This window comes from Paenibacillus sp. EZ-K15, from assembly GCF_002573715.1.
Taxonomy (GTDB): Bacteria; Bacillota; Bacilli; order Paenibacillales; family Paenibacillaceae; genus Paenibacillus_AQ.
Map to the genome: position 1 here is coordinate 396,334 of NZ_PDHM01000016.1, position 419,646 is coordinate 815,979.

Sequence of the window (419,646 nt, forward strand, 5' to 3'; positions counted from 1 at the left end):
GGAGGACGAAGTTTCATGTTGAACCCAAAAACCCAGTCTCAAGATTGGTGGAGAACTTCGACGGTTTATCAAGTATATCCGAAGAGCTTCAACGACACGACCGGCAAAGGCACGGGCGATATACGAGGGCTCATGGAGAAGCTGGATTATATAAAGGGACTAGGCATCGACATTGTGTGGCTTCAGCCGGTGTATGTTTCTCCGCAAAATGATAACGGTTACGACGTTGCGGATTATTGCAGCATTGATCCTGTATATGGGACGATGGACGATTTCGACGAGCTTGTGGCTGAGTTGAAAAAAAGAGGCATGCATCTGATGATCGACATTGTCGTGAATCATTCTTCGACCGAGCATCGATGGTTTAAAGAAGCGGTATCTTCTCGCAATAACCCGTATCGAGACTATTACATCTGGCGGGATCCCGCGGAAGATGGCGGTCCGCCCAACAACTGGCAATCCAAGTTTGGAGGACCGGCATGGCAATATGACGAAGGGAGCGGGCAGTATTACTTGACTCTTTTTGACAAAACGCAGGCAGACCTGAATTGGGAAAATGCGAAGGTCCGTGCGGAAGTCGTGGATATCCTCACCTTTTGGGCAGACAAGGGCGTAAGCGGATTCCGGATGGATGTCATCAATCTCATATCGAAAGATCCCTCGTATCCGAATGATGACGGTTCGGTAGCACCCGGAGATGGACGCAGGTTTTATACGGACGGACCAAGAGTGCACGAATACATTAAGGAATTGAACGAAAAAGTGTTTAAGCCTTACAATCTCGTCACGGTGGGTGAGATGTCCTCCACCACCCTGGAGCATTGCGTTCGTTACTCGAACCCGCAGGAGAACGAATTCTCCATGACGTTCAACTTCCACCATTTGAAGGTAGACTATCCCAACGGGCAAAAATGGGAGCTCAAGCTTTATGATTTCGAGGAGTTGAAAAGAGTGCTCTCCGATTGGCAAATCGGCATGCAGAAGGGGGGCGGCTGGAATGCCCTGTTCTGGAACAACCATGATCAGCCGCGCGCGCTGACCCGGTTCACCAATGATGGTGAATTCCGCACGGAAAGTGCAAAGATGCTGGCTACGACGCTGCACGGATTGCAAGGCACGCCATATGTATATCAAGGCGAAGAGATTGGGATGCCTGATCCGAACTGGAATGATATATCCGAGTTTCGGGACATTGAATCCTTAAACATGTATGCCATTCTCCAGGAACAGGGTAAAACGCCGGAGGGGGCTGCCCACATCGTCAAGGTACGCTCGCGAGATAACTCCAGATTACCTATGCTGTGGAATGACAGCGATCTAGCCGGCTTTACGACGGGGACGCCTTGGATCAAGATCGATGAGCGGTATCCGCTGATCAATGCGCAATCCGAAGTGGAAGATCCGCATTCGATCTATCATCATTATCGGAAGCTTATTGAAATGCGAAAGAACATTCCGGTGATTACGGACGGTGAATATGTTCGCCTGGATGAAGGCCATCCCGAAATCTATGCGTATGCCAGAAAGAACAAGGAGCAGACGCTTGTTGTGATTTCCAATTTCAGTGATCGCGACGTATCGTTCGAACTTCCTGAGAAGATGATAGTGAATCTGACAGAAATTCGAACGGCTCAGCTGCTAATCGGCAACACAACGGAAGAACCCGAGCTTACTCCAACGGTTGCACTTCGACCGTATGCATCCTATATGTGGCTTATTCATAACAACTAAATTCATAATGTCAGGAGCGTATAGCTATGGCCATTGATCGCAAACACGTGGAGCGCATTGTCGAGGCAGTCGGTGGAAAAGACAATATCGAAGCCGCTACGCATTGCGTAACCCGTTTAAGATTTGCCCTTGTGGACGACAACAAGGTGGATTCCAAAGCCCTAGATGAGAACGATTTGGTGAAAGGGCAATTCTCGTCCCAGGGACAGTTTCAGGTCGTAATCGGACCGGGTCTTGTCGACCAGGTTTACAATGAAATGATGGACATCACCGGCGGAGCGAGAGTATCGAAGGATGAAGTGAAGAACATTGCGAGCAAGAAGCAAAATCCACTGCAGCGAGCAATCAAGACGCTTGCGGACATTTTTATTCCAATCCTGCCGGCGATTGTCATGGCAGGTTTGCTGCTTGGCATTAACAATTTGCTTACGGGACCGGGTATTTTCTATGAAGGACAATCGTTGATTCAGGTCCATCCCGAGTGGGCAGACGTAGCCTCCATTATAAATCTGATTGCAAGCACCGCCTTTACGTTCCTCCCCGTCCTGATCGGATGGTCGGCAGTAAGACAGTTTGGTGGCAACCCGCTGCTTGGGATTGTACTAGGCCTGATCCTGGTAAATCCGGATCTGCTTAGCGCTTATCAATATGCGGATGCCAAGCTGGAAGGCACGGTTCCCGTCTGGAATCTGTTCGGCTTTGAGTTGGCGAAAATCGGTTATCAAGGCCAGGTGCTGCCTGTTCTCGTCTCCGCTTATATTTTGGCCAAAATCGAGAAGTTTCTGAACAAACGGGTGCACGATTCCATTAAGCTGCTTGTCGTGGCGCCAGTAGCTCTGCTCGTGACCGGGTTCCTTGCATTCATTCTGGTGGGGCCGATCACGTTTGCCTTCGGTAACGTCCTCACTTCAGGTCTTGTCAGCATTTTTGATTCCTTTGCAGCCTTGGGTGGCCTGATCTACGGCGGACTGTATGCACTCCTTGTCATTACGGGGATGCATCATACGTTCCTTGCGGTGGACATTCAGCTCATCGGCAGTGAAGGCGGAACGTTCTTGTGGCCGATGCTGGCGTTATCTAATATTGCGCAAGGTGCCGCAGCGCTGGCCATGATGTTTATCATGAAGGAGCAGAAGGCAAAAGGACTTGCCGTTACATCTTCCATCTCTGCCTTCTTGGGGGTAACGGAGCCAGCCATCTTCGGGGTCAACATTCGTCATAAGTATCCGTTTATCTTCGGTATGATTGGATCCGGGATTGCCGGCGTGCTGCTGGCCGTGAACAACGTTCTGGCTTCGTCGATCGGCGTGGGGGGCATTCCGGGATTTCTGTCCATATTCCCTAACCAGTGGGGCGTCTTCTTCATTGGCATGGCAATTGTGTTGGTCATTCCGTTCACGGGGACATTGTTGTTCGGGCGTTACCAGTTGTCCAAGCAGCATCGACATACAGCGAAAGAGAAGGCTGCCGGCAACGTTGCAAGTGATCAAGCAGTAATGACGGAATCGAACGACAGTCGTCAATCTGAGTCATTCGAGTCATCGGAAACAGAGAATAGTCCAATTACGGAAGCTGCCCAAAAAGCCGCTGTAGATATCATGGCACCAATCAAAGGGAAGGTGGTTTCCTTGTCTGAGGTACCCGACCCTGCTTTCGCCGAAAATCAGATGGGTCAAGGCGTTGCCATTATCCCGTCGGAAGGGAAAGTGTACGCTCCGTTTGACGGTCAAGTCGCGCATCTGATCAAGAAGAGTAAACATGCGATTATTTTGACGGATACGAACGGGGTTCAGATCCTGATTCACGTCGGAATCAACACTGTTTCCTTAAAAGGAGAGGGGTTCACGACTCATGTGGAAACAGGTGCCGACATAAGCAAAGGGCAGCTGCTGCTTGAATTCGATATGAATCGGATTCAGGAAGCCGGTTTACCCGTCATTACGCCGATCATTATTCCAGACGGCCAAGATCAGGTTCAGAAGGTTACGGAGTATGAAGGCGAAGCGTTGCCAGGTGAAACGCGAGTGCTTCAAGTGACTCTTGGTAATGGAATTTGACAGGTTCTTATGTAACATGTAATGGTTGCTGGAAAATGGTACAATAGCTGATGGTGATAAAGGGATGACGAACAACATTTATTGGACGCTATACAAAGATTATGCCGACCAAATTGAAACCGGCGCTCTCCAACCCGGCAGCAAGCTGCCCTCGGAAAACGAGCTTGCGGCCACCTATCAAATCACAAGGGAAACGGTACGTAAGGGACTCAATTTGCTGGCTCAAAACGGTTATATTCACAAGATAAAAGGCAAAGGTTCATTTGTGCTGGATACAGGAAGAATGAACTTCCCGGTAACGGGGCTCGTCAGTTATAAAGAGCTTGCGGAACGGTTAGGTCGAAAGAGCCGAACGCTTGTATATGAGACGGAATGTGTTCCGGCCGGAGAGCGTATAGCAAAGGAACTTCAAATTCGACCGGACCGACTTGTATGGAGGGTGATCCGTGCCAGGGAAATCGAAGGGGAGCGCATCATTCTCGATATCGATTATTTGCTTGCCGACATCGTAACGGGTCTAACGAGAGATATTACCGGGGATTCGATCTATCAATACCTGGAGCAAGAACTTCATCTGAAAATTAGCTACTCGAAAAAAATAATTTCCGTTGAACGAGCTACAACGATGGACCAGTCCTATATGGATCTTGGAAACGATTCCCATGTTGTCGTAGTCCGGGGTTACGTTCATTTGGAAGATACCACACTCTTCCAATATACGGAATCGAGGCATCGATTGGATAAGTTTCAGTTCGTTGATTTTGCAAGAAGAGAATCCAATCATGATTTTGGAGACCCATAGAATTGATCATTAAGCCGCGAATTTATCGCGGCTTTTTTGATGTCCTGGCAGGAAAGAGGAAAACTCATCCTCGATGTTGAAGCTATTTTAGTAGTAATTGTCTGATAAAACATGGTAAAGGGGCCGATAGAACATGGACTTGGGACTGACAGGAAAGGTCGTGTTGATTACCGGAGGGAGCAGGGGCATAGGCCTTGAAACCGCGGTGACGTTTGCGCTCGAAGGTGCCAAGGTTGCTATTTGTGCACGGGACGAGGAGCAGTTAAAGACTGCGGCAGACCATATCCGGCAAGCAGCGGATTTCGAAGTGCTAACCATAGCAGCGGATGTCACGAAACCCGAGGATTGCATACAAGCGGTAAACGATACCGTGCAGCATTATGGACAGCTTGATATTCTGGTGAACAATGCCGGTACCGCCGCTGCGAAGCCATTTGAGCAGATCGGTGACGAACAATGGGCATCGGATCTGGATCTCAAGTTGTTTGGCGCGATTCGATTTGCACGTGCAGCCGTCCCTCATATGAGGGAGTACGGCGGAGGTTCGATTATTAATGTTACCACATCCTGGGCTAAGACGCCGCCTGCTGCGTCCATGCCCAGCAGCGTCAGTCGAGCGGCGGGGCAGGCCATGACCAAGGCCATGAGTCACGATCTGGCATCTGACCATATCAGAGTTAACACCGTATGTATCGGAATGATCCGCAGCGCACAGCTTGAAGAGCGATGGAAACGGGAAGAACCTGGACTCACTTGGGAACAGTACGCACAGGATACGCGCCACAGGATTCCGCTCGGACGTATTGGAAACACGGAAGAAGCGGCAAAAGTTATCGTATTTATGGCATCCGATGCTGCCTCCTATGTAACTGGAACTTCTATTAATATTGATGGGGGTTCAGCCCCGGCTTTGTAAGTAGTTAGCAATTAAAAACACGGGAGGTCTTGGATATGAAGCATGAAGTCGTGATTGGAATTGATGGAGGCGGGTCGCAGACGCGCGTCATGGTCAGCGATTTGAATGGAAATGTTCTCTCCTATGCCGTTGGTGGAGCCTCCTCGATCCATAAAGACAGCCATGCGCACGAGAATGTTCAGCAAACCATACGATCGTCACTTGCCCTGGCGAGCTGCGGCGTAGATCAAGTCAAGGGTCTATATGCGGGAATAGCGGGTTACGAGTCGGATCAAGACATGGAGTGGGTAACTCGTTTAACCGCTATTGAAGGACTCGATTGTCCGAAATGGTACGTGAACGATTCTCTTGTCGCGCATGCAGGTGCGTTCATGGGCAATCCAGGAATCGTTGTTGTGTCGGGGACGGGGTCCATGATTCTGGGAATAACCGAACAAGAGATTCCTATCAGAAATGTGGATTTCCATCATTATGCCGCCAGCGCTGCGAGATTTTTGTCTTATGATGCTGTGTATCAAATGTTGGCCGGGAAAATCCATCCATCCGATGAATCGTTGGTCCGCGAAATTCAATCCTTTTGGGGAGTCGAAAATAGGGATCAACTTCGAATGTTGGCGTCTTCGGGTTTTATAAAAGATCGACAAGAGCGAGACAAGAAGTTCGGGGAGATGGCTCCTCTTATCACGACTGCAGCTGAAGTCGGAAGCCGATTAGCTCGGAGCGTGTGCGATGAAGCCATGAAGCAAATCATGGTAGGCGTTGAGATTCTAGGTTCATTCTTTGAGTCGGATCATGTATCGGTAACCGGGATCGGGAGTGTCGTAAACTGCGCTTACATGAAATCAAAACTAATGAGCAGCTTGCAATCGGGCATAAACAAACATTACGAATACCGGAGCCCCCAATTATCGGCCGCCGCCGGCGCTGTGCTTATGGCGCTTCGAAGTTTGGGGTTGCAGGTTGATTCCCATAGGGTTGAATCCATGCGCAAGCACCCAAATGCTACATGGTAGAATTCAATTTTTTCATAAATTATATTATGTAAACTACTGATAAGGAGTAGCAAGAGACCCATTTGCCTGATGACGTTATTCTCATGAGGATGTCGCAATTTTATATATGATTTGTCGCATAGTTGGACTAAAAAAATGAGTAAGATGTGATACCTTATATGTGGATGTCATGGCAGCTAAGTTCATATCCAGAGACCCAAGAGATGTTGTGGCAGAATTACATACATAAAAGCCCGCCTGCTCTTTATGGCGTTATGGATAGGCAGGACTTTATATTTGAAGTTATAAAAAAATAATGAAAAGTGATGGTGATGATCTATGTCTAAAGTGTATCGTATTGGAATTATCGGCTGTGGCGGAATCGCAAACGGGAAGCATCTGCCGAGCTTAAGCAGATTAAACAACGTGGAGCTCGTAGCATTCTGCGATATCGTCCTAGAAAAGGCAGAAGCCGCGGCTAGCAAGTACGGTATTGAGGAAGCTAAAGTGTACGGCGACTATAAAGAGTTGCTGCAGGATCAAAGCATCGATATCATTCATGTTCTGACGCCTAATGACTCACATGCCGAGATTTCCATTGCTTCGCTTGAAGCAGGTAAGCATGTTATGTGCGAGAAACCGATGGCAAAAACGGCTGCGGATGCCAAGCGGATGATGGAAACCGCGAAACGCACCGGCAAGAAATTAACAATCGGATATAATAACCGCTTCCGCGAAGACAGTCTTTACCTGAAACAAGTATGCGAAGCCGGTGAACTCGGAAATATTTATTTTGCCAAAGCTCATGCCGTACGAAGAAGAGCTGTTCCGACTTGGGGCGTATTTTTGGATGAGGAAAAACAAGGCGGTGGTCCGCTTATCGATATCGGTACGCATGCTCTCGATTTGACCCTCTGGATGATGGATAATTACAAACCGAAGATTGTTCTCGGTACCACATACCATGAGTTGTCCAGCAAGGAGAACGCGGCAAACGCTTGGGGACCATGGGATCCGGAAAAATTCACCGTCGAAGATTCCGCTTTCGGCATGATTGTGATGGAGAATGGCGCGACCATTATGCTGGAATCCAGCTGGGCGCTCAATACGCTGGATATCGATGAAGCTAAATGTACGCTGAGCGGTTCGGAGGGCGGAGCCGATATGAAGAACGGTCTTCGCATCAACGGCGAGAAGTTCAGTCGTCTGTACACCAACGAAATCGAATTGAATTCCGGCGGAGTGGCGTTCTATGACGGGAAGCAGGAGCAGGCTCCGGATGTTGAGATGAGAAGATGGATCGAGGCTATCGACCAGGATAAAGATCCTGTCGTTACTCCGGAACAAGCTTATGTTGTATCTCGAATTTTGGAAGCTCTATACGAATCCGCCAAACTCGGCAAAGCTGTTTACCTGGACTAAGTTTATATTCATATGATGATTCATAATGCAAAGGCCCTGATGATCAGGGCTTTTTTTTTATTTTCGGAACATGCTGAATCTAGCAAAACTGGATATGTGATTGGGAGGAATGGATATAGATTAATGGGGAATAATAAGCTCATTACATAATGAAGGCGGGTAGATGAAATGATATTTATTTATAATGATTACGGTGGAACGCATACGACCTCACTGGCAGCAGCGTATCATCTTAATAAATTACCTACGAATCGGCAGCTTACAACCGAAGAGATTCTGGCAGTTGACTATTTCAATAAACTAAATAGGTCCGACATGGGCAAACTCGTTTTCCACGGGTTAGATGAGAATGGAAATCCGGTGTACACTATTGGACGGGGCTCATCCAAGATAGTCATTCGAGCTTTAAAAAATTTAAGCCTCATCCTTCAAGACAAATATCAGAACACGGAACCGATTGTATTTTCCAACACTTCGCCTACCGTTCCATTGGTCATGACGATCGGGGGATTTTTGTCCAGAGGATTAAAATTAGGTTTTGTCGGCGATCCATTATTAGTCGCAGGTGCGAAGCAATGCTGCGGTATTATCCGTGAACTTGTTCTACATACCAAACAAACCGCAGCCGCGAGGTCCGGTACGGAGTCCGTAATCGTGATTGAGAACAAAAATTATTCCTCATAGTTATTCGAAGTCCATAATCCATATGAGAAGATAATCCCGGATTTCACAGGTTTATCTTCTTTTTTTTCATGAGCCAAATAGGCCTCAGCATTATCTGGTATAATCTAGGTGATTGTCGAACCTGTTATATGTTTAAAACGATTCTGGTTGGGATCCAAGCGTTTCGCTAACTGAAGGGTGAGTGATGGTTATTAAACGTTTTTTCAGGATCAGCACATGCCTTGTCATCTTGACGTATTTCGTACTCATGATGATCGGATTCTTCAGAGGAACTTTATCCGTTCGTGCAAGTGTTCTAATGACTGTTATCACCGTCATGATTGTCATCATTTGCTATGGGTTGACGAAACTGATTCAATATATTGATCACAAGTTGTATAAAGAGCTGAAGCGTATGATGAAATAGCGCGACGAAGAAAAGGATGATATCCAGTCCATCGACTTTCTGGATGTCATCTTTTTTTTGCCTAAGAAACATAATTCTGAATAATCAATCAATTTTTCGGTTAGTTGCGTCTTCCTGTATGAGTGGGCGCTACCGAGAATTCCCTTGGCCTGCAAGGTACGCATTAATATTCGTCTGTTAGTTTACAGCTGGTTTTCTTCGGTAATAATGTGGGAATAGCATCTGTGAGAGGAAGGATGTTCCCATGCGGTATCGAAGAAGAAGCGGCCATTCCATCAAAAACAACACCAAAGATACCCTACCGGCTAACACATCGTCAAAAGATCCCGATGCTTTAAGCCCGGATATAAAAAGCAATCTAAACCATATCAGAGCAGCACTCGGTAACAGTACCGATATCGTGATCAGGGAAATTCCGTTGGATGAAGAGGAGAAACACTATATCGCTATCCTCTATACGGACGGCTTGGCCGACCAAAAGATCATTTCGGAATCCATCATGATGGTTGTAGCCGATATTGCGAAATCCCAGGTGAGGGACGATACTGAACATTCGCAGCCCTTTGATGGGCAAAAGATATTAGAAGAAATCTCCTTCGTAAATAAAGAGATCCAGTCCATACACGATTACAAAAAGTTGTTCCATTCTTTATTGTCGGGAGACACCATTTTTCTGGTAGATGGATTGGATCGAGGCATTGCGGCAGGCACACGGGGATGGAAGGACCGCGGGGTCATGGAAACATCGGCGGAAAATGTCGTCCGCGGTCCGCGCGAATCCTTTACGGAGTCGCTGCGAACGAATACGGCTTTGATTCGTCGAAAGATCAAGGATCCTCATCTGTGGATGGAAACGAAGCAGATCGGCCGAATTACGCAAACAGACGTCGCCATGATGTACATCGATGGCATTGCAAACGAGAAAATCGTCGGGGAAGTCCGCACCCGGCTTGAACGAATCGATGTGGACAGCATCTTGGAGAGCGGTTATATCGAGGAATTGGTGCAGGATAAGACCCTGACTCCTTTTCCCACGATTTATAATACCGAACGTCCAGATGTGGTTGCATCCGAGCTGCTTGAAGGCAAAATCGCTATTATCGTGGACGGGACTCCGTTTGTTCTGATCGTTCCGGCTCTTTTTGTCTCTTTCTTGCATGCTGCGGAGGATTATTACCAGCGCGCTGATATCAGTTCCTTCCTGCGAGTGCTGCGCTACCTGAGCATATTCATTTCGTTGCTTGGGCCTTCCCTCTATGTAGCCATAACCACCTTTCATCACGAAATGCTGCCGACCCAGCTCCTGTTCGGGCTGGCTGGACAACGTGAGCAAATCCCGTTTCCCGCCTTCGTCGAGGCCGTCCTCATGGAGGTCACCTTCGAGATTCTGCGGGAAGCAGGCGTGCGGCTGCCCAAAAATATAGGGTCGGCGATTTCCATCGTAGGAACATTGGTGATTGGGCAAGCTGCCGTTGAAGCGGGGATCATCTCGCCCGCCATGGTCATCGTGGTTGCGATCACGGCTATTTCCAGCTTTGTCGTTCCATCGTTTAATATGTCCATTGCTTTTCGGATGCTCCGGTTTCCGTTAATGGCGCTTGCCGGATCCTTTGGCCTGTTCGGCATCCTTGTCGGGATCATCGCTCTTATTCTGCATTTGTGCAGCCTCCGCTCGTTCGGAATCCCGTATATGTCGCCTTTCGCGCCGTTAATTCCGGAAGGGCAAAAAGATACGATATTGCGGCTGCCACATTGGATGCTGATGAACCGTCCCCGACTGATCAATCAGAACAACGAAAAGCGCAGAACAAGCACACCTCCCCAAAAATCGCGGGAATAGATGAATGCAGACCAGCGGGAAAGCGAGTGAACATTGGATGAAACGGATATTGGCGTTGATTCTTCTACATATCGTCATCACTCTTCTTTTAAGCGGTTGCTGGAATCGCAGAGAATTGAACGAGCTGGCCATAGCGGTAGCCGCTGGGGTTGACTGGGTGGACGGCCGCTACCGTTTATCGGTACAGGTCGCCATCCCCGGTCAGGTCACCGCCAAAAGGAGCGGAAGTCCCCAAGCGCCTGCTACACTGTTTACGGCTGAAGGCGATACCATATTTGAAGCGGCGCGTAGGATCACCCAGATTAGCCCGCGAAAAATTTATTTTTCCCATTTACGGATGTTTCTGATGGATGAGGCGATGGCAAGGGAAGGGGTAGCCAAAGTTCTTGACCTATTGTCTAGAGATCACGAATTCAGACCCGATTTCTACCTGGTTGTTACCAAAGGAGCAACGGCGGAGGAAACCTTGAAAATCATGACGTCTATGGAAACGATCCCTGCGAATAAACTCTACGATTCCTTGCAAATCTCGGAAAAGGTATGGTCACCCAGCATGGCCGTAACGCTGGATCAAATGATCAACGACATCACCAGCAGCGGAATACACCCCGTGCTCACAGGACTGGTGATCACAGGGAATCGGGATCTCGGAAAAACGAAGAAAAACGTAGAAAATATTGAAACACCAAGCCAACTGAAATATTCGGGGCTTGCCGTTTTCAAATTTGACAAACTGATTGGCTGGTTAAACGAGAAGGATAGCAGAGGTTATCGACTCATAAGGGGGCACGTGAAAAGCTCTGTAGCTTTTGTTCCCTGCCGGAATGACGGAAAGGTTATCTTGGAGACGCTAAGGACCGATGCCAAGTTGAAGGGAAGAATCGTTCAATCCCGACCAGAAATGGATATCAAGATTCGTATGGAGGGAAACATTGGCGCTGTGGAGTGCAGCGGCTTGGATCTGTCGCAACCTGCGACAGTGAGGGAGCTCGAAGCCGAAATGGAAGAAAAAATAACCCAAGGCTTGGAGTCTGTTATCAACAAAGTGCAAACGGAGTATAAAGTTGACATATTCGGCTTCGGGGAAGCTTTTCGCCGTTCGCATCCGAAGGCATGGAAAGAAATGAAGGACGAGTGGAACGACCGATATTTTCCGAACCTCGAGCCCCATATTCAAGTGGATTACAAAATCCGGCGAACCGGAACAACCAATGATTCTTTTCTAAATGATCTAAAGGAATGAGGCGAATAAATGCTGAATATCGCGATTATTGCAATTTCAGCCACCATCTTAACCTGGCTGGAGCTGCCGAGGATGCTCCGGGAAAAAGAAATAAGGGAAATCTGGGGGTTTACGGCATTCATGATCGTTGGCATTGGAATTAGCGTGGCCCAAACGGTCATGAACGATATTCCAACTCCTATGGTTTTGTTAACGATCGTATTCAAGCCGCTCAGTGATTGGCTCTCGGTCATCGGTTTGATCCAATAAGAAAAGGAGCAGGAAAGATGCCCGTAGTAAAAATTTCATTGCGCCAGGTCAGCATTTTAACCGCCATGTATACGATCGGAAGCGCTATTCTTATCGTTCCTTCGGGTACGGCTAACATTGCTAGGCAAGATGCTTGGATTGCCGCTTTGGTTGGGACCGGTCTCGGATTCATTATCTTGGCGCTGCAGTTGCAATTGTCCAAAAAGTATCCGGAAACGAATTTGATGCAATTGTCCGAGAAACTTTTAGGGAAATGGATCGGCAAAACGGTAAACTTTCTGTTTTTAATTTCATTGCTCCTAAGTGGTCCCGCTTGGGTGTTACACGAAATTAGCGACTTCATGACCATCCAAATGCTGCCCGAAACCCCGGTTCAGGCGATCATTTTCCTCTACGGGGCACTTGTTGTCCTGGGGGTGCGTTTGGGGCTCGAAGTGCTGGCCAGATCAGCGGAGATGCTGTTTCCATGGTTTCTTCTTCTGTTTCTGTCCATGAGCATTTTATTATTGTCGGAGATTAAATGGGAGAATGCACTTCCCATTTTCGAATCGGGTGCCAGCCCTATCTTCCCTGCCGCAATCTCTTTCGTTAGTACTGCGTTTTTGCCGCACATCGTGTTGATGATCATCTACCCGGGGGCCGTTAACCGCCCGGCGGAGGCATACAAAGCCGTATATATCGGAAGCCTATTCGGTGCGGGGGTGCTTTTTACGATTATTGGATTAGCGATTTTGGTCTTGGGTCCGGACATTACGGCACGAAATATGTACCCCAGTTATATGCTGGCCAAAAAAATCAATATCGGTAATTTTCTTCAACGTATTGAAGCGGTCATGGCGGTGATGTGGTTTATCACTTTATTTTTCCGTATCTCCTTGTATTTTTATGCCATTGCGATCGGCGTAAGCCAGATATTTAATATCAAAAATTATCAGCCGCTGGTCGTGCCGCTAGGCTGGATACTTGCCGCAGTTTCCGTCTTCATATATCCCAATGTTCCATTCAAGTTGGAATGGGACGCAAAGACTTGGATTCCGTATACGATCACCGTCGGATTTATATTTCCATTGGTGTTGTTCGGCATGCACGGACTCCGTAAATTGCGGTCCAAAAAAACAAAAAAGTCCTCGAAATCCGCCTGAACGGTTGGAGGACAAGTGGGTTACTTGATAATCCACTGTAATGGTAATTGAAAAGGATATAGCTTGGAGTTCTTGTTCGATCCGTCTACTTGTAGACGGTTTTTTGTGTTGAGCTGGCTGGAAAGGCTGGATGTTTCTGATGCGCTGGTAATATATGAAGTCACTTAGACTTCATTAAAGAACGGCTATCGTGCTTTATGCCAAATCCTTAGGTTTATCACCGATCAAGCCCAACAAAAACATCTGTGAATAAGCGTAACCTTTATAAGTCTTGGATAAACACGAAGGAATCGTAAGATCCAGATCCATATAGGTAGTCAAGATTAATTGTGTGAACTCCTTCTGGTTCGTCAAGGAATACTCCTGCAATTGTTTGGCGAATTCCTTGCTGACATGTTCTCTTCCTCCAAGTGCTTGCTGCAATTGGTAACCTGCCAAGTATAACGCAGCAGCTGTATCTTCATCTGTTCCTCGATGCTCAGCTACATAATTGCCGATCCAATCGCGAACAAGAGAAGAAGGGTCGGTGTTATTGTCCTTCGCAATCTCTTGAAAGCTCTCCTTGAGGTCTTTGGATAGACGGATGTGCAGATTAGTATTCATTGGCAAAATCCTCCTTACCGTAGTGAATTTATTGTACTCAAAATGTTAACATATTGTCAACACAATACATACACAATTCAAACGAGATAGCCTAGTGGATTTCTCACATCCTCTCAAGAACTGATGCCGACTGAAACCCCGCGTCCCTTGCAGTCGTATATGATACATTGTCATCTCTGACATCGTTAACAAGGGGAGGAGATAAACCCATGGCCAAGCAACGTAAAAATAAACCCTGTCGTACAGGTATGTATACATATAAGCAGAATAGGAGAAAACACCGCAAAGGATCCGAAGACACCCGCTTCGATCGGTTCTGGTTCCGGATTGTGGAAGCGATCGGATGGATCATCCTGCTCGGATCATTTCTAATGTATTGGGATTCCGCCCGGCTCACGGCTATTATATTCAAAGCTCAGCCGGTCCATCAGTTGACATCCGAAACGACTGGCTATGTACGGCTCGAAGGTCAGGCAGGAGGAGAAGCGGCATACACGGACGAAGGCAAGCTTCAGGATCGTTACGCTCTGCTCCAGAAAGAGCCGTTCCGCTGGGAATGCGGCAAGGGCGGTTGCGAATACAAGCTGGATGATAACGGAAGCCACCGATTATGGGGAAGTTCAGAGTTAAACGGAGTAACGGTTCAGGCGGAACGGTTCAGGTTCTACACGGACTGGCTTCCGCTGAATTTTGCGACGGTTGAACCAAAACAATTATCCCTGATTTACCAAGGAAATTCATCCCGTCCACTGCTGACGGAAAGCCCCAAGGGCCCGGCTTACGGTTATTATGCCGTCTCCCCCGGAGATTGGGTGACGGTAATTGGCCGGGCTAACAAAGGCCAACTGGAAGCCTTCATCTTACCGGGGGATGATACGAAGCAGCCTGTCCTGCTGATCGGTACGAGTGTGGAGGAGATGCTGTCGGAAGAGAAGGGAGTCCAGACCGTGTATTTGATCATTTCTTTAATCGTCGCATTGATGCTGCTCCCTAAGATGATCGGAAGAACCAAGCGAATCACTCAATGGATAAAGGCTAGAAGAGCGAGATAATATGAGCTGCATACGGAGGCGAGGATTATTTCTGCGGCGAAGGCCGTGGCTATATCTATTGGAAATTTGGCCTTCTAAATTGGTAATAACGAGCGGCTGATCCAAAGGTGTAGACGCTGGTGTTTCAGCGATTTGCCCCCTACGGAGGAGAATGCCACGCAGGCAGCCGAGCATAGTATTCGTCTTGTCTTGAACGGTTTGCAGTCCTCGGACATGAATTCTCCGGTACGATCGTTGAAGTAGAGAGGCGTAACCACCGTGGAGCCCGGTGACCAGGTGGCCGTTGAACGACTCATAGCTTGCGGCCACTGCTCCAATTGCCGAAGAGGTATGGCGAACCTGTACTCGACCAGCGGCGGTTACGGTTATTCCATTTCTGGCGGGTTCGCGGGCCAATGATCGAAAACAATGCAAAATTTTAGTTGATATGCACTTATCCTAATGAATCAGCCGAACTTAATGAAAAATAGATATATCATCCAATCAGCCTTCATCAAAGGCGTTTTTTTATATATAATTAAATTTTACATTTTTTCATAAACCACTTAGGTTAATAAAAGCAAAGTGAGGTGAGCGTGATGGAGGATACCATCACCATTGTAGAATATGACCAAAGCTGGGCGGAAGCTTTTGAATCCGAAAAAGAAGCGTTGCTTACGAGACTTGGTACCGAAGCGGTAGCAATCGAGCATGTGGGGAGTACCGCGATTCCCGGGCAGGCATCCAAGCCGGTGATCGACATCTTTGTCGGCTTGACGCCGCTACGGCCGGTCGCCTATTACGAATCACGGTTCGATCCGGTCATCTATACGCATATTCAAACCGGAATGCAGGGGAGATATTTATTTGCCAAGCGTACGGAAGGAAAGTGGACCCATAATGTCCACCTTATGATGTATGATGATTTGTTCCATACGAGAAATGAAATTTTGCTGCGAGATTATTTGCGTAGTCATCCAGAGCTTGTAACGCAGTACGGCGAAGCAAAAAGGGTGGCTGCCCAGAACGCAAATTCCATGGAAGCCTACACGATGGAGAAAACCGCTTTTATTCAGATGGTTGTGGATGCGGCCCGAAGTGAGCTGGGCCTTCCGCTGCAAAATGTGTGGGAAGATTAGGATTAAAAACAGCGCGACCAGCGCTATCAAGATGTACGCTGGTCACCTGAAATTTAATGGGGATAAGGTGTTTCGAATTCAACGCCGCACGGACCGCCATTCGGATTGATGTCGAGATTAATCTCCGTACCGTCTTCCCGGAACAGCGGCCGATAGAATGCACCAATCTTGGTAGCCGAGGCGTTGGCGTAGTGGCAGATGAAGGCGCGGCGGAACCGGTTGGATTTGTTGCGGTAGGAGCCGTGGATCAGGTTGCCGTTAAAGAACAGCACATCGCCTTTGTCCATGATCGCGGGGAGGACCTGTCTATCCTTGGGCGGCTTCACGAAATGGGTAGTAAACGATTCGTTCGAATCGGCTTCTTCCGGGCACACCAGGGCATAATCACTTGTTTTCGGAACGACGAGCAAACCACCGTTCTGTTCATCAGCCGCGTCGATTGCGGCCCATGCCGCGATACAGTTGCCAGGCTCGACCTGCAGGTAGAAGTTGTCCTGGTGCAGCGCTTGACCGCGGGAACCCGGGGGTTTGTAATAGAACATGCTTTGAGCCGCAAGCGCCGGTTCGCCATACAAATCAGCCAGCACCTCCATGACAGGCTTGTGCAGCATGTATTTCTTCGCAATTGCATTAAAGCGGTGCGGATGCATCACACGCGGATAACGCTTCAGCGGTTCGGCAGTTTCATCATCCAACACCGGTTCAAAGTGGCCGGGAACGGTCGTTTGGCTGATCTCCTCAAACGTCGTTTCGATTTCCGACAGCTCTTCTTGGCGGAAGAGCCCTTTTACAATTAAATACCCCTCCGTTTCGAACTTGTGCAGCTGCTCTGCCGTCAATACTTTTAACTTCTCTCGCATAAGAATTCCTCCCGTAAGATTATTGTTTTTTCCTGTTGACAATAGAATAAGGTCTGCTTAACTTGAGAGGAAGTATGATATCTGCTTATAATTACCGGGATTCTGCTAATCGAGGTACAGAGGAGGAGAGGTTTATGCGAACGCCGGACGGACGGCAAGGCATATCCTTAGAAAGTACCGGAACCATATTCGGCGACCATTTCGATCAAGACGATGCTTATCGGCTGCGTCGTCCTCACGGGATGCAGGACTGGCTGCTTGTCTACACGCTGCATGGAGAGGGCTATTTCAGGACGCCTGCCGGGGAGAAACGCTGTGGGCCCGGGCAGCTCGGCCTGCTGCGCGCCAACATCGCTCATGAGTATGGGACAGTCCAAGGGAAGCGCTGGAACTTCCTATGGATTCATTATCCCGGGCTTCCGGAAAACAGGATGCTGCGTCATGAGGAGTTTCTGGTCGAAACGCTGCCCGATGAACGTGTCCGAGGGCGTGTCGAGTTAGCGTTTCGGAATGTGCTGCAAGATTCGCTGGACCGGTTAGACCTATGGGAGGCACTGTGCGAGAACGCGCTGCGCGAGATTTTACTTCTGCTTGCACAGCGCACGAACAAAAGACTTGATCCAAGGGTCGAACAAACCCTCGGCCTGTTGTCCCGTTCGTTAAAAGAAGATATTCGAATTGACGCCATATCGCGAGAGATCGGAATATCGGGGTCAAGGCTTGCCCACTTGTTTAAGCAAGAAACGGGGTACACCATCGTGGAGCATCTGAATCAAATGAGGGTTCGCCATGCCGCCTTATTGATGATCCACTCCGGCCGTACGGCGAACGAAGCCGCGCAGGATGTCGGGTTTAACAGTTACAATCATTTTGCCGATCAGTTTCGCAAACAGTACGGGGTTTCACCGAGGCAGTACCGCCAGGCGTGTAAGCTTACATGAATGCTGCCAGGCTTTAAAGTATAATGCATGAATCATTCTAAGAGAAGAAGCTGCCTGCAAGGGTGCTGTGTAGAATGGCTCTGTACAACTTCCCTAATGAGATGTTAACTTATAAGGATGTCCCTCATATAGAAAGAAGGTATTAAGTTGGCACGATCCTTATATATTGCACTCATCCTCCTAAGTCTCATATGGGGAGGTTCGTTCTTTTTCATTAAAAATCTGCTACACGATTTCGGCCCTTGGGGAATCGCCTTCCTGCGATCGACCTTTGGATTTCTCTTCATTACGATTGTCATGCTCATCATGCGAAAGCCGTTTGCCCTGCGTGAAATTCGTTGGCTGCCGACCGTCGTGATTGCGATGATTAATATGGCACTGCCATGGACCTTAATCGGGTTTAGCGAAACCAGGCTGGCGAGCAGCATGGCTTCGGTATTAAATGCAACAACGCCGATATGGACCATGCTCGTTGGTTTAGTGTTCTTCGGCTCCGTGTTTAGGCGGATTCAATGGATGGGCATGGGGGTCGCGCTTGTCGGTCTGATCATTCTGCTCGGCATTCGCCCCGGATCATTTATTACTGTCGATTTCATTGGCTTCGCAGCGATGATAGGTGCTACCTTGTGTTATGCCGTGGGTTCACAGTTATCCAAGCGTTTACTGGGCGGACTGACGATGTATCAGCTAACGTTCGGAACACTGCTTGGGGCGATGGTAGGGAGCGGTATCATCGCTTTTACTACGGAAAAGATTGATCTTTCGAAGATCGGAGAGCCTGCCAATATAGGTTCTCTTGTTGGCCTTGGCATCTTCGGTTCTGGCGTGGCGTATATTCTGTTCAATTATATGGTCTTAAAAGGGAGCCCGGAGTTTGCCACATCCGTCACCTATCTCGTTCCTGCAACGGCGATGATTTGGGGATATACACTGCTGGATGAACCGATTGGATGGAGGCTGATTATCGGCTTGATTCTCATTTTATCTGGGGTATTTATCACAAATCGTGGCGGACGAACATCAAAAGAGAGTTTGGCTGCTGTACCTAAGTAGCATTCATTAGTAACAAGAAGGACTGCTGAGAGGCAGTCTCTTTTTTTTTATCCCCTTCTGTTTTTTTATATGAAGCAAGCAAATTATTTGGGAATTTCGCTATGAACGCAATTGAAGAAATTCATAAAGTACTTCCAAAAGAGGGCATGGTGCCGAGTGTGATACGAATCTATATTTTGCGCTGGGCCGCTTAAATTGCGGCTTTTTTGCCGTTATCCCATTGCGTTTTGTTAATTTCATATTGAGTTTGAAGCTTGAAAATACGATGAAGACTTTGTGATTATTCTACTTCTTTTGCAAAATCCACTTTGGCCCATAGCAGGACAAATGTAATGAAGCATGATAAATATCGATTGACACCATCTTGGTATTTGCCTAATATACGGGCCAGACGGCCCCCATCCATGTTCTATATTCTACTTACAAGGGGTTTATCAATCCATCGGTAAAGGAGGTTCGTATACAAAAACAGTGACTGAACGCTCGCATGCGATGCGATCTGCCTGCATGCGGAACGATCCTTCGGGAGACAACGATTGAATCTAAGGAGGTTATTTATGAGAATTAGAAAGGGTGGCAAGTACCAAGTCTTGATGCTCGCAATTTGTTTTATATTGGCATGCTCGGGAGGCGGTGGTGTCACAGCTGCTTCCGGGGAGAGCAGGCTGGCTCAGAAAACGTATGGAACACCGGAAGAAATTCTGGTCCCTAACAACTATACGGTGGCCGTGTTCAACGGTACCACGGGCAAGGAAGAGGGCCGCAACGTGCTTTACGCGACCAGTAAAGGGAAGCCGGGGCATCTTAACGTCATTGATCTGGAGGACTATAAACTGCTGCGGAGCATTCCGATCGGACCCTCCGAGAGCTCCTGGGCACATACCACGGCACCGGACGGAACATTGTTCCTTGCGGCTGACGGCGGCGGAGCAAGGCTGTGGAGTTACTCCCCGGTTACTCATGTCCCTGTGCAAGTTGCCCAGTTCGACGGACAGTCGGTCCCGAACAGCATCACCACGGATGAACAGGGCCGCGTGTATGTCGGAACCTATCCCGGCGGCAAAGTGTACCAGTACGACCCGGCTACAAAGCAAACCAAAGATTACGGCCGCGTCATCGGGTTGCTTGATCAGGAATATGTGCGCTCCATCGCATACCAGGGCGGCAATATATATGCCGGTACCGCACATAAGCAGATCGTACGCGTGAATTTGGCGACCGGTGAGAAGACGAATATCGCGGCTTCCTTGCCGGTTAAGGAAGACACCGTGTATGACTTAAGCACGATTGATAACCGTTATTTGTTTGCCAGATATACGGACGGCAGCGGCATTCCCGGAGAGGCGTTTATCTACGATACGCAGACGGAGAGTTGGCTCGATGTCGTGCTGGAGAACGTAACGGGGCTGCATGCAACGGATTCCCTCGACGGAAAACTGTATTTCATGGCCGATAAGAAGCTGAAAACGTTTGATCTTGCCACGCATGAGGTCGAGTTGACCGGAATGGAGTACAACAGCGGATTTCGGGGCGTGGATTGGTTGGAATTTCCGAACAACCCCGAGTACCCGGGCAAAAATCTGGTTACCGTCCGTTATGACGGCGGTGTTACGATCATGAACATCGAAACCAAGCAGGTACACCTGATGCCGCCGGTCATTCCGGGTCTGCCCGGTGTTGTCAACCGGTTGAAAAGCGTATCCGATACGGAGTTGATCACCACCGGCTCACAGGCCCGTTCTTCGCTCGTTGATCTGACGGATAAAACGGCGACACCGTTCAGCATCGGTCAGGCCGATAGCGTTCATGCCGTAGGCAATAAGGTCTATATGGGCGTATATCCGGAGGGCGGACTGTACGAGTTCGATCTATCGACGGAGCCTGGAATGAACAATCCGAAGAGATTGGCCGTGCTGGGCAACGATCAGGAGAGGCTGGTGGATATCTCCAGTTCTAAAGGCAAATTGTACATTTCGACTATATCGGGTTACGGTACTTTGGGCGGCTCACTGACCGTTTATGATACCGCTACCGGGGAAATAAACGTTCATCGCAACGTCGTCCAGAATCAGAGCGTGCTCAGCACGACGGTTCATGACGGCAAGGTATTCGGCTCCACGACGATACGGGGCGGACTGGGCTCCGAGCCGACCGAGGCGGAAGCGAAGATTTTTGTATGGGATGAGGAGAAACAGCAAAAAATCACCGAGTTCCCGCTCAGGGTTTCGGGATTGGATAAACCGGTATTCATCGGTGATCTTTCCGCCGGTCCGGACGGTTTGATCTGGGGGGCATCCTATGAATACATTTTCGCAATTGATCCTGATACCTATGAAGTCGTGAAAAGCAAAAAAGTGTATCCAAGCTTAAACTTCAGCCAATGGGCGCATCACCCGCTGCGCTGGTCGGAGGATGGGCTGCTCTATGTGCTGTTTAACAACAAACTGACGGTCATTGACCCAGAAACGCTGGAGCATCGGACATTGGCCGACACCTCCAGATTTGATTTACATGCGGATGGGAACCTGTATTTCACGGATATGCAGACCAATACGATCCTGTATCGGATGGAAGTTGACGGAGAGGTTGTTGAAGAACCGCCGCATACGGCAGTTCCTATTAACAATCCGGGCTTCGAAGAGGAATTAAAGGGATGGAGTCCGTTATTCGCTCCAGGTAACGGTTACCGCTATGATCTCAGTACAGAGCGCAGTTTCACGGGAACGCACAGCCTGAAGATTACGGACACGCTGAGAACGGCATCCGTTGCCGTTCAGAGTGATCAGATTCCCGTCATTCCGGGAGAGGAATATACGGCGGGCATGAATCTCTATATTGAATCCGGCCAGCCTGGCTTTATGTTCCGATTTTTTGATAGCAATAACGCGACCATCTCCACCTTGGAAACCCATTTGGATGAATCGCGATTGGCCCAGTGGCAGAAAGTGACGCTCAGAGGCAAGGCGCCAGCCAATGCAGCCTACGCTAAATTGATTGCGGTAACCTCCAGATACAATGTGGCAACCGCATATTATGACGATTTCTTTGTTGCGGTAAAAGACAGTCTGCCACCAGTCTCAACGGTAAGTCAATCGCCTTCTCCCAACGAGAACGGCTGGGTGAATTCCGATGTATCGTTGTCCATCTCTGCCGAGCGTGCCTATTCGATCGAATACTCCGCTGAAGGGGCACAGCCGATAGAGAAGACCACGGTAAAAGGGAATACGGCTCAGCTTGAAATCACGAAGGAAGGCGTCACGACGGTCACCTATTCCGCCACCAATTTCTCAGGCGTGCCTGAGGTTCCGGGGACGCTGAAGGTGCAGATTGACAAGACAGCTCCGGTTGTAGAATTCACGGGGGAACGTCAGTACACGGTTACCGATTCCGTATACGTCTCATGCAATGCCGACGATAGCTTGTCCGGGTTAGCTGAGAATCCATGTCTTCGTCCACTAATTGAACGTCCTGCCTATTTCTTCGAGCCGGGATCCCATGATATTTCCGTAACGGCAATCGATCTGGCGGGAAATCAAACGGAAGCGGTTTTTCGTTTCGAGGTGGTCGTGACGTATGATAGCTTGTCCGCGCTTGCAGAGCATTTTGCCGCGAGCGATCCGGGACTCGCACAATCGCTGTCAAGTAAACTCCTTAATGCCCAAGAGGCCGAGAATAGGGGTAACACCTCTGCTAAGGAAGGCATGCTGAACGCCTTTGCCAATCAAGTCAGCGCACAATCCGGCAAAATATTGACGGGTGAACAAGCAGAAGTGCTTACCAAACTGGCAGGTTACCTGTAAGCAGGCGAAAGCGTTAGTCAAAAACACGATACTTTGGCCAAGCGGCCGAACATGATGTAAACTGCTGGAGAGAGGGAAACAGACACCGGACCGGACACTGATCCCCGTCAAGTTGGTGGAGCGTGATACGACCGCACCTGCTCCGAAAGGAAAAGTCACGGAGGAGTATATATGATATGAAGGCTGGTTGCCAGGCAGGACTTCTTACCTGCGGCAATCAGCCTTTTTATAGGCATGTAAAAGTTGAATATAAAAATTCTCTACTTACACAAACACTCCGCAAGAATGGTACAGTATTTAGAGTTAAAGGAAAAAGCCGTGTAAAGCCGCATACCGGAGGATATTTGTATGGTGCTACTGCCCGAGATGGGAGAGTATATGTTCACCTGGGATGCCGCGATGATAACTGAACCGGACGCAACTAAGCGTTAAGGTTGAAACGTCTATCCCTCCGGACACGTAAACATGACACCAAGTGAACCAAGACCTGAAAGGAGGTGATCAACATGTGTACGATTCATATGCTGGTCGGGATACCCGGCAGCGGAAAAAGCTATCATGCCAAACAATTATGCAAAAGCGAGCGGGCCGTCATCGTTGCGACGGACTCGATCCGTGAAAGATTGTTCGGCAGCGAATCCAAACAGAAAAATACGTATCTGGTATTTGACGAAGCTTTTGCCGAGATCGAACAGGCGCTTGCGTCCGGACGAAATGTCGTATTTGATGCCACCAATGTCAGCCGGGAGCGGAGACAGAAGTTCCTGAAGCGATTTGGCGATAGATCAGTGGAGTGCCATATCTGCACAACCCCATATGAAGTGGCTCTGGAAAGAGTCAAGGGACGAAAACGCCGGCTCGATGAGAAGATCATGATGAAATTTGCCAAGAATCTTGAATTTCCTGTCAGGGGCGAAGGATTCAGCGAACTGCATCTCGTTCATGAGCAGGGCGAAACTCAGTTTACAAGAAAAGAACTGGAAGTGCTGCTAACACGCAAACCGGGTCATGATGAGTTATTTGGCTACTTGTCCCAATCTCCCTATTTCAACGTGATGCTGGGATATGATCAGGAGAATCCGCATCATTCCAAAACGTTGTCGGAGCACACGTTTGCCGTGCTGGAATATATCAATGCTTTCTATGAAGGCGAGCATTTGCTTGCTATGCAATTAGCAGCGCTGTTCCATGACGCGGGCAAGCCGTTTTGCAAAGTATGGAAGCAAGCAAGAGGTTACTATTCCTATTATGGGCACGAGCATGTATCGGCAAGCATAACCTGCCATACATTGAAGGACCTCGGATATGATGATGCATTTATTCAGCACGTCGTTCAACTTGTGAGCTTTCATATGGAAATTTTGCATGGAGGGGATGCAGGGGCATCCAAGATCTATCATTTGTTAGGCGAAGATGTGCTGGCTGAGCTGTATTTCTTCGCAGAAGCCGACACTTTCGGCAAATAAGGAGGTGAACAACGATGAAAATGAAATATCCCAAAACGATGCATTTGCCTTGGTCCAGAGGTTATACGGATGACGATAAGATTTTACGAAGTACTGACCATTTTACGGGGCAGGAAGTTATCATTACCGAGAAAATGGACGGGGAGAACACCACGATGTACCCCAATTTCATCCATGCCAGATCTCTGGACAGCAAGGATCATCCTTCCCGTCATTATGTGAAGACGCTGCATGGTGGCATCCAGTTTTTGATTCCGGAAGGATATCGTCTCTGCGGGGAAAACGTATACGCCAAGCATTCACTTTCGTATTCGGCGCTGCCTGCCTATTACATGCTGTTTTCGGTGTGGAATGAGTATAATGTTTGCCTGTCATGGGACGAGACGGAGGCTTGGGCGGAACGTCTGGGACTTATAACGGTTCCTGTCTTGTACCGGGGAATCTGGGACGAGGCTACTGCCAAAGCTTGTTATACGAAGCAGTCAAACTGCGGAGGGGAGCAGGAAGGTTATGTGGTTCGGCTGGCTTCCTCTTTCGCTTATGGTGATTTTAAGCGCAGCGTTGCCAAGTTTGTGCGCAAGAATCACGTACAAACCGATGAGCATTGGCTAAGCAAACCGATCGAACCGAATCGTTTGGCTTCTGGGGAATAAAACAGTAAGAATGAATAATTACCGATAATTTTTAGAAAATGAGGTGTTGATCATGTAATTCTAAGTTGCTATTTATATGAGATGATGTGAATACTTAGACACGAGCTGCCGCTAAAATCGGGGCTTTTTTTATTGCTTTTGTACATATTGGTTACCACATTTTGTTAGTTCAAGTATAATGAACCTATACATAAGGACGAAAAACAGAACCATCATGATTCCAAGATAGGAGATAAGATGAATAAGAAGAGGATGTTTCGAGTTTCTGCTCCGTCAGGGGGCAGATTGATGATTTCGATGTTGATTTTAATCGCTATTCTTTTTGGAAACATCATAAGAGGCCATGAAGAAAAGGACATCTTTTATTATGTATGGATTGTATGGTTGGTTCTTTGCACCGCCGTATTCGTCATCATCGTATATAGAACGTATGTGATGAAACCGAGCTTGATGGAAATGGATCAAGACGGAATTGTTATAAACGGTACAGAAATAAAGGCTGAAGCTGTAGCATGTTTATTGATCAACGATGACAAGAAGCGGGTAATCGGGATCAAGCCAAAAGGGCGTAAATTAGTCCCCTTAAAGCTATGTTTTACGTTCGCTGAAGAGCAGACTGAAGCCATCAGGCAGCTGGAAACATGGGCACAAGAACATCATGTGAAGATATCAAAGAGATTTTTTATGAGATGGATGTAGAGGAACGTAGAATGAGTATTTAGTTTATTGTCCTAAATTGAAGGAGGATGATAATGGAGGGATTATACTCATTTATTCTCCTTGTTATTTGTGTTGGTCAATGGGTCCTAAGCAAGATCATCGATGTTGGGGAGGAAGAAATGCGTGACACCCCAGTGTATAAATGGTATCTTCTGGGCTCATGGGCTTTATTAATTCGATACTCATCCTTGTATGGACCATGGATAGGAGCAGACCCTATCCCATATGGCCATTCATATTCACCGTAATCTTCTGCTTTCGCGGGTATATGGAGTGGAAATATATACGCGAAACCCTGAGGCGTCATCAAGTCTCAATCCTATTGGCAGCAGCTTCTCTTTCGTTCACAGGTCTAATGATATTAATTCTTCTTGTAAAAATATTAAATCAAGAAAGCAATCAAGAAGAAATGTCCCGAAGATGGGTCGGCTATAATGTAATCAGGTGTTTAGACATGGATTTTATTATAGGGAGAGGCAATCAATCATGAATAGTGTGTTCAATCAATTGGATATGACCCAAATATTAAACCGAATCGATACATTAAACTCTCAATCACAACCGTTATGGGGAAAAATGGACGTTGCCCAAATGCTGGCTCACTGCTCTGCGTTCCAAGACATAGCCATGGGCATCACAAACCCGCCAAGAGGCTGGTTAGGTAGGTTGGTAGGGAATTTCGCGAAGCCCGTTTTTTATAATGACAAACCGTTACCCCGCAATATGTCCACTATTCCGGATATTTTGATTGCGGATCCAAGAGAATTTGAAACGGAAAGAGCAGGATTGAAAGAAAAAATTATAGCGTTCCAAAAGAACGGACTTGAGAGATGTACCACGCATCCCCATTCATTCTTCGGTAAACTGACCCCGGAGCAATGGGGGAAAGGGTTATACAAGCATCTGGACCATCATTTGAAACAGTTTGGCGTTTAAGGCTCAAGAAACCGCAGACTCGCGGTTTTTTTTAATTCCTTACGGTTCTATTCATGTCCTACAGCTTTATATGAAGGCATGCGACTTAAGATGGTATATACTATCTAATTGAGGTGAGTGGAGTGTATTCATACAAAGAGACCAGCTTACAGAGAGATGGGAACCGTAATTCCGTAACACATAAAGACGAAACTTATTCGATCGGACAAGTTGCTGCATTGCTGGGGTCTACCGTAAAAACGGTCCGTTACTATGACAAGATCGGATTGCTTAAGCCCTCAAATTACACCGAGGGAGGGCACCGGGTATATGCGAAGGATGATATTTGGCGTTTACAACTCATTACAACGCTGCGCTTTCTAGATTTCGAAATTGATGATATACGCAGGCTCATAGCTGGCGAAATCGAAGTTGCTTCAGCCTTGGATTGGCAGATTGAGTCCTTGGAGGCGCAAGTTAGCACTCTGACGAGTATGATCTCGATTTTGCGTCAAGCGAAGACACACGACGAGGATTCGTTAGATTATATTCAAGACTTGGTCAAGACACGGACAACCAATAGTGAGAAGCGGAATCAATTTATGATGGATAAATTGGAGGATTCCAAATTTCTGGATGGAGTCCCTCAGGAATGGAGAAGATCATTTCTCTATTTCTTTAATAAATATATTGTGAATCAAGTCAAAATAACGGCTAAACAAGCGTTTGTCTGGGATGAATTACAGGCGTTAATTAACGATCCCCAGTTCATTCCAGATCTGGTCCAAGATGAATTTCTTTTTTTCAATATGGTCAACCAACCAAGATGGGGTGCCTCCGTATGGCCCAAGAAGATTGAAGATATCCATAACCGGCTGAATACAGCATTGGAGCGCAACCTGCCAGCTGGTAGTCCTTTCGTGCAGTCCATCGTCGAGAATGCGGCCATGCTGTATGCAGACGCCGAACAGTCGATGAACCAAGAGGATGTTTTCCGCTACTTTGCGGAATATGCGAAGAGCCCTAGAACTGAACGCATTAAACGGTTCAATACATTGTGCGCAATGTTAAGCCCGGAATACCGCTTGTTCTCAAAAGGGAACAACTTACTGCTTCAAGGCATCGAATGGAGGCTCGAACATATGTGACCACGCATTATGGAAAAAATAACCGAGGCGATAACGCCCCGGCTAAGAAGTTAAATGCATCCTGGAATTCAGTCTGCGCCTTTCTGCAGTGAAAACGAAGAATGCTCTCCAATATTTTGTTCCATTAATTTAAATGGCTGCTGCTTTAAATAATGGTTAAAGAAATCTAGACTGAATTCGTTAATCAGGCGATGTGCATTTCGCACATCAACCCCCTCCATCCATGCTAGCACAGGTGAAAGCAAGTACGTATCAGAGAAGCCCATGTGCTTCATATTTTTTATCTTCATCCAATAGTTCTCACCCGCTGCCACGGAATTGTATCGTGATAACACTTCATCAAAGAACTTGTCCAGTTCCTCTCTTGTTGTTCCTTGGGAAGCGATATTCTCATCGCTCATATTGGCTGTTCCTGCTAGTGTGTCGTCAGCGCTCATCATCAGGAACGGTCTCTTCACTCCATCCTCTGGAAGCCGTTGTTCTCCGAATAATCCACCGTCCATGTTGATGGCAGCTTTCAGTCTGGGATCCTTCAACAGGGTTTGAACGGCAGTCGACCCACCATAGGAGTGACCAAACATGCCCATGTTGTCCGTATCTATACGGCCTGTAAACCGATGGTCCGGATCATTCACCGCGAGCTTCTCAACCTGATCGATTACAAACATCGTATCTTCCACCCAGACCTTATTTAATTAATCTAAGTATTCGTACCCGCTATCCTCCAGAGGAGAAAAATTTACAACACGACCGTCAGGGAATACGGAAGTGGTGCTATAGTACGTGTGATCAATGCCGATTACGATATATCCATGACTGGCCAACTCTTCAATCTGGAAGGTGTTTTGGTTCTTAACTCCATTGAATCCATGCGAGAATAGGAGAACCGGGTAGGTAGTTTCCTTATTCGATAGTTCTGCACCTTTGATCGCATGCGTTTTAATCAGTTCAAGGCTTTTAAACAACTGCTTAGGCATATGGAGCGCTTGGCTGTATCCATCTTCGAAAATATCGGGGTGTGCGACATATGGCGCTTGTTTGCCTTTCGCCGAAGGATTGGCCGGGTACCAGATTTGTACCATTAACTCACGTTTATCGTCAGGTGTCGGCGTATTCGCTTCCTCACGCAGCTCATCTTTCCAATCATAAGTCACCGTTCCTATTTTATAGGGCCCCGTCGGCTTTTCAAATTTAAATACTGGAAGCAGGAGAGGCAGTGTCACCGCAATAGTAGAATACAGCACGGCCAGTGCAGCAATCAGCGTGGTTTTAAATGGGAATGCCTTCTTTTTGACTTTCTTTGATTTGGGAATGTACCTTAAAGCCAACACCATGATCGGGATAAACGTCATTGCATAGGCAGGAATCATTTGCCAACGCATTCCTTCGACAAGAATGTGCGCTAGCAGGAGTACGGCAGATATACCGAAACCAAAGATCAGATGTCGCTGCGGCTTGTTCCGAGCAAAGATCAACCAACCTAGCATAAAAAGGTTAAAGATGACAAACCACATTTCCAAAGTTCTCATAACAATGAAACCTCCTCAATTTCTGTTCTTGCTGTTTTTACAATGCAAGTATAAAACCTCCCCTAAGGGTACATTCAACAACAAAAAATGAGCGTATGTGTACGGTGCATTTAAGGAGTAAGAAGGAGGTAGGTTTTGTTAATACTTTGATATGATTGAACTAGGAAGCAGTGGGGGGGTTCGTGTTTTCGATTTTAGCTAACCGCTGATACTGAAAGAGAACTGAGATATGCAGTAATGATGCGAAAATACCCCGTAGAGCCAGCACACAACGAACGTTGGCTCTACGGGGTTGGAAGGTTTTGCTGCAGATTATGTATTTTTCTTTATGACCAATCCTCATATTTCTCCATCGTAAACTCGCCTTCCAGCTCCAACCGGGTATCCGGCTTACTGCCGTCATAATAGTCGACGTCCATCGTTGATCCGGTCCAAGATACGTAAAATACGCCATTTCCTCTATACTCGATGCGTCCCCGGTTATCATTCACCTCCTGGTGCTCAAAATAATACAGTCTTGCATCCAGGCTTCTGGAGATCTCGTTATAACCCTGGGCAATCGTAAATTCCAGCGGTGCAAACTCATCTAGTTTTAACGTATCTAGATAAATCGTAAGCTCCGCGTCCGGATTGTTCAACAATTCATCCGAATCCGGTAAACATTGGAGCGGCTCGGGTTCCGTCTCCGTCTCGAACCATAGCATGATTTGCGGCCGTTCATTGACTTGGCTGCGGGTTGCGTAGGCTTTGGATTCGGCCAAAGCGTGTTTTTCGGTTCCGTTATAACGGATTAAAGTTAAAGTTCCTGTCATGCGAATCTCCTTATCTATTTTTCCTTAAGCACATTGAACCATTGCACCTACCGGTTTCATGCCTTGTATCGTTACGGTCTAATATGAACGACCAGTCGTCTTTACTGAAGCGATAAATATTCCAGCAGCGCATCAGTCTGCCCGCTGCCCAAAAGCGCAGTCAGTGATGGCCTCACATGGGCGAGAAAATCCGGTTTTGTCTCATAGGTTTCTTCGTCGCTGGTTTCACCCTGGAAAAGCCGAGCTCCTTCAATGAGAATGGACAGCGCGTGAAAGCAATCCGCAAGCGAATTCGCGACCAGTTTAGGCTCGCCACCTTCGAATGCGGCGTATACGGGTGAACCACTGGCTTGGACGTCAACGATCAGCGGATCATCGTTCACATTGGCAATCACGACGTGATGAGCTGGCCAAATGCTCGATTCTACGGTTTCACCCCCGTCGCTAATCCAGCGATAGCCCATTTGCTGCCGGACCAGATGCTCAGGAGAAACAAAGTAGATGACAGCCGATTCTCCGATCTCAACCGCCGCGTTCTTCATTTTATGGGTTCCTTCGGCCTTAGCGTCAACCATCTCATAATGGCTGTATAGATAACTAAGCTCAGGAGACAGTGTTATGCGCTCATCCACAGTCGGCAGCTGAACTTCGGACCGCTGTCGTATTTCATGATCGGTGAAGAGCCCGAAATCCCGATTATATAAGTCCTGTTGTTCTATGAATCTAGTTAAAGCCGCTTCCAGTTCCAGCATTTATTTCATCCCTTCCAGCATATTAACCGAATTATAACATGCCAAGTCACCGTGGTTAAGCATGGGGAATTCAAACTCAGGAATGAGATATGGTAGAATACCCCTTATGGAGAGAATCTATGAAACGACTGAAGATGATATAACGGATGCTTAGGATGGTGTGTTATGAAATGGAACTATTCGGAAAGCGATGAAGCCTATGAGGCCATGGAGCGCTATTGGAAACGCCTGTTTGTTAACATGCTGGGCGTTCATGACGCTGATGATTGGATTACGCCTTACTATAAACACCAGTTTGCGGATGGTACCCCGATGAGGGACGCTAATCCGATATTTTCGGCGTTCTCCCGGACAAGTGGAAGATCCGTCAGAATTATTCTCGAACCGATGGAGGAATTTGACGAGCTGCGGCATTGGGTGGATGAAAACGAGGGGAAAAAGGAACTTGTCATCGTGAGCGCAAGCACCGAGTTGCAGGTTCTCAAAGCAGGAGAAATTTTGGAAGCCTGGCTGAACGAAGAACGCCGTTAATGAAGGGAACGGATGATTTTAACATGCAGTAAGCAAGGGGCTACGAGAGATGAAATATGAATTCAATATGACAGCGTCGATCTCCGAGCTCGTATGGTATCCGGATGAACGATTTGACGAATACAAGGTACACCCGAACTTCAAAGCGGTGATGGACCGGCTTGGCATAACGGTTCCCGTAGGAAATATCTATGAGCGGTAACATTGGTCCGAGAGATCATTCATGAAGATCCGCATCTAAGGCCCATTTCGCTCGATAAGCGGCAGGAGGAATACCTTTGAACTTGGTGAACAGCCTTGTGAAGTAATGAACGGATGAGAACCCGGTTCGCTCTGCAATCACCTTGATGGGATTACGGGTATGCTGGAGCATTAACTCGGCTGCCCGGATTCGTTCGGTGCGAACCATGGAGGAAAAGGATTCATGAATGCTTTCCGCAAACAATCGGGATAATTGCCGTTCGGACACATTCAGGTAAGCCGCCAATTCGGGTAGTGACACAGGCCTGCTGAGGTTGTCTCTTATGTACAATTTTGCCTTTTGAATGAGTTGTAACGCGGATGAAAAGAGAGGCGCGCTTTCGAAGCTGCCGGAAGCCCCGAGCAGGACAGGTAAGGACTGGAGGAGTACATGTGCTAGCTTGGGCAAGAGCGATGCAGGCAGCGATGCCTCGGGTTCTGAGCGCATCAGCATGGATTTCCATATTTGGATGGCAGGCGAATCGCCCGCATGCTCGGTCCAAACGGCACATCGATGAAGAGCCTCTACGTATTTCACTGTTACTTCTTGGGCAGACGGTCTCTCCATCGCTTCAAACGCGACGAATAACAGATTCAGACTGTCTACGTCTTTGATCTGATGTAACCGACCTGGGCGCGTACAGAAGGCTACCCCCTCATATAAGGGATAAGTCTGATCTCCGTCCATATATATACCGGTTCCACCGTCCACATAACAAATCTCATAGAATGAATGGCGGTGTATGGAATTGGCCGTCAAATGCCGGACACTCCCCCAGTAATAGACGAGGAATGAGAGGCTTTCACCTTCAAGCCGTCCAGCATAACGATTAAGACGTTCTTCGCTTTTGCTCCATTGATACAAGGCATTAGCAACTCCCTTGGCGTGATTTTGCAAAACGTCGTCATCTTCGTGCAAATACGATTTCGCTTGCCCTTACTATAATTAACTTAGATAAACCATAACATATCGAGAGGGTGCATGGTGATGATGGACGAGAAGGATATGCAATTTTACAAAGACAATGGGTACCTGCTGGTTCGAGGCGTTTATAATCAACAGGAAGTAGAGGATATGAGAGCGGCGGTTGATGGGATCATCCAGAGGGCGGCACGAGCCAAATCGGATCAAAACCATGCCTGGCAAGGCGACTTCCTGCCGCCTGAGCAGCTTAATAAGCTGGTTCTGAAAGGCTTTCACGATGTGCACTACCATGATGCCGCGTTCATGAGAGCCGCAATCCATCCCCGAATGACAGAAGTGTTGAACGGAATCATCGGTCCGAACGTGCAACTGCATCACTCGAAAATGCTGGTGAAGCCTCCTGCTAACGGGGCCGCGTTTCCCATGCATCAAGATTATCCATATTTCCCTCATCGCGATCACACCATGTTAGCCGCCAGCGTTCATCTGGACGATGCCGATATTGAGAACGGCTGCCTAAGCGTTGTGCCGGGATCCCATAAACAGGGCGTTTTGCCGCATATCGGCGCTTATTATTTGAACCACAAGGAGTATCCCTTATCCTCGGGAACCCCGTGCCCGGCCAAGGCGGGCGATGTGCTTTTCTTTAATTACCTGACCATTCATGGCTCGGACGTGAACCGGAGCGACCGCACGCGGAGAAACATCCTGTTCCAATATCGTGACGCTGCGGATGTGCCTACCGCGGATGTTCACTTCGATTGGGGAATGGGCTTAATGGTAAGCGGAACGAATCCGGATTTCAACAACGTGAAGCCAAAATATGAAATTATCCGTTCGAAATGATCACACAACAGTCGGATCCCTATGCTGAATTATAAGCCTGACTAAGCCCCTCAGCGGGGCTTTTTTCTATGCCTGGAACTTGTGCCTTGTCATGTTCACACCTAACAATGTAAAAATAATTCGTTGTAATGTCGGCTGGCCCCCCTATACTAGATGATAATAGATCGGTTGATACCAAATGGGGGGAAAGCATGAAACTTCAAGCTCCGGGCAAAGCATCGAAATGGTTTGTGTACCAGAAAATCGTCATTGTTTTTATTCTATTATTACTCCCTCTCATCTCGATGAATATTTGGTTGAATTATAAGGGGATGTCCGTTACGAAGGAGTCCCTCTTGAACTCCGCTACGGCTGGCGCATCCTTCTATTCCAAGCAGCTCGATAAAGAGATGTATTTTATTCGGAATTTGCAGCTGCAGCTGCTGAATGACAAGGATCTGCAGAAGCTGAGCTTTCGGGGCAGTATGCTTGAGGACTATGGCGAGGTGGAGCTGATTGATCAGGTCAGGGATCGGCTGGCAACCCTCATGGTTTCCAGTGAGTACATCGTGAACGCCGGGGTTTACGTGAAGGATATCGGGAAAACGATCTCGACCACAACGGGCGTGACCAATACGCCGAATAAGGAAATGGAGCTGATCTCCTCCATGATGACGGTTATGCCCAAGCCTTCTTTTTATAGAAGCGGCGACCGGATTTTTCTGATTGAAACCGAAAACAACGGCGGCATCTGGTCCTACATCGAAATTTCCCGATCCAAGCTGCTGGGGGCTTTAAGCGAAATCGCCAAGCTGTATCCGGAATCCGAAGTATTACTCGGGAGTAAAGAAGGGGGGACCATATTAACGACAGCTCCGCGGGCCGATGAATCATCCGAGATTTTGAGTCATATTCTGGACAATCCCAGCCCGGAGCAAAGTGTGCCGGGGACTGGGGAGCTGAATGGCGTAGACTATTTTATCATCGAGAATGAAGTTAGCGCGCTGGATCTGTCCTTGGTCATGTATGTGAACCAGAATGAAATCACGCGGCCTTTAAGCCAATTCATTACATGGTTTTATACGTTGTTTATTCTGGCGGTGATCGTCATGGTGCTTTATTCGTTCTCGGTCAATCTGATGATCCACAGGCCACTGTCCAAGCTTGTTAAAGCCTTTCATATGATCGAAACCGATAATTTGAACATCATGATCGAGTCCAGAAGCAAAGATGAGTTTCATTACGTATTTAACGGGTTCAACAGGATGACGCATAAGCTCAAACATTCGATTGAGGAAAACTATGAGCAAAAAATAGCACTCCAGCACTCGCAGCTGAAGCAGCTACAGTCTCAGATCAATCCGCATTTTCTATATAACAGCTTTTTCAATATTTATATGATGTGCAAGGTTGGAGACTCGGATAGCGCGGCGGAGCTCTCGCAAAAGCTGGGAAGCTACTATCAATACATCACGAGAAGCGGCTCCGACGAGGTGCCTTTCTATAAGGAATACAAGCATGCGCTGGATTACTGCGACATTCAAGGTATCCGCTTCTCGAACCGGATTGCATATGAGCATAAGGAAATTTCGGACATCCCGCCGTCCATAACCGTTCCGAGACTCATCATACAGCCTATCGTGGAGAATGCGTTTGAGCACGCGTTCGAAGACGGTATGGAGGAGGGGAAATTATATATCAGCAGCGATTACCGGGAAGGCAAATTGCGTGTCACGGTGGAGGATAACGGGAAGCTGCTAACGAATGAGATGCTGCAGTGTTTGCAGGACAAGCTGGCTATGGATTCGAAGCATATTGAAAAAACAGGATTGATCAACGTGAACAACCGGCTTCAGCTTAAATATGGGCTTGGAAGCGGATTATTCATCTCACGCAGCGCCTATGGCGGCTTAAAGGTGGATCTGATCATTATCATCGATGGGATAGAGGAGGCATCATCATGTACAGACTGTTGATCGTGGACGACGAACCTGTCATCGTTAACGGCTTGGTTCAGCTTTTTCAGGAGCAAACGCAATTGGAACTGGACGTATGCAAAGCTTATTCCGCCAAGGAAGCGCTGGAGATTGCCAGGAGAGTGAAGCTGGACATCCTGGTCAGCGATATACGAATGCCCCAAAAGAACGGGCTGCAGCTGATTGATGAAATTACATACTATTGGCCGCTTTGCCGAATCATTTTCCTGACCGGTTATAGTGAATTTGATTATGTGCATGAAGCACTGCGCAAAAACGTGGATAACTACATCCTGAAGACCGAAGGAATCGATCCGATTTTCCAAGCTGTCCAAGTGGCTTCTTCTAAACTTGATGAGGAAAACCGTCGCAGAATACAGGCGGAAAAGGCAAAAGTGCATTTTCAAATCGCCGAACCTCTGCTGAAACGGGAGCTGATACGAAAGGTATTGAATGGAGAAGCCGCCCGTTCTCTGCTGTCCGAGTCCCGTTATGAAGAAGTGGAGTTCTGCATCGATGTAGACCAGCCGGCATTCTTTATCTTGGGAAGAATTGACGGTGCGTCGGAGACGAAAACAAAGGATGTGGCGCAAGCTGTTCAGATGACGTTTATCAACGATTTGCCCAATTCATTTGCATGTGAGCATGCTATTCTGGACGATGCCTTACAGGTATGGCTGCTGCAGCCGGACGTGGAGCTTCGGGATCGTTTTCGCGGTGATGCGCAGGAAAATGAGCTTCATTGGCATGGGGTTATGTCTTATATGAGAGGCATCCTGGAGCTGGTTCAGAATGAATGCGAAGAACTGCTCGGCGTTTATGTTTCTTTCGGGATCTCGGGCAATCTGCATGATAAGTGGTATAGCTCGGGGCAGCAGCTTGATATTTTACGATCCATGCTGCAGAGCAGGGCTGCGTTTGGTCAAAATATGGTCATTGTGAACATCGAAAAGGCTAAAGAGCTTGAGGAAACGAACCAAGATTATGACCGCTTCAAGCAGGATGACATGAAATTCGACGTGATCGATCGGATCCATAAATATATCATGGAGCATTTATCCGGGGATGTCTCCTTGACCGCCATTGCGGAGGAGGTCCATTTTAACCCGTCCTATCTTTCGCGCTACTACAAGCAGCTGACAGGGCACAACCTGCTGGAGTATATCCAGGCGAAGAAGCTGGAGGGGGCGCTCCATCTGATGTTGCATACGGATATGAAATTGCAGGAGATTGCCACTCGGCTCGGATTCGAATCTCCGTCCTATTTCACGACATTTTTCAAAAAAAAGATGGGGGTTTCCCCTCAGGAATACCGAAATACCCAATAAGTAAAAAAAGTGAAAGAGATGTAAAAAACTTAAAATTGATAGCGCTTTCGACCAGAATCTATAATGATAGCAAGCAACACAGATATCAAGATTACGCCAGATAAAGGGGGAAAGCAATCATGAGATGGATCAAGCTAGCGAGGATGATGTTGATTAGCACGATGACGCTTTCGGTAATGGCTGCATGTTCGAATCAGGCAACAGAATCTGAGGGGACGCCGGACCAAACCTCTACCGAGGATACAAAAACCAATACTGCACCGCCCGACCCTCTCGGCAAATATCCTGAAACGGTAACGGTCACGCAAGTGCTCGGCTACAATCCGCCGGAAGACCCGCGGACGCCTCAGGGGATTACACCTGAACAGAATGCTTACTTTAAAGATCTCAAAGACATGCTCAACATTGAGGTTCAGTACAAATGGACGGTGCCTTCCAGCCAGTTCGAGCAAAAGTTTTCATTAGCCATGGCATCGGCGGACCTGCCGGATATTATGGAACTGGATCAGAAGAACTTCGAGAAGCTCAAAAAGCAAGGTATGCTTGCCGATCTTACCCAAGCTTACAACGACTACGCTTCGCCAGCACTGAAAAAATACATGGAGTCGGACGGCGGCTTTGCGATGAAGACGTTTACGTCAGAAGGAAAGCTGCTCGCGATTCCCGGATTTGAGGATCCGTTCCTGTCGACCCAACTGCTCTGGATCCGCAAGGACTGGCTCGACAACCTGAATTTGCAGCCGCCGCAAACGATGGATGAGCTGGAACAGGTTGCAAAGGCCTTCGTACAGCAGGATCCCGACCAAAACGGTAAAAATGACACATACGGTATCGCGATGCAGAAGAATCTGTTCTTCTGGGGCTTTGACCTGAGAGGTTTCTTCAATGGATTTGGCGCATACCCGTCCATTGGGGACAACCAATCGGCCTGGATTAAGGACGACAGCGGCAAGCTTATACCTGGACTCATTCAACCGGAAGTAAAGACCGCGCTGGGCAAGCTGCAGTCCTGGTACAAGGAGGGGATTCTGGATAAAGAATTTGCCTTGAAGGACGAGAACAAGTCCGTTGAAGATATTACCGCAGGCAAGGTCGGCATTTCCTACGGGGAATGGTGGTATCCGAACTGGCCATTGAATCTCAATGTCGATAAAGATCCTAAGGCAGAATGGATTGCCCTTCAGATTCCTGGACTGGATGGACCCGGCAAGTCCATGGTCCCTAAGATCCGCAGCAACAAGCTCGTGGTCGTGAACAAAAAAATGAAGAATCCGGAAGCCGCCATTAAGATGATCAACTTCTATATCGAGGTGGGCAACAAGAAGTACATGGATCAGAATAAAGCGGAAAAAGGATATGTATACAATTGGTTCGTTCCACGAATTTATAATCCGGCCCAAATCGATACGATCTATACGGAAGTTAACAAAGCGCTTGACGCGAACCAATCGGAAATTACGCTGGATGACGAGAACTACAAAAATGTGGCGGACGTCTTCAAAGCAACGAAGGATTACCTTGCAGGTAATACCGCAGATGCCTCGAAAGGCGTAAATTGGGGCCAATATTTCAGTCGGGCGGCAAAAGACGGCGGCTGGGGAACGACGCGGCAAATCAAAGAGAGTCAGGCTTATGTGAATAATGAATTCTACGGCCTTCCCACGGCAACGCAAGTGGAGAAGGGATCCCAGCTCGATAAACTGATGCAGGAAACCTTCACCAAGATCGTCATGGGGGCTTCGCTGGATGAATTCGATAAATTCGTTCAGAGCTGGAAGTCGCTTGGCGGCGATCAGATTACGCAAGAGGTCAACGATTGGTACGGCCAGCAGAGTGCCAAATAATCTTTGAATGATGGAACGGGAGGATGTGCCTTTAGGAAGTTGGCAGATTCCTCCCGTTTTAAATGGACGGGGAGGTTCATCTGTGAGAACGCTAAAAAAAGAATATCTGCTGCATTTGATGTTGCTGCCTGGAGTTATCGTCACGTTGATTTATGCTTATGGACCTATGGCCGGCCTAGTGATGGCTTTTCAACAGTTTGAGCCGCTGGCCGGGTTCTTCCACTCGGATTTCGTTGGCTTTGATAATTTCCGATATGTATTTGAACTGCCCGATTTCAAGCAGGTACTGTGGAACACCATTGTCATTTCCGTATTTAAAATGATTTTATTTTTACTGGTGCCTCTGATTCTGGCACTGCTTCTCAACGAAGTCACCCGAAGATGGTTCTCGCGTTTTATCCAATCCGCCATCTTCCTGCCATTCTTTCTGTCCTGGACGGTGCTTGGCGGCGTCATCATCGAATTGTTTTCCTTGAATGGTCCGGTGAACGGGTTGCTGGGCGCACTGGATATGGAACCGATCATGTTCATGCTGGATAACAACTGGTTCCGAGGGATCATCATCGGTTCGGACGTATGGAAAGGCATGGGCTATAACATGATTGTTATGCTCGCAGCCATAACAGGAATCCATGCAACGCTGTATGAAGCTGCTGAAGTAGACGGAGCGGGAAGATGGAAGCAGATGATTCATATCACGCTCCCGGGCATGGCACCGATCCTCATCCTGCTGGGTGTATTAAGTCTTGGCGGCATTCTCAACGCCGGTTTCGAACAGATTCTGATTATGTACAACCCGACGGTTTATGAGGGGGCTGATGTTATCGACACCTTCGTCTATAGACTCGGAATGTTCAGTCAGCAATTCGGACCTGCGGCTGCAGTCGGCTTCTTTAAATCCGTCATCTCTCTGGCTCTCGTGGCTGTTACGTACTATGCGGCTTATAAATATAACAATTATCGGATCTTTTAGGCTGGAGTGGAGGTAGGAAAATGCACAAACCAACGATCAGCAGAAGGCTATTTGTAATCGTGAATACGCTGGTTCTATCCGCAATCACCTTGCTCGGTATCATTCCGTTCATTCATTTGCTCTCGATTTCGTTAAGTTCGAATACAGCGGCGATGGCAGGGGAAGTGAGGCTCTGGCCGGTCGGATTTAACCTGGATGCTTACCGGTACTTGGGCGAAAAGGTCGAGTTTTTCCGATCGTTCCGTGTCTCGCTTACCCGGGTCGTGTTGGGGACGGCAGTGAATATGTTTCTAGTATTCATCACCGCCTATCCCTTATCGAAATCCAATCATCAATTTAAGTTTCGTACACCGTACGTGTGGTTTTTTGCCATTACGATGTTTTTCGGCGGAGGCCTGATTCCCACTTACATGATCGTAAAGAATACCGGCTTGATTGACTCCGTTTGGGCTCTGATTCTCCCCGGGGCACTCAATGTATGGAACATGGTCCTGATGCTGAATTTCTTCAGAACGATCCCGAAGGAGCTGGAGGAAGCGGCAACGATTGACGGCGCCGGACACTGGAGAATATTATGGCGTATCTACCTGCCGGTATCCCTGCCGTCCATTGCAACGATCGGCTTGTTTACCATCGTGGGTCACTGGAATGCTTGGTTCGACGGTATTCTATACTTGAATTCGCCGGATAAATATCCGCTGCAAACCTATTTGTCAACGCTCATCATGTCCATCAATTCCCAAATGACTTCAATATCGATCGAGCAGATAAAGGCGATGGAGAATTTGAGCGAGAAAACGCTCCGGACTGCCCAAATATTCATGGGCGCGCTGCCGATCATGGTCGTGTATCCGTTCCTGCAGAAGTATTTCGTTAAAGGGATGACGGTCGGCAGCGTCAAAGAATAATGACTTGCAAATAAAGGAGAAGAATCGGATGAACAAGGTTAAGGTTGCCCTTATCGGTGCAGGACTGCGAGGCATCAACTATATGGAATATGCCCTGCTGCATCCCCATGAGCTTGAGGTGGTTGCCGTCGCGGAGCCGAATCTGCAGCGGAGGGAACAGTTTAAAGCTAGACATGGCCTTGAAGACTCGGCTTGCTTCGAGCATTGGGATGATTTCTTTGCAGGACCCAAGCTTGCGGACGCGGTATTGATTTGCACCCAGGATAAGCAGCATTTCGAACCGACGATGCGAGCCCTTGAGGCTGGTTACCATGTGCTGCTGGAGAAGCCGATGTCACCGGATCCCGAAGAGTGCATCCGGATGGGCGAGATGGCTTCGCAGGCCGGGCTGGTGTTTTCCATCTGTCACGTGCTGCGATATGCGCCGTTTTTCACGACTTTAAAGGAACTGCTGGAGCGTGAGACCATTGGCCAACTGATGTCGATCCAGCATAACGAGAACGTGGGCTATTGGCATCAGGCACACAGCTTTGTGCGGGGGAATTGGCGTCGTAAGGAAGATTCCAGTCCGATGATTCTCGCCAAGTCGTGTCATGATCTCGACATTTTGCTTTGGCTTGCCGATTCCGATTGCCTTCGGGTATCCTCTTTCGGCTCGTTAAGCCATTTTACGGCTGAGCAAGCACCGGAAGGCGCACCTAAACGCTGTTTGGACGGATGCCCGGTCTCGGATCAGTGCCTCTATTATGCGCCTGATCTATATTTGACAGAGGATACGAATTGGCCAACGTCGGCGATCAGTGATGATATGAGTTATGAAGCCCGTTATAAGGCATTGCTGGAGGGACCATATGGCCGCTGCGTATATCATTGCGATAATGATGTTGTGGACCATCAGGTCGTCAATTTGGAATTTGCCAATAACGTAACGGTTGCGTTTACGATGAGTGCGTTTACGCGAGATGTCAGCCGCACGATCAAGCTGATGGGAACCCGTGGGGAAATCCGTGGTGCCATGGAGAAGAATGAAATTGAGATCATTCACTTTGGCAGCGGCAAGATCGAGCGAATATCATTTGAGGATAGGGGCGGGCATGTCGGCCACGGCGGCGGTGATATGCGGCTAATTAAGGATTTTTTAAGACTGGTGCAGACAGGGGGAAGCGATCAAGGGCTGACTTCGGCAAGTCGTTCCGTTCAAAGTCACCTCATGGCGTTTGCGGCTGAGCAGTCGAGAGTGGATGGAAAGGTCATCTCGATAAAGGAATTTGAGCAGCAGTTCAGCACGCAAGTAAAAACGATGCCCGGGAAATAAGCTGTAGATCTCAAGCCTGATTGCTGATGCAATCGGGCTTGTTTTGTATTCTAACAGATAAGGAAAAGACACCCTCTCGAAGAAGTCTCTAAGGCAGGATAACGCCAAGTGGCTGACTATGGTAAAATAAACCTAGAAATTTGGCCGAATTTATTGAGAGTTTGCCCTATCGATAGGAGTTGAGGATTTTGAGATTTCTAAAAGATGTTCAGGACACGGGGATGGGAACCTGGTACTTTGAAATTGATAACAATGGCACGGCTTGTAGGCAGATCGTGGTTAATGAGGACGGCAGCTGCATTACATCCAACCGGAAGCACGATTCCGATCATTTCATGCTGGCGGAGCACCCTCTTGATCCGGAGGAACCCTATTATACAGAGATTAGTCAAGCAGCATTTGAGGAGCTTTGGATGGAACAGCTGCAGGCTGGCATGGAGGACTGGTATCGGACCCAACGTTTATTTCCTGTCGGCGCTAGAGTTGAAGGATTCATCGAGGCCTTTTTTCCGCAAGGCACGTTGATTAACTTGTTGGAGCCGCGGGCCGTTGGCTTGACGGACACGTCCGTTCTGAAAGCAGGCGTCCCTGCTGAATGGTTGTACCCTCGTTATCGGGTCATTGCCGAGGTATCCGGTTATGATGAAGTAAACCAATGGGTGCTTCTTGCCCATGCTGAGCTTCTAGGAAGTCAGTTGGACGAATCTGAGCTTGGCAAGTAAGAAGGAATAGAATGATCGAAAGGAGCGGTTGAATGATAGGCAGCAGCGGCTGGACTGCAGGTGAGCTTGTCGTTGATGGAGAACGGGTCATTCACCCCGGTTTAACCGAAGATCCATTGCGTACATCCAAATTTTATACCCTGTATTTTCACTCTGCCCGCTCTATGGGGAATGGCTATGAGTGGTTTTATTTTAATGAGGTTCCGTTGATGGATGAATCGGTGTTTGTGTCCATTTGCTTCCAGGCTGGCAAGCTATATACGGTAGAATTGTCCGTTCAGGGAGAGCAATTTCCGACTTCGTGGGATAACTGGACCGTTGAAGGCGAGCGGAGAAGGTACGAGAAACATAGGAACATGCTTGAGAGGGCTTTATGTTTAAAGCCGAAACATGAGCAGGAACGTCCTTATCCATATTTGGAATACCAGATGGGATGGGGGAATATCACATCCTATCAGGATCCGCGTTCAGGATCAACGGCAATCGCGTTTTCTTTTACGTGGCGTGATAATAATAGTTAGCCCAGGAAACCACGTTCATCGTGGTTTTTTTTGCGACTTTGGACATGCGGATTAAGCCTTCGGTGTGAATTGGATATAATTTGCTAAGTTCGGGTTATCCTAATCTCAAAAGTAAGTCTTAGGACGAATTCAAAATACCCAGGAAAGGGTAATCATGTATAATTCCAAGACGATACAGGAGGTTAGCATGAAACATACAAACGGTATGTCCGATGTTGCGATTCTCGGGATGGGGACGGCATTGCCGGCACATTCGGTGGCACAGTCGGATATCGCTGAATTAATTGCCTCTACGCTGCAGGATAAACCCGATCTGGCTCGCTTTGCTCGAAGAGTATTTAGATCCTGCGGTGTCGAAACTCGTTATACCTGCGAACCCAACTACCTCGGTCCATTGGAAGAGTGCCGCTATTTGCCTTCTCATGACGAGTCAGACATCCCTACAACCGAGGAACGAATGGATACATACAAACGGGAGGGCCTCCCGCTTGGCATAGAAGCAGCCGAGCAGGCCTTGAAGGATGCAGGTATGTCGCCGGATCGAATCACGCATCTCATTACGGTCAGCTGCACGGGCCAATACCAGCCGGGTATGGATGTACTGTTGATCCGCCATTTGGGGCTTTCTCGACGGGTTAATCGTCTGCCATTGATATTCCAGGGATGTGCTGCCGGCCTTAAAGCGATTCAAATGGCTCGGGATGTTGTCATAGGGGCGCCGGGGTCGCAAGTATTGATTGTGTGCGTGGAGCTTTGCACCCTTCATTTTCAACCGGTCAAGGCGAGGGAGGCACTGTTTGCAGCCTCGTTTTTCGGTGATGGAGCCTCATCTTGTGTCATCGGTCATCCGGCAACGGATCATCGGCATTATTTGGAGCTTGGCTCGGGTTATTCGGTCCTGCTGCCGGATTCCACGGAGGATATGACATGGGAGGTAGGCAACACAGGCTTTGATCTTTTTTTATCCCCGCGTATTCCCAAGCTTCTCGGTATTCACCTGGAGGAAGAACTGCGTGTTCTGCTGAAGGGCGATAAGCTGCCGGAATTGTGGGCCATCCATCCTGGCGGACGGGGCATCGTGGATTCGGTGCAGGAAGTCATGGGCCTGACCGATGAACAAACCAAATACAGCCGGGACATCTTAAGAACGGCAGGGAATCTCTCCTCCGTGACCATTTTGTTTGTGCTGAGTGCGATGCGCAAGGAGATGCAAGAGATGAATAAAGCTTCCACGGAAGGGGTAGCCATGGCCTTCGGGCCGGGCCTGACAGCGGAGCTTATGCGCTTTACCTATGTGAAGGCTTATGCGTCATCGGTTAAGGAGCAGGACCATGTCCTTCTTTAGAACCCTGTCAATCAGGGCGGAGGAAGATGAGCTTATGGATGACTTCTCCATGGGAGGAGAAGAGCTGAGCGAAGCGCTGAAGCATTTAAGGTGGCTGAATCGGATCTTTGCTGCACCGGGACCTACCCTGGACGGCGTGGAGAAGCTTTGGAAATCGATTGGCAGCCCGAGGACCCTTAGCATCATGGACGTAGGGGCCGGTTCAGGCGATGTAAACCAGAAGCTGCTGCAATGGTCGGATCAAAGAGGCATCCAGCTGAATATTACCTTGGTCGATATGACGGAAGAAGCATGCGATGAGGCTAGACGACTGTTTCGAAACGAGCCGAGGGTTCAAGTTCGACGTGCCGATGTTAAAGAGTTACCCGATGCATCGGCAGATATTGTGACTGGTTCCCAGTTCATCCATCATTTCCAGGGCGATCAGCTGGTGGACATGGTGACGCATATGCTGCGAACCTCTATTCACGGGGTCGTCATCAATGATATCCATCGGCATCCGGTCCCCTACACGGCAGTTTGGATTACAACGCGCATCATTTCCCGCAATCGTTATATTCGCCATGATGGTCCGTTATCGGTTGCTAAGGGATTTAAAGGGAGAGATTGGAGAGAGCTGAAAAAGCAGCTTAAGCACGACACCATGACCTATGAATGGAAGCCGCTGTTCCGCTATTCCGTTGTTATCCCGAACCATCGGGCTCCCTAGTCCTCTACTTGTTATCAAGCCAATGTTCTTCAGGCAAGCTATAAGGCAGGTGGTCATATATGTCAAAGCAAGCGGATGTTATTGTTATCGGAGCGGGTGTAGCCGGTACCAGCTGTGCACTACAGCTTGCAAAGCAAGAGTATCGTACGATATTGCTGGATCGGCAATCATTTCCACGCCACAAAACCTGCGGTGAATTCATGTCTCCGGAGACCAAAGAGATGCTGGATTATCTAGGCGTCGATCTAGTGGGTCAAGAGATTAAGCCCAGCCCCATGGATCATGCCAAAATCGTGATGCCACACGGCGGTGAAATTACCGCTCCGTTACCGGGACAGGCCACAGGCATCAGCCGCTATGAGCTGGATCGCCTCCTACATGAGAATGCAGTGGCTGCGGGTGCGGAAGTTGTCACGGGAACAACCGTGACCGATATTCAGAAGCTCGGTGATCATCGGTATGAAGTCGATGTAAGGCAAGGGAACGAGCGCGTTCGATATGAGGCAAGGGCCGTCATTGGTGCATATGGTACGAAAAGGCCGCGCGGCGTTGCCACTGCCGAGGAGTATCGGGATGATACCGTATATGTGGGCATAAAATCACATTTTAGCGGCATTACGATACCTTCCCGGGTAGAGCTGTACTTTTGCGAGGGGGGTTATGTCGGAATCTCGCCGATTGAAAATAGGACAGTTAATGTGGCTGCGTTGCTGACCTTGAATTCAGTGCAGGGCAGCGGCAAATCGGTGACTGAAATTCTCCGGGCTGCTTCATGCACGAACAGAAAGTTGGCCGAACGAATGGCTGAAGGAGAGCCTGTTTCGGGAACCCAGGTATCAATTGCTCCGCTTCGTTTATCCCATACGCCGCATCCATGGTCGGAATATCCGCATATCGGCGATGCCATGCTAATGCTTCCACCGCTGTGTGGGGACGGGATGTCGGTTGCTCTGCGGTCCTCGCTGATATGCGCTCGTTGGACCAATTCCTATTTAAAGGGAGAAATAAACTTCGAACAATGGCGAGATCAATATACACTTGAAGCCAATCGTACGTTTACGGAGCTTCTCAGAAGAGCAAGGAGAATTCAGAACCTGGCTTTCGCCAAAACCAACCGCTTCTATCCAGGCATTGCCCGGATGATTCCAGGATTGGCGTCCTATATCGTAAAAGCTACCCGGTTATCCGCATCGGGTATAGGCTCCAGATAAAAGCCGCAGGATTGCGGCTTTTTTGTATTGTTATTTACGGATTTGCGTTGACTTTGGATAGATTATAATTTATTATGTTTGTTAATAAATAGACATATTTAAATAATGTTTATTATTTCGATGAATAGAGGGGCGTAATGCAGGATCGACAGTATTCATCTGATCCGACCGGGGTCATTCGAAGTACTCTTGATTTTCAGTTCCAAATCGCTTGGCAGATGCTCGACTTGCATCTCACGGGGCTTCAAGATGAGGAGTTTCATTGGCGACCTGCTTCGAAGGGACTCCACGTTTACCGTGAATCTGGAATCTGGCTAGCGGAATGGCCGGAATCCGAGGATTACGAGATTGGCCCGCCGAATATATCTTGGCTGACATGGCATATCACATACTGGTGGTCTATGGTACTGAATCATTCGTTCGGCAGCGGGGCATTGGCCCGTGAAGACATCCATTCTATGGGTAACATCCAAGAGACTAGAGATAGAATAAATGAATTGAGCAGCGAGTGGAAATGTGAAATGTCGGCTTTGACGGACGAAGCGTTCCTTTCTACGGAACGAACGTTATGGCCTTTCGCGGATAAGCCTTTTCATGAATTGGCAGCCTGGCTAAATCTGGAACTGATGAAAAATGCGGCTGAGATTGGTTACTGCCGTTTCCTTTATGCTGTTCACAAGAAATAATACATTTATCCATGTACACTACGTCGCATAATGATATCCGAAAGATTGGCTTTCATAACGATGATAAATGAAGGGCTGCTAAGTTGCTTGGTGCAACCTGGCAGCCCTTATATGTAAATTAAGAATGAGTCACTTCATTCTCAATGACGATGCGATTTAGCTTTACATTTACCGGCGCCGCTATCGTATCGCCAACAGGGCATTTACTCTCCAGAAATTCAACAAACTGCTCAACCTTCTCGGGGGAGGAAGGGGTCCTGATGTAGAAGGTGTACCGAATATCGGAGTATCCAGGGCGTACGTCAGAGCGATTAAAGAATCCATCCAGGTCAAGGTCGCCTTCTACATCAACTCTGAAATCTTCAAGGATCACATCGAATTTTGGTGCATAGACACGGGCCACAATCGATTGGCATGCCCCCAGGGAGGCAAGCAGAGCTTCCACGGGGTTCATTCCGGTATCCGTACCTCCAAGGCTTTTCGGTTCATCGATGACGAACTCGAACTGCCTTACATTAGTAACAACTCTGACCCCTTCTTGCAAATGGGCAGTTGCCTTGAACGTTTGAACACTTGGCATATAGCACATCTCCCTTTTTCTAGACAGCCCCATACGGCGTGGGTGATCTGTCTCTATATCATAATCTTTACTATTTTACTAGGTTTAGTGTGAATTATAATTCTATTTAGCATGATCTGTCAATAGAACATGAATCGTACGATATGATGGGCGTTTGTTATTCCCATGCAAGGACCAGGAGGAAGGCAAAAAAATAGAGCGTGTTCTCGTTGCGAAAACACGCTCTCTGGATCAGTTCCATATTATTATTCGGAAGCCTTATTTTGTTGTTTCAGCAAATCGCGAATTTCAGTCAACAACAGTTCTTCCTTCGATGGAGCCGGTGGTTCTTCAGCTTTAGTATCTTCTTTGCGTTTAAAGCGGTTAAGCGTACGGATGAACATGAAAATCGAGAAGGAGACGATAAGGAAATCTACGACCGTCTGCAGAAAAACTCCATACGTCAGCGTTGCATCTCCGATTGTCGCATCTAGTCCTGATAAATTGACTCCTCCAAGGAGCAAGCCAATTACCGGCATAATGATATCGCTCACCAAGGAGGAGACGATTTTGCCGAAAGCAGCACCAATGATAACCCCAATGGCTAAATCTAGTACGTTACCCTTAAGCGCAAAGGTTTTAAATTCTTTTAACAAATTCATAATAAGTCACCTGCTTTTCAATCCAAAATGTAGGGCGGCGATTAATCTACCACTCGAAATATCCTATCAGCAACTAGTGAAATGCGCAAGATCGTTAAGTCGTATCTTTTCTACGGAAACGTAGGCGAGCCGCCGCTTGCCCTATACAGGTTGACCAATAGGTGGCGTTCATGTTAAGTTTTTAATATTCGCACAATAACGGGATCGAATGAAGGAGGGATAAAGCGATGACTGAATTAGAGGTTGTAGATGTTTATGTGAACCTGTCAATACTAGGAAGCATTAGACAAGGTTCACACCATAACCAATCAGATACCGGAACTTTATCCTTCTATACTTATATGCAGGCAAATTTAGCGTTAGCTTGATCGTCGCTTGTTTCTTTATGGTATAGTTGGTTAATGTAAGCGTAGAAAGCACCGGATTTCTGGTGTTTTCGCGCTTTTTTTTTCGTTCTGAAATTTTGCCATAGAGGGATGAAGAAAATGTCATTAATCAATGTTTCTAACCTTTCGTTTGCTTATGATAGCAGCTATGATCCGATATTCGAACAGGTGAGCTTTCAAATCGATACCGATTGGAAATTGGGGTTTACCGGAAGAAACGGCAGGGGGAAAACCACGTTTCTGAATCTGCTGCAAGGCAAGTACGAATACAGCGGGAATATTTCGGCCACCGTGAGTTTCGAATATTTCCCTTATCATGTCGAGAACAAAGACTATCTGACCATGGATGTTATCGAAGAGATCTATCCGGAGTATGTGCATTGGCAAATCGTGCGCGAGTTTAACTTGTTAAAGGTTTCGGAAGATGTACTATACCGGCCTTTTGCATCATTATCCAGCGGAGAACAGACCAAAGTGATGCTGGCTGCGCTGTTTACCAAGGAGAACCGCTTCCTTTTGATTGACGAACCGACCAATCATCTGGATATGCATGCGAGAAAATTGGTCAGCGACTATCTCAGCAAGAAAAGCGGATTTATTCTGGTGTCTCACGATAGATCATTCTTGGATGACTGCGTAGACCACATCCTGTCCATCAATAAAACCAATATCGAGATCCAAAAAGGCAATTTTTCCGCATGGTGGGAAAATAAAAAGAGACAGGATCAATTTGAGCTTGCGAGTGACGAGAAGCTGAGGAAAGATATTAAACGTTTAACCGATTCTGCAAGAAGGACGGGGAATTGGTCGGATCAGGTGGAGAAATCGAAGAACGGTACCAGAAATTCAGGCTCCAAAGTAGATAAAGGCTATATTGGCCACAAGGCAGCTAAGATGATGAAGCGCTCCAAAAACCTAGAGCAGCGACAGCAGTCCGCCATAGAGGAAAAATCGAAGCTCCTTAAAAATATCGAGAGCTCCGAGAATTTGCAGATGTTCCAACTGGATTATCACAAAAAACAACTGGTCCAGCTGGAGGATGTCTCCATTTCATACGGCTCCAAGACGGTGTGTGAAAACTTGAGTTTTACGATTGAAAAAGGGGACCGAGTTGCCCTCTCGGGCAAAAATGGTTCTGGAAAATCCAGTATCCTTAAGCTGATATACGGAGAAGAGATGCAATACACAGGCCAGTTCAACAGGGATAGCCAGCTTAAGATATCCTATGTATCTCAGGACACGTCCTACCTGCAAGGCAGTTTGACGGATTATGCCATAAGCAGCGGGATTGATGAAAGCCTGTTTAAATCCATATTGCGAAAGCTCGATTTCTCCAGACTTCAGTTTGAAAAGGATATTTCGACTTATAGCGGGGGACAGAAGAAGAAGGTGCTGATCGCTAAAAGCCTTAGTGAGCATGCTCATTTGTATGTGTGGGATGAACCGCTTAATTTTATCGATGTGATCTCTCGCATGCAAATCGAAGAGTTATTGCTTGAGCATGCACCGACGATTCTGTTCGTGGAGCATGATCGTGCATTTTGCGAGAATGTGGCAACGAAGTTCGTTGAACTTGATGGCCATCAAGAAACATAAGAAACAATAAGATCGTTATCCCGAAGAAGGAATGAGAGTATTAATTAGCTAGAATATGTTCCTTAATAGGAAATTACAAAAAAAAGCTGTCCGCTAATTAGTTAGCGGCAGCTTTTTTACATTTTGTTGTGATATCAACTAAGACGTTCATCCAGTAAACCTAACCCTTCCAGTAGCCTGTCAAAACGGCGTGGCGATTCCATCCTCCAAAAGAGCCGAAGTGCCTTCAACCTTTCGCATATGCCCGAGTTCCATAAATCCGATGAAGCGGTTGCTCAATAATCGGGTTACATTCGAAATCGACCTCGATATCATCCAATCAAGCGGAAAAGAAAAGCGTCTCAGCTGACGCTCCCGCAAATTGATCGATGGCCCATACCAACTGCCCAAGCTAATGATAAGTGGCGTATAGTAAAAAAATAAACCGTAATTTAATATAAATTCGCAATTGATAAGAAATATAAGTGCATCTGGCATGTTAAGATCTGAAGAGAAAAGACAATCATAGAAACAAGCTGGTTTTAACAGTTAATTAGGCGAGGAGTGTAACAATCGATGATTAGTAAAGTTGGTCAAATTATGGTGTATGTGAATAATCAGGATCAAGCCGTGAAGTTTTGGACTGAAATGGTAGGATTTCAAGTCATAGCTGAAGAGAATAACGGTGAAATGAGATGGATTGAAATTGCTCCAACGAAGAAAGCCGAAACGAGCATCATTCTGCATGACAAGGAGCTCGTAGCCAAAATGTCGCCTGGAATGAATTTGGGCACACCTTCTTTAATGTTTTTCACGGAAAATTTCGATGCGTTGCACAGCCATTTAACCAGCCATAATATCAACGTCGGCGAAGTGGTGAATTTGCCTTCCGGCAGAGTGTTCAACTTTGCGGATTATGAAGAAAACTATTTTGCTGTCATGGAAAAATAATAACCGATCAGATCAACCATAGATCGGATGGATGTGAAGTCGCCTATTTGGCGGCTTTTTTGTGTATTCTTTGGTATAACGCTTAGATGGTGGGCGTTATACTTTTTTCCTGCATTCGCTATAATGGATACAGTGATTGAAGGAAAGGGATGTCATGTATGAAGAAAGTGATCGTCATTGGATCGGGAATACTGGGGGCATCGACTGCTTATCAGTTAGCAAAAATGGGAGCGGAAGTCCTTATTATAGACCGCAAAGATAAAGGACAGGCTACGGATGCCGCGGCAGGCATTATCTGCCCCTGGCTATCGCAAAGGCGGAATCAAGCGTGGTACCAATTAGCCAAGGCGGGCGCACGTTTTTACCCTGAGTTAGTGAAAGAACTCATCAGCGAAGGCGAGACAGAAACAGGCTACGCCCAAGTCGGCGCTCTTAGCATTCATGAGGATTTGGATAAAATCCGCAAGATGGAGGAACGGGCTCATATTCGGAAAACAGATGCTCCGGAAATCGGTGAGATTACCCGGCTGAATGAGGGAGAAACCCATGAGCGTTTTCCTTTGCTTGGTAAAGGTTATCATTCCGTCCATATTAGCGGTGCCGCCCGTATCGATGGTCGTGCGCTGCGCGATGCGCTGATCCGGTCCGCACAGAGGAACGGGGCCAAGATTATAGACGGGGATGCCGCATTGCAATACGAATCGAATCGTGTTATCGGAGCAGCAGTCGGAGCTGATAGCTTCGAGGCTGATGAAGTCATTGTTTGTGCCGGTGCATGGGCTAATCAACTGCTTCAGCCATTAGGCATTCACTTTCAGGTTCGTTTTCAAAAAGCGCAAATCATGCATGTACAGGCGCCTGATCAGCAAGATACAGGTGACTGGCCGGTCGTCATACCGCCTTCGGATCAATATTTGCTCTCTTTTGATAACCAGAAGATTGTGATCGGAGCGACTCACGAAAATGAAGTCAATGGCTACGATACAAGAGTAACACCAGGCGGCATGCAGGAAATCCTGAATAAAGGATTGGCCTTAGCGCCTGGTTTGGCTGACAGCACATTTGAGGAGGTACGAGTCGGGTTTCGTCCGTTCACACCCGGATTTCTTCCGGTTATGGGTGCTGTCCCTGGCTGGGAAGGCCTTATTACGGCAAACGGACTGGGCGCGTCCGGATTAACGATGGGGCCATTTATCGGAAGCCAACTTGCAAAGATGGCACTTGGAATGCCGCTGGATATCGACATTCATCCATATGATGTTCGTACAGCGATCGAAGAGAGTTGAGGCATGGCGGGGTATCTCCTGTTAAAGGGATCATGTGAACATATGTGGACGGAGTGAAAAGCCCATTTGAATATTGGATATGATGAAAGCCGCGAAATTCGCGGCTTTTTATTGTTGAGGAGATTGTGGTCAAAGCCTGTTATACGGAATGGAAAAGTAATTCGCATCAACGAGTGATCGGGGAAAGCCTCTCGTAAGTGAAAATTATGTGAACATATACTGAAAATTTTCCTTTGCACAGAAAATCAATGACTACATACATTGCTTTTCATGATAGGAGATACCTTATTTGGTTTTATAGTCCTAGAGGACCTACGGCTGATATGCCGGAGATTCATATCGTGATAGGGTATAGGCTAGGATAAGACAGCGAAGTTAGGTAGAAACTAACGATGCAGCCGTCAATCCTCCTTTTTTATTGTGAAATGACCGCATTACGAAATTGGTCAATCAGTACTGTATAGGAATTCACCCGTCCAAACAAAGGGACGCATTCTAAAGAAACAATGGATCATGGAGGGAGATCGAATGTCAGATACGAAGCAAGTACCTCAACCTAAAACTTACGGACCGCTGGGCAATCTGCCTCTGCTGGATTCCGCAGCTCCGGTCCAATCGCTTGTGAAGGTCGCCTCGGAACTCGGGCCGATATTTCAATTTCAGTATCCGGGCGGACGCAGGGAGCTGTATGTCTCCGGACACGAATATGTCAAGGACGCGTGTGACGAGAAGCGTTTTGATAAACGTATCTGGGCGCCGCTTCAGAATGTCCGTCCTTTTGCAGGTGACGGATTGTTTACGAGCGCTACACATGAGCCCAACTGGAAAAAAGCACATAACATCCTGCTCTCCAGCTTTAGCCAGCGTGCGATGCAAGGCTACCATACGAAAATGGTCGATATCGCCATGCAGCTTATCCAGAAATGGGCTCGGCTCAACCCCGACGAAACCGTGGACGTTCCTGCCGACATGACGCGCCTGACGCTGGATACCATCGGCCTGTGCGGATTTAATTACCGGTTTAACAGCTTCTACCGGGAAGACAATCATCCGTTTATCGACAGCATGGTGCGGGCTCTCGATGAAGGCATGAACCAGCTGCATCGTTTGGGCATACAAGATATGTTTATGATTAAAAAGAAGCGGCAGTTTCAGGAAGATGTTCAGGACATGTTCTCGCTCGTTGATGAGCTCATTCAAGATCGCAAGAAGTATGGCGGCGAAGAAGGGGATTTGCTTGCGCATATGCTGGAAGGTGTCGATCCGGATACAGGCGAGCGCCTGGATTCGGAGAATATCCGATATCAGATGATTACGTTTCTTATCGCGGGGCATGAGACGACAAGCGGATTGCTGTCCTTTGCCATTTATTTTTTGTTGAAAAATCCGGATACATTGCAAAAAGCGGTAAGCGAGGTGGACCGCGTTCTGAAAGATCCCGTGCCGACTTACAATCAGGTTCGGGAACTCAAATACGTCCGCATGGTTCTCAGCGAGTCGCTGCGCTTATGGCCAACGGCACCTGCTTTCTCGTTATATGCCAAGGAAGATACGGAGATCGGAGGAACCTATCCGATCAAGAAGGGGGATAGCGTAACGGTCCTGATTCCGGGACTGCATCGAGACTCCCGCGTGTGGGGAGACGACGTGGAGACGTTCAGACCGGAGCGTTTCGAAGATCCCAGCAAGGTGCCGCATGACGCTTACAAACCGTTTGGCAACGGACAACGCGCATGTATCGGGCAGCAGTTTGCGCTGCAGGAGGCAACCTTGGTGCTTGGTTTGGTGCTCAAATATTTTAAATTGATCGAAAACCAGTCGTATGAGTTGAAGGTTAAGGAAACCCTCACTTTGAAGCCGGAAGGGTTTCATATTCAAGTTCGAAGCCGTCAAGAGGGGGCCGCACTCTTGGTTCCGGGAGCAGGTAAGGCGGTGTCACCCGAGACGGAGAAGCGGGAATTCGCCAAGTCGCCAGATAAAACGGCGACCAATGCCCATCATACACCGCTGCTCGCTTTATACGGGTCCAACTTGGGCACGGCAGAGGGAATTGCCCGAGAGGTGGCGGATGCTGCGAAGCACCAAGGGTTCGACAGCCAGGTAGGTACGTTGGACGATTATGCCGGAAGGCTTCCGAAGGAAGGTGCCGTCATCATTGTAACCGCCTCGTACAACGGACAGCCGCCTTCCAATGCAAAAGCATTTACGGAATGGCTGGAGAATGCCGCTGAATCAGAAATCCAGGGTGTGCGATATGCCGTATTCGGCTGCGGGGATCACAACTGGGCAAGCACCTATCAGCGGATTCCTCGTTTGATAGACGAACAGCTTGCTGTCAAAGGGGCGCAGCGATTGCTCACGCGCGGTGAGAGTGATGCCAGCGGCGACTTTGAGCGTGAAGTCGATGAATGGACAGAGCATTTATGGCCGGATCTGATGCAATCGCTAGGTCTACCTCTGATGTCCGTCAATGAACTGAAGCGCAGTACCTTGTCTCTCCAGTTCGTGCAGGGAGCGGCCGCCGTGCCTCTGGCAGAAACCTACCAGGCTGTAACCGGGCGCGTTGCTCACACCCGCAATCTGCAGCATGCGGACAGCGGAAGGATCACGCAGCATATCGAAATCTCGCTGCCGGCGGGAACGGATTATCGTGAAGGAGATCATCTGGGAGTGCTTCCGGTCAATCCAAAGACGTTGGTTCAGCGAGTTCTCCGAAGATTCAAACTGGATGCGGGTGCACATCTTATCTTGTCTGCTGAAGGAAGAAGCGGTGCGCATTTGCCGACAGGCATTCCTGTCCGTCTGGACGACCTGCTGTCCCGGAGCGTGGAGCTGCAGGAGCCGGCCACAAGAGCGCAGATTCGGGAGATGGCCGCTAGTACGGTATGTCCGCCGCATGTGAAAGAGCTTCAAGAGCTGCTTTCGGAAGATACCTATCAGGCTGAAGTGCGGGCCAAACGGATCACCATGCTCGACCTGCTGGAGCGGTATGAAGCCTGCGAGCTGTCGTTTGAACGGTTTCTTGAGCTCCTGCCTCCATTGAAGCCGAGATATTATTCGATTTCCAGCTCCCCGAAGATTAGCCGGAATACGGCAAGCATTACGGTCAGTGTCGTTCGGGAGCAAGCGTGGAGCGGCCAAGGAGAATACAGAGGCGTGGCTTCCAACTATCTGGAACAATTGGAGACGGGGGCGGAGGTTCTGATGTTCATTCGTTCGCCGGAGTCGGGCTTTGCGCTGCCGGAGGATCCGGCAACGCCAATCATTATGATTGGGCCGGGCACGGGCGTGGCTCCGTTCAGGGGATTCATCCAGGCAAGACAAGCGCTTCGAGAGGCTGGGCAGAAGCTGGGTGCTGCGCATCTGTACTTCGGCTGTCGGAATCCGGAGCAAGACTATCTTTACCGCGAGGAGTTTGAGCAGGCGGAGAGAGAAGGTCTGGTCACCCTGCATACGGCCTTTTCGAGGGTAGACGGTGTGGAGAAATGCTATGTCCAGCATTTAATGACACAAGACGGAGCGTTATTGCTGTCACTGCTTGAGGCAGGAGCGCAAATGTACATTTGCGGTGACGGCTCCCGGATGGCCCCGGAGGTGGAACAAACGCTGATCCGTTCCTATCGGGATCGACATGGCGTGAATGCAGAAGAGGCTGCCGCCTGGCTATCCGGGCTGGAAGCGTCGGGGCAATATGTAAAGGACGTCTGGGCCGGATAATCATCATGACAGCGGAATTCGTCGTTCTATAGATCTCCTTGCGATCCAGTACTGTTTTTATGTTAAGATGAACAGTACATGATAAATGGAACAGATTAGAAGGAGAGTGTGACTTATGCGCGAAACTGAAACCTGTGTTCCGACTGGCGTGAAACCACAAGACACCGGCTTTGGTTATACGTTATCCTTGATCGGCGGTAAATATAAAATGATCATCCTGTATTGGCTGTCTGAAAATAAGGTTATGCGGCATAATGAGCTGAAGCGAAGCATTGGTTCCATATCCTTTAAGACGCTAAGCGTCATGTTAAAGGAGCTGGAGGCAGATGAGCTAATCGTTCGCACGGAATATCCCCAGGTCCCTCCCAAAGTCGAATACACCTTGTCGGAACGCGGACTCTCCCTCATTCCTGTGTTACGTATGATGTGCGAGTGGGGAGAGCAAAACAGTCCGCCGGCGCTGGAAGCTGTGCAGCTGGAAGCATGAGGTTTTGTTATATCCAAAGAAGTATTTCCTGAACAAGGAAATACTTCTTTTTTTAACGGCTTCATTCAGTTAACGCATCAAAGGTTATCTATGAACTTTAAGTAATCTTGTGCACTTGTATCCAATGCGCTATGAGGAGGCGATAGGTCCATGTCAGGCGCATTACCGCCAGGAGCAGCCTCTTGCCCGTAAAACGCAAAGAACGAACGATAATCTGCCTCGCAGTAGAGGAAGGTTGTTTCAAAAGGTGTTAATATCTGTGCAAGTGTGTAGCGATACCTTCCGTCTTCCCGATAATCTTCTTTTTTTATGCCAGCCGAAACCGCTAATCCAACTTTGCGCTTCTTTAACTTATCGCCTCCATTTGAACCGTAAGCCCACCCGTAAGCGAAAACCTCGTCAAGCCATTTTTTGAGGAGCGGCGGGCAATTAAACCAATAGATAGGAAATTGTAAAATAAGATTGCTATGCGATTCAATGAGCTGCTGTTCTTTTTGTACATCAATGTTTCCATCAGGGTAAACCTTATATAATTCGTGAACAGTATACTTCTCCGGATATTGCTTTAGTTCCTCGACCCAGCGCTTATTGATGACCGAGGTTTCCAGACTTGGATGCGTTACGATAACAAGAGTTTTCAATGATTTTTCCTCCTTGAGCGTGATTTATTTTCTTAGTATAAAGTGATCGCTACAAGGATGTAAGTATGCACTTTTAGTACAGGTACTTACCAAAAGGTGAGTGTTGCGGAGGAAAACATCGTTTATAAATTGTAGAGTTACAGAAAATAAATAACAACCATGATTGCATATTATGATATATAATAATTTGCACTGACTGCATTAAGATGAACTCCCGCGGGTACATAAACTCTAGAGCACTCTCTGGATAATCGGTAATGTATGTAAGGCCTATATTAGGAGATATTATCTGTATCATATTATTTTCGTAAAAGGAGTTCTTGTTTAATGGTAGATTTTTTTATGAATTTCAATCCCATTATCCAAGCATTACTAGCCACCTTGTTTACTTGGGGAATGACGGCGTTAGGGGCGGCTGTTGTTTTTTTTACAAAAACATTGAACCAGCGCCTGCTGGATAGTATGTTGGGTTTTGCTGGCGGTGTCATGATTGCGGCCAGTTACTGGTCCCTATTGGCTCCAGCCATCGAGATGTCGGAAGGCAATCCGATCGGGAACTGGTTTCCGGCTGCCTTCGGATTTTTATTAGGCGGAATCTTTATATGGGGAATCGATAAGGTATTACCCCATCTTCATCCCAATTCTCCGATTGGAGGAGCGGAAGGATATAATCCAAAAGTCAGAAAACGGAGTACTCTGCTGGTACTCGCAATTACCCTTCACAACATTCCGGAAGGGCTAGCGGTCGGGATCGCATTTGGCGCGCTTGCTAATGGAGGGACTGAAGCATCGCTGGTAGGCGCTCTGACGCTGGCTCTGGGAATCGGGATTCAAAACTTCCCGGAGGGCGTTGCAGTTTCCATGCCCCTACGAGGCGACGGAATGTCTCAGCGAAAAAGCTTTTTCTATGGACAGTTCTCGGGTATGGTGGAACCGGTAGCCGCGGTAATCGGCGCAGTAGCCGTCGCCTTTATAGAACCCATGCTGCCTTACGCATTGAGTTTTGCGGCCGGTGCTATGATTTTCGTTGTAGCTGAAGAGGTCATTCCAAGCTCGCAAGAAAAAGGCAACAAGGATTTAGCGTCCATGAGTTTAATGTTCGGTTTCGTATTGATGATGATTCTTGATGTGGCGTTGGGGTAGAGACGAGAACAGCCAGCCGGGTACGGATTGGCTGTTTTTGCGTTCCAATCCGCAGGTGAGCGATACTGGACTTAGGTCGAGGTTCCCATCTCATTCGCGGGACCAATCCTCAAGTCTCTAAATGGATGCTATACTGAATAAGACTTCAGGATTCGGCAGAAGAGAGACAAAAAGGGACGACGGAAGGAATGGGAACACGTTATGCAAAAGAAAACAGGTATATTGATCGTAGTGGCCGGCGTACTGCTGCTGCTTTTTACGATGAACCCGATGAACATTTTTTCGGATGTTCAATTCGGATTTTCCTTTGACACCAAGAAAATTAATGAAGAGAAAATAGTGGCCGCTGATGATTTTCGGGATTTGACCCTACAGACTGGGAGCACTGACATTGAAGTCACTAAGGGAAATTCAGACGAGATTAAGGTTCGACTGAACGGAAAGGTAAGCTCGAAAAATGTAGACCAAGTGAAATTGAAGGTCGAGCCAAACGGCGATACGCTGGTGATCGGGGTCGATGTTCCTGACGGTATTCAGTTTGGCATACGTATACTGGATATCGATTTATCGGTGGAGTTACCGGAAAAGCAATGGACAGCTGCAAAAATAGAAAGTGGAAGCGGCAATCTCGAGATCGGTAGTATGCATGGAGATGAGGTCACGATCAAGGCAAGCAGCGGAAATGTTAATGTTCAGGATGTGAAGGCAGGCTCGCTGACGGTGCATACGGGCAGCGGTAATCTCAAGGCTGAGGAGATTGAAGCCGAGTCGTTAGCGTTAGAGTCAGGATCTGGCAATATATCGGCGGAACGCTATCATGCCACAACGCTGAACTTCAAAAATGGAAGCGGCTATGTTGAACTGAAGGACGGGGAGTCGGCCGTCCAAGGAAAGGTGGGCTCAGGAAACATACGCCTGGAGTCGGAGCGGTTAATCTATGATACCGACCTGCAAGCTGGAAGCGGGAACGTGACCATCGATCTGGTTCAAGAGCCTTCCTCTCTGGAAGTTGATTATCAAGGAAAGTCCGGTGATGGGAAAATACAGTGGGACGGAATACGATATGAGGTAAAAGACGAAGGCAGGCTGAAGGGAACGTTCGGCAGCGGCGACGCAGTGCTGAAAGTTCGCACAGGGTCTGGAAACTTCAAGCTGGAGTAAAGCAGGTCACAATAGATTTAATGAAATGACGAGAAGGGGCCGTCCCAAAAGTAGATTTAGTTGCTTGACGTACGGCTCTCATAAACAGAAAGTGTGTCAAATAAAGCCATGGCGGTGCTCAGGATGTTATTCCCACACCGCTATGGCTTCTGTTTTGATCATTGGCCGCCTTCTTGAGGAAATTATGAGCAAGCGAAAGCCACCCGACCTCCAGGCTCTCTTTCTGCAGGCCCCGAAGCATAAATCGCCGGAATCCTCGGTTGTTTTTGATCTGCCCAAACACACTTTCCGGTTCGACCATTCGCCGAACGGACAACGCATGCCCCTCCTCGCTTCGAAGTTTCTCCCTTGCTTGCTGCCTGTAACGAAGATACTTGAGGCTTACGGTGATTTCCCGGTCTCCCTGGGCTTTCGTACGTGTTTTTTTGAGCGGACAACCTTCGCAGCTTTCGCTTCGATAGAGCCGCTTTTTGTATTTCATATCCACTATCCATCGTTTCCTTTTATAGGCACTCACAAAGATTCGGTCGTCCAAACGGTTGATGGCTTAATTGACGACGCGAACCAGATGGTGTTGAGGGATATCTTCCTCCAAATCCATTGGCAGATAGAGTTGGTCCATGGTATAAAAAGAAACCGTTCCTTTCGTAAATGGTTTGGCTAGCACCTCCATTTTACCAAAGAACGGTTTCTTTGCGTCTAAAAGCAAGCAATCTGCACGGCGTAGCGGAGAGGACGAATCGATTCCGGACAAGCGTCAGCGCTTGCCTTTGCCCCCACATTTCGTCCTTGCTCAGAACCATTCCAAGAAATGTGGGGGCAACAGCGATGGTAGGAACGATTCGTACATGGAGCGTCTTCTAACAGCAAGAGGGCGGCCTCCCGCAAGATCTAAGATCTTTGGGACACCCCCTTCTGCCTTGTGCTTATTATTCCGTTTTAAATGCGATATCCTGCTAAAAAAGAATGTCCTAACCTGGTCAAATTAAAAACCAAACGCCTGTTGAATCAGTCTGGCATAGATAGCGGCAGCTTCCTTACGCAGAAGTTTATCGGACGGCCGGTAATCCGCGGCCCCGTTTGCGTCTTTTGTCACCTCGGGTCCATGCATCCCGGATCCGACCATGAACTGTACGGCTTCATCTGCCCAGGCAGCCGGTTTTGAGCTGAGTTTAGCCGGAACCGCCTTCGCGCCAAGCGTGTTGTGTGCCACACGCCATATTATAGCAGCAGCCTCTTGGCGCGTGATTGGCTGATCGGGTTCAAAGTTCTGGGTCGGAGTGCCGGTGACGCCCCCTATGTCCGCGACATTCTGCACATAACCAGCGAGCGGGTGCCCTTGCATGTCCTTAAATGAATTCGTGCCTTCGCTAGGCTTCATCCCGGCCAGTCGGCTGATCGCACTGACAAACTCTGCCCGCGTGATCGGTTCATTCGGTCGGAAGCTGGATTGCTCATTCTCGTCAAAAGCCTTGAGAGACTGAACAAAGTAGATATCCTTGGCATAAGGATTCTCTTCCGGGACGTCGTTGTAAACAGCAGGCTCCTCGAGCTTCTCGGACATGCTGTCTATCGCCGTGTAATACATATACGCCACATTGCCGTTATCATCTTCCTTGAAGGCGGCCGGCGTACCGTTCTCATCCACGAATCGCAGCGGACCGACCGGCGTGAGTTTATGCTCGCCCAATGCATCCAAGACCAATAACTCACCTTGGCCAGCCTTCACCTGTGTGGCGATAATCGGTGTTCTTAGACTCCTGAATGTGCCCTCGAATTTCTTGAGCTGCTCCTGATTGAGCGGGAAGTCGTTCTCCTGAACCTGTTTCTTCGGATAAAAATGATCCATGAATTCGGTGAAAAATTCGGCTCGGATGGATGTGCTCGCGTCACTGTTAACAACGATCATGGCTCCGACATTCTGGTCGGGAAGGAGCCAAAGCCAGGAATGATAGCCATCCAAATCGCCACCTTTGCCAATCAGGGTTTGGCCGTTGTGACTGCTGTGCATAAACGACTCGAAACCGTATGACATCAACGGAAGGCCGGCTGCATCATAATGCGTCTGATGCATCAAACGCATGGTCTCTTCCTTCATAATGCGGGAAGATCCGAACTGGCCCTTATTTAGATGGGCGATGATGAAATTGGCCATATCGCTGCCGGTGGCGAACATGCCGCCTTCCGGAGCGATGGTAGGTATGTTTTGGTATGGTTTATACGGATGACGTGCGGCATTGTAGCCTGTGGCAAGGTTCGCGATGATTTCCTCATCCATCCGAAATGCAGCGTGTTCCATTTTTAGCGGGGTGAAAATATGCTTTTTTACATAATCCTCAAACGGTTCCCCCGATACCCGCTCGACAATGTAGCCCTGCATGGAGGAGGCCAGATTATCATAGCGGTAAACCTCTCCGGGCGTGCGAACCACAGCTGGCGCATTGAACCGGATAAAGTCGGCGAGCGGAACCTCACCCTTCTGAACGATATGTGGCGGAACCCCTGCGTTGTCCGTAAAGTCGAAGCCTGTCGTGTGGGTCAATAAATGCTCAACGGTAACGGGCGTCCCAGTATTGTTGTTAATCTTAACATCCGGAATATAGGCAGTTATGTCTTGCTTCAGGTCGATTTTTCCTTCCTCTACCAGTTGCAAGACCGCTGTAGCGGTTATCGATTTGGATATCGAGGCCATACGGAACAAGGTTCGATCGGGATCAATCTTTTTCATGGATGCAAGGTCGGCATAGCCGTAGCCCGTATTCAGCAGCACCTTGCCATCTTTTACAATCACAACAAGCGCACCAGCCAGCATGTCCGAAACATGAGGCTTGGCAAAATAGGCATCGGTGAACGCCTTGACTTCTTTGGAGCTCAGTACCGGTGTTCCCGTATGCTGTGTTGCGGTTCTGCTTGTGGCGGGTTTTGCCGTATCGGCATAGATATCGGCTGGGAAAGCCAGCAGGCTAGCGGACAGCACGGAGGCTGCCAGTACATGAATGGTTCTGGACTTACTTTGTTTATTTGGCTTCATGTGTTCCTCTCCTTGTCAATCGTATTTGATTTCCACTTCATGGTAGATGATGGAGGGAGAAGGAAGAACGGTCCGCAGAATGAGTTTTAACTGGCTCCTCGGGAGGAACCAGGCCTCGACTTTGGTCCAGGGGAGAAATAATAACTGAGAAGCAAAACATTTGGTTTTATACTAATTAATGAATTTAAGTATAAATTGATTTTGATTATGATCATAAACGGATCTTAATGTATACTATTTAATATGTATTAGTATAAATTATTCGTGTGACTGGGGGATGAACAATCTGAATCTATACATCAAGGAGAGCGGAAACAAGCAGGCAGCAAGGATGATCGTATTTTTACATGGCGGCGGTGTGAGCGGCTGGATGTGGAACAAGCAGCTTACCTATTTTGAAGGCAGCTTCTGCCTGATTCCTGACTTGCCCGGACATGGGCGCAGCCCCGGCAATCCGTCTTTTTCCATAAGCCGCACCGCGGAGCAGCTTAACGAGCTGATTTCAACTAAAGCTGACGGACGGGAGATTGTTGTTTTCGGCTTTTCACTAGGGGCTCAAATTCTCGTGGAGATGATATGTCAACGACCCCACCTTATTGATTATGCCATCGTAAACAGCGCATTGCTGAGGCCGATGCCGGCAGCGCTTAAGCTGATTGAACCTTCTGTTCGATTAAGCTTCCCTTTAACAAGATACAGATGGTTTTCCAGATGGCAGGCAAGCGCGCTGTACGTGAATGAGGTTGATTTTGAACAGTATTACGCGGAAACTCTGCGTATGAAGCGGGAGCTATTGGTTTCGGTGCTGAAGGAGAATATGTCCTATTCAATCTCTCCAAGGATTCAAGAATCAACAACGAAGTTATTGGTGACGGTTGGGGAGAAGGAGAGAGGCAGTGTTAAGAAATCGGCTGAGGATCTCGTACAGCTGAGCGAAAGCGCTGACGGGATCATCTTTCCCGGTATTGGGCACGGCATACCGCTTGCCGATCCGGCGCTGTTTAATCGGGTAGTGGAACATTGGCTTAACACCGGTACAATTCCGGAAGGTACTCCTCATTTATAGTGGGGACTGGCAGCTCACCCCCCTCATAATTTGCTGTAGACTTTGCCCTTGGGGCAAGGTGTATAGTGATCTTGAACCAAGATCCGAAACCAGAAAAGAGGTGCACCTTTGCTGTCGATCGGAGAATTCTCCAAAATATGTGAAGTATCTACAAAGACGCTTCGATATTACGATGAAATCGGGTTAATTCATCCGGATCAGATCAATCCGGAAAACGGTTATCGCTATTATTCCATCAGTCAATTAAAGACAATGCTCTATATCAACCGTTTGAAGTCCTATCATTTTTCGCTGGAAGAAATCAAAGAGATTCTGGAAGGGGAAGCGGATCAATCCGAAGAGAAGCTTCGTCTCGCCCTTAATCGCAAACGTCGGGAAATTCAGGAGAAGTTACACGCATATGAATATACCCTAAAGCAAATGAACCAGGATATCTTGAATCTGGAGCAGGGTATACATCTGATGTCATATCTGGATGATATTGAAGTACAGCTTGTTGAAACGGGGTCTATGAATATCCTTTACATGCGTCAGATGATGAGCAGTGATGACTATACTTTAGGATATGGCAGGTATTACAGCAGGTTATATGAAAAGATTGCTAGGGAGAAACTCACCTTGGTTGGAACGCCCATGACGATATATCACAGCCCGGAATATCATCCTGCAGGCAATGACACAGAGTTTGCCCTCCCGATCAAGGAGGCTGTAAAGGGAACGAGAGATTTGTGCGGGGGCCTTTGTGCGAGGTCTGTTTTAAAGGGGGCTTATTCTAATTTGACATCGGTATATGCCAAGCTAAGGGAGTGGGTAGAGAATGAAGGATATGCTTTGACTCAATCTCCCTATGAAGTCTATGTAACCGACCCGTACCAAGCCTTGACTGCCGAGGAAATGGTTACCGAGGTGTATTTCCCCGTGACGAAGAAGTAAGAGATGTACATATACCATATGGCTTAAATAATGAATTCTGTGAGGTATTTATAATGAAAAGAAACTACTGGCCAACAACAGCATGGCATACCCTAGCCCCGGCGACCTTGGGAATGGACGCTGACAAGCTATCTGAGCTGGACACATTGATCAAAACCGAATATCCCGACATTAATGGTATTGTCATGGTTAGAAATGGAGCTATCGTGTATGAAAAATATGATCATGGATATGGTCCGGAGGATAGGCACCATGTTGCATCGGTTACGAAAAGTATCATTTCCGCACTTATAGGCATTGCTATAGATGCAGGCTATATTCAACATGTAGATCAGAAGGTGCTGGATTTTTTTCCTGAATATGAACAAGAGACTGCTCATCGACAAAAACAAGAAATTACGATACGCCATCTTCTCACGATGACCGCTCCTTATCCATTTGAGGACTGGCACGAACCCTTGGACAAACTGTGCATGCAATTAGATTGGGTACATTATACGCTGGATATGCTGGGCATCGGTGGAAGCCTGGGAGCATTTAAGTATTCTACTGCAGGGGGGCATCTCCTTTCAGCGATCATAACTCGGAGCACGGGAACAAGCGCCCGCGCGTTTGCTAACGAACACTTGTTTAAACCAATCGGCATGAACGAAATTCCGGATTATGACATGAGCTCATTCGGATTTGATGATTTATTCGGAAAAGACGTCAGGGGATGGGTCAAAGACCCGGCCGGTAACTCTACTGGAGGGTGGGGGCTTACGTTAAGTCCTCGAGACATGGCTCGTTTTGGCCTTCTTTATTTGAACCGCGGCACATGGGACAATCAACCGATTATATCGGGGGCATGGATTGACCAATCAACGGCGATGAATTCTAATCATTATGGATATCTTTGGTGGCTGCGGGATGAGGATGGGGTATCTGCATACTCGGCAGTAGGCGACGGCGGCAATATCATTTGCTGCATTCCCCAAAAAGACTTGGTTGTCGCCATTGCATCGGCATTTACCGTCAATCCTCGGGATCGATGGACACTGATTAAAGAACACATCATCCCGGCGATCATCGACTAAATATAATCCACAAATTGATGATGTTAAAAGAACAAGAATATCTACGCGTATGAAGGGGCTGTCCTAAAAGATCTTAGATCTTGCGGAAGGCCCCCTTCTTGCTGTTAGAAGACGCTCCATGTACGAATCGTTCCTCCCATCGCTGTCGCTTGTCCGGAATCGATTCGTCCTCTCCGCTACGGGGCTTTTATGGTTACTGCACATTGCTTTCAGGCAAAAACAGCAATAGCTGGCTCTTCCTAACCATTCTGATGTTTCGTGTATTTTCATACAATGTATGGACAAGCGAAAGCAGAAATATTGCAGAGAGTGGGGAGGAACCGTTGTGAAGCTGCATCAAATCCATGTGACGGGCATGACTTGCACAGCTTGTGCAGCCCGGATCGAAAAAGTTCTTCGGAAAGTGGAAGGCGTTCAATCTGCCCGTGTCAGCCTCGCCTTATCTCAGGCCACGATTCATTATGAACCGACGCAGATTGGATTAGACACGATCTTGGAGAAAATCGAAAAGCTTGGCTATGGAGCGACCGACAGGCTGTCGCATCCGCAGGCAGGGATCGAGGCGGAGACGGGGGCTTATCGCATTCGGTTCGTCATCGCCGCTTGTTTATCGGTCCCACTCCTATGGGCGATGATGGCGCATGTTGCCGATTGGCCTGCACAATGGACGCCGGATTTGCTGATGGAACCTGTATTTCAATGGGTGCTCGCTACGTTGCTTCAGTTTGGCGTCGGATTTCCTTTCTATTACGGAGCTTACCAGGCTATGATCCATCGTACAGCAAACATGGATACCCTTGTTGCGTTAAGCACCTCGGTGGCTTATTTCTACAGCCACTATGTCATGTTTGAATCCAGGCACAGTTCAGCGCATCCAACGCTTTATTTTGATACGATTGCGATGGTGATGACAGCGGTACTCCTGGGCAAGTGGCTTGAGACCATGGCCAAGGGTAGAGCGTTGAAACAACTTAGTGCATTATATGAGCTTCAGGTTAAACGGGTTCGAGTCGTCCGCAGTCATGGGGAAGAATGGATTTCTGCGGATCAAGTGCAGATCGGGGACCGGATCCGAGTGAACCATGGAGAATGGATTTCCATTGACGGCTTTGTTCAGTCGGGATCGGCGGATGCCGATGAATCTATGCTGACAGGTGAAAGCACAGCGGTGGCCAAGGGCATGAGGGATCGAGTTTACGCCGGAACGCGTTGTCTGGTCGGACGTTTGGACATCGTGGTTGATAAGAATCATGGCGAAACCCGTCTATCTCAAATGATTGGGCTTATCGAGTCTGCACAACAGGGGAAACCGGCCATTCAGTTAGCCGTTGACCGTATAGCGGGGATATTTGTTCCCGTGATGATCGGTTGTGCTGCACTTACTTATGCGGGATGGCTCTGGTTTTCCCAGGCTCCCGATGCATCCGAAACGGCGATGCGCCACGCGCTGTCTGTTTTACTGATTGCCTGTCCCTGTGCGCTTGGTTTAGCTACGCCGGTATCCATCCTGATCGCAACCGGATCGTCTGCCCAAAGAGGCGTTCTATTCAAAGACGGCCGGTCTCTAGAGGGTTTGCGTAGAACCGATGTTGTATTGTTGGATAAGACAGGCACGTTGACGGAAGGAAGACCTCAACTCACAGCGATTCACACTGCGAACGGCAGCAACGCTGCCTACGTACTATCCATGTCGGCAGCGCTGGCTTCTCGGTCCGCTCACCCGTTAGCACAAGCCATCGTACGAGCCGCCCAAGACAAACATTCCCCACTTTTGGAAGCACAAAAATTCCAAGAGCGGGTTGGGAAAGGGATGGAAGGCTATGTCAAAGGAGAGCACATATGCGTGGGAAATCGGAAATGGCTGCTGGAGCAGGGCATACAACTGGAAATTCCACCAGATCAACCTGGCTTTACAAGGCTTTATGTCGCCGTGAACGGGAAGTGCATCGGATCGCTTGTATTGATTGACAAGCTAAGAAAAGATGCCCGGAAGATTGTACAGGAGTTAAAGCGCAGAGCCGATGTGTGGATGGTAACCGGAGATGAGGAACAGGCCGCCGTGGCGGTTGCGGCCGCGGCAGGGATCGATCAGATGCGTGCAGGCATGCTTCCTGACGACAAGCTGGCGTTCATTCGCGAGCTTCAACATCAAGGACGTTCCGTTGCCATGATTGGCGATGGCATAAACGATGCAGCTGCGCTGGCTGTGGCAGATGTCGGCATGGCGATGGGCGGGGGAGCGGATGCGGCTAAACAGGCCGGCGACATCGTGCTGATCGGGAACAAGCTTTTCAACATAATCGATGCGTATACATGGAGCCGCCAAACGATGCGGAATGTTCATCAGAATTTGCTATTTGCTCTGCTGTATAACGCCATTACCGTGCCATTGGCTGCATGTGGTTATTTGGATCCACGCATCGCTTGCATCGGCATGGCGGCAAGCTCCGTGCTTGTTGTTGCGAATGCGCTTAGATTGCAGCTTAAGGTGCAGAGATTAGATAAGAACCGCATAACTGTGAATGGTTGAATGAATAAGCCGTGACGCTATGGTCACGATCATGGCGAAACCTTATGATTCTCACGACCTTCCCGTTCTGCTAGAATATCTCATGTAAGGGAAATGAGAGCGGTTGTGAGAAAGGATAGCCAAACCATGCTCACGGGAGGTCATATTAATGAATAATCCGATTAATGCGAGGTTACTGCCTGCGCCAGTGAACGGCGGATATTGTGAAGAAGATTATTTTATCTGGTGCGGGTCATGTGTTAAAGGGGAGGACGGTCGTTATCATCTGTTCGCTTCTCGGTGGAGGAAGGAGCTTGGATTCGGGGTCCACTGGCTATTCAATTGTGAGATCGTAAGGGCAGCCAGCCCGGTGCCGGAAGGTCCTTACCGATTTGAGGAAGTTGTGCTCGGCCGTCGAGATCGCGGCTATTTTGATGGGATGAACCAGCACAATCCTCATATTCAATACTGGAACGGTACGTATTACCTCTATTATATGGGAACAACGTACGGTGGGCCGATACCTGGGCCAGGAGACGTCGTTTCCTCTGAGCGAGGCACGGAGATCTGGAATAACAAAAGAATTGGGTTGGCGACTTCCCGATCGGTATTCGGACCTTGGGAAAGGTCGGACGAACCCCTTTTGCTTCCCCGCCTGGGACAGTGGGACGGCACCGTCACGACCAATCCAGCCGTTGCAATTCTGGCAGATGGCCGTACCTATATGATCTATAAATCGCGGGAGTATAGCGGATCCACACTTCAGTTGGGCGTAGCGGTAGCGGAATGTCCATCCGGTCCTTTCGAGCGGTTATCTGATCATCCAATATTGAACTTCGCCGATCCGGATAAACATGTGGAGGACCCGTTTCTCTGGCATGACGGCGAACGATTCCACCTCCTGATCAAGGATGATTCCAAGAACGGGTCTGAGGGCTTGACGGGAGAATGGGGAGCTGGCGTATATGCCACGAGTACGGATTGTCTGGACTGGAAGATTCATCCCGAGCCCAAGGCGTATTCCCGGACAGTAGCATGGGATGACGGCACGGTTAAAGAAATGTGCAACCTCGAGCGTCCCTACCTTTTATTTGAAGACGGAGTCCCAACCCATTTATTTGCAGCAACCGGTACGGGTACACGTGCCTGGGATTTCACGCACACCTGGAATATGGTCATTCCATTGGCTAGATAAAGGCTGAATACCAGGGCTTCAATAGTGATCGTTTCGAAGGAAAGAAGCCTTCAAATTTATTATGGAACATGAAACAATAAGTAACTAATGCAGCGGCTGACGTTGGAATCAGCAGGTTCGAACAGGAAGAATACGAGGAAAAAAATCTCCCTTGGCGAAGGGAGATTTTTTTAATGTGACGGTTATGCTCGAAATTTCGGTTCGAATAAATTCTCTAATTCCCGTATGGGCTAACGCTGCGCGATCTCGACTACTTCTTCTTCCGTAAACGCATAGCGGTACAGCCGAATCTCGTCGATAAGTCCATTGAACCAGTATTTATGCATATACAAATTGACTTAGAAAATGACGATTCCAGCCACAGCTGCTAAAAAAATAACAGCAAAGGGATGCACTTTGTACTTGGTTACTCCAATAAGGCACCCGGCGCTGATCATCAGGCTCCCTATCATAGGCCAGCTTAGTAAAGCTTCACTTCTCCCGCTAAATGCAAAGTGAATAGCCGCGTAAATAATCATGCCGGTGATAACCGGGCGTAGCCCATAAAACGAAGATTTAACCCAGTTACTACTCTGCATCCGCATGAATAAATCTGTAATCAGAATGACAATAATTAATGATGGAAGAATGATACCAATCGTAGAGACAATCGCTCCTAAAATTCCAGATTCAAAATATCCAATCAAGGTAGCGGCATTCGTAGCAATGGAACCCGGGGCCATCCCTGCAATAGCCACGATCTCCTGGAACTGTTGGTCGTCAATCCATCCACTGCCGGCCACTTCCCGTTGAATCAACGTCATCACCGCATATCCGCCGCCAAAAGAAATAAAACCTACCTTGAGAAAAATTAAAAACAACTTCCAAAGCATATAATGATCACCTTCAGATGTAATATTCGGGGAAATGATGCTCCTTCGTCTCTTCAGGCCGCTCCTTCTCCGTCCTTGTGGTTATTCCATTCCTCCGTTTCCATATCACTACGGCGATTCCGATCGTGGGCCCGCCCAGTATTAAATAGAACGGATGAATTCCGGTAAACAACAAAAGTATTACCGTAATTGCAGCTATAATTAACGTAGCGATATCGAAAACAGATGATTTCCACATTTTATAAGCAGCTACAATAATCAAGGAGACCACCGCGGCATGAATTCCTTTTAGAGCGGCTCCCGCTTTCACATTTTCTTTAAATACGACTCCAAGTAGACTTAAAATTAATACGATAAAAAATGTGGGCAGTGTAATCGCGGCCACGGCGGCAATTGAACCAGCTACACCTCCAAGGCGATATCCAATAAATGCGGCTGAATTAACAGCAACACCCCCAGGAGCAGATCCTGAGACGGATACCATCTCCCCTATTTCCCTTTGATTCATCCATTTCTTCTTATGAACAATCTCCTCTTCAATCGTCGCAATCATTGCATATCCGCCGCCGAACGTAGATGGGCCTATTTTGAAAAAAACCGCAAATATCTGCATAAGCATCTTCACTCGATCATATATCGGATTCTTCATCTAGTTCACCTTCTCAATCTTGTTTTCCTTTCCTTAGGTAAATAACATCTGTATTATAACATGTTTATTTCAATTTGAATTAAAGTTATCAAAAATGGATGAAAATAATTAAATTTAATGTATATTTATCGTAACAATCCCCTTTTTTCATCTGACTAAAATCGATTTTGAAGTTATGTTTATAATATTTTACGGTATACTTTTTATTATTCTGATATTATTTAAAGAGGGTGCTATCTTAAAATTGAAATATAACAGGGGGAGAAATCATTGTCAGAAGGTTGTATCGCAAACGGTCATTCGAGAATTGGCGTCATGTGGAAGACAGTGTCAGAGGATTGTAACTTGGCCTGCGATTACTGCTATTATAGTACTTGCGGGGGTAAACCCGGCCCAAATATCAACCGAATCGAATCTAGTATCTTAGATAAATTCATTAAGGATTATATGGAACAGTGTAACGGTGCGGCCACATTTGCTTGGCAGGGTGGTGAGCCGCTGCTAGCGGGGTACGATTTTTTTGAAGAGGTAGTAGGGCTTCAGGCTCGGCATGCCCTCCCCTATACCGTAATCAGCAATTCCTTGCAAACCAATGCTACATTGATTAATGACAAATGGGCCTCCTTCTTCAAAAAGTATAATTTCCTGATCGGTGTTAGTCTGGATGGCCCCAAGGAGATTCATGATTCCCGCCGAGTGAATTCCGTCGGTAAGGGAAGTTTCAATCGTGTGATGGCTGGAATCGAGCATCTTCACCGCCATCAAGTTGATTTTAATATATTAACGGTTGTTCATAAAGGCAACGTAGGTAGAGCGAAAGAATTGTTGGATTTCTATTGTGAGCATGGTTTCAATTATGTCCAGTTCATCCCATGTATGGATTTCAAGTCCCAGCATGTAGACGAGCCTGGAGTCTACGAAATTACTCCTCAGGAATACGGAGACTTCCTCTGTGAAGTGTTCGACAAATGGTACAATAACGGAAACCCAGAGATGTCCATTCGCTTCTTCGATAATATGCTTAACGTCTACCTTAACCGGGACGCAGAGCTCTGTATCCATCAGGGAGAGTGTCCAACAAACCTGGTGCTTGAGCAGAACGGGGATGCCTTTCCTTGTGATTTTTTCATCAATGAAGATTGGAAAGTCGGCAATGCTAGAACTGATTCTATAACAAGTATGCTTGCCCATCCTAACTTTGACCGTTTCCGCCAACTGAAGCCAACCCTTTCAGAAAACTGTCGCACCTGTAATTGGAAACGATTATGTTATGGTGGCTGCCCACGTAACCGTAAGTGGAGCCCCGAAGGAAATCAGTCTTCTCCAGACTTCTTCTGTCAAAGCTATAAGCAAATATATAGCTATGCTCATGAGAGAATGCTCGAATTGGGCAAAAGGTTACGTAAGGAAATGTACTCCAATAACTTGAAACGCTATTTCAAAGGAAAGGCCCCTGGTCGCAACGAACCTTGTCCTTGCGGGAGCGGCAAAAAATATAAAATCTGCTGTGCCTCTGATCTTCCCCGTATCTTGTAACAGAATTACTAATTGGGGTGTAAATTTATCAGACAGAGGGCAATGCATTGAATCAAAAGGAAAATCCATCTTGCAAAGCGAAATAGCCGCTTCTAAGATGGATTTTTCATTATTTCAAGACTCGTTGTTATTCCGTAAATGAATCAATGATGTGGCAACCAGCACCAATGGCAACAATATTGTAGTTTGCAGCAGGCTTGTATTGGATGTTCATCTCGGGCATGTTTGTCATTCGTTTCGTGACAGCATCGACGGCAGTATTGAAAAAAACAGGATTCGGACCTAAAGCACCTCCGATAATAACCGTATCCGGTTGTGTAATGAGGATCAAATTGAACAGACCTACGCCAAAATAATATGCAGCGGTTCTTACGACTTGACAGGTCAATGGATCTTCAAGTGTAAGCGCCTCTTGCAAATGCTCGAACTCGAAATACTCGATATTGTCTACGAGCTCAGTGAGCTTGGAAGGTTGTCCTAGCCTAATTAGGCGGATGAGTTCGTGACGAATGGCTTGAATGCTGCTTAACGCCTCCAAGCATCCATAGGAGCCGCAGGAGCACCTTGGACCATTTACATCGACGACCATATGGCCGAATGCACGATCGGATAAGACAGAAAGACGATTTTCGATACCGAGGTTTGTAACCAATCCGCTCCGGATGCCGATACTACACATGGTGTAGATGAGGCGTTCTCCCCGATCAGGGTTGAATTTGCGGTATTCTCCAAGGGCTGCGAGATCCGCTCCGTTCTTTTCAATGACCCTGACCTTAAATCGTTCTTCTAGTAGTTGCACGATTCCATTTACAGGACGAAGATTTGTCGACCCAAGTCCAATTCCAAGCAGCTTCTCTTGATCTATATGATGCTCCAGAATCAGACGCTGAACGGATTCAACGCAAAAGGCTTGAATGGCTTCGGCACTCTCAGATGAATGAAATTTTTTCTTCGATACATCGACGATATTTAGCTCCAAATCAAGTAATGCAATCGTGATATAAGAGAGTGAAATGTCGACGCCGATTACCGAATAAGCTTCCGGATTAATCCGATACATAAGTGGTTTTCTGCCCCCGCTAGAGAGGCCATACCCTGATAATTGAATCAAATTCGCTTGCATGAGCTCTTCTAATAAGCGAGCACAGGTATTGGGTTTTAATTTGGATAATTCTACGACATCACTGACCGACACAGGCCCGAATTTATGGATAATCCGATACATGGTTTGTAAATTCAAGTTTTTGGGTGACATTGGTTGTGTAAACTGTTTGAGCAGAAGAATCACTTCCTATTCATTAAAAAAAGAAAATTAATTCATTCTCATTCTAACTGAATCCTTATGGTGATACAAGAATGGTGAAAATAATAAGCCAAGGAATAATGCAAACAATCATTCAAAAACAAAATAAGATAGCTATATCATGGTTAAAAAATCGGGAGTTATTATTGTATAATAAACACTTTTATTCAAATACAAAAAAAGATATGTACAAATCGCCTCGAACGCATTACAATGAAAGCAGTTACAAGAAACTAATTAGCAGGAACATACTAAATGACGAGGTGATCACTTCATGGGAACTGCAATCCAGTTGTCCAAAGAAGAGAAACGTGGTATTTGGAAAGTATTAACTTGGTTATTGATTTTAGAATTTTTCTTTGTATTCAATAACAATGTCTTCATTTTGATTTCCCCAAAGCTTGTTGAGGATTTCAAGGTTGCACCGTCGACAGTGAGCCTCGTCTTCTCGTTAGGAACGTTAGCATTCGGCGTATGTTCAATCGTGTATACGATATTAGCCGATCGCATCAGCATGAGGAAGTTGTTACTCGTTGCTTGTACCGCATTTCCGATCATATCGGTTCTCGGTGTTTTCTCCGTTTATAGTTTCACTTTGTTAATTATTTTCCGTGTTTTATTCGGTATGTCGATTGCAGCACCCGTTGCTCTAGTTGTGATCATTGCACTCCGTTATTTCAACAAACTTGAGGCGGCGAAGCTATTTGGATTTGTTGGGGCTATTTTTCAGCTTGGTGCGGCTGTCGGAAATGCGCTTGGAGGGTATATCACGGAGCATTTAAGCTGGAATATCATCTTCCTGTTCTCATGTATAACGATTTTTAGTGTTCCAACCATCTATAAGCATATGCCAAAAGAGAAAAGTCAGCAGCATTCATTTGACTACTTTGGAGCCGTTATGTTGACGGGGATCGTCACACTCATTATTCTGTTCTTCACCTCTAAAATGCAGTATCCAACGATGTTGTGGGCAGCTATTGTGCTTGGCGTGATCTTCATGCTCTATTCTAAGAAGAAGAAGGATCCTTTTGTCGATATGCGTTTGTTCAGTATTAAGGGTGTAAGCGGTTCACTTCTCGTTTGCTTGCTCTTCTATATGACCCAAGCAGCGTTCTTGTTTATTTTCCCATTCATAGTGAAAGATACGTACGGGATGTCTCTGACCGTGATTGGGATGTTCAATATGATTACGAATATATTAGCGTTTACGGTAGGTATGTTCTCTGGGCGAATTATCAAGGCCATTGGATATCGAAATATGGTGATTTTGGGAGGCGGTTTCATTTTTACCGGTCTTATTATCATTGCATTTCTTGTTGGATTCTCGGTCGTTCCTGTATTTATAGGGCTTGGGATTTTCAATATTGGTTATGTGCTGTTCTTCTCTGGTTACTTATCGAACTACACGCAATTATTGCCGTCCGAATTCCATGGTGCAGGTGTTGGCGTAGAGAAGTTGATTGTACAATTAGGATCTTCACTTGGGGCTGCCTTTATCGGGATGTTCTTCGGCGCTTCGTACATGAATCATGCACTGGTGGATTTCTCCGGCCGAGCGGAAGCTGCGCAATTCAGTAATATGTCACTGATATTATTAGTTATGATTATAGCTGCGACATCGATGTTCTTAGTCATCTTTAAGAAAAATGTAAAGCCGCAGGATACGCTTTCTTAAAAGTTTTAATGAATGAATGAATGAGATAGAGAAATAGAGAACCAATGTAATTTGGAGGAGGAGTAAGTAGTATGTCAATGCAGAAACCAAATATTGTATATATACTAACGGATGATCAGGGGCCTTGGGCGCTTGGATGCGCTGGGAATGATGAAATCAAGACGCCAAATTTAGACCGATTAGCGAGCGAAGGGATACGATTTGATAATTTTTTCTGTACATCTCCTGTATGTGCACCGGCAAGAGGGTCGATTCTTACCGGGAAAATCCCTTCTCAGCATGGTGTACATGACTTCGTAAGAGAGAATGATAATCCGCATTTGAGCTATTTGGACGGGCAAGTGGCCTATACGGATATATTAGCTGAACAAGGGTATGTCTGTGGGCTTAGCGGTAAATGGGGGCTATGCAATGACTATGAACCGCAAAATGGGTTCTCACATTGGTACACGTATCTGTATGACGGGGGACATTATTACAATCCGCAGATGGTACGAAATGGGGAAGTGGTCAAGGAATCAGGTTACTTAACCGATTTGATTACGCAGGATGCTATCGGCTTTATCGAAGAGCAAGCCGAGCGCAAGAACCCATTCTACATTAGTGTTCATTATACGGCGCCCCATCACTTGTGGATTGGAGAGCATCCGCAGGAATATGTCGACCAATATAACGACTGCGAATTTCACTCTTGTCCGCAGGAACCGGTACATCCAGATTTCTTATCTCTGTCTAATCCGGCGAATGTATTCGAAGAGGCCAGGGAGAATCTGAAGGGATACTTCGCCGCGGTTACAGCGATGGATTATAACGTGGGTCTCATACTGGAGAAGCTAGAGAAGCTAGGGCTGCGTGAAAATACGTTGATTTGCTTTATGAGCGATAACGGATTTAGCTGCGGGCAACATGGCATATGGGGCAAAGGGAATGCAACTTACCCGCAGAATATGTACGATAACTCCGTTAAAGTTCCGGCAATATTCAGCCATCCAGGCCTGATTAAGCAAGGCGAGGTGAGTTCAGCGTTATTGAGTCAATACGATGTCATGCCGACGCTGTTGGATTATGTAGGCATTTCTTATACGCCGGATACGGACATGCCAGGACGTAGTTTCAATTCTCTATTGAATGGAACAGGGGAACAGGAAGATGGCCATATTGTTGTTTATGATGAATATGGTCCTGTTCGTATGATTCGCTCCAAGAAATATAAGTATATTCATCGTTATCCTTACGGTCCGTTTGCATTTTTCGATCTGGAGCATGATCCGGAGGAGCGTAATAACTTGTATGATGAGCCAGCTTACGCGGAGATGATCCAAGAGATGAGGAATCAGCTCGAGCAATGGTTCGTGAAGTATGCTGTTCCAGAGTTAGATGGGGCACGCATGCCTGTTACCGGGACAGGACAGAGTAACCTTGCGGGACCGAATGTGACTGGAATTCCTGCGTTCAATCAAGCGGGGAGATTGCATATGGAGAAGTTGAAGCAGCAGAAGTGACTTTTAAAAATTGAAGGACACTTGCGATGGCAAGAGCCTAAGCGTTTGTAAAATCAGCTTTATTTTGAGTGATGTATATGATGAACACATGAGAAGTGATCAACTATGTTCTTAGAAAGGTGAAGTGCTGACTATGTCCAACATTAAACAACAAGTTCAAGAGGCTGTATCATTTATCGAACAACAAATAGGCTTTCGACCTGAGATTGGATTAATTTTAGGCTCAGGGCTAGGTATTATAGCCAATTTGATAGAAGAGGCAACCGCTATTCCTTATCACACCATTCCTCACTTTCCCGTCTCGACGGTAGAAGGTCACGCGGGGGAATTGGTTGCTGGTCATATAGGTGGTAAACCCGTTGTCATGATGAAAGGCCGATTTCATTTATATGAAGGTTACACGGCGACTTACGTTACATTTCCGGTGCGTGTGCTGAAGGCGCTTGGCGTTAACCAGCTCATCGTCACTAATGCTGCCGGGGGAGTAAACGCGGAATTTGAAGTCGGGGACCTGATGCTCATAACTGACCACATCAATAATATGGGAACCAACCCGCTAATCGGACCGAACGACAAAGAACTGGGAGACCGATTTCCGGACATGTCCGAAGCATACAGCAAAAGCCTGATTCAATTGGCTCGTGAAGTTGCAGTCAGCAAGGACTACACCTTACGTGAAGGTGTATACATGGGTAATCTTGGTCCTACTTACGAAACGCCTGCAGAAGTCCGATTCGCAAGAGTCATTGGAGCCGATGCAGTTGGTATGTCGACAGTGCCGGAAGTTATCGCAGCCAGACATGCAGACATGGAGGTGCTCGGAATTTCATGCATCACCAATAAAGCCGCGGGAATCCTTGAGCAACCTTTGTCGCACGAAGAAGTTATGGAAGCAGCGGAACAAGTCAAACCCAAATTTTTGCAGCTTGTCCTTGGTATAATCGGAGAGCTGTAAACAATGTTAGTGGTTTGTTCCAGGCCAAGGCGCTTTTAATCAAAGTGCAGGATTGTTCAAGAAACGGCAAAACGCTGAACGGTTAGAAACAAATAGTTATGAACGGGGGACATGACATGAGATTCAAACGGATATGCTGCATCGTGTTGGACAGTGTGGGCATTGGGGAACTGCCGGATGCAAGTTCATTCGGTGATCAGGGCGCTTATACTCTCGGGCATATTGCTGCTAAGGTGCCGGGCTTAGCGTTGCCCAATCTACAGAAGCTCGGACTAGGCAATATAGCACAGCTGAAAGGAGTTCAACCAACGGAGAAGCCGTTAGCTTATTATAGCAAGATGGCGGAGGTATCTGTTGGAAAAGATACTATGACAGGGCATTGGGAACTGGCAGGACTTAAAGTGATGATGCCATTTAACGTATACCCCGATGGCTTCCCTCACGAACTGATCACCAGATTCGAAGAGGCGACAGGTCGCTGTGTGATCGGCAACAAACCCGCTTCTGGAACGGATATCCTAGATGAGTTAGGTGATGAACAAATAAGAACGGGCGCATGGATCGTTTACACATCAGCGGATAGCGTCATGCAAATTGCCGCTCATGAAGAAATAATTCCGTTAGAGGAACTTTATCAAGCGTGCCGTATAGCACGTGAGCTGACCATGCAGGATGAGTTTGCCGTCGGTCGTATCATCGCTCGTCCATATGTTGGGGAATCGGGGGCTTGGCGTCGTACGCCGAACCGTCACGACTATGCTGTTAAGCCGCCGGAGCCAACCGTGCTAAATCATATGAAGGAAGCGGGTTTGGATGTCATCGCGATAGGTAAAATCAATGATATTTTCTCTGGCGAAGGCATTACAGAAGCGATAACGACGAAGAGCAATGCGGATGGAATGCAAAAGACGATTGAGGCACTTGAGCGCGATTTCCGAGGAGTGATTTTTACAAATCTCGTCGACTTCGATTCGTTATACGGTCACCGGCGCGATCCCCAAGGCTATGCTCAGGCGCTAGAGCAATTCGATGCCGGTCTTCCTCAACTAATAGAACGGCTAACTGATGAGGATTTACTGATCTTAACAGCAGATCATGGAAATGATCCAACGTATCAGGGAACAGACCATACCCGAGAATACGTGCCTCTGCTTGTCTACAGCCCAGCTCTGAAACAGCCAAGAAGCTTGGGCGTGAGGGAAACATTCTCTGATTTGGCAGCATCTCTAGCGCGAAATTTCGATATTAAGGGAACAGGTAATGGGGAGTCGTTCATGAATCTTCTATCGTAAACAACCGTTTCCTGTACCAACTCGTGAGGCTGTGCGCTGAAGGGGATCCGGGCGACATTACGGACGGTCATGTTATTAGTAACGAATTACGGTTTCATAAGCAAAGGGTGGGCGAGGGATTATATAGAAGGAAGGTACAACATGAATGAGTAAACGATCCGGTCGGTTAAAGGAAACCGCAGATCTTGAACGCCCAGTTCAGAAAGAGCTGCTGGCAGGCGTCATTTCCTTTTTCACGATCGTATATATTATCGCCGTGAATGCGTCCATTTTACAGGATGCAGGCATCCCGCTTGAAGCAGGGATTATCGCTACCGCCTTAACCTCATTCGTCGGGTGTTTGTTGATGGGTTGGTGGGCAGATACTCCAATCATTCTCGTGCCAGGGATGGGGATCAATGCCTTGTTCACGTATACTATTGTTCAGACGATGGGGCTTACATGGCAGGAAGCGTTGGGTGCGGTCGTCGTGTCAGGTGTGCTGTTTGCTCTCGTTGCATTTACACCACTCACCAGAACGATTTCACAGTCCATTCCCGACTCGCTAAAGGAAGCGACAACGGTAGGCATTGGCTTATTTCTTACGTTTATTGGCTTACAAAAAGGCGGCATAGTCATTGCCAATAAACAAACATTCGTTGCCTTGGGTCATTTCTCCGACCCTTCTACGATGCTTACTTTGGTGACGTTAGCCATTGCACTGGTGTTGTTCATCCGCAATGTCCCGGGTAACTTTCTGATCACCATTGCCATTGGCACCTTGCTTGCCATCGGCTTCGGCCAAGTGAACCTAAGTGAAGTATCGTACGGTGATGTGTCGCTTCATGCCTACTTAGACGTTTTTGGGGCCTTTTCGTTAGGCAACATGGCCTCGGCGACGTTTTGGATTGCGGCCTTTACACTGGCTCTCGTCATTGTGTTCGAAAATATTGGTATGATACACGGCCATCTGAGTATGGTGGGGAAGCCGCAAAAATTCACACGCTCCTTGCAGGCCAATGCGATCTCGGTTATCACTGCCGGCATTTTCGGAACGAGTCCTACGGTTTCAACAGTGGAAAGCGCTGCGGGTATATCGACGGGTGGGCGCACTGGTCTCACAGCAATTACGACAGGTGTTTTATTTCTCGTGTCAATGTTCTTCATTCCTATCATTAAGCTGATTCCGGATAGTGCGATTGCTCCGATATTGATTATTGTCGGAGGCTTGATGATCTCCGGGGTACAACGCATTCAATTCGATCAATTTACCGAAGGGTTTCCCGCATTTCTCATTATTGCTTTAATCCCTTTGACCTACAGCATTGTGGATGGAATGGCATTTGGATTTATAGCCTATGTTATTCTGAAAATTTCGCTAGGAAAAGCAAAAGAAATTTCGCTTCCGTTGTATTGTACTGCAGCTCTCTTTCTTGTTAACTTTGTTCTTCATGCAATGGGATGATGAGTATGATTTTAAGATTCATTAGAATTCCTTGTAGATTGTCGAGCGAGTAAGTGAGCGTTTTAATGATACAAAGTTAGGTAGTAAACAGGATATCAAACACTCGAAGCAGGAAAAGAGAGTGTCTGATGTCCTGTTTATTTTTATATAACAAATTTATCGTCCAAACCCATACAACATTTACAAAGAATCATAAATATACGCCGCCGTCACCTCTTTGATTCGTAGGTCTAAATTCTCTCCCACTGCGAATTAATCTGCTTGCATACAGAGAAACGCTACTTGTTTCAGTAACAGGAGGAGGTGAGGAGGTGAGCGGCTGAGTATGGAAAAGTACATAAAGGAGCTTTAATACCGATGAAGCTGAGGTACATCATCCTATGAATTCAATCCATTTGCAAATCTCGCAACGCGCCGCGACGGCGGGTAATGTTTTGAACTCAACGCTCTTTTTTTGCTGGCTCTTGGAGGAACTTGGATTTCAGGTTACCTGCTATTTCGCGAGGTTTTGACGCGACGAGCCGAATCCGCCGCCACTGCGGTGGCATCAGATTTTGCAGGTAGAAGCGGTAGGGCGGTCGTATCTTTGCGATGTTGGCGTCGGTAGGATTGTCCCGGCCCGTTCTCTGCTGCTTGAAGTGGGGCTAGAACAACAGCTTGGCAAAGAGTGTTGCCGGCTAGAGTTTGACCCGTTTAACGGATGGATGTTGTGTGAACGTAAACATGGGTAGTGGAGCCGGATATATTCCTTTACCGAGGAATCGCAGCTGCTGCAGGATTATGAGATGGCATCCTATTGGTGCCAGCATGTTCCTGACTCGATCTTTACGTAGACGGCCATGGTATTTATCCGTACTCTGGAGAGGAGGAATACGGTTGCGAGAGAAGAAATTCAGAATTTTTACATCAGCTGAGGTGCAGACATTTGTCCCACACTCTCCGGATGAATACCACTAGGCGTTGAAGACTTATTTTTACATAACCCTTCCGTTTTTAATAAGTTGCTATTGCTAGTTGCAGCTTTAAAGCTGCGTAATATCAATACGCTTGGCCAATGAAATACTCGTACCTTGCGAAACATGAAGCACCTGCTAATAAAAATACACCCCAATTTGTACCGTTATTTCAAAGAAACGCAATACTTGGACACGGCGGTTCGAATGGCGCGTTATTACATCGACCACCTTCCGGATGATCATGTCGCCTATTGGGATTTCGACGTCCTGCCATCAGCGCTTACGCCGAGGGACAGCTCCGCCTCTGCCGTTGCGGCATGCGGGATGCTGGAAATCGCAGATTTGCTGCCAGGCGATGATCCCCGCAGGGAACTTTTCCTAAATGCCGTTCGGCGTTCAATGGTTTCGATGGTTAACGGTTATTTTACGGACGGTAATCCGGATGAAGAAGGTTTTCTGCGGCATGGTTCGTATTTTGTCAGGGGAGGGATTGCGCCGGATGATTTTGTTATATGGGGTGACTATTTCTTTCTCGAAGCGCTCATTCGATTAAACAACGGGCGTCCCGGTTATTGGTATGAACGCGAAAGATAGCTGGACTTAAAAAAATGAGAAAGCCTGTGCTTTTAGGTAAAGCACAGGCTTTCTCGACGCAGCTTGGGCTCTTGCGTGTGAAGGTTTTTTTGCTTGTAGAATATGAACTTTAATAGGCTATTATGAACGATGAACGCGGATTGGAAGCTGCGTCAACATTTGTCCTGCTGCAGACGGACTCAGGTTATCCTCCAGTTTAAAATCGGCCATCGGCTCAATTCGCGGGAAATAATCCATAAATCTGCTGATCGCAATGTTTGCTTCAAGTCGTGCCAGCGGAGCTCCCAGGCAGAAGTGTGCGCCGTTACCAAAAGTTAAATGCTTTTTGTTATTGGCTCGGTGGATGTTCAAAGTGAAGGGATCCTCGAATACCTCCTCATCCATATTGGCAGCGCTCATCCATGCGACGACGACGTCGCCCTGCTTCAAATCCACGCCGAGTATATTGTTATCCTGTTTTACGGTGCGGTCCATTTTGGCAATGTTAAACCGATAGCGGAGCATTTCCTCTACGGCATTGGGAAGAAGCTCGCGGTCGGCCCGAATTTCGCCATAAATTTGGTTGTTATCATATAAGAAGGAATAGAACGTATTGGCTAACAGATGCGTCGTCGTTTCAATACCCGCACCGAGGATGAACATCGTCGTTCTGACGATCTCGTCATCCGATAATCGATCACCATCCACCTCGGCTTGAATGAGGTCGGATATGATATCGTCAGATAGATTTGCTCTTTTTTGCACGATATGAGGGTAGAGATAGTTGTAATATTCCTTGGCTGCATGACGTTTCAGTTCCTGTACATCTTCCGAATGGTCTTTGGGCAAGGGGAGGAATAAATGGTTGACCCATTCCTTAAACAACAGGCGGTCTTCCGAAGGGACGCCGAGCAGATCGGCTATGACGATGGTCGGCAGCGCACTCGCGTAATTTTGAACGATATCAATGACATCGGCGTCTCCCATTTCGTTCAGAAGCTGGTCCGCAATCTCTTGAATGCGCGGCTCCCAGAGCTTTAAACTGCGAGGGGTAAAAGCGGCGGAAATCAATGCTCGACTTTTTTGGTGCTCCGGTGGATCGGATTGAAGGTTGATTTTACTCATCTTCTGGCCTTCAGCATTGTCGGCACCAACGCTAATCGTCGTTCGGGTTCTTGCACTAGAGAAATATTCATGATCCTTGAGAACCCTCTTGACGTCATTGTAGCGGAAGACGTTCCATGTATGGGTTGCCTGGTTATAAACGATGGGCTCATGCTGCAATTTGTGCTTGTACCAATCATAAGGATTGAATTCTTCGGTCGGTGAATGGAATTGCGTGATTTCTTCTAAAGAGATGATATCATGATTCATTACATTCCCTCCAATGCTAGTGTAATATACCATATGTTAATTTAACATAATGCCACAGCTGGTCATAGTTTCCAATGACCCATGTCCAAAGTTCCGTTTATATTCTGCCTTGTCGGATTTTAGTAGAACATATACTCTAGAGGTGTGCTGCTTCGATGCAGCGATTTTGCCAAATCCGTTGACGAAAGGCCTGAGCCATCATGTATCTTGAACTTCTCATTCTGATCCAAATCGAAAAATCTCCGAAACACGGTTATGAAATAAAAAAAGAAATACAAAAAGATCTCGGTTATTTGATGGACGTCAATCACAATATGTTATACCCGACATTGCGAAAATTTACGGATGAGGGGTTTGTACGCAAACATCGAAATGAGCAGGAAGGCAGACCGAATCAGTATATATATGAAATTACAGAAGCAGGCAGGGAGAAAATAGGAAATCTTATCAAGGAATTCACCGAAAAAGATGCAAAACATCAAATCGAATTCATGGTAAGAGTGTCCCTGTTCGAGCGGATTTCTCAGGAGGACCGGATTCGGATTTTACATAGGAGAAAGAAGGACTTGGAAGCGTTGCTGTCAGACATCGAGAGAAGACTGGATGAAGGTGGGGAGGCGTTATTCCGGGACGAGGTTCTGCAGTATTCGATCTCCCAGGTTAAAGGAGAATTGACGTGGATTGAGAAACTGATCCATAGCGTAACCTGATGGGTGAATACAGCATCCACCAGTTCTTTGATGAACTTGGCATCAAGCATGACGATTGCTATAGCGCAAGTAAAGAAGCCGTGATCTCGCGGCTTCTTTACTTTTTTGTAACTTGTAAGAATAAAGGTAAGGGGATGAGTCTTCGGCTCACAGGTTCGAAAATTAAGCAAAAGGTTCTCCGTTAATCTTGACGTACTCCATAATCGTATTACCCCAAACCGGCAGAGCGTCTGTTTCACCCACAAACCGGCTTCCGGATAAGGAACCGTTATGAAAGATTGCTCCCTCGAAGCTGCATTCTTCAAAGAGGCAATACATCAGATGGGCGCCCCGAAAATTGACATTGGCGAAGTTGCACCGAATGAATGCCGCGTCGCGTGCTATGGCATGACTCAAGTTACCTCCGGTAAAATCACAATCCTCAAACCGCTCTCCCATCCGGGCGTTTTTCAAATTTGTTTTTCGAAACGAACAATGGTTGAATTGACGCGTCACAAACGAACCGCCAAGTTTCATTCCATCAAAGCGACAATGCGCAAATCTGGATGAGTTCAGACCGGTTCCATCCATAAACCGAGCAAATGACAAATCAACATATTGAACATCTAGGTATTGGATAATTTCACTCAAGGAGACTCCTCGAAAATCCTCATGCCCAGCATCTGTCACTCCAAAGGGAGAGGAAGGGAAACTGCGTTCTTTTTTATGCACATTTTGTTTGCCTGTAACAGTAGCCAAAGCCTGATTAACTTCGGTGGTTTGCTCCGTATCCCATCTTGCGATCCATTGTTTTGCGCTCAATGAACAACCTCCTCATTGCACGATCGAATGTATACCCTTCGAAACTATCTGTAATATAGGCTGATTTATTAATACAAGTAATATAGTATCATGGATGAAGTGGTTTATTCCAATATTTGTATGGAATCAAATATGTGCAGAAGCGATACTAGTACCGATGGAACGATCGTTATCAAGGAGGGTGAATGAGCTATCCTCTTATATGCAGCATAAATTGGACGAGATGCCGAGCGATCACCCGCCTTTTTAAGGCGGTTTTTTTATTGGTTTTGGGATTGAAGTCATAACCACCCGCTTTTTATTTAGCTTTGACGGTTTGCTTATTCAAAAGAAAAAGGCAATCGCCAAATCGTCCGTATATTCTGGACAAAAGAATCCACAATATGAAGGGCGTATAATAACTTTAGGAGGTACATGAATGCAATTCGAACAACAACAAAATCATCAAAACATGGAGACAGGCATGATTCCACCGCAAATGAACCATGGAGGTCATGAAATGTTTGATGTCCACGAAGTATTGGCAGGGGCAATCAACACCATGAACACGTATACCATGCTGAGCGGACATGTACAGGATCCGGAGCTTCGGGATATCCTGCAGCGTCAGAAGCAATTTATGGCTGATGAGTATAACATCACCTTAGAATGCTTTAAATCAGGACAAGATCCGTCAAAGCCGACGCAAAGCTATAAAATGAAGCAGGGCAATGACTTTATTTACGGCATGAAGCCAGGTCAACCGAAAAAACCGATGCAGTCCACAGCCGAGATCAACGATGAAACCATCGCACTCAGCATGTTAAACGCAGTGAAATCGGGTGCTACGATGAAAACCAATGCTGCCATGGAATCCACAAATCCGGTAGTACGCCGCGTGCTTGCCGATTCCCTTCCCAACTGCATTGAAATGGCTTATGAGATTTCACTTTATCAAAATAAGCATGGTTACTACCAAGTACCGCAGCTGCCTCAGCAAGATATGCAGTACATGCAGAATAGTTACGGCACTGCCCCGATGCAGTCGCAAATGCCTGGCAAAATGGCCCCTCACTAATAACCAAAGCGCTTTGTCCGTATGGACATGGCGCTTTTTTTAATTCTTCTTTAAGGGAAGAGTAATACATAAACCTCTACACATTGGATATCAATGCATAAAAAGTCGCGATTCTTGCGGCTTTTTTTGTGGAGGATCTTCTCACTATGTTAACAACTTTAAATAGTTTATAATGATTAGATAATAGTAGATATTTTAATCTATCAATATTTATAATAGACTATAATAATATGGTGATAATTGACACAGAAAAGGTGTGTTTTCAGGGGACGCCTTGCTTTTTAATGACATTATTAGCAGGGACGTCTACTCTTTTTTCAAATATATGGGATAAGGAAGGTTTATAATGAGCAACATGGAGAAAAAAACAGACGTAATCTTAATTGGTGCCGGCGTCATGAGCGCGACATTGGGAGCCTTACTGAAAGAGTTAGTGCCTGAATGGGAGATCAAAGTGTTTGAGAAACTCGCAAGCGCGGGGGAAGAAAGCTCCAATGAATGGAATAACGCGGGGACCGGCCACTCCGCACTGTGCGAGCTTAACTATACATCCGAAAAACCTGACGGATCTATCGACATCAGCAAAGCGATCAATATTAACGAACAGTTTCAGGTTTCAAGACAGTTCTGGTCTTATCTGGTAAACAGCAATCTGATTCGCAATCCGCAGGACTTTATCATGCCTATTCCTCATATGAGTTTAGTGCAAGGCGAAAAAGACGTGGCTTTTTTGAAAAAACGTTTTGAAGCGCTGTCAAACAACCCGCTCTTCCAAGGGATGGAATATTCCGAGAATCCGGATCAGCTGAAGGAATGGATTCCGCTTATTATGGAAGGGCGTACAGCGAATGAGCCGTTTGCCGCAACCAAAATCGACTCCGGGACGGACATAAACTTTGGCGCTTTAACGCGCATGCTGTTTGACCACTTGAAGAGCAAAGGCACCGAGATTAACTACAAGCATAGCGTCAAGGATATTAAACGTACACAAGATGGTTCGTGGAAAGTGAAAGTGCATGATATCCAGCACGGTAAAACCGAATATCATACGGCCAAGTTCGTCTTTATCGGCGGCGGAGGCGGAAGTCTGCATTTGTTGCAAAAAACCGGTATTCCTGAGTCAAAACATATCGGAGGATTCCCGGTAAGCGGACTATTCATGGTGTGTAAGAATCCGGAAGTGGTAGCGCAGCATCATGCCAAAGTATACGGAAAAGCCAAGGTTGGCGCCCCTCCGATGTCGGTTCCCCACTTGGATACAAGATATATTGACAACCAAAAAGCATTGCTCTTTGGCCCGTTTGCCGGCTTCTCGCCCAAGTTCTTAAAAACGGGTTCGAATTTTGATTTGATAAGCTCCGTCAAACTGAACAATCTTTTCACCATGCTTGCCGCTGGAGTAAAAGAGATGGCATTAACCAAATACTTGATCCAGCAAGTGATGCTTTCGAATGAAAAACGCATGGAAGAATTACGCGAGTTTATTCCTAACGCCAAAAGCGAGGATTGGGAAATCGTTGTGGCGGGCCAACGCGTACAAGTGATTAAGGATACTCCTAAGGGGAAAGGAACGCTACAATTCGGGACGGAAGTGGTTAGTGCCGCAGATGGCTCGGTCGCTGCCTTGCTCGGTGCTTCCCCTGGCGCTTCGACGGCCGTTCACGTTATGCTTGAAGTATTAGAGAAATGCTTCCCGCAACAGATGAAAGAGTGGGAGCCGAAAATAAAAGAAATGATTCCTTCTTACGGCATGTCTCTTGCGAACAACCCAGCTCTATTCGAGGAAATTCAAGAATCAACCGCGCAAGCGCTAGGTTTAAGTTTAAAAGAACTTGTATATAGTTAATGCTAGACAAGTAGAAAGCACCAATTAAAAGACACATCGCGCTGTTACCGGATAACGCACGAATAAGGATCATTCCATAATACGTATCGACCACATAGCCAAAGATCCAAGCGGTTCATTCATTGAACCGCTTTTTTACGTTATTTAACAGCCAAGCATCACAGATAACAATATTTCGGATAATATTGAAAGTTTGCAGGATATTATGAATGGGCCAAGCCTCTTATTTGTCGATATGCCGTCCAAGCCGTTATATCCGTTCGGATTCGGTCTTGGTTACAGCATGTTTGAATACGGATCTTCAACGATTTCTCAGAAGGAAATGACGCTGGAAGAGCTTCGATCCGGAGGCCGCGTTGAGGTGAGCGTGGAAGTGAGAAACAGCGGAGACATGAAAGGACTTGAAACCGTACAGCTCTATATTCAAGGTGTTCAATCAGGAATTACCCGTCGTTTGCGGGAATTAAAAGGATTTAAAAAGATAGCGCTGGAGCCCGGTGATATAAATACCGTCACCTTCGAGCTTGGCTTTGAGGAATTGGCTATATGGAATCGAAACATGAAATTCGAAGTGGTCCCTTGTCGAGTCAATATCGTAGTGGGGGCTCATTCGGATTGGGAAACCGGCGTTGTTCAGTTAAGGTTTAAGTCCTAAAACGAAGCTGAAACAAAAAAGGGTTCTTATACATTAGCACGATGCATCGATACTTGGAGGCAGCATTCAACGCTGTCTCTTTTTGTCGTGAATGAGCACTTACGTTGACTTGAAAAAGGAATTGGGATATCATTTTAGAAATCAAGGAAAATATTATCGTTTTATTATTTTCCGAACGAGGAGGTACACCTATTGAGAGACCGCATTGTTGAGGCGGCAAGCCATGAAATCAGGAGAAGGGGATTACGATTTACGATGGGGGACCTTGCCAAACGGGTGGGTATGAGCACAAAGACGCTGTACGGATGCTTCCCTTCCAAGGATGTGCTGATTGCAACGATTCTTCATGAGGCCATTATCGAACTTCAAGATAAAGAAAAGGAAATCATGGCTAATCCTGATCTGACTACACTCGATAAACTTAAGCGATGCCTCATCCTCATTCCGACTGATTTTCAGTTTATCGGATTAAACCTCATAACCGAGCTCCAGCGTTATTATCCTGATCAATGGAAGACGCTGGATCAATTTCTGAATAAGCAATGGGACAGCATCACTGAACTATTTCACGAAGGAATCAATCAAGGATTGTTGCGCCCTTTTAATACCAAAATATTTATTGATTTGTATGTGGGAGGCCTTTATCGATTAATTGAGAACTCGTCTGATCATAAAAGCAGCATCACGCTTCAGGAGAGTCTGCGGGATATGGGAGAGATCCTTTTATCCGGGATTATCAAGAAGGAAGGTTGAACCATCATTAGATCAAAGGAGAAGAGAGGGTATCACTTGAGTAAAACATTAAAAGGTTTGTTTTTATTTACGGATATCGGATTTATCTTGTATTGGATTGTTACCGCGCTAGCCTTAATCCCTAAGGAATATTTATATCAGGATTATACCAATGAGCTGTTAGTGGTTTGGAACTGGTCGTTCTTCCCGCTGGATATATTCATTTCCATCACCGGGATGTACAGTATTTACTTACATAAACATATGAATATAAAATGGAGAAGTTTTGCCTTAATCTCGCTCATCCTGACGTTTTGTTCCGGACTGCAAGCAATCGCTTTTTGGATCATGAAGTCCGATTTTGACATCATGTGGTGGGTGCCTAACCTGTACCTCATGTTATATCCATTATACTTCATCCCAAAACTGCTTGAGACCAAGGAGCCGCGTTAATTCACGGCTTTATTTGTTTTTCGTTTCACTGTGTCGGATGAGTGTTCGATAAAAGTCTCTACCGACATATTCTGAGCTCCTACGAAAAAAAGGGCTAAAGGACCATACGGTTCGTATAACTTTAAGTATTTTATACACGGGAAATTCTTGAGGTACATGGTAAACTCAATAGTGGATCCCCCATTTTCTGTAATAAAGCAGAAACTTGATTGGAATGAAACGATGATTCTGTATAAAGAGAGGAGGAATGTATCCTAGAGCTATGACAAAAATGCCCGCATGAACCTTGTTATTAGTACGTATTCGGGGGCAGTCCAATTGGATTCCTACTATTAGTGGAGGTGTATTGATGATTGACGTTCAAGGGTTGAACCATATGAAAAGGCACTTAAAAATTCTCACGTCCGCAATACTTGCAGCTCTCGTGTTTTGTTTGTCCGGATTGCCCGCATTCGCGGCAGCTCCTGAGAAAACGATCAATGCTTCAGCAACGCTCGCCTACAATTTAAAGGGGCTTAATCATAACGTGGCAGTTCAAAAGGCTTATATCGCGGATAAATATCTCTATGTCACACAGCGGTCGAAGGGAAATTGCTATCTTTCAAGACTGCTCATTAACGGGAAAGACGCTACTTATGTAGATGAAATGACCGTCACGAATACCGGCCACTGCCAAACGCTGGATATGTATACGTACAACGGCATCAATTACTTTTATTTCAGTTCAAAGGCAGATCCTTCAACGGACTATTACTGGTCGCTGCAGGTAGCAAGACTTCAATATTCGGCTGGCAAAACCGTAGATTATACGGATTTGCATCGTTTCACTTATATGAATTATGCCAATAAAACGGGGGCAAGGCTAGGTGAGACCTACCGTGTGGATGGCGGCGGCAACAGTACTCATACGGTGTTCCGCGTACAGACGAAAGAAGGGACTGTAACTTGGTCCATTTATGACACGGTCGCACTCAATAAGCTTCTGGACAGCAATGAGCAGGTGCGGATGGACAGCGCAGCTGCGGTTAACGCCGCCGTTGGCAGCTTTACGCAGTCGGGCAGTGCAATCGTAAGACCGAACGGATCCTTCCAGGGGGCCGATATGCTCGGTCAGACGAAAATCTATACATCAGGCGGTGCGGAAGGCGACATCCCGCAGATTGCCATGATGACAAACGCAGGAACATACAAAACCCTCGTGAAAATCACGAATGTGGGGAACCATGAAATCGAGGGAGTGCAGACAAAGAACGGCAACGTTTATTTTACGATCGTTACGGACCCGGTAAACAAAAAAGATACGCAAAAAGTGTATTACGTTCCGGACAGCATATTTAATTAATTTCCACGCGAGTCAGGCGCTGAGAATGGTAACAACAGTAAAGGTAGCTTAGTTTGGCATTCGACAATGAAAGGGAGATTCGTCCATGAAAAAGAGCGTCATCTCATTTATCGCTTGCCTGTTGTTTGTTCCCATGTTTACAACGGGTGTGCTGGCGGCTGGAAAAGGACAAGGCAAAGAAGTAAGCACAACGGTGATGTCTTACAACATCCATCACGGGGTTGGATTGGATGAGCAGTTAAGCCTGCAAAGAATCGCTGATGTCATCCGTGATTCCGGCGCAGAGATTGTCGGCCTTCAAGAAGTGGACCGGTTTTACGGGGAACGAAGCGACTTTCAAGACCAAGCAAAGGAATTGGCGGGTTTGCTAGGTTATCACTATGCTTATGGTGCCAATCTTGATTTGGAACCTGCGGAAGGTCAGACGAATAACCGCCAGTATGGAACAGCCATCATTAGCAAGTATCCGATCCTTCGATCCGAGAATGTTTTGCTAAGCAGCTTCGGGAAGGAGCAACGCGGTGTCCTTCATGCTGTTGTAAATCTGAAGGGGATCCACGTGGATGTGTACAACACGCATCTTGGACTGGATGTCACCAGCAGAACGGCACAGGCGCAGGAAATCATTGAGCTTGCATCAGCCTCTGAGGGACCGGCGCTGCTGATGGGCGATTTCAACGCAGAACCAGACAGTTCAGAGTTTAAATTGCTGCTGGACAGCGGTTTATTCGTAAACAGCTTTCAGGGAATTGAAGATGCCTATACATTTCCTGTAATCAATCCGTCGGCAACGATCGATTACATTCTGACCTCTCTAGCTGTTCAGCATTCGAATCAGCGCGTGATCTATACGGAAGCTTCGGATCATCTGCCTATCGCAGCCGAAGTATCATTCAAGCGTTAAGACAGGGCATAAGATTAGGTCCAAACATGATTTAAGCAGGACATAACAATGATCAAGAGGCTACCCCCGGCATTTGCTTGGGGTAGCCTTATTCGTATGAGGAGATGAATCGATATTCTTCCCTTTACAGTTTTTTTACCGTTCTGTCTATATCCACAAAATAGGTTATGCTACGATACAAGCACAAGGAGGGAGCGTGCATGATCACTTGGAGATTACCGCTGGTTGCATTGATGTGCTTGAGCATAACCGTTACAGGGTGCATGCAAGGTGGCAAAGGGCAGGGCTCTGACCGTATATTTTCGCACTCATCGGCATCGGATATGTCTGGTGCCGAAGAAAAGACAAAGCTGAGATTCTGGTCAACGGGGCGCCATGACGCGAATTATATCAAAGAGGTCATTCATCGTTATAACCAAGAGAATTCCGATCTTATTGAGGTTGAGATGACGGTTATGGCAGATGATTTTGCCCAATCGCTTGATTTATCATTTGCCAGCGAGCAATCCCCTGATATCTTCACCCCGATCGATCTTGCTGAAATGACCCGAAAAGGCTATGTAGAGCCTTTGAATGAATATTTAACGCCCGAGATCCGAAACAGGTTCGGGAAGCAAGCCTTTATTGAAGGATATAATGTGTTTGATCCATACATATACAGCCTTCCCAACAGCGGATCTACTTTGCGGCTTATTTATAATGTGGAGCTGTTTGAGCGGGCCGGCATAACCTCGCCTCCGAAATCACTTGACGAGTTGGTGGAGGCGGCGAGCCGGATCACCGAAATTGGAAAAGCGGATGGCGTTTACGGTTTTGCTCTACCCTATAAAATTCCTGCCAGCGCTCTTGGCCGGTCAGCCGTTCCGATTGCGGAAATAAGCGGAATCAGCGGCGATGGTTATGACTTTTCAACAGGCATCTATGATTTTACGGGTTTTATACCGATTATTAGCGCGTTTCGGACCATGATGGAGAACGGCAGTACGCTGCCGGGATCAGAATCCCTGGACATCGATCCGCTTCGTGCGCAGTTTGCCGACGGGAAGATCGGGATGTATCTGTCCTATTCTTCGGAACCCAGCATTTATAAGTTTCAGTTTCCGGCCAAGATCAAGTGGGGAGCTGCACTTCCCCCATCGATTGACGGAACCTATAAAGGAGTGATCAATCAGGGAGTTGGAGCGACAAGGTGGTTATCGATTAGCAGCCAGTCAAAGCACAAGGAGGAAGCTTGGAAGTTTCTCCGTTATATGTATAGCGATGAAGTGCTGATCGGGTATCAGGAAGCCGGACTTGGCATTTTATCCGTGGATGCGATAGCCGCTAAAGCCAGGAAACCCGATATCGACGGCATCACCGGCTTTTTTCCAGGTGATTATGACGGGATATGGCCTGCATCGCCTCAAGGATTCAAACCAAAAGGAAAGGAGTGGGAGGACGAATTCGTCAAGTACATCATGATCGGCGGAGATCTTGATCGTTTGGTTGAGGATCTGAACGCGCGTTACAACGCAGTATTAGATCAGGAACGGGCCGCCGGCAGAGTGAATATGCAAGCTATACCGTCATTTGATCCGCTGCATCCTCAGGATGTCTCATGGCAAAGTGATTGATCTACTATTACGGACAACTGCAGCCACAGCCGAAACTTAGAGACGGAGGATGTTGATCTATGCTCTACCGATTATCGTTCAGACGCCGAATCTGGATCGCGTTTATGCTCATTGTCATCTTTGCGGTTACTACCGCAGGCGCGTTAAGCTACATGATCGCGGAGGAAGTTGTGAAGGACAACGCTTATCAGCTAAGTCAGGAAACAATTCATCAAACTTCGAAGGTGTTAGATGAGAAGCTGAATCATATCACGCAAGCGGTTTACTCGATGATGGTCAATACCGCATACCGAAGAGCGTTAGGAATGGACAGCAGTTACTCGGAGGCGGAGAATTATTATACACATCTGTCCGGGCTGCAATCGACATTTGTGCAGACCAAGCTGTATGAACCTGTTATCGATTCTATACTTATCGCCACGCGTGAGGGTGACTATTACCAGACAAGTCAGCAGCGTAACTTCTCCCATTCGTTCTATGAATCGGAGCTGTATACGCTTATCAAAAGCGAGAAGCGCAAATTATGGGTGGCCGGTCATGAGGACCGTTTCTTTTCCAGCAGGGAGAACGTCATTTCCTTTGTAATGGAGGGCATACCCTCCCATTACATCGAGGACATTTTCGTTGTAGCGAATGTCAAAATCGACTCGATCCGATCCTTAATTGCCTCGGAGGATAAAAATCGCAAACAGTTCCATCTCTTGGCCTCATCCGATGGGAGCGATGTGCTGTTAAACGATTCCATCATCGCGGATACGCTGAAACATGAGCCTAAATATAGGGAGGCCTTAACAGCTGAGCAGGGAAGCTTTGAGTATTCGGATCAAGGTTATGAGTACCTGGTTAACTTTACCAAGCTGGGTGGTGTGAAGGAGTGGACGTTATTTAGCTTCCTGCCTAAATCGGAGTTGATGAAGCAGATGGGCAGCATCAAGCTGACCATTCTCGGAGTTATTACGGGATGCTTGCTCGTGTCGTTTGCTTTTGCCAATATGCTGACCCGATTGCTTATAAGACCGTTAAGCCATCTGCAATCGCTTATGAAACGGGTGGAGATGAACGATCTTAACGTACGTTATGAAAGCGAATACAATGATGAGATTACGCAGGTCGGTTATCGTTTTAACCGGATGCTGGAAGAGCTTAATGAAATGTTTGACGTTGTGAAGCAGGCAGAGAAGGATAAACGCCAGTCCGAGATGAAAGCCCTGCAAGCTCAAATTGATCCTCATTTTCTATATAACACGCTTAACACGGTTTACTGGAAGTGCCAGCTGAATCAATTGGAGGATGTTCAGGAAATGGTGCTGTCCTTATCACAGCTGTTTCAGCTCGGCCTCAATCGCGGCAAAGAGATGACGACGCTTGCACATGAGCTTCTCCACGTGGAGCAGTATTTAAAAATTCAGCAGAAATGCTATGAAACGCTGTTTACTTACACCATCGAGGTTGATCCCTTAGTGGATATGCAGCACCCGATCTTGAAAATCATGCTGCAGCCGCTGGTTGAAAATTCAATCCTGCATGGTTTTAACGATCGCAATGAGGGCGGGTTCATTCGGATTCAGGTGAAACAGGATAGCACCTATCTGTACTTCATCGTAGAAGATAACGGTATGGGACTGAACGAGAAGGATCCAGTTGATCCCCTTCTTCGACAATTGGCACCCTCAGCTACATCCGGTTATGCGTTATATAATGTCCGATTGCGATTACAGCTTCAGTATGGAAGCATAGCTGATTTGCACATGGAAAGCGAACCTAATGTATGTACCCGAGTCTCAATTATCATCCCCCGTTACCCACAACTCGAAGGGAGTTGACTTAAGCCGATGAGCGCAATAACGACAACGATTTGCTTCATTGATGACATTCAGAGTGTCGTCGATGGCATATCCAAGCAAATCAACTGGGAACATCATGGGATATCCGTATGCGGGACGGCAATCAATGGAGAAGACGGACTCATGTTGATCACCTCGTGCAAACCGGATATCATCGTGACCGATATTCGAATGCCGAAGCTCGATGGTCTGGAATTGACTCGACGCGTCAAAGAGCTGCTGCCTCGAAGCAAAGTCATATTGATGACAGGTTTCAGCGATTTTGAATATGCCAGGCAAGCGGTTCAGCTTGGGGCGTTTGACTTCATAACGAAGCCCTTTTCACTGGCTCATATCGAGGAAATTGTTGTAAAGGCCAAAAAAGAAATTGAAGCGATACGAAACCAAGAGGATCATATCGCTGAATTAGAGCAGCGGGTTCAGGAGAGCATGCCGTTCCTGCGTCAGGAATTGTTCACGTTATTATTACATCATAAGGTGGACGAACATGAGGCGGAGCAGCGGTGGGAATATGTAAAGCCGGATCTGGAGTCCAGGCATCTGCTCGTCATGATTCTTGAAATCGATGGATTTGATGACAAGCATCGAGATTCACCGATGAATGAACTGGAGCTCGCCCGGTTTGCATTGAAGAATATTACGGAGGAGACCATCGCTTTGTATACAAGGGGGATGGTATTCCGAGATTCGGCTAACCGCCTGGTAGCGGTGTTGAATACACCGTTATCAGCTTCAGCGGCAGCCATAGCAGAAGCGTGCTGTCAGCATGTTAGATTATATACTTCATTAACGATATCCATAGGAATTGGCAGATCCGTAACGCATATCCATGAACTGTACTCATCGTATGATCAGGCTTTGCATGCCCTGTCATACCATTTCTATACCGGAGGCAACGCGGTGATTTCATATGAAGATGTAGCTAATACGGAAATGTCCTTGCCGCGCAGCATACGGACCGCAGAGCAGGAAATGGTATATGCCTTACAATCCGGAAACGTCGACCAAACCTTACTGACGCTCGATCATATCCTGAATGAGTTTACGGACAGGTCGCCGCTTCCCAAGCCGGAATACTTCATCAGCCTCTACTACGAGCTGGCGTACATGATGCTCAGGGCGATTCAAGATAAGGTACCGATGAATGAACTGTCCGATTTGAACATGATCGTTCGGGAAGGGCGGGTCAGCTCGGAGAGGTCCTTAACGGACATGAAGAAGATTCTGCATAGCATCGTGACGCTAGGCTGTGAACGCATCGAGAATCAGAATCGCTCCACCGCCGCAAAAATCATCCAGGAAGCCATTCATTATGTGAAATCCAATCTGGATCAGGACCTCAGCTTAAGTGCTAGCGCGAAGGCAGTTCACTTGAGCCCGAGTTATTTTGCCGGCTTATTCAAGAAAGTGACGGGAATGGCATTTAGTCAATTTGTCACTCAAGAACGGATGGAGCTGGCCAAGCGGCTGCTCTTGGAGGATCGGCAAATCCAGGAGATTGCGGAGTCGCTTGGTTATGTGGAGCGGCGGTATTTTACCGACGTGTTCAAAAAATATACGCAGATGACACCATCGGAATTCAAGCAAGCACACATAAGAAACAATATTTCATTGTAATAGGAGGGATATCGTGACTACCCGCATTGAGAATGCTATTGACTGGCCGGTGTTTATGTCCAGACACGATATGTTGTGGACAACGCGTCCAATCAGCTGGGATGAAGGGGCTTTTCTTGGAAACGGCATGCTCGGAGCGATGATCTACAGTGAAGAACATCGGGATAAACGGAATGTGCTGCGTTTTGTGCTTGGACGCTCCGATATAACCGCATCTCGTCCGGGTGAACAGGCTTTCCCGGTCCGCGTGCCTATTGGCGAGCTCGCATTGGAGCTGGAGGGATGGATTTATCAGCCCTTTGAAATGCGGCTGGAATTATGGAACGCGGAATTGAGGGCTGTTATACCGACAACAAAGGGAGAAGTCAGAATTCGTGCGTTTGTTCATGCATTAGCTCCCGTACTTGTCGTGGAGCTGGATGCAGATGAAGGTGAACGCGATGCGAAGCTGAAGTGGTACGCTTATCCGGAGGTTGACCCTGTTTTGAAGAATGCGGACGGGATTAATCTCAACCAATATATTCCCGAAACCACCGTTCAGCATAAGGAATCCGGTGAGGTTTCAGTCAGCGTTCAGAAATATGGAAGCGGAGAAGGCTGCACTACAGCTTGGCTAACTCGTCGCTCTGACCAGACTGAACAGGAGTCGGGAAGCTGGCATCGGCAAAGCTGTATCTTAACCGTGATGAATGGCACGGACGATGCCGCTTGTGATCAAGCGGTACGGGAGCTTCGGTCTGTGCCGAGCTCAACCTCAGGATGGGAAGCCTGGATTCATACCCATCGCAGGTGGTGGCATCATTACTATCCGGAAAGCTTCATTTCCATACCGGATACGCAGCTGGAAAGCTTTTATTGGATACAAATGTATAAGCTGGCTTCTGCGACCCGTGGGGACTCATTGCCTATCGATAATCAAGGTCCGTGGCTCACTTCTACGCCATGGCCTGGATTATGGTTCAATATGAACGTGCAGATGAGCTACTCTCCGATTTATACGGCGAATCGCCTCCATCTGGGCATGTCGCTGATTCGTTCCCTGCAGGAGCATCAGGACCAATTGATCCGTAATGTTCCCGAAGCTTACCGTGCGGACTCGGCAGGCCTCGGTCGAAGCTCAAGCTATGATCTGAACAGTCCGGTCACGGATGAGGTGGGAAATTTAACTTGGGTTATGCATAACGCTTGGCGTCATTACCGTTACGCCATGGATGATCATATGCTGCGAAGCTTGGTATATCCACTTCTGCGGCGCAGTGTGGGATTATATTTGCATCTTCTTGAGGAAGGGCAGGACGGCCGTCTTCATTTACCTCCCACAATCTCACCGGAATATGGGTCCTTTAAGCAGGTGAAGACAGCCGATTCTCATTATGATTTAGCGCTGCTGCGCTGGGGATGTGAAACCTTAATCCGCATAACGGATCAGCTTGGTGTTCATGACTCGCTGCATGATCGATGGCGGGAAGTCCTTGAGCGATTGGTACCTTTTCCGGTGGATTCATCCGGCTATATGATCGGCGAGGGTCAGCGTATGGAATTCGGACACCGCCATTTCAGCCATATGCTGGCGGCCTTTCCACTGCATATCATCGGTGATACTCAAGAGGAGAAGGAGCTGATTCTTCGCTCGCTCCGGCATTGGATCGGCCTTGAAGGAGATTTGCGCGGATTCAGTTTCACCGGAGCCGCCTCCATCGCAGCCAAGTTAGGTTTAGGAGATGAAGCCCTCGCGTACTTGCGAAGTTTAATGCATCTCATTAAGCCGAACACCATGTATAAAGAAGCGGGACCGGTTATCGAAACGCCGCTGGCCGGAGCGGAATCGATCCATGACATGCTGCTTCAGAGCAGAGGAGAGCGGATCTATATTTTCCCTGCAGTCCCTAAAGAGTGGACGGAGTCGGTATTCCATCAGCTGCGGGCAGAAGGAGGCTTTCTTGTTAGCGCTGTTCGGAAGGAGGGGCGGACGGCTTGGATACATATTTGCAGTCTTGCCGGAGAGCCCTGCCGGATCGTAACAGATATGTCCACATCTGCGGACGACGGCCTGTTTATTGACATCGGGGGAATCTCCAGGAAGTGTCCGATCCAGGTAGATGGGACGATCGATCTGGCTCTGAAGCCTGGTGAGGAAGCTTACATTTACAGGGCCCGTTGGAGCGGATCCACTCGATTCCGCATCTCGCCTGTCCCTGCTGAGAAGGGCAAATGCAATCTGTTTGGCAGTCGTAAACCGTGGAGATTGTATGGGATTCCCCATTAATTCGTAGTTATTCGTATAACCTGCAACCGTTCTTGTTTATAGAGCAGCCTTATCCCTATGAAGGCTGCTCTTGTTATCATAAAAGGCTACAAGGAGGAAAATCACATGTTCAGCATCCTTCGTAAATATAACCGCAGCGTCATTGTGGCATGGCTGTTCTCTTATGTCACCGTATTAATGGTGCCGATTCTGATCAGCTTCGTGCTGTATTCATTCTCATACCATCAAGTGAAGAGCGAGACCAATCGGGCAAACGCATTGCTTCTTCAGCAGATGGAAATGTCTATTGACAGCAAGCTGAAAAGCCTGGAGCGTTTAAGCCTGGAAATTGCGCTAAACAAGGGGATTTCGGCATTTTCCAGCGTGGAGTTACCGCTTCGTGATCATCAGTATTACGATGTGTTCAGCATATCGGAAAGCCTGCGAACTTATAAAAATGCAAACGATTCGATTGAGGATATTTACGTGATGTATTTGAACAGTGATACGGTGATATCGACGTATGGTCATACGAACGGCAGAGGGCTCTATCAAAAGCTGCGGCAGAATGACGAACCCTCCTATGAGAAGTGGATGGGATTGTTCGAGAAAAGATATGTAAACGGTTACAAATCGATGGGGTTTCAAGATGGTCTTCAGAGCTCTCCGGTGGTCGTATTTGCACATTCCCTCGTATTTAATTCCCCGGCCCAGCCCCCGGCTGTTGTCCTGTTCTTGATCAAGGATTCGAAACTAATCGAGAGCGCTCCCCGGCAAAAGGATGCCAGTATGTTCATTATAGATACGGATAGCCGGTATATCGCTGCATCACGACAGGATCCGGCTGTACCTGCTGGTATAAGTTATGAGCAGCTGCAAGGCGATAGCGGAATGATCTATATAGACTCGGACGCGGAGCAGTTCGCGGTTTCCTATATCACGTCGCAAGTAACCGGATGGAAATATGTATCCGTACTGCCAGCGGCATTATTCAATGAGAAAATGAAAGATTTACGCCAACTGACATGGATCAGCATCGCCCTGAGCTTATTAATTGGAGGTATTGTTACGGTTTTGTTTTTACGCAGAAACTATATGCCGGTTCAAGTGATGCTGCAAAGTTTATCCAAAAAATTCGGACTGAGGTTTGACGGGGGAGCCAATGAATACACGTTCCTGCAGGGGACGATTCAGCAATATTTTCATGACAAGGCAGATATGCAAACGGCCCTTCACAAGCATCGCAATACAATACGAGCACATTTGTTGCGGCGACTCTTAAAGGGATACGCCGAGCATGATCAGTCTCTCCATACAACGCTGCCTGCACACGATATACAGTTTCAATCCGACCGATCTGTTGTCCTGCTGATATCGATCGATCATTATGGCAAGTTTGAGCAGTTTGGCATTCACGGGTTCCCGGATCAGAAGCAGCAAATGCTTTATTTCATACTAACGAATGTGCTTGAGGATACGGCTTCCGGTGAAGCGCTTGTGTTTACAACAGAAATGAACGATGCGCTTGCTTGTGTCGTTAATTTCGAAGCGAGCTTGCCAGTGGAGCAGGAGCAAACCGTATTGAATCGAATACTGGCCCAGGTTCAAGATTTCATGCGAAAGCATATCGAAGCAGAGCTTACCGTGGCTGTGGGTCAGGTTCATTCGGATTTGCACGGCATCGCTCTTTCTTATCAAGAGGCGCAGGCCGCGCTTGAATATCGAATTGTGATGGGCAGCGGGCAGTTCATCCCATATACGGACACTCTTACGGATAGGAGCACGCAATCCCGTCAATTTTATTATCCTTTGAGTGTCGAGCAGCAGTTTATAGGCTTGGTGAAGAGCGGGAGCTACGACAAAGCGGAAGCCATTTTGGAAGATATATTCCAAGCTAACTTTTCCAAGCACCCGGTTTCGGTTCCACTCGCCAAATGCCTGATGTACAACCTGGCAAGCACGATGCTGAATGCGCTTGAGGAAGTGAGGGCAGGCAGCAAGCGAACCTATGAAGAGCATATCACCGATGCGGATCTATTGCTCGAGTGCGACCATGTGCCGGAGATGAAGGAACGGATGAAACAGATGCTGGCGCAGGTCTGTGAATGGATCCTGGCAGAGAAACGCAATCACCACCGTTATTTAATCGAAGATGTCTCGCAGTATGTCCAAGAGCATCTGTATGACCCGAAATTGAATATTTCAATGATTGGCGACGCTTTTCAGATGACCCCCTCTTACGTATCGAGACTGTACAAGGAATATACAGGAGAAGCCTTGCTGGATACCATTAACCGCCTCCGTCTGTCCAAAGCGAAAGAACTGCTGGTTCTGCAAAAGCTTACTATCAATGAAATCGCAAGCCAGGTCGGTTATGCGGATGTCAGCACATTTTTGCGAATCTTTAAAAAATTCGAAGGCGTAACCCCGGGGAAATATCAGAAAGCCGCACTGTAAACCGGATTTTTCATGAAAAACCATCGATTTTTAAGGAATTGCCTGCGATTTTAGATTTTGTCTATGGTAAGGGATACGGGTTTTATTGAACAATGACAACGGATAGGGCAACATGCTGGCCTATCCGACACCTTATCTTACAATCGGGGGAATGATGATGGTTCAACGTTTGCTGGTCAAAGACAGCTTGTTGCGAAATTTGAAGTCAGGACTGACCGCCATATTGTTAACAAGTCTGGTGCTTGCGGGATGTTCGTCAGGCAGTAAGGATAACGCGTCGGACGCTAAGCCGAACGAGGCCGGGAAGGGTACATCCACTGCAATCGGTTCATCGTATCCGCTAAACACAACCGAATCGATCACGTCGTGGGAAATCTTGAACATGAATGCGGTAACCTTCTATTCTAACCTTGCAGAAACGCCGTTCGGGAAAGCGCTTGCCGATAAAACAGGAGTTCAGGTGGAGTATATTCATCCGAATGATCAGCAGACGGCCGAGCAATTCAATCTGATGATCGCGTCCGATGAGCTACCGGATGTCATTGAATACGATTGGACCGGACGAAGTGCGGGCTCTTATCCGGGCGGACCGGAGAAAGCCATTCAGGACGGCGTCATTCTGGAGCTCAATGAGCTGATTGATCAGTACGCGCCGAACCTGAAGAAGAAACTCGAAGCGGATCCGACGCTTGACCAAATGGTCAAGACAGACAGCGGCAAATATTATGTATTTCCCATGATTCGCAATCCGTCCGGGCTCGTCTTCCGGGGTCCCATGATCCGTCAGGATTGGCTGGATGAGCTTGGTCTTCCAGTTCCAACGACCATAGAGGAGTGGGAGAAAACGTTAATCGCCTTTCGTGACGAGAAGGGGGCCAAAGCACCGCTCAGCGTGACTTACACCGGAGGGAATTTTGAGATCCGCGATGCGTTTATCGGAGCTTATCGCACCTCAAATTCCTTCTATGTGGACGATGAAGGCAAGGTGAAGTATGGACCCATAGATCCGCAGTATAAAGATTTTCTGACTTTATTCCGCAAGTGGTTTGCGGAAGGCTTGTTTGACAAGGATTTTGCGCTCACCGATACCAAAGCGCTGGATAACAAGATTCTGACCGGGCAGACCGGCGCTACAGTGCATCTTCTCAGCGGCGGCATGGGAAAATGGATGGATGCCATGAAGGGGCAGGATCCGAAATTCAAGCTGGTTGGCGCTCCATATCCAACACTCCTTAAAGACGAAGTTCCTTTTATAGGACAACGGGATTTCAAGTACAATCCGGGACCAAGCAAAGCCATCACAACCGCTGCGAAAAATCCGGAACTGATTGTACGCTGGCTTGATTATGCCTACAGCGATGAGGGCGCGATGCTCTACAACTTCGGCATTGAAGGAGAGAGCTACGTGATGGAGAACGGTGCTCCGGTCTATACCGATTTGATTAAAAACAATGAGAAATACAGTCTGCAGCAGATGGTATCGCAGTATTCCAAGCCGAATGGTCCATACGAAGCGGATGAACGTCGGAACTGGAATACGTTCCCTGAGCAGGATGAGGCCGTGAAAGTATGGGCGAAGACGGATGCCGAGAAGCATATACTGCCTGGCTTCCTGACGCCAACCGCCGAAGAAAGCAAGGAGCTTGGCAAGATTCTAACCGAAGTAAGCAACTATAAAGAGGAAATGTTTGTCAAGTTCATTGTCGGCAAGGAGCCGATGGAGAGTTATGACAAGTATGTGGAACAAATCAAGAAGCTGGGGATTGAGCGCGCGGTTGAAATCTATCAAAGCGCTTTGGATCGATACAACAGCCGATAATGACATCTTGAGCCGAGGGGAATGGAGCGGGTTCATTCCCCTTGGCAACAACTTGATACTTCAATAGACAGAACATAAGGAGTGAGAACGGCATGGCGAAACTTCCGCCTCCGACACGCACGTCAATTCCTTCTAAACCTTCTAACTCGGCAGGTCTGAATCCTCGAAATTGGGGCTTGCTGAAGGACATTAGTAAAAATCGTTTCCTGTACATCATGTTAATTCCGGTACTTCTGTACTTTGCGGTTTTTCATTATTTCCCCATGTACGGGGCGTCCATCGCCTTTAAGGAGTTCTCTCCACGTCTTGGGATCATGGGAAGTCCATGGGCCGGCTGGGAGCACTTCGAATCGTTTTTTAACGGCATTTATTTCTGGCGGGTCGTCAAAAATACGCTGTTAATCAGCTTTTATGAACTTCTCTTTGGCTTCCCGGCACCCATTATATTGGCGCTTCTGCTGAACGAGGTGAGAAAAGCCGCATTCAAACGCACGGTTCAAACCATAACGTATATGCCGCATTTTATTTCGCTGGTCGTTGTTTGCGGCATTATTAAGGAATTCACGATGAGTGACGGGTTAATCAACGATATTTTGGCTTTTTTCGGATGGGAACGGGTCTCCCTTCTGCTGGAGTCTGAATATTTTCGAACCCTCTTCGTAACCTCCGGAATTTGGCAGAACATCGGCTGGGGGACCATCATCTACCTTGCCGCCCTGGCCGGTATCGACCAGGAACAATATGAGGCCGCGAAGATCGATGGAGCCAATCGGTGGAGGCAAATGTTGAATGTGACCTTGCCGGGGATCATGCCTACGATTATCATCCTGTTCATTCTTGAGATCGGCAGGCTGATGAACGTCGGCAGCGAGAAAGTCATCCTGCTCTATAACCCCTCAATCTACGATACCGCAGACGTCATAAGCTCCTATGTGTACCGGGTCGGGCTGCAGGAATTCAATTACAGCTTCAGCTCGGCAGTAGGGCTGTTCAATTCGGCCATCAATTTCACGCTTGTCATCGGCTCAAACTGGCTGAGCCGCAGAATGAACAAAACCAGCTTGTGGTAGGAGGTGAAAGGAATGGAATGGAGAGCTGGGAATCGATCGGTCGGTGAAAAGCTGTTTGATGTTTTTAATTACATCTTGTTGACCGTAATCACGTTATGTACCTTATACCCATTGATTTACGTACTGTTTGCTTCCTTGAGTGATCCTACCCGTTACATGCAGCATTCGGGGATTTTATGGAAGCCGCTGGATATAACATTTAACGCTTACCGGCTCGTGTTTGATAATCCGATGATTATTCAAGGATACTTAAATACGTTCCTTATCGTATCAGGAGGCTTGGTGCTCAATATTACATTGACCGCGTTCGGAGCGTATGCGCTGTCACGTAAGGGACTGCGCTATCGTAAGCAGCTGATGCTGTTTATCGTATTCACCATGTTCTTCAGCGGGGGCTTGATTCCCTTGTATTTTACAGTGAAAGGCCTGGAGCTTACCAATACGCTGTGGTCCTTAATTATTCCACAGGCCATATCTGCTTTTAATCTGATTATCATGAGAACGGCTTTTGAGGCGGTGCCTGATAGTCTGGAGGAATCCGCCAAGATCGATGGAGCCAATGAATTCGTCATCCTATTCCGGATTATGATGCCGCTGTGCATGCCGGTCATAGCCGTCATGCTGCTGTATTACGGTGTAAGCCACTGGAACTCATGGTTCCAGGCCATGATCTATTTGCAGGATCGTTCCTTGTATCCGCTTCAGCTTGTCCTGCGGGAGCTGCTGCTTCTGAATGATGCAAGCTCCATGGCAAGCGGAGCGAGCGGAGGGGAGGTCGCTGTCATCGGCGAAACGCTGAAGCATGCGACCATTATCGTTGCGACGGTACCGATTCTGCTGGTCTATCCGTTTTTGCAGAAGTATTTTGTGAAAGGTGCTCTAATTGGTGCCATTAAAGGATAACGACAGGAGGAATATGATGAGTAAATTAAAGATTCAACATGAACTCGATTTGGATATGTGGTGGAATGGTGCTCAGTTGAAGGTGGACCGGATGTTGGCTAGAAAGCCTGAGCTTGCTCCGCATGCGGCCAAGGACGGGGAATACGACGGCTTGACCCTGGACAACTGGATTTCAGGGTTTTGGCCGGGAATGCTGTGGATTTTTTACGATATGACCGGAGATGCGAAGTACAAGGAAGCGGCGTGGGAGTGGGATATACGTATGGAACGATTGACTCTGGAAGAGAGTCGCTTTCATCATGATGTCGGGTTTCAGTATTTGCCGACAGCCGTACTGAAATATAAGTTAACCGGCGATGCAGATGGCAGAAGGCGGGGACTTGCGGCGGCTAACTTTCTGGCCGGACGATTTAATTTGGCAGGTAAGTACATCAGGGCATGGAACAAGGATCTCCCGGGCTGGGCTATTATCGACTGCCTGATGAACCTGTCCCTCTTGTACTGGGCTGCCGAAGAAGGAGAAGACCCAAGATTTCGCCACGTTGCGAATGCCCATGCGAATATGGCTTTGCAGCATATGATCCGTGCCGATGGATCCACCTGTCATGTTGTTTCGTTTGATCCCGAAAGCGGGGATTTGCTGGAGTATATGGGCTGGCAGGGTTATGCCCCGGATTCCTGCTGGTCAAGAGGGAATGCGTGGGCGCTGTATGGGATGGCTAACGCTTACCGTTACACGAACAATAAGGATTATTTGTACGCCGCCGAGCGGGTAGCTCATCATTTTATAGCTTCCTTACAGGGGCAGGGGGTACCCCCATGGGACTTCCGGGTACCGAATCCCGATACCGAGCCTCGTGACACCTCCGCTGCGGCCATTGCCGCCTCCGGATTGTTGGAGCTCGCTGCTTTGACAACTCCGGAGGTGGGGGCTGTATACCGGAAAGCTGCTGAGCGAATCGTCCTGGCTTTGTCGACGGAGTATGCAGCTTTCCACGCTCCTGAGCATGAAGGGATCCTGTTTGGCGGAACCGGCCATAAGCCGGCGGATACCAATATCAATGTGTCGCTTATTTATGGGGATTATTATTACATCGAGGCTCTTGCGAAGCTTCGCGGCTGGGTCCATCGCGTATTCTAATTGGTTATGGGACGTTAATATTCGATAGAGAGGTGAACGGATATGAAAACGTTATTAAACGGATTAAAAAACCAACGGATTCACACATCGATTCGTTTGGGGCTGGTCTTGATCCTTTTGATCGGAACACTGATGATATCGCCTTCAGAAGCCCAAATGGCTTCGAGTGATGCAGGAGGGAGCAGCAGCATGAATCGAATCGAAAGCACGGTAACGGCAAGCAGCTATCAGCCGGACACGAATTACGTACCTGGGAATGTATTGGATGGGGTATGGGGCGAGGACGCGGAGAGTCAGCAAAGCCGCTGGTCCGCTTCCGGTCAAGGTCAATGGCTGCAATTTGATCTAGGCACGGAACACACCGTCACTTATGTGAACATTGCTTTTTTGAATGCTAGAGAGCGTCAGTCCAGCTTTGAAATATTAGCTTCGAATACTGAAGAATTCCAATCCGGCACCGTTGTTTTTGAACGACAGTTCAGCCGGCAGCTGAAACCGGAAGATAGTATCATGCAAACATATGTATTACAGAATCCGGTGAAGGCCAGGTATTTGCGGTTGATCGGATATGGCAATAACGCCAGCGGAAGCTCGGGAAACTGGAACAGTATCATGGAAGTAGAGTTTTACGGAGGGAAAGTGCCGGGTGAATCACCGGAAGAACCACAACCACCACTTCCTCCAAACGCTGGCGAAGAGAAGGAGGAAGATGTGAAGCTTCCGGAGATGAAGCGCGTCTCGGTCAGCACGGCGGAACAATTGCAGCAGGCACTGGATCAGGCTGTGGCCGGTACGCTGATTGAACTGAAGGATGGGAACTATGAGCAGAACGGTCCGTTTGTTATGAAGGATAAACACGGCTCCGCGGCCTATCCGATTCGGATTACCGGGAAGCCCGGCAAGGCAATTATTAGCGGGAATAGCTATATGCACATCGAGAATTCCAGTTATGTTGAAGTCAGCGGGCTCACGTTCCGGAACGGGATCGGCGATGAGAATGGAATACAGACCTTGAATGACCGTGGATTAGCGCATCGAGCGCTTACCGGAGTTCATCCAGGGATTCAGCTGGATAGCTCCAGCCGAATCTCTATTTTGGGCAACACCTTTGCTTTGGATGAAACAGGTCAGCCCTACCGATTTAAAGCTCAAAACCGATATGTATGGTGTCTCCTTAATGTGGAGAACAGCTGCCGGTACAGTGAGGATCGGTATAACCCGAACGGAGAAGTTTATAAGGGGTTAACGCCATTTGAAGATCCGAGGCTCATTACGGATAATGGCACTCATAGACATTATATCCAAGTCGAAGGAACGAGCAGCCATAACCGGATCGCTTATAATGATATTGGTCCGAAGAAGGGCTTTGGCGCAGTCCTGATTTATGATGGTGAAGGGCATAGTGGACAGCATATATCGCAATACGACGTCATTGAGTATAACTATTTTCACGGGATCGGTCCCCGGGTAACCAACGGGTTGGAAGCCATCAGGCTTGGACTTTCCAGTACCTCGCTCTTTTCCGGTTATATTACGGTTCAGTACAATTTGTTTGACGGGTTTAACGGTGAAGATGAAGTGATATCGGTGAAGAGCAGTGACAATATTATACGGTACAACACGATTCGTGATTCATACGGCGGTATTGTGTCGCGACATGGAAACCGCAACAGCTTCTACGGCAACCATCTGATCGGCGATGGAGTGACACCGGGCAGCAGCGGGTTTCGGATATACGGTAACGATCACAAAATCTATAACAATTACATGGAAGGTCTTACGGACAAAGTGATTCGTCTTGATGGCGGAACACATGACGGCGGACCGGAAGGCAGTACGAATCCAATCGTTCGTTGGGGTGGAAACCAAGAGCAAACGGCAAGGCTTGGCGATCTGCCGGCCGAACAAAGAACGGAACTTTTGCGTGGACATTGGCGGCAGTATAACGTTCAGATTTACAACAATACTATCGTGAATGTCAGCAACCAAACGACAACTTTCAATCTAGGCGGCAGAACCTATCAGCCGGTAGGGACTAAGATTTATAACAATCTGATATTTAGCCATGCAGGGACGATATTTCAGGAAACCGATGGGGTGATACAAGCACCCGAACAGGAACGGGCTGAGTACAAGGGAAATATGCTCTCGGGGAACGCACCGATTTCTAACAACCCCATCGTGGACAGAGGGATGAACAAACAAGAGCTTCATTTGGTGCGCAGTAAGGACGGCCTCATTCGATTATCCGTCTATAGTCCAGCCGTAGACGCTGCCCTGACTCCATTCGTTGCAGCGGACGACATGGATGGCCAGATCCGCTATATACCTGACGTGGGTGCTGACGAATATGCGCCAGGCAAGCAGCGATCCAATCCTCCGCTTACCGTCTATGATGTAGGTCCAGAAGCCTGGACGAAATAAAGGTGAGTTCCATGCTCGGCGGATTATCACTTGTTCCTTAAATTTCGGTATTCTTACGACAAACGGCACCATCATTCTGCCTTCATCCCGATTCTTCGAACTTTGGACGTCACACGATAATCAAAGGTTACGTTTTTATAGATTCCACCCCATTGCTCAGCAGATTTAACATGGCTTTTCCAATACGATGGTTCTTTGGCTCTTACCAATTCGCCGAATCCGAATATATCGGATTCTTTTTTTTGCGTCTTTTGGATTAATCCGATTAATAATTCTGTAATGGAACGCTCATTCTCGCGTGCAATTTCCTCCAGAATTTTCGAGTTATCGATCGGGATGGTATCCGTGTTTTTTTCTTCTATATTAATCTCCGTCGTTGCCGTGATCGTAAAATGGGGCATACCGTTCTTGATATCAACTTTAATTTCCGATTCCCGGTTCGTCGCATGGATCGTTACGACCTGAGAATCGTCCCCTAAATGAATGACTCCGCGGTATCCTGCGGGACTGATTCCCTTGATGACCAAATATCCGGCAATTTCAATCGGTTTTGTCACGCCTACCATTTTGGCCCCTTTAAAAAACGCCATTCCCCTGATTTCCACGTTATCTCCCTTCATGATTTTGATATAAGGCAGAAATCCTTCCTGACCTTTCTTCGAGGAATTGCTCCAGAACGTCCCAATGTAGTTACTTGGAAACTTGCCATGCTTTACGGCATCGTCCAAGGTGGATGCTAGATACAGCGCCGGGACACGCTCCAATTTCGGTGCTGCTTGCATGTGATTTTTTGCTTTTCCTTTCGATATCATCAACCAGGCCATACGTCGAACTTCAGCATTACGGTGTAGATAGTCGTTTAAATTCTCTATTCCTTTTCTCGCAAACTCTTCGGATACAACGATGACGCGAAGATGGCCAAAAAACAGTTTGCCTGATATTTGCTGCTGTAAATTCATCATGGCGTCGTCGACCGTGTGTCCTACAACATCGAGCACCCACACCGTTTCTTGCTCACCTTCTCCCGAACCGCCGCCTTCACCAGGCCCGAGCGGTATTCTGCCGGGAAGCGCAATTTGAACGGATAGTTGGATTAATTCCTGTTTCGGAGCAGGGTATTTCCCGCGAAGATGAGATATTTCATCCTCACGTGCCTCAGCATCCTTATCAGCCGTATCGATCGATATCCCTAGAACGACAGCACGCTCTTCAATCTCCATCCGATCCCAGCATCCTGTCAGGAGTGAGCAGGATAGAAGAAGGACGATCATGAATTTTACGTTTAGGTTAACGCTTATTCTTGTACTCATTGAAATCCTCCTACACTCTGTGAACATGCTCACTCACACCAGGACTTTGACAAGGACGATACTCAGGAACAAAACCGTTACGAACGCGATATTGATCCAGCCCAACACGCGAGATACTTTTTTTTCCTTGGTCATGTTCGACTGATCATACTTATACGTATCGATGAACAGGTTGAACAAACCAGAAAACACCCAAATTATAATGGCGACATCCCAATAACCGCTGTAAATTTCTCCGATCATTTGGATTTTCCTCTTTTTTTACGGAGCATGGCGATGATAAGCAGCACTCCGGGATAAACGATCGTAATCAGCAGTCCGAATTTGGATATCACGCTGTTCACTTCATTCAAATGAATCAAGCTTTGGGGCAGCATGGCCAAGACGAACACAAACGGAAGGATGAAGAAGGACAGCATCCCATGATCAGCTAACCGGAATAACTTGCTTATCGAGTAAATCGTAAAGTAGTAACAAGAGAACAAGGATGTAAATACAGCTGTTACCCAGACGGCAAGGAAGACCGCATCCAAACGTTCCAGTACATTGGCAGGTAATGAAGTTGCTTTTGCCAGCTCCAGTGTCGGCCACAACAGCTTCTTCGTTTCCTCTGCCCCAAACACGCTAACCGTTGCCGTGACAATTAATATATACAGCACCCCGGTAATCAGCATCGCCCATATGCTGGATCGCATCGCTCTTTCCGGTTTGCACATGGCAGGGATGACCATCATCATAATAAAGTATCCTTGGAACATGGTAGACAATGTAATAATGCCTGCCGGTATTCCTCGAATTTCATTCCCCATCACAGGAAGAACATTGACGATGTCCGCGTTTTTTAACGACAGGGCGACGATCAAGAGCGCAGGAATTAGGATAAAGGGGCTGTAAAATAAGTGAATGTAAGCAAAGGTCATAATATTTCGGCGTGAAGAAAAAGCAGCCAGGAGCAGCATGACCAGTACAGTTACCTCGAGTGGCGTATTTTTTAGAACGGCTGTGACAACAACCTCACCGAACTCCCTTGCAACAAGAGAGCTTAAAACGGCAAAGAAAGCAATTGATAGAAGGCCTCCGATTCTTCCGAGCCATTTGCCGATGATGATCTCGCTATACTCGATGTAAGAGTCATTCGGGAACCGCATGCCAAGCCGGGTCATGAAAAAAAGTCCGACAAACGCAAGCAGCATTCCCAAAAAAGTGACTAACGGAGCTCCTGCATCCGCGGCCTTCACCGCAGCCAAGGGAAGTGCAAGAACGCTTACTCCAACGATGGTGCTGATTGTAACGGCAGTAGCCTGCGTGACAGTAATTTGGCGCTGCTCATTCATGGTTAACGCCCTTTCTCGTCGTTAGGATGGACGGGATCCATAATATGGGATGAAGAATGATCCACCTGTTCCTTCATTTGATCACCCAGTCTTGTTTTGCTAATCGGATGGAGGAAGGAAGGCCGGTTCTTCATCTTCCACAACGGCCCACGGGTCAGGAGATCCCGCATGCTTTGAAAGTTGCCAGGCACAAATGGGCTTATGTATGGGACCCCGAACGATTTAAGTGACAATAAATGATTGGTAATCAAAATGATTCCGACCATGACGCCATATAGACCAAAGATACCGGCTAAGATGATCAGCGGAAAACGAAGCAGGCGAAGAGCCAGAGCCGCATTGTAGGCCGGCGTTGCAAAAGAGCCAATGGTCGTTAAAGCGATAATAACGATAGTTATCGGGCTCGCGAACCCGGCCGCTACCGCAGCCTGGCCGATGACGAGCACACCGACAATAGATAAAGCGCCGCCTACCTGTTGCGGCAATCGTATGGTGGCTTCCCTTAAAACCTCCATTGAGATTTCAATGACAAGCACTTCGATCATGGCAGGGAAAGGTACGCCTGCACGCCCGCCGGCAACGGCGACCGCAAATTCTGTAGGGATCAGCTCAGGATTGAACGAAATAATCGCCACATACAGCGAGGGAAAGACCAATGAAAACACTAGAGCAACCAGACGGGACATTCGGATCGCACTCATCAGCACGAAGCGTTCGGTATAATCTTCAACGGTCTGATAGAACTGGCTAAACACGGTTGGCGCGATCAAGGCCAGTGGGGAGCCGTCGACCAAGATGGCGACTCTTCCTTCCAGCAGATTCGCTACGACTTTGTCAGGTCGCTCGGTATACTGGATTTGCGGAAACGGAGACCAGTGGTTGTCTTCGATGAATTGCTCCAAATAACCTGAATCCAGAACGGCGTCGATTTCAATGGCATCCAGTCGCTTTTGTACCTCTTTGATGATTCCGGGATTGGTTATGCCGTCCATGTAACACATGGCAACTTTGGATTTGGTTTTCGTTCCGATCTCCATGGATTTCACTCGAAAATCCGGCGTTTGAAGCCGATAGCGGAGTAGAGAAATATTGGTCCCCAGGGACTCAATAAATCCCTCTCTGGCCCCGCGAATGACCTGCTCTGTCGCCGGCTGCTCAATAGCGCGCTGTGTGATCTGACGTGTGTCAAAGATAATCGCCTCGTCCAGCCCTTCAATGGCTACGACGGATTGCCCCCTTAGCAGGTTGTCGGTCAGAACGGAGATTTTCCTTTCCGAATACCCCTCGCTATGATAAAGCGTATCTTTCATGATGGTTTCCATTAACTCATCATGCGGGAGGTTATTCACATCGATATGGCGCGGCCCATATTTAAGGGGCTTCAATATCGTGTTATTGATGACGGCATGATCCGTCATATCGGAGAAATACAGCAATACAGCCGGATGCTGCCCGAACACATGGAAGCCAAATACAATAAAATCGTCACTATCACCCAGAACCTGCTTGATTTCGGATATGGTTTCTTCCAGATTCACCGATATGTCCATATCCTCTGAGTTCTTCCCATTCGGATTGGCAGAAAGATTATCGCTATTGTTGGGTTGGTTCGAACCCGCCCATGTGGAAAATGACATGTGTTTACACCTCTCCTGATTCAACGGGGGTCACAGCATTTGGATATTTTGATTAAGTATTTCCTCTGGTTGTTATTTTTATCAAAAAGAAGAAGTCTAAAAAGATGTTGCCTGGCTCCCCTAGTTCTCCGATCCTGATCGTTCACATAGTGTTAGATTTTGGTATGACTGCAATCACATATACGAAGATAGGAGTTTCATATACTTGGGTTGTAAGAGTGAAATAGTTCACAAAGACGCATTTAGTCTAAGGAGGTTTGAACATGAGTTCATTCACGCTTCAGAGTCAGGTATCCGATATCGTTACATCCATTCCGCAAACCGCGGATTTATTCCGATCACTTCGCATTGATTTTTGTTGTGGAGGGCAGGTGCCTTTAGAAGAGGCGGCTAAACAGCGCAATTTGGAACCCGCCGCCGTATTGGAGCAAGTTCGGTCCGTGGAGAGCAAGTTTGCAGATTATCAGGAAAGCCGTCCGGCTTCACTGAAGGAATCCGAACTGATTGAATACATCCAGCAGAAACATCATGCCTTCTTGCGGAATGAATTACCTGCTTTAACGCCGTATGTGACGAAATTAGCCCGCGTCCACGGGGAGCATCATCCCGAACTTCTCCGGGTGCAGGAGCTTTTCTCAGACTTGAAAAAAGAGCTGCTGGATCATACGAAGGATGAGGACGAGCATGTATTCCCGCTCATCTTGAAATTTGTTGCAGAGCCTAACCACCAGGCTGCAGCGGAGCTTAAGCCACATGTGTCTGAACTGGAAGATGAACATGCTCAAGCAGGCAAACTGCTTCAGGAGCTTAGGGAAGTAACCGCTGATTTCGAGCTTCCGTCGGATGCCTGCGGTACGTATCGGTTGGTCTATCAACGGTTGGCGATGCTTGAAAAGGACACCTTCGAGCATATCCATCTGGAAAACAACATCTTGTTCGAACGGATTCGTCAAGCGGTATAACTTTGGTTAAAACCCCTTCTTCACTAGGTGAGGAAGGGGTTTTTCATTGCCCGGTCTGCTTGCGGAAGGTATTTGGCGTCAGGCCGGTTTCCGATTTGAACGTATGAAAAAAATGCGACAGGTCGCCATAGCCGACAGCGGAGGCGATCTCGGTTACGGAAAGCTGCGTATCCAAGAGCAGCCGCTTCGCCTGATGGATTCGATACAGCGTTAGGTAACGGTTCAAAGAGTGGCCTGTCGCTTGTTTGAAATGATCATACATATGTGAGCGGGAAACGTTAAACCGTTCATGCAAACGGCTCACCTCGATTGACTCGGCATAATGTGTGGTCAAATACCGTAAAATACGCTCCGCTAAATGAAACGAGGCGTTCTCCGCATGGTCTGGATCGGGAGGACAACACTGCTCTCTCGTCAGGATGACAAACAATTCGGCAAGTAGGTGGTGCATCGCTGCCTCGTAATAATCCCTTTGTTCGGCGAGCTCCCGAGTAAGGCGCAGGAGCAAGTTCCGGATCATATCCATTCTCGCTGCAGCTACACGCCAGTAGGGCTTTGATTCGGTAAACAGGGAATGTACGCAATGGCTGATTCCCGGCGAGGTGTTGAATGACATCTGCACATAGTGTTCGTCGATCGATAACACGACCCGATGAAGAGGCATTGTTCCAATAACGGATGGCAAGTGCAGTTCGTGGGGCTTTATGATGGCGATTGTGCCTGGCACTAGGGAAACCATGTGATCATCAAGGAGCAGTTTGCCTTGACCATCTAAACAAAAATAGAGCTCGTAACCCCGATGCGCATGCATCTGTCTTTGACCGATCAAACCATCGCGGAAATGGCAATGGACAGGGAAATCGTCAAGGAACCGATTCGTAGCGAGATCCAGTTGATAACTGGAGGAAATGTATCGTGAGCCCATTCTATAGGTTCTCCTGTTCTAACCTGATTGTTGTGCAATAAGTAAGGATATTTTAACATGGTTCTTTCTGAAGGTCTCGAGTGGTTGTGGAAATATCCCCATATTTTTTGAACATGAAACCAAGTTTCGTTAACCGGAATCCTTTACATTCAATATAGAACATGATTGAGATAAGGAATGAAGGAGATGTCGTATGAAGGAAATTGAGGAACTGGAGGACTTGGCGGAACGGGTCTACCATCGGATGATCGATACGCCAGCGAAAGATTGGGGAATGAATATCGAAAGCTGGGATTGGGTCCCGGGCGTCGGCGTTATCTCGATCCTGGCTTACGGCCAGCTGACGGGCAATGCAGAAGCCATTGATTATGTAAACCAATGGGCTGTGCGCAACAAACATTTGAGCGAGCAAGTCAAAGTGATTAATTCGATGGCACCGTATGCAATCTTCCCGGAGCTGTATCGGATCAGCGGGGAACGATGGTATTTGGAAACGGCGATACAAATCGGCGATTGGATGCTGAAGGACGCACCTCGCACGCGGGAGGGTGCCTACGAACATACCGTTACGGAGGATGCTGAATTTTCTGAACAAGTATGGGCAGATACCTTGTTTATGGCTGTGCTCTTCTTGGCTAGGCTGGCTAGACTAACCGGGGATAGCAAGTATGCAAAAGAAGCCGAATTCCAACTGCTTGTCCATCTGCGGTTGCTTCAAGATCCGCATACCGATGTGCTGTTCCATGGCTGGAACTGTGCAGACCGGCATCATATGTCCTCAGCCCGTTGGGCTCGCGCTAACGCATGGGTTATGCTGGCGAGTCCATGGATTGCCGAAGAGATCGGTTCCCTGACTCCGGTTGCTGAGGAAATTGTAGATCGCTACCGGCAGCTTGCGGAAGGATTGCGGGATTTCCAGGGAGAGAACGGATTATGGGGTACGGTAATGGATCAACCGGAGTTTTATACGGAAACGTCAGCGAGCGCTGGCATCGCGGCGGGATGGATTGCAGGCATGCGAATGGGTTGGTTGGATGATACCTATAAGGAAGCCGTTGATAGAACTTTGAATGGAGTTATGGAGCGTATCGATCCGGATGGAACGGTTCAAGGCGTATCCGGAGGAACGCCAGTGATGCCAAGCATTGCTGCCTATCAAAAGATTCCGTGCTACCCGACGCTGTATGGGCAAGGGTTGACTCTAATTTTATTATCACTTGCGCACGCAGAAATGAGGGGACCCTGTGACAAATATTCTACTAACGTTTCCTGAAGGGAAGCATAAAGTTCTGACGATGAGTTATGATGACGGAAGAACGGCTGATAAACGGCTGGTTCGCTTGTTTAACAAGCATGGAATCATAGGCACGTTCCATTTGAATTCGGGACTAGCTGGACGAAACGACCGAATCCCGTTAGAAGAAGTCGGGGAGGTTTATCGAGCTCACGAAGTATCTGCGCACACGGTAACGCATCCGACCCTGGCAAGATGCGGGAAGGAGCAAATCGTTGGAGAGATCATGGAGGACAGGAAAGCGTTAGAAAGTGTGACGGGCTATCCGGTTCGGGGATTTTCTTATCCTAACGGATCATTCAACCAACAATTGAAAGAGATGCTTCCGTATCTGGGAATCGAATATGCCAGGACGGTTGCGAGCCATGGCGACTTTCGAATGCCGGATGATTTCATGGAGTGGAATCCGACTTGCCATCATAATCAGAACCTGCTAGAGCTGGCGGAGACATTTAAGCAATTGAATCGAATGCATAATCTCTACATGATGTATGTTTGGGGACATAGCTACGAGTTCGATCAGGATCATAACTGGAAGTTGATTGAGCGCTTTTGCGAATCGATCGGCGATCGAAGGGACATTTGGTATGCCACCAATATGGAAATTGTTGATTACATGAAGAGATTCCAGCAGCTCCGATTTTCAGCTTCGATGGATTTTGTATATAACCCGTCGTATGGTTCGATATGGATTGAAGTGGATGGTACAATCATTGAAGCAAAGGGCGGCCGTCAAACGAAAATCGTTTAGCAGACGATGCCTTGGTTCGTCCGCACCCCGATTTGATAAGATAAAGTTTTACTGAAGTAAACAATGAAGCAGGATCCCCTTTTGTACATAAAATCTCTTCGAAGGACGGGATTTATTGTTCAGAGGGGATGTTTTTTATTTAACAAGATTTTAATGGGATTCAGAGAGTGATATAGTGAACTAGATTCGCGGTATCGTTACCAACTTTACTCTTATGGAGGGGTATTCCATGCGTTTGAGTATTTCCGGGAAAGCTATGATTATTTATGGATCGATATTTACCGCCATCATTTCCCTGACCTTCGGATTATCTTATTTCGGAACGGTGGGACGTCTGCAGACAGATCTGAAGGATACGCATATCGCATTACTGAAGCAGATCGATAAAAGAATCGAAATTGCGTTTCGCTCAACGGAGAAAGATTTGCTGAACTTGTCACAGGAGCTTGAGTACGTGTATTTCATGTATGACAGCTTCGATGACGCCTCTCAAAAATATACGAATTTCTTCGGTTTGTCGAACAAATTGAAAACAATGGTTCAAGCGGGCGAGCAATTTTCCTCCGTCTTTGTTTACTCGAATACGAGCGGCGACATTATGACCGATACAACGTTTATAAAGAAACACGAATCGGAAGACAATTGGTTAGGCAGCTATATTGAAATGGAAGGGTACTCGAAGTGGATTGCTACGCACAAGGTGTGGGATGGCGATAAACTGCAGGATGTCGTCACACTCATTCGTCCCTATCCCCTCATTAGCAGTCCTGGTTATCGGAAAGGGCTTGTAGCCGTTAATATTCATGAGGACATTCTCTATCAAATGATCAGTGACGTGTTTGAAGGCAGCCAAGAGGGCGTACATACGTTCATCATCGACGACAAAGGGAACATCGTGACGCATGATGACAAATCCAAGTTATATAAAAATATGACCGATCTTCCTTATATCCAGCAGATTTTAGGGGAAACGGGAAACGGACAGTTCGTTGCTGAATTGAACGAAGGGAAACAATCCATCTTTTATACGACGTCCAATTATACAGGTTGGAAAATTGTAAGCGTTATCCCGGAAACCCAACTGTACCAGCCGCTTAAATCCATTCGGAATCTAATGATCTCGATTGTCATCCTGATGTTTGTGCTGGCGATGGCAGTTCTGTTCTACGTGAATCGCAGAACCTTTAAACCTCTGGATCGTTTGGTCACCAAAATGTCCGGAGCCATTCGACCGGCCAAGACGGGGCAGGGTGTCAGATTGGATTATTTGGAAACGGTGTTTGATCAAATGTTTCTGGATCGCGAGCAGTTGGAGCAGCGAGTTCGGGATTCCAAACCGGTTCTGAAGTGGAGAATCGTGATGGATATGTTAACGGGTTATCGAACGGATTACGCGTCGGTAAGTCCGCAGCTTAAATTTACCGGATTTAACTTCCACCCGGACATGTTCGTTGTCTGTACGGCCGAGATCGGGAAGATTGGCGGCATAAGCTCCAAAGATGAAACACTATATACCTATGCGCTGTGTAACGTTGCAGAAGAACTGATTAACATGGAAACCGCAGGCGTAGCCATTGATCTGGGGTCGGGCCGCGCCGCGATTATTTTTAGTTTTGCCGAAGGGGATGTGGAGCAGAATCATCTTCAAGCACTGACCATCCTTGAACTGATTCTCGATATTATGAAGCACCAGTTCGGACTGCTGGTAACCGCTGGCGTCGGCAGATGCTATCGTGACATGAAGGATATTCCCCGATCGTATGACGAATCGGAAAAAGCGCTGCAATATCGAATGGTGATCGGCAGCCATGCCGTCATTTCCATCGAGGATTTAATCGGATCGGATAATCAGGACTACTACCGGATCATCCGAATGACGGAACGAATCGTAGAAGCTCTCCGGCATACCGAGTATGGAAAAATTCAACATAATGTCTCACTACTATACCTGGAGGCAGTTGAAGGGGGCTTGTCTCCGGAACTGATTCGGCATCTTTCTTATGAGCTGATCATGAAGTCGTTGCAGGCCATCGCAACTATAGGAATTGATATGGAAGAGATATTGGATAGCATGGGCAATCAGCTGCACGAAAGGATGAATCGCTGCCGCGATTGGCAGGAGCTGAAGACGATTGTCCTGACTGAGTTGGAGCAGATGGCGAAGAAGGTTGAGGAGAAGCGTATGCAGCGGGGAAGCAATAAATTGATTGATAAAATGCTTGCTTATATCGAAGATCATTACAGGGAAAGTGAATTTTCACTTGCCCAGTTGGCAGATCAGTTCGAGCTGAGTCCGACGTACATTAGTAAATTGTTTAAAGAGTATACCGAGAATAACTTCATTGATTATTTGATCGAAACCCGGATCCATGCTTCCAAGCAACTGCTCACGGACAAGAACCGAAAAATTAACGATATCGCGGAAGAGGTAGGGTATACCAATACGAGGAGTTTTCTGCGAGCTTTTAAAAAATATACAGGCATGACACCTTCGGAATATCGGGATTGGGTGCTCGATTCTAATGCCAAACTTACGCTGGAACAAGCTCCCTAACGGTCAAATCATAAATAAATGCACCAATCACAAAAAATGCGACCTTGTGTTTTGCAAGAAAAGACACCAATCACATAACGCGTCTCTTTCCAGTCATGGCATCCTTTCCTACAATGAAATCGCAGCACACATCAGTTGCAGTTCATGCAGCGAGAAGGAGGAAGCGATATGAAGCAAATGGGTGAGGCCATGTGAAGGGGAGGTTAGCGGCTGCGGAATCGCGAACGGGATCGCATGGTTTACAAAGCGAAACCTACCGGCGTTCGGCTTGGAGAAGAATGGTACGGGATAAACATTTGTACTTGATGCTCTTGCCCGTTATCGGATTTTATTTTCTGTTCAAATACGTACCGATCGTCGGAGAGATCATTGCTTTCAAAGATTACAGGTTCGCGGACGGTATATTCGGAAGCCAGTGGGTTGGATTCAAGCATTTTCAGATGATATTTGAAAGCTCAGATTTCTGGAGGATATTAAGAAACACACTCGTTCTTAATCTGTATAGTCTTGTGTTTGGATTTCCCATCCCGATTATACTGGCTCTTTTATTAAATGAAATTCGCCTGAACTGGTATAAGCGGCTCGTGCAGAATATGCTGTACATCCCCCACTTCATGTCCTGGGCGGTGCTTGGCAGCATTGTAGTTGCCGCGTTGTCGCCAAGTACGGGGTTCGTGAATCTCATCCTTCAAAAATTAACGGGAGAAACCATCTATTTCATGGCCGATTCGTTCTGGTGGCCGATCGCTTATACAATTTCAGGCATTTGGAGGGAAGCAGGCTGGGGTACGATTCTGTATCTGGCGGCTATGGCTTCGATTGACCCTCAGCTCTATGAAGCGGCCAAAATTGACGGCGCAGCCAAACTGAGGCAAATCTGGCATATTACATTGCCCGGAATCCGCGGGACGATTGCCATTTTGCTCATTCTCAGAATGGGACATATGATGGATGTCGGATTGGAGCAAACGCTTGTCCTCCAGAATAACTCCGTACTGGATGTAGCAGATGTTATCAGCACTTATGTTTACAGGGTAGGGTTGCAAAACATGAGCTACAGCTATACAACGGCCATCGGTTTGTTCCAATCGGTCATTGGCGTAATCTTGGTTCTAAGCGTCAATCGGCTGATCCGACTTTTTGGGGAACGGGGGCTGTGGTAAAGCGATGATGAAAAGCAAAAGAGGAAGCTCAAATACAATCATGATGGTAAGCGCTTACGTACTCCTTGGCTGTATTTCGCTATTAACATTGTTTCCCTTCTGGTATGAAATCGCGGCATCGTTCAGCAGCAGCAGGGCGATTACCTCGGGCGAAGTCTTTTTATGGCCGGTCGAATTCAATACTGTAGCTTATGAGCGGTTATTAGACGACGGACAGCTCATCATGGCGATGGGGAATACCATTTTAGTTACAGTTATCGGAACCGCGCTTAATGTGATCATGACGATTATGGCGGCGTATCCACTCTCAAGAAAAAGGCTGGTGGGGCGCAATGGCCTGCTGGCGTTCATTACGATTACCATGCTGTTTGTTGCAGGATTGATTCCGAATTTCATTCTGATTAAGTCTCTTGGGCTTATGAATTCATATTGGTCCATTTGGCTTCCGGGATTAATCAGTACGTATAACATGTTCGTCATGAAGACGTTCATGGAAGGGCTACCGGAGGAAATTGAGGAGTCTGCGTCCATCGATGGTGCCGGGGACTGGCGGATACTGCTGCAAATATATATGCCGCTGTGCAAGCCGATATTGGCGGCGTTATCTTTGTTCTACGCTGTGGGCTGGTGGAACAGCTACTTCAACGTGCTGCTGTATATTACGGAATCGACGAAGCTGACCGTGATGGTAAAGCTGTATCAGATGGTCAGCAGGGTAGACGACAACCTGTTGAACAATATCGGAGGAAACGATGCGCTAGAACAGATTCTTCTAACGCCGGAGGCACTCAAGGCGGCGGCCGTTGTCATTGTTGTCACTCCGATCCTGTGCGTATATCCGTTCCTCCAAAAGCATTTTGTCAAAGGCGTTCTCATTGGGTCTGTCAAAGGCTGACGACTGAGATATCACGGGGCCCAAAACGCTCTTGATATAGATTGATATCGATAAGGGGATGAAACGATGAACAAGCTGAAACACGCAGGAAAATCGGCTCTTGCCGCCATCATGGTGCTGACGATGTCCGTGACGGTGCTGGCCGCATGCGGTACCAACAAATCCGCCGAGCAGCCTGGCAGCTCTCCTGATGCCTCTAAAGCGGTGAACAAGGACACAAAGAAAGAAATCAGTATTTCGATGTTTGATCGCGGTAAAGTGCCGACTGAGGAAGGAACATATGAAGATAATCGCTGGACAAAATGGATCGATGAGAACTCACCGGTTAAGGTGAAGTGGATTCCCGTCGCGAGGAACCAGGCACAACCGAAGCTGAACGCTTTGATTGCTGCTGGCGAAGCCCCTGATCTGATATGGGAATACGATCGGAATTACATCAGTCAGTTAGCAAATCAGGGCGCCATACAACCTATTGGCGATTATATCGACAAATATAGCACAACTTACAAAGCCTATTTAGAGAAGCATCCTGAACTGCAGCCTTACTTGAAATTTAACGGGCAAGTGTACGCGGTGTCGTTCACAAGGGAGACGCTGGCCAATCACGGGATGTGGATTCGTCAAGACTGGCTGGATAAACTCGGCTTGGCAGCTCCAACAACCGTGGAAGAGCTTATCCAAGTGGCTCGTAAATTCAAGGATGGAGATCCGGATGGCAATGGTCAAGCAGATACCGTTCCGATCGCCTTAAGCGCAAGTGCCCATTCGATTGAACAAGCTTTCTTCTTTACAAGCGAGAACCAGTGGTATGTAGAGGATGAACAGTTGCAATTCGGCCGGATACTCGATCGATATGCGGATACGCTGACATTCCAAAAGCAGCTGTTCGATGAAGGATTGATTGATAAGGAATACATTACCGACACGAACTTTCAGCGATCCTCTCAATTGCTGACGACAGGGAAAGCCGGCATATACTTCGGAAATTGGGACATTGAAGAGTTGAATAATAATTTGGTCAAGAACGACCCGAACGTGAAAATGGTGCCGCTTGAATCGATCAGCAGCCAATACGGCAAAAACGGCTTGTATCAAGAAGCGCCTCCAAGCGTACTTACCGCCTTCAACAGCAAGATGAATGAAGATCAAATTCAATCGGCCATCCAGTTTATCGATTGGATGCTGGAGGATGGTTGGGTTCCGCTCAAATACGGAGAAGAAAACGTTCATTATACGTTGGTGGATGGTGTAAGACAAAAACTGGATCCTGACAAATTCAAGAAGGAAGTATCCTATGCTTCCGAATATGCGATCATGATCGATAATGTGTTACAGCCGGAAATGTTCCTTGCTATGGCCGCTCAGGATGAAATTTCCCAGAACTATGCCAAAGTAAAAGGCAAGTCCTTGGAAATCGCTATGAAAAATAAATACCGCAGAGACATCCCGTATAGTCCGGATTTCCCTGAATTGACTCAATTGATTGCGACATTTGCGCCGATCGCTCAACAGATTGAAGCGAAAGTTGTTACCGGCGGCAATTCCATGTCGCCTGCGGAAGGGCTGAACGAATTACGGAAAGAATGGAAACGACTTGGCGGCGAGAACGTGGAGAAGCTGGCCCAGGAGTGGTATGACGCCAATATAAACAATCTGAAATAAAGGTAATGTGAAAGAAACCGGTAGGATTGCTTCCGATGATCGAGAACATTCGGAAGCAATCGCAACCAGTACCGATAAGGAGGCATGTTTATGTCAAGCATCAAGCACGGCAGTATTTTACTGGATGAGGAAACCCGCTGGCTCCCCTATTTAAAGAAATCGTTGGAACGAAAACATGAGAACTACAATGACAAGATCAACATGATTCGAACGCCGTTTTCGAGTCCAGGTTATCATACAACGTTGAAAAACGTGGAATATGTTCACCCGATCAGGGACTCCCTGGACTATGCCTTGGCTATTCTGGATTGTCGGGAGCAGCAGTATGAAGAGCGAGCATTCGCTATTCTGCGTCATGTCTTGTCGCTTCAAGATCGGCAGCCGGATTCACCGACGTTCGGGATATGGTCCTGGTACTTTGAGGAACCCCTTGACCACATGTCACCGCCGGATTGGAATTGGGCGGATTTCATCGGCAAGCGATTGCTGCAGGTATTCATCCGACACGGAAACAGGCTCCCGGCCGATCTGCAACAATTAACATCTCAAGCCATCTGCAATAGCTGTGATGCCATTATCAAGCGAAACGTCGGCCCCGATTATACCAATATCTCGATCATGGGAGCATTCGTTACGCTGATTGCGGGGGAATGGTTGGATGACCGTTGTTATTACGATTATGGCCTGAAACGGCTTAAGCGGTTATACGATTATTCGATGCAAACCGGGGCTTTCCTGGAATATAACAGTCCGGCATACAGTACGGTGGCAATTCTGGAACTGTCCGCATTAGCCACCTATACCCAAACGGAAGAGGCCAGACATTTGGCAAACGAACTGTTGAATGCGACTTGGCTTATGATCGCCGAGCATTTCCACCCTGTGCTCAAAGAGTGGTCCGGACCTCATGCCCGCTCCTATCAAACCTTTCTGGGCCCGTCACATCTTTCGTTTCTTCAAATGGCCTGCAGGGGTGAAGTAGTATTTGTTAGCGAAGACCAATTCGTTTACGGAATGGACTGGTATGGCCAAGGAGTTGTTTGTCCGCAGCAGCTGTTTGAGCTGTTTACCCGCATTAGCGTGCGGGAACTGAGGCAGGATTTGCCGCCCTATCCCGAGTTTCGGACCCGGACAGCTTATACGTATATGACTCCGGAATTTTCACTCGGGACATTTAATCATAATGTCATGTGGAAACAGTGCCGAAATCTGCTGGCTTACGTTCATTCAGGGGAAGGAGAGCATAGTTATATACACTTACGGCTGTTGCACGATGGCTACGACTTTTGTTCAGGGGTGTTTACAAGTGAGCAAAGCAAAGCTTCGGCACTGTATGGCATTCAGATCGCACTGGATGGCGGGGATACGCACGTGAATTTGGACCCCATTCATGGACGGATGATGGCATCGGATGTACGAATCCGGATTGAAATCGGGAGCTCCGCAGGTGTGCCAGTATGGAAGCAAATCGGAGCGAATGCGTTCCAAACGCAGCTTGGGAAAACGATTGTTGCGGTGCAAGCTTTGTACGGCGCGATGGACGGATTCGGCCCATTCCGCTGGGACATTGTCGAGAACGGTACCGTAGTAGGACTGGACTATATATTGTACGAAGGAGATCCCACAGAGATTGATTTTCATGCAATGGAGGAAGCATTGTTCATGTTTGCTTTAATGTTTTCATGCGATGATGAAAGCCCCGTATTTCAAACTTCGGTAACTTCTTCAGAGCAAACGGTTCAAGCGTCGCTCGAAGCTGAAGAGAGGTTAATGACGTTAAATCTCGCTAAGAAACCGGCTGACAGGGACGTTTTGTTTCATGATCATACATGAATCTCTATTGTAAGCGTTATCAAATATGCTTGTTAACGAAAAAGATTGGGGTGAAATGATGTTCAATTCTAAACGATTAAAAGCAACCATAGGTCGGTTTTTAATAGGGGTACTACTGTTTGGGTATGTTTTGCCTTGGCAGGGTACTGCACCTATATTCGCTGCTGAACCAGCGGGCGGTCAAGCTAACGATTCGGAAGCCGTTCAATTGAGTCCGATCGAGGATACCTACGTGAATGCCGGTGGAAATGCGGCTAAAAATTACGGTTCCTCGAACCTGCTTCTAGTCAAAAATTACGATGCGGACAGCAATCTGAACAGGCAAGCGTATTTGAAATTTGATTTGAGTTCATATTCCGGCGAGCTTGGATCGGCCAAGTTAAAGGTGTATGCCGTCGATACCGAGAATTCGACCATTGGCGTTCAGGCCTACGGCATGGAGAATGATGCTTGGGAGGAAAATACGGTTACCTGGAACAATAAACCTGAAATTGATCATTATTTGGCTACGGTGAATGTAGGAAAAACGGCAAGCTGGCATGAATGGGATGTGACCAGCTTCATTAAAGAACAATTGGTTACAGACGGAGTAGCCAGCTTTGCGTTGGTAGAGCAGGCTGCGAAAGGTCATGCCGTTTCGATCAACAGCAAGGAAAACACGACTAACCGTCCTTATTTGGAAATCTCCGTCAACCGTACGAATGCAAACGCTCCGAGTTGGTCTGACGGCGGGATTGTCCATGTTTCGAACGTTACCGAGAACGGTATGATGCTGGAATGGTCTGCAGCGACCGACCCTGCTGGCGTGACAGGATACAAAGTATACCAAAATGGAGGCCTTATCGGGACGCTGAATGGCTCGACGACCTCTTATGAGGTAACCGGGCTTGCGGTCGGCAAGAAATATACGTTCAAAGTTGAAGCCGGGAATGCTCAAAATGAATGGAGCCATGACGGGCCATATATTACCGCGGAGACGCCGACAACGAAATTGATCCAGGTACGTCCGGGTAATGTATTTTCGGACGGCGAACCGATCCGTTTTAAAGTCCGAACGGCGAGACCAACCGTATCTTGGGCTGTTTATGATTATCAAGGTGCGCTCGCACAAGAGGGTATCGAGACTCCGGATCAAAATGAAGCCATATGGACAGTCCCTCATTCGAAGTATGGTTATTTTACGCTGCAGGTCAAAGCCGATTTGGCAGGAAGCGATCCCGTTTTAATCAAGACGCCATTTGCGGTGCTTGCACCCCAGGATGAAACCGGAAATGAGAACTCGCCGTTCGGTGTTTCGACGCATTTGCACCGTTTTCCGCAAGCCTTGACTGCCGATATCGTGAGCCTGATGAAGGAAGCCGGCATCGGACTGGTACGTGGCGGTTATGAGTGGAGAGGTATTGAAAAAGAGAAGGGGAATTATACGTTTACTCCTCAGCCTGACTACTATATGAACATGCTGGATAAGGACTACTTCGACTTCGTGTTCGTCTCGGGATATTCGAACCCCCATTACGACAATGACAGTACCCCGTATACGGATGCCGGGCGAGAAGGATTCGCCAATTACATGAAAGCTTACGCGGATCATTATCAAGGCCAGATGGATGCTGTCGAGGTTTACAATGAATTCTATGGCAGTTTTGGAGACCGCGGAAACGGACCAGCTGATTCAAAGCCTGAATATTATTATCCGCTATTAAAGAAAACGTATGAAACGCTTAAAGCAGCACATCCCGATTTACCCATCCTCGGAACATCGACTGCTGGAGATTTGAAGTGGATTGAAGACGTGCTTCAGCTTGGCGGGATGCCATACATGGACGGCTTCTCAATTCATCCTTATTTATATCCAGGCCCGCCGGAAGGCTATGAAAACCTGATCACGGGTGTGAAGGATTTGATCCGAAAGTATAACGATGGGAACTTAAAGCCGATTTGGATTAACGAAACAGGGTGGCCAACGCAATTGGATGCCCGGGGCGTAGATGAAAGGACGCAAGCGAATTATCTGCCCCGAGCCTATGTTGTTGCCTTGGGTAACGGCGTGGAGAAGGTCGTTTGGTACGATTTGATTAATGACGGGATTCAAAATATAAACGAGGACAATTTCGGTCTTTTACGGAACCCGAACGATAAGCTTGGGAGTCTAACGCCGAAACCCGCATATACCTCATTCGCAACCATGACCAGAATGCTGAATGGCGCTTCATTTGCAAGTCGCGATACCACGGACAGCGATATTCGAAGCTATGTCTTTGACAAGAATGGCAGTAATGTCCGAGCTATTTGGTCGACAAGCGCTTCATCGATTCCAGCCGTCATTCATACGACAGCTCCCATTCAGATCACGGATATGATGGGGAATACGGATACGTACCTCCCTTATAACGGCATCGTATTTGTAACGTTAACCAACGAACCGTTCTATGTCGTTGGGGAAGTGACCGGTATCGAGAAGGATTCGACGTTTGCTTTGATCGGGGAAGCCTCACAGGCAGGCGACACGATGTCGTTCGCCTTGGAAACCGATAACGCAATGTCTGAAGATTTTGATTTTAGCCTGAACGTGGAAGGACAGCTCTATCCGGTAACGACGCCAAGCGGGCAAAACACCGTACAAACCATTCAAGTTCCTAGCGGAAACGAGCCTGGCAGCCGTTTGGTAACGGGGATTTTGACGAAAGGTAATGACAAAATCGGTCTGCTTCGGAGTGCGGCTTCAACGCTTCCATCTTATGATGTTCAGGTTCGTCCCATCATGAATGAGCCGGCTATGAGTAAAGCGCTCATGGTTACAGTCAAGAATGAATCGAAGTCAAAGGCATTGCAGGTTAACAAAGTGGAATGGAGGTTCGGAACCCAATCCGGAACCGAAGCTCTGAACGTTTCAGTTCCGTCCGAATCTTCAAGCTCGGTAGAAATTCCGCTTACCGGCTTTAGCACAGGTGTTACCAGTTCAATTAAGGTGACGGTGTATATGGATGGTTTAGATCCATATACCTATGAGGGAACTGCCGAGTTTAATCCCGTTCCCCACAGACCCGTCACGGTGGATGGAACGCTTGATCCGGACACTGCGGATAGCTCTTCTACGATCAATCTGTCGAAAGGTACGGTAAAAATGACGGGATACCAAGGGGCAGGCGATTTAAGCGGAAATGTTTGGTTAAGCTATGATGCCGACCACTTATACCTTTCAGCGAAAATCAAAGATGATATCGAAGCATCTCCAGCCATGGGGGCCGATATTTGGAAAAATGACAGCATTCAGTTTGCGGTTGCGGACGGCCTTCCGGGAGAAAGCCCCTATTGGCACGAATTCGGAATCTCGCAAACCCCTGAAGGGCCGCAAATCTACAGATGGATTACGCCTCCGGGGGTGGAGAAGGGGCCGGTTAGGAGTGGAAGTCTGGCCATAAAAAGAGACGAAGATCAGAACGATACCATCTATGAATTATCGCTGCCGTGGTCGGAAATAGCGCCGATTAAGGCCGAAAGGAACGGGGTCGTCAGCTTTTCGATGCTTGTCAATGATAATGACGGAAACGGCAGGAAAGGGTTTATTGAATGGGGAGGGGGGATCGGAGACGGAAAGTTGTCTTCTAAGTTTCGCTCCATGCAATGGATGGTCGCGGAAGACGACATCCCGCCGAAAACGGTCGTTTCCCTGGAAGGGACGGAACGGAATGGCTGGTATGTAAGTGAAGTACAGGCAACACTTCATGTTACGGATGACGTATTCAAGGTAACTACGACGGTATACAGTCTGGACGAAGGAAAGACATGGCTGCCTTATACGGTACCCCTGACCTTTGATCAAGACGGTTCTTATAACCTCTCCTATCAATCGACAGACCATGCAGGGAATATGGAGGAGGTCCAAACGGTCACGTTCCGTATCGATAAAACCGCGCCAACAGCTTCGGTCAAATACAGTACTACAGATCCAACCAATCAGGATGTCGTTGCAACGATTACGCCGAGCGAACCGGTGAAGATTACGAACAATGAAGGAGCTGACAGACATACGTTTTCGGAAAACGGTAGCTTTACCTTTGAGTTCGCCGATGCTGCCGGTAACCCGGGGACGGTGACGGCGGAAGTCAACAATATTGTAGTGAGCGCTTCGGGGGTGCCGGGGAAACCGAAGCTGTCATCGGATAACGGTCATGATACGGGAATCAAGGATGGCAGCTACAACATCACGATGAGCATGTGGTGGGGGAATAACGGCACTAGTTACAAATTATATGAGAACGACATCCTGATTGACACGCAGATGCTGAAGGACGATTCGCCCCATGCCCAATCCGTCGTCACGTCCTTAACCAACAAGACGGACGGATCCTATGAATACGTTGCAGAGCTGACAAATGCTTACGGCACGACGCGGAGCGAAGTTCTGGTTGTACAAGTGAACGAAGCTTCGCCAAGCAAACCCGTTCTCTCACATGATAATTGGGACGGAGATGGAAGTTTCAAAGTCACGATGAACATGTGGTGGGGTACCAATGGATCGATGTACCGACTGTACGAGAACGACGTACTGATTGATACGCAGACACTCTCTGATCAGACGCCACAAGCGCAAACCGTGGTAACCGAAGTTCGCGATAAACCGGCAGGGACCTATGAATATCGCTGCGAGCTTGTTAACGAAGCCGGTATCACTTCTAGTAAGTCGATGACCGTGAAAGTGAATTAACGTCTGCTCGGATGAGTATCGAACGCAAATTAACCGGGCCGTCCCAAAAGTAGATTTTAGTTGCTTGACGTACGGCTCTCATAAACAGAAAGTGTGTCAAATAAAGCCATGGCGGTGCTCAGGATGTTATTCCCACACCGCTATGGCTTCTGTTTTGATCATTGGCTGTTTTCCCTTGCTTGCTGCTTGTAACGATGATACTTGAGGCTTACGGTGATTTCCCGCTCTCCCTGGGCTTTCGTACATGTTTTTTTGAGCGGACAACCTTCGCAGCTTTCGCTTCGATAGAGCCGCTTCCGTAAGAAACCGTTCCTTTCGTAAATGGTTTGGGTAGCACCTCCATTTTACCAAAGAACGGTTTCTTTGCATCTAAAAGTAAGCAATCTGCACGGAGCGTCTTCTAACAGCAAGAAGGGAGCCTCCCGCAAGATCTAAGATCTTTTGGGACACCCCCGTTATTATTCTGCACTTATATAGCGTATAGACTCCTTTGCCCTGGAAGAGAGAAGAGGTCAAAGAAAATTCACTTAACAATTACCTGTATTTAGTCGATAATTATATTGATCAGTTGGAATTATTCGACACAGGAGGGTTCATATGGATTACTCAAAATTAGGAAAACAATTCATAGGCGGGGAATGGCGAGACGGTAAGAGCGGTAAAGCGCTGCCTGACATCAATCCATACAATGATGAGGTCATTACTGCTTTTCAAATCGCAAACGTTGCAGACATTGATGATGCATATCAGGCTGCCTATCAAGCTAAGCTGGAATGGGACAAAGTTAATGCTTACCAGAAACGAGACATTCTTGAAAATGCTGTTAAATATATTGAATCGCATGAGGAAGACATTTCCTCCATTATTGTTCAGGAGCTGGGCGGAACGCGTCTGAAGGCGGCGTTCGAGATCGGTCTTGTGAAGAATATGATTAAGGAAGCGGCAACGTTCCCCCTTAGAATGGAGGGAAAGATTCTACCTTCCACAGAGGATGGCAAGGAGAACCGCCTGTATCGGATCCCGGCTGGCGTGGTTGGGGTTATCAGTCCATTTAACTTTCCTTTTTTCTTGTCCATGAAGTCCGTCGCCCCGGCATTGGGTGCGGGCAACGGTGTCGTGCTGAAGCCGCATGAGGATTCGCCGATTACGGGCGGAACCCTGATCGGGAAGATTTTCGAAGAAGCAGGCGTACCGAAGGGCTTGTTGAATGTGGTGGTGACAGATATTAATGAGATTGGCGATGCGTTCGTAGAGCATCCGATTCCGAGAATCATTTCGTTCACCGGTTCGACCAAGGTCGGAAGCCATATTGGTCAATTGGCTGTCAAGCACTTCAAGAAGCCGCTGCTGGAGCTCGGCGGGAACAGCGCATTCATTATCCTGGAAGATGCTGATATCGATTACGCGGTACAAGCGGCGACATTCAGCAGATTCACACATCAAGGCCAGATCTGTATGTCAGCCAACCGGATTCTTGTACAGAAGTCGATCTATCAGGAGTTTGTAGATAAATACAAAGAGAAGATTTCTACCCTGACAACAGGGGATCCGAGCGATCCGCAGACCATTATCGGACCCGTCATCAACCATCGGCAGGCAGAGACACTGCAGAAGCTGATTGAGAAGGGCATTGAGCAAGGTGCAATTCCATTAGTGCGAGGTAATATCACCGGCAGAATGGTGGAGCCTACCGTCCTTGTCAATGTCAAACCGGATATGGAGGTAGCACAAGAAGAGCTGTTCGGCCCGGTTGTGTGCATCATCCCGTTTGAAACGGAAGAGGAAGGCATTGCAATTGCCAACGATACACGGTTTGGGCTCAGCGGTGCTATTCACACCGGAAATCTTGAACGTGGGGTAGAATTGGCGAAGAAGGTCCATACAGGCATGATCCATGTGAATGATGTCACAATTAACGACGAACCGATTGTAGCATTTGGCGGTGAGAAGCAGTCGGGGTTGGGTCGTCTGAATGGGCAATGGAGCCTGGATGAATTTACGACCATGAAGTGGATTTCGGTTCATTACGGACAAAGGAAATTCCCGTATTAAGGGTTGGGGGAGATAGGCATGAATAATGTGACTGAAGAGCAAACACAGCATGAGCTGATCAGTGCCTTTGTAAAGGTAGCTCCATTGCTGAAAAGTCTAACGAATGATGATATCACGATTGGCATTTATGATACGGAGAAACTTATCATTAATATTCCGGGCAAAACCTTCTCGCTGAATGTGAGCCCGGGGGACCCGCTTGTTGAGGGCGATATTGTCACCAATGCGATTCGGAATAATACAGCTTTATCGGCTGTCGTTCCGAAAGAGCTGTTTGGATTTCCGCTGGCTGCACGCGCGATCCCGCTGCACGACGAACAGGGCAGGGTTATCGGCGGCGTAGGCATGGGGACAAGTCTCGAAAAAGCGAATGCGCTGTTTGAGATGGCCGAGAGTTTTTCGGCAATTGTCGAACAGACCACCACATCCATTGGAGATATCAGCCAATCGATTGCTCACCTTACCGAACGTGTGACCGACGTAACGAACCAAATGACGGACGTCAGTTCCAGTGCGCAGCAGATTGGGAAGATTTCCAGCGTTGTTAAGGAGATTTCGGATCAGAGCAACATGTTAGGCCTTAATGCTTCTATCGAAGCGGCAAGAGCGGGGGAAGTCGGAAGGGGCTTCTCGGTTGTTGCCGATGAGATTCGGAAGCTGGCGACAAGCTCCAAAGAGAATGTGGACCAGATTAATGGTATCACAAAGAATATTCAGGAATTTTTGCAGCGGTTAAATCATGCTTTTTCCGATATCCACACCCTAACCGATACCCAGTCAAGGGCGATTCAGGAATTCTCTACAACGATCCATGAGATTAGTATCAAAGCTGAGGAGCTAGCGCAGGTTGCTGAAGAAAGCCTGCATGCAAAAGAAAACAAGCAATAGAAACTCTCGATACATATGTACATATCGACATGGTTGGCCGCATATCATTTTGCGGCCTTTTTCTTTTGACGAGTTCATAAAATCTCTGCTCGTTGGTTGAGCAGAGATTTTTAATGAACATCGTTTCTTATCTGGCTAAGTTATAGATCAATAAAGCCATCATCTATGATCTACGCATAGGTGGGGAATAATGTTGAAGCTCATCCCAATGAGGTGTCGCTATGTTCGCGCGTATCTTCAAATGATCAAAAGCTTGCTGTAAAGCAGTCATCTCGTTTGCTGACACAGCCTTATCACTTAACAGGATTCTGCCAATCGGGGTTGATAGCATTATCTTCAACAGGATGTAGAACAGCTTCCTTTTTTTACGGGCGAATTGCTTTTGAGCGGCAGGCGTAACCGTAAAGCCGTTTTTCTCCAATACTTGATGCCCCTCATCTACAGCATGGATGACAAGATTAAGAAGCTTCTTATCTTTTGCGGCTCTGCGCAAATTCCCGTTATATGAAGAAGCAATGGAATTCAAAGGCAAGATGATAACAAAATGACTTTTCAGCCACTCATCCATATTTTTATGGTAAGTCCATTTATATTTGGTGTTAGCCAAAGCCTGATCGATCACAGAACGCCATGACAGATCCTCTCCTAAACCACCGATCGTTATTTTGGTTCTTGGGCTGCGCACGCTAATGACAAGGCCATTCTCTCTCCAGCCAGCGATCGTCTGAAAAGCGAAAGCAACCTTTTTCGTTACCGGACTATGGGTTTGCAAATACTTCTCCATTTTCTCAGGACTTGCATTGTTGCCCATTATAACGATATGGCTGCTATGATTCGCCGCAAGGGCAGGCAATACCGCCTCGAAATCCGGATATTTCATCACAACAAAAATAAGATCATAAACATCGTCCGGCTGTAGTTCACGGATTACCCTTACGTTATTAACCGTTGTGTGGAACTGAAAATAATGCCGAATGACATTGCCGTTCTTCACCAACTCCTCTGCTCGTCGTCCTCTGGCCAGCATCGTGACGTTGTGTCCTCCACGCACCATCTCGTGGGCTAAATAACTGCCCAAAACCCCTGCGCCGTAAACCAATATTCTCATCATCGTGGGTCCCTCCATTTTGGGTTAAACGATTGGATCTAACCGTGTTTTTTCAAACGCTATGTTTGTCTTCAACATAGTTTTTAAATAATTGGACTGATATTTAAAAACTACAGCTTGATTCTATATGGGTATCAACCGGGATGTCAATAAGTTTTTAAATAATGAGTGTTTGATTTAAAAACTATCCAAGTTATGTTAAACTACTTGTACTGATAAACACGGGAAGTGAGTGAAGGCTGATGAATAAATTCGAAATCAGAACGCAGCAAAAAAAGAATGCCATCATTCATGCGGCTTTAAAGCTTTTTAAAGAAAAAGGCTTCATCCAAGTCAGCATTAAGGACATTGCCGAGGAATCCGGCGTATCGTCTGTATCGCTGTATAACTACTTCGGCAGCAAAGAAGGAGTGGTCAAGGAATGCGCGAATGTTCTGATGCAAAATACCATCCATATGGCCAAGGAGCTGTTGAAACAAAATATCGAGCTTAAAGACAAGCTATCCCAAGTGCTGGAGATCTGTGCTGACCAAGACTATCAATTGCTGGGTACACCGGGAGCCGTTGAGGATCAGGTGCTAGCGAGCTTATATAGTGAAAACACCAATAAAATTAGAATTGAGCTTATTCAGGAATTTATTGAGCTGGGGAAGAAGGAAGGGGCGATTCATTCTTCTGTTTCTCTGGAGACCCTTTTGGAATTATTAAGTGCCGTCGGGACGCTCCAAGCTTCCTGGGCAAGAGCCGGGAATTATAAAAATAAGATGGCTGAACTTAACCAGCTTCTCTTGTTTGGTTTTATTGGACGCCAATAAAATCAAGTTTAAAATGACCTCCGACGATCCATGTGGGGGGCCAAAAAAGGAAATCAGCCCCCCAAGGAGAACCATATATTACTTGGAGGAGGATGCTTGCATGCCTAAAACGATACTTGTGGTCGATGATGATCCGGATATTATCGACATGCTTAAACTCTATCTGGACGCAGAAGGATATAAGACGCTGGAAGCTTTCGACGGGAAAGCAGCCCTAGAGCATCTACGAAGCAAGCATGTAGATCTCGCGCTCTTCGATATCATGATGCCGTTCATCGATGGATTCCAGCTGCTCCGTATGATGCGGCAGGATTACAAAATTCCGGTCATTCTCATTTCGGCCAAAAATCAGGAACTTGATAAAATAACCGGTCTTAAGCTGGGGGCAGACGATTATGTGTCCAAACCGTTCAGTCCGCTCGAAGTGATGGCGAGAATTCAGGCCCAGTTAAGACGTTCTTATGAGTTTAATGAGCCGTCGAAAGCTCCGCCGTTATCCGAAACTTGCATTGGGGACTTGCTGCTGGATCACCGCGAATGCATGCTGTACATCAAGGGAACGCCGATTTCGCTGAGTGCGATCGAGTACAAATTATTAAAGCTGCTAATGGGGGAGCCGGGGCGCGTATTTACGAAAAAGCAAATTTTTGAACAAGCCTGGGACGAGCATTATCTGGCTGACGATAACGCCATTATGGTGCAGATCAGCAGGCTGCGCGATAAAATCGAGGCTTATCCAAGGAAACCTGTTTATATCAAAACCATTCGCGGGCTCGGTTACCGGTTTGCGAAGAAAGATGAGTTACAGCCATGAAATCTCCTAATCGCCTGCAGCGTTCGCTGATTCGCCAATATATTTTTTTCTTTGTTACGATTGCACTTATTGCCGCGTTTTCGCTATTTGTATTAAATGCGTTGATCATGGATTATTTTATGGAGGCTACCGGACCGGTCAAGACGGAGGCTGGAGTCATAGGCAGTCCAACAGCCGTGCCAGGCATGGACAGCGATCAGCATGAGAGAGTATTTTATAGAATGGCCTTCCAAGCCCTGCTGCTCTTTCTCGCATTGTTTGCAATTACCGTATATGTCTTCGGAAGATGGACGGCTTCCCGGCTCACGACTCCGCTTCGATCGATTGCGGACGGCATCCGAAACATCGCTCGCGGGCACTACCACCAAAGATTAAATTTCCGAGCGAGTTATGAACTGGCGCAAATCCAGGACGATTTCAATGATATGGCGGAGCGGCTTGAACGGATGGAGAAGGAAAATCGGGAGCTTGCAGAGAGCAAGCAGCGAATGCTGATCGACATTTCCCATGACCTGAAGACTCCGATGACCACCATTCAGGGCTATATTGAAGCGATGGAAGTGGGGCTCGTCGATTCGGAAGAGAGAAGGCAAAAAATCCTGCGTTTGATTTCCGACAAAGCCGGTCTGATGTCGGAGTTGATCGACGGTATCTTCGAGCTGTCCAAGCTGGATAGTCCCGACTATCCTTTTGCCGTTGAGGCATCCGACATTACAGAATTCACAAGGGAAATTGCAGCCGAGTATTACGGGGTGTTCGAAGAACAGAATTTTCATTTCCATTACGATATTCCCGATCGTGAAATCATCGTACCATTCAACGCGACCTGGTTATATCGGGCGGTTTCCAATATCCTGTCCAATGCAATCCAATACAACCCGCCCGGTACAACTGTTGAATTGAAATTGGCAGCGACGGGGAAAGGTGTCGAAATTCACATTACAGATGATGGCATCGGAATCCCGGATGTCATCAAGGAAAAGGTCTTCGATGCCTTTGTCCGGGGAGACCAAGCCCGAAAAAGCGATGGGGGTACGGGTCTAGGGCTTGCCATTGCCAAACAAGTGGTAGAAAAACATGGGGGTAACATCACGCTGACCACGAACGGGCAAACGAAATTCATTCTTTTTATTCCTACGGAATTGTAAGATTACTGAAAGATTCAGGAAAGCGAAGCGAAAGAGTTATCCGGTAACCTCATAAGTAGAACCAATAACGATATGGGTATACAGGAGGACTGGAGAGATTGGAAATACAAAAAGAGAAAGAAACAGAGAAGGGCGTTACCTTTTTTCGAAGAATAATGGCAACCCGGAAGCGCCGGGGGAGGTTATCCCCTGGATGGAAGGGTGCGTCACTTGGGCTTGGCGCCATCGCCTTTATCCTGATTCTGATACAGGCCAATTATCTATTGACGGGGCATGGTTTCGGTAAATTCATCGTAGGTACATTTCTGTTTGTCTTAGCGGCAGCGCTTATAAGCGGCCTGGCTGCATTATTGCTGCACGGGGTCAAAAAACTGCCAAGCCGTTATATTTGGATATTGCTGTGCTCCCCCATCATGCTTTTGTTCTGTTTCATGGGGCCGCTGGAAGTATCGGTAGTTTTCATCGTGTTGTTTGCCGTTGTTTTTTCTTTGTTTGGTGCATTGGTTTATAAATTTGCAACAGGAAGTTACAAGCAAGCGTCCAAAACTAGGAAAATCGGCGCCATGGCCTGTTTGTCCCTGATCACTGTCGTGATTGGAGCCGGCAGCTTTTGGTTGATTCGGGCCGGGGATGAAGCCGCTCCGGACGTGACCTTGAAACAGCTGAAAACTTCAGCCCGATATGATGGCACGGCGATGAAAAACCCTGCTGAACAAGGCGAGTATCCAGTCAAAAGCCTGTTATACGGAAGCCCCGACAACTACAGGAAAGAGTTTAACCAAAGCGGTTCCCTAACCACTCAAACGGTGAATGCGTCCAAGTTTGTTGAGAAATGGTCGTCCTTGCGTACGAAGTCGCTTGGATTTGGACCCGAGGACATGCCGTTAAACGGTAAAGTGTGGTATCCCGAAGGGGAGGGTGCCTTTCCGCTTGTTTTGATCGTACATGGTAATCACTTAATGAATGATTATTCCGATCCGGGTTATGAATATCTCGGCAGGCTGCTGGCGAGCAAAGGGTATATTTTTGTCTCTGTGGATGAAAATTTCCTGAATGTCTCCCCATACGAGGATATGTTCCTGATTAGCCCGCTGCTGAGTGAAAATCCGGCAAGGGGTTTGCTGCTGCTAGAGCATTTGCAAACCTGGAAGGGATGGAACAGCGATCCGGACCATCCGTTTTATCAAAAGGTCGATATGGAACGAATCGCCCTCATCGGGCATTCCCGAGGCGGCGAAGCGGTCGCGATCGCGGCAGCCTATAACAAGCTTGGCCGTCATCCGGACCATGGCGATATCAAGTTTGATTATAACTTTTCGATCCGCTCTCTCATTTCCATTGCGGGAACGGACGGGTTTTATAAGCCCCAAGGTAAACTTCTACCGCTGCAAGACGTGAATTATCTAGCTTTGCATGGAGCTCATGATATGGATGTCAACAGCTTGAACGGTGCGAAGCAATATCACCGGATTCGTTATACCAAGGGCACAAATTACATGAAATCACTGGTCTATATTTATGGAGCCAACCATGGCCAGTTTAACGGAGGCTGGGGCAGAGGGGATATGGCAGGCTTGGGGAACCAACTGTTTAACCTACGTCAAATCATGCCGCGGGATGAACAGGAAACCATTGCAAAAGTGCTCATATCTTCGTTTCTGGATGCCACGCTGAAGGACCAAAGGCAATACCGGGAGGTGTTCAGAGATTTGGGTTATGCCAAAGAATGGCTCCCCGATACGCTGTACATCAACAATTATAACGATTCGCAAACGATTGTACTGGCGGATTATGAGGAAGACGTTGATTTGCAGAGCACCACAATTCCCGGCGGCATCCTGATGGGCGAGAACCTCCAGCAATGGAAGGAGGAAAAGGTGAAGGTTAAAATGGGCGAAGCAGAATACAGCGCCGTTCGCTTAGGCTGGAATTCGGAAGGCCCGCCTGGGCCCGCATCCTATACGGTTACTTTGCCGGACCACGGGGTGAGAACAGGGCAGGAAAGTTCGATCGTATTTTCGCTGGCTGATGCACGCAAAACAGAGGAAATCGGCGACCCGAAAGAGCTTATCAATTTAACGATTACCGTGGAAGACAAACATGGACATCAGGCAAGCCTTCCCCTTAGCCATCGATCCAAAGTGCCGCCCGTCATCGAGGGTAAACTGCTGAAATGGCCGTTTTCGAATGCAGGGAAGACTTCGGAACCCGTATTTCAAAGCTATGATTTCCCGTTAGACGATTATTACAAAATAAAACCCGACTTCAACCCGCAGCAGTTGAGCAAGATTCGTATTGAGTTCAACCTGACCAAGCGTGGAACCATTCTGCTTCGTGATATTGGCATTCGATCATAAAAGGTAAAAAAGTCGCCACTTAGGCGACTTTTCGTATTAGTACGCCAATTATGAACAATCTGGTGCAGAGCTGATGATACGAATCCTAATTTTCTACTTGTTATGTATTTGCCACAATCTTGATCGCTTATCAATAGGAAAAACAGTATAATAAAAATAAACAAAACTAAACAAACACAATCGGATAAGGCGGTGGTAGGAATGAATCAGGAGTTTTTGCATCCGGCAGATTTGCTCCTTCAATTTATCAATCGTATTTACAACCATGGCATGACGACCACGTCCGGGGGCAATCTGTCTATCAAGGGCCAGAACGGAGATATTTGGATCACACCGGCCGGGGTGGACAAAGGCTCATTAACCCGGATGGATATGGTATGCGTGAAGGAGAACGGCACGGTCCTGGGAATTCACAAGCCGTCCAGCGAGTTTCCGTTTCACAGGCTTATCTATCAAGCTCGTCCGGACTTGAAAGCGATCATTCACGCACATCCGCCCGCACTGGTTTCGTTCAGCATTGTCCGGCGCATTCCGGATACCAGGCTGCTTCCGAACGAACGGCAGATCTGCGGCGAGATCGGGATCGCGCCTTATTCCCTGCCTGGAAGCGAGCAGCTCGGGGAGAACATTGCGGCTGTATTCAAGCGCGGGATCGACACGGTCATGCTGGAGAACCATGGCGTTGTGGTCGGAGCTGGAGACCTTTCTCAAGCGTTTAACCGATTTGAAACCCTGGACTTCTGTGCGCGGCTGGAGATCGAGGCGCGTCGCATCGGAAATCCCATCCTGCTGACCGATGAGGATTACGATACTGTCCGTAACAAAAGCACGCAGCAGCTGGATACGTATATCTATGACACCTGCACGTCGGAGGAAAAAGAAATTCGCCGCGATATGTGCGCACTAATGCGGCGTGCGTATAAACAAGGATTGTTCACAAGCACGCAGGGCACCTTTTCCCATCGATTGTTTGGAAATGATTTTGTTATCACACCCTACGGTAAAGACCGCAACGATCTGAAACCGGGTGACCTGGTCCGTATAGAGAACGGCAAAGCTGAGGCTGGCAAACAGCCAAGCAAGTCTGTCTTTCTCCATGAAGCGATCTACAAAATGCAGCCGCATGTCCATTCGGTCATTATCGCGCATCCTCCCAACATTATGGCATTTGCCGTAACCGATACCGCTTTCGATTCAAGAACGATTCCAGAGAGTTATATCTTGCTTCGCGGAATGCCAAAGCTTCCCTTTCATGCGGTTTACAACGAGCCTGAGCGTACCGCTTCGCTGTTTAAAGCGAATACGCCGATTGCCATCGTGAATAATAATTGTGTCATTGTTGCCGGTCAGAGTCTGCTTAACGCGTTTGACCGATTGGAAGTTGCCGAGTACAGCGCCAAGTCCATTCTGTCGGCAAGAACGCTCGGCAATGTCATACACATCGATGACGACCGGATTCGCGAGCTTGAAGCAGCGTTTAATCTGGAGTAGGAAGTTCATTGGAATACCTCAGCTGTACCAAGGCTGTCGCGGTAATAGAGCGGCAGCCTTTTGTTTGTTCTGGCATCGACGAATCGGCCACTGTGTGAATATATTCCTTTCCAGAGTGTTATTCAATTGAAGCTTGGCAAACCATTCTTTACAACAATATTAAAATTGTCTATTATATAAATAGATCTAAACACAAATCGTTTGTTATTTAGGAAAGAGGAGAAGCCATGAAAATACCTACTTCTACAAATCATAAACCCGTGATTGTGTCGGATAACTATGGAAAAGTGGATGGACGATTTGCATCTAAGACAGACGTAGGAGCTCTATCTTTGGGATTGACCGAGCAGAACGAGGATGGTAGGGCGCATATTGCCGCCAAGATATGGAGAGCTGCAGAGGAACAAGGGACCAGTCCATCGGATGAGTTACCCATTCATCGAATTCTAGATTTATCTATTCTCATTTGCAGTGCCCTGACACATTTTAGCGAAGCCTATAGATTTGAACATTTATATGACCCACAAAATCCTATGATCGATCGGATCGGAATGCAGGGGAACGCCATGACGGTGGCTGTTTGCACGGATAATGAACAGATTCAGGAGGATATCAAGCTGTTCAACGAGGCATTGAGCGATAACGGTGAGATGATTGGAGAACGTCTGCGCACTTTAACGAGAATGCTAGAAGAATTGGGTTATGTACGATGAGAAAGTCGCCGAACGGGGAGTTACGAGGCTTTTCCTGCGTTCAGTGTTAACGAGAGTTTGGAGGTGAGCAGTCATGAAAGACCAGAATGACAATGAATCTAACGTGCTGTCTCCTGGGAGAGCATTAACTGAGGAAGAAAAGAGCCTTGTCTGGAAAAAACCATTAACGCATAAAGTAAGCGAGGAAGAACGGCGAATCACGAATGAAATCAAGCGTAATTGGCATCGCGGCGAGATGAAAATCGCCAATATTCTATTGGAGGGAGATGCCGGCTCCGGAAAAACGCAGCTCGCCAAGGCGTTGTCCGCAAACTTCAGGTTACCCTATACTAAAGTAACTTGTTTTGCCGATATGGATAAATCGGATATTCTCGGAGCCATTTTGCCGGTTATTTCATCTGATCGAATGAAGCAGTTGGAAGCTGCGGACCAAGCGGCCTTGAGAGCATTATACGAAAGCGACGGCTTTCGAAGCTCGACGGAGATTTTAATGGAGGCGCTGGGGATTACGCAAGAGATGGCTTCCGCAAAGATGAAGCAATTATTGAAGCTGGCCGCGAATAACGCTCAGGATGGAGCTGTAGAGTATCGATTTTACGCTTCCGAGATCGTCAGAGCTTTTCAAAAGGGCTATCTGCTGGAAATACAGGAACCGAACGTGATTCGGGACGCTGGCGTATTGATGGCATTGAATTCCGCATTGGAGCCGAGCGGCAGTCTTAATCTCCCAACGGAGATCGTGCACCGGCATCCGGATTCCATAGCGGTGATCACGGCAAACCGCAGTTATGCGGGATCGAGGCCGCTTAACGAGGCATTGCGTGACCGGGTTCAGCATACGGAGAAGATGGACCTGCCGACCAAAGAGATCATGATGGAGCGGGCAATGGCCAAAACCGGTTATCGGAACGATGAAATGCTGGACGTACTGGCAAGAGTCATTATCCTATTGGATAAAACAGCCCGAGCTAATGCCATTAAAGGCGTGTCTGGCATGCGTTCTTATTTCTATTGGGTGGATGCCGTTGCTCAAGGTGCTTCTGTGAGGGAATCCCTTTATCATAAAGTGATCTACAAGATAACAACCGATTCGGAAGAGATCAAACTGCTGGAAGATGCGCTGGAAGGCGAAGGCTTAATGGATATGTTAGAGGAAGTCCCGCTTGAAATGAATAATAAACGAAATGCAGAGGCAGTGGAGATCACGACCTGGGACAGCGATATCGACCTGGATTTTATTCCTGATGGGCAGGCTGGGGAAGAAGGTATCCGGTTAAAAAAGTCCGCTGAAAGCGAAGGCAGCACATCCTTTCCTTTGGATGAGTCAGCGGATATGGAGAGTACGGATTCGGGGGAGGACGGATCACCGCAATATCACCAGGCCAATCCCGAACCCATGACGGAGGAGGAGAAACAGAAGGAGCGGGACTTCCGCAAAAAGCTGAATCAAGTCTCCAGATCCATCGTGTCCGATTCGATTCATCAGGCTGTTAAGCTGATCGTTCATCGTCCTGAATACGACCCGATCCAGCAGGAGGAATATTGGAGTCTGAGTAAGGGGCTTATGCCCATCGTGCGGGAAATCGCCAGACAGACGCTGCCGCTATTGGAGCACGAGATAACCGCAGAATTTGCCAAAAACCATTACTACGGTTCTAAATTTCAGGCAGACAGTGTGGCCTACCGCGATTTCAGGTATTTTGCCAAGAAGCGTCCTCCGACGGAATCCCCTGGTCTTGTGGTCGGTTTGAGGGTGGATGAATCCGCATCGATGGCTGCTTTCGGAAGATTGGAGGCGGCCAAGCGGGCGGTCATCGCAGTCTATGAATTCTGTCAAATTTGCCATATTCCTGTTTTAATTTATGGGGATACTGCGGATGTTTCCCGTTTGGAGCAGATGGCCATCTTCGCTTATGCCGATTACAATCAACCGGATGTCCGTGATCGGTTCAGGCTAATGGGGATCCGAGCCAGAAGTAATAATCGGGATGGTATGGCTTTAAGAATTATGGCGGAACGGTTAGCAACTTCACCGAAGCAAACCAAGCTGTTGATCAGCATCAGCGACGGGCAACCTAAAGCCATGGAAGACTATACCGGAAGTCTGGCCATTCAGGACATGCAGCAGACTCTATCTGAATACGAAAGAAAAGGAGTCAAATTTCTGGCGGCAGCCATCGGTCAAGACAAGGATGTCATTAGTCAGATCTATGGTGCCGAGAGGTTTTTGGATATTACCAACCTGAATGAGCTGCCAGCAAAATTGGTGCGCATTATTTCTCGGTACTTGTAATATAACAACACTGAACAGCTTCAGCCTGCGTGTCTTCATGACATGCGGGCTTGTTCTATTAATATCAGTAAATACCTGAACATATCTTCTAGTTGGTACTTGGTAAACTGGACATGTGCCCCGTTCAAACATTATAGTTAAAAGAATGAAGATGGCATTTTTGGCGGATTTTTTCGGTGTCGTGAATCGATGCCCAGCTTTACATCTTGAATATGTATACATAAGTAAGGGAGGACATGTATGGAGCAACCCCGTATTTGGCCGGATCGGTTCAAGCGCTTTTTCTTGAACAATAAGTTTGTGCTTCTTTTGCTTGTTCTGTTGCTGGTTGGACTCAACGTGTTGGTTATAAGCAAGATTTCGTTTGTGCTGCATCCGCTCGCCGTGTTACTCAAGACAATCGTTTTACCGATCATTTTATCAGGGATCCTCTATTATTTGCTGAACCCCCTGGTGGATTTGATGGAGAAAAGGAAAATCAAGCGCGGATGGTCCATCCTGATCCTATATCTGGTTATTGCCGGTATTCTAACGATCGTGGTGCTCGCGGTCATTCCGGTGCTGCGCAACCAGATTATGGGACTGATTGACAATTTCCCGACATATAGCGAGAAGGTTAGACAGCAGTTTGAAGATCTAACGGGCAGCGAGTTGTATAATCAGATCCAAGAAACAATGAACATTAATTCCCAAGAGTGGTGGACAACCGTCACGCAGAAAGCAACGGAAATTCTGAACCATACGTGGAGCAGAGTGGGCGGGTTCCTGGGTGCTTTTACGGAGATTGTGTTATCGATCGTGACCGTACCTTTTGTGCTGTTTTATATGCTGAAAGATGGCAAAAAGCTCCCTCAGAAAATATTGTCTTTCCTGCCGACGAAGAGTCGTTCCGGAATTTTGCATGTGCTTCAGGATATCAATCATCAGATCAGCTCGTTTATCCGCGGGCAGATTATTGTGAGCTTCTGTATTGGGATTCTGCTCTATATCGGTTATATGATCATCGGTCTGGATTACGCGTTGATTCTGGCGATTATTGCATCGTTCACCAGCGTGGTGCCCTATCTGGGCCCCGCAATTGCGATTACACCTGCCCTAATTGTGGCTCTGGTTACTTCTCCGGTCATGCTGCTGAAGATGGTAGCGGTATGGACGATCGTACAATTAATCGAAGGGAAATTCATCTCACCGCAAATCATGGGCAAAACGCTTAAGATTCACCCCATTACGATTATCTTCGTCATACTGACGGCCGGTAATCTGTTCGGTGTGGTTGGCATTCTGTTAGCCGTTCCTGGCTATGCGGTTCTCAAGGTGTGTGTATCCCATATCTTCGAATGGTTCAAGGACACATCGGGCATGTACTATCCTCCGAATAGCAACACACTGAAATAGTCTTTTGGACTGTCTCATCAATAGAATCAGGAGGTGTTCACTTGATATACAGCATCCAAGATTTACAAAAGACCTATCTGGCCGGGGGGAAACGGAAGTTTCTGTTTTTCTGGGGTCATACGCCTCCAGCCGACGGCAGCGTCAATAACAGCTGCTTCAGTCAGTGGTGGAAATGCACCTTTGTAATAGATGGCGTATCTTATAACTGTACTGAGCAATATATGATGGCAGAAAAAGCACGGCTGTTTGGCGATCATAAGATGCTGGAAGCGATTATGAAGGCTAAACATCCCAAAGAGATGAAAGCATTCGGTCGTGCTGTCCAATCCTTTGATAACGAGGTTTGGGAGCGCCATTGCTATGACATTGTGAAGCGCGGGAATTTGGCTAAGTTCGAGCAGAACCCGGAATTAAGGTTGTATATAAGCACAACGAAAAATCGGATTTTGGTCGAAGCAAGTCCTGTTGATCGGATATGGGGAATCGGCTTGGCGAAGGATGATCCGAACGCTGACAATCCCATGAAATGGCGTGGAACGAATCTGCTTGGTTTTGCACTGACAGAAGTTCGTGATCGATTACAAGAACAAGGAAGTCATACGGACTGATTCATGAAGGATGTAATCTTTGAAGGCCCATGCTTCACTCTGAAACGTCGATTCATTGCAAAAAAGAATCCGAATTAATATAATGGATATCACAGGTCCATGTCATTCGAATTAAAGGAGGAAACCGTCATACAGTTTTCCAAAAGCGTTGATTATGCTCTACACGCCTTAATCCATTTGGCTCATTCGGAGCGTGACCAGAACATCGGAATCAAGGAGTTATCTGCGACGCTGGGCGTTTCGGAAAGCTACTTATCCAAAATCATGTCCAAGTTGAGACAGGATGGAATCGTGCGAGCAGTGCCGGGAGTGAACGGAGGCTACGAGCTGGCAAAGACCGCCGAGCAGATTACATTCCTTGAAGTGATACAGGTAATTGAAGGAAGACAGCAGTTGTTTGAATGCTCCAATCTCAATTCGCAGCAGCATCGTTTGCTAGCCGATGAGAAGGCTGCCGAGATGCACAAGGATAATCCCCGTGAGTGCGTATGCCTGGTCAAACAGGTGATGGACGGCGCCGAACGGCAATTGTATCAATATTTGGAGGAGCAAACGATCCAGTCGGTATTGGATGCGGCATCGAAGCGTGGCAGCTGTGATGAAAACAAGAAGTGATTGAGCTTCTTGTTTTTTTTAATATGGATAAGCTGAAAGTTTGGGAGGGATCGTAATCGATAAACTCTTGGAGAAATTAAGCGGGTTTGGAGAAAGAGAACGTTGGCTTTTACTTCGTCAGTTGCTGAATACAGCGATACACGATTCAACGAATGGTGAGCATGAAGATAGAGTGTTCGGTCAGAGATTGTATAATCTGTTGGAAAAGCATATAGGAACCGTTGACAACCAGCGGCAGCAGGAAGAGGAGCTTCAAACTCACGTCCATATTGTGTTCAGTCTCTCTGAAGCCGGCTCATTAAAAGTTGTGCTCAGTCAACTTGGAAAACGGGAGGAATCTCGGGTAGTCGCATTTAATGATTGGTTTTCAGTCGGTCCCATCACGGAATTGAGCACAAAGGAAGGGCAGCTCCGGAGGCGAATTTGGTTGATGGAACATGACAGGGATTCATATTATTTAGACAGTATAAACAAGGAACACCAAATCGAGCGCATGATAGATACGCTAAAGAATATACCGGAGAACAAAACCGTTGTGATATGGTGTGGGGATAACGCCCATGATCAAACGGGACTTCGATTTGCAATGTATCTGCTGAGGGAGCGGGAACGTCCAGTCCATGTGGTCAATGTGACGCAAATTCTCAAAGATACGGGGCAGGATGATGCTCCATTATCTCAGGCATTGGTCGAACGAGATAAATACATAGATATTGTCAGAAATTACGGTGAGGGGATCCCTCTGAATTCTGATCTAAGGCAGCGATATGAATCAGAATGGTTGGAGCTGGCAGGACAGGATTATGTGCTTCGACTCTGGGAAGAGGGAAAAGTGATGGGCTGCCAAGAGGATAAACTGGACGAGGTTATTGTTAAATCGGTCATGGAGCTGCTAGATAAACAGAATCCTGGTGATATGGTTAGTGCTGGAGAAGTCGTGACTAAAATATTGGAAATCTCAAAGCAACATATAAGTTACTCCTTCATCATCTACAGAATCTGGTGTTTAGTCAGTGAGGGTGTCCTGATGTTCAAAGGCCAACCGGGCTTCCCTCATCAATTCTCGATAGGATTATCGCATGTTTAAGAAGTCGCCATTGGCGGCTTTTTTTGTTTTGATTTTGTTTCATCACGATTTTCTATTGACCGAATGTTCAGTCTTAAATTATATTAGAATCATAATCTGGATAATCATTCATTGGAGAGGGGAGTTTTCAAATGGATTTAGCTTATCAAACTCAAGGCATTGGGACACCTGTTGTGTTGGTACACAGTCCAGGTGTAGACTCAAGAGAATGGAGGTATATTTCCCCGCATTTAGCTCGGAGCCATCAAGTCATCACGTATGATGGTCGGGGAACGGGAAAATCTCCAGCGCCGCAAAAACCAACCAGCTTGGTTGAAGACCTGCGAGCATTGCTTGATCATCTGGAAATTGACAGCGCTTCGCTTGTCGGTCATTCCATGGGAGGGCAGGCAGTTACGGATTTTGCCTTGACTTACCCTTCCAGGGTTGACCATTTAGTATTAATCGCACCATCGCTAACCGGATTCGAGTACTCCCAGCCATTCATCGATTGGATGGCCCAAGTAAATGCATGCGCACCTGATGTTAACCGTCTGGTTGAACAATCGTTGAGCGGGCCGAATTATCGTGTGACGATGTCCAGCGTTGAACGGGATTTTTTGCGCGAGATGCACACGCTGTATATGACCAGAGTGTTTAGTGAGTGGAAGAGCTTTGAGGTTGTATGGCCGATGCCGCCAGCGATCGAGCGGTTGGAGGAGCTTGTTGCAAGGACGCTGTTTATTCAGGGGACGGTCGAATGGGAGGATATGCAGCGAATTGCGGAACAGTTCAAGCGTGTCCAAGACATCCGTTTCGAGGTAATCGAGGGGGCTGACCATATGATCACACTGACACATGCAGAAGAACTTGCTGGTTTGATTCTTAGATTTTTAAAAGATTCCTAATCTTCAAAAGGGTAATGGTATTCAGCGTGGTAATGCTGAGTATCAGCATGTGTTCGCGATATGGACATGATGGATTTATGCAATGTGGGGGAAATCACAATGAATGAGCAGTTGCTTGGACGTAAGCTGGAGCTTGTAAAAGCTGAAATAGGAGAAATGACTTATCAAACCATTGAAGTAATCAACACGGGATGCGAGAAAGATGTTGTCATCTTAGACAAAACAAACGTGATCTCTTTCTATCGTGATGGATTTCATTTCGACACTTATCATGCAAGACAGGAACTGATTCGCAGATTAGGAAAGCACGCGGAGGTAGTCTTGCCAGAAAGCTTATATGTATCTCATACTGAGGATTTTGTGATAGAGAGATATGTGCCTGGGTATTGGCTGACACCGCAATATGTTGAGGGGAATTTAGAGAATGCAAGACAAATCGGAAGGTCGGTAGGAAGATTTTTAAGGGAACTTCATTCGGTATCAAAACAAGGTTTGAACTTGCATACCCGCTTTGAACAGGATGTTCGTAACGACATGGAGCAAGGGCTCCCACTGTTGGAAACCAAACTTTCCAGAGTCGAGATGAATCAGGTTATGGAATTCCTTAATATGTATTATGAAATTTCCGCATCGTCTCCGACGTGCGTTGTGCATGGGGATTTTCATTATGATAATGTGCTTTGGGATGAGCAGGCCGGTCGCCTGGGGGTTATCGATTTCAGCGAAGGAGGGATCGAGGACCCCGCCTTGGACTTTATGTATATGTGTTATTATCCCGAGGAATTCCGTCGAGAGGTATTTGAGGAATACGGTTCGATAGAGAGAAATTTATACGAAAGAAGCAAAGTATATAACAGGATTTATGGATTATATGATATGGTTGAAACTCTCCAGAATAGTCCTCGCAAGTCGGATTTTCAAAAAGGGTATAGTAGATTTTTTGATAGAGAATAACATATGCGCAAAAAGCCGCATAACTGCGGCTTTTTTGATGATTTCATGCAATTTCTTAATGCTAGTAAATGAAACATCATCTATTTATTGCGACTTGCTATTGATTAATAAATGGCAAGTGGGGGCAACGAGGTTCCAAGCTCCCCGAATGCCTCGATTCCTTACTTTTCAGCTTTATTCCCCGGTACAGCCGGTTGTACTTTTTTAGGCGTTTCCTGGCTCGTCTCAAAGCTAATCGGCGTGATGCCTTTTGTTTGCCACACCGTGCCTCTACGCTCGTATTCAAATAACTTTTCGATGGCATTCGCAATCTGTGGCCCGACTTCACGCTCAACCAAATACAAGGCCACATCAAGTCCGGAAGTAACACCTCCGCCAGTCACCAAGCGAGGACCATCTTCCACGATTCTTGCATCAACTGGAATTGCACCGAGAGCTCCTAGTGCACCCATGCCTATCTGATTGGTGACAGCATGTCTATCCTTCAATAAACCATCCATAGCCAGCAGCAATGAACCTCCACACACGGTAGCCACCGTAACTTCCTTATTATTCATAGCTTGTTTCACCATATTGGTTAAGCTCGTATCCTTAGCTTGCCTTAATATGTTGGGGATCGCATCTGCGGTATTCCCCGCTGGCTTCCCCGAAGCTCCAGGAACTACAATAATCCCGGAACGATTAGGGTCTAATACGGCTTGTGCTTCAAGGGAGGGCCCATCCAGCCCGCTCGGAACCGAACGCTTACCTTCTGCAGTTACCAATTCAACAGTAACTTTTCCTCCAGTGTACATTCCAGCTGCTGCAAATACTTCATATGGCGCTAATGCGTCCAGCAGATCAAATCCATCGAATAATACGATTTGTACATGCACGCTTTTGTCTTTGGATGGATCCTGATTCTTTTTTGTTTCCGCGCTTGCTGCGGGGGCTAACAGACTTAAAACGAGCGTAAACGACATGAGTAAACCAAGTATTTTTTTCATCCTTATACCAATTCCTTTCGATTCGTTCTGATGATGATTTCAGGAATAACCAGCAGCAGCGCAATTGAGCCGTAAACGCCGATGGTGTAGCTGGTAGCGTAAACGTACCCGAATCCCTGATGAAAAAGGGAAGTAATGAGATGAATCAACATGTTCGTGAAGCAAAAGGCATAACTACGAATCATCCAATTTCGATGACGGATGATCCGTTTCCTCTTGATTTGGACGAGCGCCGTAATGGTGATAAATAGCCAGATCATATTCAGCAGATTGAATCCCATACTGCTTATTTTTCCGCCTGTGGCATAGGGGGCCATATATCCGGAAGTCAGCACAACTAGCAGTACGGATACGATATACACATAGCCGTTTATGCGATGGAGCCTGCGGCTTCTTTCAAATATTCGATTCGAAAAGTTAACCAGTCCCGATGCCATGGCCATACATGCGAATGCAACATGAACGTACATGACATTTAGCCAAACCGGGAGATTGAGCTCGCGCTTCAGCCCGGTCTTATGACTTAAAAACCCCGAAGCAGCGGGATCGATCCAATAGTTTTTCACCAAGGCGTATAGTATAAATAGAATGCTGACACAGGCCAGCAATAGATACAACGATTTCCGTTTCTTCATCCGTTCGCAACTCCCGATGCTCCATATTAGATGCACACCATTATTGGAAAAGAAAAACTCGATCGACATACATACTTGGAAGCCATTATCGCGTGTATGCCGCGGTTTTTCTTTCTTACGATTAGGAAACCCGATTTCCTGTTAATTTGGATGCAGGCAGTAGGCCCGCCTTAGCGATACCAACCATGTGATCTCCATCGACGACAACTTCAAATTTGAGATTCAAGCGCATGGGTTTCGTAATTCGAAGTGACCAGGCCAGCTTGTTATCCTGAAGCACGGGGTTCATAAACTCGATGGTTTCATCCCCCTGCGTTGCCGTGCCCTGGATCATATCGTTCCTTGTCAATATGGAGAGCTTGACCTCCATCTTCCCGACGGGCGTAGCGATAGTGGTCTCCCAATCCCCGTCGAAGACCGATGCCTGTGTGCTTTTGCTATGCTGGGAGCTGGGCGTGGGTGTCATCGCTGTTTTGTTCACCGCGGTGTTTGGTTCGTCGCTCGTCAATGGTTTATTAACGTTAGGCGTTATCCCTGTATCCCTCCAAACTGTTCCTCTTCGTTCATATTCGAATAACTGCTCTACCGCGTGAGCGATACGAGGCCCAAGTTCACGTTCCACCAGATATAGCGCTACATCGAGTCCTGAAGTTACACCGCCGCCGGTAACCAGATTGCCGTCGTCCACAACGCGAGCCGTGATGGGAACTGCTCCAGTTGCACCAAGTAAGTCCATGCCCAGGTGGTTCGTTACCGCCGGCCTGCCTTCCAAGAGGCCTCCCATAGCAAGCACCAGGGAACCGCCGCAGACCGTAGCGACTATGATGTCTTTGTGCTGGAGAGCCTGCTCGATCATCCCGGTCAATTCGGTACTCATGGCCAGACCCAGAATAGCCGGAATTGAATCGGGCCCATCTCCTTCGACGTCGCCGGACGCGCCAGGCACGAGAATGATGCCCGCACGTTCCGGGTCCAGTCTGCCACTCGCTTCAATCCTCAACCCGTTGATGCCGCTAGGCACGGATCTTGGTCCTTCGGCTGTGACCAATTCTACGTTTAACTCGTTTTCAGCATTCATGGCTGCTGCGCAAAAGACCTCGTAAGGTGCTATCGCATCCAGAAGGTCGAAGCCATCAAACAACACGATTTGAACGTTTAGCATCAATAAATCCTCCTTGTCTCTATTTGGTCAGAAGATCTTTCAGCATGCGATATTCCTTCTCATCAATTTCACCTTTGGCCATTCGGTTCTTCAGAATCATAGGGATATCATCCTTTTGATGATCGCTTTTGTAACGCTGACGAATCGTGTATACTCGAACCGCCAGGAAAGAAAACAGCGTGAGACAAAACAAAGCGCCGAAAGGAAAGAACGAGAAAGCGTTATTTTCCAAACCCATATATAAACCTCCTTTATCGATGACTGCGCGGGAAGATCACCCCTGTCTGTGTGCGCAAGTAGAAGCATAACAAACGAATATCTCAAACAAAGATGTAGAAAGGTCACAAAAGTATAAACAAATCATCACAATACATAAGCTTGCGTTAGTTCTAGCTAAATAAATGATAAACTAGGAAAGCAAAGGTGGGATAAACATGAGTGTATTCAAGACGATACTGGTTGTAGACGATGACCAAAGTATCGTTGAGCTATTAAGAGATTTTCTAGAGAATGACAACTTTCAAGTAATGACTGCTTGCGATACCGCTCAAGCGTGGGACATATTTAAGCAAAACTCCATTCATTGTATTGTTCTGGACATTATGATGCCGGGACAAAACGGATTTGAGTTTTGCCGCCGGATTCGCGGGGAGAGCCATATTCCAATCCTGTTCTTGAGTGCTCGCAGCGATGATGTGGATAAGATTCGAGGCCTGACTCTCGGAGGCGATGATTATATTGTCAAAACCGCTTCACCTGGGGAAATCGTTGCCAGAGTGAAAGCGGTATTGCGGCGTTCCGCTTCCCCGCAGCAAATGGATAGCAGGGTCTTGGATTACGGGCGAATCAAGTTAAATCTGTCCACAAGAGAAGTACTAGTGGATGGAAATAACGTCGTGCTCACACCCAAGGAATATGAGTTACTGCGATTATTTGCCGAACACCCGAGACATGTTTTCTCCTATGAACAATTACTAGCGAAATTTTGGGATGGGGTGGGCGACAGGCACACGATTCGGGTCCATCTCAGCCGACTTCGTGAGAAAATCGAAGCTGATCCAAACCAACCGATATTCCTGGTCAACGTATGGGGAGTAGGGTATCGCTTTGAGGGAGGGTAACATGAGGTCACTCCGCATTCGCACGTTTACTATGCTCTGCTTCGTCTTTATTCTCACTTTGCCGTGGATCTTCTTTGTTGCTGCTCACTTTATGGAGACGAAGACGCTCAGCTTCGAAAGAGGTAGGCTGCAAAACAAGACGCTGCAACGAAATATATCGGAAATGATTCAGCGAATTGAATCGGACACAGATCAATGGACGGATCCAGACTGGCAAGACCAATTGTATTCCGCGCTGCGCGAAGCGAAGATGGATGTTCTTATTCAATCCGCAGCAGATCAGGAAATTTACCGTTCCAACCCAGAGCGACGAGGAACTAATCTATCAACCGAGCGGTTCTCTGTCATCCAGGACGGCCGATTGCTGGGAAGGGTTATTCTGTACCTGCCCAAGTCCAATCAATTTCAAGTGATGTCGGCTTTTGTCGGGCTACTCCTTGCGATCTTTATTGTCGGAATGGAAATGAGACGATTCGTTCTCAAACCACTTGAGAAGATGGGAAATGCAGCAAGACGAATTGCAACAGGGGATTGGGATGTTCGTTTACCCATGTCCAAGGTCACCGAAATCGCTGAAGTCCGCGACGGATTCGATGTTATGGTCAAGGGGCTTGAGAAGTCCTTTCGAAAACAGGCCGAATTGGAAGAGGAACGCCGATTCGTCATTGCGGCTGTTGCGCATGATTTACGGACACCGTTGTTCGCTTTGCGGGGCTACTTGGATGGACTAGAGCAAGGGATCGCTCAATCTCCAGAGAAAATGGCTCAATATGTGTCGGTTTGCAAGGATAAATCGGCACAATTGGATCGTTTGGTTGAGGACCTTTTCACCTTTACAAAAATGGAGTATGTGGAGTCGGAACTGAATAACAAAACGGTGGATGTTAACCAGGTAATCCGAAATTCGATGGACAGTCTGAGTCCGCTGGCTCAGCAAAAAGGAATTTCGATCTCATCGCATGTAACAGATGGCTGCATCATCCATGGAGATATGCATTTATTAGAGCGAGCCATGAACAATCTTCTGGATAATGCCGTCAGACACACACCTGCGGGTGGTGACATCGAAGTCCAGTGTAACAAAGTTGGAAATAAACTTAAGTTTACGATATGCGATACCGGGCCGGGCTTCTCTGCGGAAGAACTTGAACGTGTATTTGAACCTCTATATCGCGGGGAAGCATCCAGAAGTCGTTCAACCGGTGGCAGCGGATTAGGTTTAACCATTTCACAAAGAATTGTTAGGCAGCATGGAGGCGAACTTAACGCAAGCAATCATCCGGAAGGAGGAGCACTGCTTGAAGGATGGTTACCTGCAGCAGCTTCAGAGCAGATCGATTCGGATGGTCTTTAGTCGTTCATATGGTTCATTGCACGTTGAAAATGCCGTAAATATGGTGATGGGAGCAATCAGTGTAAAGGGAGCTGCATCATCTAAAATGCTTAGATCGGAGACAACGACTAATGGAGAATCATAGAAAAACGATATTATTTCAGGGCGATTCGATAACCGACGGCAATTGGGGAAGAAATCAGGACCCAAATCATATTCTGGGACATGGTTACGTCTATCTCATAGCCGCAAAGCTTGGATTGGAATTCGCCCAAAGCCAGCCGCTATTTATTAATCGAGGGGTCAGCGGCAACCGCGTTTCGGATCTTTATGCGAGATGGAATGAGGATGCCTTTAGTTTAAGGCCTGATCTGATTAGTATTCTCGTAGGTGTGAATGATGCCGCTAGTATCATTCATGGTCGTCCTGAAGGGGCAACCGATCGTTTCGAACGAATGTATCGCCAGTTGCTGAGTGAAACACGGGAAGTTCTTCCGGAAACAGGCTTGGTTCTGTGCGAGCCTTTTGTTTTGAAAACAGGGGCAACTACGAATGAATGGGATCAATGGCGCAGCAAAATAGATGAATACAGCTCGATTCTCCGGCAGCTAGCAGACGAATATAATACCCTTTTTGTACCTTTACAAGAGGTATTCAATCAAGCGGCACAAAACGTCACTGCAGAATACTGGTTATGGGACGGTGTTCATCCCACGGCCGCGGGACATCAACTAATTACTCGAGAATGGTTAAAGATTGTTCAGCAAAGTGAATATGCGATTCGCTAGTTTCGTGTAATACTTGAAATCGATAATTTAATCGCATCGCGAATACCGGGACCTTATATCAATGGTAAGCCGGTTCATCGCATTTTTCGGATAATGGCCCAAGGCTGGAAGTGGCGACGCCATTAAGAATTACCTCAATAAAAAGCGTAGAACCTCGGTTCTGCGCTTTTATTAATTGATGTTGATTTCATCTCCACTTTATCTTGATGTCACTCTTGTACACTCGTTTAAGGAAGGGGGAGAAAACGGATGAAAAAGGGTACAACGATCATAACACTTAGATTGTCAGCAATATTTATTATTTTGCTGTATAATAACCTTTCGAATGACGGCTCAGCAAGCTATCGTATGGCGGATATAACCAGTTCGAATGATCGCTCGCATGGCAAACAAACACAGCACGATCCAGAATCGATTTATAAAGTAGGTATCGATCCTGGACGGAATCAAGAAATATCTAACATTACAATAAACAGTATCTAAAGGAGCCCTATATATGAAGCCTTATACATCTGGCCGTATTAAAATCCCGCCGGGATTTTGGGAAGGATTACATCAATTAGGGATTGCCGCCCATGACATAGCTCGCAAAGCACAATTACCACTCACCATCATAACGGAATCTATAGTCACCACCGCCCAATATTTCGCGATCTGGCAGGCTTATTCCGATTTCATTGGTGACACTGCCCAAGCCATCATCAAGCTTGCGACCGTCTTTGAAACGGCGAAGTACCCACCGACCGTACTAGCGCCTTACCACGCTCGTGACTACCGCGATGCTCTAAACCGAATGGCTCGGTATAAGCAACTATGTCCACCCGAAGGCTTGCGTATCACCGAGGAGGGCGAACGCTGCACCATCGAGCTGGAATGGCTGAATCAAAGCGAGCAGCCTGGTCCGGCGCTGCTTGTTGGTATTACACTAGCATGTCTTTTGGAGCTTGGACGTCGGGGGACAGGTCAACCTTTGACCGCACACTTGGTTGAATTTTCGCAGCCTATGGGCGATGTACAAGCTCTTGAAGCTTATTTTGGCTGTCGTATCCGGATGGGTGCTAAGCGTAACCGGTTAACGCTATATCGAAGAGATCTGGACCGTCCTTTTATTTCGTATAACGAAGAATTGCTGGAAATCCTGACTCCCGCTCTGGACCGTTCGCTTGATGAGCTACAGAGCAACCGCTCCATTACCGACTTGGTCAAATGGATCATGAAACGGAGTCTCACAGGAGGGCGCCCTGACATTCAGTCTGTGGCGAAGGAGCTCAATATGAGCGATCGTACATTACAGCGCAGGCTAACGGAAGAAAATACGAGCTTCAGGCAATTGCTGACGCAAGCTAGACACGAGCAGGCTATCGAGTACTTGGCAGATCCTTCACTCGATATTAAGGAAGTTGCCTTTTTGATTGGATATGAAGATCAGAATTCGTTCTACCGAGCTTTCCGTCTTTGGGAAGGAGATACTCCATCCAATTGGCGTACTGAACATTTCAGTAGCTATTCGCTATCCGAACAACGACAGGAAATGTTGACAATGGATTCATAGCGTTCACAACTTAGCGATTGCTATTGTGAGGTTGCAGGTTACTTTAGCATTAACAAGTGGCGTGTTATACAAGTACTTTGGCGTTATGTGCTAGTTACTCAACATTCCTGACAAAGTAATATAATCACTATCCGGATCACAAAGGAGAAATGATGATATTATGGATATGGGATTAAACAATAAAACGGCTCTAGTTACCGGGTCAACAAAAGGCATAGGTAAGGCCATTGCTATTGAACTTGCAAGAGAAGGTGTTCATGTACTCATTAATGGACGAAATCATGACGAGGTCGAGCAAACCGTGAATGACATCAAGTCCCAATTCCCGGCGACTTCTCCTCAAAATGCTGCAGCCGATATCGTAGATGCGAAGCAAAGAGAAGTTTTGTTTGAAAAATATCCCCATGTGGATATTTTAGTTAACAACATGGGTATTTATGAAATTATGCAGTATGAGGATGTTGATGATGAGGTATGGGAGAAATATTTTCGTACCAATGTGCTTGCTGCTAATGGATTAACTAAATTTTATTTGCCGCATATGTTGAAACGTGATGATGGGCGCATTATTTTTATAGCCAGCGAAGAAGCCGTAATGCCTTCAGGACAAATGCCTCAATACTGCATGACAAAATCAATGCTCTTATCCTTGTCTAAAAGCTTGTCCAAATTAACCAGGGGAACGGAAGTAACCGTTAATACGATTATGCCAGGACCAACCCTCTCAGAGAATGTGTACCAAATCATTGAAGGAATGTACCCTGATAAAAATATGACTTTTTCTGAAAAAGAGAAGGAATTTATGGTTACGAACCTGCCTCAATCCGAAATACAGCGATTTATCAAGCCTATGGAAATAGGTAGACTGGCTGCATTCCTGTGCAGTCCTTACGCATCCGCGTTTAAAGGTTCTCCAATCCGTATGGATGGCGGAATGGTGCCTACGATTTTCTAAGGTTATTAAAATATTCTTACTCATATTAAAAGCTTGGGATCTAAAAGAGATCTCCAAGCTTTTTTAGTATCTATTCGCAATGTCCCTGATTCGAACCTGGTTTTTATTCGCTTATCAATTCCAGCTTGGTCAGCCTTTTGTGGTATACAATGCGAGACAGTCCGACGCTAATTTCATATAGAAGCAACAGGGGTACAATGACGAGAATGTCCGACACGATATCCGGCGGTGTAATGGTAACAGCTGCTATCGTCAGCAGCAAGTAGGCGATTTTCCGCATTTTTGCTAAGCGAAGCGGATTCAGGATGCCAATCGAGGTCAAGAACATGATAACGACGGGCATTTCGAACAGAACACCGAACGGTACGGTCATATGCACCATAAAACGGAAGTATCTCTCAGCTGTATAAGCTGTTATGAAATGATGCGACAGCGAATCCAGGAAGGACAGGACCATGGGGTAAATGACAAAGTAGCCGAAAGCCAACCCCAATAAAAAAAGGGCTCCGATCGCGGGGATATACGCTAGTGATGCGCGCCGCTCAATGGTACTCAAGCCGGGTACGACGAAACGCCATACCTGAAATCCGGCAACAGGCATCGTCACCGCCAGAGCTATAACGCCTGCAATCATGAAGTATACCCAAATCACGTCCGTTGGTCCCAATACTTGAAGCTGACCCTCCACGTCGCGAGTCAACATTTCATATAGGGGTTCAACATACAGAAAAGCGGCACAAAGGGCTACCAAAAAGGTGCCCAATGTGATGAGAATCCGCTTGCGGAGCTCTGTTAAGTGCTCCAATATATGCTGCTCCTGTTCTTGTGCCTGCTCGTGCTCGGTCATTTCAATTTATCTCCATCATGGATATCTTCGCTCGAAACCAGTTCACGCGTTGAGTTTTTGAACTCGCTCAGTGTACGACCGAAGGCACGGCCCAGTTCAGGCAGCTTCGAAGGACCGAAAATAATTAAGGCGATCAACAGAATGAGGATCAGCCCTGTCACACCGATGTTTCCTAGAGGCATACGATCAACTCCTTTACCTATTTTTTATCCGATGCCATTTGCAGCAGCTTTGTAATATCTCTGGCGATCGACTCGTCGCGCGGCGCACCATGCAGCTTCGAGGCAATTCGGTCGATCAGCGCAGGAGCTTGCGGATTCGTTACCGTTAGAATTTGCACTTCTTCGTTAAACATGCTCTTCACTTGCTCTTTGGCTTGCGACATATTATCGTTGTCCGCAGACTTGGCCCCGATAACACCTTCGTTTGGTTCACCTTTACCCGACATTCCTTGCGTCTGACTTAAAACCTTTTGCTGCATGTTGTCATATTGGTTAGAAGAAACGCGTGATTCTGCACGTGCCAGAATAATCGTGTCATTCAGGACAAAGGCTTTGACTCCTTCAATGCCTGAACTTGCGAGTCTTGACTGGACATGGGAAGAGACACCGCCTTCATGCAGGCTGGAAGAGCCGATCATGCTGTACACAGACATGCCCATACCGCTTGTGGTTTTCCCGTGGACATTGGTAGTTTCGGTCTTGGGCCCATGATAGCTTGGGATCACATCGGTACTGTGCAAGTGTACGGCATCGGCATTACGCTGTTCCATGGATTGCGCATTTTGTTGATTGTCGTTTTGATTTAAGCAGGCTGTTAAAGAAAGAAGCAGTGCTGAGCCCAATATTGGACCTCTCCACTTGCTCCACAATTGATTCATGAGCATTCGCCTCCATATCGTTAGTGTTTTTATCATGCCCGGATGGAGAATAATGTATGAATGAAATTTTGATGGGGACAATACCCATTATTCCAAATGATAAAGAGTAGGGGTGCTGAGAGTTTGAGCGAACAAGACGAACAACAAACCAAACCATCGAAGCCTGGCAGCTCACAGACGATGTCTCGGCGGAAATTTCTGAGAAACTCCGGTTATGCCGTGGGAGGTGTCGTGCTGGGCGGGGTACTCGGTTATCTGCTGCCGAAGCGGGCAACTCCGCCTGCAGCGCCAGCTCCTGAGACGAATGAAAACAACTACAATCAAGCATTAATGTTCTTCAACCAGGAACAATACCGGATCACGGAAGCAGCCGTAGAACGTATATTCCCTGCGGATGACAATGGTCCTGGCGCCAAAGAACTTGGCGCCGCATTCTTCATCGACCACCAACTGGCCGGTGATTGGGGTTTTAATGCAAGAGACTACATGCAGCCGCCTTTTTATGTTGGAGAGAAAACGCAAGGTTATCAGGGACGATTAAGAAGACGAGAGATTTTCTACATTGGGCTGCGCGAAATTCAGAACTACAGCCAAAAAAATTATCAGAAAGATTTCCCAAGCCTGTCGCCAGAGGAACAGGATGCCGTGTTAACAGCCTTTCAGAACGATGAGGTCAAATTGACAACGATCTCAGCCAGCGGGTTCTTCAACCTGCTCCGCAGCAGCACATTAGAAGGTGTTTACAGTGATCCGCTATATGGTGGCAATAAAAATATGCAGGGCTGGGCGATGCGGCAATATCCGGGTAACCAAATGGCTTACACGAATATTATCGAGAAGAATTTTACCGTCATCCCGCCTAAGAGTTTAAAAGATCACCTATAACGGCTCACGATTAGCGAGAGGAGTATAGATATGGCTAAAAAATTACCTAAAACGGATGTTGTCATCATTGGCGTCGGCTGGGCTGGCGGCATTATCGCTTCGGAACTGACCAAGAACGGTTTATCCGTTGTCGGATTGGAGCGAGGTAAAGAAAGAGTGACGGAAGACTATTACATGGCTCACGATGAGCTCCGTTATGCGCTTCGGTACGATTTAATGCAGGACCTCTCCAAAGAAACGATTACATTTCGAAGCACTGAAAAAATACGTGCGCTTCCAATGAGGCAATATGGCTCGTTCTTGTTAGGCGAGGGATTGGGAGGAGCCGGGGTGCACTGGAACGGGCAAACATTCCGTTTCCTGCCTTACGATTTTAAAATTCGGAGCATGACGGAAGAACGATATGGGAAAGATAAAATACCGCCGGAAATGATGATCCAGGACTGGGGTATTACCTATGATCAGCTTGAGCCGTTCTTTGATAAGTTCGAGAAGACGACCGGCATCTCCGGCGAGGAAAATCCCTTGGCAGGGAAACGTTCGAATCCTTACCCGACACCGCCTATGCTTCACACGCCATCCATGAAGATGTTCACAGAAGCGGCAAAAAAACTGAAGCTCAATCCCTATACGGTCCCTTCAGCGAATCTGTCGGAAAGCTATACGAATCCGGATGGCATTGCCCGGGCAGGTTGTCAGTATTGTGGGTATTGCGAGCGGTTTGGGTGTGAATACGGGGCGAAAGCGGATCCGGTCGTTACCGTGATTCCTGTTGCCAAAAAAACCGGGAAGTTCGAAATCCGGACCCATTCCTATGTAAGACGAATCCTGCATACGGGAGGTAAGGCAACGGGTGTCATGTACACGGATCTAACGACGGGAGAGGAAATCGAACAGCCAGCGGATATCGTCGTATCAACGGGGTATGTATTTAATAATACTCGTTTGATGCTTCTCTCCAAGATCGGTAAGCCATACGACTCGTCCAGCGGAACAGGTGTGATTGGCAAAAACTATGCCTATCAGGTCATCAAGGGGAATGCCGCCGGATTTTTTGAGGATAAATTCAATTTGTTTGCCGGCGCGGGAAGCCTAGGAATGAGCGTGGACGATTATAACGGCGACAATTTTGATCACTCGGACTTGAAGTTCATTCATGGGGGGAACATTGCCCATACGGTAACCGGACAAAGGCCAATTCAAAACAATCCGGTACCGGAGGAATCACCGCGTTGGGGAAAAGAGTTTAAGGCGAATTCCTTGAAGTATGCAAACAGCGTGCTGTCCGTGGGCTCTCAAGGTTCTTCTATGCCTTATCGACATCACTATCTGGATTTGGATCCCACCTATAAGGACGCATTCGGAGACCCGTTGATTCGAATCACGTTTGATTTCGAAGAGCAGGACCGCCAGTTGGCCAGGTATCTTTCCGATCGCTGCGCGGAGATCGTGCAGGAGATGGGAGGCCAGAACATTATGAAACTGAAGGAACTGGGACCTTACGAAATTACGACATACCAATCGACTCATAATACCGGCGGGGTGATTATGGGAGAGAACCCTGGTAATTCGGCCGTCAACAACTACATGCAAATGTGGGATATGGAAAATTTATTTGTCGTTGGCGCATCCGCTTTCCCGCATAATAGCGGCTATAACCCGACAGGGACGGTCGGGGCCCTTGCTTATCGAACAGTGGATGGAATTCTTGAATACAGCAAAAAGGGCGGGCTATTAGTATAGCTTGCATTTTACAAAAGGAGGTAGTTTGATAAATGTTCAAAAAAGGGTTACTGTTTGTTATGTTATTGACAACTTTTGCTTTTGCTGTGGTGGCATGCGGTGGCAATGATACATCCGAGCCAGCTCCAGCTCCAGCTGAAAACGGAGGACAAGCTCCGGAGGAAGGAGCAACCGGCGGGGATGCCACCAATGATGAAGCGATGACGCTGTACAATGCCAACTGCATGGCTTGCCATGCTACTGACCTAGGCGGGGGCGGAAACTTTCCCAGTCTCCAAAACGTAGGATCCAAGCACGATGCCAGCGAAATTGCGGGTATTATTTCGAATGGGCGCAATGGAATGCCGGCATTCCAAGGCAAGCTGACGGAAGACGAAATTAATGTGCTGTCCCAATGGTTGGCTGCCAAAAAATAAGGCGAATAGAATATGAAAAAATGAGGACCCTCATGCTACAATGCAGATATGTATCGCGTTGTTAACATGGGGGGTTCTTCATATGCGCGGAAGACTGGGAACACTTTTTAGGAGGGGGACTGTGAAGTCATGACAGAGACGTTCGTATCCTCCTATAGCACTTGTTCAATAAAGTGCCGAACGGTGGTTTGCTTTTTTGCCGGTGTCTTGACCTATCGGAATAATTTTGAAGACGCTGCAAGCGAGATTGCTCTTAGATATCCAAATGCCAAAATTGTGGTGATCTTTCCGTATGGGATGGCAAACGGCATAGCGGGTTCCTCGTTAATCCGTCTGCTAGCCCGGCAGCTTGCTCAAGTTGGCTATGACTTGGTTCGCGAGCAGTCTTGCCGGGTAGTGAACGCAGGGCAGATCATCCGCGAGCATGCAGCAGATGCGGATCAACTGATCCTGATCGGGCACAGCGCTGGAGGCCTGGTCGCCTATAAGGCAGGGCTTTATTTGGAGGACAAGTACAACTTCCAGGGAGTCCATGTATTTGCTGTGGGATGTCCAAAGTTTTATTTGAAGGACATTCCTTACAATGACCGGTTTACATATATCACTGGCCAGGATCCGGACAGGATCACCAGAATTGGCAGTTGGCGCAAGCCGGGTTCCAGGGTGTACCGGGGAAGTCCGGGGCGCGAGATTCAACTGGATTTTAATCCGGATCATCAGGGATGGCGATATCATGCTTCTTATTTTCTGAAATCGGCATGGACGGATTCAAACGAAGCGTTCCATACCAATTCAGTAGATCTGGTTTCCAAAATCCATGAGTTGTGCCCTGGAAACTAAATGCTACGTAATAAATATTATGTAAACTAAAAGGATTCATGTGAAATAGAAAACTGGTAGATAACAGTATTGGCAACGTCATATAAGGTTATACTTGACTCTTTGGTTTATAATCTCTCAAACGGTTGATATTGGAATAGTTCGATGATACTATAGAACTATATTTCATAAGCCTTAAGGGGGAAAAATGTAACAGTGGAGAAAAAAAAGTCGAAGTTTAAAAAGATTTTGCTAATAATTGTGGGGGTTCTTGTCGTTCTTTTTGTCATTGGCAGATTATCCGACAATTCCTCATCCGATCCAGGTAACGGCACAACAGCGAAGAGTGCAAGTGCTAGCAAGACTAATGATCATGAAGCAAAATTTGCCGAAGCACAGGATTTATTCAAAAATGGAAACTATGTTCAAGCCAATGTAGTAGTCGACGAAGCTATTAAAGCTGAGAAAAAGGATGAATATACGAAACTGAAAACCGACATAGAGTCTAAGATCAAGAATCGGAAAACGGAACTGGAGTCCAAATTTGAAATTAAAGAAGATAAAGTCGAAAATATTACCTTTATCTCACCATCCGCGGGTGTTACCAAAGGCTTGAGCTTCTATCCTTACATCGGCGTAAAGGATTCCAAAAAATACATGATCTTACGAGTTGGGTATCAGGAGGACGCAAAAAAAGCCTTATTTGTGTTTACCAAAGTGAAGGTCCGTGCAGGAGACAAATTGCAGGAGCTTGATTTCAACCCGATGGATAAAGTGAATGATGTGGATCTTTTTGGTTCCGGAATGACAGAAATAGTGGATATAAATGTAGATAAAAAAATGGAAGACCTGCTTGGTAACGTGATTCCAGCAAATGATGAAATCATTGTACGATTTGAGGATATATCCAATAAATCGACAGACTACACTTTAACCAAGAATCAGAAGCAAACGATAGCGGATATTATCGAATATTACAATTACTTGGATTAGTTTGCACTACTAACTGTTGTCTGTGTACTGTACTTGTACTCATAACATACGTTCCAAAGAGCCGAATTCCCTTAAAGGAATTCGGCTCTTTGTTGTTTACGGCCGTATATCCGCCTGATGATTTTTACGGAATTTCAGGGGAGAGAGACCGATTATGCTTTTAAAGGTGCGGCCGAAATGGGTGGGATTGTCGAAGCCAACGCTTTCGGCGATTTCGGAAACTTGTAAATTGGATTCTTTCAACAAATGACTCGCTTGCTTGATCCGTACGTGATTCACATACTCGATCAGAGTAAACCCTGTTGATTCCCTGAAGGTTCGACTAAGATGGGAGGGACTTACATGGAATCGGCTGGTGAGTTCCTCTAATGTCAGACGCTGTTCGTAGTGGTGATTGATAAAGTGGGCAATATGGGAAATACGCTGATGAACCTGGTTGGTTGAGACATTTATGTATTGACGACCACTGTTTAGAATACGGTGGATGAACACCAAAAGCTCGGACAACAGGATTTTGAGATAAAAATTCGACTCCGGAAATCCGTTGGCCGATTCGGCGACCATCTTCGCAAAAATCCCTTCGACATACCCCTGCTCCTGACCCTTTAACCGGATGGAGCCGGAACCTGTTTGGAAAGGGGAGAGAGGATGAAAAGACGAATCCTCGGTCAACAACCCACCTAAGAAATCTTCTTGAAAGAGCAGGGTCACTCTTTCAAATGGCGCACCGTTAGGATTGATCAGACGATGTCCGTCATTCTTGCGAATGAGCAGCATGGAACCGCCCACAAGCTGAAACGGCTGACTTCCAATACAATAATGCAGCTCGCCGGAGACAATATACAGAATTTCATAAGCGTCGTGATAGTGGAATGAAGGAATACTCGATCGGGATTTGCTCTCTCGACTGATATAGAAGGGATCGGAGCAAAAAAAGTTGATGTCAAATCACCTCTCACGAAAATCCAGCTATGTCATGATGTCCTCATTGTACCCGAAGCCGATTGAATTGTTAATCAAAATAACAGCAATATATGTTGAAAAGGGCCATTTTTAAATAAGATTCTGCGAGAATCCTGAGAAAACATCGGATATATTCAAGAAGGCGGGATTCATATCGAATCCTCAAGCCAAACCGTTCATGTTGAACGGGAAAGGGGTGCAAAGCATGCGAATCAAGAAGAAAAGAGGAAGGAATCCGCAAAAAATGTTCTTATTGTTTTTAGCATTATTGTTGATCCCCTGGACATTGCCGGCAAATTCACATGCCGACTCCGTGACGGGTAAGTCCGAGCTAGCCTCCGATGGGCCGGGGAAAGCGGCCGAGGCCTTAATCGCCGAATGGGTCTTCAAGAACAAGGGAGAAGGAGGCGTCCATCCTGCAACCGGAGGACTCAACAAGTCTTCCTCCATCCTGCAACAGGTCGGAGGATATTTTGAATACTACGACAGTAAAGCCCAAGATATTAGCTACCAGGGCTGGGATAACGGCCAGGGCAAGAAATATTGGTTGGCCATGGTTTCTACCTCAGCCTACAAGAATATCAAATTATCCTCGGAGCAAAGCTCTTCGGGTTCCGCTCCTAACGATTTCAAAGTACAGGTAAGTACCGACCGAACGGTATGGACAGACGTCCCGGGAGGCACGGTTCAGATGAATATCGTTTCAAGTTACAATTGTCCGAATCAATCCTGCATACTTAATAACGTCTCCTTGCCGAATGCAGACGATAAGCAAATGCTGTATATCCGCTGGGTGGTTAACTCCAATAAGCCAACCAACACCAAAGATAATCCGAAAGGCATTGGATCGGGAGGTTCCAGTAAAATTCGGAACATTCGCGTAACCGGAGAACCGATTTCCGGAACAACGCCTGAACAGCCTACCATCGACGTATCCTATATACCGGAGCAAGGTGCGGATAAGGTAGCCGTGACCACGCCGATTGAGGTTAAGTTCAATAAACCGATCACGGTAACGGCCAAACAGGACATCACGGTTCGGGATGGCCAGAATCAGCCTGTTCCAAACCTTGCAGTCGAAGTCATAAATCAAACGACCTTGCGCATTGGGCATGGCGGATTAGGTCAAGGGAAAAGCTACAGGGTTACCATTCCCCAAACCGCGGTCCAAGGAAAAGACGGCTCCCCCCTGATTCGAAATATCGAGTGGAGCTTTACGACTGTAGGTTCAGTCTCTCAGCCGAAACTCATTAACATGACCTTGAACGGCGATCCTAAAACAAGCATGGCTTTCGCTTGGTACACGGATACCTCGGCCGGAACGAAAGTCCAGGTAGCCGAATCAACGGGAACCGGTAACGTGTTTCCGAAAGAGGGAGTTCTTGAATTCACCGGAACTTCCGAGGAAATTTCGACTTATATGACCAAGGGTGACAGAACGACGGGTAAGAAGAAAAAGTTTTTCAGCCATAAATCAAGCGCGAATGGATTAAAGCCGGGAACTGATTATGTATTCCGGGTAGGCGACGGTTCGATATGGAGCTCAATGGGATCGTTTAAAACCGATACAGCGACGCCGCAGCCATATCGCTTTATCGTGGGAGCCGATTCTCAGGCCTCGAGCAAATCAGGCTTTGAACCATGGGCAGATACCTTCAAGAAAGCTTACGAACATATTGGTAACCCCAAATTTCTGATCAATGCCGGCGATCTGGTTGATAATGGCGACCTGGAAGAGCAATGGCAGTGGATGCTCGGGCTCGCGCAGGAGCATCTGATGAAAGTGCCATTTGTTCCCGTACTGGGCGGACACGAAGTATCGGATTGGGACGGGGATGCCACGACGCCGAATAATAACTTTTACAACCATTTCAATCTGCCACGGAAAGTGGTGGATGCGACACATGATGGCTCGGTCTATTCTTTTGAATACGGCGACGCGCTTTACATGGTGTACAACTCGCAGTTTGATGGCAAGCTGAACGAAGACGGCTCCGTCGACTGGGATGATGATCAGCACGAACAGTTTTGGAACCAGATTGATTGGATGCGGAACACGGTCGCGAAGACCGACAAGAAGTGGAAATTCGTGACGCTTCACAAAGCACCTTATGCAGCTGGCGATAATTCCGCGCAATGGGAAGGAGATCGCGTTAAATTTTACAGAAAAAATCTGATTCCTGTATTTGACGAGCTTGGCATCGATATGGTGTTTGAGGCTCACGATCATATGTATATGCGTTCCTTCCAAATGTACGGGGACAAGGTCATCGATCCGAAAAAACTGGAAAAAGACGAAGCAGGCAACGTCGTCAATCCTCAAGGAACGGTGTATCTGATGTCCAATGCGTTTGGAAACAAATTTTATTACAAGAACGAACCGTATGACGACTTCTTCGCAGCGATTAACAACCAGCCGAAGAAAAAAATGTTTACGGATGTGTCGGTTGCAGATCAAATTCTGAAATTCGATGCCTATACGGCTGCTGTTGAAGATGAAGGAAAGAGCGGATACGGGAAAAATGGGCTGAAGGTATACGATCATTACGGTATCAAACGAACAGACACCAAACCGGATCCGGTGGAGGGAGCACAGGTTAAACTCCAAGGTACCAAAGCTACGTTGACCTGGAAGGCGCCGTCCTCAAGTAAAGAGCAGGTAAGAGGATTCCGTATTTACGAAAAGGATGACAAGATCAGCAAGCATTGGAGCCTCTATGTGCCCGTGAAGTCGGGAACGTCGCAGTACAGCGTTGTTATCGACAAATTGAATCCGGATATCCAATATAATCTGGTGATCAAATCTGTTGGCAGAAGAGACAATTCCAGCCCAGTCACGGTAAGCACTTCAAATCAGACCGAGGGGAATGAGCCCCCATCCGCTTTGGATGGTTTGGTGGGCAAAGGCGTGTCTCCTTTCCAAATTGACCTGACCTGGAGAGCGCCATCCGGTAAGGCGCCGGATCGTTATCATGTTTACCGCAACGATAATCACGTTGGAACAACCAAGGAAATAACATATATCGATACCGGGCTGACGCCTGACACGGAATATCGGTACAAGGTGACGGCCGTTACCGCGGGAGGAGTCGAATCGCTGCCGTCTGAAGAAATCCGCTTGAAAACGATGCCTTCTTCACAAGGCACCGGGCCTTACAAGCCGTTCCCGCAGCATACGGCCTACACCTCCGGCTCGATCAAGCCAAATCATATGCAACAAGCGCAGCTGGATGCAACCGTTGCCCGGCTGTATGATGAGTGGAAGCAGAAATACTTGAAAAAGAAGCCGTATCTTCAATCTTCGGAGCCGGATCAGTACTACGTCTGGTATGCCGATGGGGACTGGTTCCAAGAAGAGTTTGACAAGGAGCTTAATGTCAAGTATCAAGCGATAACCGTTTCGGAAGCGCACGGATACGGGATGCTGATCACCGCACACATGGCGGGTCATGATCCTAAAGCTAAGGCTTATTTTGACGGACTATATCGATATTTCAGAGCACATCCGAGTAAGATCAACCCGGACCTTATGGCTTGGAAGCAGGGCGATACAGGTCAGGCCGTCGTGGATGTCAGCGGCGTGGATTCGGCCACGGACGGTGATATGGATATCGCATACGCGTTGCTCCTTGCGGATCGCCAGTGGGGAAGCGATGGTGAGATCAATTACTTGGCCGAAGCCAAAAAAGTAATTGACGCTATCATGAAGAGTGATGTCAATCATGCTGAGTGGACTTTGAAGCTTGCAGATTGGGTAAGCGACGACGATGCTAAATATGGCAGCGCTACGCGTCCTTCCGATTTTATGCTTCAGCATTTGAAAGACTTCAAAAACGCGAGCGGAGACGCCAATTGGGACCGCGTCATCGACAAAACCTATTCCATCAGCGAGGGATTATACAAAAAGTACAGTCCGAATGCGGGGCTGCTGCCCGATTTTGTGGTCAAGAAAAACGGCAGCTATGCTCCGGCAGATTCAACATTCCTGGAGTCTGAAACGGACGGGGACTATAGTTATAACTCTTCACGTATTCCTTGGCGGATCGGTACGGACGCTCTCATGACAGGGGAAACTCGTGCCAAGGAGCAGCTAAATAAAATGACGTCTTGGATTCGCCAAGCGACCGGGGATGATCCAAGCAAAATATATGGTGGTTACAAGCTGGATGGATCAAAAGCACTCGTGGATTATACGGATACTTCATTTTCTGCGCCGATGATGGTCAGCGCCATGATAAATCCGGCGAATCAGGAGTGGCTCAACCGATTATGGGACCACAATGCCTCCATCTCCACGAATGATGATGTGTACTTTGGGAATACGCTGCGTCTCCTAAGCATGATTGTCGTTTCGGGTAACTGGTGGTCACCGACCATCGCGGATACCGAAGCGCCGATGCAGCCAACCATCGAAGAAGCGGTAGCCGTATCCGATTCATCGGTGGAACTGAAGTGGACTCCTTCTTTCGATAATGCGGGCATTGCAGAGTATAAGGTTTATCGGAATAATACCGTCATTGGAACGTCGAATACGACGGATTATAAGGATAGCGGCTTGATGCCGAATACAATGTATCAATATTTTATCGTTGCGTACGATACTTCCGGTAACATGTCCAAAATCAGCAATGTCAGAATCGTCTCAACTGGGAAGCAATAAATGTAATGCGATGATGATCAAACCATGAAGTACTGTCCGTCACTGAAGCAGTGATGGTATGAGCTAGCGGTAATCATAACGAATGAATAAAGAGCCCGGGACCTCCCCGGGCTCTTTATGATCCGCGCTCCTGGAACAACCTATTTACCGTTTATTAAAGAATAAGAGGCATTAGAGCTATCGTACTTCCTCATTCACTTTGCGAATTTCTTAAGTTGTTTCCTTAGCCGAAAAGGTTATACTTATCAATAGGTTAATTTGAAAGTCATCAGGGGGATATGTGAATGGCAAAACAGGATGAAGTTTCATTACAGAAGAAATTGAGGCCAAGGCATATCAGCTTTATGGCGATGGGCGGTGTAATCGGCACCGGGATATTTAAAGGAAGTGCCGAGACGATCAGTCTCGCCGGTCCGGGCGTTATTTTCTCTTATATCTTTGCGGGACTGCTTCTTCTGGTCGTTATGGGAGCGATGACGGAAATGGCTACGGTGTATCCGGGCCGCAATATGAAGGATTTTGTTCGCGAAGCCTTTGGTAAGCGGGTTTCTTTTGTCATGGGCTGGATGTATTGTTTCATGTGGCTGTCGGTATGCGTGATTGAAGTGATTGCGGCAGGCAGCTTTCTGCAATACTGGTTTCCGGAGGTTCCGCTGTGGCTGCTAAGCCTTGCAAGTGCGGCGCTCATTATTTTAATCAATATGATGAGTGTTGGAAGTTTTGGCGAAGTGGAATTCTGGCTTGCCGGAATAAAAATCGCCATGATTATTAGTTTTATTGTGCTGGGAAGTTTTCTGATGTTTGGCATTATTCCGAGTTCGGACACCCCGTACCTTCAAAATTTCACTGCTCACGGCGGGTTTTTGCCAAACGGATGGTTTGCCATATTCTCAGCTCTGCTTGTCGTTACCTTTTCGTATGGAGGCTCCGAACTGATAGGTCTCACATTAACTGAGACCGAAAATGCGGAGAAAATCCTGCCTAAAGTCGTACGCAACTTTATATTAAGGGTGATTTTGTTCTTTACGCTGCCGCTCCTGATTATTTGCGGATTGATTCCATGGAACCAGCTGGGGGGAGAGTCAAGTCCTTTCGTTCAGGTATTGTCCGCTACGGGATTGCAGGGAGCGGCCCACATCATGAATTTCATATTGGTAACGGCCGTGCTGTCTGCAGCTAACTCCGGTATCTATGGTGCGACGCGCATGATCTATTCCATGGCAGCTGCCGGGGAGGCTCCAAGGAGCTTGGCCAAGACCACGAGCAAAGGCATTCCGCTTAATACGCTGAAACTTTGCGCTATCATTCTTTTGGCAGGTTCACTGCTGGGACTGATCGCGCAAGACCAGTTGTTTCGGGTCCTGATGGCGGTTCCGGGCTTCGTTGTGGTGCTGGTATGGATCTGTATTTGTTTCTCCCAGCTGAAGCTTCGCAAAGCTTATCCGGTGCAGCCCAGCTTTAAGGTATGGGGCTTCCCCTATGTAACTGCGTTTACTGCGCTTTGTCTATCGGTGATCACGGTCCTCTTCCTCATCGATGGACAGAATCGGGTCAGCATCAGCGTATGTCTGTCCGTTCTGCTGTTATTGGTTGCCTGGTCCATCATGAAATTCAAAAAAGAAGCAGAAACGCATAACTGAGTGGAATATACGAAAGAGAAGGCGGCAGGGGAATCAATCCTCTGTCGCCTTTTCCATGCGTGTGAACAAGTTTGCGTGATGCGGCGATGCTCCTTAACCTATAGCAAATTGTTAATTAACTGAAACGAAATGGAATCAGCGGCTGTTTCTACGGAAGCAGCCGCTGATTTGTGCAGGGAAGAAGCATTCGAGGTGCATTCAATGATTATCCCGGGTATGATGATTAGGTAGTATGAGAGTAATTCATTATACTTATAGTATAATGGTTACTTCAATATGAGATGGGAAAGAGGGAACGAATGCCTACTATACTGGTTGCTGACGATGATGCGAACATCCGCGAACTCGTCTGTTTGTTTCTACGCAACGACGGATTCGTAACAGTCGAAGCCGCAGACGGCAAGGAAGCACTGGACGTCTACACTTCAACCCATGTCGATCTTGTCGTGCTTGATATTATGATGCCGATCATGGATGGTTGGACGTTATGCAAGGAGCTTCGAAGAGCCAATCCTGATCTACCGTTACTTATGCTGACTGCGAGAGGCGAAACATGGGAGAAAGTGAAAGGTTTCGAACTTGGAACGGACGATTATTTGACGAAACCATTCGATCCGTTAGAGTTAACGGTGCGTGTCAGAGCATTACTGAAACGATACAAAATTGGCTCCACGCAGACGATCCAATTCGGGAACGTCATCCTTGATCGACAGACCTATAAGGTGATGAGAGGGACAGAGTCGCTTACGCTGCCGCTCAAGGAGTTCGAATTGCTATATAAGCTTGCTGGTACACCCGGACAAGTCTATACGCGCGAGCAATTGATCGATCAAATTTGGGGGATTGATTATGCTGGGGATGATCGAACCGTAGATGTACATATCAAACGTTTGCGCGAACGGTTTGCGGCTACACCTGATTTTCGGATCGAAACGGTTCGTGGGCTTGGCTACCGGCTCGAGGTTCACGAATGATTAGATCTTTATATATCCGTGTGGTCCTGACATTTCTAGTCTCCGTCATCGCGGGCACGATCATTTCTTTTTTTATGTCTACCTGGATATTTGAGGACAAATTGAATGAGAACGCTCAAATCAACTTACGTAACTTCGGCCAAGATGTCGTACAAATTTACAAGACCCTTCCCTTACGCGAAGCAGAATCATTCGTTAGTGGAATGAAGCAACTGGATTCCTACTATATTCGAATTTACGATGCAACGGGTCAGTTCCAGTCTTACGGAAAGCTTAACGGACATAAATTGGCCGCGGTGACGGAAGAGCGACTGAAGAAAGTGTTAGACGGAGGTGTTGTCCAGGACAATCCGAACGGTATTGCTACAGTTCTCTTAGGTTTGCCGGTGAAAACAGAAATGGGAACGAAAGCGATGTTTTTGGAGACGCTCGCTCCACCTTCTGCCACTTTTGTCGCCCAGTGGGGATTGATCTTTGCGACCTGTTCGTTGATTGCAGGAAGCTTATTAATTCTCGTTGCCTCGGTATTCCTAGTCAGACCAATCAAAAAGCTGACAAAAGCGACCAAGCGTATCGCATCTGGAGATTTCAACGTCAAGCTGAATATTAAGCAAGTGAGTGAGCTCGGTACGCTGGCCCGCAGCTTCGAAGAAATGATGCACGATCTACAGCAACTTGAGCAGATGCGCAGGGAATTCGTAACGAATGTGTCGCACGAGGTTCAGTCTCCGCTCACCTCGATATCCGGTTATGCTCTAGCACTTAAGCAAGTAGACCTCTCAGATCACGAACGAAGCCGTTATCTGGATATTATCATCGCGGAAGCGCAGCGGATGTCCAAAATGAGTGATAGCCTGCTCAAGCTGAGCATGCTTGAATCACAGTCACAGCAACCTCGACTTAGCACACTCAGCCTGGATGAACAGATCAGGCGCGTCATTGTAACTCTCCAACCACAATGGTCTGCTCGCAACATTCACTTTGAGCTTGATCTCCAAGCCGTTAAAGTCTTGGCTGATCACGACCAGTTGAACCAGGTATGGACGAATATTCTCAGCAATGGCATCAAATTTTCCAAGGATGGTGGCGTGATTCACGTCAGCACCAAGCAGGATATCAAGAATGTGACTATTCGAATCTCCGACACAGGTATTGGTATCCCTCTTGAAGACCAGAAGCGCATATTCGAACGATTTTTCAAGTCGGATCGTTCCCACAGTCGCAAGTATGACGGCAGTGGTATGGGACTTGCCATCGTTAAACAGATTGTATCGCTTCATCAAGGGGACATCCGAGTAGAAAGTGAACCAGGTCAAGGAACAACCTTTATTGTCACGTTGCCAATCACTCCACCAACGGAATAATTAGGCTTACAGGATAAGGTGGATGTATAGAATGTCCATCGGATTGTCTAAACCGTATTTTCATGCCACGTTTCACATGCAAGCTTTCTTGTATGTGAAACGTGGCATTTTTTTGTTAGTTCATACTCCGTTCATATTGTCGTCATGGTGAGGACATCTTGGTTGGTTAGGCTTGCATTAACGGCTTGTTACGGCCATTAACCAGATGAGGACAGGAGCAGATGTGTGTGACAAAAGAAAGAGAGAAGAAAAAATGGGGTGGAACCAAATCGAGGAAAGTATTAAACATTTTGCTTAAAGTATTAGGTGCAATCGTTATAGCTATCCTACTTTTTGTTGCCGCCGTGTATACCGTTAACAAAATCAGCAGTCATTCGGAGCAGAAGAGATTGGAACCTTATGGTCAGCATGTATCTGTAGATGGGAATCAGATGAATGTCACCATTCAAGGAAAAGGCGAAGAAACAGTCGTGATTTTACCCGGCTTTGGAACGGCATCGCCAGCACTTGATTTTAAACCGCTTATTTCAGAGTTATCCCCATATTATAAAGTCGTCGTCGTAGAGCCTTTTGGTTACGGATTGAGCGATCAGACCGAAAAGGAACGCAGCACGGCAAATATCGTAAGTGAGATTCATGAAGCTTTACAGAGTCTCCATATTGATCGTTATATCCTTATGGGCCATTCCATTTCCGGGATCTATAGCCTGGATTATGTGAACAAATATCCAAATGAAGTACGTGCATTTGTTGGACTGGATAGCAGTGTGCCAGCGCTGAGTGAACAAAAGATTGATTCGTCAGATACACAACCGATTAAATGGTTCCGCAACTTAGGTTTCGCCCGAGTACAACTGAAACTGAGTGCTGACCTTTATGAAGGACTACCTTATGATGAACAAACGAAAGAACAATTGAACATTCTGATACGCAAAAACATGTATAATACCACTCAATTAAATGAGGCAGAGAGCATGTATTCCAACTTTAAAGCAGCTGGAAGGCTAACGTTCCCTGTAAATCTTCCTGTACTGTTCTTTGTTCAGGCGAATCATCCGGGAACGGATCAATGGATTCCCGAGCATGAGAAGCTAATAAAGGACTCTGTACATGGAGAAATGGTGCTGCTTGAAGCCAATCATTATTTATATCGTTCCCATTCCAAAGAAATCGCTGAAAAATTCATGAGTTTTATGGGAGGAATCCAATAATTCCTTCATGTACAAGCTCCCGTACATAACGCCGCAACATTTTCGTGCTTGTTCATATTCAGTTCATATTGACGTCACGGGGAGTACATTTTCATGGGTTAAGATTTCATTAGCAGCAAAGAAGAAAGCCGAACAACAGTTCAAGACAGGAGAAGATGAGAGTGACACAACCAGAGGAAAAGAAAGCGAAGAATGGATCGAGGGCCAAGAAAGTACGAAACATGATACTTAAAATACTGGGAGCAATCGTAATCGCCATTGTTCTGTTTCTAGGTATTGTTTATATCACGAATGTGATCAGTACAAATTCAGAGGCGAAAAAGATAGAGCCTTATGGTCAGCACGTATCCGTAGACGGCAAAAATATGAATGTGCTCATTCAAGGAGAAGGCAAAGAAACAATCGTGCTGATTCCAGGTTTTGGAACAGCTGCACCAGCGCTTGATTTTAAGCTGCTCATCGACGAGCTATCTCCATATTACAAAGTGGTAGCGGTTGAGCCTTTCGGTTATGGCTTAAGTGACGGAACGGAAAAAGAACGAACCACAGAGAATATCGTAAGTGAAGTTCATGAAGCTCTACAGCAGCTTAATATTGACAAATACATGCTCATGGGCCACTCTATTGCAGGCATTTACGGCATTGATTATGTGAACAAATATCCGGATGAGGTAACTGCATTCATCGGAATTGATAGCAGTGTTCCAACACAACCGGGTATGGATGCCAAATTTCCTATAAAAATGTTCAATTTCCTTAAAAAATCAGGTCTCCAAAGATTGGTAGTCAAATTTAGTGGTGACCCGTACGCTGAACTCCCTTTTGATGATCACACCGTAGAGCAGATGAAAATGCTGTCGAATAAAAACTCGAACAGTTCCACGACATTGAATGAGATGGAGCATATCTCTTCCAATTTCAAGGCAGCTCAAGGTTTAACTTTCCCTAAAGACCTTCCACTTCTTCTCCTTATTCAAGCGAATAATGAAGGTGTAAAAGAATGGATACCACTGCACGAAGGACAGATCAAAGATTCTGTACATGGAAAAGTAATAACTATGGATGGCGAACATTACTTGCACCATACGTTATTTAAAGAAATAGCTGAAGACGTTAGAGCATTTATGAACGAAGCGAAGTAACTATCCAGTAAAAATTTACTCGTGATTTTACAGATGTATATAAATGAATATGAAAAGCCGTCCTGTGGGACGGTTTTTCCATAGTATGTCCACTCCGGCCGATGTACGTGATGAAAGAGAGGAATTCAAAATGAGATTATTTGAAGTACTTTTAGTTCTATCCTGTTTCGCTTTACTCGTCGATCTATTGTTTATTAAAAGAAGTGCAAAGAAAACAGGAGTGGGTTTGGGTATAGGAAGTAGCGTTATATTCGTAGTTCAATTGTTAGTTGAGGGATACAGATGGCAGTTGCTTTTGGTATATATCATGACGGCGCTATTCATACTTATCGTTATATTCAGACATTCCGAAAAGATGGTGAATCTAAAAATAGGGAAGTTGTTGAAATATAGTTTATCTTCCTTAATCGTCATTCTACTTGTGATATCTACTGGCTTGTCTGTGTACTTACCTGTCTTTCATTTGCCGAAGCCGGATGGTCCAGAGAAAGTGGGTACTCAAACCTTTCATTTTACGGATCAGAACAGAGATGAAGTCTTAACTGAAGATCAAAGTGATAAGAGAGAACTAATGGTTCAAGTATGGTATCCTACTGAAAACATTAATAACAACAAGCGTGACACGCTGTTTCCAAAAGATAAAGAGAGGTTCAGAAAGTATATTCAGAGCTTCGCTACTTCTTTAAAACTGCCTGAATTTGTGCTCGACTACTGGAAGTATAGTCAAACCAACTCTTATGAAAATGTAGAAATATTACCTTCTGCAAGTCCTTATCCCGTGGTACTACTATCTCATGGAATGGGAACCAGTAGAGTTCTACAAGCATCACAGGCCGAGAATCTGGCCAGTCATGGGTTTATCGTAGTCACAATCGATCATACGTATAGCACCTTTGCTACCCTTTTTCCGGATGGCCGTGTAACGGGCTATACAACAAAGATGACAACCATAGATGAGCGCAGAGAAATTGGGGATATATGGACAAAAGACGTGGAGTTTGTAATCAATCAAATCGAAAAGCTGAATTCAGGTGCAATTGAAAGTCAATTCAAAGGGAAAATTGATTTAAATAACATAGGCGCGATGGGGCATTCTTTTGGGGGGGCAACCGCGTTTAATGCAACGTATTTAGATCACAGAATCAAGGCCGGGGTTAATATGGACGGGTCACTGAATGAAGTAGAAAATAGAGATGATATAAACAAGCCGTTTATGTTCATGAGATCGGGAAGCTTTAAAGACTGGTTAGTCAATTTTGAAAATGATAGAAATTCGGATAACGAAGTAAATAAATTTCTTTCAGATGAGCTGCACATTATGAAAAATGTTATCGAACATGGGGGAAATGTGATTTATGTAGAAGGAACCCAGCACTTCAATTTCACGGACCTTCAATTCTATTCGGAGTTGGTTAAACTGACCGGGATCACAGGAGACATCAATGGTAAAAGAGGATCAAGCATCATAAATCAATATGTACTCGATTTCTTTAATAAGCAACTGAAAGGAACGGGCGGAAATCTGATTCAGGGACCGAGCGACATGTATCCAGAGGTGAAATTTATAGAGCAGGGAGACCTCTAACCGATCATGTCCGACGGAGTAGAGTGACGCTGTAGCATTTTTTGCTTGTTCATATTCGGTTCATGGTCGAGAGCGTTAGCGGCATGGGTTTTACAGCATGTATACACAAATATTTTACAGATCCGCTGGACATGAAGCATACCAAAACTCCACAGGATCTGAAGTTGGCCGGAATCTACTCCCCTCTGTAACCAAATTCAAAGAAATAGCTGAAAACTTTAGAGAATTTATGAAAGAAGTAAAAGGAGTACCGCCAACCATTTAACGTTATCTTAACTATCCATAACGGATGACTTTACAGTATTCAATGTAAAGTTATCCGTTTTTTTGTTTCTTTAAAGACTATTTAACCACACTATTTTTTGAGTTATTAAAATTACGTAGTATGATCTATGATAAAATTTGATAATCAAAAAATTCCCTGTTTTATTTCGGTTTTACTTATTGTGCTATCGGTTTAGGTTAGTGGAAGAAAATAGTGAAACATAGAATGATAATATCAAATTAAAAAGAAACAAAATATTTATTATGAGGGAGTACTTCAAATGAGTGTATACAAAAAACCGAAAAATAATTTAGTAGCACTTGAAGAACGGGATATACCTGGGTTAATTGCACTTTCAGCTACAGTTGGATGGGATTATGATGAACATGAAATTCAAACAGTAATGTCATCTGGTAAAGTTTACGGACACAAGAATATGGAGGGGGAAATTGTATCCAGTGCAGCAATTATTCCGTACGGGTCAGGCCTAGCATCTATTGGTATGGTCATTGTTCATCCGGATTACAGGGGTAAAGGGCTTGGAAGAAAAGTAACACAAAAATGTTTAGATTCTGTTTCAGACGATACCACGGTTATGTTAATTGCGACAGATGAAGGAAAACCAATGTATGAGAGCATGGGGTTTTGTTTGATGGATTGTGTTCATAAATATCTTTGTGACAGCTATCTTTCGATAGAGCAAAACAATAATTTAGATTTGGAAATAACTCATATGCATGAAGAGAATTTACCTCAAATTGTGAGGTTAGATAAGAATGCATTTGGTGAGGAAAGAAAGACTTTTCTTATCCATCGAATTAAGCAGGCAAAAGAAGCACTTGTCGTCAAAGGTTCCGATGGAACGATCATAGGGTTTGCCTTGTCTGTTTTAGGACCTATTAATCTAATTTTAGGACCTATTGTAGCCCCTAATGATCATATAGCATCTTTATTAATTGATAAATTGGCTAATAATCATCAAGGTAAGTTAAGAATCGATGTTCCATCAGGGAATGAGGCTTTTATGTCTCATTTGGAAAAGTATGGTTTCACAAAAGTAGGTCAACCTCCTATAATGATTAAAAATTCAAAGCAATTACCATCACGTAATAAAGCATTATATGGAATAGCTGCACAGATTTTTGGATAACTTTGATATTCAACGAACGGGTGCGTTATTAATTAACACATTATAAATGGTTAAACTTTATTTAAACCAATATTACATTGAATACATGTGAATGATGTGGGAACCGTTGATATTTCAATTGTTCTCACATCAAAGTTAAGATAATTAACGAAAAATACGCTTAGGATGATCGATAGTTAAAAAGCCGGGTTTTCCTACTTTAAGGAATCCGGCTTTTTAGTATTATTCAACGGCTTTTGAAGCCCTGTCAACTCGTTATTTCTTTGATGGTGTTACCGTTTTGTATTCAATAACTTGTAATACTTTTGGTTCAATAGCTTTTAACATTTGCTCATTTGAAAGGTTGCTTTTAGGAACATCGCCATTAGCTTCACCTTGCATTTGTAAATCAACCTGTGTTTTTGCAATGACATCTATTACTTGCTGCTTCGAGACATGTTTAGCTGTTGCAATCTCCACTACAGATTTACCTTTTGCTAATTCTTGTTTTAATTCGGTTGCGCTCATGTTAAGTAAAGAAAACAGTTTATCATCGTTTAAATAGGCATCTGCAAAATAATCAGGTTTACCATTAGAAGAGAAGAAACCTTCTACTTTAGCGTTTGAAGATACAGTCTCGCCTCCAATCAGTGAAACACTGATTGAATTGCCTTGGACGAATACCTGGTAGAGCGGTGTTTTGGATCCCTTTTGGGAGTAGTTCAGCATCAACGTTTTTTGATCCGGGTTCTCCATTTGCTCCATAGCAAACTCATACTCTTCGATATTGCCATACATTTTATTTATGAGAAGATCAACCTTCGATTTGATGTCCTGATCGGTTAAAGCAGTGAGTGGCTTCTCCTTAGGCTCCCAATTCTCTTGAATCACGTGTTCAACCTCACCCGTCGTACTGTTTGTATGAAGGGTGATTTTTTTGCCGATTCCCCCTTTTTCCTGGAGGATGATGCTGGTTTGGACACCTTGAACGTTGCTTGCCTCGATAATCTCAAACGATTTTGTTTCAGGAAATGCGCGATACAGCTTCTCAAGTGTTGCTTTGCCAACCTCATCCGTCTTGACTTGTTCAGCCGTCATCGGTATTCTAGTCAGCATTTCAATCAGAGTAGGTGCCGCAAATGCTGCGGTTGGAATCAAAATCGCAGTTGTAACGATTCCAGCAATTAGTCGTTTTTTCATAGGTTTCCCGCTCCTTTTTTGTTGCAAATATTGTGAATAGGATCGTGCTATTCGGTTGGAAATTGCCGGTGGGCAATCTATCGTTTCTGCTTCTTTGTGCAGATGTTCACGGATATTGCGTTCAATAGTCATTGATCTCTTCCATCCTTTCTGGGGGGAGATTCCATATGTTTTTTCGAAGTGCCTGGAGGCCCGCATGATATCTGGACTTGACTGTACCCACTGGAATTTCGAGCAATGTCGCGATTTCCTCCAGCGTATAGTCGTGAAAAAAGCGGAGGATCATCACCGTTCGCTGTTTATCAGTCAATTTTTGCATTCCCTCCGATATCATTTGGTTCGTGCCGTCCATCAACACAGATGGTTGATCCCAATGCGACTCTTCCCGAGAGAAGGAACGGATGCGTTCAAAAATTCGGAATCTCCGCCAGCGCTTGACCCGAAATCTCTGCACTTGACGGATGACCAAGCCGTGCAGCCAGAAATGGAAAGGTCGATTCGTATCGTAATTGGCAAGTGACGTCCACATTTGCATATAAATCTCATTCATGACATCTTCCCGATCCTGCTGATGATCCACCAGAAAGGAAACGGTTCGGTAGACGTCCTGATAGGTGGCATCATACATCGTATGAAACGCCTGTTGATCACCGTCTTTCATTTGTTTGAGTAATTCGTACATATAATCACTTTGCATTCAGAGGGCCCTCCTGGGTAAGCAGCTTACACCCTATATTGTCTCTCGATCACAAAAAGGTTCGGTGTTTTATTTATTTTTTTCGAGAACGAGTAGGACAACCAGGCTACTTAACTATTATACAGTCCGGTTACATTCGACTATTCAGCTAGGTGTTAATGTCACGAAAGCCTTGATCGGTATTGTTATATATATTGAAAAAAGAAACCACAAGGAGAAATGACCTATGAACAAAAGTATGAAAATAACGGTTGCTGCGCTAAGCGGTGTATTGATGCTGGGCGCCATGAATATTGCCGCGGAGGCAGCACCAGGTAAATCTGCAAGTACGGCAGCCGCTGTGAGCAAAGTGGCACAACTGGAAAAGGAGGAAATAGCCAGAATTAGTAAATTGCTTGAGGAGAATCCGAATGACTCTTATATGGTATACGTAAGCAATGAACTGACCAATGGAAAAGGTCTAGAGACTTTCGCTATGGGGAACATTCATCCAGAGTACAATACCTATGATGATTATTGGAAGAAAGCCTCTACTTTAAAAGAACCGGTACTGAAAGAGTCGAATAAACTGCCAGAGAATTATAGCTTTGTATCGGGGGAAATACTCGGTCCATACAGCAGTGAATATCATAATGAATTGAAGGCAGAAGCTAAAAAGCTGAAAAAGCAAGTTCATTCCAAAAAAGTGAATTGGACGAATTCAAGCATGATTTCATTACAATATAAGAACGGAACCGATTATGTTAAATTCCAAAGCACACGACTTGATCCGAAAGATAAGAAGCAGAAAGGGTATACCTATATAACTGCTGAGGAAGTGAAAAAGAAACATCCCAAGCTTGGTAAGGAATTTATAACCAACACGCTTTCCTGGATCGAAAATGGCAAGTCATTCAGCATCTCAACCAATCCGGGTAATCCGTTGACAGAAGAAGACCTGATTAAAATGGCTAAAACGGCGGTCAAAAAGTAAAAAAAATAACCATATTAAGTTTTAAATTGATATAGAATACAAATATAAAAGGTTTTGAGTGAAATAGGGTGCAAGTAGGAAAAAAATCTTCCTACTTGCACCTTTTTGTAATATTATAGAAATGTTCATATAAAGTAAGCGTTTACTTTGGAGGTTGCGCATTGAAAAGGAGGGGTGAATTCAGAATTAATACGTATATTTCAATACTAGATAATATGGAGGGAACTGATGAAGAAAACCGTTTATATCAAGATCGTTTGTCTACTGTTGAGTTTGGTTGTAGGGATGACTTCGGCATTTGTGGCAGTTCAACCTGCAAGCGCACAGGCGAAGACGAAACAAGAGAGCGGGAATGTTGAAAGCAGCGATACTGGCGCAATCATAACCTTTCCTGACAATAAGAATGACACGCCACCAAGCGTTACAGATGTCGTGTATGACAAGGACGGCACTATAATGCCCAATGGACAATCGGATGATGAAGCGGCTCGCCTCCTTGCAGAGGCAACATTCAGCGGGACGAATCTTGCCCTGAATGCTCCAGCTTTTTCATCGGGTAATGAAGTGGATTATTTGACGCCTGACTTGGCGGTTGACGGCAAGGGCAATACAAGATGGTCCTCGGCTATAGAAGACGATCAGTGGTTCTATGTTGATCTGGGCGAGAAGAAATCGTTCGACCGAGTGGTCATTCGCTGGCAAACTCCAGCCGATACATACAAGATTCTTGTGTCGGATGACGCTCAGACCTGGGTCAATGTCAAGGACAATGACGGAATTATCCAAAGCAAGGGAGGAGTGGAAACCGTCGATTTCCCTTCGCTTGAGGCTCGTTACGTAAAATTCCAGGGCATTAAGCGAGCGCCTGTCGAAGGAACGCTGTACGGCTATTCTTTTTATGAATTTGAAGTGTATCAGTTGAATGATTTGCAATCTGTAATCGATAAGGTTGCGGGTGTTCTGAACGTGCAAGCCGGACAAACCAAGCTGGATTGGTCTGCAGCAGAGGTGCCGGTTGGATACAGTGTAAGTGTATATGGAAGCGACAGGCTCCCTGTCGTTGACCTCGAAGGAAATATCCGTACGCCGCTTGTAGACGCCAAGGTGAATCTGATCATCCAAGTGGAGGATCTGAACCAACCGGATCGGAAACTACTATCGGACAATATGACCGTCATCGTTCCGGGCTTGCATGAGCAAACACCGGATCGCAATGCCGAGCCGGATGTCATCCCTTCACTGCGTGAGTGGTATGGAGACTCTGGCAATTACACATTAACCGAATCCTCGCGCATTGTGGTGGATCCGAAGGATGAATCGGTATTGCGCAAGGCAGCGGAGATCACACGCGATGATCTGTTGGATCTCACAGGCTATGAGCTGGAAGTGACAGCAGGGCAGCCGCGAACCGGTGATCTCTACCTAGCTATTGATCCGTCCTTGTCCTGGCTTGGGGATGAAGGGAATGTGTTCAAGGTGAGCGAGTACGTTTCAATTACCTCATCTTCGGCGACAGGATCCTTCTTCGGCACGAGAACGGCGCTCCAAATCATCAAGCAGAACGAGGATCGCACGATTCCGCGCGGGGAAGCGAGGGATTACCCGAAGTATGAGAAGCGGGGACTTATGATCGACGTTGCCCGCAAATATTTTACGATCGATTTCCTGCGGGACTATGTAAAGCAGTTGTCTTGGTACAAAATGAATATGTTTCAAATCCACTTGAACGATGATGTAGGGACTCCGTTCGCGGATGGAACGACGGCAGCATATCGCTTGGAGAGCACCATGTATCCCGGACTTGCAAGCGGGAACGGGCACTACACGAAGCAAGAATTCAAGGAGCTGCAATGGATGGCTATGGATTATGGCATCAACGTGGTTCCGGAAATTGATACGCCTGGACATTCCCGCGCATTCACTTCCTATAATCCGGCACTCGGGGATGAGCGGGGATTGGATATTTCCAAGCCCGAAACGGTGGAATTTGTCAAAAGCTTGTTCAATGAATACTTGGATGGAAGCGATCCGACCTTTGTCGGGCCTGAAGTGCACATCGGCACGGATGAATACTGGGGACCGGATATCGAGCGATTCCGTTGGTACATGGACACCCTTGTGAAGCATATCAATAGCAAGGGCAAGCATCCGATCATGTGGGGAGGCTTGACCATGTACAACGGGACCACACCGATCAGTAATGATGCAACGATGGGAATCTGGTATGAACCGTATGGTGCACCGCAGCAGGCCGTGGATCTCGGTTATGACGTCATCAACTCCCAAAATGTCTTTTTGTATATCGTGCCTACGCTCTATGGGAATTACTTGAACTCGCAATTCCTATATAACGAGTGGGAGCCGAACAAATGGGAGAACACAACGCTACCGCTTGGCCATCCGCGCGTGAAGGGCGGCATGTTCTCGATGTGGAATGACTTGTCCGATGCGAACAGCGTATCCATGGACGATGCGCATATCCGTTTAATGCCTGGAATCCAGGTGGTCGCAGAGAAGATGTGGACCGGAACGAGAGACGACAAGTCCTTCTCCCAATTCGAACAGCGGACGAAGATTCTTGGCGATGCGCCGAATGCTGACCGTTCTCACAAAATTACAGTGAACAATCAAGATCATCTGGTCATGAAATATTTGTTCGAGCAAAGCTTCAAAGATGATTCAGGCAACGGCTTTGACGGAAAAGGCGTCAATGTCGATATAACGGGCGGCAAGTACCAGCAGGGTGTTCGCTTCAATGGAGGAAAGAGTTATATCGAAACGCCGGTGGATGCGATTGGGTTCGGGTGGACCGCCTCCATGTGGATTAAGCCCGACAAGAACAATCCCGATGATGCCGTATTGATGGAATCGCCTGCAGGAACTTTGAAGCTGAAGCAAGGTAAGACTGGAAAGCTCGGATTTACCAAGGAGCATTATGACAGTACCTTTAACTATGTTGTCCCGGAAGATAAGTGGACGCATATTTTGCTGAAGGGCGATGACAAAGGCGTATCGCTATTCGTCAATCTTGACGAATATGTTGAACGGCTGGAAATGCAATATCCGAAAATGCACACGCTCGTCCTGCCTACGCTGCGAATCGGCAGCGAGACGAACGCGTTTAAGGGTGTACTGGATAATGTTGTCATCCACAACAAAGCGATCGAGCTGTTGAGCACGGAAAATCTTGCGCTTCACAAGTCGGCGGAGTCCTCGGAAACGGAATTCCCTTATTATTCTCCTGATATGGCCGTGGATGGCAATGAATCGACCCGCTGGTCCAGTGCGTATGTCGATGATGCCTGGTTCCTCGTGGATTTGGGAGAGAACAAGGAAATCAATAAAGTCACTATAAAGTGGCAAGGCGCTTACGCGGAGAAATATCAGATTCTGGTTTCGGGTGACAAGACGAACTGGGAGAATATTTCCGGCGAAGGCGGCGTCATCGAGTCGAAGGGAACACTGGACATTCTGGAGTTCGACACCAAGCAAGCCCGATATGTGAAGTTCCAAGGCGTGAAGAGGGCAACCGTCTTCGGCAACTCGTTCTTTGAGTTTGAGGTGTATTCACCGGGGAACATCCCTGAATATAAGGACCTGCTTGCCAAGATGGAGTTCCTTCTCACGAAGGTGAATGAAAATTCAAAGCTGCATCAATTACTGCTTCAGGTATTGAATCGCTATCCATATGACGCGAATCGTCCGATTGATCCTATGAAGACATTAATCAAGCAGATTGAGGAGTAATAGCAAAACTAAAAAAACCTCGTATCCTTCACGGATACGGGGTTTTTTAATCATGGAGGGATCTCTAAAAAGAGGTTGGATTGAACGTTAATGGTTAATATCGCACTTGTTCATTATGAAGGAGATTTGATTCTCCAATCGGTTGAGTTGTTCCTGTGTTTCTTGGTCTTCAGCACCCTGTTCCCGCAGAGCGGCAAGTTCTTGCTTAAGCTGATGGAGATCGTCGCTGGCTTTCGCGCAGTTATAGTCGCTTTCCAAATTGTCGAGCATCATGGTTCCTCCTTGGTTGTATGATGTGGTTCTTCACTAGTATGGAGGATACTTCCAAAGTTATTCACGGCCGCGGTTAAACGAGCTTTTTTCGAATCGCGCCTGAAATCAAGTCGGTCAAGGTAATCATGACGATAATCCCGAGCAAAATAATGCCGACGCGGTCCCAATTCCGTGAGCTCAGCGCGAAAATAAGCGGTGTCCCGATGCCACCTGCGCCGATGACGCCGAGGATGGTGGCGGAGCGGAGGTTGATTTCGAAGCGGTAGAGGATATACGACAAAAAACCGGGCAGTACCTGTGGCACAACGGCGAACCGGACAATTTGCAGCCGAGTCGCACCAGCAGCGATCAGCGCTTCGGTCGGGCCCGTATCGATCTGCTCCACCTCTTCGGAGAACAGTTTGCCGAGCATGCCTACTGAATGCAGACCGAGTGCCAGCACGCCTGCAAAAGAACCGGGGCCTACCGCCTTGATGAACAATAGCGCCATTACGATTTCAGGAAAGACGCGGATGAGGCTGAGCAGCACTTTGCCTGATCCGGAGGCGAATATGGACCCGGTCATGTTGGCTGCGGCCCAGAAAGCGAACGGGATACAGATGACAGCCGAGATGATCGTCCCCAAAATGGAAATCGCCAAGGTATCCAGCAAGCCACGCAGCAAATCCTCACCGTCTGGTAAATAAACAAAATCCCAATCGGGTGAAAACAGGCCGGAGAAGATAGCTTTTGTCACCTGACCTGCCGTTTCTTTAATGCCAGAGTACGGGATCCCCGAGAAAGCCCAAACATAAACGATCGCCAGCACGACGTAGATAAGCCAGCGGAGACGGCTTTTTTTCGGTTGGGGAACGATGTCGTTCCATGATTTGCTCATAACAATTTCTCCCGCAATTTCGTACTAAGATAGTCGATCATCAGGACGACAATCAGGGTGAAGATGATGATCAAGCATGTCTTGTCGTACTCAAAAAATCCGAGCGTCACTTCATAATAATGACCGATCCCGCCAGCTCCCACCAGACCGAGCACGGCAGCGGCACGAACATTGATTTCGAACGTGTACAGCGTATAAGAAGCGAAATGTGCCCGAATCTGCGGGACTGCACCGTATACGATCAGCTGCGGGAGATTTGCCCCGGCAGCGGTCATCGCCTCCAGCGGGCCAGGGTCTATCGCTTCCAGTGCTTCATAGGTGAGTTTAGCAATCAGACCCAGTGAAAAGACGGATAGGGCAAAAATCCCCGGTAACGGGCCCAGCCCCAATATCGCGACAAAAAAAGCGGCAAGCAAAAGGTCAGGAATGGTCCGGATCAAGTTCAGCAGGAAGCGAACAGGATAGGTGATCCACCGGCTTTTGACCAAATTGCCTGCACACAGCAGCGCAACAGGAACCGCCAGGATGGCCCCGAGCGTCGTGCCGATCAGCGCCATGCGTATCGTCTCCAGCATCGCCTCCCAAATGTTGTCGAGATAGCTCCATTTCGGCGGGAACATTTCCCGCAGCAGGTCAAGCATGTTCGGCAGTCCTTCCACAAGCTCCTTGAAGGTAGCGTCCGTCTGCAGCGCACTACCCCAGACGAGAAGCAGCAGTAAAGCCGCTGTCATGTAATGCTTCAGTTTGCCCGGCGGTTTCGGGCGAGGAGGGGGAGCCTGAGCTGATTGCTTGAATGGCGCCGTTTCCAGTTCCATCTTCATACAGCCGTTTCCTCCAATAGCTCATCCTTGCCGAATGGCCGCCCGTATATTTCCGTAAACCGTTCGTCCGTCGCTTCCGATACCGATCCATCAAAGACAACCTCCCCGGCACGCAATCCGATAATCCGTGTAGCATACTGCCGGGCCAGATCGATCGAATGCAGATTCACGATCGTCGTAATTTCGGATTCCGTGTTAATCCGTTTGAGATCATCCATGACCTGTTTCGTGGTCAAAGGATCGAGGGAAGCAACCGGCTCGTCCGCCAGTATGATCTTGGCCTCCTGCGCGAGCACTCGTGCAATCGCGACCCGCTGCTGCTGTCCGCCGGACAGCTCATCGGCACGGGCATACGCCTTCTGGACAATGCCTACCCGGTCCAGCGCCTGAAAGGCCAGATCCACATCGTCCTTCGGAAATCGGCCAAGCAGGGTGAGCAGGGTGGAGTGGTATCCGACGCGTCCTGCGAGCACATTGCGGAGTACGGAAGAGCGCTTCACAAGATTGAAGCTCTGAAAAATCATGCCGATGTTCCTTCTGATGCGGCGCAGTTCTTTGCCCTTGGCCGCTGTAATCGATTTACCGTCGATCACGATTTCGCCTTCGGTAATGTCGTGAAGCCGGTTCATCGACCGCAGCAGGGTCGACTTCCCGGCGCCGGACAGCCCGACGATCGCCACGAATTCGCCGCGGCCGATCGTCAGATTGATATGGTTCAGTCCTTTGGTTCCATTAGCGTAAGTTTTCGAAACGTTGCGAATTTCAATCATGGCACCCAGTCCCTTATCATTTACTCTGTCTTTACCTTTTCGCCGTATTCACGGACAATCTCAAATTGAGTGTCATCCGATTTTACATATCCTTCGTGGGTGTAAATTTCGGAAATGATCTTGTGGCCTTCTTCGTCCTGGCCGATCTCGATAAATGCATTCTGCAGCTTCTGGGTCCATTCTGCACTCATATCGGAACGTACGCTGATCGTATCGTTTGGAATTTTCTCCGTATAGGTCAGTACGCGCGTATCTTCAAACACGGTTGGATAATCGGTCTTAACGACATTTCGGGCATCCTGGAAAATGGCTGCTGCATGGACATCGCCGTTCAACACGGCAAGGACAGCTTGGTCATGACCTTTAACCGTAATCGGCTCGACGTCCTTCAACGGGTCGATTCCGTTATCCATCAGAACCGCGGCCGGCCATACATAACCGGCAGAGGAAGACACGTTTTGGTAGGCGATTTTTTTGCCCTTCAGGTCGGCAACGGATTGGATGGCGGAATCCTTTTTCACGATCATCATCGCCTTGTAGAAATCCACAAGCTCATCCGTAGGCTCACCCGTTTCATCCTTGACGCCAAAGCGTTGGGCCTGCAGAATAACCTCAGCTGCGCCTTTCTCCTTGGCAAGAACATACGCGGTTGGCGGCAGGAAGCCGACGTCTACTTTTTTGGAAGCCATCGCTTCAACAATCGTGTTATAGTCAGTTGATACGCTGACCTGTACGGGGATTCTGATTTTGTCGGACAGCAGCTTTTCAAGCGGCTTGGCTTTGGCTTCAAGCGTGTCGGCATTCTGGGAAGGAACAAATTGGACGGTCAGTTTTTCAGGGACATACCCGGTTGATTCTGTATTCGTGCTGCTGCCTGTGCTTGTGCCTTGCGAGTTCTCCTGGCCGGCGTTTGCCGCGGCTTTGCCGCCGGTGTCGGTATTACTGCCGCATCCGCTGATGACAGCGAAGGACAATAACAGGGGCATCGTGAATTTCATCCATTTTTTCAAAGCAATGACCTCCATTTTATAAGTTAATGATATGTCTTACCTGCTCCACTATACGGAGAGAGTGTTAATGGCCTGTCAATGAAATGATAACTTTTTGTAAAGACATGGAATTTTAATATAAAACTGCATTTCGGTTGATAGAATGGCTTGAAGAAGATATGAACAGGAGAGATGGTATGAATTCGACGAATAAAATGACGATTGCCGTGCTGGCTACCAGTGACATACACGGGCATCTGTACCCAACGGATTACCGGACTCAGGACGAACGGAATATGGGGCTCGGCAAGCTGGCGTCCCTGATCCGTGAAGAGCGGCGTATACATCCGGACCTGCTGCTCATCGATAATGGAGATTTGATTCAAGGCTCTCCGCTGGCTTCCTATGCAGTAAAAAGAGGAACTGATATCCACCCTATGATTAGTGCGCTGAATGAGCTGGGTTATGATGCAGCCGTTCCGGGTAACCATGAGTTTAATTATGGTATAGAGACGCTCAGAAAAGCGGTGCGGGATTCCCGGTTTCCTTGGCTGTCTGCTGGTATCCGGTTGCAGGATAGAAGGGAGCACGCCCTCGGAAAGCCCTATTTAATCAAGCACATCGGTGGCATCCGTGTGGCGGTGGTGGGTGTGACGACGCACTACATTCCGAACTGGGAGAATCCGTCCCACATTCAGGGTCTCGAATTCCAGGATGCCTTGGAAACCGTGAAGGAATGGGTGCCGCGCATCCGTCTGGAGGAGCAGCCCGATGTGATGATCGTGGTTTACCACGGCGGATTTGAGCGGGATATAGAAACCGGTGAACCGGCGGAGAGCATTACCGGGGAAAACCAGGCTTACGCCATATGTGCCGAGGTAGAAGGTATTGATGTGCTCATCACCGGGCATCAGCATCGGCTGCTTGCAGGGCAGGTGCACGGAGTGACGGTGGTCCAACCCGGCTTCAGCGGACAGGCCATTGGCAAGATCAGCTTGGATCTGATCAGAGAACAGGAACGCTGGATTATCGCGGATAAGCGGGCCGAGTTACTGCGACCGGAGACAGGGACAATAGCCGATACGGTGTTGCTCGCTTCCAGCCGGGATATAGAAGACCGGACCCAGGCATGGCTCGACGAGCCGATCGGACGGGTAGAGGGTGACATGAGCATGAACGATTCTTTCGCCTGTCGTCTAGAGGAGCATCCCTTTATTGAGTTCATCCATCGCGTGCAAATGGAATATGCGGGAGTCAATGTATCCTGCACGGCATTGCTAAGTGAAGATTCCAAGGGCTTTGGAGAGATTATTACAAGGCGGGATATCCTTACGAATTTCATGTATCCGAATACGCTGGTCGTTCTGCGTCTGACCGGGCGCGACATTCGGGACGCGCTGGAACAGACAGCCTGTTATTTTACGGTCGGCCCGAACGGGACCCCTGCCGTGAACCCGGCATATGTGGAACCGAAAGCGCAGCACTATAATTACGACATGTGGGAAGGCATTGAATATACAATAAACCTTGCAGAGCCCCCAGGATCTAGGGTCAGCAGGCTGAAATATAACGGCGCCGACTTGCCGGGCGAGATGGAGCTGGATGTGGTCATGAACAGCTACCGGGCAAGAGGCGGAGGGGATTACAGCATGTTCCAGGGGAAAGTAGTGATTCGGGAGATTCTGATCGACAGCGCGGAGTTAGTGGAACAGTATATCTCGGAGCGCGGAAACATCGCGGCTGTGTGTAATCACAATTGGGAAATTGTCATAGAGAGGAAATTGCTTGATGACAATTGTTAACTTAAGGAGAGGATTTAAATCTATAATACGGTCTAACGGAACTGTCCTTACCATCGCGGCTTGCGCACTAATTTATTTAGCCCTCTTGACTTTATACCTAACTAGAGAGTTTATACTCAAACCAACAAATCAAGAGAGATGGTGAAAGCATTGTTTAAAATCAGCGAATTTTCCAGGCTGAGCCGGATTCCGTTACAAACCCTGCGCTACTACGATCAGATCGGAATCCTGAAGCCGGCTATGATCGATGAATCGACTGGATATCGGTATTATTATGCCGAACAGCTACTGGAGATCAACCGGATAGTCATATTTAAGGAGTTGGGGTTCACGTTGCAGCAGATCGCGCAGCTCCTTCATGAAGATATATCAACGGAACAGATACGCGGCATGCTGAGGCTCAAGGAGAGTGAAATCGCGCGGCAGCTTGATATCGAGCGGTCTAGGCTCGCCCGGGTTAAAGAAAGGATGCAGCTTCTGGAACGTGATGGAAAGGTAGATAAAAAACAAGAGGTTGTCATGAAACGCGTTGAAGCCATGCACATGATCACTTATGCTTCCCATGGCACTGTTGAGGATATCCCAAGCCTTTTCGAAATGTTCAGTGGTCTGCTTGATGGCCGAGCCAAGTCGCTATTATACGGTCCGCAGACGTTGTTGTGGAACGTATCCGGCAGCAAGGAGCAAGTGTTTGAGTTCGAAGCCGGTTATGCCGTAAAATCGGACACATTCAAGCTGCCCGAGCATCTCCAGTATCGATCCCTGCCTTCCGAGACCATGGCCACGCTGTTATTCCGCTCGGATTCGATGTATTCCGAAACGGCATGCCTGGATCTTGCCGAATGGATTGAGCAGCATGGTTACTTCGTTCGAAGCGACCAGCCCGGAAGAGAAACCTATGTACCCTTATCCGGTGAGCCGGGGATTTGTATCATCGAAATTCAAATACCCATTGAAAATAAAGAGGAACGGGTATGAGAAATAAATGGATCGTTTATTTGCTGGCCCTAGCCGTGTTTCTCATTGGGACGATCGAGTACATTATAAGCGGAATTCTTCCCATCGTAGCAGAAGACCTTGGGATTATGACGTCCACAGCCGGATCACTCGTAACGTCATTCGCCCTTTCCGCAGCGATTGGCGCACCCGTGGTGATCGCCGCAACCATCCGGGTGGACCGTAAAAAAATGCTGCTCATCATGCTCGGCATTTTTATTTTAAGCAGTTGTCTCGTTTATATTAGTGACTCACTTGAGATGATGCTGATGACTCGAATGATCCAGGGCCTCAGCGGTGGAACTGCCACAGTCATTGCAATGGCCGTAGCCACCCGTATGGTTGAAGAACGGAATCGGGGTCGCGCGATCGGCACGATTTTGATGGGACTTAGCAGCTCTCTGGTGCTCGGCGTGCCAATCGGTACGCTTTTAAGCGAAACCATGGGGTGGAGAACCTTATTCATCATCGCTGGATTGCTGACGGTAATTCCGTTCCTTGCAGTCTTTGCCAAAGTCCCGTCCATTACCGAACAAAAAGCCATTACACTCGGAAAGCAGCTGTCGATTTTGAAGGATAAAAAAATGGTGCTGGCTGTTGCCATTACGCTGTTATATATCGGAGGATACTCTTCGCTATTTACGTATATATCCCCCTATTTGCAACAGAGTACCGACTTAACGGCAACGGCGCTTTCCGGTATTCTATTGATTTCGGGCATTTGCAGCTTTGCCGGCTCCAAATTTGGAGGGGGGATTGCGGATGCGAAGGGGTCCAAGTTCACGATCTACGTCGGGCTGTCCATCCAAGCCGGAACATTACTGCTCCTAACTTGGTTCAACGGTTCGATCTATGCTGTTATTCCATTAATCATGATATGGATGGCCGCCACATGGGCGACATCCCCGGCACAGCAGTTGTATTTAGTTACCTTGGTGCCACAGTCACCGGATATAGCCTTAAGTGTCAACACTTCGTTTATCCAATTTGGCTTCGCCCTCGGCTCAGGAATCGGGGGATTGGTGATCAGCAGCTCCTCCATTGGCAACCTGGGCTGGTCCGGGTTGGTCATGGTTTTGGTAGCGCTCTTGCTAGCAGTCCGATTGTTCGCTTACGATAAAGTCACTGAACATGCAATGAGGGTATAGGGGACGGAATCATTATGGAGGCGGATCAGATTTTGCAAAGCAGCTAGAAAGAGGACGAAAAAATATAACGATGACAATCCTTGTCACTATTAGCAGATATGATGGGGTTAAGGATGATCATCTTACATCCCATTTCATAGGGGAGGGAGGATCTAGAATTAACGATTTTCATCAAATATTGAACAGTTTTCTTATGAAGGGATGAACCAATCATGTATATAACCGTTTCAGATTTTATTACAGAATGGAAGAGAGAAGCAGAATTAACGCAAAAGGTGTTAGACAGTTTGACGGATGACTCATTACGGCAGCAGGTATATCCTGAAGGCAGGACTCTGGGGAGAATTGCTTGGCATTTCGTAACGAACACCCCTGAATATTTGACTGAATTCGGGCTTGTTCTCGATCAGGTGCAAGATTCTGATGATGTACCCGCCGCGGACCAAATCGCCGAGACTTTTAGAAAAATAAGTTCAGAAGTAGCGACGGCTCTTGAAGCACAATGGACGGATGATACTCTAAAACAAATTCAGAATGCCTTTGGACGTGAGGAATCCAATGCTACTATCTTTATGGGATTGATTAAGCACATTGCTCATCATAGAGGACAGGTTACTGTTCTTATGCGTCAGGCGGGGTTAAATATTCCTGCGGTATATGGTCCTTCAATGGAAGGGTGGATACAAATGGGTGTAGAAAATCCGCCGCTTTGAACATGAATAAGCTAGGAGAACAAGAACATACACGCATAAGAAGTCGCGAAACATCGCGGCTTTTTTGTTGTGACGATGTAAGATCATGAACAAATTTCATCCCCGCATTGCAGTTTTTATAGTACAATGGAATTTGTGGGTTTCTTATAGATTAGTGTCGTGAATTTAGTGGAAGAGGAGTTTTTGAGCAAGTGAAAAAGTTATATTCAACATGGTTCGGAAGTTATTGGAGTCCTTATCTGGTTATGGCTCTGGCCGGCATTCTCAGCGCGGTCTACTTCGGAATCACCCATACGGTATGGGCTGTAACCGGTGAATTCACCCGTCTTGGGGGGCATATTCTGGAATTCATCGGGGTGGATATATCGGATTGGGCGTATTTCGGCCTCGTCCATATGGACGGAACGACATGGACGCGGACCGACGGTTGGATCGTATGGGGCATGTTTATCGGAGCCCTCATCACGATTCTGCTGAGCAGCAATTTCAAGATCCGAATGCCGAGACAGAAACGGCGGTACGTTCAGGGATTTGTCGGCGGAATCATCGCGGGCTTCGGAGCCCGGCTGGCTCTGGGCTGCAATCTCGCAGCCTTTTTTACCGGCGTGCCTCAATTCTCCCTTCATTCCTGGATCTTCATCGTTGCTACTGGCGCGGGCACATTCTTGGGTGCTCGGCTGGTTAACACAAGATGGTGGAAAGGGAAGCCCGTTCTGAAAATGGGCGGTATCGTGCCGTCCGTTAAATCGGGTAAGAACAGGCAACCTCTACTGGGGGCTGTGCTAGGTCTTGCGTACATCGCGCTGATCGTATACTTCTATGTAACTGGCCGCACGATGCTGGGGACAGCCGCCCTTTTCGGAGCGGCATTCGGCATCCTGATCGAGCGGGGGCAGATTTGCTTTACTTCGGCTTTCCGCGATCTGTGGATCAGCGGCCGAGCCACGATGACAAAAGCGATTGCTGTCGGCATGGCAGTCAGCTCTGTTGCTACGCTGATCGTAATTCTTGTATACGGTCTGGACCCGATTACAAAAATTGCCGCGCCCAGCACCTTTATCGGTGGATTGCTCTTCGGCCTGGGTATTGTTATGGCCGGCGGTTGCGAAACCGGCATGATGTACCGGCTGATGGAGGGACAAGTTGTCTTTTTACCCGTGTTTATCGGCAACATTATAGGTGCGACCGCTTTGGCATATGCATGGGATCATATGGGGGTATTTAACCTTCTCGTGAAGAGCGGCTCGCCTATCAACCTGATCACCGTCATGGGTCCGGCGGCTGCATTGATTGTTACGCTACTCGTACTCGGTGTCGGATTCGCTATCGCCGCATACTGGCAAAAAAACTACCGCTTCGGCGTAGGATTCAAGAAAGGGGATGCAACCCATGTCCGTTGATTTCACACTGGACCTCCGGGGGGAATCTTGTCCATACCCGGTCATCTACACACTCGAAACGCTTCGTGATATGAAAAAAGGACAAACGCTTCAGGTCATTTCGGACTGTCCGTCCGCTTTTCGCAACGTGCCGGAGGAAGCCGTAAAACACGGCTACACCATGGCACAGGAGCCGGTCAAAAACGGCCAGGAATTCAGCCTGTTTATCCAGGCGTAATGCTATTATCATAATTGCGTAAAAAGCCTCCCTTCTGACAGGGGGGCTTTTTGTGTGAGGCTGTTCTGCTGCAACTGAAAGCAACATGGGATGTTATCCTTGATTGGTGGTTTACTCGGAAAATGACTTTATAATGAGAAAAAAGGGATGTGATCCATATGATTCATATGAATTTGAAGAAATTGCGAAAAAGGCACCGATTCACGCAAGAAGAGGTTGCCGAAAAGATCGGCGTGTCAAGACAAGCGGTTGCGAAATGGGAAAATGGAGAGACCGTACCGGATATTCAGCATTGCACAGCTTTGGCGGATCTGTATGGCGTGGTACTGGATGATCTGGTCCATTATTCCGATAAGCATTCAGAAATCGGCCTTCGGCCAAAGGGAAAACATATTTTTGGAATGGTCCGGGTCGGGGAACGAGGACAGATCGTAATTCCTAAAAAAGCCAGGGAAATATTCGATATACGCCCCGGTGATAACCTGCTGCTTCTAGGGGATGAGGCACAGAAAGGAATTGCCATCATGAAAAGCGAAGGCTTGCTGCAGTTTGCAGAGGATATATTACATGCGCAGACATACGAGGAGGAAGATGAGTGATTGCCATTCAAACGATGAATTTATCAAAAAGATATAAAACCAAAACCGCGGTTGATTCTCTTAACCTTAAGATCGAGCAAGGCGAGCTGTTTGCTCTGCTTGGCGTGAATGGTGCAGGAAAGACGACAACGATCAAGATGCTAACCTGCCTCAGTAAGCCGAGCAGCGGCGACGCCGCTCTGTTAGGAGACAGTATCGTCGCCAATCCGTATGCAGTAAAAGAAAAGATTAATGTGTCACCTCAGGAAACAGCTGTTGCTCGGAATTTGTCTGTGAAAGAGAATCTTGAGTTTATTGCTAAAGTTTACGGATATGACAGTCCATCTATTGCCGTAAAGGTGGAAGAAATGCTGGATACTTTTAGTCTTCGCGAGGTGGCTCAAGATAAAGCCAAGACGCTGTCGGGAGGCATGCAAAGACGACTTAGTATTGCCATGGCCTTGATTTCGAACCCTTCGATCCTTTTCCTAGACGAACCCACACTGGGACTGGATGTCATCGCAAGACGACAGCTTTGGGCAGCTATTAAACAACTAAAGGGAAAAATCACCATCATTCTGACAACTCACCATATGGAGGAGGCAGAAGCGCTTTCGGATCGAATCGGGATTATGGCGAAAGGGAGATTAAAGGCAGTTGGAACTGCTGCTGAATTAACAGCAAAAACAAACACCCTAACACTTGAGGATGCATTTGTATCTTTAGCTGCATTAGAGGAGGCAACAGGATGAGATCAACAGCATTTGCCACACGAAACCGCAAAGAAATGGTAAGAGATCCGCTGAATTTGGCTTTTGGCATCGGCTTCCCATTGGTGATACTGTTGCTGCTCTCAGCCCTTCAGCGGAATATTGAAATTGAATTATTTGTGATTGATCATCTTGTTCCGGGCGTTGCCGTGTTCGGGTTCTCCTTCATTTCACTTTTCTCTGGGATGCTCATAGCGAAAGATAGGAGCTCCTCATTTTTGATGAGATTGTATACGGGTCCGCTAACAGCACCGGATTATATCGTGGGATACACATTACCATTAATTCCGATGGCGATTCTCCAAGTTGCCATAACCTTTGTTGCGGCATCCTTCTTGGGACTACAAGTAACTTTGAATGTTCTGCTCTCCGTTCTTGTGCTCCTTCCAACAGCTGTTCTGTTTATAGGAATAGGGTTGCTGGCAGGCAGTATATTTAATGATAAGCAGGTAAGCGGTATATGTGGAGCGTTATTGACGAATCTTAGCGCATGGCTTAGCGGCACTTGGTTTGATCTGAATCTTGTCGGTGGTTGGTTTAAAGAGATTGCGTATGTTCTCCCATTTGCTCATGCGGTTGATGCGGGAAGAGCCGCCATCTCAGGAGAATACGCTTCGATCTTACCTCACTTGTGGTGGGTGATAGGATATACCGTGGTTATCATGGTTGTCGCCATTTTCGCGTTTAGGAAGAAAATGAGTGGAGACAACGATTAGTGAATGGACTCATGAAGAGGGACGACTATATGTTACAACCAGAACAATTATTGGATCTCTTGGCAAGCTACGAGCTGGAAAGTGTGAAAAGCTCTCCAAGCTAATTGAATGACTTGGAGAGCCTCTTTATTGGTGAAGATTACTTTGAACAGAACTTGATTTTAAGCGTGTCACCATCAAGATAGACACCCTCGGAACGCGTAATCGGCAGCTTCTGCTCCGCCGAAAAGCCAATGGTTTCCCCGTCCCTTAGTGTGACGTTCTGTTCAACGATATATAAAGAAATATCCATCAGGAATTCACGAAGCTCGGCAGGTGTCACCTGGCTGTCTAGCACTTCGATCTCGTCTTTACCAAAGGCTCTGAGCCCATATGTATATCCATTGACTCCGGATTCTGTACGAACTAGCCCGAAGTATACGAGATTTAACAGTGGAAACAGATCGTCGGATTTCATGGTTTCAGCCATTTCCACAAAGAGCTCAGGTTGAAATACCGTGCCGGATGAATAGAGACCGACGGCATTTGGCAGCTTCAAACAGCTCGCCGCCAGCTTGGTGTACACCCTGCCGCTATCAAGCGGGGAGGCAGCACGCGAAAACACCGCCAGAATAAGCTGGCTGACATGGGTTTTGGTTACCTCCACAGCCTCTGGCCACAGGTAGTTGCCTTGCGCGTAATGCTCAGCCTCGCCATCCGGTACCGGAGCGTCAACGAAGCTGACCGCGATCATGCAGCCGTCTGCCTCAAAGACCAGAATTCCTTCTTTTTCCTCTCCGGAGCTGCCATCCTCCGGGGAAGAGGAAATATTCCAATCGTGCAGAAGATTTGCTTTGATCTGTTCCAGGTCGCATTCCGGGGAGTTCAACAGAACGAAGCCATTAAATATCCCGGATGATTCATTGGAATCCAGCGTGTTATCCTCTGAAGCTTCCCCTGCCTCATATAGTGCCGCCTGCTTCATCCAATACTCACGAATCATGTTAACCATGGCTACAGCTTCCTGTTCCGCGGTGGATGGATGATATGGCTGCATCTCACTGAATACATGTCCACAATGCTCGGTGTCTGACGGACTTTCATAACCGCCGCAGACGCCGACCAGCCATTTGCCAAACAAGGTCTTCTTATATTTGAAAATATAATAATGCATGTCGTGGAGATCAAATTCTCCCGCTAATTCTATTTTGCTGGGTTTATGGCCGAGCTCTTGTTCATTTGCCAGCCATTCGATCATGGAATCCTTAGCTGCTTGTTGTTGAACTGTCATTGTGTTCCTCTCCTTATATATGTGCGATAGTATAACTGTTATATTCTACCAACCTTTATTGTGTTGGGCAATACTAGAAAAACGCGAATGATTAGCCGATGTGGGAACGTTTTTTGACTGCGGTATTCTCAAATATAGGCAGGATTGATCCATAACCATATTGAATATTTTTACATACATACGGAGGATTGGAGGTGGGTAGGTGGAACTTCTAAGGGTTTCATATGAGCAGAAAATAATATTACGTAACCTCATGGAGCTCTATCAGTACGATATGAGTCTATATGAAGAGCGTGAGAATGACGTTAACGAATTTGGTCTGTACGATTATAAGTATTTAGACCATTACTGGACGGAAGAGGGGCGGCATCCTTACCTTGTTGTACAATCAGGGAAGTTGGCCGGATTTGTATTGGTGAGAGAAATTAAAACAGCAAGGGATTCAACGCCATACTACTCCATGGCGGAATTTTTCATCTTGAAAAAATACCGAAAGCAGGCAATCGGTAAGGAAGCAGCCTTTAAAGTGTTCGAAATGTTTAAGGGCAACTGGAGTATTGCTTGGTTGGAAAAAAACCTGTCAGCCCAAGCATTTTGGACAAAAATCATCTCAGAATACACGATCGGCGAATATTACGAAACAACGTTTTCAGGTAACCCTGCAATTGAATTTTGTGTCTAAAGGGTCTTCGTTTCCTTATTCAATAGGTAAAATGAACATGTTATTTTCCCTGATGATAAATCACCTAAAATGAAGAATCATCATAAATCCATCCAGGACGGTCGCCTAACCGTCCTCTACTGAATATATCTGGAGTATCAGATGATTCAAGAGAGGATGTTGGCCTTGCAAGCTGTTTCTCATGATCTCGTTCAAGGATGGATTGCCTACACATCGAATCGCGGTGGATCGTACGACATTTGGCTGTACCGACCACAGGACGGACTTCATGTTCAACTTACTCGGGAACTTGGTGCGGAATTCTCGGTTCCCTATTGGTCGCCCGACAGCAGGCGGATCGCATTTATCGGGATTGGCAATGTGGTCCACTTGCTGGATACCGCCACGCTTACAGTAGCCAGGATCGATCAAATCGAACCCTTCACGCTTTTGGACTGGTCTCCTGACAACCGATCTCTTGTGTATGTTAAAAACGACCAAATCGTTGTTTATGATACTTTCACACATCGGAGCTACACCATCTCAGAGCCTGGAGCTAGTGATGTCCAATGGTTCCCTTCTGGTACGGAGCTTCTATTTGCGGCTCCGGATGCCAGCGGCATCACGCAGCTCTTTCGCATGCGGATCGATAGCGCAAGTCGGAGACAAATTACTCAAAATACGAACGGGCCACTCCATGATGTTCGGATATCCCCGGACGGAACCTTCGCACTTTATACATTCCCTGGTGCAAGCATCTCGATGATTTCAACTGTGGATTTGGCTTCTGGTACCATCTATACGCTGGAAGGCGGACCGCTCGCCAAAAACTATTTTCCGTCATGGTCACCGGATTCCCAGAGCATCGCCTACAGCGCAACCGCTTATGAAGAGCCAAACTATTATTCTCTTATCCAGATCGACAGCCGCACCGGTCAGAATCAAATAACGATAGCGGTTTCCGACTGTTTTGCCACTCCTGTCGGGTGGTCGCCGGACGGTGTGAAAATCGCGTATTTATCGGGATGCGCAGGTGTTGAAAGCGCAAGTCAGCTCTGGATTGTGGATATCCGGGATCAGATGCCGGTGAACGTCGTCAGCGGCGACCGGATTACCGCTTTGCAGTGGTCTCCTCGCGCGAGAAGGATTCCGGAAAACATCTTCACCAGCTTTGTATACCGGGTATCCTTTCCATATCCCGCAAACTGGCGTCGGGTCAGTGAAGAGAGATACGAAGGGGCCAACGGTTTTTTTCAGGTATCCGCGATTTCCTCGAGTGACGGTATTACCGAAGTATGCTACTCGGAAGCTTTTCATCCGTTGATGCCTTACGGCTCATCACCCAGAATTGCCAATGTGAAAGTGCAAAATCAAGAAGCGTGTTTCATTTTTCCGACGGCCGACCAACCAGCGGAGATGAATAAACAGTCTGCCCTAATCATAAGATACCCACGCCCTGTCCAAATTGGGGAAACGTTCTACAATTATTTTATCTTGTTCGCTGACGTCAACCATATCCGTCAAATTGGCGCGCGGTTGTCGTTCATATAGCTAATTATTCCTTCCTTTCAACCACAGAAGATAATTCCTACTTGACAGGTGGCATTAATTGGTTTAATCTAGCCACAGGTATTAAGCTTCAGTCATCATTAAATGATCATTCATTATCTTAGCATTGAACGATAAGGTCAGCCGATTGGTCCACCAAAGGCTCCTGTTTACTCGTTTTGTCGTTAATACGACAAAGGGTAGATGGGGGTCTTTCTGTATTTTCAAGAGTTAGCTGTGGCAGATAAGGACCGGCATACGGAGGTTCATGACCCGAGAGAGGAGCGACATGGAGGAGAAGGATTGGGATTTATTGGAGGAGGCCGATTGGCATTTTCGCAAAGTGGTTCGCAGGTTTGTCAAAGAGCGTGACAAAATTTCGGTAGAAGGCATCTCACTGCCAGGCTTGTTGATTCTCAACACGATATTCCGGGATGGTGAGCAGAGGCTTGGCGAGCTGGCGGAACAGCTCGATTTCACATCCGGAGCCGTAACGGCGATATGCGACAAACTGGAGACTTCCGGGCTCGCGATCAGAAGGCGAAGCAAAACAGACCGGAGAGCGATTGCCTTAGACATTACGGAAGAAGGAAGAGAGATGCTGCGGCGTAACGAAAATGTTGGCGGGTACATGATTGAGCTTATCTTCGGCGCATTCTCGCATGAGGAACTCAGAGAACAGATTCATTATTTTAAACGGCTGAATGAAAATCTTGAAGGTTTCTCGGATTCCGTGCTTCGACAGTCCGCATTATCCACCGAACCCAATGAAGAAAATGTTCAAGATAATCGCGGCTCCATAAAACGTTCGAGCGCATTTATTTCTTACTAAAATTCAAATGTGAAAGGAAGTTGTGTACGATGGGACATCCGACGATTTATCCAACAGGTACAACGGTATATAACCCGGAGAAGACTTGGAGCGGTTACACGATATATCAAGCAGCCGATACAGGAGCTCTCCTCATAGACATGAATGGGAGAGAGGTTCACTTGTGGAAAGGGCTTCGAGGATTTCCCAACAAGCTGTTTCCGGGTGGTTACGTGCTTGGCAGCACATCAGAGCGCGATCCGAAATACGGGTTTCAGGATGAGACCAATCTGGTGCAGGTTGACTGGGACGGCAATATCGTCTGGAAATTTGACCGTTATGAATACATAGTGGATCCGGGGCATCCGCCCCAGTGGATGGCACGCCAGCATCATGACTATCAGCGGGAAGGAAATCCCGTCGGTTATTATGTTCCGGGGCAAGATCCGAAGGTGGATTCGGGCAATACGTTCATTCTAGCCCACAAGAATGTGAAGCGTCCCGAGATATCCGACATTGAGCTGTTGGACGACACGATTATCGAAGTGGATTGGGAAGGGAATGTCGTGTGGGAGTGGTCCGTCAGCGATCACTTTGATGAACTCGGATTTGATGAGGATGCGAAGCTCGCATTATCCCGCGATCCGAATACGCGCGGCTTTGGCGCTCATGCCGGCGATTGGATGCACATTAATTCGGCATCGGTGCTCGGGCCTAACCGATTCTATGATGCGGGGGACGAGCGCTTCCATCCCGATAATATAATCTGGGATGCTAGGGAAACGAATATTATTGCCATCATTGATAAAAAAACCGGGGACATCGTCTGGAAGCTTGGACCCGATTATTCCACGGAGGAAACGAAGCATATCGGCTGGATTATCGGCCAGCATCATGCCCATCTCATTCCAAAGGGCCTGCCGGGCGAAGGCAACATCCTGATCTTTGATAACGGTGGCTGGGGCGGCTACGGAAAGCCGAATCCGGAAGCGGGGGATGGTTTGAAAATAGCTCGGCGTGACCATTCCCGCATTTTGGAGATCAACCCCGTTACTCTAGAGATTGAATGGCAATATACGCCGACGGAAGCCGGATTCCAGGCTCCGCTTGACTCTTACCGTTTTTACAGCCCATATATCAGTTCGGCACAGCGGCTTCCCAATGGCAACACCTTGATCACCGAAGGGGCGGACGGGCGAATATTCGAAGTGACACGAGAATTCGAGCTGGTGTGGGAATATATTTCGCCATATAAAAACGCACGCAACTCCAACATGGTCTATCGCGCATACCGAGTTCCTTATGAATGGGTACCTCAGCTTGAATTGCCCGTTGAGACAGAGATTGCTCCGCTTGATGTTGCCGATTACCGCCTGCCGGGGGCTGCGCCGAGAGGTGCCGTTACGAGCGTGGAAGTTGAAGGTACAATCTCATATGGTGAGGGTGCGCTTTGCGTAGCTAGAACGGATGAAGTTGTGCACAAAGAGAGGGATCACGATGAGTAGAAACCCATCTCTGAAGCTATGGAGTTTTTGGTTTCTGTCGGTGATTCTTATCATGAGTATGCTAAGCGGGTGTGGCAATGGATCGGGCGAGCAGCAGGGGAGTCAGCTCAAACTGAAAATCGCGGACATATCTACCAATACCGTGTTTCGTGTGGCCAAAGACAAGGGTTTCTTCGACAAACACGGAATTGATGCCGAATTGGTTAACTTCGCTACGCCAGCTGAAGGCGTGAACTCCTTATTCATTAAACAGGTAGACGTTGCATTCGGAGCGGACTTTCCGCTCCTGAACGCTGTCAGCAAAGGCGATTACTCTATCTTCGCTTCATCCGGAACTGCAACGGATTTAAGCGCGAACGAATGGAAGCTGTTCGTTCGTAAAGAGATCGGGAGTGCTGCCGATCTCAAGGGTAAAAAATTAAGTTTCTCAAGAGGCACGTTCATCCCCTATCTTTGGGATGTTTATTTGGCTGATAACGGAGTTGCGTTGTCGGATGTGGAGCTGATCGGACAGGGAGGTTTCGACGAGGCATATGTGGCGCTCAAAAAAGGCGACATCGACGCCGCCTGGGTATATGGGGCAGTGCTGAACGAGAAATTCGGCGCGCTTACCGAAGCCAAAGAATTGTCGGATATGTCCAAGACACCGGTAAGGCTTGGAACGGGATTAATCGCTTCGAATGAATTGATCAACAGCAACAAGAAAGGTTTCGTAGCGCTTCTGAAAGCCCTGGATGAAGCGTCAGCTTATGCCCAGTCGCATGCGGACGAAACGGCGGACCTGATGTATGAAGAAGTCAAGCAGCCGAGAGAAGCGACCCTAAAGGATCTGCCGAAGAATCCATGGAATATTGGTTTTACGGAGAAAGCCTATGAAGGATTGCAGGGACAGAAGGAATATATGGTGGATAACGGCATCATTGAGAAGGATTTCGAACTGAACGAGAAATTGAACCTGGAATTGGTGAGAGCAGCATTCCCGGATCGAGTCATTGAATTAAAGTGAGGAGATGAAGAAGATGAGAGCAGCGTCAAGGCAGAATGAAATCCATATTGAACAGTTGAACAAAAGCTACATACAGCAACCCTCGGCAGGTGACTTGCACTATATTATCCAGGACGTCAATCTGGTGGTAAAAGGCGGCGAGTTCTTTGTTCTTCTGGGTCCGAGCGGTTGCGGTAAGTCGACGCTGCTTAGTCTGATTGCCGGTTTTGTATCCAAGACGTCGGGCCAGGTGAGAGTGGGTGAGAAGGAGGTAGAGCGCCCGGGCCAGGATCGCGCCGTGGTATTCCAGCAAGCGGATTCCTCCTTGTTCCCATGGCTGACCGTAAGAGAAAATGTGGAATTTGGACTTCGCATGAAACGTATACCTGCTGCGAAGCGAAAGGACATATCCAACCAGTTTATTTCGCTAGTAGGTCTTGCGGGGCATGAGAGCAAATATCCACGCGAACTGTCAGGCGGTATGAAACAGCGGGTACAGCTGGCAAGGGTATTATCCAATGATCCGGCGATTCTGCTCATGGATGAACCGTTCGGCGCATTGGATGCGATGACAAGGCGGACCATGCAGAGGGAGTTGGTACGCATATGGCAGGACACCGACAAAACCGTCATCTTCGTGACGCACGATATTCAAGAAGCCCTCCTACTGGGAGGACGTATCGGCATCATGTCAGCGGGACCCTCCTCGAAAATAACGGATATCTACGAGGTGCCTCTCGCTTACCCGAGAGATTTATCAGATCCGGCTTTCCATGCGCTGTATAACCAAATCCAATCTCATTTTGACGAGTAGAGAGGAAGGAAGACCCATGAGCAAGAAACTTAAGAAATGGTCGCTTCATATTCTGCTGTGGATCGCTGGCCTTGGCGTCTGGCAGTTGCTTTCCCTTGCGTATGGGCCTGACATTCTGCCGGGTCCGATCTATACCGCCAAGGGCGGATACGAATTGTTGACGGATGGCACCCTGATTCAGTATATCGGGATCAGTTCATACCGGGTGCTGCTCGGCTGGACCCTCGGTAGTCTGATTGCGATTCCGGTCGGACTCATCATCGGAAAGGTCGGGCCGATCCGCGCTTTCGCCGAGCCTTTCCTTAATTTCATCCGGTTCATCCCGCCGATTGCCTTCATCACCTTGTTTCTGGTCTGGTTTGGCATCGGGGAAACATCGAAAGTTATGCTTATTCTGTATGCAACCTTCTTCATTGTAGTATTAAATACATTGACGGGCGTCTTAGCCGTGGAAGAGGATAAGATTCGCTCCGCCCGCAGCATGGGAGCATCCGAATGGCAAATTGTGCAACATGTCATCATTCCTGCGACGGTCCCTTTTATGTTCACCGGCATCCGGCTTGCCATGGGTACCTCGTTCATGGCAATTATCGGGGCAGAGATGATCGCGTCCAATGAAGGCGTGGGGTATCTGATCTGGAATTCACGTTTGTTCTTCCGTACGGATTGGATTTTTGTCGGATTGATTTGTCTGGGTTTGATGGGGTTTATAACGGACCGTGCCGTGGGTCTGCTCGGGCGCAAGTTGTTGTCTCGTTACGGGGTGGTCAGTACAAATTCACTGCGTCGTTGAACGTGGTGCATGATACGAAGCAGCAGCTCCCTCTTATGGAGGGGGCTGCTGCTTTTTCATAAATTTTGGTTAACTGGAATAGTGGATCACCATACTTAACCGGTTCATGGAGGCGCCGGAGTTATGGTAAACATGAGGTTTATCAGCCTTAAACCGAATGGATTCCCCTTGATTTACTGTATATTCCTCATTATCGATGCGAATGGTGATCTCCCCTTCGAATACGGTAATAAACTCCTCCGTCCCCTCGATATGCGATTCTGCACTTAAATAGCCACCATAGTCCATTTCTAACGAATACATTTCAAAGCGCCGCCCGTCCTCAAATGGAAAATAAGGATAAATCCGAACTTTTCCGTTATCCTCTACCAGCGCTTGTACCTCTTCTTGAGATACCACGACCGTTTCGGAATGAGGCTCATTAATCAAAGACGTAAAAGAAAGCTTTAACCCGTTCGCGATTTTCCATACGGTTGTTATGGAGGGACTCGATTCTCCACGTTCGATCTGACCCAGCATCGTCTTGCTGATTCCAGTCAATTCCGCGACTTTATCCAGGCTTAGCTTCCTCTGCTCCCTTAGCAGCTTCATATTATTTGCCAATATTAAATGAATGGGCTTCGACATCAAACACCGCCTTTTTAATAGATTGTACGTTATAGCATACATAATGTATAATTATAACGCACAGACGCTATAACGCACAATTATAACTACTATAACATATGTGAAAGGAGGGAGCGCGTGTTCATCGTTCCGCTGTTGACTTATGCCATTGTCGCGTCATTTACGCCCGGCCCCAACAACATCATTTCGATGACGAATGCACGGAGCTACGGATTTAAAAGAACGATGCGCTTTATCGGAGGGGTAGCGGCTGGATGCTTGGTCATTATGTTGTTGTCCAGCTATTTCAATCTGGTATTATATCCATTCATTCCGAAGATTAGGTTTGTTATGAATATCATCGGATGCCTGTACCTGATCTATCTTGCCATTAAAATCATGCAGAGCAAGCCGCAAGATGCAGATGATAAGGCGCGTGGATTCAATACCTTTTACTTCGGATTCATCTTTCAGTTCATGAATCCGAAGGTTATTTTATACGGGATTACGGCGATATCGACCTTCGTCATGCCCATCTCTACATCCCATGCGCAGTTGTTATCATACTCGTTCTTGCTCACGATCGTCGGCATTTGTGCCAACATGACCTGGGCGTTGTTCGGTTCGCTATTCCAGCATCTGTTGTCCCGATATGAGCGCCCGTTTAATATATCGATGGGATTGCTTCTGCTTTACAGCGCATTTTCTATTTATGCCGCCAACTGATACACTCGCTTCATCGTGTGTCATAGACGCTTTAACTAAAAAAACAAGGCTTCCCGGATTACTCATTCGGAAAGCCTTGCCTTTTTTTATTCGAAAATGTTGGAGATTTGCTCTTTCAGTTTGTTAGCGGATGCATGGAACTGGTTTAGTTCCTCGTCATTTAACTCAAGATTCAGAATTTCCCGAACCCCTGTACGATCAACCACACATGGTACACCTAAGTATACATCGGATACACCGTGGTAGTCCGTGAGCAGCGTGGATACATTGAGAACGGAACCTTCGTTTTGCAAAATGGAGACGATGATCCGATCGAGCGCCAAGGCGATCGCATAGGAAGTGGAGCCCTTGGCGTTAATGATTTCATAAGCCGCATTCTTGGTGCGGTCGAAAATATCCTCTTTTTCCCCGTCTGTCAGATCGATCCCGATCCCCGCGATGTTGGCAATGCTCCAGAGCGGCAGCTCGGAATCGCCGTGTTCCCCGACGATATGGGCGTGTATGCTGCGCGGATTAATGCCTTTGTTTTGTCCGATCAAATACCGGAAACGGGCGCTATCCAGCAAGGTACCGGAACCGATTACGCGATTGACCGGGAAGCCGCTCTTCTTCAACGTGACGTAAGACAGAATATCAACCGGATTCGTAGCCACAAGAATGATGCCATGATCATTGTATTTCACGATATTTTGGATAATGTCGTCAAATATCGCCGTATTGCGCTTCAATAAATCAATTCGGGTCTCGCCAGGTCTTTGGTTGGAACCTGCGGCAATGACAATGATGTCTGCATCCTTGCAATCGCTGTAATCTCCAGCCCAAAGCTTCACGCCGCCGGCAAAGGGGAGGCCGTGATTCATATCCAAAGCTTCGCCAAGAGCTTTGTCATGGTTTGCATCGATTAATACCAGTTCAGATACTCTCTCACGCAAGAATAAGGTGTACGCAGTCGTTGCTCCTACAGCTCCTGTACCGATGATCACCACGCGGGACGGACGCTGAGCTTCATTTTTTGTCATAAGTGTTTCTCTCCCTTGTACTGAGTTAATGAAATTTGGTGAATGGTTGTACTTCTAATGACTTACCCTATTTGGCTGCGCGAACTGTGACTCCCTAAGGCATCGTCGATAGTAATGATAACATATTCAGGAAGATTTAAGCAGCGGGAATGTGATTTATTTCATCTTGCATGTTCATTATTTAACTTTGACAATGTCAGAAACATCTCTCCTTCATCCCATGGTGAATCAAGGGGAGGGGATCACGCTTTCGCCAAAGGTGGTCATCAGTGCTTATCGGCAATTCTCTCACGTATAAACGAAGTGAATCGTTGCTTTAATTCCTGGATCATGACCTTCTGATATTCATTACCGTCATGGTAGAGCTCGCCGATCTTCTTGTACGTTTGGTCCAGTTGTTCTTGATAGGCTGCAGCTTGTTTATCGGGATAGTTCCTTTTGAACTCGTCCATGACGTTCTGGATGTATGCCGGTCGAGCGCCCCAAGTTCCAAATACCTCTCCGGTGCTTGCATGGAGGAAAACTGCAATCGGCTGGGCGCGTCCGCCATCCGTGAGAAACAGATCCATAGTCTCCATATGATCTTCCATAATGAGCACTTCAGACGGGATACGGCTATATTCCAATATTCTAAACAGTACAGGAACATTCCATATGACATCCGGACACCAATCCGTACAGAGAAGCAGGCAGTGCAGTTGGTTGAATGGGTTTCGCTCAGAAGTGAAGAATTGTTCACTCTCTTTATTCTCCCACTGGAAGCGATCATATACCTGTCTAAATAATTCCTTCGTATTAGGGATGCTGCTCAATTTCATTTCCCGAATCTTCATATTCTCCATAAATTGTAGAGGCGTTATGCCCTGGCCGATTTTGTGTTGGAGATGGATGGGATGAGTCATAGGATCATACGTCCTTTCATAACGTAATAGATTCATATTGATATACATCCAAGCTAGCATTAACTTAAAGCAAAACTGACCACATAAAAATGGTCAGTTTTTATCTGTTTAAGAAAGTCAGATGTTAATGAATGTTGTATGATCGATTGAAGAGCTTCGTGACGGGGGATGCGAGCAACCTGGACTGGATTTAATGTATAATTCAGTAAACCTATCTATGATTATGCCAGTGAATTTTATTAAGAATGCCTGAGGTGGTCCAACTTGTTTGATATTCTTCTACCTGAGCAAAACGAATTCCCGTTATACCAGCAGTTATATCTTCAAATTCGTGAGGGTATTCGTAATGGCACCATTCCCGACGGACAACGATTGCCTTCCATTCGTTCTCTCCAGCTTCAACTCAATATAAGCAAAACGCCGATAGAAACAGCTTATCACATGTTAACGTCAGAAGGGTATGTGGTCAGCAAACCGAGGTCGGGGCTATACGTCATGAATCCATATAAGGAACTATCACACCACCATCAACAGCAGCCTCCTTCTATAACAACGTTGTCTGTCATGCATTCTTATGCGCATTCGAATCATGGGTTTATTGACTTTAATCCCACTCGATTAGATCAAGCGTCTTTTCCGGTAAGAACCTGGAATAAAATACTGAAGGAAGCGTTGGAACAGCATGTGAGTGAAATGGGAATGTATGGAGATCCGCAGGGTGAATACGAGCTTCGCACGGTGATTTCCGAATATTTACGGAATTCCAGAGGGGTTCATTCAACACCTGATCAAATTGTGATAGGCGCCGGAACGGCTTATAGCATGGGGCTTCTTGCCAGAGTACTGACAGAGCTTAAGCATATTGCTGTTGAGGAGCCGGGTTACAGCTTGGTACGAGATCAATTTCAGCTGAATGGCTGCGATTTACTTCCGATTACGCTTAGCGATAAGGGAATCTCGCTTGACCAGCTGGAGCGCAGCCACGCACAGCTCGTATATGTCACGCCCTCTCACAAATTCCCGACGGGAAGCATCATGCCTTATCCGGAGCGAGAACGATTACTGGAGTGGGCCCATGCCAGAAATGCATACATTATCGAGGATGATTATGACGGCGAGTTTCGTTACCAGGGGAAACCCATTCCTTCCCTGCAAGGATTGGATAACAACGGGCGAGTCATATATGCCGGCACCTTCTCGAAAGTGCTGACTCCGACATTGCGAATGAACTACCTTGTTCTGCCACCGGCGCTGCTGAATCAAATATCCCACATGCGTCAGGAAGTGTTCTTTGCCCCTTCACGCGTGGAACAGTGGGCAATGACCGCGTTTTTTGAACAGGGGCATTGGTACCGTCATATTCGTAAAGTGCGTAATCTGTACAGGAAGAGACATCATCAGTTGATTGAGTTGATCGAGACTTACCTTGGCGGGTTTGTTGAAATTACGGGTCAGAATTCAGGACTCCACATTCAGCTGATCGTCAAAAAAGAAGTGACCTCGGAAGAATTGATTCAGGAGGCCGCGAACGTCGGGGTTATCGTATATGACCTGCGAAAAATGTGGATGAACCACGATCAAGATGCGAACCAGTTTCCGAGGTTATACATGGGATTTGCAAGCTTGACCGAAGCTGAAATGGAATCGGGAATTCGGCTTCTGCAAAAGGCTTGGAACATGGACTGAACACAGCATGTTATTAACTGTCTTTTATAAAATACTGAAACTGACCATTTCATAAGGGTCAGTTTGTTGTTTATGATAAGCAAAAAAAGTAGGAGTGCATGCTATGATCACCCAAAATGAGGTAAGGGCATATTTGAACCGTTTAGGCATCTCGGATATTCAGGCTCCGACGAAGGAATATTTGTTCGAGCTGCATAAAGCCCACGTGGAGCGAATACCTTGGCAGACCTTGGATATTCTTGCTGGGAAACCGACATCCATCGATATACAAGAATCGGTACAACTTATGCTCCAGCATCGAAGTGGTTATTGTTTTCATCTGAATGGAGCCTTTACCGCGCTTCTTCGAGCCTTAGGCTATAAGGTATATTGGCATCGGGCTGGAGTACAGCCATTAGGACAAGAACCTCGGATTAACGGCTTTCATCTCGGGATAACGGTAAGTCTATTGCATGAACAACTTGGGGAAGAAGAGCGGTGGCTCGTAGATGTCGGTCTGGGCGATATGCCATGGGAGCCGATCCCATTGAAATTCGGAGAATACATACAGGGACCTTTTCGGTATGTGCTAGAGCCGTCTCGCATCACGGATGGTGGCTGGCGGCTGATCCATGATCCCCATTATTCATATGTAGGCGTAGATTATGCCCCTGATGCTGTGAACAGCTTGGATATGTTTAAATCAAACCATGCATTTTATAGTCAATCACCGGAATCCCCATGGATGGATCTGTTCATTGTCAGGCAAAGGCATGAGCTGGGCATGAATGAACTCAAAGGCTGCATATGGAGAAAGTGGAGCGGTAACGCCCTGGATACGGTAGAGATTTCATCGAAGTCGGAATGGTTCGAGATCCTGGCGGACATATTTAATGAGCCGCTCGTCAACTATTCCGTAATCGAACGGGACTTGATATGGGCTAAGGTATGCAAGCAGCATCAGAATTGGATGAAGCTTATGGAGAATGAGCGAATATAGAAGACGTCGAATGCTACTCCTTAATTCGGTTCTTGAGGTGATTTCCTGCGGCATAGAACACGCTAAACCAATCTGTCACTTGAATACCCAGAAACACAGGTGGTAAGATGGTACATAAAATTCGTGTTGTGAAGCATCATTCGCTTCATAACCTAGCTGTAAGGAGATTTAGTCATGGCAACCATCGATGATTTCACCAAGCTGGATATTCGGATCGGGACGATCGTGGAAGCAGAGCCTTTCCCGGAAGCACGCGTTCCGGCCATCAAAATGAAGATTGATTTCGGCCCGATAGGGATCAAACGCACAAGTGCCCAGATTACGAATCGATATGATGCGGACACCATCGTAGGTAATCAAGTGGTAGCTATCGTCAATTTTCCGCCTAGACGCATAGCTGGCTATCAATCCGAAGTGCTCGTACTCGGCGGGGTACCGGAGCAGGGAGACGTCGTGCTGCTGAAGCCGGATGTCGATCTGCCGAATGGAACTCCCATCGCTTAAACCTACTTCATCTGTCGGTCCGGTCGTTTGCGGCTAGGTCCGACTAGATGAACCTCACCTCGCTGCGCCTTTTCAGCAACTCCGCGGCTCCTTCCGCAATTTTCTGAACACCGATTTCGATTAGTTCCTCCTTCACCTGAGATACGCTCAGTCGTATCATGGATTCGTTCTTAAACTCAGGCAAGAACATGCTGCTGGCATCCTGAACATATACGTTCTCATTCTCCAGATGGTTAACCAACTGATATGCTTTCAATGATTCCGGCAGCTGGATCGTGGAATAAAATCCGGATTGCGAACCCGTAAAGGATAAGAAGGGCGGCAGGTGAGTTTGGTAAGCCTGCTGGAGCCAAGCCCCTTTGTTACTATAGGTTTGCCTCATCTTCTGAATATGCGCACGGAACATCCCGTTCTTCAGATAGATTTCGAGTGCGCCTTGCATGAGCACGGGACTATGTATGTCCGCAGCGTGCTTCGCTTGCTGGAATATTTCACTCATCTGTTCGGGGATCACGGCCAGGCCCAGTCTTAGTCCGGGGAGCATGACTTTGGAAAAGCTCTTCGTGTAGATCACCCTACCGGACGGATCGTAGGCAAACATCGGATCATGTTTAGAATCCGGATCCAAATCTCCCATATAGTCATCCTCGATGATATAGACATCATACTTCTGCGCCAGCTCTACAATTCTCTTCTTCTCCTCATTGGAATAGCTGTAGCCTATAGGGTTATGGAATCTGGAGACCGTATAGAAAAACTTGATATCCCGAGTTTTAAAAATGTCCTCCAGCCGCCCAAGGTCAATTCCGTCCTTCGTAACCTCAATCCCGTATGTCACGGCTTGATGAATCTTGAGGGAATCCATCATGCTAAAATGCGTGGGCTGCTCCACGCAAATATGGTTCTTTCCGTTAGGAAAAGGGAGGGAGACGAGCAGATGGAGCGCTTGCTGCGAACCGGATACCACATAGATCCTCTCTGGAACCGTGAAGACCTGTAAGTCGAGTAAATGCCGGGCTAACTCAACACGGAGTGACTGCAAACCCGCAATCTGGGAATAGGTGAACAACTCTTCTTTATATATTTCAATCGCTTGGTTCATGCAATGCTGAAAGTCTCGGTAGGGCATGATCGCTTTGTCAGGTCCCGCAGATCGGAAATCGATCACTTGGTCCGCGGGGTTCGACCGGTTTATGTTTACTCTGCCCTCAACGATATAGTAACCACTCTTGGGAACAGCATAAATGATATGTCTCTTTTCCAATTCAGCATAGGCCCGTATGGCTGTGTTTTTGCTGCACGAATAGGATTCTGTCAAAGCACGGATGGATGGCAGCTTGCTGCCGGGTTTCAACAGTCCACTCTGTATTTGACGTTCAATTGACTTTATAATGTCGGTGTATTTCATATCTCGTAATTCCTCCAATCGATCTGTACGGGTACAGAGCCGGAAAACATGCATTCTCACAACAATACACTAAAAGTATACTCTACAATACAGCATGCTTTGGTTAGAGATTGTTTTTAATTGAGAAGGCAGGGATCAGGATGGACTCTCTTTTACGTAATGAATATGTATTGACGCTTATGGGGATGGGATTGTTTCAACTGTGGGCATATCGCGCGAAGAAATCGACAAGGGTGAAATTGCTCCCTCCGATGATTGCCATCATTTTATGTTTATTATGGATGGTGAGCAACGCTGCAATCATCTGGGTTATCCTCCTTATTCCGATTATGGAGGTCTCTCTGTGGAGCTTAGTTGCCGTTGCGCTAATAGAAACCGGGATAACGTTTCATCGGCAACAGCATGCCAAATTGTTCATGTTGATTGGGATGGATTGTGTCCTGATCATGATCATTTTTATCGTTAGGAGAACGATGTAATGACGATTAATTATGGGATCTGAGGAGTGGAAGCGATGTATTTTAAATGGATATGGGTCTTCTTGTACCTGAGTATAGTGCTAATACATACGGGCTGTGACCGCAACAAGGAACCGGATCCAGAAGAGATTGCGAAACAGTATGTTGAATGGTGGGAAGAAGGCAGCTATGAATCGATGTATGATCTGCTGTCACAGGAGTCCAGACAGGAGATGACAAAGGAAGAATTTGTAACGCGATTACAGACCATCTATGATGGGATTGGAGCAGAAGACCTCACCATAAAGCCTGACTTTACGGCTAAGGAAGCAAGCGAAACAACGGATGAGCGAGTGTTCTATCCCTACCAAATTCAATTGGAAACATCGGCAGGTCGGGTGCATTCAGAAGGTACGTTTGAGCTTTTAAAAGAGGACAATCAAACCAAGGCTAAGAGCCTGTCTTGGCGAATGGTATGGCATCCTTCTTTGATTTTGCCGGCGATGGATGCCTTGGATAAAGTGAATGTGCAGACGTTACCATCCAGCAGGGGCGAGATCTTGGATCGTAACGGTCACGGTCTAGCCATTAATGGCACGGTTGAGGTCATCGGTATTATTCCAGGTAAGCTTGGTGACGATGGAGAACAGAGCCTGGCTATGTTGGCTGAACGGTTAGGTATATCGACCGAGATTATAAAGCGAAAGCTGGATGCGGCGTGGGTGAAAGACGATCTGTTCGTCCCCATCTTGAACCTGAATGCGCAGCAGGGCAGAATGGATTATGGTGATTTGGCTGGCGTTGTAAAGAAGAATGAGCGTGCTCGAGTCTACCCTTACGGTGCGGCTGCAGCACATCTAACAGGATATATCCGACAAGTGACAAAGGAGGATTTGACCAATGCGCCCGAAGCGCAGTATGGACCGAATGAACTTATCGGTAAATCAGGATCCGAGCAAGTATATAATGAGGTCTTGCGCGGCCGGGACGGTAAGCGGATATCGATCGTGGATTCCTCGGGTCAGGTCAAAGAAATCGTAGCCGAGAAGAAAGCGGTAAATGGTCAGGATATCCGTTTAAGCATTGATGCTGAACTTCAACAATCCATATATGCTTCATTTCGTGAGGATGCAGGTACCGCAGCGGCCATTAACCCCAAGACCGGAGAAATTTTGGCACTGGTCAACAGCCCGTCCTATGATCCCAATGCTTTCATCGTTGGATTATCGACAGAGCAGTGGGATGAATGGAATAACAATCCGGATAAGCCGCTATTGAATCGTTTTACTAAGCTGTATGCTCCGGGCTCGGTATTTAAACCGATCACGGCTGCGGTTGGTCTGAAGCTTGGGGTCACTACCCCTGGAAAAGCCAGGGAGATCCACGGCTTGCGTTGGTCCAAAGACCCGAGCTGGGGGGATTATTACGTGACTCGCGTGAAGGAAGTTCCTGTCCTGAATCTGAGAGATGCTCTTGTGTATTCAGATAACATCTATCTGGCGCAGGAAGCATTGGAGATCGGTGCGGATGCTTTTTTGAAGGAAGCTGAAAAGTTCGGCTTCGAAGAGGGATTGCCGCTTCATTTCCCTTTCCCGGAAGCAAGCTTGGCTAATGAGGGGATAAATAGCGAAATTCAACTCGCGGATTCCGGATATGGTCAAGGGGAAGTGCTGATGAGTCCTTTACATTTGGCATTGGCTTATACCCCCTTTATAAATGGCGGGAGGCTGATTCAGCCTGTGCTGGATTCATCAGAGCAAGAGAAGAGGCCTAAGGAAACGAGAGCGGTGCTGGATAAGCACACTGCCGAGATCATCGAGAGTATGCTCGTCAATGTGGTTCAGGATCCCAAAGGTAGCGGACATGGTGCCGATATTTCGGGTATTGAGCTTGCAGGCAAGACGGGAACTGCCGAACTGAAAATCAGCAAAGCCGAAAAAGGACAGGAGAACGGATGGTTCGTTGCGTTTGACACGATGGAGTCCAAGCTCCTGCTCGCGATGATGATAGAGCATGTTGAAGGCCGGGGCGGCAGCGGGTATGTCGTGAACAAAGTCGCACCTATTTTGCGAAAATATTACGGAAAAGAATAGCCTTAAATATAAGCCTACGAAAAGTTCTTGTTATGCGAACTGGACGGTTGTAATATGGAATAAAAAATAGTCGGAGATGATCTTATGAGCAAGATTCAATTCGCAGTCCAAGTTCGATTGGTATCCGATCTTACCCGTTCCAAACAGTTCTATGGAGAAGTGCTGGGTTGCGAAGTGAATGACGTTTGGGCAGTCAGGGATGATTTTGCGCTCGGATTCAAGCTGATTCAGGCGAAATCGAGTACAGATATCACACCCAATCCAGCAGGTAAAGACCAAGTGAGACCATGGGATACATACGCATACGTGGATACTCACCACGAATTGGATGAATTGTATGAGGAACTGACCTCCAGAGGTGCCGAAGTGGTACAGGAGCCTGTATTAATGGAAGCAGCCTGGGGTGTGTGGAAGGATTTTGCGATTCAAGATCCGGACGGCTACGTGATTGCCTTTGGCTCCGGAAAGAGGGACTAGGTGGTGTAATGAAGAAAATCGACATGAAGCAGGTCCTTATTAGCAGCGACCCTTCGCTGTTGGATTTGGACGCCATTGTACATTTTTTGCGGCAAAGCTATTGGGCTAACGAACGCTCCGACGAGAAAATCAAGAAATCGCTAGAAGGTTCTACGTGCTTCGGGGCATATTACGACAACCGACAGATCGGCTTTGCTCGCGTGGTGACGGATGGCGCAACCGTCTATTGGCTGTGTGATGTGTTTGTGGATGAGGCTTATCGGGGGCAGGGTGTGGGGAAGAAATTAATCGAGACGATTACCACCCACGAGGATTACCGAAATTTATTCGGTATATTGTCTACGCGGGATGCCCATGGTCTGTACGAACAATATGGTTTTGTCCGCGATCACGGAAAAACGTTGACTCGAATGCCGGACTTTCGTAGGAAAGACTAGTTTCCTCAGTTCTTACCGAGGCAAAGGGATCGGTAAAATTCTATCAATCCCTCGGATATTAAGGACGGTATCATAAAAGGGTTTTAATAAAAGTTTGCCCTGTTAAGAAGGGGGATTCATCTTTGATTATATGGGTTAACGGCGCATTCGGTTCGGGTAAGACCCAGGCTGCGCATGAGCTTCAGCGAAGAATCCCGAACTCGTACGTGTACGATCCGGAGAATGCAGGTTACTTCATTCGCGATAATGTGCCGAGGGATGCCAAACGCGATGACTTTCAGCATTATCCGATGTGGAGGGAGTTTAATTACTCCATGTTTAAGTATTTAGACCAGGAATCCGATCAATTGATCATAACTCCGATGACGATAACGAACGCGGAATATTTCGATGAAATCGTTGGTAATTTGAGACGTGATGGCGTGGTCGTACAGCATTTTACATTGTGCGCTTCCAAGGAAGTACTCCTTAGACGACTGCGTAGCAGAGGGGAAGGTTCGAATTCATGGGCCGCACAACAAATTGACCGGTGTATCAGCGGATTCTCGAATGATGTGTTCCAGCATCATATCGACACAGATCATTTATCGATCGACCAGGTTGTAGAGACGATTGGCGCTTTGGCAAATGTGAAGTTATTGCCTGATCATCGCAGCTCAGCTAAGAAGAAACTGGATCGAATCAAAACCAAATTTGCACATATCCGATTTTTTGGATAACAAGTGGATGGACAGGAGATAGACGACTTGAACACACCTATGGAGACAAACCCAATCTTATTGTCTTTTCCAGACAGATTTGAGACGGAACGGCTTATTATCCGTGCACCGGAGTGGGGTGACGGAGAGCATATCAATGAAGCCATACTTGAAAGTGTAGAGGAGCTTAAACCTTGGCTTCCGTTTGCAAGAAACATTCCCGCTGTGTCAGAATCTGAGGCTTACGTGCGAAAGGCTCGTCTGCAGTTTATGGAGCGCAGCGATCTAGTCATGCATCTTCTGGACAAAGACTCGCTACAATTGGTTGGCAGCAGCGGATTGCATCGAATGAATTGGGAAGCCAGAACCTTCGAAATCGGTTATTGGCTCAGAAGCTCCCGAACGAGGCAAGGTCTCATGAAGGAAGCAGTTGATGGCATCACGGACTTTGCTATTCAGCATCTGGGCGCTAATCGAATCGAGATACGCTGCGATTCTTTGAATGAACGAAGCATTAAGGTTGCGGAACGCTGTGGGTTTACATTAGAAGGTACGCTGAGAAACGTGATGCCGAGGGACCGTGGCGGATTTTCACATTTGAAGGTTTATTCAAAAGTGCGTGGTGTAGAGTTTTAGCGAGAGCTGGAATATAACAAAAGAAGACGATTTCTCTTATAGAGAAGTCGTCTTTTTGTGTTTTAAGATAACGGAATATCAAAGTATTAAAATATTTTATATACAACTAAATATTTTGCCTTAACGAAAAACAAGCTCAATATGTACGTATATTATCAATAAAATCAAGAAAAAATGGAGGGGCTCAACAGAATGAGATGTACGAATTTTTAAAATTGCATTGACAAAAACCTAAAGATGGATTATTTTTTGTACATGGGAATTAAAGTTGCATTAGAGCAAAACAATTGGTTAATGGCAGGACGAGGTTTGATATTGTCCAAGATCGTCCTAAAGATTGAGCAAACTCATTATTGATGTGGAGTGGAGGAGAAGAAGATGAAGAACAAGAGGACTAGTAGAAGCAGGATATTTATAGGGGCAGCCGCCATTCTGAGTTTGCTGCTGGTGTTATCCGCGTGCGCTTCGGGAGAAGTGAAGCAGGACGGAGAAGCGGGTGAACAGGGGGATAAGAAAATTCGCGTGGTTACAACCATTGGACAGATTGCGGAACCCATTTCCGTTATCGGAGGAGATCGGGTCGAGGTACTAAGCTTGATGGGACCTGGCGTCGATCCGCATTTATATAATGCAACCCAAGGCGATATCAAGAAATTGGATAGTGGTGATGTTATTTTCTATAGCGGGCTTCACCTCGAAGGCAACATGACGGAAATATTCGAGCAGATCGGTAAGAACAAACCCGTACTGGGGATTGCAGATGCCATTCCGAAGGATCAATTGCTGCAGGATGATACGCAGGCCATCGATCCCCATGTGTGGTTTGACATCGATTTGTGGAAAGCGTCACTCGATTCCGCGGTAGAGAAGCTGAAGTCCCTGGCTCCGGATGACGCTGACTTTTTTGAAGAGAACAAGCAGAAATATTTTGCCCAGTTGGATGAATTGAAAGCCGAGGCCAAGGATAAGTTGAGTCAAATTCCGGAAAAGCAGCGGGTCATGGTAACCGCTCATGATGCCTTTGGGTACTTCGGCCGCTTGCATGGTCTGGAGGTAGTTGGACTGCAAGGCCTGAGTACGGAGGATGAAATCGGCCTCTCGGATATTAACGGAACGATCGATATTCTGCTGCAGCACAAGGTGCCTGCCGTATTCGTCGAGAGCAGTGTCAATCCGGCTTCGATTAATGCCGTCATTGAAGGTGCTGCCAAGAAAGGGTTGGATTTAAAGCTCGGAGGAGAGCTCTTCTCCGATGCCATGGGCGAAGCGGGAACAACGGAAGGGACTTATATCGGAATGTATCGTCATAACGTTGAAACCATCTATCATGCATTAACAGGAAGTGGTGAATAAAATGTCTGTACTTCAAGTTCAAGACCTCAATGCATCCTATCGTAAAAATAAAGTGCTCCACCATGTCTCCTTTAAAGTGGAACAAGGCTCTTTAACCAGCATTGTCGGACCAAACGGCGCCGGTAAATCAACGCTGTTAAAGGTCATGCTGGAGCTTCACCCCAAGCTGTCCGGCAATGTCTCATTTTTTGGATCAAGCTTAAGCAAAACCAAGACCCGTGTCGGCTATGTGCCGCAGCGCGGATCCGTGGACTGGGATTTCCCGACCGATGCACTGGATGTTGTCATGATGGGTTTATATGGCCGGGTGGGCTGGTTGAAGCGACCGAATAAGAGCCATAAGGAAAAAGCGATGGCATCGCTGGATCAAATGGGCATGGCGGACTTTGCCGACCGGCAGATCAGCCAGCTCTCAGGTGGACAGCAGCAGCGCGTATTCCTCGCTCGGGCGCTTGTCCAGGATGCCGACCTCTATTTCATGGATGAGCCGTTAGCCGGAGTTGATGCGGCAACCGAGAGGGCCATTATGACCACGCTGAAGGATCTGAAAATGGCCGGTAAAACCGTAATGGTGGTCCATCATGATCTCCAGACGGTTGAGGATTATTTCGACCATGTGCTGCTCCTGAACCGTACGGTCATTGCGCATGGGAAGACGGAAGACGTATTCACGAAGGAACATGTATACCGCGCCTACGGCGGTTCGCTTCGCTGGATGAAGGAGGCGTAACGCATGCTGAATTCATTATTATCTCCAAACACGCAATGGGTGCTATTGAGCACGTTAATCCTGGGCATGGCAGCCGGCATGATTGGCTGTCTCGCCTATTGGAAGCGGCAAAGCTTGATGAGTGACGCGCTGTCTCATGCGGCTCTTCCCGGTGTGGTGGTTGCTTTTGCATTGACGGGAAGTAAGAATCTGCTGGTGATGATACTCGGGGCTGCTGCCAGCGCCTTAATTGGGGCCTGGATGATCCAGTGGATTCGTACCTCCAGCCGCATTAAGGAAGATACGGCCATGGGCATGATTCTATCCGTATTTTTCGGATTGGGCATTATGCTGCTTACGATTGTGAACCGTACAGCGGGCGGGAATCAGAGCGGACTGGATAACTTTATTTTCGGCCAGGCTGCGTCCATGGTTCGTAAGGATGTTTTTACGATGCTCATCCTGGCAGCTTTAGTTATTCTGGTCGTCTCGATTGGCTTTAAGGAATGGAAGCTGTTTCTGTTTGATCCCGATTTTGCCCGGGGATTAGGGTTGAATAGCCGTCTGATGAATACCCTCTATATGGGGGTGCTTGTTCTCGTCATCGTCATTGGTATTCAGGCTGTTGGCGTCATTCTGATGGCGGCCATGCTAATCATACCTTCCGTCAGCGCAAGATATTGGACTCAATCCTTCAAAATGATGGTCATTTTGTCGGCTATATTTGGAGGCGGCTCCGGGTTTGTTGGTACCCTGGTCAGCACAATGGGGAAAGGATGGCCTACAGGGCCGTTTATCGTTGTAGCCTCTTCCGTATTGTTCACGGTTTCCCTGATTTTTGGTGCTGAGAAGGGGTTGCTGATCCAGGCGCTGCAGCTCCGCTCTCAGAAAAAAGAGCATATGGACTCCAATAACCAACCTGTTTTAAGTCCCCGGCTGTCCGAAAGGGGGAGCAATCGATGACCTATACAGGATGGATATTGCTTACGGCCTCTCTCGTCGGATTGTCTTGCGGTATCGTTGGCGTGTTCCTGATATTGCGCAGAATGGCGATGATGGCCGATGCTATCAGTCATACTGTGCTGCTTGGGATCGTAACGGCGTTTATCGTCACAAGAGAACTAAGCGGGCCTCATATGCTGATCGGTGCGATTATTGCCGGATTGCTGACAGCGGTCCTCGTTCAATGGTTTCATTCCCGGGGCGTTCAGCAGGATGCATCCATCGGTGTTGTTTTTACAACCTTGTTTGCGATTGGCGTTATCCTAATTGCAACCCAGGTTGGCAATGCGCATCTGGATACCAAGCATGCCCTCATGGGGGAAATTACGTTTGTGCCTTGGGATGTGATGCACGTACCACTGTTAGGAGAGGTGCCAAAAGCTACCTTTATGTTGGCAGCCGTGCTCCTCGTCGTACTTATCGTCATCCTGGCGTTCTACAAGGAATGGAAGATTACGTCCTTTGATCCAGCTTTGGCGGCCAGTATTGGCATTCCTGTCGTACTCATGCACTATGTATTTATGTCGCTGGTCTCCATCACAACGGTTGCATCGTTCGATGCCGTGGGAGCGATCATGGTGGTGGCTATGCTTATAACACCTGCCGCCGCGGCCTATCTATGGACGGATAAACTCCCCATCATGCTGGTGTTAAGCGGAGCATTCGGCGTCATCTCTGCATTCATGGGTTACTATGTCGCGTTATGGCTGGACACCTCCATCTCAGGATCTATGGCATTTGCAACCGGGATTGTATTTATTCTCAGCTTCCTGTTCTCTCCGAGACATGGCGTGCTTTCCCGTTATCTTCATAAATTTAATACACACGGCAGCGAAGAGAAACTGGACGGTGTATCCTAAAAAAAGGATGCTGTATGAAGCTTGGGCGATTAGTTGCCCAGGCTTCTTTTTTTCTTCCAACACTTAGACGTGGTATAATTAGGAAAAAATTCCGTGTTATGATGAAGGTTATTTCAAAGGAGTGAGTACATATGCATATGGAGTCAGCAAGACTGGTGATCCGGGATTTTCAGGAGGAGGATTTTGCTAGTATTCATGCCTACGCCTCTGACCCATTAGTGACCGAGTATACGATGTGGGGACCGAACACGGAAGAGGATACCTTAGCATATTTAACGGAAATCCGCCAAATGAAAGAGCAGAGCCCTCGTGACAGCTATGAACTGGCAATCGTGCTGAAAGATAGCGGCCATTTAATCGGGGGTGTAGGTCTTCACCGATCCAAGACGAACGCAGAGCTTGGGTACTGCTTGAATTCCGCCTATTGGCGACGGGGTTATGCTACGGAAGCTGCTAGCGTCATGTGCCGTTTTGGATTTAAGGAGCTGGGAGTTAATCGGATCTACGCCACCTGCAGGCCGGGAAATATCGGGTCAGCTGCGGTCATGCGCCATATCGGAATGAAGCAGGAAGGGCATCTTCGGCAGCATCTATGGTTTAAAGGGGCTTACCATGACTCCTATTTATTCTCCATCCTCAAAGATGAATTCGAAGTCTAAATCTATTATATTATTAAGGAGCTTCTGCCTGCATGGATAATACCAAATTGTTGATCCGTCATAACGGAATTTCGATTTACGAGGAAGCGTCAGGTAAAGTGTATTATACGAAAGAGAATCATGTGTCCGTTGTTGTTCTGGCTAAGCATGGCGATCAACTGCTGCTGATCCGTCAATATCGCACCGCCGTGGATGACTACATCATTCAGTTACCCGGTGGTGGCGTAGGCGAGGAGGAGGACCTGGAATCGGCAGCACGCCGCGAGATGCTGGAAGAAACCGGCTGCACATGCGGCAAGCTTCATTATCTGGGTAAATTGTACCCGGCGTCCTGGAGATGCAATGAAATTGCCCATGCTTACTATACCGATGAGGTAATAAGTCAAGCGGATCAACAGCTTGAGGGGTACGAGCAAATCGACGTTGTAAGAATGAGCGTGAAGGAATGTTTGTATCGGATTAAGGAGAATGAGCTGCAGGATTCCGAGCTGGTCTTTGCGATGATGCACGCTTTGCTTCAGGGATTCATTCAGCATGAGGATACGGAGGTATCATACTAGATGGAGTTTGTTGGGATTTTCATGACCGTGTTAAGTATCATCGTTGCCATCATTGTCATTCGTTACGCGATCAATTCATCCAAAATCATCATTAGAATGGATGCCATGATTCAAGAGATGAGAATGCTTCGAAAGGATGTAAATGAGCTTAAGGAGAACAAGCATATCGTGGATAAAAGAGTATAGTTATCAGTCAGATATAAATGAGTTTTAATTGCTGCCTTTAGATGTAGATGCTTCCTACACTAAAGGCAGCTTTTTATTGTTAATGATAGACGGTTTCATCATTTTATGTTATCTCGCAAACTTGTCGGGAAGAAATCGAATATAATCTGTTAGGAGTGAGTAAGGGGGACAAAACTATGGGAAGGCACTTGCTGATCTATGATGTAGACTGGTGGATCCTTGGCAAAAATGCCAAAGTTATTCAGCAGTACCATCCATCTCTTGACCTAATGTCTATGAGTGATTTGGATCTGTATCTCGCGCATAAGAGCAGTGGGGCGTTGAATCACCAATATGATCACATATCTGCCATGTGTCTTGGCATTGCAGCTTACTGTATCTTCAAGAATGTACGTATCGATTCAGCAGTAGCCGTTTCCTACTATTATTTCAGTAGGCATTATGAAATCTTTCGAGAATGGGTGGATGAACTTATTCCAGATCCTGACTTTCTCAGATTGGTTATTCCTAAAATTGGTAAGATAGGCGCCATAAATCAGCGGCTGGCTTTAACCTTGCAGGCCGTAGCTCCGAACGCATCTGTTGAATATATAGGTCATTTCGTGGATGACAAGTTGTTTCAACCATCGCCTATAGCTCGATTAGACAATACTTCATTCGTTATTGGATGGGCTGGAGATCCCTCGAAAATCTCTAAAAATTACTACACATTGTACATGCGAATTAAAGAACATTTCAAGAATGAGGAACGGGTCACTTTTATAGAAACTTCTAGATCCTATACCTATGAGGATATGCCGAATTTTTATCATAAGCTGGATTTGTTGTTGATCACGGGGGCCAACGAAGGAAGCGGAGCAACGGCGCTGGAAGCGTATGCTTGCGGGGTACCGGTTCTTTCCACGAATGTTGGTAATGTGAAGAACGCAGCTCACCCGAATGCCTATGCGTTGATTCTGGATAGTGACGATTCTGATGATTTTATACGCTCGATTAGACATTGGTTGAATCACTCGGTAGAGCTTCAAGAAATTGGACGGCAATGCAGGAGACAAATAGAATCAGGCTGGAGCATTGAGCATGCGATGAGCCGATGGCTCACGGTATTGTTCAAAAAATAACATAGATATGTCGGCGAGGAGGAAGAGACGATGTTTGACCAAGTTTCCGTTCTGATTCCCTACCAGTCGGATAATGGCGGACCGAGGGATGCTGCATTCAGGTGGGTATTGGATTTCTACACACGGACGATGCCGGGTATAGAAGTATGTATCGGAAAAGTCTCTGGTAATCCATTCAGCAGGTCGAAAGCCATTAACTGTGCAGCCCGTCAAGCAACCAGAAATAAGTTCATTATCGCAGATTGCGATATTGTATATGATCCAAATCTCGTGCTGGAATCTATATTTTACGTGAATGACTATCAATGGGTTATTCCATTCAGCCGTATTTTACGGCTGCCAGAGGACGCTTCACAGCTAGTCCTGGCTCAAACACCAGGTTGGCCGATCTCTACGGAGCTGGGAAATCGAGATGAGAACAGTGCTTATTATTTTGGAGGATTAAATGTATTACAACGAAATGCGTTTGAAGCAGTCGGGGGATATGATGAACGGTTTATCGGCTGGGGGGGGGAGGATGAAGCGTTCGCATATGCACTGGACACCCTTATCGGAACTCACGTCCGACTTGACGGGGAAATGGTGCACTTCTGGCACCCGTTTGTTGGACCCGAAGGCAATCCCCATTATGAAACCAACTATGCTTTGTATAAAAAATACAAAGAGGCAAAGGGACATGTTCAATCTATGCGCAAACTGATTCCTAAAGAATAATGGCCTAATTGAGAAGGAGAGGTTGTCTATGAAACTGTCGGTGATTGTACCGGTATTAAATGAAGAAACGTTCGTCCCTTTATATATTGAAAGTGTGAGTCGTTTTGCTAATGAAATAATTATAGTGGATGGAGGAAGCACAGATGGCACTTTGAAGCATATTGAGCGGTTACAGAATCTTTGTTCGATCCGGCTATTTCGTTTCCAGCAGATCGGGATGCCGTACACCGAGGATTGGAATGAATCCCTAGTACGTAATTTTCTGATTGATCAGGCACAAGGAGACTGGATCATGAACTTGGATATCGATGAATTAATGGATGATCGTTTTAAAGAGGTGCTGCCGCAACTTATGAGCAATAATGAGGTGGATATATACCAGTTCCCGTTCGTCAATTTCTGGGGAGATCCGTGGACAATTCGGATTAACAGTCCAGGCGATGAGCGTTGGTCCAATGATATAACGAGGATGTGGAGGGCGAATAAAGGAATCCGTTATCGTGACGAGAAACATCATTGTACGCTAGAGGCGGCCGAGGGCCAGAGTATATGGAGCATTCCAAGAGGACGAAGTGATGTGTTTATATACCACTACCATTACGCTTTAGGAAGAAAGATCAAATTTAATGATAATCGAAGAAGAGACGTTAATTTACTCGAAAACGAAGGTATACCAGATTGGAGTTACAAGCATTCCGAATACGAGATTGCCACAGCGCCGTTTCAAGGTCAGCATCCTGAAGTGGTTCGGCGTTACCTGAAGGCAATTGGATTCGAACCTCATTCAAACTAAAAAGCCCCTAACCATGTTTCTGAACTAGCTTCTGAGCTAGCATCAGAAATCATGGAGGGGTTTTTTATTTTCGTTATAAGTTTCAATTTATATTTAACTATACAGTCGATATATCTTTTGTAGGCGATATGACATTGCGGACAACTTGAGTCACTTGTGCGTCCTTCAACACATCGAGTTCGGGTAAGCGGGATAAAAGAGCTATTAGCTGATGATCGTGATAACAAAGCGAATCCGCGACAAAGTGATCAGAATACAGGTGTGGGAAAATGTCGGTTGAACCGCAGTACAGCACATGATCAAATGTGACAAGCGAGAATAAATCGATTCGGTTTGTGAAGTACAGTTGAGGCCCCACTTTGCGCGTACCAATTACTTGGTTGCCGTGATATACATGCGTATATACGATGACATACAGATTCTCATCCTCAGTCAATCCTTTGACGATTTTCTGCCATCGTCTTGAATTTGTCTCCCATATTTTTTCACCCAGAACCAATGCGAACTGCTTTCCTGGATCTCGGACTCGATTCGCAATATCCTCTGGCTGATCCGCTAAATGAAAGATGCTGTGGGGACCTTTCGGTGTTCTCCAGGATTTGTTCCATTTCTGTTCATAGTATGCCTTATTATCATTCCATAACGATTCGTACACCTGCGGCCTTAATTCTTTAATGGTGGCACTGCCGTAATGATATACAAAAGCATCCTCAACGATAGCCAGACGGTATCCTGCATATCGGACACGCTCACAGTAATCATCATCCTCGAACATGCCAATTCCATAGGCCGGATCAAGAGACCCAACTTGTTCCCATACACTCCGTTTTATAGCCACACAGAAAAATCCAAGTAAATCGGTATATCTGATTTTCTGACGGTACAGTTCATAAAAATCATGTAACCAACGAGCATCGGCCCCGTATACTGTATCGCCTATGAAATGATCAAGCGCTTGATCATTACCCACACAATTGGACATGGGACCCGTCATTCCGATTTGCGGGTCTTCGTGAAATGGCCGAAGCAATCTGGAAATCCAACTGCCATCTGGTACGATGGTATCGTTGTTTAGCAGAATCATATACTGGCCTGTCGACTTCTGGCATCCAAGTGTGTTGCCTGCGGCAAAACCAAGATTATCAGGAGACGATATAACTTTAATCAGCGGATTGCTAAGTGTTTTAAGTTGTAGAGAAGTCTGATCCGTTGAGGCATTATCAACAATAACAACTTCCAGGTTAGGATAATGCCCCTTATGAAACAGACTGCGAAGACATTGCTCAGTGTAAGACCATTTATTATGAACAACAATAATAACGCTAACCTTGGGGAACAGATGCTGGATAATGTATTCGTTCAAAACCTTGTATCTTTGAAACCAGTTATTATGCCGGACGAAATCTTGCCTGCGTTTGATCAACTCCGTACCGGTGTTCTGAAGCGCTTCTTGAATCGCCTGCTCGAATTCCTCCGGAGTATGTGCTATGGAGACGATATCGGAAGCAATGGCTTCAACCTCTGGAAGGTGGGTAGATACGACAGGTTTTCCTGCAGCTAGATATTCGTACAGTTTAACAGGATTTGTAGCCTTTGTAAGCATATTCTTCATGAAAGGAATTAACGCAACTTGGAATCGATGTAAATAGCTCGGAAGCGTATGATAGGGCTTTTCGCCCAAAAATATTACGTTGTCCAGCTTCTCGATTTGAGAGGTATCACAACCAAAAGTGTGTCCGATCAGAACAAATGTCCATTCCGGTCGATTTCTAGCCACTGTTTCGATTAGACGTATATCGAACCAGTCAGAAATCGCTCCATAGTAACCGATTATCGGCTGCTCTATGGACTCAAGCTCCGTCAAAGGTTCTTCGGGCGGCATCGAAAAGTGAGTAATATCTGCTGCGTTGCGGATAAGTACGGTGGTTGGATTATATTCATTAGCCCAATCATACAAGTGCTGAGAGGACGTTACGACAAGACCGGCCTCCCGCAGCAGGCGTTCCTCTTGATGAAGCATTTCAGGCTCATTTGTCGAGAATCCCGCATGATGATCCATGCAATCATACACGATTTGATGTTGCTCCATAGCCATGACAAGTGGTGTCCAGAACGGCAAATCAACAATGGATACCAATTGGGATATGCCGAATTTGGCTCGTACGTGCTCAATAGACCATTTCAGGTATTGGATATCCCAATGATTCATCTTATCTTTATATAGATTTAGAGGCTGATTTGCGCACAGAGTAACGAGCCATACGTTTCGATCGATGTTCTTGATGGTGACGAAGCGGCTTACCTCTTCTTGGGAAGCCTCTTCCTTGCGTAAACCAATGATCTCTGTTGTTACATAGAAGACACGATGCCCCTGTTGAGCGAATTGTTCCGATAATTGTTGTGGACGTTGCCATCGGAAATGCCAGTCTATGACAGGAAAGCGAATAATATCGTATAGGGAAGCTTTCGTTGGCATGATTACCTCCGATACCGGAGGCGCAAAGGATTCAGGAGCAGATACGGATTGAAACGTGGATTGTTGATGAGTTGATTGTGATAGGGATACCAGAGGTACCGAGTGAACGGACCGTTTCTTCTTGTTCAATTTATGGTTTGATTTCCGAAGCTTGATCTGATGGGGACTGGTGCGAATCGTCGAAGATCTGCGCCGGTTGTTCGTGATTTTATTCAAGAGTAGCCTCCTCTCTCGTGTGTGATTGTCTCTTTAACAAAGTATGAATCACCCACAGTATCTGTATGGGTAGAACACCATTTGACATTGGATTTATCAAAATGAGTGTGTATGGTTCCAGCATTCAAATATCTTGGAGGAGGATATATAGATCTATGCTGTAGGCCGTTTTCTTATCTTTGGCTATTTGAGTTTCCATTGTTATGATTTATACATATTGTACCAGTGACTACATGGAGGGAGGCCGCTAGTGTGAGAAGATATTGGAACCGAAGCCATCCAAACGATTGCAAGGTCATTAAAGGTAAGAGAAAACATAAGCATGCTAAAAAATCTATCCCGGTATTGAGCAAGCTGAGTAGGTTGCGCTGGAGACTGATTAAGAGCATTTCTCAGATCAAATTACAGCTCAGACGACTTACCATGCGGGTAAATACACTTCAGAAGCAAGTAGAAAGCAGCTATGGGGCGCGAGGTAATGTCATTGCCTATTTAAGATCGCGACTTAATACACGTATAACGATCGAAACTCCTGCAGGTCCAATTTTCGGTACATTGGTATCTATTGGAGAAGATTATATTCAAATCACGGAGCCTAACGGAAGCATTGCCATTATACCGCAACGTGGTATCTTATCCATTGAATAATGATAAATAGGGAGGGAAGAGAGGATGGATTTTTCGGAGATATTGGCAACTTTCCTTGGTAGGACGGTAGAGGTAATCCAGGCCAATCAGTTCCTTCAAGGACAATTATTATCAGCTACAGCTGGATTGATCACGGTACAGGTAGTAAGCTCAAATTATTTGCCAACATCAAGACAGGTTACCATAATTAACGATAATATATCGTTAGTCCGTATACTTCCTCAGTGATTTCTCAAATGGTGAACTTTACAAGATCTATTTCGATAAATCTAATTCAATATGTCGCTTATGGCGTTCTTCCATTTCTCATAGTAATTAAGATGCCGATGTGTCATGCTGGAGCTTCTTAACCTTCTATGATAGAGCGGTTGAGGAACATGATGAACCGGATGGAAGCAGGATACCTTAGATAACATCTCGATATCTTCGTATAGACGTCCTTCGAAAGGGACCATGGTGTTCCAACCTCCTACCTGCTTGAGTATAGAGACGTTGAACATTCTTGGGGCGACTGCAACGGCTTCCGCGAGGAGTTGCCTGGAGGAGAAATGGGATGGTCCAGTTCTGATACCTTGGTAAAGGAGCTGTTTATTCATCCGCTCAAGCCATTCAACATGATTCGCATAGAATACACCAACATTCCGCTCCTTACATGCTTCATGTAGAAGGACTTCCAGACAATCAGGTGACATCCAATCATCGGCATCCAACTCAAGAAACCAGGAACCCCTCGCCATTTGAAGTGCTCTATTCAGGGCATGAGCTTTACCCAGGTTTTGATTTTGTCTCACTGTATTTATTCTTGAATCAACAGGGAGTCTCGCCAGAATACTTGAAGTATCATCACTTGAACCGTCATCGACAATGATCAGCTCCCAAGCTGTGATCGTCTGTGATAATACGGAGCGAATAGCCCATGGCAAGTATTCACCGTCGTTATACGTGCATAGAGCAATGGTAACTATTGGAGAGTTTTGTCTTTCATCTATATACTGAACACGGGATGAAGCATGGAGAAGCGGGGAGATTGCGTTCCATTCCTCAGCTTCCCTCATCCAAGCAGGGGCAGCGCGTTGATGGTATAGGATCCCATCGGAATCAACTTCCGTCCATTCATATCGGGTGGACAGCTGGATCTGTTTATCGATCAACACGTACTTCTGGAATGGCAGCTGTTCTTTTGTCGTAAAACCCGGTATCTGCCCATTCATGACCATCTCCGTGCGCCATAACAGGGGTCCACGGGGAAAAGGGGAGGATGGAAGATGACTGTGGTTGGATAGTGCCGGTTGACCTGTAATAGAAACGGGATTCATGATGCAGCCGGCTGAGCGGTCACTGCATGTACTAAGCCATCGTTCGATTTCTTTGTTTGCATGTGGCTGAACAGAATCTCCCGCATAGAGGGTCATGAACCACGGATCAATCTCCAGGGATAGCGTCTCATTCATGATCGCTGCAGCCTCTTCTTCGCTAGGGATCACTATAGATTGGGCATATGAAAATACACGTTGAACCGAGGACGCGGTATTTTCGCTTAAATGAGGATATAAACCTGGAAGAATAAACACCAGCATGGCCGTTCAGCTCCTTACTGTATTCTTATCTTAGTTGTTACCAAATGGAATCTAAATGGAATTAACCCAATCCTGGTTATCGTATGCCCACATGCGCATGGGGGATACAACTGGCCAATAACATACTCTAAGTTGCGACGCTCTAGTAAATCGGGAATAATAGAGCCTAGAGGCAAAAGCCGAAACCTGGGATGGGGGAAATTGAATCAGATGAAATCGACTTATAGTCAAATTATTCAGCAAGCTCAAGGATTTGCACGCTCTGTGCACGAGCGGGATGCAAGCGGTCATGATTGGTGGCATGTGCAGCGTGTCACCCGCATCGCCCGACTCCTGGCGTATCTTGAAGGCGCGAATCCATACATATGTGAATTGTCAGCCTATCTCCATGACGTAGCTGACGAGAAGCTGAATGAATCAAAGGAAGCAGGTTACGAGCGGGTTCAGCAGTGGTTGAAGCAAGCCGGTGTGGAAGCATCTGACCAGAAAACCGTGTTGGAGATTATCAGCACGATGTCATTCTCTGGCGGAACGGGGAGCGCCATGCGTACATTGGAAGGGCAAATTGTACAGGATGCAGATCGTCTGGATGCGATTGGTACGATCGGAATTGCCCGTACATTTGCTTATTCCGGATGGAAGGGACAAAGCATGTATGATCCATTCATTCCACTTCGGGAGCAAATGACAAGAGAGGAATATCGAAAAGGCAAAAGCACGGCCATTAACCACTTCTATGAAAAGCTATTAAAGCTGAAGGACAAGATGAATACGGAATCGGCAAGGCTGCTGGCAGATGGCAAGCATCAAAGTCTCGAGCTCTTTCTCCAGTTGTTCGATAAAGAGTGGGCAATGGGGAATGAAGCCTACCTGCACGAATCCCCGATTCATCGCGGGAATGTATCGCGTGTCCATATTGCCTTCGATGATTCAACGGCAGGGTCGTTAAAGATGCTGCTGCGCTCGAAACCGGGAGAAATCGTAGTTACATTGGGCAATGACCTTATGGTTGGGCCGCTTCCGAAGGACGATGACTACTCCCGTTGGTTCTCTACCCGAAATAAGTGGTTTGGGGAACGATATAGCACTGGGCATGCCGAAGACAGAAAATTAACGATGTTGCAAGCAGCCTTCGCTTGGCTCACCTGGCCCCAGCAGCTGAGCGAGATGCCGTGCTTGATATGGGCAGGAGATTCTGCCTCGGAACAACTAGGCTTACGTAGGTTGTTGTCTTTGATACCAGATCATCCTGATGTCATATTGGTGAATGCGACAAGTATTCTTCACAAGCAGAACCCGAACATTTGGTATCGGGGGACGTTTGAGTTGGCTTTGGATAAACTTCAAATGGTGCTGGAAACAGTCGAGCATGTTCCATTGTCGCCGCAAGATCAGGCTGGCTATCGTGCGGACTGGCAGCGTCTCGTATGCGATGATGGGGCTTTGCGCGTGCTTCAAGGCGAGGAGTTACGCACCGTTTCTGAATCTTACTATGATGCAGATATACTGCAAGCCGCTTATCGTCTTGAGGCTAGACATGGGTTCTTCAAGAAATCAGCCCGCATTATTGGCGAGGTGATCGGAATGGGTGAATTAACCGTTTCCGACTCTTTTATCGAGTATCGGGTTCGTCATCTGATTCAGGAAGGTGCTTTAACCTATAACGGCGAGCTGACAGCGATGCGAAACTACAGCATCTCTCTTGTAGATGCATCGACTCCCGAGGAGCGGTGGACCCATGCACAGCGCCTGGCCAAGGTCGTGAAGCTGAAGTCGCTGATGAGTGAGATGATGGAGATCCATTTTGCAGAAAGAGGTCTCATGGAAGAAATACGTCAGCTGGATGCAGTGGGTCTGGGTTTATCGGTATCCTCCGATCTGGAAGCTTTTACGAGCAGCATGCAATCTCAAATCGATAGCCTATTGAGCACGTATCAACAGCATCAAGAACAACGTGTGTCCTTCATGGGTTCCCTGGAGAAGGTGTTAACCCAGATCAATGAAACGACTCCTAAAGAATAGATTAAGCATTTTCGTACGAGGTTGGAATCGTTATATCATTCAGACGGAGAAATGAAAGTGGAAAGCGGTGGAGACATGTTATTTACGGAGCAGCAGATTCAAACCATAAGAGAACAAGCGCTTGGGATGGACAAGCATCGACAAGTAACGCCCGAAGTGCTGGCAACGATATACGATCATCGTTTATTTCATTTGTTTGTGCCCGATGAGCTTGAAGGACGAATGACCTCTCTGCCGGAGGCTGCACGCATTTTTCAGGAGACTGCCAGGATCGACGGTAACCTGGGATGGCTGGTTACGATTGGAGCAGGTGGAGGATTCTTCGCGGCACTGATGAGCCAGGAGGTGAGTCGCCGCGTATTTGCACATCGAGAAGCGGTGATTGCGGGCAGCGGGATGCCGACAGCTACGGCAAGACAGGTGGACGGCGGATATATTGTGAACGGCAGCTGGAAGTATTGCAGCGGCTCTACCTATGCAACGACCTTTACAGCCAATGCGGTTATCGAACCAGATACGATACAAGATGCAGCTGACGTACCGACTGCGGATCAGGACGAGCCTCCTATTCGATCCTTTATCCTGAATCCTGATCAAATCGAGATTCTGGAGGATTGGAATGCCTTCGGACTGCGGGCAACGGCGAGTCATACGATATCCGCTGTGGATGCGTTCGTGCCGGTGGAGATGACGTTCTCCCTTACGGAAACCCAAGGGTATGAGAACGAAACAATCTATCAATATCCCTTCCTTCCGTTTGCCCAAGTATCTTTTGCTGGAGTCGCCGTTGGCATCGCCGAGCATTTCCTTGAAGCAGCAGAATCACTTGCGGCACAGAAAGGGAGCTCTTCTCATGTGATCGGCAAGCTGGAGGAGCGTAAAGCAATGTTGGAGCAATCCGTTTCGGATTTTTATGAGACGGTGGAGGGCTCATGGGAGGAGCTGCTGAGTAACGGTGGATTATCGAATTCAACAGAAGCAGAGGTAACCACCCGAAGCGTAGCAGCAGCCCAAACAGCATTATCTTGCGGCCAGCAGGTGTTCCCGCTGTTGGGTTTATCCGCTGCGAAGGAAGACGCCGAAATCAATCGCTGCTGGAGGGATCTTCAGACGGCATGCTCGCATGCGCTGCTAAGAAACTTCTGACGGAGAAGTAAACCATGGAGATGTATAACCCATATAGAAGTAAAACCATGAGCCGCATACCAAGCAGCTCATGGTTTTTATGTTTTGGCTTAGCCAGAGATGTCTTCATTCGCTTCAGACTTCCTGACGGTACGACAATTCCGAACAGGCAGCAGCTGTTTCCGAAGTCCCAGTGGATCAAGCGTTTTATGGGCAGAAAAACCCATTAGGGCCTTTTCCATATTATCGAAACTTTCCGTAATCTTTAATGTGCACATCAAACGTGCATTCCACCGGCAGCTTTTGAAACTCCTGCCGCCAGTTCATTTTTTTCCATTGTTCATAACCAACCCGATTACGAACATAACTGCCGATTCCGAGATTATCCACCTGATGTTTTTTCATCAACGCAATTATGGCATCGCCTTTTTTTGAAATATATTGACTGATTCGCTGCTCCAGCTCACGCCGTTCCCGGTCGTTATTTAACCTAGCATCTCCGATGTATTCCAGAACAGAGCCGGTAACCTTCACATGATACGTAACCTTCTCAACGCCTTGCACTCCGCGGGTGACTTTGACTTTTCGTGTGCTGATCAATGAACTGAACATGACGGTTTCCTTCTTGCCGTTAATCTCCGTCAGATCAATATTAATTTGGCCTTCTCTGAATTTGCCTTTAAGAAAAGCGAAGACCAGAGCGTCCTGAGATTCGATCTTTGTAACATAACGATCATCTCTAAATAACGCGATGCCATTCGTCGTAATGAAATTTTCTCCATGCTTCTTAAGAATCGGAGCAACCGGATCTACACCCTGATCGAAAAAATCCCTGGCAAAGTTAAATAACGTGACCTTTGGAATGGTTTGTCCGAATGCTTCCTTCTCAAGCAGCATATCAATATATCGGCCGGTCCGCGGATGCTGCTTGTAATCGTCAATCAACAATTCTCCTGCATTGCCTTCAACCACGCTGATTTTTACCTGTGAAGAGATGGAAGGATCCCGAAACAAGGTATCCAGATGACCGTGCAGTCCGTTTTCCGCCATCGAAATACCGAACAGCACATTACGCAATTGTCCGCTCACCAGCAACATCCCCGTTTGTCTGGACATGATCATTCTCGCTTCCTTGCTGCTCTTGGCTGTTGCTGTCAGCACTTCGCGCTTAGCGGAAGTCTCCGGATCCGCTTGGGGTATGGAGACCGAGAAGCTTAACTCGCCATTCGGGAGCAAATCATAGCTGGTCGTTTGGATAAATCCAAGATCTTCCAAAATGCGTTGATCCCCACAGCCTGATATAAGGAATATACACAGCAGGAGGAGCAAACACGTACATTTTTTTAACATATCACATCACGCTGCCTTTTTGCGCCGCTGCCATAGCAGCAGAAGAATTAATATCAACGGCATTATGTAGGCGAATCCAATCTGGATATAACCCAGAAACAAAAGCCATTCCCTGATTTTATTCAATACGGTTGGAATGTAGGAGATGAGCAAAGCTACTAATATGATAAAGAAATAGTGTACATTGATTTTGATCTTCGGGAACACTCTTTGGGTGCTTTCGCCAGCCGCCCAGAAGTAAAGGACGAGGGTGATAAGGGTTGTAAACAGGAAGAAGCCGTAGAAAAGGTTCTCGATTCGCTCAATGAACGGAAGCTTGATGTAAGCCAGAAGATCCAGTAACGGGAACAACATAACCTTAAGCATATCCGAGCCAATTACGCCAAACGAAACAAAACCCAAGAGCGTATAGGATACCGTACGAATTAAATTTCCATAGAATACCGCCCTGAACAGTTTGGTCTTCTTATCGGTGTAGGGAAACAAAAGTAAACACAGCTCATAACCCATGTATGCCAAATATATTTGAAAAATCCCCTCGGTCATGCTGTAACTGTCTTTAAAAATATAGGGGGTTAATCTCTCTATTCTGAATTCCCCTATATAATAAAGCAAAAGCAAGCTCATCCAGATGGTGCTCCAGAAGAAAACGGTCGAAGCCTTGGAAATGTTATAGAGCCCTTTGGTCAGCAGCATAAATGCAAGAACATCGATCGCAATCTTGAACACCATGGGGTTGGTTGTCGGGAACGCGAACATCTGAAAGATCAGTACATACTCCTTGGCGACGAGACAGCCGATAAGTGCCCATACCGTACTGATCGCCAGATAGAAGGGGGTCAGAATGAACTTGGGAATGCTTTTCTCCAATATGACGAAGATCGACAGTCCTTTGCCCAGCCGGTACACCCAATACATCATGTAAATATTCAGACAGACCAGAAGGGAAACCGGGATGGTGATAAGCCAACCGTTTGTACCAAAATATTGGGCTTCGACCTGGGTAATGCTGAATACATATACACCTGTTTGAATCATATAGATGAGGATCGCGGTGTGAAATTGGGATAGTTTTTCTTTCAATTGTCCTCACCTCTTCATTTTTAACTTCACTTTGTTTCTGGCTTTGACTTGGGTTGGCCGCTTGGCCAATGCGGAAAAAGGCAGTCTCATGAATACGTCTTTCCAGTCATAGGGCTCAAAGGGAGCAATGGGTGATAAGTAGGAGGCGCCGACACTCGTCAAACCGCTTAAGTGAATGACTATATAGGCCAAGCCAAGAGCCAATCCCAAATTCCCCCATAATCCAGCCATTACAATAAGCCCGAAACGGAAGAGGCGAAAGGATGCGCTCATGACATAATTGGGTATAACAAAGGAAGCAATAGCAGAAGAGGCGACGGCAATGATCAGTATGTTACTGGTTAATCCCGCTTGCACTGCCGCTTGCCCTATGACGATACCGCCTACGATGCCGATGGTCTGTCCAATTTTGGTAGGTAGTCTGGCACCGGCTTCCCGCAACAGCTCGATGGTAGTCTCCATCAGCAGCGCTTCAAAAATCGGGGGGAAAGGTACTTTACTTCTGGACTCTGTCAGTGTCAAGATTAGATTCTCCGGAATCATTTCATAGTGGAAGGAGGTCACCGAGACGTAAAGGGCCGTCAATGTCACCGTGATAATGAGCGCTGCAAACCTCAAGAACAAGGTTGCCGTACCTATGCTCCACCTTTGGTAATAATCATCGGAGGATGAGAAGAATTCAAAAAAGTTGACCGGGGCGCTGAAGGCGGTGGGGCTCCCGTCCATAATTCCGACGATCCGACCCGAAACCAGCTTCGATGCGATCGTATCCGGCCGCTCGGTGGTCAGAAATTGGGCAAAGATCGAATACGGATCATCATCAATGCACTGAATCAGCATGTTCGTATCATGGATAGCATCGATTTCGATATCCTTAATTCGCTTTATCACTTCTTTTACATAGTTCTCATTTGCGATGTCTTGGATGTAAAGAACATAGACATCAGATTTGGTCACTTCACCAACGGACAATTTAATGACTTTCAGATGAGAACTCTGAACTCGCTTCCGGATCAACGACAGATTTGTATAGGCTTGTTCGGTGAAAGCTTCGTGGGGACCAATAATGATGGATTCCGTTTCGGATTCAGCAACCGTACGTGATATCGGGAAAATAACATCGATCAGGTATGCTTTGTCCTCATAAAAGAAAAGCGCCATGCCGTCAAGAATGCTCTCCACGCATTTTTTGGTATCTGTCACATGCTCGTACTGGGATTGCTGCGTTAACGGTTCTAGCGGCGTTGCGGAATTCAAGAGAGGAGGGAGGAGATCACGCTCCAGTCGATCCTCATTGACTAAATGACTGAAATACAGTACATGCAAACGTTCATTATGATAGGTTTTATGGACAAAATCGGCGGCATTATCAAATTGATCGATGATATGCTGCAGCGTCAGCCTAACTTCTTCCTGGGGGTTAGGGTCCTGTTGATTTTCGTGAGTTTGGCCATCTTCTGAATGCTCATGGCTAACCAGAAAGATGGATTTTAATTTCTGTTTCATCCCCACGCCTTTTCACCTCGGATTCCTGCATAGTCTGTCACAGTGTGTGTACTTTGCTCTGGATTTATCCAACGAATCCCATGTCGAATGAAGAAGAATGTAAGCGGGGATCTTAGGCTTGAGAGACGAACGCTAGATCATCTAGAGGTGTAACGAGGAGGTTTAATATGCTGGGCAGCATCGTATTAGTCGGTGTTTTATCGCTCGGGATAAGTCCTGGTAATGATCAAGGAATAAAAAAACTTTCGGATTCCTATGATCAGCAAGCGATATTTGAATCCGGCGGTGAGCTTGTGGAGGAGGCTTTAAGGGCCTGTGAGAAACATTTCGGTACAGCCCTCTTCTTACCACCGCAATTGCCGTCCGTAGCTTTCACACATCAGTATGGCCGCTGTTATGAGATGGAAGGCGGATTGGACGAGCATCTGGAGGTTCATTATCAGAAGCGATATAAACATGAACATGACTACAAGATCGCGTTATATCCGCTGGAAAATAAACAGCAGCTGAAACATCTATCATTTGAAGAATCGGAGCTTTCAGATCATACAACTGCAAAGTTTTACGAGGGACCGATCAATACGCTTCGACTGTTAGTATTCGAAAAGGGGAACTGGCAGTACCTTTTAACTGCTGCAAATCGCGCTTCTTCAGAAATCAGGCAGCAGGAATTGACAGAAATTGCAGAGTCCCTGATCCAAGCCATGAACAGTAAAGACCCTGTTTATGCTATGTGGGGAACACTCGCCGTCACGGAAACAAAGCGTAAATACAATATGGATGTAGTCGACTACCTCTATATGGGAAGAACCACGATCTCTAGTGAACTGGCGGAGGAGAAATTTAAGCTATGGCTTAAGAAAGGCACTCGTGAATTCGGCGTATATGTAACCGTTGCGTTTCATCCGACAACCCATCAGTTCATATCGATTCGGTACGAGGAATTCTAGCTGGAAATCGAGCTGGTTGGCAGGAATAAACACGATTTTCAGAAAGAGATTCATGTTTGCTTTTTTGAAAGTGGTGTTTTCCTGCTGTTCAGACGCTTATATATGGTGTACCATATTTGGTGAAACTTGCCTCCGTGAATTCTACATTTTGCGCCAGTAATAGTGATTTAGGAGTGATTCGCTTTGTCGTTTATAGTACTTAAGCTCCTATTTGTTCCATTGATATCGGTTTTTATCATGGTGTCGTCGGTTTATCTTGGATATCAAACGTCAATCCCTTTGATGCTGCTCACGGCATCGTTACTGTATGCATCCGTCATTTTGGATCGAAAGTTCGAATGGCTTCGCAATATTCAATTTCTCTTTCTCGGGGCGTTTCATTATGTCAGCCAATTGAATTGGTGTATCTTGCTGTATTACATACTAATCATCAATCTCATACTTAAAAAAGAGCGTTTCATCGAAACGATGCCGCTGTGCCTTCTTATGGTCCTTCAATACTCCATCATTCGCCTGACTTACGTGCCTATTAGCAAGTACCACATTCTCGTTTCGGTGTTTGATTGCTTAGCATCCTTTGTCGTCGTGATTTCCTTTCATTTTGTTAACTTTCTCGAATCGGAAAAGAAGAAATTATATAAGCAAAACGATTACCTGACCTATCACGATCCCTTGACGGGACTTCTGAATTATGATGGTTATTTGCATAAAGTTCAGCATCTCATTGAGGTGAACAAGCCCTTTCAGTTGGTGTTACTGGACATCAACAACTTCAAATCATTAAATGCCAAGGACATCTCCACAGCCAATGAAATTCTGATCAGTTTCTCACGGGCAGTGCGCAAACTGTTCCGAAACGATATGCTGGCCGCCTCCCGATATGCGGGAGACCGCTTTGCCATACTGCTGCCCGAGCACGTCAACATCGACAGCAGCCTGTTCAAATTTGAAAATATCGGCGTACAGGTGACCTATAGCATCACTTGTTACCCGCATGAAGCCTTAACTTATCAAGAGATGATCAGCACGGCAGAGGACCGGATATTTCAAATGCGGCGCAATTCCTGGATGAGAAGCCAGGAGGAGATGATCCGAACGGAAAAGATGAAGATGGTGGGGGAGTTGGCTGCCGGGATGGCCCATGAGATTCGGAATCCCCTTACCTCCATTAAAGGGTTTATTCAACTCTCCAAAAATCAAGGTTATAACATTCAGCCCTGGTATGAAGTCATTATGGGGGAGATTACGCGGGTAGGGGAGCTGACGGCAGAATTTCTGCACTTCTCCAAGCCCCATGCCAGCAATATGAGGGTAGAATCCCTTACGGACTGTATGACTCGAGTCTATTCGTTGTGTGAATCCGAAGCCGCATCGCATGGACATTTATTTATGCTGGATGTAAGCGATGAACCGATTCAGATCGTCATGGACCGTGATAAGATCATCCAGGTGCTGATTAACCTGATCCGTAATTCCTTTCAAGCGATGGAGCACACCGGCTCCGTCCGAATCTCGCTCAGAGCGGAAGAACGAATGGCTGTCGTGGAAATTGAGGATACCGGAAAAGGCATTGCCGATGAAAATCTAGCCAAGATATTTGATCCGTTCTATACAACCAAAGAAGAAGGGACCGGCCTTGGGCTGTCCTTGTGTCAAAAAATTGTAGAGGACCATGGGGGCAGAATAACGGTGCACAGTGAGCTAGGGATTGGTACGACGTTTACCCTGCGGATTCCACTCGCTTAGAAAAAATGGATGGCAATCTACCGAAATATATCCTATGATAGGATAGTTATTTAGCAATCCAAGATGGTTTGCTAAAATTTTATTACTCATGCATCAATGTGTTGCAGGAAAGGAAGTAACAGATCGTATGTCGATGTCCACGAATGAAGCCGGTTCAGCCATGGTTCTAACTCGCAGGAAGAGGCTTCAGTTTGCCTTGATTCTCGGATCTCTTTCGGCTTTCGGGCCACTTTCCGTTGATATGTATTTACCTGCACTGCCCAAGCTCTCCGAAAGTTTGGGATCACCAGCATCGTTGGCCCAATTAAGCCTGACGGCTTTTTTACTTGGTCTTGCTCTTGGACAGCTTGTAGCAGGCCCGCTTAGCGATATCCGGGGGAGAAAAGCACCGCTCATTATATCCTTGATTATTTATTCGATTACCTCCTTGCTGTGCGCGTTTGCCCCAACGATATGGGTTCTAGTTGCGCTTCGATTCGTGCAGGGAGCAAGCGGAGCAGCCGGTATCGTCATATCCAGGGCTGTCGTCCGGGATTTATATACCGGTTCGGAGCTGACCAAATTTTTTACGTTGCTGATGCTGATTAATGGTTTGGCACCCATTATCGCTCCTGTATTCGGGGCGTTTATCCTTAATTTCGTCTCTTGGCGCGGAGTTTTTGTCGTCTTGTTCCTGATTGGATTGCTGATGCTGCTCGCTGTATGGTTTGGTCTTCCGGAAACGCTCACTCGGGAGAAAAGGGCCAGCGGAGGGATTAAACAAACATTTCGTACCTTCGGAACGCTGGTTCGGGACCGCGTATTTGTCGGCTATGCGCTTTCTCAAGCGTTCGTATCCGCCGCGATGTTTGCGTATATCTCGGGGTCACCTTTCGTGTTGCAGGATATCTTTGGCGTATCCCCTCAAATGTACAGTCTGTTCTTTGCTGTTAACGGGGTTGGCATTGTCCTGTTCTCTCAAATTACGGGCAGATTGGCCTCCCGTACCGGGGAAACCAAATTGTTGACAACGGGTCTTATCATAGCGGCCTTTGGCGGCACTTCGCTGTTCGCGATCACATGGCTCGGCGGCGGATTGCTGCTGATTGCACCGATGCTGTTCCTGATTGTTTCTGCCGTCGGCATGGTCAGTGCAACGACAACGTCACTGGCGATGCAGAAGCAAGCAGCCCACACTTCAGGCAGTGCGTCCGCGCTTCTTGGATTACTGCCATTGTTATTAGGTGCAGCCGCAAGTCCACTTGTAGGCCTGGGGGACGGAACAACTGCTGCCCCAATGGGAACAGTCATCGGGATTGCAGAATTGCTGGCCGTAAGCTCGTTTTTGTTCCTTGTTATGCCCTTTAGTCATAGGAAAGAGACGCCAGTGTCCTTGTAAAATAAGTCATAACATACAGAGAGAAACCCGCAGTTCATGGTGCGGGTTTCTTTTGTTTATAAAACAATCTGAATGAATTACCTGTAATGAAATCATAATACCAGAGAGTAAACGAAACCGGACATATCACGTAAACGCCAATAGAGAAAAACACAACGATAAAGCAGGTGAACCAGCTTGAGATGGATGTCAGTCTTTGGTCTATTGTTTATGCTCCTGCAAGGGGATGAGCCAAATAACAGCGATTTAATGATAACGCAAGAAGGCAAAGTCATGGCAAGCGTGAGCCGGAGCGACCATGCGCTTGATGTTTTCCCGCTGCTGGATATGGATAAATACAATCAATGGGTGGATGCACTTGATCGGAAAACCTATATGGAAGCCCGGAACGCCCGGATTGGCAGCAGTGGCCAGATCATTCCCGGGCAGAATGGTCATAGACTGGATCGACGCAAACTGCTGGAGCAATATTATTCCTATTGGTACGGCACTGGGGGCGCTACCGTCGAAGCGCCGAGGTATCCGATTTATCCGAAGGTGGATACGGAGCTTCTGGCCTCCCTTCGGGTGAAACCGATAGGTTACTATGTCACCTATTTTAATTCCAACAACAAAAATCGTTCCCATAATATCGCGTTAGCCGCTCAGGCGATTGACAGTGCAGTCGTGTTCCCGGGAGAAACCTTCTCTTTTAATCAGGTGGTTGGCATTAGAACGGTGGACAGAGGGTACAAACGTGCCGGCGTTATCGTCAGAGGCGAATTATCGGAGGGAGTGGGGGGAGGGATCTGTCAGGTCTCTTCCACACTGTATAATGCTATTGACCGTGCAGGCTTGCAGATTGTAAAGCGCTACTCTCACAGCCGGAACGTACCTTATGTGCTGCCGGGGCGCGATGCTACGGTGAGCTGGGGAGGACCGGATTTTGTTTTTGAGAACGCCTATAATCAGCCCATCCTCATCCGCGCATTCGGTAATGGGGGAAGAATGACCGTTGCCATCTACTCTTCTGAACTCATTGAATATAAGCCGCGTAATGTACCGAGCATATCCAACGTGCTGCCGCAGGAGACGAGTGACACCAAGCACAATCCGGTTAACGGTGATTAGTCCAAGGGTTGGAGCATGGATGCAGCAGGTCGCGGGCGCGCCGACTTATACCATTGCGTACACAGCCAAAACACTAGAATGAGATCAATCGCGTCGCCGCCGTAATACATCAGCATTCCGCCCAGCTCGGCCTGTTCCGAAGAGACGCCGTTTGGCGGATGGGCATATATGTATTTGGAGAGTATCCCATGCCCGGCAATGGCGATCATTAGGATGGTCGAACGAACCTGAATGCTGTGACGGTGGGGGGCCACATCCACGTAGAGCAAAGAAACCGTAAATAAATACCCAGCTGCAAAAACATGAAAATGCACTAGGATATGAAGTAAAAGGCTATGGTGCATGGCCATAAATAATCCTGTTGTGTACAAGACCCATAGTCCACTGATATTCAGCAAGGTCGCTGCTGCCGGATGAACAATGATTTGGGCCGGTTTGCTCTTCAGCAAACGAGTGATCCGTCTGGCGAAAGGAACTGGAGTAGACCTGAGAAGCAGCGTCATCGGTGCGGAGAATGCAATCAACAGCGGCCCCAGCATACCGAGCAGCAGATGTCCGAGCATATGGATCATAAAGTTCGTAGGGGCGAGTCGCGCTAGCGGACCAATCAGCGACAAACCAATGCAAAGCATACCAGCAACCCAGCAAACATAACGATAGAGCGGCCAATTTCGGTAGTTTCGATTGGAGATCGCAGCAGCAACCATATATAGAAGAATGAGAAGCGCAAAGACTAAGCCACCCATGATCCATTCCCAGGAAGTCCATGAAGCAGAGCTTCCGGGCATTCCAGCCCCATGAGCAAGCGTATGGTTACTCATCATGAGATCAGGCCTCCCTAGATAGAGTACGGTTTTGAGTTCGCACGATGAGAAATATACCAACTAGGATCATGCCCGCAGCAATCAGGTTCCAGACCCAATCGTAGGGACGGATATCGACGTTATAGCGAATCTGGTGCAGCCGCATCCATTTATGCTGAATGATGCCGTCATACAGTTGGAAGGCGCCGCCTCCAAGCAGGATACCTCCAATCCACCGTTTCAACCAGAACGCATGCCGGCGGTGCAGATCGGCAAGCATGAACGAGGATCCGATGGTAGCAAACCAGCTGAACGCGTGAAACAGTCCATCGGAGACAAGTCCGATTTCGCTTGTAGACTTATCGTAGAAATGATGCCAGTGCAGCAATTGGTGGAACACAGCCTCATCGATAAAACCAACCAAACCTAACCCGAAAAGAATTCCAGCCCATAGATTACGTGCGGAGTATCTTATGCGCTGTAATTGGTGTTCTTTGGATTTTGTTGACTTCATTCGGTTCATCTTCTTTCATTGGATAAAAATTTGAGGTGCATCCTTCTAAAAGGACTTCTACTATCTAAGTTTACCCATTTTTACCATATCAATAACCCTAGTCAGGGAGCTTGGACTAGGGATCGATTATTCCTTATTTAGGATTTAGGATCGCGCGTTATCGGGAGGAATTGACTTAACGGAGAAACGGTTGGTTTATTTGATGTCCATGAAATGTTCTATAAGCTTTGGTGGGGTCTTCGAACCAGGCCGCAATTCCGTCTGCCGTCATTTGATCTGAAGCAGCTTGCATCAGCAGTCCAGCGATATGCTCAGGAAGCGGCTCCGTCATCGCGTTGCTCCATTCCGTAACAGCCGTAATATATTGCTTCGTACGGTTCCAGTAGTCTATTACCAACAGCTTCATCCCAAGTCAATTCCTTATGTGTCATGAGGGTTTCATATAACTGTTCAGCAGCATAAGAAGCGGTATTACAGCCTTGGCCTGTTATCGGATCACTGAGAAAGACGCTATCACCGCACCCAAGTATCAGCGTTCCGCCCAGTATGGCATATGGCCTGTGAATGACAGGCGTAATCGCGGTTTGAAGAAAGGCGTTCTCATCGATGAGTGCAAGCTGATCCATATCAATTCGTTCATATATAAGATGAAAATGCTCTTCAATTACATTCGCCATACGTGCCACAAATTCGGAAGAGTTCTTGATGCCTTTAAAAACATCCAATATTCCCTCAGGCACAGCTTCAATGAATAAGATGGTGGCACGACCTGCATCGGTAATAGCGGGAATCTCGAACATTTCACCGTTCCCCGGAAGAACTGTAATGGAAAAACCCTCAGGCTCCACGGGCTGTACGCCGGTAAAATAACCAACGATGCATTTCCGCTGAGGCGCTTGGTAGGGAGTGAGTCGCATTTCTACAGGAGCTGGTGCCAGCGGCCCGGCTTTTCCCGTTGCGTCGATGATGAGATTGTAGGATGGGGCCAGGTCCGGAAGATCTTCCGGCTGCAAACGCCGGTGTATAAACTTCACGCCTTGCGCAGCTAAATCATGCATCGATTCGGCGAAGTGCAAGCGCTGGTCCACCGATGCTGCGCTTCCGGAAAGTTTGCCTGTGAACAGTTTTTGTTGACCTAACTGAAAGTGAATCGTTCTGATTGGAGGTGCGTTATCCTCCGCAGGTAAGTTAAAACGCCGTTCGCGTTCTAATGTGGGATGAAAATGAACCTGCGTGGATCGAATTCTCCCATCAAGGATGTTCTGCTGCTCTTCATAATGATGTACCGTGACATCAAAATCATCCTTCAGAGAATAAGCAAGCTGGATTCCAGCGGTACCGCAGCCGATTATACCAATACGTCTCATTACATCAGTCCTCCTTGAAATAGCTTTTAAATAGAATACAGTGATGAGGATTGGATAAAAGGGTGGAATTAACTATTATTCACTCCGGCATATGAACTAAAAGATAAATGGCAATATAATGAAGTTAAGTTTACATAATATTTAATATGTAACCAAAAGGGATTACAACATAGTCAAAAGGCGAATCCTGTTAGGGATTCGCCTTTTTCATGGAAGTAGTCATTCATGTTGTTGCACATTAGGCACGAAGTGAAATCGGAATTTCCTTCACACCGCGGACAATCATACCGGGTCTCCATTCAAGCTCATCGGTGTCCCGTTGCAGCTCAAAGTTGGGGTAGCGACGGAGAAACGTGTTGATTGCGATTTCACCCTCCAGTCTGGCGAGGGGAGCTCCCAGGCAAAGATGAATCCCTTTGCCGAAGGCTAAATGCTGGCTCTTCTCCCGGGTAATATCAAAGATATCCGGGTCCTCAAATTGTGAGGCATCCCGATTTGCGGAGTTCAAAGCGATGACAACCAAGTCGCCTTTCTTCAAGTGAACGCCATGAAAATCCATATCCTCCGCCGCCCAACGGGAGGTGCTGAATTCAACGGGACCGTTGTAGCGAAGCATTTCCTCAATCGCACCATGAATGAGTTCGGGTTGATCCTGCAGAAGTTTGCGTTGTTCCGGATGCTCCAATAACGCAAGCACGCCATTACCGATCAGGTTCACCGTCGTTTCATGACCGGCTATGATCATCAGGGTGACGACGCCATATAACTCCTGTTCGGATAAGCGATCACCTTGATTCTCGGCAATGACCAGCTGACTGATCATATCATCGCCCGGCTGTTCGCGAACCTTCGCGAACCAATCCTTCAAATAAGCGATAAATTCATTCATATGCTGGACTACTTGCTCGTTCATTTCCTGGTTGGAGGCGCCGATGATGGAGTTGGACCATATCCGAAACTTGTCTTGGTCCTCCGTAGGCACGCCAAGGATTTCACTTATCACGATAATAGGAAGTTTGAACGCATACTCATCAATGAGATCTATGGTGTCTTTGGAGGAGACAGCATCTAGCAGGTTGTCCGCGATCTCTTGAATATGGCCCCGCATATCCGCAATTCGCTGCGGAGTAAAGCCCTTTTGGACCAATCCGCGAAGTCGTTTGTGATCCGGCGGATCGGAGAACAGCATGTTGGTGCTGAACACGCTGGTCTGTTCCTGCCCCATTGCTTTAGCGACGTCTTTACTAAATCGGCCATCCTTGAGCGCTTCAACAGCTTCCTCGTAATTGCTGATCAGCCAGCCGAAACGTCCATCGGGAAATTGCAGATTTAATATGGGATCGCTTTGCCTCAATTTCTCGTATACAGGATATGGGTTATGGGTAAATTCCTTCGTAAACAATGCATTTTTCAGAGATTCGTTCACATTTGTCATATAGGGTCTCCTCTCGAAAATGATAGTTTCCTATCCAGTATAAGGGAAGGCGATGGATATAACCAATTTACGGATGAAATGCCGACAGTCTCCAAATGATTGATTATACCAAACTTGTGATGGGAATGGTGTTCAAGATTGACTCTAAAGAGTGCCTTTTGGTCTACTGACTACGCACATAGATCTTTGATATATTGGATCATATCTGAAAGGAAGAAAGGGGGAATAAAGCGGTGAAATCCGTTTCCGGGGAGAAGGCAGCGCTGCTGGTTCGATTTTTCATACCGTATGCTGTTATTTTGGTGGGCTCCCTATTGGTTGGATGGTTTGCTTATGGGAAGACGGCAGGGCTCATTGAAAGCGAGACGGTGAGAAGCACCTCCGCCGCTCTGCAGCAAATCCAGGAAGCGCTGGATCAGAGATTTGCCGAAATCGAGAACATGGCACGGCAGATGTCGAGCGAATCGAAGGTTCTGTCTTTTCAGTTTGAGAAAGAACCGTTTGCCGGAACAGGTCCCTACCGTCTATGGGATTTGGAAAAGGGTTTGTTTAATTACAAATTGTTTAATCACTTCATCTTGGATTATTACATCGCTTACAGGAACAGCAACATGATCGTTTCACCTCGTAAGGTGTATACGGCGGACCAGTATTATCGTTTGCAGCTGCACTATGACGACCAGTCATTAAGCGAGTGGAAGCAAGCTCTGTTTGGGCAGTATCATTATAAAACGTATGCCCCGGGCCGTTCGGTCGTGTATGAAGGCAAACCATACTCGGTTGTCAGCTATATGCAATCCTTCGGGAATAAAAGGAGCAGCGGAGTTGTCACTGTACTGATCAACAACATGCAGATTCAGGACATGCTTCGCAAAGTCGATCCGGAACAAGAGGGTTTTGCCTACATAGCGGATCAGAACGGCAACCTGATCAGTTCTATTGGTTTGAAAGAACCGGATATTTTGAAAGCGCTTCCCAAGCGAGGGGGCTACTCCCATATCCGATTGGGCGGGCAGGAAATGCTGGTGACGCAATCCACGTCCAAATACAATGGCTGGAGCTATGTATCCGCTCAACCGAAATCCGTGGTGCTCCAAAAAGTAAATTATATCAAACAGCTGACATTGACGATCTTTATCACAGCTCTTCTGCTGGGGCTTGGGATCGCCGGCTATTTTGCATATCGAAGCAGCAGACCATTCCTTAAGATCCTCCAGCTCCTGCCATCATCGCGTCGGGATGCAAAGCATGTGGTTTCTCGTAACGCCGTTGATTATATCGGACATTCCGTGTCCGAGCTGATTGAAAGTCATGATACGCTGAAGGAGCGGTTGGAAGAGCAGATTCCGATGCTGCGAAATGTCGTGGTTGACAGGCTTCTGAAGGGTAGCTTCACGTCGATGCAGGAGATTGAGGCTGCCATGGAACACGCACAAGTCCAACTTCGGGGATCTCACCATGCGGTTGCCCTTCTTCATATTCGGGGATACCAGGAGCCGTTTATGGAAGAGATGCTGATGGAGCTCGATATTGTAAAAATCAACCTCCGCGACCGGATTCAAGCATTATGCGGGGAGGAGGTGCTGCTGCATGATTTTGGTGAAAACCAATTGGTCCTGATCCTGTCGGGAACGGCAGTAGACAACGCGGATTTTATGACACAGATGCGAGCGAATATACGGGTAATTTACGAGCAATTGAGCGGAATCTCAGATACGGGCCTGTATATGGCTGTAGGCGAGTGCCAGTCCAGCATTGCTGAGCTATACCGTTCCTACGGGGAGGCCAGGTTTGTGCTTCATCATGCAGGATGGAGCGAGAAGGCTCTTATCTTATATCATGCTGAGATGGAAACGCCGGCCTTTTCCTATTATTACCCGGCCGATGAAGAGATGAGGTTGATCCAGCTTGTGAAGGCAGGCAATGTGGATGAGACGCAGCAGTTGCTGCTGCAGATCAAGGAGAAGAACAGATCGGAGCGGCAATTGCCGATGGCCGTGGAGAAGCTCCTTGCCCAGGAGTTAAGCGGCACCCTGATGAAATGCTGCGAACCGACAGGGAAAGATGGCAGCGGCAGAACGGAGGAAATGGAAGCTGTCATCCGAGCGTTAAATCCGGTTATGCCCCCAGCCGAAGCCATGAACATTCTCTATGCTGCTTTTATTCGGCTCTGTCGGAAAAACGAGGAGAGGAAGAAGAGCCATAATGACCTTTTAACGAGCCGACTGCTTACCTATATTGAGAGGCACTATGGGGAAAGTGATCTGAGTTTAACCGCGCTCGCCCGGGAAACACGCACCTCTGAGGCTTATGTATCTTACTTCTTTAAGGAGCAAACAGGCTTGAATTTCTCGGACTATCTGGAGCAACTCCGAATGGATGAGGCGAAGCGGGAATTGGCGTCAAGCGACAGGCCGGTAAGTGACATTGCTGCTTCTGTTGGCTATCTCTCACACAACACCTTCAGCCGTGCGTTTAAACGGGTAAACGGCATTAGCGCGACTGAGTATAGACGTCTTCAACGCGCAGAAGAACATGCTTAATCTAAAGAAATGCACGGTGCCTGATTGATGAATAACAGCCCATTCTAAAATTCTGAATAATCGACCGGAAACATGAAGATTTACGCTGATACACGCAGCTGTATATACTCCAATCACGGACCGCATAGGGACGAATCCATTGAAGATTGGAGTGGTAGCCGCTGAGTGGCTGGAAGAGCATCATCCGTAGCTGGCAGCTGTATGCGCTTTTTTTGCTCCCGCTGCTGTACATCATTATTTTCAAGTATGTACCGATGTACGGCGCGCAAATTGCATTCAAAGAGTTCAACGTCACGAAGGGGATCAACGGAAGTCCATGGGTTGGGTTTGCCCAGTTCGAACGCTTCTTTGAATCGCATGAATTCTGGCGATTGCTGAAGAATACGTTCTCCATCAGCTTGTACACACTGATAGCCAGTTTCCCGTTTCCCATTATGCTTGCACTTGGACTGAATTATGTAAGGAACCGGCGCTTCAAGAACACCGTCCAAATGGTTACATACGCGCCTTATTTTATCTCTCTGGTCGTGCTGGTGGGCTTGATGCTGCAGTTTATGGATCCAAGAACGGGGCTCATCAATACGATGCTTGGCTGGATCGGCCTAGGTCCGTTTCATTTCATGGCGGAGGCCTCCTGGTTTCAGTCGATCTATGTGTGGTCCCATATTTGGCAGAATGTCGGGTTTTCCTGCATCATTTTTTTGGCAACGCTTTCAGGGATTGATCCGGCTCTCCATGAAGCAGCCGTCATGGATGGAGCCACGAAAATGCAGCGGATGCGCCACATTGACCTCCCGGGCATCATGCCCATCGCCATGATTTTGCTTATTCTGAATACGGGGCAAATGCTCGAGACCGGCTTCGAGAAAATTCTGTTAATGCAGAACGCACTAAATTTGCGTTCATCCGAAGTCATCGACACATACGTGTACAAGGTGGGATTGGTATCCCAAGCGATGAATTTCTCATATGCCACAGCGATTGGGTTGTTTAAAGCGATCATCGGTTTCGTGCTGCTGTTGATCGTGAATCAAACGGCCAAAAAGCTGAAGCAGGAGAGTCTATGGTAAGAAAGGGGGGGGACTTGTATGCAATCACCTGCCATGAAGGAATCCGGCTCGGACCGTGTTTTTACGGTGGTCAACTACGCGATGTTATCTGTTTTCCTCATCGTTGTGTTATATCCGCTGATTTATGTAGTCAGCGCCTCATTCAGTTCCAGCAGCGCGGTCTTGTCGGGAAAGGTATGGTTGTGGCCCGTCGAGCCGACCCTCGAAGGCTATCGTGCGGTATTCAAAAATACGATGGTGGCCAAGGGTTTCATGAACACGCTGTTCTATACGCTGGCAGGCACGATGATCAATCTCATTCTGTCCGTGATGGCAGCGTACCCGTTGTCACGCAAAGATTTTCGGGGGCGAAACATGTTCATGCTGCTGTTCGTGTTCACGATGCTGTTTAATGGAGGCTTGATCCCGACCTACCTGCTGGTGAAGGATCTCGGCATGATTGACACAATTTGGTCGATGCTGATTCCGGGGGCGCTGTCGGTGTGGAATGTCATCATCATGCGCACGTATTTCCAGACGACCATCCCGCAGGAACTGCTGGAGGCTTCACAGCTGGACGGCTGTACCGATTTTCGCTTCCTGTGGCGCATCGTGCTGCCGCTTTCGGGTCCCATCTTGGCCGTTATTGCTTTATTCTATGCCGTTGGCCATTGGAATCAATATTTCAATGCGATGATTTATTTGAAGAGCGCGGATTTGTACCCGCTCCAGCTGGTGCTTCGCGATATTCTGGTGCAGAACGAGGTCAATATCGAAATGCTCGGCGACGCCAAAACCGCTGCGGCCCGGCAAGGGCTGCGGGAGCTGCTGAAATATTCGCTGATCGTGGTAACCTCGGTTCCGCTGTTGATCGTATATCCGTTTTTGCAGAAATTCTTTGTCAAAGGGGTCATGATTGGTTCATTAAAGGGATAAGACATCCATATTTCAGGAGGGCGGGACGTTATGAGAAAAAGAACACGGGTTATCATGGGGGCATTCACCGCATTCAGTATCCTTCTTGCAGGTTGTATGGGTTCACAGATCCCGAAGGGCTCGGATGAGGGTCAGAATGCGGGTACCGAACCCATCGCATTATCCGAACCTGGAACCTATCCGCTGGTTCAAGAGAAAACCACGTTAAAGGTGATGGTGCGGGGAAATCCGTTGGTCGAGAATTTCGAAACGAATGAATTCACGAAGTGGTACGAGGAAAAAACGAATGTGCACATCGAGTGGGAGGTTGTTCCGGAGCAGAGCATGCAGGAGAAGCTGAATCTCGTTCTTGCCAGCGAGGATTATCCCGACGTCATTATGGGTTTAAATATTTCGCCGGCGCAGCAGATGATATATGGCTCGCAGGGCGCCTTTCTTCCGTTGAATGACTTGATTGAGAAGCAGGGACCGAATACGAAGAAAATATTCCAGGATAACCCGGAGATCCAATCCACAATAACGGCGCTGGACGGCAATATTTATGCGCTTCCGGAAGTGAATGAATGCTATCACTGTTCCATGAGCCAGAAAATGTGGATTTACGAGCCTTGGCTGAAGAAACTCAATCTGGAGATGCCGGAAACCACGGATGAGCTGTACGAGGTGCTGAAAGCTTTTAAAGAACAAGACCCGAACGGGAATGGCATCCAGGATGAGATTCCATTGTCTATTTCTCCGAAATCCTGGAGCTCCTCCATCGACGCGTTCTTATTGAACTCTTTCATCTATAATCCGGTTTACGGCTCAAGTTACAAGCATATATTCATAAAAGACGACAAGCTTGACGTCGCCTTCAACAAGCCGGAGTGGAGGGAAGGCTTGCGGTATATGAATAAGCTGTACGCTGAGGGGCTGCTCGCTCCGGAATCGTTCACGCAGGATGACAATCAGCTGATCCAGATCGGCGAGAACCCCGATACTGTGCTTCTAGGCGCTTCAACCGGCGGCCATCAGGGTATATTTACCCAACTCCTCGGCGAAAGCGGCAGATGGTTGGAATATAAGACGGTACCGCCGCTCAAAGGACCAAACGGAGTTCGCTATGCTGCTCTGGATTCCACCGGATTGAATCCGGGTGCATTTGTCATCACGAAGAAGGCCAAGCATCCTGAGCTTGCCCTGCGATGGGCGGATGGGCTGTACGAACGGGAGCATACGCTGCGAAGCGTGTATGGTCGCCCGGACGAGGAATGGCGGGAAGCGAAGGACGGAGAGATCGGCATCAACGGAGAGCCGGCGGTCTGGTCAGAGCTGAAGTCCTACGGCACGGTTCAGAATATAGCCTGGATTCAAACCGGTCCGAGTCTGCGGACGAATGATTTCCGCCTTAGCGCCGTTGCCAAAGGGGACGACGATCTGGAAGTCATTCTGTACAATGAAACGAAAAATAAATACGAACCCCACAAACCAACCGATGTCAGCACCGTGCCGCCGTTATTTTTGACCAACGAGCAGGCGTCCGAGGTAGCGGATCTGTCCAAGACGATCAATGATTACGTTGATGAAATGATGGCCCGCTTCGTGATCGGCGATGCCGATCTGGATAAGGACTGGGATGGTTACGTTAAGCAATTGGAAGCAATGAACGTAGCCCGCTATCTGGAAATTTATCAGGAAGCGTATGATGGAAGAAGCAAATAAAGGAGGGATTGCAGGATGAGAGTTGGCGTAAGCACCTACAGTTTGCTGCCCGCTATCCGTGCAGGAGAGATGACGGTGCTGGATGTGGTGGATTGGATCGCTGAGAACGGCGGGCAGCACATGGAGATCGTGCCCTACGGATATACGTTGGAGGACAATCCCGGGCTTGCCGATGCGGTGCGTGAGCGGGCTGCGAAAGTCGGCATCGCGTTATCCAACTATTCGATGCCCGCTAATTTTGTCCAGGAGAGCCGGGACGCCTTCGATGTCGAGGTCGAGCGGATCAAGCGCCATGTGGATACGGTGAATCGGTTAGGAATGAAGCATATGCGTCATGACGTGACGGCTTTCACGCTGCCGCCGGAGAAGATGGGCATTGATTATGTGGAAACCCATCTGGATATGATTGTGGAAGGCTGTCGGCTCATAGCAGATTACGCAGACCGTTATGGTATTACGACCACGATCGAGAACCATGGCGTGAGCGTACAGGCGAGCGATCGTGTACAGCGCGTGATGCAGGCTGTCAACCGCCCGAACTTCAAGACGACCTTGGATATCGGTAACTTTCTATGCGTTGACGAGCAGCCGCTGGTTGGCGTGAAACGCAACTTGCCGTTTGCCTCGCTCATCCATGTGAAAGACTTCTATTATCGTCCGTTTGATCAAGACCCGGGCGGGGGAAAGTGGTTCAGAACATCCCATGGCAATTACCTCCGAGGCTCGATCTTTGGCCAAGGAGATCTCGATGTGCGCAGGATTTTGCGTCTCATTAAGGGTTATGGTTATGACGGAGATATTACGCTGGAATTCGAAGGCATGGAAGAATGCCGGGAAGGAACCCGGCTGGGTCTGGACAATCTGAAGCGGTTATGGGACGAAGCGTAGGTGGTTGCGTTACGGAAATCAAATGCTCATAGCGAAATATACATGGAATAACAGAACAGCCTGAAAGTCGCGCCTAGCGCGACTTTTTTATTTATGAGACCTTGAGTTAGAGGCGTTTATTTCATCATATGAACTAATGACTTGGCACTTGGATATAGATTGGTTTCATTCCTCATTTGCATCAGATCGGCAATGATTTTACATTCGGTTCGAATTCATATAAGATATAACGTGGATATTGTTTATCCGCTTTAGTCGTGAATGGATAGATGCGTGTGTAGTTTAGATAACGAACGAACCGATATTATCGTGAATTGAGGTGCTGTTAGATGCATATGAAAACCGGCGTGGAACAGTCGGTGTATGCCCTGGTTCTATTGAATATGCTGCCGGACAAGGCGGTACTGCCCGGGGAAGCGATTAGCCAGCAGCTCGGGACATCGGCAACCTATTTTCAGAAACTGTTAAGGAAGTTGGTAACAGCAGACATCATCACATCAGTACCCGGTATCAAGGGCGGTTTTAGATTAAAAAAGAAACCGGAGGATATCCGTGTATACGACGTATACCTCGCGGTGGAAGGGCAGCAGTCCCTCTATTCATGCAACGGAATTCTGGTAGACATGCTGGATTTGGAAAAAGAAGAAAGCTGCTGCCTGTTGACTGATTTAATGGAGGAAGCAGAATCCTCCTGGAAGGCTGTATTAAAACGGGAGACTATTGCTTCGCTGTCAGAGGAGATGTGCGGTGAACGCTTTAAGGATAAGGTTGCGGCTTTAGAGGAATGGATCAACAACAAAATGGTCATCTAACCGAGGAAGGGATGAAATTTTATGAGACTAAGCGTATTGGATCAGGCACCCGTAACAAGCGGCAACACAGCGGAAGGCGCCTTGAAAAAAGCGGAAGAACTGGCTATTCTGGCAGATGAATTGGGATACAGCCGAATGTGGATGGCCGAGCATCATGGGGGAAATACGTTTGCCAGCTCTGCCCCCGAAGTGACGGCAGCCCGGCTTGCAGCCAAAACCGATCGGATTCGCGTCGGCACCGGCGGTGTCATGATGATGCATTATTCTCCCCTTAAACTCGCGGAAGTGTTTAAGACGTTAAGTGCTTTTACTCCTGGAAGGATTGATTTCGGTGTAGGACGAGCGCCAGGCGGTGATACAAGTGCGATGTACGCTTTGTCTGAAGGGCGGCAGCTGATGCTTCATAACATGTATGATAAGCTGGCCGTAACCATGCAGCTCCTTCGTGATGAGGTCCCGGAAGATGAGTTATATGCCAAAAACGCCGCTGCTCCAACCGAAGTTGCCCTGCCGGAAGTGTGGCTGCTCGGCTCCAGCGGCAACAGTGCCTTAAAAGCGGCTCAGATGGGGGTCGGGTACTCCTTCGCGCAATTCTTTAACGGAGCGATGAGCAACGAGATATTAGATCATTACCGCGATAACTACCAGCCATCCATATTCATGGAAAAGTCGGAGATTAACGTATCCTATATGGTGACAACGGCCGAAACGAAGGAAGAAACCGAGTATGAAGCGCTGCCGCAGGATATTTTTCGATTGATGATGAGCAAGGGCCGGATTACGCAGGTGCTGACGCCGGAAGAAGCTCAGAATGTGTCCTTAACGGAAATCGACCGGATGGCTATCCAGGAAGGCCGCAAGATTCATCTTGTGGGAGCGGTAAAGGATATCGCGGCACGCTTACAGGAAGAGCAAGCGCACTACGGATTCCAGGAAGCGATGATATGCAGCATTCCGCATTCGCAGGAAAAGCGGCTGGAGGTTTACCGCCTGCTCGCACGCGAGCTGCTGTAATTCTATAAAATAGGTGAAGGGATAGGCGGATGCCTGTCCTTTTTTCTGTTTGGTGAAATTATCGTATCCCTTTCGAGTGCGCAGATGCTAGAATAGTAAAAAAATAGATTTATTCGTATTACGCAGCAGTTAGGAGATATTATGCCGTTTACATTCGCTCATCCCGTCATCACGATGCCTTGGTGGAAAAAGAAGTCGCTTCCGGTGTCGGCTCTTATTATCGGCTGCATGGCACCGGATTTTGAATATTTTATCCGATTTCGGGCGGCTGGCGTATGGAGCCATGAGGGTCCTGGAATTCTTTTGTTCAATCTTCCCGTGATTGTGTTACTGTACGTCGTATTCGAGACGGTTGTACGGCCTGTTCTATACGTGTATTTACCTTCATGGTTCCCATACCGCTGGGATCGGGAAGGGAAGCTGCCGGCTTCTCCAATAGGTTGGCTTGCCGTACTTCTCTTGGGATTGGCGGGCGTTGGCACGCATCTGCTATGGGATCAGTTTACTCACAAGGGCGGCTGGATCGTCAATCAGATTCCCATCCTCACCCAATGGATACATATCGATTCTGTACAAATTCCGGTGTATAAATTATGTCAGCACGGCAGTAGTCTGTTCGGGTTGGTCTTGATCTTATGGTGGATTCATCGCCATTTGTACGTAGCATCAACGCAAAGGGCGCATTCGTATTCGGTTCTATCTTTTTGGTGTGTATTTGTTGTGATCTATATTCTGGTTATGTTCATGGCTATGATGACGGTTGTTGACGGTGAAGGGATGACGTTTGTATTACAGCTTGTCGTTCCGGCAATCAGCAGCTTCATGCTGGCCATAATTGGAGCGTGTCTTGTGTTTTGGCGGGCTGCAAGGGGCAAATAGCAACTCTAGTAAATAAAATCGGAATCGACAGGAGGATGTTATGGTAACCGTTGAGCAATTCACGCATAGGGGAATCCATTTCTTAAATGAAGATGCACTTGTCATAAACGAGCGAGCCGCATTGTATGGCGTGTTAGATGGGGTTTCATCCATCGTCCCATACCTCAGCGACAAGAAGGAAACCGGAGGTTACATCGCTGCTCAAGCCGTGAAGAACTACTTCGAATCACTGGACCGGGTTGAACAGCTTACGGAGCATGTTGCGGCAGCGAACCAAAAGCTAAGAGAACTTATGCTGCAAGCCAATATTAATATGAAGAAAAAAGATGGCCTCTGGGGTACTGCCCTCGCTCTTGTTCGAATTCAAGAGGACCGTGTGGAATTTATACAGACAGGAGACTGCATGATTCTTGCCGTATACCAAGATGGGGAGGTTCGCCCGTTAACCTGGAGACAAGTCGCTCATTTAGAATCTCCGGTCATCGCAAAATGGGAGGAGGGCGTGAATAAGGGATTGTCCAATCAAAAAGACCTCCACGGGACGGTTATTGATATCATCAGAGAGAATCGCTTTCAGAGTAACACGAATGGAGGCTACGGAGTATTAAATGGAGAAGCCCGCGCTGTTGATTTTCTCGAATACGGAAAGATCAACAAGTCACGATTAAAACACGTGATCTTGTTAACGGATGGTTTGTTTTGGCCTACCAAGGATGTGCCGAGTCATCAATCCTATTGGGAACATGTCGCGCAGCGTATACTCGAAAAGGGTGTTGAACAGTATGCGCATGAATTACTTGAGATCGAAGAGGCTGACCCTGAGTGCTTAAGACATGCAAGATTCAAAAAATCCGATGACAAAACAGGCATGGTGCTTCACTTGAACAACCCATAGATGGTCAATGAGGCAACCTCACCTTATGAGAATTCTTCCCCGAAACACTGACACATTGTCGTCAGTGTTTCGCTTTTATAATGAAGAAAAAATCGAGAGTGAGGTTAAATTATATGTCTAATTATCTGGATGATATCAAGTACCAGGGTTCGGAAGCTCCCGTTCGGCCCTTCCGTATTCACATACCTCAAAAGGACATCGACGATCTTCGGACTCGTATTGCCCATACCCGTTGGCCTTCCCAGTTACCTGGAGGCGCATGGAATCGCGGGATTCCGGTTGCATATCTTAAAGATCTCGCGGATTACTGGCAGAAGGAATACGACTGGCGCGAATATGAGCAGAAACTGAATGCGTTCCCGCAATTTATGACCGACATTGAGGGGCAGCCGATCCATTTTCTACACGTGCGTTCTCCTGAGCCGGATGCCTTGCCATTGATCATGACGCATAGCTGGCCGAACTCCATTGTCGAATTCATGAATATCATTGGTCCTTTAAGCAATCCCAGAGCGTTTGGTGCCGATCCTAGCATGGCATTTCACATCGTGGCACCTTCGCTTCCGGGGTTCGGCTTCTCCGCTTTTCCTGAGCCGACAGATGGAACACCGTGGAGCATCAAACGCGTCGCCAGAGCTTGGGCCGAATTGATGCGCAGGCTCGGTTATGATTCTTACGGTGCCCATGGAAACGATGCAGGTGCATTAGTTTCCCCGGAGCTGGCTATCCTTGATGCTGAACACATGATCGGTGTTCATATTACTGGAGGGTTGGGTATCCCTAAGGGAGACCCGAGTGAACTGGAAGGGGTTAGCAAGGAAGAACTGGCTGAAGTTACGCACATGGCTGAGCAGTTTGCAGGAGGCAGCGGTTATGCCCCTTATCTGTCCAACCGGCCACAGACGCTCAGTTATGGACTTAACGACTCACCGGTGGCCGAACTGGCTTATCTTGTTGAGCGGTTTAAGGAGTTTGATGGTTGGCCAAGTAACTCGAAGGAAATCCAGCCTGAACCGATCGACAAAGATCTGCTGCTCACGAACGCAACGTTATATTGGCTGACGGAAACCGCGGCTTCTTCGTCCTGGACCTATTATGAAGGGGCAGCTGGGATGCCAACAGATCAAAAGAAAGTACCGACAGGGGTTTCTCATGGGGGAGGTTCAGTATTCAGGCGAATTGCCGAAGCCAAAAACAACATCGTCCACTGGTCGAATCGGGAAAGCGGCAGTCATATGGTTGCTATGGCGTCTCCGGGTTCGCTCGTACAGGATATCAGAGTATTTTTCAACAAACTTCGCAGCCTTTAACTACGTTATGTAAGAATATACAATACAATCCGTCTCAAGAAAACGAGATCAGCATACTTTGCCTAACAACATTTTCATGTCCGATTCATATTTTATTGTAACGGCATGGAAGCGGGAGGTATGCAGTATGGGCCAAGGAGCGCAGAGAAAACGTAGACGACAAACAGCTTCGAATAAAGCTACGGTTAAACAATTGGCATTTATTGCAGCCATATTAGTGTTGATTGCTTCAGCTATAGGCCTCTACATTGCATATGATGACTTGTTTGAGGATGACGGTGTGGAAGTTGTCGTATAACCAGGCGTGTTTGACAAACGAATTTAATTCGCTTTGTCTTTATCATATATGACATATGGAATTTTCCACTTCAACGAAAAAGGCAGCCGTTCATGATAATAAGAACAGGCTGCCTTTGTTATGGGTTCATTTAATGGAAGATCATCAGGAGTCAGCTTCGTTTTTGGTCGTCGGCGTAACCTGACCCTTTTGATGAGGCAGCAACTTCATGCCGGCATGCTCCAGATGGACTTTTACTTGAACCGATTCCAGAGAGCGTGGATCAATCGGTTGGGCAGACGACTGATATGTTTTTTTCCAAAGTCGGGAATCTTTCTTAAACAAAAGGTGCTCCAAGCTGAATAGGTCCGTTTTTGAAGCAACCCCGTTTTTAAACGTAGTTAGAATTTCCTCCCGCACTTCCGCTGCTGCCTGTATTTCGATTTCAGTCTTGGTCATCTCATCGAGAGCTTCATCCACGTTTCCATTTAACTTCAGATGAACGCGGTATTTGGGCATGCCGTTAACAATAACTAATTCTTTGCGAACTTTGGGATTTGTTAATACCACGACCCCTGCATATTCACCGCGCTTATTCGTGATCAGGATGTGAGATCGTTTCGTATCGGTTTCCAGCCAACGCAAGCCTGTGAGTTTATCATTGGTGAATAAGCCATTCGATACCCCTTTAGATATAGCAAATACTCCGTTAATCACCAATTTCGGATTATCTTTTTGGTTTAAGCTCCAGGTCTTTTTATCAACCGACATATTAGGAAGCAACACCGTGCTGGCTGGTTCTGTAATCAGCGCCATGAATTCGAAATATCGAATCGGTACGATATAGGATCTTTGTTTAAACTCCTCAGTTGGTTCATGAGCTAACGTATTCAATTGGGAGAGGTTGAAGAACGCAGGGACAGTAAACAATTGGTCGATGGAGTCTTTTGTACCATATACCCAAGGTGTCATACGAACCTCCTGGTACCGGCCGATGGTATCCAGTTTGGTTAGGACATTTGATTTCAGCACGTTCTCACTAAGTAGAATACAGGAAATATGGCTCCAGCTGGTTCGTTCCTGTAAGGTATCGTACAGGGCGTTTATCGCCATGTCCAATGTTTTACCCCTTGTTTTGGAAGTCCACACTTGGGATGGCTTTTCCGTCTTTCCGGTTTCGGTTTTGGCTACGGATGTAAAATCCATCATTTGGGTATATACAACGAAGTTACCGTCCTCCTGATCGATGCCGATGGCTGTGATGTAATTCATGTCTTGTATTTCCTTGATGTCCCAGCAACCCGTTAACAGATTTAGAATTACCATTAACAATATAAATTTTATGATTCTGACGCAGGTTCTCATCTCATGTAGGTTCCCTTTCTTCAGATGTGTCGTCTATCGTTTGAAGCATTTCCGGTCGTTTTTTGTTGAAAGCCCATGGTTTTTTTAAGAGGGAGCCCAACAGATCCTTGTAGGTTAATGGTGATAGAGGAGCTAGATACGGAAGACCGAAGGATTCCAATACAGAGAGGTAGGCAATGAGACTTAATATTCCAATGAAGAATCCGAGCATGCCTAGCAAGGAAGACCATACCAGCACATATAGACGAATAATGCTGACCGTCCCGCTTAGTGTTTGATTGACTAATGTAAAAGTCGCAACTGCGGTTGTTGCAGATACAACCAGCATGGTGGGTGACGTAAGTCCCGCGCGGATGGCAGCATCGCCGATAATCAGACCGCCCAGGACAGCAATGGTTTGACCGACTGCTTTGGGCAGCCTGATCCCAGCCTCTCTGAATAATTCGAACATGCCCAGCATTAATAAGATCTCCATTGGCGCGGAAAGCGGAAGCCCGAATCTGGAGACGGTGACGGTCGCAAGAAGGAGAAAGGGAAGCTGATCCATGTTGTAGCATGTCAAGGCAACCCAAAATCCCGGGAGCATAATGGCAAGAGATAGACCTAACAACCTGAGAAGTCGCTCAAAGATTACAAAGTGGTAAGGGAAATAAGAATCTTCTGGTGTTTTTAATAATTCCAGTAAGTTGCATGGTGCAATCAATGCCATTGGCGATCCATCCACAAGAATGGTAAAACGCCCTCTAAGCAAGCACTCCACGACAAAATCCGGCCTGCCAATGTAGTCCATAAGTGGAAACAGGGACAGGGTAGAATCGGAAAGCGCCTCCTCCAGCTGACCGCTGGTTACCAGAGCATCGACTTTGATCCCTTTTAAACGCTCTTTAGCCTCGTTGACAATCTCCGGGCGTATAATATCGGAAATATACAGAAGCGCTACTCTGGTCTGACTGCGATCGCCGATGATCATTTGTTCATTGTGGAGTGTGGCCGTGCGAAGTCGTTTTCGGACAAGTGCCACGTTCATGTTTAAATCCTCCGTAAAAGCGTCTCGCGCCCCTTTGATAGCCACCTCCGTATTGGATTCCTCAGGTTGTCTATTCGGACGCGCGGCGAGATCGATGGAATAAAAGCATTTTTCTGTTAAAAAAAATAGTATCATTCGTCCTGCAAACAGAAACTTTACGACATCGGCAGGCTGTTTAATTTTGCTCCATTCCATCGATTTATCCAGTTCTCTGGCTAACGGCTCCCAATCATTGAAGTGTTCCAGTTTTTCTTCCAGATCTGGCAGCACATATTGGGTCATCACCTTGGAATCAACCATGCCTTCGCTGTACAGCAGTAATACGGGAATAGCATCTTCATGCTTTCCCGGGAAAGATTTGATGACGACATCCGCGGAATTGGCAAACATGGAACGCAGGGATTCCTCATCCAAGGTGTCGGATGCGGGCTCACGGTCCACGATGAACCTGGTTTGTTTCGATTTTCGGCGGAACATACCGTTTCGAGGTCTGTGATTTGTCATCTTCTATCCTCCGTTTGTTTTAGGTTTAAATGCTACTGCAATCGCAATGAAAAGCGTCAGCACGGAAAGAAAGCCTAAGAATGCTAGCGAGTATTTGCCCAGAACGAATAACTCGATTTGTCTATCGATTACCGGAATTAAGGAGAAGACAGACAATGCGACACCCACTCCTAATAAATACCAAAGGCGCTGTTTTGGTTTTTTGAAGGAAATACCGTCCGCCATGATAAACAGGAACAGAGAAATACGAATTAATGTGCCCGATATCCATTGGTACAAAGCCAGAAAATCGAGATGCGTTATATATTTGGTAATGGTGACCAGCATCCACTGTTCGTATGCGGGATAGCGGGATTCCATGGCGGGAACAGGTCCGAATGCGGCGATAGCTCCCATCAATGGTCCAAGCGTGAGCCCGCCCAGAAGAATAGATAATATGACAATCGAGAGGTAGTTCATCTTTCGTTTCATGTGATGCTGAAGAAAGATCAGCACGATCATCTCCATAAACCCGCCGCCGGCTACGATCATGCTTTTGAGCATAGGCGTGTATCCTTCCACGAGTAGCGGCATCAACAATGAATAGTCCTTGTATTGAAGATTCGACACAGCTACAAAATGTCCCAACACCCATACAGTGGGAAGCAGGATTCCGGATATGATGGCTATTGAGCGAATACCGTTATTTGCCACATATACGCACAACAGGATAAGGGTGAGCGAGACGACCGTTTTGGGCGTTCGCGGCAAGTAGGTGACATGAATCCAGGTCGCCGTTTCTCTTAATATCACCATGGACATCCAAAAAAAGTAGAGTGTTATTATGCTGGCGAATATCCAACCCATGACCGGACCAAAAGAATCTTTGAACCAGGCGATTATAGACTGTTGGTGCGTTCGCTTCATGATAAAAAACAAAATGTAAACCCAGCCGATATGAAGGATCATGGTCATCAGGGTGCCCATCCATGCATCGCGGCCTGCGGTTTGCAGAAGAAGAGGGATCAGGATAACGTGATTGGTGATCCCCAAGGATAACAGCGTGATGAAGTATACGTCGATCAAGGATATCTTTTTGGTTGTGGCCATTATACTAATCTCCATATGAGGGAATACATGCTAATTCGATACAGTGAGTATTCTCCATTTTCCGCATTTTATGTATGAGGTGAAGAAGTACAACCATCCTGTATGTGGCTGCGAACAGAATGGGGAGGGGATATCAGGTCATTGATTACTTACTTAAATGGGACCGGGAATGCGAATCGGTTTCATGGAAAAGTCGGATCGCCTGTCGAATGGATGTGGTTTTTGCGATTACCCAAGAAATAATCAGGGGAAATCATCTGGTTGCAAATTAGCGAGACATCGAAAATTGGGTGGGCTGTTTTGTGGAGTGGAGGGGAGGTGTTCTGGTTCTGGTTTACGGAGGATGCATGGAGATAATGGAGTCGTGGATTTATACTGCACTAAGAAACAAGAAGGTTGACGGCTATTAATTAATGCGATTAACTAAGTTAATTAACTACATTAAATATATGCAATGAATGGTGATCGTACAATCAATTAATGGAATTAACTAATTATAATTAATGTCATTAATTGTTGTCCTAAATCCCGTAACCAAGGGGGAGGGCAGGATTTCTATTACATAGAAAAAGCATCGCAGATCCATTTATAATCGGACCTGCGATGCCCTTAAATATCTGTCACTTGTTTAACTGGAATGATCATTTCTTGATTGGCAAGTTGTAGCTTTCACGGATCAAGGAGAAATAATGATCGGCGCGAACGACTTTGAAATCTGCCCCGAGCTGTTCGGTCAGGGTCAGCGCATCGGATGGAGTCATGCTCCATGCAAGCATACCGAGGGAAACGAACAACGGTGACTTACCATCCCAATTCGCTTTGGCTTCATTGAGCACCTGCAATCCGTCTTGAACGGTGCTGATCCCGCGGATCGTAGACACGGGCAGGCTATCGCCGATAATTTCTACCCCGTATTTGTCTTCATAACTAATAAATAATCCAGGTACGTTATATTCCTCCTCATAAGCTTTTGCTTTATACGGTGACAACGGTACATTCTCGCTATCGACTCGGTTCAGTACATAAGGGATTGTCATTCCTGTCTTTTTCATATACTTCTCGGTTTGCTGCAAAAACGCCCGGAAGCTTGCATCAGGCCATGGACTCGGATAGAAGTATCCGGCACCGGAAGGTCCGGCAATAAGCAGATCGTTCTCCGTTGCCGTGTTTAGATAGTAATTCAATATGGCAGGGGCACCTTCATAGAGCAATGGGCTAGAGGTCCAGTTAATTGGAACCTTGCCTCTGGCCGGATCATCCCACATGACGCGCATGCGATGCTGGTTATATTGGAAGTTGTCGCCTTCCGTAAAGGTGTATGTTACGTAAATTTTGTTCTCAAGCGCCGGCCGAGGAGGCGTTTTCGCCAGTTTAAAATCCGGCTTGGTTCCCGAGAAGACCGTCAGATTGCTGAACCAATCGGCTGCCAGCACATAGACGCCGTAACGGGAGGCAATCTCGACCGAGCTGAACTCGCCTTCCACATCATTGCTAAACCAGCCGAGGTAAGGGGTGCCCGGCTTCACATCGGACATGATTTTCTCGAAGAGCGCTTTTTGCTCAGGTACATTGGAATCGAGCCAGAATACCATCGCTTTATTGGCGACGGCGTAATCTCTTAAATAGCCATAGGGCTCCTGCTGCTCAGCAGAGGGCGGACGGATATTCCCTGCCGAAACCTTATACTGGTTCCACATATCGACTTCAGCGGTCAGTTTCTGAGTTCCCGCAGGAGGAGTGAATTCATACACAAAATAACTGCCGTTATCGGCAAAGCGGTGACCGCCTTGGCCTTCACTGAACTTGGAGTTTTGCCGATCATAGAGATAAGACTCTTCTTCAGGGGTTCCTGCGATGAAGCTTGCTATCTCTTTGCCATCGGCCTTGACCGTAACTTCATGTACTGCGGGTCCCCAACCATCCTGGGTGAAAGCATCATCAAAGCGCAGATAAACCGCTGATTCTCCCAAGAGGGAGGAGAGGTCGAGGTTATAAGTATCACGGTTGCTTGCATCCCGCACCTGCTGCTTCTCTTCCGCAATCGTCACGAACGATTCAGGCATTCCGGAAGGAATACGAATCGCTGTATCCGGATCCAGTCCGATCAGCATCTGATGAGTCGTCTCCTTCCACAGATGCTCATATTGCCAGGTGTAAGCATCAAGCCGGTTATTGAATTTGCCGCGAAGATCGTCTAGGATCTTCAAATTATGCGGGGCTTTGGACAATTGGGCGGCCAGTTCCGGACTGGCAACGACCGCATTCTTCAAACCTGCGAGCGTGGTAGCGACATTAATCGTATCAGGAACTTCCGGATCATATACAATCATGCCTTTAACCTCGCTGCGATAAGAGGAGAACACGTCCCAATAATCTTCATGAAGCGTGTAAGGCACCTTTATATCCGTAAGCCAGGTTAATTTCCCTTCTTCCTGGGATTCAATCAAATAGATTCGGGGCTCTTCCCTGTTAACGATTCCCTGCAAGGTCCCTAACAACAATTTAATGTCACCTGGTGCATCATAAATATCTGCGACATCCAGATGCTTAGGCTTCTTGAAGCTTGGCAGTTCGCGGTTCTTGGAGCCGTTAGGTTGCGCTGACTGTGCATCCGTTCCCGAAGCGTAAGCTGCACCGGTCGTTAATGAAAAAGCACATAGGATAGCTAAACAGAGAATCGTGAATCTACGAGCCATGGCGAATTCACTCCTTGTTATGGTCTATGGTCAGAAATGGAAGCGTGTGTTCATCCGTAAACATCCATCCTCCTTTTGCGGCCAATAGCCGTCAACACTACGCTTATCAACACATATTTAATATATTCAAATATGATTTTACAAGTGGTTCGACAAAACTTCCTATAATTCTTGAAAATCAGGCAATTTAAACGCAGGTATATCAAGGGTTTGACGTAATGGGCTGTTGATCGACTCATGCTTGTTTATTGCACTTGTATGTGTAAGGATATATTATATATTTCAAATATCTTGAATGAATTGGTGATGTGATTAGAATGAGTGCAAACGATCGAATTCCGTTGTATCAGCAAATCCAGGACTATATCCGACACGTCATAGCAGCAGAAAATATGAAGCCAGGTGACCGCATTCCGACAGAGAAGGAGCTGATGGATCAGTTTCATGTCAGTAAAATAACGGTTGCCAATGCCCTAACCGGATTAGCGAATGAGAAATTGATTGCCCGTGTGCCGGGCAAAGGCAGTTTTGTAGCAGAGGAGGCCGACTTCTCATCTGCGGGCCAGTCATCGACAACGTCGCTTAAGGGAAGAGACGGAAAGCTGGCCACGGGCATGATTGGCGTGATTATGCCCACCATCCATGATTATTTCGCGATCAGACTCATTGAGGGAATCCAAGAGGCACTGAATCACGAAGGTTATCGCAGCATGATCATGTTGACCGATGGCAAGCTGGAAAAAGAAAAGGACGCCATCAAAGAGCTGAAGGCTCTCGGAGCCGAAGGCCTGTTGATTTTCCCGGTCGATGAGGAGAACTACAACGAGGAAATACTAGGAATGAAGCTATCCGGTTTTCCTTTTGTCTTAATCGATCGGTATTTACCTGGGGTCGAGACGCATTATATTGCCGCCGATGGAAGGCGGGGCACGCGACTTGCCGTTGAACATCTGTGGGAGCTTGGACACCGGGACATCGCCATATGCTCGGATTCTCCCCTTCAAACCGTCACGGTTCAGGAGCGGATCGAAGGTTACATTGATGCTTTAAAAGACAAAGGCGCATTAATCAATCCGGCGCATATGATTACGGATTTCAAACCGTTGAGCGTGCTCAAGGATGCCGAAGCTCATCCACTGTACCGGTATATCCGAAATCGCATGGTTACCGCCTATATTTCGCTGAACGGGAGATTGGGCGTACAAATCTATCAGATGGCCAAGCAAGCGGGGCTTAACGTGCCGGAAGACGTTTCGATCGTCAGCTTCGACGATCCGACTTCCATCGTGGAGGAATTTAGCATATTTACCCATGTGAAGCAGTTTGAATGGGATATGGGATATCAGGCTGCCGGCAAACTGCTCGAAGTATTGCGCGGTCATGGAGAAGTGAAGAGCTACAGCAAATTGCTGATTGAGCCTGAGCTTGTGATCCGCCAAACGTCGGGACATGTTCCACAAACTTAATATTTACGCTAAGGAAGAGCCTTTTCCGTTAACTAACGGAGAGGGCTTTTTTTAATTCTCCATAAAAACATATTGAATATATTGATATTATATATTATATTCTAGAAAATGATGGCTAACCAAGAAGCGCAAGTACATCTAACCTGAGCAGGGAGGTATAGAAACGTGCCAAGAGATCGCAGAGAAGAGCGAACCGGGTTTCAGGAGTCGGCTCCGTATCATCCCGACTATGATCTTCAGACTGACTTTGTGATGGTCTACGGAATTGACGAAACGATGCCGGAGCGCATTCAGAAATGGAAGGAAAAAGGATATATCGTCCATTTGATGACAGGAGTCGCATGGGGGACATATAACAACTACCTGGATGGGGAGGTTGACGGCTTATCACATTGGGATGAAGCGCAGACCGATCGTCATGGTGAGATGATCCTGCATGGGAAACGACCGGTTATTCCTTACATGGTGCCGACGATTTCCTTTGGCCGCTATTTAGCGGATCGAATACGCGTCGCGGTTGATGCGGGCTTAGAGGCCATCCATCTGGAGGAGCCCGAATTCTGGGTGAATGGCGGATATTCGGAAGCGTTTAAGCGGGAATGGCTTCTGTATTACAAAGAGCCATGGATTCCGCCACACGCTTCACCTGACGCACAATACCGAGCTTCCAAATTGAAAGCGCATTTATATACACGCGTGCTGGACCGGTTATGTGCAGAGATGAAGGATTACGCGCTAACTCGTTCCGGCCGAGTCCTTCGCTTTTACGTTCCGACCCATAGTTTGATCAATTATACGCAGTGGCGAATTGTCAGTCCGCAATCCGGCCTCGTTGAGCTTCCATCCATTGACGGCTACATTGCACAGATCTGGACGGGGACATCAAGGACGCCGAACGTGTATGAAGGGCTGCGCAAGGAACGGACGTTTGAAACCGCTTACCTTGAATATGGCGTGATGCAGGAGCTGGTTCGCGGAACCGACAGACGCATGTGGTTCTTGCATGATCCGATCGAGGATAACCCGAACCACACTTGGGCGGATTACAAACAGAACTACTTAAAGACCGTTGTCGCCTCACTGTTGCATCCCGGAGTTGCCCATTACGAAGTTTCACCCTGGCCGCGAAGAATCTTTCAAGGAACTTATCCATCCGAAGATGGCTCCGGTAAGGAGTCCATCCCGTCTGACTATGCAACGACGCTGCTCCAGGTCATGCACACGCTGGGCAACATGGACCAGGAAGTGATCGAATCGGCAGAAGATGACTTGCAAGTTGGCGTTCTTATTGCCGACTCCGCGATGTTTCAGCGGATGAAGCCGGAACCGGAAGCGCCCGATGCCGGTAAATACGACGGTACGGACCCTGAAGGATTTCAAGCGGAAGGGGACACGGAGCTTCTTGATTTCTCCCCTTTTTACGGTCTGTCGCTGCCGCTGCTGAAACATGGAATCCCGGTTCGCCCGCTTCAGCTGGATAATGTAAGGCGGTATCCGGGTTATTTGGCTCCATACCGCGTGCTGGTTCTGAGCTATGAATTCATCAAACCGGAGTATCCGGACATTCATAATGCTCTTGCCCAGTGGGTGCAGGATGGCGGGGCGTTGATCTATGTTGGCGATGACAGCGACCCGTATCATGGCATTCGTTCATGGTGGAACAATGACCACAAGGATAACCCGTTTGGCCCGAAGTATAACTCGCCGCGGGAGCATCTGTTTGAGCAGCTTGGCCTGAAGGAGAAAGGGGATGGCATCCATCAGGTAGGAAAAGGCGTTGTCTGCTGGTTAGATCAACATCCGACTGAACTCACCCTATCCAAAGCAGGGGCAGACCAGCTGCGGCACGCCGTTCAAGCCACGCTGGAGGCACTTCACGGCACAGAACGACCGTTGAATTCCAAACATTATTTCAAGCTCAAGCGAGGCCCTTATCTGATCGCTTCGGTTCTGGAGGAATCGATTACTGAAGAGCCGTTGAACATCTCAGGCCCGATCGTGAACTTGTTCGATTCGAAGCTATCCATTCTGGATCAGGTTACGTTAAGTCCAGGGCAACAAGCGCTGCTCTATGATGTTGAGGCCGGACGTCCTTCGGACGGCAAGGTATCCGTCATTGCCGCTTCCTCCCGAATCGAGGATCTTGTCCAGACGGAATCAGGCTTCCGATTCATTGCTAGAGGGCCGTCCAATCTGCAGGCAAGCGCGAGATTGTATTGCCCAATAGAGCCGATATCTGTCCAGTACGTTATTCAGGATCAAGCCGTACCTGCTGGATGGGTATGGGATCCGCAGTCGCTAACCGTGCTGCTGCAGTATGAATATGGGGGCGTGAACCATGCAGAGATCCAGGTTGATTGGAAGCCAGCAAAATTCATACCTGTACCTGCAACCGATTGATGCAATAGAGAGGAGCAAATCATCATGCCATACGAACCGATAAGGCCGGAACGGTTAAAACAAATGTTAAACCATCTTCGGGAAGCTATATATGAGCCGGTTGCCGAGTTGGAAGTGACGGCATGGGTTACACCCGAGCCCGTATCGTACATGGATCGAATGACGGGCACGCAAATGACGCTTGTCCATGGCAAGCGATGGGGCAGCCTGTGGGACTGCGCCTGGTTCCGATTTACCGGGAGCCTTCCGGATAATAGCCGTAAGGAAGACGTCGTCCTTTTACTCGACATCAACGGCGAATTATGTCTGGTAGATCCGGAAGGATCTCCGGTCCAGGGATTGACTACCGTGAACTCGGAATTCGATTTCTCATTAGGACTCCCCGGCAAGCGAGTTGTCCGGCTTCAAGACATGTACATGAGCGGATCCGACATTGAAGTATGGGCAGATGCGGGCAATAACGATCTCTTTGGCAAATATCAGGGAGGCACCTTGAAAGAGGCTGTCATCGCGATCTGCCGGGAAGATATTCAAGGCCTCTATTACGATGTCGAAGTGCTTCTGGAAGCTGCCGAGCAGCTCCCTGCCGGAACCGCCCGCAAAGAGAGAATCTATCAGGCGCTCTATGACGTATCACTGCAGTTAACGGATTTCTCGCCGGAACTGGTCAATCAAGCGAAGAAGCAATTGGATAAACAATTAAGCTTGCAGGGTGGCGATCCGGTCTTAACGATCAGCGCGGTGGGTCATGCGCATATCGATCTGGCCTGGTTGTGGCCGATCCGCGAAACGATCCGGAAAGGAGCCAGGACGTTCTCGACCGCGCTTCGCATGATGGAACGCTATCCGGAGTATGTATTCGGCGCAAGCCAGCCCCAGCTATACGACTGGATGAAGCAGCATTATCCCGCGTTATATGAACAGGTCAAGGAGCGGGTACGTGAAGGCAGATGGGAACCGCAGGGGGCCATGTGGGTGGAGTCGGATACCAATGTGCCTGGCGGTGAATCCCTGGTACGTCAGATCCTGTACGGTAAGCGGTATTTTCAGCAGGAATTCGGTTTGGAGATGAAATCGCTCTGGATGCCGGACGTATTCGGTTACTCCGCAAGCCTGCCGCAGCTGCTCAAGAAGTCGGGCGTGGATTACATGATGACCCAGAAGCTCTCCTGGAGCGAGTACAACCGGCACCCTCACCATTCCTTTCTATGGGAAGGAATTGATGGCTCCGCCGTATTAACGCATATGCCGCCTGAAGATACATATAACAGCCCGGCAGCCCCTCGTTCCATCGCCAAAGCGGAGCGGGAATATTTAGATAAAAATGTATCTGGCCATGCTCTGATGCTATTCGGCATTGGAGACGGCGGTGGAGGTCCTGGTGAAGAGCATTTGGAGCGGCTGGCACGCGAGAAGAACCTGCTTGGTCTGTCCCCTGTCATACAGGAGCCCTCGTGGAAGTTCTTTGAGCGATTGAATGAGGAACGTGAGTCGTTCCAGACATGGCGCGGTGAGCTTTATCTGGAAAAGCATCAAGGCACCTTGACCAGTCAGGCGCGAAGCAAGCGGTACAACCGGAAGATGGAGAAAGCGCTGCGCGAGCTGGAGTTTGCTTCCGTGCTGGCTGCCCAGTTAGGCAGGACATACCCGTCCGAGACGCTGGAGACGATCTGGAAGGAAGTCCTGCTGTATCAGTTCCACGACATTCTTCCGGGCTCTTCAATAAAGCGGGTATACGATGAGTCGTTAGTGCGGTATGAAGAGCTGCTATCCCAAACGGAAGCCATGATTGCCGAGACCTATCGCTATTTGGCAGACCACATTTCACACGATGTCGAAGCTTCTCCCGGAACGGTCGTTTTCAATTCGCTGCCTTGGGAACGCCGGGAGTGGCTGCGAGCGAATGGACGATGGCATAACGTGTTTGTTCCATCGATGGGCTACACCGTCATATCAGATGTCGCCGATCCTGGAAGCGAAGATGAAGTTGCATCTGGCATTGAAATGCTTCTAGAAACACCAGAAGCGGAATTAGACATTACAGTTTCAGAACGAACCTTGGAGAACGACAAATTGATCGTGAAATTTGATCAAAACGGAGGCATTCTATCGATCTTGGATAAGACGGAAGCTCGCGAAGTCATTCAGCAAGGCCAAATGGGCAACGATCTTCGCGTGTATCATGACGAAGGAGATGCATGGGATTTCCGTCATGACTATTCCGCCAATCCGGGCAAGCCATTAAACCTCCTTCACATTCAGGAGCTGCGTGACGGCCCGCGAAACGGGCTGGTCTTCGAATACGCTTATGGTGAATCTACGCTGACGCAGACCGTTGTGCTGACGGAGGGCAGCCGGCGCATTGATTTCGAGACGGCCGTCGATTGGAGAGAGAACGGCAAAATGCTAAGAACCTCGTTCCCGGTCAATATACGCACGGAGCAGGTTCATTGCGAAATTCAGTTCGGCAGCTTGAGCAGGCCGACTCACCGCAATACGATGTGGGATTTTGCGAAGGACGAGATTTGTGCTCATCAATGGGTTGACTTATCGGAGCCGGATTATGGGGTTGCACTGCTCAATGATTGCAAATATGGACATCGGGCGATCCATAACGTGCTGGATCTGCATTTGCTCCGCAGCAGCTCTTATCCGGATCCGGATGCGGACCGTGCGGAGCACCGATTCACATATTCGTTATATCCGCATCAAGGGAACCATGTGCAAGCCGGAATCTATCGACGAGGCAATGAGCTGAATATCCCGCTTCGTACGGTTTCCTTGCCTTCCATGCCTAATCAAGAGACAGGAGAGCTACCGTCATCCCAAGCATTTCTGAGACCGGATCATGCGAACATTATGGTGGAATCCGTCAAGAAAGCCGAGGATGGCGACGACCTCATAATTCGTCTGTATGAAACTTCGGGAACACATGCCAACACGACACTCCATTTTGGATTTGAAGTGGTCGAAGCCTGGACTACGGATCTGATGGAAAACATTCTTACAGCACTGCCGATTGACAAAACTTCCAACACAATTGCGCTTTCCTTCACGCCGTTTGAAATCATCACGCTGCGTTTGATATTCCGTTAATATAACCGGGGCGGTCAATCCGCCCCACTGAAAGGAGAGGTGGGAATGTGAGCAAGTCACGATTAACAAACAATCGATTCATGAAACGAATCTGGCAGCACAAGCTCTTTTACTTGTTCATGCTGCCAGGCATCGTCTGGTTTTTTCTATTCTCTTACGTGCCCTTATACGGAATTCAAGTTGCTTTCCGGGACTATACCTTCGTTGGCGGATTCACCGGGAGTCCCTGGGCAGGATTCAAGTACTTTGAACAATTCTTCAATTACTATCAGTCTGGTGACATCATTCGCAACACGGTCATCATCAGTCTCATGAAGCTGCTGATCGGATTTCCGATGCCAATCGTTCTTGCGCTCCTGTTAAATGAAGTGCGGAAGATGAAATTCAAGAAGACGATTCAGACCCTTTCTTATTTACCTTATTTCGTATCCTGGATCGTGGTTGTCACGCTCATGCAGCGTTTACTGACTCCATATGGCGGTCCGGTCAATGACTTGCTGGGGTCATTTGGAGCTGAATCGATTCAGTTTCTGAACAACCCTACCTGGTTCTATCAGATGATTGTCGGGTCTGACATCTGGAAGAATATCGGCTGGAATTCGATTATCTTCATGGCTGCCATTGCGGGTATCGATCAGCAGCTTTACGAAGCTGCCAAGATAGATGGCGCAGGACGTTTCAAGCAGATGTGGCATGTGACACTTCCAGGTATCCGCAATGTCGCCATCATCTTATTTATTCTCGCCGTGGGGAATCTGATGAGCGCCGGGTATGAACAGCTGCTTCTCCTGAATGGACCTGCAACTGCCAGCATGGGCAGCGTACTGGACGTGCATGCCATCAATTCCGGTATCCGGGAAGGGCGTCTCAGTTACGCCGCTGCGGTCGGACTATTCCAAAGCATCATCGGGCTCATCCTGGTTCTGACCGTTAATCGCATCGCCCGCAAAGTCAGTGATGTATCCCTGTTCTAAGGAGGTGACGTTATGAAACGTAAATGGTCTTTATTCTCGGTGTTCAATTACACCGTTCTCGCTATCATCGGATTTTCCATGATCTATCCGTTTATTTACATTTTGGCGTATTCCCTTAACGACGGGAAGGATTCGATGATGGGGGCGATTTATTTTTTGCCCCGTAAATTCACGCTGGAGAACTACGCGCAGGTATTCGATAATGCCCGCATCTGGAAGGCGTACCAAATTACGCTCATGCGCACCGTGCTGGGGACATTCCTTCATGTTGTGCTGAGTACGCTCATGGCCTATGCACTTTCCAAAAAGACATTGCCGGGCCGCTCTTTTTTCACCTTTTACATCTTTTTGCCGACGATTTTCAGTGCCGGGTTCATTCCGTTCTTCATCACGCTGCAAAAACTGCATCTGATCAACAGCTTCTGGGTGTACGTTCTGCCGATGCTGTTCAATTTCATGCACATCGTCATTATCCGTACCTTCCTGCAAGGCATACCCGAAGAACTGGAAGAGTCTGCCCGTATTGACGGGTACGGCGATTTTCAAATCTTCGTGCGGATCATACTGCCGCTTTCGGGCCCGGTGCTGGCCACCATCTCCTTGTTCATCGGGGTTGCCCATTGGAATGACTGGTTCTCGGGTGCTTACTACGTATCCAACAAAGACTTGATCCCGGTGCAGACCCTCTTGCAAGAAATGCTGACGGAAGCTGAAGCACTGTCGAATTCGATGCAGCGAGCCGCGCAGCAGGGCGGGCAGACGATTGGCGGAACCAGCGGCGCCGGTGCTACTCCGGAATCACTCCGGATGGCCTTGCTTGTCATTACGGTCTTTCCGATCTTGTGCATTTATCCGTTCTTACAACGATATTTCGTAAAGGGGGTTATGATCGGTTCGGTTAAAGGTTAGGTCATCCTGACCGAATTTGTCTAAAGCTTTACCAAGATCATTGATACCCATATTCCAGGAGGCGATAGGTTTGAAGAGGATTTGGTCGAAAGGCGTATCCGCATTGCTCGTGTCCATCATGGTTGGAGGTTTGCTGATCAGCTGCACGAATTCATCAGGGAACGGAGATAACGGAGAAGGTGCAGAAGGAGAGAATTCATACAAGTTAAAAATTTTACACAATTGGAATGGTTCAAACGGTTCCGATGCCATAACGCCCGTGGAGGAAGTCATCAAGGAGAAAACCGGCGTTACTCTCGAATGGGAATATACAAAAGGCAGTGAGACGGAGAAGGTCAACCAGATCTTCGCCACGCAGGATTTGCCGGATATTTATACGGGGCCAGCCTGGGGCGGAGAATTGGATGGCATCATTAAGGCTGCCAAAGAGGGACAATTGGTGGATATATCGGACAAGCTGAAGGATTATCCGAACCTGTCCAAATCCATCGCGGAAGAAAATGTGCCGCCAGCATTATATGAGAAAGCGATTGACGCTTACGATGGCAAAAAGTATTTGCTGCTGCAAAATCAGCCGGCCACGAACGAAGATGGCATGGATTGGCTCTATGGCTTCTACGTGCGCAAAGATATCGCCGAGAAAGTTGGCGTCGATCCGCAATCCGTTGTCACGAAGGACGATTTCTATAACTTCCTCAAAAAAATCAAGGATGCCAATCTACAGGAGAACGGCCAGCCGGTCTTTCCGCTGGGCGGTTTCAGTAACGGCTGGGCTGTTGGCATCGGCAACACCATGTTCTACTCGGGTGCAAGCTATGTAGACAAAGGCGATGGAACCGTTGAACGTGACTTTTTTACCAAAGGCTATGAAGAATACACCCTGTTCTATCGGAAACTGGTTGAAGAAGGGCTGCTGGACCCGGAAGCCTTTACCCAGACGGACCCGATCGCCAAGGAAAAAATCAACCAAGGCCGCATCGCGATCCTCGCCGCACACTATCCGGCCATTCTGGATGCCTCCAAGGATTATGTCACTTCGCATCCTGGAAGCGAGTACATTCCTCTAGGCCCATTGGAGCGCGCTGACGTCGAGCCGGACAGGCCGGTTGATCTCGGAATTCAAGGCAACAACGTGACGGCGATCACGAAGAACTGTAAAGGCGCTTGCGTTGACGCAGCGCTGAAGTTCCTTGACTTCATGGCCTCGGACGAAGGCTTCATGCTGGCCAGATATGGAGTTCAGGGCGTTCACTGGGACATGAAGGACGGCAAGCCGGTTGCCAACCAGGAATGGTTTGACAAATTCAGCACGGACACCAACATGAAGCTGCGCAAGAACGAAGGCATCAGCATCGGTCTGGAATCACTGACGGGCCTTGACCGCATCAATTCGGTAGCTGGCGGAGACATCTGGGCCGAACAGGAACGACTTGACGCCATGGAGAATGCCCGCAAAATCCTCCGACCAAATGGTATCCACGTGATTACCGCCTATAACCCGGGCGATGTTATCACGAAGGCGCCGGAATGGGAAATGCTGAAGCCATCGATGGATCGAATGGGGGATGCGTGGAAGGAAGCGGTATTCGCCAAATCGGATGAAGCTGCGATGAGCATCATTAACGAACTACGAGAACAGCTCAGCAAGACCGGATATGAGAAAGCGATGCAGTTCACGAACGAAAATCTGAAGGGGAAAGACGTGGTAACCGTTCAGATGCCGAACTGATGACTTCCATCATCAAGGGAGCCCGGTAATACGAAAGGCTTCGCAGCACCTTGGCAATCAAGGGGGCGGAGCCTTTTATGCTCTCCTTGCTTTTGTTTCCAAATCACAAGGAAAACTAATCATCTTGAAGAATAAACAAAACATGAAGGAGTTGAAGTTAGATGACAACGAAATTCAGACCTCCATCCGTTCCGCTGGTGACCGTAGATCCTTATTTCAGCGTATGGTCGGCTGCGGATCATCTCTACGATGATCATACCCGACATTGGACGAACAAGATCCAAGGCATGGTCGGCCTTGCGATCATCGATGGCATGCCTAGACGATTTATGGGGAAGGTAGCAACAGCGGATTCAACAGACCGTCCCGAGCTCGAAATTCTTCAACAAACCGATCTGACGGTTGAGCCAGTAACCACCCGTTATACGTTTCAAGGGGAAGGGATTGAGCTTCAAGTTAAGTTCACCACGCCTTTATTACTGGATGATCTTGATCTGTTATCCCGGCCTGTAACCTATGTGACTGTTCAGGTTCGTTCGATGGATGGGCGTGAACATCATGTTAAGATCTACATCGATGTCACAGGCGAATGGTGCGTGCATACACCGGAACAGCAAGTGACCTGGGAGCATCGCGTAATCGATGGACAATTGAATTTGATGTCGATGGGGACTGTCGAACAGCCCATCCTGCAGCGTGCCGGAGATGATACCCGAATCGATTGGGGGTATATGGTTTTGGCGGTTCCCCGTACGGAACGGATCCAGACGGTGATTCATTCTGTAACGAGCCGGGAGTCGTATGTCGGATCCGGTCTGTTACCGTCCGAAGACGATCCGCAGAAGCCGAGGGCCGTATCCAATCATACTGCTGTTATGGCAGCCGAAATCGATCTAGGCCCGGTGCGAGAAGAATGGGTATCCGAGTATCTGATGCTTGCGTATGACGATATTCATGCCATCGAATATTTTAACCAGCCGCTGGATGCTTATTGGAAACGAAACGGAATGACGTTCCATGACATGCTGTTACAGTCCGCCGCCCGATATGAAGATATCATGCAGTTATGCGAGAGCTTCAATCGCGAGCTTATGGCGGAGAGCCTTGCCGCAGGCGGCGAACAATACCGGGATATCTTGGCATTGACGTATCGACAGGCGATAGCCGCGCATAAATTAGTTGTAGATGAAGCGGGGAATGTGTTGTTTTTTTCCAAGGAGAATTTCAGTAACGGATGCATCGCTACGGTCGATGTCAGTTACCCGTCGATTCCGTTGTTCTTAAGACACAATCCTGAACTGGTCAAGGGTATGATGCGCCCGATTTATAAGTATGCCATGAGCCCTGATTGGCCGTTCGATTTTGCGCCTCATGACGTGGGAACGTACCCCAAAGCTAACGGTCAGGTGTATGGCGAGAATAAGCTGGAATACCAGATGCCGATTGAGGAATGCGGGAATATGCTCCTATTGGCTGCCGCGGTGTGCAAGTATGAAGGGAATACGGATTTTGCCCGGGAGCACTGGGAGCCTCTTACCGCATGGGCGGGGTATTTACAGCAGCATGGACTCGATCCGGAAAATCAGCTGTGCACGGATGATTTTGCCGGACATTTGGCGCATAATGCGAATTTGTCCATTAAAGCGATCCTGGGCATTGCCGCGTATTCGTACATGTGTAACCAGCTGGGCTTGCAGGAAGGAGCCTCTTATTTTGCAGCCGCACGAAATATGGCGAATGAGTGGATGTCCATGGCCAATGCAGGAGACCATTATAAACTTACGTTTGACAGTGCCAACGATACCTGGAGCATGAAATACAATCTGGTGTGGGATCGCCTGCTGGAATTAAATCTGTTTCCAAAAGAAGTTACAGCCCTAGAGCTGGAATATTATAAGCAGAAACAGAATCGTTACGGCCTTCCGCTGGATAGCCGCGATACGTATACAAAAGCAGATTGGCTGGTATGGTGCGCCTCAATGAGTGCTACACAATCCCAGTTTGAAGCCATGATTGCACCCTTATGGGATTTCATGAATGAAACCTCCGCTCGCGTTCCGGTGACCGATTGGTATGACACGATTAGCGGCAAGCAGATGAATTTCCAGAACCGCTCCGTAGTCGGTGGATTTTTCATCCAATTGCTTATGTTCCGACCTGAATTAAATTCGTGATAAGACAGGTGATGCATTGTGAATAACGTCAATGTTCAGGAAGAAGTCGTCCATAAGGATCTAGCACAGCTGAAGCAACAATTCGAGAATCCGGATGCCACATATCGCCCGCAGCCGTTCTGGTTCCTGAATTATGAGCTCACGAAGCCGGAGCTGGAAAGCCAGATACAATCGATGTATGAAGCGGGTGTCGGCGGTGTTGTTCTGCATGCGCGCCATGGGATGCAGACCACGTATCTGTCGCCGGCTTTTATGGAAGCGTTGGAGTTCTGTACCCTGGAGTGCGAGAAACGAAATATGGTCGTCTGGCTGTACGATGAGGACAATTGGCCAAGCGGAACGCTGGGCGGCAAGCTGACCAGTCAGCATCCGGAATATCGCATGCGATACTTAAGGGTTGAAGAGAAAAGATATATACATGACGGACGGCAAGAAGGATTGAAGCTGGACTTTGCACGTTATGATCACAATGAGCTTATTGCCATTCTGGCTTATCGCGCTGTCCAGCAAGACGGGGAATGGCTGCTCTGTGATGAACCCGAGGATCTCACGGATGCATGGGGAGAAGATTGGTCACCGACTACGGATGATTCTTATATCGTGCTGGCCTGCTGGTCCTGCGAGATCGCGGAAGGCATCACGTTTGCCAAAGGGTACTACTTGGATACGTTGAATCCGGATGCCGTCCAGGCATTCATCCGGATGTCCTATGAGCCGTTTCAGTCCTTGCAGAAATACTTTGGTGCAACGATTCAAGGGGTATTTACTGACGAACCCGGGCTTATGATCCATGACGGTTTCTTCGGGGTGGAGGCGATCCGCACGACCGTTCACGATGTAGACGCTACCCTGCCGGGCATGGTCTTCGCTTGGACAGAAGGGATGGCGGAGCGATATCAGCAAGAGAATGGGTATGATCTCATCCCGCGGTTAGGCGCATTATTATATAACATGGCAGACGGCAGCCGGTCAACGAAACAGCAATATTATGATACGATTACGCGCTGGTATGTTGAGGGCTATCACCATGCGATTCGTACATGGTGTGAGCGGCATGGACTGCTGTACATCGGTCATACGCTCGAAGAGCCGGTCTGGGGACAGGCGAGATCGCAAGGCAATCAGACCCGGGTGCTGCAGCAGTTTCACTACGCAGGCGTGGATTATTTAACGCCCGGCATCGGTACGAAGGAGAATCCGAATCGGATTGTGTCGGTGAAGACAGCAGCTTCTGTCGCGCAGTTGAACAGCAAGGCACGGGTGATCTGCGAATCGTTTGGCGCAAGCGGTCACGGCTATTCCATGCGTCAACGGCGACTGGATGCAAATTTCATGGCATTCCTGGGCGTTAACCTGTTCATCCCGCATGCGTTCTATTACTCGTTTGCCGGGTATCGGAAGACCGATTTCCCGCCGACGGAATTCAAACACGCGCCTCATTGGCCGCATTATCGTGCTTTTGCCGATTATCTCGGACGCCTGAGTCTGCTCGGCGCGAGCGGTAAACGTACACCGGAGGTTCTTCTGCTGTCACCTATCCATACGGTATACGAAAATATGTTCGTATCCGGTCAATCGAATAAACATCCCGCTTCCGATGCTCTGTTCTCGCTTCTGTCGGATCGTATGCTTCGCAGCTCCATTGATTACGACTATGTAGACGAATGTCAGCTTCGCGAAGCCACCCTTATTGATAGGGAAGGGGTGCGATTTAACGAGGATGGGAACATATATTCGGTTTTGGTGGTGCCCGGGATTGAAGTCATGTCGAAGGACATTGCCGCACTTCTTGTTGCCTATGTTAAGCAAGGGGGTACTCTCGTTGCTGTAGGAGCGATACCGCGACATAGCGAGTCCTTGCATCATGATCCGGAATTGGCGAAGCATGTCCATGCGCTATTTGGTTCGACTCCGCAGCATAATGAATTACGATCCATTGGCAAGGGGGATAGTCTGTTTTATTGCCTAGAGAATACGCCAGTTCATGATCCATTGGATTCGTTGTGTGAACGTATAAGCGGGTTATTAAGGAAAACCCCTGTTTTACGATGGAAGTTGATCGAAGGACAACATGAGGATTTGATTAGTGTAGAACGTATGTTCGGATATCGGGTATATGTGTGGCTGATGAACTGGTCGGAGAAGCCCGTTTCCATGAAGCTTGAAGCAAGAGAGGCAAAGCACCGAATCGAAGAATGGGACTTGGAAAGCGGGAACATACGCCGGTTAGCCAGCGATTCCGTTCTTACCTATGCACCTGGAGAGCTGCGAGTTCTTTCGGTTGTATCTGAAGAGAGCCTAATCGGCTCAACAGAACAAATGTTCGAAATGGAGCGGGATTCCAAGGATGTCATCGTTCTTGAAGATCTGTGGCGTTTCCAGACGCTTGAACCCAACGTTTTATTACTGGACCAATGGCAGGTTACGCTCAATGACAGAAAGTCCAGGATGAACGCAACGATGCCTGGGCAAGTGAACACGTATCGTACAACGTTTACCTTGACCCAGGAATTGATCGAACATTTGCAATTACCGAGTTATCGAGTTCATTCAGATCCATCGGAGATCGACGAATCCCATAAGATGTTGTTGATTCTGGACGATGTGGAGCAGAAAATCCCATCCCATATCGGCTTCCTGCAGCGCAGGCGCAATCTTGAAATCTTCGTGAATGGCGTAAGACAGAATGCGCTGCAGCCCTCTAATTGGCAGGATCAACACTATAGTAGCGTGGATATCACACCCCATCTATTGGCAGGCGAGAACGAACTTGAAATTCTGACAGTTTCATTGCTGGAACCGATGCCGGCGATTTCATTCCCTGCATTTTTGATTGGACCCTTCGTTATAGAAAATCGGATGTGGCTAAACGAGAGTCCGGAACATATGTTTGGTTCTTGGACTTCTGCCGGCTATCCTTATTATGCGGGAGCGGGAGAATACTCGCAGCAAGTGGATCTGACCCAAGTTAGCTTGGCTCCAGATGAGGAATTATGGCTCGAAGCTGAAGATATTAGGGAGACAGCTTCTTTATATGTGAATGATATGCAGGCAGGAATCCGGTTGTGGCCGCCTTATCACTGGAACATCACGCCATATGTTGAACAGGGGAATAATCAGATTACCATCCGTGCAGCCAATACGCTGGAGAATTTATATGGTAAGTCTGCTTTACCTTCAGGGGTGAATGGAAGGGTAAAGTTGGTTCGTCGAACTTTATCTAAAAGAATGTAATTTATACGATACCTACGAAAATGACTACTTCCGAGTTCAGGTTGTGGTCATTCTTTTATTATAGTTTACATAATATATAATATGTAATCTCAATTCGCAGGATTTGTGTATTCCGAGTTTCAAAGGTGGTAATTTTTTCATAGAAACATACAGGATCGTAAGCTCCATTCTTACACAATCAACGATTTACGATAACATTCTCCTAATCATGAAGGCTTACACTTAAGAAGTTTTACGAACCATATCAATTCGGAGGTGCCATGAAGTGCAGCTAAAGAAGAAAACCATCATGGTTTTGGCGCTCAGCTTGTCCATTCTTTCGCAAGGTATGATAGTTCATGCCAATGAAGATGGAGCTAGGTTTAAGCCGGAAGGAAACGGCAAATGGATGACAGGAGAGTATCACGCGCATACGTATCAATCCGATGATGCCAGTCAATCCTTACAGGAATTGCTGGATAACGGTTTCCAAAAGTATGGTCTGGATTGGATCGCGGTCTCTGACCATCTTAGAGTTTCTAAACGGGACGATGAGGGAAATCCCCTTGCCGGCGGATCTATTCCGTTCTCCAAAGGAATGGCTCAGTACCAGATTCCCAAGATCCAGCAGCTTCAGGAAGCAGGGAAATACAAGAACAACATTATCTTCTCAGGTTTTGAGTGGGACATGCCTACATACGAACATGTGGGAATTGGCATTATAGCAGGCAAATTCGGTTCAGAATCGAGCCTGAAGGCAGCTCGTCAGTTCGAGTATCTGTTCACCGATCGCGATGAAGCGATGTTCGATCCCAAAGACGTCGCCGATTGGAACAAACAAGACAGCCGGGCCTATACTACGCCTGAAGATGCCCGAACAGCGCTGGCTTGGCTCCAGGATAAGTACGGAAACAGCAGTTACGCATTGCTCAACCATCCTTCTAGAAAAACGGTGTACACAATAGCGGATATACGGGATTTCAATAATATTGCGCCGAATGTCGTATTCGGAATGGAAGGCATGCCCGGGAATCAGATGGAACCGGATCGCGGTGGACTTAACTTAACCACGCCGGAAAACAGAACCTACGGCGGCGCTGATTTCATGATTGCCAAGGTCGGCGGCGTATGGGATGCGCTGCTTGGCGAAGGACGCGAATTTTGGAACTTTGCGAACTCGGATTCTCATTTTGAGATTAGTGAAAACCGTTTATACTCCAGTGGATATTGGCCGGGACAATATGCCAAAAACTACACTTGGGTGAATGGAAAAGATATGCAAAGCGTATTGGACGGGATGCGTTCGGGTAAATCGTTCTCCGTCTACGGCGATTTGATTAACGCGCTGGATTATCGCGTTCGTCACGGGAACAAGCAGGCCGAGATGGGGAGTAACCTGCAAGTGAAAAAAGGGAACCCGATCGAAATTACGATCCGATTCAAAAGCCCAAATAAAAACAACAACGGTGATTCTGTAACCGTAGATCATGTCGATTTGATCTCAGGCGACGTAACGGGTAAAGCGCAACCAGGTACGGCGGCTTACAGCAAAAGCACCAACGATTCGACCAAAGTGGTGAAACGGTTTACGAGCAAGGATTGGAAAACCGATCGGGATGGATACAACGTCATAACATATCGAACGAAAGCGACGAAGGATCAATATTTCCGATTAAGAGGGACTAATCTTAGCGTAAATGTTGCGGGAGAAACCAGCAATGGCGACCCGCTCATAGATCCAAAAACAGACATTGAAGACAACGAACAGCGGTTTGCGGAAATAAACAAGCGGAATTATAGTGACCTGTGGTTTTATTCTAATCCGATCTTTGTCAGCGTTGACGACAAGCCGGTTAGAGAACCTAACAAACAGGGGAAGCATCAGTAGGATGCGACTCGCACTCTATTCAGAAGACTGCCGATTGTTCGGCAGTCTTTGTTTTTTTCATATGTAGTATAATGATGCATGCACGTCATATAGCTGATCACATGGATTGTAATTTTGCTGCATATCCTATCATTTTATTGTGCAAATTGAACGAGGGGTATAGTCTGTTAAGGAGAGGAGAGATGATATGTTTACGATCGGTGAAATATCCAAGCTGTTTCAGATCGATATCCGCACCCTCCGGTATTATGACGATATTGATTTATTTAAACCGGCATCCGTGGATCATCTGACTAGTTACCGTTATTATTCGGTCGATCAATTCGAGCAGCTGAACACCATTCTGTACCTCAAGGCGCTTGGCATTCCTTTAAAAGACATTAAGCTTTTTCTGGATGACCGGGAGATTGAACATATACTAACCCTGCTCAAGGAGCAGCAGCGCAGAACCGAGGAGAAAATTGAGGAATATCAAAGAATCCAGGCGAAGATCAAAAGTCGAATTGATCAGATCGAAGATGCCTCGAATAAGGAAGAGCTCTACAAAATTCGGGAAGTGGAGCTTCCCGAGAGAGTGATGGTTTTGCTGAAACAGAAAATACATAAAAGCGACAATCTGGATATGCCGATCCGCTTATTGGAGAATAGCACGAAGATGAAGTCCACCATTTTCCTGGGCAAAGTAGGATTATCGATCTCGATCGATCGTTTAATGCAAGGCAAATTTGATGAATACGACTCCATTTTTGTCATTGTGGAGCAGGAAAGTGAGCACAGCAGCTCCGAAGTCGAAGAGAAGATATGGCCAAAAGGCACCTATACTTCGATTCGGTTTGCCGGGACACACGAAGATGCAGCGCCATATTATAGAAAGCTCCTGGATTATATCGAGGAAAAAGGTTACACCCTGATCGAAGATGCATTAGAGATTACGTACATTGACTATGGGCTTACCGGTGATCCCTCTCAATTCGTAACCGAAATTCAAATGCTTGCTAAATAAACGATTGACCCTCCAGCAGCTGGAGGGTTTATTCTTTGTATCAAAACATATTAGTAGGAGAGAACGACTGTGATAGGAACCATTGTAAACGTAACAACCATTGTTGTAGGCAGCACGATTGGAAATGTATTTAAAAAGGGGATGAGCGAAGCCTATCAGGACATCCTGATGCAGGCGATGGGTTTGGCCGTCATGGCACTTGGTGTGCATTCGATCGTGAAGTATATGCCGGAGAGCCATTATCCCGTCTTATTCATCGTAAGTCTTGCCATAGGCGGGCTGATCGGGGAGAAACTGAATCTGGAGCAGGGATTTAAAAAAGCGGTCTCGAGGTTTACCAAGGGAAATTTGGCTGAAGGACTAACTACGGCCATTCTGTTGTTCTGTATTGGAACACTTTCTATTATCGGACCGATCGAGAGTGCTTTGAACAATAATCATACCTATCTGTTCACCAATGCCATCCTGGATGGCGTGACGTCGATCGTACTGGCTTCAACCTTTGGCATAGGTATCGTTCTATCAGCCGTGGCCACATTTTGTTGGCAAGGGTTATTGTACGTTATGGCCGGTGCAGCCTCTAGCTTTATCACGACGGAGCTGTTAACCGAAATATCCATTATTGGCGCCATTTTAATTTTTGCTTCAGGCTTAAACATTTTGGGCATTCGGAACTTCAAAACCATGAATCTTACGCCAGCGCTGTTGGTCCCAGTCGTATTCATTACGGTTAAAAATCTGCTCGGCTTTTAACATGAAGCAGGGATTCATACGAACATATCTGCATACAAGGATAACCCGCCAGCTGTAGGCGGGTTTTTTGCTGTTATTCTATACCTTGCACGTTGAATGAGCCATTGTTTACCTTGGTGCATAAGTTTTGTGACAATTTCAATAATATAGGAGACCGACAGCATCTAGGAATTGGACTAGGTGGATAGAAAGAAGGAGGCTTCATCGTTATGAATATAGCTGAAGATAAACTGCTGGTCGCAGCGCTAGGCGGCGTTAATGAAATTGGAAAAAACATGTACTTCATTCAGTACGATCAAGATATCGTGGTCATTGATTGCGGCTCCAAATTTCCTGACGAAAACCTGCCCGGCATCGATTTGATTGTGCCTGACTTCACCTATTTGCTGGACCATGCAGATAAAGTCAGAGCTCTTATTGTCACCCATGGACATGAGGACCATATCGGAGGGATACCCTATTTACTGAAGCAACTCCCGATTCCTGTGTATGGGACGAAACTCACGATTGAGCTGATTAAAATCAAGCTGAAAGAGCATCGCATTCTGCGTGATTCCGAGCTTCACACGATCGATGCAAATTCCACCATTGAAGCGGGCGCCATCCATGCCTCTTTTTTCTCGACCAGCCACAGCATTCCGGACTGCGTGGGTATTGTCTTTCAGACCCCGGAAGGCAATGTTGTTCATACGGGGGATTTTAAATTTGACATGTCTCCTGTAAAAGGGCCTTATCCGGATCTGCATCGAATGGCTGATATCGGCAAGCAGGGGGTTAAGGTGTTATTGTCCGAAAGCACAAACGCCGAGAGACCGGGATTTACGCCTTCGGAACGTCTGGTTGGTGGACATATCCTGGAAGCATTCGCCCAAGCAAAACAGCAGGTATTCATCTCTACGTTTGCTTCCAACGTGAACCGCGTTCAACAGATCATCGATGCTGCCGCTGAAACAGGGCGAAAACTGATTCTGCTCGGCCGCAGCATGGTCAATGTCGTTACCGTTTCCAAGGAGCATGGCTATTTAAACATCCCCGATGACTTACTGATTGATGCAGGCGACAGCGAGCGGTATCCACCGGACAAAATCGCCGTGTTATGCACGGGGAGTCAAGGCGAGCCTATGGCAGCATTATCTCGATTAGCTAACTCGAAGCATCCCCATATCGAGATTTTGCCTGGCGATACCGTCATCATTGCTGCAGGAGCCATACCCGGAAATGAACGGAACCTTGCTCATGTGATCGATAATTTGTATGTGCTGGGTGCCCAGGTCATCTATGGGTCCGGTTCAGCTTCAGGGATGCACGTATCTGGGCATGGCAGCCAAGAAGAATTGAAATTAATGCTCACCTTGATGAAACCGGACTATTTGATTCCGGTTCATGGTGAATTCCGAATGCTGTATCAGCATCGTCAGCTGGCGGACTCCGTGGGGATCCCCAATGAAAATGTATTCATTATTCAGAATGGTGATACGATACAAATCCAGCAGGGTATGGCATCCTTGGGTTCAAAAATCCCTTCAGGCAACAGCCTGGTTGACGGATTGATGATCGGAAACGTAGGCAATATCGTTTTGCGGGACCGCAGGCAGCTATCCTCCGACGGGATGCTCATTATCGTAACCACGCTCAGCAAAACGGAGAAGCAGATGGTGGCCAAACCCGAGCTCATATCCAGAGGTTTCATCTTCGTGAAAGATTCCGAGGAATTCATGAATCAAATCCACGATATCGTCATGTCTTCCATGAAGGATTTAACGGAAACCGGGTCCACCCAATGGAATCTGATCAAGCAGACCTTGAAAGATCATGTCGGCAAATTCATATACAGCGAGACAAAGAGAAGGCCGATGATTCTGCCAATCATTATCGAAGTATAAGCCTTTCGAAAATATTAAAAGCACAGCCTAAATAATAGGTTGTGCTTTTTTTCAGTACAGGTTCTAAACGGCTCAGGATTTTCGAAGCATGGTTCGATCTAGGCATACACCCGGATGTGGGCAGCTGCATACACTACCGATAAGCAATCGCAGAAAATGTTGTTCTTCCATTCACGTCTGTGAAAAAAAGAATAACACATAATCCGGATTCGTCCACATAACCATTTACAGAATGGACATGAACGTCTTGTCCGATTACCGGAATGGGTCCGGTTATTAACGAAAGGAGGAGGATCGGTTTGTCATCCACCCCAGAAGGGAAATGGACTGCGGAGCATGGGAAATGGGCCAAACGAAAGTTCAGATTTACGCGCAATGACTGGATGGGTTATCTATTCAGCGCCCCTCTGATTATCGGCGTCATCGTATTTGCCATCTATCCCATGTTCGCCGCACTGTTTATGAGTTTTCATCAGACATCCGGGCTCAATCTATCCGGCACTTGGGTGGGCCTGAGCAACTACCGTTACGCATTAGAAGACTCCTTATTTTGGCAAGCGCTTACAAATACGTTTGTCATGGGGATTTGGTCTGTACTGCTTGGAATTGCACTGTCGTTTATTCTGGCGAGCCTGATTAATAATCTGAAATGGCATCTGGGACGCAATTTTTTCAAAGCCGTATATTTCCTTCCCAATGTCGTGTCCGGCGTTGCTACAAGCCTGTTGTTCTCCTTCTTGTTTTTTCCGTCCAAGGAAGGGCTGATCAACTTTGTAATTGGTTTGTTTGGTATCGATCCTGTCGGCTGGTTCACGAACCCGGAAGTCGCGCGTTACAGTATCGTGCTCATGAGCTTGTGGGGTGCGCTTGGGTATAACACGATTATTTTTCTGGCTGGTTTGCAAAGCGTCCCTCGGGATCTCTATGAAGCTGCAGAGGTGGATGGGGCTGGCACCTACCGGAAATGGTGGTACATTACAATCCCATACTTGCGTCCAATCTTTGTGTTCATGCTCATCATGGGAACCATCGGCGGAATGAAACGGTTTACGGATGTATGGTTAATCGGCGGAACCGCAGGTAATCCTGGGGGAAGCTTGATGACCGTGGTGCTGTATATTTACCGAAATGCGTTCCTCTCTTCGCAGATGGGGCTGGCTACGGCCGTATCCTATCTGTTATTCGTCATCATACTCATCTTAACCGTGTTCCTCATGCTGCTCAACCGCCGCAAAGACAGTTTGGACTAATGTCACTATCCATTTTTCGGGTCCGTAGGGGAACCTTATTCCAGAAGACAGGAGGGTAACTATGAGCAGTTCAGCCTTGCCCAAGGAGCCTGTGCGCCGTAAACGAATCACACTTCAACAGCTGATACTAACGCTGGTTCTGTTGGTAGGTTCATTCATCATGATTGTGCCATTCTTATGGATGCTCGTAACGAGCTTCGATTGGGCTGCACGATTAAATATTTCATTCCCGCCGAAAATATGGCCGGAGGAGCCTTCGATCCGAACATATGAAGCCGCTTTCACCAACATTAATATGTTTCGATATATCGGCAACTCCACGCTTGTAAGTGCAGGGGTCATTATCATCAGCTCATTGTCCGCACTATTATCCGGTTATGCCTTATCCAAGCTCCGCTTCAAAGGAGCAAACTTCGTCTTGCTGCTAGCGCTAAGCACGATGATGATTCCGTTTGAAATGACGATGATTCCGCAGTATTTGCTGTTCAGTAAACTCGGACTGGTCGATAACTACCTGGCTTTTTATTTGCCGGCCATGAACTATGCGTTCGGTACTTTTTTAGCTAAAGCCTTCTTTGATCAATTACCCAGCAGTTTAAGGGAAGCTGCGGTTCTGGATGGCGCCAAGGAGATCACCGTATTCAGCCGGGTATATCTGCCGCTGTGTACGCCCATTATCGCAACCATGGTCATTCTGCTGTTCTTAGGCGTATGGAATGATATGCTGTGGCCGCTGCTGATCTTGAAATCGGCTGCCAAGTACACGATCCAGATTGGATTGGCCATGTTTACGTATAACAACGGAATCAATCAGCAGCCATCGATCATTATGGCAGCAACGACTACGAGCCTCATTCCGGTTATCGTCGTTTATATGTTCCTGCAGCGTTATATCATCGAGAGCATTGCGCTATCCGGTATCAAGCAGTAATTCAGAATGGAAGCTAAATTTATGTGGGGGTGTTTGCGTATGAAAAAAGCTGTGCTGCTTATTCTGTCATTCGTGCTGGTATTTACATTGGCCGCTTGTTCAGGCAGTTCGGGAAAAGATGTGACAGGCGGCGTTAAGATTGAAAAAGTATCGGACATGGAAGGTACGGTTCGCGTTGCACTGGCAGGCTGGCAGCTGGATAACGGGATCGATGCACTGACAGGCAACCCGACCATCGGACTCAACGAGTATTTAGATAAAACGTTCAAAAAAATGTATCCGAACATCAAACTGGAGGTTTATCAAATCCCCTGGGAGAACGTAAAAGCCAAACAAACGGCCATGCTGCTCTCCGGCGATGCGGATATCTTGTATACCGGTGGAGCCTTTGCATCACAATGGTACCAGGAAGGGCTGCTGCGTGACCTGGACGACTTCATCGAAAAGGACACTACGTTTGACCCAAGCATCTATCTGGAAGGCATTATGAATAACTCCTATAGCACCAAGTCGCCCGACGGAAGCAAGCAGTTTGGGATTCCTGCCGTTCTTGGCCGCCGGATGACGATTTATGATAAGAAGCTATTTGAAGACTGGGGCGTTGAAACACTCTCGGCACAGCCAGGACCGGATGAAATTCTGGAGAAAGCCAAGCAAATGACCGGCAAAAACCCGAAAACCGGAGAAGACAATTTCGGTCTGTATTGGAGCGGCAACTCATTAAACGGATCTACCTTTGTTGCGTTAACCCTTGCTTATGGCGCCAAAGGAGCGGAAGGATCGTTGAAGGATATCAAGAGCATTAAATGGCACCTGAATTCACCGGAAATGGTCAAAGTGCTGGAATGGCTGAAAGAAGCCGCACAGCTGCCGCCAGCTGGTTTCGTGAATGCCCAGGGAGCTGAGAATTTCGGACTGGAGAAGAACAATATCGCTATTGCCCTCGATTCCACCGGCGGCTCAACGATGAGTGAATACCGGTCGAAGCAAAACAAAGAGCTGCTGGACCGTTATGAGCCTGTGCTGAACATGGGGCCTAAAGGCGAAGGCTGGGTTGCGGTTGACCCGTTCATCATGGCGAAGAATGCTAAAGATGTGGATGCATCATGGGAAGTATTAAAGTTTTTGACCAGCTACATGACGCAAAAGTATATGTATGAGAACTTCTCCAGTACCCCAACACTTAAAAACGCTGATTTTGTAACGCCGGAAGATAAGTTTGTGAAAAAAGCACTCGAAATCGCAGATGTTGGTCACTCGGAGCTCATGGATGAAGCCAATCCGTTTTATATGAGCGATATCGCTCCAGCTATTAACGGATTCATTAGCCAGGCTGCATCCGGAAATGCTCCGGATATTCAGAAGTTTCTGGATGATCTGCAGGCACGTGCTGAGAAATGGTCGGCAAATCTGAAGTAAATCAGGAGGGGACTGCACTGGGTGCGCATGGGCGTGGTTGAAACGTGACGTATCGCGGGTTTGCCCCACTGAAAAGACTGTAATAATCTAAGAAATCCCTATCCCTGCAGAGACGGGCCTAATCATGATGATTATATGAGTCAAACAACACAATATATTCCAATATGATGTAAAACGTGCATTGTCCCAGTAATGCCCGGATAAAAACCACCTATATAGTTGTATGATCCCCTCTAAGTACACTCGAAAAAACCTCATGTTTACATGAGAATCGAGCGAACTTGGAGGGGATATTTTTATGGCTAAAAAAGGGACAGGTTTTTAAATCGAATAAAAATTTCATTATCAATAGATAATAGCAAGGAAATTGAAATCCAATGGAGCGTGATATTTTGGGAAAATATGTGAAATCAATTACATCGCCAAAGAGATTTATCGTGGGGCACTATTTACTAAAGGAATTAGCTACCTATACCGGTACTTATGGTGACCATGCGTATGTTATTTGCGATGAATTTATTTTGGATCGTGCGCGTAGGGAAGCCGGCAAATCTTTTGAAGAGGCCGGACATCAAAGCGAATTTGTAAAATTCAACTATCAAATCACTCAAGATGAAATCGACAGACACCGCGAAGCGGTACAAAAATCAGGTGCCAATATCATAGTGGGTATTGGCGGCGGGAAAACATTGGATACAGCTAAGGCTACCGCATATTACACACATCTGCCTGTTGCGATTTTCCCGACTATTGCTTCAACAGATGCGCCGTGTACTGCACTTTCCGTCATTTACAATGCAGACGGTTCATTTGACCGTTACCTGTTTCTGCCGACAAATCCTGACATTGTGCTGGCAGATCCCAATATTTTGGTAAGCGCACCGACACGGTTTTTTGTTGCGGGGATAGGGGATGCTCTTGCGACTTATTTTGAAGCGCGGGCATGTTATCAGAAAAATGGGGATAATTTAGTGAATTTAAAGCCATCCCTAGCCGGATTAGGTATTGCAAAAATGTGCTATGACACCATTCTAGAATATGGCCTGCAGGCTAAAATCGCCGTAGATCAGAACGTCTCGACCCCGGCCGTTGAAAAAACAATTGAAGCCACGATTTATTTAAGCGGTGTTGGCGCCGAATCCGGCGGCTTGGCCGCTGCCCACGCAATCCATAATGGAATGACGGCCGTTCCATCGCTGCATCATGCGCAGCATGGCGAAAAAGTGGTCTTTGGTTTATTAACGCAGCTTGTTCTCGAAAGTGCCCCACGAGAGGAAATCGAAACGGTTATCCGTTTTATCAAGGATGTAGGGCTGCCGTTAACCTTAAAAGACCTAGGTCTGGATGAATTCAAAGAGGAGGAATGGCGAAAAGTAGCAGAAGATGCGTGTGCCGAAGGAGACACGATGGGCAATATGCCGCACCCGGTAACGCCTGAAGATGTATACCAGGCCATCATTGCTGCAAATGCATTGGCAGAACATTATTATAATTAACAAGGCAGGAATCAGAGATAGTAAGCTAAAATCATAACAGCCAGCCAGCCGGAATGAATCGGATGACTGGCTGTTTTATATTTACAATGTAAACTATGAAGATAGGAAATGAACCTTTTTTTCTCTGAGTTGTTAACTTAATATAGTAGAGTACTAGAAAGGTGGAGAGCCTGCTTGACGGACAGGGAGTTTTTTGAACGGTATAACAAAAACGTAAAATAGAACCTGTTACTATATGCTGCACAATGCGTCGGATGCCGAGGATGTATGTCAAGAAGTATTTATAAAGGCGTTAGCCTCCGGCTGGGAGCGGGTGGAATATCTCAAAACATGGCTGATGCGTTAGGATACTGGAATACCACACAAAATAATTACGTAAAATAATAATTTGACGAATAATTATAAATAAGTTACTCTGGAAACAAGGGGGGGTTGGCAATAAGTGGATAAAATTGCAAAGCTGCATTATATGAAACGCGTGGAAGCCAAGAGTGCTGAGCTCCCGTGGTACGTGACCGAATACATCGATGGCCGAAAACGCAAACTGTCGCATACGACGCTGCTGAACTACTGTCACGATTACCTCATCTTTTTTGATTGGCTTGTATCAGTTAAATCGAACATCCATGATCGCAAAAACATTGAAATGTCCGTACTCGAATCGCTGACCGTCCGTGAAGTCGAAAATTTTCTGTATTATTTGGAATATCAATTGGATAACAACAAATATACGATCAACCGGAAGTTGTCTGCATTAAAATCGCTGTTTGATTATCTTCAAAACAAGGCCGAAACTACTGATCTTAAGCCATATATTCAGCGTAATGTCATGGCCAAAATCGACTTTAATCCAATTAAAGAAAGCCAGGAAACGATCGCTTATCGAATTGAAGGCAAAATTTTGCGGGAAGACGATCTCGAGAAGTTCCGTCAGTTTGTGGCTCATGATTTTGGGGAACTCCATAAAACCAATAAACGTTTACAGCGCTTTCATGAATTTAACCGGGAACGGGATACGGCGATCGTTTCGCTAATTCTCGGCTCCGGACTGCGTTTATCCGAAGTAGCGGGAATTAACATCGAGGATTTGGATATGAACAAAGGCCTAGTGCGTGTGCTGCGTAAAGGCAATAAAGAACAATATGTATACTTTAGCCAGCAAGCATTGTTGGACCTGGAGAGCTATTTGAAGATCCGTGAAGCTAGGTATAAACCGGAAAAATCGGAAAATTACCTGTTTATAGCAGCGCCGATCGGACGCAAAGGCCAAAGCCGGCGGTTGACGCCAAGGTCGATCGAAAAGCTGATTGAAAAATACGCTGCAGCGTTTGGTAAGCCGGCATTGACGGTGCATTCCTTGAGACACTCATTTGCAACACGTTATCATCGTGAGAACAACGACGTGCCGAAGCTGAAGAATCAGCTGGGACATTCGTCGATTCAGACAACGATGATTTACACGCATTTAACAGATGAAGAGATGAGAAAAGCCGTCAATAATATGGATAAGATGAAATTATACGATTGATGATGCAAAAATGGCCGTTGCACGGTCGTTTCTTTAACACTTTTACACAAAACTCGTATTTTGTACATATGTATCACGAACTCAGAGTAATGAAAATTTTGATTCTGCGTTCTAGTGTCATACACCATATAGCTCGATTTTCGTTCTGTTTTTTTATAAGTTCCCCTTTCTTGCAGTAAAAAAGCAATTCGGATTAAATCCGAATTGCTTTTTCTTTGAATACTGTGCTCCGGTATCGCCAACGGAAAGGCCAAGCGATGTCAAACCCTCTTCGATTGCCGGATTTATCATTCATCCTGGATTCCCGGCAACTCATAACGTTGTTACAAATTGCAATCCTAAAACATCAGCTATTGTTCCGCGTTCTGGAAATATTTTTTAATTACTCCTTTAAAATCACTCCTTTAATCCTTCTAACTCCAGCAGCAGAAGATTGTTCTTTTTTAATACTGAACTTTCCTAAGTTTGTTGTATCTTCTACATGAGGTCCTCCACATACTTCTCGACTCCAAACTTTCCCTTCGTTATCTTTGATTGTATACACCTTAACGATATCCGGATATTTATCCCAAAAATTCCCTTCAACATTACTTTCTTTCGCTTCATTTTTAGGCATCTCTGAAATATAGGTAACTGCTTTTGATGAAATCGCATCATTCACATACTTTTCCACCTCAGCTATTTGCTCTGGCGTAAGTTTTTCATCATGGTTGAAGTCAAACCGTAATCGTTCTGAAGTAATATTACTTCCTTGTTGATGAACATGATCACCTAAAACTTCCCTTAAACCAGCAAGTAATAAATGAGATACCGTGTGCAGCGCTGTTGTTTCTGTTGAATGTTCAGCTAATCCACCTTTAAATTTACCCGCAGAAGCAGTTCTGCTCTTTTCAGCATGTTTCTTTGCCGCCTCTATATAAGACGCCTTGTCTTCCATGCTATATCCACTTTCAGTTAGAAACTCTTCCGTCAACTCCAAGGGAAACCCATATGTTTCGTAAAAATAAAAGGCATCTGCACCTGTAACTTTACCCTTATTCTTAAGATGTTTTTGTATTTCAAATTCTCCTTGCTGTAAAGTTCTATAGAAAAGATTTTCTTCCTTATTTACTATTTCGATAACTTTCTTTTTATTACCGATCAAATCTTCATAAGCTGTTGCTTCATCTATATAAACTTCAGACAACTCACCCACAAAACTTCCTTGTATACCTATTTTTTTACCAGCACGAATCGCCCTTCTTAATAACCTTCTTGTTATATACCCTGCATCACTATTAGCTGGCTCCGCACCATCATTAATTAGAAAAGTAGCCGCTCTCACATGATCAAGTATGATTCTAAACGACTTTAAATCGTCAGTATATGGTTTACCACTTAACTCCATCAATTTTTTCTTGGGATTAAGGAAGAAAGCCGTATTATAAATATCCTTGTCACCATTAAGGGCTGTTGCAACCCTTTCTAATCCGCCTCCATAATCAATATTGGGATTTTGCATTTTTACAAATCCTGTCTCTTCTTTTTTGTAACACATAAATACGTTGTTCCCGATTTCTAAAAACCTCTCGCTTACAGAAGCAGGATGATCCAGTGAATCACCGCCTGGTTCAAGATCATAGAACATTTCACTATCAGGCCCACCCGGTTCACCAACAGGCATATCCAATGGACTTCCGGCTCGACTCCACCAATTTTCTTTTTCATCGTATAAGAATATTCTTCCACCTCTAGATGCCCCATATTGATAGGGATCATCTTCAATGATAGGTTCTATACCAACTGATTTAAATTTTTCTGACCAGATTTGAATGGCTTCCGTATCTTTCTGTATATTCAAATCATCACTTCCTATAAAAGCACTGATATACAGCCTGCCAGGATCAATTCCTAATTCGATAATATGCCAATTCCAAATGGCATCGATTTGCTTTTTCTTATAGTTATTTTCATTTGCTTTAAACTCCCATCGACCTATCATTTCAAAAAATGTCAGATGCGACGTATCTCCTACTTCATCAATATCCACTGTTCTTAAACACTTCTGAATATTAGCAATCTCATTACCTATCGGATGCTTTTCCCCCAATAAATATGGAACCATAGGTTGCATTCCACTTCCTGTAAACAACGTTGAGGGATCATTTTCTGGTAACAAGCTGGAAGAGGGCACTTGGCTAGCCCCTATTCCTTTCATAAAATCAATATATGATTTTCTTAACTCATCTGGTGTCATTTTCACCATGCTCAATACCTCCATTTCAATTATTATTTATTCTCGGAAAATTATTTTGCAAATAATCAAACGAGAAGAAATAAAACAAAAAAAGCCCTGAGCTGACATATTTCTTGTCAACTTAGGGCGAACTATTATGTCCGTGTTACCACCTAATTTCAGATTTCTCTGCACTCTATCAATACGGGATATCTCAGATATTGTTTCCTGAATAACGGTGGAACTCCGTTGAAGCCTACTAAGATTCCTCTGTTCGGTTCACAGCTCCGAGACTGCTTCACTATTAGATCAATGAAGATTCGCACCAACCATCTTCTCTCTGTGAGATCCCTAATACCTACTATTTCTCATCATAGCCTTTTCGTTTTAAGTTTAACCAATGGTATCACACTCAACTTGCTCCGTCAATTAACATTTTTGTTAAATTCTGAAAAGGGTAGAAATTAGTTAATCTGCCCTTATCTGTGAAGGTTATTGCTTGTTAAAGAGATCTCCATCCCCCAATTATAAGCAAGGGCTACAAGAAATCAATGTAGTAAAAAGACACTGATATTCTATTCATCAGTGTCTTTTAATTCACCAGCATCATGTTTCATCGTTGAACTCAGACTACATCACTTTAGCCCTATTCGCTGCTGTAACTGACTTCACTTTCTTGTAATCATTTCAATCAGAAAGTTGTAATTTAAAGCAACTTAATTAGCTCTTCTAGCTCATCAACCAATACTTTTGCAAATTCAAAATTAGTATCTTTTAAAGCCAATTCTATTTTCATTTCAACTGCTTTTTTGTTTTGTTCCGCTTCTAAATAGTCTTTATCAAAGTGACTAGCATAAATCATCTGTTTGAATTTTTTCATAGTCATTTTTCTAATCGTCTTATTGTCAATGATTAATACATAATCCATACCATTTACAACAGAATAGAAATCATGAGATATCATGAGAATTGCACCTTTATAGTCTTCAATGGCTTTTTCCAGTGCAATTTGTGAATATGTGTCTAAATGGCTTGTCGGTTCATCAAGAAGCAATATGTTTGCATTACTAGCAGAAACTTTAGCCAATTGAAGTGTGTTTTTTTCTCCACCAGATAGTGATTCAATCTTTTGATTAACGATTTCGCCTTCAAATCCATAGTTTGAAATATACGATCTAACTTCATCATAAGTTTTAAACCCGGCATCGATGAATTCCTCTAGTATTGTGTTAGAATCCTTTAGCATTTCGCCTTGATTCTGAGATAAATAAGCCATTTTAACATCATCATTTATTTCAATGGAATCATGATTATTGTTGAAGATATCTCGGAGTAAAGTCGTTTTCCCTGTACCGTTTGGACCAATAATGGCTACTTTATCCGTAGATTTTATCTCAAAGTTCACATTCTCTAACAGCAGTTCATCAAAGGCAACACTATAATTATTGACTTTTACAACAATGCTGTCTTCAATTTCTTTCTCAATACCGAAACTGATATTCGGTTGCTTAATATCAACAAATGGTGCCTTAATTCTACGAGCTTCCAATCTCTCTTGAAATCTAACTCTAGCTTTTAACGCTCTACCTCTAGATGCATCTGAATTAATAGTTGCGATAGCTCTAAGATTATCAATAATGTTATCGTATCTTTCAATTTCTTCAGCTTCAGCGACTGCGATTTCTTGCAACTCCATTTTTGTCTGAAGTAATGAGAAATTATACTCAATATATCGCCCATCAAACTCTTGGATCTCTGTGTTTTCAAGGTGAATAATTTTGTTGAAACAATGATTCAATAGATATCGATTGTGCGTAACAACTAGCAGTATGCCTTTGTGAGTATTAATAAGTTTTTTAAGCGCATTTAGGTTCTCAAAATCTAAAAACACATCCGGTTCGTCCATGATCATTAAGTCTGGACTATTAAGCATTTCCTTCATTACTTGAATAAGTTTGAATTCCCCGCCGCTCAGGTCGGATACCCTAACATCTTTTAGCTTCAAAAGGTTTGCTAGATTTAGCTTCTTATTAATGTTACTTTCAAAATTATCTCCGCCCATTGCATCAAATGCGTCTAAAGCGAATTGATACTTTTCGAGTAACGGCTCAATATCCGATGATGTTTCCATTTCATTACAAATAGATGTTATTTCATTTTGTAGCTTAATAAATTCTTCTCCGATATATTCAAAAACAGTTGTTTCTTTAGTTCTGTCTAGTTGGGAGAACTGACTTACATATCCAATTTTGCAGGTTGGATCTATCTCTAACTTGCCTTCGAACAAATATCTTTCTGGATCCATCAATATATCGATCAGTGTACTTTTACCACTGCCACTTGTTCCAATAAAAGCGCAATGCTGTGACTCTTCTAACGTAAATGAAATGTCTTTATATAGTTCTTTTTGTGGAAATGAGAAGGATAAGTTTTCAACTTTTATCATAGTAGTGCCTTTCTTTATAACTAAAATGGTGACTATTTATTAAATGTATTGTCGAACACAGACTTTTAGAGTAACACTCTTTACTACCAAGTACAATTCATTTTTACCCCTTACTCTCACTTCGATATTCTAATACTTACTTTAGAATGGTGGTTTGTTGGCCGTTTATCCATCCCATGAAAATACATCAAACAAATCATGACAATGATCCACCCTACGCATCATGTTCTTGTCCCCCGACATTATTAATGAACAGATTGAAAAACATAGGGATAAATTTAATAAAATAGAGCTAAAAAAGAAGACATCCTTCCTAAATGTGGTTGAATGTCTTCTTTGTTCTTCAGTGCCCTCTCCTATAGATTGAAGCTTTTTGCAATGGTATGGAGCCGAGCTTAACCAGTTGAGAACCCTGCAGCTCCCTTCGGATCGTCAGTTGATTTCTATGGTCAGGGAGCTTGTGAAATTCGCCCCCGGCTTCAGGGTGATTATTCCCTCCTTAGCTTGAAGTTCACCTTCGAAGACATCCATATCCGCTACTCCTTGCCAAGGCTCGATGCATATGAAGGGAGCGTTCAAAGGCTGCCAGATGCCGAGGTCGGGAAAACCCTTATAGGTGACAACTACGCTTTTGGCGGTGTGCTTGCTTCTAAGCGAAATCTGCCGAGAGCTCACATTTCGGAAAATCAATGCGCCTTCGGCGAACATTTCATGGGATAACGGCAGGATGGTCTCTTGTTTCAGAACGGGCTCCGATTTGCCGCTGATCAGCAGGCCGTCTGAATTCAAGAACAACCTTTCAAGGTTTTCCGATTCAGCGAACTCCAGATAGTAATCGCTCAGGCTACCGTTGTCATCAAGCGGACAATTGAACGCCGGGTGGGTCCCGAGCTGGAAGGAGATATCCTGATCATCGCTATTTTCCACCCGGTAACTAAGTTCCAGTGTGCTTACATTCAGTTTATATGTAATATATAGGTTGAATTTATAAGGATAACTGGCCAGGGTTTTCTCATTATAAGAGAGGCGGTAAACCGCGTGGGTGTCGCTTTCTTGGACCAGCGTAAATTCACTGCGTCTGGCGAATCCGTGATTGCCGATCTTATAGGCTTTACCGTCCACCTTAATCTCTCCGTTCCGGGCCGCACCAATAATGGGAAACAGCACCGGAGAACGGCCTGTCCAATACGTGGCGTCACCGCTCCAGATGTATTCAGCTTCCGGATCCAGCTTTCTGAAGCTGATCAGTTCCGCCCCAAGGGTATTAATCTCAGCTTCCGCCGAGCTGCTGCGCAAAATTTTATTCATTGTTGTACTCCCCCTTCATACTTATAGTCCAGATACCCATATTATATCAAAGTTCTTGAGGGAGTTGAGAAAACGACAGTCAATTCAATAGGGGGTGACGGTTTTCGATAAAAACAAAGCCCATTGATCGGGCTTGAATCCTGATCATTGGGCTTTCTACTTGTTACGCTACACTGCAGCTTCTCCGATCATTTGCCGCTCGATTTTCTTCATCTCATAAAAATAGCCCTTTTGCTCCATCAACTCCGAATAGGAACCTGTTTCGACGACCTTGCCTTGGTCCATGACCACAATTCGATCCATCTCTTCCAATCCGGTAAGCCGATGACTTATCAGAATAAGAGTATCTTGAGCCGTCTGTGCGTAGAGATGCTTCATAACGTGTTGCTCTGTCACATAATCCAGCGATGAAGTGGGTTCGTCCAGAAGCCACAACCGCCCTTTGCGGAGCAGTGCTCGCGCTAAAGCCAGCCGTTGCTTCTCCCCATCCGATAGATTCTCCCCTTTTTCAAACACCATATCGGTCAACGATTTATCGGGTAGCCGCACTTTAGCCAGCACGTCCAACAATTGTTCGTCTGTCTGTTCTTCTCCATTCAATAGTAGGTTGTCCCGGATCGTTCCCCGGAAGAAATGACTTTGCTGCAACACGACATTAGCCGCTTCCCAAATGCTTGTCTCATCCAGATCCTTCAACGAAACATCGTTTAGTCGTATATCGCCAGCTGTTGGTGTAAGCAGCTTGAGCAGCAATTCGATAATTGTTGACTTTCCTGACCCGCTCGCCCCGACAATCGCTGTTTTGGAGCCAGGTGAAATATGCAGGGAAATATCCTTAAGCGCCGGCCTCCACTCCCCTTCATATTGAAACGTAACCCCGGAAAACTCTAACGAAACGGCTTGATCAAGAGACAACGCGCCCGCTGGCTGCAAAGACTGCACGTCGGTGGGTTGAACCGTTTCCGTTAGTCGCTTGGCTGCATGTTCGCTATCTTCCTTATACGCGGGTAATGTGGCCATTGCCGCCGCTTCTTCAAAAACGGTTAACGAGGCCATGACCAGCATGGCAAGAAACACCCCAGCAAGCGTTCCGTCCATAATTAAATAGGCTCCAAGAGCGAGTACCCCCCAGGAAACGAGAAACGTAACCAAAGCGTGCATCGCTTGCCCGCGGAGCAAGTTCTCTGCTGCTCGTTGCTGCTCAGCTGCTAGTGCAGCGGAAGCCTGCTGAAGCTGCTGCTCCCGCTGTGCCAGTTGCCCGTATACTTTCAAGTCCCGGAAACCATAAAGTACTTCAGTGACTTCCGTGGAAAGCTGCGCCCGCTGGTCGCGAACGCGTCCATGTATTCTCCTCTGCCCGAGCAAAACAATGCCCGGTATAACGAATCCCGCCGCGAGCATGCCTATTACAAACAGAAGAGCAATCCAGAACGAAAAGGCAGAGGTAAACAACACGGTAGCCAAGAACACCATGACGACGATGATCGGGGGATATGCCACTCGCAAAAAATAATTTTGCAAGCTCTCCACGTCCCCAACGATCCGCGCAAGCAGATCCCCACTTCGATTTCTATTCAATATACCCGGCGTTAAAGGAATAAGCTTGGCAAAAAAGGAGGTACGTAAACGAGAAAGCATCGAGAACGTCGCCCGGTGAGAATACAAGCGCTCACCATAACGACTTGCCGCCCGAAGCAAACCCAGCAGTTTGACCATCGAGGTGAGTACAATCAAAGTATAAAGCGGTGGCGCAAATACGGTTTGCGAAACTAGATACCCGCTGGCGGAAAAAAGCGCCACACCCGCTATGCCTGCGATGAATCCACCCAGAATCGAAAGCAAGATGTCTTTTCGCTCCTGAATCATCGCCTTTGACAGAACAGCCAGTTCATTCATGATGCCCCCCCCTTTTCCGCTCTATATCGATCATTTCGGCATACTGTGGCAGGCGCCCTAGAAGCTCATCATGCCGTCCGGCGTCCACTAACACTCCATTATCCATGAACAAGATCTTGTCGGCTTGCTGAATGGTATATAATCGATGAGCCACTGTAATCATCGTAGCCGTTTTTGCCAGTTTGGCAATGGAGCGTTGCAGTACGCGCTCGGTGTGCAAATCCAGTCCAACGGTAGGCTCATCAAACAGAATGATGGCAGGCCGCTTCAAAAAGGCTCGTGCCAAGGCAAGCCGCTGTCTTTCCCCACCAGATAGTCCCCTGCCTCCTTCACCAACAAAGGTATTGAGTCCATGCTCCAATTGGGCTGTAAGTGCAGCAAGCCCGGCTTCCTCCGCTGCCCGCTCTATTTCAGCACGGGTAATGTTCCCACCAGCACCAATTGCAATATTCTCAGCCAATGTGCCTGCAAAAATATACGGGTGCTGTGTAATGTAGCTGACATGCTTAAACCATGCATTCTCATCGAATTGGGAGAGTGGGCTTCCATTCACCCGAACCGTTCCCGATGCTGGCTTCAGCAAACCTGCAATGAGATGGAGCAAAGTCGTTTTGCCGGAGCCGCTTTTGCCAACGATAGCAATGTGCTCTCCCGGACCCATCGTGATCTCTCCAGTCTTAAGCTCGAAAGAATCCGGAGCATATTTAAACCGGAGATGGTCCAGTTCCATGGATGGCGGCATGTTGTCGATGTCGACGATTTCATCGGATGTACCTGCACCTTCAGTGCTATTCGGGTCCTCGCTCTTCCCTGCTGTTTCCTCAAGCATTTGCTCCACCTTATGAATAGCACCCATACTTGTTCGCCCGCTGTGAAAGGCGGTTCCCGTATTCTTTAACAGGCTGTAGAACTCGGGAACGAGCAGCAAAACAAGAAACGCGGTGTGGAACGTCATCGATTTGAAAACAAGCAGCTGGATGGCCAGTTCGAGTGCGACAATGCCGATACTTAGCATCACGATCGACTCCAGCATGAAGGTATTCGTAAATGCAATCTTCAAAATGCCCATCGTGGCATCTCGGTAACCCAGACTGCTGCGTTCAATCTCCTGCTGCTGCCGGTGAGCACGTCCAAATATTTTTAGCGTCAACAGTCCTTGAAGAGAATCCAGAAATGTACCAGAGAACTCGGCCAGCTGTGCATATTTTTCTTCGGATTTGTTCTTCGTTTTAAGCCCTACCAAAATCATGAACAGCGGGATGAACGGGGCTGTAAACAGCATAATGAAACCTGTGTTGGGATGCTCAGTAAATGTAACGATCAGAATCAAAATCGGGATGATCGCCGCTTCCATCATACGGGGCATATATTGACTGAAATAACTGTCAGCCTCATCCACCGCGTCTAGTAGAATACTGACCTTCCCTCCTGTCTGTCCATGAAGGGTTGAAGGCATGGATGCATGAGTCAAGTTCTGCAGTACAGCTGCTCGCATATTCGTCTTGGCCGTTGCAGCCATCCGTAGTCCAACTTTACCGTTTCCATATGACAACAGTGTGCGTACAACCATAACAGCCAGAAGCAGGCCAAGCAGTACGATAACCGATGAAAAGGTAGCACGCTCCACAAAAACCCGCTGGACTGCTTCAGCAAGTAATCCAGCCTGACTCAAAATAGCTGCACCAAGCGCAAGTGAAATGACTGCGAGGAGAGCTGTATTTTTTCTTTGTGAAGACATTTGCTGAGAAATCAGACTGGATTTCCTTTTCACAGTTTTCTCCTCCTTTATATACAGGCCTATGATGAAATATCATATACGATGTAATGGACAATACCGCTTTATTTTTTTCCCTTTACATAATCCGCATCAAACAGGAATAATTTGAAGACCAATATCAGGGACGGGATTAACAGGAACAGACCACCAATAAATGCAGCAACTAACGCGAAGCCCATGGCTGGTGTAGTAGCGCTGCTCTGAACCGTGATGTATGGATCCAGAATATAAGGGTAGTGCCCGATTCCGTATGCGAAAAAAGCAGTGAAAAATTGCAGCATGACGCATATAAAAGCTAATCCGTATCGGCGTCCGTTGTATATCAGCCACATGGCGATCATGAAGAAAGCAACGGAAAGCCCGAGCAGCCACCATAAATCCATCATATTTTGAAAATGCCGTTCATTGTGTTGACCCAAATAAATAAATGCTGTCAATGCGAGAATAATCGTCGGTGTGCTCCAGAATAGGGCATAGTTTCGCATCAGCTTCAGAGCAGCGTGATCCTCTGCCCGAGAAGCGTAAAATGTCAGAAATGATCCGCTAATGAAAAGTACGGATACGATTGCGAGTCCAACGATGCTCCAGGATAACGGATTGGTAAACAGCTCCCAGTAATCGAGAGAAACCGTCTCACCCTGCTTCACAATAAAGCCGCCTTCAGATATCGTAAGCGCCACGGATAACGAAGCCGGAATAAGTAACCCTGTAGCTCCGTATAAAAATAAATACACAAGACTTCTCTTGGAACCGTAATTTTCAAATGCATAGAAAGAACCGCGAATGGCAAGCAGTATCACTGCTATGCTTGCTGGAACAAGCAGAGCGGCGCCATAATAATAGGCCGTGTCCGGAAAAAATCCGACGATACCAATATAGAAAAAAACAAAAAATACATTCGTGATCTCCCAAACGGGTGATAAATAACGGGAAATCAGACGGTTAATCAAATGATCCTGCTTCGTCAAACGTGCATAGAAAGCGAAGAAGCCTGCTCCGAAATCAATTGAGGCTATAATTAAATAGCCGTACAAGAACAGCCAGAGCACCGTGATGCCAATCAATTCGTAACTCATTGTGCAGGATCCCCCTTTTCTATAGTCTGATTAGGCTTTTCTTTTAACCATTTCTCCATCTCAACTTCTGCCGGCTTATTGTTGAACAAACGTCTTAACACGATTACACACATGATGCCAAGTAAGATGTACAGGAGCAAGAAGACGAAGAATAAAGTTCTTACTGTCGGTGAAGTCGTAGCGGCTTCCTCTACACGCATAACTCCACGGATAATCCATGGCTGTCGCCCAACTTCTGCATAAAACCAGCCGAGCTCAACACCCAGAAAGGCGAGCGGTGTGCCGAGTGCGATGAGTCGTAGCATCCATTTGTTCAGCTCATTGCGCTTTTTCCAGATCTTAAACAGGAAATAAAGCAGCGAAATCGCAAGCAGAGCAAATCCGATTCCTGCCATTAAATCAAACAAGTAATGCACGAGCAGTGGTGGCCATTCATCCTGCGGGAATTCCTCCAGTCCCGTTACCTCTGCATTAAAATCGCCAAAGGCCAGGAAGCTAAGCAGTTTCGGCAGATGAAGGGCACCCAGTACTTCATGCTCGGCATTCAGCCATCCCATTAGAATCAGGTCCGCACCACTTTCTGTCTCAAAATGCCACTCTGCCGCCGCAAGCTTCTCTGGCTGATGCTCAGCCAAAAACTTGGCGGACACATCCCCGGCCAACGTGTTCAGCATGCCGAACAACAAAGCAACGGCCATCATGAGGTTCAAGGCTTTTTTGTGATAAGCAGAAACTCCTTTTCTCAGCATCGCAAAGGCTGCAATTCCGGCTAATAGAATTGCCCCTGTCAAATAGGCCGAGCTTAACACATGGAATACCTTGGAGAACGTCGCCGTATTCAACATCGCTTGCACCGGATCAACCGCTGTGAATTGACCTGCTTCCAAGACAAAACCTTCAGGCTGGTTCATAAATCCGTTGACCGTCGTAATAAACACAGCAGACATGCCTGCCCCAACCACAATCGGAATCGTCAGCAGCCAGTGGATATACGGTTTTTTGAATCGATCCCAGGTGTACAAATAAATGCCCAGAAAGATGGCTTCAAAAAAGAATGCGAACACTTCCATGAATAACGGCAATGCAATGACGTTCCCAGCCATCTTCATAAAGTTCGGCCACACCAGGGCCAACTGCAGGGAGATGATTGTACCGGTCACGACACCAACCGCAACCGTAATGACAAATCCCCGTGCCCACCTCTTCGCCATCAATGTATAATGGGGATCTTTCTTGCGGATCCCGATGAACTCTGCAATTGCGATCATTAATGGTATACCAACGCCAATCGTTGCAAAAATTACGTGGAATGCGAGTGTCAAACCTGTTACCAGCCTGCTCCACAGTACCGTGTCCATTTCCATAATAATACTGCCTCCTTTCAAACTTCTGTTTAATCTAGGGGTAAATTAATCTTTTGAACAGGCCTGCCCGTCGTTCACCTACTACACTCATCCATGGGAGGAATAAGCTGTCCCTCGATCTCAACTATGTAAAAAGAGATTTTTTTCACAAAGTAAGATGCTAAATTGCTACGCCCACATCATTCTTGTGTCATACCGTACTTCGAACAGAGACCTGACGAGCTTGTATTGACCTAGTACGGAATTCGGGAAGAAGTATGAGTGCGAAACCTGATCGTAAGGTTATTATATCTTTGTTCACCACGAATTCAATCAATGACACATGTTCGTCCTTGAATGTTCAAGAAAAGGTCAACCTTTTCCGACAAATTAGTGAAAAACATCACAGTGGGCAATAACAAGTTTTTTTAAGAGAAAACCTGTCAGCTCGATACCATTCTATAACGAGAAAATACCTGCCCCTCTCCCGGGCAGGTATTAAAGGTGAATCGTATGAATGGCTTACCAACATCGATCACTAAATATTAGTCCAGAAGGTTGTAGATCTGAATGCTCTCCACCTTGGCATCCTTGATATGAAACGACATCACATCCACATAATTGGATGGCTCGTAACGGAAGTCATCCTCCTCATTAGGGGCTCCATCACCAAGCAGTTTCCCCTCAGGGTAGGCGTGTTTGAGTGTATCCAGGCTATCTCCTGCTTTAATGTTTCGCACTGTCGCGTACTTAGGATCTGTAATTTCGATATGAAAGATGGAGTCTTGTTTCCCCTCCGGTATACTGATTGTTTTAATCTCCAGACCAGGATACGTATAAACCTTTTCTGTAAAACCGATTAACGTATCCATGTTTGTTCCATCGCCGGCACTGTACGTATGAGATTTCAGGTTATCCGGTTTGCCCAGCATCTGTTCCATCTGATCTTCATTCGCTGTATCCGAAATCGCAATGGTGTGCTCATTATAGACAAAAGCAAGCTCCTTCAGCACCACATTGCCTTCCTTCTCCATCGAACCTTCCTTAATAGCTTCAGCACTCTGTCCTTCCGAATTTTCTGAAGCAGGCGCAGTAGAATTTGATGCTCCTTCGCCTTTGGCCTGTTCGTCGGGCGTGTTTTTTTCAGCCGAGTTCTGCGCCGCTTCTGGCGACTTGGCACCATTGGACTGACAGCCCGCCAGTGCCATCGTTAGTAAAATACTCAGCAGGATAACAGCTGTAGCTTTGTTTATCAATTTCATCATGATCCCTCCATAAATGTGTGATTTCTTCTTATGAAGTGATTATAAAAAAAGCATTTGTTAGTCTCATAACAGAATTGTATCAATCTTGTAACGTTAACTATTTACGCGCGTGTTTACGCACGGGGTAACACAATCGTAACGGTCGTTCCTTCCCCGATTTGACTTTCCATGTCGATATATCCATTAAACCGCTCTACAATCTCTTTGCAAATAGAAAGTCCAAGACCTGAACCGTTCGCTGTGCTTGCATTTTTCGCCCGGTAAAAGCGTTCCTGCACTCTCTCCAGCTCATCGCCCGCGATACCGATACCTTGATCACGTATCCGTATAACTACCTCGCTTGGCGTATGTTCCAACTTCAATTCGATTAGCGATGGACTGCCTGAATATTTGATGGCATTGTCCACAAGGTTGGCGATCGCATGGGACATCAGCATTGGATTCACGTTGGCGTGGACTCTCGTCAGAAGCTTATCCTCCGGTTCCGCTTCCGCCTCCCTGAACATAATCTCGATTCCTTTATCTTTGGCCTTGGCACCCATACTCGTTGCGACTTGCTGAATCAGTTCGTTCATTTCCGTCTTCCGGGCTTCCAGTTCGTTAGAACCAGCCTTGTCGAATCGGGATAGCAACAACAGTTCATTAATCAAGCGCGTCAGCCGATCCGATTCCTGCAGCAGATGAGCATAGATTTTTTGCAGCTCCTTGTTCTCGTTCTCCCCTTCATACAAGTATTGAGAGAAACCACGAATTGCTGCCAATGGTGTTTTTAACTCGTGAGATACGTTGGAGACAAATTGTTTCTGGTACTGAATGTAATCATGAAGCTGCCGCCCCATGGAATCCAGCCCATCTGCCAGCATGCCCAGTTCATCCTTCCGGTTTAGATGAACTCTCCGAAACTCCTGTCTAGAGAAACTTTGCGCAGCGCCAAGCAACAGCTTAATCGGCTTGGTTGTGTTGCGGGCAATCCACAGACTGGATAACGTAATCAGTACAATAAATCCGCCTGCACCCGCAAACAGGATATAACGGATTTGATCCATAATCGCATAAAAGTAGGAAATGTCCTCCACGAACTCATACACATAAGCGTTTTGGTAGTATTGATCCTGAATGGGAGTGGCAAAATAAAGCAGATGATCTTCCGTTACGGTGTAGGCATAACTGCCGCTCAGGGCTTTCTCAATATTCTTTTCAAAAATAAGAGGTTTGCCATCATTAATGATGATGCCATCCACAGCCAAGCCCAGCAACTGCTTGGAGCTATCATAGATACGTACTTCCTTGCCTGAAGCTTTCAGCTTCTCCAGAGCAAGTCTGACGATTTCTTTTGTCTGCGGCTCTCCTGTCGATGATCTATGCTGTGCCAACACCTCACGGAAGGACAACTCGGACAGATCCGCCTTCTCCATCATCTGTTTTTCAATGGTAATGAAGCTGTAGTAATCAATGGCTTTATTTACCGCAAAAATGATGATGCCAAAGGACAGCACGGAGAAAAATAAATAATTCAGCAGTAACCGGGTTGCATACTTCAGGCCTCGCCACCTCCAAGTTGATAGCCAAATCCATAGATCGTCCTGACATACTTCGGTTCGTCCGCGTTATCCTCCAGCTTCTTCCGTAATCGCATGATGGTCATATCCACACTGCGACTGTCTCCCATAAAGTCATATCCCCATCCGATCTGCAGCAGCTCATCCCGGGTAAAGATTTTGTCTGGCCTTTTGAGTAACGTTTCCAGAATTTTAAACTCTTTGGCCGTTAAAGACACGGGTACACCGTTTTTCAGCACCCTTCGGCTTTCCAGATCAAATGTCAGCTCTTCATGAATGATGCGTGTAGATTTCACTTCTGTTCCTTCACTTGATTCCTCCATGCTCTCGTTTCTTCTCAGAATCACTTTGATCCGAGCGAGCAATTCACGATTGTCAAAGGGTTTGGTCATGTAATCTTCCGCCCCTAGCTCTAGTCCCAACACCTTGTCGATTACCTCATTTTTAGCAGAGAGCATGATCACAGGAACGGCACGTTTCCCGGTGATTTCCTTGCACAGGTCATATCCGGAGCAGTCAGGCAGCATCAAGTCAAGCACCACCAGGTCCGGTTGAAAAGCATCCAGCAGCTGCAGGGCTATTTTACCGTTTTGAGCCGTTTGAACGACGTAGTTTTCTCTTCTCAGTACGAGCTCAATTAAATCTCTGATTGCGACTTCATCGTCAATGACAAGTATTTTCTTCAATGTGCACCCCTTCTAGCCTTGTTCCCCAGCTTGAATCATAATTTACCCTCATCTTAGCACAGACACTTTAGATTCCTCCACCAACTGATTCCACTGAGCCCAACATAACTTGTAATAAACCCGATGAAAGGAGAACAATCCATGGATCTGCTCTGGGTACTCATTGTTGGTGGACTTATTGGCTGGTTAAGAGGCAACTTGATTGGGCGGGACGTACCGAGCGGTGTACTTGGGAACATTATTGCGGGTTTTATCGGTTCCTGTTTAGGAACAGAATTGCTGGGACCAAGGGGGCCGGTGATTGGCGGATTTCATATTATTCCAGCCATCGTTGGCTCGATTATTGCCCTGCTCATCTTCTTCGCTTTGGCACGCGGCGGAGCATTTCCGAAGACGTTAACAAAAAAGAGACGGAAACCGATACCGTCGTTCATTAGATATTTTTATAAAAGATGCTGCCAGGGCATAAGATGAACACTTACGGTCCTTTTTTTATTTTTGTACTGATTATGTCTGCGATTTCAGAGCATAGTCGTGACAATAGCGCAAGATGACGACCATACGAAGTTTGTACGACTTATTAATAAAATTGTCGCTAAGTCTTGAATTGAAATGCAAAAACTGTCCTACATAATGCTACTTCATGAGGTTTTAATCGCTTTTCATTTAGATACTTATCTAATCGGTAATCGGACTTTGTTCTTGTCCATTCCGGCAATCGGTACAAGTTCTTGTCCTCGGCTTGGGACAAGAACTTGTACCGAGACCTTCAATGGGACTATGTTCTCGTCCCCGACATCTTAGGCTAGTATTTTTCTGTTTTCTCTGGCCCATTATTTTTCTTGTACCGATAAAACAAAAAAGCCGCTAAATTAGCGACTTTCAATGGGTCCATCAAACGGGTTTTAAAAAGAATTCAATTTTTAAACTTATAGTTCAACCGATGAAGTTCTTGTTTATGTAGGAGGAAACAGTTTAATAACCATTTTTAATTATTTCAACAGCTTTCTCAACATACTCGTCCCTACCTTCCATAATTCCTTCAATGGTTGGATCAAGACGAATATCAGGCTGCACTCCTATTCTTTGCGTTGGTTTTTTATCTGGATAAAATATACCGATTCCACTTATGCCCGTTTTTATATTTCCTGGGAGAGTAATTCTAAATAAATTGCCATCCGCTCCAGCAGTTGGCCTCCCAAGAACTATTGAATTTTCTGTTTTTCTCAGCAACATCGTTGTAAACTCACCGTTACTCATAGTATGTTCATTGATTAAAATCACAACTTTCCCTTTATAAACCTCGTCATCTGTCCGTTGAGGCTTCCCTGAGGTAAGAGGTTCAAAATAATATTCACCTGGTACTGCACGATTAGGAAGTGACGCTTTGGCAAACTCTTCCTCAGAAGGGATCAGATATTGGGCCAATTTATAGTCAACTGAGCTAGAAGGGTAGTTTCTAAGATCAACTATCAGACCTTTAGTGTCCCACCATTTTTTCATAATGCTATCAATCTCGCCATCTACCAACAGACCGGCATTAATATAGTAGATCTCTCCGTTCTCCATTGCTTGTGATTTCGTATAAACAAAGTAATTAATCTCTTGTAGGCTGCTCGTCGCACTTATGTTCTTCGTTTTTCCCTGTCGAATTACAGTAACGTCCATATTCTTTTGATGAGTTCGGAATAATGCATTAAAGAAATGACCTGACGTGTCTTCTCGTGATTGTGAGATGTATTTTCTTCTATCTTCTAATAATTCATCAATACTATTGTCACCTACTTTTAATACAATGTCTCCGACCTCAAGTCCACATTTGTTATAGACTGTACTTATAACAATCTGATTGTTAATTTCGACAAAGTTTGCGGGAAGCCGATACGTTCCAAAATACTCAGTAATGGATTCTCTATTTTTGCCACCCAAATAAACATGAGAATCGTGTACTCTAGTTGTTAGTTCTGCTAAGGTCATGAAATAGGAATCATAATCAGACCCATCTATCATTTTAGGAATAAACTCTAGAAGCACTTGATCCCAATCCTCTTCGATGACATCTTTATAAGGAAAATAGTATTCGATAATATTCCAATAGCGGAATAAACCAAGCAACCTGTAGCCGGTGTCATCAAATTTCATACTAGTATAAGCGTTTTCATTATGCATAATCCCTAAGGGTGATTCATCATTAAAGCTAACGTATGCATTTTTCCGTTCTGAAATATTAGAATCTAAAATCTTTGATAATTCAAGACTCAGATCTGTTCCAAGATATTTCTCATCCTTGGACCAATCTGTGGTTGGACTGAGTTGTATGAACTCTTCGGAAAACTGGTATTGCTGTTCAAGATCCCCGGAAATGCTCTCATTACCTAGCGCATGAACCCAATCATAGAGAATTGAATTCACATCCGAATTTTCTTCTAAAATAGAAGGCATCACCCGAAATAGCTCATAGTCCCAATTTATATCCCCAGATACAACCTTAGGATGGTAATATTTCACCATTCCCCATACCTTACCGAGCTTAGCAAAATCCTCGATCTTCTGTTCAGAAAGGCTGGAAAATTTCATTCCACTTCCTTGGTCATACTCCTGCTTCTGCTCCTGCTCTTTCACTTGCTCAAGCTGATGAGTCTCTTGTGATGCAAAACATCCTGCAGTCATGAGGATAAACAATACACTGATAAATACAAAGAACATCCAGTTTCTTCTTTTTTTTAGTTTCACCGTTTTCCACCTTTCAGCTCAATAATTTATCTTTTTTCTTGTAAATCTTTTAGAGTACATTCTCACTCTTTACTCCGTAACCGTTCGTCCGGTCCTTTTTACTTCATATATTATACCAAATAATGGAATATGTAAAATTTTTCCTGCTACTACAACAAAAGCAGCTGATCACCTTGATCAGCTGCTTTCTTATTTTGATCGTGCTTTCGTTTCCCGTTAGTTTAATGGAAAATTCAATTTGCCTTCACTGCTTTGTCTGAGATTCCGTTTTTACGGATATCTTTGCTTCCAACGAAGGTTAATCGTCAATTCCATAAATAACTATGTCATTTCACATAACTGAACAAATTTTAAAGAATAAGAGATCCTCTGACTGCCGCTACAGACGCAGAATCACTATTAAAGTAACGTGCCCTTTAGGCCGCTGGGTCAACCGCACACTAAGCTGGAACGTAGGTCAACCTGATCACCTTCTCGCCAATTCGATCGCTTGCCACGAGGCGCAGCGGCGGCCGCGGACCGGCGAAGAACGGCTTGCCGTGACCCAGCACGACTGGATGGAGATAGAGTCGATACTCATCAACGAGACCGAGCTCCGTTAGACTGTGGGCCAACTCCGGTCCGGCAACTTCAATCTTCCCTTCATGCTGAGCCTTCAGCCCACGTATGGCCGCTGCGAGGTCGCCATCGATCAGAGAAGCGTTTGGACCGACGGACTTTAACGTCCTCGACACCACCCACTTCGGTTTGCTTTGCCACGCCGCTGCGTATTCCCGTTCCGGCGCACCCCATTCAAAATGGTCTCCGTCCCAATACCGCATGGTCTCGTACATACGGCGCCCGTACAGGATGCCCGCGAGGCCGCGCACGTCGTCGATGAAATGACGGAATAGCACGGGATCGGGCTGAAATGCCGTGTGGTCGTGGTCAACGAATCCGTCCAGAGACTGGTTCAATGCGAAAACGATCTTTGCCATGCGACTGACTCTCCTCCCTGGTTTTCTCGCACATTCATCATCAAGATTGCACGTTCCATATGCAGCCTCCTTTATGTCTAGATTTTATCATCCAACAGTATGTCCGGTTTCTCATGGATTGCTAATGTGCACAGTTCTGGCTGACTGAATACAAATTTAATTTAACGAAGGATGGTAAATTAAACAATTCTGCCCGTTAGTTTAATCAAAGGACGTCTACTACCGTCGATGAAATTCTTTCCGGAATGTAACCATGTTCTTGTCATCAGTCGGAAATGTTATCAAGTTCTTGTCATTGTGTTTTGACAAGAACTTGATAACATAAATTCAAACAAGCCGCATAAATAGCGGCTTCTAATAGATGTTAAAATACGTTTCTCTGTTTGGTTAATATGATGCAGTTGCACGTTGATTGTTTGTTGTTATATCAGGATGAGGTGGAAAATACCCATCAACTACTGCGATAGCAATGTTTTCTCCTGTAAGATGCGATGGGACATCGAGGAAATCTCTTATGGATGGCCATTCCATGTTCTTAGCTCACTTCTAAAATTACAATCGATCAGCACAATGTACTTATTTAATTCCTATCATTTAAAGGCTCTTTGATGTGTGTCCTCATGTTCTTGTCTTTCGATATATGTCATTCCACATATATCCCCCTCAGATCATCACGATTTTCTCAACCGGCTTCATGCAATGTGGAGGCCATTGTGGAGGCGTAACACTTATCATCTAATTTTATTACTTTCCTCCAACATGAAACACACCAATTACCGTTTGACCATCAACATCAAACAGCGGAATTTCACGACCATCAGGTGATCTACTGTTCTCTATTGCAATGGCTTCTCCGGGTGATTTTGGCAGCTCGCCATCTAAGTCTTTTTTTGCCCATAGCCTGCAGTGCCATCCACACCTATAGCACTGATTAATTCAGTGGCTTTGATTAGTCGTACTTTTAGCATATGGGCTTTGGAATACCATTACACCTACTACTACACACTATTAAAACCACACCAATCCATATTCTATTGCTTTTAGAATACATCCTCACATTTTCGCTCCTTTCTCACTCTTCCCTCTGTAACCGTTCGTCCCGTCCTTTTCACACCATATAAATCTTTTATTATGATATTAATATTTCAACACTGCTTGACATGTGAATGAATTACCGATATAGTGTGAATCAATTCACGTCTCACATAAAGGAGTAATCTATGCCAAAAAGTACTTTCTTTCGTTTAGATGAAGCAAGGCGCGAGGAAATATCTAATAGCGCTATGCATCTTTTTGTTGATCATCTTTACGAGGATATAACTATGAAGATGGTTTTGGATAGTTTGTCCATGCACCCCGGAACATTTTATCGGTATTTTGAAGACAAAGATGACCTATATTGTCTCTTAATACTTAATGTGACCCAGAAAAGAGCTGCATATTTTAATAACAGTAATGAAGATTCCCTCCTCCAGTTTTTCCTTACTGGCTTATTTGGTAGCGTTAATGGCATTGTGACCGAGCCGCTGAATGAGTTGGAAATCAAACTCACTGAAACACTTTTATACATTCCTGAGAACATTTTGCTTAAAATATATCTGAATGTGCTAAAGGGCGAGTCATTCCCCTTAATCAAGGACATTTTACGCCGAATGAGAGTTGATGGATATCTCAGACCTGATATTGACGACGACCTGATTTCTTTTATGTTTGAGTCGATGCAGTTTAATTTAGTCATGTTTTTTAGGGAATTCGATATTAAGGACTCTACGCTGCAACATAAGATTAGCAAGTACTTTGCTGACTTTATGAGTCATGGGCTGCTTGAAGATCATAAATATGCTGAAATGGTTAGCGATCTCAAGAAAGCCAAGGAGTAGATATGATTCACTGAGGATTGGATGTAATCGTTTCACAGTTTTGAAAAGTGCTCATAGCGCAATGTATGTATTTCACATTCGCCACTTTTAGTATTAAGGGGGAACAAGAAAATGAAAACTTTTGACGCATTTCCTGAACCAATCGGCAGCTATGCTGTCGGTCGAACCCAGATGGATTTTGAGTATACGGCATCAGATCATTCAAAAAGAGAACTGACGGCGTTTGTGTACTATCCGTCCGACAGTAGCGAAGGTAAGACTACATCAACGTACATGTTTCCTGAAGTCTACGAAATGCTTGATGAGCAGCCACTTCTCGCTGCGTTGAAGGATGCTTACTCTATAGATATCAAGACCCAGTGTTACGACGATCTTGCTCTCTCCGGGAAGGAAAAGCGCTATCCGGTGTTATTCTATGTTTGCGGCGGGGGCGGTTCTCCAGAATGGGGTACCGTGATCTGTACTGACTTGGCAAGCATGGGATATGTTGTGGTAAGCATCGGGCATCAGAATAGCACGATGTATAAGCGTAAAGATGGGCGCCTGTTTAATGTATCAAAGGATTTTTCGGATGTCATTATGGCGTTTTCTGAAGATCCGGAGATGGTGGCGTTGGCTGGTAAGATGGAGATGCGGCCTGACGATGAAACAGCCATTGAGATGTGCCAAAACGTGCTTACACTGCCGATACTTGCCAAGTTAACAGAGTATAGCGAATTACAGGCAGAAGATGTAAGGTATGTAGCCGATTATCTTTATAAACTGGACTCTGGAGAGCTGAATTCCATCTTTAAGGGAAGATTGTTGCTTGACATCGGCATGGGCATAGTCGGACATTCTTATGGAGGGCCTACGACGGCGATGGTTTGCCGGGACGACGACCGGTTCGCCTGCGGGATTGGCTTGGATAGCGGTGCGTTCGGCCTTCAGGGCAGCGACCTTAAGAAACCCTTCTTACTACTGTTTTGTGAACCTAACTATAACATGAATGCAATAATTGGCGCTAACAATAGCATGGAAACCTATTATTTCTCTGTTGATCGTGTTGCGCATTTAGATTACTGCGACATCGTGTTTACCAGTGTTAATGAGGAACTCAGAGGCGAACGGGATGCTATGGAGATGCGAAATCTTGTTACAGACTACACGAAGAACTTTTTTGATCATTACATACTGCAGAAGGCTGCAAGTGTGGAAAGTCTGGCATACGATGGCGTGGACTTGATCAAGAAGACCAGCAACAAGTGACATAACCAAGAGGTTGCTGATAATCGCATGTCAAAGAGCTAGTCGTACAGACAGAGAGCCGATAACCCTATTACGCGGTTATCGGCTCTCTCATATTTCAGGGATTGTTTTCTATTTGAGATGGTAAGCGGTGTTTTCAGCGTTGAAAAACACACTTGAAGATGTTAGTAATTGGCTGAATTCTAACAGACATTGAGATTACAAACCAAAGCTTCTCCTTTGTATTAAATTTATTTTTGTGTATACATGACAACTAAAACATTTACCTTTCTTCCTGAAGAGGCATGGGCCCATCGAATGGGAAGAGCTAACCAAGATAGGATAAATCAAATCGAAGGTTTGACCAATGTACTCACGCTCCGTTAGTTAAAAAGCGTTCGAGTTTTGTCTAGGTAAAACAATCGGAACAACACTTCCGTAAATCGGATTTCTAACAAGCCCCTTTCGATCTGGGCGCCGCCCAGCCGGGCCATCACTTAGATGCTTCAGCGGGTTCTACATGTGCGGTGAACTGGACAGTAGAGCGACCATAGTTGGTATACAATTGTGCACTGGATTGGTTCAGGTTCACACCGGTGACAGGAATCGATTGATTAAAAGCCATAATAGTGAACTCCACATAAGGACTTGCTTTATGTGTGTCCGTTTCGCGGTATCGAACCCAGTACGTTCCGGTCGGCAGATTGGCAAGTGTATCACCTTCTACATGTAACCAGGTGCCCCCATTGTCTGAAGACCATTCCATGGAATCATTCACCCCGGTGATGCGTCCATCATTGGCGCCAGCCGCTGTTTCATCGACTTTCCCAAGACCCTCTGGCGCAGCCTTTGGTCCTCCTATGACCATAGCTTTGAAATCATCAAAATCGATGGAGGCATTGGCGTATCCGTCAATACCGAACCGTTGTCCGATCAGCTTGTCACCGCCTGTATGGCGGAAATTGTAATCCGTGGCTACCGGAACATCGTCGAGATAGACGGTGTAGGTTTTGTTATCCCAGTTGGCCACCATTTTGATTTTGTACCATGTATTGTAGGACACGTTTTGGACTGCTTTCTTGGATCCACCGTTCTGTACAATAAACTTACCGGTATCAAAAGCAGTGACCATCGAATAATTGTCGGTACCGCTGTCGTTTCTCATCATGGCGCCATTCGCGTATTGGAAGCTGCTGTTTAATCTGGCACGGTATTCGATGACGATGCGCTGATCCCCCTCCGCTTTTACCTCCCCTGTATATGGCAGGAACAGGTTTGCCTTGCCCGAAGTAGCGGTTGTGGTCAGTCGAAGAAATTTATTCCCGTCCTCTTCCTGTACAGTTGCAGTCGCACCATTGGTCAGATCTTCGGTGGTAATGCCATAAGGGTATTTGCCTACCGTATCGCCGGAGAAATCCCGGTAAGCGTTATAGACAACGCCATCCTGCACGCGGTTAAGCGAACCTAACAGAGCCTCTTCCGCCTGAGCAAGTTTATCCAGTTCCCCGTCAAACTGCTCTTTGCTCAGATCCGGGTTGAAGGCCATCTCCTCCGCTATATCCACCTCGGCCACAAAAGCGACATACTTGGATTGGCTATAGTTGCCTAACCCAGTGCCCAACGGATAAGAGAAATTCGCCAGTCTATTGCGGAGCTGATTCACAATGTCATCAAGGCCCCATCCTGCAACAACTTCTACGGATACAGTGGAAGGAATATCTCGGCCATCCACCTTCAGAATGACTGGCACCTGAACAGTACCAAGAGAGCTGAAGTCCATTCCCTCCGGCTTCCAGCTGACAACTTCCGCCGTCATCGACTCGCTATTATAGACAATATCCACAACGCTGGGCGGATCAGGAGTCACTCCGGAAGGAGTCTTCACTTCGGAAACCACCTGAACCGCATCAGAAGCCTCGATTACCGTCAAATGGATTGCCGTTTTGCTGCCGCTGTATTCGGCTGTAATAAGAGCTGTACCCGGTTTATCTGCGTATACCGAAGGGGTGACCGAGACAGTATCAATCCGGGCCACCCCGGGGTCGCTGCTGGTATACTGAGCATCAACTGTCACATTCTTCATTTCATAGTTGTTATAGCGAGCAGTTAACTGCAATGGGAGGCTTCGCTGTCCGCTGGTCAGGACGCTGTCCAATCCGCTCATGTCAAGAGACTGCACCGTTCTGGGCTCTGCGACTACGGTTACCGCGGCCGTTGTTGTTTTCCCATTATATGTCGCGGTAATTGTCGTACTGCCTGCCCCGACAGCTTTAATCTGATCCCCTTCATCAATAATGGCTACCTTTATGTCGGAAGAACTGAAGGTAGCTCCTGTATCGATAACGGTATAGGTAGCGCCCGTTACCGTATACAGGGGCAAACTGCGGGTTTCGTTCAACCCCAGGGTGAATCCCGGGGATTCAAATAAAATTTCCGATGTATCCAGCTTAAATAGATCCATACTGTCGATTTCGGCCAGATTGCTCCCTTTCGAGAAGCGGATGATGTTGTCGCCTTCCTTAAGGAAGACTTTCGCCGTGGAGGCTCCCCAACGATTCGGACCAGAATAGACGATGTTCAATTTGGCACCGGAGCTGCCGTTGACCGACAATATATGGGAGGCATCCGCCGCATTGGGGGAGCCGTTGGCATTGCGCACGGACAGGTTATAGAATCCCGCCTCCGGCACATTTACTGTAAACTGGGCGTAATCATTGGCGTTCTTGATACCCGCGATTTTCATCCCGCCTGATGCGGTGCTTTCCCGCAGGACAGCCGGAGAAGTTTCTCCATTCGGATCCTTCACCAGCAACGCATTTTCCGCTTCGTAGCGCTTCCGCATCGGCTCGCCGGAAGGTATGGCGATCGGTATGTTCGGATCTACCGGCTCTCCCAGGTTCGGCGTATTGTCGTCATTCCAAGTGAATTTCTGTGCGTAGACTTTGCGGGTCCAGCCTGACCCCGGCCAGCGGGCAGCATGGTAAATGATCCAGTTCTCCGCACCATCAGGAGATGAGACGATACTATGGTGGCCAGGGCCGAAAACACCATTGGCGCTAGAAAAGATCGGCTTATCCCGCTTTACCCAGGAGCCAGGATTCATTAAATCGTCGCTAATCTTGGCCGTGATCAACCCGAGGGAGTAACTGTCTGTCCAGCTTCCGTTGGCCGAATAGATCAGATTGATGGTGTCGCCCTTTACAGTGACCTCGGGCCCTTCATTGATCCTCCCCGGGGAAGTTTCCCAGTCATATTCAGGCGTTGAAATCAGGACCCGTTCCGAACTGATGGTCAGTGGATCGCTCATCTTTGCGATATATAAATTTTGAAAGCTTCCGTCGGTTTCCTCCCAGCCGGACCAAATAAAATAGTGATCCTCATTTACAGTCAGCACAGTGCCGTCAATTGCCCAACGATCGGTGGAATCGGTAATCTTCCCTTTGAACTCCCAGGTTCCCGTCATCGGATTATCACTGGTGTTCTCCAGCACGTACATGCGATGGTTTGCATTGGTTCCGTTGTCGGCTGCGAAGTAAATATACCATTTGAATTGGCCATCGCTATCTTTGAGATAGTGCATTTCAGGCGCCCAAACATTGGAACTGTACATGGTACCCTTAACCGGTGTCCAGGCTAGGCTTCTCTCGCCCGCATCAATGCCGGTAATCGTCTTCGCTCTGCGGATCATGATGCCGCTGGCATTGACAAAGACATTGTAGTAGTAGCCGTCCGTATGCTTGTAAACCCAAGGGTCGGCCCCTGTCTGCATGATAACATTGTAGAAATCAGACATATCCTTTCCCTCCTGTCGGGATGCCAAATCCGCCCTATCTGGCGGTTGCCCTGCCGCCATAGCCGCTCCGTTCCATTGCGGCAGCATCAGCAGCACTGCGAGACAAAACAGCAAATACCTGAATCTTTTCCTATCCCATAAAACCGCTTTCAACTTCATCCATCCCCCTGTCATTGATTTTTTCAGCCATGTCCTCATTCTACTTTCAGAGAAAATTTAAAAAATGTACTATCTTAAATTGTTTTGGTAACCGTTTTAGAAAAAGTGTCTTGACCTTCGGATTATACTTAATCCTCTCAACGTCTGATTGTTATCGCCGGGAATTCGAAGAAAAAAAAGGACACAATCCCCAATTAAGGGATGTGTCCTGAAGAAAAACATTACATTGTAGGTAGTGTGTCCGGCTATAGACATAACCTTACTCTTCAGAAGGTTTGCGGTTGTTTAACAGCTTTGGAATCCTCACGGTCACTGTCGTCCCATGGCCGAACTGGCTTTCTATGGCGATCCCGTAACCCTCTCCGAACAATAGCCGGAGCCTGTTATGTATATTGGAAAGTCCGATGCTTGTAGCAGGTTGACCATCTGGTGCAGGTTCCGGGGATGCCATGCCCAGCTTAGCCAGAAGGGAAGCCAATTGCTCCGGCTCCATGCCCTTCCCGGTATCCGTGATCTGGAAGCACACGTCCCCATGCGCATCTATGCTCCCGGTAACTTGAAGCCGGCCCCCTTGATCCATCCGTTCCAGCCCATGATAGACCGCATTCTCCACAATGGGCTGGAGAATCATCTTGGGGGTTTGCATCTCCAGGAGTCCCTCGTCCACATCGATCTCGATGATAAATTTATTTTCATACCGGATGGCGATAATGTTCATATAAGCCTGAATACAGTCCAGCTCTTCCCTTATCCGTACAAGATCATCTTTTCTTATACTGTACCGGAATATTTTGGACATGCAAGATGCAATTTGCGCGATCTCCCTGCTTCCGTATTCCAATCCGATGCTGCTGATGCAATTGAGCGTATTATAGAGAAAATGGGGGTTGATCTGGCTTTGCAGGGCAGCAAACTCCGCCTGTTTCTGATTCAGCTCAGATTCGTATAATCTGGCCTGGGTATTGATCATATCTCTTGCCATCTGTTCCCTTTCATTGATTACCCGGTTAATGTCGCAGGCCAGCATGCCTACTTCATTGGTAGACCGGACTTTAATGCGGAAGCCCATGTCCCGGCTCCCCACTCTCTTCATATCCAAAACAAGTCCCATCACCGGACGCATCAGATTGTTCATAAAGAAACTGCCCATGATAAGCATGCTTAGAATCATCCCAATCCCCACGATAATGCTGACTTTCCGTATAGGGTTCATGTCTGCAGTAAGCTCTTGCACTGGAATCATACTCACAACCCGCCACCCGTCTGCCTGCTCCAAACCCTTAACCTGGACAAGAATATCTTCCCCATCGATAGTTGTTTTGACCCCGTTAAGCAGGATGCCCTTATCCATAGACAGAACTTCCCTGAATAACGCACCTCGGGCATTGGAATTGGTGGAAGCAATCACCTCATCCCGGCTATTCAGAATGTACAAGGTAGAGTTAGGCGTTAATTCCGTATTTTCTACAAGCCCCTGCATTTTGTCCATATTGACCAAAACGGTACAGTAACCCGTAATTTGGGAGAAATAGATTCCCCCGATGGCCTCCACAATCGGCGCTATATAAAAGAACTGTTCCGTTCCTGTTCTGTCGTCTTTTAGAATCGAGGTGAACATCCCCTTGTCCCGCAGCGAAGGATCTTCCTTATACTTCTGGATAAAGGTATCATAACGATTGAGAAAAAAAATATCTCCGCTTGCTGATGCCAAACTGTAAAGCCGTCTTCCCCGAATATCATTAATTACAATTCCGTCCACATACGAATTAAAGGATCTCATATATTCCATGAGATCCAATGCATTTGGACCGCTATTAAACGCCCTTTTGTAATCATCATCCACTACAGAAAATTCCTGAACCCGTCTGCTATTGACCGCAATGCTGGTGCTGACCCTGATATCACTAAATGCAGAATCAATTTTGCGGCGTGTTTGTTCTATCATCTGGTTACTGTAATGGGCGGCTCTCTTCTGGGTTAAATTAGAGAAACTATAATAATAATAAAATTCCATGACAGTAAAAATGATGATTGAGAAAAAAAAGATAAGCCATATCTGATGCTTCAATTTCAGTTTACTGATCTTCATGGCCCGCCGCTCCGTTCATATCAACTTTTTCTGAATTTGGTGGGGGTCATCCCGCAATGCTTCTTGAACACTTTATTGAAATAATAATAATCGACATACCCGGCCTTAATGGCCACTTCTTCAATGGATAGATCCGTTCGCTTCAGGAGCTCACGGGCTTTCTTGATTCTCAGCTCCGACACATATTCAGAGAAGGTTTTGCCCAGATTTTTTCTGAATAATTGACAGCAATACACCTGGTTAATGAAGAACTGGGCAGATAAATCCTTCAAATACAATTTCTGCTCAAAATGATGGTTGATATAATTTATCATCCTGTTGAAGCAGGACTGGATGTCACCTTCCTGCAAAGAGCGGCTGTTTCCTATCCTGATGGAGTCGAGAACCTCATGTAAAAAGCTGCATAGCGACTCAAAGTGTTCAAATCGTTCCTTGATCTCGGAATAATTCAGGAATTCCAGTTCCATATCCTTCAATTCCTCAGAATATGCTTTTATAAGGATCCCGACGGCTTGATTCCACAGGTAGACAACCTCAGACATGCCAAGATGATGATCCCTGAAATATGCCTGCAGCCCTTTAATGTACGCTTCCACATCGTCAAATTGATTTCCCTGAAGGATGTGGTGGATTTCATCGATACATGGCTTAACCAGATGAAGCTTCGGCTCGTAGTGAACGACGCCCCCAGCTTCTTCAAGAAAAACCTGGGAAGCGGACAGGTCTGCTTCTTTAATGAGCTTGCTCATGTGCTTTAGTTGATTAGAGATGCTGCTGACGCCCATAACATGGATGCCCGTCTTATTCAGAACCCACTTATCCGAATGTCCTTCCAGACAAGCCCTATGCTCCGTCATCAGGACAACTAGCATTTTTCGGGCTCCGGCTTCAACTTCCACAACATGAAGAGGCTTTCCCTCCAAAGAAAGCAGGTTCCTAATATTTTTATTTTCTCCCTCGAAATAGATGGTCAACACCTGATAATAGTACACAGCTGCATCATCGGGAAGCGGTAGGAAGCTCTTTATCGCGTCCTCATTCGCCGAGGTCAGTGCATCCAGAAGAAGTTGGTTGCGTACTGTGCTTCTTCGGGAGAAGTGTATGGCCAGCTTCGCAATGAATGGGTCAGCCTTATCGATATCCAAAGGTTTCAGGAAATAATCCAGCGCGCCATAGCGCAGCGCTTCCTGGGCATATTCAAATTCCGCATATCCGCTTACGATGACAAACTCAATGTCCAGCCCTTCTACTTTGGCCCTCTTCATCAGATCCAGTCCGGATATCTCTGGCATACGGATATCCGTAAATACCAAATCGGGTTCATTCGCTTTTATGGCATCCCATGCTGTGTAAGCGCTTTTAAATTGTCCGATAATTTCAAATCCATATTTATCCCAATCGAAGGCGTTGCGGATTCCTTTAATTGCCCACGGCTCATCATCTACAATCATGACCTTGTACATGGGTATCCTCCTGAACATATGGATTCCCCCGAATAATAGCAAAATTATTCGGGAACAGCAACGAAATAAGGATAAACCACAGACTGGTTTATCCTTATGCCATGGATTACTTGCTCTGTGCTTTGATATCTCTATAATTCTTTATATTCTCATCCTGAACAGCCTGACCGCCGGCGTCCATATATTCTTTCACCAGCTTGTCATACAAGGCGTCGAACTCTGCCGGCTTGGCAACGACCAGCCTGTCACTCATCTGCTTGTTCATGTCACCCAACGTTTTGCCGTACTTGATACTAGCTTCGTTCGAGACGCCGTAATAGAAGCCTGTATAACCATCCGTCGTATTGATCTTGTATGAATCGACAGCCAGTTTTTCATAGCTCTGATCTCCGGCTGCTAAGGCTGCTGCGTACGTTCGGACATTCTTTTCGGTATCGCCCAGCTCTGCACCGTTTACAATTAGAGTATAATCCATATTCAGATTGCTCGTTTGCATATTTTCGCCGGTTTGCGCAATCCCTTGCGGGATGCCGTTTACAAGGTTATGGTTGACGCCTTCTTCGCCAAACTGAAGGAAGAACATCACCTCCGGATCAGCCATCCAGTTCAGATACTTTATGGCCAGCTCCGCATTCTTGCTGCTTTTCGGGATGAAGGAGAAAATCCCGTTTTCATTGTACATCTCTTTCAGGTATTTCCCCTCATCGTTTTTGAAGGTATCTACAGCAACATAGTTGGCATCAGGTGCATTTTGCTTCAGTGGTTCACGAATTTTTTGTGAAAGTGGATAATCCCAGTTGGCAGCGTAGAAGCCAACCTTGCCATTGGTCACATCGGCATCCGCTTGTTTGGTTGTTTTATCCAGCGCAAAGTCGGGGCTGATCAGTTTTTCATTGTACAGTTTGTTCAGCCATTTATAAGCATCCTTGGTGCCGGGCTTCAGCCAATTGGTGGTGGTAACGAATTCCTCCTCCGACATCGGACCCCAGAACGAAGGAATCAGGTTGCCAAAGGTGTAGTTCATGCCGGAAGCCGCTGTTGCCCACGGAATGACACCATCCACATTACCCGGGTTCTTGTCACGGAAAGCAACGAGGGTATTATATAATTCATCCCGATTCGTTGGAACAGGCATTCCCAGCTTATCCAGCCAATCCTTGCGGATAAACATGCCGTTCCAAGCGATCAGAGTCCGCTTGCCTGGGATCGAGATTTGTTTGCCCTCATATTTCCCGTAGGAAAGAACTTTCTCGCCCAGATAAGACTTTAATTGCTGGCCGTGCTTCTCCAACAATTCATCCAGTGTATAGAGGCCACCGCTTTTTGCGAAACGGGTTACGGTATTCCCGTCATAGGTGAAGGAAATATCAGGAGCTTCGTTGGCAGCCATCAACACATTCAGCTTATCGACTTCTTGGGAACGGGGGACAGGAACAAATTTTACAATGACGTTATTAGGCTTCCCGAATTTTTCATTGACATATTTGGTCCACGTGTTGTTGTTCAAGTCCGGTTGTCCCTGAATACCTCTGTCAAACACTTCCACTGTCAAGGTTACTGGGGAACCGGAGCCCATTTCCGATGCGTTGGACCCTTTTGATACCGTCTCCCCATTGTTATTGCCTGCGCCACCACAGCCTGCCACTCCTACGGCTAGAAGCACTGTGCTAAATAGAATTGCTGCTTTCTTCTTTATGCCCTTATACACTTTAACCACCCTTTCGTTCTTGTGATTGATTCTCTTAAATCATCTGCGAGGCCGGGATCCCCCCTTCATCATAATCTGTTTCCCCATCAACCCTTGATAGCCCCAGTCATCACACCATCCACGAAATACTTCTGCAGTTTAGGATAGATCAGCAAAATCGGAATCGTTGTAAACATGACACTGGCCGCTTTCAAAGATTCAGGGACAATATAGGAGCCGACACTTCCTTCTCCTCCTTGTTGGCTATCCAACTGCTGATTGGCCGAAATGATCTGATATAGCTTCATCTGCATAGGGTACAGCTCTTTTTTCGTAATGTAGAACAGCGCATCCTGGAATCCATTCCATCTGTCCACCGCATAGAAAAGGCTTAACGTGGCGATCGATGGCAACGAAAGGGGGAGCACAATCTTGATGAGAATGCCCAGATCCGAACACCCGTCAATGGCTGCCGATTCTTCCAGACTCTCCGGAAGATTGCTGAAGAAGGTTTTCAGGATGATCATATTAAACACGCTCATGGCACCCGGCAAAACCAGGCTCCAAACCGAATTCATCATGCCCAGGTTTTTAACCAGAATATAGGAGGGAATTAAACCGCCGCTGAAATACATGGTGAAGACTAACGCCGTCAAAATAAAGTTTCTTCCCTTCAGCCGCTTCTTCGTTAACGGATACGCTGCACATATGGTCAGGAACATGCATACCAAAGTGTAAAATATCGTAAGCACAATACTGTATCCAAGCGTATAAAGCATATCCATATCGCTCAATATGGTTTTGTACGTTTCTGCTGTGAAGTCTACTGGCCACAGTCCTACTTTTTGAGAAATAATCGCTTCGTTGGAACTGAAAGAAAGCGCAATCATGTACAGGAACGGTACGATACATGTGAAGGACAATGCCACGATAAATACAATGATGGCAATATCCGCTACAGTCATTTTTTTCATCTTGCCCCTATTGCGCGCTACCCTCACCATATCCCATCCTCGCCTAATTTTTTCGCAACAAAGTTTGCAGATAACAGCAGGATCAGGCCGACCACGGATTGGAACAATCCTACCGCCGTTGCCTGGGAGAAATCACCCGAACTAATACCAACTCTATACACGAAAGTACTGATAACATCAGAGTAATCGCTAACCAGTGAATTCCCCATCACAAAGGGACGGTCAAATCCGATAGAAACCATTCTGCCTATTTGGAGAATCAACAAAATATTGATGGTTGACTTAATGCCAGGCAGTGTAATATGCCACATTTTGCGAAGCCTGCTGCAGCCATCAATATCGGAGGCCTCATACAACTCCCTATTGATTCCGGTAATGGCCGCCAAATAAATGATGGTGCCCCATCCGATATTTTGCCATACGCCAACGGCAATATAAGTAATCAACCAAGGTGTTTTCCGCGACAGAAACTCGATTCTTTCAAGACCAAAGCTCGACAGGAAATTGTTGATCATGCCGCCGTTAGAAAACATCAGATAGACCATACCGCCAATAATAACCCAGGACAAAAAGTGGGGCAGATACAATACGGTTTGGGTCATTTTCTTGAATTTTGCTTGTCTTACTTCATTGAGCAAAATCGCCAGAAGAATGGGCGCTGGAAAACCCGCGATCAAGTCCAGAACATTCAGGACCAGCGTATTCTTCAATGCACGGTAGAAGCTGTCCTGCTCAAAAATAAACCGGAACACATCCAATCCTACCCATTCGCTCCCTCTAATTCCTTCAAAAATGTTGTAATCTTGGAATGCCATCACAAGGCCATAGATGGGTGCATACTTGAAAATCAGGATATACGCCATAGGCAGCAGCAAAAGAAAATATAACAGACCGTCTCTTTTGATGTAGTACAGAAAGTTATTTTTCCTTTTTGTTCCGCCGTACTTTCGGGAGCTGTCTAAAACCGCTTTCATTTTTCCCATCCCTCCGACTGTAATAAGGAGCTCTCATGTTTATCATTTTACCTTCAGGATTAAATAAAAAAATGTACTCCCTTAAATCAATTTGGTAATAACTTAAAAAGGTAGTTGTATGTAAACTGTAGAGTGAGGAATTAGTCAGGTAAAGCGATGGGAGTATTGGATTTGGTGGTTATTTCCTTTTCGGTTGAGGCATTACAAACAAAATAAAGAACCAGAGACCATTTGGTCCTGATTCATTTAAATAACCAGCCATCATCGTCCCGACAAAGAGGATGATAACGGAGATAACCGTGGATTTATCCAGCCACTGCTTATTCACGACGGCTTCGATTATGACACCGATACTTGGTTAATGCATCTACTCTCGAATACGAAGCCTTTCTGGTAAGCGAGCTTGACGACCGTCGATGGAATACCGGAGCAGCATGCCCCCAAAAATACATAAAATGATGTTTTAATACATGTAACATTGTCGGCTTCCCCTTGCAACAAGAAACCCCATCTTTCACTGTTTTGGAATCCAAAAAACAGTGAAAAGTGGAGTTGCCTCGGCAAACTATTGATTTATGGTTTATCTTTAGATTAAACCTCGACATTGTAAAAAGAAGAGCCCTGAAGGAACGCCTCTAATTGGTCGGTCTACCGTTATTTGTGCACATAGTGGCAGGCAGCTCGAATCGGCTGTAGCCCTCCATCCGGAACAGCCGGGTCGGTGTCGCCCAAGGAAGCGGATATTCACTGTACAGTTGCCGCTTCGCTGCCGCGTCTCTCATCTTCTCGGACAAGCTGGGCAGCAAGCGCACCGTGGAATCTCCATCCTCCCGCTCGGTCACGAATCGGCCGGGAATGGCACGAACGGCGCGAGCCGACTCATAGGCGCCGTTGGATGCCAGCACGAAGCTTCGGCTTGCCTTGAGCGGCGAGAAGAGTGGTTTCCCTGGGGTTTCAATCGCTTCCATCAGGTTCAGATACATGCTGCACATCAAATCGGTCGGACCAAACGCCAAATCCTCTTCGGCGTCCTGTGCGCGAATTGTCAGCTTGTTCTCGTAATTCCAATGCGCTTCCCCTCGCGTTCCGTACACGGCAATCGAAGGCACTTCGCTTACTTCGTGACAAAGCATGGCGTAAAAATGAACGCTCACACCGTTAGCCATAACGGCGCGAATACAAGAGACATCGTCCCCCTCGATATCATTGACGTGGTAAAGCTCGGCCTGCACTGAATCCGGGTACAAGCCTGCGGCGCCTCCTCCGGCCGCCAGCAAGCTATGGTGCAGCAAGTGGGCAAACGGATTGTTAAACGTCCCGTCCAGCACATACTGGCCGTCGCTGACCAGTTTGCCGGCCCAGCGGGTTCGATCGTAGTAAGAGCGAAGCCGTTTCCACATGCCAATGCCGACCACATGCTCCACCTGCCCGAGCACATCGGAGCCGATCCTTTCCAGCAGCGTTCGGAACGCCTGGCCCGACGTATTCTGGAAGTTCACCTGGCATAAGCGCCCGGTCTCAAGCTGCACCGCGATCATCTCGTCCAAGTCCTGAATCGTTACCGCCGGGGGCTTCTCCACCAGCACGTGAAAGCCCATCCGCATCACCTGGACGCATATCGGCTTGTGGGAGGAGATCGGCGTGACGATTACGACGAAATCGATATCCGGATGCAACGTGAGCATCTGCACGTAGTCCATATAATGGACGGCCCCAAGCGCGGTCAGCTTGCCGTAAGACTCCTGATGAGCGCCGACATTCGGCTCCGCAAAAGCAGCAACCTGCAGGCTACCCTCTTCGACCAGCTTCTGCATGATATTCACATGTTCAGCGCCGAATCCCCCGATACCGATCAGCGCGGTGCGACAAATCTTCACATTCCTTCCCTCCAAAGCTATGCCTTGACGTGCCGGGAACGATTCTCCCGGCCCGCCAAAGCTGCAAATTTATAATTCATACATGCTGCAAATAACGTTCCTTGATGAGCGTGAGCGCCTCGTCTCCCGGCATATCCCATACCTGCCGGTTGAAGATTTCCACCTCGATCGCCCCCACGTAACCGGCCGCTTCAACGGCATGACGCATCCGGCGCAACTCGATAACGCCGTCCCCCATCATCCCTCTGCCCATCAGCAGGTCGGGTACCGGCACGATCCAATCGGAGACGTGGAAGCCGAGTATACGCCCCCTGGCCCGCTCAATTTGCGCGTACAGCTCGGGGTCCCACCAGACGTGGAACGCATCGACGACGACGCCGACGTCTTGCGGGTCGTGCTGCTCCGCGAGCGTGTTGGCTTGCGCCAGCGTATTGATGACGGAGCGTTCAGCGGCGTACATCGGGTGCAAAGGCTCGATGCCGAACTTGACTCCGTGCGAGCGGGCGAACGGCACAAGTTCCGCGATCGCTTCTTCGACCGTCTTGCGGGCGAAATCGATATCCCGGTCTGGCGCCGGTCCGCAAACGAGCACGAGCACATTGGTGCCGAGCTCGGCCGCTTCCTCGACAGCGCGGCGATTGTCGTCCATCCGCTCTTTGCGCGCAGGCGCGGTGGCCGCCGGAAAATAACCCCCACGGCACAGGCTGGAGACGCGCAGGCCCGCGTCCCGCACAAGCCGCTTGCTCTCGGCCAGGCCGGTCTCGGCCACTTTATGCCGCCACAGCGCGATCCAAGGCACTTCGGCGCGAACGCATGCTTCCACGGCATCACGCATATTCAGCCGATCGGTCGTAATCTGGTTCAAGCTGAGTCTGTCTATGGAACGAAGCGGTTCCATACTGATCCCTCCTTGATTTCAAACATCTCTATAAATGATTACGGCCGAATACCCGCTAGCGCCAAGACAGGCTTCATCCGTTCGGCGGCAAGCTCCGGATCGGCCAATAGCCCGACCCTGTCGGCAAGCACGAACAGCTGGGCCAAATGGACGATCGAGCGCGATCCCTCCGCTCCTCCGATCATGCGGAAATGCGGTTGGTGGCCGTTTAAGTAGGCCATGAACACAATTCCCGTCTTGTAGGCGTACGTCGGCTTCTGGAAAATATGACGCGACAAGGCAACGGTAGGCTCCATAATCGCCTCATAACTGACCAGATCGCCTGCGTTTAGCGCATGAAGCGCCTGAGCCGCGGCCGGCGCGATCGCGTCGAATATGCCGAGCAGCGCATGGCTGTAGCCCTGCCCATCACCCTTGATCAGTTCCGGGTAGTTGAAGTCGTCGCCGGTGTACATCTTGACGCCTTCCGGCAGCAGCCGGCGCATCTTGATTTCTTTACCCGCATCGAGCAGCGAGATTTTAATCCCGTCGACCTTGTCCGCGTTTGCCCGAATGACGCGCAAACAAACGTCCATCGCCTCGTCCAGATCGTCCTTGCACCCCCAATAGCCGCCCAGAGCGGGATCGAACATGTCGCCAAGCCAATGCAGAATGACCGGCTGTTTCACCTGTCCCAAAATGCGCCCATACACCCGCTGGTAATCCTCGGGCCCTTTCGCGCAGGCGGCAAGCGCGCGGCTCGCCATCAGAATGACTTGACCGCCCTCGCCTTCGATGAAGCCGACTTGCTCTTCATAGGCGGCTTCCACGTCGGCGATCGTGACCGACGGTCCCGGAAACAGATGATCGGTTCCTGCGCCACAGGCGATTTTGCCGCCCACCGAGCGCGCTTCAGCGATCGAAGCGCGGATAAGCTCCTTCGAGCGGTTCCAGTCGAGGCCCATGCCGCGCTGCGCGGTATCCATCGCTTCCGCTACGGCCAGACCGAGCGACCACAAATGGTGCCGGTAGGCGAGCGTCGAGTTCCAATCAATCTGCGAATGATGCAGCGGATCTGCGTCCGCAAACGGATCGCAGACGACATGGGCGGCCGAGAAGGCGATGCGGCCCGTAAACGGCTTGGCCGGCACGGAGAACGAGCCTGCTTTGCCCGGAGTATATTCATACAACGCTCCCCCTGCGCGGGGGAGGAGCAGCGATTGGGTCATCTGTACTCCCCTCCTTTACAGGCTCAGCTTCGGCACGTCGATCCAGCGGCGTACCTGCCACGACTGCAAGCTGAGATCGGCAAGCTGGGTGCCCTTCGCGCCTTCGAGCAAATCCCACGGAAACGGCGTGCCGATGACGACATGCTTCAAGAAGAGTTCCCATTGCACCTTGAACGCGTTGTCGTATGACGCGTTGTCCGGCACCTCCACCCATTGGTCACGGAACTGGAACGGGTTCGGAATGTCCGGATTCCATACCGGCTTCGGCGTATTGACCCGATGCTGCGTCTTGCAGGCCCGCAAACCCGCCACGGCGCTGCCTTCGGTGCCGTCGACCGTAACCGTGAGCAGATCGTCACGGTCTACGCGCACCGCCCATGACGAGTTGGCCTGCACGATAATGCCGCCTTCCAGCTCAAATATGGCGTACGCCGCATCGTCCGCCGTGCATTCGTACGGAACGCCCTGCTCATCCAGACGTTTCGGAATATGTGTAGCGGCAAGACAGGAAACAGCCTTCACTTCCCCGAACAAATTCTCGAGAACATAGCGCCAGTGTGCAAACATGTCGACGATAATACCGCCGCCGTCTTCCTTGCGGTAGTTCCACGATGGCCGCTGACCCTGCTGCCAGTCGCCCTCGAACACCCAATAGCCGAACTCCATCCGCACGGACAGGATACGCCCGAAGAAGCCAGAGTCGTTTAAGCGCTTAAGCTTGAGCAATCCTGGTAAAAACAGCTTGTCTTGCACGACGCCGTTTCTCACCCCGGCCTCAGCGGCGATGCGAGCCAGTTCAAGCGCCCCTTCAAAATCGACGGCCGTCGGCTTCTCGCAATAAATATGCTTTCCCGCGGCGATCGCCTGCTTGATGCTTTCGGCGCGGCGCACCGTCGTCTGGCTGTCGAAATAGATTTCATAGTACGGATCGGCGAGGCATGCTTCAAGATCGGTACTCCAACGTTCGACGCCGTGGGCGGCGGCCAGCGCCTGCAGCTTGCTCTCCTGTCGTCCGACCAGAATCGGGTCGGGCATGATGACGTCTCCGTCCGGTAGCGCGACGCCCTCTTGCTTGCGAATCGCAAGAATTGAACGGACCAAATGCTGGTTGGTTCCCATCCGTCCGGTAACGCCGTTCATAATAATGCCGATGTTGCGAACTGCCATCGTTCATCGCTCCCTTCGCTTCGTATAATCGTATTGTAGTGGATGCGAAACCGCTTTTCTTACGATTACGGGAACACGATTCTCAATTTTGGAAGCGAATTATTCGAGCGAAAAACAAAATTCCCGCCGACGATTAGCCGATGGGGGATGAAGGGGAAAATATGTTTTAATTAATCGGCCGGACGTCCTTTGATCGTTATCTTGTTCCTTTGATCGCACATTGTGCACTCGCTGTCCATTTGACGGAAGGATCCCTGCCTACTCAGCATGCTCGGGTGCGTTCAGCTCCCGGTACGTTTTTGGTGACAGCTTGGCGACAGCTTTGAACGACCGGTAAAACGTAGATACGGAATCGTAGCCGACCTCGAAGCAGATCGAAATAATGTCCTTACCCGTTTCCACCAGCAACTTCTGGGCGACGCGGATGCGTACCTCGGTCAAATATTGCATCGGTGTCATGTTGTACCGTTCCTTGAAGATGTTGTTCACGTGCCGCGTGCTGATGTCCAGCTTGGAGGCGATGTCCCCCGCGGTCAGCGGATCAAAATACTTCGAATCGATATAGCTGCGAATTTTCTCGGCACGCAGCTTGTTGGAGCTGGAGCCCGCTCCGGCGGCCTCCGTTCCGGCCGATCGAACCAGCAAGAGCAGCAACTGAGACAGCTGGACTTTGAGCGAAAGCCGGACGAGCGGCGACAGCTCCCTGGACTGCTCGAACAGCATTTTCCTCAGCAGCTGACGCAGTTCGCTCGCAGCAAACAATCCCGGCTTCGTCAGGCAGGAGGCCGGAAAGTAGGCGTGGAGCAGCTGCGCCCTCATATCCGGATCGAGCACAACCTCGTCAAACGCCAACACTAACAAGGTCAGCCTGAAGTCGGACATGACGGAGTGGACGGAATACGGAACGATCAGCGCCGTATCGTCATCCGTAAGCTTCCGTACCTCACCCCCTAGCCGGATAGTGCCTTCCCCTTCCAGCACAAATAGCAGCTGGTGCGTCTGATGATAGTGCTCGGACACGAGATGCCCGCCACTATGTTTCTGCTCGTATAAGTCTATCGCATTCCTGGACAAGTCGATCCATTTCATTGTCACGGCGAAGCCCCCGTTTTTTTGAGCGTTACATTTAGAGCCATTTTAGCGCGATCTGCGGCTTCTATACAACATTTGACAAAATCAGCGTAGCATATCCAAGGATGCGTCTGAGTGTAAACGGGCGCATCCGTTCAAAATTAGAAATTATCATCCGAAACGTAAACGGCTAGACCCTAACTCCAGTAATAGTAAGTGGCGATAAGGTTACACTTTTTCAGATTAAAGGAATAATAACGACAATCCCGTCATGTTTAAAAACTTAACGTATGTTTTTGTAAAAATGTAGGCGGTCCTCTATTTGAAAGTTTATCTTGCATGGCGCTTTCTAGTTGGAAACGGTGAATATGCTTTAACATCCAATTCGCTCCATACACTCATGTCTTGGTCAATCGAATATGAACAACGGTGCCCTCCGCCTCCGGATCAAGCCAAATTTGCCCGGCATGCCGCTCAACTGAACTTCGTGCGATGGCTAAGCCGAGCCCGCTGCCGCCGTCACTTCTCCTAGCCTGATCACCGCGCACGAAAGGTTCGAACACCGTCTCTCTCACAGGGTCCGATATTCCCGGACCGTCATCTCCAACGGTAAGCAGGATATCTTCATCGCATGCCTCCAGCTCCAGCCATACATGAGCACCCTCCTTATTGTATTTCAGGGCATTCGTCAATAAATTCGAAAGAGCTCTATGCATGAGACCTTCGTGATAAGACAGCATGACTGGCGATTCCGGAATGCGGATGTCCAGCGTAATTCCCTTCCGTTCAAACGAATCGTACAGATCGGCTGCCGCAGTGCGGCACAGCTCAGCTAAATCGCCTATCTTCCGCTCGTATGACAGTTCCGTGCTCTCCAGTTTGGTTAACTCAACAGGTCATCAACAAGCGAGGCGATAAATCTCGCCTTGGTATGTATGCGGTTCGCATATTTCTGGCGCTGCTCTTCGCTCTGTTCCATACCGAGCCGCAGCACCTCTGCATAACCCTGTATCGTTGTGATCGGCGTTTTCAGATCATGGGAAATGTCCATCATCAGCCGGCGGCGCTCTTCTTCAAGTCTTCGCTTTGCTGTCTCCGCTTGCTCAAGCCTGTCCGCCATCCGGTTGAAATGAAGCTGTAGATCCATTAACTCCTTGTTGGCTCGAAAAAATAGCCTTTTCCCTCCCCTGCCTTCTGCAATCTGTGCGAGTTCGCGGGAAACTTCCGTGAGCGGATTCGTGATCCTTATTGCCGTAATCCGGCCGTATAACCATAAACTCAATAAAAATGCGGCGGCAAACCACAGAAATCCAACAATCAGGAGTCTCGTGAAAACTTTGGTTATCTCGGAGTTTGTCTTCACCAAATGGCTTTCCTTCATCACAACTCCGCCCGGTATCGTAACAAGTAGGTGGTATTCCCGGCCTTCCGGTGAAACGAAAGGGGCAAGGGAGTGATATCCCGATCCGTTCCCTTCATAGAACAGGGCAAGCAGTTCCTCCTCCGAATAGGAGGCTTTTCCCTTCTCCATTCCGCTGCCCCGCGAAAAGACAACGTTCAGGCTCTTGTCCAGCACCTGGGTGTAACCGCCAAAGGATTGGACGGTTTCATAGGGGATGTTCTCCCAATCGTCCCGTATCAGCAGGTTCGCTTCAACCCTGGGAAGTGTCCGACTTATAACTTCCAAGCTTCTCATCTGCTCGAGATTAAAGCCAAGGTAATACAACCTAAACGGCAAGTCTCCAGCGGCAGCTCCCTGATGACTTTCGCCTGGTTTCGTTATAAAAAGATCTCCCTGACTAACCGTGTAGTAAGATCCGTCTATCGTAAACCACCCTTGCCCACTTTCCACATAACACAGTTCAAAATGTTCATGATGGTGACCGGGCACATGCCATGTTTCGTATAAAACGACTCCGATATAAGATAAATTTTCAAATTCGGTCTCGTAAGGAAGCTCGAAACGAATTTCTTTGTCTGATTCAAGCAAACGTGAATCCTTTGGTGTGTTATATTTGGTGGAACGTTTCTTCTCCATCTGGCCACCTCCCTTCTTCAAGAATATACTTAAGATTCAAGTACAACAAGGGTTTTCAAGACTCCAAAGCGAATGGTCGTCACACCTTGAGCCCGGTCTATACTACCCCATCGATAAGAGTCATAGGCGAGTAACGCAGGCCGATTCCATCCATCAGACTTCTTATTTGCCCCGTCTTCTCTCCACGCCCTTGGCATATTAATCATACACACCAGTTTCTGCGCGGCAGCCACTTTTCAGGACTATTCCACCTGGTCGTCCGTAGGCTTCCGGGCGATGGGATCACTGGGAGAATCGCCGCTGATCCTAAACATTTCATGCACTTCCTCCAACTTATTTGGGGTGGCTTAAACTGATTGTTCCCAGCAGCTCTGTGATAATGTGCGACAACGATATCAAAAAACACGTATAATACAAAATCATGGTTAGAATAACAAGCTAATTAGATAGTCATCATATCGGTAATCGGACCAAGTTCATGTCCATTACGGTAATAGGTACAAGTTCTTGTCCTCGACTCGGGACAAGAACTTGTACCTATAAAACAAAGAAAGTCGCTAAATAAGCGACTTTCTTTGGGACCTTGTTCTTGTCTCTCGACAGAACTTGATAACATTCTCCCACCCATACAATACTTGAGAGAGATCTCGAATGGTAACAATTAACCCCCGTCTAGCATTTCATGTTGAACGTCCTCTTTTGTCGGTGGAAACAATGAAGCTTTAGGCGGAGTTTCAATACTTTCGACAGCGTTTTACGTTCAGGAGTCAAAACGATCGAGTTCCCAAAAAACCTAGGTACCTCTAATGCGATTCCGTCTATACCCGCTTAGGATTCCCCGAATCGCTTAGCGGCTCGTGCCCTGGCACGAGCGATCTCGACCTCTCGTATGCGGGGTTCGGCTTGAGTCACCAGAGAATCCAGCAGCTGCCGTGCAACGACGGTAAACTCTTGCACCGCTTGGTTAAACGCCGCTTCGTTCGCTTTGGAAGGACTGTTGAAGCCCGAGAGCTTCCTTACGAATTGCAGCGCTGCAGCCTGAATTTCTTCATCCGTCGCAGGCGGGTCGAAATTGAATAAGGTCTTGATATTTCGGCACATGGCATTTTAAACCCCTTTCTTGAAATGAACGCACTTTGTTGTATCCAGCATAACATATTTTGTTAGTTCAAGTAGTTCTTCAACCTCTCATATTAAAAAAGAAGCCACGGAATACGCGGACTTTGTAAAGGAACGAACCCGAGTATATCTAGTTTGAAAAAGTATACAACTAACTGCACAGATTAACGGCTTCGTGACTTGGTATTCCATCAATCACAGCGAGACAGGCTAGTCCAGTACCCGTTCGTCCAATCCCTCCCCCACAGGCGATTTCAACCCGTTCAACTTCAGCCCGAGTCCATGCTTCTCGAAACGCTTCAGCGGCTGCAACCTGGTTTTTTGGCAGCCAGAAGTCCGGCCAAGGAATCCAGCGGCTTTCCCAAGTAACGGGCGCGAGTTGTCGTCCGAGCAGGCTTTTGTGTCATTAGACACCAAGGAAGCGGCGTCGGCCATGCGCGACGGGGCGGCTACCGGTTCATCCGTCCATTTACGAAGTTATATTATGTATCGTCGAAAAAGCACACCCCGGGCGCGTTGCCGCGCTAATCGGAATGTGCTTAAATCAATTTCCCGCGTCTACTGCTGCTGCTGCCCCTCGATTAATTGAAGAACGCGATACAAGAACGTCGCCGCTTCAGCCCTGCTGGTCGTACTCTTCGGCTTCATGTAGCCGTTAGAGCCCGTAACCAGCCCATACTCGAACATCGTTGCCACGTTGTCCGCAGCATATGGCGCAATCTGGCTCGCATCACGGAAGCCATCAAGCGTTGAACCGGATGCGGACGGCTTAATTGCCCCCGTCGTTTGCAGCGCTCGGGTCAGCATAACCATAGCATCCTGGCGGCTGATTGAATCACGAGGAGCGAAGTTAACTTCGTTCACTCCCGAAGCGATTCCCAATTGCTTGGCGATGGAGACCGCATCGTAGTAATAATCATTCGGCTTCACATCGGCGAACGTCGAGGCGATTTCGGCACGCAGGTTAAGCATGTTCACCAGCATCAAGATAAAATCAGCTCGCGTTACCTGATTTGCGGGGCTGAAAGTGCCCTTTTCGATCGAGGTGCCTTTGACGATGCCTCTTTCGGCTAGCTTCTCGATCGCCTCGCGCGCCCATTCATGCTTGCCAAGGTCGGTAAATGCAGCCGGTTTCTTGCCGCCGATAGCATAGACGCCGACATGGTCGATGGAGAATCGCAGCATATCCTTGTCTTTGTCATAAGACGCGCCATTAATTGCCGCCGTGCTGTCGACCATCAGCTCGAAAGCTTGCAGATCAACAGCTTGCTCTCCCGCTTGAAGCGAATACGGAATCGCAATCGAGATCGGTGCCTTCGCATTTTTCCAAGACAGAGCTTCACCGTCCAGTTGCAATGCAACTTCCACGATTGGCCTGTTGCCGATCCGCCCGGCCGCTTCGTTACTGCGATACTCGCCCGCATAATCGCTTACGATTACGAGCAGCTTTCCAGCATTCTCCTTGACTCCTGCCAGCATGTCGCCAGTCAAAACAAGCTGAGCGTACGGCGTGGAGACATGCAGAATCAGATTAGACTGGTTCGTCAGATGAGCCGCCGGAAGCTCCAAAGCATAACTCCCAGCCGCATTCGACGACTTCAATTCAACATGAACATGTTTATTACCTTTGCTGTCGGCCACTGCCCTCTGAATGGCGGCATTCAGATCCGACGCCCCGACCGCAGCGGCAGCCTGCTGGCCGTTCATCGTCGGGACAAGCACGGTTTTGACTGAACCGTCCGCTTGCAACGTATACGGATCTTGCGCCTGACCGCCTCCACCGTTGCCACCACCGCTGCCACCACCGTTGCCACTACCGTTGCCACTACCGTTGCCACTACCGTTGCCTCCACCGCCGCTTCCATTGCCTCCACCACTCGTAGGCGGCTTGCGGTATTCGAAGGTTACCAGCTCGGGAGTCGTCATGTCATCCGTTTCAAGCTCGACCGTATACTTCCCTTGCTCTTCTCCGGTCAACGTAAAGGTGATGCGGAAGCTTCCGTCATCCTCAGTGCCCGTCTGACCGGTATATTGAATGTTGCCTTTTGGGTCAAGCACTTTCACATACAAATGTTCTTTCTTTCCGTTCATGACCAGACCGTCAATCGTGACTTTCTTCGTGGAAGCGTCCACAACGGCTTGTATGCCGTCCAACGTCTTTAGCTCTTGCTGCGGGGCAAGATCGTACACGCCGAATTCATAGAAAGAATAACCGTAAAACGTTGCCCGATTCAATCCCTCAAACTTGATGTATCTTGCCGTCGTTGCCGGGAATACCAGGGTGTTCTTGCCGTCGGCAGCTTTAACCACGCCATTGTTGCCGACTTTCAAGGGCTCCCACGTTTGCTTATCATCCGAGACGCTCAGACGGTATTGGTCCGCGCGCGCATATTCCCAATCGATGCGGATCGTATCGAAGGTTTGCTGGCTGTCCAGATCAACCTGGAACCAAGCCGTATCGCGCACTTCGCTTGCCCAACGCGTGGCCGGTGCGCCGTCGAGCGCCTTCGCAGGCTCCAGACCTGCGGCCTCCGTCGAGGATGCCTCTGCTTCTTTATCTTGTGCGATGCTGCCAGCCTCGTAATACACGCCTTCCTTCAGCGCCGTATAAGCGCCTTCCGTTACAAACTCAAGGCCTTTAGCTTCTTCCAGCTTCGCATTGAATGCCAGCAAATAGTCCCTGGCTTGCTCAGGGTCGCTCTCTTGCGTACGCTCCATCATGATCAAGGCGTTGCGCATAGCGCGTACCGTATCGGCATTGCTAAGCTGCTTGTTGTCCGCGTACTTATCAACAAGAGCCAATAGGCCTTCAGCGCCCAAACGAGCTTCTATTACGAATTTAACCGTCTTGGATGTGGCAGCCGCCACCGTCAGCTCCAGCACATGCTTACCCGGCTTACCCGTCAGATCTACAACAGTTCCTTCCGTATAAGGCTTGCCGTCATACTTGGCCGTAACTTTAACAATCCCGCTCCCGTCATCTCCCGGAATGGTCCAGGTGAAGGCGGCCTGTGTCGTATCAGGCACGATCGTATGCTCCGAGATCGGCTGCCCGTTCATGAGCGCTACAACATCAGGCGGAGCAGCGTCTTGCTTCTGATAAGTGCCTTTGGAGAATTGGTATAGCCAATCGTAAAGCACGCGGGTAGCAGGGTCTGTGCTTTTCGCCGCGTTGTATACAGCGTTGTTGCCTTGATAGTAAGCTTTATATCCATGCTGCATCAGACCGGTATCCACGCCGCTGTTCAAGTACTCGATGAACCGCTCGCGGAAGACGGCGTCGTTGATCATCCGGTCGTCGAATTCCAGCTCCAGCGACATGCCGTACCGCTTCGCCATATCCGCTGTATCCTCCAGACGCGAAGGGTCCAGTTTCTCGAAGAAATAGTTCGGCTGCAGAGATACGGCATCAATGCCGACATCCTTCCACATGAACGCCTTATAGGCCATAAAATGAGGAATCCAGAACAGCTTCAGGCCTGCGTTATGAACGATGTCGCTCGCTCTCTTGACCATCTCCGGCCCGGTCGCATGCGTGCTGATTTGTTCCTCCAGCCAATACATGCCGACGAGCTCCAGGTTCGAGTAGCCCGCAGCCGTCCATCTGGCTTGCACTTCATCGACCCACCACTGAATCGCTTTGGCCCTGTTATCCAGCGATGCGGCATCGCCGACCGCACCTACATCGAAGTTCAGATCCTCGCCGTCAATGCTGCCGAAGTCGGACTGATACTCGCCCGGTTCTGGAATCATCAGAACAACCTTCGTCTTATGGTCGGGCTCGCCAAGCTTCACGCCTGCCTCGACCGTCGCCTCGTTCAACGCGCTCATATCGCCGCCAGCGTTAAACGTTTTATCCAAATACCATTCCCATTCCTGTTTTCTGGCTTTGCCGGCCGCTTCCGTCGCTCCGAAGCCTCTGCCGTTATCCGATGTTAAGCCCAGATACAGCACGCCGTCGAACAGCCAATCGACAGGCTCTCCCTGCTCGTTCACATAACTGATATTAGGGATAGCCCGTTCCTTCGTCCAATTTCCTGTGCCGTCCGCGTAGTGTCCGTTATACAGCAAGCCCAGGTTTTGAATCCCGCCAGTAGCATCTCCAGGCTGCAGGAGGGCGTAAGGCTCAGGCTGTACCGGCTGCGCTCCGGCGATCAAGCCATCCGCACCGGTAATCGTCACCTCGTCAATCATGCTCCATGCCCTCGGATGCATGGAGAACACTACTTTCACATACCGAGCGTATACGAGTCCTTCGGTATAATCGCCACGCTTGACAGCTCCAGTTTCAGGGCTGCCGTCCCATGCAAATGTCTCGATGTTGGTCTGGTCGCCCCATAACAACTGAGTTGCATTATGAGACAATACGCCCCAGCTCACCCCATCGTCCGACGCGTAGAACGAAACGGTGAGCGGCACAAGCGTTTCGTTGTTCGGCCAATCGTGCAGGAAACGCGCGCTCACCTCCTGAACCGTCTTTTGCTCGCCTAGATCAAACACAACCGAACGGGATTTCTTGTTGCGGTGGCCCACCCAGTTGCCGCTGTCACGCGAGGGGTCGGCGGCATTGCCGTCCGTCAGCTTCGTCCCGTCATCCGGGAAAGCGCCCTCCGGCTGTTCCGACCATGTGTACGTTTTCCCTTGGGCCAGATTATAAAAGCCGGCGCTTTCTCTGCCCGCCTCCTCCGCATTCACAGACGATATTAACGATAACAGCATGACCGGGACAAGCAGCAAAGCAGTCAAACTTCGTCTAGTTTTCACCTAATCTCACGCTCTCTTTCTATGCATAATTAGTTCTGCTCCTGTTCCTTCAACTCCGCAAGCGCATCAAGCATATTCAGAATAACGGTCACTGCTTCAGCTCTCGTCGCCGAGGCGGCCGGCGCGAACCGGTTGTCCCCGCGACCGTTCATCACTCCCGCCTCCTGGGCTGCTGCCACGTACGGCTTCGCCCAAGCCGGGATTTGATCCGCGTCCGCGTAAGAGAGCTCATGCCCTTCCGCAGTCTTCAGACCCAAGCCGCGAACAATCATTGCTGCCAGTTCTGCTCGACTAATCGAAACCTTCGGTCGGAATGTCCCATCCGCATAGCCGCTGATCAGGCCGGATTCCAAGGCTTGCGCAATATAAGGCTTCGCCCAGGTTTGAATCGAACCTGCGTCCGCGAAGTCCAGCGAACTGTTCGCACCTTGCAGCTTCAACGCTTTGACCAGCATGACGACGAATTCGTCTCTGCTGACCGTCTTATTCGGCTTGAACGTCTTGTCGGTGTAGCCCGCTACGAATCCAAGCTCAACCGCCCGTTTGATGGACGCTTCTGCCCAATGGCTCGCAATATCGTTCAGCCGAACCGTTGTCGATCCGCCGGACTCCCCGCCGTTGCCGCTGCCGTTCTCATTGCCATTGCCTGGATCTTCACCTCCCGGATTCGAACCGCCGTTTTGGCCTTTTTCCGGATCAGGAGTTACTGGAGTCGGAACCCATCCTCCGCCGCCGGAGCCAGGCAGCGCTTTGATTTTGATCTTGAACGTTTTCTCCGCGGATGCAGCTCCCTTGCTGATCGTCGCGGTCAGCACGACCTCCATGTCGCCTGACCCGCTTGATGGACGTTTCAACAACTGTCCATTCGCATTCAGGTAGTCGGGTTTTGAGCTGCTCCAGACGATGCGCGTACCGAGCTGCCCTTTCTGCGGGAGGTAAAGGTTGGATGCGATACTTCCGTTTACATTAAGCTCGATCAGACCCATTACGTCTTCGATCGTTAGACGATCACGCGCAACGCTCAGCCCTGCATACGCCTGTTCGGCCTCAGGACGAGACAGCTGGGCGGTTTGAATAGCCGCAGTCGTTTGCCCAATCGCTTGCTGAAGCTGTGCCCAGCCCTCAGGAGAGTAATTGTCCTCCACAAGCTTGTCGGCCTCGATAGCCGTCAACAGGTCGATAATCGGCCGTAGATTGCCGAGTTTATATTCCTCGCCGTATACTTCAAATTCCTCAAAGGAATAGCCGAACATAGTAGCTCTGGACACGCCTTCGAACTTCACGTATCTGGCTGGCGTGCTCTGGAAGGTAGTCACGACTCGTCCCGGCTTTCCGTTAATCTCCCCGTTGTTGTCTTTCACAACGTTCGTCCAGTTCTCCTTGTCCTCGGACACGAGAATGCGGTACTTCGAACCATAAGCCGTTTGCCACAAAATAGATACAGCATCAATGTTCTTCACTTCACCTAGATCCACCATGAACCAGGTATCGTCCACCCAATCGCTGGACCATCTGGTATCCCCTCTGCCGTCCACCGCTTTATCCGCCGTGTAGGACGAGGATTCCGGTTGCGAGGATTCAGCTTGCTTATGCAAAGCCAGATTTCCATGCAGGTCCAAGTAGGTGTTCCTTACGATGAGTTCGTCAATCAAGCCTTTAAAAGCATTCGTTTCGCTGCCGATTTTGGCTACCGGCAGAACGAATGTTTCCAGCTTGGAGCCGTCTTTGAGAGTAGCCGTATATTCACTGCCGTTAATGAAGATGGAGGTCCCCGTGTCGTCGCCGATCATATTGACATGGGTCCAGCGATCGGTCGGCAGCTTATAATTGAATTCGCTGACGTAATTTTCTTTTGTGATGGCGATTTTGCCGCTGCCCCCAATGTTGTATTTCAGCTGTCCGTCCGGAGATTCCAGCAGCACAACTCCTTGCGGGTTGTAAGCGTCCGGTTTGATCCACATGGACATCGTCCAGCCGAAACCAAGCGTGCGAAGCGGCGTTTCCACGTAGCTGGCCCCGCCGTTTAGCCTCACGGCTTGACCGTAGATTCCCTTCTCTGTGCCTGCATTCACCGCGTTGCCGTCAAAGCCGTTCCCCGAACGGTCCGCGAAGCCTTCGTCGAAGGTATAATCCAGCACGAGATGCCGCTCATTGTCGATTTGAAGCTTGTGTGACTGATGAACACCCGGCGGGTCCACGTACCTTGCGGCATCCGCCTGGAAGCTTGCGAAGTTCCGATCGATGCGGTTGCCTCTCCACAGCTTTTCCGCCAGCACTTGCATGGAAGGCAAGATCCGCTGATGCGAGTCCGCCATGGATACGCCTTTCTCTACGGACACATCGTTCCAGAGCGCGAACATGCCGCCTTTGACCTGCGGATGCGCATAAGGAAGCATCGTCTCCAGCCAATCGTTAGGCTCCCACTCGTTGTAAATAAAATCGTAATTCAAATAGCTGCGGTACAGCTGCGGAACGATGTAGAGCAAATTGGTATTGGTATTGATAATATCGTAGCCGAGCTCCACGGCCTGCTGAGCGCTTCCGTACGGTTCATACCAGATGTCCATCGTCGCATTGTTGCTGACCGGCGTCGTGCCGTCGTATGCGGACAGACTGCCCCATAGACGGGCGCGTTTGCCTTTGCTGTTAATGTGGTTAAGGAGCATATCCACGTACCTGCGGAACGCCTCCTTGTCGTCGCCGAAATATTCATCCGTGCCGACGTGCACATCCGGGCCGACGAAGGTCGGATTGCTGCCGTCGAGATACTCGTCAAAGAGTGCTTTAATGAAGTCGAGCGTCTCTGGACGATTGATATCCAGCTGATTGTTGCTGCCCAATCGAGAATCGTAGGCGATGAACGCGCCGGAGTGGCCCGGCGTATCAATTTCCGGCACGACGTTTACGCCGTATTCCATCCCAAGCAGCTGCAGGTCTCTGAATTGCTGCTTCGTATAATAGCCGTCCTTGCTCGTCACTCCCGGAAATTTCTCGCTCTCCAGACGGAAGTAACCGACATCGCCGACATCATCGTTCAGGTGAATCTGGAACCGGTTCATCTTATAGTAGGACATCAGCTTGACATAGTCCTGCAAAAACTCGATCGTATAAAACTTGCGGCCCACATCGAGCATAAAGCCCCGATCTGGGTATTTCGGATAATCGCGCGATTGCCCCTTAGGCATCGCCTTATGATCGGCAGCGTGGCCGAGCAGCTGCAAGATCGTTCTCGTGCCGAACATGACTCCCGTCTGCTCGGACGCAGCAACAGAAGCATACTCGCCGATATTCAGCTCATATCCCTCTTTCCCCAATCCCGCTTGCGCGGCATCCAGCATCAAATAGATATCTCCCTCTTGAGGAGAACCAACCTCAACTGTCAGTGAGAACTTCGTTAAATCCAATAAGTCCTGCTGCAAAATGTCAGCCGTCCCCCGCAGAGCCGCTTCATCATCTGCGCGAATGACGATTTTGGATTTGTCCGACAAGCGGAACTCGCCGGTTGCGCCCAGCCACTCACGCAAAGAAGGAATGACGCGCGGCTCCGGGTTCCGATCGCTCGTCTGCTCGTAGAGACCGGGTACGGTGACTAGCGCATTATCCGTTAAGAGATATGTCGGATCGCTGTCGCTCTGGATTTGCAGCAGTAGCTGAACCTGAGTATCGACAAGCGGCGCATGAATATTGCCCTGCAGGTCGATCACCGGCAAGCTGTCCGTGTTCACCAGCGTCAGCGTATAACCTTCCGGTACAGCGGGCAGATTCAGCAGGGTATCCCCTTCGGAGACGACGATGCTGTTTTTCACCGCGTCCATTATTGGCTGCAGTTGCGGTCTGCCTTTGTATACCTCGAATTCCCAGAAGGAGTATCCGTAATAAACGCCCTCAATAGGACGTCGCGTCTCCCCTTGAAACTTGACGTATTGCGCCACTGTCGGCTCGAAATCGATCGTATCTTCACCCGGCCCGGACGCGACGAGCACGCGGTTGTCCGCGAATACGTTCCGCCAGGATACCGCATCGTCGGATACGAGAATTTGATATTGCTCCGCCGGAGTCTGCCAGTTGATGATTACTCTTCCGATTTCTACAGGCTCGCCCAGATCAACGTAAAACCACTGATCGTCCGTTCTTTCCGAAGACCAGCGGCTTGCATTTTCGGTGCCCCCATCGACCGCTTTCTCAGGTCCGAAAAAATCCACTTCGTTCGACGACGAATAAGCCGTCTTCCCTAGAGCCATATTCCCTGTTGCGGCATTGGACCTCTCCGAAGGGGTGGTCACCATTATGAAAGCGGTAACAAATATGACTAAAAAAATAACCCTCTGCCGTAAACCCACGAATATCCCTCCCGTTGTAATTTGCACGAATTACCACAAGCAACCCGCATGACCTTCCATGCTATTTGCTGCGGCAACTTCATTATAAGTAGAGGGCAATGAAGCATCGATATACATGTGTTTACATTGCATATACAAATGTGGACATTTGGCCTTCTACGGTGAATCAAGGCTATATGGAATATCGAATCCTTCTATAGGTTCCGTCAGTTTGAAATATTCCTTTATATAATTCGGGTTTAAGACGCATAAAGAAACGCATTCGAGCAGCTTGTTCGATTCCAATTCTGAATCGTCAACGACGATTCAATAATTCGCCTTCAAGCTTCTGACCGCCTTTCAGCGGAGTATTCGGAGCAGAACAAATTGAACCGCCCTGCCTTCGACAGAGGACAGGGCGGTTGCTTTGCTTTAAGGAAACATAATGGTCTGAACGGAGCATGCTCGCTTCCGAAAAAGTCGCAACGCCGCCAAAAAATATCTTAGTGTGACCAAATGTGTGGCCACGCCTAAAAAATTTCAAGAAGTGAGGACACAAGCCAAAAATGTTACGAACGCAAAAACCGAAACGTACAGAGAGAAACAAAAATAAAAAACCCTTTTTACTTAAGGGTTTATCGGCATTTTGGTGGAGCCTAGGGGGATCGAACCCCTGACCTCATCGCTGCCAGCGATAGAACTGCTTTCCGATGAGATCCGATTAAAACTGCTGAAGCCTTTCCCTGTCTAGGTTTTCACAGTTATCTTAAAGGTCTTATCAGATGCATTTTGATGGTTGGGGACTAAGTTCGTCCCCAATTCGTCCCCATTAGTTATCCAGCAGCTCGTCGGACGACATAATAAGTCGGATTAGAATTGTGTCTCATGGCATATAGACAGCTTGATATGCACTTCAAATAGTTTTTTCTCCAAAATCAATTAACGGATTGTAAAGTCAGATGCGACAACTCCTCTGAAAGGGATTCGTATGCCTCTTCAACTTTTACGATCCTCCAACCATGTCTTGCTGCGACCAAAATGGTTTCATCCGAAACATTTTCTTTATGCATCGCTACGCCTGCGAAATAGCGCGGTCTGCTTAACGCAACATAAGCCAGTTTTAATGTATCTTTCACAAGCGATTCTTCAATCAATTCAGATTGGTGAGTAATCCTGCCCGTTACCTTAATGAAATTGCATGGAAACATAGTTAGACGCTTATCTAATCGGTAATCGGCTCATGTTCTTGTCCTTTACGGCAATCGGTACAAGTTCTTGTCCTTGGCTCGGGACAAGAACTTGTACCGATAAAACAAAAAAGCCGCTAAATTAGCGACTTTCTATGGAACTATGTTCTTGTCCTTCGACAAATAAGTTTCTCTGTCGTCTCCGTTCAGCCGTGTTACAGTAATTCTATATGATCGCTAAACGCAAGGAGCTGAGAATATGTGACATCTACAAGGATAAATAAAGCCACATTTAATATATCAACTGGCCATCACGGTATAGATTGTAACCTGCTGCATATCTGTTTTATATTTTAGTGTATGGATAGTGTATCATTCAACAAGCTGATCCTCAATAAAATGCATTCTCTTAATTACCTTCCCTTCCTTACTTTTGTCATAACTATAGTATTCTTTTTGTGAGTCTACATCTGACCAAATTATTGATGTAATCAGATCATGCTTATGATGTTCTATCCGATCTGTATTCATGTAGCTTTCATCGGGCTGCCAGTCTCTTGGAAAATCCTTGCTTTCCCTATAGAAGTACATATAAAAAATCCGGTTTTTTCCTTCTATTATTTTAATTTCGCCTTCAACTGGATGATCCTTACTGTATTTTTCAACTAATTCTTTCAATTGTATTAAATCCTTAGGTGGATTTAGAATCATATAGTGCTTTCTAACAGTCACCATTTCTTCATACTTTTTACCAAAGACCTCTTCTGTATTGGCAATTTCGAAAATCTTTGTTTCCCCACTTGATTCCTTATTCATTGTACATCCAATTAAGTATGATGAAATTAAGAATATACCAATAATCAAAACTAGAATTTTTAAATCAACTTTAATCACAATTCCCCCTCGGTATAACGTCTTATCTATAATGTAGTCTTATTTGTGTCAAATTCCAACAATGTGGTCACTTTTGTGCATTTTTTCATGACACAACTTTGACTACATAAAAATAAAAAAGCCTGATAAGTCAGGCTTTTCAGCTTCAACAAATGTAGACACTTTTGTGTCATTAGACAAGCCTTCTAAAAAAGTGTGAAACACCCTACCGTTGATTACAAGGGGGGATTTGTGTCACTTCCGTTGAACATAAGGGGGCTTTTGTGTCAATTTACAAGAAATCATGATCCATAAAATAACCCATGCAATCCTATTTCCAGGACTGCATGGGCTTACCCGTGCAAAATAGCTGATTAAAAACGTTATTTTTCCACCGCTGCTTTCAGAATATCGATCTTCTGTTCCTTGGACATATCCCATGTGGTTGAAATGCTGTATTCAAAGCCGCCTTCATGCCAAAAAACGTATTTTGGATAGATATGCGCCGGGAAGTCATCCTCAAAGAACCCTTTCTTCATACTTCCCTCTGAGTCCAACGTAAATTTTGAAATGGCCAGCGTGTCTTTCCCATTCGTATATTCTAGACGAATGGTTGCCGCCTCTTTCCAGTCTATCTTTTTCGCGTAGATGGGTTTTCCGCTCTCCTTGCCTTCGGCCCTTACTTCATCAAGGAACTTTCCTTCGGTTGGACCTTCAATTCTCGCTTTGGAAAACTTATATCCCTCCGGCAAGTTGGCAGGCTGCTTCAGAATGGATCCCTTAAGGGTTGAAGCTTTATTCAAGTAGTCCTCGTATGTAGTGAATTCATGTATCCCTCCCCAATAGCTAATATCAAATCCGCTATTTAATTTTGGGTACTTATGATACAGGACATACATATCACCCGACTCTTGGGTCAACTTCTTCACTCTCTGGATCTCTTGTTCGATAAACTTTTTTTCCTCAGCAGATATAGGCTTGGCTGCTTCGGCTGTTTTTTTAACAGCGGCTGCTTGGGATTTCTCGTAGGATTGCGCCTTCGCCACGAGGCTTACGGAAGAACCCATTAATAAAATGCTGCTTAGTGTCGCGATTGCTACTTTCGTTGCTGCTTTCATTTGGTAATGCTCCTCTCCTATAATTTAATTTTTATTTTTAAAAACTACAGTTGTAGTTGTAAATCAATACTACAACTGTAGTTTAATAATGTCAATACGGTTTGTGCAGAAATTTTTTAGTTTCGTTGAATACAAAAAAAGCCGCTAATATAGCGACTTATTATGGGACCATGTTCTTGTCCCTCAACCAGTTAGTTATGCGTAATTAAATTGATTAAATCCCTATCTCATTCTTGCCACCGGACTACCGGAATTTATCAAGAGTTCAATTAGGATGCGACTTTTTCATTCTTTCGATCTTCTTAATGTGGTTTGATATAAGCATTAAAGAATATTCGATAAACTTTGGATCGTTGCTTAATAATGACGGATATTTTTTTCCATATGAAGTTTAATGATATTAATTTCTTCCCTAGATGGAATTACCGGCGCTCTAGGTATTGGCAATGCTTCTAACTTTTCTCCTAATAACCTTACATGTCTAAACATTCGCCTATTCATATACTCGAAATCAATTCTCATTTCAGGTGACAGCAATGCTACGCTAACATCATATACTCCCTTAGAGTTAAAGGAAATCCTCTCAAAATATATATGGATTAACTTGTACTGCTTCCGTTTTTTTGACTGATAGACTATTTGGACTTCCAAAACACTCTTTACTGAGAGTAATTCCCCCGTTAAATTCCCTCTTTTTTCATTATTACTTCAACTTATCCGCCTGTTACCTCGATGAAAAATTGCCAACGATTTCTGTGGCCAGCTGCCGTCTTGTCTTTATTCAACTAACGTGTTCCGTTAGCTGAATATCTTATCGCCTTTGAACCGCTATTACCCCCAATACTTTCCCTTCAATATTGTCTATCGATATTGGCCCAAAGAATCTGCTATCATTACTGCGAAACCAATCATCACCTACAATATAAACGCTGTCTCAGGGATCTCAATTTCCTTCATAGTTAATTCTTCAAAATAATTCACTATATTTTCGATGTTTTTTCGGATGTGATCTTTTAAATCAATATTCTCTAAAGATTGTTTCAGACTATCAATATCACTACCTAGTCGATGTGCTCTTCCATAAAAGGTATCAAGCAATTTCCCATTAATATAGATTTGTCCTTTTTCAATTTTTACTTTTTCTCCAGGAAGCCCGAATTGTTTTTTATGAAAAGTTGGATAGTATCGTTTTATTCCTAGGTACTGTACTCAATAAAAAGTCTTCTTTTGGTGCTTCCTTTAAGAGGTTTTCTCCGCGTATTCTTAGTTCCTCATGTTGATTCCGTACGCGTTTAACATGCTCTTCATCACCTTTAACCTGGTTTTCTATATTTTGATATTCCTCGAGACTCTTATATTCCCAAATCGCAAAGACTTCAATAACACCTTCGATTTCTTCCGTCATCCACCGACCAACTAAACTTGCCCCATATTTGAGTTGTGTAGGTAAAAGATATTCATTAAATAAATGATTAAATTCATCTATTCTTTTTGAATCAATTTTGTATGACTTTCTTCGATATATCATTTCTTTATCTTCCCCTTTGCTCGAAATGTAACAAAATATTTATTCTGCATTGAACTATATATCCCTGTTAAAACAATCCTGGGACTTACAACATTGTTAAGCTAAACTGCCCGTTAGCTTAATGAAATTGCATGGGAAAATAGTTAGATACTCATCTAATCGGGAATCGGCTCATGTTCTTGTCCTTTTCGGCAATAGTACAATGTTCTTCTCACTCTCTACCGGAAAGACAGGCCGTAAGTACGGCCCTGTAAGTGCTTCAACACTTCCCGAAATCACTCTTCACGATATATCACACGGCTTGCAGCAGTGACTATGATTGAATTAGCCAATCTGTCTCTAACGCATTCCAGTTTGGCGTAGGCACATCCGACCTTGCCCTCCATTCGGCAAAGTCCTCATTCAAGGCTGTGAGCTCAACTGCTGTCCCATCAATCAACCCGCTAACCGGAAGCATGAAGAAAATCTTCAACGCCCAGCGGATTAAGTTTGGATAGCCGGTAATCCAAGACGCCTGCTTCGCAGGGGTTAACGGGTACCCCAATGATTCAAGTACACGGAAGCCCTCTCCCATCGCCGCCACTAACTGACGCATTCGCCTGTCGTCACGGACAACCTGTTTCATCTGGAAGCTATGGAACAGAATGACCATGTTCATGGGCACGACCAGCACCATGTGGTTTTTCAGCCAGGCATCGATCTGATCATGGTAACTGAGCTTGTACTTGGTTGGCATGAATGCTTGCTCCAGCAGGGAGCGAAACGGAACGGGACCGTCCAGACCCCCGATGACCATCTCCCCATGGCCGCCACGAATGCAAATGACTCGTCCGTCGGTACGTGTACCTGCGGTAGCTTGGAATCCAAAAGCGACCTGTTTAGGCGACTGTCCATGTTTACTCAAATGGTCCTGCATGGCGTAGGTATTCATATTGTTGCCGACCAATACGATATGACGGCTAACGTTTTCTGCGAGGATCGGTAGCACAGCCCCGAAATCCGAATATTTCATCATGACGAAGATCAAGTCATACGCGTCACCTGACTCTAGTCTACGAATTACACGAACCCGATCAACAGTTGTCTTGCGCTGAAGGTAATGCCGAATGACCAGTCCCTCCTTTTCCAGTTCCTCCGCTCGCTTTCCTCTTGCCAACACAGTCACGTCATGACCGCCCTTTACTAGGACATGTGCCAGATAGCTTCCCTGCACACCTGCACCGTACACAAGTATATTCAATATTATCCCTCCTTTTATAATTAACAGTTGTTGAATATATAACACCTGTGTATTACAATCAAGATATCATTGGAACGGATGCAGGTGCAATGGCTAATTGCTTTCGTTTCTGTTGAGAAATGAACAACGAATGCTGGATGTGTTCAGGAAAGAGAGGAAAACCATGGATCGGCGCATCGTGCGATCAAGACAAATGATTATGCAAGCGTTCATTGGGCTGTTGGGAGAGCAGGAATTTGAGAGGGTCACCATTCAAGGTATTGCGGATCGGGCCAATGTCAACCGCGGAACGATCTATTTGCATTTTACAGACAAATATGACCTGCTGGAACAGAGCGTGGAAACGTATCTGATGATGCTTGCTGACAGTTGTGTGCCGGAGGATGGGCCAACCAATGAACTGTCCCGGGACCTGCTGATTCGTGCGTTCACGTATCTGAAAGAGCATGCAGAAATCTATGGCGTTTTGATTACCAATAAAGGTATTCCGACATTCAGACACCGTATGACACAGATGATTGAAGCGAATATCACCTTGGTGGTGAACCAAATGAAGCTAGAAACCGGTATCCACAAGGATGTATTGGCGCAATTCTTGTCCGTTTCCATTACGGGGTTGATTGAGTGGTGGGTCGTCCAATCTATGCCATATACGCCAGAAGAGATGGTTGAACAGATGGCTAGAATTTTGGAAGCAAGGCTGCAGCTATGGTAAACGAATTAAATTTGAAGTGTGATACCTGCATAAAAGTTTTGAAATTAATTTAATATTTACATTTTCAAACGGGTTTACAGCCAGTTGAAATACTTCCGAGGACTGAAGTTTTTTTGATCCTAATCCAGTCTAGTTTATCACTCAAAAGAGCCCCACCTTTCCCAGGTAGATATTTATCAAATCGGCAATAGTACCATGTTCTTGTCCATTTTCGGCAATGGGACCCAGTTCTTGTCCTGAGCCAAGGTCAAGAACTGGGTCCCTTAAAACAGAAAACCCGCGCAGGACGCGGGTTCTTATGGGATTATGTTCTTGTCCACCGACAATTTATTATAGGTTCCTCAACTTAATCTTCAAAAAGTTCTTCTAATAATGAATCAATCTCTTTCTTTCTCTTGGCTGTATCCTCTCAAACATAAGAAAACACAAAAGAAGCCGCCAAATTAGCGACTTCCAATGGAACGATGTTCGTGTCCTTCGACAACTCGGTTCAGCAAATTCCAAAATTGTTCAACCATGACGGATGGCGGATACGGCATCGAACGGATAATCCACCATTCCAATACACCCACTGATGCTGAAATTAAAAATTGTACTGTAATGTCCCTGTTCCTGTCCTGATCGAGATTGATTGAATCCAGATGTTCAATCAGACTTTTTCTGAACATGGTCTCCATTTGGTTTCGAAATACCATGCTTCCCTTGCTCTTCAGCATAATCGAGTAGAAAGAAGCATGCTGCTCCAAATATTCAAAAGTGTGAAGTAGTGCGGTTTTGGAAGGAAGCTGAACCAGGTCATCTCCAGACATACAATGTCGAAGCAACTGGTTAATCTCAGCTGCTATGCATTGCTCGCGCAGATCGTACTTGTCATCGAAATGCAGATACACCGTTCCTCGATTGACATTCGCTTCTGCCGCAATTTGATTAATCGTTATGCTCTCGAATTCCTTTTCTGACATTAGCCTCATATTCAAAATGGTCTCCGTCCCAATACCGCATGGTCTCGTACATGCGGCGCCCGTACAGGATACCCGTCAGACCGCGGACGTCTTCGATGAAATGACGGAATAGCACGGGGTCGGGCTGAAATGCCATATGGTCGACGAACCCGTCCAGAGACTGGTTCAACGCAAAAACAATCTTTGCCATGCGACTGACTCTCCTCCCTGGTTTTCTTGCACATTCATCATCAGGATTACACGTTCCATATGCAGCCTCCTCTATGTACATTTTATCATCCAACAGCATGCCCGGTTTCTCATGGATTGCTAATGTGCACAGCCCGACCGAATACAACTTTAGCTTAACGAAGCTTAGTCAGTCTACAACATTATTTTCCGAGTTTATCAAGACCTAGATTTAGGAAAGTCAGATATAATAAAGGGTTCCACATATTATACATGACTAATATGTGGAACCCTTTATGCTTAACTATCGTACTCCGTTAGAATTCCTGTGGAACGAATATTTTAAGTCACATTGTTACTCATGTTATGCTTTCAGTCATTTTTACTCCTCCTTAAATGCTGATACCTTCATTGTATTGAATTCATCAACTCATAGTAATATTTAGAATCACTAGTCTTATTAAGGCTATACCAGGCGTCTAATGTTTTTGGAGAAAACACATCCAAAGCTTTCAAGATGTGTGCAGAAAATTCCAACGGAGCTATTCCAGATGCTGTGATCAGTTTTCCATCAGTTACAGCAGACTCCATTTTGTAATACTTTTCTCCTGTATAAGTGGGACAGATCATTTTAAGGTATTCCAGATCATTGCTTGTATGCCCACGTGAATTCAGCAATCCTGTCTGGGCAAGTCCCATTGTAGCACCACAAATCGCTGCAACCCATATACCTTCCCTTAAACACCTCTCAGCGATTTTTAAGAGGGGGTGGTGAATGGTTTCTGTCCATGTATCTCCACCGGGTAAAATCAATAGATCTGATCTTTCAATGCTGCACTCTTCCAATTTGATGTCAGGCAGTATTTTCAATCCGCCCATTGTAGTTACTGGAGTCTTATCAATTCCCACGGTAACTATTTTTGATGGGGCCAGCCCCTTTTTATAATATCTTCCCGAGTTCAGTTCGGCAGTTAAGTAGCCTATTTCCCAGTCTGCCATTGTGTCAAACACATAAAGATATACCGTATTATTCATTGCAAGTTCTCCTTATTTTACAATTCATCAAGTGATACCAACCATCCATCGGTAATCAATGATTATCATCATTATAAAATGACTTCACTGACATCCGCTGTCAGTGAAGCTATTAAAGTTGATAATATTCCATTAACTCCGACACAACACCAACAAGTTTTTCCTTCAAACTCTGTGGTTCGATTACTTGAATGGATTTCCCGTAGGATAAGAGAAAATAAGGAACATAGGTATGAATTGTTTTTTCTTCAAGTAAAAAGATTGCTTGATTTGATGTACGCTCTTTCAGATGATGCCCCAAAAACCAATGCAGGCATAAGTCATCCAACGCCTCTGACCTACCTTCGATAATTAAAGCAATTAACCCGTCCTTGCCGACTAAATCAGGTAATAGATTTCGCAAAAAAAATTCCCGAGCCAAAAAAGCTTCGGAACGCTTAAATATGTTTTGAGTACGCTTGATTTGTAAAATCCGTCCTACCCGAAAGCTGCGGATCCCATTTCTCAGGTGGCAAAATGCAACAATATACCATTTATTGTTCCAGTAAACCATTCCATAGGGATCTATCACCCTAGTCTTGGGTTGATCATCACGACGTGTGCGATAATCAATTTCTACAGAGAATTCGTTTGCTACAGCTTGCTCCAATTCCGCCAATACTGGCTGAATAGAAGGGTCTCCCATACGGTTTATAACTTCAAATCCGGCTAAATGACGGCTGAGAACACTTTCCTGTTCCTGATTCGAATACATTTTCAATTTGGATGTCGCATTACCTAATGCCTCACTCAAAGGGTATCCGGCTTCTTTTGCAAAAACAGCAGCATGAAGAAGTGCTTTTTTTTCTTCAATATCAAATAGCAGAGGTGCTCTGATAAAATTATTCAGCAAGCTATACCCGCCATTATGACCAGTGTCGGATATTATAGGCACTCCACTGGCACCTAGCGCATCAATATACCGATAGACTGTCCTTATATTTATTTCTAACTTTTCGGATATTTGTTTTGCGGTCATTTTAACGCCCGAATTCAACATCCATAGGATTGCCAGCATATTATCGTTTTTTGGCATCACATATACCTCATCTTTTATTAGGATCGCTCTAAATTATTAGCTTTGCGAATCGCCTGCATCCCTTTATTCATCAATCTTTCTGCCTTAAAGAATTCCCCTTTTCCTCTTTACCTAAGAGCTGATCAAATCTTGAGTAATAAATGGTGTTCTGTTCTTGCATGTTTCCTTATGTCCAACTGATCGACTCCACCGCAGCCTCCAGATCCTCAGCACCAGGAGTCGTATAGATCATCGTCATTTCGATATTCGGCGTTCCGTTTGATGTGCACAAAAGTTAAACAAACGAGGAACGTTAGTTCAATCAAACAGCGGCAGTCTAGGGGACTTTATTTTTCAGTCCAAGGCTACCGCTGTTCTGTATCTTTTAACCCAACTTACATACATATGTACAAAATCCTGTAAGTGTGTGTAACAATGGAGGAACGAAAGTCAGTTTCCGGTATTTCCGAAAATGCTTCTTTAATAAAGCCGCATAATCAGCGGCTTCTAATGTTACTATGTTTTTGTCACCCGACATTTGTGTTCACAAGTTATCCTTTTGGTTGTTGCGTTAATCTGCCCGTTACTTCAGCAAACGAAAAAGGAGCTGCCGTCGAGCAAGTTTCCGTTAGTGTAAAACAACTTCATTTCCTTACCATTAAAGAATGACCTAGAAACCAGCTATATAATTCCGGATTATCGTATGTTTCTGTCCAGGAGTTGTGATTCGACTTAGGATAAATTGTGAAAGAGACATTTCCACCGTTTTCGCGAAGTGCGTCTACCATTTTTTTTGATTCAGCAATAGGAACTATATCATCCTTCGCGCCATGGAATGCCCAGGTGGGTGTTCCTATTAGTTCATGTATCCGGTTGGGGTTACCTCCACCACATATTGGAGCGATAGCCGCGAATCTTCCTGGATATTCTGCTGCTAAGTGCCACGTCCCATAACCACCCATGCTTAGCCCCGTCAAGTATAACCGATCTGGATCTACGTTGTAGTTTGCAATGATCTCATCTACTAATGCCATCAATCCGTCTTGTTCAGCATTCCAAAAAGAATCCTCCGGGCATTGAGGGGAAATCGTAATGAATGGAAAAGAAGGATCGCGTTCTACTATCATAGGAATTCCATGTGCTTTTACCAACTCCAGATCATCTCCACGTTCACCTGCCCCGTGAAGAAATAAGATTAAAGGCCACTTAATTGACGATTCTTTTTCATAATGATCTGGCAAATGTAAGAGATATTTCATCCGCACTCTTTTTGTTATTTCTTTATCCAAATTATTTACGGTTTGACTCATTGTATCTCCCTCACTTTAGTGATATCTCCCATAAGGGTAAAAATAGAATTTCCCATATTCCCCGAAATTCCTTCAGTTTCGGAACTTTTTAGTTCGACCATTTCTTTCCTTTGCTTAGTATAGCTACCATCAGGATATCTGATAGCGAGTCGCGGGTTCTGTTCCAAAACTCGTATGATCCTCCCGATCATCTTATCACTCCATTCGTGAATGCTATATAAATATTCCACGGCAGCTGATCAATCTGACCAGCTGCCTTCTCATCTTTATTCAACTAACGTCCCCCATTAGCGTAATATGATTAATCTTCGGACCTACCATACAAACATTTTAGAATCGAATCTGCACATTCTTCTGAAGAATTTATGTGTGTGTTGACAGTATAGTCGTACTCTATATCTTTAGCCATAATTTTGTGTTGCCAGTCTGATTGATCTTCAGTTCTATCTCCACGTTCAATATTTCTTTGACGACAAATTTCCAAAGGACAAAACACTTCAACAATATAAAAGGGGTACCCAGCAAATATGTTCTTAACTTTTTCATAATGGGGTTTTAACTCAGGTCTTTCTACCAAGATGCCATCGATAAGCACATTTTTACGATGATCAGAAAATAGTTTGGCGGTATGATACATCATAAATAATTGCATCACTTAAATATTTCCAATAATCTTCTCGAAGATAGTTATCGCCAATTGTATTTTCAAAAAGATCGTTTGCAACCACATAAAAAAACTCATCCGATTTTAACTGAATAGCGTCTACTATAGATGTTTTTCCTGAACTTGTTACTCCGTTCAAGAATACGATTTTCCCTTTGCTCATCTCTAATTCCCCTATTCGTTCAACTTAAATACAGTTTAACAGTTTCAACATATAAACAGGATTGAGAAAACAGTTATAATTGAACTATGCTGCCCATTAGAGTTAAAACAGCTGCCAACCGGCAAACTGCTCCATCTGTTCTCCACAAAGGTTTCCCCTTAGCTTAGCGACCAACAGACTACAACTTCATTCGATATACCCCAGCCTCATCGAGAAAATCTTTTCTGGTCAATCCTTTTTCTCCAAGCAATGGCGCCCTTTAGTTTTTTTACCGTCGCTTCTCGCAACCCACCGACACTGCTTATTTCTATTGGTCCGGGCGTAGGAGAACGGGAAGGTACAGTCAAGGATACGCTGACCAATATTCGCGAGATCGGTGAGTATGTCATCAATATGGTCTCCGAACCTTTGGGCGAGGCGATGCATCGTTCATCCGCCAATGTCGGGCCGCAGAAGAATGAGTTTGAACTTGCAGGAGTCACGCCAAAGCCTTGTAAGAGCGTCGATGTGCCGGCGGTGCTTGAAGCGCCAATCGCTTTCGAGCTTAAGCTAGATCGAATTATTCCTGTGGGCGGGGATAATCTGGTACTTGGAATCGTGGAACGTGTGCAGCTGGACTCCGCCGCCTATGCAGGAAATTATAAAACAGCAATGGACAACTGGAAGCCGTTGGCAAACTTAGCCGATGACTTTGCCAGATTGACGTCTGCATTTCCGCTCGGACCAGGCAAGCGTTAAAAAAATGAAAATTATCAAGGAAAGAAGCAGCGATGAACTAGGACGAAAAAAAGTCCAAGACATTCGGCGAAATGATTGAACTATCCTGCCCGTTAGTTTAATCAAAGGGCGTCTACCGCCGTCGATGAAATCATATCGGGAATGTAATAATGTTCTTGTCATCAGTCGGGAATGTTATCAAGTTCTTGTCATTGTGTTTTGACAAGAACTTGATAACATAAATATAAACAGCCGCATAATCAGCGGCTTCTAATGTTACTATGTTTTTGTCACCCGACAGTATCGTTATTATTATGGATTGTTATTGTGTCAAATTATAACAGAACTAAAATGGAAATGACAGATTGGATGAAGAACTGTTAGCCGTCTGCTCACGCAAGTATCCTCTGCTATCTAGCCTCGCCTCGCCAGTAGCAGAATAAGCCCGTTGCCCCCTATGGTCCGGTGGCTGCAAACAGGCTTTTTGACTCCGCTTATATCGTGATATGTCTTCGTTCAATGCCAACCACTGCACCGCCAACCCGAACCTGGTTGATTTCACCGCTCTCGCTCAGACGCAATCCTACCTTGATTTCAGAAGGACAATCCATCGAATACCCTTGCCTGAACTTGACGTGCTCCACTTCCCGCAAAGATCGTTGACCATGTTGGTACAAATAGCTGAGCAGGGCACCGTTGGATGTTCCTGTCGCGCTCTCCTCGGGAATATCGTACAGCGGGGCAAAATTCCGACATTCCGCAACAGCATCGTCTGGAGTATCCATCGTGAACAGATGATATCCAACCACATCATATTTTTCGCTGATGGCGGTTATGGCGTCAAAATTTGGCTGAACTTCATTCAAGAGCTTCCTGCTGCGGATCGGGATCAAAATGTCCCGCAGCCCCGTCGAAACAATCTGGATGGGCAACCCGGTTTCCAGATCCTCGGCATCCATCCCCAAAGATGAGGCGATTTCCTCACAGGATATCCTTTCAAGAAATTGTGGTAAAGCCTGTGACAAATATACAAGACCCTCGGAGCTAATATCGACATCCAAAATCCCTGCCTTGGTTTCTATCGTATAGGAGGTCCCTTCCTTTGCCAAACCCAGCGCATGCATTAGTCCAAATGCAGCAATCGTGGCGTGTCCGCACAGATCAACTTCGCTGGCGGGGGTGAAATAGCGGATTTTGTAATCCGCAAGCAAGGATTTTTCCATAAAAGCCGACTCCGAAAAGCCCAATTCCTTCGCTATGAGCTGCATTTCGGCAGCATCCAGCGAAAGCCCATCCTCTAAGACAACGCCTGCTGGATTACCGCCACGCTCCCCTTTCGCAAACGCATTTAACGTATACACTTCCACATTCATGTTCCGTTCGTCCTCTCCTTATCTTCGAAAAACCGATGTGCGCAACCGCTCGTCCCACTCGCTGCCATGAAACGGATGTCAGGGCTCCCCCGCAATTTGGAATCGTTCCGTATCCGTAACATACGAATGTTAATGTTTATTATAGTCAATCTCTCCCGCTCCGTACGGCATTGCATCATGTACACTACAGACGGGCTCTCCCTGCCCATCAGTCTCCATATACACCGTACCGTAACAATTGCAAGCAACACAGGTCTGGATGACAAAAAGATCCACCTTCCAGGAAAGCCCGGCCAATGCCAGATGCTGCGCATCAAGGTCGATCAGCATGGGTCAAGGGTCCATTACACCACGGACAGCTATGCCGGCAGTCAACATTTGCACAGGCTCGCCGTTTTCCGAACAGACCGGACTCTCTTGCTCTTTGAATCGGAACCCGTCTCGATAGCATCCCGTACCCGCCGGAGAATCTGTTGGTACAGCAAATTAGGCCATTAATAAAGAAAAATAAGACGACTATATTTAGAACTACGCTGCCCGTTAGCGTAATGCTCCTTCGAAAGACTGAGATCCAGCTACTACAAATAAAGCAATCTTCTTGGCGACTTCCTCTTTATTCGTGGTGACGCTACCTGTGGCCCATTGCAAGGCACCTTCATGAATGATTTGTGCAAAAATAGGCACAAACATGTTCTTTTCGTTATCGGTATACATTTGTTCCAAACTTTTCGACAAAAAAGCCTTCAATTCATTTAGTATTTTTTCTTGCATTTGAGGTAAGACCAAGCCACCATAGCTGCTGCGACATTCAATGTTCGGTTGTTGATAGAAATCAGATACCGCTAAAACGAGTTGATGTATGCTGTCCTGATCGAATTTCACAATGCCTGAAGTATGGTTTTCGATAGAGGCTGAGGCTGAATCTCCCATAATATAATCCATTAAATCGTATTTATCATTAAAGTGTGCGTAGAATGTAGCCCGATTAACTTGTGCTCCCTTTGTTATATCCGCAATTGTAATTTTTTCAAAATCCTTCTTAGAAACCAAATTGTAATAAGCATTAATCAATGATTGTTTCGTTTGTGTCATTCGTATATTCCTTGCTTTTGTGGCCATTTCCTTCACCTCTAACCCAACAATTTATTATTCTTGTGGCTATAGCAACATTCGCACAGGGTTGTTGATTGTTGCATTAAACCTTTGGCTGTATAGTTTTCATTAAAGCAACATATGTTTCTTTTAATATATCATAGATAAGGAGCTACGATGATTATCGCTCGTCAAGACCTTTTGGTTTTTATAGGGAATTATACAACCATATTTGACACAATTTTTAATTGCACATCGTCTCACCCTTCGTTCAGTGCTATTGCTGGGATCATGACGAGCTGCTTCCTATGATCCACTCTATTCTATCCTTAGTTCAAGAAGCAACGGCAGCCGATTGTCTGGTCGACTGCCGTTATTTCTTTATGGGGTATCATTTCCTGATAATTCAATAAACCTTAATTCATTAGGTTAAGCCAATTGATCATTAATCAATATCATGAGTAAAATCGATTGTGCGTTATCCCTGCCTTGCCTACATATCCCCCTTTTGCATATTGCCCCGCTTTTGCAGTGATTTCATTTTGAGGTTTACAAGTGCAATACCTATGATAATTAGAATAAGTCCCACCACCATCTTGGTCGTAATCATTTCTCCCAAAAAGAGAACGCTGATCACGATCGCAATGAGCGGGACCAGAAAATTAAACGATCCGATTTTGCCGGCTTCGCCCGATCTGACAAGCAGAAAGAAAACGAGCCAAGTCAAGGCCGTACAGAAGATTGCAATAACCGATAACGTCGAGATAAACGTCTGGTTCCAAGCGATATCCGTCCAGTTTTCAACGGTAGTACCCGCTATCAACAATACAATTCCACCAAAAATCATCTGAAGGGTAGTCAACCAGATCGCATCGACTTTAGCAGATGTTTTCTTCATATAAATCGTACCGAATGTCCAAGTAATCGTGCTGGCTAAACCAAGCAAGATACCAACGGTCGAGATATTTCCAGAGCCATCGTTTATGCTGATAACAGCGACTCCTATAAAGCCTAGAATCAAGCCGACTATTTTGAAACCGTTCATGGATTCACCTAACCACAACCAAGCTCCGATTCCGAGAAGAACGGGCTGCATGAACACGATCGTCGAAAATAAACCGGCAGGCATCATATTCAGTCCGAAGGTTTGAAAACCGAAAAAGAGAATGATATTCAGCAAACCGGAGATCATGTAAATGTGCCAAGTATGCTTCAAATTAAGATATCTATAACGCGGTAAAGCGAAAAGAAGCAAAATCAGACCTCCAATCGTGATCCTTAAGCCGGCGAAAAGCAATGGGGGTGCAAATTCGAGTGCATATTTGGACAACGGCCAGTTCACACCCCACATTGCGACTAAAAAGGTTAACAGGATAACAGTAAGTGTTCGTGAAAGTTGCATTTATCTTCAGCGCTCCTTTGTGTAATGGTGATTACCATGGTACAATAGATCAACATATAAATAAAATGCATGTTTTTTATAAAGGAGATAACATAATTGTTATGACACATTCGCAATTGATGTTGTTTGTGAAAATAGTCGAGACTGGTAGCTTTACCAAAGCCGGCGAGCAATTAAATATGACACAACCTGCCGTCAGCCGCGCCATCTCAACGCTTGAATCGGAATTGGGAGTCACTCTCATGATACGTGAACGAAAAAGCGGAGTTATTCTCACCGATATCGGCCTGCGCTTGCTTGCCATATTCAGAGAGATTTTGCATGGATACAATAAAGTAGAGCAGGAAGTAACCGCTGAAAAAGGGTTTGAAGTTGGCACCGTTCGTGTCGGAGTATTCCCGATTGTGTCCGCGCACTTCTTGCCGAAAATATTGCGGATCATTGGGGAGAACCATCCGGGGCTGACATTTGAACTGTTTGAAGGGACCATCGAAGAGATTAAAAAATGGCTAGATTCCAGAATAATCGATGTCGGTTGGATTATACCTCCGAGCAACGAACTTGAAACGATTCCGTTCTTTCGAGATGAACTATGCCTGGTCCATAGGGAGGATCATCCCTTGCAAAGCCGCCAAACCATTCATATTACGGATCTGGACAATGAACCTATGATTGTGTGCAAAGGTGGGTTTGTAACACCCATTTTTGAGCTATTTAAGCAATTTGGAACCACTTTGTACGCCAAATATAACGGCCACAACATAAACACGGCGTTGAGCATGATTCAAGAAGGGCTGGGAATTTCGATCGTATCGAAAACTTCTTTGTCGCTATCGACACTGCCACCTAATGTCCGCATCCGGACAATTAATCCGCAACCTTTTAGAGACATTCACTTGGCAGTTCCTTCATTAAAGGAGGCTTCACACGGGGCGAAACTGTTCCTTCAGACTGCACGAGAGCTTTATTTATCCGGGGATCGGATCCACTAATGTGCAATTTTCGCGCATGACAGAAGACTCTCAAGGCATCGTAGTACCCCAAATAATTAAAGAATAGTATTTTTAAAATCCTCAACAATAGTTTTCTTTTTGTACTTGTTCGATTTCGAATATCAATGCTAATGACATTGCATGGATACATAGTTAGATGCTTATCTAATCGGTAATCGGCTCATGTTCTTGTTCTTTACGGCAATCGGTACAAGTTCTTGTCCCCCGACAAATATGTATCTCGTGCTAGCGACTTTCTTTGGGATCATCTACTTGTCCCTCGACACTTCTTGTGTCCAATAAATAAAGCAGCGACAGAACAAGACTTGATAAATAAAGTCTCAGACTGCCGCTGTTGTTGTTCTATTATCGTTTCCCGTTAGTTTAGTCAAGGATGCTACGAAAAATCTATATATTTCGGTTTTCATATTAAGATTAATGCCCAATTGAAGGATTTAATGAAAATAAATTAAAAACTACCATCATATTTTAACAAAAAAATTTACTGAACATGTGTTTCCGATTTGAAATCATTTTGACTTAAAAATTTCATTAAATCATTACTCAGCTGCACAATCTCATTGTTAGCATTATTCGCATAATCCGGCAACATCATATCCCTAACCATTTTAGTTCGTAGCCATGTCATAAAGAAAAGATCCAAAAATAAGTTTGGAAATTTAAGCACCATTTTAAGCATTGGTGGATCAATTGAAACGCCAGCTTTTTGTATTGCCCTTAGATACGCTTTTAAAGTGACTGTTATTTTGCGTGCCGTCTTTCTGGTTCTGGCTGTTTTTTTGTCAATTATCTTATTCTCAGAATGCAAAACGCTCATCATGGCAATGTCTGATACGGAATGTGTGATTAGATACGCTTGCATATCCTTTTTAATAACGTAGGGAAGCTTTGCTGTTTTAAATAATTTTGCGAGGTTTTCTATGCGTTCTGTCACTACACCATTAATTTCTCCAAATGCAGTTGCCACTATAATCTTTGGTAGAAATCGAGCATGCAATACTCCATCTTTAATCTGTCCACCGAAGCCGGGAAAAGCTGGTAAAAGTCTATCCCCTACGATATCCAGCCACGAAGAAAATCCAATTGAATTACTAGTCATCGTAACTATATTTTTGCTTTGATTATCTTTTAGCGCTAACAACGCTGATTCGGACCGATCATAACGAACGGTAACGAAAATAAAATCGTATACATCGTCATTTTCGAGCGTATCAATGACATTCACTTGTATCGATCTAACTGTACCTTTTTCTTTATATTGCAGGCCATTTTCTCTTAATGATTTAAATCTATTAGAATGTGCAAACAGGCTAACGTCAAACCCTGCTTCAATAAGCTTAATTGCGTACATGCTCCCGATGACACCTGCACCAAAAATTAAAATTCTATCTTGTTTTGCTGACATTAAAACCACCCCTACTTATTAACATTTCCTTTTGATTATCAGACAACATGTTGTATGATGTGATTGTAAATCTTTATTATTCCTTGATCAACCATCAGTTTTTTATTATTTGTCGGATGATATTCTTATTCGCTAGTAGGAGGGAATCATGAAAAAGCAACCCCAAATAACGGAGAAAACAAGACAAAAGTTTGTAGAAGTTTTTTGTGAGTTATATAGCCAAAAGCCGATTGAGAAAATTTCGGTTCAGGAAATTGCGAATAAGTCAGGATATAACCGCAGCACCTTTTATCAATACTTTACTGACATTTACGAATTGTTAGACTCCGTTGAAAATGACTTATTAAATGACATGAAAAAAGAATTGGCGAATAAAGAGCTACCGATGCATACGGTTCAAGATACGCTCTATTGTCTGGACAAAAGAGAACATCTCCTGGTTCTTAATGCCATTTTGGGTGATTATGGAAGTGCCCGTTTTTTAAAACGCTTAAAAAAAGAAATCACTTTAGATCAATTAGAATTAAACGTTCCGCAAAACCATTCCTTAACGCCATACTTAATTGAGTTTTACCTGACAACTTCCCTTTCTTTATTTCGTCTTTGGCTCCAGCGTCAAAAGGATTTATCGTCAGAAGAATTTTTCAAGTTAGTGGAGAACCTATATTCAAGAGGGATTACGCCCTATTTTAAAGAATGAGTCTGTCATTCAAACCAAATCCATATGTTGTATAACAATAAGATAGCATTGAAGACGCATATGTTCGTGAACCTGTTGATAAAACAAAATAGCATAACCAGGAAGAAGTGTTGCTGATAGCTTGACAATTCGTCAATATGAAAAAACTCCCCTCACAGTAACAGGATTTATTATTTCACCTGTCTACCGTATGGGGAGAATACAACTTTTAGGAATAAGGTCTTAATGTTGTAATAACATTTGGCTAACTGTGACAGAAGAAGTTATCACTATTGTTAAGCTAGATACACTTGTATTAGGCTTTACTGTGAAGGGTAACTAGGTAACCGTCTGGGTCGGCAAATGTAAAAGTTCGTCCGAATGGTCCATCTATTGGTGAGGATGTAATCTTTACGCCTGCTGCAATAAGCTTGTCGTGGATTTCTTGTGTATTAGGGGCAAGAAGCCACAGAGCGACACCAAGTCCAGGCTGAGTACCTGAACCGAGTTCTGTTTCAGGCAACAGGTCACGAAGAGCAAATGCAATAGGCTTTGTTTCAAAGACTACAGCATGAGGTGGCCCTGCCTGTGATCGAACCAGTCCAAGATAGTTTTGATAGAATTCTGCAGAGCTTTCAAGATTACTCACTTGAAGTGAAATGAAGTCGGGTCCAATTGCTGACATAATGTTAATGTCCTCCTTTGTTATATGGGGTTGTTATGTTATTAGTTGTAATACTGACATCAATCACAGATAGATTTGGATACTTCTCCAGGGATCTTTTCAAGGAAACCGCCAATACAATGCACATGTCAATGGAAGCTCTTTGTGACCATACGGCATAACTATAACGCACTATTCGTGTCTAGAGCTTTTGTTTCAAAAGCCAGAGCTCTCTACTCATAACTCGCTCGTAGGTTATTTGCCATCGCCTCGAAATAAGCATCGGCGATCCATTCGTTTCATTATAGAGTCATGTAAATAACCTCACTCTCACTTTGGATGTCTTGATTATACAAGCCCCCTACTGCCAACAGTATGTCAGTAGTCCCATAGATGAGTTAGAAGATAAAATTAAGTTTCTGGTGAGAAAGATGGAGGTGTTATTTTGTTTACGAGTCCCTCCATTTACTTTCTGCCTATTAGCTTAATGAATTAACGGCCGTTAATTCATTAAATAGATATCTAATCGGTAATCAGCCTATGTTCTTGTCCATTCCGGCAATCGGTACAAGTTCTTGTCCTTGGCTCGGGACACGAACTTGTGCCGATAAAATAAAAAAGCCGCTAATAGCGACTTTCAAAGGGACCATGTTCTTGTCCACCGACATACTTCTACTCAGGCCATCCTTTTCAGGATGGCCCCTTCTGTCTTGAAACTTAATCTCTGCCGGTCAACAGTCGTCTTCCTAACTGCAGTTGGGCTTCAAGTTCGATCCTGTTTTTGCAATCTTCGCAGCAATGCATTCCTTTGAAATTTCGTTTCACACGGTCGTAAGCTTGAGTCCCCTCAATGACATAAAACTCTCTTCTGCAACTATTACAGGTGGAACGAAAACGAAAAACTCCATCGATTTGTTCTTGCATTGAATCCCCTCCCGTCAATCAAGTCAAAGCCCAGTACTATTGACGTGATAACTGCGACGCGATATAACTGAATAAAATCTAAATAACACACTGTATTAATTATTTTAATGCAGTGTGCTAAATAAAACAAGGGGGCGTTTACCGTTGCCGAAAGTCGTGGACCACGAACAAAAGAGAAAACTAATCGCCGAATCAGCATGGAATATCATTGAAGAAAAAGGGGTTGAACATGCGTCAATCCGTGCCGTTGCAGCTGCAGCAGGGTTGTCACCCGGCGCATTGCGGCATTATTTTTCAACACAGGACGAACTGTTGCTATTTATCGTAGACTATTATTTGACAAGAGGAGTTGCCAGAGCAGAAGAGCGCTTGGAAATAAGCCCTATTCCGATGAAGGCTGCGAGGGAAATTCTGTTACAACTGCTTCCTTTGGATGCGGAAAAACGAACTGCCGTCGGCGTCTGGTGGATCTTCGCCATCCGATCCCTCACGAGTTTGGCATTACAAGCTAAAAAAGACGAGCTCACGGACGGACTCCACTACCTGACTAAAGCTGTCCTTGAAATTCTAGCTAAGGCGAAGCTTCTCCCCTCTTCGGTGGACATTCAACTCGAAACATTAAGATTGGCCTCGATTGTCGAAGGCTTGACGATACTCGCATTGCTCCGCCCGGAGCTATACACACCGGAGACCGTTGAGCAGATCGTCACCCGCCATCTTCAGGAGCTATGCTCGTAAGCTACGGATGGATGAGCACATAGACGATTCCCGAAAAAAACTTGCCGTTACTTATGGTACGATACTCCGTGTTTTGATCTTCAATTAATCTGCCCGTTAGCCTAATGAAATTGCATGGAAACATAGTTAGATATTTATCTAATCGGTAATCGGCTCATGTTTTGTCCTTTTCGGCAATAGGTACAAGTTCTTGTCCTAGACTGGGGACAAGAACTTGTACCGATAAAACAAAAAAACGCTAAATTAGCGACTTTCTTTGGGATCATCTTCTTGTCCCTCGACATTTATTTATGGATTTCACAATTGCGTGTTTGCCACGATCGATTCCTGTCATGATCGTACTCTTGAATGAATATAACCCCGTCATAAAAACATGACGGGGTTTTTAGACTTTTAATTTTGAAACGTGACAATCCGACGTATTGGTTGAATTTTCTTGTTCGTGATCAATCGTTTAAATCATCGCGGTCAGTAATATGTATAACAAAAGCATACGAGGTATATCCTGTCTCCCAGTTTGAATTAACTAAGATGGTATAAACCCCCAGTTCCGTTGGCAGCTGTACTCGCTGATTAACCGCCATCATTTCAACATACTGCTCTGTGCCGTTGCCCGAATCAAAGACGTTGAATATCTTCAATCCGTCAGGCTCCAATCCAGCCGGATAAGTTATGACAATATTTGAGCCAGGCTTCACGCTAACCGGCGGATACCCGGCTTCAGACACCCATTGCTCTACCGGATCGTTCACTTCCAGGCATCCATTCCAGCAAGAGCTTCCCTGCAGCAGCGGTATCTCCTGCATCCATACGGTACCATCCTTGTACTCGTTCTCATAAGCAATGGACGGAACGGGTGCCTCTATTTGTTCATCGAATGCTAAGCTTTGCTGCTTGATCGAGATTAATTCCTTGTTCTCATCATAATAAACTTCGGAATGCATTTCTTCCCCTACAAGGCGAAGCGGGACGTAGATGTTTCCGTTGTAGTTAATTACAGGAAGCCTGACGGTTTTACCGTTAATCTCAAATTTCCCGGATGACAGGAAGTCAATCGAGGAGCTTGCGCCGTAAGCGGCCAAACCGATAACAGCTAACAAACCGAACCATATCCATACCCATACATATTTCCGCAAATCGCCCTCTATGCCCCCTTCCATAGTCGGTCATACCATTTTTTATTCAGGTATTTGCATGCCTCGCGGCAGTCGTACTTCAAAAGCTGTACGAATCAAGCTGCTGTCGGCCGTGATCGTTCCATGATGCTGCATCACGATATTTTTCGAGATAAATAAGCCAAGGCCTGTGCTGCCCTCCCGATGAATCCGGGATTTATCGCCGGTATAAAACATGTCGAATAGATGCGGCAGTTCGTTCGGATGGATGCGGTCGCCAAAGTTGATCACCTGAACTACCGCTACTTCTGCTTCAATGAAAGCATGAATATCTACAAACTGACCGTCGTTGCCGTAACGAATCGCATTGGTCAGCAAATTTTCAAACACGCGTGCCAGCAAGTCTCCATCACCCGAAATGATCAGATGCGGAGTAACAAACAATCGGGCTTTCAGTTTGTTCTTCTCAAAAACCGGAAGTAATTCTTCGCTTAACTGCGTCAGCAGCTCGCTTAAATCGATGGGTCGTTTTTCGACTGGCAGCATACCGTAATTCATTCTCGTGATTTCGAACAATTCGTCGATCAGCTTCTCCAGGCGCTTCGACTTCGCGAAAGCAATGCCTGTATAATGCCGAACCTGTTCTTTGGTCAATAACTCGTCCCTGAGAATGAAATCCAGATAACCGATAACGGAAGTGAGCGGCGTACGCAAATCATGGGCCAAATTCAGTATCAGCTGATCTTTGCTGCTCTCGGCAAAATCTCCTCTCGCCACCGCTTGCTTGAGCATCTCCCCGGTCAGATTGATATCCGCCGCGATATCCCCGAATTCGTCCCGGGACGCAATCGAAACCCGCTTGTCAAAATCGCCGTTGGCGAGATGCCGAATCCCCGCAGAAATTTCATTAAAATAAGCCACATAAGGCTTCGTAAGCAGCAAGAAAAAAAAGACCGCCAACGGGATAAAAAATATCAGAAAAAAATTAATGTCCCCGACCGTTCTTATGAACAAGCGGACATATGCCAGCGGATCCTCGAATTTAACCTGAGTTCGGTAATAATATTGCAGAATTTTGTATAGTGCGAACATGATGATGCCGGATAAGAGCATGCTTAAGCCAAAGAGCACAATCATTTTGGAGCGGAAGCTTCGTAGCAAATTAGCCATTGAACGTATAGCCTACCCCCCAAACCGTTTTGATCAGCTTGTTTTTGTTCGTATCTTCATGCAGTTTTTTCCGCAATGTCCGAATATGCACCATAACCGTATTGCTTGTTTCAAAGTAGGCCTCGCCCCATACGTGCTGGAATATATTTTCCGTACTAAACACCTTTTTTGGGTAACTGGCCAGTAAATGCAAAATGTCAAATTCTTTGGGCGTCAGCTCGATCGTTTCGCCGTACAGGGTCACAATCCGCTGATCGGGGTAAATGACCACCCCTCCCGCTTCCAGCGCGGGTTTGCCGGAAATCATCGGTTGACTCATTTGCTTATAACGGCGAAGGTGGGCATTCACGCGCGCGATCAGCTCCATCGGGTTGAAGGGCTTGGTCATATAATCGTCTGCGCCTCTCACCAGCCCAGCAATTTTATCAAGATCGGACGTTTTGGCGCTCAAAAAAATGATCGGCATGTGATTCCGTTCCCGAATTTGCCGGATGACTTCATAACCATCCAGCTTGGGCATCATAATATCCAGTATCGCCAGATCGATGGAATGCGCTTGAGCTGCTTGTACCGCCTCCTGCCCGTCCGCCGCTTTAAGGACATCATAGCCTTCTTTTTTTAAGTGCAGCTCAATCAGGTCCGCAATTTCTGCCTCATCGTCCGCAATGAGAATTGTAATCCGCTTCATGGTATCCATCCTCTTCGTTCACTTTGCAACATTATTGAAACTTGAGACACAAGCAGGAGGTTCAGTAATTCAATCCAACAGCTTGTAAGCACCTCCCGACTATACCAGTCTAAGCGGAATATCTTAAGAATCCTTTTAGAATTCTTAAAGAGTTATTAAAGTTACAGTTGCAAACTGAAAGAAAGGGTTCAAAAACACCCCTGAATATAGACTTCATTCTTCAGGGGTGTTGCCCTCTATCTACCTGTGTCTAGATAGTATTTAATCGCTATCCGACTTGTTCGCCTGATTCTCTTCATAAATAATCGGATACGACTGGCTTCCGATCAGCATTCTCCGCCCTTGGAACTCATCATACAGATTGATGCGAACTCCCCCTCCGCTTACATTTTTGCGGAAATTGTTATTCACTGTAATGGAGTATGATTTATTGCTGCCGATGGACAAATCGGTGCCGAGTGTTAAAGTCTTCTCCGTGGATTGTCCGGTCGGGTCAATAATCTCCATAATGAGTTTATGTTCATATTCACCTGTCTCGTAATCGCCATTCCTCATGAGATTATAATGAATAGCGGTATTGAGCATGTCTTTCCCTTCACTAAGTCTAGCTTCTCCTCTCGTAATGGAGAGTTTATAAGGAAACAATTCCACATTCCCTAGATTCGTTGCTGGTTGGATAGCTCTAGGGCTAAGCGCTAATCCCACTGTATTGATCGATCCAATAACTGCCGTTGATTCTTCCTCGAGATCGGTCAGCTTTCCGCCTGCTACACCTTCGCCGACATACAATACAAGCTGTGAAGTATTCACATTCAGCGGAAGCTTGCTCCAAACGGTCACCAGATTTTTTCCTTTCGGGCTTGTCTTGACGGACGATTGCTTGACCTCTGCCTCAAAATACTCGTTGTCCGGTGTTTTGTAGTAAGCCACCAGCTGGGCCTGCTTGGATTGACGTGTTTCCTGACTGGCCATCTCTAGTTCCGTGTATATCAAATTGGAGCTGCTGTCCTGGTAAACGGTACTCATTCGTTCACGGACCTCCGCTTTCTTGCCAGGCGTATGGATCATATAAGAATCACCTGCAGCAACCTGGTTAACCACATTGTTAACCGCTCGGGTATTTAGCGACAGAAATCTCGTGACGTCCTCTCCTGAACTTTCCTGAAGCTCAATGCGTAATTGATTGAAATTATAGGAATAAGGCACATTGGCAAGTACATACAGCTCTATGGTTTCATTAGGCGCCAGAGTCGTCTGATCATTCGGTATCACGATTTGAGCTGTACTGCTGAGGTCTCGCATATCAGCCTTAACTTGGGCTTTGAGTTCCGGCAGCTGTACGGTTAACGCTTTGGTGTTACGAATGCTGATACGGGCTGCAATTTGATCCCCATCTCCCCAAGGCATCCGCTGATATGAGCTCAGCTTTACGCCGAATGTGCCATGGTCGTTCTCGATGATATTCTCTGAGCCCAGATGGCTTTTACCTTCCTGAGCATAAGGGATTTTATAGTGGGCTGTCGGGAAGCTGATCTTCCCCTCCACAGCCGGCTCCGTCAATTGCAGCTGCAATTGAGTCTGTTTCATATGCAATGGCACATCTGCACTGAGATCGATGAGCTTCTCTTCCAGCGGCTTCAGCGTAACATTGGCAAGTGCCTTCGCATTCACCGGGATGCTGTACCCTTCATCCGTGAGGATGGAAAGCTCATAAGCCGGCAGCTTCAATGATTTTTCACCAAGATTTTTAACGCGGAATTGAAGGCTCCATTTGCCGGTATCGTTCTCAGCAAATACGGCAGCATGTTTCAGCTGCGTTTCAATCATAAGGTGATTAACGGATATTTTTTTGACGGCATAATCCGCCGCAGGCACATCAGCCGTAACGGAAGGCAGCTTGAAGGTTTTTACTGGTAGCGTCATTTTTAAAGCTTCATCTTCCTGCATGAATTGCATCGTCATATTGTCGGTTTTGAGTTTGGACGGAACCTCTGCCAGATAATAAATCGTTCGCTTCTGCCCTGGCTGAATCTTGAAGCTGGCTCCTGTTTCGTCCTCAGGCACAAGGTCGAATACCGAGCCGCCAGACGACTTTAGTTGTACTTTATATCCAGGGTCACTTAGCACCTTCTTACCTCCGTTTGCAAAATTGACCCCGATTCTCAAGTACACTTTCCCATTATGTTTCATACGCTGCATTCTTTCTGCCTTGACCGTAACAGGCTGCTGTTTCATCCGCAGCTTTGCGCTTTTGCCCTTAGCCACGGCGGTATCCGTTGCTGCTGCCGGTAGCTTGAACGATTGCACAGGAAGGTTGATTTTCAATGCTTCATCTTCCTGCGCCAGCTGCAGTGTCATGCCATTCGTCTTTATCGCGGAAGGGATCTCCGCCCAATAGTAAATGACTCTGCTCTCCTGAGGCTGGAGATTGTAGTCAGTGCTAGACGATTCGGGCAAGAGTTCAAATACCGAGCCGCCGGCCGATATTAGATATGCTTTATATCCTGGATCGCTAAGCACCTTGGTTCCTCCATTCGAGAGCTTCATCCCCAATTTTATATATATTTTTCCATTGATTGTATACCTCTCTACCGTATCTGCCTTGGCCGTAACTGAAATATTATTCATCTTCATCTTCATCTTCTTGCTCTTGCCTACAGGAACTACAGATGAGTACTGGGCCGGAATCCTGAAACCTCCCAGCTTCTTCTCATAAGTGGCGCTGCTAAAATCCCATCCGAATATGGAAACCTTCATTCCGTTTACCTGTGCCGATCGTCCAATGTTCACATAGTATGTCACGGATTGACTGCTATTCGCAGGCAACGTTCTTTTACCAGCATCACTCGTAACAACTTTTCCTTTTACGATGGCGCCACTCGGGGTGGAAACCTTGGAAAAATAATCGATAAGATCTACTCTACTGCCACTGTTATTACTGTAACGAAGTGTGTACGTGAGAATATTCCCGTCAGGTTGAACAGAAATATTCATATCCGTCAGCTTCACACTGACGCTCTGCTTCAATGTGACCGAGCCGAGTTTATCCAGCGTGAACATAGACGCGGCTGCAGCAGATTTGGAAACAGACGAATCAGCTGCGGATGTCCCGTATGTGTCCAGGACAAAAGATTGACTCAACACCGCAGCGCATAGCATCATTGCTATGCATGTCTTTTTTTGCCTGTGCATAAATGTACCTCCCTGTATAAAAAAGAAAAGAATTTATATTTGGCTTTCCCTCTTCTGTGAAATAGAAAGCAGCGCACAAACGTGGGCTGCTTCCTGGATGATCTTCCTATTCGTTTAAATAGGTGGTGACTCGGTTCTGGATCAGCTTCGCCACTTCTTCTGCGGTTTTCTGTCCGCTGAAGTACGCCATAGACTCTTCACCCGCAATCGATATCACTTTACTGTCTAGATCCACGTATTGATCCGCGGACTGAACAATTTGTTTAAACACATTGAATTGTTCGTCAGATACTTTGGCCGGCTGCCCATTCGGAAGCTTATAATCGCCACCTCCTACTTTTTCCTGAAGGTCATCGATCAGCTTTTCATTTACGGATTTAAGCATCGAGAACCCTTCTCTTTCCTGCAGTAATTGTGCTTCTTCAGACAACAGGAAGGATATGAACTTCCAAGCTTCTTCTTGTGCTGGCGATTTGGCATGGATAGCGAACACGGAAGATGTAAAAACTCTCGCGCCTTTTTGACCTGCGGTTTCTCCCGCTCTGGGTAACAGCATGATCTTGGGATGATCAAACAACATATAGGGGCCTTCGATTAATTGAAGCGGTGACATAATCGGTGTGGAGCTGAACAATTGATTGCCCGGCTTAGCCGAATCGGATGTTATGATCTTCTCATCATTCATTTTCATGGCTTGCTGAAGCAAATCCACAAATTCCGGAGAGTCGAACGATGCCTTTTTGGCTGAAGGCTCAACAAATGCAGCGTAGTTCTCAAAAAGCATCTCCTGAAAGAGGTATTCCGGCGGGTAGGACGCTAATGCATACATCTCGTTGGCACCGCTCTCCTTAGCCTTCCGGATCACTTCTTTCGAAACCTTCTCGAACTCCTTCCAATCCCAACTCTTATCATCGAACGCTACATTAGCGTTGTCCAGCATGTCCCCATTACCAACCAATACTCTCAAAGAGTAACCCAATGGGATGGTATACACTCCGTCATTCAGCTTCAGACCGTCCACTATCTTCATTTGTAAATCGTCTTTATCGAGCGTCTGGTCCTGCTCCAGCAAATCATTCATATTTAACAGAAAACCTTTGGACACATATTCTTTGAGAGGCAGGTTGTCAACTTGAAGGATATCTACGCCTTTTCCCGATAACATCGCTGTATTCGTTGTCGTTTGATACTTCTCGAATTCCCCCGGTCCCCATTGTTCACCCATGCTTTTATATGCTTGAATCTGCAAGTCGATATCCGGATGTTTCTCTTCGAACTTTTTTTCCAACGTTTGATAGAATGGATTCGACTCCCTTAGCGATAGGGTAAGAACTGTTTTCCCCTCTTTCGTTGCTGCCTTATCCGCGTTCCCGGCTTCTCCTGAGCCGCATGCGGTTAAACTCGCGATTAAAGCACCCATAGAAATAAGTAAAAGCCATTTTTTCATCGTATGATTTCCTCCTGATATGTTCTGGTTACAACGCCTCACTATTCCAAACGAACCCGGCTGCCATCCTGAAGAGGCTCGCTGCTTTTCAGAATGATCTTATCTTGTTCATAGATGCTATCCGTTTGGATCATCGTTTCTTTGTCATTCCGCTCGCCGAACTTAATGTTGACTTTTCGTGCAACAAAGACATTACCGAGTGCACCCGGCTGCTCGACGACAACAAAAACGTACATGCCTTCCCGGTCCTGATGAATAGCTTCATTAGAAACAAGCAGCCCTTGATCGAGAGAGCTTTTCTCGATGTTAATCCGAGCCTGCTCACCTCCTTTCAGCTTGGCGTTGATGAGTTTAATACGAATTCTCTTTTGAGGGACGGTTATCGTCTCGGCTCCTTCGGTTGCCCCCTCAATCATCGGTTCCGCATTGGTGATTTCTTCAATTACACCTTCCATGACATTGGCTTGCTGCTCTTTATCTGTGTGGACTTCTACCTCGATCCGCTCACCAACGGATATCCCAATGCTGGACAAGCGTTTTGCATCAGCGCCGACTTCAAACCTATAACCTTGGCTGCTATTCGAGACAATGACATCCGGCTCGCCCGCAGATGCCAGTCCTTCAACCGCATTCAGCTTCGTTACAATACCGTCGAAGGGAGCGGTAAGCATCCGATCTTTTGCCAGTCGTTCTTTCATCTCGTTGATCTTGCGTTCTTGCGCAGCAATATCGAGTTTCCCTTTTTCAATTTCACGTTTTGCGCTGCGCAGCTTAAGCTCATCCTCCCCAATGGAAGATTGAATAAACTGATCCTGAAGATTTTGCTGCTCAATCTTTTGCTTTTCCAGATTCGTTACTTCAAGTTCGATTTCTTGTCTTGCCGTTGGGTTGTCATAAGCGATAAGCTTCTGTCCCTTCTTAACACGTTCACCTTCTTTTACGTGAATCTGCTGAGCCTTCCAGTCGTTTGAACTGGATAGTTTAGCTTCGGCGATCGGCTGAAGTATTCCGCTTCCCGCGATCGATAGCTCAATGCCTCCCTGTTTCGGCTGTTCCGTGGTCACCTTGGGCAAGGTCAACGACTGCAGCGTGTTACTGAACAATGTAAACAGCAGCAGCACACCCATAAAACCCATGAACACGATTTGAAGGATTCGCTTTCGTCTTTGGTCAGCTAACCCTTTTCCTAGCTCCATATCCTTTCTTCTCCTCCTAAAAACCGCCCTAATAAGTTAACCCTTAACACCTGACAATTGAATGCCCTCTATGAAATACGACTCCGCATACAGAAATAACATTACCATCGGGGCCATATAGAGCATGGATGCAGCAAAGGCAATCCCCCGGTCGCTATCATTAATCCTGGATAAAAAGACGGACAGCGGCTGCTTGAACGGGTCGTCCAAAAAAATAAGCGGCTGCTCCACCATGTTCCAATAATCAACGAACAGCAAGATCACAAGTGCGGCCAATCCCGGCTTGATCATCGGAACAATCATCGTTATAAAAATCCGCAAATGTCCGGCACCGTCTATTTTGGCAGCTTCGATGTAGGCATAGGGAATGTCCAGCATGAACTGTCTGAGCATAAATACGCCAAAAGCTGCGAAAATGCCAGGAACAATGATGGCGCCCGTACTATTCAGCATGCCAAGCTTATCGACCATAATATAGTTGGGTACCAGCGTGACTTGGAACGGCATGAGCATCGTCATGACATAGACCAAAAACATCGAATCCCGGCCGCGGAATTTCAGCTTGGAGAATGCATAAGCAGCCAGTGCTGCGACGAGTGTCTGTCCCATAATGATCGGCACCACCATGAACACGGAGTTCCAGAACATCGTCAGATACTTCGGATTGTCGATGAACACCTTCCCATACTGTGCAAAAGACACCTTGTCCGGAATCAGTTTCAGATTTGCAAAAGAACCATCTCTACCTGGAATCGCTTCTCTCATTTGACCGATGAGGCCGTAATTGATCTGGATCTCCAGTTCTGTCATTAGTGAATTTGTGAATGTGATCACAATTGGTGATAGTAAAATCATGGCGATAACACCCATGACGAATGTTAATACACTTTTTTTCAATATATGGACAACTCGCACGAAACTTTGCTCCACCTCCTATTCCATGTACTGCCGATGTCGTCGCTCAATCGCAAACAGCACTAGTACAATCAGTAAAATACAGAGAAACATCAGGGTTGCCGCTGCAGTCAGCTTCTGAATGTCGAGTGACACAAACATATTGTTCATATAATGCTGCATCATATAAATGCTGTCATGGGGGTAATCACCTGCGATCAGATACGTTTCACGGAACACTTTGAATGAATTGATAATGGACATGATCACAACAAAAAACATCGTGGAAGTCAGATAGACCAGAGTAATACTTCGGAATTGCCGTAAACGACCAGCCCCCTCAATCCGGGCCGTTTCGTAGTAATCCTTCGGAATTTGCTGTAGTCCCGCCAGGAATAAAATGACGTTGTAACCGATGTTCTTCCATAGGTACACAATGATTACGACCCAACGTGCCGATTCCGTCTTCATCCAGTCCACCCGTTCATATCCGAAGCTGTTCAGCCAGGCGTTCAGGGAGCCGTTCCAATCAAACAGCAGCTGCCAGATCATGATGATGGAGGCGACGGGCACAACAAGCGGCATGACGTAAGCGGTTCGAAGCCATTTTTGAAAGTATGTATTTTTATGGAGCAGCATCGCTAACCCGAGCGATAGCATGACCATAAGCGGAACACTGACCGCGCTGAAGAATAATGTGTTGGATGCCGCCTTGCGGAAGGAAGCACTCCCAAGCAGCTCCACGTAATTATCGAGACCCGCAAAATGGCCGTCCACCGATTGGCTCATAAAGGAATAATACATACCCATGGCAAACGGGATAAGATAAAAGAGTGCAAATCCGATACCGCTTGGCACGAGAAAGAACATGGCCGCCGAAGCATCCTTGCGGAGCCATTTTTTCATGATTGACTGATCCTTCCTTTCTCAGTAAATTTTAGACCTCCATCCTGGCCTGTTACGCTTCCCAATACATTTAGAATAGATAAGATTGCTTAAGAAAAAAGTGGGGAAATATTAAAAATACCTAAAATATTGAAGTGACTAAGCGATTTCGTTACAAACAAAAGTGGTACAATCATAACCACCCGTTGGACGGTTGGTTATGATTTTTTTGTTAGTGTCTCCTGCCCGTTAGCTTAATGAAATTGCATGGAAACCCAGTTAGATACTTATCTAATTCGTAATCGGCTCATATTCTTGTCCTTTACGGCAATCGGAACAAGAACTTGTACCGATAAAACAAAAAAGCCGCTAAAATAGCGACTTTCAATGGGACCATGTTCTTGTCCCTCGACAAGCCGGCTTCTCCCTATTTATCACTGCTGTGGCAATAGATATCGAAAAAGGTAGCCGCTTTGGGGTCGGCTGCCTTCAATGTCTTCATTGAGCTATCGTGTCCCGTTAGCGTAATCTACTTTTGGAGACAAGGTCATCTAACCTTCTGGTAAACGAGGCCTATGGCTCCAGAATCAAATGTCTTGTTTTCGATAAGTTTAAGATTGATCTTCTCCTTGAGACCTTGGAATAACGGCAACCCGCTGCCGATCAGGACGGGAGAAACCGTAATTTTATACTCATCTATTAAATCAAGCTGCATAAGGTAGTGTGCGAACCTAGGACTGCCGAGGATGACCATATCCTTGCCTGGTTGCTGTTTGAGGTTCTTGATCTCTTCCTCGACATCTTCTTTCACCAGTCTGGAATTGTTCCATTCGACTTTCTCCAGCGTCGTGGAAAAAACGATTTTGGCTGTCTTTTCGATCCACTCGGCATGATTCCGTTCATGCTGCGAAGCTGATGGGTTCGAAGGCACAGATGGCCAGTAGCTGTGCATCATCTGATAAGTCCCACGTCCCCAAATGACAGTGTCGGCAGTACTCAGAATTTCTTTCGCGTGTTTCTCCAAATCAGCATCGTAGGAAACCCAGCCAATGTCCATTTCACCGTTCGGCCCTTCTACAAAACCGTCAAGCGATGCGTGCAAAAATAGAACAAGTTTTCTCATTTTCAGTTCTCCTTTGTTCATAGGGATATCTACATTAACTATATTATAGGACATTTCAGCTTGGTTGTTTCTTATAGATTGCTAATCACAAATGGAGTATCTTACTACCAGAAAAAATCCTTACTTTATATTCTACAAAACTGCCCGTTAGCTTAATTAACCTGATTTTGTAGTACTTTTAAGCGCTAAGCTCGTACTTAATAATCCATATCAATTACGGTTAACCATAACGGTAATCGGTACAAGTTCTTGTCCTCGGCTCGGGACAAGAGCTTGTACCGATAAAACAAAAAAGCCGCTAATTGCGACTTTCAAAGGGAACATCTACTTTTCCACCGACACATGTACGTACCGGTTCCGGTCATTTGTAACACTCCCTTTACTCTTTCTTTTTTTTGAAGAAATCGAACTTGATCACATAATCAAAGAGAAAGGTGATTGCAACAACTCCAAGTGGAATCATTGCGTATGCCCAAGGCGGATTATTTGGAGCTTCACCAGGGGGTGCATCAATTAAAATCTCAAAAAGAACAACACAGTAAATTACAGCCAATACAATACCTGTTATGTTTCTATTTTTCATAGCTGTTTTTCACCTCCCTTAACATGAACAACCACTGAAAATAAATCCTCTTATGAAAATTCAAAATAATTATATTGCTTTAATTCTATTTAAACCATTTTCAAGCAACGATATGAGTTGGCCATGCCACGAGCATTCCTCCAAATCCATATGGGTAACTATTCCACAATTTATTTTAACACGAAATTGAATTCTACTGCCCGTTGGTCCGCCCCCGCCCACGCAATGCGGCAGTCGGCGGATTATCACCGTTTAAGACGGCAAAGTCGTCAGCAGTCTGAATCCAACAGGTGGCGCTTGGCGGAGGTATATTCATCCATGTCGCGGTGCCCATAAAAAACTGTAATCCATAATTGAATTATACTGCCCGTTAGCTTAATGAATTAGAGCAGTGTAAAGTAGTTAACTATTTATATAACCGGTAATCGGACTATGTTCTTGTCGTTTACGGCAATCGGTACAAGTTCTTGTCCCCCGACAGTAAGGAAGTTAGATTTGTTCTGTGAGATCAAAAGGTTTGCGCCATCCGTTTTAGCTTAATATCCCTGCCGAGTGTTGCTCTTAAACCAGTTTTCTATAAAACTGCGACTGTTACAACCTAAATGGTGCATATTTTTACAACAGCAGCCGCAAGTAATTGGCTGCTGTTGTTGTAAGGTGCGTTGTATTCAGGTCAATTAAATCAACTTGATGATTTTGTTGAACGTCAATTATTCTGTGGGATGGTGTTCGGTTATGTTCCCAAGAGTCACCCCCTACCGCTGAACCGTTTGATCGCTTCCTCAGTCACTGGCTGGAAGAGGTTAATGAGGTTGCCGTCGGGATCACGGAACAACACAGCACGGTTCCCCCACGGCATCGTAGTCGGTTCCTTTACCCACTCGTCGACAAACTGCTTCAAGCGCTCGTATTCGGCATCGACATCGTGGACCCGGAACTCAAGGATGACAGTGTGATTGTCGGCCGCCACTGCGGAACCAATGCCGAACAGTGGCACCGTCTGGGAGTGACCGATCGCCAGGGTGCACGATGGCACAACGAGTTCAGCAAAGGCAGCCGCGGGACGTTCCGCCGAAACACCCATGACTTTCTCATAGAACTCAACAAGACGATCCACATCGTCGGTAATGATACGTACAGAAGCAAAATTCATAAAATACCATCCTTCCTATAATAAATGATACAGTACCATATCATTTTTTGGGCAAGAACAAGCTCTCCACCCCATTGTGTTTACTTAATCGATAATAAAACAACGCTACTGACAACGGTATGTCAGTAGCGGTTTAACATTTACGGGTATTCTCTCTCCTAATGTTGATACCGCCCCGTTGTCGCATGCACCTGTTTTCGATGCGAGCCCCAATTCATCCACCTGCAGACCGCTCTCATTCAGACGTCAGGCCAATGATTGCCATTCCGCTTGACATGGAATTGCACTCGTCCTATCACCGGTACCACCCTAAATTTCCCCGTGTTGCTGCCATCTCTAGTATGAATATTTTTACTCATAAATTAATAGATCTGGGATTATATTTGAACTGCAATCACATGCATATCCTTTCGTGGTGTGCTCATGAGGTGATAATAGAAGAAAAACCGCCTTTGATTTTGCGACCTCACACCCACCTTCAAAAGTAGCTGGGTGAATCCGAACCTCTCTACCAGTATCATTAAAAAAATCAAATCTCATACGACACCCCTTCTCGAAGTAGAATCCTGGTAAGTTCTAATAGCAAGATCTCGGACCTAGGACAAGAACTAAAATGCAACCTACATCGTTAGTTGGTAAAACCTCTGTAATTTCATTGATTATCAGACAAAAGAAAAAGCAGTCTACCTTTGTTTTAGGGTGGACTGCTTGCCGTCATCATACTTTAGCTTAAGCTTTGTCTTCTCTTTATCTGTTTTGTTCACTTTTTTCTTACTTGTTTCCCTACCCCAAATTAATCTCCCGGATCTTTTCCAGCGCTACCTTCGGTTTTCGGTCTTCGGTAAGCAAGCCGTTAACCTCATGCTGCACGTCCGTAATCTGCGTATAACAGTAACCGGAAATAAACGGAATTGCTTTAATCGCTCCGGTTATTCTACCGAATCTCTCCAGGAAAGCTTCCTCATTATCCACTTGATTGCCGTAACCCCAGCCATGTTCGCTCCTGAAAGCAATCCCTCCAAACTCGCTGATAATAATCGGTTGGCCTTTATAACTGTAGCCTTGGGCGAACGCAAATTTCCACTCGTTGTACGTACCGTTGCTACCCGTAATCGAGTCTTTATTCTTGTAGGTTTCGTACAAATCTTCGCCCCGCTCCACATAATCATGAAGAGTCAAAATATCAGAAATGGTGTGCTCCCATCCATCATTGGTAATGACTGGACGATAAGGATCGATAGATTTTGTCATATAATAAATACCTTCCGTAAATTTTTGCTGCCGGTCGTCATGGATAATATTCTGAATGCCCCAAGATTCATTAAAAGGCACCCAGGTAATAATGCAGGGATGATTGTATTGCTGCTGCACAACCTCAATCCATTCCTTGGTAAAACGCTCCACAGCCTCATCGTTATATTCAAAAGCAGCCGCCATTTCGGACCAGACCAGCATACCTTTGACATCACACCAATACAGGAACCGAGCGTCTTCAATTTTCATATGTTTGCGCAAACCGTTGTAGCCCATCTCGGCGATCGTCTCGATATCTTCTATCAGCGCTTCTTCGGACGGAGGCGTCAGATGACTTTCGGTCCAGTAGCCCTGATCCAGAATCAATCTTTGGTAAAGGGGAATATTGTTCAGCAGGATTTGGCCGTCTCTGATCGAGATTTTGCGCATGCCGAAATAAGAGCCCACCCGGTCAATCTCTCGTTCTCCTTCATACAGCACAAACTCCACATCAAACAGATTTGGATTGTCCGGAGACCACAAGTTTTGCAGCCAAGGTCCGTTGATGCTGCTCACCATGCCGGTTTCCGCCGTCAGCCAGGCTCTGTCCACCGAAAGGTTCAGTTTTCTTACCGTTTCGCCTTTAAAGGTAATTTCTGTCTCCAGCCGGAGATCATTTTTGTTTTTCGTACCGTTAAAACGGAAGTCAAACCGAATCATTTGGCGGTCAATGTCCGGTGTCATTTTCACCATATCCAAGCGGGTATCATGGACATGTTCGAGCCAGACGCTTTTCCAAATGCCTGTCGTCTGCACATAAAATGAATCATGATTCCGTCCGGACCAGCGCTGTTTGCCCCGAGGCTGAAGACAGCTATCGCTGTCTTCCACTTTCAGCACAATTTCATTTTCGGCGTCTTACCCCAGCAGGTCGGTAATATCAAAGGAAAAGCGAGCATACGCCCCTTCATGCTCCCCCGCAAAACTACCGTTCACCCAACAGGTGGCTTTATAATCCACGCCTTCGAAATGCAGGATCGTTTGTTTCCCTTCCGCTTCTGGGGAAAGGGTTAGTTTTCTGCGATACCAGATCTGCTCATGGAATTTCTCCTCTCCGATCCCGCTCGCCTGGGTTTCATAGGTAAACGGAACGTTTATTTTTTGTGCGGCTGGAAAATGGTCCATAAAGCGTTCTGCAACACCGGCTTTCTCATCATCGAAACTGAAATCCCACTCCCCGTTCAGATCCAGCCACTGGCTCCGTACAAATTGGGGTCTCGGATAGTTTTTTATATAAAATTTCGTAGCTGCTGTGGGCATCTTAGCACCTATCCTCTCTCTGATCACTGAAGTATACTCTATATTTCCTATCACAGATTACTATCTTGTTTAGAGAAAGAAAATGATTTATCCTATCCAATGACTGATCTATTATCCTTTGGAGGAGTGGAATCATTGATACATCTAAAGCGATGTGGATATAATGTAATTCATCCGGAAGGCTTTACTGTTGACCGCCCGGACGGCTCTGGAGATTACGTCTTTTTATTCTTCCGGAGCAAAATGGAGCTTAAGATTCATTCTCAGGCTGTTTTTGTTGAACCTAATACCTTTATTATTTTTAACAAAAACAGCCCGTATTTCTACCGGGATGTCGAACAACCTCTGATTCATGACTGGTTCCACTTTGAAATGGAGGATGCAGATGCTTTTTTTGAACGGCTGAATCTCCCTCTAGATACCTTAATCAAAGCATACGACCCCTTCTATATTTCCAGAAAAGTGAACGATATTCATTGGGAGAATCTGCAAAACGGAACCTTCCAAAATGAGATCATCGATTATACCATTCGTTGCCTGTTCATGAAGCTTAGCGATATTCGAAATCATCTGGAGCCACACCATCAGATTAGTAAATATTATGATCAGTTCCTGAACCTGAGAAATGAAGTTTTCAGTTCTCCTTCTACCTGGTATACTGTCGAGTTCTTGGCGGATAAGATGAATATGAGTCGATCTTATTTCCAGCATATGTACAAACAAATCTTTGGCATATCGGTAATTAACGATATCATCCTTAACAGAATAGGATATGCCTCCTATTTACTGAAGAACACATCGTATGCCATCAGCCATATTTCTGGAATTTGCGGTTATGAGAATGATGTACATTTTATGCGGCAATTCAAAAAATTCGTAGGACTAACTCCAAGTGAATACAGGGGAAGGTCTGATGGTGGGCAATAAGTCTCTATTCTCTTCTCCTCCCCTTTCTTTAGACTTGGTTGACAGACTGAATACACAAAACTACTCCAAGAACGCTGCGCACTATCTCCAAAACCATTCCAAGAATGGCTATCTGCGCATCACTAAGTTTTTTCAAAAGCTTTGGCATGATGAAACATAGTGAAAGGATGTCTTGGACGCCCATAATTGAAAACACAAGTCCGATTAGTGCAGGCCTCCAACTGAACGTATCTATTGTAAATTGTGACAAAATTGCCTGATGGAAGGTCTTAATTGGAGTACAGGTTTATATGAACATGAAATTCCTGTAGATATTGATGAAGATACCGTGGTACTCATAGAAGGAGTACTGTTATACCGCCCATGGCTAATTAATAAAACGGAAATTCTCAGTAGAGGAGAAATTAGGGGCGTATCTCGAAGTGGTAAATGGATCTTAAATAAATATAAAACAAGATATATTCCTGTTCACCAATGCTACCTTTCTGAAGATAGACCACTCTCGGATTCATTAGAATATCCTTTTGAAAAAGCACGGTAAACAGTATATTTTTGTAATAGAAAGAACTAGCTTTTAGTCGCCTAGTTCTTTTTTTATACGATAAGTAGTCTGTCTTCTAACACCCTATTCTTGGCAAACCTAGGGGTCTTTTTCTAAATTACCGTTTTGTTAATGTCTGCTGCTCTCGATGAACTCAACAAGCTTCTTTGAATCTGATCATCTGATACTTACAGCAACTCGAGCATTTCGGGTGCTTTAAAGATGCTTTGAAATGTTTGGTCCGGTGTATCCGTGTATACCGTCGCGATCCACTCGTCATCTTCGCTAAACAGAGGCCATTATCCCCCTCATTCTATGGAGCAATAAAACGATTGGTAGTGACAGGTCCTCCCTCCCGTCATCTTCAGCGTCAGCATTTGAGCAGCTAAAGGGATATAGAAACAGCGGCATTGTAGGACACAAATATCCTAGAATGCCGCTGTATGATTCAACTATAACGTTCCCCGTTAGTATAACAATGCATCATCTCTGCAGTTCCCGAAGGAGTTAATGTACAATGAGGACTGGGCAACTTGATAGCTGTGAAACCTTGTGGCTGACACTTCCAAGCATCATTTCTTTTATCCCCCTTAGCCCACGGCTTCCGATAATAATAAGTTGCTGCTCGGTATCCCTTGCATAATTTAATATTTCATGTGCAGGATCTCCCTTAAGATGAACGGTTTCCGGGTTAATCCCCGCAGAGTTTAATTTAGATTTGGCTTGTTGCAGCTGTTCCAAACTCGCTTTTTCCATTTCGTTCAATATATCTTCCAAGAAATTCTCTGGTACATATGTCATGCCATTCGATACATATTCCTGGCTGACATTAACCAAGGTAACTTGAGTTTGTTTGTTTCGGGCTATTTCAATGGTTGCATCGAGGAGTTTGTTCGTTATTTCAGCTTTATCAATGGCCACAATAATTTTATCAAACATATTTATCGTCCTTTCCGTGGCAACTCGTAACTATTTCGGCTACCTACAAAACGGTTTCTTGCTGCTCCTATACCGACTAAAAAGAGTAAGACCGAAGCGCCAAGCAGAATGAAAAGTGGCAGGTTCCAACTATTTGTCGCATCATGCAGATATCCTATAAGGGCAGGACCGATTGCGGCAAGAAGATATCCGATCGATTGGGCCATGCCAGACAGTTCCGCTGCTTGATGCGCATTTTCAGTACGTAACCCGAAAAACATCATGGACAAACTAAAGGCGAAGCCTCCACCAATTCCGAGTATGATGATCCACAACAGAATGATATGGGAGCTTCCGTAAAGAAGTCCGAGCGTTCCCGTCAAAAGCAAAATGGATGTGATGACCACTAACAAACGTTGGCTAGACATGCGCCCAGCAATAACGGGGACAATAAAGGTAAATGGAAGCATAGCTAACTGCATGATCGAGAGGTACCATCCTGATTGGTTGGAGTCAATTCCTTGCTGCTTTAAAATTTCAGGCAACCATGCGATCAACACATAGAAAACCATGGACTGTATACCCATAAACAAGGTTACTTGCCAGGCAAGCGGGGATCGCCAAACATTCACATCGTTGCTGGCCATCTGTTGACTCGTCGTGGCTGTTTGCTTCGTTTGATTTCTTAATTGGGGTAACCAACAGAGGATCGATACAAAGCTTAGAATCCCCCATATTCCCAATGCTCCCTGCCATTTTAGACCTGCATTCACGGCTAGCGGTACACTGATTCCCGATGCGATTGCTCCACATAAATTCATTGAAATGGAGTAAACACCTGTCATGGAGCCAATTTTATCTGGGAAATCCCTTTTGATTATACTTGGCAATAATACATTACATACGGCAATTGCGAATCCAAGAATTGCTGTCCCAATAAACAGATTAGCTGCGCCAGATAAAGAACGTATTACAATACCAACAGTCAGAAAGATTAGAGCAATCAAAATGATACGTTCAACCCCATACCTTCGTCCTAGTTTGGGTACTAGAGGTGATAATAAAGCAAAGGCAAGCAAGGGTACCGTTGTGATCAGGCCTGCTAATGTATTTGAAATATGAACGTCATCCCTTATAAGGCTCACTAAAGGACCAACTGAGGTTAAGGGAGTACGTAAATTAGCTGCAATAACAATAATGCCGAGAATGATCAGTCCTATAGAGAATGGTACGGCTTTTTTATTTTGTTTGTTCGGCATTCTTCATTTCTCCTTCCTGAACTAATACGTAGTGTTTGTTTCCTACTGAGTGAAAAACTATGCAATAACATCCGCGCGAACAATAAAAGTATAGTATAGTATATTATTTTTAACAAGAAGTATTTTATAACACGCCATAACCCATCTAAAAACAAAAATACAACTCTGAATTCCCGTCATGGAATTCAGAGTTGTATTGAATAAGTGGAGTATTCGACTTTTAGAAACCATACTTTAAGGATATATGGAGCACTGTTTCGCTATTCGTATGATTGGTATAAGAGTGAGGAAAATCTGCACGAAAACTGATTGTATCATATTGATTCAATGTATAAATCTCTCCATTGAGTTGAATATCAATGGAACCCGTCATTACTGTCGCAATTTCAGTTGTATTCACATGATGACCTTCAGGGTGATACGAGCTATTTGGCTGTAAGTAAGCCCGACACATTTCAATATCGTTGCTTTTAAAGACTGGTTCAATGATCCAATTTTTTTGATCATTAGAAAACCGCAGTCCTTCGCCTGCTCGATACAAACTAACAGGGTCTTCTGATTTGAACAAAGCCAATAGCGGTAAAGATATGCCTTTTGAAATTTTCCATATAATCGCCAAAGTTGGATTTGTATCGCCACGTTCGATATTCCCCAGAGTAAGTTTGCTTACGCCCGTTAATTCCGCTAAGTCGTCTAAACTTATGTTTTTTTCTTTTCTGTACTTTTTCAAGGCACCGCCGATTTGTAATACAATTTGTTTTGATTCATCGACTTCATCCATTTGATATTCACCTCAACAAATAACTTTATAGCTAGTATATTGTTTATCTAGACTCTTTTCCATACGATTAGTATTTGATGGTGGACTACACACTCCTATGCAAAATTCTGACGTCTATGTACTAATCTGCCCGTTAGCGTAATGCCATTTAAACGGAATAAAAACAGTTCCTCCCTATAAGTGAACTGTTTTTATTTAAATGATTCAAATTGATTATTAAGCCAGGTTCGATTCTGTTCTGCATTGATTAATAAGTTTGCGAGTTCATTTATTGATAGACTCATGTACCTTCTTTTTGTTCGTTCTAAATCTCAGAGAGTGTTCCTACTTTTTGCGTGTAATCCTCGTATATTTCTCGAAGTTCCTCTGGTCCTCTTAAAATTCCTTTTTGAATGTCAATGTATGCTGCCCAGTTATCATGTAATGATCCGTCGATTCAGATATCTGCTGGGAAGTTGGTGCAGAGTAGTATTCTGTTACTCCAATATCTTTCTGATGAAGAAGTTCTTTAACGATATCTAACGGTAACTTCTCAGTCTGCACCGCTTGTGTTGCAAAGGCATGACTAAAATACTTATCTAATCGGTAATCGGCTCATGTTCCTGTCCTTTTCGGCAATCGGTACAAGTTCTTGTCCTCGACTCGGGACAAGAACTTGTACCGATAAAACAAAAAAGGCGCTAAATTAGCAACTTTCTATGGGACGATGTTGTTGTCCCTCGACACTTGTCCATTTTGGGCTCGCGTAACTTCAAAGCAGGAGCGGTTACTCCGAATGATAATTTTGTAATCCGTGGTGACATTATCTCCTCCTCCGCCAATGCCTCCTACCTGCCATATGATGGATATGGCTGTTCTTGACAATGAAGTGATACCGTTAATTTTTTTCATCCCTTCGGTATTGGTCAAGGCATACTTACTCCAATCCTTGCCCCCGGCAATTTTCTCCTCACAAACCCCTCACGCTATGCGGCAGCGTAAGGGGTTTTGTTATTATTAGTGAATATGAGGCAGCATTCTTCTACCTGCTCCAACTGCTCTCTAACCAAGCGGCAGGCACGCAGTAGATACTAAAGTCTTTTTTGGATAACAAGTCTGGCGAAAACTCCTCCAGATAAGGGCTGATCAGCTCCCAATACAATCTGAAATAAATAAGCGTGGGCTTCCGCCTGTTTACAAGTAATAAATGCCTGTCGAGGTATCGGCAACGACGAACGGATCTTGGACCGGATTGCGGATTTGCTGAATCGGAAGCGATATTGAATACAATCATCTCGTTCATCCTTCCCATTCGAATGGATAGTGATAGCTACTGCGAGGATGGATGGATCAGCATGGATTTGAGAGGCACCATCGAATCCTCCGGAACGTAATAATTGAATTTGTTGTCGCTGATCTGCCCAAGCAGCTGGCGGCGTATCGGATCGGCGTCCTTCAGCAGGCTCACAGACGCCGAATGATAGTCGATAGGACGCATCCAGATCGGGCTGTAGCCGAGGAACAGCTGCCTTCTTGTGAATGCGGAGCGATTCGGCGAGCCAGCATGCCACAAGTTTTGGGCGAACACGAAGACGTCACCTGGTTTTCCGCACACTTGTACCTCTCCGTCAAGCTGCTGGCGCACATCCTTGTGATTCGGATTGTACGGCTGCTTGTGACTGCCCGGAATCACTTTCGTATTGCCGCGATCCGGCTCCGACATATCGCTCAAAATATAGCAAACTTTAATATAATAGGTTGCCGTCATGCCGTTAATGACAGGAAATTGCGGATGCGGACCGTCTTGATGCCAATCGATAAAGCTGTGCGTGGCCGTTTGGGCTTCGCTTGGATTCGGTTGTCTGATCGTGAGGTGGGAGATGTGAAGCTGAATGTTGTGGCCAAGCAAATTAACGATTAACGGAAGAATAGCAGGCTGATCGATTAATGCAGCGATCTCGGGATGGCGTTCTACGCTGTTATAAATATTATGTGAAAGCGCTTCTGGTTCCGTCAAGACAATTTCGTCGATCGCGGCATTCAGCCGGCTCACCTGTTCCTGCGACAAAATATCCGGTATAACCAAATACCCCTGTTCATGAAATTGCTCCATTAATTTCGGTATTTCCAAATTGGCTGTCTTCATCCTTTATACCTCCTACTTGTATTTAATTTAATTATATTTGGCGAACCATCTTGTTATAATGTAAGAAAAATTCATTTCCCTTGTAAATAATTTCAATCTATGAAAGGGTGTTGTCATGCAATGGAGTTCAGCCGATTTCTGGATCCCGATCTGCAATACCATGTCTACGTGAAGGATACCCCTCAATTTCAGAAGACGCATGATACGTATGATCATTGGGCGTTGTTCATCGTCGAAGAAGGCGCTTTTAATTACAGAATGGGCAGCCAAAGCGGAAGGGCGGTCAAGGATGACATCGTATTATGCCCGCCCGATCTAACCTTCTACCGGCAAACGGACGGTTTATCGTTCCATCTCATGGGGTTTCAATGGATCAATTCCCTAGAGGAGCCTCCGCGTGCGGAGGATTTCCCGACTTTCGGCAAGCTTCGGCTATTGAACAACAAACGCTTCCAATCCACCCTCTCTCAATTTCGCGAAGCCCAATACTTGCATGCAGGGATTGGTCATACGTACAAGAAACATCTTCTCAGGGATCTGCTCTACTTGCTTCAGATCGAGCAATCCGAGCAGCATACGATGACCTTGTTCAGCGAGGATCCGATCCTTGGGCGAGCGCTGCATCTGCTTCAGCAGCAAGCAGAATTCGGCCTATCGTTGAAGTCGATCGCTGTGGAGCTTGGTCTAACCCAGGTGCAGCTGACAAGACTGTTTACACGCGAGCTAGCGCCTACGCGACTAATCTTAGAATGGACAAGGTGAAGCAACTCCTTGTATACTCTTCGCTTACTCTTGCCCAAATCGCCGAGCATTGCGGTTTTACCGACGAACATCATTTAAGCAAAAGTTTCAAAAAACTGTGCGGCGTCAATCCTTCGTCGTACCGAAAAACACATAGCGTATGATAGAACAAGCCGACCTGCATCGAATGAGGTCGGCCTTTCGTTCCCGTTATTTAGTCCCCGTAACCAAGCGCCTTAAGCTGATCCATGGCGCTATCCACTAACGCTTTGTAGTTCATAGACGTTTCCAGCGTCTTGATAAAGTCATCATATTCGGTCAATGGACGTTTATCGTATATAAACTTCGCGATCTCCTCTTCCATGTACCGGTTCGCATCGGCAGGGTTATATCCCTCTGGATTGTCGATAAATCCGTTCAACGCTTCGATGCGAGGTTGATCGTTCGCGAATTCGATTGCAGCCGATTGTGCGGCGAACTTCGCTTGTAAATACTCCATTTCCGGTCTGCCGGTGAATTGGTACAGCCAAGAATGGCCGACCTCGCCCGCTTTGTCCGTCATCAACGGCTTGCCGCCCTCAAGTGTGAAGTGCGTATCCTTCACCCCGAACTGCACGAGCAGCGAGCCTCCGTCCGGATTCGAAATATAGTTGAGCAGATCGAACACCCGCTGCAGTTTCTCCGGGTCTTTCTCAAGCGCTTTCGGAATGGCATATCTCCCAGGCGCCGCGCCGATATCCCATGAACCGTCGAATTGTCCTCCTGTACCTGAAGGAGCGGCGATTTGCAGCCATTCCGCATTCGGATTAACGGTTTTGATCTGTTCCACGAACTGCTCCTTCGTCATGTTCGGCCAATCGATATAGACGATGCCCGCCTGCCCTTTGATCGCCTTCTCTTGATGCTGCAATCCGCTATTGGCGAGCAGCTCCGGATCAACCGATCCGGATCCAATCATGTCCTTAATAAAGACCAAAGCATCCTTCATTGCCGGTTCATGCAGCGCATTGACGACTTTGCCATCCTTCTCGTAGAAGTTGCCTGGCATTCCGACGCCGAAGGCTCCGAAAACGGTCGAGAATGCGCTCAACTTGCCGCCCGTTAGACCAAAGGTGTCCGGCTTGCCATTTCCATCCGGATCGTTCTTAGTGAACGCTTCCGCTACGGAAGCCAACTGTTCCACGGTCGTCGGCACTTCCAGCTTCAGCTTGTCGAGCCAATCCTTGCGGATCCATAAGGTGTTGTAAGGGATTTGCGGAGATTTGGAGATGCCATATACTTTCCCGTCGACCATCCCCTTCTTGACGCTGTCCTCCCCGATGAACGCTACCGTTTGCTCCAATTTATCCATATACGGCGTCAGATCGAGCAGCAGCCCTTGCTTGGAAAATTGAATTAACTGCTGCCGGTCGACCATGAACAGGTCGGGAAAGTTCCCCGAGGACATTCGAACGTTTAGTTGATTGTTGTAATCGTCCGCTGCTGGATACACTGTCAGGTTCAGGTCGATATTCAGCGCCTTATCCAATTCCTGCTTAATTATGTCTTTATCGGGCGACGGAAGATTGTTCCCCGTCTCGATAATATCGAGCTTAACCGGTTTGCCGCTAGGCTGCTCCGTCGTTTCCGCTCCGGGCTTGGCGGTAGCGCCCGAATGGTTTCCCGGATTCTCGCTGCTGTTTCCCCCCGAACAAGCCGTAAGCATTGCTCCCGCTAATGAAACGGCTACTAGCAAAGTCCCTAATTTCTTCATGATCTTAACCCCTCTCTGAATGGTTTCGTCGGTTAACCTTTAATCGAACCAAGCAGCATCCCTTTTGTAAAATGCTTTTGAAGAAACGGATAGATCACGATGACCGGCAAGCTCGCAATCATGACGGATGCCATTTGCATCGTCTGCGTCGGCATCATATTTTCCGCGTTCTCCAGCGGCTGCTGGCTTTGCATCAGAATTTCCCGGACGACGACCTGCAGCGGATACAGCGTGCGATCAGTCACATAAAAAATCGCTTGAAAAAACTCGTTCCAATGGCCGACCAGGTAAAACAATCCAACAGTCAACAAGACAGGAACGGAAAGCGGCGTAACGATTTGCAGCAGGATGCGGAACTCTTTGGCTCCATCCATTCGGGCCGACTCGAACAGCTCCTCCGGCAGCCCTTCAAAAAAACTTTTCATAATAAGAACGTTAAAGCTCCAGACTGCATTTGGCAAAATCATCGCCCAGATAGAATCGAGCAGCCCCATCGACTTAACGACCAGATAGGTCGGAATAAGCCCTCCACTGAACAACAAGGTGAACACGATCATGAGCAGAAAAAAGTTTCTTCCCGGCAAATTCCGGCGGCTGAGCGGGTACGCCATCAGTCCCGTCAAGACGAGATTGACCGCTGTTCCGATCACCGTAATGAGAACGGTTATTTGGAACGCCTTCGGAATATTGGACTCCGTCAGCAGCGTGCGGTAAGCGGAAAACGTAATTTCCTTCGGGAACAATATGAATCCGCCGTTACGCAGTACTTCTCCGAACGGAGTGATGGATACGGATATGACATAAAGGATCGGCAGAATGGCGACAAGCCCGCATATTCCGAGAATGACGTATATAATTGTGTTAAAAATTTTATCGTCGAGGCCTCTTACCATATGCCCTCACCCCATTTCTTCGCCACGCGGTTAGCACCTAGCACAAGGATGAGCCCGATGACCGATTTGAACAATCCGACTGCCGACGCCAAGCTGAAATTAAGCTGCTGCAGACCGGTTCGGTAAACCCATGTGTCGATGATGTCCGCAACCGGGTATACCTGAATATTGTACAGAATGTAAATTTGATCAAAGCCTGCGTCAAGCAGATGGCCAAGCTTCAGAACGAACAGCAGGACGATAATGCTTCTAATGCCAGGAAGCGTAATATGCCAGATCATTCGCATTCGGCTCGCACCATCCACCTTCGCCGCCTCGTAAAGCGTCGGATCGATGCCCGCCATCGCGGCTAAATAGATAATCGCACCCCAGCAGAGAGTTTGCCATACCTCCGATCCAACCAGTATGCTGCGGAAATATTCCGTCGAGGTCAGAAACGGGATCGAGCTTCCCCCCGCTTCCACAATCCAGCGGTTTATGAGACCACCGTTCTGGGAGAAGAGCGTCAAAAGAATGCCGAAAATAATGACCCAAGACAAGAAGTGCGGCATGTAGGTCAGCGTTTGTACAATCGACTTCAGCCAGCGAACACGGCATTCGTTCAGCAGTACGGCCAGCATGATCGGCGGCAGCGTTCCCCATAACAGCTTGTAGAGGCTGATCAAAAGCGTATTGGTCAGCAGTTGGCTGAAGTAAGGCGACTCGTAAAAGCTCTGAAAATGCTTATACCACGGATCAACCCACGAGCTGCCCGTTATGCCGTCCAGGATCGCAAAATCTTTGAAAGCGATAATGACTCCGTACATCGGGAAGTACCGAAATATGACAAAATAAATAATGCCGGGCAGCAGCATGACGTAAAAGGCTTTAAACCGCCATGCTAACTTTAAAATCATGAGCAGCTTTGTCCGCGGAGATAAACGTATCCGAGGGGCTGGCGTTAGGCTATGATTGGCTTCCATCGTATCCCTCCCTGGTTTGAATGCGCTTCCAATTAAGGTAAGTATAAAGGTCCCGACGTCTCCTCGATATACACAAAAACGTAAAAAATGTACGTATTTCCTTCATCATCATTAACATCGATAACGGATCCATCTGCATCAATATCAACGATAAATGAGTAAAGGCTGTCACGAATGGTCAGAAGAAACCACGTGACAGCCTTGGTATCGTTATTGGTTAACGCCAAATACCTAATCGTTCGTCGCTTTCCGTCAGGACGGGCATATCGACGCGGACAACAGTACCTGCCCCTTCCGCGCTTCCGATTCGCAAGCCGTACGTCTCGCCGTGATGGATCCGAATCCGCTCATGCACGTTCCGCAGCCCGATGCCCGTAAACCGGTACATGGAGCCCTGCCCACCGTCCTGATTTTCCAACAGCAGCCTCCTCCGCTTCTCCTGCCTGATGCCTATCCCGTTATCGCGCACATAGAGTCTCAGAATACCCTTCCTCAGCCTGCCTTTCACGACGATAAGCCCTCCGTGATTCGGCGTTAGTCCATGGAAGAGTGCATTTTCTACGAGCGGCTGCAGCGTAAGCTTAAGTATGCGATACTGCAGAAGGTCAGGATTGATATCAATCTTAAACTGATATTGTTCCCCAAAGCGCACCTGCTGAATATGCATGTACATTCGCAGCCCTTCCAGCTCCTCCTCAAGCGATACGTATTCCGATTGCTTGTCGAAGCTGAAGCTTAACAGCTTGACCAGTGAACGAATCGTATCGCGCAGCTCGTCGATACGCTGCTGCTTTGCCAAGCTGCTTATGCAGGCAAGGGTATTATACAGAAAATGGGGCGCAATCTGGCTTCGCAGCATCTTCAGCTCGTATTCCTTCTTCTGCTCCTCCGCATTTTTCGTCTTCTGAAGCAGATTCTGAATCCTCTCGAGCATGGCATTGTAGCTCTGCGTTAGCCTGCCGATTTCGTCCATTCTCGTGACAGGCAGCTTCGCCACGACCTGAAAGTTGTTAAGACGGTCCATCTTCTCGACAAATCGGCGAATCGGATGCGTGAACGATCGGCTGAGCAGATACGCGCTGATCAGTAGCATAATGATCCATACGATACTCGCGGTCCGGTAGTTGTTGTTCAGCTTCTGCAGGTCCTGATAGAAATAATCCTCTTCGATGAACGCCGCAAGCGACCAGCCTAGACGGTTTTTGGTCGACTTCACGGCAACGAGCGGATTCAAGGAATCACCTTCTATGCCGCTGACACCGACTTTGAGCAAGGCGAGCTGCCCGCGAAAGCTCTCCTCCAGCTTCGGCGGATACGAGGCCGCTTGGAATGGGAGCAGCTTATCTCGGGAATCCAGCCGATTAATGACGCTGCCTTCCTTCGTGAACAGTATGTAAGATTGATAGATCATCGGCGCAATACGCTCCGTGAGCAAATCGAGATTAAGTTCGGCGACTACGACTCCCTTCACCTTATCGCCTGCATCCGCAATAGGCAATACGTAAGCAAGCGTTCGCCCCGACATTGGCGAATCATAAGGCTCGCTCACGTTAATAGCCCCGTAGTTATTTAGCGCCAGCTCATAGAGCTGATTCAGCTTTGGATTCCCGATGATGTCATAAACGACCTGCGAGCTTGCAAATACTTGGCCGTCCGCTCGAATCATGTACAATGTTCTGGCAATGGAGTTGTTTATCCCCGCGAACTTGCGAAGCGTCTCCACGGCTGCCTCCTCATTCCCTTCCTCCAGCAAATCGGCGCGGGTCGAGAGTAGCAGCAGCATATTTTCCACATTATCCAAACTTGCATCGATATATTGATTCGTCCGGCTGACGAGCAGCACGGCATCGCGAATGACTTGATTCTGAAGCAGACTTTCCGCCTCGTGGAGGTTGCGCCATGCAAGCACTTGAACGAGCAGCAGCGTCACGATAAACAAATAAATAAACTGCTTGGAAGCTAGGCCAAGGCTGGCATACCAATGAAACAGTTTCTTCATTTCCACCCTTCCTTCGCGCTCGTTCTCTCTCTCCTGTGCTTTCAGCCATTCCGTTTATAGTCCGTCGGCGATACCCCGGTCCAATTTCGAAACGTAACGGTAAAATAACGGTAGCTCGGAATGCCGACCTCTTCCGCGATCTCATATACCTTCTTATTCGAATGCCTAAGAAGCTCAATCGCCTTCTCCATACGAAGACGGGTAATATACTGATTGACCGTACTCCCCGTTTCCTCGCGAAACAATTTGCTGATATAATGTGGGCTCAGTCCTACCTGCTCTGCAATAACGGGCAGCGAGATCGGCTCCTTGAGATGGTCTTTGATCCATTGCACGGCCAAACGAATCTCAAAGCGCGAACGCGACTTCCCTAGCTCGGCAGCTTCCAAATCCTGAACAATATTGGCGATCATCTCAGCTAACGTTCCTGCTTCCATTAATAGCCCCATACGGGCTGCGCTTAGCTCAGCGCCCTCTTGCTGCCTGTGCCAGTCAACCTGCCAATGCAGTATCCGTTCCTTCAGTTGACTTGGCTTCACTCGCTCTGCGATGCACCAATCCCTGAACTCGCCAAGCAAGCATTCCTTCAAGCTCGCAGGAGACAATGATGCTTTTCTCAGCATCTCGTTTAATTCCTTCGTTTTCTTATCCGTCAGATCCGATAGTGGCAACGAATGCTGAGCGTACACAGCGCTTTCCTCGGGACATCGGTCGTAAAACAGCGCATCTTTCCACTCGTTCGAATAGGCGAGCACTGATGCAATCTCTTCCTTCGATGTGACCGGTTTGCTAAATAGGGCACATACTCTCGCCCACCGCCCCTGCTTGGTCTCTTCCCGATTCAACAGCTCCGTCAAATGTTGAACGACCGTGCGGAGTGACTCAAGAACAGTATCGGAATGAGTTCTGCCTTCAAGCAGAACAAAATATTCCCGCTCCCTTACCGTCAGCCAAGTCAGCCAATTTGGATCCCTTTTTTCCTGCTCGGTCAGCCTCTGCTGAACCGTGTCCTTCACAGGTAGATAGGCTAATGGAGGAAGGTCTAGCTGAAGTCTTACTAGTCGAATTGGACGATCTATGCTTAGCGTCATCGACTGCCAATCGGAGCCGGCTGGCTCTTGCCCGTGAAGAAGCTTGCCGAATAAAGCGGCTTGCAGCTGCCTCTGTTCCCTTCTCGCATGCTCCTGCACCATGCGCTCCTTGACGACGGCAGCTCTCACTTTGTCCATCGCCTGCTTAAGCTCTTCTTCCTCCAATGACACCTTCAAAATATATTCAAGCGCTCCAAGACGGAGCGCTTCTTGTACGTAATGAAAATCGCTGTGACAGGTTAACAATATGATCTGAACGTTCGGGTGCCGCTTCCGGAGTTCCCGAATGAGAGCAATGCCGTCCATAACCGGCATCGTAATATCCGTTATCACGACATCTGGCGTTCGTTCAGCACATAGCTGCATTGCTTCCGAGCCGTTGCTCGCTTCCCCTATCCATTCGGCTCCGCACGCCTCCCATGGAAATATCCGAAGCTCTTCCCGCAGAGGAATTTCATCTTCGACGATCAATACGCCAAGCGGCTTTATGACCATGATATCCTCTCCTTTGTGCCCATAAATTGAAAGCGCTGTCATATAATTTATTCCATTATAGAGCATAGACTCTTATTTCGGCAACCTCCGCGCGTGGTCCTCCGTTCGTTTCGTCGATCCATAGTCTAATCGTATGTGACGAGATGGAACGGCTCAGCTTATGCACTTTTTTGCGCTTATGGTTGTGCTTCTCTTCAGCCAGTGTGACCCATTCCTCACCGATGAGCGCCTCTATCCGATAAGCTCGGACGAGCTCGGGAATCGCTTCGAAAGCGGTGCGATGATGGTGCAAATTTATTAAGTCTTCATTAACGTCGTCGTTAAAGGTGACGTGGACCTCGGCGATCGATTGCACTTCAGCCCACTCCAGCTGCAGCCATTCCGGTTTGCCTGGAGACATTGGCTCGGACATCCATAAATGCGGACCGGCGAACGGCCGAATATACCCGTCCGTTACCGATGCGGCAGCGTACGCTTCCGTATTTGGCGTAACCTGCAGACATAGCGGCTTGCGGTTCCAACGGCGCATGCTCCACTGTACGACCGGCTGATCCGGCTGACGATCCTCCAAAAGAGTAGAGACGATCGGCTTTGGCCCCTTCTCAAAGCACAGCACGCCGGTCATCGGACAGTCCGATCCGTGAAGCTGAATCGCTTCGTTCGCCTTAATAATAAGGAATGCATTGCAGGCTGCATCAGGCTGCCAAACTAAGTCCAGCTTAACCCACTGCCCGGTACCTTCGGCTACTGACACCGATGCTTCAGCTACCATCTGCTTTGGCACGTAGTTTTCACCTTTATCCGTATGCCACAGCTCCACTTCAAGTGTAGCTGCCTTAGCCGCATCGATCAGCAGCGCAACTGATTCAAGCGAGGGATTCACTGGAAACAGGATGCCCAGTTCTTTGTCCAACGGATGCGTATAGGTTGAGTCCGTCAGCGAAACTTTGGTCATTGTGCTGGATGCCGTAATACGGGCCGATTTGGCGTGATCGTAAGGGTCGTCTGCCGCGATCCCGATAATCGACGCATCCTGCCTGAGCATCGTCTGCTGCAGGTCGTTCATATGGTCACGGTGGAGCGCACGCGGCGATATCCCTTTCTGCACGCACAGTGCGGCGCCGCTTCCGGCTGCTTCACCGATGACGGCACAGGTTGCCATTACCCTCGTCGTACCGAATGCGACGTGAGTTGCACTGATATCGCGGCCTGCGAACATCAGATTGCTGACATTGCTGGAGTACAGACACCGAAATGGAATATGATAGATGCCGTCAGAAAATAAATGCTTTGAACCGCTCTCTGTCGAATACATGCCTTGCGGCGGATGAAGATCTATCGACCAGCCCCCGAAGGCGATGCGATCGGCGAAGGGCTCCTGCGCGATAATATCGTTTTGGTTCAACATATAATCTCCTGTGAATCGGCGGTACTCCCGTTTACCAGGGATCGATCCGACCCATTCCAGCGTCATGCGATCGGCATCGAAATTGCCTGAGTTTTTTATATAATCCCATACTCCGTAAATGACCGACCAGAGCTCATCGCGTATTCGTTCATTATCATGCACCGTATCCAGCTCGCCGCCCCATTCGATCCACCAATAGTGGCAGCCTGAGTCGCCGCTGCGAATGACCCGCTTCATCGGGATCGCCGTTTGCGTAATGTCCTTCGCAAAGCTCGGCGGAATGTACTTGACCGGCCGATCGGCCTCCTTCGTATAGAACAGGAGCGTGCTGCCAAGCGTAATATCGTCCGCCGTCTCCGGCGCCCAGTCCTCGTTGTATTCCGCTGCTGCCTCGCGGCCGATCCGGTATTCTGCGCCTGCCAGAAAACCCGCAAGGCCATCCCCTGTACAATCTATGTACATATCGCTTTCAAACCGGATTTTCCGCTCGGAGCCCATCATCCAGCCCGTGACCGATTTAATGCTGCGCTCCTCCTCCGAGCCGTCCGCTTCGACCTCGTGCACATCCGTATTGAGAAACAAGGCAATGTTCGGCTCTGCTCGGACCGTCTCGAGTACTACAAGATCCCATAAATACGGATTTCCATCCGGGTTCCGGAATTGATTCTCGACGAACATTTCTCCCATGATGCCGGTTTCTCTCGCGTAACGCTGCGTGCCATGCGCCGTAGCGCCGCATACCCACACCCGTACCTCGCTGCTAGAATTGCCTCCGAGTACGGGTCTGTTGTTCACGAGCGACACGGTTTGGCCGAGACGTGCGGCTGCAACGGCAGCGCATACGCCGGCCAAGCCTCCGCCAATAACGGTAATGTCGGATTTTACTAATTCAAACTTCAATCGAATCACCCCAAGTCTAGAATTAATATCATCTTAATCGAGGGGGTCGTTATTTAACATGCACTGCGCTATCATATTGGCATATACTTTATTTCATTCTGGAGGCTGATTGCGGTGACGTCGTCGAATCGAAGCTCCATCCTATATCCTAGCCTAATGCATCATGTCTTTTGGAATCATAAGAAGAAATTTCAATTCAGCGTGGACACCTACGGACATTGGGTTCTATTTGCGGTGGAGGGCGGCAGCTTCCGTTATGGGATCGGCGACAGCGAGGGAATGGCGCAGATGGGCGACGTCATCGTTTGCCCGCCGGGCGTCGATTTTCATCGCGACGTTATCCATGCGACGTCCTTTCATTTCATCGGATTTTCGTTAGGCTCTATATCGGGAGAGGCGGTTGCAGGGCAAGAGGCAGAGCAGAGCGTCCACCTTCGTTTGGCGGCTTCTGCCTACAAGCCCGCCGTCACGCATAAGGAGAGGTTTGCCGAAAATTTGAAATATTTCAAGAGGCAGGACGAAGCTGCCGCGGAGATCGATCAGCGGAGCTATTGGCAAAACCATGCGCTGAACGATATTTGGCTGTTTTGTTTGCAGTCGATAGCGGCCGGCGTGGTTGGCGAAGACAAAGAACCTGCCGATCCTCTGATGGAACAGGCACGGCTCTATATCCAGCAGAACGCCTATAAGGACATGAGCATGTTGGTGCTTGCGGACGAGCTGGGCATCAGTCCCGTTCAACTCACCCGCAGATTCACCCGAAGCGTGGGGATGACTCCTTCGCGCTATTTAAGCCATATTAGGCTGGAGCAAGCAAAGGCCTTGCTCGTCGATACCCATCTGAATTTGGAGCAGATCGCATTAGCTTGCGGCTTCAACAATGGCTTCTACCTCAGCCGCGTGTTCACGAAGCTGATGAAAGTCAGTCCTTCCGCTTACCGGAAAACGAACCGGGTCTAATGCCTGCCACAATCCCCTCTATACAATTGTCGGAAGCGAAAGGACAAATACACTTCCTTGTTCCGAGCTTTCCCTAAGCGTTAGCTGCCTGCTGAACGTATGGCCAAGGCCAGGCCGCGAACGGCATGCTTCTTGTTCTCGCCGCGGATGAACCGCTCGAAGATGATCTTCCTGTCCCGGCAGTGGTATGCCTTGTCCGTTGTCGGACACCACGAATCGTCTCTCTCGCTTAGGGAGACGCAGATGCTAAGCGGCCGATCCGGATGACGGGGCTGTACAATATTATTGAGTAAATTCACCATAATCGAAGCGGCTCGCCTATATTCACGTCTTGATGCAGCGTCCATTGGTAAACAATCTCGGGCACGAGCAGCTACCAGAAAGAATAGGTTTCCCTTGGAAGAAGTGACGTAAGCCATTTGCGTTTCCTTCGTTGCCAAGCGTTATCGGACACTTTACGTATTCGCTATACCTATTCATTAAAGAGGCGTTTTAATCGCTCACTATCTATATTTTTGGCAGTTTCTATGTGTATATCATCCATATTTATTATCGAATATTTCATCAATAGAAAAGGCTCTTTTTTTCTTCCCTCTATTCCCGCATGCCTTTAACAGCCTCCCCGTGAACTTCCCTAGCCTAAATCTTCTATGTCACTTGTACTAAAGGTGACATCCTGAGTGAAGAAACTGAATCATTTCGAGGGAGCTTAATGAAATAGCTGTCGAATTTTAATTAATGTGTCAAATCGGTAATCGGTCCAAGTGCTTGTCCTCGGCTCGGGACAAGCACTTGGACCTTTACACAAAAAAGCCGCTAAATTAGCGACTTTCATTGGGAGTATGTTCTTGTCCCTCGACATTTTCCTCGATTATAATTAGATATGTGTCTAATCGGTAAAAAGACCATGTTCTTGTCCTTTTCATGAAAATGGTGCTACAACAAACCGTGCCTCGAACGTTTAATACAACCATTCTTTTTCATATCGCACTTATCTTCTTTAAAAGGAAAAACAAGGACAAAAACAACCATGATGGCAGTGTATTATCCTCTATAATCTTTGATTAAAAATTGCCTGTCGGAATAATGCATTTGTTATGAAATACTTGCTTCGTTTCTTTTTTCGACTACCTTTTCTATGAAATATCAAAAATGCAAAAATCAATAGGATCCAAGAGAAAATACCGACCAACACTGACGCCTCAGATTAAACACCCTCATTTTGAGTTTACTTTAATTAAATTCCTTTTTAACAAAGTCAATGAGCTTGGACTTTAATGCATCACCGTGCTCTCCCTTATGGTACATATCTGTTCCATGATAACCACTCTCATCCACAATTAGCTCTTTATCAGTTGCTCCGGATGCTTGATATAATTTGCGCACTTCTTTTTCAATTGAGCCTCCATAATCACCAGGTGAAAAAACAAACAAGGATGGCGCTTTAATCTTTTTGACACTTGGAATTGCATCATGGGGCCCACATTGTGCAGGAGAAGAAAGAATAATGAGCCCCTCAATAGGCAGCTCTTGACGAACGCCTGCAATGATTGCTGTACTACCGCCACAAGATGCTCCTGCCAAAAATACTTTCTTTGCACCCAATCGTTTGAGTTCGCTTAAGGCTGCATCTGCATCACGATCTATATGTTGATTATCCTCTTGAATATTCTGTGAGGCACCGTGATTACGATATTCAGGAATAACGACTAGATATCCACTGTCTGCCAGTTCAGTTCCGATGTCAAGAAAAGAGCAAATGTTATAGCCTTGCTCGTGTGCAAGCAGGACTCCTTTATTTCCGCTACCAAGCACAAGTGCTGACAGATACACCCCATCACTGGTTGTCAATGTAGTTGCTTTATCGCGTAACTCATCTGGAACACAACTATTCACAAGATGCCCGTTAGAAGACATCACCGTTCGATCCGGCCAGGCAGGATCATACTCAACCGGTGGGTTTGATGGTGTGTTCGTCACTCCGGCAAGTGGTGTTTCATTCCCGGTCTCGGTTGTGGGGGATGTATTTTGAGGTATATTTGTTGAAGAATGATCTTCATTTGACGATACAGGCATTTTTACGGAGCATCCTGTAAAGGTTACTAACAAAATGAGCAAGACAAGTACCATTTTTGTTTCTTTAAAAGATACGATCATAGATTTTCCATACCTCAAACTTTCACTGAATTTACAACAGAGTGTTCAATTATCACTTTGAATTAACGTCTGGTTGTACTTTGATTGGTTTTTTTCTTGGAATCCTCTGCCTTTGTCACTTGTAATAGGGGGATCGACACCGTTTCTTCCAGCTCGTTATAATAAAATCGTCTATCGACGTACTTTCTCAGTGGACAGACTTTAGCAGAAGTTTCTCTTGCGAGATAAGGATGCTAAGCCTCGGATGTTTATACTTTCTTATCTCTTAATAAAATAGATTCGTCCTTTTCATTGTATTGTCGCTTGCATTGTTTTCCAACGTCGTCACTTCTACACGTTCTAGAGTCTGGGAATGAACATCTTTTCATTTGACGAAGAAATCGATTGATCTGATGAGCATCCTCCTAGAGCGAACGCTGTTAAAAGCGTTACTACTGAAACCAAAACGATTGGAAAATATTTTTTTCTTCATTTTTTGTACCTCCGTGTACTTCGATTTTTCTTCTCCAAAACAATACGAAAATCAATTTTTAGTTTCATATATTTAAAATAGTCCAGAGATATCATCATTTATTGAACAAATTGTCTCCGAGTTTCAATCAGTTAGATATTTATCTAATCGGTAATCGGGCCATATCTAGGGCTCCGGTCGGCTCGTCCGCCAAAATCAAGCTCGGATGGGCGACGATCGCGCGCGAGGCCGCCGCCCGCTGCTTTTGTCCGCCCGAGATGTGGTATGGGTATTTATCCAGAATTTCGCGGATTCCAAACGTGTCGGCGATCTCGTTAACCCGCTGTTCGATCTCCGCTGCCGGTACTTTGGACAGGGCCAGCGGAAGCAGAATGTTTTCCTTGATCGTGAGCGTATCGAGCAGGTTATAGTCCTGAAAAATAAAGCCGAGCTTATTGCGGCGGAAGTCGGATAGCTTCTCCTCATTCATGGTCACGATGTTGTGCCCGTCGATAGTGATTTCCCCGGATCGGCGTATCGATCGTCGAAAATTTGTTCAGCAGCGTGGATTTCCCCGCACCGGAAGGTCCCATGATGCCGACGAATTCACCCTCTTCAATGCTAAGGCTGATATTGTGTAGTGCCGTATATTGGTTTCCTTGGGTGCCAAAGGTTTTATTGACGTTCTCCGCTTGCAGTATTGTTTTCATGAGGTATCTCCTTCAGCTTTGTTGTATTCGTAACTTATCGCTTACACCCCTCATGTTAAATTCCGAACCTTCCAGCATGTTAATCCCAACCTTACAGCAGCCTTAAATTGATAAAAGGCGCCAAAAAACCGGAGAGCGCTTGGGTGCGCCCTCCACAAGAAATGAACTCCAAAAATAAAAAAAGTCCGCAGCATATCGCGGACTTTTCCTCTAATATGAATATGAAACAGCATTAGAAACGGACTGGAAGGCTCACCAAAGATCGCAGCGTGCTGTAATGATATGTCAAGTCCTCCGGTTTAACGTCAAGACGCAGGTTGGGAAAACGCCGCAATAGAGAGCTGAACGCGATTTGCCCCTCCATGCGGGCAAGGGGTGCCCCTAAGCAAAGATGGATTCCTCTACCAAAGGCCAAATGATCGATCTCTTGTCTTGTGATGTTCAGCCACTCAGGCCCGTCAAATCGGCTTGCATCCATATTCGCTCCGGCCAGCGAAACCACGACCATCTCGCCTTTTCGAATTTGTGTGCCATGTATTTCGATATCTTCAACCGCGACCCGGCTCGTTATCATGATCGGACCCGCATACCGCAACAGTTCTTCAACCGCAGCCGGCAAAAGGGCCGGGTCCTCCTGAAGGAGCCGTATTTGTTCGGGATGTTGAAGCAGCGCCAGGGTTCCGTTACCGATCAAATTCACGGTCGTTTCATGTCCAGCCGTAATGAGCAGCCATATAGTGGAGAGCAGCTCGTTCTCGTTGAGCTTATCTCCCTCGTCGTAAGCCTGGAGTAACCCACTGATGACATCGCTCCCGGGGTGCTCTCTCTTTTCGGAAATCAAAGATTGAATGTAGTCAATAAACTCCTGAAGGGCTCCTTGGACTAAACTTTCTTGGCCGGGGTTTAGCGCAGCCCGGGCCAGCTTGTGGGTCCACTCGCGAAAACCTGCCTGATGATGACCGGGGATCCCCAGCATCTCCGATATCACGATGATAGGCAGCGGATAAGCAAAATCCGAAATGAGTTCCATCTTGCCCCGGGTGGCTACCTTATCCAGCAGCTCATCGGCAATTTGTTGGATTCGCGGACGAAGCTCTTCAATCATACGGGGCGTAAATGCTTTGGAGACCAAACGCCGCAGCCGGGTATGATCGGGAGGATCCACCGTGAGCATATTGGGCATATTCTTGAACCATTCAAGCAATTCATTGACGGAGCTGTTCTGGGTTGGGGCTTTTTGCTGTGAAGAGTACTTTCGCCGATCCGAGAGGAACCGGGGGTCCTTTAAAATTGCCGAGACATCCTCATACCGAAAGGCTACCCAAGCTTCGCCCATGCCAAAAAAGTCATCAAGCCGATAAAGTCCTTCCTGATGTTGGGTCAGCTTTTGGTAAAACGCATTAAAATCACGCATTGTGTCCGGCGATACAAAATCGTTGCTTGTTATGCCTTTCACGGCTGATCACCTCTTTACTTTAGTTTTCCATACCGAATCGGATCATGTCACAAAAAGCGTCCAGTTCCTTCATAAGGCTGCGGGCATAGGTTTCATCAATATGGTTCATACCGTTCGTGTCCTCCAGAAACTTCGTTTCGAAATGTCTGGTAACGGCCATGACGAGCTCGAATGCATGCTTGCGGTTTATGCCTTCGCGAAGCGGCACCTTGTCGAAAAGCCTTACGAGCATCGCTTGACGGGTTTCGCTGACCTGACCGTACTTATCCTCGACTTCCTCCTTCAAGCCATCGGGTGTGGCATAAAATGCTTCAAATACTAACTTCCATTCATCAGAATGCTCTCGAAAATAGTCGAGCTTCGCATGGCTTAACTGAGAAATGGCTGTAAAAAAATCGATGTGTTCCGTCCACTCATCGTAATGGATGCCGGTTCGGACTTTCTCAAAGCAGTGGTCAACTAAGCTAAGATACAGTTTCTTCTTACTCGTGAAATGATGAAAGATCAAAGCTTTGGAGATACCGGCAGCTTCCGCCAACATTTCCGTTGATGTGTTCTTGTAACCGTTGCGGGCAAACACGGATAAGCAGGCTTGCAAAATCTTCTCTCGTTCGTAGAGCTGTATCGGCAGATTCATCACCTCTTTTTGAATTTGCTGACCAATTGGTTAGTAAAATCATACAGGATGCTGACCTGTCGGTCAATATAAATGACAAAAAAATCCACCTGCGTCAATTCCTCTTCAGACATGTATCATTCCTGACCGATAGAAGGATTTCACTATCCTTCTTTTTTCTTTGTCTTTCACTTCACTTTTTTTAAGTAGAATTACGTATAATCAGAGAAGTCTTGTAGATTTTCGCTATAGGAGCAGATCGCATCCCCTTCAATCTCCGGGTAAGACATTCTGTAACATCCCTGACCATATCGGGAATACAATTGGTTAATGTGGTCAGTTCCGGATTAGTCATCAATCCCACAGGATGGTTATCAAATCCGATGACGGACATTTCTTGAGGCACGGATATCCCCTTTTGCTTTGCTGCTTTCAATAAACCTGTAGCTACAAAGTCACTACCTGTTATCATTCCATCCGGCAATTGATCAGAAGTAAATAATTGTTCTCCCAAGGCATAACCATCTTCCATAGTTACCAGACCCGTATAACATTGTGATTTCGTACACTCTAGGCCGAATTGTTGGTGAGCCAGTTGAAACCCGTTCCATCTTTTCTCTTGCAATAGTGTCAGGTGATCCATACAGAAAAACAAATGACGGCGTCCCTTGGACAGCAAATATGCTGTTGCTTGAAAGACCGCATCTTCTTCATCCAATCGAAAGACATCGAGAAACTCTCCGTCCATCGCTTCGTTGCATATGATTCCAATGTAAGAACCTATATATTTTTTAATTTCTCTTTCCGAGAAATGGGAATGAGCAATAACCACGGCATCCATTTCTCGACGTAACAATCGAGCATACACATCACGTTCATACTCGCGGGATAATTCGGTCTGATAGATGACAAGTTGATACCCCATTGAGCCTAAAGATCGACTTAATGCACTAACAAGCTGACTGAAATAGGGATGCTCCACATCCGGGACAAGCACACCGATATGATTGCTTGCCTGTAGACGCAACTGAACCCCCTGCGTATTGCGGACATATCCCAGCTCCGTAATGGCTTTCTGTACTTTTTGTCTGCTTTCAACAGATACATGAGGATGGTCGTTTAACACACGTGATACCGTCGACTTGGAGAGACCGCTTACACGTGAAATATCAATTATGGTGGGCAAAATTAACACCTCATCTAAAGTATTGACCTGGGAACGTTCCCTGCAACTATGATATCGTTAACAAACTGTAGGAGGAGTCACACTCATGGAAGTCATCTATACCCCCGCTGTAACCGAATATCTGATATTGTTTGATTTTGACGAAACGTATTACCCGCATGAATGTTTGCCTGAACAACTCAACATGGTGTACGAACTGGAACAATACCTCCAGCAGCTTGCCAGAAATCATCAAGTAAAGATAGCTTGGGTCACCGGAAGCAGTGTTCAGCAAATACAAGCAAAAATGAAAATAGCCGGTATGACGCAGCTCCCCCATTTTATAGCGAGCAATCTGGGCACAGAGATGTGGGAAGTCGAGCCTGACGGACAACTGGTCACTGTTCCTTCATGGGCAAAGATTATAAGAGCATCCGGATTCTCTCGAAGAGATGTAGAAGATTTAATTAGCGAATTAAAATCAACATTCAACATTGTCCTTCACGAACAGACTCAATTTGGTCAATCCGGATATAAAATGAACTACTATTATTATCCGGTATCAGCAGCCAGAACCCAATATGATATAAGTATCATCAGGCACCTGGCTGCAAATCACGGGATCGGAATTAATATCAATATTTGCAATCCCAAGGCGGGTGATCCGGAGCACGCATATGATGTCGATTTTATCCCCGCAGGAACTGGAAAGAAAGCGGCTGTGCAATTCCTGATGGATTATAGTCAGGTACTCCTGTCCAAAACATTGGCCTTCGGTGACAGTGGAAATGACATCGAGATGCTTCGGGTGGTTGCCCATGGATATCTTCTCCAGAACGCAACGGCAGAGGCAAAGTCATGCCACAACAACGTGGCCCCTTATCCTTACGCCGAGGGAATTTTGCATGTATGCAGAAATTTCTTTGGGGAGTAATTCATATTATGACGTTTGCTCAGCTATTGTACAATACAAATACCGCCGCTTTCCTCTACGGAGAAGGGCGGTATTTACATATTGACGGTTTAACAAGCCTATCAACAGACCACCCATGGTCCCTTTTAAAGCTCCATGCCCCATATTCAATTGCATGTCTTCCTCCAGACCTCTGTATGCATTGGAAGGGTGCAGTCCGCGCAGGGCGGTAGTGAGAGGGGTGAGATCATCTATAGTAAGCATCTGCCTGTCTAAACGCAAGCTGTCCCTATTCAAATCAGCCTTCAGCCCCTGTATAAGAAACAAAAGGCCCCAGCTATATTTAGCCGATCTAAGTCCCGGTAAATCGTGCGAACCGGCACTTCAAAGCGCATCGCTAGATCTTGCACACGAACTCTTTATCGATTCAATAACAAAATAGTAATAGCCATAAGACATTCAAGATTCATGAATGATTCCACCGTTTCTCTTCGTGATTCTTTATACAGACAAGTTGCACAACAAGCGCTTGTTGTCCGGGGATCGTGAATGGATTCGATCGTTTTTAATTTTCTACACAAAAGTCACGCTATCCTGCCCGTGAGCTTAATGAAATTGCGAAAACATAGTTAGACACTTATCTAATCGGGAATCGGACCATGTCAACGGGTTTTAAAAATTCAATTTTTTAACATATAGTTCAACCGATTTTTGGAGTTGGATGTTCTCATCATCTGGTTTGCTCATGACGATCATTGCAATTTTCTGAGGTGCAAACGATAACATAGATTCAAGAAATTGGGTTCATATACCAAAACTCCCCTTTAAGAAGCTATGCTTGATAATTTACAGGTTTTTATTACCTTACTCCTGTTTAATCCGCTCCATTAAATTCAAAATATCCTCCATTTCGGTCAGTTCACCTTCGTGTCTGTCAATAATTGTGCCATCCTCATCGATCAGCAGTGTAAGCGGCATGCCGACTACTTGATATGTTTGTTTAATTTTGAGGTCACTGTCCAAAACGATTGGAAATTCGAGTTCATACCGTTCAACGAATTTTTGAACCCCACCTGTTTTCTCACCCACGTTAATTGCAAGCATTTCAACTCCTGCAATCTTATATGCCTCGTTCAGTAGCGGCAACTCATTGACACAGGGATTACACCAAGATGCCCAGAAATTGATTAAAACACCTTTACCTTTATAATCCGTTAATCGTACTTGTTTCCCCTCAAGATCCATTGTGGAAAACGGCAGTGCAATATCCCCCACACCGGCATGAGTTCGGGGAGCATCTTGGAATCGGAATACCGCATACACTCCCCCCAGTAGGATAACAACCAATAACATATAATGAATGATTCTGCGTATTAAAATATTCAATATAAACTCCTCGCCCACAATGTAGACAAACTCCTTGATCTATTATCTCTAAAAAGCCTTAGAAAAAGTGGGATTGTCACAACTATAATTTATCTTCGTATCTAGAGAATCCTCCTGAGATTCCGAACAACTCTCTAAATACTTCCTGCATGCCCACGGTTTCGTTTGTTAGGTGGATGTCATCCCTCTTTCTGTCCAGAAGCACGTTCCCATCCCGTAAAAAAACGATACGATCCGCCAATGCTTCCGCAATTTCCAATTGATGCGTTGAAAAGAGAAGCGTTTGCCCATTAAATACTGCTTGACGCACAAGCATAACGAAGGTGTTCATCCAGTACGGATCCAGACCATTGGTTGGTTCATCCATAATCACCAGCGGTGGTTCTGCTAACAGCGCTTGTGCAAACAACACCCGCTGCCTCATGCCCTTGGAGAAGGAAGCTACGGGTTTACTACCTGTATCCGACAAGCCGACCATCGAGAGCACCTCTTTGGCACGAGTTTTCCCAAGACCGCGAAGCCTTGCCCAAAACAACATAGTCTCCATTGCTGTTAATCCTGGACTAAATCGGTAATCATCCGGCATATATCCGATTTGTCGAGCATAATTTTGTCTGTTTTCCTGCCAATCGTGACCGTTCACGGTGATGGCTCCTCGCGTCGGACGCAGAATACCGGCCACCAAGCGAAGCAACGTGCTTTTTCCTGCACCGTTCCCCCCGCACAAAGCAACGGCCTCCCCGCGTCTGATATACAGATGTATATCCTCGATGACCGTCTTTCCCTTAAACGATTTGTGAACCCCATCGAACCGAACCAGATGATTATCCACGACTTCTTCCCCTTTCCCATAAGCCAAAAGAGATGGCCAACATTGTGCCGATCCAGACCAACATCACGCCAATAAACACCGGGGTTCCCCAAGTGGAACGAATCCATACCATCCAATCGTAATACTCCGGACCGAGCGTCGAGCCTCCACCTAATTTGACGACGGTAAACAGACGCGTCAATTCTGCAGGATTAAGAAATGTCAATGTAGTTACAGCCGGTTTGATCCAGGGATATGGCATCATGCTGAGCAATGCAATGAGAATAGATGGCCATGCAATGATAGCAAAGAACCAGACACCTACCGCGATCGTAAGTGCTTGCCAACGATTGCGGGCGAGTGTACCGATCAGCATGGCTAATCCGAGGAAAAACAGGGATAATCCTAGCGAAAAGACCAGAAGCTGCTTATAAGTCAAAAAATCAAAACCACTCCCCGAAAGCCAACCGGCTGCTCCCGACAATCCAAATCCAAAGGCAACAATGGATAACAGGACGATGGAAAGCCCGATATACTTGCCAGCCAGAAATGACCAGGTACCCAGTGGATAAGTTGAGAGAAGCTCCCAGTTGCCCTCTTCCTTCTCGCCTGTTAAGGAAAAAGAACCCAACATCAGCGCCATCAGAGGAAGCAAATATAACGCCAGGTTTAACATGGTGCCGCTAGTGCCGGAATAACCGCTTACATAACCTTGCGAGTTAATAATCAATAAACTTACCATAAACATGGTGAAAAGGGCCATGAATGAATAGGCCCATGGATTTCGAAATCCGATCTTCATTTCTCTTACGGCAACATAACCCATTTCACTCACGAGCCGTGTCCTCCGGTTGCTGGTTGCTTATCGGCGCTGTGGTCAGACATATCATCACCATGCTCCTGATCCGGTGCATGATCATGATCGTGACCGTGCTCCCCTCCCATATCCATCATATCCCGATTGACCTCCCACGAGTGATTGGCGAGATCTTCCGCTGTCATGAGTTTACCTTTGCCTTGTTCTTCAATATAAGCTGTGGCATCCGCTTCTTGTTCAAACGAGACGATTCCATAAGCCATTGGTGTTTGATATGAAGGATCGTAGGCATAGTATGCTTTTTCATAACGGAGCCATTGTTTGCTGTTATAATCTCGGACGAATTCAGCGCCGATCGTATCGGTTCCGTTCTCTTTCTTCCACGTGTTTAAACAGCCGATATCATCGAATTTGAGCGATTGACCGTCCTTCGTTATGATTTGAGTCGCGTATTGGTCGTCTTTGACGGCCATCTTGCAGATGACACATACATCTGTATTTACGTTGATAGCCTGCGGCTCATACTTATCTCCTCCGCAAGCAGATAGTACCAGCAACATAGCTACCATAATTAAGGTTAGTTGAATCCCTTTTCTCATGTATTACGTCTCCTCATCGATAAAATTAAAATGGCTGTACACCCTAGCAATATGAACCCCATAAGTCCGGTCTTTATTAAACCTCCCTGGTCTCCGCCTCGATAATCGTTACCGGGCGGAACCATTAGCGGGGCCTTATCCGTAGTCCAGCGATCTCGATCCGTCTGGTAGAGTCCTTCCAGGAATACCATGCCCGGTGATTGAAAAAACAATTGAAATGCTGGTCGCTTTTTTGTGAGTCCCTGGAAAAACGGATTCATCCCATATGTTATATCGCTTATCCCGTCTCCATCCGCATCGATGCCCCGAAAATTGTCCCAATAATTCTCTGTAATCCAATTTTCCTCACTGCCTCGTGCCTGTGCATCCGACACATTACCAATAAATTGGTTGCCTTTGATGGAATTGGCACTTGACTCCAGCAACTGCATACCGACAAAATTGTAACTCACTCGGTTGTTCTTCAAGAAGTTTCCGGTCGATAGTTCCACATACAAGCCAACCCGATTGCCATCAACCGTATTGTTTGTCACGGTCGTCTCGTGTGTGTCATATAGCAGAATTCCTTGCGAGTTTACGTTCTGACTTTGCTTCGTGAACACATTCCCGACAACAGATACTTGTCGAGCAGCCATCACCATGGCCCCGGTCACATTCAGGTTGCCTTTGTTCCGCTCGATGATGGTCCGATTTGTGTACATGCAGTGAACGCCATAACGAGAGCGTTCGATCACATTACCTGAGACGAGGATATCATCGCTGCTTTCCATATAAATGCCGTCATGTACATCACGAATCGTATTGTCGGTTATTTTCCAACGATGCCCATTGAATATATCTACGCCATTGCCTTTGTCGGCCATTTGCACGCCATCTGCCATCCAATCGATCGTATTATTCGTCAAGGTACCTTCGTTTGCGTCACGCACTGAAATTCCATCTCCACCAGTCTGGATATGCAGCCTGTCCATGACAGCACGATGACCCTTGACGAGCACAGTCGGCGTTTCCTTGATCATTACATCGGTGATACGGAGTCCGGCAATCGTCGTATTGTCAGCTTCTATCGTGATGGCCGGTTGGTGACTCATATTTCTCAGATCTATCGTGCCACCTTCTTCCGGCCGTATCGTCAACTGCTTGTTAATGGTAATCGGGCCTTGATAATTGCCGGATTTCAATATAAGCGTATCTCCTGGCTTGGCTTGGTCCAATAAAGCTTGCAAATTAAGCCATTTATCTTCTGCTCTTACTGGATTGCTATGCAATAACGCCAAAAAAAACCATAGTAAAAAAAGGGTCATCATGCTTCTTCTGACTGTCATTGCACCTCTACCTGTTTCTTCTTAGTAATATGGATATCGTCCTCATACAAGTGTATAAAAACCGTCTGGTTCCCCTTTTCTGCAAAAGTAAACGAACCGCTAAATACACCATCCCCTTCATTCACAGCTTCAATGAGTATCGGTTTATCCCCAATCCGGAAATCAAAGGTAGCCTGTGCCTTGTCAGATACGTTCATTCCAGTGAACAAAGCTTGTAAATCGACCTGGCTTCCCGCTATAACGGTTTCAGGTTTTGTAGACAGCTCTACTTCTACAGCTTCCAAATCGACGGATTCCTCGCCTGAACATGCCGTTACGATACCCAAAAGGATAACCACTGCCATAAATGAAACTAATTTTTGCTTCATTCAATCACCACCCTCCAACCCGGTTGTCAGTCTTTCACATTTTAGCAATTCAAATGCTTCTGTCCTATAACTCTATGGAGCCATTTCAAAGGTTGAAAATCGACAGATTTGTGACTTGCAAAAGAAAACGAGATATACCCTATGATGCGGAAGATCTAGAAGCGAAAGATCATGGTAATCAAATGCATGACATAGCTCAATAGAGTCATAGAAACAATCCTTGATATTCGATACAATAAAAACCGCAATTTACCAATATAACGAAGGAGAAAAAGTATGATCCCTGTTCGTAAAGCTTCAAAGCGTTGGTATATTATTTTAGCTTTAATCATTATCACCATTGCCATCAGTTATTGGTGGATTGCATCCTTTTTTAAACCTGCTCTGCCAGTTAAAATGAATTCTCCTGCGTTCTCTTTATCTGATATACATGGAGAAACTGTAACTGAAGCGCAATTTGACGGAAAAATACGATTGACGTCATTTATTTTCACCCGATGTCCGGATATTTGCCCTGCTACAACCGCCAATATGGTTGCACTCCAAACCGATCTTCAGAAGCAAGGACAGTTTGGCAATGAAGTCGAGTTCGTTTCCATTACATTTGATCCTGAGAACGATTCACCTGAGGTATTGCAACAATATGCAGAGCGGATGGGAATTGATCAGAGCGGATGGACATTGCTACGAGGAGAAGAAAACAAAGTAAAGGATCTGGCTTCTCAGTATAATCTATCGATTGTGCGCCTCGATGATGGATTGTTTGCACATTCCATCACCTCATTGCTGTTAATCGATGGTAGGCAGCGTGTGCGGCAGATCTACCGGATGGGTGAAGATATGGAGAATGAACAGATTTTGACTGATATAAAGACATTATTAAAAGAACAGCAGCAGGATTCGTAAATCCTACTGCTGTTCCTATTTAATTATGGAATCCGTTACAATGACTTCTATCGACCAGAAGCCATTAACTGTCAAATAGCTTCCTCCGGAATCATAAGTAAACTAATCAATGGGGTCTGGACCTCCTTAGTTCTTGGCACCTATACATATGCGATCCCTCAACCACGGGTAATGGAAGAAGAATCGGAATTATTAGTATCAATATAGTCAGGTTTAGCGAGAATCGTAGACATTGCTTATAGTGAAGGCGCATGAAACGGACCCGGATACGTTCAACATGCAGCTAGGGTAAAACTAGTTTATGACATCAACACATACAGCATAATGCCGCCACCAAACCAGATCGCGTCGGCAACCAAATGATTAACAGCATCAATTGTCCATACAAAATTAACCATGCGCCTGTTTTTATCGGATCTTCAAGCAACTTTAATTTATTTTTGTTCCGACAACCATTCAGAAATGGATGCTATCTCTTCTTCCTCTAAACGCTTACCGAAGGCTGGCATGCCTCCTTCCCCCTTGGAAATAATGTTCGTGATTTCTTCCTCGGTAAGTTGGCTTCCTACCGTTTGCAGACTGGGTCCGTACTTTCCTTCGAGCTGGCTGCCGTGGCAGGACAAACAGTTTTGCTTGTAAACCGATGGTATCAAATTTTCAGTTGTTGCTGAATCTCTTTAGTCGTTTCACTTCCACATGCTGTCAATAATCCAACTATAATTAATGCGCTCACATATTTTCCAAGATTTTTTCTCATCTGGCCCTCCTTACCAATACTTTTCAGTACGAATAGATTATTTTCTCATTTTCTCTCAATTGTAAATATATTAAAATGACTCCTTAGGGCTATATATAAACGAATTTATTGATCACTTTGAATAAAGCTTGTACTGGAGACCGTGCAAGCATCTGTACATAAACGCAACCAACCTACTGCTCCACAGCGACCAAGGCTTCCGGTATATCCACAAGGATTACTATACCCTTTTGAAGCGCAAGAAAATGAAAGTAAGTATGTCGGGTAAGGGAAACTGCTGGAAAAATGCCTGCATCGAAAGCTCCTTTGGACACCTCAAGTCGGGATGTCTTCGACTCCATACCTTCTTAACCGAGGAAGAGCTCGTAAAGGCGATTGAACAATATATCCATTTTTGTAACCACGAGCGTTTGCAACAAAAACTTAAGCAACCTTAGTCCGGTTGAGTACCAAACTAAGGTTGCTTAAGGCTGCTTTTTTAAGGTTGTCTACTTGACAGGGGTAAGTTTAAAATAGCGCTTTTAATGGGGCTATGTTCTTGTCCCGCGATAACAAAGTCATATGATTTTATTCTAATCGATTAGGTAATCAAGTTCTTGTCAATTTCGGGTGTAGCACGCCCCCATTGACCTACGAGCTTACAATAACTATCGGAGTCATGCATTTGTAGGCCACATAGACGATCGTCATGGTCCAAGCTACCTTGGGGAGTGATTGTAGAGCATTTACCATTCATTAGATGATTACCGATTGATATTTTGCATAATTGCGCTGTAAAGAAAATCTGCTAAATCCTCACTGCCATATTGATTAAAGTAGCTTTTGAACCGTGCATCGAATTTGTAGGTATGGGCAATGCAAGCCAGTAACTCTGCATCGCATGTCATGAATTGCATTAGATTTTCTTTCCACTCTTCGATTAATCGCTGCACTTCATCGGAGGAAGGATCCTGATGGATACAAGACGCAATTTGTTTATATATTTCTTCAATATCGGAAAAACGTTTCTCTTTTTCATCTACTGATAAATTTCCCATCGTTTCATTATACACTTTGTACGCCTCTGTTTCGCCATAAATGAATCTTGCCTCATTGGCATACTGTTCTTTCAATGGCAAAACGGAAGAACGGCTAAAAATGTGCAAATTACTAATATCATTCCCCGAAACGTATTCATCGAGAGCAGTCATGATGTTTTCCAGTCTTTGTTTTCTCAATAATAAAGTTTGTCTCTGCTTCTTTAATATTTGTTTCTGTTCTTGCCTGGTCAGCTTTAAAATGTCCGCAATTTCTTTCAAGGAAAAATCCAATTCCTTTAAGAATAAAATGGTTTGAAGTTTTTCCAAACTGCTTCGATCATATAGGCGATACCCTTTTTCCGTCAGATGTGTCGGTTTAAATAAATCGATTCTATCGTAATAATGCAAGGTACGAGCTGTAATGCCTGTTATCTGAACAATATCTTTAACCGCTAATAATGGTTTCTTCATCCCAAAATCCTTTTACTTCGTCTAGTATTTGAGCAGCAGGCGTTATTGTTGCCTCAAAGATCGTTCTTCCTGTTTTTCTTAAGTAATACTGGATTAAATAATATCCGCAAGCGTAACCGGCGCTGTACGGCATATTGACCGGTTTAAAGTTCTGAAGTTCTGCGATCTCGTCACCGTAAAGATACGGGGCAAATTGATCAAACCCCGTTAATTGCAATTGCTCTCGGAGTACGGGCTTAATGCGCCTGTTCAGTGTTTCTGCATTTGTTTTCGTTACCCAAGGGCCGAGCAATTCTTCTCCAAACATGAACGTAGCATAGTTTTCAGCTAATCCTTCACTTACAATGAGCTCGCCCAAATCAACGGTGTGATCCCACTCAATAAATTGATATCGCACATTATGGTTGCATTCGTGCGCCAGCGCAGCCTTCATTCGAGGAATCGTGTACTCATTTGGCAAGAGTGTACCCCAGATAAACCC

The 419,646-nt window shown here is 46.8% G+C and carries 351 protein-coding genes, 7 pseudogenes and 1 other annotated feature; of the genes and pseudogenes, 209 read left to right on the top strand and 149 right to left on the bottom strand.

Translation table 11 applies throughout. The features are described 5' to 3' along the window. Positions 1 to 15 precede the first annotated feature (15 nt). From treC to CRG97_RS14450, 12 genes are all read left to right on the top strand, one after another. Positions 16 to 1,731 carry an alpha,alpha-phosphotrehalase gene (gene treC / locus CRG97_RS14395; RefSeq protein WP_098744012.1) on the top strand — a complete coding sequence of 572 codons (1,716 nt, stop codon included), beginning with the start codon at positions 16 to 18 and terminating at the stop codon, positions 1,729 to 1,731. Positions 1,732 to 1,757: 26 nt separating this feature from the next. Beyond that, positions 1,758 to 3,788 carry a PTS system trehalose-specific EIIBC component gene (gene treP / locus CRG97_RS14400; protein ID WP_098744015.1) on the top strand — a complete coding sequence of 677 codons (2,031 nt, stop codon included), beginning with the start codon at positions 1,758 to 1,760 and terminating at the stop codon, positions 3,786 to 3,788. 64 nt (positions 3,789 to 3,852) lie between these two features. Beyond that, entirely contained in the window at positions 3,853 to 4,590 is a 738-nt protein-coding gene (gene treR / locus CRG97_RS14405) for a trehalose operon repressor (protein WP_098744018.1), read from the top strand. A 133-nt stretch (positions 4,591 to 4,723) separates the two neighbouring features. Further along, positions 4,724 to 5,506: an SDR family NAD(P)-dependent oxidoreductase gene (locus tag CRG97_RS14410; protein WP_098744021.1), complete on the top strand. Its 783-nt coding sequence runs from the start codon at positions 4,724 to 4,726 to the stop codon at positions 5,504 to 5,506. 35 nt (positions 5,507 to 5,541) lie between these two features. Next, entirely contained in the window at positions 5,542 to 6,519 is a 978-nt protein-coding gene (locus tag CRG97_RS14415) for an N-acetylglucosamine kinase (RefSeq protein ID WP_098744023.1), read from the top strand. A 318-nt stretch (positions 6,520 to 6,837) separates the two neighbouring features. Next, positions 6,838 to 7,920, top strand: a complete 1,083-nt coding sequence (locus CRG97_RS14420; RefSeq protein ID WP_098744026.1) for a Gfo/Idh/MocA family protein — start codon at positions 6,838 to 6,840, stop codon at positions 7,918 to 7,920. Between the two features lie 168 nt (positions 7,921 to 8,088). After that, on the top strand, positions 8,089 to 8,604 hold the full coding sequence (locus CRG97_RS14425) for a DUF3189 family protein (RefSeq protein ID WP_098744029.1): 516 nt from the start codon (positions 8,089 to 8,091) through the stop codon (positions 8,602 to 8,604). A 184-nt stretch (positions 8,605 to 8,788) separates the two neighbouring features. Then, the gene (locus CRG97_RS14430) at positions 8,789 to 9,010 is read left to right on the top strand and encodes a hypothetical protein (RefSeq protein ID WP_237566395.1); all 222 of its coding nucleotides are present in this window, start codon (positions 8,789 to 8,791) and stop codon (positions 9,008 to 9,010) included. A 244-nt stretch (positions 9,011 to 9,254) separates the two neighbouring features. After that, complete coding sequence (locus CRG97_RS14435; protein WP_098744032.1) at positions 9,255 to 10,850, top strand: spore germination protein; 1,596 nt, start codon at positions 9,255 to 9,257, stop codon at positions 10,848 to 10,850. A gap of 4 nt (positions 10,851 to 10,854) precedes the next feature. Further along, positions 10,855 to 12,093, top strand: a complete 1,239-nt coding sequence (locus CRG97_RS14440) for a Ger(x)C family spore germination protein (protein ID WP_343225193.1) — start codon at positions 10,855 to 10,857, stop codon at positions 12,091 to 12,093. A gap of 9 nt (positions 12,094 to 12,102) precedes the next feature. Further along, positions 12,103 to 12,342 (top strand): hypothetical protein, encoded by a 240-nt coding sequence (locus tag CRG97_RS14445; RefSeq protein ID WP_098744035.1) that lies wholly within the window; start codon positions 12,103 to 12,105, stop codon positions 12,340 to 12,342. A 17-nt stretch (positions 12,343 to 12,359) separates the two neighbouring features. Next, positions 12,360 to 13,484 carry a GerAB/ArcD/ProY family transporter gene (locus tag CRG97_RS14450; RefSeq protein WP_098744037.1) on the top strand — a complete coding sequence of 375 codons (1,125 nt, stop codon included), beginning with the start codon at positions 12,360 to 12,362 and terminating at the stop codon, positions 13,482 to 13,484. 195 nt (positions 13,485 to 13,679) lie between these two features. On the opposite strand, the gene CRG97_RS14455 is transcribed toward CRG97_RS14450, so the two are convergent. Continuing rightward, positions 13,680 to 14,087, bottom strand: a complete 408-nt coding sequence (locus CRG97_RS14455; RefSeq protein ID WP_098744039.1) for a hypothetical protein — start codon at positions 14,085 to 14,087, stop codon at positions 13,680 to 13,682. A gap of 209 nt (positions 14,088 to 14,296) precedes the next feature. On the opposite strand from CRG97_RS14455, the gene CRG97_RS14460 reads away from it, so the two are divergent. Then, positions 14,297 to 15,139 carry a hypothetical protein gene (locus tag CRG97_RS14460; RefSeq protein WP_098744042.1) on the top strand — a complete coding sequence of 281 codons (843 nt, stop codon included), beginning with the start codon at positions 14,297 to 14,299 and terminating at the stop codon, positions 15,137 to 15,139. 74 nt (positions 15,140 to 15,213) lie between these two features. Here the strand turns inward: CRG97_RS14460 and CRG97_RS33270 are convergent, their stop codons facing one another. Next, on the bottom strand, positions 15,214 to 15,435 hold the full coding sequence (locus CRG97_RS33270; RefSeq protein ID WP_202618947.1) for a hypothetical protein: 222 nt from the start codon (positions 15,433 to 15,435) through the stop codon (positions 15,214 to 15,216). On the opposite strand from CRG97_RS33270, the gene CRG97_RS14465 reads away from it, so the two are divergent. Both CRG97_RS14465 and CRG97_RS14470 read left to right on the top strand, forming a co-directional pair. After that, positions 15,416 to 15,538: an alcohol dehydrogenase catalytic domain-containing protein gene (locus CRG97_RS14465; protein ID WP_237566444.1), complete on the top strand. Its 123-nt coding sequence runs from the start codon at positions 15,416 to 15,418 to the stop codon at positions 15,536 to 15,538. The two genes, CRG97_RS33270 and CRG97_RS14465, sit on opposite strands and share 20 nt — an antisense overlap. A 179-nt stretch (positions 15,539 to 15,717) precedes the next feature. Further along, positions 15,718 to 16,257, top strand: coding sequence for a GrpB family protein (locus CRG97_RS14470; RefSeq protein WP_098744045.1), 540 nt, complete (start codon positions 15,718 to 15,720; stop codon positions 16,255 to 16,257). A 53-nt stretch (positions 16,258 to 16,310) separates the two neighbouring features. On the opposite strand, the gene CRG97_RS14475 is transcribed toward CRG97_RS14470, so the two are convergent. Further along, entirely contained in the window at positions 16,311 to 17,117 is an 807-nt protein-coding gene (locus CRG97_RS14475) for a phytanoyl-CoA dioxygenase family protein (RefSeq protein WP_098744048.1), read from the bottom strand. Between the two features lie 134 nt (positions 17,118 to 17,251). On the opposite strand from CRG97_RS14475, the gene CRG97_RS14480 reads away from it, so the two are divergent. The 8 genes from CRG97_RS14480 to CRG97_RS14520 all read left to right on the top strand — a co-directional run bounded on the left by CRG97_RS14480 (position 17,252) and on the right by CRG97_RS14520 (position 27,813). Further along, the gene (locus tag CRG97_RS14480; RefSeq protein WP_076323271.1) at positions 17,252 to 18,058 is read left to right on the top strand and encodes a helix-turn-helix domain-containing protein; all 807 of its coding nucleotides are present in this window, start codon (positions 17,252 to 17,254) and stop codon (positions 18,056 to 18,058) included. Positions 18,059 to 18,205: 147 nt separating this feature from the next. Beyond that, positions 18,206 to 19,111 carry a DMT family transporter gene (locus CRG97_RS14485; RefSeq protein WP_098744050.1) on the top strand — a complete coding sequence of 302 codons (906 nt, stop codon included), beginning with the start codon at positions 18,206 to 18,208 and terminating at the stop codon, positions 19,109 to 19,111. A 557-nt stretch (positions 19,112 to 19,668) separates the two neighbouring features. Continuing rightward, positions 19,669 to 22,911 (top strand): PQQ-binding-like beta-propeller repeat protein, encoded by a 3,243-nt coding sequence (locus tag CRG97_RS14490; RefSeq protein WP_098744052.1) that lies wholly within the window; start codon positions 19,669 to 19,671, stop codon positions 22,909 to 22,911. Positions 22,912 to 23,417: 506 nt separating this feature from the next. Then, positions 23,418 to 24,377: an AAA family ATPase gene (locus CRG97_RS14495; RefSeq protein WP_098744056.1), complete on the top strand. Its 960-nt coding sequence runs from the start codon at positions 23,418 to 23,420 to the stop codon at positions 24,375 to 24,377. A 14-nt stretch (positions 24,378 to 24,391) separates the two neighbouring features. Then, on the top strand, positions 24,392 to 25,030 hold the full coding sequence (locus tag CRG97_RS14500) for an RNA ligase family protein (protein ID WP_098744059.1): 639 nt from the start codon (positions 24,392 to 24,394) through the stop codon (positions 25,028 to 25,030). Positions 25,031 to 25,318: 288 nt separating this feature from the next. Further along, positions 25,319 to 25,729, top strand: a complete 411-nt coding sequence (locus CRG97_RS14505) for a hypothetical protein (protein WP_237566396.1) — start codon at positions 25,319 to 25,321, stop codon at positions 25,727 to 25,729. Positions 25,730 to 26,236: 507 nt separating this feature from the next. Beyond that, positions 26,237 to 26,686 carry a DUF1569 domain-containing protein gene (locus CRG97_RS14515; protein ID WP_098744065.1) on the top strand — a complete coding sequence of 150 codons (450 nt, stop codon included), beginning with the start codon at positions 26,237 to 26,239 and terminating at the stop codon, positions 26,684 to 26,686. A gap of 122 nt (positions 26,687 to 26,808) precedes the next feature. After that, a complete protein-coding gene (locus tag CRG97_RS14520) occupies positions 26,809 to 27,813 on the top strand; it encodes a MerR family transcriptional regulator (protein WP_098744068.1) in 1,005 nt (334 codons plus the stop codon). A gap of 68 nt (positions 27,814 to 27,881) precedes the next feature. On the opposite strand, the gene CRG97_RS33605 is transcribed toward CRG97_RS14520, so the two are convergent. The 4 genes from CRG97_RS33605 to CRG97_RS14535 form a co-directional block, all read right to left on the bottom strand. After that, positions 27,882 to 28,481: an alpha/beta hydrolase family protein gene (locus CRG97_RS33605; protein WP_237566397.1), complete on the bottom strand. Its 600-nt coding sequence runs from the start codon at positions 28,479 to 28,481 to the stop codon at positions 27,882 to 27,884. Between the two features lie 27 nt (positions 28,482 to 28,508). Beyond that, positions 28,509 to 29,342, bottom strand: coding sequence for an alpha/beta hydrolase (locus CRG97_RS33610; RefSeq protein WP_237566398.1), 834 nt, complete (start codon positions 29,340 to 29,342; stop codon positions 28,509 to 28,511). A gap of 326 nt (positions 29,343 to 29,668) precedes the next feature. Further along, on the bottom strand, positions 29,669 to 30,154 hold the full coding sequence (locus CRG97_RS14530) for a hypothetical protein (protein ID WP_098744071.1): 486 nt from the start codon (positions 30,152 to 30,154) through the stop codon (positions 29,669 to 29,671). Between the two features lie 101 nt (positions 30,155 to 30,255). Beyond that, entirely contained in the window at positions 30,256 to 30,906 is a 651-nt protein-coding gene (locus tag CRG97_RS14535) for a hypothetical protein (protein WP_098744075.1), read from the bottom strand. Positions 30,907 to 31,071: 165 nt separating this feature from the next. Between CRG97_RS14535 and CRG97_RS14540 the strand changes: the two genes are divergently transcribed. Together CRG97_RS14540 and CRG97_RS33275 are read left to right on the top strand one after the other, a co-directional pair. After that, on the top strand, positions 31,072 to 31,437 hold the full coding sequence (locus CRG97_RS14540) for a hypothetical protein (RefSeq protein WP_098744078.1): 366 nt from the start codon (positions 31,072 to 31,074) through the stop codon (positions 31,435 to 31,437). A 49-nt stretch (positions 31,438 to 31,486) separates the two neighbouring features. Next, entirely contained in the window at positions 31,487 to 31,639 is a 153-nt protein-coding gene (locus CRG97_RS33275) for a hypothetical protein (RefSeq protein WP_202618925.1), read from the top strand. A 15-nt stretch (positions 31,640 to 31,654) separates the two neighbouring features. On the opposite strand, the gene CRG97_RS14545 is transcribed toward CRG97_RS33275, so the two are convergent. Beyond that, positions 31,655 to 32,542: an AraC family transcriptional regulator gene (locus tag CRG97_RS14545; RefSeq protein WP_098744081.1), complete on the bottom strand. Its 888-nt coding sequence runs from the start codon at positions 32,540 to 32,542 to the stop codon at positions 31,655 to 31,657. Positions 32,543 to 32,665: 123 nt separating this feature from the next. Here CRG97_RS14545 and CRG97_RS14550 point away from each other — a divergent pair, with 123 nt between their 5' ends. The 13 genes from CRG97_RS14550 to CRG97_RS14610 all read left to right on the top strand — a co-directional run bounded on the left by CRG97_RS14550 (position 32,666) and on the right by CRG97_RS14610 (position 46,965). Next, positions 32,666 to 33,448 (top strand): phytanoyl-CoA dioxygenase family protein, encoded by a 783-nt coding sequence (locus CRG97_RS14550; RefSeq protein WP_098744084.1) that lies wholly within the window; start codon positions 32,666 to 32,668, stop codon positions 33,446 to 33,448. A 191-nt stretch (positions 33,449 to 33,639) separates the two neighbouring features. Next, positions 33,640 to 35,403 (top strand): histidine kinase, encoded by a 1,764-nt coding sequence (locus CRG97_RS14555; protein WP_098744087.1) that lies wholly within the window; start codon positions 33,640 to 33,642, stop codon positions 35,401 to 35,403. After that, positions 35,388 to 36,731: a helix-turn-helix domain-containing protein gene (locus CRG97_RS14560; protein ID WP_098744089.1), complete on the top strand. Its 1,344-nt coding sequence runs from the start codon at positions 35,388 to 35,390 to the stop codon at positions 36,729 to 36,731. The genes CRG97_RS14555 and CRG97_RS14560 overlap by 16 nt, the downstream gene beginning before the upstream one ends. Positions 36,732 to 36,850: 119 nt before the next feature. After that, on the top strand, positions 36,851 to 38,575 hold the full coding sequence (locus CRG97_RS14565) for an extracellular solute-binding protein (RefSeq protein WP_098744090.1): 1,725 nt from the start codon (positions 36,851 to 36,853) through the stop codon (positions 38,573 to 38,575). A gap of 82 nt (positions 38,576 to 38,657) precedes the next feature. Beyond that, positions 38,658 to 39,548 carry an ABC transporter permease gene (locus CRG97_RS14570; RefSeq protein WP_098744093.1) on the top strand — a complete coding sequence of 297 codons (891 nt, stop codon included), beginning with the start codon at positions 38,658 to 38,660 and terminating at the stop codon, positions 39,546 to 39,548. Between the two features lie 20 nt (positions 39,549 to 39,568). Then, positions 39,569 to 40,456: a carbohydrate ABC transporter permease gene (locus tag CRG97_RS14575; protein ID WP_076323292.1), complete on the top strand. Its 888-nt coding sequence runs from the start codon at positions 39,569 to 39,571 to the stop codon at positions 40,454 to 40,456. A 28-nt stretch (positions 40,457 to 40,484) separates the two neighbouring features. Beyond that, positions 40,485 to 41,771: a Gfo/Idh/MocA family protein gene (locus tag CRG97_RS14580; protein ID WP_098744095.1), complete on the top strand. Its 1,287-nt coding sequence runs from the start codon at positions 40,485 to 40,487 to the stop codon at positions 41,769 to 41,771. 188 nt (positions 41,772 to 41,959) lie between these two features. Beyond that, on the top strand, positions 41,960 to 42,493 hold the full coding sequence (locus CRG97_RS14585; RefSeq protein WP_098744098.1) for a hypothetical protein: 534 nt from the start codon (positions 41,960 to 41,962) through the stop codon (positions 42,491 to 42,493). Positions 42,494 to 42,525: 32 nt separating this feature from the next. After that, positions 42,526 to 43,014, top strand: coding sequence for a hypothetical protein (locus tag CRG97_RS14590; protein ID WP_098744101.1), 489 nt, complete (start codon positions 42,526 to 42,528; stop codon positions 43,012 to 43,014). 187 nt (positions 43,015 to 43,201) lie between these two features. Beyond that, positions 43,202 to 44,359 carry a type III polyketide synthase gene (locus CRG97_RS14595; protein WP_098744104.1) on the top strand — a complete coding sequence of 386 codons (1,158 nt, stop codon included), beginning with the start codon at positions 43,202 to 43,204 and terminating at the stop codon, positions 44,357 to 44,359. Continuing rightward, on the top strand, positions 44,346 to 45,068 hold the full coding sequence (locus CRG97_RS14600) for a methyltransferase domain-containing protein (RefSeq protein WP_098744107.1): 723 nt from the start codon (positions 44,346 to 44,348) through the stop codon (positions 45,066 to 45,068). Before CRG97_RS14595 ends, CRG97_RS14600 begins: the two co-directional genes overlap by 14 nt. A gap of 59 nt (positions 45,069 to 45,127) precedes the next feature. Next, positions 45,128 to 46,279, top strand: coding sequence for an NAD(P)/FAD-dependent oxidoreductase (locus CRG97_RS14605; protein ID WP_098744110.1), 1,152 nt, complete (start codon positions 45,128 to 45,130; stop codon positions 46,277 to 46,279). 137 nt (positions 46,280 to 46,416) lie between these two features. Continuing rightward, positions 46,417 to 46,965 carry a DinB family protein gene (locus tag CRG97_RS14610; RefSeq protein ID WP_098744113.1) on the top strand — a complete coding sequence of 183 codons (549 nt, stop codon included), beginning with the start codon at positions 46,417 to 46,419 and terminating at the stop codon, positions 46,963 to 46,965. Between the two features lie 118 nt (positions 46,966 to 47,083). Here the strand turns inward: CRG97_RS14610 and CRG97_RS14615 are convergent, their stop codons facing one another. Both CRG97_RS14615 and mscL read right to left on the bottom strand, forming a co-directional pair. Next, positions 47,084 to 47,545 carry an OsmC family protein gene (locus tag CRG97_RS14615; RefSeq protein ID WP_098744116.1) on the bottom strand — a complete coding sequence of 154 codons (462 nt, stop codon included), beginning with the start codon at positions 47,543 to 47,545 and terminating at the stop codon, positions 47,084 to 47,086. 245 nt (positions 47,546 to 47,790) lie between these two features. After that, positions 47,791 to 48,186 (bottom strand): large conductance mechanosensitive channel protein MscL, encoded by a 396-nt coding sequence (gene mscL, locus CRG97_RS14620; RefSeq protein WP_098744118.1) that lies wholly within the window; start codon positions 48,184 to 48,186, stop codon positions 47,791 to 47,793. 227 nt (positions 48,187 to 48,413) lie between these two features. On the opposite strand from mscL, the gene CRG97_RS33280 reads away from it, so the two are divergent. Further along, the gene (locus CRG97_RS33280) at positions 48,414 to 48,554 is read left to right on the top strand and encodes a hypothetical protein (protein ID WP_202618926.1); all 141 of its coding nucleotides are present in this window, start codon (positions 48,414 to 48,416) and stop codon (positions 48,552 to 48,554) included. Between the two features lie 117 nt (positions 48,555 to 48,671). After that, on the top strand, positions 48,672 to 50,168 hold the full coding sequence (locus CRG97_RS14625; protein ID WP_098744121.1) for an Lsa family ABC-F type ribosomal protection protein: 1,497 nt from the start codon (positions 48,672 to 48,674) through the stop codon (positions 50,166 to 50,168). A gap of 180 nt (positions 50,169 to 50,348) precedes the next feature. On the opposite strand, the gene CRG97_RS14630 is transcribed toward CRG97_RS14625, so the two are convergent. Next, positions 50,349 to 50,645, bottom strand: coding sequence for a DUF1796 family putative cysteine peptidase (locus tag CRG97_RS14630; protein WP_098744124.1), 297 nt, complete (start codon positions 50,643 to 50,645; stop codon positions 50,349 to 50,351). 78 nt (positions 50,646 to 50,723) lie between these two features. Here CRG97_RS14630 and CRG97_RS14635 point away from each other — a divergent pair, with 78 nt between their 5' ends. The 4 genes from CRG97_RS14635 (at position 50,724) to CRG97_RS14650 (ending at position 56,588) form a co-directional block, all read left to right on the top strand. Then, positions 50,724 to 51,098: a VOC family protein gene (locus CRG97_RS14635; protein ID WP_098744127.1), complete on the top strand. Its 375-nt coding sequence runs from the start codon at positions 50,724 to 50,726 to the stop codon at positions 51,096 to 51,098. A gap of 158 nt (positions 51,099 to 51,256) precedes the next feature. Further along, positions 51,257 to 52,384, top strand: coding sequence for an NAD(P)/FAD-dependent oxidoreductase (locus CRG97_RS14640; protein ID WP_098744129.1), 1,128 nt, complete (start codon positions 51,257 to 51,259; stop codon positions 52,382 to 52,384). 528 nt (positions 52,385 to 52,912) lie between these two features. Continuing rightward, positions 52,913 to 56,101: a bifunctional cytochrome P450/NADPH--P450 reductase gene (locus tag CRG97_RS14645; protein WP_098744132.1), complete on the top strand. Its 3,189-nt coding sequence runs from the start codon at positions 52,913 to 52,915 to the stop codon at positions 56,099 to 56,101. A 115-nt stretch (positions 56,102 to 56,216) separates the two neighbouring features. Further along, a complete protein-coding gene (locus tag CRG97_RS14650) occupies positions 56,217 to 56,588 on the top strand; it encodes a winged helix-turn-helix transcriptional regulator (protein WP_098744135.1) in 372 nt (123 codons plus the stop codon). A 77-nt stretch (positions 56,589 to 56,665) separates the two neighbouring features. Here CRG97_RS14650 and CRG97_RS14655 read toward each other — a convergent pair whose 3' ends face one another. Then, on the bottom strand, positions 56,666 to 57,229 hold the full coding sequence (locus CRG97_RS14655; protein WP_098744137.1) for an NAD(P)H-dependent oxidoreductase: 564 nt from the start codon (positions 57,227 to 57,229) through the stop codon (positions 56,666 to 56,668). A gap of 327 nt (positions 57,230 to 57,556) precedes the next feature. Here CRG97_RS14655 and CRG97_RS14660 point away from each other — a divergent pair, with 327 nt between their 5' ends. Both CRG97_RS14660 and CRG97_RS14665 read left to right on the top strand, forming a co-directional pair. Continuing rightward, complete coding sequence (locus CRG97_RS14660; RefSeq protein WP_076323311.1) at positions 57,557 to 58,372, top strand: ZIP family metal transporter; 816 nt, start codon at positions 57,557 to 57,559, stop codon at positions 58,370 to 58,372. 201 nt (positions 58,373 to 58,573) lie between these two features. Further along, entirely contained in the window at positions 58,574 to 59,533 is a 960-nt protein-coding gene (locus CRG97_RS14665) for a DUF4097 family beta strand repeat-containing protein (protein WP_098744140.1), read from the top strand. A 118-nt stretch (positions 59,534 to 59,651) separates the two neighbouring features. Here CRG97_RS14665 and CRG97_RS14670 read toward each other — a convergent pair. Both CRG97_RS14670 and CRG97_RS14675 read right to left on the bottom strand, forming a co-directional pair. Next, a pseudogene (locus CRG97_RS14670) lies at positions 59,652 to 60,036 on the bottom strand (transposase); the annotation flags it as partial. A gap of 482 nt (positions 60,037 to 60,518) precedes the next feature. Beyond that, positions 60,519 to 62,564 carry a serine hydrolase domain-containing protein gene (locus tag CRG97_RS14675; protein WP_098744144.1) on the bottom strand — a complete coding sequence of 682 codons (2,046 nt, stop codon included), beginning with the start codon at positions 62,562 to 62,564 and terminating at the stop codon, positions 60,519 to 60,521. A 277-nt stretch (positions 62,565 to 62,841) separates the two neighbouring features. Here CRG97_RS14675 and CRG97_RS14680 point away from each other — a divergent pair, with 277 nt between their 5' ends. The 5 genes from CRG97_RS14680 (at position 62,842) to CRG97_RS14700 (ending at position 69,343) form a co-directional block, all read left to right on the top strand. Beyond that, positions 62,842 to 63,630 carry an alpha/beta fold hydrolase gene (locus CRG97_RS14680; RefSeq protein ID WP_237566400.1) on the top strand — a complete coding sequence of 263 codons (789 nt, stop codon included), beginning with the start codon at positions 62,842 to 62,844 and terminating at the stop codon, positions 63,628 to 63,630. Positions 63,631 to 63,738: 108 nt separating this feature from the next. Further along, positions 63,739 to 64,563, top strand: coding sequence for a MerR family transcriptional regulator (locus tag CRG97_RS14685; protein ID WP_098744147.1), 825 nt, complete (start codon positions 63,739 to 63,741; stop codon positions 64,561 to 64,563). A gap of 53 nt (positions 64,564 to 64,616) precedes the next feature. After that, positions 64,617 to 65,639: a serine hydrolase domain-containing protein gene (locus CRG97_RS14690; RefSeq protein ID WP_098744150.1), complete on the top strand. Its 1,023-nt coding sequence runs from the start codon at positions 64,617 to 64,619 to the stop codon at positions 65,637 to 65,639. 325 nt (positions 65,640 to 65,964) lie between these two features. Beyond that, positions 65,965 to 68,169 (top strand): heavy metal translocating P-type ATPase, encoded by a 2,205-nt coding sequence (locus CRG97_RS14695; protein ID WP_098744153.1) that lies wholly within the window; start codon positions 65,965 to 65,967, stop codon positions 68,167 to 68,169. A gap of 148 nt (positions 68,170 to 68,317) precedes the next feature. Then, entirely contained in the window at positions 68,318 to 69,343 is a 1,026-nt protein-coding gene (locus tag CRG97_RS14700) for a glycoside hydrolase family protein (RefSeq protein WP_098744156.1), read from the top strand. A 230-nt stretch (positions 69,344 to 69,573) separates the two neighbouring features. On the opposite strand, the gene CRG97_RS33615 is transcribed toward CRG97_RS14700, so the two are convergent. From CRG97_RS33615 to CRG97_RS14710, 3 genes are read right to left on the bottom strand one after another with little or no spacing between them, the layout of a single operon-like run. Continuing rightward, positions 69,574 to 69,669 (bottom strand): LamG domain-containing protein, encoded by a 96-nt coding sequence (locus CRG97_RS33615; RefSeq protein WP_161952935.1) that lies wholly within the window; start codon positions 69,667 to 69,669, stop codon positions 69,574 to 69,576. Positions 69,670 to 69,681: 12 nt separating this feature from the next. Continuing rightward, positions 69,682 to 70,215 carry a chromate transporter gene (locus CRG97_RS14705; RefSeq protein WP_098744159.1) on the bottom strand — a complete coding sequence of 178 codons (534 nt, stop codon included), beginning with the start codon at positions 70,213 to 70,215 and terminating at the stop codon, positions 69,682 to 69,684. 13 nt (positions 70,216 to 70,228) lie between these two features. Further along, a complete protein-coding gene (locus CRG97_RS14710) occupies positions 70,229 to 70,864 on the bottom strand; it encodes a chromate transporter (RefSeq protein WP_098744162.1) in 636 nt (211 codons plus the stop codon). A gap of 270 nt (positions 70,865 to 71,134) precedes the next feature. Here CRG97_RS14710 and CRG97_RS14715 point away from each other — a divergent pair, with 270 nt between their 5' ends. After that, the gene (locus CRG97_RS14715) at positions 71,135 to 72,400 is read left to right on the top strand and encodes an anaerobic sulfatase maturase (RefSeq protein WP_237566401.1); all 1,266 of its coding nucleotides are present in this window, start codon (positions 71,135 to 71,137) and stop codon (positions 72,398 to 72,400) included. 127 nt (positions 72,401 to 72,527) lie between these two features. Here the strand turns inward: CRG97_RS14715 and CRG97_RS14720 are convergent, their stop codons facing one another. Continuing rightward, positions 72,528 to 73,523 carry an ROK family protein gene (locus CRG97_RS14720; RefSeq protein ID WP_161952936.1) on the bottom strand — a complete coding sequence of 332 codons (996 nt, stop codon included), beginning with the start codon at positions 73,521 to 73,523 and terminating at the stop codon, positions 72,528 to 72,530. Positions 73,524 to 73,977: 454 nt separating this feature from the next. Between CRG97_RS14720 and CRG97_RS14725 the strand changes: the two genes are divergently transcribed. The 7 genes from CRG97_RS14725 to CRG97_RS14750 all read left to right on the top strand — a co-directional run bounded on the left by CRG97_RS14725 (position 73,978) and on the right by CRG97_RS14750 (position 82,121). Then, the gene (locus CRG97_RS14725) at positions 73,978 to 75,378 is read left to right on the top strand and encodes an MFS transporter (RefSeq protein WP_098744168.1); all 1,401 of its coding nucleotides are present in this window, start codon (positions 73,978 to 73,980) and stop codon (positions 75,376 to 75,378) included. Positions 75,379 to 75,449: 71 nt separating this feature from the next. Next, entirely contained in the window at positions 75,450 to 76,880 is a 1,431-nt protein-coding gene (locus CRG97_RS14730; RefSeq protein ID WP_098744171.1) for a sulfatase family protein, read from the top strand. A gap of 133 nt (positions 76,881 to 77,013) precedes the next feature. After that, positions 77,014 to 77,835, top strand: a complete 822-nt coding sequence (locus tag CRG97_RS14735) for a purine-nucleoside phosphorylase (RefSeq protein ID WP_054402294.1) — start codon at positions 77,014 to 77,016, stop codon at positions 77,833 to 77,835. Between the two features lie 116 nt (positions 77,836 to 77,951). Continuing rightward, positions 77,952 to 79,127, top strand: coding sequence for a phosphopentomutase (deoB, locus tag CRG97_RS14740; protein ID WP_098744174.1), 1,176 nt, complete (start codon positions 77,952 to 77,954; stop codon positions 79,125 to 79,127). A gap of 145 nt (positions 79,128 to 79,272) precedes the next feature. After that, positions 79,273 to 80,571, top strand: coding sequence for an NCS2 family permease (locus CRG97_RS14745; RefSeq protein WP_098744176.1), 1,299 nt, complete (start codon positions 79,273 to 79,275; stop codon positions 80,569 to 80,571). A 554-nt stretch (positions 80,572 to 81,125) separates the two neighbouring features. Further along, on the top strand, positions 81,126 to 81,302 hold the full coding sequence (locus tag CRG97_RS33620) for an arylamine N-acetyltransferase (RefSeq protein ID WP_237566402.1): 177 nt from the start codon (positions 81,126 to 81,128) through the stop codon (positions 81,300 to 81,302). Between the two features lie 429 nt (positions 81,303 to 81,731). Continuing rightward, positions 81,732 to 82,121: a hypothetical protein gene (locus tag CRG97_RS14750; RefSeq protein WP_237566403.1), complete on the top strand. Its 390-nt coding sequence runs from the start codon at positions 81,732 to 81,734 to the stop codon at positions 82,119 to 82,121. 120 nt (positions 82,122 to 82,241) lie between these two features. Here CRG97_RS14750 and CRG97_RS14755 read toward each other — a convergent pair whose 3' ends face one another. Then, positions 82,242 to 83,474: a cytochrome P450 gene (locus CRG97_RS14755; protein WP_098744179.1), complete on the bottom strand. Its 1,233-nt coding sequence runs from the start codon at positions 83,472 to 83,474 to the stop codon at positions 82,242 to 82,244. 200 nt (positions 83,475 to 83,674) lie between these two features. On the opposite strand from CRG97_RS14755, the gene CRG97_RS14760 reads away from it, so the two are divergent. Beyond that, positions 83,675 to 84,184 (top strand): PadR family transcriptional regulator, encoded by a 510-nt coding sequence (locus CRG97_RS14760; protein ID WP_098744182.1) that lies wholly within the window; start codon positions 83,675 to 83,677, stop codon positions 84,182 to 84,184. A 162-nt stretch (positions 84,185 to 84,346) separates the two neighbouring features. On the opposite strand, the gene CRG97_RS14765 is transcribed toward CRG97_RS14760, so the two are convergent. Next, positions 84,347 to 84,985 (bottom strand): pentapeptide repeat-containing protein, encoded by a 639-nt coding sequence (locus CRG97_RS14765; protein ID WP_098744184.1) that lies wholly within the window; start codon positions 84,983 to 84,985, stop codon positions 84,347 to 84,349. A gap of 418 nt (positions 84,986 to 85,403) precedes the next feature. Between CRG97_RS14765 and CRG97_RS14770 the strand changes: the two genes are divergently transcribed. The 17 genes from CRG97_RS14770 to CRG97_RS14850 all read left to right on the top strand — a co-directional run bounded on the left by CRG97_RS14770 (position 85,404) and on the right by CRG97_RS14850 (position 109,107). Further along, positions 85,404 to 86,042: a spore coat protein gene (locus tag CRG97_RS14770; protein WP_098744187.1), complete on the top strand. Its 639-nt coding sequence runs from the start codon at positions 85,404 to 85,406 to the stop codon at positions 86,040 to 86,042. Positions 86,043 to 86,388: 346 nt separating this feature from the next. Then, positions 86,389 to 87,888, top strand: a complete 1,500-nt coding sequence (locus tag CRG97_RS14775; protein ID WP_098744190.1) for a malate:quinone oxidoreductase — start codon at positions 86,389 to 86,391, stop codon at positions 87,886 to 87,888. Positions 87,889 to 88,093: 205 nt separating this feature from the next. Next, complete coding sequence (locus CRG97_RS14780; RefSeq protein WP_098745123.1) at positions 88,094 to 88,543, top strand: fibronectin type III-like domain-contianing protein; 450 nt, start codon at positions 88,094 to 88,096, stop codon at positions 88,541 to 88,543. Between the two features lie 192 nt (positions 88,544 to 88,735). Then, positions 88,736 to 89,296 (top strand): TetR/AcrR family transcriptional regulator, encoded by a 561-nt coding sequence (locus CRG97_RS14785; RefSeq protein WP_098744192.1) that lies wholly within the window; start codon positions 88,736 to 88,738, stop codon positions 89,294 to 89,296. Between the two features lie 36 nt (positions 89,297 to 89,332). Next, positions 89,333 to 89,728 carry a YvaD family protein gene (locus CRG97_RS14790; protein WP_098744195.1) on the top strand — a complete coding sequence of 132 codons (396 nt, stop codon included), beginning with the start codon at positions 89,333 to 89,335 and terminating at the stop codon, positions 89,726 to 89,728. Between the two features lie 349 nt (positions 89,729 to 90,077). Further along, complete coding sequence (locus CRG97_RS14795; protein ID WP_098744198.1) at positions 90,078 to 91,070, top strand: helveticin J family class III bacteriocin; 993 nt, start codon at positions 90,078 to 90,080, stop codon at positions 91,068 to 91,070. Between the two features lie 85 nt (positions 91,071 to 91,155). After that, entirely contained in the window at positions 91,156 to 91,974 is an 819-nt protein-coding gene (locus tag CRG97_RS14800; RefSeq protein ID WP_098744201.1) for an endonuclease/exonuclease/phosphatase family protein, read from the top strand. A 200-nt stretch (positions 91,975 to 92,174) separates the two neighbouring features. Next, positions 92,175 to 93,587: an ABC transporter substrate-binding protein gene (locus CRG97_RS14805; protein ID WP_161952937.1), complete on the top strand. Its 1,413-nt coding sequence runs from the start codon at positions 92,175 to 92,177 to the stop codon at positions 93,585 to 93,587. A gap of 59 nt (positions 93,588 to 93,646) precedes the next feature. Further along, the gene (locus CRG97_RS14810) at positions 93,647 to 95,410 is read left to right on the top strand and encodes a cache domain-containing sensor histidine kinase (protein ID WP_098744206.1); all 1,764 of its coding nucleotides are present in this window, start codon (positions 93,647 to 93,649) and stop codon (positions 95,408 to 95,410) included. 9 nt (positions 95,411 to 95,419) lie between these two features. Then, positions 95,420 to 97,048, top strand: coding sequence for a response regulator (locus tag CRG97_RS14815; RefSeq protein WP_098744209.1), 1,629 nt, complete (start codon positions 95,420 to 95,422; stop codon positions 97,046 to 97,048). A 13-nt stretch (positions 97,049 to 97,061) separates the two neighbouring features. Beyond that, positions 97,062 to 99,314 (top strand): glycosyl hydrolase family 95 catalytic domain-containing protein, encoded by a 2,253-nt coding sequence (locus tag CRG97_RS14820; RefSeq protein ID WP_202618927.1) that lies wholly within the window; start codon positions 97,062 to 97,064, stop codon positions 99,312 to 99,314. Positions 99,315 to 99,419: 105 nt separating this feature from the next. Continuing rightward, positions 99,420 to 101,750: a helix-turn-helix domain-containing protein gene (locus CRG97_RS14825; protein WP_161952938.1), complete on the top strand. Its 2,331-nt coding sequence runs from the start codon at positions 99,420 to 99,422 to the stop codon at positions 101,748 to 101,750. A gap of 112 nt (positions 101,751 to 101,862) precedes the next feature. After that, positions 101,863 to 103,569, top strand: a complete 1,707-nt coding sequence (locus CRG97_RS14830) for an extracellular solute-binding protein (protein ID WP_237566404.1) — start codon at positions 101,863 to 101,865, stop codon at positions 103,567 to 103,569. Between the two features lie 92 nt (positions 103,570 to 103,661). Further along, positions 103,662 to 104,639, top strand: a complete 978-nt coding sequence (locus tag CRG97_RS14835; RefSeq protein WP_202618928.1) for an ABC transporter permease — start codon at positions 103,662 to 103,664, stop codon at positions 104,637 to 104,639. 12 nt (positions 104,640 to 104,651) lie between these two features. Next, entirely contained in the window at positions 104,652 to 105,542 is an 891-nt protein-coding gene (locus CRG97_RS14840; RefSeq protein ID WP_076323345.1) for a carbohydrate ABC transporter permease, read from the top strand. Between the two features lie 16 nt (positions 105,543 to 105,558). Beyond that, entirely contained in the window at positions 105,559 to 106,683 is a 1,125-nt protein-coding gene (locus CRG97_RS14845) for a glycoside hydrolase family 88 protein (protein ID WP_098744214.1), read from the top strand. 42 nt (positions 106,684 to 106,725) lie between these two features. Continuing rightward, entirely contained in the window at positions 106,726 to 109,107 is a 2,382-nt protein-coding gene (locus CRG97_RS14850) for a chondroitinase-B domain-containing protein (protein WP_098744217.1), read from the top strand. Between the two features lie 71 nt (positions 109,108 to 109,178). On the opposite strand, the gene CRG97_RS14855 is transcribed toward CRG97_RS14850, so the two are convergent. From CRG97_RS14855 to CRG97_RS14870, 4 genes are read right to left on the bottom strand one after another with little or no spacing between them, the layout of a single operon-like run. Then, entirely contained in the window at positions 109,179 to 110,417 is a 1,239-nt protein-coding gene (locus tag CRG97_RS14855) for a Ger(x)C family spore germination protein (RefSeq protein ID WP_098744220.1), read from the bottom strand. Positions 110,418 to 110,450: 33 nt separating this feature from the next. Further along, the gene (locus CRG97_RS14860) at positions 110,451 to 110,660 is read right to left on the bottom strand and encodes a CLC_0170 family protein (RefSeq protein WP_098744223.1); all 210 of its coding nucleotides are present in this window, start codon (positions 110,658 to 110,660) and stop codon (positions 110,451 to 110,453) included. Beyond that, on the bottom strand, positions 110,657 to 111,751 hold the full coding sequence (locus CRG97_RS14865; protein WP_098744226.1) for a GerAB/ArcD/ProY family transporter: 1,095 nt from the start codon (positions 111,749 to 111,751) through the stop codon (positions 110,657 to 110,659). Before CRG97_RS14865 ends, CRG97_RS14860 begins: the two co-directional genes overlap by 4 nt. A gap of 2 nt (positions 111,752 to 111,753) precedes the next feature. Beyond that, positions 111,754 to 113,388 (bottom strand): spore germination protein, encoded by a 1,635-nt coding sequence (locus CRG97_RS14870; RefSeq protein ID WP_098744229.1) that lies wholly within the window; start codon positions 113,386 to 113,388, stop codon positions 111,754 to 111,756. Between the two features lie 263 nt (positions 113,389 to 113,651). On the opposite strand from CRG97_RS14870, the gene ric reads away from it, so the two are divergent. Continuing rightward, the gene (ric, locus tag CRG97_RS14875; RefSeq protein ID WP_098744232.1) at positions 113,652 to 114,350 is read left to right on the top strand and encodes an iron-sulfur cluster repair di-iron protein; all 699 of its coding nucleotides are present in this window, start codon (positions 113,652 to 113,654) and stop codon (positions 114,348 to 114,350) included. Between the two features lie 43 nt (positions 114,351 to 114,393). On the opposite strand, the gene CRG97_RS14880 is transcribed toward ric, so the two are convergent. Beyond that, complete coding sequence (locus CRG97_RS14880; RefSeq protein ID WP_098744235.1) at positions 114,394 to 115,275, bottom strand: AraC family transcriptional regulator; 882 nt, start codon at positions 115,273 to 115,275, stop codon at positions 114,394 to 114,396. 193 nt (positions 115,276 to 115,468) lie between these two features. Between CRG97_RS14880 and CRG97_RS14885 the strand changes: the two genes are divergently transcribed. The 8 genes from CRG97_RS14885 (at position 115,469) to CRG97_RS14920 (ending at position 130,135) form a co-directional block, all read left to right on the top strand. After that, positions 115,469 to 116,548, top strand: a complete 1,080-nt coding sequence (locus CRG97_RS14885) for a glycoside hydrolase family 88/105 protein (protein WP_202618930.1) — start codon at positions 115,469 to 115,471, stop codon at positions 116,546 to 116,548. Beyond that, a complete protein-coding gene (locus CRG97_RS14890; RefSeq protein ID WP_098744238.1) occupies positions 116,520 to 117,320 on the top strand; it encodes a polysaccharide deacetylase family protein in 801 nt (266 codons plus the stop codon). The genes CRG97_RS14885 and CRG97_RS14890 overlap by 29 nt, the downstream gene beginning before the upstream one ends. Positions 117,321 to 117,549: 229 nt before the next feature. After that, positions 117,550 to 119,874, top strand: a complete 2,325-nt coding sequence (locus CRG97_RS14895; protein WP_161952939.1) for a helix-turn-helix domain-containing protein — start codon at positions 117,550 to 117,552, stop codon at positions 119,872 to 119,874. A 191-nt stretch (positions 119,875 to 120,065) separates the two neighbouring features. Next, positions 120,066 to 121,037, top strand: a complete 972-nt coding sequence (locus tag CRG97_RS14900; RefSeq protein WP_237566405.1) for an ABC transporter permease — start codon at positions 120,066 to 120,068, stop codon at positions 121,035 to 121,037. A 40-nt stretch (positions 121,038 to 121,077) separates the two neighbouring features. Beyond that, entirely contained in the window at positions 121,078 to 121,932 is an 855-nt protein-coding gene (locus tag CRG97_RS14905; protein ID WP_237566406.1) for a carbohydrate ABC transporter permease, read from the top strand. Positions 121,933 to 121,998: 66 nt separating this feature from the next. Next, positions 121,999 to 123,594, top strand: coding sequence for an extracellular solute-binding protein (locus CRG97_RS14910; protein ID WP_098744243.1), 1,596 nt, complete (start codon positions 121,999 to 122,001; stop codon positions 123,592 to 123,594). A 90-nt stretch (positions 123,595 to 123,684) separates the two neighbouring features. After that, positions 123,685 to 125,427 carry a hypothetical protein gene (locus CRG97_RS14915; RefSeq protein WP_098744246.1) on the top strand — a complete coding sequence of 581 codons (1,743 nt, stop codon included), beginning with the start codon at positions 123,685 to 123,687 and terminating at the stop codon, positions 125,425 to 125,427. A gap of 25 nt (positions 125,428 to 125,452) precedes the next feature. Continuing rightward, positions 125,453 to 130,135, top strand: coding sequence for a CBM96 family carbohydrate-binding protein (locus CRG97_RS14920; protein WP_098744248.1), 4,683 nt, complete (start codon positions 125,453 to 125,455; stop codon positions 130,133 to 130,135). Positions 130,136 to 130,305: 170 nt separating this feature from the next. On the opposite strand, the pseudogene CRG97_RS14925 reads toward CRG97_RS14920, so the two are convergent. Further along, a pseudogene (locus CRG97_RS14925) lies at positions 130,306 to 130,437 on the bottom strand (transposase); the annotation flags it as partial. Positions 130,438 to 130,732: 295 nt separating this feature from the next. On the opposite strand from CRG97_RS14925, the gene yfmT reads away from it, so the two are divergent. Both yfmT and CRG97_RS14935 read left to right on the top strand, forming a co-directional pair. Continuing rightward, entirely contained in the window at positions 130,733 to 132,187 is a 1,455-nt protein-coding gene (gene yfmT, locus CRG97_RS14930) for a benzaldehyde dehydrogenase (protein ID WP_098744251.1), read from the top strand. 18 nt (positions 132,188 to 132,205) lie between these two features. Then, complete coding sequence (locus CRG97_RS14935) at positions 132,206 to 133,075, top strand: methyl-accepting chemotaxis protein (RefSeq protein ID WP_098744254.1); 870 nt, start codon at positions 132,206 to 132,208, stop codon at positions 133,073 to 133,075. Positions 133,076 to 133,238: 163 nt separating this feature from the next. Here CRG97_RS14935 and CRG97_RS14940 read toward each other — a convergent pair whose 3' ends face one another. Continuing rightward, positions 133,239 to 134,186, bottom strand: coding sequence for a ketopantoate reductase family protein (locus CRG97_RS14940; protein WP_237566407.1), 948 nt, complete (start codon positions 134,184 to 134,186; stop codon positions 133,239 to 133,241). A 239-nt stretch (positions 134,187 to 134,425) separates the two neighbouring features. On the opposite strand from CRG97_RS14940, the gene CRG97_RS14945 reads away from it, so the two are divergent. The 13 genes from CRG97_RS14945 to CRG97_RS15005 all read left to right on the top strand — a co-directional run bounded on the left by CRG97_RS14945 (position 134,426) and on the right by CRG97_RS15005 (position 149,360). After that, the gene (locus tag CRG97_RS14945) at positions 134,426 to 134,998 is read left to right on the top strand and encodes a TetR/AcrR family transcriptional regulator (RefSeq protein WP_098744257.1); all 573 of its coding nucleotides are present in this window, start codon (positions 134,426 to 134,428) and stop codon (positions 134,996 to 134,998) included. A 100-nt stretch (positions 134,999 to 135,098) separates the two neighbouring features. Next, a complete protein-coding gene (locus CRG97_RS14950) occupies positions 135,099 to 135,812 on the top strand; it encodes a response regulator transcription factor (protein ID WP_098744259.1) in 714 nt (237 codons plus the stop codon). After that, positions 135,809 to 136,960 (top strand): HAMP domain-containing sensor histidine kinase, encoded by a 1,152-nt coding sequence (locus CRG97_RS14955; protein ID WP_098744262.1) that lies wholly within the window; start codon positions 135,809 to 135,811, stop codon positions 136,958 to 136,960. The genes CRG97_RS14950 and CRG97_RS14955 overlap by 4 nt, the downstream gene beginning before the upstream one ends. Positions 136,961 to 137,058: 98 nt before the next feature. Next, positions 137,059 to 139,317 carry a bacitracin amidohydrolase BahA gene (gene bahA / locus CRG97_RS14960; protein ID WP_098744265.1) on the top strand — a complete coding sequence of 753 codons (2,259 nt, stop codon included), beginning with the start codon at positions 137,059 to 137,061 and terminating at the stop codon, positions 139,315 to 139,317. Positions 139,318 to 139,518: 201 nt separating this feature from the next. Then, positions 139,519 to 140,808: a class II aldolase/adducin family protein gene (locus tag CRG97_RS14965; RefSeq protein ID WP_098744268.1), complete on the top strand. Its 1,290-nt coding sequence runs from the start codon at positions 139,519 to 139,521 to the stop codon at positions 140,806 to 140,808. A 227-nt stretch (positions 140,809 to 141,035) separates the two neighbouring features. Then, the gene (locus CRG97_RS14970) at positions 141,036 to 141,521 is read left to right on the top strand and encodes a DUF6530 family protein (RefSeq protein WP_098744271.1); all 486 of its coding nucleotides are present in this window, start codon (positions 141,036 to 141,038) and stop codon (positions 141,519 to 141,521) included. A 73-nt stretch (positions 141,522 to 141,594) separates the two neighbouring features. Further along, positions 141,595 to 143,814, top strand: coding sequence for an AAA family ATPase (locus tag CRG97_RS14975; protein ID WP_098744274.1), 2,220 nt, complete (start codon positions 141,595 to 141,597; stop codon positions 143,812 to 143,814). A gap of 240 nt (positions 143,815 to 144,054) precedes the next feature. Beyond that, complete coding sequence (locus tag CRG97_RS14980) at positions 144,055 to 145,209, top strand: AI-2E family transporter (RefSeq protein ID WP_098744277.1); 1,155 nt, start codon at positions 144,055 to 144,057, stop codon at positions 145,207 to 145,209. A 41-nt stretch (positions 145,210 to 145,250) separates the two neighbouring features. Beyond that, a complete protein-coding gene (locus CRG97_RS14985) occupies positions 145,251 to 145,817 on the top strand; it encodes an NADAR family protein (protein ID WP_098744280.1) in 567 nt (188 codons plus the stop codon). 129 nt (positions 145,818 to 145,946) lie between these two features. After that, on the top strand, positions 145,947 to 146,432 hold the full coding sequence (locus tag CRG97_RS14990; RefSeq protein WP_098745145.1) for an RrF2 family transcriptional regulator: 486 nt from the start codon (positions 145,947 to 145,949) through the stop codon (positions 146,430 to 146,432). Between the two features lie 40 nt (positions 146,433 to 146,472). After that, positions 146,473 to 147,519 carry a DUF1835 domain-containing protein gene (locus tag CRG97_RS14995; RefSeq protein WP_237566408.1) on the top strand — a complete coding sequence of 349 codons (1,047 nt, stop codon included), beginning with the start codon at positions 146,473 to 146,475 and terminating at the stop codon, positions 147,517 to 147,519. A gap of 131 nt (positions 147,520 to 147,650) precedes the next feature. Further along, on the top strand, positions 147,651 to 148,406 hold the full coding sequence (locus CRG97_RS15000) for an alpha/beta fold hydrolase (protein WP_098744283.1): 756 nt from the start codon (positions 147,651 to 147,653) through the stop codon (positions 148,404 to 148,406). A gap of 99 nt (positions 148,407 to 148,505) precedes the next feature. Further along, positions 148,506 to 149,360, top strand: coding sequence for a phosphotransferase family protein (locus CRG97_RS15005; protein ID WP_161952940.1), 855 nt, complete (start codon positions 148,506 to 148,508; stop codon positions 149,358 to 149,360). Positions 149,361 to 149,521: 161 nt separating this feature from the next. On the opposite strand, the gene CRG97_RS15010 is transcribed toward CRG97_RS15005, so the two are convergent. The 4 genes from CRG97_RS15010 to CRG97_RS15025 form a co-directional block, all read right to left on the bottom strand. Further along, a complete protein-coding gene (locus CRG97_RS15010) occupies positions 149,522 to 150,346 on the bottom strand; it encodes a DJ-1/PfpI family protein (RefSeq protein ID WP_098744287.1) in 825 nt (274 codons plus the stop codon). Positions 150,347 to 150,348: 2 nt separating this feature from the next. Then, a complete protein-coding gene (locus CRG97_RS15015; RefSeq protein ID WP_098744290.1) occupies positions 150,349 to 150,981 on the bottom strand; it encodes a DUF2306 domain-containing protein in 633 nt (210 codons plus the stop codon). Between the two features lie 121 nt (positions 150,982 to 151,102). Next, on the bottom strand, positions 151,103 to 152,143 hold the full coding sequence (locus CRG97_RS15020; protein ID WP_098744292.1) for a DJ-1/PfpI family protein: 1,041 nt from the start codon (positions 152,141 to 152,143) through the stop codon (positions 151,103 to 151,105). A 19-nt stretch (positions 152,144 to 152,162) separates the two neighbouring features. Beyond that, entirely contained in the window at positions 152,163 to 152,381 is a 219-nt protein-coding gene (locus tag CRG97_RS15025) for an SHOCT domain-containing protein (protein WP_098744294.1), read from the bottom strand. A 196-nt stretch (positions 152,382 to 152,577) separates the two neighbouring features. Here CRG97_RS15025 and CRG97_RS15030 point away from each other — a divergent pair, with 196 nt between their 5' ends. From CRG97_RS15030 to CRG97_RS15055, 6 genes are all read left to right on the top strand, one after another. Beyond that, the gene (locus tag CRG97_RS15030) at positions 152,578 to 153,264 is read left to right on the top strand and encodes a response regulator transcription factor (RefSeq protein ID WP_098744297.1); all 687 of its coding nucleotides are present in this window, start codon (positions 152,578 to 152,580) and stop codon (positions 153,262 to 153,264) included. A gap of 1 nt (position 153,265) precedes the next feature. Next, positions 153,266 to 154,618: a sensor histidine kinase gene (locus CRG97_RS15035; RefSeq protein WP_098744300.1), complete on the top strand. Its 1,353-nt coding sequence runs from the start codon at positions 153,266 to 153,268 to the stop codon at positions 154,616 to 154,618. 110 nt (positions 154,619 to 154,728) lie between these two features. Then, the gene (locus CRG97_RS15040) at positions 154,729 to 155,385 is read left to right on the top strand and encodes an SGNH/GDSL hydrolase family protein (protein ID WP_098744303.1); all 657 of its coding nucleotides are present in this window, start codon (positions 154,729 to 154,731) and stop codon (positions 155,383 to 155,385) included. 249 nt (positions 155,386 to 155,634) lie between these two features. Further along, entirely contained in the window at positions 155,635 to 155,868 is a 234-nt protein-coding gene (locus CRG97_RS15045) for a hypothetical protein (protein WP_098744305.1), read from the top strand. Between the two features lie 13 nt (positions 155,869 to 155,881). Next, positions 155,882 to 156,937 (top strand): helix-turn-helix transcriptional regulator, encoded by a 1,056-nt coding sequence (locus tag CRG97_RS15050; protein ID WP_098744308.1) that lies wholly within the window; start codon positions 155,882 to 155,884, stop codon positions 156,935 to 156,937. Positions 156,938 to 157,097: 160 nt separating this feature from the next. Then, the gene (locus CRG97_RS15055) at positions 157,098 to 157,892 is read left to right on the top strand and encodes an SDR family NAD(P)-dependent oxidoreductase (RefSeq protein ID WP_098744311.1); all 795 of its coding nucleotides are present in this window, start codon (positions 157,098 to 157,100) and stop codon (positions 157,890 to 157,892) included. Between the two features lie 103 nt (positions 157,893 to 157,995). On the opposite strand, the gene tatC is transcribed toward CRG97_RS15055, so the two are convergent. Genes tatC through CRG97_RS15070 form a run of 3 tightly spaced genes read right to left on the bottom strand, consistent with a single transcriptional unit; the run spans position 157,996 to position 159,619 of the window. Continuing rightward, the gene (gene tatC, locus CRG97_RS15060; RefSeq protein WP_098744314.1) at positions 157,996 to 158,739 is read right to left on the bottom strand and encodes a twin-arginine translocase subunit TatC; all 744 of its coding nucleotides are present in this window, start codon (positions 158,737 to 158,739) and stop codon (positions 157,996 to 157,998) included. Beyond that, positions 158,736 to 158,921, bottom strand: coding sequence for a twin-arginine translocase TatA/TatE family subunit (gene tatA, locus CRG97_RS15065; protein ID WP_071221680.1), 186 nt, complete (start codon positions 158,919 to 158,921; stop codon positions 158,736 to 158,738). The genes tatC and tatA overlap by 4 nt, the downstream gene beginning before the upstream one ends. Positions 158,922 to 158,938: 17 nt before the next feature. Then, positions 158,939 to 159,619, bottom strand: a complete 681-nt coding sequence (locus CRG97_RS15070; protein WP_098744317.1) for a hypothetical protein — start codon at positions 159,617 to 159,619, stop codon at positions 158,939 to 158,941. Positions 159,620 to 159,742: 123 nt separating this feature from the next. Between CRG97_RS15070 and CRG97_RS15075 the strand changes: the two genes are divergently transcribed. The 5 genes from CRG97_RS15075 (at position 159,743) to CRG97_RS15095 (ending at position 164,475) form a co-directional block, all read left to right on the top strand. Further along, positions 159,743 to 160,504 (top strand): gluconate 2-dehydrogenase subunit 3 family protein, encoded by a 762-nt coding sequence (locus tag CRG97_RS15075; protein ID WP_098744319.1) that lies wholly within the window; start codon positions 159,743 to 159,745, stop codon positions 160,502 to 160,504. Positions 160,505 to 160,534: 30 nt separating this feature from the next. After that, entirely contained in the window at positions 160,535 to 162,247 is a 1,713-nt protein-coding gene (locus tag CRG97_RS15080; protein WP_098744322.1) for a GMC family oxidoreductase, read from the top strand. A 32-nt stretch (positions 162,248 to 162,279) separates the two neighbouring features. Further along, a complete protein-coding gene (locus CRG97_RS15085) occupies positions 162,280 to 162,663 on the top strand; it encodes a c-type cytochrome (protein WP_098744325.1) in 384 nt (127 codons plus the stop codon). A 129-nt stretch (positions 162,664 to 162,792) separates the two neighbouring features. Continuing rightward, positions 162,793 to 163,503: an alpha/beta hydrolase family protein gene (locus CRG97_RS15090; RefSeq protein WP_098744327.1), complete on the top strand. Its 711-nt coding sequence runs from the start codon at positions 162,793 to 162,795 to the stop codon at positions 163,501 to 163,503. A 195-nt stretch (positions 163,504 to 163,698) separates the two neighbouring features. Further along, positions 163,699 to 164,475 carry a hypothetical protein gene (locus tag CRG97_RS15095; RefSeq protein WP_098744330.1) on the top strand — a complete coding sequence of 259 codons (777 nt, stop codon included), beginning with the start codon at positions 163,699 to 163,701 and terminating at the stop codon, positions 164,473 to 164,475. Positions 164,476 to 164,571: 96 nt separating this feature from the next. Here CRG97_RS15095 and CRG97_RS15100 read toward each other — a convergent pair whose 3' ends face one another. Next, positions 164,572 to 165,417: a helix-turn-helix domain-containing protein gene (locus CRG97_RS15100; RefSeq protein WP_343225194.1), complete on the bottom strand. Its 846-nt coding sequence runs from the start codon at positions 165,415 to 165,417 to the stop codon at positions 164,572 to 164,574. 226 nt (positions 165,418 to 165,643) lie between these two features. Between CRG97_RS15100 and CRG97_RS15105 the strand changes: the two genes are divergently transcribed. The 8 genes from CRG97_RS15105 (at position 165,644) to CRG97_RS15140 (ending at position 179,429) form a co-directional block, all read left to right on the top strand. After that, entirely contained in the window at positions 165,644 to 170,098 is a 4,455-nt protein-coding gene (locus CRG97_RS15105; RefSeq protein WP_237566409.1) for a glycosyl hydrolase family 8, read from the top strand. 284 nt (positions 170,099 to 170,382) lie between these two features. Continuing rightward, entirely contained in the window at positions 170,383 to 171,738 is a 1,356-nt protein-coding gene (locus tag CRG97_RS15110; RefSeq protein ID WP_098744335.1) for an amino acid permease, read from the top strand. A 299-nt stretch (positions 171,739 to 172,037) separates the two neighbouring features. Next, a complete protein-coding gene (locus tag CRG97_RS15115) occupies positions 172,038 to 172,712 on the top strand; it encodes a response regulator transcription factor (RefSeq protein WP_098744338.1) in 675 nt (224 codons plus the stop codon). Continuing rightward, a complete protein-coding gene (locus tag CRG97_RS15120) occupies positions 172,709 to 174,076 on the top strand; it encodes a sensor histidine kinase (RefSeq protein WP_098744341.1) in 1,368 nt (455 codons plus the stop codon). Before CRG97_RS15115 ends, CRG97_RS15120 begins: the two co-directional genes overlap by 4 nt. A gap of 221 nt (positions 174,077 to 174,297) precedes the next feature. Next, a complete protein-coding gene (locus tag CRG97_RS15125; RefSeq protein ID WP_098744344.1) occupies positions 174,298 to 175,287 on the top strand; it encodes an alpha/beta fold hydrolase in 990 nt (329 codons plus the stop codon). A gap of 161 nt (positions 175,288 to 175,448) precedes the next feature. Further along, positions 175,449 to 176,429, top strand: coding sequence for an alpha/beta hydrolase (locus CRG97_RS15130; protein ID WP_098744346.1), 981 nt, complete (start codon positions 175,449 to 175,451; stop codon positions 176,427 to 176,429). Positions 176,430 to 176,559: 130 nt separating this feature from the next. Beyond that, positions 176,560 to 178,014, top strand: coding sequence for an alpha/beta hydrolase family protein (locus CRG97_RS15135; protein WP_098744349.1), 1,455 nt, complete (start codon positions 176,560 to 176,562; stop codon positions 178,012 to 178,014). Positions 178,015 to 178,559: 545 nt separating this feature from the next. Continuing rightward, the gene (locus CRG97_RS15140) at positions 178,560 to 179,429 is read left to right on the top strand and encodes a GNAT family N-acetyltransferase (RefSeq protein ID WP_098744352.1); all 870 of its coding nucleotides are present in this window, start codon (positions 178,560 to 178,562) and stop codon (positions 179,427 to 179,429) included. Positions 179,430 to 179,684: 255 nt separating this feature from the next. Here the strand turns inward: CRG97_RS15140 and CRG97_RS15145 are convergent, their stop codons facing one another. Both CRG97_RS15145 and CRG97_RS15150 read right to left on the bottom strand, forming a co-directional pair. Then, positions 179,685 to 180,740 carry a hypothetical protein gene (locus CRG97_RS15145; RefSeq protein WP_202618932.1) on the bottom strand — a complete coding sequence of 352 codons (1,056 nt, stop codon included), beginning with the start codon at positions 180,738 to 180,740 and terminating at the stop codon, positions 179,685 to 179,687. Then, complete coding sequence (locus CRG97_RS15150) at positions 180,730 to 181,305, bottom strand: sigma-70 family RNA polymerase sigma factor (protein ID WP_098744358.1); 576 nt, start codon at positions 181,303 to 181,305, stop codon at positions 180,730 to 180,732. Before CRG97_RS15150 ends, CRG97_RS15145 begins: the two co-directional genes overlap by 11 nt. Before the next feature lie 226 nt (positions 181,306 to 181,531). On the opposite strand from CRG97_RS15150, the gene CRG97_RS15155 reads away from it, so the two are divergent. Continuing rightward, complete coding sequence (locus tag CRG97_RS15155; RefSeq protein WP_098744361.1) at positions 181,532 to 182,278, top strand: hypothetical protein; 747 nt, start codon at positions 181,532 to 181,534, stop codon at positions 182,276 to 182,278. 228 nt (positions 182,279 to 182,506) lie between these two features. After that, positions 182,507 to 186,025, top strand: coding sequence for a discoidin domain-containing protein (locus CRG97_RS15160; RefSeq protein ID WP_098744364.1), 3,519 nt, complete (start codon positions 182,507 to 182,509; stop codon positions 186,023 to 186,025). Between the two features lie 87 nt (positions 186,026 to 186,112). On the opposite strand, the gene CRG97_RS15165 is transcribed toward CRG97_RS15160, so the two are convergent. The 5 genes from CRG97_RS15165 to CRG97_RS15185 all read right to left on the bottom strand — a co-directional run bounded on the left by CRG97_RS15165 (position 186,113) and on the right by CRG97_RS15185 (position 189,776). Beyond that, positions 186,113 to 186,295 (bottom strand): DUF2524 domain-containing protein, encoded by a 183-nt coding sequence (locus CRG97_RS15165; protein WP_098744366.1) that lies wholly within the window; start codon positions 186,293 to 186,295, stop codon positions 186,113 to 186,115. Between the two features lie 76 nt (positions 186,296 to 186,371). Then, complete coding sequence (phnE, locus tag CRG97_RS15170; protein WP_098744369.1) at positions 186,372 to 187,175, bottom strand: phosphonate ABC transporter, permease protein PhnE; 804 nt, start codon at positions 187,173 to 187,175, stop codon at positions 186,372 to 186,374. Continuing rightward, positions 187,172 to 187,996: a phosphonate ABC transporter, permease protein PhnE gene (phnE, locus tag CRG97_RS15175; RefSeq protein WP_098744371.1), complete on the bottom strand. Its 825-nt coding sequence runs from the start codon at positions 187,994 to 187,996 to the stop codon at positions 187,172 to 187,174. The genes phnE (CRG97_RS15170) and phnE (CRG97_RS15175) overlap by 4 nt, the downstream gene beginning before the upstream one ends. Further along, positions 187,993 to 188,766: a phosphonate ABC transporter ATP-binding protein gene (gene phnC, locus CRG97_RS15180; protein WP_098744374.1), complete on the bottom strand. Its 774-nt coding sequence runs from the start codon at positions 188,764 to 188,766 to the stop codon at positions 187,993 to 187,995. The genes phnE (CRG97_RS15175) and phnC overlap by 4 nt, the downstream gene beginning before the upstream one ends. Before the next feature lie 20 nt (positions 188,767 to 188,786). Further along, positions 188,787 to 189,776: a phosphate/phosphite/phosphonate ABC transporter substrate-binding protein gene (locus CRG97_RS15185; protein ID WP_098744377.1), complete on the bottom strand. Its 990-nt coding sequence runs from the start codon at positions 189,774 to 189,776 to the stop codon at positions 188,787 to 188,789. Between the two features lie 176 nt (positions 189,777 to 189,952). Between CRG97_RS15185 and CRG97_RS15190 the strand changes: the two genes are divergently transcribed. From CRG97_RS15190 to CRG97_RS15230, 9 genes are all read left to right on the top strand, one after another. Then, positions 189,953 to 191,557, top strand: coding sequence for a bifunctional metallophosphatase/5'-nucleotidase (locus CRG97_RS15190; RefSeq protein WP_098744380.1), 1,605 nt, complete (start codon positions 189,953 to 189,955; stop codon positions 191,555 to 191,557). 150 nt (positions 191,558 to 191,707) lie between these two features. After that, positions 191,708 to 192,535, top strand: a complete 828-nt coding sequence (locus tag CRG97_RS15195) for a MerR family transcriptional regulator (RefSeq protein WP_098745155.1) — start codon at positions 191,708 to 191,710, stop codon at positions 192,533 to 192,535. Continuing rightward, a complete protein-coding gene (locus CRG97_RS15200; RefSeq protein WP_098744383.1) occupies positions 192,532 to 193,701 on the top strand; it encodes an MFS transporter in 1,170 nt (389 codons plus the stop codon). Before CRG97_RS15195 ends, CRG97_RS15200 begins: the two co-directional genes overlap by 4 nt. Before the next feature lie 212 nt (positions 193,702 to 193,913). Beyond that, positions 193,914 to 194,414 carry a DinB family protein gene (locus CRG97_RS15205; protein ID WP_098744385.1) on the top strand — a complete coding sequence of 167 codons (501 nt, stop codon included), beginning with the start codon at positions 193,914 to 193,916 and terminating at the stop codon, positions 194,412 to 194,414. A gap of 245 nt (positions 194,415 to 194,659) precedes the next feature. Further along, positions 194,660 to 195,814 carry a selenium metabolism membrane protein YedE/FdhT gene (gene yedE / locus CRG97_RS15210; protein ID WP_237566448.1) on the top strand — a complete coding sequence of 385 codons (1,155 nt, stop codon included), beginning with the start codon at positions 194,660 to 194,662 and terminating at the stop codon, positions 195,812 to 195,814. Continuing rightward, positions 195,804 to 196,031 carry a sulfurtransferase-like selenium metabolism protein YedF gene (yedF, locus tag CRG97_RS15215; RefSeq protein ID WP_098744390.1) on the top strand — a complete coding sequence of 76 codons (228 nt, stop codon included), beginning with the start codon at positions 195,804 to 195,806 and terminating at the stop codon, positions 196,029 to 196,031. Before yedE ends, yedF begins: the two co-directional genes overlap by 11 nt. 158 nt (positions 196,032 to 196,189) lie before the next feature. After that, the gene (locus CRG97_RS15220; RefSeq protein WP_098744393.1) at positions 196,190 to 196,630 is read left to right on the top strand and encodes a helix-turn-helix domain-containing protein; all 441 of its coding nucleotides are present in this window, start codon (positions 196,190 to 196,192) and stop codon (positions 196,628 to 196,630) included. Continuing rightward, the gene (locus CRG97_RS15225; protein WP_202618945.1) at positions 196,630 to 197,361 is read left to right on the top strand and encodes an ABC transporter ATP-binding protein; all 732 of its coding nucleotides are present in this window, start codon (positions 196,630 to 196,632) and stop codon (positions 197,359 to 197,361) included. The genes CRG97_RS15220 and CRG97_RS15225 overlap by 1 nt, the downstream gene beginning before the upstream one ends. Next, the gene (locus CRG97_RS15230) at positions 197,358 to 198,095 is read left to right on the top strand and encodes an ABC transporter permease (protein ID WP_098744398.1); all 738 of its coding nucleotides are present in this window, start codon (positions 197,358 to 197,360) and stop codon (positions 198,093 to 198,095) included. Before CRG97_RS15225 ends, CRG97_RS15230 begins: the two co-directional genes overlap by 4 nt. A gap of 139 nt (positions 198,096 to 198,234) precedes the next feature. Here CRG97_RS15230 and CRG97_RS15235 read toward each other — a convergent pair whose 3' ends face one another. Then, positions 198,235 to 199,365, bottom strand: coding sequence for a DUF4261 domain-containing protein (locus CRG97_RS15235; RefSeq protein ID WP_098744401.1), 1,131 nt, complete (start codon positions 199,363 to 199,365; stop codon positions 198,235 to 198,237). Between the two features lie 202 nt (positions 199,366 to 199,567). On the opposite strand from CRG97_RS15235, the gene CRG97_RS15240 reads away from it, so the two are divergent. The 7 genes from CRG97_RS15240 to CRG97_RS15270 all read left to right on the top strand — a co-directional run bounded on the left by CRG97_RS15240 (position 199,568) and on the right by CRG97_RS15270 (position 206,482). After that, the gene (locus CRG97_RS15240; RefSeq protein ID WP_098744404.1) at positions 199,568 to 200,047 is read left to right on the top strand and encodes a GNAT family N-acetyltransferase; all 480 of its coding nucleotides are present in this window, start codon (positions 199,568 to 199,570) and stop codon (positions 200,045 to 200,047) included. A gap of 141 nt (positions 200,048 to 200,188) precedes the next feature. Further along, a complete protein-coding gene (locus CRG97_RS15245; protein ID WP_237566411.1) occupies positions 200,189 to 201,577 on the top strand; it encodes a hypothetical protein in 1,389 nt (462 codons plus the stop codon). 286 nt (positions 201,578 to 201,863) lie between these two features. Beyond that, positions 201,864 to 202,406: a MarR family winged helix-turn-helix transcriptional regulator gene (locus tag CRG97_RS15250; RefSeq protein WP_098744406.1), complete on the top strand. Its 543-nt coding sequence runs from the start codon at positions 201,864 to 201,866 to the stop codon at positions 202,404 to 202,406. A 29-nt stretch (positions 202,407 to 202,435) separates the two neighbouring features. Beyond that, entirely contained in the window at positions 202,436 to 203,890 is a 1,455-nt protein-coding gene (locus CRG97_RS15255) for an aryl-sulfate sulfotransferase (RefSeq protein WP_098744409.1), read from the top strand. A gap of 52 nt (positions 203,891 to 203,942) precedes the next feature. Continuing rightward, positions 203,943 to 204,896 carry an ABC transporter substrate-binding protein gene (locus CRG97_RS15260; protein ID WP_481856201.1) on the top strand — a complete coding sequence of 318 codons (954 nt, stop codon included), beginning with the start codon at positions 203,943 to 203,945 and terminating at the stop codon, positions 204,894 to 204,896. Between the two features lie 13 nt (positions 204,897 to 204,909). After that, positions 204,910 to 205,689 carry an ABC transporter ATP-binding protein gene (locus CRG97_RS15265; protein WP_098744415.1) on the top strand — a complete coding sequence of 260 codons (780 nt, stop codon included), beginning with the start codon at positions 204,910 to 204,912 and terminating at the stop codon, positions 205,687 to 205,689. Between the two features lie 16 nt (positions 205,690 to 205,705). Next, positions 205,706 to 206,482: an ABC transporter permease gene (locus CRG97_RS15270; protein ID WP_098744418.1), complete on the top strand. Its 777-nt coding sequence runs from the start codon at positions 205,706 to 205,708 to the stop codon at positions 206,480 to 206,482. A 69-nt stretch (positions 206,483 to 206,551) separates the two neighbouring features. On the opposite strand, the gene CRG97_RS15275 is transcribed toward CRG97_RS15270, so the two are convergent. Then, positions 206,552 to 207,109, bottom strand: a complete 558-nt coding sequence (locus CRG97_RS15275) for a helix-turn-helix domain-containing protein (RefSeq protein ID WP_098744421.1) — start codon at positions 207,107 to 207,109, stop codon at positions 206,552 to 206,554. Between the two features lie 117 nt (positions 207,110 to 207,226). Here CRG97_RS15275 and CRG97_RS15280 point away from each other — a divergent pair, with 117 nt between their 5' ends. After that, positions 207,227 to 207,814 (top strand): LysE family transporter, encoded by a 588-nt coding sequence (locus tag CRG97_RS15280; RefSeq protein ID WP_098744423.1) that lies wholly within the window; start codon positions 207,227 to 207,229, stop codon positions 207,812 to 207,814. Positions 207,815 to 207,900: 86 nt separating this feature from the next. Here CRG97_RS15280 and CRG97_RS15285 read toward each other — a convergent pair whose 3' ends face one another. Both CRG97_RS15285 and CRG97_RS15290 read right to left on the bottom strand, forming a co-directional pair. Next, entirely contained in the window at positions 207,901 to 208,833 is a 933-nt protein-coding gene (locus CRG97_RS15285) for an L-lactate dehydrogenase (protein WP_076323417.1), read from the bottom strand. A gap of 266 nt (positions 208,834 to 209,099) precedes the next feature. Then, positions 209,100 to 209,735 (bottom strand): thioredoxin family protein, encoded by a 636-nt coding sequence (locus CRG97_RS15290; protein WP_098745162.1) that lies wholly within the window; start codon positions 209,733 to 209,735, stop codon positions 209,100 to 209,102. A 264-nt stretch (positions 209,736 to 209,999) separates the two neighbouring features. On the opposite strand from CRG97_RS15290, the gene pdxR reads away from it, so the two are divergent. The 3 genes from pdxR to csaA all read left to right on the top strand — a co-directional run bounded on the left by pdxR (position 210,000) and on the right by csaA (position 212,904). Beyond that, complete coding sequence (gene pdxR, locus CRG97_RS15295; protein WP_098744426.1) at positions 210,000 to 211,421, top strand: MocR-like pyridoxine biosynthesis transcription factor PdxR; 1,422 nt, start codon at positions 210,000 to 210,002, stop codon at positions 211,419 to 211,421. Positions 211,422 to 211,524: 103 nt separating this feature from the next. Further along, positions 211,525 to 212,400, top strand: a complete 876-nt coding sequence (locus tag CRG97_RS15300) for an arylamine N-acetyltransferase family protein (RefSeq protein ID WP_098744429.1) — start codon at positions 211,525 to 211,527, stop codon at positions 212,398 to 212,400. A 174-nt stretch (positions 212,401 to 212,574) separates the two neighbouring features. Continuing rightward, positions 212,575 to 212,904, top strand: a complete 330-nt coding sequence (csaA, locus tag CRG97_RS15305; protein ID WP_098744432.1) for a chaperone CsaA — start codon at positions 212,575 to 212,577, stop codon at positions 212,902 to 212,904. Positions 212,905 to 212,947: 43 nt separating this feature from the next. On the opposite strand, the gene CRG97_RS15310 is transcribed toward csaA, so the two are convergent. Next, positions 212,948 to 214,312, bottom strand: a complete 1,365-nt coding sequence (locus CRG97_RS15310) for an aminotransferase-like domain-containing protein (RefSeq protein WP_098744435.1) — start codon at positions 214,310 to 214,312, stop codon at positions 212,948 to 212,950. Positions 214,313 to 214,452: 140 nt separating this feature from the next. Between CRG97_RS15310 and CRG97_RS15315 the strand changes: the two genes are divergently transcribed. The 16 genes from CRG97_RS15315 (at position 214,453) to CRG97_RS15390 (ending at position 227,068) form a co-directional block, all read left to right on the top strand. Next, positions 214,453 to 214,791, top strand: coding sequence for a hypothetical protein (locus CRG97_RS15315; protein ID WP_098744437.1), 339 nt, complete (start codon positions 214,453 to 214,455; stop codon positions 214,789 to 214,791). 35 nt (positions 214,792 to 214,826) lie between these two features. Further along, positions 214,827 to 216,863, top strand: coding sequence for a penicillin-binding transpeptidase domain-containing protein (locus tag CRG97_RS15320; RefSeq protein ID WP_098744441.1), 2,037 nt, complete (start codon positions 214,827 to 214,829; stop codon positions 216,861 to 216,863). Between the two features lie 84 nt (positions 216,864 to 216,947). Continuing rightward, positions 216,948 to 217,340 (top strand): VOC family protein, encoded by a 393-nt coding sequence (locus CRG97_RS15325; protein ID WP_098744444.1) that lies wholly within the window; start codon positions 216,948 to 216,950, stop codon positions 217,338 to 217,340. Between the two features lie 8 nt (positions 217,341 to 217,348). Continuing rightward, positions 217,349 to 217,777 (top strand): GNAT family N-acetyltransferase, encoded by a 429-nt coding sequence (locus tag CRG97_RS15330; protein ID WP_098744447.1) that lies wholly within the window; start codon positions 217,349 to 217,351, stop codon positions 217,775 to 217,777. Positions 217,778 to 217,899: 122 nt separating this feature from the next. Next, positions 217,900 to 218,496, top strand: coding sequence for an AAA family ATPase (locus CRG97_RS15335; protein ID WP_098744450.1), 597 nt, complete (start codon positions 217,900 to 217,902; stop codon positions 218,494 to 218,496). A gap of 27 nt (positions 218,497 to 218,523) precedes the next feature. Beyond that, positions 218,524 to 219,111 (top strand): GNAT family N-acetyltransferase, encoded by a 588-nt coding sequence (locus CRG97_RS15340; protein ID WP_481856193.1) that lies wholly within the window; start codon positions 218,524 to 218,526, stop codon positions 219,109 to 219,111. Positions 219,112 to 219,489: 378 nt separating this feature from the next. Next, the gene (locus CRG97_RS15345) at positions 219,490 to 220,464 is read left to right on the top strand and encodes a metal ABC transporter solute-binding protein, Zn/Mn family (protein WP_098744453.1); all 975 of its coding nucleotides are present in this window, start codon (positions 219,490 to 219,492) and stop codon (positions 220,462 to 220,464) included. Between the two features lies 1 nt (position 220,465). After that, a complete protein-coding gene (locus CRG97_RS15350) occupies positions 220,466 to 221,194 on the top strand; it encodes a metal ABC transporter ATP-binding protein (RefSeq protein WP_076323422.1) in 729 nt (242 codons plus the stop codon). A 3-nt stretch (positions 221,195 to 221,197) separates the two neighbouring features. Continuing rightward, positions 221,198 to 222,136, top strand: a complete 939-nt coding sequence (locus CRG97_RS15355; RefSeq protein ID WP_098744456.1) for a metal ABC transporter permease — start codon at positions 221,198 to 221,200, stop codon at positions 222,134 to 222,136. Beyond that, positions 222,133 to 223,035, top strand: a complete 903-nt coding sequence (locus tag CRG97_RS15360; RefSeq protein ID WP_098744459.1) for a metal ABC transporter permease — start codon at positions 222,133 to 222,135, stop codon at positions 223,033 to 223,035. The genes CRG97_RS15355 and CRG97_RS15360 overlap by 4 nt, the downstream gene beginning before the upstream one ends. Before the next feature lie 131 nt (positions 223,036 to 223,166). Continuing rightward, positions 223,167 to 223,694 carry a GNAT family N-acetyltransferase gene (locus CRG97_RS15365; RefSeq protein WP_098744463.1) on the top strand — a complete coding sequence of 176 codons (528 nt, stop codon included), beginning with the start codon at positions 223,167 to 223,169 and terminating at the stop codon, positions 223,692 to 223,694. Positions 223,695 to 223,726: 32 nt separating this feature from the next. Next, positions 223,727 to 224,254: an NUDIX hydrolase gene (locus CRG97_RS15370; protein ID WP_098744466.1), complete on the top strand. Its 528-nt coding sequence runs from the start codon at positions 223,727 to 223,729 to the stop codon at positions 224,252 to 224,254. Then, on the top strand, positions 224,255 to 224,440 hold the full coding sequence (locus CRG97_RS15375; RefSeq protein WP_098744468.1) for a hypothetical protein: 186 nt from the start codon (positions 224,255 to 224,257) through the stop codon (positions 224,438 to 224,440). A gap of 176 nt (positions 224,441 to 224,616) precedes the next feature. Beyond that, positions 224,617 to 225,561: a glycosyltransferase gene (locus tag CRG97_RS15380; RefSeq protein ID WP_098744471.1), complete on the top strand. Its 945-nt coding sequence runs from the start codon at positions 224,617 to 224,619 to the stop codon at positions 225,559 to 225,561. Between the two features lie 30 nt (positions 225,562 to 225,591). Continuing rightward, entirely contained in the window at positions 225,592 to 226,275 is a 684-nt protein-coding gene (locus CRG97_RS15385) for a galactosyltransferase-related protein (RefSeq protein WP_098744474.1), read from the top strand. Positions 226,276 to 226,303: 28 nt separating this feature from the next. Beyond that, positions 226,304 to 227,068 (top strand): glycosyltransferase, encoded by a 765-nt coding sequence (locus CRG97_RS15390; protein WP_098744477.1) that lies wholly within the window; start codon positions 226,304 to 226,306, stop codon positions 227,066 to 227,068. A 97-nt stretch (positions 227,069 to 227,165) separates the two neighbouring features. On the opposite strand, the gene CRG97_RS15395 is transcribed toward CRG97_RS15390, so the two are convergent. Beyond that, entirely contained in the window at positions 227,166 to 229,760 is a 2,595-nt protein-coding gene (locus CRG97_RS15395; protein WP_098744479.1) for a glycosyltransferase, read from the bottom strand. 252 nt (positions 229,761 to 230,012) lie between these two features. Between CRG97_RS15395 and CRG97_RS15400 the strand changes: the two genes are divergently transcribed. Beyond that, the gene (locus tag CRG97_RS15400; protein ID WP_098744482.1) at positions 230,013 to 230,408 is read left to right on the top strand and encodes a hypothetical protein; all 396 of its coding nucleotides are present in this window, start codon (positions 230,013 to 230,015) and stop codon (positions 230,406 to 230,408) included. 269 nt (positions 230,409 to 230,677) lie between these two features. Here CRG97_RS15400 and CRG97_RS15410 read toward each other — a convergent pair whose 3' ends face one another. Continuing rightward, positions 230,678 to 231,985, bottom strand: a complete 1,308-nt coding sequence (locus CRG97_RS15410; RefSeq protein ID WP_237566412.1) for a glycosyltransferase family 2 protein — start codon at positions 231,983 to 231,985, stop codon at positions 230,678 to 230,680. Between the two features lie 210 nt (positions 231,986 to 232,195). Here CRG97_RS15410 and CRG97_RS15415 point away from each other — a divergent pair, with 210 nt between their 5' ends. After that, positions 232,196 to 234,007: a DUF3658 domain-containing protein gene (locus CRG97_RS15415; RefSeq protein WP_098744487.1), complete on the top strand. Its 1,812-nt coding sequence runs from the start codon at positions 232,196 to 232,198 to the stop codon at positions 234,005 to 234,007. Between the two features lie 51 nt (positions 234,008 to 234,058). After that, complete coding sequence (locus tag CRG97_RS15420; protein ID WP_098744490.1) at positions 234,059 to 235,153, top strand: acyl-CoA dehydrogenase family protein; 1,095 nt, start codon at positions 234,059 to 234,061, stop codon at positions 235,151 to 235,153. A 222-nt stretch (positions 235,154 to 235,375) separates the two neighbouring features. Here CRG97_RS15420 and CRG97_RS15430 read toward each other — a convergent pair whose 3' ends face one another. From CRG97_RS15430 to CRG97_RS15440, 3 genes are read right to left on the bottom strand one after another with little or no spacing between them, the layout of a single operon-like run. Beyond that, complete coding sequence (locus CRG97_RS15430) at positions 235,376 to 236,482, bottom strand: Ger(x)C family spore germination protein (RefSeq protein WP_098744496.1); 1,107 nt, start codon at positions 236,480 to 236,482, stop codon at positions 235,376 to 235,378. A gap of 6 nt (positions 236,483 to 236,488) precedes the next feature. Beyond that, positions 236,489 to 237,565, bottom strand: a complete 1,077-nt coding sequence (locus CRG97_RS15435; RefSeq protein WP_098744499.1) for a GerAB/ArcD/ProY family transporter — start codon at positions 237,563 to 237,565, stop codon at positions 236,489 to 236,491. Positions 237,566 to 237,571: 6 nt separating this feature from the next. Beyond that, on the bottom strand, positions 237,572 to 239,071 hold the full coding sequence (locus tag CRG97_RS15440) for a spore germination protein (protein WP_237566413.1): 1,500 nt from the start codon (positions 239,069 to 239,071) through the stop codon (positions 237,572 to 237,574). A 167-nt stretch (positions 239,072 to 239,238) separates the two neighbouring features. Between CRG97_RS15440 and CRG97_RS15445 the strand changes: the two genes are divergently transcribed. The 4 genes from CRG97_RS15445 to CRG97_RS15460 all read left to right on the top strand — a co-directional run bounded on the left by CRG97_RS15445 (position 239,239) and on the right by CRG97_RS15460 (position 244,255). Further along, positions 239,239 to 240,021, top strand: coding sequence for a DUF3889 domain-containing protein (locus CRG97_RS15445; RefSeq protein WP_098744505.1), 783 nt, complete (start codon positions 239,239 to 239,241; stop codon positions 240,019 to 240,021). Positions 240,022 to 240,204: 183 nt separating this feature from the next. Continuing rightward, positions 240,205 to 241,767 carry an ATP-binding protein gene (locus tag CRG97_RS15450; protein WP_098744508.1) on the top strand — a complete coding sequence of 521 codons (1,563 nt, stop codon included), beginning with the start codon at positions 240,205 to 240,207 and terminating at the stop codon, positions 241,765 to 241,767. Between the two features lie 127 nt (positions 241,768 to 241,894). After that, positions 241,895 to 243,145, top strand: a complete 1,251-nt coding sequence (locus CRG97_RS15455) for a multidrug effflux MFS transporter (protein ID WP_098744511.1) — start codon at positions 241,895 to 241,897, stop codon at positions 243,143 to 243,145. A 186-nt stretch (positions 243,146 to 243,331) separates the two neighbouring features. Then, positions 243,332 to 244,255 (top strand): VanW family protein, encoded by a 924-nt coding sequence (locus CRG97_RS15460; protein ID WP_481856202.1) that lies wholly within the window; start codon positions 243,332 to 243,334, stop codon positions 244,253 to 244,255. Here CRG97_RS15460 and CRG97_RS15465 read toward each other — a convergent pair. From CRG97_RS15465 to CRG97_RS15480, 5 genes are all read right to left on the bottom strand, one after another. Continuing rightward, a complete protein-coding gene (locus tag CRG97_RS15465) occupies positions 244,252 to 245,076 on the bottom strand; it encodes a cytochrome c oxidase assembly protein (protein WP_098745171.1) in 825 nt (274 codons plus the stop codon). The genes CRG97_RS15460 and CRG97_RS15465 overlap by 4 nt on opposite strands. A 7-nt stretch (positions 245,077 to 245,083) precedes the next feature. Then, positions 245,084 to 245,572, bottom strand: coding sequence for a DUF2243 domain-containing protein (locus CRG97_RS15470; RefSeq protein ID WP_098744517.1), 489 nt, complete (start codon positions 245,570 to 245,572; stop codon positions 245,084 to 245,086). A gap of 175 nt (positions 245,573 to 245,747) precedes the next feature. Further along, entirely contained in the window at positions 245,748 to 245,903 is a 156-nt protein-coding gene (locus CRG97_RS33630; RefSeq protein ID WP_237566414.1) for a hypothetical protein, read from the bottom strand. After that, on the bottom strand, positions 245,884 to 246,939 hold the full coding sequence (locus CRG97_RS15475) for a styrene monooxygenase/indole monooxygenase family protein (protein WP_237566415.1): 1,056 nt from the start codon (positions 246,937 to 246,939) through the stop codon (positions 245,884 to 245,886). Before CRG97_RS15475 ends, CRG97_RS33630 begins: the two co-directional genes overlap by 20 nt. A 238-nt stretch (positions 246,940 to 247,177) precedes the next feature. Next, positions 247,178 to 248,374 (bottom strand): cytochrome P450 family protein, encoded by a 1,197-nt coding sequence (locus tag CRG97_RS15480; protein ID WP_098744520.1) that lies wholly within the window; start codon positions 248,372 to 248,374, stop codon positions 247,178 to 247,180. A 233-nt stretch (positions 248,375 to 248,607) separates the two neighbouring features. Here CRG97_RS15480 and CRG97_RS15485 point away from each other — a divergent pair, with 233 nt between their 5' ends. From CRG97_RS15485 to CRG97_RS33285, 11 genes are all read left to right on the top strand, one after another. Next, positions 248,608 to 250,917, top strand: a complete 2,310-nt coding sequence (locus tag CRG97_RS15485; RefSeq protein ID WP_098744522.1) for a helix-turn-helix domain-containing protein — start codon at positions 248,608 to 248,610, stop codon at positions 250,915 to 250,917. Positions 250,918 to 251,129: 212 nt separating this feature from the next. Then, on the top strand, positions 251,130 to 251,987 hold the full coding sequence (locus CRG97_RS15490) for an ABC transporter permease (RefSeq protein WP_237566416.1): 858 nt from the start codon (positions 251,130 to 251,132) through the stop codon (positions 251,985 to 251,987). Positions 251,988 to 252,005: 18 nt separating this feature from the next. Then, a complete protein-coding gene (locus CRG97_RS15495) occupies positions 252,006 to 252,902 on the top strand; it encodes a carbohydrate ABC transporter permease (protein WP_098744528.1) in 897 nt (298 codons plus the stop codon). Positions 252,903 to 252,932: 30 nt separating this feature from the next. Beyond that, positions 252,933 to 254,603 carry an ABC transporter substrate-binding protein gene (locus tag CRG97_RS15500; RefSeq protein ID WP_098744531.1) on the top strand — a complete coding sequence of 557 codons (1,671 nt, stop codon included), beginning with the start codon at positions 252,933 to 252,935 and terminating at the stop codon, positions 254,601 to 254,603. Positions 254,604 to 254,618: 15 nt separating this feature from the next. Continuing rightward, complete coding sequence (locus CRG97_RS15505) at positions 254,619 to 255,491, top strand: sugar phosphate isomerase/epimerase family protein (protein WP_098744533.1); 873 nt, start codon at positions 254,619 to 254,621, stop codon at positions 255,489 to 255,491. A gap of 329 nt (positions 255,492 to 255,820) precedes the next feature. Then, positions 255,821 to 256,303, top strand: a complete 483-nt coding sequence (locus tag CRG97_RS15510; protein WP_098744536.1) for an Rrf2 family transcriptional regulator — start codon at positions 255,821 to 255,823, stop codon at positions 256,301 to 256,303. 21 nt (positions 256,304 to 256,324) lie between these two features. Continuing rightward, on the top strand, positions 256,325 to 257,317 hold the full coding sequence (locus tag CRG97_RS15515) for an MsnO8 family LLM class oxidoreductase (protein ID WP_098744539.1): 993 nt from the start codon (positions 256,325 to 256,327) through the stop codon (positions 257,315 to 257,317). A 141-nt stretch (positions 257,318 to 257,458) separates the two neighbouring features. Then, complete coding sequence (locus tag CRG97_RS15520; protein WP_098744541.1) at positions 257,459 to 258,196, top strand: DUF4184 family protein; 738 nt, start codon at positions 257,459 to 257,461, stop codon at positions 258,194 to 258,196. 40 nt (positions 258,197 to 258,236) lie between these two features. Further along, entirely contained in the window at positions 258,237 to 259,091 is an 855-nt protein-coding gene (locus CRG97_RS15525; protein ID WP_098744544.1) for a protein phosphatase 2C domain-containing protein, read from the top strand. 113 nt (positions 259,092 to 259,204) lie between these two features. After that, positions 259,205 to 260,401, top strand: coding sequence for an epoxide hydrolase family protein (locus CRG97_RS15530; RefSeq protein ID WP_098744547.1), 1,197 nt, complete (start codon positions 259,205 to 259,207; stop codon positions 260,399 to 260,401). A gap of 127 nt (positions 260,402 to 260,528) precedes the next feature. Then, positions 260,529 to 260,699, top strand: a complete 171-nt coding sequence (locus CRG97_RS33285; RefSeq protein WP_202618934.1) for a hypothetical protein — start codon at positions 260,529 to 260,531, stop codon at positions 260,697 to 260,699. 144 nt (positions 260,700 to 260,843) lie between these two features. Here CRG97_RS33285 and CRG97_RS15535 read toward each other — a convergent pair whose 3' ends face one another. From CRG97_RS15535 to CRG97_RS15550, 4 genes are all read right to left on the bottom strand, one after another. After that, positions 260,844 to 262,043, bottom strand: a complete 1,200-nt coding sequence (locus CRG97_RS15535; protein WP_098744549.1) for a Ger(x)C family spore germination protein — start codon at positions 262,041 to 262,043, stop codon at positions 260,844 to 260,846. 1 nt (position 262,044) lies between these two features. Further along, positions 262,045 to 263,574: a spore germination protein gene (locus tag CRG97_RS15540; protein ID WP_098744552.1), complete on the bottom strand. Its 1,530-nt coding sequence runs from the start codon at positions 263,572 to 263,574 to the stop codon at positions 262,045 to 262,047. A gap of 3 nt (positions 263,575 to 263,577) precedes the next feature. Next, positions 263,578 to 264,663 (bottom strand): GerAB/ArcD/ProY family transporter, encoded by a 1,086-nt coding sequence (locus tag CRG97_RS15545; RefSeq protein ID WP_098744555.1) that lies wholly within the window; start codon positions 264,661 to 264,663, stop codon positions 263,578 to 263,580. Positions 264,664 to 265,304: 641 nt separating this feature from the next. After that, complete coding sequence (locus tag CRG97_RS15550) at positions 265,305 to 267,359, bottom strand: GxGYxYP domain-containing protein (RefSeq protein WP_098744558.1); 2,055 nt, start codon at positions 267,357 to 267,359, stop codon at positions 265,305 to 265,307. Positions 267,360 to 267,676: 317 nt separating this feature from the next. On the opposite strand from CRG97_RS15550, the gene CRG97_RS15555 reads away from it, so the two are divergent. The 18 genes from CRG97_RS15555 to xerS all read left to right on the top strand — a co-directional run bounded on the left by CRG97_RS15555 (position 267,677) and on the right by xerS (position 295,471). Next, positions 267,677 to 268,825: a GntR family transcriptional regulator gene (locus CRG97_RS15555; RefSeq protein ID WP_098744561.1), complete on the top strand. Its 1,149-nt coding sequence runs from the start codon at positions 267,677 to 267,679 to the stop codon at positions 268,823 to 268,825. Between the two features lie 165 nt (positions 268,826 to 268,990). After that, entirely contained in the window at positions 268,991 to 271,225 is a 2,235-nt protein-coding gene (locus tag CRG97_RS15560; protein WP_098744563.1) for a hypothetical protein, read from the top strand. Positions 271,226 to 271,249: 24 nt separating this feature from the next. Further along, entirely contained in the window at positions 271,250 to 274,321 is a 3,072-nt protein-coding gene (locus tag CRG97_RS15565; protein ID WP_098744566.1) for an alpha-mannosidase, read from the top strand. A gap of 47 nt (positions 274,322 to 274,368) precedes the next feature. After that, complete coding sequence (locus tag CRG97_RS15570) at positions 274,369 to 275,295, top strand: ABC transporter permease (protein WP_098744568.1); 927 nt, start codon at positions 274,369 to 274,371, stop codon at positions 275,293 to 275,295. A 12-nt stretch (positions 275,296 to 275,307) separates the two neighbouring features. Further along, positions 275,308 to 276,204, top strand: a complete 897-nt coding sequence (locus CRG97_RS15575; protein WP_098744571.1) for a carbohydrate ABC transporter permease — start codon at positions 275,308 to 275,310, stop codon at positions 276,202 to 276,204. A gap of 70 nt (positions 276,205 to 276,274) precedes the next feature. Next, positions 276,275 to 277,933, top strand: coding sequence for an extracellular solute-binding protein (locus tag CRG97_RS15580; RefSeq protein WP_098744573.1), 1,659 nt, complete (start codon positions 276,275 to 276,277; stop codon positions 277,931 to 277,933). Positions 277,934 to 278,094: 161 nt separating this feature from the next. After that, on the top strand, positions 278,095 to 280,107 hold the full coding sequence (locus CRG97_RS15585; protein ID WP_098744576.1) for a glutaminase family protein: 2,013 nt from the start codon (positions 278,095 to 278,097) through the stop codon (positions 280,105 to 280,107). A gap of 18 nt (positions 280,108 to 280,125) precedes the next feature. Next, complete coding sequence (locus CRG97_RS15590) at positions 280,126 to 283,341, top strand: glycosyl hydrolase (protein WP_098744579.1); 3,216 nt, start codon at positions 280,126 to 280,128, stop codon at positions 283,339 to 283,341. Positions 283,342 to 283,606: 265 nt separating this feature from the next. After that, positions 283,607 to 285,208, top strand: coding sequence for a CehA/McbA family metallohydrolase domain-containing protein (locus CRG97_RS15595; RefSeq protein ID WP_098744582.1), 1,602 nt, complete (start codon positions 283,607 to 283,609; stop codon positions 285,206 to 285,208). 187 nt (positions 285,209 to 285,395) lie between these two features. Next, a complete protein-coding gene (locus CRG97_RS15600) occupies positions 285,396 to 286,211 on the top strand; it encodes a MerR family transcriptional regulator (RefSeq protein WP_098744585.1) in 816 nt (271 codons plus the stop codon). Between the two features lie 69 nt (positions 286,212 to 286,280). Then, entirely contained in the window at positions 286,281 to 286,964 is a 684-nt protein-coding gene (locus CRG97_RS15605) for a DUF554 domain-containing protein (protein WP_076323459.1), read from the top strand. Between the two features lie 209 nt (positions 286,965 to 287,173). Further along, positions 287,174 to 288,847, top strand: a complete 1,674-nt coding sequence (locus CRG97_RS15610; protein ID WP_098744587.1) for a ribonuclease J — start codon at positions 287,174 to 287,176, stop codon at positions 288,845 to 288,847. Positions 288,848 to 289,146: 299 nt separating this feature from the next. Next, a complete protein-coding gene (locus CRG97_RS15615) occupies positions 289,147 to 290,097 on the top strand; it encodes a carbohydrate ABC transporter permease (protein ID WP_098744590.1) in 951 nt (316 codons plus the stop codon). A 61-nt stretch (positions 290,098 to 290,158) separates the two neighbouring features. Then, a complete protein-coding gene (locus CRG97_RS15620) occupies positions 290,159 to 291,028 on the top strand; it encodes a carbohydrate ABC transporter permease (protein ID WP_071220686.1) in 870 nt (289 codons plus the stop codon). A 39-nt stretch (positions 291,029 to 291,067) separates the two neighbouring features. Next, the gene (locus CRG97_RS15625) at positions 291,068 to 292,447 is read left to right on the top strand and encodes an extracellular solute-binding protein (RefSeq protein WP_098744593.1); all 1,380 of its coding nucleotides are present in this window, start codon (positions 291,068 to 291,070) and stop codon (positions 292,445 to 292,447) included. 377 nt (positions 292,448 to 292,824) lie between these two features. Further along, positions 292,825 to 293,943, top strand: coding sequence for a glycerol dehydrogenase (locus CRG97_RS15630; RefSeq protein WP_481856194.1), 1,119 nt, complete (start codon positions 292,825 to 292,827; stop codon positions 293,941 to 293,943). A gap of 235 nt (positions 293,944 to 294,178) precedes the next feature. Beyond that, the gene (locus CRG97_RS33635) at positions 294,179 to 294,289 is read left to right on the top strand and encodes a sigma factor (protein WP_237566417.1); all 111 of its coding nucleotides are present in this window, start codon (positions 294,179 to 294,181) and stop codon (positions 294,287 to 294,289) included. Between the two features lie 96 nt (positions 294,290 to 294,385). Continuing rightward, positions 294,386 to 295,471 carry a tyrosine recombinase XerS gene (gene xerS, locus CRG97_RS15640; protein ID WP_098744596.1) on the top strand — a complete coding sequence of 362 codons (1,086 nt, stop codon included), beginning with the start codon at positions 294,386 to 294,388 and terminating at the stop codon, positions 295,469 to 295,471. A gap of 382 nt (positions 295,472 to 295,853) precedes the next feature. Here xerS and CRG97_RS15645 read toward each other — a convergent pair whose 3' ends face one another. The 10 genes from CRG97_RS15645 to CRG97_RS15690 form a co-directional block, all read right to left on the bottom strand. Next, complete coding sequence (locus tag CRG97_RS15645; RefSeq protein ID WP_161952941.1) at positions 295,854 to 297,716, bottom strand: alanine--tRNA ligase; 1,863 nt, start codon at positions 297,714 to 297,716, stop codon at positions 295,854 to 295,856. A 110-nt stretch (positions 297,717 to 297,826) separates the two neighbouring features. Further along, positions 297,827 to 298,070 (bottom strand) — a binding site (T-box leader). Positions 298,071 to 298,392: 322 nt separating this feature from the next. Continuing rightward, entirely contained in the window at positions 298,393 to 300,132 is a 1,740-nt protein-coding gene (locus tag CRG97_RS15650; RefSeq protein ID WP_098744602.1) for an ABC-F family ATP-binding cassette domain-containing protein, read from the bottom strand. Positions 300,133 to 300,564: 432 nt separating this feature from the next. After that, complete coding sequence (locus CRG97_RS15655; RefSeq protein WP_098744605.1) at positions 300,565 to 301,440, bottom strand: aldose 1-epimerase family protein; 876 nt, start codon at positions 301,438 to 301,440, stop codon at positions 300,565 to 300,567. A gap of 168 nt (positions 301,441 to 301,608) precedes the next feature. Beyond that, complete coding sequence (gene cydC, locus CRG97_RS15660) at positions 301,609 to 303,336, bottom strand: thiol reductant ABC exporter subunit CydC (RefSeq protein ID WP_098744607.1); 1,728 nt, start codon at positions 303,334 to 303,336, stop codon at positions 301,609 to 301,611. Beyond that, positions 303,329 to 305,107 carry a thiol reductant ABC exporter subunit CydD gene (gene cydD, locus CRG97_RS15665; protein ID WP_098744610.1) on the bottom strand — a complete coding sequence of 593 codons (1,779 nt, stop codon included), beginning with the start codon at positions 305,105 to 305,107 and terminating at the stop codon, positions 303,329 to 303,331. The genes cydC and cydD overlap by 8 nt, the downstream gene beginning before the upstream one ends. 68 nt (positions 305,108 to 305,175) lie before the next feature. Continuing rightward, complete coding sequence (locus CRG97_RS15670; RefSeq protein ID WP_098744613.1) at positions 305,176 to 306,189, bottom strand: cytochrome d ubiquinol oxidase subunit II; 1,014 nt, start codon at positions 306,187 to 306,189, stop codon at positions 305,176 to 305,178. Further along, the gene (locus CRG97_RS15675) at positions 306,186 to 307,553 is read right to left on the bottom strand and encodes a cytochrome ubiquinol oxidase subunit I (RefSeq protein ID WP_098744616.1); all 1,368 of its coding nucleotides are present in this window, start codon (positions 307,551 to 307,553) and stop codon (positions 306,186 to 306,188) included. The genes CRG97_RS15670 and CRG97_RS15675 overlap by 4 nt, the downstream gene beginning before the upstream one ends. Positions 307,554 to 308,077: 524 nt before the next feature. Then, positions 308,078 to 308,797 (bottom strand): hypothetical protein, encoded by a 720-nt coding sequence (locus CRG97_RS15680; protein ID WP_237566418.1) that lies wholly within the window; start codon positions 308,795 to 308,797, stop codon positions 308,078 to 308,080. 113 nt (positions 308,798 to 308,910) lie between these two features. After that, positions 308,911 to 310,293: a sensor histidine kinase gene (locus CRG97_RS15685; protein WP_098744622.1), complete on the bottom strand. Its 1,383-nt coding sequence runs from the start codon at positions 310,291 to 310,293 to the stop codon at positions 308,911 to 308,913. Positions 310,294 to 310,334: 41 nt separating this feature from the next. Further along, on the bottom strand, positions 310,335 to 311,042 hold the full coding sequence (locus tag CRG97_RS15690) for a response regulator transcription factor (protein WP_098744626.1): 708 nt from the start codon (positions 311,040 to 311,042) through the stop codon (positions 310,335 to 310,337). Between the two features lie 141 nt (positions 311,043 to 311,183). On the opposite strand from CRG97_RS15690, the pseudogene CRG97_RS33640 reads away from it, so the two are divergent. Continuing rightward, positions 311,184 to 311,417, top strand: a pseudogene (locus tag CRG97_RS33640) (GlsB/YeaQ/YmgE family stress response membrane protein); the annotation flags it as partial. A gap of 600 nt (positions 311,418 to 312,017) precedes the next feature. Here the strand turns inward: CRG97_RS33640 and CRG97_RS15700 are convergent. Next, positions 312,018 to 313,775 carry a S41 family peptidase gene (locus CRG97_RS15700; protein ID WP_098744632.1) on the bottom strand — a complete coding sequence of 586 codons (1,758 nt, stop codon included), beginning with the start codon at positions 313,773 to 313,775 and terminating at the stop codon, positions 312,018 to 312,020. A gap of 440 nt (positions 313,776 to 314,215) precedes the next feature. Continuing rightward, a complete protein-coding gene (locus tag CRG97_RS15705) occupies positions 314,216 to 314,752 on the bottom strand; it encodes a dihydrofolate reductase family protein (protein WP_098744635.1) in 537 nt (178 codons plus the stop codon). 1,220 nt (positions 314,753 to 315,972) lie between these two features. Between CRG97_RS15705 and CRG97_RS15710 the strand changes: the two genes are divergently transcribed. Beyond that, positions 315,973 to 316,632: a TetR/AcrR family transcriptional regulator gene (locus CRG97_RS15710; protein ID WP_098744638.1), complete on the top strand. Its 660-nt coding sequence runs from the start codon at positions 315,973 to 315,975 to the stop codon at positions 316,630 to 316,632. Positions 316,633 to 316,743: 111 nt separating this feature from the next. Then, positions 316,744 to 317,880 (top strand): alpha/beta hydrolase, encoded by a 1,137-nt coding sequence (locus CRG97_RS15715; protein ID WP_098744641.1) that lies wholly within the window; start codon positions 316,744 to 316,746, stop codon positions 317,878 to 317,880. Between the two features lie 472 nt (positions 317,881 to 318,352). Here the strand turns inward: CRG97_RS15715 and CRG97_RS15720 are convergent, their stop codons facing one another. The 24 genes from CRG97_RS15720 to CRG97_RS15830 all read right to left on the bottom strand — a co-directional run bounded on the left by CRG97_RS15720 (position 318,353) and on the right by CRG97_RS15830 (position 353,405). Then, a complete protein-coding gene (locus CRG97_RS15720) occupies positions 318,353 to 321,805 on the bottom strand; it encodes a family 43 glycosylhydrolase (RefSeq protein WP_237566419.1) in 3,453 nt (1,150 codons plus the stop codon). 265 nt (positions 321,806 to 322,070) lie between these two features. Further along, the gene (locus CRG97_RS15725) at positions 322,071 to 323,900 is read right to left on the bottom strand and encodes a sensor histidine kinase (protein WP_098744647.1); all 1,830 of its coding nucleotides are present in this window, start codon (positions 323,898 to 323,900) and stop codon (positions 322,071 to 322,073) included. Between the two features lie 20 nt (positions 323,901 to 323,920). Then, positions 323,921 to 325,363: a response regulator gene (locus tag CRG97_RS15730; protein WP_098744650.1), complete on the bottom strand. Its 1,443-nt coding sequence runs from the start codon at positions 325,361 to 325,363 to the stop codon at positions 323,921 to 323,923. A gap of 106 nt (positions 325,364 to 325,469) precedes the next feature. Further along, on the bottom strand, positions 325,470 to 327,071 hold the full coding sequence (locus CRG97_RS15735; protein ID WP_098744653.1) for an extracellular solute-binding protein: 1,602 nt from the start codon (positions 327,069 to 327,071) through the stop codon (positions 325,470 to 325,472). Positions 327,072 to 327,157: 86 nt separating this feature from the next. Next, entirely contained in the window at positions 327,158 to 328,024 is an 867-nt protein-coding gene (locus CRG97_RS15740; RefSeq protein WP_481856195.1) for a carbohydrate ABC transporter permease, read from the bottom strand. Between the two features lie 23 nt (positions 328,025 to 328,047). Next, on the bottom strand, positions 328,048 to 328,998 hold the full coding sequence (locus CRG97_RS15745; RefSeq protein WP_098744659.1) for an ABC transporter permease: 951 nt from the start codon (positions 328,996 to 328,998) through the stop codon (positions 328,048 to 328,050). 635 nt (positions 328,999 to 329,633) lie between these two features. Next, a complete protein-coding gene (locus tag CRG97_RS15750) occupies positions 329,634 to 330,875 on the bottom strand; it encodes a Gfo/Idh/MocA family protein (protein WP_098744662.1) in 1,242 nt (413 codons plus the stop codon). Between the two features lie 76 nt (positions 330,876 to 330,951). Beyond that, positions 330,952 to 331,773 carry a sugar phosphate isomerase/epimerase family protein gene (locus CRG97_RS15755; protein WP_098744664.1) on the bottom strand — a complete coding sequence of 274 codons (822 nt, stop codon included), beginning with the start codon at positions 331,771 to 331,773 and terminating at the stop codon, positions 330,952 to 330,954. Between the two features lie 38 nt (positions 331,774 to 331,811). Beyond that, positions 331,812 to 332,981 carry a dihydrodipicolinate synthase family protein gene (locus CRG97_RS15760; RefSeq protein ID WP_098744667.1) on the bottom strand — a complete coding sequence of 390 codons (1,170 nt, stop codon included), beginning with the start codon at positions 332,979 to 332,981 and terminating at the stop codon, positions 331,812 to 331,814. 15 nt (positions 332,982 to 332,996) lie between these two features. After that, a complete protein-coding gene (locus tag CRG97_RS15765; protein ID WP_098744670.1) occupies positions 332,997 to 334,148 on the bottom strand; it encodes a Gfo/Idh/MocA family protein in 1,152 nt (383 codons plus the stop codon). Positions 334,149 to 334,406: 258 nt separating this feature from the next. Further along, entirely contained in the window at positions 334,407 to 335,237 is an 831-nt protein-coding gene (locus CRG97_RS15770; RefSeq protein ID WP_237566450.1) for an AraC family transcriptional regulator, read from the bottom strand. Between the two features lie 380 nt (positions 335,238 to 335,617). Then, entirely contained in the window at positions 335,618 to 335,935 is a 318-nt protein-coding gene (locus CRG97_RS33645) for a sensor histidine kinase (protein WP_237566420.1), read from the bottom strand. A 167-nt stretch (positions 335,936 to 336,102) separates the two neighbouring features. Beyond that, positions 336,103 to 337,257, bottom strand: a complete 1,155-nt coding sequence (locus CRG97_RS33650; protein WP_237566421.1) for an AraC family ligand binding domain-containing protein — start codon at positions 337,255 to 337,257, stop codon at positions 336,103 to 336,105. Between the two features lie 828 nt (positions 337,258 to 338,085). Then, positions 338,086 to 338,358, bottom strand: coding sequence for a DUF2277 domain-containing protein (locus tag CRG97_RS15790; RefSeq protein ID WP_098744679.1), 273 nt, complete (start codon positions 338,356 to 338,358; stop codon positions 338,086 to 338,088). A gap of 169 nt (positions 338,359 to 338,527) precedes the next feature. Then, complete coding sequence (locus CRG97_RS15795; protein WP_114149308.1) at positions 338,528 to 338,770, bottom strand: phosphatase domain-containing protein; 243 nt, start codon at positions 338,768 to 338,770, stop codon at positions 338,528 to 338,530. 164 nt (positions 338,771 to 338,934) lie between these two features. Continuing rightward, positions 338,935 to 343,140, bottom strand: a complete 4,206-nt coding sequence (locus CRG97_RS15800) for a DUF4855 domain-containing protein (RefSeq protein ID WP_098744682.1) — start codon at positions 343,138 to 343,140, stop codon at positions 338,935 to 338,937. 29 nt (positions 343,141 to 343,169) lie between these two features. Beyond that, positions 343,170 to 347,480, bottom strand: a complete 4,311-nt coding sequence (locus CRG97_RS15805; protein WP_098744684.1) for a discoidin domain-containing protein — start codon at positions 347,478 to 347,480, stop codon at positions 343,170 to 343,172. Positions 347,481 to 348,394: 914 nt separating this feature from the next. Continuing rightward, positions 348,395 to 348,595 (bottom strand): hypothetical protein, encoded by a 201-nt coding sequence (locus tag CRG97_RS15810; protein WP_153047499.1) that lies wholly within the window; start codon positions 348,593 to 348,595, stop codon positions 348,395 to 348,397. A 423-nt stretch (positions 348,596 to 349,018) separates the two neighbouring features. Beyond that, complete coding sequence (locus CRG97_RS33085; RefSeq protein WP_098744689.1) at positions 349,019 to 349,540, bottom strand: hypothetical protein; 522 nt, start codon at positions 349,538 to 349,540, stop codon at positions 349,019 to 349,021. A 362-nt stretch (positions 349,541 to 349,902) separates the two neighbouring features. Next, on the bottom strand, positions 349,903 to 350,637 hold the full coding sequence (locus CRG97_RS15820) for a hypothetical protein (protein ID WP_098744692.1): 735 nt from the start codon (positions 350,635 to 350,637) through the stop codon (positions 349,903 to 349,905). A gap of 811 nt (positions 350,638 to 351,448) precedes the next feature. Then, on the bottom strand, positions 351,449 to 351,559 hold the full coding sequence (locus CRG97_RS34210) for a S26 family signal peptidase (protein WP_397330380.1): 111 nt from the start codon (positions 351,557 to 351,559) through the stop codon (positions 351,449 to 351,451). Further along, the gene (locus tag CRG97_RS34215) at positions 351,553 to 351,831 is read right to left on the bottom strand and encodes a S26 family signal peptidase (RefSeq protein WP_397330379.1); all 279 of its coding nucleotides are present in this window, start codon (positions 351,829 to 351,831) and stop codon (positions 351,553 to 351,555) included. Before CRG97_RS34215 ends, CRG97_RS34210 begins: the two co-directional genes overlap by 7 nt. Next, a complete protein-coding gene (locus CRG97_RS15825) occupies positions 351,803 to 352,165 on the bottom strand; it encodes an NIPSNAP family protein (protein WP_098744694.1) in 363 nt (120 codons plus the stop codon). The genes CRG97_RS34215 and CRG97_RS15825 overlap by 29 nt, the downstream gene beginning before the upstream one ends. Positions 352,166 to 352,478: 313 nt before the next feature. Further along, positions 352,479 to 353,405, bottom strand: a complete 927-nt coding sequence (locus CRG97_RS15830; RefSeq protein ID WP_098744697.1) for a ketopantoate reductase family protein — start codon at positions 353,403 to 353,405, stop codon at positions 352,479 to 352,481. A 163-nt stretch (positions 353,406 to 353,568) separates the two neighbouring features. On the opposite strand from CRG97_RS15830, the gene CRG97_RS15835 reads away from it, so the two are divergent. Continuing rightward, positions 353,569 to 354,120: a TetR/AcrR family transcriptional regulator gene (locus CRG97_RS15835; protein ID WP_202618935.1), complete on the top strand. Its 552-nt coding sequence runs from the start codon at positions 353,569 to 353,571 to the stop codon at positions 354,118 to 354,120. 443 nt (positions 354,121 to 354,563) lie between these two features. On the opposite strand, the gene CRG97_RS15840 is transcribed toward CRG97_RS15835, so the two are convergent. The 6 genes and pseudogenes from CRG97_RS15840 to CRG97_RS15870 form a co-directional block, all read right to left on the bottom strand. Further along, positions 354,564 to 355,091, bottom strand: coding sequence for a TetR/AcrR family transcriptional regulator (locus tag CRG97_RS15840; protein ID WP_098744703.1), 528 nt, complete (start codon positions 355,089 to 355,091; stop codon positions 354,564 to 354,566). Continuing rightward, positions 355,048 to 355,272, bottom strand: a complete 225-nt coding sequence (locus CRG97_RS15845; protein WP_237566422.1) for a dihydrofolate reductase family protein — start codon at positions 355,270 to 355,272, stop codon at positions 355,048 to 355,050. The genes CRG97_RS15840 and CRG97_RS15845 overlap by 44 nt, the downstream gene beginning before the upstream one ends. A gap of 386 nt (positions 355,273 to 355,658) precedes the next feature. Further along, positions 355,659 to 356,285 (bottom strand): type 1 glutamine amidotransferase family protein, encoded by a 627-nt coding sequence (locus tag CRG97_RS15850; RefSeq protein ID WP_098744705.1) that lies wholly within the window; start codon positions 356,283 to 356,285, stop codon positions 355,659 to 355,661. Between the two features lie 112 nt (positions 356,286 to 356,397). Continuing rightward, on the bottom strand, positions 356,398 to 357,360 hold the full coding sequence (locus tag CRG97_RS15855) for a helix-turn-helix transcriptional regulator (RefSeq protein WP_098744708.1): 963 nt from the start codon (positions 357,358 to 357,360) through the stop codon (positions 356,398 to 356,400). A 626-nt stretch (positions 357,361 to 357,986) separates the two neighbouring features. Beyond that, the gene (locus CRG97_RS15860; RefSeq protein WP_098744711.1) at positions 357,987 to 358,652 is read right to left on the bottom strand and encodes a carboxylesterase family protein; all 666 of its coding nucleotides are present in this window, start codon (positions 358,650 to 358,652) and stop codon (positions 357,987 to 357,989) included. A gap of 301 nt (positions 358,653 to 358,953) precedes the next feature. Then, positions 358,954 to 359,479 (bottom strand): annotated as a pseudogene (locus CRG97_RS15870) (phosphotransferase-like protein). 249 nt (positions 359,480 to 359,728) lie between these two features. On the opposite strand from CRG97_RS15870, the gene CRG97_RS15875 reads away from it, so the two are divergent. Further along, entirely contained in the window at positions 359,729 to 360,217 is a 489-nt protein-coding gene (locus CRG97_RS15875; protein WP_098744716.1) for a flavin reductase family protein, read from the top strand. Positions 360,218 to 360,690: 473 nt separating this feature from the next. Here CRG97_RS15875 and CRG97_RS15880 read toward each other — a convergent pair whose 3' ends face one another. The 4 genes from CRG97_RS15880 to CRG97_RS15895 all read right to left on the bottom strand — a co-directional run bounded on the left by CRG97_RS15880 (position 360,691) and on the right by CRG97_RS15895 (position 364,063). Next, positions 360,691 to 361,569 (bottom strand): PhzF family phenazine biosynthesis protein, encoded by an 879-nt coding sequence (locus CRG97_RS15880; protein ID WP_098744719.1) that lies wholly within the window; start codon positions 361,567 to 361,569, stop codon positions 360,691 to 360,693. 129 nt (positions 361,570 to 361,698) lie between these two features. After that, entirely contained in the window at positions 361,699 to 361,899 is a 201-nt protein-coding gene (locus CRG97_RS15885) for a hypothetical protein (RefSeq protein WP_098744722.1), read from the bottom strand. A gap of 210 nt (positions 361,900 to 362,109) precedes the next feature. Next, positions 362,110 to 362,661 carry a TetR/AcrR family transcriptional regulator gene (locus tag CRG97_RS15890; RefSeq protein ID WP_237566423.1) on the bottom strand — a complete coding sequence of 184 codons (552 nt, stop codon included), beginning with the start codon at positions 362,659 to 362,661 and terminating at the stop codon, positions 362,110 to 362,112. Positions 362,662 to 363,154: 493 nt separating this feature from the next. Then, positions 363,155 to 364,063: a DMT family transporter gene (locus tag CRG97_RS15895; RefSeq protein WP_098744726.1), complete on the bottom strand. Its 909-nt coding sequence runs from the start codon at positions 364,061 to 364,063 to the stop codon at positions 363,155 to 363,157. A 101-nt stretch (positions 364,064 to 364,164) separates the two neighbouring features. Here CRG97_RS15895 and CRG97_RS15900 point away from each other — a divergent pair, with 101 nt between their 5' ends. Further along, positions 364,165 to 365,055, top strand: a complete 891-nt coding sequence (locus tag CRG97_RS15900) for a LysR family transcriptional regulator (RefSeq protein WP_098744729.1) — start codon at positions 364,165 to 364,167, stop codon at positions 365,053 to 365,055. A 502-nt stretch (positions 365,056 to 365,557) separates the two neighbouring features. Here the strand turns inward: CRG97_RS15900 and CRG97_RS15905 are convergent. After that, a complete protein-coding gene (locus CRG97_RS15905; protein WP_098744732.1) occupies positions 365,558 to 366,481 on the bottom strand; it encodes a ketopantoate reductase family protein in 924 nt (307 codons plus the stop codon). Positions 366,482 to 366,629: 148 nt separating this feature from the next. On the opposite strand from CRG97_RS15905, the gene CRG97_RS15910 reads away from it, so the two are divergent. After that, positions 366,630 to 367,181 (top strand): TetR/AcrR family transcriptional regulator, encoded by a 552-nt coding sequence (locus CRG97_RS15910; RefSeq protein ID WP_098744735.1) that lies wholly within the window; start codon positions 366,630 to 366,632, stop codon positions 367,179 to 367,181. A gap of 295 nt (positions 367,182 to 367,476) precedes the next feature. Here the strand turns inward: CRG97_RS15910 and CRG97_RS15915 are convergent, their stop codons facing one another. Next, positions 367,477 to 367,845 (bottom strand): VOC family protein, encoded by a 369-nt coding sequence (locus CRG97_RS15915; RefSeq protein ID WP_098744738.1) that lies wholly within the window; start codon positions 367,843 to 367,845, stop codon positions 367,477 to 367,479. 696 nt (positions 367,846 to 368,541) lie between these two features. Then, complete coding sequence (locus tag CRG97_RS15920) at positions 368,542 to 368,748, bottom strand: hypothetical protein (RefSeq protein ID WP_098744740.1); 207 nt, start codon at positions 368,746 to 368,748, stop codon at positions 368,542 to 368,544. 144 nt (positions 368,749 to 368,892) lie between these two features. Here CRG97_RS15920 and CRG97_RS15925 point away from each other — a divergent pair, with 144 nt between their 5' ends. Further along, a complete protein-coding gene (locus CRG97_RS15925) occupies positions 368,893 to 369,486 on the top strand; it encodes a TetR/AcrR family transcriptional regulator (RefSeq protein WP_098744743.1) in 594 nt (197 codons plus the stop codon). 446 nt (positions 369,487 to 369,932) lie between these two features. Here CRG97_RS15925 and CRG97_RS15930 read toward each other — a convergent pair whose 3' ends face one another. The 12 genes and pseudogenes from CRG97_RS15930 to CRG97_RS15985 form a co-directional block, all read right to left on the bottom strand. Further along, a complete protein-coding gene (locus CRG97_RS15930) occupies positions 369,933 to 370,622 on the bottom strand; it encodes a copper amine oxidase N-terminal domain-containing protein (protein WP_237566424.1) in 690 nt (229 codons plus the stop codon). Positions 370,623 to 370,664: 42 nt separating this feature from the next. Then, entirely contained in the window at positions 370,665 to 371,771 is a 1,107-nt protein-coding gene (locus CRG97_RS15935) for a sensor histidine kinase (RefSeq protein ID WP_098744749.1), read from the bottom strand. Continuing rightward, the gene (locus tag CRG97_RS15940) at positions 371,764 to 372,459 is read right to left on the bottom strand and encodes a response regulator transcription factor (protein WP_098744752.1); all 696 of its coding nucleotides are present in this window, start codon (positions 372,457 to 372,459) and stop codon (positions 371,764 to 371,766) included. Before CRG97_RS15940 ends, CRG97_RS15935 begins: the two co-directional genes overlap by 8 nt. Before the next feature lie 261 nt (positions 372,460 to 372,720). Further along, complete coding sequence (locus tag CRG97_RS15945) at positions 372,721 to 375,651, bottom strand: hypothetical protein (protein ID WP_098744755.1); 2,931 nt, start codon at positions 375,649 to 375,651, stop codon at positions 372,721 to 372,723. A 106-nt stretch (positions 375,652 to 375,757) separates the two neighbouring features. Next, entirely contained in the window at positions 375,758 to 377,098 is a 1,341-nt protein-coding gene (locus tag CRG97_RS15950; RefSeq protein ID WP_098744758.1) for an ABC transporter substrate-binding protein, read from the bottom strand. A 41-nt stretch (positions 377,099 to 377,139) separates the two neighbouring features. Beyond that, the gene (locus tag CRG97_RS15955) at positions 377,140 to 378,294 is read right to left on the bottom strand and encodes an efflux RND transporter periplasmic adaptor subunit (RefSeq protein WP_098744761.1); all 1,155 of its coding nucleotides are present in this window, start codon (positions 378,292 to 378,294) and stop codon (positions 377,140 to 377,142) included. A 36-nt stretch (positions 378,295 to 378,330) separates the two neighbouring features. Further along, positions 378,331 to 379,149, bottom strand: a complete 819-nt coding sequence (locus tag CRG97_RS15960; RefSeq protein WP_237566425.1) for a carbohydrate ABC transporter permease — start codon at positions 379,147 to 379,149, stop codon at positions 378,331 to 378,333. A gap of 78 nt (positions 379,150 to 379,227) precedes the next feature. Beyond that, entirely contained in the window at positions 379,228 to 380,094 is an 867-nt protein-coding gene (locus CRG97_RS15965; RefSeq protein ID WP_098744767.1) for a carbohydrate ABC transporter permease, read from the bottom strand. Positions 380,095 to 380,620: 526 nt separating this feature from the next. Then, positions 380,621 to 381,196 (bottom strand): dihydrofolate reductase family protein, encoded by a 576-nt coding sequence (locus CRG97_RS15970; RefSeq protein ID WP_098744770.1) that lies wholly within the window; start codon positions 381,194 to 381,196, stop codon positions 380,621 to 380,623. A gap of 379 nt (positions 381,197 to 381,575) precedes the next feature. After that, positions 381,576 to 381,779, bottom strand: coding sequence for a hypothetical protein (locus CRG97_RS15975; protein WP_098744773.1), 204 nt, complete (start codon positions 381,777 to 381,779; stop codon positions 381,576 to 381,578). Positions 381,780 to 382,527: 748 nt separating this feature from the next. Then, on the bottom strand, positions 382,528 to 382,932 hold the full coding sequence (locus CRG97_RS15980) for a VOC family protein (RefSeq protein ID WP_098744776.1): 405 nt from the start codon (positions 382,930 to 382,932) through the stop codon (positions 382,528 to 382,530). A gap of 783 nt (positions 382,933 to 383,715) precedes the next feature. Continuing rightward, positions 383,716 to 385,485, bottom strand: a pseudogene (locus CRG97_RS15985) (glycoside hydrolase family 2 protein). A gap of 135 nt (positions 385,486 to 385,620) precedes the next feature. Between CRG97_RS15985 and CRG97_RS15990 the strand changes: the two are divergent. Further along, positions 385,621 to 386,412: a helix-turn-helix domain-containing protein gene (locus tag CRG97_RS15990; protein ID WP_098744779.1), complete on the top strand. Its 792-nt coding sequence runs from the start codon at positions 385,621 to 385,623 to the stop codon at positions 386,410 to 386,412. Between the two features lie 79 nt (positions 386,413 to 386,491). Here CRG97_RS15990 and CRG97_RS15995 read toward each other — a convergent pair. The 6 genes and pseudogenes from CRG97_RS15995 to CRG97_RS16020 all read right to left on the bottom strand — a co-directional run. After that, a pseudogene (locus CRG97_RS15995) lies at positions 386,492 to 386,671 on the bottom strand (MFS transporter); the annotation flags it as partial. Between the two features lie 789 nt (positions 386,672 to 387,460). Continuing rightward, a complete protein-coding gene (locus CRG97_RS16000; protein ID WP_098744782.1) occupies positions 387,461 to 387,892 on the bottom strand; it encodes a universal stress protein in 432 nt (143 codons plus the stop codon). A 2-nt stretch (positions 387,893 to 387,894) separates the two neighbouring features. Then, positions 387,895 to 389,130, bottom strand: a complete 1,236-nt coding sequence (locus CRG97_RS16005) for a CynX/NimT family MFS transporter (RefSeq protein ID WP_098744785.1) — start codon at positions 389,128 to 389,130, stop codon at positions 387,895 to 387,897. Between the two features lie 220 nt (positions 389,131 to 389,350). Continuing rightward, complete coding sequence (locus CRG97_RS16010) at positions 389,351 to 389,911, bottom strand: helix-turn-helix domain-containing protein (protein WP_098744789.1); 561 nt, start codon at positions 389,909 to 389,911, stop codon at positions 389,351 to 389,353. Between the two features lie 696 nt (positions 389,912 to 390,607). Then, positions 390,608 to 390,820, bottom strand: coding sequence for a hypothetical protein (locus tag CRG97_RS16015; RefSeq protein ID WP_098744792.1), 213 nt, complete (start codon positions 390,818 to 390,820; stop codon positions 390,608 to 390,610). Between the two features lie 400 nt (positions 390,821 to 391,220). Next, entirely contained in the window at positions 391,221 to 392,036 is an 816-nt protein-coding gene (locus tag CRG97_RS16020) for a phytanoyl-CoA dioxygenase family protein (RefSeq protein WP_098744794.1), read from the bottom strand. Between the two features lie 120 nt (positions 392,037 to 392,156). On the opposite strand from CRG97_RS16020, the gene CRG97_RS16025 reads away from it, so the two are divergent. Continuing rightward, positions 392,157 to 392,798: an AraC family transcriptional regulator gene (locus CRG97_RS16025; protein WP_237566426.1), complete on the top strand. Its 642-nt coding sequence runs from the start codon at positions 392,157 to 392,159 to the stop codon at positions 392,796 to 392,798. Further along, on the top strand, positions 392,786 to 392,941 hold the full coding sequence (locus CRG97_RS33655) for a helix-turn-helix domain-containing protein (RefSeq protein ID WP_237566427.1): 156 nt from the start codon (positions 392,786 to 392,788) through the stop codon (positions 392,939 to 392,941). The genes CRG97_RS16025 and CRG97_RS33655 overlap by 13 nt, the downstream gene beginning before the upstream one ends. Before the next feature lie 50 nt (positions 392,942 to 392,991). Here CRG97_RS33655 and CRG97_RS16030 read toward each other — a convergent pair whose 3' ends face one another. The 6 genes from CRG97_RS16030 to CRG97_RS16060 all read right to left on the bottom strand — a co-directional run bounded on the left by CRG97_RS16030 (position 392,992) and on the right by CRG97_RS16060 (position 402,278). Beyond that, the gene (locus CRG97_RS16030) at positions 392,992 to 394,530 is read right to left on the bottom strand and encodes an extracellular solute-binding protein (protein ID WP_098744797.1); all 1,539 of its coding nucleotides are present in this window, start codon (positions 394,528 to 394,530) and stop codon (positions 392,992 to 392,994) included. Positions 394,531 to 394,562: 32 nt separating this feature from the next. Beyond that, complete coding sequence (locus tag CRG97_RS16035) at positions 394,563 to 395,423, bottom strand: carbohydrate ABC transporter permease (RefSeq protein ID WP_098744800.1); 861 nt, start codon at positions 395,421 to 395,423, stop codon at positions 394,563 to 394,565. Further along, the gene (locus CRG97_RS16040; protein WP_481856203.1) at positions 395,417 to 396,319 is read right to left on the bottom strand and encodes an ABC transporter permease; all 903 of its coding nucleotides are present in this window, start codon (positions 396,317 to 396,319) and stop codon (positions 395,417 to 395,419) included. Before CRG97_RS16040 ends, CRG97_RS16035 begins: the two co-directional genes overlap by 7 nt. A gap of 283 nt (positions 396,320 to 396,602) precedes the next feature. Further along, complete coding sequence (locus CRG97_RS16050) at positions 396,603 to 398,384, bottom strand: sensor histidine kinase (protein WP_098744810.1); 1,782 nt, start codon at positions 398,382 to 398,384, stop codon at positions 396,603 to 396,605. A 41-nt stretch (positions 398,385 to 398,425) separates the two neighbouring features. Continuing rightward, entirely contained in the window at positions 398,426 to 399,970 is a 1,545-nt protein-coding gene (locus CRG97_RS16055) for a response regulator (RefSeq protein WP_098744813.1), read from the bottom strand. A 55-nt stretch (positions 399,971 to 400,025) separates the two neighbouring features. After that, the gene (locus CRG97_RS16060; RefSeq protein ID WP_098744816.1) at positions 400,026 to 402,278 is read right to left on the bottom strand and encodes an FAD-dependent oxidoreductase; all 2,253 of its coding nucleotides are present in this window, start codon (positions 402,276 to 402,278) and stop codon (positions 400,026 to 400,028) included. Between the two features lie 114 nt (positions 402,279 to 402,392). Here CRG97_RS16060 and CRG97_RS16065 point away from each other — a divergent pair, with 114 nt between their 5' ends. Continuing rightward, on the top strand, positions 402,393 to 403,238 hold the full coding sequence (locus CRG97_RS16065; RefSeq protein WP_098744819.1) for an AraC family transcriptional regulator: 846 nt from the start codon (positions 402,393 to 402,395) through the stop codon (positions 403,236 to 403,238). An 80-nt stretch (positions 403,239 to 403,318) separates the two neighbouring features. Here CRG97_RS16065 and CRG97_RS33660 read toward each other — a convergent pair whose 3' ends face one another. From CRG97_RS33660 to CRG97_RS16095, 6 genes and pseudogenes are all read right to left on the bottom strand, one after another. Further along, positions 403,319 to 403,540 carry a hypothetical protein gene (locus CRG97_RS33660; protein WP_098744821.1) on the bottom strand — a complete coding sequence of 74 codons (222 nt, stop codon included), beginning with the start codon at positions 403,538 to 403,540 and terminating at the stop codon, positions 403,319 to 403,321. Between the two features lie 931 nt (positions 403,541 to 404,471). Continuing rightward, on the bottom strand, positions 404,472 to 405,395 hold the full coding sequence (locus tag CRG97_RS16075) for an alpha/beta hydrolase (RefSeq protein WP_098744824.1): 924 nt from the start codon (positions 405,393 to 405,395) through the stop codon (positions 404,472 to 404,474). 635 nt (positions 405,396 to 406,030) lie between these two features. Further along, positions 406,031 to 406,556: pseudogene (locus CRG97_RS16080) on the bottom strand (ABC transporter ATP-binding protein); the annotation flags it as partial. A 232-nt stretch (positions 406,557 to 406,788) separates the two neighbouring features. Further along, entirely contained in the window at positions 406,789 to 408,012 is a 1,224-nt protein-coding gene (locus CRG97_RS16085; protein WP_098744827.1) for a cytochrome P450 family protein, read from the bottom strand. A 19-nt stretch (positions 408,013 to 408,031) separates the two neighbouring features. Next, positions 408,032 to 408,649: a TetR/AcrR family transcriptional regulator gene (locus tag CRG97_RS16090; protein ID WP_237566428.1), complete on the bottom strand. Its 618-nt coding sequence runs from the start codon at positions 408,647 to 408,649 to the stop codon at positions 408,032 to 408,034. 181 nt (positions 408,650 to 408,830) lie between these two features. Continuing rightward, on the bottom strand, positions 408,831 to 409,814 hold the full coding sequence (locus CRG97_RS16095) for a LacI family DNA-binding transcriptional regulator (protein ID WP_098744830.1): 984 nt from the start codon (positions 409,812 to 409,814) through the stop codon (positions 408,831 to 408,833). Between the two features lie 85 nt (positions 409,815 to 409,899). On the opposite strand from CRG97_RS16095, the gene CRG97_RS16100 reads away from it, so the two are divergent. Then, positions 409,900 to 410,727: an HAD-IIB family hydrolase gene (locus CRG97_RS16100; RefSeq protein WP_098744833.1), complete on the top strand. Its 828-nt coding sequence runs from the start codon at positions 409,900 to 409,902 to the stop codon at positions 410,725 to 410,727. An 843-nt stretch (positions 410,728 to 411,570) separates the two neighbouring features. Here the strand turns inward: CRG97_RS16100 and CRG97_RS16110 are convergent. The 6 genes from CRG97_RS16110 to CRG97_RS16135 form a co-directional block, all read right to left on the bottom strand. Beyond that, a complete protein-coding gene (locus CRG97_RS16110) occupies positions 411,571 to 412,110 on the bottom strand; it encodes a redoxin domain-containing protein (RefSeq protein ID WP_237566429.1) in 540 nt (179 codons plus the stop codon). A 64-nt stretch (positions 412,111 to 412,174) separates the two neighbouring features. Continuing rightward, on the bottom strand, positions 412,175 to 412,924 hold the full coding sequence (locus tag CRG97_RS16115; RefSeq protein ID WP_098744839.1) for an ABC transporter ATP-binding protein: 750 nt from the start codon (positions 412,922 to 412,924) through the stop codon (positions 412,175 to 412,177). Further along, a complete protein-coding gene (locus tag CRG97_RS16120) occupies positions 412,917 to 413,738 on the bottom strand; it encodes an ABC transporter permease (protein WP_202618936.1) in 822 nt (273 codons plus the stop codon). The genes CRG97_RS16115 and CRG97_RS16120 overlap by 8 nt, the downstream gene beginning before the upstream one ends. After that, complete coding sequence (locus tag CRG97_RS16125; protein ID WP_098744842.1) at positions 413,735 to 414,319, bottom strand: nitrous oxide reductase accessory protein NosL; 585 nt, start codon at positions 414,317 to 414,319, stop codon at positions 413,735 to 413,737. Before CRG97_RS16125 ends, CRG97_RS16120 begins: the two co-directional genes overlap by 4 nt. Further along, the gene (locus tag CRG97_RS16130) at positions 414,316 to 415,500 is read right to left on the bottom strand and encodes a right-handed parallel beta-helix repeat-containing protein (RefSeq protein WP_237566430.1); all 1,185 of its coding nucleotides are present in this window, start codon (positions 415,498 to 415,500) and stop codon (positions 414,316 to 414,318) included. Before CRG97_RS16130 ends, CRG97_RS16125 begins: the two co-directional genes overlap by 4 nt. A 140-nt stretch (positions 415,501 to 415,640) precedes the next feature. Next, positions 415,641 to 416,012: a hypothetical protein gene (locus tag CRG97_RS16135; protein WP_098744848.1), complete on the bottom strand. Its 372-nt coding sequence runs from the start codon at positions 416,010 to 416,012 to the stop codon at positions 415,641 to 415,643. Positions 416,013 to 416,288: 276 nt separating this feature from the next. On the opposite strand from CRG97_RS16135, the gene CRG97_RS16140 reads away from it, so the two are divergent. Further along, positions 416,289 to 416,918 carry an SCO family protein gene (locus tag CRG97_RS16140; protein WP_098744851.1) on the top strand — a complete coding sequence of 210 codons (630 nt, stop codon included), beginning with the start codon at positions 416,289 to 416,291 and terminating at the stop codon, positions 416,916 to 416,918. A gap of 434 nt (positions 416,919 to 417,352) precedes the next feature. Here the strand turns inward: CRG97_RS16140 and CRG97_RS16145 are convergent, their stop codons facing one another. Beyond that, complete coding sequence (locus tag CRG97_RS16145; protein WP_098744855.1) at positions 417,353 to 417,571, bottom strand: c-type cytochrome; 219 nt, start codon at positions 417,569 to 417,571, stop codon at positions 417,353 to 417,355. A 349-nt stretch (positions 417,572 to 417,920) separates the two neighbouring features. Between CRG97_RS16145 and CRG97_RS34220 the strand changes: the two genes are divergently transcribed. Continuing rightward, a complete protein-coding gene (locus tag CRG97_RS34220) occupies positions 417,921 to 418,112 on the top strand; it encodes an IS3 family transposase (RefSeq protein WP_481856204.1) in 192 nt (63 codons plus the stop codon). A 306-nt stretch (positions 418,113 to 418,418) separates the two neighbouring features. Here the strand turns inward: CRG97_RS34220 and CRG97_RS16155 are convergent, their stop codons facing one another. Together CRG97_RS16155 and CRG97_RS33665 are read right to left on the bottom strand one after the other, a co-directional pair. Then, complete coding sequence (locus CRG97_RS16155) at positions 418,419 to 419,165, bottom strand: MerR family transcriptional regulator (RefSeq protein WP_098744861.1); 747 nt, start codon at positions 419,163 to 419,165, stop codon at positions 418,419 to 418,421. Continuing rightward, on the bottom strand, positions 419,140 to 419,646 hold a 507-nt coding region (locus CRG97_RS33665; RefSeq protein ID WP_237566431.1), incomplete at its 5' end, for a DUF2268 domain-containing putative Zn-dependent protease. The genes CRG97_RS16155 and CRG97_RS33665, both read right to left, overlap by 26 nt.

Excerpts from the sequence above, each read along its gene's own strand:
- CRG97_RS15610 (WP_098744587.1), top strand. The coding sequence starts at position 287,174 with ATGAATATAGCTGAAGATAAACTGCTGGTCGCAGCGCTAGGCGGCGTT.
- CRG97_RS14880 (WP_098744235.1), bottom strand. The coding sequence starts at position 115,275 with ATGGGCTCACGATACATTTCCTCCAGTTATCAACTGGATCTCGCTACG.
- CRG97_RS14725 (WP_098744168.1), top strand. The coding sequence starts at position 73,978 with ATGGGAACTGCAATCCAGTTGTCCAAAGAAGAGAAACGTGGTATTTGG.
- CRG97_RS15370 (WP_098744466.1), top strand. The coding sequence starts at position 223,727 with ATGGATAATACCAAATTGTTGATCCGTCATAACGGAATTTCGATTTAC.
- CRG97_RS15070 (WP_098744317.1), bottom strand. The coding sequence starts at position 159,619 with ATGAATCAATTGTGGAGCAAGTGGAGAGGTCCAATATTGGGCTCAGCA.
- yfmT (WP_098744251.1), top strand. The coding sequence starts at position 130,733 with ATGGATTACTCAAAATTAGGAAAACAATTCATAGGCGGGGAATGGCGA.
- CRG97_RS14920 (WP_098744248.1), top strand. The coding sequence starts at position 125,453 with ATGCTTGTTAACGAAAAAGATTGGGGTGAAATGATGTTCAATTCTAAA.
- CRG97_RS15515 (WP_098744539.1), top strand. The coding sequence starts at position 256,325 with ATGAGACTAAGCGTATTGGATCAGGCACCCGTAACAAGCGGCAACACA.
- CRG97_RS14610 (WP_098744113.1), top strand. The coding sequence starts at position 46,417 with ATGCAGGATCGACAGTATTCATCTGATCCGACCGGGGTCATTCGAAGT.
- CRG97_RS15755 (WP_098744664.1), bottom strand. The coding sequence starts at position 331,773 with ATGGAACCGCTTCGTTCCATAGACAGACTCAGCTTGAACCAGATTACG.
- CRG97_RS15290 (WP_098745162.1), bottom strand. The coding sequence starts at position 209,735 with ATGACTCATCCCATCCATCTCCAACACAAAATCGGCCAGGGCATAACG.
- CRG97_RS15430 (WP_098744496.1), bottom strand. The coding sequence starts at position 236,482 with ATGTTAAAAAAATGTACGTGTTTGCTCCTCCTGCTGTGTATATTCCTT.
- CRG97_RS15045 (WP_098744305.1), top strand. The coding sequence starts at position 155,635 with ATGAAAAAGGGTACAACGATCATAACACTTAGATTGTCAGCAATATTT.
- CRG97_RS16000 (WP_098744782.1), bottom strand. The coding sequence starts at position 387,892 with ATGTTTGATAAAATTATTGTGGCCATTGATAAAGCTGAAATAACGAAC.
- CRG97_RS15190 (WP_098744380.1), top strand. The coding sequence starts at position 189,953 with ATGAATTCGACGAATAAAATGACGATTGCCGTGCTGGCTACCAGTGAC.
- CRG97_RS15725 (WP_098744647.1), bottom strand. The coding sequence starts at position 323,900 with ATGAAGATCAGTAAACTGAAATTGAAGCATCAGATATGGCTTATCTTT.
- CRG97_RS14490 (WP_098744052.1), top strand. The coding sequence starts at position 19,669 with ATGAGAATTAGAAAGGGTGGCAAGTACCAAGTCTTGATGCTCGCAATT.
- CRG97_RS15840 (WP_098744703.1), bottom strand. The coding sequence starts at position 355,091 with ATGAGGCTAATGTCAGAAAAGGAATTCGAGAGCATAACGATTAATCAA.
- CRG97_RS14635 (WP_098744127.1), top strand. The coding sequence starts at position 50,724 with ATGATTAGTAAAGTTGGTCAAATTATGGTGTATGTGAATAATCAGGAT.
- CRG97_RS15655 (WP_098744605.1), bottom strand. The coding sequence starts at position 301,440 with ATGAATAAAATTTTGCGCAGCAGCTCGGCGGAAGCTGAGATTAATACC.
- CRG97_RS16005 (WP_098744785.1), bottom strand. The coding sequence starts at position 389,130 with ATGCCGAACAAACAAAATAAAAAAGCCGTACCATTCTCTATAGGACTG.
- CRG97_RS15465 (WP_098745171.1), bottom strand. The coding sequence starts at position 245,076 with ATGAGTAACCATACGCTTGCTCATGGGGCTGGAATGCCCGGAAGCTCT.
- CRG97_RS15120 (WP_098744341.1), top strand. The coding sequence starts at position 172,709 with ATGATTAGATCTTTATATATCCGTGTGGTCCTGACATTTCTAGTCTCC.
- CRG97_RS14535 (WP_098744075.1), bottom strand. The coding sequence starts at position 30,906 with ATGCTGGAACTGGAAGCGGCTTTAACTAGATTCATAGAACAACAGGAC.
- CRG97_RS15025 (WP_098744294.1), bottom strand. The coding sequence starts at position 152,381 with ATGGGTTTGGAAAATAACGCTTTCTCGTTCTTTCCTTTCGGCGCTTTG.
- CRG97_RS15965 (WP_098744767.1), bottom strand. The coding sequence starts at position 380,094 with ATGAAAAAATGGCTCCGCAAGGATGCTTCGGCGGCCATGTTCTTTCTC.
- cydC (WP_098744607.1), bottom strand. The coding sequence starts at position 303,336 with ATGAATGAACTGGCTGTTCTGTCAAAGGCGATGATTCAGGAGCGAAAA.
- CRG97_RS15850 (WP_098744705.1), bottom strand. The coding sequence starts at position 356,285 with ATGAATAATACGGTATATCTTTATGTGTTTGACACAATGGCAGACTGG.
- CRG97_RS15255 (WP_098744409.1), top strand. The coding sequence starts at position 202,436 with ATGGGACATCCGACGATTTATCCAACAGGTACAACGGTATATAACCCG.
- CRG97_RS15650 (WP_098744602.1), bottom strand. The coding sequence starts at position 300,132 with ATGATAAAAGTTGAAAACTTATCCTTCTCATTTCCACAAAAAGAACTA.
- CRG97_RS14895 (WP_161952939.1), top strand. The coding sequence starts at position 117,550 with ATGCGTTTGAGTATTTCCGGGAAAGCTATGATTATTTATGGATCGATA.
- CRG97_RS14830 (WP_237566404.1), top strand. The coding sequence starts at position 101,863 with ATGCTGGCCTATCCGACACCTTATCTTACAATCGGGGGAATGATGATG.
- CRG97_RS15770 (WP_237566450.1), bottom strand. The coding sequence starts at position 335,237 with ATGAAATGGATCGACTTGTCCAGGAATGCGATAGACTTATACGAGCAG.
- CRG97_RS15915 (WP_098744738.1), bottom strand. The coding sequence starts at position 367,845 with ATGTCAGCAATTGGACCCGACTTCATTTCACTTCAAGTGAGTAATCTT.
- tatC (WP_098744314.1), bottom strand. The coding sequence starts at position 158,739 with ATGACCGAGCACGAGCAGGCACAAGAACAGGAGCAGCATATATTGGAG.
- CRG97_RS14675 (WP_098744144.1), bottom strand. The coding sequence starts at position 62,564 with ATGAAGCCAAATAAACAAAGTAAGTCCAGAACCATTCATGTACTGGCA.
- CRG97_RS14630 (WP_098744124.1), bottom strand. The coding sequence starts at position 50,645 with ATGCCAGATGCACTTATATTTCTTATCAATTGCGAATTTATATTAAAT.
- CRG97_RS15790 (WP_098744679.1), bottom strand. The coding sequence starts at position 338,358 with ATGTGCCGAAATATCAAGACCTTATTCAATTTCGACCCGCCTGCGACG.
- CRG97_RS15760 (WP_098744667.1), bottom strand. The coding sequence starts at position 332,981 with ATGACCCAATCGCTGCTCCTCCCCCGCGCAGGGGGAGCGTTGTATGAA.
- CRG97_RS14410 (WP_098744021.1), top strand. The coding sequence starts at position 4,724 with ATGGACTTGGGACTGACAGGAAAGGTCGTGTTGATTACCGGAGGGAGC.
- CRG97_RS15360 (WP_098744459.1), top strand. The coding sequence starts at position 222,133 with ATGACCTATACAGGATGGATATTGCTTACGGCCTCTCTCGTCGGATTG.
- CRG97_RS15645 (WP_161952941.1), bottom strand. The coding sequence starts at position 297,716 with ATGGTGAAAATGACACCAGATGAGTTAAGAAAATCATATATTGATTTT.
- CRG97_RS14500 (WP_098744059.1), top strand. The coding sequence starts at position 24,392 with ATGAAAATGAAATATCCCAAAACGATGCATTTGCCTTGGTCCAGAGGT.
- CRG97_RS14540 (WP_098744078.1), top strand. The coding sequence starts at position 31,072 with ATGAAATGGAACTATTCGGAAAGCGATGAAGCCTATGAGGCCATGGAG.
- CRG97_RS15825 (WP_098744694.1), bottom strand. The coding sequence starts at position 352,165 with ATGATATATCGAAGAAAGTCATACAAAATTGATTCAAAAAGAATAGAT.
- CRG97_RS33650 (WP_237566421.1), bottom strand. The coding sequence starts at position 337,257 with ATGGAGAAGAAACGTTCCACCAAATATAACACACCAAAGGATTCACGT.
- CRG97_RS15470 (WP_098744517.1), bottom strand. The coding sequence starts at position 245,572 with ATGAAGTCAACAAAATCCAAAGAACACCAATTACAGCGCATAAGATAC.
- CRG97_RS14750 (WP_237566403.1), top strand. The coding sequence starts at position 81,732 with ATGGCGCGTTATTACATCGACCACCTTCCGGATGATCATGTCGCCTAT.
- CRG97_RS15245 (WP_237566411.1), top strand. The coding sequence starts at position 200,189 with ATGATTCAAGAGAGGATGTTGGCCTTGCAAGCTGTTTCTCATGATCTC.
- CRG97_RS34220 (WP_481856204.1), top strand. The coding sequence starts at position 417,921 with ATGAAAGTAAGTATGTCGGGTAAGGGAAACTGCTGGAAAAATGCCTGC.
- CRG97_RS15895 (WP_098744726.1), bottom strand. The coding sequence starts at position 364,063 with ATGCAACTTTCACGAACACTTACTGTTATCCTGTTAACCTTTTTAGTC.
- CRG97_RS33610 (WP_237566398.1), bottom strand. The coding sequence starts at position 29,342 with ATGAGAACTTTGGAAATGTGGTTTGTCATCTTTAACCTTTTTATGCTA.
- CRG97_RS14495 (WP_098744056.1), top strand. The coding sequence starts at position 23,418 with ATGTGTACGATTCATATGCTGGTCGGGATACCCGGCAGCGGAAAAAGC.
- phnC (WP_098744374.1), bottom strand. The coding sequence starts at position 188,766 with ATGATTGAAATTCGCAACGTTTCGAAAACTTACGCTAATGGAACCAAA.
- CRG97_RS15885 (WP_098744722.1), bottom strand. The coding sequence starts at position 361,899 with ATGCTGATCGACCTTGATGCGCAGCATCTGGCATTGGCCGGGCTTTCC.
- CRG97_RS15085 (WP_098744325.1), top strand. The coding sequence starts at position 162,280 with ATGTTCAAAAAAGGGTTACTGTTTGTTATGTTATTGACAACTTTTGCT.
- CRG97_RS14470 (WP_098744045.1), top strand. The coding sequence starts at position 15,718 with ATGGAGGATACCATCACCATTGTAGAATATGACCAAAGCTGGGCGGAA.
- CRG97_RS14645 (WP_098744132.1), top strand. The coding sequence starts at position 52,913 with ATGTCAGATACGAAGCAAGTACCTCAACCTAAAACTTACGGACCGCTG.
- CRG97_RS15030 (WP_098744297.1), top strand. The coding sequence starts at position 152,578 with ATGAGTGTATTCAAGACGATACTGGTTGTAGACGATGACCAAAGTATC.
- CRG97_RS14970 (WP_098744271.1), top strand. The coding sequence starts at position 141,036 with ATGAAAATACCTACTTCTACAAATCATAAACCCGTGATTGTGTCGGAT.
- CRG97_RS15010 (WP_098744287.1), bottom strand. The coding sequence starts at position 150,346 with ATGAAAAAAATACTTGGTTTACTCATGTCGTTTACGCTCGTTTTAAGT.
- CRG97_RS14460 (WP_098744042.1), top strand. The coding sequence starts at position 14,297 with ATGGCCAAGCAACGTAAAAATAAACCCTGTCGTACAGGTATGTATACA.
- CRG97_RS15960 (WP_237566425.1), bottom strand. The coding sequence starts at position 379,149 with ATGATTTTACTATCACCAATTGTGATCACATTCACAAATTCACTAATG.
- yedF (WP_098744390.1), top strand. The coding sequence starts at position 195,804 with ATGTCCGTTGATTTCACACTGGACCTCCGGGGGGAATCTTGTCCATAC.
- CRG97_RS14515 (WP_098744065.1), top strand. The coding sequence starts at position 26,237 with ATGAATAGTGTGTTCAATCAATTGGATATGACCCAAATATTAAACCGA.
- CRG97_RS14980 (WP_098744277.1), top strand. The coding sequence starts at position 144,055 with ATGGAGCAACCCCGTATTTGGCCGGATCGGTTCAAGCGCTTTTTCTTG.
- CRG97_RS15420 (WP_098744490.1), top strand. The coding sequence starts at position 234,059 with ATGAAAGTGGAAAGCGGTGGAGACATGTTATTTACGGAGCAGCAGATT.
- CRG97_RS15600 (WP_098744585.1), top strand. The coding sequence starts at position 285,396 with ATGTTTACGATCGGTGAAATATCCAAGCTGTTTCAGATCGATATCCGC.
- CRG97_RS15940 (WP_098744752.1), bottom strand. The coding sequence starts at position 372,459 with ATGAAGCGGATTACAATTCTCATTGCGGACGATGAGGCAGAAATTGCG.
- CRG97_RS15855 (WP_098744708.1), bottom strand. The coding sequence starts at position 357,360 with ATGCCAAAAAACGATAATATGCTGGCAATCCTATGGATGTTGAATTCG.
- CRG97_RS14710 (WP_098744162.1), bottom strand. The coding sequence starts at position 70,864 with ATGAAGAATCCGATATATGATCGAGTGAAGATGCTTATGCAGATATTT.
- CRG97_RS15325 (WP_098744444.1), top strand. The coding sequence starts at position 216,948 with ATGAGCAAGATTCAATTCGCAGTCCAAGTTCGATTGGTATCCGATCTT.
- CRG97_RS33660 (WP_098744821.1), bottom strand. The coding sequence starts at position 403,540 with ATGGTGAATTTACTCAATAATATTGTACAGCCCCGTCATCCGGATCGG.
- CRG97_RS14755 (WP_098744179.1), bottom strand. The coding sequence starts at position 83,474 with ATGAATCATGATATCATCTCTTTAGAAGAAATCACGCAATTCCATTCA.
- CRG97_RS15300 (WP_098744429.1), top strand. The coding sequence starts at position 211,525 with ATGATCACCCAAAATGAGGTAAGGGCATATTTGAACCGTTTAGGCATC.
- CRG97_RS14805 (WP_161952937.1), top strand. The coding sequence starts at position 92,175 with ATGATCACTTGGAGATTACCGCTGGTTGCATTGATGTGCTTGAGCATA.
- CRG97_RS15445 (WP_098744505.1), top strand. The coding sequence starts at position 239,239 with ATGCTGGGCAGCATCGTATTAGTCGGTGTTTTATCGCTCGGGATAAGT.
- CRG97_RS15905 (WP_098744732.1), bottom strand. The coding sequence starts at position 366,481 with ATGTCAGCAAAACAAGATAGAATTTTAATTTTTGGTGCAGGTGTCATC.
- CRG97_RS14640 (WP_098744129.1), top strand. The coding sequence starts at position 51,257 with ATGAAGAAAGTGATCGTCATTGGATCGGGAATACTGGGGGCATCGACT.
- CRG97_RS15410 (WP_237566412.1), bottom strand. The coding sequence starts at position 231,985 with ATGCTGGTGTTTATTCTTCCAGGTTTATATCCTCATTTAAGCGAAAAT.
- CRG97_RS14600 (WP_098744107.1), top strand. The coding sequence starts at position 44,346 with ATGTCCTTCTTTAGAACCCTGTCAATCAGGGCGGAGGAAGATGAGCTT.
- CRG97_RS14580 (WP_098744095.1), top strand. The coding sequence starts at position 40,485 with ATGAACAAGGTTAAGGTTGCCCTTATCGGTGCAGGACTGCGAGGCATC.
- CRG97_RS14555 (WP_098744087.1), top strand. The coding sequence starts at position 33,640 with ATGAAACTTCAAGCTCCGGGCAAAGCATCGAAATGGTTTGTGTACCAG.
- CRG97_RS15040 (WP_098744303.1), top strand. The coding sequence starts at position 154,729 with ATGGAGAATCATAGAAAAACGATATTATTTCAGGGCGATTCGATAACC.
- CRG97_RS15135 (WP_098744349.1), top strand. The coding sequence starts at position 176,560 with ATGAGATTATTTGAAGTACTTTTAGTTCTATCCTGTTTCGCTTTACTC.
- CRG97_RS15250 (WP_098744406.1), top strand. The coding sequence starts at position 201,864 with ATGGAGGAGAAGGATTGGGATTTATTGGAGGAGGCCGATTGGCATTTT.
- CRG97_RS16075 (WP_098744824.1), bottom strand. The coding sequence starts at position 405,395 with ATGATCGTATCTTTTAAAGAAACAAAAATGGTACTTGTCTTGCTCATT.
- CRG97_RS14915 (WP_098744246.1), top strand. The coding sequence starts at position 123,685 with ATGTCAAGCATCAAGCACGGCAGTATTTTACTGGATGAGGAAACCCGC.
- CRG97_RS33275 (WP_202618925.1), top strand. The coding sequence starts at position 31,487 with ATGAAATATGAATTCAATATGACAGCGTCGATCTCCGAGCTCGTATGG.
- CRG97_RS15315 (WP_098744437.1), top strand. The coding sequence starts at position 214,453 with ATGGACTCTCTTTTACGTAATGAATATGTATTGACGCTTATGGGGATG.
- CRG97_RS16140 (WP_098744851.1), top strand. The coding sequence starts at position 416,289 with ATGATCCCTGTTCGTAAAGCTTCAAAGCGTTGGTATATTATTTTAGCT.
- CRG97_RS14745 (WP_098744176.1), top strand. The coding sequence starts at position 79,273 with ATGAGTAAACGATCCGGTCGGTTAAAGGAAACCGCAGATCTTGAACGC.
- CRG97_RS16020 (WP_098744794.1), bottom strand. The coding sequence starts at position 392,036 with ATGAAGACAGCCAATTTGGAAATACCGAAATTAATGGAGCAATTTCAT.
- CRG97_RS14940 (WP_237566407.1), bottom strand. The coding sequence starts at position 134,186 with ATGATGAGAATATTGGTTTACGGCGCAGGGGTTTTGGGCAGTTATTTA.
- CRG97_RS15230 (WP_098744398.1), top strand. The coding sequence starts at position 197,358 with ATGAGATCAACAGCATTTGCCACACGAAACCGCAAAGAAATGGTAAGA.
- CRG97_RS15265 (WP_098744415.1), top strand. The coding sequence starts at position 204,910 with ATGAGAGCAGCGTCAAGGCAGAATGAAATCCATATTGAACAGTTGAAC.
- CRG97_RS16030 (WP_098744797.1), bottom strand. The coding sequence starts at position 394,530 with ATGAAGAAATTAGGGACTTTGCTAGTAGCCGTTTCATTAGCGGGAGCA.
- CRG97_RS15125 (WP_098744344.1), top strand. The coding sequence starts at position 174,298 with ATGTGTGTGACAAAAGAAAGAGAGAAGAAAAAATGGGGTGGAACCAAA.
- CRG97_RS15565 (WP_098744566.1), top strand. The coding sequence starts at position 271,250 with ATGCCATACGAACCGATAAGGCCGGAACGGTTAAAACAAATGTTAAAC.
- CRG97_RS15115 (WP_098744338.1), top strand. The coding sequence starts at position 172,038 with ATGCCTACTATACTGGTTGCTGACGATGATGCGAACATCCGCGAACTC.
- CRG97_RS15350 (WP_076323422.1), top strand. The coding sequence starts at position 220,466 with ATGTCTGTACTTCAAGTTCAAGACCTCAATGCATCCTATCGTAAAAAT.
- CRG97_RS33645 (WP_237566420.1), bottom strand. The coding sequence starts at position 335,935 with ATGCATAGAGCTCTTTCGAATTTATTGACGAATGCCCTGAAATACAAT.
- CRG97_RS14795 (WP_098744198.1), top strand. The coding sequence starts at position 90,078 with ATGATTGACGTTCAAGGGTTGAACCATATGAAAAGGCACTTAAAAATT.
- CRG97_RS15165 (WP_098744366.1), bottom strand. The coding sequence starts at position 186,295 with ATGCTCGACAATTTGGAAAGCGACTATAACTGCGCGAAAGCCAGCGAC.
- CRG97_RS15765 (WP_098744670.1), bottom strand. The coding sequence starts at position 334,148 with ATGGCAGTTCGCAACATCGGCATTATTATGAACGGCGTTACCGGACGG.
- CRG97_RS15090 (WP_098744327.1), top strand. The coding sequence starts at position 162,793 with ATGACAGAGACGTTCGTATCCTCCTATAGCACTTGTTCAATAAAGTGC.
- CRG97_RS14420 (WP_098744026.1), top strand. The coding sequence starts at position 6,838 with ATGTCTAAAGTGTATCGTATTGGAATTATCGGCTGTGGCGGAATCGCA.
- phnE (WP_098744371.1), bottom strand. The coding sequence starts at position 187,996 with ATGAAGATGGAACTGGAAACGGCGCCATTCAAGCAATCAGCTCAGGCT.
- CRG97_RS14705 (WP_098744159.1), bottom strand. The coding sequence starts at position 70,215 with ATGCTTTGGAAGTTGTTTTTAATTTTTCTCAAGGTAGGTTTTATTTCT.
- CRG97_RS14770 (WP_098744187.1), top strand. The coding sequence starts at position 85,404 with ATGCAATTCGAACAACAACAAAATCATCAAAACATGGAGACAGGCATG.
- CRG97_RS15140 (WP_098744352.1), top strand. The coding sequence starts at position 178,560 with ATGAGTGTATACAAAAAACCGAAAAATAATTTAGTAGCACTTGAAGAA.
- CRG97_RS14780 (WP_098745123.1), top strand. The coding sequence starts at position 88,094 with ATGAATGGGCCAAGCCTCTTATTTGTCGATATGCCGTCCAAGCCGTTA.
- CRG97_RS15160 (WP_098744364.1), top strand. The coding sequence starts at position 182,507 with ATGAAGAAAACCGTTTATATCAAGATCGTTTGTCTACTGTTGAGTTTG.
- CRG97_RS15970 (WP_098744770.1), bottom strand. The coding sequence starts at position 381,196 with ATGAGAAAACTTGTTCTATTTTTGCACGCATCGCTTGACGGTTTTGTA.
- CRG97_RS14690 (WP_098744150.1), top strand. The coding sequence starts at position 64,617 with ATGAAAAGAAACTACTGGCCAACAACAGCATGGCATACCCTAGCCCCG.
- CRG97_RS16035 (WP_098744800.1), bottom strand. The coding sequence starts at position 395,423 with ATGGTAAGAGGCCTCGACGATAAAATTTTTAACACAATTATATACGTC.
- CRG97_RS14945 (WP_098744257.1), top strand. The coding sequence starts at position 134,426 with ATGAATAAATTCGAAATCAGAACGCAGCAAAAAAAGAATGCCATCATT.
- CRG97_RS14530 (WP_098744071.1), bottom strand. The coding sequence starts at position 30,154 with ATGACAGGAACTTTAACTTTAATCCGTTATAACGGAACCGAAAAACAC.
- CRG97_RS14955 (WP_098744262.1), top strand. The coding sequence starts at position 135,809 with ATGAAATCTCCTAATCGCCTGCAGCGTTCGCTGATTCGCCAATATATT.
- CRG97_RS15745 (WP_098744659.1), bottom strand. The coding sequence starts at position 328,998 with ATGAAAGCGGTTTTAGACAGCTCCCGAAAGTACGGCGGAACAAAAAGG.
- CRG97_RS14590 (WP_098744101.1), top strand. The coding sequence starts at position 42,526 with ATGATAGGCAGCAGCGGCTGGACTGCAGGTGAGCTTGTCGTTGATGGA.
- CRG97_RS15005 (WP_161952940.1), top strand. The coding sequence starts at position 148,506 with ATGAATGAGCAGTTGCTTGGACGTAAGCTGGAGCTTGTAAAAGCTGAA.
- CRG97_RS15675 (WP_098744616.1), bottom strand. The coding sequence starts at position 307,553 with ATGGAAATGGACACGGTACTGTGGAGCAGGCTGGTAACAGGTTTGACA.
- CRG97_RS16050 (WP_098744810.1), bottom strand. The coding sequence starts at position 398,384 with ATGAAGAAACTGTTTCATTGGTATGCCAGCCTTGGCCTAGCTTCCAAG.
- CRG97_RS15845 (WP_237566422.1), bottom strand. The coding sequence starts at position 355,272 with ATGGCAAAGATTGTTTTTGCGTTGAACCAGTCTCTGGACGGGTTCGTC.
- CRG97_RS15680 (WP_237566418.1), bottom strand. The coding sequence starts at position 308,797 with ATGATGAAATTGATAAACAAAGCTACAGCTGTTATCCTGCTGAGTATT.
- CRG97_RS14560 (WP_098744089.1), top strand. The coding sequence starts at position 35,388 with ATGTACAGACTGTTGATCGTGGACGACGAACCTGTCATCGTTAACGGC.
- CRG97_RS15555 (WP_098744561.1), top strand. The coding sequence starts at position 267,677 with ATGAGTGCAAACGATCGAATTCCGTTGTATCAGCAAATCCAGGACTAT.
- CRG97_RS14430 (WP_237566395.1), top strand. The coding sequence starts at position 8,789 with ATGGTTATTAAACGTTTTTTCAGGATCAGCACATGCCTTGTCATCTTG.
- CRG97_RS16010 (WP_098744789.1), bottom strand. The coding sequence starts at position 389,911 with ATGGATGAAGTCGATGAATCAAAACAAATTGTATTACAAATCGGCGGT.
- CRG97_RS14950 (WP_098744259.1), top strand. The coding sequence starts at position 135,099 with ATGCCTAAAACGATACTTGTGGTCGATGATGATCCGGATATTATCGAC.
- CRG97_RS15910 (WP_098744735.1), top strand. The coding sequence starts at position 366,630 with ATGAAAAAGCAACCCCAAATAACGGAGAAAACAAGACAAAAGTTTGTA.
- CRG97_RS14565 (WP_098744090.1), top strand. The coding sequence starts at position 36,851 with ATGAGATGGATCAAGCTAGCGAGGATGATGTTGATTAGCACGATGACG.
- CRG97_RS15820 (WP_098744692.1), bottom strand. The coding sequence starts at position 350,637 with ATGAAAGCAGCAACGAAAGTAGCAATCGCGACACTAAGCAGCATTTTA.
- CRG97_RS15000 (WP_098744283.1), top strand. The coding sequence starts at position 147,651 with ATGGATTTAGCTTATCAAACTCAAGGCATTGGGACACCTGTTGTGTTG.
- treP (WP_098744015.1), top strand. The coding sequence starts at position 1,758 with ATGGCCATTGATCGCAAACACGTGGAGCGCATTGTCGAGGCAGTCGGT.
- CRG97_RS15275 (WP_098744421.1), bottom strand. The coding sequence starts at position 207,109 with ATGTCGAAGCCCATTCATTTAATATTGGCAAATAATATGAAGCTGCTA.
- CRG97_RS15625 (WP_098744593.1), top strand. The coding sequence starts at position 291,068 with ATGAAAAAAGCTGTGCTGCTTATTCTGTCATTCGTGCTGGTATTTACA.
- CRG97_RS14625 (WP_098744121.1), top strand. The coding sequence starts at position 48,672 with ATGTCATTAATCAATGTTTCTAACCTTTCGTTTGCTTATGATAGCAGC.
- CRG97_RS15950 (WP_098744758.1), bottom strand. The coding sequence starts at position 377,098 with ATGAAAAAATGGCTTTTACTTATTTCTATGGGTGCTTTAATCGCGAGT.
- CRG97_RS16090 (WP_237566428.1), bottom strand. The coding sequence starts at position 408,649 with ATGAATCTGCCGATACAGCTCTACGAACGAGAGAAGATTTTGCAAGCC.
- CRG97_RS14595 (WP_098744104.1), top strand. The coding sequence starts at position 43,202 with ATGAAACATACAAACGGTATGTCCGATGTTGCGATTCTCGGGATGGGG.
- CRG97_RS15375 (WP_098744468.1), top strand. The coding sequence starts at position 224,255 with ATGGAGTTTGTTGGGATTTTCATGACCGTGTTAAGTATCATCGTTGCC.
- CRG97_RS15955 (WP_098744761.1), bottom strand. The coding sequence starts at position 378,294 with ATGGAGCTAGGAAAAGGGTTAGCTGACCAAAGACGAAAGCGAATCCTT.
- CRG97_RS14450 (WP_098744037.1), top strand. The coding sequence starts at position 12,360 with ATGCCCGTAGTAAAAATTTCATTGCGCCAGGTCAGCATTTTAACCGCC.
- CRG97_RS14825 (WP_161952938.1), top strand. The coding sequence starts at position 99,420 with ATGTTCAGCATCCTTCGTAAATATAACCGCAGCGTCATTGTGGCATGG.
- CRG97_RS14905 (WP_237566406.1), top strand. The coding sequence starts at position 121,078 with ATGATGGTAAGCGCTTACGTACTCCTTGGCTGTATTTCGCTATTAACA.
- CRG97_RS14860 (WP_098744223.1), bottom strand. The coding sequence starts at position 110,660 with ATGATCGGAGAAATTTACAGCGGTTATTGGGATGTCGCCATTATAATT.
- CRG97_RS15105 (WP_237566409.1), top strand. The coding sequence starts at position 165,644 with ATGCGAATCAAGAAGAAAAGAGGAAGGAATCCGCAAAAAATGTTCTTA.
- CRG97_RS15320 (WP_098744441.1), top strand. The coding sequence starts at position 214,827 with ATGTATTTTAAATGGATATGGGTCTTCTTGTACCTGAGTATAGTGCTA.
- CRG97_RS15920 (WP_098744740.1), bottom strand. The coding sequence starts at position 368,748 with ATGCAAGAACAAATCGATGGAGTTTTTCGTTTTCGTTCCACCTGTAAT.
- CRG97_RS14935 (WP_098744254.1), top strand. The coding sequence starts at position 132,206 with ATGAATAATGTGACTGAAGAGCAAACACAGCATGAGCTGATCAGTGCC.
- CRG97_RS33655 (WP_237566427.1), top strand. The coding sequence starts at position 392,786 with ATGGACAAGGTGAAGCAACTCCTTGTATACTCTTCGCTTACTCTTGCC.
- CRG97_RS14840 (WP_076323345.1), top strand. The coding sequence starts at position 104,652 with ATGGAATGGAGAGCTGGGAATCGATCGGTCGGTGAAAAGCTGTTTGAT.
- CRG97_RS14660 (WP_076323311.1), top strand. The coding sequence starts at position 57,557 with ATGGTAGATTTTTTTATGAATTTCAATCCCATTATCCAAGCATTACTA.
- CRG97_RS15200 (WP_098744383.1), top strand. The coding sequence starts at position 192,532 with ATGAGAAATAAATGGATCGTTTATTTGCTGGCCCTAGCCGTGTTTCTC.
- CRG97_RS33635 (WP_237566417.1), top strand. The coding sequence starts at position 294,179 with ATGCTGCACAATGCGTCGGATGCCGAGGATGTATGTCAAGAAGTATTT.
- CRG97_RS15150 (WP_098744358.1), bottom strand. The coding sequence starts at position 181,305 with ATGCAAAGTGATTATATGTACGAATTACTCAAACAAATGAAAGACGGT.
- yedE (WP_237566448.1), top strand. The coding sequence starts at position 194,660 with ATGGCTCTGGCCGGCATTCTCAGCGCGGTCTACTTCGGAATCACCCAT.
- CRG97_RS14975 (WP_098744274.1), top strand. The coding sequence starts at position 141,595 with ATGAAAGACCAGAATGACAATGAATCTAACGTGCTGTCTCCTGGGAGA.
- CRG97_RS15505 (WP_098744533.1), top strand. The coding sequence starts at position 254,619 with ATGAGAGTTGGCGTAAGCACCTACAGTTTGCTGCCCGCTATCCGTGCA.
- CRG97_RS15415 (WP_098744487.1), top strand. The coding sequence starts at position 232,196 with ATGAAATCGACTTATAGTCAAATTATTCAGCAAGCTCAAGGATTTGCA.
- phnE (WP_098744369.1), bottom strand. The coding sequence starts at position 187,175 with ATGAGCAAATCATGGAACGACATCGTTCCCCAACCGAAAAAAAGCCGT.
- CRG97_RS15705 (WP_098744635.1), bottom strand. The coding sequence starts at position 314,752 with ATGGCAAAGATCGTTTTCGCATTGAACCAGTCTCTGGACGGATTCGTT.
- CRG97_RS15620 (WP_071220686.1), top strand. The coding sequence starts at position 290,159 with ATGAGCAGTTCAGCCTTGCCCAAGGAGCCTGTGCGCCGTAAACGAATC.
- CRG97_RS15540 (WP_098744552.1), bottom strand. The coding sequence starts at position 263,574 with ATGACAAATCACAGACCTCGAAACGGTATGTTCCGCCGAAAATCGAAA.
- CRG97_RS15345 (WP_098744453.1), top strand. The coding sequence starts at position 219,490 with ATGAAGAACAAGAGGACTAGTAGAAGCAGGATATTTATAGGGGCAGCC.
- CRG97_RS14720 (WP_161952936.1), bottom strand. The coding sequence starts at position 73,523 with ATGCAAGCGAATTTGATTCAATTATCAGGGTATGGCCTCTCTAGCGGG.
- CRG97_RS14425 (WP_098744029.1), top strand. The coding sequence starts at position 8,089 with ATGATATTTATTTATAATGATTACGGTGGAACGCATACGACCTCACTG.
- CRG97_RS33270 (WP_202618947.1), bottom strand. The coding sequence starts at position 15,435 with ATGAGTCGTTCAACGGCCACCTGGTCACCGGGCTCCACGGTGGTTACG.
- CRG97_RS15710 (WP_098744638.1), top strand. The coding sequence starts at position 315,973 with ATGCCAAAAAGTACTTTCTTTCGTTTAGATGAAGCAAGGCGCGAGGAA.
- CRG97_RS15365 (WP_098744463.1), top strand. The coding sequence starts at position 223,167 with ATGCATATGGAGTCAGCAAGACTGGTGATCCGGGATTTTCAGGAGGAG.
- CRG97_RS14455 (WP_098744039.1), bottom strand. The coding sequence starts at position 14,087 with ATGAATACTAATCTGCACATCCGTCTATCCAAAGACCTCAAGGAGAGC.
- CRG97_RS15520 (WP_098744541.1), top strand. The coding sequence starts at position 257,459 with ATGCCGTTTACATTCGCTCATCCCGTCATCACGATGCCTTGGTGGAAA.
- CRG97_RS15390 (WP_098744477.1), top strand. The coding sequence starts at position 226,304 with ATGAAACTGTCGGTGATTGTACCGGTATTAAATGAAGAAACGTTCGTC.
- CRG97_RS15535 (WP_098744549.1), bottom strand. The coding sequence starts at position 262,043 with ATGAGAACCTGCGTCAGAATCATAAAATTTATATTGTTAATGGTAATT.
- CRG97_RS15550 (WP_098744558.1), bottom strand. The coding sequence starts at position 267,359 with ATGGCTCGTAGATTCACGATTCTCTGTTTAGCTATCCTATGTGCTTTT.
- CRG97_RS33280 (WP_202618926.1), top strand. The coding sequence starts at position 48,414 with ATGACTGAATTAGAGGTTGTAGATGTTTATGTGAACCTGTCAATACTA.
- CRG97_RS15155 (WP_098744361.1), top strand. The coding sequence starts at position 181,532 with ATGAACAAAAGTATGAAAATAACGGTTGCTGCGCTAAGCGGTGTATTG.
- CRG97_RS14445 (WP_098744035.1), top strand. The coding sequence starts at position 12,103 with ATGCTGAATATCGCGATTATTGCAATTTCAGCCACCATCTTAACCTGG.
- CRG97_RS33285 (WP_202618934.1), top strand. The coding sequence starts at position 260,529 with ATGGGCCAAGGAGCGCAGAGAAAACGTAGACGACAAACAGCTTCGAAT.
- CRG97_RS33615 (WP_161952935.1), bottom strand. The coding sequence starts at position 69,669 with ATGCATAAATACTGGTTCAATGGACTTATCGACGAGATTCGGCTGTAC.
- CRG97_RS14910 (WP_098744243.1), top strand. The coding sequence starts at position 121,999 with ATGAACAAGCTGAAACACGCAGGAAAATCGGCTCTTGCCGCCATCATG.
- CRG97_RS15740 (WP_481856195.1), bottom strand. The coding sequence starts at position 328,024 with ATGAAAAAAATGACTGTAGCGGATATTGCCATCATTGTATTTATCGTG.
- CRG97_RS14440 (WP_343225193.1), top strand. The coding sequence starts at position 10,855 with ATGCAGACCAGCGGGAAAGCGAGTGAACATTGGATGAAACGGATATTG.
- CRG97_RS14575 (WP_076323292.1), top strand. The coding sequence starts at position 39,569 with ATGCACAAACCAACGATCAGCAGAAGGCTATTTGTAATCGTGAATACG.
- CRG97_RS14855 (WP_098744220.1), bottom strand. The coding sequence starts at position 110,417 with ATGAGTACAAGAATAAGCGTTAACCTAAACGTAAAATTCATGATCGTC.
- CRG97_RS14480 (WP_076323271.1), top strand. The coding sequence starts at position 17,252 with ATGCGAACGCCGGACGGACGGCAAGGCATATCCTTAGAAAGTACCGGA.
- CRG97_RS15380 (WP_098744471.1), top strand. The coding sequence starts at position 224,617 with ATGGGAAGGCACTTGCTGATCTATGATGTAGACTGGTGGATCCTTGGC.
- CRG97_RS15630 (WP_481856194.1), top strand. The coding sequence starts at position 292,825 with ATGGAGCGTGATATTTTGGGAAAATATGTGAAATCAATTACATCGCCA.
- CRG97_RS14475 (WP_098744048.1), bottom strand. The coding sequence starts at position 17,117 with ATGCGAGAGAAGTTAAAAGTATTGACGGCAGAGCAGCTGCACAAGTTC.
- CRG97_RS16135 (WP_098744848.1), bottom strand. The coding sequence starts at position 416,012 with ATGAAGCAAAAATTAGTTTCATTTATGGCAGTGGTTATCCTTTTGGGT.
- CRG97_RS16055 (WP_098744813.1), bottom strand. The coding sequence starts at position 399,970 with ATGGTCATAAAGCCGCTTGGCGTATTGATCGTCGAAGATGAAATTCCT.
- CRG97_RS15055 (WP_098744311.1), top strand. The coding sequence starts at position 157,098 with ATGGATATGGGATTAAACAATAAAACGGCTCTAGTTACCGGGTCAACA.
- CRG97_RS15525 (WP_098744544.1), top strand. The coding sequence starts at position 258,237 with ATGGTAACCGTTGAGCAATTCACGCATAGGGGAATCCATTTCTTAAAT.
- CRG97_RS15080 (WP_098744322.1), top strand. The coding sequence starts at position 160,535 with ATGGCTAAAAAATTACCTAAAACGGATGTTGTCATCATTGGCGTCGGC.
- CRG97_RS14415 (WP_098744023.1), top strand. The coding sequence starts at position 5,542 with ATGAAGCATGAAGTCGTGATTGGAATTGATGGAGGCGGGTCGCAGACG.
- CRG97_RS15510 (WP_098744536.1), top strand. The coding sequence starts at position 255,821 with ATGCATATGAAAACCGGCGTGGAACAGTCGGTGTATGCCCTGGTTCTA.
- CRG97_RS14505 (WP_237566396.1), top strand. The coding sequence starts at position 25,319 with ATGATTTCGATGTTGATTTTAATCGCTATTCTTTTTGGAAACATCATA.
- CRG97_RS14885 (WP_202618930.1), top strand. The coding sequence starts at position 115,469 with ATGAAGGAAATTGAGGAACTGGAGGACTTGGCGGAACGGGTCTACCAT.
- CRG97_RS14835 (WP_202618928.1), top strand. The coding sequence starts at position 103,662 with ATGGCGAAACTTCCGCCTCCGACACGCACGTCAATTCCTTCTAAACCT.
- CRG97_RS15890 (WP_237566423.1), bottom strand. The coding sequence starts at position 362,661 with ATGACACAAACGAAACAATCATTGATTAATGCTTATTACAATTTGGTT.
- CRG97_RS33630 (WP_237566414.1), bottom strand. The coding sequence starts at position 245,903 with ATGACGGAGCCGCTTCCTGAGCATATCGCTGGACTGCTGATGCAAGCT.
- CRG97_RS16100 (WP_098744833.1), top strand. The coding sequence starts at position 409,900 with ATGGAAGTCATCTATACCCCCGCTGTAACCGAATATCTGATATTGTTT.
- CRG97_RS16025 (WP_237566426.1), top strand. The coding sequence starts at position 392,157 with ATGGAGTTCAGCCGATTTCTGGATCCCGATCTGCAATACCATGTCTAC.
- CRG97_RS14730 (WP_098744171.1), top strand. The coding sequence starts at position 75,450 with ATGTCAATGCAGAAACCAAATATTGTATATATACTAACGGATGATCAG.
- CRG97_RS15330 (WP_098744447.1), top strand. The coding sequence starts at position 217,349 with ATGAAGAAAATCGACATGAAGCAGGTCCTTATTAGCAGCGACCCTTCG.
- CRG97_RS15935 (WP_098744749.1), bottom strand. The coding sequence starts at position 371,771 with ATGGCTAATTTGCTACGAAGCTTCCGCTCCAAAATGATTGTGCTCTTT.
- CRG97_RS15545 (WP_098744555.1), bottom strand. The coding sequence starts at position 264,663 with ATGGCCACAACCAAAAAGATATCCTTGATCGACGTATACTTCATCACG.
- CRG97_RS14650 (WP_098744135.1), top strand. The coding sequence starts at position 56,217 with ATGCGCGAAACTGAAACCTGTGTTCCGACTGGCGTGAAACCACAAGAC.
- CRG97_RS16155 (WP_098744861.1), bottom strand. The coding sequence starts at position 419,165 with ATGAAGAAACCATTATTAGCGGTTAAAGATATTGTTCAGATAACAGGC.
- CRG97_RS15880 (WP_098744719.1), bottom strand. The coding sequence starts at position 361,569 with ATGAATGTGGAAGTGTATACGTTAAATGCGTTTGCGAAAGGGGAGCGT.
- CRG97_RS15205 (WP_098744385.1), top strand. The coding sequence starts at position 193,914 with ATGTATATAACCGTTTCAGATTTTATTACAGAATGGAAGAGAGAAGCA.
- CRG97_RS15035 (WP_098744300.1), top strand. The coding sequence starts at position 153,266 with ATGAGGTCACTCCGCATTCGCACGTTTACTATGCTCTGCTTCGTCTTT.
- CRG97_RS15145 (WP_202618932.1), bottom strand. The coding sequence starts at position 180,740 with ATGACTATTGAACGCAATATCCGTGAACATCTGCACAAAGAAGCAGAA.
- mscL (WP_098744118.1), bottom strand. The coding sequence starts at position 48,186 with ATGAATTTGTTAAAAGAATTTAAAACCTTTGCGCTTAAGGGTAACGTA.
- CRG97_RS14680 (WP_237566400.1), top strand. The coding sequence starts at position 62,842 with ATGAACAATCTGAATCTATACATCAAGGAGAGCGGAAACAAGCAGGCA.
- CRG97_RS14700 (WP_098744156.1), top strand. The coding sequence starts at position 68,318 with ATGAATAATCCGATTAATGCGAGGTTACTGCCTGCGCCAGTGAACGGC.
- ric (WP_098744232.1), top strand. The coding sequence starts at position 113,652 with ATGAGTTCATTCACGCTTCAGAGTCAGGTATCCGATATCGTTACATCC.
- csaA (WP_098744432.1), top strand. The coding sequence starts at position 212,575 with ATGGCAACCATCGATGATTTCACCAAGCTGGATATTCGGATCGGGACG.
- CRG97_RS15355 (WP_098744456.1), top strand. The coding sequence starts at position 221,198 with ATGCTGAATTCATTATTATCTCCAAACACGCAATGGGTGCTATTGAGC.
- CRG97_RS15835 (WP_202618935.1), top strand. The coding sequence starts at position 353,569 with ATGGATCGGCGCATCGTGCGATCAAGACAAATGATTATGCAAGCGTTC.
- CRG97_RS15500 (WP_098744531.1), top strand. The coding sequence starts at position 252,933 with ATGAGAAAAAGAACACGGGTTATCATGGGGGCATTCACCGCATTCAGT.
- CRG97_RS14665 (WP_098744140.1), top strand. The coding sequence starts at position 58,574 with ATGCAAAAGAAAACAGGTATATTGATCGTAGTGGCCGGCGTACTGCTG.
- CRG97_RS15945 (WP_098744755.1), bottom strand. The coding sequence starts at position 375,651 with ATGCACAGGCAAAAAAAGACATGCATAGCAATGATGCTATGCGCTGCG.
- deoB (WP_098744174.1), top strand. The coding sequence starts at position 77,952 with ATGAGATTCAAACGGATATGCTGCATCGTGTTGGACAGTGTGGGCATT.
- CRG97_RS14845 (WP_098744214.1), top strand. The coding sequence starts at position 105,559 with ATGAGTAAATTAAAGATTCAACATGAACTCGATTTGGATATGTGGTGG.
- CRG97_RS14760 (WP_098744182.1), top strand. The coding sequence starts at position 83,675 with ATGTATCTTGAACTTCTCATTCTGATCCAAATCGAAAAATCTCCGAAA.
- CRG97_RS15670 (WP_098744613.1), bottom strand. The coding sequence starts at position 306,189 with ATGAGTTACGAATTGATTGGCATCACGGTGCTCTGGCTGTTCTTGTAC.
- CRG97_RS15310 (WP_098744435.1), bottom strand. The coding sequence starts at position 214,312 with ATGAAATACACCGACATTATAAAGTCAATTGAACGTCAAATACAGAGT.
- CRG97_RS15235 (WP_098744401.1), bottom strand. The coding sequence starts at position 199,365 with ATGACAGTTCAACAACAAGCAGCTAAGGATTCCATGATCGAATGGCTG.
- CRG97_RS14810 (WP_098744206.1), top strand. The coding sequence starts at position 93,647 with ATGCTCTACCGATTATCGTTCAGACGCCGAATCTGGATCGCGTTTATG.
- CRG97_RS15460 (WP_481856202.1), top strand. The coding sequence starts at position 243,332 with ATGTCAGTCTTTGGTCTATTGTTTATGCTCCTGCAAGGGGATGAGCCA.
- treC (WP_098744012.1), top strand. The coding sequence starts at position 16 with ATGTTGAACCCAAAAACCCAGTCTCAAGATTGGTGGAGAACTTCGACG.
- CRG97_RS15585 (WP_098744576.1), top strand. The coding sequence starts at position 278,095 with ATGACAACGAAATTCAGACCTCCATCCGTTCCGCTGGTGACCGTAGAT.
- CRG97_RS15475 (WP_237566415.1), bottom strand. The coding sequence starts at position 246,939 with ATGAGACGTATTGGTATAATCGGCTGCGGTACCGCTGGAATCCAGCTT.
- CRG97_RS14850 (WP_098744217.1), top strand. The coding sequence starts at position 106,726 with ATGAAAACGTTATTAAACGGATTAAAAAACCAACGGATTCACACATCG.
- tatA (WP_071221680.1), bottom strand. The coding sequence starts at position 158,921 with ATGCCTCTAGGAAACATCGGTGTGACAGGGCTGATCCTCATTCTGTTG.
- CRG97_RS15900 (WP_098744729.1), top strand. The coding sequence starts at position 364,165 with ATGACACATTCGCAATTGATGTTGTTTGTGAAAATAGTCGAGACTGGT.
- CRG97_RS14800 (WP_098744201.1), top strand. The coding sequence starts at position 91,156 with ATGAAAAAGAGCGTCATCTCATTTATCGCTTGCCTGTTGTTTGTTCCC.
- CRG97_RS15975 (WP_098744773.1), bottom strand. The coding sequence starts at position 381,779 with ATGAAAAATAGAAACATAACAGGTATTGTATTGGCTGTAATTTACTGT.
- CRG97_RS14435 (WP_098744032.1), top strand. The coding sequence starts at position 9,255 with ATGCGGTATCGAAGAAGAAGCGGCCATTCCATCAAAAACAACACCAAA.
- CRG97_RS15015 (WP_098744290.1), bottom strand. The coding sequence starts at position 150,981 with ATGAAGAAACGGAAATCGTTGTATCTATTGCTGGCCTGTGTCAGCATT.
- CRG97_RS14870 (WP_098744229.1), bottom strand. The coding sequence starts at position 113,388 with ATGTCATTTTCCACATGGGCGGGTTCGAACCAACCCAACAATAGCGAT.
- CRG97_RS15575 (WP_098744571.1), top strand. The coding sequence starts at position 275,308 with ATGAAACGTAAATGGTCTTTATTCTCGGTGTTCAATTACACCGTTCTC.
- CRG97_RS14775 (WP_098744190.1), top strand. The coding sequence starts at position 86,389 with ATGAGCAACATGGAGAAAAAAACAGACGTAATCTTAATTGGTGCCGGC.
- CRG97_RS16125 (WP_098744842.1), bottom strand. The coding sequence starts at position 414,319 with ATGAGAAAAGGGATTCAACTAACCTTAATTATGGTAGCTATGTTGCTG.
- CRG97_RS15260 (WP_481856201.1), top strand. The coding sequence starts at position 203,943 with ATGAGTATGCTAAGCGGGTGTGGCAATGGATCGGGCGAGCAGCAGGGG.
- CRG97_RS15050 (WP_098744308.1), top strand. The coding sequence starts at position 155,882 with ATGAAGCCTTATACATCTGGCCGTATTAAAATCCCGCCGGGATTTTGG.
- treR (WP_098744018.1), top strand. The coding sequence starts at position 3,853 with ATGACGAACAACATTTATTGGACGCTATACAAAGATTATGCCGACCAA.
- CRG97_RS15980 (WP_098744776.1), bottom strand. The coding sequence starts at position 382,932 with ATGAATTTTGCTTCTGTACGTATCATTACCGACGATGTGGATCGTCTT.
- CRG97_RS15220 (WP_098744393.1), top strand. The coding sequence starts at position 196,190 with ATGATTCATATGAATTTGAAGAAATTGCGAAAAAGGCACCGATTCACG.
- CRG97_RS14815 (WP_098744209.1), top strand. The coding sequence starts at position 95,420 with ATGAGCGCAATAACGACAACGATTTGCTTCATTGATGACATTCAGAGT.
- CRG97_RS15455 (WP_098744511.1), top strand. The coding sequence starts at position 241,895 with ATGTCGATGTCCACGAATGAAGCCGGTTCAGCCATGGTTCTAACTCGC.
- CRG97_RS15440 (WP_237566413.1), bottom strand. The coding sequence starts at position 239,071 with ATGAAACAGAAATTAAAATCCATCTTTCTGGTTAGCCATGAGCATTCA.
- CRG97_RS14550 (WP_098744084.1), top strand. The coding sequence starts at position 32,666 with ATGATGGACGAGAAGGATATGCAATTTTACAAAGACAATGGGTACCTG.
- CRG97_RS15480 (WP_098744520.1), bottom strand. The coding sequence starts at position 248,374 with ATGACAAATGTGAACGAATCTCTGAAAAATGCATTGTTTACGAAGGAA.
- CRG97_RS15730 (WP_098744650.1), bottom strand. The coding sequence starts at position 325,363 with ATGTACAAGGTCATGATTGTAGATGATGAGCCGTGGGCAATTAAAGGA.
- CRG97_RS14965 (WP_098744268.1), top strand. The coding sequence starts at position 139,519 with ATGAATCAGGAGTTTTTGCATCCGGCAGATTTGCTCCTTCAATTTATC.
- CRG97_RS15285 (WP_076323417.1), bottom strand. The coding sequence starts at position 208,833 with ATGACAAAAAATGAAGCTCAGCGTCCGTCCCGCGTGGTGATCATCGGT.
- CRG97_RS15495 (WP_098744528.1), top strand. The coding sequence starts at position 252,006 with ATGCAATCACCTGCCATGAAGGAATCCGGCTCGGACCGTGTTTTTACG.
- CRG97_RS14865 (WP_098744226.1), bottom strand. The coding sequence starts at position 111,751 with ATGAATGAGCAGCGCCAAATTACTGTCACGCAGGCTACTGCCGTTACA.
- CRG97_RS16040 (WP_481856203.1), bottom strand. The coding sequence starts at position 396,319 with ATGATTTTAAAGTTAGCATGGCGGTTTAAAGCCTTTTACGTCATGCTG.
- CRG97_RS15715 (WP_098744641.1), top strand. The coding sequence starts at position 316,744 with ATGAAAACTTTTGACGCATTTCCTGAACCAATCGGCAGCTATGCTGTC.
- CRG97_RS14735 (WP_054402294.1), top strand. The coding sequence starts at position 77,014 with ATGTCCAACATTAAACAACAAGTTCAAGAGGCTGTATCATTTATCGAA.
- CRG97_RS15530 (WP_098744547.1), top strand. The coding sequence starts at position 259,205 with ATGTCTAATTATCTGGATGATATCAAGTACCAGGGTTCGGAAGCTCCC.
- CRG97_RS15020 (WP_098744292.1), bottom strand. The coding sequence starts at position 152,143 with ATGCTAAACGTTCAAATCGTGTTGTTTGATGGCTTCGACCTTCTGGAT.
- CRG97_RS15110 (WP_098744335.1), top strand. The coding sequence starts at position 170,383 with ATGGCAAAACAGGATGAAGTTTCATTACAGAAGAAATTGAGGCCAAGG.
- CRG97_RS33605 (WP_237566397.1), bottom strand. The coding sequence starts at position 28,481 with ATGTTTGTAATCGATCAGGTTGAGAAGCTCGCGGTGAATGATCCGGAC.
- CRG97_RS14615 (WP_098744116.1), bottom strand. The coding sequence starts at position 47,545 with ATGCCAAGTGTTCAAACGTTCAAGGCAACTGCCCATTTGCAAGAAGGG.
- CRG97_RS15270 (WP_098744418.1), top strand. The coding sequence starts at position 205,706 with ATGAGCAAGAAACTTAAGAAATGGTCGCTTCATATTCTGCTGTGGATC.
- CRG97_RS15875 (WP_098744716.1), top strand. The coding sequence starts at position 359,729 with ATGGCGCCCTTTAGTTTTTTTACCGTCGCTTCTCGCAACCCACCGACA.
- CRG97_RS14605 (WP_098744110.1), top strand. The coding sequence starts at position 45,128 with ATGTCAAAGCAAGCGGATGTTATTGTTATCGGAGCGGGTGTAGCCGGT.
- CRG97_RS15385 (WP_098744474.1), top strand. The coding sequence starts at position 225,592 with ATGTTTGACCAAGTTTCCGTTCTGATTCCCTACCAGTCGGATAATGGC.
- CRG97_RS15860 (WP_098744711.1), bottom strand. The coding sequence starts at position 358,652 with ATGAGTCAAACCGTAAATAATTTGGATAAAGAAATAACAAAAAGAGTG.